Annotated in this window: 291 protein-coding genes, 1 tRNA gene, 2 pseudogenes and 2 riboswitches; of the genes and pseudogenes, 144 read left to right on the top strand and 150 right to left on the bottom strand. The window is 63.8% G+C overall.

Annotated elements, in window-relative coordinates:
• Positions 1–387: 387 nt before the first annotated feature.
• From GRI97_RS17425 to GRI97_RS17380, 10 genes are all read right to left on the bottom strand, one after another.
• Positions 388–2,505, bottom strand: a complete 2,118-nt coding sequence (locus tag GRI97_RS17425) for a PQQ-dependent dehydrogenase, methanol/ethanol family (RefSeq protein WP_161392488.1) — start codon at positions 2,503–2,505, stop codon at positions 388–390.
• 4 nt (positions 2,506–2,509) lie between these two features.
• Positions 2,510–3,373, bottom strand: coding sequence for a nuclear transport factor 2 family protein (locus tag GRI97_RS17420; protein ID WP_161392487.1), 864 nt, complete (start codon positions 3,371–3,373; stop codon positions 2,510–2,512).
• On the bottom strand, positions 3,373–4,086 hold the full coding sequence (locus GRI97_RS17415) for a nuclear transport factor 2 family protein (RefSeq protein WP_161392486.1): 714 nt from the start codon (positions 4,084–4,086) through the stop codon (positions 3,373–3,375). Before GRI97_RS17415 ends, GRI97_RS17420 begins: the two co-directional genes overlap by 1 nt.
• A complete protein-coding gene (locus GRI97_RS17410; RefSeq protein WP_161392485.1) occupies positions 4,083–4,787 on the bottom strand; it encodes a nuclear transport factor 2 family protein in 705 nt (234 codons plus the stop codon). The genes GRI97_RS17415 and GRI97_RS17410 overlap by 4 nt, the downstream gene beginning before the upstream one ends.
• Positions 4,788–4,973: 186 nt before the next feature.
• Positions 4,974–5,552 (bottom strand): ECF-type sigma factor, encoded by a 579-nt coding sequence (locus GRI97_RS17405; RefSeq protein WP_161392484.1) that lies wholly within the window; start codon positions 5,550–5,552, stop codon positions 4,974–4,976.
• Positions 5,553–5,735: 183 nt separating this feature from the next.
• The gene (locus GRI97_RS17400) at positions 5,736–7,346 is read right to left on the bottom strand and encodes an amidohydrolase (RefSeq protein ID WP_161392483.1); all 1,611 of its coding nucleotides are present in this window, start codon (positions 7,344–7,346) and stop codon (positions 5,736–5,738) included.
• Positions 7,347–7,397: 51 nt separating this feature from the next.
• A complete protein-coding gene (locus tag GRI97_RS17395) occupies positions 7,398–8,999 on the bottom strand; it encodes an amidohydrolase (RefSeq protein WP_161392482.1) in 1,602 nt (533 codons plus the stop codon).
• 233 nt (positions 9,000–9,232) lie between these two features.
• On the bottom strand, positions 9,233–10,843 hold the full coding sequence (locus GRI97_RS17390) for an amidohydrolase (RefSeq protein ID WP_161392481.1): 1,611 nt from the start codon (positions 10,841–10,843) through the stop codon (positions 9,233–9,235).
• A gap of 82 nt (positions 10,844–10,925) precedes the next feature.
• Positions 10,926–13,679 carry a TonB-dependent receptor plug domain-containing protein gene (locus tag GRI97_RS17385; protein WP_328598588.1) on the bottom strand — a complete coding sequence of 918 codons (2,754 nt, stop codon included), beginning with the start codon at positions 13,677–13,679 and terminating at the stop codon, positions 10,926–10,928.
• Between the two features lie 422 nt (positions 13,680–14,101).
• Complete coding sequence (locus GRI97_RS17380; RefSeq protein ID WP_235917927.1) at positions 14,102–14,581, bottom strand: Lrp/AsnC family transcriptional regulator; 480 nt, start codon at positions 14,579–14,581, stop codon at positions 14,102–14,104.
• A gap of 159 nt (positions 14,582–14,740) precedes the next feature.
• Here GRI97_RS17380 and GRI97_RS17375 point away from each other — a divergent pair, with 159 nt between their 5' ends.
• The 5 genes from GRI97_RS17375 (at position 14,741) to gcvPB (ending at position 22,524) form a co-directional block, all read left to right on the top strand.
• Entirely contained in the window at positions 14,741–17,233 is a 2,493-nt protein-coding gene (locus GRI97_RS17375) for a zinc-dependent metalloprotease (protein WP_161392478.1), read from the top strand.
• A 506-nt stretch (positions 17,234–17,739) separates the two neighbouring features.
• Positions 17,740–17,837, top strand: a riboswitch (glycine riboswitch).
• A gap of 156 nt (positions 17,838–17,993) precedes the next feature.
• Positions 17,994–19,142, top strand: coding sequence for a glycine cleavage system aminomethyltransferase GcvT (gcvT, locus tag GRI97_RS17370; RefSeq protein ID WP_161392477.1), 1,149 nt, complete (start codon positions 17,994–17,996; stop codon positions 19,140–19,142).
• Entirely contained in the window at positions 19,139–19,513 is a 375-nt protein-coding gene (gene gcvH, locus GRI97_RS17365) for a glycine cleavage system protein GcvH (protein WP_161392476.1), read from the top strand. Before gcvT ends, gcvH begins: the two co-directional genes overlap by 4 nt.
• 84 nt (positions 19,514–19,597) lie before the next feature.
• Positions 19,598–20,956, top strand: coding sequence for an aminomethyl-transferring glycine dehydrogenase subunit GcvPA (gcvPA, locus tag GRI97_RS17360; protein ID WP_161392475.1), 1,359 nt, complete (start codon positions 19,598–19,600; stop codon positions 20,954–20,956).
• A gap of 29 nt (positions 20,957–20,985) precedes the next feature.
• Positions 20,986–22,524, top strand: coding sequence for an aminomethyl-transferring glycine dehydrogenase subunit GcvPB (gene gcvPB, locus GRI97_RS17355; protein ID WP_235917942.1), 1,539 nt, complete (start codon positions 20,986–20,988; stop codon positions 22,522–22,524).
• Between the two features lie 102 nt (positions 22,525–22,626).
• On the opposite strand, the gene GRI97_RS17350 is transcribed toward gcvPB, so the two are convergent.
• From GRI97_RS17350 to GRI97_RS17335, 4 genes are all read right to left on the bottom strand, one after another.
• Positions 22,627–24,648: a glycoside hydrolase family 3 protein gene (locus GRI97_RS17350; protein ID WP_161392473.1), complete on the bottom strand. Its 2,022-nt coding sequence runs from the start codon at positions 24,646–24,648 to the stop codon at positions 22,627–22,629.
• A gap of 91 nt (positions 24,649–24,739) precedes the next feature.
• Complete coding sequence (gene egtB / locus GRI97_RS17345) at positions 24,740–25,936, bottom strand: ergothioneine biosynthesis protein EgtB (protein WP_161392472.1); 1,197 nt, start codon at positions 25,934–25,936, stop codon at positions 24,740–24,742.
• A complete protein-coding gene (gene egtD, locus GRI97_RS17340) occupies positions 25,933–26,898 on the bottom strand; it encodes an L-histidine N(alpha)-methyltransferase (RefSeq protein WP_161392519.1) in 966 nt (321 codons plus the stop codon). The genes egtB and egtD overlap by 4 nt, the downstream gene beginning before the upstream one ends.
• 29 nt (positions 26,899–26,927) lie before the next feature.
• On the bottom strand, positions 26,928–27,545 hold the full coding sequence (locus GRI97_RS17335) for a flavodoxin family protein (protein WP_161392518.1): 618 nt from the start codon (positions 27,543–27,545) through the stop codon (positions 26,928–26,930).
• Positions 27,546–27,632: 87 nt separating this feature from the next.
• Here GRI97_RS17335 and GRI97_RS17330 point away from each other — a divergent pair, with 87 nt between their 5' ends.
• From GRI97_RS17330 to GRI97_RS17320, 3 genes are all read left to right on the top strand, one after another.
• Positions 27,633–28,922 (top strand): MFS transporter, encoded by a 1,290-nt coding sequence (locus GRI97_RS17330; RefSeq protein ID WP_377019995.1) that lies wholly within the window; start codon positions 27,633–27,635, stop codon positions 28,920–28,922.
• A 216-nt stretch (positions 28,923–29,138) separates the two neighbouring features.
• Positions 29,139–30,224, top strand: coding sequence for a histidine kinase dimerization/phosphoacceptor domain -containing protein (locus GRI97_RS17325; protein ID WP_161392471.1), 1,086 nt, complete (start codon positions 29,139–29,141; stop codon positions 30,222–30,224).
• A gap of 113 nt (positions 30,225–30,337) precedes the next feature.
• Entirely contained in the window at positions 30,338–30,736 is a 399-nt protein-coding gene (locus tag GRI97_RS17320) for a DUF6180 family protein (protein WP_161392470.1), read from the top strand.
• 19 nt (positions 30,737–30,755) lie between these two features.
• Here GRI97_RS17320 and GRI97_RS17315 read toward each other — a convergent pair whose 3' ends face one another.
• From GRI97_RS17315 to GRI97_RS17295, 5 genes are all read right to left on the bottom strand, one after another.
• Positions 30,756–31,814: a TIGR03032 family protein gene (locus tag GRI97_RS17315; RefSeq protein ID WP_161392469.1), complete on the bottom strand. Its 1,059-nt coding sequence runs from the start codon at positions 31,812–31,814 to the stop codon at positions 30,756–30,758.
• Between the two features lie 52 nt (positions 31,815–31,866).
• Complete coding sequence (locus tag GRI97_RS17310; RefSeq protein WP_161392468.1) at positions 31,867–34,962, bottom strand: autotransporter outer membrane beta-barrel domain-containing protein; 3,096 nt, start codon at positions 34,960–34,962, stop codon at positions 31,867–31,869.
• Positions 34,963–35,374: 412 nt separating this feature from the next.
• A complete protein-coding gene (locus GRI97_RS17305) occupies positions 35,375–36,145 on the bottom strand; it encodes an SDR family oxidoreductase (RefSeq protein ID WP_161392467.1) in 771 nt (256 codons plus the stop codon).
• A 1-nt stretch (position 36,146) separates the two neighbouring features.
• Complete coding sequence (locus GRI97_RS17300; RefSeq protein ID WP_161392466.1) at positions 36,147–36,950, bottom strand: Crp/Fnr family transcriptional regulator; 804 nt, start codon at positions 36,948–36,950, stop codon at positions 36,147–36,149.
• On the bottom strand, positions 36,943–37,161 hold the full coding sequence (locus GRI97_RS17295) for a hypothetical protein (RefSeq protein ID WP_161392465.1): 219 nt from the start codon (positions 37,159–37,161) through the stop codon (positions 36,943–36,945). Before GRI97_RS17295 ends, GRI97_RS17300 begins: the two co-directional genes overlap by 8 nt.
• A gap of 116 nt (positions 37,162–37,277) precedes the next feature.
• On the opposite strand from GRI97_RS17295, the gene GRI97_RS17290 reads away from it, so the two are divergent.
• From GRI97_RS17290 to GRI97_RS17275, 4 genes are all read left to right on the top strand, one after another.
• Entirely contained in the window at positions 37,278–37,529 is a 252-nt protein-coding gene (locus GRI97_RS17290) for a hypothetical protein (RefSeq protein WP_161392464.1), read from the top strand.
• A gap of 199 nt (positions 37,530–37,728) precedes the next feature.
• A complete protein-coding gene (locus tag GRI97_RS17285; protein ID WP_161392463.1) occupies positions 37,729–38,985 on the top strand; it encodes a hypothetical protein in 1,257 nt (418 codons plus the stop codon).
• Positions 38,986–38,990: 5 nt separating this feature from the next.
• Positions 38,991–40,790: a type I secretion system permease/ATPase gene (locus GRI97_RS17280; RefSeq protein ID WP_161392462.1), complete on the top strand. Its 1,800-nt coding sequence runs from the start codon at positions 38,991–38,993 to the stop codon at positions 40,788–40,790.
• On the top strand, positions 40,787–42,136 hold the full coding sequence (locus GRI97_RS17275) for an HlyD family type I secretion periplasmic adaptor subunit (RefSeq protein WP_161392461.1): 1,350 nt from the start codon (positions 40,787–40,789) through the stop codon (positions 42,134–42,136). Before GRI97_RS17280 ends, GRI97_RS17275 begins: the two co-directional genes overlap by 4 nt.
• Positions 42,137–42,163: 27 nt before the next feature.
• Here the strand turns inward: GRI97_RS17275 and GRI97_RS17270 are convergent, their stop codons facing one another.
• The 6 genes from GRI97_RS17270 to GRI97_RS17245 all read right to left on the bottom strand — a co-directional run bounded on the left by GRI97_RS17270 (position 42,164) and on the right by GRI97_RS17245 (position 48,221).
• Positions 42,164–42,448: a DUF3325 family protein gene (locus GRI97_RS17270; RefSeq protein WP_161392460.1), complete on the bottom strand. Its 285-nt coding sequence runs from the start codon at positions 42,446–42,448 to the stop codon at positions 42,164–42,166.
• Between the two features lie 4 nt (positions 42,449–42,452).
• On the bottom strand, positions 42,453–43,976 hold the full coding sequence (locus GRI97_RS17265; RefSeq protein ID WP_161392459.1) for a PepSY-associated TM helix domain-containing protein: 1,524 nt from the start codon (positions 43,974–43,976) through the stop codon (positions 42,453–42,455).
• Positions 43,973–44,287, bottom strand: a complete 315-nt coding sequence (locus GRI97_RS17260; protein ID WP_161392458.1) for a hypothetical protein — start codon at positions 44,285–44,287, stop codon at positions 43,973–43,975. Before GRI97_RS17260 ends, GRI97_RS17265 begins: the two co-directional genes overlap by 4 nt.
• A 1-nt stretch (position 44,288) precedes the next feature.
• Complete coding sequence (locus GRI97_RS17255) at positions 44,289–46,673, bottom strand: TonB-dependent siderophore receptor (protein ID WP_161392457.1); 2,385 nt, start codon at positions 46,671–46,673, stop codon at positions 44,289–44,291.
• An 80-nt stretch (positions 46,674–46,753) separates the two neighbouring features.
• A complete protein-coding gene (locus GRI97_RS17250; RefSeq protein WP_161392456.1) occupies positions 46,754–47,725 on the bottom strand; it encodes a FecR family protein in 972 nt (323 codons plus the stop codon).
• Positions 47,709–48,221 carry a sigma-70 family RNA polymerase sigma factor gene (locus tag GRI97_RS17245; protein ID WP_161392455.1) on the bottom strand — a complete coding sequence of 171 codons (513 nt, stop codon included), beginning with the start codon at positions 48,219–48,221 and terminating at the stop codon, positions 47,709–47,711. Before GRI97_RS17245 ends, GRI97_RS17250 begins: the two co-directional genes overlap by 17 nt.
• A gap of 120 nt (positions 48,222–48,341) precedes the next feature.
• Here GRI97_RS17245 and GRI97_RS17240 point away from each other — a divergent pair, with 120 nt between their 5' ends.
• The 5 genes from GRI97_RS17240 (at position 48,342) to GRI97_RS17220 (ending at position 53,700) form a co-directional block, all read left to right on the top strand.
• Positions 48,342–48,806 carry a DUF2946 family protein gene (locus tag GRI97_RS17240; protein WP_235917925.1) on the top strand — a complete coding sequence of 155 codons (465 nt, stop codon included), beginning with the start codon at positions 48,342–48,344 and terminating at the stop codon, positions 48,804–48,806.
• A gap of 141 nt (positions 48,807–48,947) precedes the next feature.
• Positions 48,948–49,412: a hypothetical protein gene (locus GRI97_RS17235; RefSeq protein WP_161392453.1), complete on the top strand. Its 465-nt coding sequence runs from the start codon at positions 48,948–48,950 to the stop codon at positions 49,410–49,412.
• A gap of 102 nt (positions 49,413–49,514) precedes the next feature.
• On the top strand, positions 49,515–50,741 hold the full coding sequence (locus tag GRI97_RS17230; RefSeq protein ID WP_161392452.1) for a PepSY-associated TM helix domain-containing protein: 1,227 nt from the start codon (positions 49,515–49,517) through the stop codon (positions 50,739–50,741).
• Entirely contained in the window at positions 50,738–52,879 is a 2,142-nt protein-coding gene (locus GRI97_RS17225) for a TonB-dependent receptor (protein WP_161392451.1), read from the top strand. The genes GRI97_RS17230 and GRI97_RS17225 overlap by 4 nt, the downstream gene beginning before the upstream one ends.
• Before the next feature lie 140 nt (positions 52,880–53,019).
• Positions 53,020–53,700 carry a lysozyme inhibitor LprI family protein gene (locus GRI97_RS17220; protein ID WP_161392450.1) on the top strand — a complete coding sequence of 227 codons (681 nt, stop codon included), beginning with the start codon at positions 53,020–53,022 and terminating at the stop codon, positions 53,698–53,700.
• Here the strand turns inward: GRI97_RS17220 and GRI97_RS17215 are convergent.
• The 7 genes from GRI97_RS17215 to GRI97_RS17185 form a co-directional block, all read right to left on the bottom strand.
• Complete coding sequence (locus tag GRI97_RS17215) at positions 53,679–54,098, bottom strand: c-type cytochrome (protein ID WP_161392449.1); 420 nt, start codon at positions 54,096–54,098, stop codon at positions 53,679–53,681. The two genes, GRI97_RS17220 and GRI97_RS17215, sit on opposite strands and share 22 nt — an antisense overlap.
• Positions 54,095–55,705, bottom strand: coding sequence for an FAD-binding oxidoreductase (locus GRI97_RS17210; protein WP_161392448.1), 1,611 nt, complete (start codon positions 55,703–55,705; stop codon positions 54,095–54,097). The genes GRI97_RS17215 and GRI97_RS17210 overlap by 4 nt, the downstream gene beginning before the upstream one ends.
• Positions 55,706–55,709: 4 nt before the next feature.
• Positions 55,710–56,135, bottom strand: coding sequence for a hypothetical protein (locus GRI97_RS17205; protein ID WP_161392447.1), 426 nt, complete (start codon positions 56,133–56,135; stop codon positions 55,710–55,712).
• Positions 56,132–56,572, bottom strand: coding sequence for a c-type cytochrome (locus GRI97_RS17200; RefSeq protein ID WP_161392446.1), 441 nt, complete (start codon positions 56,570–56,572; stop codon positions 56,132–56,134). The genes GRI97_RS17205 and GRI97_RS17200 overlap by 4 nt, the downstream gene beginning before the upstream one ends.
• The gene (locus GRI97_RS17195) at positions 56,572–58,158 is read right to left on the bottom strand and encodes an FAD-binding oxidoreductase (RefSeq protein WP_161392445.1); all 1,587 of its coding nucleotides are present in this window, start codon (positions 58,156–58,158) and stop codon (positions 56,572–56,574) included. The genes GRI97_RS17200 and GRI97_RS17195 overlap by 1 nt, the downstream gene beginning before the upstream one ends.
• A 112-nt stretch (positions 58,159–58,270) precedes the next feature.
• A complete protein-coding gene (locus tag GRI97_RS17190; RefSeq protein WP_161392444.1) occupies positions 58,271–58,867 on the bottom strand; it encodes a TetR/AcrR family transcriptional regulator in 597 nt (198 codons plus the stop codon).
• Positions 58,868–58,935: 68 nt separating this feature from the next.
• Positions 58,936–59,349 (bottom strand): response regulator, encoded by a 414-nt coding sequence (locus GRI97_RS17185; RefSeq protein WP_161392443.1) that lies wholly within the window; start codon positions 59,347–59,349, stop codon positions 58,936–58,938.
• 144 nt (positions 59,350–59,493) lie between these two features.
• Between GRI97_RS17185 and GRI97_RS17180 the strand changes: the two genes are divergently transcribed.
• On the top strand, positions 59,494–60,768 hold the full coding sequence (locus GRI97_RS17180) for a GAF domain-containing sensor histidine kinase (protein ID WP_161392442.1): 1,275 nt from the start codon (positions 59,494–59,496) through the stop codon (positions 60,766–60,768).
• 89 nt (positions 60,769–60,857) lie between these two features.
• Here the strand turns inward: GRI97_RS17180 and GRI97_RS17175 are convergent, their stop codons facing one another.
• Both GRI97_RS17175 and GRI97_RS17170 read right to left on the bottom strand, forming a co-directional pair.
• The gene (locus tag GRI97_RS17175; protein WP_161392441.1) at positions 60,858–63,746 is read right to left on the bottom strand and encodes a TonB-dependent receptor domain-containing protein; all 2,889 of its coding nucleotides are present in this window, start codon (positions 63,744–63,746) and stop codon (positions 60,858–60,860) included.
• A 214-nt stretch (positions 63,747–63,960) separates the two neighbouring features.
• Complete coding sequence (locus GRI97_RS17170) at positions 63,961–64,221, bottom strand: hypothetical protein (protein ID WP_161392440.1); 261 nt, start codon at positions 64,219–64,221, stop codon at positions 63,961–63,963.
• A gap of 126 nt (positions 64,222–64,347) precedes the next feature.
• On the opposite strand from GRI97_RS17170, the gene GRI97_RS17165 reads away from it, so the two are divergent.
• Positions 64,348–65,400 carry an alpha/beta hydrolase gene (locus GRI97_RS17165; protein WP_161392439.1) on the top strand — a complete coding sequence of 351 codons (1,053 nt, stop codon included), beginning with the start codon at positions 64,348–64,350 and terminating at the stop codon, positions 65,398–65,400.
• An 83-nt stretch (positions 65,401–65,483) separates the two neighbouring features.
• Here GRI97_RS17165 and GRI97_RS17160 read toward each other — a convergent pair whose 3' ends face one another.
• Complete coding sequence (locus GRI97_RS17160) at positions 65,484–68,276, bottom strand: TonB-dependent receptor (protein WP_161392438.1); 2,793 nt, start codon at positions 68,274–68,276, stop codon at positions 65,484–65,486.
• 315 nt (positions 68,277–68,591) lie between these two features.
• Between GRI97_RS17160 and GRI97_RS17155 the strand changes: the two genes are divergently transcribed.
• The gene (locus GRI97_RS17155; protein ID WP_235917924.1) at positions 68,592–69,971 is read left to right on the top strand and encodes a purple acid phosphatase family protein; all 1,380 of its coding nucleotides are present in this window, start codon (positions 68,592–68,594) and stop codon (positions 69,969–69,971) included.
• Positions 69,972–70,014: 43 nt separating this feature from the next.
• On the opposite strand, the gene GRI97_RS17150 is transcribed toward GRI97_RS17155, so the two are convergent.
• Positions 70,015–70,671, bottom strand: coding sequence for a TetR/AcrR family transcriptional regulator (locus tag GRI97_RS17150; RefSeq protein WP_161392437.1), 657 nt, complete (start codon positions 70,669–70,671; stop codon positions 70,015–70,017).
• 260 nt (positions 70,672–70,931) lie between these two features.
• On the opposite strand from GRI97_RS17150, the gene GRI97_RS17145 reads away from it, so the two are divergent.
• Positions 70,932–73,526 carry a TonB-dependent receptor gene (locus GRI97_RS17145; protein WP_161392436.1) on the top strand — a complete coding sequence of 865 codons (2,595 nt, stop codon included), beginning with the start codon at positions 70,932–70,934 and terminating at the stop codon, positions 73,524–73,526.
• A 53-nt stretch (positions 73,527–73,579) separates the two neighbouring features.
• Complete coding sequence (locus GRI97_RS17140; protein ID WP_161392435.1) at positions 73,580–74,533, top strand: glycerophosphodiester phosphodiesterase family protein; 954 nt, start codon at positions 73,580–73,582, stop codon at positions 74,531–74,533.
• A gap of 43 nt (positions 74,534–74,576) precedes the next feature.
• On the opposite strand, the gene GRI97_RS17135 is transcribed toward GRI97_RS17140, so the two are convergent.
• The 4 genes from GRI97_RS17135 to GRI97_RS17120 all read right to left on the bottom strand — a co-directional run bounded on the left by GRI97_RS17135 (position 74,577) and on the right by GRI97_RS17120 (position 78,661).
• Positions 74,577–75,977, bottom strand: coding sequence for an aldehyde dehydrogenase (locus GRI97_RS17135; RefSeq protein WP_161392434.1), 1,401 nt, complete (start codon positions 75,975–75,977; stop codon positions 74,577–74,579).
• A 101-nt stretch (positions 75,978–76,078) separates the two neighbouring features.
• Positions 76,079–76,840 carry an SDR family oxidoreductase gene (locus tag GRI97_RS17130; RefSeq protein ID WP_161392433.1) on the bottom strand — a complete coding sequence of 254 codons (762 nt, stop codon included), beginning with the start codon at positions 76,838–76,840 and terminating at the stop codon, positions 76,079–76,081.
• A 52-nt stretch (positions 76,841–76,892) separates the two neighbouring features.
• Complete coding sequence (locus tag GRI97_RS17125) at positions 76,893–77,852, bottom strand: 2-hydroxyacid dehydrogenase (protein ID WP_202392833.1); 960 nt, start codon at positions 77,850–77,852, stop codon at positions 76,893–76,895.
• A 17-nt stretch (positions 77,853–77,869) separates the two neighbouring features.
• Positions 77,870–78,661 (bottom strand): SDR family oxidoreductase, encoded by a 792-nt coding sequence (locus GRI97_RS17120; protein ID WP_161392432.1) that lies wholly within the window; start codon positions 78,659–78,661, stop codon positions 77,870–77,872.
• Between the two features lie 82 nt (positions 78,662–78,743).
• Here GRI97_RS17120 and GRI97_RS17115 point away from each other — a divergent pair, with 82 nt between their 5' ends.
• From GRI97_RS17115 to GRI97_RS17105, 3 genes are read left to right on the top strand one after another with little or no spacing between them, the layout of a single operon-like run.
• Positions 78,744–79,796, top strand: coding sequence for an L-idonate 5-dehydrogenase (locus GRI97_RS17115; protein WP_161392431.1), 1,053 nt, complete (start codon positions 78,744–78,746; stop codon positions 79,794–79,796).
• Positions 79,797–79,839: 43 nt separating this feature from the next.
• Positions 79,840–80,880, top strand: a complete 1,041-nt coding sequence (locus tag GRI97_RS17110; protein WP_328598587.1) for a LacI family DNA-binding transcriptional regulator — start codon at positions 79,840–79,842, stop codon at positions 80,878–80,880.
• Positions 80,877–81,407 (top strand): gluconokinase, encoded by a 531-nt coding sequence (locus tag GRI97_RS17105; RefSeq protein ID WP_202392831.1) that lies wholly within the window; start codon positions 80,877–80,879, stop codon positions 81,405–81,407. Before GRI97_RS17110 ends, GRI97_RS17105 begins: the two co-directional genes overlap by 4 nt.
• A gap of 7 nt (positions 81,408–81,414) precedes the next feature.
• Here the strand turns inward: GRI97_RS17105 and GRI97_RS17100 are convergent, their stop codons facing one another.
• The gene (locus GRI97_RS17100; RefSeq protein WP_161392430.1) at positions 81,415–82,509 is read right to left on the bottom strand and encodes an HPP family protein; all 1,095 of its coding nucleotides are present in this window, start codon (positions 82,507–82,509) and stop codon (positions 81,415–81,417) included.
• Positions 82,510–82,616: 107 nt separating this feature from the next.
• Between GRI97_RS17100 and trhO the strand changes: the two genes are divergently transcribed.
• Positions 82,617–83,615 (top strand): oxygen-dependent tRNA uridine(34) hydroxylase TrhO, encoded by a 999-nt coding sequence (gene trhO / locus GRI97_RS17095; protein WP_235917923.1) that lies wholly within the window; start codon positions 82,617–82,619, stop codon positions 83,613–83,615.
• A gap of 206 nt (positions 83,616–83,821) precedes the next feature.
• Here trhO and GRI97_RS17090 read toward each other — a convergent pair whose 3' ends face one another.
• Positions 83,822–85,033 carry an MFS transporter gene (locus tag GRI97_RS17090; protein ID WP_161392429.1) on the bottom strand — a complete coding sequence of 404 codons (1,212 nt, stop codon included), beginning with the start codon at positions 85,031–85,033 and terminating at the stop codon, positions 83,822–83,824.
• Between the two features lie 188 nt (positions 85,034–85,221).
• On the opposite strand from GRI97_RS17090, the gene GRI97_RS17085 reads away from it, so the two are divergent.
• The 6 genes from GRI97_RS17085 to GRI97_RS17060 all read left to right on the top strand — a co-directional run bounded on the left by GRI97_RS17085 (position 85,222) and on the right by GRI97_RS17060 (position 91,305).
• Positions 85,222–86,001 carry a hypothetical protein gene (locus tag GRI97_RS17085; protein ID WP_235917922.1) on the top strand — a complete coding sequence of 260 codons (780 nt, stop codon included), beginning with the start codon at positions 85,222–85,224 and terminating at the stop codon, positions 85,999–86,001.
• Positions 86,002–86,110: 109 nt separating this feature from the next.
• Positions 86,111–87,361 (top strand): glycosyltransferase family 4 protein, encoded by a 1,251-nt coding sequence (locus tag GRI97_RS17080; RefSeq protein ID WP_161392428.1) that lies wholly within the window; start codon positions 86,111–86,113, stop codon positions 87,359–87,361.
• Between the two features lie 21 nt (positions 87,362–87,382).
• Positions 87,383–87,928, top strand: coding sequence for a sigma-70 family RNA polymerase sigma factor (locus GRI97_RS17075; protein ID WP_161392427.1), 546 nt, complete (start codon positions 87,383–87,385; stop codon positions 87,926–87,928).
• A complete protein-coding gene (locus tag GRI97_RS17070; protein ID WP_161392426.1) occupies positions 87,921–88,643 on the top strand; it encodes an anti-sigma factor family protein in 723 nt (240 codons plus the stop codon). The genes GRI97_RS17075 and GRI97_RS17070 overlap by 8 nt, the downstream gene beginning before the upstream one ends.
• 76 nt (positions 88,644–88,719) lie before the next feature.
• On the top strand, positions 88,720–89,754 hold the full coding sequence (locus tag GRI97_RS17065; RefSeq protein ID WP_161392425.1) for a sensor histidine kinase: 1,035 nt from the start codon (positions 88,720–88,722) through the stop codon (positions 89,752–89,754).
• Between the two features lie 201 nt (positions 89,755–89,955).
• Positions 89,956–91,305: a dicarboxylate/amino acid:cation symporter gene (locus GRI97_RS17060; RefSeq protein ID WP_161392424.1), complete on the top strand. Its 1,350-nt coding sequence runs from the start codon at positions 89,956–89,958 to the stop codon at positions 91,303–91,305.
• Here the strand turns inward: GRI97_RS17060 and GRI97_RS17055 are convergent.
• Complete coding sequence (locus GRI97_RS17055) at positions 91,282–92,430, bottom strand: aminotransferase (protein WP_161392423.1); 1,149 nt, start codon at positions 92,428–92,430, stop codon at positions 91,282–91,284. The two genes, GRI97_RS17060 and GRI97_RS17055, sit on opposite strands and share 24 nt — an antisense overlap.
• Positions 92,431–92,757: 327 nt before the next feature.
• On the opposite strand from GRI97_RS17055, the gene GRI97_RS17050 reads away from it, so the two are divergent.
• A complete protein-coding gene (locus GRI97_RS17050) occupies positions 92,758–93,186 on the top strand; it encodes a hypothetical protein (RefSeq protein WP_161392422.1) in 429 nt (142 codons plus the stop codon).
• Positions 93,187–93,322: 136 nt separating this feature from the next.
• Here GRI97_RS17050 and GRI97_RS17045 read toward each other — a convergent pair whose 3' ends face one another.
• From GRI97_RS17045 to GRI97_RS17035, 3 genes and pseudogenes are all read right to left on the bottom strand, one after another.
• Positions 93,323–95,674 (bottom strand): TonB-dependent receptor plug domain-containing protein, encoded by a 2,352-nt coding sequence (locus GRI97_RS17045; protein WP_161392421.1) that lies wholly within the window; start codon positions 95,672–95,674, stop codon positions 93,323–93,325.
• Positions 95,675–95,766: 92 nt separating this feature from the next.
• A pseudogene (locus GRI97_RS18475) lies at positions 95,767–96,114 on the bottom strand (membrane dipeptidase).
• 58 nt (positions 96,115–96,172) lie between these two features.
• Complete coding sequence (locus GRI97_RS17035; RefSeq protein ID WP_161392420.1) at positions 96,173–96,361, bottom strand: hypothetical protein; 189 nt, start codon at positions 96,359–96,361, stop codon at positions 96,173–96,175.
• Positions 96,362–96,670: 309 nt separating this feature from the next.
• Between GRI97_RS17035 and GRI97_RS17030 the strand changes: the two genes are divergently transcribed.
• On the top strand, positions 96,671–96,913 hold the full coding sequence (locus GRI97_RS17030) for a hypothetical protein (protein WP_161392419.1): 243 nt from the start codon (positions 96,671–96,673) through the stop codon (positions 96,911–96,913).
• Between the two features lie 43 nt (positions 96,914–96,956).
• On the opposite strand, the gene GRI97_RS17025 is transcribed toward GRI97_RS17030, so the two are convergent.
• The 5 genes from GRI97_RS17025 to GRI97_RS17005 are packed head-to-tail and all read right to left on the bottom strand — an operon-like array spanning position 96,957 to position 103,459.
• Positions 96,957–97,448, bottom strand: a complete 492-nt coding sequence (locus GRI97_RS17025; protein ID WP_161392418.1) for a hypothetical protein — start codon at positions 97,446–97,448, stop codon at positions 96,957–96,959.
• On the bottom strand, positions 97,449–97,775 hold the full coding sequence (locus GRI97_RS17020; protein ID WP_161392417.1) for an alpha/beta fold hydrolase: 327 nt from the start codon (positions 97,773–97,775) through the stop codon (positions 97,449–97,451).
• Between the two features lie 32 nt (positions 97,776–97,807).
• Entirely contained in the window at positions 97,808–99,217 is a 1,410-nt protein-coding gene (locus tag GRI97_RS17015; RefSeq protein WP_202392828.1) for an efflux transporter outer membrane subunit, read from the bottom strand.
• 5 nt (positions 99,218–99,222) lie between these two features.
• Complete coding sequence (locus GRI97_RS17010; protein ID WP_161392415.1) at positions 99,223–102,336, bottom strand: efflux RND transporter permease subunit; 3,114 nt, start codon at positions 102,334–102,336, stop codon at positions 99,223–99,225.
• 10 nt (positions 102,337–102,346) lie between these two features.
• Positions 102,347–103,459, bottom strand: a complete 1,113-nt coding sequence (locus GRI97_RS17005) for an efflux RND transporter periplasmic adaptor subunit (RefSeq protein WP_161392414.1) — start codon at positions 103,457–103,459, stop codon at positions 102,347–102,349.
• A gap of 151 nt (positions 103,460–103,610) precedes the next feature.
• On the opposite strand from GRI97_RS17005, the gene soxR reads away from it, so the two are divergent.
• Positions 103,611–104,090, top strand: a complete 480-nt coding sequence (soxR, locus tag GRI97_RS17000; protein ID WP_161392413.1) for a redox-sensitive transcriptional activator SoxR — start codon at positions 103,611–103,613, stop codon at positions 104,088–104,090.
• Complete coding sequence (locus GRI97_RS16995) at positions 104,090–104,380, top strand: putative quinol monooxygenase (RefSeq protein WP_161392412.1); 291 nt, start codon at positions 104,090–104,092, stop codon at positions 104,378–104,380. The genes soxR and GRI97_RS16995 overlap by 1 nt, the downstream gene beginning before the upstream one ends.
• A gap of 62 nt (positions 104,381–104,442) precedes the next feature.
• On the opposite strand, the gene GRI97_RS16990 is transcribed toward GRI97_RS16995, so the two are convergent.
• Positions 104,443–105,855, bottom strand: a complete 1,413-nt coding sequence (locus tag GRI97_RS16990; protein WP_161392411.1) for an aldehyde dehydrogenase family protein — start codon at positions 105,853–105,855, stop codon at positions 104,443–104,445.
• A 465-nt stretch (positions 105,856–106,320) separates the two neighbouring features.
• Between GRI97_RS16990 and GRI97_RS16985 the strand changes: the two genes are divergently transcribed.
• The 4 genes from GRI97_RS16985 (at position 106,321) to GRI97_RS16970 (ending at position 112,122) form a co-directional block, all read left to right on the top strand.
• Positions 106,321–106,932, top strand: a complete 612-nt coding sequence (locus GRI97_RS16985) for an RNA polymerase sigma factor (RefSeq protein ID WP_161392410.1) — start codon at positions 106,321–106,323, stop codon at positions 106,930–106,932.
• Positions 106,910–107,974 carry a FecR family protein gene (locus GRI97_RS16980; protein WP_161392409.1) on the top strand — a complete coding sequence of 355 codons (1,065 nt, stop codon included), beginning with the start codon at positions 106,910–106,912 and terminating at the stop codon, positions 107,972–107,974. The genes GRI97_RS16985 and GRI97_RS16980 overlap by 23 nt, the downstream gene beginning before the upstream one ends.
• A gap of 114 nt (positions 107,975–108,088) precedes the next feature.
• Entirely contained in the window at positions 108,089–111,211 is a 3,123-nt protein-coding gene (locus GRI97_RS16975; RefSeq protein WP_161392408.1) for a TonB-dependent receptor, read from the top strand.
• 14 nt (positions 111,212–111,225) lie between these two features.
• The gene (locus GRI97_RS16970) at positions 111,226–112,122 is read left to right on the top strand and encodes a glycerophosphodiester phosphodiesterase (protein ID WP_161392407.1); all 897 of its coding nucleotides are present in this window, start codon (positions 111,226–111,228) and stop codon (positions 112,120–112,122) included.
• 45 nt (positions 112,123–112,167) lie between these two features.
• Here GRI97_RS16970 and GRI97_RS16965 read toward each other — a convergent pair whose 3' ends face one another.
• The 5 genes from GRI97_RS16965 to GRI97_RS16945 all read right to left on the bottom strand — a co-directional run bounded on the left by GRI97_RS16965 (position 112,168) and on the right by GRI97_RS16945 (position 119,384).
• Positions 112,168–112,614 (bottom strand): aconitase X swivel domain-containing protein, encoded by a 447-nt coding sequence (locus GRI97_RS16965; RefSeq protein ID WP_161392406.1) that lies wholly within the window; start codon positions 112,612–112,614, stop codon positions 112,168–112,170.
• A complete protein-coding gene (locus GRI97_RS16960) occupies positions 112,614–113,903 on the bottom strand; it encodes an aconitase X (protein WP_202392827.1) in 1,290 nt (429 codons plus the stop codon). The genes GRI97_RS16965 and GRI97_RS16960 overlap by 1 nt, the downstream gene beginning before the upstream one ends.
• Before the next feature lie 2 nt (positions 113,904–113,905).
• Positions 113,906–114,589, bottom strand: a complete 684-nt coding sequence (locus tag GRI97_RS16955) for a MarR family winged helix-turn-helix transcriptional regulator (protein ID WP_161392405.1) — start codon at positions 114,587–114,589, stop codon at positions 113,906–113,908.
• Positions 114,590–114,713: 124 nt separating this feature from the next.
• Positions 114,714–116,372, bottom strand: coding sequence for a dihydroxy-acid dehydratase (locus tag GRI97_RS16950; RefSeq protein ID WP_161392404.1), 1,659 nt, complete (start codon positions 116,370–116,372; stop codon positions 114,714–114,716).
• A 78-nt stretch (positions 116,373–116,450) separates the two neighbouring features.
• Positions 116,451–119,384, bottom strand: a complete 2,934-nt coding sequence (locus GRI97_RS16945) for a TonB-dependent receptor domain-containing protein (protein ID WP_161392403.1) — start codon at positions 119,382–119,384, stop codon at positions 116,451–116,453.
• 282 nt (positions 119,385–119,666) lie between these two features.
• Here GRI97_RS16945 and GRI97_RS16940 point away from each other — a divergent pair, with 282 nt between their 5' ends.
• Positions 119,667–121,145 carry an FAD-dependent oxidoreductase gene (locus tag GRI97_RS16940; protein ID WP_161392402.1) on the top strand — a complete coding sequence of 493 codons (1,479 nt, stop codon included), beginning with the start codon at positions 119,667–119,669 and terminating at the stop codon, positions 121,143–121,145.
• Between the two features lie 83 nt (positions 121,146–121,228).
• On the opposite strand, the gene GRI97_RS16935 is transcribed toward GRI97_RS16940, so the two are convergent.
• The 9 genes from GRI97_RS16935 to GRI97_RS16895 all read right to left on the bottom strand — a co-directional run bounded on the left by GRI97_RS16935 (position 121,229) and on the right by GRI97_RS16895 (position 129,889).
• Complete coding sequence (locus tag GRI97_RS16935) at positions 121,229–121,624, bottom strand: type II toxin-antitoxin system VapC family toxin (protein ID WP_161392401.1); 396 nt, start codon at positions 121,622–121,624, stop codon at positions 121,229–121,231.
• Positions 121,621–121,872 (bottom strand): AbrB/MazE/SpoVT family DNA-binding domain-containing protein, encoded by a 252-nt coding sequence (locus GRI97_RS16930; RefSeq protein ID WP_161392400.1) that lies wholly within the window; start codon positions 121,870–121,872, stop codon positions 121,621–121,623. The genes GRI97_RS16935 and GRI97_RS16930 overlap by 4 nt, the downstream gene beginning before the upstream one ends.
• Positions 121,873–121,927: 55 nt before the next feature.
• Positions 121,928–123,295: an efflux transporter outer membrane subunit gene (locus tag GRI97_RS16925; protein WP_161392399.1), complete on the bottom strand. Its 1,368-nt coding sequence runs from the start codon at positions 123,293–123,295 to the stop codon at positions 121,928–121,930.
• Positions 123,295–124,398 (bottom strand): HlyD family secretion protein, encoded by a 1,104-nt coding sequence (locus GRI97_RS16920; RefSeq protein ID WP_161392398.1) that lies wholly within the window; start codon positions 124,396–124,398, stop codon positions 123,295–123,297. Before GRI97_RS16920 ends, GRI97_RS16925 begins: the two co-directional genes overlap by 1 nt.
• Positions 124,395–126,053 carry an MFS transporter gene (locus tag GRI97_RS16915; protein WP_161392397.1) on the bottom strand — a complete coding sequence of 553 codons (1,659 nt, stop codon included), beginning with the start codon at positions 126,051–126,053 and terminating at the stop codon, positions 124,395–124,397. The genes GRI97_RS16920 and GRI97_RS16915 overlap by 4 nt, the downstream gene beginning before the upstream one ends.
• Complete coding sequence (locus GRI97_RS16910; RefSeq protein ID WP_161392396.1) at positions 126,046–126,696, bottom strand: TetR family transcriptional regulator; 651 nt, start codon at positions 126,694–126,696, stop codon at positions 126,046–126,048. The genes GRI97_RS16915 and GRI97_RS16910 overlap by 8 nt, the downstream gene beginning before the upstream one ends.
• A gap of 52 nt (positions 126,697–126,748) precedes the next feature.
• On the bottom strand, positions 126,749–127,624 hold the full coding sequence (locus GRI97_RS16905) for an SDR family NAD(P)-dependent oxidoreductase (protein ID WP_161392395.1): 876 nt from the start codon (positions 127,622–127,624) through the stop codon (positions 126,749–126,751).
• 83 nt (positions 127,625–127,707) lie between these two features.
• On the bottom strand, positions 127,708–128,607 hold the full coding sequence (locus GRI97_RS16900; RefSeq protein WP_235917921.1) for a LysR substrate-binding domain-containing protein: 900 nt from the start codon (positions 128,605–128,607) through the stop codon (positions 127,708–127,710).
• A gap of 124 nt (positions 128,608–128,731) precedes the next feature.
• Positions 128,732–129,889 (bottom strand): MFS transporter, encoded by a 1,158-nt coding sequence (locus GRI97_RS16895; protein WP_161392393.1) that lies wholly within the window; start codon positions 129,887–129,889, stop codon positions 128,732–128,734.
• A gap of 106 nt (positions 129,890–129,995) precedes the next feature.
• On the opposite strand from GRI97_RS16895, the gene GRI97_RS16890 reads away from it, so the two are divergent.
• Entirely contained in the window at positions 129,996–130,484 is a 489-nt protein-coding gene (locus GRI97_RS16890) for a MarR family winged helix-turn-helix transcriptional regulator (RefSeq protein WP_161392392.1), read from the top strand.
• Positions 130,485–130,501: 17 nt separating this feature from the next.
• Here GRI97_RS16890 and pdxR read toward each other — a convergent pair whose 3' ends face one another.
• A complete protein-coding gene (pdxR, locus tag GRI97_RS16885; RefSeq protein WP_161392510.1) occupies positions 130,502–131,953 on the bottom strand; it encodes a MocR-like pyridoxine biosynthesis transcription factor PdxR in 1,452 nt (483 codons plus the stop codon).
• Positions 131,954–132,053: 100 nt separating this feature from the next.
• Between pdxR and GRI97_RS16880 the strand changes: the two genes are divergently transcribed.
• The 4 genes from GRI97_RS16880 (at position 132,054) to GRI97_RS16865 (ending at position 135,117) form a co-directional block, all read left to right on the top strand.
• Positions 132,054–132,842 (top strand): YggS family pyridoxal phosphate-dependent enzyme, encoded by a 789-nt coding sequence (locus GRI97_RS16880; protein WP_161392391.1) that lies wholly within the window; start codon positions 132,054–132,056, stop codon positions 132,840–132,842.
• Positions 132,839–133,690 (top strand): pyridoxal kinase, encoded by an 852-nt coding sequence (gene pdxY, locus GRI97_RS16875; protein ID WP_161392390.1) that lies wholly within the window; start codon positions 132,839–132,841, stop codon positions 133,688–133,690. Before GRI97_RS16880 ends, pdxY begins: the two co-directional genes overlap by 4 nt.
• The gene (locus tag GRI97_RS16870; RefSeq protein WP_235917920.1) at positions 133,687–134,412 is read left to right on the top strand and encodes a type 1 glutamine amidotransferase; all 726 of its coding nucleotides are present in this window, start codon (positions 133,687–133,689) and stop codon (positions 134,410–134,412) included. Before pdxY ends, GRI97_RS16870 begins: the two co-directional genes overlap by 4 nt.
• 66 nt (positions 134,413–134,478) lie before the next feature.
• The gene (locus tag GRI97_RS16865; protein WP_161392389.1) at positions 134,479–135,117 is read left to right on the top strand and encodes a hypothetical protein; all 639 of its coding nucleotides are present in this window, start codon (positions 134,479–134,481) and stop codon (positions 135,115–135,117) included.
• 146 nt (positions 135,118–135,263) lie between these two features.
• On the opposite strand, the gene GRI97_RS16860 is transcribed toward GRI97_RS16865, so the two are convergent.
• Complete coding sequence (locus tag GRI97_RS16860) at positions 135,264–135,719, bottom strand: MarR family winged helix-turn-helix transcriptional regulator (protein WP_161392388.1); 456 nt, start codon at positions 135,717–135,719, stop codon at positions 135,264–135,266.
• A gap of 47 nt (positions 135,720–135,766) precedes the next feature.
• On the opposite strand from GRI97_RS16860, the gene GRI97_RS16855 reads away from it, so the two are divergent.
• Complete coding sequence (locus GRI97_RS16855) at positions 135,767–136,861, top strand: aromatic ring-hydroxylating dioxygenase subunit alpha (RefSeq protein ID WP_161392387.1); 1,095 nt, start codon at positions 135,767–135,769, stop codon at positions 136,859–136,861.
• Between the two features lie 2 nt (positions 136,862–136,863).
• Here GRI97_RS16855 and GRI97_RS16850 read toward each other — a convergent pair whose 3' ends face one another.
• A complete protein-coding gene (locus GRI97_RS16850; protein WP_161392386.1) occupies positions 136,864–137,385 on the bottom strand; it encodes a MarR family winged helix-turn-helix transcriptional regulator in 522 nt (173 codons plus the stop codon).
• A gap of 172 nt (positions 137,386–137,557) precedes the next feature.
• Here GRI97_RS16850 and GRI97_RS16845 point away from each other — a divergent pair, with 172 nt between their 5' ends.
• Positions 137,558–138,496, top strand: a complete 939-nt coding sequence (locus tag GRI97_RS16845) for a TauD/TfdA dioxygenase family protein (RefSeq protein ID WP_161392385.1) — start codon at positions 137,558–137,560, stop codon at positions 138,494–138,496.
• 75 nt (positions 138,497–138,571) lie between these two features.
• Here GRI97_RS16845 and GRI97_RS16840 read toward each other — a convergent pair whose 3' ends face one another.
• Complete coding sequence (locus GRI97_RS16840; RefSeq protein WP_235917919.1) at positions 138,572–140,695, bottom strand: PQQ-dependent dehydrogenase, methanol/ethanol family; 2,124 nt, start codon at positions 140,693–140,695, stop codon at positions 138,572–138,574.
• Between the two features lie 43 nt (positions 140,696–140,738).
• Entirely contained in the window at positions 140,739–143,954 is a 3,216-nt protein-coding gene (locus GRI97_RS16835) for a TonB-dependent receptor domain-containing protein (RefSeq protein WP_161392384.1), read from the bottom strand.
• Positions 143,955–144,383: 429 nt separating this feature from the next.
• On the opposite strand from GRI97_RS16835, the gene GRI97_RS16830 reads away from it, so the two are divergent.
• The 6 genes from GRI97_RS16830 to GRI97_RS16805 all read left to right on the top strand — a co-directional run bounded on the left by GRI97_RS16830 (position 144,384) and on the right by GRI97_RS16805 (position 151,596).
• A complete protein-coding gene (locus GRI97_RS16830) occupies positions 144,384–144,947 on the top strand; it encodes a hypothetical protein (RefSeq protein ID WP_161392383.1) in 564 nt (187 codons plus the stop codon).
• Between the two features lie 5 nt (positions 144,948–144,952).
• On the top strand, positions 144,953–147,796 hold the full coding sequence (locus GRI97_RS16825; RefSeq protein ID WP_161392382.1) for a response regulator: 2,844 nt from the start codon (positions 144,953–144,955) through the stop codon (positions 147,794–147,796).
• Positions 147,793–148,737, top strand: a complete 945-nt coding sequence (locus GRI97_RS16820; RefSeq protein ID WP_161392381.1) for a diguanylate cyclase — start codon at positions 147,793–147,795, stop codon at positions 148,735–148,737. The genes GRI97_RS16825 and GRI97_RS16820 overlap by 4 nt, the downstream gene beginning before the upstream one ends.
• Before the next feature lie 81 nt (positions 148,738–148,818).
• Entirely contained in the window at positions 148,819–149,649 is an 831-nt protein-coding gene (locus GRI97_RS16815; protein WP_161392380.1) for a 23S rRNA (adenine(2030)-N(6))-methyltransferase RlmJ, read from the top strand.
• A 75-nt stretch (positions 149,650–149,724) separates the two neighbouring features.
• Complete coding sequence (locus GRI97_RS16810; RefSeq protein ID WP_161392379.1) at positions 149,725–150,045, top strand: hypothetical protein; 321 nt, start codon at positions 149,725–149,727, stop codon at positions 150,043–150,045.
• Positions 150,046–150,282: 237 nt separating this feature from the next.
• Positions 150,283–151,596 (top strand): hypothetical protein, encoded by a 1,314-nt coding sequence (locus GRI97_RS16805; RefSeq protein WP_161392378.1) that lies wholly within the window; start codon positions 150,283–150,285, stop codon positions 151,594–151,596.
• 20 nt (positions 151,597–151,616) lie between these two features.
• On the opposite strand, the gene GRI97_RS16800 is transcribed toward GRI97_RS16805, so the two are convergent.
• Positions 151,617–152,963, bottom strand: coding sequence for an MFS transporter (locus tag GRI97_RS16800; protein WP_202392824.1), 1,347 nt, complete (start codon positions 152,961–152,963; stop codon positions 151,617–151,619).
• Positions 152,964–153,230: 267 nt separating this feature from the next.
• Here GRI97_RS16800 and cyoA point away from each other — a divergent pair, with 267 nt between their 5' ends.
• From cyoA to GRI97_RS16745, 11 genes are all read left to right on the top strand, one after another.
• Positions 153,231–154,370, top strand: a complete 1,140-nt coding sequence (gene cyoA / locus GRI97_RS16795) for a ubiquinol oxidase subunit II (RefSeq protein ID WP_235917918.1) — start codon at positions 153,231–153,233, stop codon at positions 154,368–154,370.
• 17 nt (positions 154,371–154,387) lie between these two features.
• Entirely contained in the window at positions 154,388–156,418 is a 2,031-nt protein-coding gene (cyoB, locus tag GRI97_RS16790) for a cytochrome o ubiquinol oxidase subunit I (RefSeq protein WP_161392376.1), read from the top strand.
• Positions 156,419–156,422: 4 nt separating this feature from the next.
• Positions 156,423–157,058, top strand: a complete 636-nt coding sequence (cyoC, locus tag GRI97_RS16785; RefSeq protein ID WP_161392375.1) for a cytochrome o ubiquinol oxidase subunit III — start codon at positions 156,423–156,425, stop codon at positions 157,056–157,058.
• Complete coding sequence (gene cyoD, locus GRI97_RS16780) at positions 157,055–157,441, top strand: cytochrome o ubiquinol oxidase subunit IV (protein ID WP_161392374.1); 387 nt, start codon at positions 157,055–157,057, stop codon at positions 157,439–157,441. Before cyoC ends, cyoD begins: the two co-directional genes overlap by 4 nt.
• Positions 157,442–157,454: 13 nt before the next feature.
• Positions 157,455–158,180, top strand: a complete 726-nt coding sequence (locus GRI97_RS16775; protein ID WP_161392373.1) for an SURF1 family protein — start codon at positions 157,455–157,457, stop codon at positions 158,178–158,180.
• A 56-nt stretch (positions 158,181–158,236) separates the two neighbouring features.
• Positions 158,237–159,481: an ATP-binding protein gene (locus GRI97_RS16770; RefSeq protein WP_235917917.1), complete on the top strand. Its 1,245-nt coding sequence runs from the start codon at positions 158,237–158,239 to the stop codon at positions 159,479–159,481.
• Positions 159,478–160,014: a response regulator transcription factor gene (locus tag GRI97_RS16765; protein ID WP_161392371.1), complete on the top strand. Its 537-nt coding sequence runs from the start codon at positions 159,478–159,480 to the stop codon at positions 160,012–160,014. The genes GRI97_RS16770 and GRI97_RS16765 overlap by 4 nt, the downstream gene beginning before the upstream one ends.
• A 380-nt stretch (positions 160,015–160,394) precedes the next feature.
• On the top strand, positions 160,395–160,928 hold the full coding sequence (locus tag GRI97_RS16760) for a hypothetical protein (protein ID WP_161392370.1): 534 nt from the start codon (positions 160,395–160,397) through the stop codon (positions 160,926–160,928).
• 10 nt (positions 160,929–160,938) lie between these two features.
• Positions 160,939–161,979 (top strand): cytochrome-c peroxidase, encoded by a 1,041-nt coding sequence (locus GRI97_RS16755; protein WP_161392369.1) that lies wholly within the window; start codon positions 160,939–160,941, stop codon positions 161,977–161,979.
• A 57-nt stretch (positions 161,980–162,036) separates the two neighbouring features.
• The gene (locus tag GRI97_RS16750) at positions 162,037–162,501 is read left to right on the top strand and encodes an Rrf2 family transcriptional regulator (protein ID WP_161392368.1); all 465 of its coding nucleotides are present in this window, start codon (positions 162,037–162,039) and stop codon (positions 162,499–162,501) included.
• Positions 162,491–163,381, top strand: coding sequence for an NAD(P)/FAD-dependent oxidoreductase (locus GRI97_RS16745; RefSeq protein WP_161392367.1), 891 nt, complete (start codon positions 162,491–162,493; stop codon positions 163,379–163,381). Before GRI97_RS16750 ends, GRI97_RS16745 begins: the two co-directional genes overlap by 11 nt.
• Positions 163,382–163,400: 19 nt before the next feature.
• On the opposite strand, the gene GRI97_RS16740 is transcribed toward GRI97_RS16745, so the two are convergent.
• Positions 163,401–163,712 carry an alkylphosphonate utilization protein gene (locus GRI97_RS16740; protein WP_161392366.1) on the bottom strand — a complete coding sequence of 104 codons (312 nt, stop codon included), beginning with the start codon at positions 163,710–163,712 and terminating at the stop codon, positions 163,401–163,403.
• Positions 163,713–163,928: 216 nt separating this feature from the next.
• Between GRI97_RS16740 and GRI97_RS16735 the strand changes: the two genes are divergently transcribed.
• Both GRI97_RS16735 and GRI97_RS16730 read left to right on the top strand, forming a co-directional pair.
• A complete protein-coding gene (locus tag GRI97_RS16735; RefSeq protein WP_161392365.1) occupies positions 163,929–164,342 on the top strand; it encodes a disulfide bond formation protein B in 414 nt (137 codons plus the stop codon).
• 115 nt (positions 164,343–164,457) lie between these two features.
• Positions 164,458–165,663 carry a serine hydrolase domain-containing protein gene (locus tag GRI97_RS16730; RefSeq protein ID WP_235917916.1) on the top strand — a complete coding sequence of 402 codons (1,206 nt, stop codon included), beginning with the start codon at positions 164,458–164,460 and terminating at the stop codon, positions 165,661–165,663.
• On the opposite strand, the gene GRI97_RS16725 is transcribed toward GRI97_RS16730, so the two are convergent.
• On the bottom strand, positions 165,664–166,803 hold the full coding sequence (locus GRI97_RS16725; protein ID WP_161392363.1) for an amidohydrolase family protein: 1,140 nt from the start codon (positions 166,801–166,803) through the stop codon (positions 165,664–165,666).
• Positions 166,804–167,057: 254 nt separating this feature from the next.
• On the opposite strand from GRI97_RS16725, the gene GRI97_RS16720 reads away from it, so the two are divergent.
• Positions 167,058–168,173: an acyltransferase family protein gene (locus GRI97_RS16720; protein WP_161392362.1), complete on the top strand. Its 1,116-nt coding sequence runs from the start codon at positions 167,058–167,060 to the stop codon at positions 168,171–168,173.
• A 10-nt stretch (positions 168,174–168,183) separates the two neighbouring features.
• Positions 168,184–169,089: a PEP-CTERM sorting domain-containing protein gene (locus GRI97_RS16715; RefSeq protein ID WP_161392361.1), complete on the top strand. Its 906-nt coding sequence runs from the start codon at positions 168,184–168,186 to the stop codon at positions 169,087–169,089.
• Positions 169,090–169,161: 72 nt separating this feature from the next.
• Here GRI97_RS16715 and GRI97_RS16710 read toward each other — a convergent pair whose 3' ends face one another.
• The gene (locus tag GRI97_RS16710) at positions 169,162–171,327 is read right to left on the bottom strand and encodes a TonB-dependent siderophore receptor (protein WP_161392360.1); all 2,166 of its coding nucleotides are present in this window, start codon (positions 171,325–171,327) and stop codon (positions 169,162–169,164) included.
• Between the two features lie 194 nt (positions 171,328–171,521).
• Between GRI97_RS16710 and GRI97_RS16705 the strand changes: the two genes are divergently transcribed.
• The gene (locus tag GRI97_RS16705; RefSeq protein ID WP_161392359.1) at positions 171,522–172,850 is read left to right on the top strand and encodes an MFS transporter; all 1,329 of its coding nucleotides are present in this window, start codon (positions 171,522–171,524) and stop codon (positions 172,848–172,850) included.
• Here GRI97_RS16705 and GRI97_RS16700 read toward each other — a convergent pair.
• The 3 genes from GRI97_RS16700 to GRI97_RS16690 form a co-directional block, all read right to left on the bottom strand.
• A complete protein-coding gene (locus GRI97_RS16700; protein ID WP_202392823.1) occupies positions 172,837–174,891 on the bottom strand; it encodes a S9 family peptidase in 2,055 nt (684 codons plus the stop codon). The two genes, GRI97_RS16705 and GRI97_RS16700, sit on opposite strands and share 14 nt — an antisense overlap.
• Positions 174,892–174,961: 70 nt before the next feature.
• A complete protein-coding gene (locus GRI97_RS16695) occupies positions 174,962–175,555 on the bottom strand; it encodes an FMN-binding negative transcriptional regulator (RefSeq protein ID WP_161392357.1) in 594 nt (197 codons plus the stop codon).
• Positions 175,548–176,516 carry an alpha/beta hydrolase gene (locus GRI97_RS16690; protein ID WP_328598586.1) on the bottom strand — a complete coding sequence of 323 codons (969 nt, stop codon included), beginning with the start codon at positions 176,514–176,516 and terminating at the stop codon, positions 175,548–175,550. Before GRI97_RS16690 ends, GRI97_RS16695 begins: the two co-directional genes overlap by 8 nt.
• Positions 176,517–176,688: 172 nt before the next feature.
• Here GRI97_RS16690 and GRI97_RS16685 point away from each other — a divergent pair, with 172 nt between their 5' ends.
• The 3 genes from GRI97_RS16685 to GRI97_RS16675 all read left to right on the top strand — a co-directional run bounded on the left by GRI97_RS16685 (position 176,689) and on the right by GRI97_RS16675 (position 179,079).
• Complete coding sequence (locus tag GRI97_RS16685) at positions 176,689–177,447, top strand: AraC family transcriptional regulator (protein ID WP_161392355.1); 759 nt, start codon at positions 176,689–176,691, stop codon at positions 177,445–177,447.
• Positions 177,448–177,568: 121 nt separating this feature from the next.
• On the top strand, positions 177,569–178,384 hold the full coding sequence (locus GRI97_RS16680) for an SDR family NAD(P)-dependent oxidoreductase (RefSeq protein WP_161392354.1): 816 nt from the start codon (positions 177,569–177,571) through the stop codon (positions 178,382–178,384).
• The gene (locus GRI97_RS16675) at positions 178,381–179,079 is read left to right on the top strand and encodes a nuclear transport factor 2 family protein (protein WP_161392353.1); all 699 of its coding nucleotides are present in this window, start codon (positions 178,381–178,383) and stop codon (positions 179,077–179,079) included. The genes GRI97_RS16680 and GRI97_RS16675 overlap by 4 nt, the downstream gene beginning before the upstream one ends.
• A 211-nt stretch (positions 179,080–179,290) precedes the next feature.
• Here GRI97_RS16675 and GRI97_RS16670 read toward each other — a convergent pair whose 3' ends face one another.
• The gene (locus tag GRI97_RS16670) at positions 179,291–179,710 is read right to left on the bottom strand and encodes a hypothetical protein (RefSeq protein ID WP_161392352.1); all 420 of its coding nucleotides are present in this window, start codon (positions 179,708–179,710) and stop codon (positions 179,291–179,293) included.
• 896 nt (positions 179,711–180,606) lie between these two features.
• Positions 180,607–181,539 carry an Abi family protein gene (locus GRI97_RS16665; protein WP_161392351.1) on the bottom strand — a complete coding sequence of 311 codons (933 nt, stop codon included), beginning with the start codon at positions 181,537–181,539 and terminating at the stop codon, positions 180,607–180,609.
• 406 nt (positions 181,540–181,945) lie between these two features.
• Here GRI97_RS16665 and GRI97_RS16660 point away from each other — a divergent pair, with 406 nt between their 5' ends.
• Positions 181,946–184,030, top strand: a complete 2,085-nt coding sequence (locus GRI97_RS16660; protein WP_235917915.1) for a TonB-dependent siderophore receptor — start codon at positions 181,946–181,948, stop codon at positions 184,028–184,030.
• Between the two features lie 465 nt (positions 184,031–184,495).
• Positions 184,496–185,281 (top strand): DUF6683 family protein, encoded by a 786-nt coding sequence (locus tag GRI97_RS16655; protein WP_161392350.1) that lies wholly within the window; start codon positions 184,496–184,498, stop codon positions 185,279–185,281.
• Positions 185,282–185,690: 409 nt separating this feature from the next.
• Here GRI97_RS16655 and GRI97_RS16650 read toward each other — a convergent pair whose 3' ends face one another.
• The gene (locus GRI97_RS16650) at positions 185,691–186,065 is read right to left on the bottom strand and encodes a PRC-barrel domain-containing protein (protein ID WP_161392349.1); all 375 of its coding nucleotides are present in this window, start codon (positions 186,063–186,065) and stop codon (positions 185,691–185,693) included.
• 587 nt (positions 186,066–186,652) lie between these two features.
• Between GRI97_RS16650 and GRI97_RS16645 the strand changes: the two genes are divergently transcribed.
• Entirely contained in the window at positions 186,653–186,916 is a 264-nt protein-coding gene (locus tag GRI97_RS16645) for a DksA/TraR family C4-type zinc finger protein (RefSeq protein ID WP_161392348.1), read from the top strand.
• A gap of 39 nt (positions 186,917–186,955) precedes the next feature.
• Here GRI97_RS16645 and GRI97_RS16640 read toward each other — a convergent pair whose 3' ends face one another.
• Positions 186,956–187,513: a type 1 glutamine amidotransferase domain-containing protein gene (locus GRI97_RS16640; protein ID WP_161392347.1), complete on the bottom strand. Its 558-nt coding sequence runs from the start codon at positions 187,511–187,513 to the stop codon at positions 186,956–186,958.
• A gap of 180 nt (positions 187,514–187,693) precedes the next feature.
• Between GRI97_RS16640 and GRI97_RS16635 the strand changes: the two genes are divergently transcribed.
• From GRI97_RS16635 to GRI97_RS16625, 3 genes are all read left to right on the top strand, one after another.
• Complete coding sequence (locus GRI97_RS16635; protein WP_161392346.1) at positions 187,694–188,632, top strand: helix-turn-helix transcriptional regulator; 939 nt, start codon at positions 187,694–187,696, stop codon at positions 188,630–188,632.
• Between the two features lie 74 nt (positions 188,633–188,706).
• Positions 188,707–190,839: a TonB-dependent receptor gene (locus GRI97_RS16630; RefSeq protein ID WP_161392345.1), complete on the top strand. Its 2,133-nt coding sequence runs from the start codon at positions 188,707–188,709 to the stop codon at positions 190,837–190,839.
• Positions 190,839–191,552, top strand: a complete 714-nt coding sequence (locus GRI97_RS16625) for a class I SAM-dependent methyltransferase (protein WP_161392344.1) — start codon at positions 190,839–190,841, stop codon at positions 191,550–191,552. Before GRI97_RS16630 ends, GRI97_RS16625 begins: the two co-directional genes overlap by 1 nt.
• A 60-nt stretch (positions 191,553–191,612) precedes the next feature.
• Here GRI97_RS16625 and GRI97_RS16620 read toward each other — a convergent pair whose 3' ends face one another.
• A complete protein-coding gene (locus GRI97_RS16620) occupies positions 191,613–192,509 on the bottom strand; it encodes a LysR family transcriptional regulator (RefSeq protein WP_161392343.1) in 897 nt (298 codons plus the stop codon).
• 70 nt (positions 192,510–192,579) lie between these two features.
• On the opposite strand from GRI97_RS16620, the gene GRI97_RS16615 reads away from it, so the two are divergent.
• The 3 genes from GRI97_RS16615 to GRI97_RS16605 all read left to right on the top strand — a co-directional run bounded on the left by GRI97_RS16615 (position 192,580) and on the right by GRI97_RS16605 (position 194,579).
• Entirely contained in the window at positions 192,580–193,113 is a 534-nt protein-coding gene (locus GRI97_RS16615) for an SRPBCC domain-containing protein (RefSeq protein ID WP_202392822.1), read from the top strand.
• Positions 193,110–193,823: a MipA/OmpV family protein gene (locus GRI97_RS16610; RefSeq protein WP_161392342.1), complete on the top strand. Its 714-nt coding sequence runs from the start codon at positions 193,110–193,112 to the stop codon at positions 193,821–193,823. Before GRI97_RS16615 ends, GRI97_RS16610 begins: the two co-directional genes overlap by 4 nt.
• A gap of 303 nt (positions 193,824–194,126) precedes the next feature.
• Complete coding sequence (locus GRI97_RS16605) at positions 194,127–194,579, top strand: hypothetical protein (RefSeq protein WP_161392341.1); 453 nt, start codon at positions 194,127–194,129, stop codon at positions 194,577–194,579.
• 24 nt (positions 194,580–194,603) lie between these two features.
• Here GRI97_RS16605 and GRI97_RS16600 read toward each other — a convergent pair whose 3' ends face one another.
• Both GRI97_RS16600 and GRI97_RS16595 read right to left on the bottom strand, forming a co-directional pair.
• On the bottom strand, positions 194,604–196,535 hold the full coding sequence (locus GRI97_RS16600) for an AsmA family protein (RefSeq protein WP_161392340.1): 1,932 nt from the start codon (positions 196,533–196,535) through the stop codon (positions 194,604–194,606).
• A gap of 96 nt (positions 196,536–196,631) precedes the next feature.
• Complete coding sequence (locus GRI97_RS16595; RefSeq protein ID WP_407924112.1) at positions 196,632–196,919, bottom strand: CsbD family protein; 288 nt, start codon at positions 196,917–196,919, stop codon at positions 196,632–196,634.
• Positions 196,920–196,975: 56 nt separating this feature from the next.
• On the opposite strand from GRI97_RS16595, the gene GRI97_RS16590 reads away from it, so the two are divergent.
• Positions 196,976–197,515, top strand: coding sequence for a PRC-barrel domain-containing protein (locus GRI97_RS16590; RefSeq protein ID WP_202392821.1), 540 nt, complete (start codon positions 196,976–196,978; stop codon positions 197,513–197,515).
• Between the two features lie 9 nt (positions 197,516–197,524).
• Here the strand turns inward: GRI97_RS16590 and GRI97_RS16585 are convergent, their stop codons facing one another.
• A complete protein-coding gene (locus tag GRI97_RS16585) occupies positions 197,525–198,691 on the bottom strand; it encodes a GGDEF domain-containing protein (RefSeq protein ID WP_161392339.1) in 1,167 nt (388 codons plus the stop codon).
• Between the two features lie 149 nt (positions 198,692–198,840).
• Between GRI97_RS16585 and GRI97_RS16580 the strand changes: the two genes are divergently transcribed.
• The gene (locus GRI97_RS16580; RefSeq protein ID WP_328598585.1) at positions 198,841–200,133 is read left to right on the top strand and encodes a DUF5690 family protein; all 1,293 of its coding nucleotides are present in this window, start codon (positions 198,841–198,843) and stop codon (positions 200,131–200,133) included.
• Positions 200,123–201,235 (top strand): TIGR03364 family FAD-dependent oxidoreductase, encoded by a 1,113-nt coding sequence (locus GRI97_RS16575; protein ID WP_161392338.1) that lies wholly within the window; start codon positions 200,123–200,125, stop codon positions 201,233–201,235. Before GRI97_RS16580 ends, GRI97_RS16575 begins: the two co-directional genes overlap by 11 nt.
• Positions 201,236–201,241: 6 nt before the next feature.
• Here the strand turns inward: GRI97_RS16575 and GRI97_RS16570 are convergent, their stop codons facing one another.
• The 4 genes from GRI97_RS16570 to GRI97_RS16555 all read right to left on the bottom strand — a co-directional run bounded on the left by GRI97_RS16570 (position 201,242) and on the right by GRI97_RS16555 (position 207,783).
• A complete protein-coding gene (locus GRI97_RS16570; RefSeq protein ID WP_161392337.1) occupies positions 201,242–202,021 on the bottom strand; it encodes a UTRA domain-containing protein in 780 nt (259 codons plus the stop codon).
• A gap of 100 nt (positions 202,022–202,121) precedes the next feature.
• Positions 202,122–204,872, bottom strand: coding sequence for a TonB-dependent receptor (locus tag GRI97_RS16565; protein WP_202392820.1), 2,751 nt, complete (start codon positions 204,870–204,872; stop codon positions 202,122–202,124).
• Between the two features lie 389 nt (positions 204,873–205,261).
• A complete protein-coding gene (locus GRI97_RS16560) occupies positions 205,262–205,801 on the bottom strand; it encodes an HD domain-containing protein (protein ID WP_161392335.1) in 540 nt (179 codons plus the stop codon).
• Positions 205,802–205,944: 143 nt separating this feature from the next.
• Positions 205,945–207,783: a metallophosphoesterase gene (locus GRI97_RS16555; protein ID WP_161392334.1), complete on the bottom strand. Its 1,839-nt coding sequence runs from the start codon at positions 207,781–207,783 to the stop codon at positions 205,945–205,947.
• Between the two features lie 270 nt (positions 207,784–208,053).
• Between GRI97_RS16555 and GRI97_RS16550 the strand changes: the two genes are divergently transcribed.
• The 8 genes from GRI97_RS16550 (at position 208,054) to GRI97_RS16515 (ending at position 218,837) form a co-directional block, all read left to right on the top strand.
• Entirely contained in the window at positions 208,054–208,707 is a 654-nt protein-coding gene (locus tag GRI97_RS16550; protein ID WP_328598589.1) for a DedA family protein, read from the top strand.
• A gap of 79 nt (positions 208,708–208,786) precedes the next feature.
• Positions 208,787–210,346, top strand: coding sequence for a TerC family protein (locus GRI97_RS18950; RefSeq protein ID WP_328598584.1), 1,560 nt, complete (start codon positions 208,787–208,789; stop codon positions 210,344–210,346).
• A gap of 145 nt (positions 210,347–210,491) precedes the next feature.
• On the top strand, positions 210,492–212,381 hold the full coding sequence (locus GRI97_RS16540) for a TonB-dependent receptor plug domain-containing protein (protein ID WP_161392331.1): 1,890 nt from the start codon (positions 210,492–210,494) through the stop codon (positions 212,379–212,381).
• Between the two features lie 225 nt (positions 212,382–212,606).
• Positions 212,607–214,778, top strand: coding sequence for a TonB-dependent receptor (locus tag GRI97_RS16535; protein WP_161392330.1), 2,172 nt, complete (start codon positions 212,607–212,609; stop codon positions 214,776–214,778).
• A 68-nt stretch (positions 214,779–214,846) separates the two neighbouring features.
• On the top strand, positions 214,847–215,164 hold the full coding sequence (locus GRI97_RS16530; RefSeq protein ID WP_161392329.1) for a hypothetical protein: 318 nt from the start codon (positions 214,847–214,849) through the stop codon (positions 215,162–215,164).
• Positions 215,161–216,726, top strand: coding sequence for a PepSY-associated TM helix domain-containing protein (locus tag GRI97_RS16525; RefSeq protein ID WP_161392328.1), 1,566 nt, complete (start codon positions 215,161–215,163; stop codon positions 216,724–216,726). Before GRI97_RS16530 ends, GRI97_RS16525 begins: the two co-directional genes overlap by 4 nt.
• Positions 216,723–217,034: a DUF3325 domain-containing protein gene (locus GRI97_RS16520; RefSeq protein WP_161392327.1), complete on the top strand. Its 312-nt coding sequence runs from the start codon at positions 216,723–216,725 to the stop codon at positions 217,032–217,034. The genes GRI97_RS16525 and GRI97_RS16520 overlap by 4 nt, the downstream gene beginning before the upstream one ends.
• A gap of 87 nt (positions 217,035–217,121) precedes the next feature.
• The gene (locus GRI97_RS16515; RefSeq protein ID WP_161392326.1) at positions 217,122–218,837 is read left to right on the top strand and encodes an alpha/beta hydrolase; all 1,716 of its coding nucleotides are present in this window, start codon (positions 217,122–217,124) and stop codon (positions 218,835–218,837) included.
• Between the two features lie 10 nt (positions 218,838–218,847).
• On the opposite strand, the gene GRI97_RS16510 is transcribed toward GRI97_RS16515, so the two are convergent.
• Positions 218,848–219,045, bottom strand: coding sequence for a hypothetical protein (locus GRI97_RS16510; protein ID WP_161392325.1), 198 nt, complete (start codon positions 219,043–219,045; stop codon positions 218,848–218,850).
• A 385-nt stretch (positions 219,046–219,430) separates the two neighbouring features.
• On the opposite strand from GRI97_RS16510, the gene GRI97_RS16505 reads away from it, so the two are divergent.
• The gene (locus GRI97_RS16505) at positions 219,431–219,799 is read left to right on the top strand and encodes a hypothetical protein (protein ID WP_161392324.1); all 369 of its coding nucleotides are present in this window, start codon (positions 219,431–219,433) and stop codon (positions 219,797–219,799) included.
• Between the two features lie 50 nt (positions 219,800–219,849).
• Here GRI97_RS16505 and GRI97_RS16500 read toward each other — a convergent pair whose 3' ends face one another.
• Positions 219,850–223,020, bottom strand: a complete 3,171-nt coding sequence (locus GRI97_RS16500) for a helicase-related protein (RefSeq protein ID WP_235917932.1) — start codon at positions 223,018–223,020, stop codon at positions 219,850–219,852.
• Between the two features lie 146 nt (positions 223,021–223,166).
• Between GRI97_RS16500 and GRI97_RS16495 the strand changes: the two genes are divergently transcribed.
• The gene (locus tag GRI97_RS16495; protein ID WP_235917914.1) at positions 223,167–224,318 is read left to right on the top strand and encodes a zinc-binding metallopeptidase family protein; all 1,152 of its coding nucleotides are present in this window, start codon (positions 223,167–223,169) and stop codon (positions 224,316–224,318) included.
• A 227-nt stretch (positions 224,319–224,545) separates the two neighbouring features.
• Here GRI97_RS16495 and GRI97_RS16490 read toward each other — a convergent pair whose 3' ends face one another.
• On the bottom strand, positions 224,546–225,277 hold the full coding sequence (locus GRI97_RS16490) for a Crp/Fnr family transcriptional regulator (protein WP_161392323.1): 732 nt from the start codon (positions 225,275–225,277) through the stop codon (positions 224,546–224,548).
• 190 nt (positions 225,278–225,467) lie between these two features.
• On the opposite strand from GRI97_RS16490, the gene GRI97_RS16485 reads away from it, so the two are divergent.
• Positions 225,468–225,641 carry a hypothetical protein gene (locus tag GRI97_RS16485; protein ID WP_161392322.1) on the top strand — a complete coding sequence of 58 codons (174 nt, stop codon included), beginning with the start codon at positions 225,468–225,470 and terminating at the stop codon, positions 225,639–225,641.
• A gap of 34 nt (positions 225,642–225,675) precedes the next feature.
• Here GRI97_RS16485 and GRI97_RS16480 read toward each other — a convergent pair whose 3' ends face one another.
• A complete protein-coding gene (locus GRI97_RS16480) occupies positions 225,676–227,838 on the bottom strand; it encodes a dTDP-4-dehydrorhamnose reductase family protein (protein ID WP_161392321.1) in 2,163 nt (720 codons plus the stop codon).
• A 254-nt stretch (positions 227,839–228,092) separates the two neighbouring features.
• On the opposite strand from GRI97_RS16480, the gene glf reads away from it, so the two are divergent.
• Positions 228,093–230,288, top strand: a complete 2,196-nt coding sequence (gene glf, locus GRI97_RS16475; RefSeq protein WP_235917913.1) for a UDP-galactopyranose mutase — start codon at positions 228,093–228,095, stop codon at positions 230,286–230,288.
• A 143-nt stretch (positions 230,289–230,431) separates the two neighbouring features.
• Here glf and GRI97_RS16470 read toward each other — a convergent pair whose 3' ends face one another.
• The 4 genes from GRI97_RS16470 to GRI97_RS16455 form a co-directional block, all read right to left on the bottom strand.
• Positions 230,432–231,193: a Crp/Fnr family transcriptional regulator gene (locus GRI97_RS16470; protein ID WP_161392320.1), complete on the bottom strand. Its 762-nt coding sequence runs from the start codon at positions 231,191–231,193 to the stop codon at positions 230,432–230,434.
• Between the two features lie 468 nt (positions 231,194–231,661).
• Positions 231,662–232,537 carry an NmrA family NAD(P)-binding protein gene (locus GRI97_RS16465; protein WP_161392319.1) on the bottom strand — a complete coding sequence of 292 codons (876 nt, stop codon included), beginning with the start codon at positions 232,535–232,537 and terminating at the stop codon, positions 231,662–231,664.
• 156 nt (positions 232,538–232,693) lie between these two features.
• Entirely contained in the window at positions 232,694–233,326 is a 633-nt protein-coding gene (locus GRI97_RS16460; protein ID WP_161392318.1) for an NHL repeat-containing protein, read from the bottom strand.
• A 1-nt stretch (position 233,327) separates the two neighbouring features.
• A complete protein-coding gene (locus GRI97_RS16455; RefSeq protein WP_161392317.1) occupies positions 233,328–234,611 on the bottom strand; it encodes a helix-turn-helix domain-containing protein in 1,284 nt (427 codons plus the stop codon).
• Positions 234,612–234,944: 333 nt separating this feature from the next.
• Between GRI97_RS16455 and GRI97_RS16450 the strand changes: the two genes are divergently transcribed.
• Positions 234,945–235,730 carry a DUF899 domain-containing protein gene (locus GRI97_RS16450; RefSeq protein WP_161392316.1) on the top strand — a complete coding sequence of 262 codons (786 nt, stop codon included), beginning with the start codon at positions 234,945–234,947 and terminating at the stop codon, positions 235,728–235,730.
• Positions 235,731–235,793: 63 nt separating this feature from the next.
• Here the strand turns inward: GRI97_RS16450 and GRI97_RS16445 are convergent.
• Positions 235,794–235,884: transfer RNA gene (locus tag GRI97_RS16445), tRNA-Ser, on the bottom strand.
• Positions 235,885–235,980: 96 nt separating this feature from the next.
• Here GRI97_RS16445 and GRI97_RS16440 point away from each other — a divergent pair.
• The 3 genes from GRI97_RS16440 to GRI97_RS16430 are packed head-to-tail and all read left to right on the top strand — an operon-like array spanning position 235,981 to position 238,910.
• Entirely contained in the window at positions 235,981–236,385 is a 405-nt protein-coding gene (locus GRI97_RS16440) for a metallopeptidase family protein (RefSeq protein WP_161392315.1), read from the top strand.
• Between the two features lie 12 nt (positions 236,386–236,397).
• Positions 236,398–237,399, top strand: coding sequence for a peptidylprolyl isomerase (locus GRI97_RS16435; protein ID WP_235917912.1), 1,002 nt, complete (start codon positions 236,398–236,400; stop codon positions 237,397–237,399).
• 2 nt (positions 237,400–237,401) lie between these two features.
• Positions 237,402–238,910 carry an ArnT family glycosyltransferase gene (locus GRI97_RS16430; RefSeq protein ID WP_161392314.1) on the top strand — a complete coding sequence of 503 codons (1,509 nt, stop codon included), beginning with the start codon at positions 237,402–237,404 and terminating at the stop codon, positions 238,908–238,910.
• Between the two features lie 46 nt (positions 238,911–238,956).
• Here GRI97_RS16430 and GRI97_RS16425 read toward each other — a convergent pair whose 3' ends face one another.
• Positions 238,957–241,038, bottom strand: a complete 2,082-nt coding sequence (locus tag GRI97_RS16425) for a RelA/SpoT family protein (protein ID WP_161392313.1) — start codon at positions 241,036–241,038, stop codon at positions 238,957–238,959.
• Positions 241,039–241,161: 123 nt separating this feature from the next.
• On the bottom strand, positions 241,162–241,701 hold the full coding sequence (locus GRI97_RS16420) for a CHAP domain-containing protein (RefSeq protein WP_161392312.1): 540 nt from the start codon (positions 241,699–241,701) through the stop codon (positions 241,162–241,164).
• Between the two features lie 244 nt (positions 241,702–241,945).
• Here GRI97_RS16420 and GRI97_RS16415 point away from each other — a divergent pair, with 244 nt between their 5' ends.
• Positions 241,946–242,368 carry a hypothetical protein gene (locus GRI97_RS16415; RefSeq protein WP_161392311.1) on the top strand — a complete coding sequence of 141 codons (423 nt, stop codon included), beginning with the start codon at positions 241,946–241,948 and terminating at the stop codon, positions 242,366–242,368.
• 62 nt (positions 242,369–242,430) lie between these two features.
• Here the strand turns inward: GRI97_RS16415 and GRI97_RS16410 are convergent, their stop codons facing one another.
• Complete coding sequence (locus GRI97_RS16410) at positions 242,431–243,543, bottom strand: NADH:flavin oxidoreductase/NADH oxidase (RefSeq protein WP_161392310.1); 1,113 nt, start codon at positions 243,541–243,543, stop codon at positions 242,431–242,433.
• Positions 243,544–243,571: 28 nt separating this feature from the next.
• A complete protein-coding gene (locus GRI97_RS16405; protein ID WP_161392309.1) occupies positions 243,572–245,473 on the bottom strand; it encodes a M1 family metallopeptidase in 1,902 nt (633 codons plus the stop codon).
• Positions 245,474–245,810: 337 nt separating this feature from the next.
• Here GRI97_RS16405 and GRI97_RS16400 point away from each other — a divergent pair, with 337 nt between their 5' ends.
• Positions 245,811–247,217: a GGDEF domain-containing protein gene (locus tag GRI97_RS16400; RefSeq protein WP_161392308.1), complete on the top strand. Its 1,407-nt coding sequence runs from the start codon at positions 245,811–245,813 to the stop codon at positions 247,215–247,217.
• Between the two features lie 63 nt (positions 247,218–247,280).
• On the opposite strand, the gene GRI97_RS16395 is transcribed toward GRI97_RS16400, so the two are convergent.
• Together GRI97_RS16395 and hemF are read right to left on the bottom strand one after the other, a co-directional pair.
• Positions 247,281–247,709: a GlcG/HbpS family heme-binding protein gene (locus GRI97_RS16395; RefSeq protein WP_161392307.1), complete on the bottom strand. Its 429-nt coding sequence runs from the start codon at positions 247,707–247,709 to the stop codon at positions 247,281–247,283.
• 115 nt (positions 247,710–247,824) lie between these two features.
• Positions 247,825–248,682, bottom strand: a complete 858-nt coding sequence (hemF, locus tag GRI97_RS16390; RefSeq protein WP_161392306.1) for an oxygen-dependent coproporphyrinogen oxidase — start codon at positions 248,680–248,682, stop codon at positions 247,825–247,827.
• Between the two features lie 67 nt (positions 248,683–248,749).
• Between hemF and pdeM the strand changes: the two genes are divergently transcribed.
• From pdeM to GRI97_RS16325, 13 genes are all read left to right on the top strand, one after another.
• A complete protein-coding gene (gene pdeM, locus GRI97_RS16385) occupies positions 248,750–249,439 on the top strand; it encodes a ligase-associated DNA damage response endonuclease PdeM (RefSeq protein WP_161392305.1) in 690 nt (229 codons plus the stop codon).
• Positions 249,440–249,589: 150 nt separating this feature from the next.
• Entirely contained in the window at positions 249,590–250,111 is a 522-nt protein-coding gene (gene infC / locus GRI97_RS16380) for a translation initiation factor IF-3 (protein WP_161392304.1), read from the top strand.
• A gap of 246 nt (positions 250,112–250,357) precedes the next feature.
• Positions 250,358–250,966, top strand: a complete 609-nt coding sequence (locus GRI97_RS16375) for a hypothetical protein (RefSeq protein WP_161392303.1) — start codon at positions 250,358–250,360, stop codon at positions 250,964–250,966.
• Positions 250,967–251,012: 46 nt separating this feature from the next.
• Positions 251,013–252,335 carry a cystathionine gamma-synthase family protein gene (locus tag GRI97_RS16370; protein WP_161392302.1) on the top strand — a complete coding sequence of 441 codons (1,323 nt, stop codon included), beginning with the start codon at positions 251,013–251,015 and terminating at the stop codon, positions 252,333–252,335.
• A 204-nt stretch (positions 252,336–252,539) separates the two neighbouring features.
• The gene (locus GRI97_RS16365; protein WP_161392301.1) at positions 252,540–253,556 is read left to right on the top strand and encodes a GGDEF domain-containing protein; all 1,017 of its coding nucleotides are present in this window, start codon (positions 252,540–252,542) and stop codon (positions 253,554–253,556) included.
• A 98-nt stretch (positions 253,557–253,654) separates the two neighbouring features.
• Entirely contained in the window at positions 253,655–254,935 is a 1,281-nt protein-coding gene (locus GRI97_RS16360; protein WP_161392300.1) for an MFS transporter, read from the top strand.
• 61 nt (positions 254,936–254,996) lie between these two features.
• Positions 254,997–255,380: a nuclear transport factor 2 family protein gene (locus tag GRI97_RS16355; protein ID WP_161392299.1), complete on the top strand. Its 384-nt coding sequence runs from the start codon at positions 254,997–254,999 to the stop codon at positions 255,378–255,380.
• Between the two features lie 110 nt (positions 255,381–255,490).
• On the top strand, positions 255,491–255,835 hold the full coding sequence (locus tag GRI97_RS16350; RefSeq protein WP_161392298.1) for a DUF6481 family protein: 345 nt from the start codon (positions 255,491–255,493) through the stop codon (positions 255,833–255,835).
• A gap of 692 nt (positions 255,836–256,527) precedes the next feature.
• Positions 256,528–259,518 (top strand): HsdM family class I SAM-dependent methyltransferase, encoded by a 2,991-nt coding sequence (locus GRI97_RS16345; protein ID WP_235917911.1) that lies wholly within the window; start codon positions 256,528–256,530, stop codon positions 259,516–259,518.
• Between the two features lie 89 nt (positions 259,519–259,607).
• The gene (locus GRI97_RS16340) at positions 259,608–260,240 is read left to right on the top strand and encodes a hypothetical protein (RefSeq protein ID WP_161392296.1); all 633 of its coding nucleotides are present in this window, start codon (positions 259,608–259,610) and stop codon (positions 260,238–260,240) included.
• A 282-nt stretch (positions 260,241–260,522) separates the two neighbouring features.
• On the top strand, positions 260,523–261,299 hold the full coding sequence (locus GRI97_RS16335) for a dCTP deaminase domain-containing protein (protein WP_161392295.1): 777 nt from the start codon (positions 260,523–260,525) through the stop codon (positions 261,297–261,299).
• Entirely contained in the window at positions 261,299–261,652 is a 354-nt protein-coding gene (locus GRI97_RS16330) for a hypothetical protein (RefSeq protein ID WP_161392294.1), read from the top strand. The genes GRI97_RS16335 and GRI97_RS16330 overlap by 1 nt, the downstream gene beginning before the upstream one ends.
• Positions 261,621–262,619: an oxidoreductase gene (locus GRI97_RS16325; protein WP_161392293.1), complete on the top strand. Its 999-nt coding sequence runs from the start codon at positions 261,621–261,623 to the stop codon at positions 262,617–262,619. Before GRI97_RS16330 ends, GRI97_RS16325 begins: the two co-directional genes overlap by 32 nt.
• 245 nt (positions 262,620–262,864) lie before the next feature.
• Here the strand turns inward: GRI97_RS16325 and GRI97_RS16320 are convergent, their stop codons facing one another.
• A complete protein-coding gene (locus GRI97_RS16320) occupies positions 262,865–263,380 on the bottom strand; it encodes a GreA/GreB family elongation factor (RefSeq protein WP_161392292.1) in 516 nt (171 codons plus the stop codon).
• Between the two features lie 157 nt (positions 263,381–263,537).
• Here GRI97_RS16320 and GRI97_RS16315 point away from each other — a divergent pair, with 157 nt between their 5' ends.
• Positions 263,538–264,677, top strand: a complete 1,140-nt coding sequence (locus GRI97_RS16315) for a GGDEF domain-containing protein (RefSeq protein WP_161392291.1) — start codon at positions 263,538–263,540, stop codon at positions 264,675–264,677.
• A gap of 9 nt (positions 264,678–264,686) precedes the next feature.
• Here GRI97_RS16315 and GRI97_RS16310 read toward each other — a convergent pair whose 3' ends face one another.
• From GRI97_RS16310 to GRI97_RS16300, 3 genes are all read right to left on the bottom strand, one after another.
• Positions 264,687–265,586, bottom strand: coding sequence for a LysR family transcriptional regulator ArgP (locus GRI97_RS16310; protein WP_161392290.1), 900 nt, complete (start codon positions 265,584–265,586; stop codon positions 264,687–264,689).
• A gap of 223 nt (positions 265,587–265,809) precedes the next feature.
• Entirely contained in the window at positions 265,810–266,088 is a 279-nt protein-coding gene (locus tag GRI97_RS16305; RefSeq protein WP_235917910.1) for a type II toxin-antitoxin system RelE/ParE family toxin, read from the bottom strand.
• Positions 266,089–266,111: 23 nt separating this feature from the next.
• Positions 266,112–266,360: a ribbon-helix-helix domain-containing protein gene (locus GRI97_RS16300; RefSeq protein ID WP_161392288.1), complete on the bottom strand. Its 249-nt coding sequence runs from the start codon at positions 266,358–266,360 to the stop codon at positions 266,112–266,114.
• A gap of 184 nt (positions 266,361–266,544) precedes the next feature.
• On the opposite strand from GRI97_RS16300, the gene GRI97_RS16295 reads away from it, so the two are divergent.
• Positions 266,545–267,486, top strand: a complete 942-nt coding sequence (locus tag GRI97_RS16295; protein ID WP_161392287.1) for a LysR family transcriptional regulator — start codon at positions 266,545–266,547, stop codon at positions 267,484–267,486.
• Here the strand turns inward: GRI97_RS16295 and GRI97_RS16290 are convergent, their stop codons facing one another.
• The 14 genes from GRI97_RS16290 to hisB all read right to left on the bottom strand — a co-directional run bounded on the left by GRI97_RS16290 (position 267,487) and on the right by hisB (position 276,609).
• On the bottom strand, positions 267,487–268,020 hold the full coding sequence (locus GRI97_RS16290; RefSeq protein WP_161392286.1) for a J domain-containing protein: 534 nt from the start codon (positions 268,018–268,020) through the stop codon (positions 267,487–267,489).
• 127 nt (positions 268,021–268,147) lie between these two features.
• Positions 268,148–268,660 carry a peptidoglycan-associated lipoprotein Pal gene (pal, locus tag GRI97_RS16285; protein WP_235917909.1) on the bottom strand — a complete coding sequence of 171 codons (513 nt, stop codon included), beginning with the start codon at positions 268,658–268,660 and terminating at the stop codon, positions 268,148–268,150.
• Between the two features lie 80 nt (positions 268,661–268,740).
• Complete coding sequence (gene tolB, locus GRI97_RS16280; RefSeq protein WP_161392285.1) at positions 268,741–270,123, bottom strand: Tol-Pal system beta propeller repeat protein TolB; 1,383 nt, start codon at positions 270,121–270,123, stop codon at positions 268,741–268,743.
• A complete protein-coding gene (locus GRI97_RS16275) occupies positions 270,123–271,049 on the bottom strand; it encodes an energy transducer TonB (protein WP_161392284.1) in 927 nt (308 codons plus the stop codon). The genes tolB and GRI97_RS16275 overlap by 1 nt, the downstream gene beginning before the upstream one ends.
• 12 nt (positions 271,050–271,061) lie before the next feature.
• On the bottom strand, positions 271,062–271,508 hold the full coding sequence (locus GRI97_RS16270) for an ExbD/TolR family protein (protein WP_202392819.1): 447 nt from the start codon (positions 271,506–271,508) through the stop codon (positions 271,062–271,064).
• Positions 271,508–272,221, bottom strand: coding sequence for a protein TolQ (gene tolQ, locus GRI97_RS16265; protein WP_161392283.1), 714 nt, complete (start codon positions 272,219–272,221; stop codon positions 271,508–271,510). The genes GRI97_RS16270 and tolQ overlap by 1 nt, the downstream gene beginning before the upstream one ends.
• Positions 272,218–272,730, bottom strand: coding sequence for a YbgC/FadM family acyl-CoA thioesterase (locus GRI97_RS16260; protein ID WP_161392282.1), 513 nt, complete (start codon positions 272,728–272,730; stop codon positions 272,218–272,220). The genes tolQ and GRI97_RS16260 overlap by 4 nt, the downstream gene beginning before the upstream one ends.
• 87 nt (positions 272,731–272,817) lie before the next feature.
• A complete protein-coding gene (locus GRI97_RS16255) occupies positions 272,818–273,195 on the bottom strand; it encodes a histidine triad nucleotide-binding protein (protein WP_161392281.1) in 378 nt (125 codons plus the stop codon).
• Between the two features lie 19 nt (positions 273,196–273,214).
• Positions 273,215–273,529, bottom strand: coding sequence for a phosphoribosyl-ATP diphosphatase (locus tag GRI97_RS16250; RefSeq protein WP_161392280.1), 315 nt, complete (start codon positions 273,527–273,529; stop codon positions 273,215–273,217).
• Positions 273,530–273,644: 115 nt separating this feature from the next.
• Entirely contained in the window at positions 273,645–273,818 is a 174-nt protein-coding gene (locus GRI97_RS16245) for a PEP-CTERM sorting domain-containing protein (protein WP_161392279.1), read from the bottom strand.
• Between the two features lie 89 nt (positions 273,819–273,907).
• Positions 273,908–274,669 carry an imidazole glycerol phosphate synthase subunit HisF gene (hisF, locus tag GRI97_RS16240; RefSeq protein ID WP_161392278.1) on the bottom strand — a complete coding sequence of 254 codons (762 nt, stop codon included), beginning with the start codon at positions 274,667–274,669 and terminating at the stop codon, positions 273,908–273,910.
• Positions 274,669–275,397, bottom strand: coding sequence for a 1-(5-phosphoribosyl)-5-[(5-phosphoribosylamino)methylideneamino]imidazole-4-carboxamide isomerase (hisA, locus tag GRI97_RS16235; protein ID WP_161392277.1), 729 nt, complete (start codon positions 275,395–275,397; stop codon positions 274,669–274,671). The genes hisF and hisA overlap by 1 nt, the downstream gene beginning before the upstream one ends.
• Positions 275,394–276,023, bottom strand: a complete 630-nt coding sequence (gene hisH / locus GRI97_RS16230; protein WP_161392276.1) for an imidazole glycerol phosphate synthase subunit HisH — start codon at positions 276,021–276,023, stop codon at positions 275,394–275,396. Before hisH ends, hisA begins: the two co-directional genes overlap by 4 nt.
• Positions 276,016–276,609 carry an imidazoleglycerol-phosphate dehydratase HisB gene (gene hisB / locus GRI97_RS16225; protein WP_161392275.1) on the bottom strand — a complete coding sequence of 198 codons (594 nt, stop codon included), beginning with the start codon at positions 276,607–276,609 and terminating at the stop codon, positions 276,016–276,018. The genes hisH and hisB overlap by 8 nt, the downstream gene beginning before the upstream one ends.
• An 84-nt stretch (positions 276,610–276,693) precedes the next feature.
• Here hisB and GRI97_RS16220 point away from each other — a divergent pair, with 84 nt between their 5' ends.
• From GRI97_RS16220 to GRI97_RS18470, 5 genes are all read left to right on the top strand, one after another.
• Complete coding sequence (locus tag GRI97_RS16220; RefSeq protein WP_161392274.1) at positions 276,694–277,200, top strand: SspB family protein; 507 nt, start codon at positions 276,694–276,696, stop codon at positions 277,198–277,200.
• A 75-nt stretch (positions 277,201–277,275) separates the two neighbouring features.
• Complete coding sequence (locus GRI97_RS16215; RefSeq protein ID WP_161392273.1) at positions 277,276–277,698, top strand: hypothetical protein; 423 nt, start codon at positions 277,276–277,278, stop codon at positions 277,696–277,698.
• A 47-nt stretch (positions 277,699–277,745) separates the two neighbouring features.
• The gene (gene gmk / locus GRI97_RS16210; RefSeq protein WP_235917908.1) at positions 277,746–278,414 is read left to right on the top strand and encodes a guanylate kinase; all 669 of its coding nucleotides are present in this window, start codon (positions 277,746–277,748) and stop codon (positions 278,412–278,414) included.
• A gap of 95 nt (positions 278,415–278,509) precedes the next feature.
• Positions 278,510–279,349 (top strand): 2,3,4,5-tetrahydropyridine-2,6-dicarboxylate N-succinyltransferase, encoded by an 840-nt coding sequence (gene dapD / locus GRI97_RS16205; RefSeq protein ID WP_161392272.1) that lies wholly within the window; start codon positions 278,510–278,512, stop codon positions 279,347–279,349.
• Between the two features lie 162 nt (positions 279,350–279,511).
• Complete coding sequence (locus GRI97_RS18470) at positions 279,512–279,802, top strand: hypothetical protein (RefSeq protein WP_202392817.1); 291 nt, start codon at positions 279,512–279,514, stop codon at positions 279,800–279,802.
• Between the two features lie 129 nt (positions 279,803–279,931).
• Here GRI97_RS18470 and GRI97_RS16200 read toward each other — a convergent pair whose 3' ends face one another.
• From GRI97_RS16200 to GRI97_RS16180, 5 genes are all read right to left on the bottom strand, one after another.
• Complete coding sequence (locus GRI97_RS16200) at positions 279,932–281,068, bottom strand: MFS transporter (protein WP_161392271.1); 1,137 nt, start codon at positions 281,066–281,068, stop codon at positions 279,932–279,934.
• A gap of 362 nt (positions 281,069–281,430) precedes the next feature.
• Entirely contained in the window at positions 281,431–282,225 is a 795-nt protein-coding gene (locus tag GRI97_RS16195; protein ID WP_161392270.1) for a DUF72 domain-containing protein, read from the bottom strand.
• A 49-nt stretch (positions 282,226–282,274) separates the two neighbouring features.
• On the bottom strand, positions 282,275–283,540 hold the full coding sequence (locus tag GRI97_RS16190) for a gallate dioxygenase (RefSeq protein ID WP_161392269.1): 1,266 nt from the start codon (positions 283,538–283,540) through the stop codon (positions 282,275–282,277).
• A gap of 219 nt (positions 283,541–283,759) precedes the next feature.
• Positions 283,760–284,011, bottom strand: a complete 252-nt coding sequence (locus tag GRI97_RS16185; protein ID WP_161392268.1) for an SWIB/MDM2 domain-containing protein — start codon at positions 284,009–284,011, stop codon at positions 283,760–283,762.
• Positions 284,012–284,049: 38 nt separating this feature from the next.
• Positions 284,050–284,646 (bottom strand): YbhB/YbcL family Raf kinase inhibitor-like protein, encoded by a 597-nt coding sequence (locus tag GRI97_RS16180; protein ID WP_161392267.1) that lies wholly within the window; start codon positions 284,644–284,646, stop codon positions 284,050–284,052.
• Between the two features lie 437 nt (positions 284,647–285,083).
• Here GRI97_RS16180 and GRI97_RS16175 point away from each other — a divergent pair, with 437 nt between their 5' ends.
• On the top strand, positions 285,084–286,319 hold the full coding sequence (locus GRI97_RS16175) for a S41 family peptidase (protein ID WP_235917907.1): 1,236 nt from the start codon (positions 285,084–285,086) through the stop codon (positions 286,317–286,319).
• A gap of 50 nt (positions 286,320–286,369) precedes the next feature.
• Here GRI97_RS16175 and GRI97_RS16170 read toward each other — a convergent pair whose 3' ends face one another.
• The 3 genes from GRI97_RS16170 to GRI97_RS16160 form a co-directional block, all read right to left on the bottom strand.
• Positions 286,370–286,666 carry a hypothetical protein gene (locus GRI97_RS16170; protein WP_161392265.1) on the bottom strand — a complete coding sequence of 99 codons (297 nt, stop codon included), beginning with the start codon at positions 286,664–286,666 and terminating at the stop codon, positions 286,370–286,372.
• 72 nt (positions 286,667–286,738) lie between these two features.
• A complete protein-coding gene (locus GRI97_RS16165; protein ID WP_161392264.1) occupies positions 286,739–287,197 on the bottom strand; it encodes a COG3650 family protein in 459 nt (152 codons plus the stop codon).
• An 89-nt stretch (positions 287,198–287,286) separates the two neighbouring features.
• Complete coding sequence (locus GRI97_RS16160) at positions 287,287–288,129, bottom strand: DODA-type extradiol aromatic ring-opening family dioxygenase (RefSeq protein WP_161392263.1); 843 nt, start codon at positions 288,127–288,129, stop codon at positions 287,287–287,289.
• A gap of 148 nt (positions 288,130–288,277) precedes the next feature.
• Here GRI97_RS16160 and GRI97_RS16155 point away from each other — a divergent pair, with 148 nt between their 5' ends.
• Positions 288,278–288,544 (top strand): DUF2061 domain-containing protein, encoded by a 267-nt coding sequence (locus GRI97_RS16155; RefSeq protein WP_377019992.1) that lies wholly within the window; start codon positions 288,278–288,280, stop codon positions 288,542–288,544.
• A gap of 68 nt (positions 288,545–288,612) precedes the next feature.
• Positions 288,613–289,038 (top strand): OsmC family protein, encoded by a 426-nt coding sequence (locus tag GRI97_RS16150; protein ID WP_161392262.1) that lies wholly within the window; start codon positions 288,613–288,615, stop codon positions 289,036–289,038.
• Positions 289,039–289,048: 10 nt separating this feature from the next.
• Here the strand turns inward: GRI97_RS16150 and GRI97_RS16145 are convergent, their stop codons facing one another.
• From GRI97_RS16145 to thiC, 6 genes are all read right to left on the bottom strand, one after another.
• On the bottom strand, positions 289,049–289,819 hold the full coding sequence (locus tag GRI97_RS16145; RefSeq protein ID WP_161392261.1) for a DUF4272 domain-containing protein: 771 nt from the start codon (positions 289,817–289,819) through the stop codon (positions 289,049–289,051).
• A 188-nt stretch (positions 289,820–290,007) separates the two neighbouring features.
• A complete protein-coding gene (locus GRI97_RS16140) occupies positions 290,008–291,717 on the bottom strand; it encodes a DUF1570 domain-containing protein (protein WP_161392260.1) in 1,710 nt (569 codons plus the stop codon).
• A gap of 146 nt (positions 291,718–291,863) precedes the next feature.
• The gene (locus tag GRI97_RS16135) at positions 291,864–293,453 is read right to left on the bottom strand and encodes a hypothetical protein (RefSeq protein ID WP_161392259.1); all 1,590 of its coding nucleotides are present in this window, start codon (positions 293,451–293,453) and stop codon (positions 291,864–291,866) included.
• A 138-nt stretch (positions 293,454–293,591) separates the two neighbouring features.
• Positions 293,592–294,215, bottom strand: coding sequence for a 2'-5' RNA ligase family protein (locus GRI97_RS16130; RefSeq protein ID WP_161392258.1), 624 nt, complete (start codon positions 294,213–294,215; stop codon positions 293,592–293,594).
• A 199-nt stretch (positions 294,216–294,414) separates the two neighbouring features.
• The gene (locus GRI97_RS16125) at positions 294,415–294,783 is read right to left on the bottom strand and encodes a UrcA family protein (RefSeq protein WP_161392257.1); all 369 of its coding nucleotides are present in this window, start codon (positions 294,781–294,783) and stop codon (positions 294,415–294,417) included.
• A 276-nt stretch (positions 294,784–295,059) separates the two neighbouring features.
• The gene (thiC, locus tag GRI97_RS16120; protein ID WP_161392256.1) at positions 295,060–296,943 is read right to left on the bottom strand and encodes a phosphomethylpyrimidine synthase ThiC; all 1,884 of its coding nucleotides are present in this window, start codon (positions 296,941–296,943) and stop codon (positions 295,060–295,062) included.
• Positions 296,944–297,001: 58 nt separating this feature from the next.
• Positions 297,002–297,107: riboswitch (TPP riboswitch) on the bottom strand.
• Between the two features lie 110 nt (positions 297,108–297,217).
• Here thiC and GRI97_RS16115 point away from each other — a divergent pair.
• The 5 genes and pseudogenes from GRI97_RS16115 (at position 297,218) to GRI97_RS18715 (ending at position 302,028) form a co-directional block, all read left to right on the top strand.
• Positions 297,218–297,592, top strand: a complete 375-nt coding sequence (locus tag GRI97_RS16115; protein ID WP_161392255.1) for a DUF4440 domain-containing protein — start codon at positions 297,218–297,220, stop codon at positions 297,590–297,592.
• Positions 297,593–297,596: 4 nt separating this feature from the next.
• Positions 297,597–297,839, top strand: a complete 243-nt coding sequence (locus GRI97_RS16110) for a hypothetical protein (RefSeq protein ID WP_161392254.1) — start codon at positions 297,597–297,599, stop codon at positions 297,837–297,839.
• Between the two features lie 11 nt (positions 297,840–297,850).
• On the top strand, positions 297,851–298,057 hold the full coding sequence (locus GRI97_RS16105) for a hypervirulence associated TUDOR domain-containing protein (RefSeq protein WP_161392253.1): 207 nt from the start codon (positions 297,851–297,853) through the stop codon (positions 298,055–298,057).
• Positions 298,058–298,251: 194 nt separating this feature from the next.
• Positions 298,252–300,252: pseudogene (locus GRI97_RS18995) on the top strand (hypothetical protein); the annotation flags it as partial.
• 9 nt (positions 300,253–300,261) lie between these two features.
• Positions 300,262–302,028: a YadA family autotransporter adhesin gene (locus GRI97_RS18715; RefSeq protein WP_328598582.1), complete on the top strand. Its 1,767-nt coding sequence runs from the start codon at positions 300,262–300,264 to the stop codon at positions 302,026–302,028.
• A gap of 118 nt (positions 302,029–302,146) precedes the next feature.
• Here GRI97_RS18715 and GRI97_RS16095 read toward each other — a convergent pair whose 3' ends face one another.
• Positions 302,147–303,295 carry an AAA family ATPase gene (locus GRI97_RS16095; protein ID WP_235917905.1) on the bottom strand — a complete coding sequence of 383 codons (1,149 nt, stop codon included), beginning with the start codon at positions 303,293–303,295 and terminating at the stop codon, positions 302,147–302,149.
• A gap of 226 nt (positions 303,296–303,521) precedes the next feature.
• Here GRI97_RS16095 and GRI97_RS16090 point away from each other — a divergent pair, with 226 nt between their 5' ends.
• Positions 303,522–305,597, top strand: a complete 2,076-nt coding sequence (locus tag GRI97_RS16090; RefSeq protein WP_161392250.1) for a S9 family peptidase — start codon at positions 303,522–303,524, stop codon at positions 305,595–305,597.
• Between the two features lie 75 nt (positions 305,598–305,672).
• On the opposite strand, the gene GRI97_RS16085 is transcribed toward GRI97_RS16090, so the two are convergent.
• On the bottom strand, positions 305,673–306,521 hold the full coding sequence (locus tag GRI97_RS16085) for a MipA/OmpV family protein (RefSeq protein WP_161392249.1): 849 nt from the start codon (positions 306,519–306,521) through the stop codon (positions 305,673–305,675).
• Positions 306,522–306,688: 167 nt separating this feature from the next.
• On the opposite strand from GRI97_RS16085, the gene crtI reads away from it, so the two are divergent.
• The 4 genes from crtI (at position 306,689) to GRI97_RS16065 (ending at position 311,858) form a co-directional block, all read left to right on the top strand.
• Positions 306,689–308,215: a phytoene desaturase family protein gene (gene crtI, locus GRI97_RS16080; protein WP_235917904.1), complete on the top strand. Its 1,527-nt coding sequence runs from the start codon at positions 306,689–306,691 to the stop codon at positions 308,213–308,215.
• Entirely contained in the window at positions 308,212–308,793 is a 582-nt protein-coding gene (locus GRI97_RS16075; RefSeq protein ID WP_161392248.1) for an LOG family protein, read from the top strand. Before crtI ends, GRI97_RS16075 begins: the two co-directional genes overlap by 4 nt.
• A gap of 78 nt (positions 308,794–308,871) precedes the next feature.
• Positions 308,872–309,939, top strand: a complete 1,068-nt coding sequence (locus tag GRI97_RS16070) for a phytoene/squalene synthase family protein (RefSeq protein ID WP_161392247.1) — start codon at positions 308,872–308,874, stop codon at positions 309,937–309,939.
• Positions 309,936–311,858 (top strand): acetyl/propionyl/methylcrotonyl-CoA carboxylase subunit alpha, encoded by a 1,923-nt coding sequence (locus GRI97_RS16065; protein ID WP_161392246.1) that lies wholly within the window; start codon positions 309,936–309,938, stop codon positions 311,856–311,858. The genes GRI97_RS16070 and GRI97_RS16065 overlap by 4 nt, the downstream gene beginning before the upstream one ends.
• Positions 311,859–312,030: 172 nt before the next feature.
• Here the strand turns inward: GRI97_RS16065 and GRI97_RS16060 are convergent, their stop codons facing one another.
• The gene (locus tag GRI97_RS16060) at positions 312,031–313,278 is read right to left on the bottom strand and encodes a multidrug effflux MFS transporter (protein WP_161392245.1); all 1,248 of its coding nucleotides are present in this window, start codon (positions 313,276–313,278) and stop codon (positions 312,031–312,033) included.
• A 124-nt stretch (positions 313,279–313,402) separates the two neighbouring features.
• Here GRI97_RS16060 and dinB point away from each other — a divergent pair, with 124 nt between their 5' ends.
• Complete coding sequence (gene dinB, locus GRI97_RS16055) at positions 313,403–314,533, top strand: DNA polymerase IV (RefSeq protein ID WP_161392244.1); 1,131 nt, start codon at positions 313,403–313,405, stop codon at positions 314,531–314,533.
• Between the two features lies 1 nt (position 314,534).
• Here dinB and GRI97_RS16050 read toward each other — a convergent pair whose 3' ends face one another.
• Both GRI97_RS16050 and GRI97_RS16045 read right to left on the bottom strand, forming a co-directional pair.
• On the bottom strand, positions 314,535–315,767 hold the full coding sequence (locus tag GRI97_RS16050) for an MFS transporter (protein WP_328598581.1): 1,233 nt from the start codon (positions 315,765–315,767) through the stop codon (positions 314,535–314,537).
• Positions 315,768–315,790: 23 nt separating this feature from the next.
• Positions 315,791–316,621: a glutathione S-transferase N-terminal domain-containing protein gene (locus GRI97_RS16045; protein WP_202392815.1), complete on the bottom strand. Its 831-nt coding sequence runs from the start codon at positions 316,619–316,621 to the stop codon at positions 315,791–315,793.
• 288 nt (positions 316,622–316,909) lie between these two features.
• Between GRI97_RS16045 and GRI97_RS16040 the strand changes: the two genes are divergently transcribed.
• A complete protein-coding gene (locus GRI97_RS16040) occupies positions 316,910–319,051 on the top strand; it encodes a TonB-dependent receptor (protein WP_161392242.1) in 2,142 nt (713 codons plus the stop codon).
• Positions 319,052–319,205: 154 nt separating this feature from the next.
• A complete protein-coding gene (locus tag GRI97_RS16035) occupies positions 319,206–320,222 on the top strand; it encodes a helix-turn-helix domain-containing protein (protein ID WP_161392241.1) in 1,017 nt (338 codons plus the stop codon).
• A 24-nt stretch (positions 320,223–320,246) separates the two neighbouring features.
• Here GRI97_RS16035 and GRI97_RS16030 read toward each other — a convergent pair whose 3' ends face one another.
• Positions 320,247–320,957, bottom strand: a complete 711-nt coding sequence (locus GRI97_RS16030; RefSeq protein WP_161392240.1) for a hypothetical protein — start codon at positions 320,955–320,957, stop codon at positions 320,247–320,249.
• Between the two features lie 284 nt (positions 320,958–321,241).
• Between GRI97_RS16030 and GRI97_RS16025 the strand changes: the two genes are divergently transcribed.
• From GRI97_RS16025 to GRI97_RS16015, 3 genes are all read left to right on the top strand, one after another.
• Positions 321,242–322,153: an SDR family oxidoreductase gene (locus GRI97_RS16025; protein ID WP_161392239.1), complete on the top strand. Its 912-nt coding sequence runs from the start codon at positions 321,242–321,244 to the stop codon at positions 322,151–322,153.
• A complete protein-coding gene (locus GRI97_RS16020; protein WP_161392238.1) occupies positions 322,150–323,427 on the top strand; it encodes a PQQ-dependent sugar dehydrogenase in 1,278 nt (425 codons plus the stop codon). Before GRI97_RS16025 ends, GRI97_RS16020 begins: the two co-directional genes overlap by 4 nt.
• Positions 323,428–323,507: 80 nt before the next feature.
• Positions 323,508–324,047, top strand: coding sequence for a hypothetical protein (locus tag GRI97_RS16015; protein ID WP_161392237.1), 540 nt, complete (start codon positions 323,508–323,510; stop codon positions 324,045–324,047).
• Positions 324,048–324,072: 25 nt separating this feature from the next.
• On the opposite strand, the gene GRI97_RS16010 is transcribed toward GRI97_RS16015, so the two are convergent.
• From GRI97_RS16010 to GRI97_RS15985, 6 genes are all read right to left on the bottom strand, one after another.
• Positions 324,073–324,570 carry an NUDIX domain-containing protein gene (locus tag GRI97_RS16010; protein WP_161392236.1) on the bottom strand — a complete coding sequence of 166 codons (498 nt, stop codon included), beginning with the start codon at positions 324,568–324,570 and terminating at the stop codon, positions 324,073–324,075.
• Complete coding sequence (locus tag GRI97_RS16005; protein ID WP_161392235.1) at positions 324,558–325,181, bottom strand: 6-phosphogluconolactonase; 624 nt, start codon at positions 325,179–325,181, stop codon at positions 324,558–324,560. Before GRI97_RS16005 ends, GRI97_RS16010 begins: the two co-directional genes overlap by 13 nt.
• Positions 325,182–325,284: 103 nt before the next feature.
• Positions 325,285–325,749, bottom strand: coding sequence for a Dps family protein (locus tag GRI97_RS16000; protein WP_161392234.1), 465 nt, complete (start codon positions 325,747–325,749; stop codon positions 325,285–325,287).
• A gap of 118 nt (positions 325,750–325,867) precedes the next feature.
• Positions 325,868–326,410 (bottom strand): TMEM165/GDT1 family protein, encoded by a 543-nt coding sequence (locus tag GRI97_RS15995; protein ID WP_235917902.1) that lies wholly within the window; start codon positions 326,408–326,410, stop codon positions 325,868–325,870.
• 165 nt (positions 326,411–326,575) lie between these two features.
• Positions 326,576–328,027, bottom strand: coding sequence for an alkaline phosphatase (phoA, locus tag GRI97_RS15990; protein WP_161392232.1), 1,452 nt, complete (start codon positions 328,025–328,027; stop codon positions 326,576–326,578).
• 98 nt (positions 328,028–328,125) lie between these two features.
• Entirely contained in the window at positions 328,126–328,983 is an 858-nt protein-coding gene (locus GRI97_RS15985; protein WP_202392814.1) for a DMT family transporter, read from the bottom strand.
• A gap of 115 nt (positions 328,984–329,098) precedes the next feature.
• Between GRI97_RS15985 and GRI97_RS15980 the strand changes: the two genes are divergently transcribed.
• Positions 329,099–330,496, top strand: a complete 1,398-nt coding sequence (locus GRI97_RS15980; RefSeq protein WP_202392813.1) for an aminotransferase-like domain-containing protein — start codon at positions 329,099–329,101, stop codon at positions 330,494–330,496.
• Here the strand turns inward: GRI97_RS15980 and GRI97_RS15975 are convergent.
• Complete coding sequence (locus GRI97_RS15975; protein WP_328598580.1) at positions 330,482–331,711, bottom strand: MFS transporter; 1,230 nt, start codon at positions 331,709–331,711, stop codon at positions 330,482–330,484. The two genes, GRI97_RS15980 and GRI97_RS15975, sit on opposite strands and share 15 nt — an antisense overlap.
• 143 nt (positions 331,712–331,854) lie before the next feature.
• On the opposite strand from GRI97_RS15975, the gene GRI97_RS15970 reads away from it, so the two are divergent.
• Positions 331,855–332,622: an AraC family transcriptional regulator gene (locus GRI97_RS15970; protein ID WP_161392231.1), complete on the top strand. Its 768-nt coding sequence runs from the start codon at positions 331,855–331,857 to the stop codon at positions 332,620–332,622.
• The last annotated feature ends 122 nt before the right edge of the window (positions 332,623–332,744 follow it).

Raw genomic sequence — 332,744 nt, 5'->3', positions numbered from 1 at the left:
TCCGGAGCCTTGAGACCCCCGGACCAGGCGCCGTCGCCCACATGTCCCTTCATCAAAAAACAACAATGTCAAAGATCCCAACCAAAATACTACAGCGGACAACCATCCCTCCCCGATTTCCACCGGGGGTCCGGTTATCCGTCCAATCTTGGCGACCACCCCGAAGTCCAGCCCGTCAGGCCGGCGTCTCCGCTGCGGTGAGAGGGCATATATGGAGGGCATAAGATTCGGTCAATGGCTTTTTTCGCAGAAAATTCATTCGGTCATCAGAATGTCAGATTGATCCGAAACTGCCCCCTGCAACCACGCCGGGCCATGCCTGGGCGCCAAAATGCCCCCCTCTCCCTTTGCAAGAAAGGGCGCCCCTTCCGGAAGCGCCCTTGCCCTTTACCGGCCCCAGTCCTCATTCGCCCGAGCGATCAAATAGGAATGGATCGCCTTGGCCTGATCCGCGTCGATGATGTCGGAAAAGCTGGCCATTCCCTTGTCGACATAGATCCCGCGCAACACGATATCGGCGAATTTGCCATGGGTATCGGCACTCATGTGCCGCAGATCCTTCACCCCGCCCACGGCATTCTGCCCATGGCACACGGCGCAGGTCTGGCCATAGAGCTGCGCCCCACGGGTGATCTCCGCCTCGCTCGCCCGCAGGGCTGGTGGCGGCGGCACTGGTTCCTTGGCCGCGAGTGCCGGCAATTGCGCCGTTCCGCCCAGCTTGAACACCAGCAACCGAGCTGATGAACGGGGCAGTTCGGTGCCGCTGGCCTGTTCGATCTGCGCGGCGCCCCCGCCCCAGCCGGCGTTCACGGCGATATATTGCTCGCCATCCACTTCATAGCTGATGCCACCGGCCACCGGCGCGCTCTGGGTCGGGAATTCCCACAACACCCGGCCCGTCCGGGCATCGAAAGCGGCGAAGGTCTGCTTCGTCGTCCCCTCGAACACCAGATCGCTGGCGGTCACGAACACCCCGCCATTGCCATGCCGGGGCAGTTCCACCTGCCAGGCAATCCGCTGGCGCACGGGATCGTAGGCTGTCAGCCACGCTTTCTCCACACTGTTGGCCTCTGCCTGCAATTCCGCCCGGCGCTGGGCCAGTTCGGGCCCATAACCGCCCCAGCCGCTGTTGGATCGGCGCGGTTGCGGCACCCAATCGGGCTGCAGCGCGAAGACGAAGCCGGACTGATAGGCCGGGAAATAGGCCAGACCCGTGCGCGGGCTGAACGCCATGGGGAACCAGTTGTGCGCCCCGCCCGGTCCCGGGAACACCAGCGTCGGGTCAAAGCCATAGCGGACCGCCGGATTGTCGATCGGCCGGCCATTGGCGTCGAAACCCAGGTTCCAATTGGTCTTCACATGCTCGCCGGCGCTGATGAATTCGCCGGTCGCCCGGTCCAGCACATAGAAGAACCCGTTCTTGGGCGCCTGCATCAGCACGCTGCGCGGCTTCCCGTCGATCTCCAGCTCGGCGCTGATGATCGAGCTGGTGCAGGTGTAATCCCATTCTTCGCCCGGGTTCATCTGGTAATGCCAGACATATTCACCCGTGGTGGCATTGAGCGCCACGATCGAACAGACGAACAGATTGTCGCCCTGGTTCTCGCTGCGATAGAAGCGCGAATGCGGGGAGGCATTGCCCGTGCCGACATAAACCAGGTTCAGTTTGGGATCATAGGCGATGGCGTCCCATGGATTGGCCCCGCCACCCAGTTCCCAGTATTTTTCCCCGTGCCAGGTCTGGCGGATTCGCTCCATGATTGGGTCGGAGGCTTCGCCATCGGGCCCATCGGCAGGGTTGCCGGGGGCGAGGAAGAACTTCCACACCTTCTCCCCGGTATCGGCATCCCAGGCGGACACGAAACCGCGCACCCCGAAATCGCCCCCGCTCTGCCCCACCACCACCTTGCCGTCGAACACGCGCGGCGCACCGGTAATGGTATAGGGAAAATCATCGCCGAAGGTGCGGGCGGACCAGATTTCGGTGCCGGTCTTGCGGTCCAGCCCGATCAACCGCCCGTCCAGCGTGGCAATGATGACCTTGTCCTTCCACATCGCCAGCCCGCGCGAAACCGGCTCGCAACAGGAAAACCGCGCCATTTCGCGCGGCACCTTGGGATCGAAGGTCCAGAGCTTCTGCCCGGTCTTCGCGTCATAGGCGGTCGTCACATTGAAGGCGCTGATGTTGTAGAGCACCCCATCGGCATAGATCGGCGTGCCTTCCACCCCCCGGAAGGTGTCGAGATCGGCATACCAGGCCAGGCCCAGCTGGTTGACGTTACCGGCATTCACCTGCGTCAGCGGGCTGTAGCGCTGGGCCGAATAATCGCGGCCGTCGCTCGGCCATTCGCCGGCCGCCGGGCTCGCCAGAGGGTCGGCGGACACCGCACGGGCAACGGGCGCGCCGGCGCTGCCCTGCGCAGCGGCGCAACCGGCCAGCACCATGGCCGTCGCGGCCAGAATGGCCCCACCCCGGAAAGCGGCCTGTCGGATCATCGTGTTCATCGCTTCAATTTCCTGCAGCAGGCTGCGCGGCGGCGGCGCCGGGCTCGAACATCGGCTGCGCGCCATTCACCGTGCGGCCGACGGTCAGCGATTGTTGCTGCTCCGCAGTCCCCGGCGCCCGGAAATAGGCACCCACTTCGCCCGGATCGGCACGGAAGACATTCCCGCTCACCGGATTGGGATAGTGAAACGGCACGATGTAATAGGCCGGATAGGTCAGATAAACGACCGAGGGCGGCAAATCGGGCGGCGGATCGAACTTGTCCGGCCAGGTGTTGTTGAGCGCGTTTTTGCCCCAGCCATCCCAATTGGTGTACATGGTGAAGGGGCCGCTCAGCCGGCTGATCTTCCACACCCCGTCTTCCTTGACGAAGCTGTCTTCATACAGCGGCAGGCCCCAGCCGCTGTTGGCCATCACATAGGCCCGGCCCCGCAGCCAGCCGGTGGTGCCATCGGTCGACACATCGGGGATGGTCTGGAACTGCATATGGTTGACCAGCAGCCCCTCCTTCGCGCCATCGGGCCCAAAGGCGGTCTGCATATATTCGAGCACCCGGGCCCGACCGACGAAAATCCCCTTCCCGCCGATTTCCAGCGTCGCATTTTCGGCAAACAGATTGGACAGCTGCGTCCACTGCCCCTTGTCCACGAAATAGCCATACAGGCGCTGCAGTTGTTCGATCTGGTTGAGATCTTCCAGCCGGGTGATCCGCCGGTCGAGATCGGCCAGAACCTGCTCGCCGGCCTGCTCGCCCGCTGGCGCGCCGATCTGCGGCTCAATCTGCTCCTGGGCGTGCAAATGCGCAGGCAGGGCGCAAAATGCGCAGGCAGCGCGCAGCAGGCGCAGGGTGTTTTTCGCTGTCCGCATCACTTGCGCCCCACCACATTGTCGGCCGGCTGCGGAATATCCGACAGCGGCTGCCCGGTTACCGGATGATCGAAACTGAACGGCGGAATATAGGCGCCCGGCAGTGATCGATAGACCTCCGTCGGCGGAGAATCGGGCGGAAACAATGCGCTAACGCCATCCATCGGCAAAGCGGACTTCATCCAGCCGGCGTCGTAATCCGTGGTGGCCGTGACATAGAAATGCAGCTTCGCGATCTTCCAGACACCGCCTTCCTTCACATAGGAATTCTCGTAAATCCCCACCCCCCACTGCCCGTTCGCCCCCGGCCTCGCCAACATCACCATCCCCTGCCAACGGGCCGTGGCGGTCCGTCCATCGGGCGCGACGTCGATAATTGCCTGCAATTGCATATGGTTGTTGAGGTAACCCTGCCCCAACCCCTGCGGCCCGAACAGCAACAGCGCCCGGGCAATGCGATCCTGCCCGACATAAACCCCGCGCTGGCCATATTCGAAACTGCCATTGCGGCTGAACAACTGGGAGACTTCGGCCCAGAGCCCCTTGTCGAAATAATAGCCATACATGGCCTGCAGGTTTTCGATCGCATCGCGATCTTCCAGCCGTTCGACTCGCTCCCGATAGGCAGCGATGCGTGCGCTCATGCTCTCCTGCGCAGCGGCAGGAATCGCGAGCAAAAGCAAGGCACTGGCGGCAATTGCGGTGCGGATCATCGGGCCGCCTCCACCCGCCGGCCCGTGACCGGATGCGGCGCCTGAAACGGAGGAATCTGCACCTCGGGAAAAGCCGGCAGCGCAGCGCTGGCCGGCCTATCCGGCGGAAAATCCAGCGAAGTCTGGCTGCGCTGCAGGCCTTCGCCCGGCTGCAGCCGCGCCCAACCACGTTCATAGGGGGCGACGAAATTGACATAGAGGCGCAGCGTGCGGATCTTCCACACGCCATCTTCCTTCACATAAGCATTTTCATAAATGCCGTCGCGCCATTCGGCATGTTGCTTGTACTGCCCCAGCATCCCATGATCGCGCCAGCGCGCCGTGGCGCTCAGTCCGTCGCCGGCGATATCGACTGCCGGTTGCAGGGTTACCCATTCGTTGAGCTGGCCGTAAATCAGCCCTTCCTGCCCGCCATGCAAGCGGCGCAGATACTCACGGATCCGATCGCGCCCGACATAAATGCCGTCAATGCCGATTTCGACCGTCCCATCATCGGTGAACAGATCAGCCGCCTCGCCCCACAGCCCGCGATCAACGTAATAGGCGAAGGCGCGCTGCAGCTTCTTGACCGCGCGCGTCCCTTCCAGCCTGTCGACCCGTGCGCTCAGCGCATTGATTTCACGCAATTCCTCAGCCGATTGCGCCGCAGCCGGCATGGCTGGCACGAGCAGCGCCGCACCGGTGATCAATGCTGCAGCCAAGCGCAGATTGCGGTCCCTCCCAGGCACAGCTCCACGCATTTTCAGGACGAATCCTGCCACCTCTGCCATCCCCATACCTCTCTGTCGGGCGCGTTTCCGCCCTTTGCCGGCATGATAGGCAGACTGGTGGTGAAGGGAAGTCCCGTACTGGAAATCCGAACAGGTGATAATTGGAAATGGGCGGCGTCAGGCCCCGGTGACGGGATTGGCCAGCGCATCGGCCAACCAGGCGCGCGCAACCTGCCAGCGGCGCTTCACCGTGGGTTCGGAACAACGCATCACATGGGCGATATCGCCGATGCTCATGCCTCCGAAATAGCGCATCTCGACGATTTCGGCGAAGGCCGGCTCGATCGCTTCCAGCCGGATCAGTGCGGAATCAAGTTCATGCAGGTCGAACTGCACCTCCCCTTCGATGCGCGTGTTCAGTTCCACCCTCTCACCCTTGCGGCGGCCGGCATTGGCGGCGCGCACGTGATCGATCAGCACATTGCGCATCAGCCGCGAAGACAGCGCCACAAAATGTGCGCGATCGGCGAGCTGCATATTTTCCGCCTTCAGCAGGCGAGTGACTGCCTCATTGATCAGCTCATGGGTGGACAGCGATGAATTGTGCTGCCGCCGCAGCCGGGCGGCTGCGATCTGCTTGAGTTCGGGCAGCAACCGCACGATCAGCTTGTCCCGCGCGGTCAAATCGCCTTCGCGCCACGCCAGGATCAGATCCTCCGTCTGCGAGACAAATGGTGCGGGCGGGTGTGTTTCCATGGTTACCGGCAGGATTGTTTCCCCTGCCCCGCTTGTCAAAACTATTTGGCGCAAAATTGCGATAGCGGCCCATTCCGGGGCTGATCCCCAGGGTCACGACCACCAACAAGAAAGGGCGGATCACCGAAGTGACCCACCCCATCCTGCCCGTCCCGCGGGAGCAGCGGGATCCGGCAGCTTCTGCTAGCTGCCGGCGGGGGGATAGGCGACGCCCATCTGTTCCAGATAGGACGCATATTTGCTGGGATCGTAATAGAACGGTTCGATCTTGGGGCGCAGCCGCTCCATCACTTCGGTGTTCAGATGGATCGCCGGCTGCGTTTCCGGCGTCAGCACGGGGTCATAGCTGCCTTCGGCAAACTGGACTTCCTGCTGATATTTCTTCGCATCGGTAACCAGCTTGGGCGTGGTCAGCAGGTCGAGCACCGTCATGGACACCGCCTTCGCCCCGGCCACGGCGCCCTTGTGCGCGATCGGCGTGGCCATCGCGATGGCGGAGGTCGTGTGGTGGCCGATCATGCTGGGGATGTTCGATGGGAAACGGATGGTGATGGTCGGCACCTTCCACATGATGTCGCCGATATCATCCGAACCGCCTCCCAGGCTGGCCCCGGTATTCGGCGGGCGCAGCGGGCTGACTTCAGTGGCCAGCGGCGCGATCGGGCGGTTGTTGGCCGCCTGCGCGGCACGGGCGAAAGCGCGGTCCGCGTCGCTCCATTGCGGCATGCCGACCGCTTCCATGTTCAGCTGTGCAGCCTCGGCCATCGGGCGATTGCCGTGCTGAGGTGCGGCATAGCCCAGAATCCGGCTTTCCACCGTGGTGTCGGTCGCCAGAGCAGCAGCCTGCGAAATACGGTTGCCGGTTTCATAGAGGCTGCGGATGGAATCGAATTCCCGCTCACGGAAATAATACCAGACCGACGCGACATCGGGAACGATGTTCGGCTGCCCGCCGCCCTGGGTGATCACATAGTGCGAGCGCTGGGTAGGATAGAGATGTTCGCGACGGAAATTCCACGCCGTGTTCATGATTTCCACCGCATCGAGCGCGCTGCGCCCCATCCAGGGCGATGCACCGTGTGACGTCTGCCCGTGGAAAGTATATTCCACCGAGACCATGCCATTGCCGCCGCCATCGCCATAGCCGGTGCTGAAATTGCTGCCGACATGGGTGAAGATGCAGGCATCGACATCATCGAACAGCCCTTCGCGCACAAAGAACGCCTTGGTCGCCAGCAGTTCTTCGGCAATGCCCGGCCAGATCATCAGCGTGCCGCTGATATTGTGCTTCTGCATGACATCCTTGGTCGCCAATGCGGCAGCAACGATCAGCGGCATCCCGCTGTTATGCCCTTCGCCATGGCCCGGCGCGCCTTCGACCTGCGGCTTCAGTTCCGGCGAGCCCGGCACCTGGCTGAGGCCGAGGAGGCCATCGACGTCGCTGCCCAGCGCGATCTTCGGCCCGCCTGAACCGTGGGTCCAGGTCGCGGTCCAGGCCGATGGAATACCGGCCACGCCCTTTTCAATGGTGAAGCCCTGCTGTTCCAGGATGGTGGTGATATATTCCTGGGTCTTGAATTCCTGGAAGCCGGGCTCAGCGAAGGAATAGATGGAATCGACCATTTCCTGGACCAGCTTGGCCCGGCTGTCGACACCGGCGCTGGCTTCACGCTTCATGGCGACCGGTGCAGCGGCATGGGCCGTCGTGGCCAATGGGCCTGAAACGGTTCCGGCGAGAGTTACAGCTGTCAGGGCAGTGACCGCCAGCAAATGGCGCTGAAGCAGACGTTTCATGGCATCATCTTCCTTGCTCTCAACGATTGAAATGATTTTTGGAGTTGCGGCTCAATTGGTGGCCGGCGGGTAGGCGATGCCGAGCTGATCGAGATAAGACTCGTATTTGCTGGGATCGTAGTAGAACGGCTCCATCTTCGGGCGCAGTCGCTCCATCACTTCGGTGTTCAGATGGATCGCCGGCTGGGTTTCCGGGGTCAGCACCGGATCATAGGTTGCTTCGGCAAACTGCACTTCCTGCTGGAACTTCTTCGCCTCGGCCACCAGGCTCGGGGTCGTCAGCAGATCCAGCGCCGTCATCGCGACGGCCTTGGCCCCGGTCACTGCACCCTTGTGCGCGATCGGCGTAGCCATCGCGATGGCAGAGGTGGTGTGATGGCCGATCATGTTGGGAATGTTCGACGGGAACCAGATGGTGATCGTCGGGACTTTCCACATGATATCGCCGATATCGTCCGAACCGCTGCCCAGGCTGGGGCCGGTGAAGGCCGGCGTCAGCGGGCCGACTTCGGTCGCCAGCGGCTTGAGCGGGCGGTTGTTTGCCGTCTGCACCGCGCGGGTGAAGGCCTGATCCGCTTCGGTCCACTGCGGCATGCCGATGGCCTGGATATTGGCATAGGCGGCCTCTGCCATCGGGCGGTTGCCGTAATTGGGTGCTGCATAACCCAGGATCCGGCTTTCGACCGTGGTGTCGGTCGCCATGGCCGCAGCCTGAGAGATGCGGTTGCCGATTTCATAAAGGCTGCGCACCGAACTGAATTCGCGTTCGCGGAAGTAATACCAGACCGATGCCTTGTCAGGCACGATGTTGGGCTGTCCGCCACCTTCGGTGATCACATAATGCGAGCGCTGTGAGGGGAAGAGATGTTCGCGACGGAAGTTCCACGCCGTGTTCATGATTTCGACCGCGTCGAGCGCGCTGCGACCCATCCATGGCGCACCGGCGCTGTGCGAGGTCTGGCCGCTGAACGTATATTCGACCGACACCATGCCATTGAGGCCGCTGTCGCCCCAACCGGTGCCCAGTGTGCTGGAAACATGGGTGAAGATGCTGGCATCCACATCATCGAACATGCCGGCGCGAACGAAGAAGGCCTTGGTCGCCAGCAGTTCTTCGGCAATCCCCGGCCAGATCATCAGCGACCCGTTGAGGTTGTGCTTTTCCATGGCCGCCTTGGTGGCGAGCGCGGCGGCCACGATCAGCGGCATTCCGCTGTTGTGCCCTTCGCCATGGCCCGGCGCGCCTTCCACCTGCGGCTTGAGTTCAGGCGAACCCGGCACCTGGCTGAGGCCGAGCAGACCATCGACATCGCTGCCCAGGGCGATCTTCGGTCCACCGGTGCCGCGCGTATAGGTGGCCGTCCAGGCGGAAGGAATGCCGGCCACACCCTTTTCAATGGTGAAGCCGTTCTGTTCCAGAATGGTGGTGATATATTCCTGGGTCTTGAATTCCTGGAAGCCGGGTTCGGCAAAGGAATAGAGGGAATCGACCATCTCCTGCACCTGCTTGGCGCGGCCGTCGATATCGGCGCTGACTTCCCGCTTCATCGCCTGGGGTGCGGCGGCGGCGGCGGGAACCGCCATGCCGCTGACCAGCACGGCCGCCGCAAAGGCATTTACGGAAAGAAGGCGACGCCCGAACCCATTCTTCATGGAAATCATTTTCCTTGTCTGATTTTCGACCGATATCCCTGTTCGGGGCTGTCCGGCGGCAGTCGATCACGCCGCGCCGGATACTGCCGGCGGGCGGCCCGCCACAGGGCTGCTTCCGCTGGCAGGGCATGCCCCGGCCAGGACCGGAACATGTCTTTGACCATGGATCATGTGTGCAGGCAGGACCGGCAGATCATGCGACGATTTCCAAGATCATCGCCGGCCCTCCCCCCTCAATTGCCGGCGACCGGAGCCGGCGGGTAAGGAATGCCCAGCTGTTCGAGGTAGGACGCATATTTGCTGGGATCGTAATACAGCGGCTCCAGCTTCGGGCGAAGCCGTTCCATCACTTCGGTGTTCAGATGGATGGCCGGCTGCGTTTCGGGCGTCAGCACCGGATCATAGGTCGCGGAAGCGAACTGGACTTCCTGCTGGTACTTCTTCGCTTCGGTCAGCAATTGCGGTGTGGTCAGCAGGTCGAGCACGGTCATGGCCACGGCCTTGGCCCCGGTGACGGCGCCCTTGTGCGCGATCGGGGTCGCCATGGCGATTGCCGCCGTCGTGTGGTGACCGATCATGCTGGGAATGTTGGACGGGAAACCGATGGTGATCGTTGGCACTTTCCACATGATGTCACCGATATCGTCCGAACCGCCGCCCAGACTGACGCCTTCGATGGGCCCGCGCAGCGGAGCCACTTCGGTTGCCAACGGGGTGATTGGGCGATTGTTGGCCACCTGCGCGGCGCGGGCGAAGGCCTGATCGGCTTCGGTCCAGGTCGGCATGCCCACGGTCTGGATGTTGAGCTGCGCAGCCTCGGCCATCGGGCGGTTCCCATGGTTTGGTGCCGCATAACCCAGGATCCGGCTTTCCACCGTGGTATCGGTCGCCATGGCCGCCGCCTGCGAAATCCGGTTGCCGGTTTCATAGAGGGCGCGGATGGAGGGGAATTCGCGTTCACGGAAATAATACCAGACCGACGCCTTGTCCGGCACGATGTTCGGCTGCCCGCCGCCCTGGGTGATCACATAATGCGAACGCTGGGTGGGATAGAGATGTTCGCGGCGGAAGTTCCACGCCGTGTTCATGATTTCCACCGCGTCGAGCGCGCTGCGGCCCATCCAGGGGGCGCCGGCGCTGTGCGAGGTCTGGCCGCTGAAGGTGTATTCGACCGACACCATGCCGTTGCCGCCATTGTCTCCCCAGCTTGTACCCAGCCGGTTGCCGACATGGGTAAAGATGCAGGCATCGACATCGTCGAACAGCCCTTCACGCACGAAGAAGGCCTTGGTCGCCAGCAGTTCTTCGGCAATCCCCGGCCAGATCATCAGCGTGCCGCTGATGTTGTGCTTCTGCATCGCATCCTTGGTCGCCAATGCGGCGGCAACGATCAGCGGCATCCCGCTGTTATGCCCTTCGCCATGACCCGGCGCGCCCTCAACCTGCGGCTTCAGTTCCGGCGAACCCGGCACCTGGCTCAGGCCAAGCAGGCCATCGACATCGCTGCCCAGTGCAATCTTCGGGCCGCCCGAACCATGCGTCCAGGTCGCGGTCCAGGCCGAAGGAATACCGGCCACACCCTTTTCAATGGTGAAGCCCTGCTGTTCCAGAATGGTGGTGATATATTCCTGGGTCTTGAATTCCTGAAAGCCGGGTTCGGCAAAGGAGTAGATGGAATCGACCATTTCCTGAACCAGCTTGGCCCGGCCGTCGATATCGGCGCTGACTTCGCGCTTCACCGCCGGTGATGCCGCAGCATAAGCAGGAGTGGCCAGCGGAGCGGCCAGCGCAACCGAAGTCAGAGCGGTTACTGCCAGCAAATGGCGCTGAAGCAGGGATTTCATGGCATCATCTTCCTTGTTTTTGAAACAGCGGGTCACGAAATCAGAAGAGGCGGGACCTTGCGGCCCCGCCTCTTCATTTGGCTTAATACTGGAGGCTGACACCCAGGCGGAACACCCGGCCAAAGGTATCGAACTGGCTGCGTGCCGTTTGCGGGTAAGCAGGCGTGTTGTTCCCGTCTGGTCCGTTGCCGGTCAGCACCGGATCCCGATCGAACAGGTTGCGGATCGCGATAAAGGCGCGAGCCTTGCTCGGACCGACTTCGAAGCTGTAGTTCGCGTTGAAGTCGAAATAGAGCGAACCCTTAACGTCGTTTTCATTGATGGTGCGGTTGATCGGATCCGTAGCCGGGCAAGCCGTGGTGCATTCAATGAAGTCATTGTCGATGACCATGTCGGAGAAGCCACGGCCGATCATGTTGAGTTCGAAGCCGCTGTCGAAGGCATAACCGATCTGTGCACGGTAGGTCAGCTTCGGAAGCGACCGGGTTCCGGCCGAGTCATTGGGCGCTTCAAAACCGGTGTCGGTGATGTTCTGGAGATAGTAAGTTGCCAGACCGCGCAGCGACAGTTTCCCTGCCCCCAGAGCCATCCGATAGCTGGCTTCGAAATCGTAGCCCTTCACGTGCTGGCTCGCGAAGTTCATGTAGGTCTGATTAATGAAGGTGATGTCGGTGGTCGAACCTGCCGCGTATATGATGTTGTCGCAGAAGGCCTGAACATTCTGTTCGAAACAAAGGTTGGCGGTGTTCTGCGAAGAAACCGAGTCAATCGAGTCTGTCACCTTGATGTCGAAATAGTCGATCGCCGCTGCGAAACCGTCAAGGAAGGTCGGGGTAAAGACGATCCCTGCACCATAGGTCTTGGCGACTTCAGGCTTCAGATTGAGATTGCCGGTAAAGTTCTGGATGAACTCTTCTGCCCGCAGACCGCCTGAGCCATCGGGAACGTTGACCGAGTTGGTCCGCGCCGTCCCCGGATCGAACAGTTCCGAGAGGTTGGGTGCGCGAATATCGCGCGAAACCGTACCACGGAACCTGATGTCATCGATCGGCTGCCAGGTAAGACCTGCCTTCCAGGTGGAGACCGTCCCGGAAATCGAATAATCCGTTACGCGGAACGCGCCGTTGAATTCGACCCCATCATACAGCGGCACGATGGTTTCGGCATAAGCTTCCTTCACATTGTAGGAGCCCTTGGTGACGCGGAAGTTACCATAAAGCCAAGTCGCAGTAGTGCTGTACTGGTTCTCGTCAGTGTAGCCATCGACAGATTCTTCCCGATACTCGGCGCCGAATGCCAGAGCGATCGGACCAGCCCAGCCTTCGAACAGGCGCGGGGTCGAGAAGTTGAAGCCTGCCACGTCCTGGCCGATGTACTGTTCGCGTTCCGGATAGATGGCGAAGAGGAAGTCCTTGGCTTCCTGAGTAACGCCACCAACGCCGATACGATTGATCGGGACACAGCCGGGCAGATCATTGGTCAGATTGGCATCGATGTTCACCCGGCAGACTATGTTGCCTTCGCCGTCGAACACCGCATCCTGCATGGCTGCCATACGTGGATTAAACCAGGTGTCGGTAAGCGTTTCACGGGTCTTGGTCTTGCCGTGCTGATAATAGACATCCCAGTCGATATCCCTTCCGAACAGGGAGAAGCGACCTTCACCGCCAACCACATAACGCTGCACTTCACGGCCGGTGTCGGCGCCCGAACCGGTGATCCCGGCGTTGGACGTCCCCATGGTGATGCTGGTCAGGCCTTGTGCGATCATCTGATCGCGAACCTGTGTAGGCAGGAAAGCATTGTCGACCGCGATGGATACACCCACGCTCGGCGTCTGCTGATAGATCGAATAACCCTTGAACTTGTTGTAGCTGGCCTGACCGAACACCGTCAGCCAATCCGCCACTTCAAAGCTGGCCCGCCCGAATACCGAGATACGGTCTTCATCGTTGGCGAGCGAGTTGGAACCAGCGTGATTGGCGCTGGTGACCTGATAGTCGCCGCCGACCATCCACTGGCCGCTGACCAGACCGCGAGCCAGCTGGTTGACACTGGCCTGACCATTGGCGCCGATATTGCCGAAATAGGTGTTGGTCAACGAGCATCCCGACACTGCGCCGGCCGCGTTGCGGCAACCGGTAATCAGACCACCCGGGGTGAAGTTGGACGAACCGACGCCAGACAAGATCAGTCGTTCGGGCTGGCCATTCGTGGCGGTGTAGTTCGGGTTGTTGATCTGGAACACGCCGTTGTTGTTCCAGGCGCGATCGATCGAGTGGACGCCTTCCTGGGTGAAATATTCACCGCTGAGGATCACATGGCCACGCCCGCCCGCAAAGCTGGTGCCGGCAGTCAGCGACATCTTGTGGTTGGGAATGTCACCGTAGGTGGTGATACCGTATTCGTAATCGGCCTTGATGCCGGTGAAATCCTTGTCGAGGACAAAGTTCACCACGCCGGCGACAGCGTCCGAACCATAGGCGGAGGACGCGCCGCCGGTCACGACTTCAACACGCTCGATCAATGCCTGCGGGATGGTGTTGACGTCGACGAGTCCAGTCGAGGTGGAAGAAACAGAGCGCTTGCCGTCGATCAGGATCAGCGTGCGGTTCTGGCCGAGCGAACGCAGGTTCAGGGCGCTGACACCAGATGCGCCGTTGGAAAGGCTGCCGGAGTTGGAAACGGCCGTCTGACTGCCGCTGACCGAAGGAAGGGTGTTGACGAAATCGGCGATGTTGGCCGGTGCTTCATTGGCGATTTCCTGGGCGCTGATCACGCTGACCGGAGTCGGTGCATCATTGCCGTCGCGTACGATGCGCGAACCGGTAACCACGATGGGGGCTGCCTCTTCTGCCTCGGCGGGAGCAGCAGCATCCTGAGCCGAAACGGCACCAGGGAAGAGACCAAGCAGACCAGCAACACCGGCAACGCCAGTGAGAAGACGACCTTTCCGGATGGCGCCGGATTCTGAAGCAAAAGACTTGGAAACGAAAGAAATCCGCATGGATCAACTCCCTGTTATCAGGTGATAGTCGATCCTCCCCCTTGATCCTCTTATGTCCTGGTCAGCCAGCCCTCATTTATCGTTTTGCGATCGTGGCTCCCGGTGTGCCCTGACTATAATCCAAACCGCGAGGGGATATGCGGCTAAGTTGGATCGACATATCCCTAATGTCACCGCATTCCGTCATCAAATTGCCATACAATGCCGTAAACCTTCATCGATACGGCAGGTGATTTCCGATTCACTGCGCGTCACAGCCGATCTTCGATCACCACCGGGGCGACTCGCCGGCGCGCCACTTCCCGCAAAAGAAAGCTGGAACGGATTTTCGCGACGTAGGGCAGGTTCGACAATTCTTTGCGATAGACGCGGTCGTAATCGTCGAAGGACCGGACGTTGATCAGCATCATGAAATCGTTTTCGCCCGATATAAAGCTGCAGAAAGACATTGATGGGCATTCGATTACGGCGCGCTCAAATTCCATCAGCTTGCTCTCTGCCTGAGAACTAAGTTCGATCAGCACCAGCACCGTGATGGAATAACCCAGCATCTTCTGATCGATGACTGCAGAATATCCCGAGATAACCCCTTTATCTTCCAGTATCTTACGACGCCTAGCAGCCGCAGTGCTGGAAAGATTGACCTGATCGCCCAGGGCCACGTCAGCCGCTCGCCCGTCGACCACTAGCGAACGAAGGACTCGGAAATCTGTTCGGTCCAGATCGTTCAAGATGTTTTCTGAAGACATATCGATACCTTTTGATGGTTTCCGTCAATTTCTCTGCGAAACTAACCTGCATTTGGTGAGACTTGCAAGAGAGCGCGTGATAATCCTCTGACTATCCGGAGACTGGAGGGTTTCCGATCACACAGGCCTTGCAGGGGAAGCATGCAACATCGTCACAAAACCACGCCACACAGCGCGACATCACGCGCCCGGCAGGCCGGACGCACGCGCTTCCTGCGCAGTCTTGCCGTCGCCTTGCCGATTTATGTGCTGGCACAAGCCGGCCCTGCCTCCGCCCAGGAAGCACCACTGTTTCCCACCCGCGCCGTGGCCGACAAGGGAACGGTCCACTTCACCCTGCCCCGCGCCGCTGCTGACGGCATGTCCGGCTGCTACATCTATTCGTCTGCTCTGCGATCGGGTCTTGGTTCCTCCGAAGTTCGCCTCGATCGCGGCATGCTCGGCGATACGCAGCTGCTGTGCTTCCGCCGCATGGGCAACAAAGTTGCCGCCACTTTCGAAAACGCCACATTCCGTGCCACCGGCGATGCGATGACCACGCGCGGCGCACGCGAAAGCTTCACCCATTCCGTTGCCGCCATGCTCGATATCGCATCGGAAACATCTTCCGGCGATCTGGTGGTGGACATGGCGCCGCTGCTTTCCAGCGATGTGATCAAGATCGCTGATGCGCTGAATCGCGATGGCAAGGGCTTTCGCCCCGCTCCGCAGCACAGCGCGATCGATACCGCGTCACTGCGTGCCTTCCCCGACAATGTCGAAATCGACACCGTCCAGACTTTCACGTCGGACACGCCGGGCCGGCAAGCCTCTGCCGTTGGGCCCGATGCCAATCGCCCCAGCTTCATCGTCCATCACAGCTTCATTCGATTGCCCGACGATGGTTATCAGCCGCGCTTGGCCGATCCCCGCGCGCCGGCCTTCGGACCGATTGTCTATGACTATGGTTCGCCGCTCGGTCAGCCCGTGGCGGTGCAATTGGCCGCTCGCTTCCGCCTGGAAAAAACCGATCCGGCCGCAGCGCGATCGCCGGTCAAGAAGCCGATCGTCTTCTACATCGATCCCGCCGCACCGGAACCGGTGCGCAGCGCGCTGCGCGAAGGGGTCGATTACTGGAAACAGTCCTTTGATCGGGCCGGCTATATCGATGCCTTCCGCACGGAAATCCTGCCCGAAGGGGCGGACCCGATGGATATCCGTTACAACATGGTCCACTGGACCAACCGCCTGACGCGCGGCTGGTCTTACGGTGGCGGCATCATCGATCCGCGCACGGGTGAAATCATCCGTGGCAATGTGGTGCTGGGCGCGCTGCGGGTTCGGCAGGATATCGCCATTTTCGAAGGATTGGTCGGCACCGCCGAAAACGGCAGCGGCAGCGGCAATGATCCGGTCCGCGCCGCGCTGGACCGCATTCGCCAGCTGGGCGCGCATGAAGTGGGCCATGCGCTGGGCTTCATGCACAATTTTGCCGGCAGCACGCAAGATCGCACCAGCGTGATGGATTACCCACCGCCGCGCATCAAGCTGACCAATGGCCAGATCGATCTGTCCGATGCCTATGCCCAGGGCGGCGGCGTGTGGGACGATTTCTCGGTCGATTGGCTCTATGGCGCGCCGCCTCCGGGCGTGGATGCCGAAGCCCACGCCGCGCAGAAGGCGCTGGCCATCGCTGCAGCGGGCGTCAAATTCGTCACCGATATCGACGGCCGTTCGCCCGATTTGCCCAGCCCGATCGCCAGCATGTGGGATGATGGGCCCGAACCGGTTGCGGCACTGGCGCATATGATGGCCGTGCGCGATGTCGCCCTGGCGAATTTCGGCGACAAAACGCTGCTGCCGGGCGAACCGCTGGCGCATCTGCGGCGCAAGTTCGTGCCGGTTTGGCTGCTGCATCGTTATGATGTCGATGCTGCCGGCAAGCTGATCGGCGGGCTTGATTATGAATATGCGGTTCGCGGAGACAACCACCCCGACCCCAAGCCCTTTCCCGCCGCCCAGCAGCGGGCAGCCATTGCTGCGCTGATCGGCACGCTTGCCAGCAGCAAGCTGACCGTGCCCGACGCGCTGGTACCAAAACTGTCGGTCCCGATCCCGCGCACCAATGATATCCAGTTCAACAATGAAGTCTTCGCCAATGCTGGCGCGGCCGCATTCGATCCGCTGGTGGCCGCCGATGTCGCGGCCCAGATCACGCTCGACAGCCTGCTGGCTCCGTCGCGCCTGACGCGCGTCCATGAACAGAACCGTCGCGATACCAGCATGCCGGGTGTGGCCGAACTGGTCGACGCAATCGATCGCGACGTCATTTCCGCCCGCAGCGACGCGGTTGGTCGCCGTATTGCCTATCGGGCGCTGCTGACCATAGCCGAAACCCAGCGCGATCCGACAACATCGCCCGCCGTTGCCGCCATCCTGGCTGACCGGCTTGGTACCATCGGCACCAGGCTTGCCGCCAGCGGACGCGGTGAAGATGGCGAATGGGCCCGCTATATGTCCGGCCTGCTGAAGGATGATGCACGCCTGTCCGCCCTGCTTGGTCAGCGTCAGGCAGCCCCTGAAATCCCGCCCGGCATGCCGATTGGCGGTTCCACTGGTTGGTTCGGCGAGTCCACCGGCTGGTTCGACGAATAGGCCGCCGGACAGGACCGCCCACGTGCCCCCCGCCCCCTCCATCGACGATACCCGCAGCATCCTCTCCTATGCTGACCGCGAAACGTCGATTGGAGGGGGCACCCCGGCAGACGCTGCCGAGCGAAGAGAAACAGGCGCCGGATGACATCTCATCCTGCCATAGCAAACACCGTGTTGGGCAACTTGCGCCCGGGTCAGTCGATCGAGGCTTCCTCGCTCTGCTGCCCGGGCGCCCTTTTTTCCAGGTGGCCCACCATCAGCACGCCGGCAAATGAGTCGGCGATTTCTCTCGATAGGCCAGAGCAGACACGCCGCATACCATGGCCCACGACAATCATCCAACAGCTTGAAAATGAGCTTTCGCTGCAGAATCCATCAAAACATGGCTCGTTGGGGCCTGCATCATGACACGATTCCGGAAAGTTGTTGGCGATATCCCAACACCATCCTTGACCTTCACGCGGGAATTCTGGATGATCAGCCTGCTACCGGGGAGTTCGCTTCCTGGGCGTATCGTGGGAGAGCTCACATGTCCTGCCGGGCATGTGGCGCCGAAGGAGCAACCGCCCCGGAATCTCTCAGGCAAAAGGACCGCGATACGGTTACGGCACTCTGGAAAGCGGGCGGCCTTCGGGCTTCCCCACCCAAGGTGTAAGCTCGGGATTTCGGTCCCCTGCCAAACTCTCAGGTTACCCGACAGAGGGGGCGATGGTGAAGATGTCCGCAGCGGGCATCGCCATTGCATGTCGGGAGGCACCGGATGAGCGGTTCCGAAATCAATGTAGAAGACGCACGCCCTCTGCCGCTTGATGCATGGCATCGTGCCCAAGGTGGCCGCATGGTCCCCTTCGCCGGCTATTCCATGCCGATCCAGTACGAAGGGATCGTGGCCGAACACGAATGGACACGCCAGCATGCCGGCCTGTTCGACGTCAGCCACATGGGCCAGCTGCTGCTGTCCGGCCCCGGCACCGCCGCCGCACTGGAAAGCCTGCTGCCGGCCGATATCGCCGCGTTGAAGCCCGGCCGCATCCGTTATTCGCTGCTGCTGGCGGACGAAGGCGGCATCCTGGACGATCTGATGGTCACCAATATTGCCACCCCCGAAGGTTCGGAAGAATCCTTCTACATGGTGGTCAATGGCGCGACCAAGCATGATGACATCGCCCACATCCGCGCCCGTCTGCCCGAAGGGATTTCCTTCACTTATCTGACCGAACAGGCGCTGCTGGCGCTGCAGGGTCCGGAAGCGGCCGCGGTACTGGACGTGATCTTCCCCGGCATCGCCACCGAAGTCAGCTTCATGCAGCAGACCAGCCGGACCTGGAATGGCGCGACCATCGCGCTGGGCCGTTCGGGCTATACCGGCGAAGACGGCTTCGAAATCTCCCTGCCCGCAGCCATCGTCGCCGAATTCGCCGATGCGCTGCTCGCCGATGAACGTGTCAAGCCGATCGGCCTGGGGGCGCGGGATTCCCTACGGCTGGAGGCTGGCCTGCCGCTCTATGGGCATGACCTGAACCCGACAACCGATCCGGTTTCGGCCGATCTGACCTTCGCCCTGTCGAAGCGCCGCCGCGAAGCGGGCGGCTTCCCCGGGGCGGACCGGATCATCGCCCTGCTGACCGATGGTCCCCCGACCAAGCGGGTCGGCCTTGCTCTCGACGGGCGACTGCCCGCTCGCGAAGGCGCCCTTGTATTCGCCGGCGATGTCGAAGTGGGCGTGCTGACCTCGGGCGGATTTGCCCCGACCTGCGGCCACCCCATCGCCATGGCCTATGTCGATGCCGCGCATGCCGCCAACGGCACCGAACTATCGATTGAAGTCCGCGGACGCCGCCTTGCCGCGCGCGTCGCGCCGATGCCCTTTGTTGCCCACAATTACTACCGTGCAGGAGCCGTAAAATGACCCGCTATTTCACCGAAGAACACGAATGGATCGAAGTCGAGGGCGACACGGCCACGATCGGGATCACCGATTATGCGCAGGGTCAGCTGGGCGATCTGGTCTTCGCCGAAGTTCCCAAGCCCGGCACCTCCCTGGCCAAGGGCGGCGACGCTGCCGTGGTGGAATCGGTCAAGGCCGCATCGGATGTCTATTCCCCGGTCACCGGCACCGTGACCGAAGGCAATCCGGCCATCGAGGAAGACCCCGCGCTGATCAATTCCGATGCAGAGGGCGAAGGCTGGTTCTTCAAGCTGACCATCGCCGATCCGGCAGAGCTGGACGGGCTGATGGATGAAGCCGCTTACAAGGAATATGTCGCCGGTCTCGACTGATCGGTCCCGCATTCCATCTGACGTTCGTGGTTTCCGTCGGCCGTCGCCCTGACGGCAGGAAACCATTCTGGGATTTGCCAATCGATGCGTTATCTCCCCCTTACCGATACTGATCGTTCCGCCATGCTGGACGTGGTCGGCGCCCCTTCGATCGAGGCGCTGTTTTCCGACGTGCCCGAATCCGCCCGGCTGCCGGGGCTGATCGAAGGTCTGCCGCTTCACGCCAGCGAAATGGCCGTGGAACGGCACATGCAGCGCCTGTCGGATCGCAATATCGCCGCCGGAAGCGCCCCGTTCTTCCTGGGTGCGGGCGCTTACCGCCACCATGTCCCTTCCAGCGTGGACCATCTGATCCAGCGCGGCGAGTTTCTGACCGCCTACACGCCCTATCAGCCGGAAATCGCCCAGGGCACGCTGCAGATGCTGTTCGAATTCCAGAGCCAAGTCGCCCGGCTGCTGGAGTGCGAGGTGGCCAATGCCTCGATGTATGATGGCTCCACCGCCTGCTGGGAAGCCGTCGTCATGGCGCGCCGCATCACCAAGCGCGGCAAATCGCTGATCAGCGCCGGCCTGCATCCGCATTATGTATCGACCATCAACACCATGGCCGGCTTCACCGGCGATGTGATCGATTACACCGCCCCGGTGTTGGATGCTGCCGCTGACGATGAAGCGCTGATCGCCTCGATCGATGATGAAACCAGCTGCGTGGTGGTGCAATATCCGGACATTCTGGGCCGCCTGCCCGATCTGGCCGCCATTGCGGAAGCCGCGCACAGCAAGGGCGCGCTGCTGATCGCCGTGGTCACCGAACCGGTGGCGCTGGGTGCGATCAAATCGCCTGGTGAGCTGGGCGCGGACATCGTGGTTGGCGAAGGCCAGTCTCTTGGTGTCGGGCTACAGTTCGGCGGGCCCTATCTGGGCCTATTCGCCACCCGCGAAAAATATCTGCGCCAGATGCCGGGCCGGCTGTGCGGCCAGACCACCGATGCAGAGGGCAAGCGCGGTTTCGTGCTGACGCTGTCGACCCGTGAACAGCATATTCGCCGGGAAAAGGCGACCAGCAACATCTGCACCAACTCCGGTCTTTGCGCTCTCGCCTTCTCGATCCACATGACCTTGCTGGGTGAAGCCGGGCTGCGGGCGCTGGCGGCCGAAAACCATCGGCTGGCCTGCCTCGCGGCAGATCGCCTTGGAGCGGTGCCGGGCGTGGAACTGGTCAACACCAGCTTCTTCAACGAATTCACATTGAAGCTGTCGGGCAATGCCAGTGCAGCGGTGAAGGCGCTGGCCGACCGGCAGATCCTGGCCGGCGTCTCGCTGGGTCGGCTCTATCCCGACGCACCGGACATTGGTGGCGGCCTGATCGTCGCCGTCACCGAAACCACGACCCTGGAAGATATCGAAGCGCTGGCCGCTGGCCTGCAGGAGGTGCTGGCATGAAAGTGAACCCCACCGGCTGGAACCCCACCATGCCCGAAGAAATCGCCAATGACGCAGGCGCACCGCTGACCACGATCACCGGCAATCGGGGCCTGATGCTGGAAGAGGCGCTGATCTTCGAGATCGGCACCACCGAAACCACCGGCGTCGATCTGCCTGCTCCTGCCGCAGGCGCACCCAACCGTCTTGGCGGGCTGGACCGGGCCGAAAGCTTCGGCCTGCCCGGCCTGTCCGAACCGGAAACCGTGCGCCATTACACCCGGCTGAGCCGGCAGAACTATGCCATCGACTGCGGCATCTTCCCGCTTGGTTCGTGCACGATGAAGCACAATCCGCGCCTGAATGAAAAAGTCGCACGCATGCCCGGTTTCGGCGATGTCCACCCGCTGCAGCCGGAAAGCACGGTTCAGGGCGCGCTGGCCGTGATCGACGAACTGGCCGAATGGCTGGTGACGCTGACCGGCATGGATGCCGTGGCGATGAGCCCGAAGGCCGGTGCCCACGGCGAACTGTGCGGCATTCTGTGCATCCGCGCGGCGCTGGAAGCCCGTGGCGACCCGCGTGAAGTGGTGCTGGTTCCCGAAAGCGCGCATGGCACCAATCCCGCCACGGCCGCCTTCGCCGGCTATCGCGTGGAAGGCATCCCCGCCACGGCCGAAGGGCGCGTCGATTTCGAAGCGCTCAAGGCCCGGCTGGGCCCCGATGTTGCGGCGGTGATGATCACCAATCCCAACACCTGCGGCCTGTTCGAACGCGATATGAAGGCGATTTCGGACGCGGTGCATGCGGCAGGGGCCTTCGTCTATTGCGACGGCGCCAATTTCAACGCCATCGTCGGTCGCGTGCGGCCGGGCGATCTGGGCGTGGATGCCATGCACATCAATCTGCACAAGACCTTCTCCACCCCGCATGGCGGCGGCGGACCAGGTTCCGGGCCGGTTGTGCTGTCGGCTGCCCTCGCCCCCTATGCCCCCTTGCCCTTCACCGTGAAGCAGGCCGATGGCACGATCAGCCTGATCGAAGAGGCCGATGTGGCCGATCACCTGCCGGGCAGCTTCGGACGGATGAGCGCCTTTTCGGGCCAGATGGGCATGTTCACCCGCGCGCTCGCCTATATCCTGAGCCATGGGGCAGACGGGTTGCGGCAGGTGTCGGGCGATGCGGTGCTGAACGCCAATTACATGCTGCGTTCGCTGGAAGATCTGCTCGACGCCCCCTTCGGCGCCAGCGGTCCCTGCATGCATGAAGCGCTGTTCAGCGATGCCAGCTTTGCCAAGGGCGTTTCGACGCTGGACGTGGCCAAGGGGCTGATCGACGAAGGCTTCCACCCGATGACGATGTATTTCCCCCTCGTCGTCCATGGCGCCATGCTGATCGAACCGACCGAATGCGAAAGCAAGGCCACGCTCGACCAGTTCATCGCCGCCTTCCGCGGGATCGTGGAACGCGCCAATGCCGGTGATCTGGGCCTGACCCAGGCGCCGTTGCTGGCACCGCGTCGCCGAATGGATGAAGCCACCGCCGCCCGCAAGCCGCGCCTGGCCTGGTCGCCGGAGGCTGCCGCCTGACCATAGCTGCTTGATCCCACATGCGCGCCTGAACCTCTGCACGGAGGGCGCGCCTGCAGGAGGGGGCGCCCCGGCATTCGATCCGCCGGGGCGCCCTTTTCCTTATCGCTTTGCCAAGATCCCGGCGCCGCGTGGATAGAGCGGATTGGCGCTGTCATCGGGCGCCGCCGGGCGCTGGGCGAGCACCGCCTCCATCGAAGACGGCAGTTCGAACGGCAGCCGCCCCTCGGCCACCGCCCTGCCCAGCACAACATCGATCACGGCATCATCGCTGGCCCCGAAATTGGCCAGGATGGCGCGGGCATTGCCCTGCACATTGGTCAGGATAGCCGGGCGATCGAGGAAGATGGCGAACACCGTGGGCACTTCGCTACTGGCGGCGACGAGCGCGTCATAGGCCGGATCACCCGTCCGGAAATCCAGCCGCCCTTCCTTGTACCGGCTGCCGAAGAAGTGATGCGGGTGCAGCATTTCCGCCGGCGCTTCGCTCCGCACAATGGCAAAATCGGCCTCCGCCGGCGTGGCCACCACGGTCAGCCCGGCACGCCGGGCCGCTTCGGGATCGACCCCGAACAGATAGACCCGCCGGCTCTGCGCCTTGACCGGCAGCATCGCGCCTTCGTTCTGCAACAGCACCTGGGCCCGGCGCTGCACCGCGCCGGCCTGCGCGGCAAACTCCGCGTTCCCCAGCACGGCGGCGGCCGCATCGGGATCGACATAGGGATTGTCGAAAATGCCCAGCTGGAACTTGGATTCCATGATCCGCTCGACCGCGTGATCGATCCGGTCCTGCGGCATCAGCCCGCGTGAAACCGCATCGGCAATCGGGGCCGGATCATCCACCCCGCCGAACTGGTCGATCCCAGCCTTCAAACCCAGGGCAAAGCGTTCGGTCTTGGTCAGATTGTCGACGCCCCAGGATGTGGCGATATGCGGCGGAGTCTGCGGATTTTCCGCGGTGGGCGCGCGACAGGGTTCATCGCAATCCTGGGTGACCGCCCAGTCAGACAGGACGATGCCCTGATAGCCGAGCCGCTGCCGCAGCACGCCATCGATCAGCACCGAACTGAAGCCTGCCCCCACCGGTTCCAGTGGTTTGCCGTCAACCGTCGCCCCGCGCAGGATCGGATAGGCGGGCATTACCCCCGCCACCTTTGCTGCCAGCGCCCCGTCGAAGGCGCTGATGTGATGTTCCAGCTCCGCCCCGGTCAGATCGGCAAACCGGCCGTAATAATTATGCGCGTCGAAGCCGTCTGGCTGCGCGCCATAGCCGGCAAAATGCTTGACCACGCTGATCACGCCATCGGGCCGCAGCCCGTCCGCGCTGCCCTGAAAACCGGAGACATAGGCCGCGCCCATGCGGCTGTTCAGCGCGGCATCGCTGCCGAATGTGCCCAGCTGGCGCCCCCAGCGCGGCTCGACCGCCAGATCGACCTGCGGGGACAGCGTCATGTGCAGGCCCACGGCGCGATATTCCCGCCGCGCGATATCGGCAAAGGCATGCACCACATCGGCATCGCCCAGCGCCGCCAGCCCCAGCGATTCCGGCCATTGCGAAAATCCGCCGCCAACCTCGCTGGCACCCAGCACATATTGGAAATGGTTGCGCGGGTCGGAACTGATCGTCACCGGAATGCCCAGCCGGCTCTGTTCGGCCAGTTCCTGCACGGCATTGTTCTGCTGCGCCATGCGCTGCGGCGCGGCGCTCAACCGGCTGATGAAGCTGGTGACATGGCGCTGGTTGATTGCCTGGCCCACCAGTTCCAGCCCATAACCGTCATCATCGGGATTGAAGCGCCCACCCGGCCCCGGCAGGCTGCCGTGGAGCAGCGTACCGATCTTTTCCTCCACCGTCATGCGCGCCACAAGATCGCGCGCCCGCGCCCGTGCCGGCAGACGCCAGTCCTCGAAGGCGGAAATCCGCCCATCGGCATCCAGATCGCGGAAAGACAGGCCATCTGTCTGCAGGATCGGCTTGTGCCGCGATCCCAGTTCGATCTGCTTTGCCGGGCCTGCAGCAGAAGCCGAACCCACCGCCGGCGCGCATCCAGCCAGAAGCAGCAGCGGCAGCGCCGCCCCGATCAGCAGCGTCTTGTCCAGGCGGTTGGCAGAGCGAAATATCATGGCGGTCAGGGTCCATCAGGGCAAAAATGCCTGCGCCCGATAGCGCCCCTGCGCGCCGCTTCATAGGTGGCGCATGCCGCCCATCAACCGCTCAGCCACGCGCCAGCCGGATGCCGCCAAACTGCCAGCGCGCCGCAGGGGGGAAAAAATTGCGATAGCTGGCGCGCGAATGGCCATCCGGCGTGCCGATCGATCCGCCGCGCAGCACCATCTGGTTGATCATGAACTTGCCATTGTATTCGCCCACCGCACCGGCAGCGGGGGCAAATCCAGGATAGGCGGAATAGGCAGACGCCGTCCATTGCCAGGCCTGATCATACAGCTGATCGATCGAAGCGCGGCAGGCGGCCACTTCCCATTCCGCTTCCGTGGGCAGCCGATGCCCGGCCCAGCGGGCAAAGGCGTCCGCCTCGTAATAGCTCACATGCCGCACCGGCGCATCGGGGTCGACCGGCACCCGGCCATGGAGCGAAAAGCACTGCCATGATCCATCATGCTCAGCCCAGTAAAGCGGCGCCTGCCAACCGCAGCTTTCGACGGTGTTCCAGCCATCGGACAGCCACAGATCGGGCCGGCGATAACCGCCATCGGCGATGAACTGCAGATAATGCCCGGCGGTCACCAACCGGCTGGCGATAGAAAAAGGTTCCAGCCACAGCCGGTGACGCGGGCTTTCATTGTCGAAGGCAAAGCCATCACCGACAGCACCGATTTCATACAGCCCGCCGGGTATGTCCACCCATGCCGTTTCCGCCGCCAAGGCTGGTTCGGCAGCGTGGCAGTGATAGGCAGGCTGCAGCGGATTGCAGGACAGCACATGCTGGATATCCATCAGGATCAGTTCCTGATGCTGCTGTTCATGCTGGCATCCCAGCTCCACCAGCCCAGCCCATTCCGCCTCGGGAACCTGATCCATCAGTTCCAGCATCGCCGCATCAACGTGGTGGCGATAGGCCAGAACCTCGGCCAGCGAAGGCCGGCTCAGCAGCCCCCGCTCCGGTCGGGGATGGCGTTCGCCGATGCCGACATAATAGGAGTTGAACAGCACCGCGAACGCCGGATCGAACGGCTGATAGCCGGGCAAATGCAGTTGCAGCAGGAAGGTTTCGAAGAACCAGCTGGTGTGCGCCAGATGCCATTTCGTGGGGCTGACATCGGGCATGGACTGCACTTGGCAATCCTCGGGCGAAAGCGGCGCGATCAGCCTTTCCGTCGCGCCGCGCACCTCGGCAAACCTGGCGATTAGCGGGGATGGCGTCGGCCCATCACTCGCGACGGCCAGCGTCATGGCTGGGCTCCATCATCGGTGGCGGTCCAGACATGCAAGCCAAACAGCCCATCAGCATCGGTCCAGAAAGCGGTCGGCTCCCAGCCGGATGAGCGGGCCAGCAGGCGTGCTTCGGCCAGCGTATATTTGTGGCTGTTTTCGGTATGGATCGTTTCGCCGCGTGGCATGGTGAAGTTCTGGCCAGCGGCGCGGAATTCCACGTCGCGCGTGGCCAGAAGATGCATCTCGATCCGCCCATGCGCCGCATCCCACACGGCGCGGTGTTCGAAGGCATCGACCGGAATGGTGCCGCCCAGTTCGCGATTGATCCGGTGCAGCAGATTGAGATTGAACGCGGCGGTTACACCGGCTGCGTCATCATAGGCAGCCTCCAGCACAGGCACATCCTTGACCGTGTCGATACCGATCACAAGCCGCGCATCCTTGCCCAAAGTCTGCCGGAACGAGCGCAGCAAATCGACCGCAGCGGCGTGATCGAAATTGCCGATCGTCGATCCGGGGAAGAAGCCGGTCAGCGGGCGGTTCAGTTGCGGCAAATCGAGAGGGCGGGAAAAATCACCGACCACCGGCACGATCCGCAGTTGCGGATGGGCCTGGGCCAATGTGGCGACCGATTGTTCGAGGAACTCGCCCGAAATATCCACCGGCACATAAGTGCTCGCGCCCGTGGCGGCGATCAGCAGCGGGGTCTTGGTCGCCGACCCGGCGCCGAATTCGATGATCGGGCGCCCCTGCCCCGCCAGCCGCGCGAGATCTGCCGCATGGCGGCGCAACAACGCCGTTTCCGTGCGGGTGGGGTAGTATTCTGGCAGGCAGGTGATGTCTTCGAACAGCTCCGATCCGCGCAAATCATAAAAGAACCGCGCAGGAATGGTGCGCGGTCGTTGCGACAGTCCAGTCTGCACGGCTGCGGCAAAATCTGCCTGTTCCGGCGTGGTGAAATCATCCGATACTGAACCCATGGCCGCGCGGCCCATCAGCGTAACCGCGTTCATTGCGGTGTGCCGGGATAGGGATTGCCCTGGAGCAAGCCCGCCAGATGGGCGGCATTGGCTGCGACCATGGCCGCCGTCTGGCTGACGGTATCTGGTACCTCCGTCAGATCGCGGAAGTCGGTGCTGCCCATTGCTTCCCCCACCCAATAGGACACAGCGGAAGCAGGAATGGTCCAACCCGTATCGTTCAGCGCCTGAAAGGCCGAGGCGCTGATGCTGTGCGCACCGTCCTCATTGCCAACTACAGCAAGCACCGCGACCTTGGCGAAGCTGGGCATTCGGCCGCAATCGTCGGTTTCATCCAAGAAAGCATCCATCCGCTCGAGAACCCGCTTGGCGACGCTCGACATCTGGCCCAGCCAGATGGGCGTGCCGAAGATCAGAATATCATGATCCAGGATACGGCGACGGATATCCGGCCAGTCATCGCCTTCTCCTTCATCCGACAACACCCCCGGCTTCACATTGTGATCGGCGATGCGAATGGTTTCGCTGAACTCCACATCCTGTTTTTTCAGCTCGGAAACCAGCAATCCGATCATGGCATCAGTGGACGATGGCTCTCCATCAGACGGCTTAAGGGTGCAATTGAGTGCTATCGCTCTAAGCGGCATGATGTATTCCATCCGTTGCAGTGGACTGCTCGGGTTCTGAACAAGCGGCATCCGCCCTTTGTTCCGCGCAAAAATCAGGAGGCGACGATCACGCAGCCTATCGGGCAACCGCCCCTTTCCCGCACCTCGCTGGCGATTGCCGCGCTTTCGACCATCGTCGAATGGTATGATTTCACGCTCTATCTCTATCTCGTCACCGTGCTGTCGCGGGTGTTTTTCGCCGAAAGTGATTTGTCGGTGCTGACCACGCTGGCCGGGTTTGCCGTCGCCTATCTGATGCGGCCGATCGGGGCCGTGGTGTTCGGCCATATCGGGGATCGTTACGGGCGGCGGCGCACCATGCTGGCATCGATGTCGATCATGACCGCTGCCATGCTGGCCACCGCGATGTTGCCGACAGAGGCGCAGATCGGCGCAGCGGCCGGGGCGGCGCTGCTGCTGATCCGCTGCGTGATGGGGTTTTCGGTCGGCGGCGAATATACCGGCGTGGTCGCCTATCTGCTGGAAGGCGCGCGGGCGGAACGCCGTGGCCTGATCACCTCCATCGCCGCCGCCGCCAGCGAGATTGGCGCGCTGCTGGCTGCCGGTGTCTCGGCACTGACGGTCACCCTGCTCAGCGATGCCGATCTGATCGCCTGGGGCTGGCGCATCCCCTTCCTGATCGGCGCAGCGCTGGCCGGAACCGTGTTGATTGCCCGTGCCAGCATGCAGGAATCGCCCGATTTCGAACGGCAGCAGGGGGCCGGATCGGTGCCGCGCAGCCCGCTGATCCATGCCCTGCGCCATCATCGCAAGGGGATCGCGCGCGGCTTCGCGATTTCGGCGCTGGGATCGATCACCTACTATGTCGGAATCACCTATGTGCCGGTCTATCTCGCCTCGGTCGGCAAATTGAGCGAGGCACAGGCGCTGTGGCTGGCCACACTGGCCGCCTTTACCGTGATTCTGGTGACGCCGCTGGTGGGCGCGCTGGGGGACCGGATCGGGCGCAAGCCGGTGCTGGTCGGGCTGGCGATCGCGGGCGCATTCCTGCCGATGGCGCTGTTCACCCTGCTGGCCGGGGCATCGCATGGCGGAGCCCTGGCCGGCGCCATGGTGCTGGCGGTGGTCGCGGGCGGTGTCAGCGCCGTGGGCGCGGTGACCACGGCGGAACAATTTCCCGGCGAAGGCCGGCTGAGCGGCCTGGCCTTTGGCGCGACCACGGCCACGGCGATATTCGGCGGATTTGCGCCCTATGCTGCGCAATTGCTGCTGCAGCATACCGGCTGGCCCGCCGTGCCGGGCCTGATGATCGCGCTGGTTGCCGTGGGTGTTTTGCCAGTGCTGCTGACCATGCCCGAAACGGCCCCCCGCCTGATGAAACGACAGAGCCCCTGATCCAATCAGCCAGACGCGGTTGAAAAACGGGGAACTGCGGTTGAACAAAAAATTGTCGCGTTCATGATCTTGCCAGCGCCGGCTTTATTTGCACGAATGTCCACTGTGCTATCGACAGCGATGCCTGATTGTGGATGGGTGGCATGATGCCGCAACGGTGGCGCCCCGGCCGGCTGACGGGGGTGCCATCGGGCCCATGCCATTGACAGGACAACGATGAAACCAGCCCTCCATCCGCGCGAAACCGAACGCCTGCGCGAATTGCGCCGATATCAGATTCTGGACACGGATCAGGAGACGGATTTCGACGAGATCGTCGCCCTGGCGTCGCAATTGTGCAAAACGCCGGTTTCCGTTGTGAATTTCATCGATGAAGGGCGGCAGTGGTTCAAGGCCGAGGTGGGCCTGGGCGTGCGATCCACTCCGCTGGACACCAGCCTGTGCGGCCATGTGATCCTGCAGGATGATTTCGTCGAAATCCCTGACACGCTGGCCGATCCAAGGATGAGCGACAACCCGTTGTGCACGGGTGAACCGGGTTTCCGCTTTTACGCCGGGGCCATTCTGAAGGGCGCCAACGGCCTGCCTCTCGGCACATTATGCGTGCTGGACCACAAGCCGCGTGTGCTGGATGCCACCCAGCGACAGGTGCTGGAGGTGCTGGCGCGCCAGGTGATGCGCGAACTGGATCTGCGGCTGGCGCTGGAAGCGGAAAAGGTGCTGCGGCGGGAAATCGACCACCGGGTAAAGAATTCGCTGGCCTCCATCGGCGCACTGATCGCGATGAAGGCGCGGCGATCCCCGTCGCCGGATGTGCGGACAGCGCTCGACGATGTGGGCGCGCGGATACGATCGCTCGCAGCGCTGCATGCCGAATTCCACGATACGGCCGATGGCGGCGATGTGGAACTGGCCCCGCTGTTCCGCCGAGTGAGCGATGAGCTGCAGCAATTGCTGCCGGGCGGTGTTGCCCTGACCATCGCCGCCAGCGAAGGCACCGTGGCAGCCGGCTTGGCCAATTCGCTGCTGCTGATCGTGAATGAATTCGTTTCCAACAGCGTGAAGCATGGGCTGGCGGAACGCGACGGGACCATCAGCGTGACGATCACGGTGGAGCAGGACGACTGGCAAATATTGTGCCGAGACGACGGCACGGCCGATGCCGCCGCTGCCGAGCGTGCCGCCGCCGGCTCGGGCCTGGGTTCGCAGGTGATCCGCTCTGTCGCGGCATCGCTGGGGACGGCACCTGCCTGGAGCGCCGATGGCGGCATGCGGCTGACCCTGACAGGCAATGCCGGCTGATCTTCTGCCGGGCGCAGCCAAGCCTCCGCCCGTCGCTTCCTCTGCCGCTCGGCGGAGCAGGTAACAGGACAAGGCGTTTCCCCTCACCAGATCATGGGTGAGGACAGGACAACATGCGCAAGAATTTCATCCCCGCCGTCGCCGCCATCGCAGCCTTGAGCGCCGCCGGCACCACCCCGGCCGTGGCGGCAGGCGAGCAGTTCGGCCTGTCCTATCACGTCGACCGGCTGGACACGACCAAGCTGAGCGTGGCCGATTGCCTGACGACCGCGCAACAGGCCTCCACCGCGCTGGGCTATGCAACGACCGTGCGACAACTGCATCCCAATCAGTTGGGCGTGCTGGCATCCGGCCCGCGCAATGGCGGGGCATCGCTGACGGTCTATTGCATCGCAGTGGACCGCAAGACCGCGGTGGTGGTGCAGGCGCTGGACCACCAGCAGGCCAACAGCGCTGCAGCCCAACGCGTAGCAGACAATGTCCGTCAGGCAGTGCTGCGCGCGGGGCGGTGATGGTGGGCATGCGGTGACTTCACGGCAGGAATGTTATCGTATCCATCAGCTCGTTTGAATTTGGCCCAAGCGACATGGGGGCTACGATGGATGGCATGGCCGCCACATCGAACAGTTCGGTGATGTCGCCTTCCAGCCGAAACCATTCGACCATTTGGCCGGTGGGGAGATCGATGATCACCACACCGCACCATGGAGCCAGCCCGCGCCTCTGCAACTCCGCGTCGAGATCCAGGCCGGCAAATGTGCCATATCTGGGCTTGGAGAGTGTCACTATCGCAAAGCCATCGTGGATTTCGAGCCCGCGCATGAAGCCCGGGACGAAGGCGATATTCCTGCGTGATCCGTTGGCGATATCCACTTCGACGATGTAGCCGCGACCGGAATCGAGCAGAACAACCTTGTCTCCGACCACTCTGGGCGAATGTGGCATGGAGAAACCATCGGCGAGGATGTTGCCGGTCCTGATATCGATGAGCATGCCGCCATTGGCGCGATGCTCTCGCCACTTTCCCGGCTCATCGCTGCGCGCAACCACCGTCACATAAGCGGGTGCTCCGTCGTGCATGGCCAGGCCATTGAGATGGCACCGATCACCGGGGGCCAGTTCCGATACGAAGGCAGGCCTCCACAAGGCACGGAAGCTGTGGACCGGGTCGACGGTGGCAAGGCAGGAGAAGCTGGTGTTGGCGAAAATCACCTGGCCGGCGGCATCGACCGCCAGTTCATGCACATCCAGATCGCCCGTAGTGTGCGCATTGCGGGGAACGAAGACCGCATCGAAACGATCATTGCCGATCTGGCCCGGCCGGAGCATGTTTTCCAGCCGCCAGATCTGGAACTTGCTGGCAAGATAGAGGCGCCCCTGATCCCAGCACAGGCCCATGGCCTGGGAATAATTCTGCTGATTTAGAGAGATGCCGCCATCCGGCATCAATCCTACCAGAAACAGTTGCCCGGTCTGGTAGGATGTGAAGCCGAACGAGGTGCTGTGCTGTTGCAGCCATTTCGGCAGCCCCGGCGATACGATGAAATCAACCTTCGGGGGGATGGCCCCGGCATTTTCGGCATGGGCCATCAACACAGTCCTTCAACGGGATTGCGCAGATTATGCGCAATCCCGGTATTCATCAGAAGCGAATTCGCACACCGGCACGGCCACCGCCGCCTTCGATGCTGGAACGGTTGGCGCTGTTGTCGCTGAAGGACTTGATATAGGTCCCTTCAAGGAAACCGCTGACGCCGTTGGTCTGGAGAATTTCCACACCCAGCTTCGCTTCGCCGTAATCGCCCACGCGATTGTTTTCGAAGGTCAGCGTCTGGCCGCCGCTCACGAAGGTAACGCGATCGCGTCCCTTGAATTCGTGAACATAGTTGCCCCCTGCATAGATCGATGCCTTTGCGCCGAAGATGTTCATCATCGTGCCCAGACGTGCGCCTGCACGTCCACGCAGCCCATCCTCATCGTCGAAGTTTACGGCGACACCTTGCGAGGCAAAGCTGTCGAGATCCGATTTGACATAGGCCAGGCTCACCGCCGGTTCGGCATAGAAGCTGTCATTGCCGAAGCGAATGCCAGCTTCGACACGGCCGCCATAGGCGTCACCCTTCCACTTGTTGCGGAAACCGCCAGCTTCGCTGTGTCCCTCTGCCCAGTAATAATCATACTTGGCCAGACCATTGATGAACACATTGCCGCTGGTGAAGCTGCCATAGACGCCGACATTGACCACATCGAAGTCGATCGCGTCAGCCGAGTTGTCAAATCGCATCGGCGACGAGATGTAACCGCCGGTCACGCCGAAGGCGAAACCGCCGCGTTCACCGCTGCCGCCACCGATGTCGAGGCCGACCTGACCACCGAAGTAATCCTGCTTGTAGCCGGTATTGACGCCACGCGTTGCGCCGAAGGCCGAGAAATTGCCGCCATTGTCACGGTCATCGACCGAGGCATGCATCTGGACCCAGACCTTGCCGCTGGTTTCACCTTCACCCCGCGCCCAGAGCTCGTCACGGCGGACCTGCAGCTGCGTGCCGATGACATCTGCCGATTTCAGCCAGACGCTGCGAACGCCTTCCACATAGTTCAGCGTGCGATAGGCCGCGTCGCTGGGACCACCCACCAGGCTGTAGGAGAAGTTGGTCGGGTTGTAGACCACGTCATAGCGGACGAGACCGGCATCCATTCCGCCGCCGGCGCCGCCAAGGTTGAAGGCATTGGCCGACGAAGCGGCTCCAGCCTGCACCAGGGTCGTGCCGGGATTGAACAGCGCATCGGTACCGGTCTGATTGATCAGAATGGTTGTGCTGCCCGTGGCGGCTCCGCCCACGACAAGGCGATCGGACGCGCCGGTGCCGAGGTTGGCATCCAGACCAAGCCGGGACGCACCCGAACCGGTGAAGGCACCGGGCAGGACCAGCCTGTCACCGCTGACCCCATTGCGCAGGTCCACCAGGCCGGAGTTGTTGAACTGTTCCAGCCCCGTCATGGTCATGGTTCCGGCGGTGGTGCGTCCGCTGACGAGGGCAACCGTGCCGGTGTTGTTAAAGACATCATTGCCGGCGCCGAAGTCCGGATTTTCAGCCAGCACGAACTGGCCACTGTTGTTCACGACGTCATTGCCGGCGGTCAGCAGGATATCGCTGCGCAGGGTGCCGCTGTTGTTGATGACGGCCGGGCCGCCGGTGACAGCTAGGGTGTAGCCGTTCTGGGCAGCGCCCAGCACGCCGGCATTGTTGATCGTGGCGCCATTGACCGAATTCACGGTGATCAGATTGCCATTGGTCGAAGCGATCGTGCCACCTGTGGCGACAGTGACAACGGCCCTGTCACCAGCATCGACGAACACCGCGTCGGCACCGGTACCGGTGGCCGAAACCGCACCGCGCACGGTTGCTGTCGCATTGCCCGTGGCGGTTACATTGAGCGCCTGCGATGTTGCACCGGTCGAGGTGATATTGCGAACGTCAGCCACGGCGTTGCCATCCGTGGCGATGACCGTGACGGCGTTGGCCGGACCACCATAAAGCGCCTGGCCGGCCATGGCGGCCGTGCCCGTCACAGTGACGCTGGCATTGGCGCCTTCTGCATAGATCGCGCTGCGGCTGGTCGCAGTGTCTGCCGCATCGGCGGCCACTGTCGAGACATTATTGGCTGAAACCGCAACGTCACCGGTTGTCGAAGCGGCGTAGATGCCGAAGCCGCCACGGCCGGTCGATGCGACATCGCCGGTGGTGGTGACGGTGACAGCGCCACTGTCGGAATAGCCATAGATGGCCGAGGAGACGGCACCTGTCGCGGTCACATCGCCGCCGGTGATGGTGACATCGCCGCCGGTCGAACCCGCGATCACGCCGGTCGCCAATGTGCCCGCAGTCGAGACCTCATCGAAATCGACGGTGCTGCCGCCTTCGCCGGAAAGCGCTTCGATACCGGTGGCGTTGAAGCCGGCGGTGGTGACGGTTGTGGCCGACACTGCGGCGCTGCCGTTGCGGGCGGTGGCGTAAATGCCCTTCGCACTGTCGCCGCTGGTGTTGACGGCACCGGTGGTGGTGACACTGACATTGCCGGTATCGCTGTTGGCAGCGACAGCAACCGCATTGCTGCCGGTGGTGGTGACGGCGCCGGTGGTGACCGTGACATCGCCTGCTGCTGCGCTAGCGTTGACGCCGCGTGCGCCCACGCCGGCGGTGCTGATGGCACCAGAGGTCACAGCGACATTGCCGGTGCCCGCGGCGGTGGCGGTGATGCCGGTGGAATTGGGAAGGAAGAAGAAGCTGCTGCCTTCCAGACCCGTGGTCGTGACATTGCCGGTGACGACCGTCACGTCGCCATCGATGCCGCCGAGGGCCCGCACGCCGCCAGAAAGGGCGCCGGAGGTCGACACATTACCGACCGTGACCGAAACCGGGCCGGCCACGCTGGTCAGTTCGACCCCATGCGAATTCGCACCCGAGGTTGCGACTGTGCCGCCGGCTCCGTTCAGAGCGATCGCTCCGGTGCCGAGCCCGCCGATCGAGACGCCACCGGTGTTATCCGCCGTCGTCGCAATGGAAACGCCATTTTCCAGCTGCACGACCAGGCCATCGGCCTGCGCGGGATAGGAAATGCCAGAGGCATAAGATGTGTCTGCATCGCAGATCACGGTGCCGCCGCCCGCGGGCGCGATCCCGCATTCATTGGCCGCGGATGCCGGCGACGCAAACGCAACAAGGCCGATAGCCATGGGCGCCAGTGCGCTGCCGAGCTTCAGGCGAGCGTAAACGGACGCTGACGCGCCACTTCGTGAACATATCGATGTCATGACGTATTCCCTCGACGAAACCGTATTACCTCTTCTTTGGTGTGTTGCGCGGTTCCGCCTGCACAAAGCACCACTCGTCCGATTTTTCGGTCAAGTGAATGCGATACTGCCTACAAGCCAATTCGATCCCGAATGGGTTGATAATAAATAATTGACCAGGTTGAAACTTTAGGGCCGCCGCAACGTTCGCGCGCCTGTTCACATATCAAGGTGGCGGGATTCTGCGGATTAAGCTCCCCACCCTCCGGCATTATCGGGAATGACAAAATTTCGGGAATGCGGCGGGCCATATCGGGTGTCACCTCCATGACCGAAGGCGAACGCAAACCTACCCCTACCCCGCGTAGATCATCCGCCGCGTCATGCCGCCATCCACCGCGATCTGTTGCCCTGTGATGAAGCCGGCACCTTCCGAAGCGAGAAAGCTGACGGTGGCGGCGATATCGGTCGGCGTGCCCACCCGGCCAACCGGATGCTGCGCCTCATCGATATCGCGATGGGCAACATCGCTACGCGCCGCTGCTTTCTGCCAGGGGCGGGTTTCGATCCAGCCAGGGAGGATAGCGTTCACCCTTATATCCGGGCCCAGGCTGATCGCCAGTGCGTGGTTGAGCGCGCACAGGGCGCCCTTGGCCGTGGCATAGGCTTCGCAATCGGGTTCGGACTGGATCGCGCGGGTGGATGCCATCAGCACGATCGCGCCCTTACGCGCACGGAGCAGCGGCACGGCACCGCGGACCATCAGGAAGGCGCCGGTGACATGGCTGTCCTGCCATTGGCGCCAGCGGTCCAGCGACAAATCCTCTATCGGGCCGCTGACCGGATCGGCGAGGCCGGCGTTGGAGACCAGCAGATCCACGCCGGGCGGCTGATCCGCCGCATCGTTCCACGCGGTGATCTTCGCAAAGGCGGTGGCGACCTGGGCTTCGCGGGATACATCGGCCTTCAGGCTGAGCAGCTGGGGCAGCGGCATTTCTGCCGCCAGTTCACGGACCGCATCGGCGTCGCTGTCTAATGAGGCGACCCGCCAGCTTTCGGCCAGCAGATGCTGCACGATACCCTTGCCTATGCCCTGGGCGCCGCCGGTGACGATGGCGGTACGCATATCAATTGTGCGCCATGGCGAGCGCGCGGTTGTTGGTTTCGAGCGCGATATAGCTGCCGTCGAAGCCGCAGAAGGCCTGCAGGGCCGGCAGATCGCCGATCTCGATCTGGCCGTTGCGGGCCACCAGACCGAACTGGCGCCGCAATTGCGCCAGGGTGCGGTTGGCATGTTCGACCGACATGGCCGCTGCGTTGCCCAGATGCATCTGGGTGAGCGGGCAGGCGAACAGCCGCCCGCCGCCGCGCTGCGTTTGCGAGGCGCCCATCAGATCCAGCCGCAGTTCCAGTTCGCACAGCAGATGGGCCATGCGGCTGGCGGCATTGGCGCAGGCGATATTGGCGAACCATTGCCGCTGGATCGATCCGCTGGCCATCGCTTCCAGCCAGAGCGCGCGGCTGAGGCGCGGATGGGTGGCCAGTTCGTTCAGTGCGCGGGCGGATATGGTGCCGGCCCGCACGCGATCGACCGCGATGGTTTCCGTGTCCGACGCCGTGCCGAGCACCGCGTTGAATTCGCAAATGTCGCCCGGCAGATGCAACGCCACGATCTGGCTGGCGCCGCCGGGCATGATCTTGCGGCGCAGGGCCCACCCTTCGAGGATGATGTGGATTTCACTATGGGGGGAGCCAAGCTCCATCAACGGCGTGCCCGGTTCCACCGTGCGTTGATTGCGGCGCAGAATGGTGTCGAGATGGCGGGCGTCCGCATCATGAACATTGCGGTGGGCCACCAGCTTGTGCGCCAGGAAGCTCGTCTGCAGGGCGGAAGGGCGCTCGTTAACCAGCGTATCGACCAGATCAGGCATGGTTGCGCAACGCGCGAGCGGCGAAATCGGGTGCGATGGTTAAAAAAACGCATTCGGTTGGCCGCAAGACCGGATCACGCCAGCCGACAAAACCTATGATCTGGATCATGTCCGGAAAATGCAACGGAATTCGGGCGGCGCTGCCGGGACAATGGCAAGATGCCCGCTGTTCCGCAGAAATCCGCCGATTATCCGCTATGATCGAGATCATGCGCCGAAACGGTTACGGCCGATTTCCGGCGTTGGGGCGGCGGGATCGAAATTCTCTGCCGGGCCGTTTCCTTACCGTGATCGACATGGTCACCATGCACAACACGGAGAATGACTATGCCCCTGCTTTCCAGCCTTTTCGCCGACGACGCCAGCAGCTCGAATTCGTCCAGCCTGCTTTCTGACATCACCGGCGTCCTGTCTGTAGATTTCAGCAATGAAACTTACAGCCACGACGTGGATGAAGACGGTTCGTCGTCAACTGATTACCAGAGCACCGAATTCGGCACTGACCTCGACTTTGGCTCGATCCTGGGTGGGATCACCGAAAGCTGGTCGGAATCGGATGGCGGCGATCTGCTCGGCTGATCCGGCTTAACCGCTGATCAAAAAAGAAAGGCCCTGCCATCCGCTCCGTTGCACCGGAGCAGGAGGCGGGGCCTTCCTCATGCACAACCTCGGGTTAAACCTGAGGCCAAGGCCAGACCTTATCACGGAACGAACCGCCCGCCAAAGGGTATGATGCCACAGGCGTTCAATGGTCGGCCGCTGCCCCGGGAGATGACGATTGGATCCTGCCAGCACACCCGACATCATCGCCGCGCGCACAGATCGCGCCGCCCAGGCCCAGGGCCATGGGGTGGATATGGGGCTCTATGCCGCCACGCCGGGCGCATTTCCCGCCATTGCCGCGACCAATTTCGGCCTCGCGCTTATCCCTGCCGCCGTAAGCGCGCAGGAACAAGGTGCCGGGGCATTCGATTTTCAACTTTCTGAAGCTTCCCCCCTGACCGGAGCCGCGATCAGCGGCGATGCCCCCGGCGCTGCCGCTCCTATTACCATGGATACGCAGTTGGGAGGCGGCATGGCCCTCCCCACGCTGGACATGGCGATGCCGCTGGCGCCGGCTGTCGGCAGCGCAGGCGCGGCGCCGGTTGCGAGTGCCGAGCAGATGCTGCTGGGCATGGATGCGCAGGGCTTGCTGGCCTTGTCCCCCACTGCGCAGGCCGCACCGGCGGCGCAGAATGCCGTAGCGCCGGCGCCTGCAGCCGCGAGCGGAACCGATGCACTGGCAGCGGCACTGATCCCGCCGGCAATCCCGCCCGCACTGGCCCCCGTGCAGCAGACGGTCGAAGTGCTCGGCACCCAGACCGAGGCCACCTTGGCCGCTGCGCTGGACACGGTGGAAGGCCTCGCCACATCGGTCGAGGGACTGGTTGCCGATCAGCTGGTAACGCTCGACAATAGGCTGGACGCGGTGACCGGGCAGATCGACGCGCTGCTGGATACGGTTCCGGTGCTGGACATTCCCGCCACGCTGGAAAGCGTGACTTCGCTCGATACGTTGCGAACGCTGGACACGGTCGAAACGCTGGGCGCGAGCGCGGTGCAATTGCCCGCCGCCGTGGTGGCCCCGATTGCCGAAAGCGTGGCGCCGGTTGTGACCCAGGTGGTTGCCCCCGTCATCGCTCCGGTTATCGCCCCCGTGGCGCCTGTTCTGGACAACACTCTGGACACGGTCACGGATACCGTGGCCGCCGTAACCGCACCGCTGGTCGATCCGGTTGCCGACACGCTGGAAGGGCTGGCCGGGGCAGACCCGGCGGGCGGCGTTGCCACGCTGACCAGCATGGTTTCCGCCGCCGATGTCTTTGCCGTCAGCGATGATGCGCCGACCGAGATCGGCCTGGCCGACGGGATTGGCTCTCTCGGCATGCTCGACATGCTGGCCCCGCCGGCCATCGATGCCGTTCTGCTGGGCGGCGACGATCCGCTGCATGATGCGCTTTCGCCGCTTGACGATCTTCACCTGGGACTGGGCTGACACATATGAAGCGACTGATCGAGCGGGCCCGTGCGGCATCGTCGAGGGCACGGGCGTCGAGCGTGCTGGATCCCGCCCATCCCGATTACGATCCGCGCGATGAATTCGCCGCCGCCCTGCGCAACACCAAGGGGATGCTGTGGACTGCCGCCGCCTTCAGCGGAGCGGTGAACCTGCTCTATCTGGCGTCGCCCATCTATCTGATCCAGATCTACAACCGCGTCATCCCCACCGGCAGCATGGCCACGCTGGCGGCGCTGACGGTGGCGTTGATCGGCGCGCTGGCGACCATGGCCGTGCTCGACGCGTGCCGGGCGCGCATCTTGATCCGGGCAGCCGCGCGGATCGACCGGCTGCTGTCCAACCGGGTGTTCCAGTCCATCATCGATCTGTCCGCCCGCCATGGCGCGCCGGCCCGCAATGCGCGGGCGCTGCGTGATCTGGATGAGTTCCGCAGCGCGCTGGCTGGGCATGGGGCGCAGTTCTTCTTCGACATGCCGTGGATGCCGCTGTTCATCCTGATCCTGTTCCTGATCCACTGGACCATGGGCCTACTGGGGCTGGTGGCGGCGGTGACGCTGCTGGCGCTGGCGTTTTTCAACGATCAGCGCACGCGGGCGAGCGCCAAGAGCGCCACGGAGGCGGCGGCGCGCAGCTATCAGTTTACCGACAGCGTCGCGCGTTATGCGGACCCGGTGCATGCCATGGGCATGGACAATGCGCTGGCCGACCGGTGGCAGGTGGACCGCAGCGCGATGATGCGCGAACAGGGCCATGCCAGCGATCGGCATGCCGGGTTCACGGCGGCGATCCGCTTTACCCGCCTGATGTTCCAGGGGCTGATGCTGGGTCTGGGTGGATATCTGGCGGTCAAGCATTCGGTGCTGCCGGCCTCGATCTTCGCCGCGAACATGATGCTGGGCCGCGCGCTCGCCCCGATGGAGGTGGCGGTCAGCGGCTGGCGGCAGATCCGCGCCGCGTTGAGCGCGGGCAAGCGGGTGCAGAAGATCCTGAACGATGCCCCCGCGCCCAAGCAGCGGGTGGAACCCCCGTTCGAAGGGATCGACGTGACGCTGGCGGATATTTCCTTCGTCCCGACCGGGTCCAAGCGCCCGGCGCTGCGGCAGATCGATTTCACCATCCAGGCGGGCGAGGCCATCGGCATCGTCGGCCCGAGCGGCGCGGGCAAGACCTCCATTGCCCGGCTGATCGTGGGCGCGCGGCTGCCGAGTGCGGGCAAGCTGTCGATCGGCGGGCTGGAAAGCCGGCACTGGTCGCGGGAGATGCTGGCGCGCAACATCGGCTATCTGCCGCAGAATGTCGGCCTGTTCCCCGGCACCGTGCGCGACAATATCTGCCGCTTCGCCGATTGCGATGACGAGACGGTGATCACCGCGGCCAAGCGCGCCAATGTGCATGAGATGATCCTGAACCTGCCTGAAGGCTACGAAACCCGCGTCGATGAAGGCGGCAGCGGGCTGTCGGGCGGGCAGCGGCAGCGGATCGGCCTGGCGCGCGCCATGTTCGGGGAACCCAAGCTGCTGGTGCTGGATGAACCCAATGCGCATCTGGACGCCGATGGCGAGGAAGCGCTGGCCAGGGCGCTGCAGGAACTCAAGGCCGCCGGGGCGACCATCGTGCTGATCGCCCACCGGCTGAACCCCGTGGCCCATGTGGACCGGGTGGTGGTGCTCAATCGCGGCGTGCTGCAGCTGGACGGTCCGCGCCAGCGGGTGTTCCGCCAGGTCCGCACCGAGCTGGTGGAATCGATCGCGCGCGATCCGGTGGAAGGCAAGGCGGCATGAAGATCGAATTTCCCTTTGGCGGGTTCGGCCGCAGCTCAGGCGGCGACGAGCCCGGCAGCAATGGAGAGGCTGTCGCCCGGCGCCATGACGCCTTCCCGAAAGAACTGCTCGACGACCCGCGCAAGGTCACGCGCACCGGGCTGATCGCGGGCGGAATGTTCGTCGGCCTGCTGGGCCTGTTCGCGGTGCTGGCGCCACTCTCCGAGGCGGCCATGTCCCAGGGTCAGGTGGTGACCAGCGGTGACCGTATCGTGATCCAGCCCGAAGCATCGGGCGTGGTGGAAAGCCTGATGGTGACCGAAGGCCAGCGGATCATTGCCGGGCAACCGCTGGTGCGGCTGAACAGCGTGCGTTCGGGCGCGGCGGCAGAACAGGCCCAGGCCAAGCGCGACGCCCTGCGCGCGCTGCAGGCGCGGTTGGTGGCGGAACGCGACGGGCTGAACGCGATCCGCTGGCCCGCCGATCTGCTGAGCCGCAGCCAGGATCGCGCCGTGGCCTCCGCCATGGCATCGCAACAGGCGATTTTCGACAGCCAGCGCAATGTCATCACCGCCGATCGCCGGATCGCAGCCCAGCAAGAACGCGCCGCGAGCGCCCGCCGTGCCGCCGCAGGCGAGCAGTTGCGCCTGATCCAGGATGAGCTGACCGGTATTCGCGAGCTGTACCAGCGCGGCTATGCCCGCAAATCGCAATTGCGCGCCCTGGAACGCGCCGCCGCCCAGCTGGAAGGCGATACCGCCGTCACATCGGGCGAGGTGGAAAAATCCGCGCTGGAATCCGCCCGGTTCGAAAGCGAGCGGATGATGCAGACCGTGGCCCAGCTGGGCGAGGTCGAGGAACAGCTGGCGCAGGTCGATCCCGCGCTGCGCGTCGTGCAATATGATGCCAACCGCGACATGCTCCGCAGCCCGGTGGCGGGTCGCGTCTCCGGCGTGGAGCGCATCGGGCGCGGCACGGTGCTGCGCGGTGGCCAGACGGTGATGGAAGTGGTGCCGGATTCCCGCGCGCTGGTGGTGGAAACGGCGGTGCTGCCGGCGGACATCGACAGCGTGCGCGTGGGCATGCCCGCCACGCTGCGCTTCCCGACGGTCAATCCGCATGGCCGCACCGATTTCGAAGGCAAGGTGGTGGCCCTGTCACCCGCGCCCGTCACCGGCGAAAACGGCACGCAAAGCTTCCGCGCCCGGATCGAGGTGGCAGACCCCGCCCTGCTGCGGCGCGAAGGCGTGAATTTGCGGCCCGGCGTCCCGGTCTCGGTGGACATCCGCGCCAAGGATCGCACGCTGCTGGACTATCTGCTCAGCCCGCTGACGGACGCTTTCGGCAATATGTTCCGCGAACAGTGAGCCCTGCCCTGCCCACCCATCGCCCGATCATGGGCGATGGGTCAGGCGCATGAGCAGCCAAACGATGGCGCAGGCCGACAGGGTCAGCACGCCGATCCACAGCAGCAGGCCGAAGGCGATGCCATCCCGTGCGATGGCCGGCAGAATGGCGGCGCCCAGCAGCCCCCAGCCCAGCGGTCGCAGCCAGCCAGGCGGCTGATCGGCGCGCGGTTGCGGCAGGAGGCGCCAGTGCGGCAGCTGGCTGAAGGCCAGCAAGGCAAAACCCAGGGCGCCACAGGCCCAGGTGGCGAACAGCAGCAGGATGTCGATCATCGGATCATTCCCCTGCCGCTGCCTGGCGCGCACGCCTGCCCAGCCGTGACGCAGCGCCGGCGGCGATGGCCCCGCTGGCCAGCAGCGTCAGATCCACCCCGGCCGTGTGCCAGAGGCCGCGCAGCAAGGCAGCGGGCAGATTGTCGGCAGTCGTGATCGCGTTGAGCACCACCGCCGCAACGCAGAGCATCGCGATCAGCCAGCCCTGTTCGCGCCATGCCGAATGGCCACGCAGCGCCGCATGGAGCACGGCCAGCAGCCAGGCAGCGTGAAACAGCCACACCTCCGCCGATGCCCGCCCGGTCAGATCGGGCGGGAGCAGCCGGTTGGCGATGAGAAAGGCCAGTGTCGCGATCAGCAGGCCGGTGGTCGATCCGATTGCCACGGCTTCCACCAGCCGGCCGCTGCGCCGCCCCTGCTTGCGATGGCGTTTCTGCCGCGACTGGACCCAGAACAGCATGCCCGTGGCGATCAACACGCACCCCGCCAGGCCAGACAGAAAATACAGCCAGCGCAGCGCCCAGTGATCGAACTGGATCAGATGAATGCCATAGATGACATCATAGGCGCGGCGGACCGGGGTGATGGGAGAACCGCTGATCAGATCCCCGCTCGCGGCATCGAACCAGACCGCCGCCGTGCTCTTGGCAATCGTGCGGCTGCTGTCGGGGCGGAGTTCGACATAGGCATTCGCGTCACCGGGGTGGACCAGCTGGACATAGGCCGGGCGATCGCTGTGCCAATAGGCGGCTGCCTTGTCCCGCAGCAGATCCAGCGGGACGGATGCGCCGCCCGGCCGCCCGGCGGGATCGCGGGAAAAATACCCGGCCGCCATAGCCCCTGGATCGCGCCCGAAGATGATCGATCCGGCGCTGGGCAGATAGGTGTAGGAAAAAATCGCCACCCCGGTGAAGGATATCATCAGCAGGAAAGGCAGCGTCAGCACGCCGGAAAGATTGTGCAGATCCAGCGTGGTCCGCTGCGGCTTTCGGACGATGCGCAGGGTGAAGAAATCCGCAAAAATCCGGCGATGGACAATCACGCCCGAAATACACAGCGCCAGCATCACCACTGCGGCGAAGGCGCAGAGAAACAGACCGATCGCACCGCTGTTGAGGCGAAAGTGATAGGGATAGAAGAAATGCGTCGCGCCATAGGTGGCCTGTTCGGGCAGCACGCGCAATCTCGCCGGGTCGACGAACCGGCGGATCTGTTCCCCCGTGGCGGAGGATATCTGCACCTCTGCCACCGGCGTGCGACCATCGGGCAGGATGATCCGCCAGCCCCGCGCACCGGCCATTTCTGCCTGCATCACAGCGGCAATCGCATCGGCCGAGACGTCCGGTGGCTCGGTGAGGCGCGTGGCCGGCATCATCCAGCGGTCGATTTCCCGGTCGAACACGGCCAGCGTGCCGGTCCAGAAAATGACGAACATCAGCGCACCCAGCACCAGCCCGAACCAGGTGTGAAACCAGTTCATCGCCAGGCGCAGCCCGCCGGGATCGTCGGGCAGATCCGGCGCGCTCATGATCCGGCCCCGCTGATGGGCAGCGTCCTTTCGATCGCCACCGCCAGGCCATGGGTGGCCAGCGTGCCGAGCAGCAGCACCAGCCACACAAGGCCCAGCCGCCGTTCGGCAAAGCTCCACAGCATCAAGAAGGTATAGAGCAGATAGCTGGCCATGCCGGCGGCCACCACGGCGTCCGATCGCGACTGTTGCGCGGTGGCGACCAGCAGGACAGCACCGAGCGCGGCCCCGCCGGCCGTAACGCCATAGGCGCCCAGCGTGGCCGCGAGCACCCGCGCGGCCACCCGCAACCGAACCCCGGCCTTGCCCATGTCAGAAACTGCGGCTGGCGGAGAACATCGCAGAGCGCGGCCGGCCGAAGGTGCTGGCGCCATGGATGCTGGCCGAAGCCAGATAGGTTTCATCGAGGATATTGAAGACGTTGAGACGGAAATCCCAATCCTTCAATCCATTGTAGAACAGCTGCAGATCGACGATTGCCGGGGGATCATAGGCCAGCAGGTTCTGCGGCGCGGTGAAGGGATAATATTTGCCCAGATCGCGGACGCTGCCGCCGAAGCCCAGGCCCTTGAGCGGACCGGATTGCAGTTCATAGGTGGCCAGCAAGGCCCCGGTAAATTCCTGCGCATCATAGGGCACGGTGCCGACCATGCCGTCGTTGTTCCTGGTCACCTCCGCATCCTGCACCGCCATGGAAGCGACCAGTTGCAGCCCGGGGACCGGTTCGCCGGTTATTTCCAGTTCGAAACCCTTGTGGACCTGTTCGCCGGTGGCGATGACGAAGAATTCGCCGGTGCCGTTGCGTGGATCGCGCGTCGCCACATTGCGCCGAACCATGCGATAGGCCGCGATCGAGGCGCTCAGCCGGTTTTCGATCAGCGAAGCCTTGAGCCCGGCTTCGATCTGGAAACCGGTTTCGGGATCAACCAGCGTTCCTTCCCGCGTCGTGCCGGAGGATGGGATGAAGGATTCATTGAAGGTAGAATAGGCCGTGACGCGATCAGTCAGCTGATAGGTTGCGGACAGGCGCGCGGTGAAGGCCTGGCTGCTGGATTTCTGCGCCACGGCATTGGGCCGCTGGATCGACAGGCGGGCCCAGTCATAGCGTCCGCCCAGATGCAGCGCGAGCCGGTCCACGGGCCGAACGATGGCCTGGCCATAGACGCCCCACCCCGATGGCGTGCGTTGCTGACCCATCGGCAGATCATCGGTGAAGGTGCCGATGTCCACGTCATAATCGGGATCGAAGATGTTCAGCCGCGCCACATTGTTCTGCCGGCCGCCCGCCACCGCTTCGCTGTTTTCGAAATAATCGGCCCCGAACAGCAGGTCGCTGGTCCGCCCGAACAACGGAATGCTGCCGGAAACGAAGGCATCACCAGCCAGCGTATCATAGGAATAGCGGCGGTTGAGCTTGTTGAAGGCAACGATGCCGGCTTCCCGATCGACATAGGCGGCAAATTCGGTGGCGCGCTGGGCGTTGAAACCATCTTCATAGCGGCCACGCAGCGTCAGCGACCAATCCGGCCCGATGTCCTGCCGCAGTTCGGCATCCACCCAGCCAACCTCTCCCTCAGAGCGTGGGGTCGGAATGCCGACGAAGCGCGACCGGGGAATATCGGGCACCCAGCCATCTGCCCCGATCGAGAATGATCCCCCTTCCACAAAGGTGCGCCGTTGGAAGCTGCCGGTCACATCCAGGCTGGTGGTCGCGGTGATGTCCGCCCCCAGGGCGGCCGTGGCGACCCAGAGATCGCCTTCGCGAAAATCGATCCATGAGCCTTCATCGACATATTTGCCGCTGATCCGCCCGCGCACCGCGCCACTGCCGGTCAGCGACCCGCCGATATCGCCTTCGATGACTCGGGCGTCATAGCTGCCCACGCGTGCGGTGACGAAGCCGCGCAGCGTTTCCGGCGCGCGCTTGGGGATGAGGTTGATGATCCCGCCCGGCGGCACCGCGCCACCGAACATGGAGGCCGGCCCGCGCACCACCTCCACCCGTTCGAGCGCGGCCAGATCGATGCTGGCCCGGTTGTGCGTGCGCAGCCCGTTGACCCGGCGATAGTTGAGCTGGCCGCTCTCATAGATACCGCGAATATTGTATTCCACGCCCAGGCTGTTGCCGCCACCGCCCGCACCGCCGGTGGCGCCATCGTTGAAAGCCACGACATTGGGGACGAAATACATCGCCTCGGCCAGGGACTGCGCGCCCCGATCGGCGATCATGTCGGCCGTGGCGACCGACACCGATTGCGGTGTATCTTTCAGCGCCAACGGCGTCTTGGTCACGCTGCGCTGCTGCGTCGCGCGATAGCCGGTGACGAGAATTTCCTGCAGCCCGCCCTCGCTTCCGCCATTGTCGGTTTCGCTTGCGTCAGCCTGCAGCCGGGCCAGCGTAAAACCACCCGCGCCATCGGGAACCGCCCGCAGGCCGGTGCCCGTCAACAGCCGGGCCAGCGCCTCGGCCGCCGTATGGCGGCCCTGCACGGCGGCACTGGTCTGCCCCCGCGCCAGCGACGCATCGACCGCAACCAGCACGCCGGTGCTGCGCGAATATTCGGCCAGGGCACGGGCCAGTGGCTGCGCGGGAATGTCGATCATGGCCGCGGCCCCCTGCGCCAGGGCGGGCAGGGCGACAGCGGCAATCGAGCAGGCGAACACGGCGCTGGCGCCGCGCAGGATGTAAGATGACAATGGGACCCCCTGAATTCTTGACTGATCTCGGCCTTACGGACGGATCAGCCGCACGATCGGGCAGTGGGTTCGCGAAAAATTCAGCGCCGCCTGATCGAAACGGCTCCATCACCACCCTGGCCACCACGATCGACGATGATCGGCAATGCCGCCTGCAGGCTGACCAGGGCGCGGTCCGGATCGGTCAGGGGGAACGTCCCCGTGACATGCAGCCCCTGCAGATCGGCTGCGGAATAATGAACAGGATCAGTGCGATATTGGTTGAGCCGGGCGAGCACCTGCACCAGCGGCAGATCGTCAACCACCAGCAGGCCATCTGCCCATGCCTGTTCTGCGGCCGGATCAATATCCGCCAGGCGACGGATGCCGCTTCCATCCATCCGCGCCGCCTGGCCCGGCATCAGCACCAGGCAAGCTCCGCCGCTGGCCCGCGCGCAGGCCTCAACGCGGGATTTTACCACCGAGACCGTCGTCACACCATCATGGACGCGGACGCTGAACTGCGTTCCCAGCGCCCGCGCCGTGCCCTGTGGCGTGCGCACGATAAAGGCCTGTTCGCGCGCCTTGGCCACGCTGGCCTGCACGCCCCCGCGCCAGAGGGTGACCATGCGGTCATCGTCATCCAGATCCGCAGCACTGTCACTGTCGAACACCAGCCGGTCGCCTTGTGCCATGGCCATCCGCTGCTGTTCGCCCACCGTCGTCTGGCGATCGGCGATGCGGCTGCGAATGGCGGGATTGCCCGCGCCCAGCCAACTCAAGGCGGCGGCCGTTCCGGCGAGCAACAGGATGGCTGGCACGCGACGCAGCGGCGCCCGCGTCAGCACCAGCCCCAGGGCGTCCCGCTCGACAGGGTCGCGATCGGCAAGTTTGCCGGCAAACGCACTCATCCGGTCGAAGGCTGTTTCATGCGATGGGTCCGCCTGCAACCAGTGGCGGAACGCGCGTCGGTCTTCCTCGTCGCAATCCTCGTCAGCCAGTTGTGCCTGCCATAATGCCGCAGCTTCGATGGCGGCGCGGCTGGGCTCGGCGGCGTCAGTCCGGGCAACCATGCATTTTCACATAGCAATGGGCATGCACGCGGGAGATATATTGTTTGACCATGCTGGTGGACACGGACAGCTCCCCCGCGATCTGCGCATAGGTCAGCCCATCAAGCCGGCTGAGCAGGAAGGCCTGGCGCGGTTTTTCAGGCAATTCCCCCAGCAGTTCCGCCAACAGGCACAGCTCTTCCACCGCCTGGGCAATCTGATCGGGCGAAGGGGCGAAGCCTTCACCCCTGTGCAGGGCAAAAGCCTCCAGAAAACAGCGTTCGGAAGTCTTGCGACGAACATCGTCGATCAGCAGCCGCCGGGCAACCGTGGTCAGATAGCGGCGGGGGTGTGCATGCAGCTGCAGTGGCGGCCGTTCGGCCAGGCGGCAGAAGGTTTCCTGCGCCAGATCGCTGGCGCGAGACCGGCAGTGCGCGCGCGTCGAAAGCCACGTCACCAGCCAGGCCGAATGAGCCCGGTAGAGGCTTTCCAGATCGGTGACAGCAAGGGCAGGCATGCCCCGCATTAATATTATTGCGAGTTATTAGCAAGAACGTGAATTCCAACTATTCATCCAGGTCATGACCATGCGGGTGGGACAAATCGTCCCACCCCCAGGCCTCTTCCCACTAACCCGATGACAAGCCTGCCTGCCCCGGCTAGGGCGCTGCACATGTTTACCGGGGTTCGCGAGAGCAGGCAGTTGCGCATGGTGTTTGCCGTGCTGTTGCTGCTGGCCTTTGCCGCGCGGCTGATCCCGGCGGGCTATATGCCCGTGGTGACGCCGCAGGGCAGCCTGATCGTATCGCTCTGCACCCCGGGCGGGGTTCAGCAGATGCAGATTGCGCTGGCGGGTGGCGAGGATGATGCAGCCGCCCCGGGCAGTGATGGCGGCGATCATGACGGGCAGGCCGATGGCGCCGCGCCCTGCGGGTTTGGCGTGCTGGCCGCGCCGCTGATGCTGGCGGTTCCGCCGCTGGCGCTGGCGCCGGTTGCCCTGCCATTGCGTGAGATTGCCCTGCCGCCGCCAGTGGTGGCTGCGGCCCCTTATCCCTTCCCCCATGCCTCGCCGCCGTCGCGCGGCCCGCCTGCCCACGGCTGATACGCTGGGATCGGGTCGCGCATTCCTGCCTGTTCGACGCAGGTAAAGCGCCCTTTGATCCCGAGCCCCCGCGCGCAGATGTCCTTCACGGATCTGCCCGCGCTTTCGCCTGCATAGTTCCGCGATATCGGACGCCGTTTCATGGCACTGCGTCATCGCCCGGGTTCCGCCTCGGTGCGCATCATCGCCGAAAAGCAATTGCCACGGGGCCTGATCGCCCTGTTGCTGGTGCTGGCCTTTGCCTGCCGCGCGCTGATCCCCGGCGGCTATATGCCGGTGGCCGCGCCACAAGGCGCGGGGCTGGTGCTGAGCTGGTGCACGCCGCAGGGCGTGGTGGCCGCGCCGCTGCCGCCCGAACTGCAGAGCGCGGCGGGCCATCAGCCGGGCGATGACGATCCCGCGCCGCATCACCCCTCCAGCACCGATCTCTGCGCCTTCGCCCTGACGCTGGGCGGGGGCGGCCTGCCGGCGGCGGAGTTCCCGCCCGCCCCGGCGCAGGCTTGGCCGATTGCCCCGGCCATCCCCGCCCGGGTGCTGGCCGAATTCACCACCCACCGGCTGGCCGCCCCGCCGCCGCCGGCCCAGGCGCCACCTCTCTCTGCCTGATCGTATCGGTGCGGCCTGCTGCCGCGCCGGATGATGGGCGCCGGCCCGCCGGCTGCATGAGAGAAATGCGATGATTTGTTTTTCCGACGCGCGGTGGCCCTGATGGGTACCCCAATCCGTATTGCGCTGCGGCGCATCCATCTATGGCTGGGGCTATCTATCGGGCTGGTGTTTGCCGTGCTCGGCCTCAGCGGATCGGCGCTGGTGTTCTATATCGAACTGGATGCGCAGCTGAACCCGGCGATCCGGCAGCCGGCCGGTGCCGGCATTGCCGATTGGCAATCACCGGTCTGGGATCGGGTGCTGGCAACAGCACAGACGCATTTCCCGCATGCCGGGCACATGGGCGGCAAATGGTCGTTCGAGGTGACGGGCGCGCCGGGGGCGATCCCGGCCCGGCTCTATCCGGCAGACGATCCGCACAATGCAGCCGGCCATCACGGCGTGGACCCGACCATGCTGTGGTTTTCCGCCGATGGCACACAGCTGCTGCGGCAGGACCGCTGGGGCAGCTATGCCATGACCTGGATCTATGATCTGCACCGCAATCTGCTGCTGGGTGAGCTGGGCAACCAGCTGGTCGGCTGGCTGGGGGTGGTGATGCTGCTGCTGCTGATCAGCGGGCTGGCAGTATGGTGGCCCCGGCAGAGCCTGCGCCGGGAAAGCTGGCGCAAGGCGCTGGCGTTCAAGCGCGGGGCCGCGCCGATCCGCCGGCTGCGCGACTGGCACAAGCTGTCGGGCCTGTGGAGCCTGCCGCTGCTGTTGCTGCTGACGGCCACCGGCGTGCTGCTGGCGCTGCCCCCGGTGAAGGACAGCGTGCTGGGCACGACCGTCGCCCCAGTGGTGCCGGTACCGGCGGTGAAATCCGTCATTCCGGCAGCAGGAACTGCATCGCAGATTCGCATCGCCCGGGCGCTGGCCGCCGGCCACGGGGCGCTGCCCGACGGACGGCTGGCCTGGATCGATGTGCCGGCACCCGGTGGTGACGGCGCGTTCCGCCTGCGGGTGCAGGTGCCGGGCGATCCCAGCCATCGCTTCCCCTACAGCTATGTGTTCGTCGACCAATATTCGGGCGCCGTGCTGGCCGTGCATGATGTGCGGCAAGGGACAGCGGCCAGCACGGTCAACGCCTGGCTGCGTCCGCTGCACGACGCCTCCATCCTGGGAACGCCGACCCGCATTCTGGGCGTGATCATCGGCCTGTTGCCCACCGCGCTGTTCGTCACCGGCCTGCTCCACTGGCGCCGCCGGGTCCGGGCCGCGCGCACCCCCTCTGCGCCGCGCCCATCGCGCGCGCTTCCCCCCCTTTCGAATGGATATTCCGCATGAAGAATCTTGCCCTTTCCGTGTCCGCTCTCGCCCTGATCGCCCCGCTCCACGCCCAGGCGGAGGATGCCGAGCGTGACCCCATCATCGTGACCGCCACCATCCCGCTGCAGGATCAGGCGGAAATTGCCGGCCGGCTGGGGCTGACATTGGCCGAAACCCCGGCCAGCGTGTCGGTGATCAGCCAGGATCAGATGCAGGCCGCCGGACTGCGCAGCGCGATCGAGGTGATGAATGCCGCACCCGGGGTGTCATCCGGCAATCTGCCCGGGTCGATCGGTTCGGTTTCCATGCGCGGGTTTCACCGGGCGGTGAACTATCTGATCGACGGGGCACGCATGGCCAGTTCCGACGCTGGTATCCGCAATTGGGACAGCTGGAGCTTCGAACGGATCGAGGTGATCAAGGGCCCGGCATCGGTGACATCGGGCGAAGGGGCGCTGGCAGGCGCGATCAATTTCGTGCCGCGCCGGGCAAAACCGGGCGAATTCAGCGGAGAAGTGCTGGCCAGCTATGGCAGCTTCGATAGCGTGCGACTGGCCGGGGACATCAATCTGCCGCTTGGCGAAACAGCCGCCCTGCATGGCAATGCGGTCTGGTCGCGCTCATCGGGATGGGTGGATGATACGGATTCCCGCCAGTTCGCCGGCACCGCATCACTGCTCGTGAAACCGGTGGAGCGGCTGTCCATCACCCTGTCGGCCGATTACGCGCGCGATGATTACGGCACCGCCTATTACGGCACGCCGGGGGTGTCGCGCGCGGTCGCCCGCGATCCCTCGAACGCCGTCTCGGGCAGCGCCGGGTTGGTGCTGGACCGGGCGATGCGCCGGGTGAATTTCGATGTGGCCGATGGCGACACGAATTCGGAATCGCTGTGGCTGCGGGCGCGGATCAACTATGACCTCTCCGACCGGGTGACCCTGACCAGCGACAGCAGCTGGTACACCGCCGACCGGCTGTGGCGCGATGCGGATGAGTACGGTTTCGACGCGGCCAGCGGCCTGATCAACCGGTCGACATCGCTGATCACCCATGACCACCGGTTCTGGAACCAGCGGGTGCAGCTGGCCTTCGACGGCCCCATCGCCGGCCATCGCAACCGCTTCACTCTGGGCGTGGAGGCGGCGGGGACGGAGTTCTTCACCAAGCGCCGCTTCGGTTCGGCCGGGCTGGTCGATCCGTTCAATCCGGCACGCGGCAGCTTCCCGGTGGCTGACACCCCGGCAAATTTCGGCACGCGGCAGGATGTCTGGGCCGACAGCACCAGCCTGGCAGTGTTTGCCGAAAACGCCTTCAACGTGACGCCAGAATGGCTGCTGGTCGGCGGGGTGCGGTTCGATGATATCGGGCTGGACCGGCGGGTGGTGAATGTCACCAGCGGGGCAGAGCAGATCTATGGCCAGGATTACGATCCGCTGACCTGGCGCGTGGGCACGGTCTACACGCTGGCGCCGGGCACGCAGCTCTATGCGCAATATTCGCGCGCGGTCACGCCGGTCAGCGGGTTGCTGTTCCTCAGCGCCGGCAATGCGGCCTTCCATCTGACCAGCGGCCGATCCTGGGAAGGCGGGATCAAGGCGGCGCTGTGGGGCAATCGGCTGACGGTAACGGCCGCGCTGTTCGATATCCGGCAGGACGATATCCTCACCCGCGATCCGGCCAATCCGGCGGTGGTGTTTCAGGGCGGCAGCATCCAGTCCACCGGCGGCGAAGTGGCGCTGGAATGGCGCCCCGCCGCCGAATGGACGCTGGGCGCGCAGGCCACGCTGCTCGATGCCCGGCTGAAGAACCTGGTGGAGGCCGGCGGCATCGACCGCAGCGGCAACCGTCCGCCCAATGTGCCCGAACGCCAGGCCGGGGTGACGCTGGGCTGGGCCCCGCGCGCCCTGCCCCTGCGCATGACCGCCGCCATGATGCACAAGGGCGATGCCTATACCGACAACGCCAATGGGGTGCGGCTGGCCGCCTATACCACCTTCGATGCATCGATCAGCTGGGACAGCCCGCTGGCCACGGTGACGCTGCGCGGGCGCAATCTGACCGACAGCTTCCACGCCGAATGGTCCGGCTATGCATCCGGCCTGGTCTTCATCGGCGCCCCGCGCAGCGTGGATGTGACACTGAGCCGGCGGTTTTGATCCCGATCCTCCCCGAACAAATTCGGGGAGGATTTTAACCCGCCTCATTTCCGGATCGCTTCGTCTCATGCCCCTTTGCCAGTTTCCACGGCAACGGAGCATGTCGATCCCGGTAACAATAAGCATAAAACGGGGTCTTCATGCACACATTCAGCCGCTCCTTCATCCTGATTTCGCTGTTGGGTTTGGCCACTGCCGCGCCGGCCCAAGCCCAGGAAGGCGGCACGCGCCAAGCGGGGTTTGATTGCAGCAAGGCGGCCAGCCTGACCGAAAAGGCGATCTGCAATGATGACGATACGGCGGAAGCCGATCGCGCGATGAGCATTGCCTTTCGGGCGCTGGTCGATCGCTCCACGCCGGACATGCAGGCCGCCCTGCGACAGGATCAGCAGGCCTTCCTGAAACAGCGTGCAGAAGCCTTCGAAAGCCCGCGATCCAATCCGCAGATGCGCCAGGAAGGGCTGCGCGACCGGACAGAGATGCGGGCAGAATTTTTCAACTGGATCGCCACCACCCCGGCCACCTCGTTCATCGGCACCTGGCGCAACGCCTGGGGCATCATCGAGGTGAAGCAGGCCGCGCATGGCCGGCTGGCGGTGGACTTCGAGGTGGCAGATCAGGCCAATGGCAGCTGGCTGTGCCGCTTCAGCGGGGAATTGGAACACAATTTCACCGATGAAGCCATCATGGCCAGCGACGCAGGTCCGCTGCAGATGAATCTGGATGGGGCCATGCTGCGCATTCCCACCCCCTTCTGCGATGAAACGACATCCGGCGGCTTCGGAACGGCCGCCGGCACCTATTTCCGGATCGGGACCTGATCGCTCTGCGCGGCGGTGGCGGCCAGATAGGCCGCCACGGCGTCCACCTGCGCATCGGTCAGTTCGGATTTGCGGAACATCGGCATGCCGCCTGATCCGTTGCGCACGAAATAGCGCAGCACTTCGGCATCCAGATCGGTGCGCAATTCCAGCGCGCCCGGTTTGCTGCCATCATATTTGCGCGCCAGCACCGCCGTGCCGGGCAGCATGGGTGCGCCATCATCGCCCGGGCCGGCGCCGTGGCAGGGCGCGCATTGGCGTTCGAACACCTGGCGACCGGGCAGATCGGCCGGCACGATCCGGGGCGATGCGGCCGGCTGGGCCCAGGATACGGCAACAAGCCCGGCCCCGGCGATGACCGGCAGCACGGCCAGCCAGGCAATCCGTCCGATACTCATTTGCGGAACCTCCTGGGCCAGACGCCCCCACGCCCGGGCGCCAATATGCCCTCCGGATCGATCGCATCCTTCATCTGTTCCTGAAACCGGCGCAGCGCGTGGTTGTTGAAGCTGTAGGTGCCCGCGACATCATCCTGATAGATCGGCGCGGCGCGGTAATCGCCCCAGCCATGTTCGGCCGCCACGGCCACCAATTTTTTCATGGAGGCGTGGACCACGGCGTTGTGATCCGGATCGCTGCGCTTGACCGAGGGCGCATAGACCATCTGGAAGGCGAAGCTGTGCCAATAGAGCGGCGTGGTGGTGGCGTTGAAGAAGGGGCGCACGGGGAATTCCTTCAGCGCATCGCCCAGCACGCGCTGCATTTCGAACACCGCCTCCCCACTGCGCGGCAGCACCGGGAAGAAGCCGACATGGCCATCATCGCTGACGATCTTCCACATGCCCAGGCTCGGCACGCCCAGCGCGCCGAAGCGGCGGATGGCCGACCGGTACGGCTGGGTGGTGTTGAGCATCTGCTGCTCGGTCGCCGGCAGCGGGAAATGATCGCCATCCAGCGCCCTGGCCCCCGGAATATCGGACAGGATGCGATCTTTCGCATAATCCCAGCTGGCCGCTGTGGTCGCCTCCGGCCCGAAGAACTGCAGATCGACCTGCCAGCTGGGCAGGCCGGCAGCCGATGCGGCGGCATCCATGTCGCCATCGGCCGGCCCGCCCAGCTTCGTCGCCAGGGCCAGGAAATCGGGCTGCGCCATCAACGGCGCCAGCGGGCTGGAATAGACCGCTTCGCCGATCAGGCCTGCGTCGGACAGATAGTTCACATGATCGACCAGCTTCACGAAATCGCGCCGGCGCGGCACGGTGATCAGCCCGGTGCGGTAATGTTCGGGCATCGGCATCAGGCGGAAACCCATCTTGGTGACCACGCCGAAATTGCCCTGGGCGAACAATCCCGCCGGATCGGGCCCGAAGCCATAGCGATATTCCTGCCAGGTCTTGGCCCCGGGCAGCGCGCCCATGCCGGTGCGCATCAGTTCGCCATTGGGCAGCACCACCTCCATCCCGCAACTGGCGCCGTAATGATCGCGGAAGAACGGCATGGTATAGCCGATGCCGCGTTCCAGCGAATTGCCGATCGGGCTGCCCCAGCCGGGATCGGGGCAGTCGATCATGACCTTCAGCCCGCGTTCGGTGATATGGCGATAGAGATCGAAATAGGACACGCCCGGTTCGACCAGGGCGAAATTGCGCCGGTCGTCCACCTCCAGCACACGGTTCAGCCGCTTCAGATCCAGCACCACGCTGCCCGTGACATTGGGCGACGGCCCGCCATAGCCGAAGTTCTTGCCGGTGGAGATCGGGAACAGCGGCACGCTATATTTGCTGGCGATGCGCACCACCGCCTGCACCTGCTCCACCTCCGCCGGGGCGACAGCGGCAGAGGCGTGGCGTTCTTCCGCCGTGTCCCACACCGGGGAAAAGCTGTCGCGATAGGGGCCCAGATCATCCTCAGACGACCACACCCAGTCCGCGCCGACCGCACCGCGCAATTCTTCGAGGAAGCGGGCGAAGCCGGGGGCATCGAGATCGGGGGGAAGCACCGCCATGCGATCAGCCCTTCACGCTTGGGTGATGGGGTGCGATGATCCAGCTGACGGGTTGCAGGCCCGCCACCACGGGGTCGAGCACGCGCCGCTGCGTGACCCGGCGCCCGCGATCCCCCGCCAGCACCTCCAGCACGAACAGGGCATCGCTGCCGGTCACACCGCCCAGCACGAAGCCGGGCTTGCGCCAGATCGGATCGAGCGTCTGATACCACAGCTGGGTGACATCGCCGTCGATGGTGAACAGCTGCGGCGCGGCCAGCCCGGCCAGCGGCGTGGGCGTGCCGGCGGGCCAGTGCCGGCGGTCGATCACCAGCGCATCCACGCCCTGCGGCACGGCGGCCAAGGCCGTATAGGGCGCAGCCGCCGCCAAGGGCACAATCGCGCTCCATTTCAGCAGATTGCGCCGGTCCATATCCAGTCCGGTGATCATTGCCCCGTTCCCCCTGCCCTGATTTCCGCCAGCCGCGCCGGGCCGATCCCGCGATCTTCCAGCGGCGCAGTCAGATATTCCCCGATCGCCGCCAGCTGCGCATCGGACACCTCGGTCTTGCGGAACGGCGCCATCCAGGCAACGCCATTGCGGACGTAATAGTTCACGATCTCCGGCGTCAGATCGGTGCGATGTTCGAGCACGGCGGGCTTTTCACCCTTGTATTTGGTCTGCAGCGCCAGCGTGCCGGCCAGCCCGGCGCTGTCCGTGTGGCAGGGCGCGCACCATTTGTCATAGACCGCCTTCCCCTCCGCCAGCCGGGCCGGCACCGGAGCGGATCCAGCCGCCGATGAAGTCTGGCCGGCGGCCCAGGCGCCGCAGGTAGCGATGGTTGCGGCGGCGGCCAGAACGCCGCCCGTGATCAGAGCCAACCGCATCAGCCCCGCCCCCCGCGCAGATGTTTCGGCCAGACGCCATAGCGCCCGGCGGAGATGATCCCATTCGGGTCCAGCGCATCCTTGATCCGCTCATTCACCCGCCGCAGGATGTTGTTGTTGAAGCTGTAACTGTCCATCACCGCATCCTGGAACGCCGGCGGGCAGCGATATTCGCCCCAGCCATGCTGCGCGCAGATGCGGATGATTTCCTGCACATTGTCGCGCAGTTCCTTGTTCCGCCCGTCCTTGTACACCGGCACGGCGGCGAACAGCACGAAGGAGCGGGTCCAGCAGGTCACCGCCGGGCTGAACATGAACAGCGGGATGCCCAGTCGCGCACATTCGCGGCGCATCACCCGGTTCGCTTCCACCAGCCCCTTGCCGGTGCGCGGGATGATGGCGGAAAACCAGATATGCCCGTCGCTGGGGTTGAAATCACCAAAGCCGTTGGACCCGACCGAGAAGATTTCCAGGCTGGGCACGCCAAACCGTGCCTTGGAAACCTTCTGCATGTCCTCTGCCGAAAGCGGCAGTTTGACGAACTGGTTTTCCTTGAAGGTGACGTTCTGGAACTGGGCCGAAAATCGATCGCGCATATATTCCCATTGCGCGCGGATGACTTTTTCCGGGCCATAGAACCCGGCGGTGGCGCGCCAGGCCGGCAGGCCGGTTTCCTCGACCATCCGGTTCATCACCTCGGGTTCGGGCACCGGCTGGAACATCATCGGATTGCCGCGGGTCAGCACCGGGGAGGTGATCGATGGCATACCGTTGAAGATGTTGCCATATTCCAGTTCGTTGAACAGATCGACCAGCGGTTCGACATCTTCGAACCGCTGCAGATCGATCGAGGCGCTGAGATAAGCCTCAGGCTGCGGGAACAGCCAGAACCCCATCTTGGTCACCACGCCCAGCGACGATTGGCGGAACAGCCCATCCAGGCTGGGGCCGATGCCCATCTTGTACTGCTGCCAGGTTTCGGAACCTGGCAGCGCGCCCATGCCGGTGCGGAACAGTTCCCCGTCGCCCAGCACCGCCTCGATCCCGCATTGCGCCTCGAAATGCCCGCGATAGGGCGCCGCCGTATAGCCGCCGCCGGAATCGAGCGCATTACCGACCATGCTGCCCCAGCCGGGATCGGGCACATCGAGCCACAGCTTCGATCCGGTTTCCTGCAGATGGCGATACATGTCGAAATAAGACACGCCCGGTTCGACCAGGCAGGAAGCATTGCCTTCATCGACATCGATGATGCGGTTCATGCGCTTGAGATCGATGACCACGCTGCCCGAATAGACCGGCGCCGCCCCGCCATAGCCCAGGTTGCGCCCAGTGGAGATCGGATAGACCGGAATACCGCGCGCATTGGCCGCCCGCACCACCGCCTGCACTTCCTCCACGCTGGCCGGCGCTACGGCGGCAGAGGCGACCCGCTCGTCAGGCTCATCCCACAAAACCGAATAGAAATCGCGATAGGTGTGCAGATCCTCTTGCGAGGTAAAAACCCAGTCCGCCCCCACGGCAGAGCGCATTTCGGCCAGCCCGTCAGCAAAGACCTGCGCAGAGATACCCTTCGGCGTCGTCATGTTTTTCCCGTCCACTCTTGCGCTGCCCGGCAACGCCCCGGGGCTCATCGGCCCCGTTGTTTATACGATCGTATAACGAGCGCTTGGGAGCGGTCAAGCAGGTGTACGTGCCTCACTCCACCCCCAGCGCCGCGCAGGCAAAGGGCAGCAGATAGTGCATGTCGTCCAGCCGCCATTCCCCTTCCCGCGGCGCGATCGTGTAGCTGCGCGGCGGCGGGCCCAGCGCGGAGCCGGAAATGAACCGCACCCGCGCGCGCAATTCGCCGTCGGTCAGATGCGGCAGGAACGGCGCCAGTGTCTGGCGCAGGCGCAGGCTGAAATCGCCCATCACCCCGATCACCCGATCGCGCAGCGCGCTTTCGCCATGAGCGGCCACTTCATCCAGCACGCTCAGCGCCCGCCCGCCCGGGGTGAAGGCCGCAGGTCGCAGCATCGGCTGCAGCCATTGATCGAGCACGGTGCGCGCATCGGGCGCGGCGCCGGGCTGGATCACCGCCCATTCGGCCAGCATCGGTTCCAGATTGAGCGTTGCCAGCTCATCCAGCAGGTTGAGGATGCCCTTGAAATGATAGGTCACCAGCGTGGGGTTCAGCCCGGCCGCATCGCCGACGCGCCGGACAGAGAGGGCATTGACCCCCTGTTCGACCAGGATTTTTTCAGCCGCTGCCAGCAGCCTGCCGCGCGTGCTGTCCGTTCCGTCACCCACCATCGCGCTGCTTCCCGTCGATTGCCGATGGCTGCGTTGCGCCTGACAGCACCGCTTCGTCAATCGACCCGTCAGCGAACAGCGTGTTTGAGCGCGTCGGGCTGCTGCCCGTCGGGTAGCAGTTGCTGCAGCTGATCATAGACGATCTGCGCACTGAACGGCTTGTTGATGAACAGCGCCCCTTCAGGCAGATCACCCTCCTCCGGGCTGATCATGCCGGAGGCGATCAGGATGCGGATTTTCGGCCAGTCGCGCGCGCAGCGGCGCGCCAGATCGAACCCGGTCAGATCGCCCGGCGGCATCTGAACATCGGAAAACAGCAGCTGGATCTGCGGCCCGGCAACATTGAGGATGGCCACCGCCTCTTCCACACTGGCCGCCTCATGCACGCGGAAACCGGCCGCTTCAAGAATGTCGGCAGCGTCCAGCCTGACCAGCGGCTCGTCATCCGCAACCAGAGCAAAAGGCATGTGTTCTTCGGGCATTGAAGGGCTCCGGCATGGCAGTGGGCACCAACGCGCCGACCATCGCAATGATCCTTGAAAATGGTTTCACATTGCCACAATTACATGCGCAATTCCGGTTTCGCCCTGATGAGGTAGGCGTTGAGCGACGATTTATCCCATGACTTGGATGCAGTCCGCCAGGTCGAAGCGGTCACAGCCATTCTGGAAGTCGTGACCTCCAGCACCGGCATGGGTTTTGCGGCCGTTGCGCGGGTGACGGATCGGGCGTGGATGGCCTGCGAGGTGCTGGACAAGATCGAGTTCGGCCTGAAGCCCGGCGGGCAATTACCGCTGGAAACCACGCTGTGCAACGAAGTCCGCTTTGCCCGCGAAGAAATCGTGATCGACGAAGTGGCAAGCGATCCGCTCTATGCCACCCATCACACCCCGGCGACCTATGGGTTCCAAAGCTATATTTCCGTGCCGATTGTCCTGAGCGATGGCAAATTGTTCGGCACCCTGTGCGCCATCGATCCGCACCCGCGCCGGCTGAAGGGCACACCGGCTATCCGCATGTTCCGCCTGTTTGCAGAACTGATCGGTTTTCATCTGGACGCGAACCGTTCCATTTCCCGCAGCAAGGCGGAATTGGCAGCAAGCGAGGCGGCGCTGGCCAGCACCGAGGCCGCACTGATCACTACCAAGTCCCAGATCCGGTCAAGCCATGCCAGCCTGGCCCGCAGCGAGGCAAAATTCGCCGGCAGCCAGCAACAGCTGGACGAAGCGCTGGCCACCGGCCAGCTGCGAGAGGAATTCATCGCCGTTCTGGGGCATGATCTGCGCAATCCGTTGGCCTCCATGGCGGCCGGGATCAATCTGCTGACCAAGAACGAGGCTGACCCCAAACGCAGCCTGATCCTGCGCCATATGAATGAGAATGCCCGGCGCATGGGCGCGCTGATCAACAATCTGCTGGATTTCGCGCGCGGCCGGCTGGGCGGCGGCATCGATCTGGCCCTGACCAGCGATGCGCCGATTGGCCCACAGCTGGAACAGATTCTGGAAGAAATCCGCATGGCCCATCCTGACCGGGTGGTGCAGGTGGAGTTCGATGTCGATCAGCCGATCGCCGTCGATCAGGCGCGGATTGCCCAGATGTTTTCCAATCTGATGGGCAATGCCATCACCCACGGATCCGACAGTGAGCCGATCACAGTGACAGCCAGCGTCAAGGCCGGCAGCTTCGAATTGGAAGTCGCGAATGGCGGCGAACCGATCAGCCCGGAAACGATGAAAAACCTGTTCCAGCCGTTCCGGCGCGGCCAGATCAGCGCCAATCAGGAAGGGCTCGGCCTCGGCCTCTACATCGCCAGCGAAATCGCCAAGGCCCATGCCGGCACGCTGACCGTATCGTCAGACAACACCGCCACGCGGTTCACCTTCCGTATGCCGGTTTAGCGGATAAGCCCCCGGCACGACTGCCAACGAAAAGCCCCCTGCAACCCGTTGGGTCACAGGGGGCCATTGCATGCCAATCCAGCTGCCTATCAGCCGCCCAGGCGGGCGCGGATACCGATCTTGAAGCTGCGACCAACGGGATCATAGAGGATCTGGTTGGTGCCGCCACCGGCGCCCGGCATGATCGGCGGATCCTTGTCCAGCGCGTTGTTGATCGCTCCGAACAGCTGGAATTCGCGGTCATCGCCCAGCCGCAGCGTGTATTGCGCCGACAGGTTCAGATAGAACCGGTCGGGCACATGATTGTTGCTGACGCTCTGCAGCGAAGTGACATCATACCAGGTGCTGTCCGGCCCGACGAAATTGGTCCAGAAAATGCCCTCAGGGATATAGCGGCCCTGCGCGGTCAGTTTCAGATCGTCGAGGGTCCAGCTCAGCATGCCGTCCAGCACGTAATCGGGCACGCCCGGCACCGTGCCGGTGCGCACGCCGTTCTGCCCGGCGCGATTGGTTTCGCCGGCCGGATCGACCAGGGTCAGCGTGTTCACGAAATTCGCCAACAGCGACAGGTCGAGCCGGCCTGCTCCGCCCAGCGGCTGCCGGTACTGATATTCGATGTCGAAACCGCTGGTGCGCAATTCGTTGGAATTGACCATCACGTCGCGGATTTCCAGGATCGATCCGGTCACGGAATCGCGGGTGATCAGATCGCAGAACTCGCTCACGCCTTCCTGGCAGCGGTTGGCCAGCGTCTGCGCGCCCAGCACGCCGATCGCATCGCTCACCTCGATCGCGTAATAATCGACCGACAGCCGCATCCGCCCCACGGCGCCGCCGCTGCGCGGAGTGATCGCCGCACCGATGGTCCAGCTGTCTGCCTTTTCCGGGCGCAGATTGGGGTTGGAGCCGGTGTAGATGGTCGGATTGGCCTGTTCGCCATTGCGCGGATCGGTCAAGCCGATGGCGCTCTTGACCAGCGGGCCGACCAATTCGGCCAGATTGGGCGCACGAATATCGCGCGAACGGGTGATGCGCAGCCGCACCCCGTCGAACGGTTCATAGACCGCGCCCGCCTTCCAGGTGGTGACCGCGCCGCTGGTGCTGTAATCGGTGCGGCGGATCGCGCCGTTCAGATCCAGCGCATAGCCGAGCGCGGAATCGCGGAACACCGGCACCGCGAGTTCGGCATAGGCTTCCTTCACATTGACCGATCCGGCCAGCGCCGTGCCGTTCAATGACCAGAACTGGTTCTGCGCCGAAATGGCATCGGTTTCGCCGACGATCTTGTCGCTGCGATATTCGCCGCCGATGGCCAGCTTCACCGGGCCGGCCGGCAGATTGATCAGATCGCCCTGCAGATTGGCGGCCACCACATGCTGATCATAGCGGGTGGTCTGGAACCCGTCGCCGGCGATGTAGCCTGCGGCACCGGCAGAAAACTGCCCTTCGCCGAAGGGATTGTAGGCAACGCAATTGGGATCGTCATTGGTGGTGCTGGCATCGGCATTCACGCGGCAGACGGCGTTGCCGCCAACCAGCACGGAATCGGTCGCCTTGCGCAGATTGGCCAGAATGATCGAATTGTACGTATCCTGGCGGAAATTGGTCCGCCCATACTGGTAGGACAGGTCCCAGCTCCAGCTGGAAGAGATATCCCCTTCCAGCGCGGCGACCACGCGATAGGTTTCGGTGGAGGATTTCGCCCTTGCCGGGCCCAGATCGAAATCGGCCTTGCCCAAAATGAAGGAGGCGACGCCATTGTCGGCCATGGCTGCAGCCACATCATCAGGCAGGAAGGCATTGTCCGCCTTGATCTGGCCCAACAGCGATCCGTTGAAATCGCGCAGCACGTTGCCGACCACTTCACCCTGCACCCGGCCATAGGACACATCCAGCTTGGCGCGCAGGCCCGGGGTGATGTCCAGCGTGGCATTGCCATAGATCGAATAGCGTTCGACCGGCACCTTCAGCCGGAAGGGGGAGATGAAGGAATTGCGGCCATTCCCTTCCCCGCCCAGCATGAACAGCGGGCCAACCAGCGTACCATAGTCGAAATCGCGCGGGGTGCCGTCAGCGGTGAAGGTCGTGCCGCGCAGCGGATCGGTCGCATTGGTGCCGATTGCCTGCCCGGCGGCGTTGTAGGACCGGTTGATCAGCCCGCCGGGCGCCACCGTGGCGGTGTTGACGCCCGGCACGATCAGATTGGCCGGCAGGCCATTGGTGCCGAAGGCCGGATTTTGCAAGATCAGCGTCTGCGTGGCGCACCAGTCGCGCGTGTAGCAATCGCCCATGCCGTATGATTTTTCATATTCGCCGGCCACGGTGACATGCAGCCCGCTGCCGATCCGGGCACCGCCAGCCAGGCTGGCGAACACGCTTTCGTCATCGCCCTGTTCGGAAATGCCATAGACCGCCTCTGCCTTCAGCCCGGTCAGATCGCGGTCGAGGATGAAGTTGACCACGCCGGCCACGGCATCCGAACCATAGGCTGCGGAGGCACCACCGGTCACGACCTGCGTCTGCTCGACCAGAGCGGAAGGGATCAAATTGATGTCCACCGTACCCTGCGACGTGCTCGGCACGAAACGCCGCCCGTCGACCAGCACCAGGGTACGAACCGAACCCAGCCCGCGCAGATCGAGAATGCGGGCACCGATATTGCCGCCCAGCGTGGCCTGGGTGGCCGGGCTGGAGGTGGCGCGGAAACTGGGCAACTGGCTCAGCGCATCGCCGACATTGGTGATCGCCAGCGCCTGCACCCGGTCATTGCTGAGCACGGTAACCGGGGTCGGCGCGGTGAAACCGCCCGAAATGCGCGATCCGGTAACGATGATCGGATCATTGCCGCTGGCGGCATCCTCTGCTGCCGGTTGCGGTTCTGCAGCAGCCTGCGCTGGCTGGACCGGTTGGGCCGGTTGGGCCTGCTGCGCGGCCTGATCTTCCGCCTGGGCCGGGCTGGCCATCAGCACTGCGGCCATGGCTGCAAGACAGCCGCCCGCGAGCGCTGTTCCACGCTGGGTCATCATACTCTCCCTATGTAGAATTTTATGCAATTCCTGGGCGCAATGTCTGCCCATGTGCCTGCAAGGGTCAATGACCGGGGGCGAAATCAGAGAGGCAGAGGACGAAATCGACCCGATGGTGGTGCGCTGTGTGCAAAATGCCGCATCATCGATGCGGCAGGCCCGCCGGTCATTCGCCCTGCGCGCGGGCCATCATGTCCATCCAGTCGCGCGCGCTGTTGCGGTCATCCTCATCCTTGAAGGCGACATCCAGATCGGGCGCGGCGCCCAGCATATACAGCAGCGTCCACAGCGCGAAGCGGCGGGCGCGGTCTTTTTCCATCCCGAAATCGACCCGCATCCGTTCGATCCCGGCGGCGAGCCCTTCGGGTGTGACATCGGCCAGATCGTCGGTGGCGAAATAGCGGCGCAGCTGATCGTCGAAATCCATGAGCGCAGCAACACCAGCCCATGCCCGCCGTCAAGCGCCGCGAACCGATACACAAATGCTATTGCGTTTCGTTAGTAGCAATGCGACCCGCGCCCCGGATAACAAGGATAAAGGGTCTTCTTCACAATGCCTCGCAGACATCTGTTCGCCGCCGGTCTGAGCCTGTCGGCGCTGGCCGGGATCATTCCCGGTGCGCAGGCGCAAACGACCGCCGCAGAGGCGGCCATCCCGGCGGCAGGCACCCAGGTGGGCAATGGGCGGTTCGAACGGGCGGTGGGCCCGACCATCGTCAACCGGGGCAGCGAGCTCTACAGCTTCTCCTCCTTCAAGATCGATTCCGCCGATGGGCAGCGGCATTACTGGGTGCAGATCGCCGTGCCGAAACGTGCCGCGCCTGCCCGTGGCTATCCGGTGCTCTATATGGTCGATGGCAATGCCGCGATGGGGCTGATCAGCGATCCGGAACTCGAAGCGCTCTACATCCTTTCACCGCCGGTGCTGGTCGCGATCGGCTATGACACGGCGGCGCGGGTCGATACGCTGGCGCGCGCCTATGACTATACCCCGCCGGTCATCCAGGACGGCAAGCCGATCGCCCCGGTGGTGCGCGGGCGCCCCGGCGGCGGGGCGGACATCTTCGCCCATTTCATCGAACAGCAGATCAAGCCGCGCGTCGAAGCCATGGCGAAGATCGACCGCCAGCGGCAGACGCTGTGGGGCCATTCGTTTGGCGGGCTGTTCACGCTCTACACGCTGCGCAACCACCCTGAATTCTACCAGCGCTACGCCGCCGGCGATGCATCGCTGTGGTATCATGACGGCGAACTGGTCAGCGACATCATCGCCACCCCGCCGCACGCGCTGAACGGCCGGGTACTGCGGATGATGAGCGGCGGCGGCCGCGATGCCACACGGACGGCAGCGCCAGCCGGAGCCGGCACAGCCGCGCCCACCCAGGCCCCGCCAAGCCCCGCAACACCGCAAGCACCCCGTCAGCCGGACACCAGCCGGGGCGTGCCGCGCCTGCCCGATGCAACCGAACGGGTGGTGGCCGCATTCGGCCAGGCCGGGGCGCAGATCGAATATCGCCAGTTTCCCGGCCTCAGCCATGGGGAGATGATGCGCGCTTCGCTGATCCCCGCGCTGATGCTGGCCGCCCGGCCCGACGCGGGCGAATAGCTGAGCACAACAAAAAGCCCTCCTCTCCAATCGGAGAGAAGGGCCTTTGGCGGATTGCGGGCCAAACGGCCCGCAAACACAAATCAGAGCTTCAGGCGTGCGCCGAGGAAGAACAGGCGGCCGAATTTTTCATATTCGGTCACCCGCGAACGGTCGCCGGCATAGCGGACACCCGGAGTGTTGGTCAGGTTCTTGGCTTCCAGGAACAGGTTGAAATTGTCCGTGAAGTCATAGCTGGCCGTCAGGTCGAGCTGTTCGCGACCTTCCCAATAGGTATCCAGCGCGGCATTGCCGTAATCGAATTCATCACGGTAGTCGCTGCGCTTGGTATAGGCGAGGCGGGCGTTGAAACCGGCCCATTCGTAGAAGATCGCCGCGTTATAGGTCCATTCGGACTGGTTCGGCAGGGTCACTTCCATGGCCCGATCCGGAACCGCGCCCGGCAGAGTCATCTTGGCATCGGCATAGGCGATATTCCCGAATACGCCGAAGCCGGCCAGCGCACCCGGCAGGAAGGTGGCCTGTGCCTGCACCGCCAGTTCGGCGCCCAGGATGGAACCTTCCGGTGCATTCATCTTCTGGATCAGGCGAACATTGTCGCGACCGTCGAAGGTCACACCGGATTCGCGGATCTCGAACGAATAGTCCTTCAGATCCTTGTAGAACACATTGACCGAAATCATGCCCAGCGGACGGAAGTAGTATTCCAGGCCAGCATCGAGATTGTTCGACAGCGTCGGGTTCAGATCGGGGTTGCCGACTTCGACTTCCAGGCCCGAATCCGCTTCGGCGATGCGCGGAACGACATCGCGGTAATTCGGCCGCGAAATGGCGCGGCTGGCGGCAGCGCGCGCAATCAGATTGTCGGTCAGCGCGACACGCAGCGTCAGATTGGGGAAGAAGTCGGTATAGCTGCGCGTCACGAACTGCGGCACCAGAGTTTCGGTGTCTTCATTGAAGCGGGCAGCCTGACCTTCGAAACGGGTGTGTTCGACGCGACCACCGATGATCAGATTGGCGTTGCCCATTTCGACGCGGGTCATCAGGTAACCGGCAAAGATATCTTCCGACACGCGGTAATCGGAATTGACCGAATCCGGCACGCGCGGGCTCAGCTTGGTGTTCGCTTCGGTTTCGCGGAAGTAATCGCCCAGCATCTGCGAATTGAACTTGCGACCCAGCAGATAGTCGAAGTTCTGCGAGGGGATATCGGTCAGATAATCTGCCATCGAACCATGTTCTGCGGCCCAGCTGGCGGCAGAGCTGCGATCGCGCCACTGGTCATTGTCCGCGTTCACATCGCGGATGCGGATCTTGGCGCCGGCCTGGATCGTCGCATCGCTGCCGAACAGCGTGGTCGGAATGCGCAGATTGGTCTGGAAGCCCAGCTCATCCTGCTCGGTCGGCTGTTCGCGCAGCGCGGTTTCGCGATAGGCATAGCGGCTGACGTCCAGATGCTCGCCGGTTTCGAACAGCGAAATCGCCGGCAGATCGGGGTTGGTGACGAAGTCCTGATCGATCGTCGGGCGCGCCGAACTGCGGAAACGCAGCTGGGCACGGATCGGATAGGTCTGGGTGGAACGGGCGTAGGACACGGTATAATCCAGGCCCAGTCCGGCTGATTCATGTTCACCGCCGGCGGAAACGACCAGCGATTCATCCTTCATGATGCGGTGGCGGAATTCCTTCTCGATCCGGGTGTTGGACCAGGTTGCAGTACCTTCGGTCGCACCTTCTTCCAGATCGCCGTCGGAATAGATCACCGCCAGCAGATTGCGATTTTCATCGTCGGTGCGGCGGGTCCAGGTGCTGCGCACGAAGAACTTGCTGACATTGTCAGGGCGGAATTCGACGGCACCGGTCAGCGACAGACGTTCGCGCCGGGTGTCGTAATCCTTGTATTCCTGTTCCGGCACGCCGAGAATTTCGTCGCCTTCGGGGCGTTCGACCACATCCCAGATGGATTCGAAATTGTCGACCTTGCGGTTGGTCTGCGCCAGGCTGCCGGACAGCAGGATGCCGACATTGCCGAAGGTGTTGCTGACGGTGCCGCCGAACCGATAATCGCTGGTGTCACCGAATTCATTGTAGCTGGCGCCGCCATTGGCGGTGATGCGCAGGCCATTGGTGTCGAAGGGCGAACGCGTGGTCAGATTGACCGCACCGGCGATCGAATCCGCTTCCTGATAAGGCAGCAACGTCTTCGACACTTCGACAGAGGACACCACATCCGACGGAATGGAGCCGAGATCGACCGCGCGCGTATCCGGGCTGGTCGAAGGCAGGCTGATGCCGTCCACGGTGATGGCGGTGAATTCCGACGGCGCGCCGCGGATGGAGATGAAATTGCCTTCGCCCTGGTCGCGTTCCACGCCGAAACCGGGGACGCGCTGCAGCGCTTCGGCAATGTTGTTGTCGGGGAAGCGGCCAATGGCGTCCGACGAAATCACATTGGTGGTGTTGTCGGCATTGCGCTGCTGGTTGAGCGCGCGGGCAGTCGCATCCAGGATGGAACCGCTTACCACGATCACATTGCCTTCAGCTTCCTGTGCCTGGAGTACAACCTGCACATCATTGGCGGCGCCCTGCGTCACGCTGATGGTCTGCGTACCCGACTGCACGCCCAGATAGTTCACGACCAGCGTGGCCTGACCTTCGGGCAGCGAGGGGACGACGAAGCGGCCCTGACGGTCGGCGACGACGCGCTGGCCGGTTTCGCTGACGATCACTTCCGCCCCCGGAAGCGCGGCGCCATTGGCGTCCAGCACGCGGCCGGTGACGGTGTTCTGCGCCAGAGCGACCGTGGGAGAGAAGAACAGCGTTGCCGCTGCCAGCAGCGCGACCTTGCGCCCGCGAACCCTGTTGATGCCGACCATTATCTTACCTTCAATTGTGACATGTTCTGGCGGCCGGATAGGTTCGGCAAATGACGGTTTTCTGACAAAATCCGGTCCGAAAAGTGGACAATTTTCTGCAACAAAAGCGACACAAAATGTCGCTAGAGGCCGCTGGTTTCAGTCCTGCGCCAAATCTGGCGCACAGGCATCTCCCCCGGCGCCGGCCCTGTTACGGCAAAAACAAAGGATTTCCGCCCGATGTCGCGCATCACGCCCGTTCGCATGCTCATGGCCGCTTTGGCCCTCAGCGCAACACCCACTGTGGCATTTGCACAACAACAACCGGTCGTTGATTTGCGCGGGGAAAAGGCCCCGCCGGCGCCCGGGCGCCCCTATGCCGCCCGCAACCTGCCTGACCGAATCATTCTGAGCCCTGCGGCAGACCCCACCACCGGCATGGCCGTGTCGTGGCGCACCGACATGGCGACCGAAGGCACTGTGGCCGAACTGGCACTGTTGCTGCCCACCCCGGCCTTCGGTCAGAACGCGCAGCAGGTGCTCGGCCAGTCGGTCCCGACGCTCAGCGAAAATGGTGGCGCGCTCTACCACAAGGTCCGCTTCACCGGGCTGCAGCCGGACACGGCCTATGCCTATCGCGTGAAAGGTTCGGGCGGCTTTTCCGAATGGCACCAGTTCCGCACCGCTGCTGCGAATACCGATCCGTTCCGCTTCATCTATTTCGGGGATACGCAGAACGGCATTCTGGAAATCGGCTCGCTCGCCTGGCGCCGCGCGCTGCTGATGGCGGGCGATCCCCGGCTGGTGCTGCACGCCGGCGATCTGGTCGCCAGCCGCGACAATATGGTCCATGATGATGAATGGGGCGAATGGGCCGCATCGGGCGGCTGGGCCATGGCCGCTATTCCGCAGGCTCCCGCTACCGGCAATCATGAATATGTCGATATTCCTGGCCCGGAAGGACAGGAAAACCGTCAATTGGGCCCGCATTTCCCGCTGATGTTCGCCCTGCCCGAAAATGGCGCGCCGGGCGTGGAAAAGACCAGCTACAGCTTCGATTATCAGGGCGCGCGGATCATCGTGATGGACGGCACCTCCGCCCTCGATCTCGGCACGCTGCCGGCCCAGACCGCCTGGCTGCAGGCGCAACTGGCCGATGCCGGTTCCCGCTGGAAGATCGTGCTGTTCCACCAGCCGCTGTTCACCTGCGCCCGCCCGCGCGACACCAAGGTGCTCAAGGATGCGTGGAAGCAGATCTTCGAAACCAATGGCGTGGATCTGGTGCTGCAGGGGCATGACCATTGCTACGCCCGGCTGACGGCAGAGGAAGGCCGTGAAGCCGGCAATGCCGCCCGCGCCAACGGCGCCACCCAGGGGCCGGTCTATCTCGTCTCGGTCGCCGGATCGAAGATGTATGGCCTCAACGATCGCGCGCTGACCCAGCCAGATCGCGTGGCTGAAGACAGCAGCATGTTCCAGATCGTGGATGTGGCGCCGGGCAAGCTGTCGCTGCGCACCTATCTCAACACCGGTGTGCTGTATGACGGCTTCGATCTGGACAAGGGCGCCGATGGTCGCAACCATTTGACCAATGTCGCCGCCGAACTGCCCGAAGTGCGCCACTGCAGCGGCCCGGTACAGCAGGTCGATGGACCGATGCCGGCCGGCAGGCTGGGCCCCGACGGCCTGCCCTGCACCGCCGATATCAAGGACTAAGCATACAGCATGACGACGGGGGACCGATCAAGGGCCCTCGTCGTCAGCCTTCCATGCCGGCGCGGATGGTCTGCGGAACTTCCTCCCCGGAACCATTGCCCCCTGGATCATCATGGATGCGGGCGATCAGGATTGCCGCATCCACCAGATATTCGCATTCCTTTTCCGATGGCGGCGCGCCCCTGCCAGCCGCATGATGCATCACGCTGCCGATCAGCGTGTGCAGCGCGAACAGAATACCCCGCTCGCTCGCCTCCGGCGCCAGTTGCCGCATCGGCGCGAAATAATAGGGCAGCACCAGCGCGCCATGCGAACGAACCGCTTTGGCGATGGCCGGATCATTGCGCGCAGCGGCGAAGATATGCACGAAGGCTACCCCGCGATGGCCGCGATACATGATCGCGCAAATGCGGACGTGGGCGATCAGGATATCGCGCGGCGTCGCATCGGGTGCGAATTCCGGCTCGAAAGACAGGGCCGTTTCATCCAGCAGATGCAGAATCAGATCGCCCTTGGAATCGAACCGCCGGTACAGGGTGGAACGGCTGCAGCCCACCGCCTGGGCGATCGCTTCGAAGGTCAGCGCCGCGCAACCCGACTGCGCGATCAGCCGCCAGGCGGCATCGCGAATCTGCACATCGCGCTCCGCACTGCGGGGCCGCCCCGGAGCACGGGCGCCTTCGCTCTCAGGGCTGTTCACGCAATTCTCCCGCCATTCGTCATTTTATTTCAGCGCTCGCAAAACTGTAACAGAGTTTCGATACGAGCCCGTATCGTAATCAGCAGCTACGAGGCAACCATGTAAACCGCGCTGGATAGGTTTGGCCGCCATCCTGACGCCTGCGGCGGTCCCCGACCGTCGATAACCGATATGGTTTCCCAGAATCTGTTCCAACCTCCGGGCAGCAGCGCTGCTCCGGGCGAACAAACACGCGTTCACAACAAAAACTTGAGGGCATAATGTTGAACAAGGGTCGCAAAACCGCATTTACCGCCTCGCTTGTCGCGATGGCCTGGGCATCCTGCTCACAGGCACAGGCGCAAACCACCACCGCACCGGCAGACGGCACCGCTGCCGCCGAACCGGCAGCCGAAGCCATCGTCGTCAGCGGCTATCGCCTGCAGAACCAGCGCTCGATTTCCGCCAAGCGCAATGCCGACACCATTTCCGAATTCGTCACCGCCGATGACGCGGGCCAGAACCCGGATTACAACATCGCCGATGCGCTGCGCCGCGTGCCCGGCGTTTCGGCCGTGTTCGACGAAGACGAAGGCCGCTACGCCGCCGTGCGCGGTCTCAATCCCGATTACACGCTGGTCACCTTCAACGGCCTGCAACTGGCGTCGAGCGATCAGGCCAGCCGTCGCGTGCTGATCGAACAGGTGCCTGCCAGCGCCGTCGCCCGGATGGAAGTGGTGAAATCGCTGACCCCGGCGCATGACGGCAATGCCATCGGCGGCCTGGTGGATCTGCAGACGCGCAGCGCCTTCGACACCAATGGCACCTATCTCGCCGGGCAGGCGCTGGTCGGCTATTACGACAGCAACAATGTTCCCGGCAAAGGCGCACCGTCCTATCGCGCGGACGCCACGCTGACGACGCGGTTCGGCCCGGATGATGTGTTCGGCATCATGCTGACCGGCAGCTACATGGAACGCACCCGCGATCAGGAACGGCTGATCATCGCCAGCAACAGCTATTTCACCGCCAGTGGCGTGGCCGCGACCGATCCGCTCAACCAGGATGTCACCAGCGTGCCCAATGGCGGGCTGTTCCTCAACTATGCCCTCAACTCCAAGCGCTGGGGCGGATCTGGCGCGCTGGAATACAAGCCTGACGGCAATTTCTACGCCTCGCTCTATTACGGGCGCTACACCCAGGACGATGACGAAACTCGCTATTCCGTCACGCTGACGCCGGCTTCCACCCCGGTCATCACCGGGCCGAACACCGGCAGCGTCGCCACCGCCAGCGCCACCATCAACACCAGCCAGTTCGTGATTTCCAAACCGGTCGATGTCGCGCAGGCACGCATCGAATGGGACAATGACCAGACCAGCATCAAGCTGGGCGGTTCTCTCTCCCAGTCACGCTGGGATGAAATCGGCCCGGGCGCCAGCTTCTCCAGCGGCAACCGTTCGCAGATCGGTTATTCCTACGACACAACGGGCGTACCGACCTACAGCTTCAACGATCCGGCCTATTTCTCCAACACCGCCAATTACAACTTCACCTCCGCCAGCAGTTCCGATTTCAACGTGCGCGAACAGGTCCGCGCGGTGAAGGGCGATGTGCGCCACAGCCTTGACAGCATGTGGCAGATCGGTGCCGGCGCCGCCTACAAATCGGCCGAACGCACGGTCGATCGCGAAGCCCCGTCCTGGACCAGCAGCACCCCGCGCACGCTGGATCAGTTCGACCGCACCGAAAGCTACACCCCGCCCTATGGCACCGCGCCGCTGCCGATGGTCGACCGCGAATTGTTCTGGGATTATCTCTATGGCAATCCCGGCGCTTTCACCCAGGCGCAGCGCGGCAATTCCGCGCTGACCGGCGATTATCGCTTCAAGGAAGATGTCACCGCCATCTACGGCCTGGTCGAAGCCAGGGGCGACCGGTTCCACTTCATCGGCGGCGGCCGCTATGAATGGACCGACGTGAATGTGGATCGCTACGCGCTGGTCAATGGCATCATCGATCCGGTTGCCGACGCGAATGACTATGGCGATTTCCTGCCGTCCGCACTGATCTCCTATGATCTGACCCCGGCCTTCAAGCTGCGCGCCGCCTACAGCCGCTCGCTCGGCCGCCCGAACCAGACCGATCTGGCCGGCGGAGAAACCCGCACGGAAACGGCCGGCATCGTCAATGTGTCGCGCCCCAACCCGACGCTCAAGCCGCGCCGGGCCGACAATTTCGACATCTCGGCTGAATATTACTTCGCCGGCAACAGCGGCATCCTGTCCGCCGGCGTGTTCCACAAGAACATCAAGGACGAGATTTTCCGCGGCGTGACCCAGGTCGTCGATGGCCCGCTGACCTATGTGTTCTCCGAACCGCAGAACCTGGAATCGGCCAAGCTGACCGGGCTGGAACTGAGCGCGGTCATGAACAGCCTGCCGTTCCTGCCCCCGGCGCTGTCGGGCCTGGGCGTCTCGGTCAACTACACGATCATCAAGACCGATGCCGCCATCGTCATGGCCAATGGCACGCGCCGCGATGTCGATCAGCTGATCGATCAGCCCAAGCACATGTTCAACGCCTCCGTCTTCTACAAGGACAGCTGGTTCGAAGGGCGGGTCAGCTATTCGCGGCCGGGCGTTTCCTATCAGGCGCTCAGCACGGCCTCGCCGCTGCAGGATCTGCTCTATCAGCCGTTCAATCAGCTTGATGCGCAGATCCGCATCAAGCTGACCGATCAGGTGCAGTTCGTGGCCGAAGGGCGCAACCTGCTCGGTGAATCCCGTGACACACGCTACGCCGTCTATGACGAAGTGAGAGAGATCAACCAGCACGGCCGCGGCTTCTGGGCCGGGCTTTCCTTCCGCTACTGATCGCTGCGACGGGTGCGATCCCGGTCGCACCCGTCCAACCGAGGATGACCCCGATGCTTCGCAAAATTCTGGCTGCCACCCTCCTGGCCGCCCCCTGCCTGCCCCTGCCCGCGCTCGCGGCAGAGCCCGCCGCCCAACAGACCACCCAGACCCGCGCCCAGCAGCTGGTCGCCCGCCTGCGCGATCCCGATGGCCCCGCCATGATCGTGGCCCATCGCGGCTGCCATGTGGAAGCCCCGGAAAACTCGCTCGCCGCGTTTGAGCGCTGCATGCGCCTGGGCATCGACATCATTGAAACCGATGTGCAGATCACCAAGGATGGCGCGCTGATCCTGATGCACGACACCACCGTGGACCGCACGACCAATGGCACCGGCCGCGTGGCGGATATGACGCTGGCCGAACTCAAGGCGCTGCGCCTGCGCTTCGGCACCGGCGGGCCCGATGCGCCGATGACCGGTGAACAGATCCCGACCTTCGAAGAAGCGATGGAGGCCATGCGCGGCCGCATCCTGGTCGATCTGGATGCCAAGGGCCCCGATCTGCCCGCTGTGTGGGCGCAATCGCTGACCCTGCTGGAACGGATGGGCGTGCTCGATCAGATGACGGTCAAGCTGACCGCCGGGCGCGATGATCATCTGCTCGGCAAGGTGCCGCTGCTGGACAAGGTGACCTATCTCCAGCGCGTCACCAGCTTCGGCGCACCGCTGTCGGACATTGTCGCCAGCCACAGCCAGTACCGGCCCGCCGCCTACACGGTGGTGTTCCTCAACCTGCCCTATTTCGAAGAAGGCGTCGCCGCCGTCCGCGCCAGCGGGGCCCGCGCCTGGGCCGAACCGTTCTGGGGCGCGACCGCCGGCGGCTATTCGGACGAGCTGGCCATGCTCGATCCCGATGCCAATTGGGGCCGCCTGCTGCAGGCCGGCGCGACCGTGTTCCTGACCGATCGCCCGGAATCGCTGGCCGTCTATCTGGCCGCCAAGGGCGTCCGCCCGTTCGGTTCGTAAATAAGGACCGGGGGCGTGCGACCACGCCCCCGGCCTTAATTGATCAGATAGGGTAATGCCCCGGTTCGGTTTCGAACGTGACCCAGCGCAGTTCGGTGAAGGAATCGATCCCCGCCTTGCCGCCGAACCGGCCATAGCCCGACGCCTTCATCCCGCCGAAGGGCATCTGCGGCTCGTCCGACACGGTCGAGGCATTGATGTGGCAGATGCCCGCCTGAATGCGCCTGGCCACCTTCAGCCCGCGCGCCGTATCCTTCGTGAAAACCGCCGATGACAGGCCGTATTCGGTGTCATTGGCCAGTTCGATGGCATGGTCTTCATCGCGCGAGCGGATGATGCCGACCACCGGGCCGAAGCTTTCGTCGCGGAACAGCTTCATCTCCGGCGTCACCTTGTCCACCAGATGCGCAGGCATCAGCACGTTATGCGTGGTGTCCCCGCCGGTCAGCAGCACGGCGCCCTTGCCCACCGCATCTGCCACCAGAGAATAGCAATGATCCACCGTCTTGCGGTCGACCACGGCGCCCAGCGGGGTCTTGCCCTCGCGCGGGTCGCCCACCGGCATGCTCTTCACCTTCTCGGCGAATTTGCGCGCGAATTCATCGGCCACGCTTTCGACCACGATGATCCGCTCGGTCGACATGCAGATCTGGCCCTGGTTCATATAGGCACCAAACGCCGCCGCCTTCACCGCTTCGTCCAGATCGGCATCATGCAGCACCAGCATCGGCGCCTTGCCGCCCAGTTCGAGCAGCACGGGCTTGAGATGTTCGGCCGCCCGCTTGGCGATGATCTTGCCCACGGCGGTGGAGCCGGTGAAATTGATCCGCTTCACCTGCGGCGCATCGATCAGTGCGCCCACCACCTCGCCGGCATCGGCCGGGTCATTGGTCACCACATTCACCACGCCTTCGGGGAAGCCTGCCTCGGCAAAGGCCTCGATGATCAGCGCATGGGTGCGCGGGCATTGTTCCGATGCCTTCAGGATCACGCTGTTGCCGCAGGCCAGCGGCACGGCGATCGCGCGCACGCCCAGGATGATCGGCGCATTCCACGGCGCAATGCCCAGCATCACGCCCACCGGTTCGCGCAGCGCCAGTGCCACGGTGCCGTCATGATCGGACGGGATCACCTCGCCCGCGATCTGGGTGGTGATGGCCGCCGCTTCGCGCACCATGCCGGCGGCCAGCGCCAGGTTGAACATGGCCCAGCCGGCGGTGGCGCCGATTTCGCCCATCATCGCCTCGACAAAGGCATCCTTGCGCGCCTGCAGCGCATCGGCCGCCTTCATCAGCACGGCGCGGCGGGCATTGGGCCCCAGCCTGGACCATTGCACGAAACCGGCCTGCGCCTTTTCGGCAATGGCGGGGATATCGCCCGCCTTCATCGCCTGCGCGCTCGACGCCACTTCCCCGGTCATCGGGTTCAATCGCTGAAATGTCATGCCCATCCTCTCCGCTTGGGTCAGGCGGAACACCGCCTTTGCCCCATGGATAGCGGGCGGAAGGGATTTGCCAAGAGGAGCGCGGCAGAGGCGCCCCAGGCTCAGCCGCGCCCGATAAAGGGCATGGCGCTGGCCATCACGGTCATGAACTGGACATTGGTCGACAGCGGCAGGCTGTCCATATAGGCGACCGCCTCCCCCGCTTCGGTCACATCCATCAGCGGTTCGGCACGGCGGCTGCCATCGGCCTGCAGCGCGCCATCCATCACCCCGCCGCCCAGATCGGTCGCGGCATTGCCGATATCGATCTGGCCGCAGGCAATGTTGTAGCGCCGCCCTTCCAGCGATCCCGACCGCGTCAGCCCGGTGATCGCATGCTTGGTGGCGGTATAGGCGGCGGAAAACAGCCGCGGCACATGGGCAGACAGCGACCCGTTGTTGATGATCCGCCCACCCTGCGGATCCTGATCCTTCATCACGCGGAAGGCGGCGCGCAAACACAGGAAAGCGCCGGTGGTGTTCACATCCACCAGCCGCCGCCAGTCGGTCAGCGCCAGATCCTCGATCGGCGTGGCCGGCAGGGCCAGCCCGGCATTGTTGAACAGCAGATCGATCCGCCCGAAATGGTCCACCGCCTGCGCGAACAGTGCATCGACCGCCGCTTCATCGGCGACATCGCAGGGCGCCACCAGCGTCGGTATATCGCCGGCCAGCGCTGCGGTTTCCTCCAGCACGGCAGACCGCCGCCCGACCAGCACCAGGCGGTAACCCCGGGCCGCCAGCGCCAGCGCGGCGGCCCGGCCGATCCCGCTGCCCGCCCCGGTAATCAGCCCCACGCGCCCGTCCTGCTGTCCGCCTGCCATCATACGCTCCTTATATCCTCCTGGTCCTCGCCGCGCTGGCGCGGAAAACGCGTCACTGCACCGGGGTCACCAGCGGCTTGCCAGCCAGAAAGGCGCGGATATTGCCCAGCACCAGATCGGCCATCGCCGCCCGGGTTTCCACCGTCGCGCTGGCGATATGCGGGGTCAGCACGGTGTTGGGCAAGCGGCGCAGCGCTTCGGGCACGCGCGGTTCGTCGATGAACACATCCAGCCCGGCCCCGGCGATCACGCCATCCTCCAGCGCGGCGATCAGCGCCGCTTCCTCCACCACCGATCCACGGGAAATATTGACCAGTACGCCGGATGATCCAAGCGCCTGCAGCACCTCGGCATCGACCGCGCCGGCCGTTTCCTGGGTTGCCGCCGCCGCGATGAACAGCACATCGGCCCAGGCCGCCAGTTCCGACAGGCTGTCGAACCGTCGATAATCAACGGGCTTGCCGCTGCGGGAAGCATAGCCGACCTCGCCAAAGCCGCGCGCGCGCTGGGCAATGGCCGATCCGATCGCGCCCAGGCCGAAAATGCCCATGCGTGATCCGGTCACCTTGCGCGCCAGCGGCATCTCGCTGTCAGGCCAGTGCCCGGCCCGGACATGGGCATCGGCGGCGGGAATGCGGCGCTTGAGCGCAATCATCAGCCCGATGGCCAGATCCGCCACATCATCGGCCAGCGTATCGGGCGTCGTCGTCACCCCCACCCCGCGTTCACGCGCCAGCGGCAGAGACACCTTGTCCGTGCCCACGCCATTGAGCGCCACCAGCCCCAGCGCCGGCAACTGCCGCATCAGTTCCGGCGGGCAACCGACATGGCCCCCGGCGGTGACCACGCGCACCTGATGCCCGCGTTCCTTCAGCAGGCTGCGCTGTTCCTCGGCGGTCAGATCGAACCAGCGTACCACCTCCAGCAGCTGCGCCAGCTGCGCCTCCATCGGCGCGGAAAACCCGTTCATCTGCAGCGCCAGGGGCTTGTCGCCCTGTGTGTCAGCGGCCATCGGCCCTTCCCTTCTCATTAGATTACTGTGGTGATGCCGCCATCGACATAGAGCGTCTGGCCATTGACGAAATTCGATGCGGCCGATGCCAGGAAGATCGCCGCGCCATGCAGATCGGACAATTCGCCCCAGCGCCCCGCTGGCGTTCGCTGGCAGATCCAGCCGTCGAACACCGGATCGGCCACCAGCGCGGCATTGAGCGGTGTGTTGAAATAGCCCGGCGCAATCGCATTCACCTGAATGCCATGGCCGGCCCAGTCGGCGCACATCCCCCGCGTCAGATTGCGGATCGCCCCCTTGGCTGCCGTATAGGGGGCAATCGTCGGGCGGGCGAGTTCGCTCTGCACGCTGGCGATATTGATGATCTTGCCGCTGCGGCGGGCGATCATGCCAGGCGCCACCCGCTTGCTGACATAATAGACGCCATCCAGATTGGTCGCCATCAGTTCGCGCCAGTCGCCATCGTCGAATTCATGCAGGGGCGCACGGCGCTGCACCCCGGCATTGTTGACCAGAATATCGATCGGCTGGTCCTGTTCGATCGCGCCGATCGCGGCATGAATGGCCGCCGGATCGGTCACGTCGAAATGGCACGCACTGGCGCTGCCGCCGGTCGCGCGGATCGCCTCAACCGCTGCCTCCAGCGCGGCCGGATCGCGGGCATTCAGCATCACATGCGCCCCGGCCCCGGCCATGGCGCGGGCCAGGGCAAAGCCGATCCCGCGCGATGATCCGGTGATCAGCGCATTGCGTCCGGCCAGGCTGAACAGTTCGAGAATGCACCCCTCCTCTGATTGGGGCCCCGGCATAGGAAGGGACCGATACCATGGCAACAGGATTTGCCCGCTAAGCCCGGCAATGATAACGGTCCCACCAGCGAGGGAGAACAGGATGCAGGCGGCAATTTGCCACGGGGCGAAGGATTTGCGGATCGAGCATTGCACCGATGCACCGCTCGCCGCCGATGAGGTGCGGGTGGCCGTGGCCTACGGCGGGATCTGCGGGTCGGACATGCATTATTTCCATCGCGGTGCGGTCGGCGATTTTGCGCTGCGCGAACCCATGGTCCTCGGGCATGAGATTTCCGGCCGGGTGCTCGAATGGGGCTCTGCCGTCTCCGGGCTCACCGTCGGGCAGAAGGCCGCGCTCAACCCCAGCCGCGCCTGTCTGCACTGCGACTGGTGCCGCGCCGGGCGCAGCAATCTGTGCGCCGATATGCGCTTCCTGGGCAGTGCGGGCCGCTTCCCCCATGTGCAGGGCGGCTTTGCCGAACATCTGGTGCTGCGCGCCGATCAGGTGATCCCCGTGCCGGAGAATACCGATCTGCTGGCGCTGTCGGTGGCCGAACCGCTGTCCGTGGCGCTGCATGCGGTGAAGCGCGCGGGCGAATTGCTCGGCCGCCGGGTCATCGTCACCGGATCGGGCCCGATCGGCCTGCTCACCGCGCGCTGCGCGCTGCTGGCCGGCGCCGTCCATGTCGTGTGCACCGATATCGAAGACGCGGCACTCGCCGTGGCGAAAGATCGGATTGGCGTTGCCGAAACACTCAATGTCCGCAGTGATCCCGATGGCCTTGCTCGTTATCGCGCCGATGACCAGGCCTTCGATATCGCTTTCGAAGCCTCGGGATCGCCCAGCGCGCTCCATTCGCTGTTCCCGGTGATGCGGCGCGGCGGGCGGATCGTGCAATTGGGCATGATGCCGCCGGGCGAAGTGTCGCTGCCGATCAACCAGCTGCAGACGCGTGAAATCGATCTGGTCGGCGCCTTCCGCGCGCATGATGAATTCGCTTTGGCGGCCCAGCTGATCATGACCGGGCAGATCGATGTCTCGCCGATCCTGTCGGGCACCTATCCGCTGGCCGATGCGATATCCGCCTTCGAACAGGCGGGGGATCGCAGCCGCGTGGTCAAGCTGCATATTGCCATTGCCAAACAGGAATGATGTGCCGAATGGCCGCAATGACAGGGTATTGAGAGGATCAAGCGTGAAATCGACCCGTCGCCCGACCATTCGCGAAGTGGCCCAGCTGGCCGGCGTCTCGCGCATGACCGTATCGCGCGTGGTCAGCGATCCCGACGTGGTGCTGCCCGCCACGCGGGACCGGGTGAACCGCGCTATCGCCGATCTCGGCTATGTGCCGGACAAGGCCGCCGGCGGATTGTCCAGCCGGCGCACGGGTTTCGTCGCACTGATGCTGCCGACGCTGACCAATGCCAATTTCGCCTCCGTCGCCCATGGCCTGACCGAAGTGCTGCGCGGATCCGATTATGATCTGCTGATCGCCTATACCGATTACGATCTGGGTGAAGAGGAACGCCAGCTGCGCAATCTGCTGGCCCGCCGGCCCGAAGCCATCGTCCTGACCGGCGCATCGCACAGTCGGGAAATTGCCCGCCTGCTGCTGGCGGCCAATATCCCGATCTTGGAGATTGCCGATCTGCCCCACCGCCCGATCGAACATGTGATCGGCTTTTCCAATCATGAGGTTGGCCGCACAGCGGCGCGCTATCTGCTCGATCGCGGCTTCACCCGCCTCGGCGCCATCGGTGCGGTCTATGATGGCAGCGTGCTCGATCATCGCGGAGAAGAACGTATTCGCGGTTTCGAGGAAGAACTGCGGCGCTCCGGCCTGCCCACCACCGGCGTGATCCGCCACGGCATCGCCCCGCTCAGCTATGATCATGGCGTGGGCGCGCTGCAGGAATTGCAGCGCCGCGCGCCCGACACCCAGGCGCTGTTCGCCGTGTCCGATCTGTCGGCCGTGGGGGTGGTGATGGAATGCCAGCGGCAGGGGCTGCGCGTGCCCGATGATCTTTCGATCATGGGCTTCGGCAATTTCGAGATCGGCCGCGAAATCAACCCGCCGCTGACCACGATCAATGTCGATTTCCATGGGCTGGGCAGCCAGACCGGGCGGCTGATCGTCGATCTGCTCGGCTCTGCCACCCCGCCCGCGCGGGAAGCAGCCCATCGGGTCGATGTCGGGCTGGCGGTCATCGAACGGAACACCGTCCGCCCGGCATGACCGACACGCCTGCCGTTTCAGGCCACCATGCGCCGCGCGCCATCGTCGTCATGGGCCCCAGCGGCAATGGCAAATCCACCCTGGCCCGGCGCCTCGCCACCCGGCTCGGCCACGTCTTCATCGAAGGCGATGATTGCCACCCGCCGGCCAATATCGCCAAGATGGCCCGGGGCGAACCGCTGACCGACACCGATCGCGCGCCCTTCCTCGCCGCTGTCGGCGCCGCGCTCGCCGCCCATCCTCACGGCGCAGTGGCCGCCTGCTCGGCGCTCCGACGCGCCTATCGTGATCAGCTGCGCGCCCTGGCCGGTGATATTGTGTTCGTCCTGCCCCGGACCAGCCGGGCGCAATTATGGGCCCGGATGCAGACCCGCAAAGATCACTTCATGCCCGCCAGCCTGCTCGACAGCCAGCTGGCCGCTTTCGAGCCTTTGCAGCCGGATGAAAGCTTCGTCTTGGTGGATGGCAATGCGCGGCCGGGGCGGCAGGTGCAGGCGGTGCTGGATGCCCTGAACCGTCCCGTTTGATTTCGCTTTAACCCTTCGCGCTGGCAACCTGTTCGGCCACATGACTGCGCCACAGTGCCGCCAGCAGATCGGTCTGGGTGATCAGGCCGACCAGCCGCCCCTCCCCATCCACGATCAGCGCATCATGATGCACCCCGCCCGAAAGCGCGGGCAGCAATTCGTCGATCGGCTGATCGGGCGTCACCCGGCATCCATCCCGCTTCATCACATCGCGCACCAGCCGGCCATTGCCCGCCAGCAATTGCGCATGGCCCACGATCCCCAGGGCGAAACCATGCGCATCGACCACCGGCATGGAGGACAGGCCCCGATCCAGCATCCGGTCGCGCGCCTGGCCCACGCCTTCATCGGGCTGAGCGGTGATCATGTCGCGTGACATGATATCGGCGCAGCTGAGATTGCGATGCAGCCGGCGATGGGCGCGCGCCTCCACCTGACGGAACAGGGTTTCCAGATCTTCCAGGCTGACGTCCAGCAGCTCGTCATATTGCGCCAGCACCGCGCCCAGATCGGCGGTGGTGAAGCCCACGCGATCCTGCGGCAGCGGATCGGTCGTGCCATGCGGCAAGGGTACCGCCGGTACGGGGCGATGCGGATATCGATGGCGCGTGGCATTGTTGTACAGCCAGGCCGCCGCCAGCAGGATCACCGAATTGATCGCCACCGGCACCAGCACGAAGGACAGCCCGGCCTCCGTGACGGCGGGGCCGCCCAGCACGGCGGTCAGGGCCATGGCGCCGCCGGGCGGATGCAGGCAGCGGGACAGGCTCATCGCCCCGATCGCCAGCGCCACCGCCAGCGGGGCGGCCAGCAGCGGATCGGTCACGAACATCGCGCACACCACGCCGACGAAGGCGGAAATGCCATTGCCGCCGATCACCGACCAGGGCTGCGCCAGCGGGCTGGCCGGCACCGCGAACAACAGCACCGCCGATGCGCCCATCGGTGCCAGCAGGAACGGCAGTCCGTGGGTCGTACCGAGCCAGAGGAAGCCGACAAAGCCGGTCAGGAATATGCCCAGCAGCGCGCCGATCGCGGCGCGAAACCCGTCAAGGCGCCCGACCGGGGCAAAGCGCTTCAGGTAACTGAGGGCAGAAGGCATGGGCAGGCACCGCTGTCGGTTGAAGGTTTTGCGACGGATTGTGCCGCGCCCCCTACCCCAGCTGTCGCATTCCGCCAAATCTGTGGGCGCGGGCGGTGATTTCCGCTATGGGCGCGCTCTCCCCCATCATGGAATGCCCGTCAGTGACCGAAGCCGAAATGCCGATCTGCGTCGCCGCGCTTTACCAGTTCACCCGCTTCGATGATCCGGCGCAGGTGCAGGCCGGGCTCGAACCGCTGCTGCTCTCGCTCGGCATCAAGGGCACGCTGCTGATCGCCCGCGAAGGGATCAATGGCACGGTCGCCGGCACCGATGATGCCATCGCCGCGCTGCTCGTCCATATTCGCACCCTGCCCGGTTGCGCCGGGATCGATGTGAAGCTGTCGCGCGCGCCCGATCTGCCCTTCCACCGCACCAAGGTGAAGCTGAAGCGCGAAATCGTCACCATGGGGCAGCCCGATATCGATCCGCTGGCCGATGTCGGCCATTATGTGATGCCCGAAGACTGGAACGCGCTGATTTCCAGCCCCGATGTCATCGTGATCGACACGCGCAATGATTACGAAGTGGCCGTGGGCCAGTTCCATGGCGCCATCGACCCCAAGACCGCCAGCTTCCGCGATTTCCCGGGATGGTTCCGCAGCGAACGCGAACGCCTGTTGGGTGAAGGCAAACCTGCCCGCGTGGCGATGTATTGCACCGGCGGCATCCGCTGCGAAAAATCCACCGCCTTCCTCAAGGCCGAAGGGGTGGAGGATGTCTATCATCTGAAGGGCGGCATCCTCAATTACCTGGAACATGTGCCGGCGGATCAGAGCCTGTGGGAAGGCGAATGCTTCGTCTTCGATCAGCGGGTGACCGTCACCCATGATCTGGAACCGGGCAGCTATGCCGTCTGCCACGCCTGCCGCCTGCCCGTCAGCCAGGAAGAACAGGCTTCCCCCCTGTATGAAGCGGGCGTCAGCTGCCCCGCCTGCCACGGCACCAAGACGGAAGCCCAGCGCGCCAGCTACGCCGAACGCCAGCGCCAGGAAGACCTCGCCCTGTCCCGCGGCACCACCCACGTCGGCGCCACCCGCAAGCAGGGCGATCCCGAAGCGGAGTAACAGGGGCAAAGGTCAGCGCAGGCCCACACCCAACCCCTCCCAACACAAACCTCAACGCGTGGCCTCCGACAAGCTCAGGCTGAACGGTTGTTTTTCCAAGAGAAACGGCAAAACGACACCACCCCCAGCGCCCCACCTCCGCTCGCCCTGAGCCCGTCGAAGGGCAGCCACAACGCCAGCCCCACAAACCCCTACCTACCCCCGCCTCACCACACCTCGGCCGCCGCCCGCCGTTCCGCCAGCTTGGCGTTGATCCGCCAGCCGATCCAGGCCGCCGGGAACAGGCCCAGCCCGGCGAAGACATAGGGTGCATCCACGCTGACGGCGGAAAACAGCACCCCGGCCACCAGCGGGCCGATGATCCGCGCCAGTGCGCTCAGCGCCCCGTTCAGGCCCAGCATCGCGCCCTGTTGATGCGGCTCGCTGGCGTGGGAAATCAGCCCGGCAATCGCCGGATTGGTGATGGAAATGCCCAGCACCGTCAGCGGGATCAGCCCCACCAGCCAGGCGCCATTGGGTGCATAGACCTGCGCGATCAGGCTCACGCCCGATATCGCCAGCCCCAGCGCCAGCGTGCTCGCCTCGCCAATGCGGCGGACCAGCCAGCCGGCCACCACTGCCTGGGTCAGGGCGGACAGCGCCCCGATCATGGCGAAGGTCAGCCCCACCTCATGCGGGCCCCAGCCGAACCGCGCCTTGGTCCACAGGCCGAAAATCGCCTCCATCGCGGAAAAGGCGCTGATCGCCACCAGCGTGGTCAGCAGCACGTTGAAGATGATCGGATTGGCCATGGCATCGCGCAGCCGGGCGCGCTGGCCCTGCGCGGTTGCGGCATGGCGCGTTTCCTTCAGCAGGGCGATGATTCCCACCACCGCCAGCAGGCTCAAACCGCAGGCCACCAGCAGAGGCGGGCGGAACCCGGCCAGCCCGGCGCCTTCGACCACCAGCAGTCCGCCGATGGCCGGGCCGACCATGAAGCCGACGCCGAATGCCGCCCCCAGCAGACCCAGCCGCGCGGTGCGCTGGTGGGGCGGGGTGATGTCCGCCACATAGGCCTGGGTCACGCCCATATTGCCGCCCGCCACCCCGGCAAACAGCCGCAGCAGCAAGGCCGTCCAGTAATCGGGCGCATAGGCCAGCAGGGCATAGCTGATGCCCACCACCGCCATGGTGAACAGCAGCACGGGCTTGCGCCCCCAGCGGTCGGAAATCCGCCCCCACACGGGTTCGCCCACGAACTGCCCCACCGAATAGGCGGAAAACAGCACCGTCACCTGCCAGGCGTCGATGCCGAAGCTATCGGCATAAAATGGCAGCAGCGGGATCACGATCCCGAAGCCGGCGATGTTGATGAACACAATCAGCAGCAGGACGATCAGCGCCCCATTGCCCTTCGCCGCTGCATTTTCCGCTGACATGCCGAACTTTCCCCCAAAACCTCCGTGCCGGCGGCTTGATGCCTGCCCCGTGCTGCGGACGCTGCGCGCCCATAGCCGATGTCACGCGGCAGAATAAGCCGCCGAATGCATCGTGGCGGCGGAATAAAACGCGCAGCACACACGTATGCGCGGCGGATCGATCACTTTTCCTGCCGGAGATTACATTCTTGCCCCAGCGCACTTCACGGCCCCTGCCGGGCCGCCCGCTTGCCCGCGCCTGTCGCCCCGCCCTGCTCCTTCTGACGCTGTCCTTCACAGTTCCGGCTTTAGCCAATGACGGGACCAATGAAGGAGGCGGCGAAAGCGGATATCCGCATGTCCCCGAACCCATGGTGTTCGACATGATGCGCCCGCTCGGCGCGAAGAAGGGCGAACTGGAAGCCAACACGCTGGCTGTCATGCCGCTATCCGGTGATCGTACAATCGCCTGGGCACCGGAAGTGGAATATGCCTTCGCCGATGGTTTCGCGGTGGAGGCGGAACTGCCGTTCGAAGACGGGCGCCTGGCCGAACTCAAGCTGGGGCTGCAAGCCGCCTGGGGCAGCTTCAACGGCGGGAAATCCGCCCATGGCGTGCAATATCTCGGCATCTATGACCGGCACAGCGGCCGCTATTCCAACACGCTGGTCTATATGCTGGTGCATCGCTTCGATGATCGCTGGAGCAGCGTCAACATGGTCGGGCTGGATGATATCAGCCTGAACGGCGGGCCGGCGCGCAATGCGGCGGTGGTCAATCATTCCACCTTCTATGATGCGGCCGCCGGCACTGTGCTCGGCGTGGAGATCAATTTCCTGGGCGGGCACGAAGGCCATGTGATGGTGATGCCGCAATGGCACCAGAAACTGGGCACCAAGATGAGCCTGCAGGCGGGCCTGGGCGCGCAGAAGGATCGGGGCGACGCGCTGCGCCCGCGCGCCGGGCTGCGGCTGATCCGCGAATTTTAGTCTGTCGACCATGGAATAAACCCGTTCCGGCAGGCGTAACCTGCCCATGAACTTGCTTGAATACCCTGTTTCAGTTCCTTCCCGGCCGGTCCCTCAAGCGGTGCCGGGAATGGAGCAGGCAGGTGGCCGACCGGACCGCACCCCCACACCGCGGATTTCCCTGGTCGCGCCACTGGCCGGCGCGGACACACCCCCGTACGCGCCGGCCCGCCCGCTCCGCATCGCCCTGTTTTCCGGCAATTATGATTGCGTGCGCGATGGCGCGAACAAGGCGCTGAACCGGCTGGTCGGCTTCCTGCTGCAGGATGACCGGGCGCAGGTCCGGGTCTTTTCCCCGCGCGCGCCGCAGCCGGCCTTCGATGCCGTGGGCGATATCCGCGCGGTCCGCTCGCTTGCCCTGCCCGGCCGCCCCGAATACCGGCTCGCGCTGGGGTTGACCCGCGCAGCGCAGCGCGATCTGGATGATTTCCGGCCCGACATCGTCCATCTCTCCGCGCCCGATCTGCTCGGGCGGCAAGCGCAGAAATATGCCCGGGCGCGCGGTATTCCGGTGATCGCCAGCCTGCACACGCGGTTCGAAACCTATGCCGATTATTATCGCATCGGCTTCCTGCGCCCGACGATCGAGCGCTATCTCGACCGGTTCTACGGCGATTGCGATCACATCCTGGCCCCCACCGCGCCGATCGCCGCCGATCTGGCCGCGCGCCACGGGCAGGGCCGGGTATCGATCTGGGGACGTGGTGTGGACCGGCGGATTTTTCACCCGGCGCTGCGCTGCGACAAGCTGCGCGCCCGGCTCGGCTATCGCCCCTATGATATCGTGCCGCTGTTCTTCGGCCGGCTGGTGATGGAAAAGGGGCTGGCCCTGTTTGCCGAAACCATTGCTGCCCTGCGCGCCCGCGGCCACCGCATCCGCCCGCTGGTGGTGGGGGAAGGCCCTGCACGCGGCTGGCTCGAACGCCATCTGCCCAGCGCCGTCTTCACCGGCCATCTGGAGGGGGAAGACCTCGGCCGCACCATCGCCAGCGCAGACATGCTGATCAATCCCAGCGTTACCGAAGCCTTCGGCAACGTCAATCTGGAAGCCATGGCCGCCGGCCTGCCCGTGATTTCCGCCGATGTGGACAGTGCTTCCGCCCTGATCACCGATGGGCTCAACGGGCTGCTGGTTCCGCCCCAAGATGCGACGGCCTATGTCGGGGCGACAGAACGGCTGATTGCCGATACGGTCCTGCGGCGGAAACTGGCGGCCTATGCCGGGGATACCGCCGGGCAGTACCGCTGGGACAGGATCCTGGGATCGGTGCTGACCGCCTACAACACTTGCGCGACGGCGCATTCAACCGTTCGGAGCTGAGGGACAGCCGGCGTGCGATGGATGAAATCCACCCGCGATGACGCGATGGAAGGCGATCTGACCGCCATGCGCCGCTATGCCCGCGCCCTCGCCCGTGATCATCACGATGCCGATGATGTGGTGCAGGATGCGCTGGTCCGCGCGATCGAGCGGCAGCAGACCTTCCAGCCCGAACGCAGCCGCCGCCGCTGGCTGCTCGCCATCGTGCACAATGTCTTCATCTCCGGCCGTCGCCGCGCGGCGGCAGAAGCGCGCCGGAACGACAGCTTCGCCGAAACGCTGCTGGCCCATGTCGAACCAGAACAGGAACACCGCGCCCGGCTGACGCAGATCGCCCATGCCTTTGCCGCCCTGACCGATCACCACCGGGCCGTGGCACATCTGATCCTGGTCGAAGGGTTCAGCTATCAGGAAGCCGCCGATGTGCTGGAAATCCCCATCGGCACGGTGATGTCCCGCCTCGCCCGCGCCCGTGCGGCGCTGCGCGCGGTCGAACAGGAAATGCCGGAAAACGGCCAGAAACAAACCCATGCCAGGCTGCGCGTGGTCGGAGGGCAAGATGACTGAGACAATTTCCGACATGGATCTGCACGCCTATGTCGATGATCAGCTTGCCCCCGGCCACCGCTTCGCCGTGGAAGCCCATCTCGCCAACCATCCCGATCTCGCCGCGCGGGTGATGGGCGATCTTAGCACCCGCACCGGGCTGCAGTTGATGAGCATGCCTGCCGATCCCGCCGGTGCAGCCCTCGCCAGCAGCGCTGCCCTGCTGGAAAAGGCCCCAACCCGATCCGGCTGGCGCCGCGCCGCGCCCTTCGCCGGCGGCGCCCTTGCTGCAGCGGCAGCCGCCTTGGTGCTCGTCCCCAATGGCCCGCCCGAATATGTCGATATGGCGCTGGCATCGCACCGCGTGGCCATGATGCGCGCGCATATGGTCTCGCAGATAGAAGCCCCGGTGCTCGATTATCAGGAAATCCTGACCCGCACGCGGATCGATCTGCCGGCTCTGCCCGCCCATTGGCACATCACCGATGTGCAGGTGTTTCCCACCAACGGCGAACCCGCGCTGATGGTGGCCGTGCGCACCGACGGCGGCCAGACCCTGTCCCTCTTCGCCCTGCGCCAGCGCAGCGATGCCCCCGAACGGCCCGATGCCGTGCGCGAAGGGTCGCAATCGGTCGCCTACTGGCGGCGCGGTGACATGTCCTATGCGCTGACTGGCGAAGACGACCCGATCCAGCTGGACCAGACTGCAGAGGGGCTGAACCAGTCCTGGTCTTAGAAAAATGCCCCAGACTTGACGCTGACCGGGAAAACGCCCAGCCGGGGCAATCAGCCAAGGCAGACAGGGTCGTACCATGCCGTCAACATCCCCGCTGACCATGGCCGCGCGGGTCGATGGTTTCGACTGGTCGGCCACCCCGCTTGGCCCCCGTGATGGCTGGCCTGTGGAACTAACCATCGCTGTGCGGCAGATGCTCGATTCCTCCTTTCCCCAGGCGATCGTGTGGGGGCCGCGGTTCACCACCATCCACAATGATGCATTCCTGCCCATTCTGGGGAACAAGCCGGATGCGCTGGGCCGCTCCTTCGCCGATATCTGGGCAGAGGTGTGGCCGGAACTCGCGCCGATCGTGGATCGGGCCTTTGCCGGAACATCGACCTATATCGAAGACTTCCCGCTGACCATCAACCGGCTGGGCACGATGGAACAAGCCTGGTTCACCTTCTGCTACAGCCCGTTGCGGTTGGCCGACGGCAGCATCGGCGGAATGCTGGACACGGTGGTGGAAACCACCGGCAAGGTCCGCACCCAGGCCGATCTGGACCTGATCAATCAGGAATTGGCCCATCGGCTCAAGAACACGCTGGCGCTGGTCCAGGCCATCGCCGGCCAGACCCTGCGCAAGGTGACCGAACGCGATCTGGTGCAGGCCTTCGGTGACCGCATCGGCGCGCTCTCCACCGCCCATGATGTGCTGCTGCGGCAAAACTGGTCCGACGTGTCCTTCACCGGCATCGTCAGCGACAATCTGGCCCCGCACAACACCACCGGCCAGATCAGCCTCAACGGCCCCGACCTGCGGCTGGGTTCGCGAACCGCCATGTTCCTGTGCTTGATGCTCCACGAACTGGCGACCAATGCGGTCAAATATGGCGCGTTGTCCCGGCCTGAAGGACGTGTGCAACTGAGCTGGACCATCGATGGTGACCAGTTCCGGCTGATCTGGCGCGAACAGGGCGGCCCACCGGTGGCGGAGCCTTCCAACACCGGCTTCGGATCCCGTCTGATCGATCGCGGCTTCGGGTCAGAGAGCAAGGTCACGCGCGATTTCGCCCCTGGCGGTCTGGAACTGGTGCTGACCTGCCCGCTGTCGGCCATGCGCGACTGAAGCGGAGGTGGCGCGCGTCCATGCGCAGGCAGGGCGTGGCCACGCGTAGCCTGCGGCGTAGTTTTTCTTGCGCGCCCTGACCGGCCCGGCCGGCTAACACCGGCACACGCCCTCCACCGCACCTTCGGACGAGAGGCCTTCCCCATCCGCCATGCGCACCCCATCTTCGGGGTACCGCCGCATCAGCAGGCAAGGCTCTTCATGACGACATCCGCCCCCTCCAGCCGCCGTTTCCGCCTCCCTTCCTTCGGGGTGCAGGTGCTGATCGGCCTCCTCGCCGGCGTCGCGCTGGGGTTCCTGGCCCGCGGCAGTGACGGCGCCCTGGCGGAAGGGTTGCAGACCGTGGGATCGATCTTCGTGCAGTTGTTGCGGGTGCTGGTGCCGCCGTTGATCTTCGCCGCCATCGTCGCCTCGATCGCCGCCCTGCGCGATCTCAACAATGCGGCCAAACTTGTGGCCAACACATTGTTATGGTTCGCCGTTACTGCGCTGATCGCGGTCACCATCGGCATCGCGCTGGGCCTGATGCTGGAGCCCGGAGTACGGACCGGGGTCAGTGCAGACAGCGCCGCCGTGCCCGGCACCACGGGCAGCTGGCTCGATTTCCTCAAGGGCCTCGTGCCCGCCAATGTGCTCGGCCTGTCCGCCGCCACCAAGCTGGCCGACGGATCAGCAGACACCGCCCTGTCCTTCAACGTGCTGCAGATTATCGTGGTCGCCATCGCCGTGGGCGCCGCCGCCGTGCGCAGCGGCCCGGCAGCCGATGCCTTTTTGGCCTTCAACGCATCGCTGCTGGCCGTGCTGCGCCGCCTGCTGCAATGGGTCATCCGCCTGACGCCAATTGGCACCGCCGCGCTGATCGGCGACGCCATCGCCCGCTATGGCTGGGACGCGCTGGGATCGCTCGGCCAGTTCGCTATCGCCATCTATGCCGGCCTGCTGATCGTGCTGCTGGTGGTCTATCCGCTGTTGCTGCGGGCCAATGGACTGTCTCCGCTGGGTTTTTACCGCGCGGCCTGGCCGGCGATCCAGCTCGCCTTCGTCTCCCGTTCTTCCATCGGCACGCTGCCGGTGACCCAGGCCGTGGCGGAACGCGGCCTGGGCGTGCCGCCGGCCTATGCCGCCTTTGCCGTACCGCTCGGCTCCACCACCAAGATGGACGGCTGCGCGGCGATCTATCCGGCAGTCGCGGCGATCTTCGTGGCGCAATTCTACAATCTGACGCTGGGGCTGGAAGATTATTTTCTGATCGTGCTGGTTTCGGTGCTCGGCTCTGCCGCGACCGCTGGGATGACCGGCGCCGTCGTGATGCTGACGCTGACGCTGTCCACCCTGGGCCTGCCGCTGCAGGGCGCCGGGCTGCTGCTGGCGATCGATCCGATCCTCGACATGGGCCGTACGGCGGTCAACGTCACCGGGCAGGCGCTGGTGCCCGCCATTGTCGCCAAGCGCGCGGGCATTCTGGATCAGGCGCGTTACGGGCGCTCGATCGCGGACCAATCCGACGATGCGTCCGTGCCGGAAGCCTCAGCTTCGGGCCGCGCGGCCTAACCTCCGGGCGGCCTCGGTCAGCGTCGCCTCTGCCTTGGCAAAGCAGAGCCGCACCACGCTGCGCACCGGATCATCGGCATAAAACGGCGACAGCGGGATCATCGCCACCCCGGCCTCGCGCACCATGCGCAGGCAGAATTCCCGATCACCCTCATCAATGCCCGACGCCGCCAGATCCAGGCAGAGGAAATAGGTTCCCTCGCTCGGCAACAGAGCAAAGCCTTCTTCGCTGAGCGCCCGAGCCAGCACATTGCGGCTGCGTCCATAATCGCCGCGCATCTGTTCGAAATGCGCATTGGGCAGCCCCAGCCCAAAGGCGACGCCCGCCTGCAACGCGGGCGGGGTGGTGAAGGTCAGAAACTGATGCGCCCCGGCCACCGCCGCCAGCAGATCGGGCGCGGCCAGCACGAAACCGACCTTCCACCCGGTCATGGAGAAGATCTTGCCCGCCGAACCGATCTTCACCGTGCGGTCGCGCATGCCCGGCAAGGCGATCAGCGGGATGTGGCTGCGCCCGTCGAACACCAGATGTTCCCACACTTCGTCCGATATCGCGATCACATCATGCCGCACACAGGCCTGCGCCAGCGCCAGCAATTCTTCGCGGTCGAACACCCGCGCCGCCGGATTGAGCGGATTGTTGAGGATCACCAGCCGCGTGGCGGGGCCGATCGCGGCGTCGATATCCTCCTGCGTCAACCGCCACGCGGGCGGCGCCAGGCGAATGAAGCGGGGGATACCCCCGGCCTGCTGCACCAGCGGCAGATAGGCGTCATACATCGGGGAAATCAGCACCACCTCATCCCCCGGCCGCACCAGCGCCAGGATCGCCGCAGCCAACGCTTCGGTCGCGCCCGAGGTCACCAGCACATCGTCCGGCGCCGCATCCAGCCCATGGACCCGACCATAATGCGCCGCCACCGCCGCCCGCAGCACCGGCAGGCCGCGCATCGGGGGATATTGGTTGGGTCCTTCGATCAGAGCATCCGCAGCAGCGCGGCGCACCTCGATCGGCCCATCAGTATCGGGAAAGCCCTGCCCCAGATTGATCGCATCATGCGCCCGCGCAAGCGCGGACATTTCTTCGAAAATGGTGACGGTCGGGGTGCGGGAACTGAAATTCATCGATGCTCGCCTGCGGCAAATAATTCCCAGCCTATCGCCCCGCGCCATACAGTGCCAGCGGGTTGCGCAAGCCTGCGCGCAGATGGCAACCGGCAACACAGAGATTAGCGAAAATAAAATTGATTGCCGGATAAGTTTTCTTATAGGTCAAATCTATGCGTAGATCCCACTACGCATAGCCACTGAATTTTTTATCTTATGATATGTATATGATCATTTTGAAGTATGCGTTTTTTTCGAAAATTCCGATCGCTGCGTTTTTTCCTTTCTGACAGGCCTTCAGCATTGCTATCGCCTCGTCAGCAGCAAGATAAACTGAGGCCACTTTTGGTCGACACCTTCGATCGCAAGCCCATGGGGCTGTTCGGATCCGCCGCGATCGCATTTCAATTGATGATGTGCGTGCTGGTGGCGCTTACCAACCGGACGATGGGCCAGGTCGCGCTGAGCCAAGGGGCCTGCAAGGTTGGCGCGCTAGCCGCAGGCTTCGGCTATGTCACCTTGGCTCAATTTCATGCAGGGTGCGGGCGGCAGGCTGAGTATCTAGGCTCCGCTGGTGATGGGCGGTACCATGCCGATCTGATGCGCAGATGGCTGATTTCAGCCTCTCGCAACGCGCATCTGTTAAGTCTCTCGCACATTGACCTGACGGCAGGGCTTGTGGCGATTGTGCTGGTGCCGACGCCAGGTGTGGCGTTTTACGTCCATACGATAGAATATTTTCAAGAACCCGTCTTCGCCAATTCCTGTCGATAATCGGGCGCAATTCGGAAACTTCAGATAATCAAATCGACGGGGTCACCTTGCGGGCGTTCGTCCGGCGATAGAGAAAAGGCGCCCGGCTCGTAAGCCGGGCGCCGATCAGGAAGCGCCGCACTATGGCGCCTGACAGTTACCAGTTCACGCCGACGCGAGCGTAGAGGAAGCGGCCATTGAACCCGAAGGGGGAGAAGAACGGGAAGCCGACCACACCGGTGGAGTTGTTCGCCGGGATGGTCGCATCGGGGTAGACGTCGAACAGATTGCTCGCCCCAATCGCCAGTTCCGCCGCCTTGATCGGCTTGAAGCGGAATTCCAGATCGGTGATCAGATGCCTGCCGGACAGGATGTCCGCCGCCGCATTGGCGCCCGGCTGATTGACCCAGCCGTAATAGGTTCCGCGCAGCGTCACACCGACCTGATCGGTGTTCCAGTCCACGGCGCCGCTGACCTTTTCACCCGGCGTGCCTTGTTCCAGGGTGTAGATGCGGTTGCGGCCTAGCAGGCCGGTGCCGATGTTCACCGTGCCGGTCGAGGTGGAGACATAGGTGACGTCCACCTCGTTCACATTCGCCGCCACCGTGAAGTCCAGCGTGCCGCCGAACTGCGGACGCAGCTTGTAATTGGCCACCACATCGATCCCGCGCGTGGTCGAACGCAGGCCATTGATGAAGAAACGCGCCGCCTGAACGCCCAGCGGATTGAGGATGGCAGCGATGGCCGGATCGGCCGATACCTGGAAGTTTTCCGACAGGCCGATCTGATCGCGCAGCTTGATCTGGTAACCATCCACCGTCAGGCTGAACCCACCGCTGCGGATGACGCCGCCGACCGAGAAATTGGTCGATTTTTCCGGTTGCAGCGGCTTCCCGCCCAACTTCACCGCGACATCGTCGATCGAAGGATAAGTACCGGTCAGCAGCACATCCGGCCCCGAGACGACGGAGGCAACCGAGGTGAAATATTGCTGCTGCAACGAGGGGGCACGGAAACCGGTAGACGCCGTGCCGCGAAGGGCGAACCAGTCGGTCAAATCATAGCGGAGCGACACCTTGCCGTTCACTGTCGATCCGAAGTCCGAATAATCTTCCACCCGGCCGGCCACGCCGAGCAGCAATTGCGATGTCAGTTCTGCTTCCACATCCAGATAGGCGCTGATGTTGCGCCGGTCGGCCTTCACTTCATTGCGCGGTGCAAAACCGCCGAAGCCCTGGGCGCCGGACCCGGTGTAGGATGCCAGTTCGCCCGCCTCGATCGTATAGCCTTCGCGACGCCATTCCGCACCGAAGGCGACATTCAGCGATTCAAACGCATCGAAGCTGCGGGTCACATCCAGCCCGGCAACCCACTGATCATAGGCAACGGCGCCATCGTAGAAATCGGTCGGGGTGGCAGCGCCCAGGCTGTAATTGGCTGAATCCAGCGTGCGGAATTCGATCCGGTTGCGACCATAGCTCAGGTTCAGGTCGACATTCCAATCACCCAGATCACCGCGCACGCCCACGGCGCTGGTCAGATTGCGCGATTTGGTGTGGATCAGCGGCAGGAAACCATCGGGCCAGACCGAACCGACCCCGCCGGTCGCCGCAGCCGACGCCAGACGCGGGAAGGCCGCGCTCTTGCTGTCGCGATCCTGATAGCCGGCCCAGCCATAAAGCTCGAATGCTTCGCCCAGGCCGATGCCGGCATTGGCGAAGATGGTGGCCTGTTCCACTTCCGGATCGCCAAAGCGGCTGGTTACCCGGTTCGGCGTTACCCGCGGGTCGAAATCACCACGGCTGGTGGCCGATCGGTCGACATATTCACCGGACAGCGTGAAGAAGCCATTGTTGCCCAGGCTCACGCCCTGCCAGCCGGATACGGTCAGCACTGGCTCCCCGGTCTTGCTCCGCGATCCGCGCGCAGTGTCGATATCGGTTGAATAGACACCATAGGTTGCTGACACGCCGCCGCCTGAACGGGCTTCCCGCAGCCGCAGATTGATCACCCCGGCAATCGCGTCAGAGCCATATTGCGCCGATGCGCCATCGCGCAGCACTTCGATCCGATCCAGGGCCGCCGTGGGAATGGTGTTGAGATCAACCGCCGCCGATCCACGCCCGACCGACCCGCCAACATTGAGCAGGGCAGAGGTGTGGCCCCTGATGCCGTTGATCAGCACCAGCGTCTGATCAGGCGAAAGCCCGCGCAGTGTGGCCGGGCGGATCGCATCGGTGCCATCCACGGCAGAGGAGCGAGGGAAATCGATCGACGGTGCCACCGTGGTCAGCGCCTGGGCCAGTTCGGTCGAACCCTGCCGCCGCAGCACGTCGCCGCCCAGAACATCAACCGGGGCAGCGGAGTCGAGCCGCGAGCGCCCCTCCGCCCTGGTGCCGGTGACGATGATCTGGTCCTCCCCATCGGACGCATCCTGTGCCTGTGCGGCAACCGTCCCCAGCGCCATGAGAGCAATCGCGCTGGTGGTGGTGAGTGTGAAGCGAAGCATGTGCAGTACAACCCCAAATCGTGGTGAAATATTTTCTTTTTACACACAAAGACAAAGTATTTATTTGCCTTATCTTTTAACAGATTTTACGATCAGCGCCCCTGTTCTACATTATTCAAGACACGCAGGAAGTTTCCACCCCAGATCGCCGCGATCTGTTCTTCACTGTAACCTCTACGCAACAGCTAACGCGTGACATTGGGTGCCTCTGCCTCGCTGTCGAAGCCATCGACCCCGGCGCCGTGATCGAAATCCGTGCCGATGCCGACATGCTGCCAACCAATCCGCTTGGCGATGTAATCGATGTGATTGACGAATTCGGCGATCGTGGCCCGCCCCTGTGCCGCATCGGCCGGGGTGCGCAGATAGGCGGTGAACGGCGTCACCTGCACCACCCCGCCATCGGCCTTGATCGCGTCCAGTATCCTGATTCTGGTCATGTCGGAAATCCCGGAAAGAATGGCATGCTGCGCCGCAGCGCCGGGCATAATGCTCAGGTCAGTGAAGTTCGTTCGAAGGGCGGCGCATCATCAGCGCCTCGACCGGCAGGGCGGGCGTGGGAACCCCGAGGAAGCGCTGCGGCACCAGCAAGACGGATCGCGCGGCCTGATGGCGCAATTGCGCGTCGCGCTCCGGCCCGAAATCTGGCCCGGAATCAGGCTGCGATGACGTAAATATTCGGCGCATGGTTTCACTCCAGATGGAGGGAGCGCAAGGCTTGGCGTGGTCGCCTGAGCATTACGCGCTTTAGCCGTTGGTAACGCGGAGCAAGCTGCATCCCGATCAAAAGCCGCGAGCCGACAAGGTGCAAAGGTGGCTGGCCGGCCGACAACCACATAAGTCAACTTAATTGGTAGAGATTAACCCGTCAAGCAACAATGTGCTGATGCGGCACACTGACAATCCATGCCGGCCCGTGCCCTTGATCCCCGCCCCCGGGCTATGGCCAGATCATACGCAGTTGGAACCATCCATCTGCTTACGAGTATCTCAGCCATGACCTACGACGAGCTGCTGACATTCTTCGAAGCGGTCAAACAGGACCGCGAGAACGACCCTCTGATCGGCTCCAACGCCGGCCTGATCGCCATGGGCGAAGCGGAACCTTCCGCCCAGATCGCCCGCATGGTGGAAAGCCTTACGGGCGAACGGGCCCGGCTGGAGGATGAGCAGATGGCCGCGATGCTTGGTCGGCTGACTTCTGAGCCGGATGCAAGGCGGGTTCCGGCGTTCAACTGAGAGCGGGCAACCGCCGCTTACGTTGACCTCTCTTCAGGCCGGCTTACCGAGACTGTCGCAAGACCTCCCTGATCGCCGCGATTACCACCTCAGGGTGGGTTTGGTGAATATCATGCGTGCTGCCGGGCACAGTGCGCTGAACCCCGCGGGTGGACATCGCGGCAAATTCGCGGTGCCCGGCATAGCGGAGCGCATCGAAAACCGCCAATTCCGCCACTTGTTCATCGCTCCATTCGGGCGGCGGCGGTGATGTGTCGGCCGACAGGACCACCAGCGGGATATCGGCATAATTGCGCGTCGTGCTGCTGACGATTGGCGCATTCTTCGGCAGCACTTGCCACGAGAGAGCAAAGGCCACTGCGTCCATGGATTTAGCGATCCACGCTTCGCTGACCTTGTCCGGCGATGGCATGGCCGCGACCAGTTCCGGCGGAAAATGGGGCGGCGGCGGAGGTGCGCGGAAGCAGCCATGCGGATCGCTGTCACCCTTCTTCAGGGCCCCGGAACGCAGCAGGGCAGAACATGTCTGGAGCAATCAGTGAACCAGGTGCTTCTGCTTGCCCGCAGCAATGATCGCAGGCACGCGGTGTTCAAGCCGTTTGAATTGATCGTTGTAAGACGTATCCACCAGCACCATGCCGACCACAGCGGCAAAATCGCGATCAGCCAGCAGCAGACTTTCGCATCCGCCAAGCGAGTGGCCCGCCGGAATGTAGGGGCCGGTGATGCCCGCGCTTTCCAGCGCCGTGGCAAGATCTGCGGCGGTCTGATCCACCGTCTGCGGATGCGGCGGGGGATCGCTCAGACCGAAACCCGACCGGTCCCAAGCGCAGACGCGCGATCCCATCCTGCGCAGTGACAAAAGCCCTCTCCCGCCACTCTGGCAACACGCCCCTACTCCCGCCACCCGCTCCCCAACGCACGGAACACCGCCACGCTGCCGCTGGCCAGATCGCTGTCCGCCTGGGTCCGTGCCAGCCTCAGCGTCGCCAGTTCGCGCTGGGCCACGATCACATCGATATAGGCGATGGAGCCGGCGCGGTAGCGGGTGTTGGCCAGGGCGAAGGCCTCGTCCGCGCTGGCCTCTGCCTGGGCCAGTTCGGCCCGGCGGGTTACCGCTGCGCTGTAGCTGGCCAGCGCCTGTTCGGTTTCCTTCAGCGCGGTCAGCACCGTGCCGTCGAAGGAGGCCAGCGCCGCCTCTGCCCGGGCTTCGGACTGGCGGATGCGGGCGCGCGCGGCGCCGGTGTTGGGGAAGCTGAAGGACAGCAGCGGCCCGATCCCGAACTGGAAACCCTGGGCCGTGCTCACCCCCTCCCCCGCAGCCTGGGCGACCGAGGCGTTGATCTTGATGCTGGGATAGAGATCGGCCGTGGCCACACCGATACGCGCGGTGGCTGCCGCCAGCCGTCGTTCCGCCTCCGCCACATCGGGCCGGCGGCGGAGCAGGCCGGCGCCATCGCCCACGGCAATCGCCCGGTCGATCTGCGGCGCGCGTTCGCATTGCGTGGCTGCCTCCGGCACTTGCTGCGGGGTCAGCCCCATCAGCGCGGCCAGTTCGAACAGCGCGGTCTGGCGCGCGGCCTGGATCGGCGGCACTTCGGCGCGCGCCTGTGCCAACAGGCTTTGCGCGCGCACCACATCCAGCCGGCCCGATGATCCGGCCGCTTCGCGCAGGCCGGTGATGCGAGCGCTGTCTGCTGCCAGATCGACCGAGGAGCGGGCAATTGTGCCGGCCTCGGCCGCGGTGCAGGCGGCCAGATAGGCCTGGGTCACCCCGGCAATCACGCGCAGCCGCACCGCGCCTTTGGCAAAGGCCTCCGCCTCCACATCGGCGCGGGCGGCCTCTATCGTGCGGGAAACGCGGCCGAACAGATCCGCCTCATAAGACAGTTCCGCCCCCAGGCTGCCGCCCAGCCGCGCATCGGGCAGGAACAACGGCATCTGCCGCTGGCCGAAGCTGCCATTGGCGGTGAGGCTGGTTTGCGGCAGGCGGGCATTGCCGGCTTCGGCCGCCACCGCCTCCGCCGCGCGCAGATTGGCCAGAGCCACGCGCAGATCGGTGTTGGCGGCCAGCGCCCGGGTGATCAGCCCGTCCAGCGCGGGATCATCATAGATACGCCACCAATGCGTTTCGGGCTCGGCGGTGGCGAAATCAGCGCCCTGCGCGCTAACGAAGGGGGCCGCGCTCAGCGCCGGGGGCGGCGGCGGGGTGTAGTCCGGCCCGACGGCGCAGGCGGACAGAGTGACGGTCAGCAACGCGGCAAGCGACGTCTTGCGGAGGCGGATGAGGGATCGGGGGTTCATTCTCGTCATGCTCCGGCAAGGATGGCTGGCGTGGTGTCATGGCCGGTGGGCGCAGGATCGCGGTCCGCCGACGTGGTTTCCCGTTCGGATTGCGCCGCCGCGCGGTGGTCGCGCGCCAGCAGGGTGTAGAAGGTCGGCAGCACGAACAGGGTGAAGACCGTGCCGATCAGCATGCCCATCACCACCACGATGCCGATGGCAAAGCGGCTGGCCGCCCCGGCCCCGCCGGCGAACAGCAGCGGGATCAGCCCCGCGACCATGGCCGCCGTGGTCATCAGCACCGGCCGCATGCGCACCCGTGCCGCCTCCACAATCGCGTCCGCCCGGCTCGCCCCGGCCAACCGCTGATGATCATTGGCGAAGGCGACCATCAGAATGCCATGCTTGGAAATCAGCCCGATCAGCGTGACCAGCCCGATCTGGGTGTAGATGTTGAGCGTGGCATAGCCGAGATAGAGCGGCAGCAGCGCGCCGCACACCGCCAGCGGCACGGTGACCAGGATCACCAGCGGATCGCGGAAGCTTTCATATTGGGCCGCGAGCACCAGGAAGATCACGATCAGCGCGAAGCCGAAGGATATCGTCAGCCGGTTGCCTTCCATCACATATTGCCGACTGTCGCCCAGCCAGTCGATCGTGACCCCGGCGGCGCGTGGCTGTTCCTGCATGAATTCCACCGCCTGCCCCATGGTGACGCCAGGCTGCAGCACGCCCGATAGGGTCGCAGCGTTCATCTGGTTGAATTGCGGCAGGCGGTTGGCGCCGGCCTGCAGATCCACGCTGACCAGCGTGGACAGGGCAACCATCTCCCCCGAAGCGGCGCGGACGAAGAACCGGCCCAGGCTGTCCGGCGTCAGCCGTTCGCCGGCGATCGCCTGCGGGATGACGTCATAGGAGCGATCGTGGAAATTGAAGCGGTTGACGTAGTTTTCGCCCACCAGCGTTGCCAGCGTATCGGCAATGGCCTGCATCGAGACGCCCATCTCGCCGGCCTTGGCGGCATCGATGCGGATGCGGGCGGTGCGGTTGTCGAATGCCAGATCGCTTTCCACGAACTGGAACAGCCCGCTCTGCCAGGCGGCGCCCTTCAGCGCCTCCATATCCTGATACATCACATCGAAATCGGCGGCGGTGCGCAGGACCATCTGGAACGGCAGGCCGGAACTGGCGGCCGGTAGTGCAGCCTCCTGAAACGGGGTGATCGACGCCTCATGCACGCCATTGGCCATGCCATAGAGCTGGCCCTGGATATCGGTGCCGGAACGGCTGCGTTCGTCCCAGTTCTTGAGCATCACGCCGCCGAAGCCCAGGTTCTGCCCGCCTTCGCCATTGATGAAGAAGCTGCCCGAATATTCCGGCAGGGCGCGGAACATGCGTTCCACCTGATCGGAAACATCGTCTGTATAGTCGATGCTGGCATATTGCGGGCCGCGCACGGCGGTGAGCACCACGCCCTGATCCTCCTGCGGGGCCAGTTCGCGTTGCGCCCCGAAGAACAGGGCGACGATCCCGACCAGCATCGCGACCGACACCAGCAGCACCACCGGCCGCAGCGCCAGGGTGGAGGCCAGCACGCGGGCGTAAACGCCCGAAACCCGGTCAAACACATGTTCGATCCGCTTGGCAAAGCCGCCCTCCGCCATCTTGTGGTTGAGCAAAGCGGAGCTCATCATCGGCGAGAGGGTGAGCGCGATGACGCCGGAGACCACCACCGATCCGGCCAGGGTGAAGGCGAATTCGCGGAACAGGCTGCCCGTCAGCCCGCCCATCAGCCCGATCGGGGCGTAGACGGCGGCCAGCGTCACCGTCATGGCGACGACCGGGCCGACGATTTCGCGCGCGCCGACCAGCGATGCGGCAATCGGGCTGAGCCCTTCCTCGATATGGCGGTGGATATTTTCCACCACCACGATGGCATCATCCACCACCAGTCCGATCGCCAGCACCATGGCCAGCAAGGTCAGCAGATTGAGCGAGAAGCCGAACATCAGCATCAGCGCCGCCGTGCCGACCAGCGAGAGCGGGATGGTGACCACCGGGATGATCACCGCGCGGAATGATCCGAGGAACAGGAAGATCACGATCACCACGATCACGATCGCTTCGATCAGCGTGTGCTGCACCTCATCGATGGAGGCATTCACGAAATGGGCGACGTCATAGACGCTGCGGATGGTCATGCCCGCCGGGGCGGAGGCCTGGATCTGCGGGATGATATCCTGCGCGGCCTTGACGATTTCCAGCGGGTTGCCGTCGGGCGTGGGGGTCAGGGTGATGTAGACGGCCGGCACGCCATCGGCGAAACCGCTGCTGTTGTAATTCTGCGCCCCGATCTCGACCGTGGCGATATCGCCCAGCCGGACCATGCCATCATCCCCGGACTTGATCACCAGCGCGCGGAAATCATCCGGGCTGCGCTGATCGGTGCCGGCGGTGATGTCCGTCACGGTCAGCCCGCCCTTCAGCTGGCCGGGGGCGGCCTGGACATTGTTGGCCCGCAGTGCCGCGACGACATCGGCTGCCGTCAGCCGACGCGCGGCCAGTTTCACCGGATCGAGCCAGATGCGCAGGGCGATGGCACTGCCGCCCGATGTTTCCGCCGAGGCGACGCCGGGGATGGAGGTGAACAGCGGCTGGGCCACGCGGGTGACGAAATCATTGATCTGCGCCGCGGTGTAATCCTCCCCCGTGAAGGCGATATATTGCACCGCCGCCGCGCCATCGGTGATCTTGGCGATCACGGGATCGGTCGCCCCTTCGGGCAGGCGGAACTTCACCTGCTGCACCTTGGCCAGGATTTCCGTCAGCGAACGGTCGGAATCGGCATTGAGCACCAGCTTCGCCTTCACCTGGCTGCTGCCCATGGTGGAGGTGGAGGTCAGATATTCGATGCCGCTGGCGGTGGCGATGGCCTGGGCGATCGGCTGGGTGACGAAGCCCTGCATCACGTCCTGCGTGGCCCCGGGATAGGCGGTGTTGACGGTGATCGTCGCGCTTTCGAGATTGGGATATTGCCGCACGGGCAGCGCGAACAGCGCGGCGAGCCCGACCAGCAGGATCAGCAGGCTGACGACGACGGCCAGGATCGGCCGGCGGATGAAAAGATCGGTAAACTGCATGGCGCCCCCCTCAGCCCTGCGTGGCGGAACGGGCGGCGGCGGGCGCAGCGACGGTCACCGCTGCCCCCGGCTGCAGCCGCAATTGCCCGGTGGTGACCACCTGATCGCCGGCGGAAAGGCCGCTTTCGATGATGGTGCGATTGCCCACCTCGGCTCCGGTGACGACCGGCACGGCCACCGCCTTGCCCTGACGGATCACGAACACGCTTTCGCCCGATGCCGAGGTCTGGATCGCGGTGGTCGGCAGCAGCAGCGCGGCTGCGCGGGCCGCCTGTTCGACGCCGACACTGACATAGAGCCCGGGCCGCAGCGCGCGGCCGGGATTGGCCATTTCGGCCTGCACCACGATGTTGCGCGTGTCGGCGCCAACCACCGGTTCGATAGCGTTGATGCGGGCGGTGAATTCCTGGTCCGGCAAGGCGTCGCTCTTCACCGATACCGTGCCGCCGACACGCAGGCGGGTCAGATCCTGCTGCGGCACGTGGAAATTGACATAGAGCCGGTCGAGCGCGGTCAGCGTGGCGATCGGATCGCCGGCATTGGCATATTGGCCCAGATTGACATGGCGGATGCCGATCTGCCCGGCGAAGGGCGCGCGGACGGTGCGTTGTGCCAGCCGCGCATCCACCTGCTGGATCGCCGCGCGTGCCTGCGCAACTTCGGCTTCGCGTTGCTGCAAGGTCTCACGCGGTTCGGCGCCGCTGGTTTCCAGTTCGCGCGAGCGGCGCAGCTGGATTTCGGCAAAACGCAGGCGCGAGACAGCCGCCGCGCGGTCGGCCCGTTCGGGCGCGTCGAACAATTGCACCAGCGGTGCCCCGCGCCCGACCTGCTGCCCGGCGCTGAAGCGGATCGCCACCACCCGCCCGGCGGTTTCGGGTGCCAGCATCACCTCCTGCACGGCTTGCAGCGATCCGGTGGCGCGCAGCGATTGCGGCAGGGTTTCGGCCGCCAGCGTCACCACGCTCACCTCCACCGGCGGCGGGGCGTAGCCGGTTTCGGCCGCGCTGAGCTTTGCCGAGCGCCAGGCGAACACGCCACCGAACACCAGCACCAGCGCCACAATGGCCACGACAATCGGCACGCGACGGCGCGGGGAATCAGCAATCGGATCGGTGGGGGACATGTCGGCTCCGCAAGGAAGAGGGCCCGTGACGGGAATCACGGGCAGCCTGATCGCCCAGGCCGACATCGCCTATAAAACCTCAACAATGGTTGAGGTCAAGCGGGTTTTTGCCTAAAGACTGCCCGGCATCAAAAGTGGAGATCTGCAGGGCATGGCAGCGGAATTGACCGTCGGAGAAGTGGCCCGGCGCAGCGGCGTGGCGGTTTCCACGCTGCATTTCTACGAACGCAAGGGATTGATCGAAGGCTGGCGGACCGAAGGCAACCAGCGCCGTTACCCTCGCGCCATCCTGCGCCGCGTGGCGATCATCCGCATCGCCCAGCGCGTGGGCATCCCACTGGCGGTGATCGGGGATTTCCTGTCCGCCATTCCCGAAGATCGCGCCCCGACGAAGCAAGACTGGCACCATCTGACGCAGACCTGGCAGGCGATCATCGACGAACGCATTCGCGGGCTACTGCATCTGCGCAACGATCTGGACGGCTGCATCGGCTGTGGCTGCCTGTCGCTGACCGATTGCCCGCTGCGCAACCCGGAGGACCGGCTGGGCGAAGAGGGGCCTGGCGCGCGGATCATCGAAGAATCGCTGACCCAGGCGACCCGAACCACCGATCTGAAAGGAAACCCGTGATGCTCAAAGTCATCGCCGAAGATTTCATCCACCTCGACGCTGTCGAAACCGTCCTGCCGCTCTATCGCGAACTGGTCGAACACACGCGGCAGGAACCCGCCTGCATCGCCTATGATCTGTTTGTGGATCAAAAGGATCCGGGTCATTTCATCTTCGTGGAAGAATGGCCGCACCGTGCCGCGCTGGATGCCCATTGCCGCACGCCGCATTTCTCCCGGCTGGTGCCGCTGATCAACCGGCACCAGCGGCAGGAAGGCACCGTTATCCTGATGGATGCCTTCCCCGCGTGACGGCAGGCACAAAAAAGGGGGCCGCAAACGCGACCCCCTTCCCTGTTTCGATCAGGCTATGATCAGGCGAATGCGACTGCGTTCACCACATGTGCCTGGGTGTATTCGTTCAGGCCGGCTTCGCCGAGCTCTGCACCCATGCCGGACTGCTTGGCGCCACGGAACGGGATGTTTGGATCGATCGCCAGATACTGGTTGATCCAGACCGTGCCGGTGTTGATCCGCTTGGCGACATCGGTGGCGCGGTCCAGATCTTTGCCCCAGACGGTGCCGCCCAGGCCGAATTCGGAATCATTGGCGCGGTTCACCACATCATTGATGTCGTCATAGCTGAGCACCGGCAGGACCGGGCCGAACTGTTCTTCGCGGACCAGCGGCGCATCATCGGTGATGTCGCGCACGATCGTCGGCGGAACGAAATAGCCATCGCGATCCAGCGGCTTGCCGCCGGCGATGACCTTGCCGCGCGTGGCAGCATCTTCGATCAGCGATACGACCTTGTCGTACTGCATCTTGTTCTGGATCGGGCCGATCGTGGTGCCCTGCTTCGAACCATCGTCAACAATCGCGGCATTGGCGAGGTTGGCGATTTCATCGCAGAATTCATCATAGATGCTGCTGTGAACATAGGCGCGCTTGATGGCGACGCAGATCTGCCCGGCATTGGTCATGGCGCCGCCATAGACCTTGGCTGCGGCCGCCTTGGGATCGACGTCGTCGAGCACGATGGCCGCGTCATTGCCGCCCAGTTCCAGCGTCACGCGCTTCACCAGCGCAGCCGCCGATGCCATCACCTTCTTGCCGGTGCCGGTGGAACCGGTGAAGGCAATCTTGTCGACATCCGGGTGGCTGGTCAGCACGCCGCCCAGATCGTTCTGATCGGCGATGACGTTCAGCACGCCGGCGGGCAGGATGTCTGCCGCGAGCTGGCCGAACAGCAGGCTGGTCAGCGGCGTGGTCGGTGCAGGCTTCACCACCACGGTGTTGCCGGTAATCAGTGCCGGCCCGAGCTTGTTCATCAGCAGGATCAGCGGGAAATTCCACGGCGTGATCAGGCCGCAAACGCCCAGCGGGGTGCGGTGTTCGATGATCTTGTTACCATTTTCATCGCGCAGAACCTTGGTTTCCAGACGACGATCGCGGAAAGCGCGCAGGATCTTGGTGCAACCGATGACTTCATAGGTTGCCTGATCGAGCGGCTTACCCTGTTCCTGGGTCAGCAGGCTGGCGAATTCCGCGGTGCGCGATTCCAGCGCAGCGGCGAGTGCCTCGATCTTGGCGGCGCGTTCTTCCACGTCCAGCGCAGACCATGCCGGGAAAGCGGCACGGGCAGCGGCGACAGCCTGGTTCAGCTGCGCTTCGTCAGCGCGCGGGGCCTGGGTGAAGGCCTGGCCGGTTGCCGGATTGACCACGTCGAAGGTGCCGGCGCCGTCTACCAGCTTGCCATCGATAAGAAGTTTCAGTTCCGTAGACATAATCATCCTTGCTGTTCGTGATTCCGGACCATCGCGGCACCGCGTCGGCGGCGCCTGTTTCCCGTCATCAGTTGTGGGGGTGGTGAAGGCTGGTTCAACGGGCAATTACCGCCAGGCGCGGTTCTGCCGCTGCTTCCGTATCAAAGGCATTCCTCCACCAAGTCATCGTCTCGATCACCGTCTCTGCTGCCGGTAGCGAACTGCGCCGCGGGGGATCTGATCCCTTCATGGCCGGCAAAACGGGTCACCGCTCTTTTCAGCCGATCCGCGCGCCTGCGCAAGCCCCGTTTTGACCACTGAAACGCATGTCCGATATGCAGGATGAGCATTCCGGGCCGGGGCAATTGCGCCCGACCGTCATCAAACCGTCATGCTGGGCCTTATGTGGGGCGCAGCACGCATGGCTGATTCGACAGCCTGCCGGCACCACCGGGCCATTTCACCGGAAACGGGCGACAGCATCGCATGGACGATGAGTACGACATCATTGCCGGCTGGATCGCGCGGGAAATCGTGCCGCATGAGGCTGCCATCCGCCGGTGGCTGACACGCCGCTGGGGGCATGTTGTGGATGCCGAGGATGTGATCCAGGAAGCTTATTGCCGGATCGCCGGGCTGGCGTCGGTCGATCACATCGCCAGTCCGGCCGGATACTTCCACCAGACCGTGCATGCCGTGGCCAATGACCTGACCCGACGGGCGGGAATAATTAATTTCACTTCGATGACCCAGATTGAATGGTCGAACGTCATGGATGATGAACCATCGATCGATCAGGCGATGGAAGCGAGCCAGGAACTGGCACGGGTGCGCGAATTGCTGGCCGCCCTGCCCGATACCTGCCGCAGCGTAATCGAACTGCGGCGGGTCGAAGGCCTGTCGCGCAAGGAAACGGCCGAACGGCTGGGCGTGAGCGAGAATGACGTGAAGAACCATCTCGTCCGCGGCCTGCAGAAGGTCATGAAAACGATGGCGGAGCAGGACGCGCACCCGGCGAGCGGTGCAGCGGGAAGCAAAAGCCAGCGGGCAGATGCCGGCAAGAAGGCGGAACAGATTGGCAAGCAGCGGCCCCACTGACAGCATTGACGATCAGGCCGCCGCATGGGCGGTGGAGGCTGCCCATGGTGACATGACACCGGAAGGCCGCGCCGATCTGCAGGAATGGCTGGCCGCCGACCGGCGCCATCGCGGCGCCTATATGCGTGCCCGTGCCTGGCTGATCGCGGCGGAAGAGGCCGTGCTGGCCACGCAAGGCGAAGACCAGCATGCCCAGCCGGCCCGCCCTGCATCCGACAACGACAATGACGGCGATGTGCGCGAGCGCGCTGCAGCCGAACCGCAGGACCGCCCGCTGCGGCGCGCGACCAGCCAATGGCTGAAGCGCACGGCAGCAGGCGGCGCCGCGATTGCCGCATCGCTGGCGGTGCTGATGGCGGCCGGAATTCCCCTGCCCCTGTTCGGCCCCGCCGCGCCGACGGAAGACGCGATCCAGATCGTGCAACTGCGCGATGGATCGGTCGCCAGGCTCAGCCCTGACGCACGCATTCAGGTCGTGCTGTCAGACGGGATTCGCAACATCACCCTGCTGAGCGGGAAAGCGACCTTCGACGTGGCCAAGGACAAGACCCGCCCCTTCGTGGTGCGATCGGGCGATGTCTATGCCCAGGCGACCGGCACCGTCTATTCGGTCAGCCGGATCGGCCGGACCGGCGGCACGGTCAAGGTTCTGGAAGGCAGCGTGCTGGTGTGGCCGCGCGATGAACGCGATCAGGCCGTGCGCCTGCAGGCCGGGGGCACCGTCACGCTCGACCCCGGGCCCACCCCCATTCCTACAGCATCGCAAAACCCGGCAAGCCCGGCCGCACAACCGACACGCCGCCTGTCCACACCGGACATGGCGCAGATATCGCTCGACAATGTGCCGATCGCCCAGGCGGCCATGCGCTTCAACCGGGTCAACAGCACCAAGATCATCATCGGCGATGCCGCGATCGGCGATGTCCGGGTGATCGGCCATTACAAGGCGAATGATCCGGAACATTTTGCCCAGGCGGCCGCGATCGTGTCCGGCGGATATGTCGAGCATGACAACGGCAATATAGTAATAAAAATGAAATGATTTCGTCAAATCAGATTAATATTTTTAATTCTGATCCAAAAAGCATTCACCACCGTCAATGTGTTTGAGAAGTTCGAAAACGAACAACCATCTTGGACACAGGGATCATCTACAATGCCATCCTCATTCTTCCGTTCCACGGCATCGTGGGCAGTGGTCGCTGCTGCGCTGTGCCAGCCCGTCGCCGCCTATGCGCAGCAGCGCAGTTTCGACATTCCGGCACAGTCCGCATCCGCCGGTATCCGTGAGTTTGCCCGCCAGGCCGGCATCCAGGTGACCCTGGCCGGGCGCGACGGCGAAGGTCGCATGACCAATGCCGTGCGCGGCAATATGGAAGCCCGCGATGCGCTGGATCAGCTGATTTCCGGCACCGGGCTGGTCGTCCGCGCCTTCGACGGCGACACCGCAATCCTGGCCGCCAGCGGCCCGCTGGCCGACAACACCGCCGAACCCAGCGATGGCACGATCACCGTCACCGGTTCGCGCATTGCCCGCCCCGAACTGGAAAGCGCGATGCCGATCGGCATCGTGGACATGGAAACGTCGCGCAATGCCGGCAACACCACCGCCTATGAAACCGTGCTGCGCGATGTCGCCGTCGGTCCCGGCAACGGCCCGTACAACAGCGCACCGGAAGGTCAGTATGACGGCGGCATGGCCACCATCGAACTGCGCAATATGGGCGTCAGCCGGTCCTTGACGCTGGTGGACGGGCGCCGCCGCGTGTCCAGCGCCGCATCGTCTTCTGCCGTCGATATCAACATGATCCCGTCCTCGATGATCGAACGGATCGAAATCGTCACCGGCGGCGCAGCGGCCATCTATGGCGCGGATGCCGTGACCGGTGCGGCCAATATCATCACCCGCCGCAATATCGACGGGCTGGAAATTTCCGCCACCACTGGCACCACCGAACGCGGTGGTGGCAGCCGCTATCAGGTGGCTCTCGCCGCAGGCACCAGCTTCGATGATGATCGCGGCACGATCAGCATCGGCGGCACCTGGCTGCGCAACGAACCGATCTATTTCCACCAGCGTTATTCGCGCGACACGAACCTGAGCTATCAGATCAACGCCGACAGCAAGGGCCCGGATGATGGAATTCCGGATCGCACCATCCGCTACAACATGACCAACATGTATCTGCAGCCCAATGCGACCATCTTCGCGGGCGGCAAGACCTATCTGCTGGCACCCGATGGTTCTGCCTATGTAGGCGAATATGCCAATGGCTGCCTGTCCGGCTGCGGCACATCGCGCGATGGCGGCGACGGCGGCTTTCCGCAGAGCCAGTATTGGAGCGACTTTCTGATCGCCCCGATCGAAAACTATTCGGTGATCGGCCGGTTCGATTACGATATCGCCGACTGGCTCAGCTACAATCTGCGGTTCGATTATGGCCGTTCGCAATATGATGCCTATCGCCGCCCCTATCGCGACGATGACCGGGCCACCTGGTTGAATGGCGCGGGCGGCGCGACCGCCTATTTCGACAATCCCTTCCTGCCGGATTCCTTCCGCCAGGTGATGATCGACAACAACATGACCTCCGCCCGGGTCAGCCGTTCATACGAAAACTTCGGCCAGATGACCGATTACAGCGATCGCCAGACCATGACGATCGGGACCGGCTTCACCGGCGAGATCCCCGGTGGGTTCCAGTGGGAAGCCTTCTGGCAATATGGCCGCAGCACCAATGATATTCACGCCGACAATGTGCCGATGGCATCGCGCCTGATTGCGGCCCGCGATGTGATCAGTGATCCGGAAACCGGCAACCCGGTCTGCCGCGATGCAGAGGCCCGCGCGATCGGCTGTGTGCCCTTCAATGTGTTCAGCGAAGCCGAACTGACCGCCGAACAGCGCGCCTGGATGATGGCCACCCGCCGCAAGCATCGCGAACAGACCCAGTCGATCTATGGCGCCAACATCACCGGCAGCCCGTTCGCCCTGCCCGCCGGCGATATCCAGGCCGTCGTCGGTTTCGAATACCGCCGCGAAAGCATCCACAATGTGGATGACAATGGCGCCGCCCCGCCGGCGAAGGAGCTTTCCCACCTGGGTGCATGGGCCCCTTACGAACCGGAACTGCGCGCATCGAACGATGTCGCCGAAGCCTATGGCGAAGTGGTCGTGCCGCTGCTGCGTGATCTGCCTTTCGCCCATCGGCTGACGGTGGAAGGCGCCTATCGCTATTCCGATTACAGCGATTTCGACGCCACCCACACCTGGAAGCTGGGCGGCACCTGGTCCCCCATGCCGGGGATGACATTGCGCGCCGTCCGTTCGCGCAGCGTGCGGGTGCCGAATTTCGGCGAACGCTATTCCGCCCGTGCGGTGCAGGAAATCGGCGTGCGCGATGCCTGCCTGGAAACCACCTATCGTGCCAATTCCACGCGAGAAGCCAATTGCGCGCTGCTGATGCGCGAACTGGGTATTTCCACCCCCTATCTGCCCAGCGAGATCGGCACCGGCTATGTCATCACCGGCGGCAGCCCGGATGTGACGCCCGAAACATCGAACAGCCTGACCATCGGCGCCGTGTTCCAGCCGCGCTTCCTGCCCGGTTTCGATCTCACCATCGATTACTGGAACATCAAGCTCGACAATATGATCGCGGCGATCTCGCAACAGAACGTGCTCAATCTGTGCATGGATCTGCCCTCCATCGACAATCAGTTCTGCGACCGGGTCATGCGTGACGAGCGCGGCTATGCCGAAGGCGTCGACACCAGCTACATGAATGTGTCGGAATCCGAGAGCGAAGGCATCGATATCGGCGCAAACTATCGCAGCCGCCTGGGTGCGGGCCAACTGACCCTGGCCCTGCGTGCCGCCTATCTGCTGAAGTATGAAACCACCACCCTGCCGGGCGTCGATACCAGCCGCATCATCTATCACGGCGGGTACCAGAACCCACGCGTGCGGGCCAATCTGTTCGCCAGCTACAATGTCGGCGACTGGGATATCGGTTTCAATACGAGGCTGTGGGGCAGCGCAGTCAACTACACCAATGTTTCGGACGAAGCCTATGAAGGCAATGAACTGCCGGCCAAGGTCTACAACGATCTGAACGTCGGCTGGGCGATGAACGAACATCTGTCGCTGCGTGCCGGCATCAACAATGTGTTCGACATCCAGCCGATCTATCGCCCGCGCGTTTATTACCAGGGCGGTGGCGGCGTCTATGACGTCTATGGCCGCTATTTCTTCGGCAGCGTGAACGTCAAGTTCTGAGCAGGATGAAACCCATGACATTTCTGAACAGACTGCTGCTCGCCGCTGCAGTGCTGGTGCCCCTGGCACCGGCACTGCCGGCCCAGGCGCAGGACACAACCGAAAACGCCCGCCCGATCGCCATCGTCGCCCATCGCGGCGGGGCCATGGCGCGGCCGGAAAACACCCTGCCCGCGTTTCACCATGCGGTGGAACTCGGCGTCGAATATCTCGAATTCGATATGGTGATGACGGCGGATGACCGGCTGGTCGTTTATCACGATGGCACGATCAATCCCGATTTCTGCGTCCCGGATGCCGGTTCTTCCGTCACCGCCGGCCCCGTGCGGGACATGAGTTTGGCAGAGGTCCGGCAGTTCGAATGCGGGTCGCGGGTGCGGGCTGCCTATGCGAAGGACGGCTTCGTCGCTTCGCCGGGCGCCCGCATTCCCGAACTGAATGAAGTGCTGGAGGCCACGAAGGGCAGCGCTGCGCGGTTCTTCATCGAAACCAAGGTGCCCAAGGATGCGGATATCGATCCGGTCCAGTTCGCCACCCTGTTCGAGGCCGCAGTGCGCGAACATGGGCTGGAAGACCGGGTCATCCTGCAATCCTTCGATTTCCGCACGATCGATGCACTGCATGCGATCAATCCGCGCATTCCCACCTGCCTGCTCGGCGTGCCGAAGCTGACGCGCGACTATCTGCCACTGCTGCGCCAGCACAATGCCCGCTGCATCGTGCTGAGCCACAATGAGGTGACGGCAGAAGAAGTGCAGGCCCTGCAGCAGGCCGGGGTGCTGGTGTTTTCCGGCGTGCATGACAGCGCGGCCGAATGGCGCAAATATGTCGACCTTGGTGTCGACGCGCTGTTCACCAATGATCCCGAACCGGCGATCGCCTTCCTGAAGGAAGCCGGATTGCGCGATTGAGGATTTGGAACCCCCGCCACCCGATGCGGCGGGGGTTTCCTGCAATCAGGGGCGGCGACCGCCCTTCCAGATGGAAACCACGCCTTCATCGGCGTCGATCCGCACCCAGTCCCCGGTTTCGATCTGTTCCAGCGGATCGCTGTCGAAATCGGTCATGGTCGGCACGCGCAAAACTACGCAGCCCAGCGCGACCTTCGTGGTCATGATGTTGAACAACATGCCCAGCGGCGCTTTGCCGGTCAGCCGGGTGGTGTGGAACACGCCCGACCAGCCGGAAGATCCCTTGGCCCCGGGAAACACCAGGATCTTGCCGGCAAAGGATTGCCCGCGCAGTTCATGGTGGCTTTCGATGATCTCCCCCTTCATCGGGTTGACCCCGCCCCAGCCGGAGATCGTCTGACTGGTGACCATGGCTTCGCCTTCGGAAACGCCACCCACGACCTTGCGGCCACGGATCACGACATCGGGCTTCGTCAGCGTGTCGGTGCCCATCACTGCAGTCTCCCATCCCATTTACCGGTACAGGCGGCATCGATGCATTCCGCCGTGGTGCCGTACCATCCTTCGATCCCCAGCATCGCCGGCAGATAATGGACTTGTTTCGCGCTATCGAGCGCAGCCACACGCGTGCCCGGGGGCACGGCCTGGCTGATCGCCGAACAGGTGTCGGTCATCAGCTTGGCACCGGCGGCGCGCAGGATTTCGGTGTAGCCACCGGCCTCCGCCGTGGTTTTCACCGCCCGGCTGGTGAAAATCCACAGATTGCAGTTCGGGCTCACCTTGCGTCCTTCAAGCAGGCGGGCCGCCTCTGCAATCTGTTCGATCGAATAATGCGGGCAGCCAAGCATGACATAATCGACGTCGGTGCTGGAACCGATGCTGTTCAGCCGCTCATAGACCGCGCGCCGTTCGTCTGCGCCATAGCGGTAATGATCGCCGCGTACCTTGCCGCCAAACGCGGTTTCCAGATCCTTCGCTTCCGGCGTAATGCCCAGCATATGGTACATTTCCACCCCGCCGGATGAGGCAGCGGCGGCACCGAAATGCTTGTGTCGGATCAGCGAAGGCTGCTGGATATCGCCACGCAGCACGGGAATGGCATCCTGCACGGCGTCGCCGGTGAAATAGCCGAGCATGCCCCATTCATAGATCGAATCCACCGGTACATCGACATCGACCAGATGCTGCCCCTTGCGGAATTCATCGCGGTGGAAACCCCAGTTGGGAATGCGGTTGGCCAGCATCGCCGCACTGGTGGATTCCCGCCCTTCGCAATTGGTCCGCCCGCCGATCACCGAATTGTTGAACACCACGGCGCTCGATTCCATCCAGGCGCAATGTTCGCCCATCACCGGCACATTGCCGGCCAGATAGGGGGTGCAGGTCTTCAGCACCTGGATGCCATGGCCGGCCACTTCCTGTTCGTCGGAAGTAAAATTGGCGAAGGCTTCCTCCGTCATACCCTGATCCTGCCACAGGGTCGGATCCATGCCGCCCTGCAGATGGCAGCTGAAGGCATTCATGCGCGGGATGTCGACCACTTCATCGGAATCGAGATCGAAGCGGGAAAACACCGCACGGTAATCACCTCCATCAGCGGCGTAATATTCCTTCACCCATTTGGGCGACGATCCGGGCACGCCGGCGATATTGTTGGTATAGACGAAATCTTCCGCCCCCAGCGCATCGGCATAGCGGACGAGTAGATCCATCGCCTTCTGCACGGCCGCGCCTTCGGTCCCGTCCAGCATCGCCTTTTCAGCGTCGGTCAGTTTCACCATGGTCATTCTCCCTCATGGTTTTTTGCAGGGCGCGTTGTGCGCTGGTCCTTTGGCTTGCTGCCTGCACGGGTCGGCTTGCCCTGGGCCGCTTCCAGATTGCGGACGAGCTGGGTCATCACCCGTTGCGCCACAGCCAGATCATCGGCCGGGATATTTTCCAGCATTTCGCTGCGCAGCTGATTGGTGATCGCCATGATATCGGAAATCACCCGTCGACCGCTGTCGGTGATGCGGTTGATCGTCACCCGCAGATCATCGCGGCTCTGGTGCCGTTCCAGCAATCCATCTTCGGCCAGCAGGTGCAAAATCCGGACCATCGTTGGGCCTTCCACGCCAACGGCGCGGGCCAGTTCGCTCTGCGTCAGATCCTCACCGGAATAGGCGACCAGATAGAGCGTTTCCCACTGCACCATGCTGTGGTCCAGTGGCTTGATCCGGTCATTGGCCACCTTGCGCCAGCGCCGCGCTGCGACGACCAGCGCACGGGTAACGCGGAAATAGCTGTCATCTTCCAGACTGTCCGGCGACAGGCGGTGATAATTCGCCAGATGGCGGTCAGACGCATCCAGCTGGAACCCGCCATAGAGCAGGCTGCCAAGATCAGCCGGGGTCCGCTTGCGTGGCGACCGGCGCGGGGGCTTGGGGCCCCGTTCCTGTGCCGTGCGTGCCTTTTTCTCCTGTGTCATCGTCCTGTCCTGACCCGTTTCCCCGCAAGCAGCAAAGAAACCGTCCTTTGACAAGCGTGACGAGGCGGCCGTTCCGGTTCCGGCCATCATCGCGCCTGTCCGATTGGAGGTGCAAATTCAGACATTAGCCGCGATCAATCAGCACGGCACCGGTGGTCATGCTGTCTACATCGCGGCGATACATGCCCAGCCAACCACCGGCCGGATCCAGCCCCATGGACGCTTCGCGGCTGGCCAGTTCTGCCGCCGGAACTTCCAGTTCGATGCTGAGCGCGGCGACATCGATCGAGATAATGTCACCATCCTGCACCTTGCCGATCGGCCCGCCGGAGCAGCCTTCCGGCGCGACCTCGGCCACGGTCAGCCCCTTGAGGCACAGGCCCGACAGCTGGCCATCGGTAACGAAGGCGACATCCTTGGCCAGGCCCGCCGCATTGACGGCGAAAAGCACGCGCGACGCGCCGCCGCCCATGGCCGGGCCGCTCTTCAGCCCCTGCCCCCGCACGACCAGCACCGAACCCTTGGCCACCTGACCCGCAGCGAGCGCAGCCATGACCGCCTCGGTATCGTCGAACACGCGAGCCGGGCCGCGAAATTCTTCCGGGCGAGAGCCGTCACGGATGCCCAGCTTCACCACCGCGCTTTCCGGCGCAAGCGAGCCCTTGAGCACGGCAATGGCCGGGCCGGGCGAAATCGGATCCGCCACCGGCCGGATGATCGAAGCATCGACCAAGGCTGCATCGGCCAGATCTTCACGCATGGTCCGCCCGCTGGCGACGGTGACATCGCAATCGAGCAGCCCTTCCAGCTGTTTGAGCACCGCGCGGGCGCCGCCGGCATCTTCGAATTGTTCGATCCGCACCGCGCCATTGGGACGCACGGCGGACAGCACCGGCACCTTGGCGCCGACTTCATTCCACAGCGCATAGACATCGATATCCAGATCGCCTTCGACGGCGGTCGCCTGCAGATGCTTGATCGCATTGATCGATCCGGAAACCCCCTGCACCATGGCGGCGGCATTGTGGAATGCGCCAGCGGTCATGATGTCGCGCGGCTTCAGATCCTGCAGCACCATCTCCACGATGCGTGCGCCGGCTGCCCGGGCATCGGCGAACATCTTGTCGCTGTTGGCGCGCACCGGGGCCGATCCGGCCACGCACATGCCCAGCGCCTCTACCACGCAATGCATGGTGTTGGCCGTCGCCATGCCCTGGCACACCCCCGGCCCGCGCACCGCCTGCGGCACGATATCGTCGACCCGATGTTTGCCGAAAATGCCGAAACTTTCTTCCACGCCGCCGGAAAACAGATCTTCGATATCCACCGGATCGCCGTCGATCTCGCCCGCCGGCTGATAGCCGCCGATCACCAGCAAGGTGGGGATATTGAGCCGCATCGCCGCCATCAGATGGCCCGGCGGGGTCTTGTCGCAACTGGTCAGGCAGACCATGCCATCCAGCAGCGCGGCTTCGACCTGCGCCTCGATATCATTGGGGATCAGATCCCGGCCGGCAAGGATGTAGCTGCCGCGCCGGGCCGCGCCGGTGATGAAATCGGACGGCGCCGTGGTGCGAACCTCAAACGGCACGCCGCCCGCCGCGCGGATCGCCTCCTTCACCACCTTGGCCACGCCATCGAGATGGGCATAGCAGACCGCCAGTTCGGAAGAGGAATTGACCACCGCGATCTTCGGCTTGAGCAGATCTTCCTCCGTCAGGCCCAGGGCCTGCCAGTGGGAACGGCGGACGGGGGAATTGGCGGCGATACTGCGGAGTGTCATGCAAGCGGCCTTCTGCAAGCTGAGAGAATAGAGGCGGCCCCGCCATCAGGGAGAACAGCGGGGCCGCCGGGGGTAACATCAGTAATTCACGCGGACGCCCATCTTGAAGAAGCGACCGACCGGGTTGAACAGCACATTGTTGCCGCTGCCATTGGCGCCCGGGAAATTCGGTGGGCTGACGTTGAACATATTGTCGATGCCCACATAGAGCGCCGCACGCTGATCGGTCGGGCCGATCGGAATGCGATAGGTGGCCAGCACGTCGAAATAGGTGCGGCTGGGCATGGCATTGGTGCTGGAGCTGGTGACCGACTTGATATCATAGCCGGGTTGTTCCGCACCGACGAAGGCGGCGTTGTAGAAGCCCTTGTTGATCCAGCGGACATGGGTGTTGAAGCTGAAATCGCTACCGATATCGAGCGTGGCATTGGCATCAATCGTCCAGTCGGGGATGCCCGGCGGGGTACCACCGCGCAGACCGGTCTGCCCTGCACGCTGGGTCGGGCCAACCGCATCGACCGTGATCAGATCGCGCATATGGCTGGCGAAGACCCGCAGGTTCAGCGCATTGTCGTCGCCGAGCGGCTGGCGATAGGACAGCTCGAAATCGATACCGCGCGCGATCAGTTCGTTCACATTCTGGAAGGTGTCGACAACATTGGTGATCACCCCATCACCATCGCGCGTGATGAGCGAACAGCTGAGCGGATCGCCATCGAAGCAGCGCGACACGATGTTCTGCTGCCCCAGAGTGCTGATCGCATCCTTGATGCTGATATCGTAATAATCGACCGAGGCACGGAACCGGCCGAAGAAGCCACCCGTTGGCTGCAGGACCATGCCGACGGTGAAGGTATCGGCCTTTTCCGGCACCAGCCCGGCGTTCGAGCCCAAGGTAATGGGCACCACGGTCTGCACGCCGCCCCGCTGCGGATCGTTCAGAATGCCCTGCGCCCGCGTGTTCGGACCGAAAAGTTCGGAGATATTGGGGGCGCGGATATCGCGCGAACGGGTTACGCGGAAACGCAGTGCGTCAAACGGCGCCCAGATGCCGCCAACTTTCCAGGTGGTTACCCCCAGCGATGATGACGGATGGAGATCGCTCGACCGGCTGTATTGCGTGCGGCGAATGGCGGCGCTCACGCTCAGTTCCTCGGCAAAACTCGTGTCCGCCAGCAGCGGTATTTCCGTTTCACCATAGCCTTCGATCACTTCGATCCGGCCCGAAATGATCGAACCACCGCCAGAGAAGAATTGACCGGTGCGAGTCAGTTCATCGGCATCGCCCTTCACGGAATCATTGCGATATTCGACACCGGCGGCAATTTTCAGCGCACCGGCGGGCAGTTCCACCACCGAGCCGGTGATATTGGCCGCTGCCACATGCTGGGTGGTGACATTGGTCTGATAGCCATTGTCGCGGACATAATCGGCTGCGGCCGCGAAGGTGGAGCCCTGTGCAAAGCCGAAGGGATTGATCGGCACGCAATTGGGATCGTCATTAGTGGTGCTGGCATCGGCATTGACGCGGCACACCGGCGTTCCGTCACCCAGCGCGACGGCATCGACCGCCTTCAGGATACGGCTGGTGACAACGCCCCCCACCAGATCGCGGCGGAATTCATTGCGACCGAACTGGTAATAAGCATCCGCCCGCCAGCCATTGCCCAGATCATATTCCAGACCCAGCACGCCCCGATAAACGTCGTTCTTGCTGATCAGATCGGCCGGGCCGATGTCGGCAAAACCCTTGCCCAACGTGAAGCTGGTGGCGCCGCTTTGGGCGAGGAGTGTCGGGATATCGAGCGTGGGATCGCTCGAACGCGGGATGAAGGGATTGTCCTGCTGGATCACCAGCGCGGTGTTGCGATAACCGACGGCGCGATGCCGCCCTTCGCCATGGCCGTAATTGGCCGTCAGCGACACAGTCAGCGCCGGGGTTACGTCCCAGGTCAGCAGCGCAGCGGCGTTCCAGCGCTTGGTCGGCGAAACGATGGGGAAATCGAAATAGATATTCTCGCCCGCTCCATCGGTTTCGCCGCCGAAGGAATAGAGCGAATTGACCAGCGATCCGAACTGATAGCGGCGCGGAGTGCCATCGCGGGAAAAGGTGATGCCATCGATCGGCCGCAGGGTGGGTACACGATTGCCGGTATAGGCGGATGCCGGCGGCGTGGTAACGCCTTCGTAATCCGCGCTCCACGGATAGACCCCGGCCAGGATATTATTGGTCGGCAGATCGGTGACGCCCGGATTGCGGCTGAGGTTGATCATGCCATAGCGGCACCAGTCGCGATCGACGCAGCGATCCACGCCGCTGTTGCTTTCATATTCGCCGCCGACGACCAGATTGGCGGTGCTGCCGATCTGCCATCCGCCCGCACCGCCGAACTGCCAGACTTCATTGTCGCCATACTCGCTGCTGCCCACCTGGGCATTGAAGCGATAGCCGGTCAGCTTACGATCGAGGATCAGGTTGACCACGCCGGAGACCGCATCCGAACCATAGACGGCGGAGGCACCGCCGGTCACCACTTCGGCGCGCGACAACAGGATCGATGGTAGCATGTTGGTATCGACCGTCGCCTGGGTGGTCGAAGGCACGAAGCGTTTGCCATCAACCAGCGTCAGCGTGCGGACCGAACCCAGCCCGCGCAGATCGAGAATGCGCCCCCCGACATAGCCCGCCGCCGGGGACAGACCGGACGATGCCGGGGTTTCCGTGGAACGGAATGCCGGGATTTCATTCAGCGCTTCGCCGATATTCGATGCCCCGCGTTGCTGCAGCCGTTCGGCGCCCACGACCTGCACCGGGGTGGGCGCGTTGAAACCGCTGGCGATGCGCGAACCGGTCACAACGATCGGGGTGTTTGCTGCCTGAGCTTCTGGAGCCGGCGTATCAGTAGCCAGCTCTTCTGCGGGCTCGGCATCCTGTGCCAGCACCGGCGTTGCCAAAAGACATGCGGAAAGAGTCACAAGGCTGGTTGCCCAGCCGCCATTCAAGCGTGGCATCGATTTCTCCCATGATCAGCCGGCTGTTCCGCCGGTCTCGAATCATGGGCTATTGCATTTTTTGATAGATTGCTACTCAATTATGTATCAAGAAACTGCCGCAGGCACCCGGTAAGTCATTCATGATATCTGTTATTATTCCGTCACTTAACAGATAAAGAGAGTCGATCAGGGGCAGCCAGGGAAGACCAACCGAACGAATAACACGCTGATTACATAGAATTACGCCGCTTTATCCCACTTGGTTGGCGGAGCAGCAGCGTATGAAGGGAGAGATAGGGAATGAGCGAAAACGAAGGCGGCCGCGTGCGGGAAGTGCGCCAGACCGAAGACCGGTTCCTGGCATCCGATGTGTTCGAAGCGAACGCCCGCGCGCTGGGCCCCGCCAATGGCACCGGCGCAGTCGAGGAAGAAGCACGCAGCATCCCCGTCTATCACAAGGCTGACGTGGTGGTGATCGGCGGCGGCCCGGCCGGCTGTGCCGCCGCCTGGTCCGCCGCGCAGACCGGGGCCGATGTCGTGCTGCTCGAACGCTACAACCACCTGGGCGGGCTTTCGACCGGTGGGCTGGTGATCTGGATCGATCGCATGACCGATTGGGAAGGCCGCCATGTCATCCAGGGCTTCGCCCGCGAATTCATCGACCGCATGCCGCCTGAAGGCGTGGCTGGGCCGCCCCGTTCGGAATGGGGGCTGAAGGATGATGCCAAGGCAGCCTATTGGCGGCTGCGCACCTCCGCCTTCCACGGGATCGTATCCTGGGCGCCCACGCTGGATCCGGAACGGATGAAGCTGCTGGCCCAGGAAATGCTGCTGGAAGCCGGCGTGCGGATCGTATTCCACGCCTGGGCCGCGCGCCCGCTGATGCGCGAAGGCAAGGTTGGTGGGGCGATCTTCGAATCCAAGGGCGGCCGACAGGCGATCCTGGCCGATGTGGTGGTCGATACGACTGGCGATGGGGACATGTTCTCCCGCGCGGGCGGCGAATATGAAGACGATATCGAGGAAGGCGACGTTCACCATTCGATGAACACCAGCTTCCTGATAGGCGGGATTGACATGGAACGCTGGCTGGAATTCCGTGGCGGCAGCCCGGATGAATTCAACCAGTTCACCGCCTTGGGTCGCGAACAGCTGAATTTCTTCCAGACCCCCTATGTCACCTGGCGCAACGATATCGGCGTGTTCATGGGCCCGCGCCAATCCGGCCTGTCTGCCCTGAATGTCGACGACATGACCGAAGTGGAAATCCGTTCGCACCGGCACATGGCCGCGCATTGCGATTTCTTCCGCCGCAATGCCCCCGGTTTCGAAAACGCCTATATGCTGCAGAGCGCTCCGCAACTGGGCGTGCGCCACACGCGAAGGCTGGCAGGCACGGCGCGGATCGAGCGCAAGGATTGGGGCAATGGCGTGCCCGTTGCCGATGAGGTGGGGATCAGCCCCTCGGTCAGCCCCAAATATCCGGTCGTCTCAGTACCCTATGGCAGCCTTGTTCCGCGTCAGCTGGACGGATTGCTGGCGGCCGGACGGCATATCTCCTGCGATGCCAATACCCACGGCTTCATGCGCGAAATCCCGCAGTGCTGGTTGACCGGCCAGGCGGCCGGCGCCGCCGCCGCCATCGCCGCCAATCGCGGCATCGCGCCGCGCCAGGTCGACATCACCGAACTGCGCAATCTGCTGCGCAGCCAGGGAACCTTCCTGTCCGATGACAAGGATATTCCGGCAAGTCAGCCAGCGAGCGAAGCCGCCGTCTGATCGATGGAACGATGCGCCGGCCCCACCCCTTCACGGGGCTGGCGCATCATCGGGTTCCGGGTCTGGACGAAGAACCGCAACGCTCAAAGCAATTGCGCCAACTGTCCCTGTTCCGTCAGGATGGAAACGGCCTGCTTGTCGAAAGACACGAAAGTCTCGCCGCCCAACCAACTGCCTTCATAGGCCATGATACCATCTGCAAAATCGCCGCCCGCTTCCAAAACGGCGAGCCCGGCTTCCACCGCAGGACGGTTCATCACGACATTGCCCGCATCGAGCAAATCCCGGATCGAGGCCGCAATATCACCCGTTGGCAGCTTCGCACCCCGGCGCAACACCCATACCAGTTCACACAGGCAAGGCAGCGATACCGCGATCAGCGAAGCGTTCTGCAACAGCTCGGTAGCTGCACGCCCCTGTTCCGGATTATCCTGCAACACCGCCCGCACCAGCACATTGGTGTCGACGGTGATCTTCATTCCTCGCCAGCCCAGCCAGCGGCGGCGATTGCATTCATCTCTTCGATCGTCAGCGGCTTTTTGACCTTGCCCGCATGGCGCCCGATGAAATTGTCGATGGTTCCGGTGGGGCGCGCCGCTTTTACGCGCAACTCACCACCGGGCAGCTTGTCGAACTCGATCCGCTCCCCCGGCTTGATGCCCAGATGCTGCAGCAAATCCCGCTTCAGCGTAATCTGCCCCTTCATCGTCACCGCCAGCGATGCCATCACGCCATACTCCGTTCACCAACAACAGTAATGTCTTTTTACATTACCTTGAACGTCATGTCGATGGCGATCCACCTAGCGCCTGATACAACGCAATCGCGGCTGTCAGCCGGTCGGTTCGCAGCTGGATCAGGGCGATATCGACCGACAGCAGCACTCGCTGAGCATCGACCTGTTCGAGATAGGGGGAATAACCGGCTCGATAGCGGTTGGTGGCGTGGCGCAGGCTGTCTGCCACCGCCACGCGCTGGGCGACGAGAGCGCGCTCCTGGTCGTCCAGCCGGGCTATGATGGCCAGTTGATCTTCCACCTCGCGGAAGGCGGAAAGCACGGCGCGCTGATAGGTGAAGGCGGCCTGATCGCGCTGGGCGGTGGCGGCATCGAACTGCCCGCGCAGGCGGCCGCCGGCGAAGATCGGCGCCAATATTGATCCGCCGATCGACCAGACATCGACATTGTCGCGCAGCGATGATCCCATCACCTCCCCAATGGCGGCGCTCAGCTGGACCTGGGGCAGGAACTGCCGCTGGGCGGCGCGCAATCGCGCGTCGGAGGCGGCTAGCGCATATTCGGCCTGCACGATATCCGGGCGGCGGCGGGTCAGTTCCGATGGCAGGGCAGCGGGCACGGCGGGCCGGTGCAGCGCCGCAAAACGCACGCCCCGGGCAATGGCGGCGGGCGTGTCGCCGATCAGCAGCGACAGGGCATTTTCCTGCCGGGCGATGGCGGTTTCCACGACCGGAATCTGCTGCTGCGTGGCGTGATACTCCGCCTCCGCCTGCCGCAATTCCAGCTGCGAAGTATAGCCGGCCGCCGCGCGGCTGCGGGCAATACGCAATGCCTCTTCGCGTGACGTCAGGGTCTGGCGCAGCAGATCGAGCCGCTCGTCCAGCGCCAGCAATGTGACATAACCGCTGGCCGTGGCGGAGCTGACCGCCAGCAATGTGGTCTGCCGCGCCGCATCGCTGGCCAGCACATTGGCCGCCGCCGCATCGATTTGCGCGCGATTTCGGCCAAACAGATCAATCTCATAGCTGGCCTGGAACTGCGGCTGCGCCACGGTTGCCTCCACTGCGGTGCCGAGCGCAGTCAGCGAGCGGCCATAGCTTGCCGGGGCCGTCAGATTGACGGCGGGCACCAGCACGGCGCGCGATGTGCGTTCCTGCGCGCGGGCTTCCTCCACGCGGGCGATGGCAATGGCCACGTCGCTGTTGTGGGTGCGCGCCTGGTCCACCAGCGTGGCGAGTTGCGGGTCGCCGAAGCCGGACCACCAGTTCCCTTCCACCGCCGGATCGCCGGCGAAGGATGTACGCCAGTTGGAGGGCGCTGCCACCGATGCCGCCGCCGGACGGTCGGGGATTTGCGGGGCGCAGCCGGCCAGCAGAGCGGCCAGAGCGGCAGCGATGACGAGCGGGCGTGACATCACCGGGCCTGCGTATGCACGGTGGCGATGACCGACATGCCAGGGCCGAGCCGGGCGGAGCCCGCCTGCCCCGGATCGATCCGGATCCGCACCGCTATCCGTTGGGGAACCTTGACGAAATTGCCCGCGCCGGTGTCCGGCCGGACCACGCTGAATTCGCTGCCGGCGGCCGGGGCGATGCTTTCGACCTTGCCGGTCAGCTCTGCCCCGCCGAAGGCATCGACGCGCAGCGTGGCGGGCTGGCCGACCTGGATGGCGGCGGTCTGTGCTTCCTTGAAATTGGCCACAACCCAATGTTCTTCCGGCACAAGATACATCAGCTGCGTGCCGGGGGAGACCATCTGGCCGACCCGCACGGAGACTTCGCTCAGACGACCATCACGGGGCGCGCGGATGATGGTGTTGTCCAGATCGACGCGGGCGAGATCGCGGGCGGCGGTGGCGCTTTCCACCTGAGCGCGCAGGCCGCCGCGGCCCACACCGACGGAGCGAAGCTGTTCCTGGGCGATGGCGCGCTGGGCCTGCGCCTGGGCGACGGCGGCTTCTGCCTGGCGTAGCGTGGCGAGCGCCTGATCGCGTTCACGTTCGGATACCGAGCCTTCGCCGACCAGCTCATTCACGCGCGTCAGGTCCGCGCGAGCGCGCGCTGCCTGCGCACGGGCACTCGCCACCGCCGCATCCTGCAGCCGAACCTGCGCTTCGCCCGAGCGCTGGTTCTGCAGCGCATTGTCCAGCGTGGCGGTCTGCGCGGCGATGCCGGCCACGCCCTGTTCGACCCGGGCGCGGTAGATGCGATCATCGATCGTCACCAGCGGAACGCCCTGCTTCACCGCCTGGAAATCCTGCACATTGACGGCCGTGACATAGCCGGTCACCTGCGGGCTGATCACGGTTGTCCGCCCACGAACATAGGCATTGTCGGTGGTGATGTTGCCGGTGCGGAAGGGCGGCAGATCCCAGGCGTAGAGGATGGCCAGCACGCCGGCGATGATCACCAGCGCGAAGGCGATGATCCCCCGCCGCGATCGCCGGGGTGCCCAGCCGCCCTGTTGCGGCTCCACGTCGGAAAGGGCGGGATCATTGTCCTGTTTGTCTGTGCTCATTGTTTCTTGCTCATCATTTTCTGAAGCGCGGCCATTTCCTCTGCCAGAGGGTTGATGCCGTTGATCTTCAGATAGACCCACCGAATGAAAGTGATCGCGAAGACGGCCGCAGCCAGGCAGCCGATCAGGAAAAACACATCGTTATACGCCAGGATCGCGGCCTGCTGATTGGCCTGCTGCAGCAATTGCGTGGGGCCCGCCTGGCCCGCCGCGCGGGCGACGGTCGGATCGGACAGGGTCAGCCCCTGCCCCATGGCCATCAGATGCGCCTTGGTCCGCACGGTGTGGAAGGCGGAAAGCGCGGCCACCCCGGCCAGCCCGCCGATCGTCTGCGACAGGCTGAACACGGCGACGAAGCTGATGATGTAATCCGGCCCCCGGGCCAAGGCGCGCAAGATCCCTTCCATGAAGAGCGGCGCCATGATGTAGACGGCGGCAAAGGCCATCGCCGCCTGCGTCCAGTAGAGATTGACCGGCCGGGTCAGCACCCCGGCATGGGTATCCATGAAGGCGGCGATGGCGATGATGCCGAACACCACCAGCAGCGGCCGGACCAGATCCTTGGGATCGAGCCGGGCGATCGAGACGCCGATGCCGAGCAGGGTCGCCAGCGTGAGCACCGTGTAATAGCCGACCAGCTGATCATTGGTCATGCCGACCGTCGTGAGCAGTCCGGCCGCGCCGAATCCCTGTTCGGACAGCAGGACGCGGACCATCACCCCGGCCAGGGCAAAGGCGATGATGTTGCGGCTCTTCATCCAGCGGGTGTGGAGCATGGGATTGGCGCGGTTGTGTTCGATCAGGAAGGCCAGCCCGATCAGCAGCACCGATGCCGCCAGCGCATAACCGAGCCATGGCTTGTCCCACCACTGGATGCGCCCCTGCACCATGAAGGCGCAGGCGAGCCCCACGCCGGAGGCGAGCAGCGGGAAGGTGACCAGATCGAGTTTTTCGAACGAGCGCACGGTTTCCGCCGGCGGTAGATGAAGGATGTTGACCAGACCAACGGCCACCAGCGAAAGGCCGAACTGCAGCTGGAACAGATGGGTGATATCGCCATTGGACAGCAGCAACGGAGCAATGGCGCGCGCCAGCGGCACACCCACCTGCCCCAGCCCGACACCCAGCAGCATGCCGACCAGTTTCGATTTGGCGGGCATGCCCTGCATCAGATAGAACATGGCCATGGTCGAAAGACAGCTGGCGGCCAGCCCGGCAATGCCGCGAGAGACGAGTTCGAACTGATAGCCGGCATCGAACAGCTGGACGAAATTGGCCAGCAGCAGCGCACACATTGCCACCTGCACGAAGCGTTCGATGCCGAATTCCTGCCGCGCCTTGAACAGCAGCATTGCCATGCAGGCATTGGTCATGTTGAAGGCGACCGTCACCCAGCCGCCTTCCACCGGGGTCAGCGCCAGATTGCCCTGCATCACCGTGAGGCTGGCGAGCAGCAGGCCGTTCTGCAGGCCGCCGATCAGCGCCAGATAGAGCCCGATGAGGAAATAGCCGATCTTGCGCCCGGCCGGGTGATCCGGCTGAGCGGGAGAGCCCGGCATGAAGGGGCGTTCATGCGGTTTGAAGACATAGTCGGCCCGATCATGCCCACCCGGCCCATCCGGCCTGCCCGATCCGGAGGCCGCCGGGTCAGTCATCGCGCAGGATCGATCCCACCAGCATGGTCGTCAGCTCGGCCGCGAAAACGGCATCATCGGCCAGTTCGGGGGCAGCGCGGACCAGCCGTTCGCGGCGGATGATGCTGAAGGACAGGCTGTAGTTGAAATGCAGCAGCAGCATATCGGGCGTGCCGGGCCGCAACCGCCCCGCCGCCCGCAATTGATCAAGCGCGGGGCGCAGATAATCGAACAGCAGACCGGCCAGTTTTTCCTCGACCCAATCGGCGCGTTCGTTGTCACGATAGGTATCGCGGGCCATGAAATGCGCGATCCTTGGGTGTTCGAGCATGAAGTGGACGATATCGGCCAGCGTGCGGCGCATCGCCGGTTCGACATCGTCCCCCTGCGTGGCCCGGCGAATTTCGGCGAACTTGGCACGCAGCTGGTCCCCGACATCGACGATGACGGCTTTCCAGAGATCCAGCTTGGACCCGAACTGGTAGGAAATCAGCGAAGGATCGACGGCGGCGACCTCCGCAATATCCTTCAAAGTAGTCGCATCATAGCCCTTGGCGGCAAACAGCGTAATCGCCGCATCGCCCAATTCCCGCGAACAGACCGACCGATCGCGCGCAGGCCTGCCACGGGGCCGGGATCGACGAACGGGAGCCTGCGCTGACATGCCGCATTATTAAATCATGATTTAATAAAATTCAAGGGATCCGAAATTTCCTTCAGACGAGCGAAGCCCGGCGTTCCGGCGCAGTGACGAATACGCGTTCCCATTCCCGCGCCATGTCTTCCGGTGTGTGCAGTTCGGCAGCGGCGAGATCGCGCGGATAGGACACGCCATCCGCCTCCTGCGCGCGGGTGGCAATGAACTGGCCATTGGCCGCGCGCAGTACCCAGCCGCTAAGCTTGCATTCGGGGGAAACCAGATAGAGCGCGCCCGCCGCCACATCATCGGGCTTCAGTTCGTCCGGTTCATCCTCCACGCCCCACATCCGGGTCTTGGCCACCGGGGCGATGGCATTGACGGTGATGCCATGGGCCGCGCCTTCGGCGGCGAGGATATTGGCGATGCCGATCGTCCCCATCTTGGCCGCCGCATAGGATGCCAGCCCCAGCTGGGCATATTGCGGATAGATCGCCCGATCGGAGGTGGTGAACAGGATGCGACCGAAACCGGCCTGACACATGGCCGGCCAGGCCGCCTGCGCCAGCCACAGCGGCGTGTCGATCCCCAACCCGATCATGCGCTGGTGGAACCCGAATTCCAGCTGCTCTATGGTCTGATAGCCAACCCAGCCGGCGTTGTGGATCAGCACGTCCAACCGCCCGTGATCGCGCAGCACGGCGGCAATGCGATCATGGCACTGCGCGCGCGTGGCGATGGGTCCAGACTCTGCCACGGCCCGACCGCCTGCCGCGACGATCTCTGCCGCTGCAGCCTGTGCCACAGCGGGATCATCGCCCGTTCCGTCGACAGCGGCGCCGCGATCCTGCAAGATGACGGTGGCGCCGCGCGCGGCGAGCCCCCTTGCATAGGCCAGACCAATCCCGCGCCCGGCCCCGGTTACCAGCGCCACGCGCCCGGAAAAATCGATCATCTGTATCTCCTGCCTGCGTGGCAGGTGGCGTTCGACCGGGGCCCGGTCCAATATCGATCGCCCGAGGCAGTGATAGGCAGGACCTATCGTTGCAAGGCTTCCTCCAGACGGCGAGTAGCGGGCGCAAGTTCCGCGCCCGGGCGGCACAGCAGCAGTTCGAAACGCGCGGCATCATCGGTGATCGGATGATAGGCGATTTCCGCCGCGCGGACCTGGGCCATGCTGGCGGGCACGATGGCCACCCCCGCCGCCGCCGCCACAAGGGAGAGCACCGCATGCATGCCGTGCGCTTCCTGTTCGACCTGCGGCGCAAAGCCGGCCTGACGGCACAGCTGCATCACCTGATCATGAAACCCCGGCCCCTGCGCGCGTGGCCAGCTCAGGAAGGGTTCGTCAGCCAGATCCGCAACCGTCACCTTTGCTGCCCTGGCCAGTCGGTGACCCATTGGCAGGGCCAGCGACAGCCGGTCTTCATCGAACGGCAGGGTGTGCAGCGCGGCTGTATCCGCCAGCGGGGGAATGACGATCGCCAGATCCAGCGCGCCCGACCGCAGGGCAGCGACCTGCGCAATGGTGGTCATTTCCTGCAGATCAATCCGCACATCGGGAAAGGCCCGGCGAAACGCGCGCAATTGCCCCGGCAGGCGGCCGTACATGGCGCTTCCGACATAGCCGAGCCGCACCTGCCCATGCCGGCCCGCTGCCGCATCCCGCGTCAGAGCCAAGGCATCATCCGCTGCCTTGAGCAATTGCCGTGACTGATCCAGCAGCACCGCCCCGGCGGGCGTCAGCCGCATGGTCTTGCGGCCGCGTTCGACCAGCACGGCCCCGACATCCTGTTCCAGCCGCTGCACCGCCGCCGTCAACGAAGGCTGCGCCATGGCCAGCCGCTGCGCCGCACGGGTGAAATGCAGTTCCTCCGCCACGGCGACGAACTGCCGCAACAGACGCAGATCCAGGCGGGGCACATCATAATCGGCCAAGGGCGTGGCTACTCCGGACAAGAGGGTGCAGGAGCGCCCCATAAAGCGAATTCCCATTCAACAGGGAATTTTACCTGCCTGGATATCGCTCCATGCCCGTCTGCAGCGGAGCTAAGGGGTGATTTTACGCCAGATGCCGGCCCGGCCGCAGCCGGGCAGCGATCAGGGCGAGCACCAGCGACAGCCCCGCCATCAGCCACCAGGCCGGGCGCAGATCGGACAGGTTCTGGCGCAGGATGCCGGCGGCGAGCGGCAGCAGCGATGCGATCATATAGCCCCCGCCCTGCACGAAGCCGACGATGGCCCCGGCCTGCGCCGGGCTGTCCCCATGATCCATGGCGACGATCAGGGAGAGGGGAAACAGCGCCCCGATCCCGAGCCCGATCAGCAGCGCCGCCGGCCACGCAAGCATGAGCGGCGCCGTGATGAGCCCGGCCAGCCCGGCGAGCAGCGCAGCGATGGCCGAGAGCAGCAGCGGCCGGCGATCGGCAAACCGGTCCACGCACAAGGACACGGCAGTGCCGGATGCCACCTCTGCCAGCGTGACGCCCGCGAGCAGCCCGCCGGCGGCGGGTGCCGACCAGCCAAGCTGGGTGTAGAAGGGCGGCAGCCAGGCAAGCACGAGCGTATAGGCACCCGTGCCCAGGCCGAAGAGCAGAACCAGCAGCCACGCCCTGCCCTGCCGCCAGACTGCCTGTGAGGGGGCCGGGCTGCCGGGTTCCGCCGATTTGGGAACAGCCAGCCACCAGACAGCCAGGGCAATCAGCGCCGGCACGCCCCAGATGCCGACCGCCGCCGGCCAGCCATGATCGGGGGAGATGCGCGGCGCGGCAAAGCTGGCGATGGCAGCCCCGCCCATGATTGCGGTGGAATAGAGCCCCATCATTCCGGCCGCGCGCATACCGGCGCGCTGGCGGATGATGGCCGGCATCAGCGCCTGCACGATGGCAATGCCCACGCCGCCGATGACTGCCGTGACCAGCAGGGAGGCGATGGCCGGCCATTGCCAGCGGGCGAGGCAGGCGATGGCGATCGCCGCCAGCCCCAGCGCCACTCCGCCCCGGTTTCCGAACAGGGATTTCAACTGCACCGTGCCGAGCAGGCAGATCCCCATCAGCATTACCGGCAGCGTGGTCAGCAGGCTCGCCCCCGTATCGCCCAGTGCCGTGTCATGCTGGATCTGGTCAAGTAGCGGGCTGATGGCGGCAAGCGCCGGGCGCAGATTTACGCCGACGAGCAGGATCAGTGCCGGAAGCAGCAGCCGGCTGGATGGTCTGGTCATGAGGATACTCCGCAGAAATGCCGCCGCGCCTTGTCACGGGCACGCATTTCAATATATCTCTACGTAGAGATATTTATCTCGACGTCAAGATATGTGGAGGATGCGCATGGACCGTGCCCAGCAGGCAGCCGAGCAATGGGCGCGCGAACGGCCCGATCTGGAGACCGGCCCGATGGTGCTGCTTGGCCGATTGGCCGAGGCCGGCCTGGCGATAGCGCGGGACCGGGTGAATCCGCTGTTCGCCGAGCATGGCGTGCAACCCGGAGAATTCGACGTGCTGGCAACGTTGCGGCGCAGCGGCGCGCCCTATGCGCTGACCCCGACCGCACTTTATGAAAGCGCGATGATATCATCGGGCAGCATGACCAATCGCATCGATGGGCTGGAACGAGCCGGGCTGGTCGAACGCCGTCCCAACCCCGCCGATCGCCGCGGAACGCTGGTGGCGCTGACCGACGCGGGACGGCAATTGATCGACCGGATGATCGACCGGCATGTCGCCAATCAGCAGGCGATCGTCAGCGGGCTGGATGCGGAGGAGCAGGCAACGCTGTCACGGCTGCTGGCGCAATTGCTGGCATCGCAAGACGGATGAGCCAAAGCCGAGCCTGATCAAAAGCTTCCCACGACCCCGGCCAGAATTTCCACCCCGCGTTCGATCCGTCTGGGATCGAGACCGGAATAGCCCATGACCAGTCCGACGCCGCCAGCCGCGTCAGGTGGCGCCTGGTAGAGCGGGGACAGCGGATAGAGTCCCAGACCATGCTGCCGCGCGCGGGTGATCAGGGCTGCTTCCTGCGCGGCGGCAAGCCCGGGAAACCGCACGGTGACATGCAGGCCGGCCTCTGCTCCTTCGATGGCAATCCCACCGCCGAAATGTCGGCGCAGGGCACTCAGCAGGGCTTCGCGCCGGTCACGATTGAACCGGCGGACGCGGCGGATATGCCGTTCATAGGCGCCGCTTTCGATCAGCGTTGCGAGCGCTTCCTGTTCGAGTGCGGGCGAATGCCGATCCATCAGCAGCTTGGCCTTGGCGAACACATCGGCCAATTCGACCGGGACCACCAGAAAACCGAGCCGCAAGGCGGGGGAGAGGGTTTTGGAAACCGTGCCCAGATAGATGACATCGCCCCCGTCGCTCAATCCATAGAGCGGCGGCACAGGGTTGATATCGTAGCGGAACTCGCTGTCGTAATCATCTTCCACGATATAGGCGCCGTGCCGCCCGGCCCATTGCAGCAGGCTGTGCCGGCGGGACACGGACATTACGCTGCCGAGCGGGAATTGATGCGACGGCGTGACATAGGCCAGCCGCGCCGCAAACTTATCCAGCCGATCGGACCGGATGCCCTCCGCATCGACCGGTATCGCGTGGGCCACGGCGCCGGTGCCGCCGAAAATCTGACGCGCCATGGCGTAGCAGGGATCTTCGATCACGAAGCTGTCGCCGGTTTCCAGCAACAGCCGGGCGCAGAGATCCAGCCCCTGCTGCGATCCATTGACGATCAGGACCTGGGCCAGATCGCAGCGGATGGTCCGGGCGCGCCACAGATAGCCCTGCAACGCCATGCGCAGACGCCGCGATCCCCGGGGATCGTCATAGGCCAGCCGTTGTGACCGCTGGTCCATCGCCTGATTTATGGCGCGTTTCCAGGCTGTAGCGGGGAAATCGGAGGGGGTCAGATCGCCATGACGAAAATCCGCCACCAGCGTCTGTTCGGCTTGGTCCCGCCACCCAACCACCACCGCGATGCGCTGGCCATAGGCGGACAGGCTGGCGGTGGTCGGCTTGGGCGGTGACACCTTCGGTTCCGGCTGATTGCCCAGCGTCGGCGCGATCTGCGCCCTTGCCCCCTGGCGCATGCGGATGAAGCCTTCGGCGTGCAATTGTTCGAAGGCCAGCGTGACGGTGGTGCGCGATACGCCCAGATCCTGCGCCAGCGATCGCGACGACGGCAAATGGCCGTCGCGGCCGAACACACCGGCGAGGATCTGTTCACGAAGCGCCTCGTAAATCTGCCTTGCGCCCATGCGCTGATCCAACTGGACCACCACGATTCCCATCAACTGGACATTTCTGATGATCCAGTATGACGCTAGAAAGAGGCCGAGCCAAGTCTTTCGCCTGCGTGGGATGCAACAGCCAGTGACCGAGCCTGATCCGATGGCCAGTGTTTTGACAGCAGCAGAACGGGCGCGTTTCGGTGATGACCCGTCGGCCACCATTCGCGCCAATCTGGCCGAGGTGGAGGATCGAATCACGCGGGCTTGCGACCGGGCGGGACGGGCGCGCGCGGATGTGCGCCTGTTGCCGGTGACCAAGACCGTGCCCGCCCCTGTGCTGCGTCATGCCTATGCTGCGGGGCTGCGCAGTTTTGGCGAAAACAAGATCCAGGAAGCCAGTGGCAAGCACGATGCCCTGGCCGATCTGGCGGTGGATTGGGCCATCATCGGCCATCTGCAGACCAACAAGATCAAATATCTGACGCGCTTTGCTGCGGAATTTCACGCGCTCGGCAGCGTGAAACTGGCCGAGCAACTCAACGCCCGGCTGGAACGGGAAGATCGCTTTCTGGACGTCTATGTGCAGGTCAACACGTCCGGCGAAGAGAGCAAGTTCGGGCTGCATCCCGATGCGCTGCTGCCCTTTGCCGATCAGCTCGACCGCTTTCCCCGCCTACGCCCGCGCGGGCTGATGACGCTGGCGCTGTTCACCAGCGACATGGACCGGGTGCGCCCCTGTTTTGCCCTGCTGCTTCGCCTGCGGGATGCGGTGGTGCGGCGCAATGCCGGGCTTGCCGAACTGTCGATGGGCATGTCCGGCGATTACGAGATCGCGATTCAAGAAGGTGCTGATGTCGTGCGAGTGGGACAGGCCATTTTCGGCCATCGTCCAACCCCGGACAGCGATTACTGGCCCGGTTTCCAACCCGCATCAGGTGCAGCCCAATGACCAAGGTGATATCCATCCAGAGCCAGGTGCTGCATGGCCATGTCGGCAATAGCGCGGCGGTTTTTCCGATGCAGGCCAAGGGGTTGGAGGTTGTTTCCGTACCCACCGCGATCCTGACCAACCATCCGCATTACCCCACCATGCATGGCCGGGTATTCGAACCCGAACTGCTGGCCGCCCTGCTGCTGGGCGTGGAAGAACGCGGGTTGGTGGAGCAGGCCAGCGTGATCATCACCGGCTTCCTGGCATCGGCCGCCAATGCGCAGGTAGTGGCCGATTTCATGCAGAGGGCCCGGCGGAGCAACCCCGATCTGCTGTATGTCTGCGACCCGGTGATGGGCGATGATGATCTGGGGGTGTTCGTGAAACCGGAGCTGATCCCCCTGTTCCGCGAGGCGCTGGTCCCGCTGGCCAGCATAATCACACCCAACCAGTATGAGCTTGAATTGCTGGCAGAAGCTGACGCCCGCACGCAGCAGGATCTGGAAGCGGCCATGGCATCGCTCCATCAACGTGGCATGGGTGCGGCCGTGGTGACCGGCTGCGTGATGGCCGATACGCCGGCAGGATGGCTGGAAAGCGTCGCCTGGAGCCCCCGGAATACCCCGGATTCCACCGTGCGCACCGCCACGCCACGCCTGCCGATTCGCCCCTGCGGCACTGGCGATCTGTTCACCGCACTGCTGGTGGCGCGGCTTTGTGACGGCAGCCCGCTGGCGGAGGCTGCAAAGGGCGCAACGCAGGAAATGACCGCCGTGCTTCAGCGGACCCAGGATGCCGGAACGGAAGAGATGCGCATCATCGGCTTCCCCTTTGCCCAGCCCTTTCAGCCCGAAGCCGGAGCATGATCATGCAGGTTCATTTCGTCATCCACGAAGCCTTTGAAGCGCCCGGAGCCTATGAGGATTGGGCCAGAAGCCGCGGTCACAGCCTGTCCTGGTCCCGCCTGCAGGCCGGCGAACCCCTGCCCACAACGGCGGATCAGATCGATCTGCTGATCGTGATGGACGGGCCGCAGTCACCCAATACGACCACGCAGGAATGCCCGCATTTCAATGCCGCTGCCGAATGCGCGCTGATCAGCCAAGCCATCGCCGCCGGGAAGGCCGTGATCGGCGTATGCCTGGGGGCGCAGCTGATGGGCAAGGCGCTGGGCGCCGCCCACAGCCACAGCCCGGAAAAGGAGATCGGCAAATTCCCGATCACCCTGACCCCGGCCGGCATCGCGCATCCGCTGTTCGCCGATTTCCCGGCGACGCTGGAGGTGGGCCATTGGCACAATGACATGCCCGGCCTGACCGATGATGCCGTGGTGATCGCCACCAGCGCCGGGTGCCCGCGCCAGATCATCGAATATGGTCCGCTCGCCTATGGATTTCAGTGCCATATGGAGCTGACCCCCGGGGTGGTGGAGATGCTGATTGCCGCCTCTGCAGAAGAACTGGCAGCAGGCATCGCCCACCGCTTCGTCGATCAGCCCGATGCGCTGCGCGCGCATGACTGGGGCGAGATGAATGAGACGCTGTATGGTTTTCTCGACCGGTTGAGCGTGGCCTGTTCTGTCAAATAAGACGATGCCCGATTTCCCCATCCAGGTTACCCTGGCATTGATCGATCAACGGGAATGGGGCGCCCCATGCGCATTTGGGCAAAAGCAACCATAGGCTTTGTCGCTATATTTGGTTTCGGCACTGTCGTCGGCCCCGTCCTCATCGCCGCAGCATCGGCAGCCTATTGGGCTGACGATGTGGATGATGGGGCTAAATGGCAGGAAACCGGCCGCCTTTTGGCCAGCTACCAACATGAACTCGCACAAATTGGCTATCTTAACCTGTCAGTTATCTTGCCAGATAACGGCAAAGAATGCGGCTACGACAGCAATAAAATATTCCCAAACATGGATGAAGATTTTGGAAAAATTGGGACAAGTATCGATTTCAATTACTACAATGGATATCTAGCCTTGGATAGATGGAAATACAACAACATAGATGAAGAATGGGAGCAAGCCGTCAGTCAAGTCATCATAAATGATATGAATTCTTTCCAGATCGGTTTTCTGCGTCGCTGCATTGAAGAAACCACTTTTTCAAAAATGTGCATGAAACAGGTTGCGCACTACCAAAACCGGGTCAAACGGTTTGATCACGGCAGGCCTTCGATTCCCTACTTCGGATATGGTATCGAGGACCAAATCATCTGCACTTATGTGGATGGAGTAGCCGCGCGTCTCGGCGTTCCGTTGGAAAACCCGAAAACCACGCCTTCCCTATAGGACACGAGCCGGCACCGCCCCTCTCTGGCCTACCCGGGCTTGCAACTCAATATAAGGTCACCTTATATTTGACAGCAAGCGCACATCGCGCGGGAGGACGCATTTTGCCGCGAGAGCCACGCATTTTGGCGCATGAACCGCGTTTTTTATTCGAACCGGCGGGCGATGCGGCCGAGCAGTTTTTTGAGCACCACCCGCTCTTCATCGGTGAAACCGTCGAGCAGATCATCTTCGATCGCCGGGGTCAGGCTGCGGGCCTGGCGGATCATGGCGGCGCCATCGGGGGTCAGCCGCAGCAGCAGGCGGCGGGCATGGGTGGTGTCGACGCGGCGGTCGATATAGCCGCCATCGCGCAGCGGGCCGATCAGCGTGGTCATGGCCTGGGGGGTGATATGCATCATCCGGGCGAGATCGGCCGAGGTTGCTTCCCCCCGTTCCCTCAGCAGCACCAGCACAAACAGCTGCGTGCCCGAAACCGGCAGATCGCGCAGCGCCCGTTCAGTCCGCGCGCGCACGGCCATTTCGACCCATTTGACCAGATGCGGCAGCGTCAGCGCGGTGCCGTCCGGTGTTGCCTGCGTGTCTTCCCTGTCGCGCGTCATGCGCCCCGATTGCCGCAACCTGCCCCGATTGCCAACCATTGGAGACCATGATGGCAGATCCCGAATTTATCTTGAACGCCTGGCATGTCGGCGCCCTGTCGCATGAGGTGGAGGCAGAGGCATTGTTCCCCCGTCGGCTGCTGGACCGCCCGGTACTGTTCTATCGGCGGGAGCGGGATGGCACGCCGGTGGCGATGCTGGATCGTTGCCCGCATCGCTTCGCCTTTCTGTCGAAGGGGCGGCGCAGCGGCGACGATATCGAATGCATCTATCACGGGCTGCGTTTCGGGCCCGACGGCCGCTGCACCCGCAGCCCCTATCAGGACAGCCCGCCCCCTGGCGCGGCGGTGGAGATTTTTCCGGTGGTCGAACGCCATCGGATGATCTGGATCTGGATGGGCGACCCGGCGCAGGCCGATCCGGCAACCATTCCCGATCACAGCCATATGGACCGGGAGGATATGCGCCCGCTGCTGTGGCACGTGCAGTTCGCCGGCAATTGGCAGCTGGGCAATGACAATCTGATGGAGCTGTCGCACCTGTTCTGGCTGCATACGAGTTCCATCGGCGGGTGGAAGCCCGATGCCGGCGCCACGCCGGGCGAGGTCTATTCCGCGCGCAGCGCTGACGGCAAGGTGTTCAGCCGCACGCTGGTGCCCGATATCACGCGCCCGGGCGTGTTCGACAACAATATCCCCGCCGGCCAGGCCTATGATCAATGGACCGCTACCGTGTGGGAAGCCCCGGCCAATATGCGTGTCACCATGGGGGCGGTGCCGGCCGGCGACGATCCGGCCAGCTTGCGCCAGCCCTATATGGAACAGACCCATTGCATCACCCCGGAAACCGCCGGATCGAGCCATTATTTTTCCGGCTTCACGCGCACTTTCGAACTGGATCGCGATGCCGAAGGCGACCGGCGCTTCGTGGAATTCTTCCGCGGCATCTTCGAACGCGAGGATGGACCGATGATGGAGGATATCGAGTTGCAGATGGCGTCGCATGATCTGTTCGCGCACCACCCGCTGGTGCTGCCGCGCGATCGTGGTGCGGTGCTGGCGCGGCGCATGGTCGCGCAACGGCTGGCGGGCGAACAGGCCGCACGCGGGAACGCCCAGCCCGAACCGGCGCTGGCGGGATAGGATCAGCCGCGTTCGAGGCGCTGCACCAGCAGGTTGAAGAAGCGGTCCAGCACCGCCTCCGCCATGCGCAGTTCCTCTTCTTCGAAACCGGCCAGCAGTTCGGCACGGGTCGGATCCAGTATCTGCCGAACCTCATTGAACACGGCCCGGCCGGCGGCGGTGGGAGCGATCATGCGCGATCGGCGATCATCGGGGTTCACCTCGCGCGTGATCAGCCCGTCTGCTTCCAGCTCGTTGAGAATGCGCACCAGCGTGGGCCATTGCACGGCCATGCGATGCGACAGTTCGACCGTGGCCAGCGGGTCCTTGGAAAATACCAGCACCGACAGGGTCTGCCACCGCGCGCGCGACTGGCCGGTGGCCTGCCGGATCGTTTCATCGATGAAGGTGGTCCAGAGTCGCGCCGTGACCACCGCCGTGCGGGAAAAGCGGAATTCCGCCTCTGCGCGAGAGCCGGTTGGGTAGAATTCTTCGAAATGATTGGCCCATTGATTGAATTCGGATTCGCCCTTGAAGTCGGTCATTGCGCTGTTTTTCCTGGCTTCTGGCGGATTTTCGGATCGTGTTGAGAGGTTGACATAGCAGCGGCGGCAACGATCGGCCACCAGACCGCACTTGCTTTATGTAGCAAGGTACGCTTTTATACAGACAGCCATATTCGGGGCGGATTGTGCCCCATGCTGAGAAGGATCATGCATGTCTCTGACCGTTCAGCCGATCCTCCCCCGTTTCGGGGCCGAGGTTTCCGGTATCGACATCACCCGCCCGCTGGATGAAGAGCAGCGCCAGGCCGTTATCGCCGCGATGAACCGCTGGGGCGTGTGCGTCTATCGCAACACCGGGCTCGACGATGCCAGCCATGTCGCCTTCAGCCGGAACTTCGGCCATCTGGAAAAGTCGCCCATGCGCCCAGGCAGAAACCGGCTGGAGCATCGCGAGCTGTTCGATGCCAGCAATCTGGATGTCGATGGCAACATTACCCGCGATCCGGTGGCGATCACCTATCGCAAGGGCGATCGGCTGTGGCACACGGACAGCGCCTTCATGGAAAAGCGGACATCCTATTCGCTGTTGCTGGCGCATCAGGTGCCCAAGGAAGCCGGCGAAACCTGGTTTGCCGACACGCGCAGCGCCTGGGAAGACCTGCCCCAGTCGATGAAGGACAAGGTCCGCAATCTGAAGGGCATCAATTCGCTCTGGTGGTCGCGCCGCAAGGCTGGGGCCGAGGTGAGCGAGGAACAACTGGCGAGCGGGCTGAAGGCTGTTCACCCGCTGGTGCATGTCCATCGCGGATCGGGCCGCGAGGCGCTGTTCATCGCGGCGCACACCATGGGCATCGAAGGCATGCCCGATGATGAGGCACGCGCGCTGATCGATGAGCTGATCGCCTTCACCACCCAGCCGGAATACACCTTCAAGGTGAAGTATGCGCCGGGCGATCTGGTGATCTGGGACAATCTGTGCAGCATGCATCGCGGCGGCGAGTTCGATGCCGCCAATGAGGCGCGCGACATGCGCCGCACCACCGTGCGTGAGGGGACCGAACCCTATGCCGTGGAAAGCGACGATCCCTTCACCGAATTGTTCAGCACCAGCGTGCCGACCACTTTCAACACGCTGGCCGCCAACGCCTGATCCTTTGTATCGCCGATACAGGAAGGGCCCCCTCACCGGACTGGTGAGGGGGCCCTTTTCTTTTTGCCACCCTGCCTATGGCGCGGGTGGTTTGGCGGCAGCTTCGCGCGCGGCGCTCAGCACATAGCCGCGCACCGCCTCCGCCTGATCGGGCGTCAGCTGTTCGGCAAAGCTGGCCATGCCATTGTCCGCCAGCGCGCCATCGATCACCACGCCGCGCCAGGCATCGCGATTGGTGGCGATCTGTGACCGCAGCAGATCGGGATTGACCGGGCCGCTGTGGCAGATGGTGCAATAGGCAACGAACCATTTCGCCCCTTCGGCCAGCTGCGCCGTGGTGAAGCGTTCGGCCGAGGAGACATAGGGACGCGGTGTTTCGGCGGGCAGTGCCGGCAGGCTGGCCTTGCCGCCCAGCTTGAACACCAGCACCACGCCATTGGGGGGCGGACGGCGCATCCAGTCCGAAGTGGTGGCCATGCCCATCGATCCGCCATAGCCGCCGAGCACGGCGACATATTGTTCGCCGTTCACGCGATAGGTGATCGGGCCGGCCAGGATGCCGCGTTGCGCCTGGAATTTCCACAGCGGCTTGCCACTGTCGGCGGCATAGGCGTTGAAGAAGCCATGGGCATCGCCCTGGAACACCAGATTGCCGCCAGTGGCCAGCGTGCCGCCGTTCCATGGCCAGGGTTGATCCACCCGCCAGGCTTCCCGCTGATGCACGGGATCCCAGGCGACCAGTGCGCCCTTGTTCATCGCCGCCACCGCCGCACGCCGTTCGGCCCCGGTCTTGCCCGGAACCGTGCCTTCGGGTGGTTCAAGGAAAGCGACGCCGGTGTTCCAGCGGCCCGGGCGACGTTCGAAATTGACATCGTCGCCATAGGCCATCGGCACATGCATGGTCGGGATATAGACCAGCCCGGTCTTGGGCGAATAGCTCATCGGCATCCACGCATGGGCACCGATCCCCGAAGGATAGAGCAGCATCGCCTTGTCCGCATAACGCACACCTGGTTTTTCGACCGGCCGCCCGGTCACCAGATCGATGCGTTCGGCCCAGTTCTGCTGCGCATAGGCCTCTGCACTGATCAGCTTGCCGTTGGTCCGGTCGATCACATAGAAAAACCCGTTCTTGGGCGCCTGCATGGCGACCTTGCGGATTTTCCCGTCAATCGTCAGATCCGCCAGGGTGATCTGCTGCGTGGCGGTGAAATCCCAGGTTTCGCCGGGATTGACCTGATAATGCCATTTGTAAGCCCCGGTATCGGGATCGAGGGCCAGGATGGAACTGAGGAACAGATTGTCCCCCTTCCCGTCGCTGCGGGCGCGGTGGTTCCAGGGCGCGCCATTGCCCACGCCGATCAGCAGTTGATCGAATTCCGGGTCATAGACCATGGAATCCCACACGGTGCCGCCACCGCCCAGTTCCCAGTAATCGCCGAACCAGGTCTTGCCCGCAAAGCGTGCGAAGGCTTCATCCGATGCGGCATTGTCCGGCCCATCGGCCGGATTGCCCGGCACGGTGTAGAACCGCCAGGCTTCCTTGCCCGTGGCCGCATCATAGGCGGTGACATAGCCGCGCACGCCCAGTTCGGACCCGCTGTTGCCGATCAGGACCTTGTCCTTGAACACGCGGGGCGCGCCGGTAATCGTATAGGGTTTTGCCTGATCCACCGTGACGACGGACCAGACCTCTTCCCCCGTGCCGGCATCGACGGCGATCAGCCGACCGTCGATGGTGCCGACATAGACCCGCCCCTTCCACACCGCGACGCCGCGATTGACGACATCGCAGCAGGCATGAACGGCCTTGGCGCCGATGACCTTGGGATCGTACCGCCACAGGACTTCCCCTGTGGCGGCGTTGATGGCCATGACTTTCGACCAGGCGGTCGAGATATACATGACCCCATCGACGACGATCGGCGTTGCTTCCTGCCCCCGGTTGGTATCGAGTGCGACCGACCAGGCGAGGCCCAGCTGATCGATGGTGTTGGCCGATATCTGTTCCAGCGGGCTGAACCGCTGTTCTTCAAAGGTGCGCCCGTAGCCGAGCCAGTTGTCGGGATCTTCCCCGGCTGCAAGCAGCCGTTCCTGATCGACCTGGCCCGGCCCGTCAGCCGCCCCCTGACCGCAGGCAGCCAGCCCCAGCACCAAAGCTGCGGCCAGCAGCCAGCGCTGCATGTTTCCCTGTACCATTTCCCTCTCCGCATGTTTTCATCTTGTGATGGGCAGGCGGCGATCAGAACTTCATGTTTGCGCCGACGTAGAACCGGCGGCCGTTCAGATCGAAGAAATAGGCGTTGTAGGGATTGGCGCCGACGGCGTTGGCCAGGCCGGTGGTCGAACCATTGTATTCCACCAGCGGTGGGGCGCGGTTGAACAGATTGTCCACCCCGAACCGCATCACGACATTGTCGGTCACCGCATAGCTGCCGTTCAGATTGAACAGATCATAGGCGGGTGAGCCGACGAAGGGCGTGTTGTTGGTCGACGGATAGGCAATCGATTTGGCACTGGGCAGATGCTGCCATTGCAGCGACAGCGTGGCCGGGCCGACCGAATAGCCGAAGGTGTTGAACATCTTCCAGCGGAAGGCACCCGGGTTGAGCCCGTTTTCGGAAATCCCCGCGCTGCCCGCCGGCCCCAGCGTGCCGGCATATTCGACCAGCGCACCGGCCGGACCCGCCGATTCCGGCAAAGCTGCAGACTTCAGCGTGATCAGATAGTTGAAGACCGAATTGATGTTGAACGTCCCCGGCCCGACCGGCACCGCCCAATCGAGCTGAACATCGACGCCTTCGGTGCGGAAACGACCATTGTTCATATAGGTGACCGCGACATTGCCCAGCGCGCCATCGCCGGCCACGCGACCGACAGCCTGGCACATCGCGCTTGCCGCCGCCGCCGCCGGATCATTGGCAATGGCCGGGTTGAAGGTCGGATCGAAGCAGGCCCGCTGCGCACTGTCGAGCGTTTGCGGACCGATCGCATCATCGACTGCGATGTTGTAGTAATCGACCGACAGGCGCAGCCGGCGCAGCAGATCGGTTTCGAACGGCGACTGGATCACCGCCCCGACTGTCCAGGTCTTGGCCTTTTCCGGGCGGACGTTGATGTTGCCGGTCAGCGTCGGAAAGGCAAAAGCCGGTCCCTGTGCTTCGGAGAATTGCGGATTGCCGTAGAAAATGTCGGCCGCGCCGGCGATCGTCTGGTCCATCAGGATGCGACAGACCGCCCGCACATTGGCGGCATTGCCATTAACGGCGGAGTTGGCCGAATAGGACAGCGGATTGGTGGTGCGACAGACATCGCCTCCGCCCGCCGCCGTAAAGGTTTGCTGCGGCGCCAGATAGAGTTCCGCGACATTGGGCGCGCGAACCGCGCTGTTGTATCCACCACGCAATCGCATCCAGTCGGTCACTTCCCAATCGGCCATCGCCTTCCAGGTGAAGTTATGGCCGGTGGTGTTGTAGGAAGAAGAACGGCCACCGACGGTGATTTCAAACCGCTTGATGGCCGGAATATCTGCCAGCACCGGGATCAATACTTCGCCATAGACTTCCTGGACATCGATCTGTCCATTGGAATTGCCACTGGGATAGATGCCCACGACCTGATCCAGGAAGGACTGGCCCTGCGATGTCAGTGTGTCATTGATGAAGCGGTAGCTGTTGTTGCGGTAGCTGGCGCCAATGGCTGTACGGACTTGACCGGCCGGAAGCTCGAACAACCCGCCCTGCGCGTTGAATTCAACCACCGTTTGCTGCATCAGCGAGCGGTTTTTAAGGTCAGCCCTAATCGCTTCTATGCAATCGGGGGAAATCTGCAGCGACATGTTGAACGGGTCCAGCCCGCTGGTGCAGGTAGCGGTCGACGCGCCGAATCCACCGCCGGCCGCATTGCCCGTTGCCAGGAAGCCCCGCCCCCAATTGGGCGCGGACAACACCGCGCGCAGCCGCTCAAGCGAGGCTGTACCTGTGATCAGCGTGTTGGTTTCGGATTCTCCGTGGGAAGCATAGAGTTCCCATGTCCAGTCGGTTCCAGGAACCTTGCCCTCAAATCCGGCCACCATATTGTAGGTGGTGACATCGGTCTTGGCTTCGCGATTGGCATAGTCGAGATAATAGGTCAGTTGCCAGTCGCAGGTGGCTCCCGATCCCGCTACGCCTGCCACTGCCGCAGGATCGCAATTGAGCATGTCCCGCGTGGCCTGACTGATCCCCTCAGGAAGCACACGACTGTCAAGAATGCCGCGCAATTCTGTCGGTACCGGATTGGACGCCGGCACCAGTGCCGACCAGCCATTCACCGATGGAGATGGCTGCTGAATGGTGTGCGTCGACACATGGGTAAATGTGGCCTGGCCGAATACGCCGATCCAGTCGTTGATCTCGTAATTGCCGCGTGCGTAGATATTGTACCGCGTCAGCGGCAACACCACCAGTTCGTCGAGGAAGTTCTGCCCCAGCGTGCCGTCTGCCTGGCGTTTCCATTTCAGCCCGGTCAGATCGCCGGTAAATCGATCCACACCATCGACATCGGGGCTCTGGAAAAAGCCGGTGAACGCAGTGCCATCGGGATTGAAATAGAGCCGATCGCCCGCCGTGACGGCCCCGGTACCGAAGATCGCGTCATAGGAAGCTTGCGACGGTTTGACGTCGCCATAGGGCTGGAAGCCGGAGAACGCCGGAAAGAATTCTGTGCCAACGAAACGCGGATCCCGCCAGGTGTCGACGAACCAGTCGCGATCACGCCGATAGGCGGCTTCGCGCGTGTTCATCGACAGGCCCATGGTCACATTGCCACGGCCATCGTCGAAATTGGTGCCCATCAAGCCGCTGAAAGTATATTCTGCGCCATCGCCATGTTCGGTCATGCCGACCGAGGCATCGAGTTCCAGCCCCTGGAAATTCTTCTTGAGGATGAAATTGACCACGCCAGCAACGGCATCGGCGCCATAGGTGGCCGATGCGCCCCCGGTGATGACTTCCACCCGGTCGATGGCAGCGGCAGGAATGGTGTTGATGTCGACCACGCCCAGCGCGTTGGCCGGGGTGGCGCGGCGACCATCGACCAGCACCAGATTGCGGTTCGTGCCGAGACCGCGCAGCGAAACCGTGGCGGCACCGGGCGTGCTGGTCGCGGTGGGCTGGACATCGCCGCCCAGCGCCGGCGTCTGAACCGGAGTGAAGCCCGGCAGCTTGTTGAGGCTGGTTTCGATAGCGGCGGTGGACGACGCCTTCAGCAGAGCGTCATTCGCGGTCACGATCGGGCTGATGGATTCGAAATCCCGCCGCTGAATGCGCGAACCGGTGACGACGATGGCCTCACCCTGTTCGGCGACCGGCTGCTCACTGGCATCCTGCGCGTGTGCGGCCGTTGCGCCGATGGTGACATAAAGCGCGCTCGAGCAAGCGAGCGCACAGCGGACGTAATTCACCCCACTTTTGGTCATGACATCCTCCCATTTCACGGTGCAGCCTCGCAAATTCTTTTGCGTGATCAGCACCATCCTCTTTTCGGTCGGACATGCGTCCGCCCTTCACCATCAGGCCTGATCAGGCAGACTCCGCAGCGAAGAATGACACAATATGTATGACGCTACGTATATCAAGCCAAATTTGGTAATTTCCTACCCAATGTTTAGAAGTTGAAATGTTGTATAGTTGAACTTGTTGGCAAGCGCCTGTTTCCGCGCCCTTCTGCGGCTATCGGTTCTCCTGTGCCTATCCACGTACTGGCCATGCGATTTGGTTGCTAGTGACAGAGGCAATGGACGTGGCCGGTAGGTGAAGGGCTGCAAGCATAGATTGGGATTTTTCTACCCAAATTGCGGAACTTCTGTTCGCCATTTCGCTCCGTCAAGGCTAATCTGCGGCCACGCATGGTGACGGCCATTCGCGAGCATTTGCACATTCATGAACAACATGCTGAAAACCATGAAATTTCTGAAATAACTACATTGCCTATCCAAAAAATGAGACGTCGATTTCAGGATTTAAGGATATTTTCACCAAAAAACGCTAGTTTATCCGGTGACGGAGGCCAGGTGATGCCGACTACGCAAGATGTGTCGTGCTTCGTGGAAGACTATATGCGCCCGGCCCGGCAAATGCCTGTTTCCGGGCGAAACATCATTTGCAACGCCCTGCCCGCTGCAGCCCTGCTGACTGCCGGCCTGATCGGCCTTGCCGCCGCCACGCTGACAGGCGCGCCGCGCAACGATCAATATCTGGTGGTTTCGGCACCCTGGTCTACACCCGGGCAGACCATCAACCTGATCCGATCGGCCGATGGCGGCCTGATCGAAAGCGGACGCTTTGCCAACATGGCCATTGCCGGATCGACCAGCGGCGATTTTGCGCAGCATGCCAGACAGGCCGGTGCCTGGCTGGTCGTTCCATCTCCTTTCAAAACCGGGTGCTTCGCATCCCCGACAGAGAGCTGACATTCGTGAGTATAGAACTCGACAAGCTGCGCACGCATTTTGGCGGCTTCCTGCTGCCACTGCTTTGGGCCCATGTGCCCCTGCTGGCGGCGATTGCCTGGGCAATGGGCCGATCAGCCCCCGGCGCTGCGATTGCCGGGGCTGTTCTGGCCGGAGCCTATCACCTGTCGTGGCGCCAATATGGCCCGAGCGCACCCACCCGCTATCTGTCGGCGGTGGCGCTGGTCATGGAACCGGCCATCCTGCTCTATCTGTTCCAGGGACATGCCTGGCAGATGGACATGCACATGTATTTCTTCGCCATGCTGGCGCTGACCATCGGCTGGTTCGACAAGCGCGCCGTGTTGGTCGCCGCGACGGCGACCGCGTTGCACCATCTGCTGCTGCTGTTCCTGCTGCCCTTCGCCGTTTTCCCCGGAGAAGGAAATCTGGCCCGTGTGGTGCTGCACGCGGCAATCGTCGCGTTCCAGACGGCGGTGCTGGTCTGGGTCAGCGACATGGTGGTCGCCAGCTTCGCGCGGATCAGCCGGATGAGCGCGGAAATCCGCGAACAGAACGCGATCCTGGAAGAACGCACGCGCGAGGCCGAAGACGCCAGCCGCGCCAAAAGCATGTTCCTGGCCAATATGAGCCACGAGATCCGCACGCCGATGAACGCGATCCTGGGTTTCTGCCACCTGTTTCAGCGAGTGGAGCTGGACGGCAAGCAGCGAGACTATATCACCAAGATCAATGGTGCGGCGGTCGCCCTGCTGCGCCTGATCAACGATATTCTCGACTTTTCGAAAAACGAAGCCGGCAAGCTGGAACTGGAAATTCATTCCTTCGATCTGCGCCATTCGATCGGCAATCAGATTCATCTGGTCGAAACCGCCGCTGCGGCCAAGGGCGTGATTATCGAAGGCCGCTTCGCCGACACGCTGCCCCCGCGCCTGCTGGGGGACGAGCTGCGGTTCAACCAGGTCGTGCTGAACCTGCTGAGCAATGCGGTCAAATTCACCGATCAGGGCTCTGTCACGGTCAGCGCACGGATGCTGACGTGCACCGATGACGAGGCGACCATTGAGGTATCGGTTCGCGACAGCGGCATCGGCATGTCCGCCGAACAGCAAGCTTCGCTGTTCAGCTCCTTCTCCCAGGCGGACAGTTCCACCACCCGCAAGTTCGGCGGCACCGGACTGGGCCTGGCCATCAGCCGCCAGATCGTCGAACAGATGGGCGGAACCATCCGGGTCGAAAGCGAGATCGGCGTCGGCAGCACCTTCCTGTTCAAGCTGACCCTGCCGATCGACCGGCAATCCGCCCTGCTGGATCTGGCACCGGCCCCGGTGGTGCAGGGGCTGCGCATTCTGGCGGCCGACGACAACCCCGCCGCCCGGCAGATCATCGAGGAAATGTTCGCCGGATGGGAGATCCCGGTCGATCTGGTCGCGTCCGGGCAGGAAGCCGTGGGCGCGCTGGAAACGGCCGCCCGGTTCGGCAAGCCCTATGATCTGTTGCTGCTGGACTGGAAGATGCCCGGCTTGGACGGGATGGATACGCTCAAGGCCATGCGCAACAGCCAGCGCATTACCGATCTGCCCGTCACCATCATGATCACCGCCTATGGCGCTGATGAATTCATGGCCAGTGTCGGCAAATCCGATGTCGCCGCCTTCCTGAGCAAGCCGATCGAGCCCCGCGCCCTGCTCGACACGATTTCCGATCTGTTCTCAAAGGTGGAACCTTCCGCGCCGCAGATCATCGCCGATGCGAACCATCCGCCGATGGTGGCCGAGCATCTGCGCGGGCAGAAGGTGCTGCTGGTCGAAGACAATGACATCAACCGGGAAATCGCCACCGAGCTGCTGTCCGATGCCGGATTGCTGACCGATATCGCCGAAAACGGCCGTATCGCCTGTGACCGGGTGGCCGCCCATGGCACGGAATATGCCGCCATTCTGATGGATGTGCAGATGCCCGAAATGGACGGCATTACCGCCACCGGCGTTATCCGACGCGAATGGTCGGCCGAAAAGCTGCCTATCATCGCCATGACCGCCCACGCCTATGAAGAAGAGCGGCAACGCTGCTTTGCGGCGGGCATGAACGATCATGTGTCAAAACCGGTCGACCCGGCAGCGCTGGTGCGCACGCTCGACCGCTGGTTGAAACCGGTGGCCGCCGCAACGGCCGACGCGCCGGCCAAGGTTGAGGCGGCCCCACCGGTGGCACGCGATCTGCCCGATGAATTGCCGCCCTTCGGCCTTTCGGCCGCGCTGGCCCGTGTGAATGGCAAGGCGGCGCTGCTGCGCAAGCTGATCGTCAGTTTCGGGCAAAGCTATGGCGATGCCGGGCGCGATCTGAATGCCCTGCTGGCCAATGGTCAGGTGGAAGAAGCGCGCCGCTTTGCCCATACGCTGAAGGGCGTTGCCGGGTCGCTGGAACTGCCCGGCGTGCAGGCCATCGCGGCGGATATCGAACGACAGATCGCCAGCGGCGCGCTGAGCGATGTATCCACCCGGATTGCCGCGCTGGATGCGGAGCTGGCCCCAGCCATTACCGCCGCGCGCAGCCTGACGGCCGCCACTGCCCAAGCCAGGGAAGATACGGGGATCACGGTGGCCAGCGATGCCGAAATCGCCGCTGCTGCCGAAGCCCTGCGCGACCTGCTGCGCCGGCGCAGCCTGAAGGCCCGGTCAGGCTTTGCCACGCTGGCCACAGCGCTGGGCCTGCCCCCGGAAAAGCAGGACAGCCATCCTGTGCGTCAGGCACTCGATCAGCTTGATTATGAAAAGGCGCTTGAGCTGCTCGATGAAATCTCTACGCCTTCGCCGGAAGGCATCGACCGCGCCAGGAGTGACGCATGACCGGTAGATCAACCGTCCTGATCGTCGATGATGAAATATCCAATATCGAGATCATCAACGCCATTCTCGAAGATGATTTCGAGATCAGTTTTGCAACCTCGGGACAACAGGCGCTGGATGTTGCCCGCACGATCTATCCCGATCTGATCCTGCTCGACGTGCTGATGCCGAACATGAGCGGGTTCGAGGTCTGCGAACAGCTGAAGAAGGAACCGCTGCTGGCCGATGTCCCGGTGATCTTCACCACTGGGCTGGGTGACACGGCGGATGAGGTGCGCGGGCTGGAACTGGGCGCGATCGATTATGTGACCAAGCCTATACAGCCGGTGATCCTTCGGGCCCGCGTGAACAACCATATCGAGCTGAAGCGACTGCGCGACCGGCTGGCTGAAATGGCAGTGACCGATGCCCTGACCGGGCTGAGCAACCGCCGGCGAATGGAACAGGCGCTCAACACTGAAACATCGCGCCTAGCCCGCACCGGCGACTGGCTGTCGGTGATCCTGCTGGACATCGATTTCTTCAAGCAGTTCAACGACACCTATGGCCATCTGGAAGGTGACCGTTGCCTGGTGATGGTGGCATCGGCCCTGTCCCGCGCATTGCGGCGCGCATCCGATGTTCCGGCCCGCTATGGCGGGGAGGAATTCGCCTGCATCCTGCCGGGCGCCGATGCCGATGCCGCGCTGGAGGTGGCGAGCGAGATCCGCCAGCAGATCAGCGCGCTCGACATTCCGCATGAAGGATCCAACGTCAGTTCCAGCGTGACGATCAGCATGGGCATCGCCACCGCCCGCTGCACCCGCGATTTGTCGCCCGATCTGTGGATCAAGCATGCCGATGACGAGCTGTATCGCAGCAAGCATGCCGGGCGGAACCGGGTGAGTTCGATCAATTTTTCCGCGCCAGCCACTTCCGAAGGCGAACCCCAGTCCAGCTGATGCCCCGGCAGCACCCAACTTCGCTTTGCAGAAGGTCCGGCAGCTCGTCTAAAGGCCAGCCGTCAGGATCTTCGAGTTACAATGAATTATCGCCATTCCTTCCACGCCGGTAACAGCGCCGATGTCGTCAAGCACAGCCTCCTGATCGCCCTCATACGGGCCTTGCAGCAAAAACCGGGCGCGCTGACGCTGATCGACACCCATGCCGGCTGCGGGCTGTATGATCTTGGCGGCAGCGACGCCCAGCGCACGGGCGAGGCCACACAGGGCGTGCTGCGGGCCTTTGCCGGCACGAACCCCCTGCTGGACGATTATCGCGCCGCCGTGCGGGCGGTGAATGCGGGTGATGAAGCACGGCTCTACCCCGGATCGCCGCAATTTCTGACGCAGTTGCTGCGCCCGCAGGATTTGCTGATCCTGAACGAAAAGCATCCCGAAGACGCCGACACGCTGCGGGGCGTGATGCGCGGCAGCGGCGCGGCCGTGCATGAACGCGACGCTTATGAGCTCTGGCTGGCGATGGTGCCACCACGCACTGCGCGCGGCGTGGTCGTGGTCGACCCGCCCTATGAACAGACGGACGAGCGCGCGCGCATCGCCCGCACCCTCGCCGCCGCGAACCGCAAATGGGCTCATGGGGTGACGGTGATCTGGTATCCGCTGAAGGAGCGCATCACGCATGCGCGATGGAAGGAGCAGCTGCGCAAGCTGGGCATTCCGAAATTCCTGGTGATCGAGCACTGGCTTTACGACAGCGAACAGCCCGGCATCTACAATGGTGCAGGCCTGTTTATCGTCAATCCGCCCTATGCCTTCACTCAGGATCTGCCGCCCCTGCTGGAAGCCGCGCGGGCGGCGTTGGCGCCCGAAGGGCACCGGGGCGAAATCATCTGCGAATGGCTGGGGGCCTGAGGCAAGGCCATTCCCCCTTCTGCCGGAGCACGCGTGAAGGGTGGAGTGCGGCGGCTGCCATGCTAAGGACATGGCATGCTTCATAAACATGGCCGTGGTGGCACCGTCGAAATCGATGGGTCCAAATATGACTGGGAACTGCTCAGCGATCCGCAATTGTCGTCTTCCGATGGCTGGAAGGGCATGACGGTTTCCCTGCGTCAGCACGACATGCCGCGGGGGGCCGTGCTGGAATTTCCGGCACCGAAGCGGTTGTTGAAAGGCATGCCCAGAGGGCGATTGCATATCAACGACACGATTGCAGCCCGGGGCGTGCGGGCCGCGTTGGCGGCCGGATGGGACCCCTCGTCGCGCGGCAAGCCCGAGGTCTACATGGTCGATACCAACGGCGATTAGAGCGGCGATCCGATTGCATCGGATCGCCGCTCTATTTCCTTTTGTTTGCCGCGATTTCCGAGCAGCAGGTGATTCCACCTGCTTAGAAATCGCTCTGAATGAGCACTGCCGTTTTTAATCGCTGATCCGAATGGCGCGCGCCTGCCGATAGTATCCGTAGACAATCGGATCACAGGGGCGGTTATGGATAACGGAATGCAGCTTGCACGTGCGGCACGGATGCGGGGATGGACGGCCATGGCGGCCATCGTCGGGGCGATCGCCCTGTTGGGCGGATGCGGGGATGACAAACCCAAGGTTGCGCCGATACCTACACCCACGCCGACCACCATTACCATCACCCCGGCCGGGCGGCTGGTGCAGTCAGCGCAGGGGCAGCCGGCCAGCTTCACCACGCTGAGCGGCTGGCGGGTGGAAATTGCCGGGGGTGCGCTGACCGTGAAACCTTCGGCGGCGGCGACGCATGGCGCGGGCTTCCAATATGTGTCGCGCGGGACGCGGGAATTGCTGGGCAGGCAGGAGCTGCGCAGCTGGGCCGGCGACCGGCGCAGCATGATCCTGCCGGGCGGCGCCAAGCTGACCATGTGGGGACAGGGCGGCAATCTGCTGCGCGTCAGCATCTATGATGGCGACAACAGCCACGAGATCGACGTGCTGACCATGACGATCATGCACAGCCAAGTGAACACCACAGTGGCCGAAAGCCGCGACCAGGGCGAACATGACGGGGAAACCGGGCATCTGGCCGGGACATTTTCCCATCCCGATTATTCCTGGCTCTATCTGGGCAATCTCTACACCCAGGCCGGCAGTGCCACCCGGGCACCACAGGAAAAGATCGTGGCCAGCGCCGCGCTGGGGCGGCAGTTTGCCGGCAGCATCATCCCCCATACCGCCACCCTGCCCGTTCTGCCGGCGGAAACCGATGCGACATGCGAAGCGGACGGGATCGCCCGGGGCGGGCTGCAGCGGACGAGCGGGGGACAGTTCGAATACCGGTCGCGCAGCGGGATGTGGGTGATGAAGCTGGACAAGCACACCATCACCCTGACCCGGCTGGTGGGCGACAAGGCGCACTTCACCTGGGAGGTCTGGGGCGATCCGCATGAAAACCTGAACGGCAAGCATATCAAGGACTGGGAAGTGACCAGCCGCACGCTGATGATGGACGATGGCACGAAGATCACCATGCATGCCGATGGGCCGCAGCATGTGGTCCACACGACCAGCATCTATGACGGAGCGCAGAGCCATGAGATCGGCAATGCTGGCAATGTGCTGCGCCACAGCTGCGTCAATGCCACCGTCGCGCGTGAGCGCGAAACCCGCGAATGGGATGGCGAGACAGCGCAGCTGGTGCTGTTGCCAACCGACAAATCGGCGATTGGCGGATTGCTGGTGCAGAACATCTACACCGAAACCGCACCGGCAGTGGGTAGCCTGCCGCTGCGCAGCTTCCTGCCGGTACTGCTTGGCAGCACCGGAGAACCCGATGTGAACCCCAATCAGATCAATGACTATTACGACGATCCGCGCCTGTCCTATACCTGATCGCGCAGGATCCGGGCCGGTCAGTCCGCGATTGTCCGGCCCAGCTCGCGGTTGAACCACAGGGCCGCGATGGTGACGATCGCGCCCGACAGCAGATAGGCACCGGCCGACAGCAGACCGAAATGGGTCGACAGCAGCAGCGCCGCAAGCGGGGCGAAGCCGGCGCCGAACAGCCAGGCGAGGTCCGATGTCAGCGCCGATCCAGTGTAACGATGCTGCGGGCTGAAGGCCGAAGACAGCGCGCCGGAAGACTGGCCGAAGGCCAGGCCCAGCAGCACGAAACCGAGCAGCATGAAGACCGCTTCACCCACCTCGCCGGCATCCAGCAATTGCGGGGCGAAGCCGCTGAAGGCGGCGATGGCCACTGCCGTTGCGCCCAGCACCGTACGCCGGCCATAGCGATCAGCCAGATAGCCCGAGGCGAAGATCGCCACCACGCCCACGGCCGCCGCCACCGCCTCGATCACCAGAAAGCCGGTCGGGCTGTCGTCGGTGAAGAGGAAGACGTATGATAGCGGAAACACCGTCACCATGTGGAACATGGCAAAGCTCGCCAGCGGGGCAAAGGCGCCCATTGCGATGATGCGCCATTCGGCACGGACGGTTTCGATCAGCGAAGCCGGCTGCAGTTCGCGGTTTTCGAACAATTCTGTATATTCCGGCGTGACCACGATCCGCAGCCGCGCAAACAGCGCCACCACGTTGATGGCGAAGGCCACGAAGAAGGGATAGCGCCAGCCCCAGTCGATGAAATCGGCCGCCGGCAGGGTGGTGACCAGAAACAGGAACAGCAGGCTGGCCACGATCAGGCCCAACGGCGCGCCGAGCTGCGGGATCATCGCATACCAGCCGCGCTTGTTTTCCGGGGCATTGAGCGCCAGCAGCGAGGCGAGGCCATCCCACGAACCGCCCAGCGCCACGCCCTGCCCCATGCGGAACAGGCACAGCAGCAGTGCCGAACCGACACCGATCACCTCATATCCGGGCAGGAAGGCAATGGCGGCGGTCGATCCGCCGAGCAGGAACAGCGCGATCGTCAGCTTCGCCCCCCGGCCATAGGCACGGTCGATGGCGGTGAAGATCATCGTGCCGACCGGGCGGGCAACGAAGGCCAGGGCGAAGATGGCGAAAGACCACAAGGTGCCCTGCAGCGGATCCATGTAAGGAAACACCAGCTGCGGGAACACCAGCACCGACGCGATGGCATAGACGAAGAAGTCGAAGAATTCGGAGGTGCGACCGATCACGACCCCGATGGCGATTTCCGCCGGGTCGATCCGGTGGCCGCCATCATCATGCAGCGCGCGCGCATCCTTTTCCATCTGGGTGCTGGCAACCGGGGCGGTGGGCACGGAATCGGAAGACATTGATCGGTCCTGCATCGGGCACATCCGCAGTCCGGGCAGTGAGCGCCAGCTTGCCGATACGCGAATCGCATTATGGAGGCATCTGCCCCATTCTCCAACCAGCCACTGCGTCATTGATTGCGATCACGGGATTGGACAAAATGTCCTATGTCCGCTCCCTGAAAGCGAGCCTAGGCGCGAGATATGGCCATGTCCTTCCTCCGTTCGACCGCCCGATTCCGGTTGTTGCCGGTTCTGACCCTTCTGCCGCTGCTTTCCGGCTGTGGCATGGTTGTGCTGGATCCGGCCGGGGATGTGGCCCGCCAGCAGGGCAATCTGATCGTCATTTCGACCCTGCTGATGCTGACCATCATCATCCCGGTGATGGCGCTGACCATATTGTTTGCCTGGCGCTATCGCGCGGCCAACAAGGAAGCGACCTATCGCCCCGACTGGGACCATTCGACCCAGCTGGAACTGGTGATCTGGGCGGCGCCGCTGCTGATCATCATCTGTCTGGGCGCGCTGACCTGGGTGGCGACTCACCTGCTGGACCCCTATCGCCCGCTGGCGCGTACGGCGCCGGGCCAGGCGGTTGCCGCCGATGTCACTCCGCTGGAGGTGAATGTCGTCGCGCTCGACTGGAAATGGCTGTTCATCTATCCCCAACAGGGCATTGCCACGGTCAATGAGCTGGCGGTGCCGGTGGACCGGCCGATCCGGTTCCGCATTTCCGCATCATCGGTGATGAACAGCTTCTATGTTCCCGCCATGGCAGGGCAGATCTATGCCATGCCGGGCATGGAAACCAAGCTGCACGCCGTGCTGAACCAGCCGGGCAATTTCACCGGGTTTTCTTCAAACTATTCTGGCGCCGGTTTTTCCAACATGCGCTTTGCGGTCAAGAGCCTGCCCGCCGGCGAGTTCGACCAGTGGGTGGCACGGGCCAAGGCATCGCCCGAAGGCATGCTGGACCGCCAGACCTATCTGCAGCTCGAACGCCCGAGCGAGAAGGAACCGGCGCGCCTGTTCGCCGCCGTCGATCCGGAACTGTTCGACGCGGTGGTCAATCTGTGCGTGGAACCGGGCAAGATGTGCATGCACGACATGATGTCGGTCGATGCCGCCGGTGGTGGCGGGATCGCCGGGATCCACAATGTCCAGCAGGTCACCTATGACAAATTCGCCGCCCGCGGCAGCACGGAGATTGCCCGGTGGAGCATGCGCCAGGTCGGCGCCTTCTGCGCCACGCCGATGAATACCGGCATCCGGCCCGATGGCGTGCCAACCGATCCAGCCCCGCTGACTGGCGCCGGCCTGTCCCTGCCGGGCAGCACGCCCGTGCTGCCGCGCACCGCGCTGAATGATACCGGCCCCTATTCGGCCCGGTCCTATTCGACGCGTCCTGCCGCCACCCCCGTTTCCTGAACGCAATCGAGATCGTCATGACGCCGCATCCCGCCCCCGTCGCCGGCCCCATTCTCGGGCGCCTCTCTCTCGATGCGATACCGCTGCACGAACCGATCCTGATCGGCACCTTCATCGCGGTGGCGCTGGGCGGGCTGGCGGTGATCGGCCTGCTGACCCGGTTCCGCCTGTGGGGCTATCTGTGGTCCGAATGGTTCACCACCGTCGATCACAAACGGATCGGGATCATGTACATGATCCTGGGGCTGGTGATGTTCCTGCGTGGGTTTGCCGATGCGATCATGATGCGGCTGCAGCAGGCGATGGCGTTCGGCGGGTCTGAAGGCTATCTGAATGCGCACCACTATGACCAGATCTTCACCGCCCATGGCGTGATCATGATCTTCTTCGTGGCGATGCCCTTCATCACCGGCCTGATGAACTATATCGTGCCGCTGCAGATCGGCGCGCGCGACGTCAGCTTCCCCTTCCTCAACAATTTCAGTTTCTGGATGACGACAGCCGGCGCGGTGCTGACCATGGTGTCGCTGTTCATTGGCGAATATGCGCAGACCGGCTGGCTCGCCTATCCGCCGTTGTCGGGCATCGCCTACAGCCCCAATGTCGGGGTCGATTACTATATCTGGTCACTGCAGATCGCCGGGGTCGGGACGACACTGTCCGGCATCAATCTGATCGTCACGATCCTGAAGCTGCGCGCGCCCGGCATGGGCCTGATGAAGATGCCGGTCTTCACCTGGACCAGCCTGTGCGCCAATATCCTGATCGTCGCATCCTTCCCGGTGCTGACCGCCGTTCTCGCCCTGCTGGGCCTGGACCGTTATGCCGGGACGAATTTCTTCACCAATGACTTCGGCGGATCGCCGATGATGTATGTCAACCTGATCTGGATCTGGGGCCATCCGGAGGTCTACATCCTGATCCTGCCGCTGTTCGGGGTGTTCTCCGAAGTCACCTCGACCTTTTCGGGCAAGCGGCTGTTTGGCTATACCTCCATGGTCTATGCCACGGTCTGCATCACGATCCTGAGCTATGTCGTGTGGCTGCACCATTTCTTCACCATGGGATCGGGCGCCAGCGTCAACAGCTTCTTCGGCATTACCACCATGGTGATCTCGATCCCCACTGGGGCCAAGCTGTTCAACTGGCTGTTCACCATGTACCGCGGGCGCATCCGTTTCGACCTGCCGATGATGTGGACCATCGCCTTCATGCTGACCTTCGTGGTCGGCGGGATGACGGGCGTGCTGCTGGCTGTACCCCCGGCCGATTTCGTGCTGCACAATTCGCTGTTCCTGGTGGCGCATTTCCACAATGTGATCATCGGCGGCGTGCTGTTCGGCCTGTTCGCGGCGATCAATTTCTGGTGGCCCAAGGCCTTCGGTTTCAAGCTGGATGTATTCTGGGGCAAGATCAGCTTCTGGTGCTGGGTCGTCGGCTTCTGGCTGGCCTTCATGCCGCTCTATATTCTGGGGCTGATGGGCGTGACCCGACGCATGCGGGTGTTCGATGATGGATCGCTGCAGATCTTCTTCATGATCGCCGCCTTCGGCGCGGTGGTCATCGGCGCCGGCATCCTGGCCATGCTGGTGCAGTTCGCGGTCAGCATCTGGAAGCGTGATCAGCTGCGCGATGAAACCGGCGATCCGTGGAATGGCCGCACGCTGGAATGGGCAACCACCTCCCCGCCGCCGGATTACAATTTCGCCTTCACCCCGGTGATCCACGATCTGGATGCCTGGCACGACATGAAGGAACGCGGCCATCAGCGCCCTGTCACCGGATTCCGCGACATCCACATGCCCAGCAGCACGGGCGCTGGCGTCATCCTTTCGGGCCTGGCGCTGGTGATGGGTTTTGCGCTGGTCTGGCATATCTGGTGGCTGGTGGGCGCCAGCTTCCTGGCGATCATCGGCGGGGCCATCATGCATACGTTCAACTACAAGCGCGATTTCCACATTCCGGCCGCCACTGTGGCCGCCATGGAAGATGCGCGGACCGAGCAGCTGACGCTGCTGCAATCCCGACACTTGGCGGGTGGAGCCTGATCGCATGAGCACGACCCACATCTCCCCCGCCGCAGAGGGTGAGCCCGTCCGGTTCTACGAACTGGAAGAGCACGCCCATCCCGAAGGCCACAGCACCATGCTGGGCTTCTGGATCTATCTGATGAGCGACTGCCTGATCTTCGCGATCCTGTTCGCCTGCTATGCGGTGCTGGGGGCGAATTATGCCGCCGGCCCATCGCCCAAGGATCTGTTCGATCTCAATCTGATCGCGATCAACACCGCGATGCTGTTGCTGTCATCGCTGACCTATGGCTTCGCACTGATCGGCCTGCAGCAGAACCGGCTACGGCTGGTGCAGATCTGGCTGGCCGTGACAGGGCTGTTCGGCGCCGCCTTCCTGGGGATCGAGCTGTATGAATTCAGCCATCTGATCCATCTGGAAGCCACGCCGCAGCGCAGCGCGTTTCTGTCGGCCTTCTTCACGCTGGTCGGCACCCACGGGCTGCATGTGACCTTCGGCATCATCTGGCTGGTGACGCTGCTGGTGCAGCTGGGCCGCCACGGGCTGATCCCCGCCAACAAGCGGCGGGTGATGTGCCTGTCGATGTTCTGGCACTTCCTCGACGTCATCTGGATCGGCGTCTTCACCTTTGTCTATCTGATGGGAGCGCTGCGGTGAGCCAGGACAGCCATCACGCGCATGATCACGACCATGGCGCGCATCATGAAATCGAAATGCCGCATGCATCGATGCGCGATTACGCCATCGGCTTCGTGCTGTCGGTCATTCTCACGGCCATCCCCTTCTGGCTGGTAATGGCCCGCCCGCTGGATGCCGGCATCACCGCCGCGCTGATCATCGGCTTGGCCGTGATCCAGATCGTGGTGCACATGGTTTACTTCCTGCACATGACGCCCAAGGCGGAAGACGGCTGGTCCATGACGACGCTGGTCTTCACCATCATCGTGGTGGGGATCATGCTGGCCGGGTCGCTATGGGTCATGCATCATCTCAACACCAATATGATGCCGATGCCGCACGACGTGCGCCAATTGCCATGATCCGTTCGCTGTCATGACCACCCGGCGTCGCGCCGGTTTTGCCCTGGCGGCGCTGGTCATGACCGCCTGCCTGGTGGCGCTGGGCATCTGGCAGGTCGAGCGCCGGGCGTGGAAACATGGTCTGATCGCCACGGTGGAGGCAAATATCCACGCCGCCCCGATCGCCGCGCCCGGCCCCGATGGCTGGGCCGGCATCAATCCGGCTCGCGATGCCTATCGCCAGATCCGCGCGACTGGCCATTTTCGCCATGATCGCGAAGTGCTGGTGCAGGCCGTAACCGAGCGTGGCGGCGGTTTCTGGGTGGTCACGCCGCTGGAGACCTCCGGCTTCACCGTGCTGGTCAATCGCGGCTTCGTTCCGCCGGAACGGCGTGATCCGGCCAGCCGGGCGCAGGGCAATCCGGATGGCCCAGTCACCATCACCGGATTGCTGCGGATCAGCGAGCCGGGCGGCGGCTTCCTGCGCTCCAACGATCCGGCGGCCGGCCGCTGGTATTCGCGCGATGTCGCCGCCATCGCCCGGGCGCAGGGGATTGCCGATGTGGCGCCCTATTTCATCGATGCCGATGCCACAGCCAATCCCGGCGGCTATCCGGTCGGTGGGCTGACCGTGGTGCAGTTTTCGGACAATCATCTGGTCTATGCGCTGACCTGGTTCGGACTGGCGCTGCTGACGCTCTATTTTGCCTGGCGGCTCTGGCGTCCGGAGCCCGGCGGGCGCACAACCACCGGCGAATGAGCCAGTTGCCGCCCCTTCCGATTCCGCTGGCCGAGGCAGATGCCGGCCGGCGGAACATGTCGCTGCTGATCCAGCTGCGTTGGCTGGCGGTCGGCGGGCAGTTGCTGACGATCCAGATCACCCGCAACATGATGGATATCGCCCCGCCGCTGGCGCCCTTGCTGGGTGCCATTGCCCTGCTGGTGGTAATCAATCTGCTGAGCCTGTTCCTGCTCTATCGCGGGCGGGCGGTGACCAATATCGAACTGACCGCTGCGCTGCTGTTCGATGTGGCGGCGCTGTGCTGGCAATTGCATCACAGCGGCGGGCTGGCCAATCCCTTCGCCTCCCTGTTTCTGCTGCAGGTGGTGATCGGCACCATTCTGCTGACCCCGCGATCGGCCTGGATGATCGTGGCCGCCACGCTGATCGCGATCGCCGCGCTGCGGGTCGATCCCACACCATTGGATCTGCCGCCTGACTATGCCGCCAATCCCATGGCGCTCTATCTGATGGGCAGCCTGGTCTGCTTCGTGCTGATCGCGGTGCTGCTGGTCGCCTTCGTCAGCCGGATCAGCCGCAATCTGCGCGATCGCGATGCCGCGCTGGCCGGCGTGCGGCAGCGCGCGGCGGAGGAAGATCATATCGTGCGCATGGGCCTGCTGGCATCGGGCGCGGCGCATGAGCTGGGCACGCCGATGTCGACCATGTCGGTGATCCTGGGCGATCTCGCCCGTCACCCGGCGATTGCCGACGATGGCGAGCTGGGCGCCGATATTGCCGACATGCAGGCCGAATTGCAGCGCTGCAAACAGATCGTGGGCGGCATATTGATGTCCGCCGGGGAAGTGCGCGGGGAAAACCCCTCCATCACCACGGTCCGCCGCTTCGTGGCAGACATGGTGACGGACTGGAGCGACCGCACGCAGGGCGTGATCGAGCTGCGCGATGATTTCGGGGAAGATCTGGCCATCGTGTCCGACCCGGCGCTGCGCCAGGTGATCGGCAATATCATCGACAATGCGCTGGAGGTATCGCCATCCGGGCTGACCATCCATTCGCAGCGCGCGGGCGATGATCTGCTGATCGACGTGCTGGATGACGGGCCGGGCTTTTCCGCCGAGATGCTCGCCGCCTTCGGTCGGCCCTATTCCTCCACCAAGGGCAAGGCCGGCGGCGGGCTCGGGTTGTTTCTGGTAGTCAATGTGATCCGCAAGCTGGGCGGCAAGGCCGAAGTGACCAATCGCGGCACCCGTGGCGCGCGCGTGCGGGTGAGCGTGCCGCTGGCGGCGCTGGCCTATCAGCGGGAAGCGCTGGCATGACCGAGGCCCCGCGCCTGGTGATCGTGGAGGATGACCCCTCCTTCGCGCGCACGCTGCGGCGATCGTTTGAGAAGCGCGGCTATCTGGCGGCGCAGGCGGCCAGCCCGGACGAACTGACTGCCCTGCTCGATGCAGGTGAAGCGTTCGATTTTGCCGTGGTCGATCTGAAACTGGGCACGGCATCGGGGCTCACCTGCGTGCAGATGCTTCACCGCGCCGATCCGACGACGCGGATCGTGATGCTGACCGGCTTCGCCTCGATCGCGACCGCAGTGGAGGCAATCAAGCTGGGCGCATCTCATTATCTGGTGAAGCCGGCCAATACCGACGACATAGAGGAAGGCTTCGGCCGCGACGGCGGCAATCCCGATGTGCCGGTGGAGGGGCGCAAATCATCGATCAAAACGGTGGAATGGGAATATATCCATTCGACCCTGGCCGAATGCGATTTCAACATTTCCGAAGCCGCCCGCCGGCTCGGCATGCATCGCCGGACCCTGGCCCGCAAGCTGGAGAAGCGGCAGTTGAAGTGATGGGGTGAAGGGGTGGCGGTACCGCGTTTTGGCAGCATCCGGAAAAGTGGGCGATGTTTTGGGCTGCCGTCCCCGGATGTGATGTTGCAGCTGGATTCCCGCCTTCGCGGGAATGACGAATTGAAACAATTACCTATCATCGTCATCCCCGCGAAGGCGGGGATCCAGTCAGCGCAACGGTTCGAAACCCGGATCGGCCGCGAGGTCGCGCCAACTGGGTTGCTTTCCTCGATCGAACTTGGCTTCCACGCACGGTTCGACTCCTTCACACGCTCTTTCGCTTGTGTAACGTAAGGCGTGGGATGGCCGCAGGCGTGCGTGCTTGCCCATGCGCGCCACGCTATATATGGGCAGATACAGACATTTCGCCGGAGACCCTGATGCGCCCTGCCCTGTTGATCGCCTGCGCCGGCTTGGCCGCTCTGGCCGTGCCGGTTTCTGCCCAGCAGGCTGCGGCTGAGCATGCCTGCCCGGCCGGGGCGAGCGTGGAATTGCCAGCGGATCTGGCCGGGTGGAACGCCCCGCAGCCGCTGACTGCGGCGAAGGATGCCGCAGGGCTGGATGCGGCGCAGCTGGCGCTGGGACAGGCCGCCGATGCCACGCTGATCCGCACGGCAGAGGTGGAATATCCGGTGCGCCCCGAACGGCCCGGTGGGTCGGTCAGCTTCGGCGGGCTGTTCCGCTTCGATGTGGCGGAGGCTGGCACCTATCGCGTGGCGATCGGTTCGGCGGCGTGGATCGATGTGCTGTCGCCCGCGAATGAGCGGGTCCAGTCGGGCAAGTTCGGCCATGGTCCGGAGTGCAGCGGCATCCGCAAGATGGTCGAATTCGCGCTGACGCCCGGCACACATACGCTGCTGATCGCGGCCAATGGCCAGGCGCAGATGGCAGTGCTGATCGACCGCCTTCCGTAAGCCAGGCAGAATGAACCGGGCCAGCCTGATCCTGATCGCGCTGGCTGCCGGGGTGGTGGCCACGGCGGCTGCACGCCCTGCCGCCCCGCAGCCATCTGCCTGGCAATGGGATCTGCCCGAAGGGATCGCCCCGCCCCCGGTGCCGGCGGACAATCCGATGAGCCAGGCCAAGGTCGATCTGGGCCGGCGGCTGTTTTACGATGCCGATCTGTCGATCGATGGCACCATGGCCTGTTCCAATTGCCACAACCAGCGGCGCGGATTTGCCGACAGCACTCGCACAAGGCCCGGCGTTCATGGCGATGCCGGGCGGCGCAATGTGCAGGGGCTGGCCAACGTCAGCTATCTCAGCCCGCTGACCTGGGGCGACACGCGTCTCACCACGCTGGAGCAGCAGGCGATGGTGCCGGTGTTTGGCGATGATCCGGTGGAAATGGGCATGCTGGGGCAGGATGCGGAGCTGGCCCGCAGGCTGTCTGCCGATGGATGTTACCGCGCGATGTTCCTGGCCGCCTTCCCCGAAACCGGCGGCAGGGTGGATACGCCAGCGGTGGCCAAGGCCTTGGCAGCATTCCAGCGCACGCTGCTGTCTTTCGACAGCCCCGTCGATCGCCGGCAGCGCGGTGATGCCGGCGCGCTGACGGCGGAGGCCAAACGGGGCGAGGCGCTGTTCGGCGCGCATTGCGCGTCCTGCCATGCCGGGCAGGATTTCACCGACCGGCAGTTTCACGCACTGGAGGATCCGGCTGCTGCCATGACCGATACGGGGCTGGCCCATGCCACCGGCCAGGCCAGCGATCGCGGCCGCTATCGCACGCCGTCGCTGCGCAATGTCGCACTGACTGGCCCCTATTGGCATGATGGCAGCGTCGAGAGCATGGGCGAGGCGATTGCCCGACATGCCCGCGTGCTGCCCGGAAATGTCCTGACGCAGGAGCGAGAGCGGCAGGACATCATCGCCTTTCTGCATGGGCTGACCGATCAGCGTTTCGCCACCGATCCGCGCTTTGCCTATCCGGACGGAATCTGCCTGGCTTACAGGGCAGACTGATCGCCAATGCGTGAGGCAGCCTTGACAGCGCCGAAATCACGCATCATGTAAAGTTACATGAAACGCGACAGCCGACTTTCGGGCGTGCTCCACGTCCTGCTGCATATGGGCGAACATTCCGGGCCGTTGACGTCCGATGTGCTGGCCCGCGCCATGGACACCAACCCCGTGGTCATCCGCCGCATCATGGCCGGGCTGCGCGATCAGGGCCTTGTCCGGTCGGAAAAGGGCCATGGCGGCGGCTGGACACTGGCCTGCGATTTCACCACCATCACCCTGCGCGACATTTACGATGCCTTGGGCCAGCCCGGCATTCTGGCGATGAGCAACCGCACCGACGCGCCCGGTTGCCTGGTCGAACAGGCGGTCAATGCCGCGCTGGGCCAGGCGTTCGACGCGGCCGAGGCGCTGCTGCTGCAGCGCTTTGCCGAGGTCACGCTGGCGCAGCTGAGCGCCGATTTCCACGCCCGCTTCGCCGCCACGGGCCGGACTTTCGATATGGAGACTGTTTATGAGCACTGATGCCATCATCATCGGCGGCAGCTTCGCCGGCTTGGCCGCCGCGACCTATCTTGCCCGCGCGCGCCGCCGGGTGCGGGTGATCGATGCCGGCCGCCCGCGCAACCGCTTCGCCGCAGCCTCGCATGGCTTCCTCGGCCATGATGGCAGCGATCCGCGCCGGATCCTGGAAACGGCGCGCGCGCAATTGCTTGCCTATCCGACGGTGGAGATCATCGAGAGCCAGGCGGACGCCCGTGCTGATGGCGAGGGCTTTGCCGTCACCCTGGCCGATGGGGAGGAGATCGCCGCCCGCAAGCTGATCCTGGCCTTCGGGCTGCGTGACGAATTGCCCGATCTGCCCGGCGTGCAGGAACGCTGGGGCACCAGCGTGCTCCACTGCCCCTATTGCCACGGCATCGAATTCAGCGATCAGCCGCTCGGCGTGCTCTATCGCACCGCCATGTCCGTGCATCAGGCCAGCCTGATCACCGAATGGGGGCCGGTGACGCTGTTCCTGAATGGCGCGACGCTGATCGGGGAAGAGGCGGCGGAACTGGCCGCGCGCGGGGTTGCGGTCGAGCCAGGCCCGGTCGATCGGCTGATCGGCGAAGGGAAAAATCTGTCTGCCCTGGCGCTGCAGGACGGGCGGCAGATCGATCTGTCGGCGCTTTATGTGGCGCCGCGTTCCTGCCTTTCCAGCCCGCTGGCCGAACGGCTGGGGGCCGAGGTGGAGGACGGGCCGATGGGGCCGCTGATCCTGACCGATGCCGGCAAGATGACCCGCGTGCCGGGGCTTTACGCGGCCGGAGACATCGCCCGCGCGCCGCACAGTGTCAGCTGGGCGGTGGCCGATGGCGTGACCGCCGGCACATCGGCGCACCGCGCGCTGGTATTTGGCTGAGGGGTGTTGGCTAAGGGGATCAGTGCTTGCGGACGAATTCGGCCCGCAGCACCAGCCCCTTGATCCCTTCATAGCGGCAGTCGATTTCCTGCGCATCGCCGGTCAGCCGGATCGACCGGATCACCGTGCCCTTGCGCAGGGTCTGCCCCGCCCCTTTGACCTTCAGATCCTTGACCGTGATGACGCTGTCGCCATCGGCCAGCAGATTGCCGACGGCATCGCGCACCTCGACCGCATCCGCCGCCACCGCCCGCGACGCGGCCTCTGCGGCGGGCAGCCATTCGCCCGAAACCTCGTCATAGACGTAATCATCGGCGCTGTTGTCGGTCATTGCTGGTCCTTCGGGTCGCAAGCCGGCGATCTAGCCAGTAGAACGGCGCATGGCCAGCCGCGCAGGCCCGATCTCTCCAACTGTGCCGCAAAACCAACGCATATTTGCCCGAAACCGTCGCCGATTGCGCTGTCACAACCGGGGCACATGGCATAGCATTGCCTCCCATCGGCCGGCATCAGGATCGGGTCTGGCCGTGTGAAGGGGGCACATGCCATGAAACAGGCCTTGGACCTGATCGGATCGAGTTTGCTCAACCGCCGGCTGGTTGGCGGGGCGGTGTTGGCCATCGTGCTGTTCACGCTGGCGGTGGATGTCGCCGGGCTGGTCCACCCCTGCCCCTATTGCCGGGTGCAGCGTTTTGCCCTGGGCGTGACATCCATCATCCTGCTGCTGAAATGCTATAACGCGCTGCTGTGCCGCTATATTACCACGGTGGTCGGGCTGTTCGGCGTGGTTGTCGGCGTCAGTCAGAATTTCAACCACATCAAGAAAATCAACAGCGGCAAGTTCGACTGGTCGGCCGTCTGGATCGGCCACCCCTGGGTGCTGTCCGGCCTGGCGGTGCTGGCGCTGTGCTGGCTGATCCTGCTGGTGTTCGACGCGGAAAAAGCCAGCCCGCGCGGCTGATCTGCCCTGATTGCGAAATCTGCGGATTGCGCCATAGTCCGCCTGCACCGCCATAGCGGGCGAGTTGGCAGGGGGATGGATAATGCGGCCATCGGTTTTCAGGCATGCGGCGCGCTTGGGCGCTGTTCTGGCGTTGCTGGGCGCAGCCACGCCGCTTTCGGCGCAGCAGCAATTGCCCCCACCGCTGGAAAACGGGGCGGCATCGGGTGTGCCGGTGGCCGTGCAGGTGCTGCGCTGGCACATGCTGGATGACGGGGTCAGCACGCTGACGTTCCGCAATATGGATCAGCTGTTCACCACCCGCACCGTGGGCGCGGCGGGCACGCCATGGCATCTGCCCCGCGCCGATCATGCGCTGGATTTCAGCTATGAATTCAAGGGCCAGCGTCACGCGGCCGATGACTTCGCCGCGCGCAGCTATACCAATGCGCTGCTGGTGATGAAGGACGGGCGCATCCTGTCCGAAAACTATTACAACGGCAGCGATGCCAGCACCCGTTTCATGGGCTGGTCGATGACCAAATCGATCACCTCGACCCTGGTGGGCACAGCCCTTGCCGATGGGCTGATCCAGTCGCTCGACGATCCAATCACCCGCTATCTGCCCGAATTGCGCGGCGGGGGCTATGACGGCACCACCATCCGGCAGATCCTGCAGATGCGATCCGGGGTGGATTATCCCGAACGCTATGATTTCGCCAATCCCGGCGCCGCCGCGCGCAACCACATTGCCGCGCTGGTGAAGAACAACGCCCGCTTTGCCGATGCCGCACGCACCATCCCGCGCGCCCATCCGCCGGGGCAGGAATTCGCCTACAAGACGCTGGACACCGCCGTGCTCGGCTGGCTGATCGAACGGGTCAGCGGCGGCAGCGTCGCGGCCTATACCGCGCGCAAATTGTGGGAACCGCTGGGGGCGGAGGCCGACGGATATTACATCATGGATGGCGCGCCGGGCGTGGGCCGCGAATTCAGCGGCGCGGGCTTCAATGCCACGCTGCGGGACTGGGCCCGCTTCGGTCAGATGATGCTGGATCAGGGCGTGGCCGATGGCCGCAGGATCGTCAGCAGCGAATGGGTCGCCGGCGCCAGCGCACCCGCCGTAACGGAAGGCGAAGATGGCGGATATGGGCTGCAATGGTGGACCATGCCGGGCAGCGATGCCTATGCCGCAATCGGGCTGCAGGGGCAGTTCGTCTATATCGATCCGCCAACCCGCACCGTAATCGTCAAGCTGAGCCATTTCCCGCCTGGCGGGACGGAGGCCGACGCGGAAAGCCGCGCCTTCTTCCGCGCCGCTGCGGCATGGACGCCAGAATGATCAGACGCTGACGCCCTTGGCCCGGAGCAGATCGCGGCTGTTTTCGACATAGACGCGGCGCCGTTCTTCCTGGGTCAGGGCCACGTCCAGCGTGGTGATGGAGGGGCCGATATCCCCCTTCTCTCCCCCGCCGACGCCGTAATCGGTGCCGAACAGGATCCGGTCCGCGCCCAGCTTGCGCACGGCCTGGACCACCCATTCGCCATTGCGGCTGTAGGGCCCGGTATCGAGATAGAGCCGGCGCAAGCGGGCCAGCGGATCGGCAATGCCATTGTCGCGCCCGGCCGCGATCCAGGTGTCGAGCAGATGCGGCAGATAGCCGGCCAGCATCACGATCTCCACACTGACATCGGGATAGGGATCGAGGAAATCGGTCAGCCCCAGGGTGATGCCGCCCGCCGTGAGATGATAGCCGTTGATCAGGCCCCAGCGGGCAAAGCCGGTGTCTTCGGGAATGATTACCGCGGGCTGATCCGGCAGCAGGCTGCTGGCCGGGCCACGATGGATCAGGAAATGGCTGTTCAGTTTCTGCGCCTGTTCGAACAGGGGCGCCAGGGTACGCGCGGATTTGAGCGAGATGAAGGCATTGAGCGGCAGCGAGCCGCCGATGAAGCCCAGATCCTGATGCGCGCGGCGCAGTTCCTCGGCCGCCCATCGCGGATCGGCCGAAGGGAGCGCGGCGACCGCCAGGAACCGATCGGGATGGCTGCGCACCACATGCGCCAGTTCGTCATTATAGGCGCGATAGAGCGCGCGCTGATCCTCGATCGAGAGCGTGGCATCGAAGCCGAGCGGAATGGTCTGGGACAGCAATTGCCGCTGGATCCTATGAGCGTCCAATTGCTGCAGCCGTGTTTCCACGTTCGACCGTGCAACGCCATTGAAGGCCAAACCTGCGCCGGATGCGGTCGCCACATTGTCGATCTGCGCCGTGCCATCTGCGGCCCGCAACAGGCGGGGTGCAGTGTTGCGCGCGGCCAGGAAATTCAGTTCCGCATCGGACAGATAATGGCTGTGCCAATCGACCAGCACCCGGGGCGCCGGGGCGGCAAGAGCCGATAGGGTGGAAAACCCGCCGAAGGAGGCGATCGTTGCCGACGCCCCGGCCAGCTTGAGGAAATTGCGCCTTGTTTTTGCCATGTCCCGCCCCATGCGCCGTGATGTGACGCTATTCTCTACTATTTAAGTTGACTTTAGTGTCAAGGCGGACATGTGCGTGCTGTTCGACGCAGCGAGGGGAACCTGCGGCTATCCTGCGTCGAAACGGTCCGCATTAACCCTGTTCATAATCGTAACATCGCACGCACAGACCGGTTCACCCGGCTTTGGTTGCAGGTGCGAAGAACCGACTGCTAGCCCACCCGCCTACGGGTAGCTGCGACGGGGCCGCAATCTTGGACAAAGCTGAGGGTATCTTTGCGGCGAAGGCCGATGGCCTTGCCGCGCCAGCCAGACTGGGCTGGATCGACGCTGCCAAGGGGTTTTCGATCCTGCTGGTCGTGCTGCTGCATGTATCTGGCTGGTTCAACACCGATATCCACCCGGAATCCTTCGTGTTCTGGCACGAATTCAGCGCCATCTTCACCCCGTTACGGATGCCGCTGTTCTTTTTCGTATCCGGCTTCCTGGCCTTTTCCGCGCTCAGGAAACCGCTGACGGCGTCTTACCCCAAGATTTTCGGTCTCTATTTCATCTATCTGTTCTGGACGGCGGCCTATCTGCTGCGCACGCTGCACCCTGCTCTGCGCGGCGGGCATCCGGCGCCCGATCCGCTCGGCTATCTGGCCAGCCTGTTTCTGCCGACGGCCTTCTGGTACATCTGGGCGCTGCCGCTGCTCTATCTGCTGGCCTGGCTGCTCCACCGCGCCTTCGGCAAGAACGCCGTCTGGGTGCTGGTGCCGGCCTTTGCCCTGGCGTGGGCTTACGAGCCGATCCTGGCCGCGACCCAGGGCCTGCTGTCTCCGCCGCTGGCGATGGTGATGCTGGAATCGGTTGCGTCAAATGCCATCTGGTTTTTCCTGGGCATGTATCTGCGCGATCCGTGGAAGCGGGTGATCGGTTCCGCCAATCTGACCAAGGCCCTGTCCGGCGGGCTGGCCTATCTGATCATCGCGGTTGCCATGGTCAATTACGGCGTCGACGCCAAGATATCGAAGCTGGTCATTGCCCCGCTGGCGCTGTGGGTGTCCGCCCAGTTCCTGGGAGCGCTCAATTTCGATACGCTGCCCGGCCGGGTCGTTTCCGCCGTCGGGCGCTTCACCCTGCCGGTCTATATCTTCCATCTGTTCGGCATCGCCATCCTGAGCGGGCTGGTGAAGGCGACCGGAATAAACACTTATCTGAACGCTGCCGGCGCCGGATCCAGCACCATACTGATCCCGATCATCACCCTGCTGCTGGTTGCCCTGTCCTATGCCGCCGGAATGATCATCCGCAGTTCCCCGTTCCGCGCGCTGATCGTGCCGCCGTCTTTCCAGCGGCAGCAGGTGAGACAGGAAAGCCTTGCCTGAGCGACAGGCCATGATGCGAGCATATGATATCCGTCTGATCCTGACCCTGCTGTTCGGCCTGTTGCTGAGCTCTGCCTGTACCAGCGACGCGGCCGAAGTCGTCGATCGGCGCACCCCCGGCGTTCCGGCCGTGCTGTTCGTGGGCAACAGCTTCACGCAAGGCTCCTATGCCCAGATCCAACGCTATGGATCGGCCGGGGTGACCGATCTGAACCGGCAGGATACCGGCGGCGTGCCCGGCATGTTCAAGCTGTTTACCCAGCAGGCTGGGCTGGATTACGCGGTCTATCAGGAAACATCGCTGGGCGTGGATCTGGACTGGCACGCCCGGATCAAACCCGAAGTGTTTCAGCAACCCTGGGACGTGGTGGTGATCCAGGAATACAGCCTGCTGAACGCGCGATCGGCGATGGACAGCAAGATTTCCATCCAGTCGATCAACAGCATCACCGAGGCGCTGAAACGCGCCAATCCCGATGTCACCATCCATCTGATGGTGAACTGGGCCCGTGCCGACCAGATCTTCATCCCCAGCGGGCTGTGGCATGGCAAGCCCCCGGCCGATGCCTTCGACGCGATGGCGACGGCCTTTGCGGATCTGAAGGCCAGGACCCCGCTGGTGGACAGGCTGATCCCGGTCGGCCCGGCGTGGAAGAACGCCATCGAACAGGGGGTCGCCCGCGCCAATCCCTATGACACGGCCCGCAACCAGGCGGTCAGCCTGTGGACGTCCGACAATGTCCACGCCAGCCCCTATGGCCATTATTTGCAGACGCTGGTGATCTTCGGCGCGCTGACCGGGCAGGATCCCCGATCGCTGGGCGAAAACGAGCAGGTGGCACGCGATTTTTCGCTGAGGCCTGAGGTTACGCAGCGGATGAAAGCGGTAGCAGCGGAGACGCTGGGCCTCGACTAAGCCAGCCCCAAGCTCAAGAAAAGGGGCCGGATGCGCCTGGCATCCGGCCCCTTTTTTGCGTTTAGCCGATAATCAGAACTGCTTGGTCACCGTCGCGATGATCTGGCGGCTCTGGCCGAAGAAGCAGCCGACCGGGCCGTTGCAACGACCGGCATAGCGCTTGTCGAAGATGTTGCTGCCGTTCACCGCCAGGCGCCAGCCCGGAATGTCGTAATGCAGCGCGGCGTCGAACAGCGTCACGCCCGGGCTGGTGTACAGCACCGCCGGAATGGTGGTGGGGGTCACGCCCGGGCTGCTGCTGAGGTGGCGTACGCCGAAGCCCCCACCAAAACCAGCCAGCGCGCCGGTGTCATGGGTGTAATCCACGAACAGCGATGCCTTATGCTGCGGAGTCGCCTCAAGCCGGGCGCCGAGTTCGGGCAGGAATTCGGTGCGCGTGATCTTGGCGTCGGTGTAGCTGTAGGAAGCGTTAATGCTCAGCTTTTCCTGGATGCGGGTCACGACTTCCAGTTCGACGCCCTTGGACACGATCTGGCCGGTCTGGATATCGTTGAAAACGCTGCTCGGATCGGTCAGCAGGGGATTGTCCTGTTCGATCCGGAACACAGCCGCCGTCGCGAACAGACGGACATCGTCCCCCAGGCCGCGCGCGTCATATTTGATGCCGGCTTCCCACTGCTTGCCCTCGCTCGGAACGAAGCGTTCACCCCCCACGGTCGAGCCGACATTGATCAGGAACGAGGTCGAATAGGCAATGTAGGGCGCAATACCGGCATCGGTCAGATAGGTGGCGCCCACCCGCCAGGTGAACTTGTTCTGATTGGTCTCAAGATCAGGCGTCTTGGTGTAATCGGTCACTTCGGACCAGTCCTGACGGCCCGACAGGGTCAGGATGAAGTTGCTGAGCTTCAGCTGATCCTGAACATAGAGGCCGTACTGCTTCAGCCGTACGTCGGTGAACGGCGCGACTGCCGGGGCGACGATTGGTACAGTGCTGTAAACCGGGTTGAAAATGTCGATCGGCGTGGCGGCCGCGAAGGCGAAGGCCGACTGTTCGCGGTAGTTGCGATAGTCGAAGCCAACCAGCACCTGATGTTCGATCGCGCCGGTGGCGAACCGGGCATCGAACCGGTTGTCGACCGTGAACTGCTGGGTGTCATCGGCGAACGGGAAGTTCGCCCGCGAAGCCGTGCGGTTGTCGGCACCCAGACCGTTGGCATAGATGATCTGCTGATATTCGCTGTAATCGGTCCAACGCAGGTTCTGCGTGAAGCGCAGCGCCGAAGAGAAGCGGTGGGTCAGTTCATAGCCTGCGCCCCACTGTTCGCGGCGGTAGAAATTGTAATCCGGTTCACCCAGGTTCACGCTGCGCGGCAGTTCCCCTTCCGGATTGGGATAGAGCACGCCCAGCGCAGGCAGGAAGCCATTGGTATCGCCTTCGACGCGGTCCCACTGGTAATAACCCAGCGCCGTCAGCTTCGTATCGGGGGTGATATCCACCGAAACGGCGGGCGCGACATAGGCGCGGCGGGCGGTGACATGATCGGTCTGGCCATCGCGATCGCGATACATGCCGGTAACGCGAGCATTCACCCCGTCGGTCAGCGGGCCGGTGATCGTGCCGGCGATCTGCTTGAAATCGTCGGTGCCATATTTGACCTGCACTTCGCCGCCGAAGCGCGAGGAAGGCCGGCGGCTGGTGAGGTTGTAGATCCCGCCCGGCGGGGTCGAACCATAGAGCACGCTGGACGAGCCCTTGAGGATATCGATCGCTTCGAAGCCATAGAGATCGAGGCCGACGTTATCGATCGTGTCGCTGACCGGCGCCTGCAGCCCGTCTATGTACTGGACGGGGATGAAGCCGCGAACGCGCAGGAAATCGAAGCGCAGATCCGGGCCGTAGTTTTCGCCCGCGACACCGGCGGTGTAACGCACCGCTTCCTGCACATCGACGAAGTTGAGCAGATCGATTTGGTCACGCGAAATAACCGACACCGATTGCGGCGTTTCGATCAGCGGCACATTGGTCTTGCTGGCGGTGATGGCGCCTTGCGGCACGTAACGGCGTGCGGTGACGATGATCGCGCCATCGTCCTGCTTCACCGTTTCGAAGCTGGTTGGGGCTGCATCCTGTTCCGCAGGTTCGGCATCCTGCGCCAAGGCCATGCCCGGAACAATCATGGTGACGCTGGCCATCAGCATCGCCGCGCGATTCAACTTCCCCCGCAAAACCAACATGTGCAAACTCCCTCTATCGCCCGTCCCTATGGGCGCCTATATGCGCCCGCCATGAAGGCAATTGCTAATCACTTGCAATACCATTGGCGGGGTTGGCCTGAATCAACTGCAATATGGCCCGCCAGAATAAGCCTTGCCGCGATTCAAACGAGGTTCGGGTGTGGCATGGGCGTGTTGGAACAAAGAGAACCGGGATGACTTCGGATTCGGCACATCACAATAATGCTGAAATTCCGGTAGAGGCGGCGCCTGCCCGCTGGTCTGCGCGCGCCCTGTTCACCGTTGCCTTCCTGGGCATAACCTGCGGCACGCAGATGAGCGACATGGGGCTGCAGTCGCTGTCGCTGGCCGCCATCCAGAAAACCTTCGACGTCAGCGATGCGATGCTCGGCGCCCTGCAGGGGCTGGCCGGCATTCTGGTCGGCAGTGCCGTCGCCATTCCGCTGTCGCGCTTTGCCGATCGGTTTTCGCGCAAGCTGGTGCTGCTGTGCCTGATCGTGGCCTCCACCGCGATGATGGTGCTGAGCGCTTTTGCCCCCAATTTTCCGCTGTTCTTCATCAGTCGATCGGCCGGCGGGATTACCGAATTTGCCATGATTCCCCTGGTTTATTCGATGATTCCGGATCTGGCGCCGCAGCGCGACCGGGTGCTCGCCAATCTCAGTTTTGCCGCCTTGATGGCGATCGGTTCGAGCATCGGGTTCTATTCCGCCAGCACCATCATCGCCACGGCCGACCAGATTTTCCCCTTCGCCATGGAAGCCTGGCGCAAGGGGTTCCTGCTGATTTCGCTGGCCGGGCTGCCGCTGTTCCTGCTGTGCCTGCTGACACTCGATCCCCCGCGCCATGTCAACTCGGTCGACGTCGACACCCGCCCTTCGCTGACGCTGTTCCTGCGTGAACGCTGGCAGGCGGTCGGGCTGTTCGTTGGCGTCGCGGGTTGCCTGCTGGTCGCGGTGCAGGCGCTCAACCAGCTGATTTCCCTGGCACTGCAGCGCCGGTTCGACGCGGGCATCGATACGCTGGGATCAGCCATGGGCACGATCGTGCTGGCCACCAGCGTCGGCTGCCTGCCGATTGCCGGATTGCTGGATCGAATGGTCGGGCGCCGGTTCGGCATGGCGGCGCGGCCGCTGATCATGGGGGTGATGGCGATCGCCGCGATCCCGTCCCTGCTGTTCCTCACCCACGCGGGCCACGTCAACCAGGCGCTGGTGGCCACCGGCCTGTTCCTGTTCGCCACCTGCACCGCCAATGCGCTGGTGCCGACGATGCTGCAGGATCTGACCCCGGCAACGCTGCGCGCGCGCAGCTTTGCTATCTGGAGCTTCGTCGTCTCGCTGTTTTCCGCCAGTGGCCCGCTGATCGCGGGCACGCTGTCGGATCATCTGCTGGACAACCACCTGCTCAACGCGATCACGCTGACCGCCATCCCCGCGCTTGGCCTGTCAGCCTTCTGCGCGCTGCGATCCTTCCTGCGCGCCCGGCGGGAAACCATGAAGGAAGCTGTCAGCCTGCTCTGACGCATTGCTTCGCAAAGGCCCACAGCAGCGCCGCCTCGGCAAATTCGCTGTCCTGATCGCCGCTCGACTGGTGGCCGCTGTCCGGATCCAGATGCAGGATCGCCGGATTGCGGCTGGTCGATAGCGCCCGAACATTCGCCACCAGCTTGGCCGGTTCCCAATAGGGCACACGGTCATCCTTCAGCCCGGCCGTGGTCAGCAGCGGCGGATAGGGCGCGGCGGCGATGTTCTCATAGGGAGAGATCGAGGCGATGTAGTCGTAAGCCTCCGGATCGGCGAGCGGATCGCCCCAGTCGGGCCGGAACAGCGGCACCAAAGGATGATCGGCGTCGCTCATGGTGTTGAGCATGTCGACGAAGGGCACCTGCGCGATCACCCCGGCCCACAATTCGGGTTCCATGTTCATCGCACCGCAGACCAGCAGGCCGCCGGCCGAACGCCCCTGCGCCACGATTGCCCCTGCATGCGCGCGGCCAAGGGAGGTGAGATGGCGGGCGCAGGCGATGAAATCGCTCATCGAATTGCGCTTCTGCATCCGCCGCCCTTCGAAGAACCAGCGCCGCCCCCGTTCCGAACCGCCGCGCACATGGGCGATGGCATAACGGAAACCGGCGTCCACCAGCACGGTGGCCGGCAGGGAGAACTGCGCCTCGCTGGAATAACCATAGGCGCCATAGCCATTGAGCAGCAGCGGCGCGGGCTGATCGGCCGGCATGTCTGCTCGCGACAACAAAGTGATGGGCACCAGCCGGCCATCATCGGTGCGAGCTTCCAGCCGTTCCACCCGATAATCGGCAGAGGCGAAATTGCGCGGCCGGACCGTGCCGACCGTTTCGCAAGCGCCGGTGCGCAGATCGATATCGATCCAGCGCGGTGGGCTGGCGGGAGTCTGGTGGGTAATGCGCAACCGCCGCGCGCCATATTCCTGCCCCGGCATCAACGACAGCGCATAGGCGGGATCGTCAAAGGCGATCGGCACTTCCCGCCCGGAGGCATCGCGCAGCACCAGCCGATGCAGGCCATTGCTGCGTTCCAGCCGAACCAAGGCATCGGCAAACGGCAGGATGGTGAGGATTGGCCGGCCTTCCTGATGCGCGACGAGTTCGCCAGTCACCGCGAAACTGACCGCGTCGAGCGCCAGCAGCTTGCGATCGATCGCCCCATCGGCATCGGTCAGCATCAGCAATTGCCCGGCCCATTCGTTGATTGCATAGCTGGTGCCACGTTCGCGCGCGCGGACGATCCGGGGCGGCGCGGTTTCGGCCCCGGCGGCGATCAGATGCACTTCGGACATGTCGGGCCCGGCCAGCGTCAGGGCGACAAAACTGCCCGCCGCCGTGCGCGCCACCTGCATGAAGATCGCCGGATCCTGCTCCTCATAGACCAGCACGTCCGGCCCGCCGGCGAGGGCGGTGCGATAGAGCCGCGTCGGGCGGCTGTGCACATCACGCCAGATCCAGAACAGCTGCTGGGAGGATGGCGCGAAGGTGAAACCGCCATAGCCATAGGCATCGGCCGCCACCACGACGCGGATATCCCCACTGTCCATGTCCAGCAGGCAAATCCGGTGCCGGTCATCCCCAATTAGATCCTCTGCCCAGGCGAACCAGCGGTCATCCGGGCTGTGCTGGTGATCGGTCGCCCGGTAATAGGCATGGCCGGCCGCCCGTTCCGCCTCATCGAACAGCACCTGCTCCGCCCCATCGGGCGCGGTGCGGGTGAAGACGCGGTGGGCGCCATCGGCCGTCTGGCGGAAACCATAGCGCCAGCCGTGGGACGAGATCGGCAGCGGTGCGTCGATTTCCGGCGCGCGGGCCTGCATGGCGGCGTGGAATTGCGCCTCCAGCGGGGCCAGCACCTGCAGCATGGCCTGCGAGTGGTCGATTTCCGCCTGCAGATGAGCGCGCAGATCGGGTGGCAGATTGTCCATCGTGCGCGATCCTTCCTCGGGCACGAATTTCAGCCAGTCATAGGGATCGTTGCGCCGTCGGCCCAGCTGGCTGATCCAGTGATCGCGCTGCGGGGCCTGCGGTGCGGGCACATCCGGCCAAAGGGAACCAGCGGCGGGGGAATGGTCGGAGTTCATGGTCACCCGGAAAAAGATCAGGACGTCAAAGCGTTGCCGGCAGGCGGCCGGCAGCAAAGGCCTGCATCCATTCCACCAGCTGCGGATCGGGGGAATGGTCGCAGATCTCGCGGAATTCCTCGGGCCGTTCATCCTGGCCCAGCTTGAAGCGCGGGTCGAGCTGGCGGACATGGGCGCGGAAGGCGATGATGTGGGAAAGCATCTGGTGGTAGCGGTCGCCGAGTTGCGCCGTCGACCAATGGCCCGGCGATTGCCGTTCGAGATGGGCGAGCAGCCGCTGGACCGCATCGCCGGTTTCTGCGGGCACGAATTCCACCTCCACCCCCACCCGCAGGGCCGCAAAATTCCAGGTCGGTGCCCAATCCGTGCGGCTGACATAGCGGGGGGAGATGTAACTCGATGGGCCGTTGAACAGCGCCAGCCCCTTGGAATCGGATGCAAAATCCTCGACCAGCGGGTTGCTGCGCGCGCAGTGGCCAAACAGGGCCTGCAGCCGGCCGTGTTCATCCCGCTCGGCCAGCAGCGGCAGCGGGCTGGCGTGGAAGCGCCGCGAGACCAGCCAGGCGAGCGGGTGGCGGTCGATCAACAGGGTGGCCGCCTGATGCTGGATGTCAGCCATGGGCGGGCGCTGTACAGTGCTGCCGGATCCAGGCTGCCTGATCATCCAATGCCCGCGCGGCCAGTGGCGCGATCGAGACCGCTTCGAGAAAACTGTGGGTCGCCCCGGCATAGCTCACGGCCTCAACCTCCCCGCCCGCCTGCCGCAAACGCGCGGCGAAGGCGTGGTTGCTGTCGGCCAGAATGTCGCGTTCCGCAATGGCCAGAAAGGCCGGAGGCAGATCGTGCAATTGCGCCAGCAGGGGCGCCACCAGCGGATCGGTCAGTTGGGCCGGGCTGTCCGTATAGGCGGACCAGAAGGCATCCATTTCTTCCACATTGAGCGTATGATCGTCACCGGCGTACAGCGTGTAGCTGGCCGTCGGAGCCGGATCGAAAGCGCCATAATTCAACAGCATGCCCGCGAGCCTGGCCTGCCCGTTATCGCGGCGGGTGAGGCAGGCGGAAACGGCCAGATTGGCCCCGGCCGAATCCCCACCGATGAACAGCTGCGTGGGATCGAGCCCGAGCCCGGCCGCCCCCGCCTCCAGCCAGGCCAGCGCACCCACCACTTCGTTCACGGCAACGGGAAATTTTGCTTCCGGAGCAAGGCTATAGTCGATGCCGAGCACGGCGATGCCGGCGCGGGCGGCGTATTCGCGCATGAGCCGATCATGGGTGTCGATGCTGAACAGCACCCAGCCGCCGCCATGCAGATAGAGCATCACCGGGGATGGCTGATCCGTGGCTGGCTGCGGGCGATGGAGCCGGGCGCGCAGGCCGTTGATGGTCAGATCCTGCGTGTGGGCCATCACCGGCCCGCCGCTGCGCCAGGGTTGGCGGACGGATTCGGCCATCTGCCGCCGCTCGGCCAGTGAGGCCGGCTGCCCGCAAGTGGCGTAGGCTGCGGCAAGACGGCGAGCGAATTCAGCGATTTGCGGATCGATCGGCGCAACGGCGCTTGCCACATCGCTGTCCTTCACGTCTGTCATCCTTCGCTGTTGGCCTCCCAAGGCATAGCAGCCAGGCCCGGGGCAATTGCTCCGATCGGGTCGATCATCGGTCCGGGCAGGCCAATTCGCATGTGGCATCTTGCCATGGCCACCCGGATTGGCCCAAATTCCGGCTTCAAAGTCCAATCATCGAGATCAGGCCGTGAAGCACAGCAACGAGATTCTGGTCAGCGATCGCCCTGTGGTGGCGTTGCATGACGAGTATCCTGCTGGATTCATGGACCCCATGCACAGCCATGCGCATGTGCAAATCCTCTATGCCTGTGCCGGAATCATGGCCGTGCGCACGGCGGAGGCGAGCTATGTCGTGCCGCCGCAGCGGGCGCTGTGGTTGCCGGCGGGGATGGCGCATGAGGTGTGCTGCCGCAGTGCGGTGTCGCTCAGGACATTGTATTTGCGACCTGATGCGGTGGATGACGGGCGATGCCGGGTGTTCGAGGTGTCGGCGCTGCTGCGGGCGCTGATCCTGGAGATGGGCACGCTGGGCGCCGACTATCCGACAGAGGGCCGCGCGGGGCATATCGTGGCGCTGCTTCTCGATGAAATTCAAAGGCTTCCAGCGCTGCTGCATGAGCTGGCCATGCCCGCCGATCCGCGCCTGCTGCGGGTGTGTTCATCGCTGGTGGACCAGCCGGCCGACCCGCGCGATATCGACGACTGGGCCGTGGTTGCGGGCATGGGCCGGCGGACTTTTACCCGTGCTTTCAAGCGTGAAACGGGCCTGGGCTTTGCGATGTGGCGGCAGCAGGCCCGGCTGATGGAGGCGATGGCGCTGCTGGCGTCGCGCAATTCGATCACCCAGGTCGCGTTCGAGGTCGGGTATGACAGCCCGAGCAGCTTCAGCGCAATGTTCCGGCGCACCTTCGGCGTGTCCCCCAGCCGGTATATATCCGGGCAATAACCGCGCCCCACCTGCGCAGTAATACGCCCTGCCTGCGCATGAGAACGCATTTGGCGCGCAGCCTGCGCGCATGATAGCCTGCCCCGACAAAACACAAAGAAAAGGGATCAGGATGGGATCGATGGATGGGCAGGTTGCGCTGGTGACCGGCGGCGGGCGGGGTTTCGGGCGGGCGATCGCCGAACGGTTTGCCGCCGAAGGGGCGGCCGTGGCGGTGCTGTCACGCAGCCGGGCCGAACTGGATGAGGTGGTGGCCGGGATCGTGGCCCGGGGCGGCCGGGCGATGGCGGCGACCGCCGATGTCACCAGCCCGGACGATGTTGCCCGCGCGGTGGGCGAAGTGCGGGCGGAACTGGGCCCGATCACTCGGCTGGTCAGCAATGCCGGGGTGCCGGGGCCCTTCGGCCCGCTGTGGGTGACCGATCCGGAAGATTGGTGGCGGTCCGAAGCGGTGCATATCCGCGCGCCCTATCTGTTCCTGCGCAATGTCCTGCCCGAAATGGTGGAGCGCAATGACGGCCGGGTGGTGCTGGTCTCCGCCATCGCCAGCCAGCTGACCCTGCCGGGCCTGTCCGCCTACAGCGTGGGCAAGGCCGGGCAGAACAAGATGGTGGCGATGGTGGCCGAAGAGTTGAAGGATACGGCGGTGAAAATCTTCGCCATCGATCCCGGCTTCGTAATCACCCAGCTGGCCCGCGACACGCGCAATTCGCCCGATGCGCAGAAATACATGCCGCATATGCTGCAATATCTGGAAGAAGGCGAAGGGCGGGAGGATGCCGATGCCGATCTGCATCGCTGCGCCCAGCGCTGCGTGGATCTGTTTTCCGGCGATTACGACCTGCTGTCCGGCCGTTACATGGAACTGCCCGACGATATCGACGGCTGGGTGGCAGAGGCGCGCCAGGCCGCTGCCGAAGCGGAGAATGCCGCATGAGCGCGGAGGATCGCATCGCCCGGCTGGAGCAGGAAAGCGCGCAATTGCGGCGCGAGCTGACCGCGCTGCAGGATGAAAATGCCGTCCGCCGGCTGCACCATTCCTATGGCTATTTCATGGACAAATGGCTGTTCCCCGAAATCGTGGATTTGTTTGCCGAGGATGCCACGCTGTATTTCCTGAACGGCATCTTCCGCGGCCGCGCCGGGGCGCACCGGATGTATCATTACGCCGGCGAACAGGTGCGCGGCCCGCGTGACGGGTTGCTGTTCGAACATCTGCTGGCGCAGGACGTGATCGATGTCGCGCCCGACGGGCTGACCGCCAAGGGCCGGTTCCATGCCCTGCTGTTCGTGGCGGTGCATGACAGCGTGAAGGATCAATATCCCGATTGGCCGGCCCAGTTCTGGGAAGGCGGGGTGCATGAAAACGAATATCGCAAGGTGGACGGGGTGTGGAAGATCCAGACGTTCAACTATCGCATCGCCTATCAGGCGCTGTACGAAACCGGATGGGCCCATGCGCCGGATGAACCGCTGATGGTGCGCCCCTTCCCCGGAACCTTCCCCGAATATCCTGGCGGACCGGACGAATTGCGCCCGATGCCGCAGCAATGGCCCAAGGCGACGCTGCCGCCGTTCCATTTTGCGCATCCGGTGACCGGGCAGGCGATTGCGCCGACGGGGGTTGGTTGAGGGGGTAGAGAGAGGAGATTGGATGTCTCCACACAATCTCCACAGTTGGGGTTTGCGGTGTGCTGACAGTCCATAAACGTTTGCAGTACCCAAGGCGATCTCGACTTGAGCGTGATAGCAATGGTAGGAAGCGCCCTATTTGTCGTTCAAGGGACACGCTGGTCAAAGAATATGTTGCCAGCACGAATGCGCCGGCGACATGCGTGAGCAATCAGCCAAACATATCCATAGGGGTGCGCTCCGCACTGACCCTGATCATATCCATTTCGCCATTTCCTGCCCCGAATGACGCCATGTCCTGCCGCATCAATGCCACCAGGGCATTGCGCTGAACTGCCCCCGTGCCGGCCAGAGATTGCGCATTGTGATCAAGTTGCATTATTTTGTCCATGGTCGAACTGCCCCATTGAGGCCCAGGGCGGAAGGGCTGGAGCAGACTTCTCCACACGGGATCCCTGGCAACATTACTGTCTCCAACGTACATACTGTCCGGAGCTGAATTGCTGCCAAGCAAATAAGAAAGGGCAGCGTCCACAAAGGACATCTGAACCCCGTCTTTACGTGCATAAACCTCAGTATTGACGGTTATCGCCTCACCAAATGTATATTCAGAGGTACCAGCAACACCCAAAAGATTGATCGAATAAACTTCTGCCTGAGATAGAGAAAGTATCTCTCCTTCTCCAACACTTCCGTTACCATTACGATCTTGCCAAATACTGAACTCAACAAAGCGGCACCCTGCTCCGAAAGAATTCCGTCGCTATTGCTCAGACTCCTACCCTTGCAAAATGGATTAATGAAGATTTCGTGTTATTTGAGAATTACTTAAACCCATTTATTTATATAAATATATCAATGATATGATATATTTGCATCAATCCCGAAGTTCATTTTACATGCTCCTGATATTTTGATTGATCTATTATATAATTAAATATCTTTAAAAACCTACCCCTATCAGAACCATCTAATCCGCGATACTTGTCAAGATACTGAAAGGAAGTGAGGCGCAAAAACAAACCTACTCGAGCACGCTCAGACACATCAATAATTTCACTATGTAATAAATATCCAAAAAAAATTATCAGGATTAGGAATTACTTCATATAATTCCAAAAATTCTCGGAGAGCGTCTTCATCGTCCATTCCCGCTATCAAATCATCTGACATAACTGCCCGATCCCCCTCAATAGAAAAAATCATTCAACTTATCTATCACCTCTCCCTAGCAGATTCGGCAATAATCTTCATAAAGGGAGATAGAAAATAATAGATTATTCGGCGTTTTCCCGTTTTCACCTCATTCTGAACAGTCATACCAGGCTGCACCTGATTGCAAAGCACGTGGCGCTCAGAACCTAGTGGGCATTCGATCGAAACTTTGACCGGAGTTCCGGGGACATAATACCTAATTGTGGCAGCCGAAGCCGAAGCGCAATGGTGAGTTGAGTATTGTGTCTCCAGAACTGTGCCCAGAACTCTTGTATCGATAATTTCAGCCGGATTTTTGATCAAGCCGACCCATCACGCTGACCAGCATGGCCGTGCCTGCCAATCGGTTGGAAATCCCATGGCACGGAGCTGGTCGGGCGAACGGGTTTTGACAAGCGCGGTCACCCGCTGCGCGAAGCTGGTGTCCGGACTTTGGTGACGCAGCATGTGCACCAGCGCAACCAGGGCATTGTAGATGAAGTTGGCGGGCTGAGCCTGGATGCCCTGGCTCGTCCGCGTTTCCACGACAACCAGATCATCCTTGAAGCGCTTGATGTTCGGCAGGCGCTTGACGGTTTGCCTGTTCCACAGACGGCCATGATGCGCGCATATGTTGCGGATGTAGGACAGGAGTTGCAACGTGCCCTCCAGCACCTCCCGGCTCGGCAATCCCAGATCCCTTGCGACAGCCGATTTCACCTTGAGGTCCTTGGTCAGCGCGAACCACCGCGACAACTCGCCGAAGGTCATGAGTTCGGTCACGATCCACAAGGGCGGCATGAAGGGCTCGGCATATTTTTGTCGATAATGTTCGACGAAGACCTCGTTGCTATCCTTCGCCCGGTTCGCCAACGCGGACAGCAAGCCGATATGGTCATAGCCTGACTGGAAGACGCTGACAGCCAGATGGGCATGCGATCCATGGGCCAGCGTCAGCCGGTTGGTCCAGCGTGAACGAAGGGCGATCTCGATCCGCTCAATGCCTTCCATGACCAGCAGCCGCAGCTTTCGGTCGAAGACGTAGATATCGACGATGGCTTCGAACATGGTGCCCGGCTGAAATATCTTGGTGCGGGTCTGTCCTTCTGCGGCCGGCAGTTCGACCGGCAGCCAATAGGCGCTCAGACGATAGTAGCCGACTGTCTCCAGCCACCGGCGCATCAGCGCTTGATCACCGCCCATGCCGCGTTCCGCCAGCAGCACGATCTGTTCGTCTATGGTGGTGGCCGGCTTGTCGTAAAGCATAGAGCCTCCCCGGTTACCCGAGGAGGCTCCTGAAAGTAACCCCCCGGTATTGGGCAAGCCGAAGCTCTAGGCCTAGGGGGTGTTGTTGCCGGCTATGTAAGTGGGCAAATCCTACTGGTCAATGAATGAGCGCGCGGGATTGGGGTGACGGTGCCCCGCTTCTTTCCTCAGGTGGGTTGGGAGTTGGTGGGGCTTGGCTCTCGCGGACTTCGAAGGGTGGCGCTGGCCCACCCCGCTGCGACTAGGGCCCGCTACGCGGACCAAGTCTCGCTGCCCCCCCCCGCAGGCGGGAAGGGTTTGGTCTGGTGCCTTGGCACGGAATGTGACCTTCGGTCTGGCTGGCTTGACAAACGACGGCTTGCATGACCAACGACATGTTACACCATAACATAACGGGCCGTGTTTCTTGTCTGCGAAAGTTCTTACGGCGGCTTTGCTGTCGTCCACCTTGTTTTGTGCCGTCCCTGCTCTGGCGGAGGAGAGTGACGCTGCGTCCTCCGCCGCCCCCTCCCCCGCTTCGACGAATGAGATCGTCGTGCTGGGTACGCGGCAATCGCGGGCTGATCCCGTGCTGTCTTCGGGGCCGGTGACGGAGGCGATGTCCCAATCCAGCCGGTCGATCGAGCGGGATCTGCTGACGGCGGCTGGGGCCTATCGGTTGGCGGATGCGCTGGAGCTGGTCAGCGGGGTCAGCAATCAGAACAATCGCGGCGGTTTCCTCGACAATTTTGCCATTCGCGGGTTTCTGGGCACGCCCGATGGCGGGGCGGAATATTATGTCGACGGGTTCCTGGCCAATCGCGGCATGGGCCCGCCGCGCGATCCGGCCACGGCGGAGCGGATCGAATTGCTGAAGGGGCCGTCGGGCGCGCTGTTCGGGGATATCGATCCGGCCGGGCGGGTGAATATCGTCAGCAAGACGCCCGCCTTTACCCCGGCGGCCAGCGCGGTGTTCACCTATGGATCGTTCGACACCGCGCGGGCCGAAATCGACGTGACCGGGCCGATCACCGGCAATCTGGCCGCGCGGCTGGTGGTGGCGGGGGAGAACAGCGATGGCTGGCGCGATCATGTGTCTCTGCGGCGGCGGGTGGTGGCGCCGTCGCTGACCTGGCGGCCGAGCGATGCCGTCAGCCTGACCTATGTGGGCGAAATCACCCGGTTCGATGCGCCGTTCGATCGCGGGGTGCCGGCCATCCATGGCGATGCCAATGGCGCGCCGCGATCCGCCTTTTACGGAGAGCCGGATGACGGGGTGACGCTGTTCCGCAACGAACGCCACCAGCTGACCGCGCTGGCGGAACTGGGCGGGGACTGGTCGATCAATGGCGGCATCGCCTGGCGCACCGGATCGCTGAAGGGGTTTTCATCCGATCAATCGCGCCTGATCGACAACCGGACATTGTGGCGCCAACGCCGATCGCGCGATTTCGTGGTCGATGATCTGTCCGCCCGGATGGAGATTGCCGGCACGATCGGGGCGCATCGGATCAGCGTGGGGGCCAAGGGCTATCTGCTCGATTATGCCGAACGCTGGATGCGGCGGAACCCGAGCGCGGACAATCCCTATGCGATCGATGTGTTCGATCCCGTTTATGGGGGGCAGCCGCCCGAGTTGCTGCCCTTCACCAACAATCAGGAAAACCGCTGGTCCGGCACGCTCTATGCGCAGGACATGTGGGATGTGACCGAGCGGCTGACGCTGGTGGGCGGGCTGCGGTTCGATGCCTATCGCCAGCGGATCATCAACAACCGCACCGGCGAAACCGGGCGCGCCATTGGCGAGCCGCTGAATTTCCGCCTGGGCGCGCGGTACCAGATCAGCCCGGCCATCGCGCTGCATGGCAATTGGGGGGAAAGCTTCCTGCTGAATTCCGGCACCGACAGCGCCGGCCAGGGCTTCGCGCCCGAACGCGGCAAGGGCTATGAGCTGGGGCTTTCCGGTGCCTGGCCGGGGGTGGATGTGGCGGTGACCTGGTTCGATATCCGCAAGGCCGGCATCCTGACCAATGATCCGGCCGATCCCAATTTCCTGGCGCCGATCGGCAGCCTGAAAAGCCGGGGCGTGGAGGTGGATGCCGCGCTGAAGCTGGGATCGCGCTGGCAGATCGTGGGCAATTACGCCTGGAACGATGCGCGGACCGACGATGCCAGCTTTGCCACGGCGCAGGTGCTGAACGTGCCCGAACATGCCGGCACGCTGTTCCTGCTCGGGCGGTTTCTGGATGCCGAAGGGCGCGGTTTGTCGCTGAGCGGCGGGGTCAGTTACATCGGCGACCGGGCTGGGGCGATCGATGGCAGCGGGCTGATCCTGCCTGGCTATGCCAAGGCCAAGGCGGCGGTGGAATATGCCTTTTCCCCCCGCTTCACCCTGCGGGCGGAGGCGGACAATCTGTTCGACGCGCGCTACGCGCAGAGTTCCTACAGCCCCTTGTGGATCTTCCCCGGGCAGCCGCGGATGGTGCGGGTTTCGGCGCGGATCAGCCTTTGAGGGGGGTGGCCTTTTTTGTTGAGGGGTCCTCGCGCCTACGGCGCTGCGGGCGGCCGGTCGGCCTTGCGGACCCTGCGGGTCCGGGGTGCGAGGCGTTGGGGTGGTGCTTTTGCCTTACCCCGCTGCGGGCGGCCGGTCGGGATAATTTGTTATGAAGCCTCAGGCGCCGGCGCGGCCCATCCGGGCCGCTTGGCTATCCTCGCGCCTGCGGCGCTGCGGGCGGCCGGTCGGCCTTGCGGACCCGGCGGGTCCGTTTGTTTTGGGGTTTCCTCGCGCCTTGCGGCGCTGCGGGCGGCCGGTCGGCCTTGCGGACCCTGCGGGTCCGGGGGCGGGTCCGGGGTGCGAAGCGTGAGGGTGGCGCCCTGCCCAACGCCCTGCCCCGCCGCGCCGTCCGGCTATCGCCATTGTCTTCAAACGGTCGCCGCGCGATGCTGCAACCGGGCCGAACAGATGGAGAGGCCCGGCATGAAACGCTTATCCCCGATGATCGCGCTGGCTGTTATGGCCATGGCCCCGCCGCTGGCCGCGCAGGATATCAGCGGCGTGTTCGACATGGGGCTGCTGACCGGCGATGCGGCGATGGACCCGGTGATCGAACAGAGCCGGGAGATGGCGATCCGCCAGGGCGAGGCCGATCCGCTGCCCGACCGGGCGCGGGCCACGGCCCATCCCTTGGCTGGCAATCTGGCGCAGAACTTCAGCGCGACGACAGAACCTGTGCCGGCAGCGGCGCTGGGCCAATTGACCTATCGCCCGTCACCAGCGGTGCGGGAGGCGAATTTTGCCCGCTTCGTGGAACGATCCCGCGCGGCCGATCCCCAAGGCGCGGAAAAGCTGGCGCAGGCGCTGCGGAGCACCGATGTGATGGCGGCGGCCGAGCGGGAAATGGCACCGATGGGGCTGAGCACCAGCAATGTGGCCGATGCCAGCGCGGTCTATCTCGGCAATGCGTGGCTGTTGCTGAACGGCGAGACGGACGATCCGCCCGCGCCGGTGATGCAGGCGCTGCGCGATCAGCTGGCCCGCGCGATGATCGCCACGCCGGAGTTCGCCGCCGCCGATGATGCCACGAAACAGGAACTGGCCGAGGCGATGATCATCCATGCTATCCTGATCGCGCAATATACCGAGATGGCCCGGGCCAATCCCGACATGCTGCCCGCCGTGCAGGATGCGGTGGCGGCGGGCGTACGCGGGACGCTGGGACTGGAGCTGCGCGGCAAGACGCTGGATGAGCGCGGGTTGCGTTGAGGGTGGGGGGTCTTTTTGTTTTAGGGTCCTCGCGCCTGCGGCGCTGCGGGCGGCCGGTCGGCCTTGCGGACCCGGCGGGTCCGGGAGGTTTTGGCCTCAGGCGCCGGCGCGGCCCGTCCGGGCCGCTTGGCTATCCTCGCGCCTTACGGCGCTGCGGGCGGCCGGTCGGCCTTGCGGACCCGGCGGGTCCGGGGGCGGGTCCGGGAGCGAGGCGTGAAGGGTTTGCCTCTGTCATCATGCCGGACTTGATCCGGTATCCATGCCTCGGCTTGCACGTATCACGCAGTCAGAGCGCTACGTCGCCCTGACCAACGCCACCGTGGCAAGCCGATGCCAGACCTGAGGCGACGGCCACATGGATGCCGGATCAAGTCCGGCATGACGGTGTTTTTCGGGGGGCGCGTTGCGGTTAGAGGGCCTGACCGCCTGGCGCCTGGCTGTTGAAATAGGCCGAGACGCGCTGGGCGTAATCGGCGTCCCATTGCGGCATGCTGTCGGGGCGATAATTGGGCCCGCCGTCCAGCACCGCGCGGTCGATCGCCATGGTGTAGCCGCCCTTTTCCTGGTTCACATTGAGCAGGCGGAAAGGGATCGGGTGGTAGCTTTGCCCGATGCCGAGCAGCCCGCCGGTGGCGATCACGGCGTATTCGACCTGCCCCTTCCACCGTTCGATGTGGAAGCTGTGGAGCGTGCCGATCTTGTGGCCGTCCGCGCCATAGACGCTGGTGTCATCCACCAAGGCGCTGATGAGCGGCTTGGTGCCGGTGGCGTCATTCGTTGCCATGGGAATCCTCTCTGAACCGGGTCTGCCGCCTGAGAACGGATCAGGGGGATTTTGGGTTCCTTCTTGTTTTTGGGGTTTCCTCGCGCCTGCGGCGCTGCGGGCGGCCGGTCGGCCTTGCGGACCCGGGGGTCCGGGGTTTTGGCCTCAGGCGACGGCGCGGGCAGGATGTTTGTTTGAGGTTTCCTCGCGCCTTACGGCGCTGCGGGCGGCCGGTCGGCCTTGCGGACCCTGCGGGTCCGTTTGGTTTGAGGGTCCTCGCGCCTGCGGCGCTGCGGGCGGCCGGTCGGCCTTGCGGACCCTACGGGTCCGGGGGTGGGTCCGGGAGCGAGGCGTGAAGGGTTTGCCTCCGTCGTCATGCCGGACTTGATCCGGCATCCATGCCTCGGCTTCCACGGATCACGCAGGCAGAGCACCACATCGCCCTGGCCAACGCCACCGTGGCAAGCCGATGCCAGACCTGAGGCGACGGCCACATGGATGCCGGATCAAGTCCGGCATGACGGTGGTTTTTGGCCGGGGGGACCCGCGCTGGAACGATGCGGGGCGTGGGGGCGTTTTTTCGGGATGAACCATGACAGGTGAAGGTGATGGCTGGCGGCTGGACGCGCGATGGCGCGGTGCAGGATCAGATTGACGATACGGTCCGCGATGCGGTGGAACTGGCGCGTGCGCGGACGGCGGCGGGTGCGGGGTTGGCCTATTGCGAGGAGTGCGGGGAGGAAATTCCTGCCGCGCGGCGCAAGGCACTGCCCGGGGCGCGGACCTGTGTGCCGTGCCAGACCGGGCGGGATGGCAAGGCCTCGATCGACCTGTTCAACCGGCGCGGCAGCAAGGACAGCCAGCTGCGGTAGCAACAGCCGGGACGGATGCGCCCCGGCTGTCGAACGGGTTCAGGCGGCTTCGTGGCGGCCTTCGGCGAATTCTTCCACCAGCTTCGCGCAGAAGGCGGGCAGATCGTCCGGGTTTCGGCTGGTGACGAGGCCCTGATCGACCACTACCTCTTCATCCGACCAGTGGCCGCCGGCATTGAGGATATCGGTTTCGAGCGTCGGATAGGAGGTGAGCGAGCGCCCCTCCACCGCGTCAGCCTCCACCAGCAGCCACGGGCCGTGGCAGATGGCGCCGACCGGCTTGCCATCATTGATGAAGGCGGCGACCAGCGCGATCACATCGTCATCGGCGCGCAATTTGTCTGCCCCCACGGTGCCGCCGGGGATGATCAGCCCATCGAATTCATCGGCAGACACATCCGCGACCAGCCGATCGACGGCGTAGCTGCCGCCAGGATCGAGATCGCCATTGTTGGTCTGCGCTTCGCCCGATTCCAGCCCGAGCACGGTGACCGTGGCCCCGGCCTGTTCGACCGCGTGACGCGGCTGCACGAATTCGGGTTCCTCCGTCCCGCGCGGGGCGATGAGGATGGCGATATTCTTTCCTGCAAGAGTCATGCTGAACCTTTCCGGGATGCGGCGCCCGGTGTGGCGGGCGGCATGGCAAGAAGCCGGCGGAGCGGTGCGGGTTCCCGCTGTTGCGGAGTGATGAGACGGAAGCGGTCGGGAAAGCGGATGGAATGATGCGGCGCTTCGGTCGCGTGACACAGTGTCTATGATATACTATATCATTCGACGATGGCAGTGCGCGAACCAGATGGACGGATGCGGCAGCAGTGGGACGAGGGGCTGCGGGACCGGGTGGAGGCGATCGACCTTCGGCCGGGGATGACGCTGGTGCTGAGCGATCTGGCCACGCCGGCGTCCTGCGCTTTCCACCATCAGGAAGCCGAGGATGTGTTCGGCATCGGCTTCCACCTCAAGGCCGGCAGCCGTTTCGACCTGGACGGCCATGTGTTCGAGACAAGGGCGCTGGATGTCTGGGCCGGGGCCGGCCCGCGGGGGGCGGGTTCATCCTTCCGCCTGCCGGCCAGCGGTTTTCGCACCGTGTCCTTGCGGCTGGACCCGGCGCTGGCGGCCGATTGGCTGGCGCAGGCCGGCGCGCAGGCGGCGCCGCTGCTGGCGATGGCGCGGGGCGCTTCGCAAGGATCGGCCATCGCCCGGCTGGCTTCGCTGAGCCCGGCGGCGGCGGCGGCGCAGGCGGAAAGCATGTTTTCCAACAGCTATGCCGGCATTGCCCGCAGGCTGTTTCTGGAATCCTGCGCGCTGGGGCTGCTGGCCGCGCAATTGCGCCTTCCCGGTGACGGGGATGACGCTGTCGAGCGCCATGCGGGATCGGCAATCGCGCGGCAGATGGCGACGGCTCGGGACTATCTCGATGCGCATATCGACGATCCGCCGACCATCGTGGCGCTGGCGCGGATCGTGGGGATCAATGATTTCAAGCTGAAGCGCGCCTTCCGCGCGGCATTCGGCACCACGGTGTTCGGCCATGTCCGGCAGCGGCGGATGGAGCGGGCGGCCGGGCATCTGGCGGAAGGGATGGCGGTGGCCGCAACGGCGCAGCTGGCCGGCTATGAATGTCCGCGCTGCTTCGCCGATGCCTATCGCCGGCATTTCGCGATCCTGCCCAGCCAGACGCTGCGTTCGGCGAAGGCTCCCGCAAGGCACGGTTGATACTCCGGCACGCCGCACACGCATCGTGGGCGGGTGACCTACAGCGCCGGGCATCTGATTTGCGGGAGTTTGCGATGCGTTCGGTTCTGTTTCTGTCATCGGCCGTGCTGGCGATGATCCCCCTCGCCCCGGCCATGGCGCAAAGCGCGGGCAGCGGGACAGGCGATGGTGCGGGCGAGATCGTGGTGACCGCACGGTTGCGCGAGGAACCGGTGCGCGAGGTGCCCTTTGCCGTGACCGTGCTGGGCGCCGAACAGATCGCCACCCAGCGGATCGACGACACGCAGAGCCTGTTCCGCCGTGTGCCCGGCCTCTCGCTCACCAGTTTCGATGACGGGCGCTTCGCCTATTTCCAGCTGCGCGGCGCCGGGCCGCTGAGCCAGGCGATCAGCCCCGATGATGGGTCCGTCGTCACCTATGTCGATGGCGTACCCCAGCCGGTGTTCGCCTCGGAATTCGCCTATGTCGATCTGCAGCGGATCGAGGTGCTGCGCGGGCCGCAGGGCACGCTGTTCGGCCGCAACAGCCAGGGCGGCGCGATCAATATCGTCACCCGCCAGCCGGGCGACACGCTGCAGGCCCAGCTGCGCGTCGAAGCGGGCGAGGACGAATATGGCCTGGCCCAGGCGTCGCTGTCAGGGCCGCTGATCGCGGACCGGCTGGCCGCAGGCATCAGCGCGCGGGTTTCCACCATCGACGGGTTCGTGCCCAACCGCCTGCCCGGCGGGGGCCGGCTGGGCGACCGTGACAGCTATGCCGGGCGCACCAGTTTGGTGTTCACCCCCACCGGCGAGGGCGGCGCGCGGCTGACGCTGGCGGCGAATATCGACCGGCAGGTGAGCGACCCGTTCTATTATGTGCGCGGCGGGCAGGCCGAAGATGCGGTGGAGCTGGACCCCGAACTGCGCGTGCGGCGCACGCTGTGGGGCGCCAGCCTGACAACCGAGGTGCCCTTGTCATGGGCACAGCTGACGCTGGTCACCGCGTTCAACGGTTTCCGCAATCACCAGCTGACCGACGATACCGACGGGCTGATCTATGGTCCGCTCAACGGCCGGCCGCCGGCCGATTATGCCGCGCCGCTGTCATTTTCGGACTGGCACGAGCGGGAGCGGCGGTTCTATCAGGAGGCGCGGATCGGCAGTGCAGGTGATGCGCCGTTCGCCTGGACATTGGGTGCAAGCTATTTCCGGTCGACCTTCGATGTCGATCTGCGCAATGAATCCACCTTCTCCCCCTTCCTGAACGGGCGCCGGCGCGACCGCCAGACGATCGATTCATACGCCCTGTTCGGCGAAGCGACGGCGCCGGTCACATCCCGCCTGAAGCTGACCCTGGGTGGCCGCTTCACCCGCGACGACAAGGCGCTGGACGCGCAGTACACGGGCAATGGCTTCCCCGACACGGTGGCGGTTTTTGCCGACCGGCAGGAGCGGCAGTTCGATTTGTGGACCGGGCGGGCGGCGGCCCATTATGCGCTGACGGACGCCACCAGCCTCTATGCCACGGTCGCGCGCGGGGCCAAGAGCGGCGGCTTCCCCCGGTTCTGGCAGAATGCGACCGCCGGGGTGCCGAGCCGCAGCTATGCCCCATCGACATCCTGGACCTATGAGGCCGGACTGAAGACCAGCCTGCTGGACGGGCGCGCGCAGTTCGACCTGTCGGCATTCTACAATGATGTCACCGACGAGCAGCTGTTTTCGCTCGATTTCGCATCCTTCACCTTCGTGCCGGCCAATCTTGATACGCGCAGCTACGGCATCGAGGCGCAGGGCAATATCCGCTTGTCCCCGGAGCTGACCCTGGCGGGCGGGATCGCCTGGACCCACGCCCGGATCGGCGAGGCGGATGCGGCATCGGGCGCGGCGCGCGACAACCGCGTACCCAATGTCGCCGGGTTCAGCAGCACGATATCGCTCGATTATCGCGCATCGCTGCCCGGCGGGATCGAACCGCTGTTTTCCGTCAGCCACCAATATGCGGGCCGGCGCACCGCCGATGTCGCAAACAGTTTCGATCTGCCGGCCTATCACAATGTCGATCTGCGCGTGGGCGCGGGGATCGGCCCGGTCGACATCTATGGCTTTGCCCGCAATCTGTTCGACACGCGGCAGGTGCTGAACGGCGTGCTCTATGGCCCCGGGGTGGAAGGGGAAGCCATTGCGCGTGGCCGTGTGGCCGGGATCGGCCTGAGCTGGCGGCTGTGATGGACGGCTATGCGGTGACCGGGCAATTCCATGACCCGCTGGCGGCGCAGGCGCATGCCGAAGTCGATGCCCGGATCGCGCAGGCCATCGCGCCGCTGGGCCCGCTGGGCGGGCCGGTGCTGGATATCGGCGCGGGCACGGGGCTGACCACGGCGCTGATCGCCCGCACCCTGACCGAGGCGGAGATCTTTGCGATCGAACCCGACGCGACGATGCGGGCGGCGCTGATGACGCGCATCTGGCACGATCCGGACCTGCGCCGGCGCGTGAGCATCCTGCCGATGGATGCGCTGTCCGCCCCGCTGCCCGATCGGATCGCCGGCGCGGTGCTGAGCGCGTCGCTGGTGCATTTTTCCCCCGCAGAACGCGCGCAGCTGTGGGCGGCGCTGGCCGGACGGTTGGTGCCGGGGGGCAGGATCGTGGCCGAACTGCAGGCGCAGCAGGCGATCGATATTCCCCCCGCCGCGATGGCCACCGCGCAGGTGGGGCGGATCACCTATAGCGGCACGGCCGCGGCACAGGCCCTGCCCGGCAATCGCCAGCGATGGACGATGACCTATCGATCCGAATATGCCGGCCGCGTGATGCGCGAGGAGCAGGCCAGCTATGTCTGCTGGTGCGTGGACCAGGACAGCATCAGCCGCGAGGCGCGCGCGGCGGGACTGCAGAGCGCGCCCTGCGGGGAGCTGATGATCCTGTCACGCGCGACATAGAGCGGTTTTCCAGTCAGCGGGCGATTCCACCTGCCTGGAAATTGCTCTAGCCAGGCAGGATCATCCCTGCGTGCCGGTCCAGGGCAGGAGCGCCTGCTGCAGATGATCGAACAGCAGGCGCACGCGGGGGACGTTGCGCTGGTCTTCATGGATGGCCAGCCACAGTTCCAGATCGAAACGCAGATCATCGGGCAGGACCGGGAGCAGATCCGGGTCACGCTGCGCGATGCGTTGCTGGCACACGCCGATGCCCAGCCCGGCGCGCAGGGCGGCGAGTTGGGCCACATCGTCATCGACGCGGAAGGAAAAGACATCGCGCGAGAGCGGGCGACCGGCCAGGCTGATGCCGGCGAGGCGGGTCCGGTCCCGGTCCGGCCCGATCAGCGCGTGATCGAACAGCGCGGCCACGCTGTTCGGCAGGCCGCAGCGATCGGCATAGCTGCGATGGGCATAGAGGCCGACCGCGACCGGGCCGATGAATTTGGCGACGATCGCATCCTGCACCGGGCGCACCATGCGCAGGGCGATATCGGCGTCTCGCCGGAGCAGATCCTCATTATCATTGCTGAGACTGACCTCTATCGCGATGTCGGGATAAAGATGGCGGAACGAGGCCAGCGCGCGGGGCAGCAGCACCACCCCGCCCACTTCGCTGGCGGTGATCCGCACCGTGCCGCTGGCCCCGGCGATATCACCCGATGACACGCGCTGCAGCGCCTCCGCCGCGACCTGCATGGATTGCCCATGCGGCAGCAGCGCCAGGGCAAGCGAGGTGGGTTCGAGCCCCAGCCGCGACCGGGTGAACAGCACCTGCCCCAGCGATTGTTCGAGCGCGGCGATCTGACGGCCGACCGTCGGCTGGGCAAGCTGCAGCTGCCGCGCCGCGCCCGACAGCGTGCCCGTGCGCATGACGGCGAGGAAGGTTTCCCAATGGCTCCAGTCGATCGGCGCAGTCATGCGTTTGCGTATATCCATGGCACGATAATGTGCAATTCCGCATCATTGCGGATGGTTGCAGAGGGGCGGCATGAAGACCGCCGCGATCAGCCTTGCGACCCTGCTGGCCGTCCTGCTGCTGGCCCTTTTGCTGGGGAGGATGGCGCCGGAGCGGGAGATCGTGACCTCCGCCCGGATCGCCGCCCCGCCGCAGCGGGTGTGGGCAGTGCTGAGCGACGGGGCCGCCTATCCGCAATGGAACCCGTTCATCACCCGGTTTGACGGGGTGCTGGCGCCCGGCCGCCGCGTGACGATGACGCTGACGCCCCGCACGGGGCAGGCGATGGAGATCTCCCCGCAGTTGGTGCGGGTGCGGCCGGGGCGCGAATTGCGCTGGCGCGGAGAGCTGATCCTGCCCGGCGTGTTCGATGGGGAGCATTATTTCATCCTGGCCCCCACCGATGCAGGCGGCACGCGCCTGACCCATGGCGAGCGGTTCAGCGGCATGCTGCCCTGGCTGATCGGGGTCGAGCGGTTTCGCGGCGATTTCGAAGCGCTCAACCGCGCGCTGGCCCGGCGGGCCGAGAATTCCGAAGCATCACCTCTTCCAAGGAGCATTCCATGATCTGCAGCCGGCGCCACGCCCTGCCCCTGTTCATTGCCGCCATGGCGCTGCCCCACCCTGCCGGCGCGCAGGAGATCGGGGCGGGCCTGCTGGCGGTGCCCGGCCATCAGGGGTCAGACCGGATGCGGATCATCCCCATCCCCCTGATCGATGCAACGGCGGGGCCGTTCTTCCTCAACACCACCGATGGCGCCGGGGTGCAGATCCGGCAGGGCGCGGCGACGCTGGGCCTGTCGGCGACCTATCTGATCGGATATAGCCAGCGCGACCTGCGCGACGGCACGGGCCGCGTGTCCGACGCGCTGGGCGTGCGGGCCTTTGCGCGGATGACCATCGGCCCGGCGGTGATCGGCGGGCAGATGACCCAGGCGGTGGCCGGCGGCACCGGCGGCGCGACGGGCGAGGCATCGATCACTTTTCCCATCATGCTGACGCCGGAGCTGGCGTTGGCGCCCGGCATCGCCGTGGGCTGGGCCGATCGCCGGCACAATGAGCGCTATTTCAACCCCGCCGGATCGGGCGATTATACCGCGCGCGCCGGTTTCAAGGATGTGACCGCCAGCGTGACGGGCCGCTATCGCGCCGGCGAGCGGATCACGCTGACGGCGACGGCGGGAGCAAGCCGGCTGCTGCCCGTGGTGGCCGAGGCGCCGATCGTGCGGCAGCGAACCAATGCGAGCGGGATGATCGGGATGTCCTATCGGTTTTGAGGGCTCCTCGCGCCTTGCGGCGCTGCGGGCGGCCGGTCGGCCTTGCGGGTCTGTTTGTTTTGGCCTCAGGCGCCGGCGCGGCCCATCCGGGCCGCTTGGCTGTCCTCGCGCCTGCGGCGCTGCGGGCGGCCGGTCGGCCTTGCGGACCCTCTGGGTCCGGGAGCGAGGTTTGGAGTTGACGCCTTTGCCCACGCCGCTGCGACTAGAGCGTGGTTGGGTGCGACATTCCGGGTGGACCGACCCGCCCGCCGCCTTATGATCGGGATCATTGCCACCACATGGGAGAGATTGATGCGGGTTTTCGTGATTTTTGCGCTGGCGGGCTTGGCAGCTTGCGGGTCTTCGGAAGAAAGCACGACGATCGGCGGGACCACATTCGCCCAGGGGAGCGATGGCGCGGCGACCATTTCCAATGAAAACGGATCGCTTTCCGCCACCGATGGCGCTGCAGCGGCCAACACCCAGTTCCCCGATTATGCCCCCAAATACCCGGGAGCCACGGTGGAATCCGCACTGGTCAGCAACACCGATGAGGGCAAGCGCACGATGGCGGTGCTGGTGACCGATGACAGCATGGAAAGCGTTGTCGCCTTCTATCGCGAAAAGTTCACGGCGGGCGGGATGGAGGTCGGGATGGTGCATTCTTCCGCCGACAGCGGCATGATTTCGGCTGAAGGCAACGGCAGGAAGGTTTCCGCCACGGGCGGGGTGCAGGATGGCAAGACCAGCTTCACCCTGTCGTTTTCGGGCGAGTGAATGATGGCGTGACGGGATTTTTGCTCAGGCCAGGGCTGCGCGGGCGAGGCCGGCGCAGTCTACCGATGACGGGGGCGTGACGGCGGGTTCTTCCTCGTCCTTGCGCAGGCCCAGCGCGCTGCCGATCGAGCGGGTGATGGCGCCTATGACGCCGCCGCCGGAGCGGCCTTCACGGGCTTCTGCCTGATCGAGCGAGATCGCCGGGCTCGTCAGCGTGCCGCCGACGCGGATCGGATCGACCAGACGCAGGGCCGCCTTTTCGCGGGCCGTGCCGTTCAGCGTGAGGGCGATGGTTTCGCCGGTCAGATTGATCTGCCCGCGCCCGCGCCCGCTGGAAATATCCGTGGCGATGGCGAGCGGCGCGGGGGTGAGGACGCCGGAGCGGGCGGTGAAGGCAAGGATCGCACAGCGGATCGGCGCCATGGCATCGTCATCGCCGAGTTTCTGGCTGATCGCGCCGCCCAGATCCTGACCCAGCACGAAAGCGGCCATGCGGTTCATCGCGCCGCTGCGGGCGACGAAGGCGATCTTGCCGCTGCCGCTGGTGAAGCCATCGCGAATGGTATCGCCATGGCCATTGATCCGCACCAGCCCATCAAGCCGGCCACGGATCATGTCCGGCCGGCCGATCAGCGTATCGAGCGAGGTGCCGGTGACGCGCAGTTCGGTGGAGATCAGCGGGACTTCACCGGTGGAATCGACGGTCAGCCAGCCGGTGACCTGGCCGGATTCCAGCCCGGCGACGGCGTTCGTCAGCTTGAGCACGCGGTGATCAAGTTCCAGCCTGCCCTTCAGGCTGCGGAAGGCGGAGCCGCCCTTCACCAGCAGGCGTTCGATCGCGAAATGGATCACCCCATCGGTGGGGCCCATCTTGCTGAGATTGACGCGCACATCGGGGATGATCCGCTTGCCGATGCGGGCTTCCTTCGCGCGGGCTTTGGCGAGGCCTTCGTCATCGGCCAGATCGTCGAAATCGAGCTGCGAGGCGTCGATCCGCGCGTCGATCTTCGTGCGGCCGTCGCGCTTGCGCACGATCGCCTTGGCCCGCAATTGCGAGCGGCCGATCGTGCCCTCCAGCCGATCGATGAACCAGTCTTCGCCCTGATGGCGAACGTCACCGCTGATATCGATATCCTGCGTGCCGAACAGCCCGGCCTCTATGATGTAATCGAGCTGGGTGAGGCTGGGCGCGCGGGCGGTGAGCGCCAGCTTCATGTCGCCGAAATTGAGCGCGCCGGCCATGGTGCCGCGCGCGGTGAGAGCGAGCCGGTCGCCATCCAGCTGCGCCGTGAAGGGCCAGGCGGCACCCGCCTTTGCCCCGGCGAGCGCGGCGCCCTTGAAGGCCAGGCTGGCGGGGGCGCCGTCGAACTGGCCGTCCGCGTGGATGCGCAACCCGCCCTGCGCATCGGCCTGCAGATCGCCGGCGATATCGAGATGGCGCTTGGCGTCTCTGAGGGAAAAGCGGCTGTCGGTGATGGTCAGCTGTTCGAGCTGGGGGCGGCGGCCGCCATCGCCCTCTTCCCCCGGGCGGCCTTCCCAATTGCCGCGCCCGTCTGCGTCACGGACCAGTGCGAGGGTGAGGCCCGAGATGTGCAGTGCGCGGATGTCGGGGCTGCCGCTCAGCAGCGAGAGGATCGGCACCTGCGCGCTGGCGCGCTTGATGGTGAGGAAATCGCCTTCCCCGGCCTCGGTTTTGGCCCATTCCGGCTGACCGATGCGGGCATCGCTGACGGTGATGTTCGGGGTGAAGGAAAGGAGGCTGTCGCGCGAGAGGCCGCCGATGGTCACGGGAGCATCGAATTCCTGCGCCAGCTGCCGCTCGGCCAGGCCGCGCAACAGGGTGACGGGAAAGGCGGCCAGCAGCAGGACGAGCAGCAGGATGGCCGCCACGATTGCGCCGATGATGATCCTGAATTTCCGCGGGATGGCGGACCATCCGGCGATTGTGCCCCGCATTGCCCTGCCCCTTCAGCCTTCGCCCCTTCAGTTCCCCCCATGCGAACAGGCCCGCACAGTCATGCTGCGCGGGCCTGCTCCTGATGTCATGCGGGATCAGTAGGTTTTTTCGAAATCATCGATTTCGCGCTCAACTTCATCCTGAGCGCGGCCGTATTTTTCCTGTACCTTGCCGGCCAGAATCTTGCGGCTGCCGTTGATCTGATCGAGTTCGTCATTGGTGAGTTCGCCCCATTTCTTCTGGACGTGACCTTTGACCTGTTCCCAATTGCCCTTGAGCGTGTCGCTGTTCATCATCATTCTCCGATTTTCAGGGTTCGGGATTGGAACGCGACATCGGCGCGAATGTTCCACGCTCGATCGCTGCAGCATGGTGCGCAGCATAGGCAGGAGCCATTGCGCTGGAAACGATTGCAGGCTGGATTGCACCGGCTGCCACCATGATCGCCGCGATGATGACGGCGGCCAATCTGGGCGCGCGCTTTACCGGATGGGGCTTTGTCGTGTTCCTGGTCGGATCGATCTGCTGGTCGATCGTGGGCGCGAGCACCGGGCAGACCAATCTGCTGGCGACCAATGGCTTCCTGACGCTGGTCAATATGGTCGGCATCTGGCGGTGGCTGGGGCGGCAGCGGGTGTATGAGGATGGCGGCCATGCAGCGGCCGAGGCGAGCCAGAATGCGCCCGCGCCGACGCTGTTCCCCGCCGGGAGCCTGGCCGGAATGGCGGTGGTCGATTGCCACGGCGCGGCGATCGGCAAGGCGGTGGAGGCCATGGTGGAATGCGGCAGCGGCCGGATCAGCTATGTCGTGGTGGCCAGCGGCGGGATCGGCGGGGTGGCCGAAAGCCTGCGCGCGGTGGCGCGGGAGCAGATGGGTTTCGGGAACGAGCGGATCACGCTGACGATGGAGAGCGCGGCGTTCCAGCGCCTGCCGCTGATCGATGGCGAGGATTGGCCGGCAACCCCGCCGGCAGGGTGATCGGCCGCCTCAGCAGGCGGCCGCAAGCGGGATATGCGGGGCGGCTTCGATGCGGTTGCGGCCGCGCGCCTTGGCCAGATAGAGCCCCTGATCGGCGGCGGAGAGCAGATCGGGCAGGCTGTGCCCGTCCGCACCCAGTTCGGCCAGGCCGATGCTGACCGTGGCCCTTGGCCCGGCGCCGCCGAAATGCAGCCGGACGGCCTGGGTGAAGTGATCGGCCACGGCCATGCCCACGGCGCGCGCGGCGGCGGGCGTTGCGGGCAGCAAAGCGGCGAATTCTTCCCCGCCCATCCGCGCCATGATCGCCCCCGGGCCCGCCATGCGGCGTGCGGTGCGGGCGAAGATTTTCAGCACTTCATCCCCGGCATCATGGCCGAAGCGATCATTGATGGCCTTGAAATGGTCGAGATCGAAGGCGAGCAGCGTGAAGGGCGTTTCGGCTGCGTCGAGGAGGCGGTCACCCTGTTCGAAGAACCAGCGCCGGTTGCCGAGCGCGGTGAGGTAATCGGTGCGCGAGGTCTTGAGCAGCTTGGCATGGGCTTCTTCCCGGATCAGCCCCAGCAGCGCCACGGGCAGGCCAACGGCGAACAGCACCCCTTCATACATGGTCAGCTTGCTGACGATGGAGAGCATGGAAGGGCCGAAGCTTTCCACCAGCATCGGAAAGATCGTGCCGCGCCCGAAGTAGAACACGCCGTGCCCGGCCAGGATCAGCACCACCACCCGGCGCGATCGCAGCGGCTGGAGCAGCAGATTGCGCCGCACTTCGCGCGCGGCGATGCCGCAGACGGCGGCGATCGGCAGGGCGCTGACATAGCTCCACAGGCTGTTCTGCCATTGTACGCCCCACAGGGCCCAGACAGCCGCGATGGCAACCAGAATGACGGCGGCCGATGTGCGATAGCGACGCCCGCCGAAGGCCGCGACGCCGTTGAGGATCAGCAGATAGCCGGCCATCATCCCCAGATTGCAGAGCGCCGCGCCCCAGGCACCGGGCAGCAGATCACGCGTGATCGCCAGCGTGCAGCCGGTCGCCAATGCGGCATAGCCGCCCGCGAACAGCGCCAGTTCGTGCCGCCGCACGAGCGAAACCTGCCGTTCCCACAAGGTCATGCCCGCGCTCAGCAGCAACAGGCTGATCGCCAGCAGATACAGGGTCAAAAGATCAAAATTCATCGCCGTCACCGTTCCCCCGCATTCGCTGTACGGAGGAACCTGGAAATTTCCCGTTAACGAATGAGCGATTGGGCAAATGCCGCCCGCCGTCACCAAATCGTCTTGAAACTGGTATACACCAATTACCGAGCAATGAATGCGAGGCTGCGGTGTTTCCGATTCTGAAATCCTGGCGCGCGGGCGCCGCCACCTCCCTGCCGCTGGGCGCGGCGGCCGCGTTCTGCACCTATTTTTCCATGTATGCGTTTCGCAAGCCGATCGCGGCGGCGACCTTTGCCGAACAGAACGGCTGGCTGTTCGAGCTGGATTACAAGACCGCGCTGCTGATTGCGCAGGTGCTGGGTTATGCGCTGTCCAAGCTGATCGGGATCAAGGTGATCGCCGAATTCGGCCGCGCCGGGCGGGCCAAGGCGATCCTGGGCCTGATCGGCGTGTCATGGATGGCGCTGCTGCTGTTTGCGGCGGTGCCGGCGCCGTGGAACATCGCCTTCCTGTTCCTGAACGGATTGCCGCTGGGCATGATCTGGGGGCTGGTGTTCAGCTATGTCGAAGGGCGCCGCGCTTCCGAGGCGATGGGCGCGCTGCTGTGCGCAAGCTTCATCCTGTCATCGGGCGTGGTCAAATCGGTGGCGATGATGGTGATGGCCTGGGGGGTGAGCGAGATGTGGATGCCCGCCGCCACCGGGGCGCTGTTTTTCCCGCTGCTGCTGCTGTCCCTCCATCTGCTGGAGCGGCTGCCGCCGCCCGATGCGCGCGACGAAGCCGAACGCACGGTGCGGGTGCCGATGCTCAAGACCGACCGGGTGGCGTTCCTGCGCCGGCATGGCCTGGCGATGATCCTGCTGGTGGCCGGCTATGTGCTGTTGACCGCCGTGCGCGATTTCCGCGACAATTTCGCCGCCGAGCTGTGGACCGCGATGGGTTATGGCGGGGTGGCATCGGTGTTTTCGGCCAGCGAGCTGCCGGTGGCGATTGCCGCGCTGGCGGCGCTGGGGGCGCTGATGCTGATCCGCGACAATGTGCGCGCACTGCTGGCGATGCATGGGATCATCATCGCCGGGGCCATGCTGCTGGGGCTGGCGACGCTGGCATTCCAGATGGGGTATCTGCAGCCGCTGTCCTACATGATCCTGACCGGCGCCGGGCTGTATCTGGCCTATACGCCGTTCAATGCCATGCTGTTCGACCGGATGATCGCGGCGATCGGCCATGCGGGCAATGCCGGTTTCCTGATCTATATCGCCGACAGTTCGGGCTATGTCGGCAGTGTGGTGCTGCTGCTGTATCGCAGCCTGGGCGCGCCGGAGCTGGACTGGCTGCAATTCTATATCAACTGCGCCTATCTGACCGCCATCGCGGTGAGCGTGCTGGCGCTGATGTCGGCCATCTATTTCCATCTGCATCTGGGCCGGCAGCACGGGCGGCGCCCCGTTGCAGCATGATCTGATCATTGTCGGGGCGGGCATCATCGGCCTGGCCCATGCGCTGGCGGCGGTGAAGCGCGGCTTGCCGGTGCTGGTGGTGGACCGGGACCACCAGGCCAATGGCGCATCGGTGCGCAATTTCGGCTTCGTCACGGTGACCGGGCAACAGCGTGGTGCGGTGTGGCAGCTGGCCCGGCGCAGTGCCGCCATCTGGCGAGAGATTGCCCCGCAGGCGGGCATTGCGCTGGAACAGCAGGGCCTGCTGCTGGTGGCGCAACGGGCCGAGGCGGCCGATGTGATCGAGGCCTTTGCCGGTACCGAGATGGGCGATGGCTGCGAGCGGCTGACGGCGGCGCAGGCGCGGCAATTGTGCCCGATGCTGGCGGGCGATGTCCGCAGTGCCCTGCTGTCCCATGCCGATCTGCGGGTGGAATCGCGCACGGCCATTCCCCGGCTGGCCGGCTGGCTGGAACGGGAGCGGCAGGTGACATTCCGCCGGGGTGTCGCGGCCAGCCGGATCGAGCCGGGGGCGGTGCTGCTGAGCGATGGCACATTGGTGCGCGCGCCGCAGATCATCGCCTGCCCAGGGGATGATTGGGCGAGCCTGTTTCCGCAGGATTATCGCGATGCCGCCATCACGCGCTGCCAATTGCAGATGCTGCGACTGGCCCCGCCCGGCTGGCGCCTGCCCGCCCCGGTGATGAGCGATCTGAGCCTGATACGCTATGCCGGCTATGCCGATCTGGCTGAGGCGGCCCCATTGCGCCGGCGGTTGGATATCGAAGCGCGCGAGGAACTGGAGCACGGCATCCATCTGATCGTGGTGCAGAGCGCCGATGGTTCGCTGGTGGTCGGCGACAGCCACAGCTATGCGCCCACGCCCGAACCCTTCGCCTCCGCAGCGGTGGATGAGGCGATCCTGCGGCAATATCGCGCGCTATTCGGGGCGGCACCGGCGGTGACCCACCGCTGGACCGGCAGCTATGCCAGCGGGCCGGCGCACAGCATTATCCGCAACCCACTGCCCGGTGTGCATCTGGTGGTGGTGACCAGCGGCACCGGCGCATCGACCGGCTTCGCCCTGGCGGAGGATGTCATGGACCGGGTGATGGCAGGCTGAGGTCGGTTACTTCGGCGGGATCGTTTCTTCGCGCACGGTCAGGTCCACATGGACGCGGATGGCGTCGTGGCGCCAATATTCCTGGTCATATTCCACCACCCGGCCGCTGGCATCGAAGCTGGTGCGCACGACCAGCAGGCCTGGCGTGCCTGAGTGAACGCCCAATGCCTCGGCCGCGTCGCGGACCAGGGCGCAGGGGCGCATGTCCACCCGGTTGCGGGCGACGGTGACGCCATATTCGCTCTTCAATATATCGGTCAGTGAGCCGTCGAGCGAATGGGACAGCAGATCGGGCGCGAGCGCGGGATCCACGGTGATGCGTTCGACCAGCACGGAGCGGCCATCGATCATGCGGCGGCGGCGGATCTCGTACAGCGAGGCCCCCGGCGCCACGCGGAAGATATCGGCCAGCGCGGCGGTGGCCGGGCGGATGCTTTTTTCCAGCGTGGTGGTGGCGGGCACGCGGCCCTGTTCGGCGACATAGGCCATGAAGCCGGCCCAGCGCATCGGATCATAGGTGATCGCGGGCGGGGAGACATACCAGCCGGAACGGTCGCGGCGGTAGATCAGCCCCTCCGCCTCCAGCTGGGACAGGGCCTGGCGGATGGTGCCGCGGGCAATGCCAGCTTCGGACTGGAACTGGCGTTCGGACGGCAGGCGCGAACCGGGCAGCAGCCGGCCGATTTCGATATTGAGCGCGATGTGATCCCGCAAAGCGAGATATTGAGGGCCATCGGCCTCGCTCAGTTTTTCCTGCCGGGGAAACATCTCGATAGCGGATCGCATGGATGCAAGCTTTGCAAGGCAGGTCGGCAATGGTCAAGCACAGTGCAGGCGCGCCGCCCGGAACCTTTCCGAACGGCGCAACCCTGAGGTTTGTCGAGGATCAGAACACGTAGCTGGCGCGCAGGGTGAAGGTGCGGCCCGGTTCCATGTAATCCTTCATATAGGACGGATTGTCGCCCTTGGTGGTGTAGTATTTCCAGCCGCCCAAAATGTTCGACACATCGAAATCGACGGCGAAATTCTCGGTCACATGGTAGCGGGAATGGAAGTCCAGGCTTTCATTCGGGCGCACCCATTTGTCGACCGCATTGTCGCGCAGATCTTCGATGAACTTGCCGCGATAATTGTAGGACAGCTTGGCTTCGATGCCATAGCGCTGGAACGTCAGCGCGGCATTGTACAGCAGATGCGGCGTGTTGATCAGCCGGATCGGGCGCCCTTCGCGATAGGGCAGGCCGGTTTCCGCCTCGCTGTTCTGCACGGTCAGATTGCCTTCCAGGCCGAAGCCGTCGAAGGGTTCGGCCAGACCCTGCAGCGATTTGATGAAGTTCAGTTCAAAACCATAGAGCGTGGCGGTTTCCCCGTTCTGCGGCTGGGTGATTTCGATCGCACCATTGGTGGAGGTGGCTGCAACCTCGCTGCCATTGGTGAAGATGAAATTGTTGATGTGCTTGTAATAGCCGGTGGCAGAAATGATGCTGGTGCTGTCCGGGTAATATTCCAGCGACACATCGAAATTGACCGCGCGGGCAGCCTTCAGATCCGGATTGCCCCGGCTGATGGCGATGATTTCATCCGATCCCGGTTCGCGGGTGATCGTCTGACCGCCCGAGATATAGCCGAATTCCGGCGGCGAATAGCCGGTCCAGACCGCCGCGCGCACGGTGTGGCGCGGTGACGGGCGCCAGATTGCGGTGACGCTGGGCAGGAACACCGAATAGCTGCGATCGGTGGTGTCGAAGCCGCTGTTGTCGCCATCGTCAGACCAGAAGCGATTGTGCGTGGCGCGATGTTCGAAGCGACCGCCGGCAATCACCCGCAGCGTATCGAAATCGAAATTGGCCAGCGCATAAGCGGCATAGACCTTCTCGGTCGATTCCTTGTCATCGACCAGCTGGTCCTCATCATCCGGATCGACCGGATTGGCCAGTGTTGCGGCGCGGATCGCGGCGACCACGGCATCATGATCATAGACGTCGCCGAAATAATACTGGCCACCCAGCATGCTGGTCACTTCTTTCTGGACCAGGCCGGATTCTTCCAGGTTCAGCCCGTCCAGCGGGGTGCCGGCGAAATCGCCGTCATAGAGCAGCGTGTAATCGAAGCGGCGCTTCGACTGCATGAATTTGGCGCCGATCTTCACATGATCGAGCACGCTGCCGAAATCATAGCGCGCATCCAGCCGGAGGGCGAAACGGTCATCGGTCTGTTCTTCGCGGAAATGTTCCGCCCCGTCGAACTGCAGCAGCGAGGAATCGCGTTCCACCGAACGGGCATATTCGGGCAGGCCGGCGCGCGGGAAGCGCGGATCGCTGGTCATCCAGTCGATGCCGGTGGCGTTGAGCGGGAAGGTGCAGGCTTCGCAGCCATAGCTGATTTCATAGCCGTCGGGCGTGCCGCGCTTGCCGCCCGAATAGCTGGCATCATATTCCAGCGTCAGCTGGCCAAGTTCACTGCGGCCGCCGGCATTGATGGTATAGAGCGTCTGATCGAGATTGATTGTCCCGAAATCGCGCGCGAATTCGAACGCCTGCGGGTTCCAGGTGCCCGAACGGCCGTTGAGCGACCAATAACCTTCGCCCGTGGCGTCGGCATCGGTGATCAGCCCGTCGCCATCGACATCGACGATCTGGCTGGTGTTGTAGCCATAGATGCGGCCCTTGGTCGGATCCATGCCGGTGACCATGTCACCCGGCTGCCGCAGCCCGGCATCATCTTCATCCACCTGGGTCAGGCGGGCGGTGGGGGCGTTGGTGTAGACGACCAGATCGTTGCTGCCGCGCTGTTCCTGCCGCGAATATTGCCCGCGCAGGTAAAGCTGGGTGGTGTCACCGCGAAAATCGAACGAGGCATTGCCGCCGTAACGGGTCTGCTTCAGCCGGCGATAATCCAGATCGATCCCGGGCAGATGCATATTGCTCTGATCGATGATCTCTTCGGAATCCTTGCGCCAGTTGAAGGGTTCCCATTCGCCGTCATTCTCGGTTTCCTGGCCATTGCCATGCGACAGGCCGTAATTGGCCGAGACGAACACGCCGAAGCGGTCATCGGCAGAGCGCAGGCCGAAATCGCCCTGCAGCTGATAGGATTGCGAATTTTCGCCCGCATCCTCAGCCTGTTGGTTCAAGCCGGCGGCACCATAGAGGCGCAGGACCATGCGATCGCGGAAATCGAACGCCGTGGGCGTGCGGAAATTGATCGAGCCGCCGATGGCATCGCCATCCTGATCGGGCGTCAGTGTCTTGGTGACGCGCACTTCGGCCAGGCCGTTGGGCGGGAGCACGGTCAGCGACACATCGCGGCTGCTCGGATCGGTCTGCGCCACGCGCACGCCGTTGATCGAGACGGCGTTGTAGGTGCCGGACAGGCCGCGCACGGCGACATATTCGCCTTCGCCAGTGTCCTGATTGACGACCACGGAGATGCCCGGAATGCGCGCGAGCGCATCGGCGACATTGGCGTCGGGCATGCGGCCCAGATCATCGGCCGAGATCACATCGACGACATTGTCCGCCGTGCGCTTGCTCTCGATCGAGACGGTGTTGCTGAGGCGCTGGCCGCTGACGATGATCGGCTCACTGACGGTTTGCTCTGCCTCTTCGGCAGAAGCGGCGCCGGGTGCGGCAATCATCGCCAGCGCGACGCAGGACGTCGAAAGCAGGAGCGATGAACGGGAAAGGGTTAGGCGAAAGCTGACCATGAGGGCCCCCAAAGAATGTCCACAATCGACTGCCGCCCAGCCCGCGCGGCACCACGCCGGGAAGAGCCGGATCGAAGTGCCGCGAATCACACTGAAGCAGTCAACTGGTATAGGCCAGATTGGCATTACAGGACGGTGACAGTTTGGGATCTGGTTTGCCGCCCGGTGCATTTTTTCCGGGGCACCGTGCAACAGGGCACCACGATGGCTGTGGGCAGGCGTTCTGACGCGACGATCCCGGCCGCAGCATGTGCAGCCAGGATCAGAGGAAACGGGTGCCGACACGGGCGATCATGCCCACCTGCCGAGCGCGAAAAATCCTAAGCGGAATGCATCAGCGCCTGGAGCATGGGCCGATAGCTTTCGAGATCGGGCACTGCCGTTTCCGGCTTTTTTCCGCCGTCATCATAACGTCTTAGCCTGACAGCGGCATCGAAATGCGGCCCCTGGCGGAAGCGTTCGATTTCTTCGGCGTTCATTGCCCCGCCCTGCAGCCGCAGGCTCAGGGCCGAGGCACCGCTCAGGGCCTGCTCATAACCGGGCTCCACCGCGCACAGATAGCGCTTGGCATCGACATGCAGCCTGATCGGCTCCGTCACGGACGGCGGGAAACACCGCCCCAGATAGTCGGCCCCGACCACTTCATGGCGGGCATCGATGCCGAGTTTTTCGGCCGCATTGCCGGCATCATCAATGAATTGGCCAATGTCATGCAGCAAGGCAGCCGCGACCAGCGACGGCGGTGCATCATCTTCCAGCGCGAGATAGCCGCATTGCAGGACATGTTCGAGCTGGCTCACATCCTCCCCATAGGTGAGGTGGCCAAATTTGTTGATAATCAGGAATATACTGTCGATCATACGGCACCTTGCCTGCAGACTGAACCCGAGGGCGGAGGCTGCCCCCCGCCCTGGACCACTGCGGATCGCCGCCCGCATGCCCTGCTGAATTTATTGGACTATACCAGAAAATGCAAGCCGGCAGCGTCTCCGGCTGTTGCCCATTACCGGCTGGACAGGGTGAAGCTGTCGCGCAGTCGGCCATCGGCGTCGATCACCTCAGCCTCCAGCCGATCGCCGGCGCCGCGCAGCATCAGGAAATGATGATCGCGGAAATTCTTGCGGTTGAACCAGGGCTTGGTCGGCTGGAAATCCTCCAGATTGCCGCCCATGCCGCCGACCTGCACATAGGTGACGCCGCGCGCCGGATCGATCTGCCCATCGCGGATTGGCCAGCTGCGTTCATAGGTGTGGAGATGGCCCTGGATGACCAGATCGACATTGTATTTTTCATAGAGCGACTGGAAATCAGCGATGGCTTCGGGATCGCTGGCGGTGGATTTGCCGGTCCAGCTATCCCCGTAATCATCATCATCGGTCGACATCAGCGCGTGGTGATGGATGGCGATTTTCCATTTGGCGGTGGAGCGGGCCAGCGCCTGTTCCAGCCAAACGCGCTGCCGCGCGCGGAAGCCGGGTTCGCGTTCTTCCCGATCTTCCAGATTGCTGTCCAGCACGAAGATTTCCGCATCGCCATAGGGCAGGCTGAAGAAGGCTTCATCGCCCGGCTGACGGTGATAATGGCGGAACCACTGCAGTTCCTCCTCCCCATTGCCGGGCGCCGCGACGACGGGAACCCGACCGAACAGCGGGCCCATGCCGGCGAAATATTCATGCGTCCACTGGAACCGGTTTTCCGCCGATCCGCCATCGGTGAGATCCCCGGCGAGCATGAACAGGCTCGGCCGTTCTTCCCAGATCAGCGCGCTCATGCGGCTGTTGATATGGGTGCGCGCCTCGGTATCGCCGCTGATAGCGATGGTGAAAGGCATGCCCGGTTCGGGCGCGGTGCGGAAGGAGAGCAGGCCGGAATCGCGTTCCCCGCCGGCATCATCGCGCACAACCACGCGGTAGAAATAGGGGGTATCGGCCTTCAGCCCATCCAGCTGCATGCCGCCCAGCCGCTGGCCATTGGCGGGAAAACTGCGCTGTTGCAGGCTCTCGGCGGTTTCACCCCATTCGACGCGGGCGGCAGCGGGGCGATCGGTTTCCCAGGACAGTTCCATCGACGATGTCGTCGGGCTGTTGAGATAGGGGGGCTGGGTGAAATGCAGTTCGCCCGGTGCCAATATGCCCTGTTCCACCAGCGCGGTGCGACGGGCGAAAACGGCGGCGATCTCTGCCTGATCCAGCGCATGATCATAGGTGGCATTGGCCTTCACCAGATCGGGCAAATGCATGAAGCGTTCGGCCGCGAAATAGCCGGTCAGATCGAGCGAAGCGACGGCGGCTGAGGGGGCATCCGCCGTGGTTTGCGCTGCCAGTGCGCCATTGACATAGAGCCGCCATTCGCGCCCTTCGCGTACGCCGACGAGGTGATGCCAGAATTCCTTGAACCCTTCGCCGACCGGCGCCTGGGCCGAGGGCGTGGCCTGGCCGGCCGCCAGCGGACCGAACATGGCCTGGCCGGAACGATAGCCCAGCACCCAGCCATCGGACGCGGTGCTGTCCGTGCCGATCAACGTGCCGACGGGCTGGTTGACGTGATCGAGCAGCCAGAGTTCGACCGTGAAATCGCCGGCCGGAAGCTGGGCGGGCACATTCTGCCGGTCGGTTTCGACGAGGTCGCCGAGGCGGCGCGCCACCGGGACGGCGCCGACCGTCAGGGGCTGCGCCTCCGGCCTCGGCTGCACGCCGCCCGCGCGGCGCGGCAGCGGATTGTCGAGCGGGAACACGCGTTCCACCACCGGCGTCGCGACAGGCTGATCGCCCGCCGCAGCCTGCGCCGTGCCGGCCAGCAGGGCGATCATGGCGCACGCTGTCATCGCTCCGGTTGTGATCATGCCTGCCAGCCGCTGTGAACCTGTCATCATCAATTCCTCCAAACTGGACTATACCAATATGGGTGAAGCTGGTCAGTTTGATGACAGGCGGAACAGCCAGGCGGGGGTGGTTGCAGATCCAATCTCCCCGGCAAGACCGCCACGGGCGGGAAATGCGGGCCAGACGTGCGGGATTTCGGGCGATTTGCGCGCCGCAATTCTCTCAACGGTAATCCACCCCCTATATTGCGACCCATCAAACTTAGTTTTGAGGAACCCTGCTTGGACGATGTGATCCCGCGCGTGACGGCCGCCATTACCGAATATGGCGTATGGGCCGGGCCGATCATCGGCCTGCTGGCATTTGGCGAATCGCTGGCGGTGGTGGGGCTGTTCTTTCCGGCGACCGCCATCATGATTGCCGTGGGTGGACTGCTGGGCACCGGCGTGCTGGACCCGGTGCCGATCCTGCTGTGGACCGCATTTGGCGCCATCATGGGAGACTGGGTGTCCTACGCTGTGGGCCGCCGCATCGGTCCGTCGGTCTATCGCCGCTGGCCGCTCAAGCGCAATCGCCCGATGGTGGCGCGGGCGCGGCTGTTTTTCCGCCGCTATGGCTTTGCCTCGATCTTCCTCGGCCGGTTTCTGGGGCCTATCCGGGCCACCGTGCCGCTGGTGGCCGGGGTGATGGACATGAACAGCCGCCGGTTCCACCTGGCCAATGTCAGTTCCGCGATCCTGTGGGTGCCGGTGATGTTCGCGCCCGGTTATTTCGCCGTGCGGACGCTGGGTTCGGTGGAAAAGATCACCGAGGCGCATCTGCTTGGTATCGGCCTGATGGTGGCGGTGCTGACGCTGGCGGGCACGCTGATCGCGGCGCGTTTGCTGGGCCGGGTGGACCGCAAGCGGCCCCTGCGCCAGGCCAGTGCAGCGAGCGCGGGATAAAAAATCCCCCACATCGGTTTTTCTGCCGCTATCAAACACGCCATTGTGAAATTGTGCCGGAGATGAATTCGTAATGGAGATGCTGCTCGACCCCCACATACTCGCGGGGCTGGCGACCCTCATTGTGCTCGAAGTCGTGCTCGGCATCGATAATCTGGTCTTCATTGCGATTCTGGCCGACAAGCTGCCGCCGCATCAGCGGGACAAGGCGCGCCTGCTGGGGCTGAGCCTGGCGCTGATCATGCGGCTGGGCCTGCTGGCCTCCATCGCCTGGATCGTGGGCCTGACCGCGCCCCTGTTCGAAATCGCCGGCAAGGCGTTTTCCTGGCGCGATGTCATCCTGATCGGCGGCGGGGTGTTCCTGCTGATCAAGGCCACCAAGGAAATTCACGAACGGCTGGAAGGCGATGACCATCATGGTCCGGCCGGGCCGGTTCACGCCGCCTTCTGGGTGGTGATCACGCAGATCATCGCGCTGGACGCGGTATTCTCTCTCGATTCGATCATCACGGCCGTTGGCATGGTGGATGAATTGTGGGTGATGATGACCGCCGTGGTGGTGGCCATGCTGATCATGATCGCCGCCTCCAAGCCGCTGACCGCCTTTGTCGGGCGGCATCCGACGGTGATCATCCTGTGCCTGAGCTTCCTGCTGCTGATCGGTTGCAGCCTGGTGGCCGAAGGGTTCGGGTTCCACATTCCCAAGGGCTATCTCTATGCGGCGATCGGTTTTTCGATCCTGATCGAGATGTTCAACCAGATGAGCAGCAGCAACCGGCGCAAGGCGCTGGCGCATGTGCCGATCCGCCAGCGGGCGGCGGACAGCATCTATCGCCTGCTCACCCCCGCCCCGGCGCAGGCCGGCACCAGCGCCCCGGCGCCGGATGAGGAGGGGCTGGACAGCGATGCCTTCCAGCCGGCCGAACAGGCGATGATCCGCGGCGTGATCGAACTGGCCGACCAGCCGGTGCGCGCGCTGATGACACCGCGGGCGGATATCTTCTGGCTGGATGTGGAGGATGATGCCGCCACCAATCGTGACCGCCTGATCGAAAGCGGGCGCACGCGCGTGCTGCTGTGCCGGGACGGGCTGGACGACATGATCGGCTTTGTCGAAACCCGTGTCGCCCTGCCCGCGCTGCTGCTGGAAGATGGCGGCGATCTGGCCGCGCTGGCGCAACGGCCGCTGGTGGTGCCGGACGAGATCACGGCGCTGCGCCTGATCGACGTGCTGCGCGAAACCGGCGAACGCTTTGCCGTGGTGGTGGACGAGCATGGCAATATCGACGGCATCGTCACCTCGACCGATATCTTCGCCGCGATCGCCGGCGATCTGGCCGAGGATGAGGATGAGGGCGATATCGTGCGCATCGACGAGCGCACGGTGGAAGTGGACGCGCATATCACCCGCGACGACCTGGGCGAGGCGATCGGCCGGGAAGCGCTGATGAGCGTGCGGCGCTATACCTCCCTGGGCGGGTTCCTGCTGTTCGAATTCGGCCGCATGCCCGAACCGGGCGAGGTGATCGAACGCGACGGGCTGGCCTTCACCATCCAGTCCACCCGCCCCAGCCGTATCGAGCGCGTGCGGGTGACGGTGCTGGACGAGGTGTTGGGCGAGGAAGAACTGCTCGGCTGATGCCGGGCAACCGCTGTGGTTGGCGGAAACCACAGCGGTCCGATCCTTGACGCGGGGCAGGCGGTAGGCAAAGCACCGCGTCACTATCCCCGATGGTACGGAAGTGGCCAGAGCCACGCCGCGCGGGGGATATGCAGGGGGTCGGATGATGATGAAGAATTGCGTCGGGATGCTGGGCGTTGCCCTGGCGATGTCTACCCCCAGCGAGGCTTTCGCGCAGGAGGAAGAAGACGCGGCAGCGAAGCCGATCATCATGAGGCATAGCCGCCAAATTGTTGTCACCGCTTCGCGGGCAATCGACTATGTTGAACAGATCGGCAGCGCGATTTCCGTGATTACCGCCAACGATCTGGCCCTCAATCAGGCTCGCTTCCTCAAGGACGCATTGCAGGACGTGCCGGGGGTGCAAATTTCCAGCGACCGCCCAGGCGACATGACCAGCGTCAGCATTCGCGGATCGAGCAGCGATGAGGTACTGTGGCTGATCGACGGCATCGAGCTGGGCGACCCGAGCAATATCAGCACCGCCTTTTCCCCCGATCATCTGGTGAGCCACGACATCGCGCGGATCGAGGTGCTGCGCGGCAATCAGAGCGCGCTCTATGGGTCCGATGCCATTGGCGGGGTGATCAATATCACCACCCGCCGAAGCACAGGAAATGGAGTGGAGGTCAGTGCAGAGGCCGAGGCCGGTTCTTACGGGACCACCAGCGGCGGTGTATCCGTGCTGGGCGGCGCCGGGCCGATGGATTTCCGGGTCACGGCCACCGGATATGAACATGCCGGCCCGTCCTTGACCGATCCGGCGACGGCCGATGTTCCGGTGACGGAACAGGATGGCTATTCCCGCTATGGCTTTTCCGGCCGGATCGGGATCGAGGCCAGCCCAGATTTGCAGTTCCAGGCAATCGGGTTCTGGCAGGATTCTTTTTCCGATCTGGACAACACCGGCAGCGACAGCGACGACGTCGTCCGCAAGGTCGAACATGCCGTTGCGGGCCAGGCCCACTATACTGCGAATGGTTTCAGCGCCAAGGCGACGGCGAGCCGTTATCAGGCGCGCAGGCTGTATTTCGGGCAGTGGAACGCCCCGCAAGGCGATGCCTATCGCGGGACCAAGGACAATCTGTTGCTCGATCTGACCTGGCGCCCGATCTGGGAGATCAGCCTGGCCGCAGGCGGCAATCTGGAGCGCGAGCGGACCAATCAGACCACCAGCTTTTCCGGCAATTTCCGCGAGGGGATGGACACCAGTTCCGCCTATGCCGAAATGGCGCTGAGCCCGACCGACCGTCTGACCGTAACCGGGGCGGCACGGATCGATGACAACAACCGTTTTGGAGCTTTCGACACCTATCGCGCAACGGTCGCTTATGTTCTGGACGCAGTGAAGCTGCGCGCCAGCTATGGGACGGGTGCGAAGGCGCCGGGGCTGTATCAGCTGTTCGATCCGTCATCGGGCAATCCCGATCTGCAGGCAGAGACCAGCCAAGGCTGGGACGCCGGGGCGGATTTCTACGTCAACAATTGGCTGAAATTCCAGCTTACCTATTTCAACCAGCGCAAGCGCAATGAAATCGTCTGGGATGCCAGCCGGCCACCCTTCGGCGGCTATGCCCAATTCGGCCGCACCCGGGCACAGGGGGTGGAATTCGGGCTGACGGCCGAACCGCATGAGGCGGTGCGGATCAGCCAGATGTTCACCTATACCGATCACGAAGTCGCCAACACCATCGGGGCCGGCTATGTTGACAGCGGCCGCCCCAAATACACCGGCACCACCGCCGTGACCGTGCTGCCCACGGACAATGTCGAGGTGACTGCGCGGGCTCGCTATCGCGACAAGGATACATCCGGCTTTGGCGGGGTGACCCAGGCCTATGCCGTGGTCGATCTGCTGGCATCGTTCGACATTTCAGCGAGGCTGCAGCTCTATGGCCGGGTGGTGAACCTGTTCGATAAGCAATATCAGATGAGCTACGGCACCAATACTCAGGGCCTGAGCGGTTATGGCGGGGTGCGGGTCAACTTCTGATACCCTGCCCAACCCACTGATATTCTAGATGAAACGGGGCGAAACGGCGTTACGTAACGTATTATTACGGTAATTTGGATGACAGGCGCGCGGACCGACCCTACCGGCGCGCCCATTCACAACGCGCTGCATTTGCGAAGAGATTGCCGGCCGGCGGACGCCTGAGCGTCAATGCCAGCCGGTTTTCGCAAAGCCTGACAAGGCGCGAACAATCAGGGGTTCCCAATGTCCAGACAGCTTTTCACCGGCGCCAGCCTGGCGGCGCTTGCCATGCTTCTTCCCGCTGCGGCCCATGCGCAGGACGGATCGCGCGACAGTGCGACGGAAGAAGAGGGCGAGGAGATTCTGGTGCGGGCCGAGCCGCTGCCGGGCGGGCTGCTGGAAGACAAGGGCCGGCTCGGCATCCTGGGCGACCAGTCGGTGATGCAGATCCCCTATTCGCTGCAGAGCATGACATCCAAGCAGCTGGAACTGTTCAACAACCCCAGCCTGCCGCTGGCCAATGTGCTGCAGAACAATCCCTCGATCCGGTCCAGCACCAGTTCGCCCATGTATAGCGATTTCAGCATGCGCGGCGTGAACATGAACGGCAATCACATGATGCTGAACGGCGTGCCGAGCATGTTTTCGCAGTTCACCACCCCGCCGTCCCATGTGATCGACCGGATCGACATCACATCGGGCCCCAATGCCGCCGTCAATGGCGTGAACATGTCCAACAATGGCACCGACAGCGGTGCGACCGCTGCGCCAGGCACGCTGAATATCGTGACCAAGGCGGCGCCGCTGGAAGAGGTCAACCGCTTCACCTCCACCTTTTCCGGGCGCAGCAATTTCGGCGCCTATTTCGATGTGGCGCGCCGGTTCGGCGGCAACAAATCCTGGGGCGTGCGCGTCAATGCCGAAGTGCTGAACGGCGGGCTGGCGCTGGATGGCGCGGAAAACAACAGCAACAACATCTTCCTGAACCTGGACCACCAGAGCGGATCGAGTTCGAGCAATCTGTTCGGCGGCTATTTCGACCTGCGGATCGATGGCGGGCAGCGCTGGTTCACCTTCGGCGGATCGGGCAGCGAATTGCCGACCGCGCCCGATGCATCGACCGATTATGACTTCCTGGGCACGACGAAGCAGATGCATGGCTATGTCGTGACGCTGAACCACGAACAGCGGTTGTCCGACGATTGGGCGGTGTTCGCCAATTACGGTTCGATGGAAAAGAGCGGCTACAAATACAATTCCAGCTCTGCCCTGCGCTTCGACAATGCGGGCGGGTTCACGACCGCCAATGTTTCCAACGCGCAGGTGGAATCGACCGAAAACTATTACGGCCAGCTGGGCATCAGGGGCAAGTTCGCCACCGGCCCGCTGCGGCACAATGTGGCGCTGGCAGCGGATCTTTCGATTGCGAAATACTGGAACGTCAGCACCAACAGCCAGCCCGGCACGATCATCGGCGGGCTGTATGACGGGGTCGATTACACCAGCGATTTCATCATCCCGGCGCGCGGCAATCCGGTGCTGCAGTGGACCGAAACCAATGTCGGCTTGACGCTGAGCGATGTGATCACGCTGGGCAAGTTCGACCTGCTGCTGGCCGCATCGATGAAGGACGAGAACTTCCTGAACGAAGTGACCGGGGTGCGGATCAAGAACAACAATATCCTGCCGACCTATGGCCTGACCTATCGCATCACCCCCAACCTTTCGATCTATGCCGGGCATACCGAAAGCTTTTCGCGCGGGCAGCTGGTGGCCAATGACACGCGTTACGTGAATGCGGGCGAGACGCTGTCGCCGATGAAGGCCAAGCAGAACGAAGTGGGCGTGAAGCTGCTGGCCGGCGGCATGCTGACGACGCTGGCAGTGTTCGAGATGGACCAGCAGAATTTGATCGATGTGGTGGTGACCGACACGACATTCCGCCGGGAGGCCGATGGCAAGAACCGCTATCGCGGGATCGAGCTGTCGTCCGTAGGCCAGCTGACCGAGCAGCTGACCCTGACGGTCGGCGGCCTCTATCTGGATGCCGAACGCCAGCGGACCAATCGCGGGCTGCAGGATGGCCGGTTCGTGAACGGCGTTTCCGAATGGAGCGGCACCGCCGGGCTGGAGTTCCGCCCTGTCGAACGGGTCGGCCTGGTGGGCCGCGCGGTCTATAATGGCGAGGCCTTCATCGATGCCGGCACGGGTGGCGGCACGACCCGCATTCCGGGCTTCGTATCGTTCGACTTGGGCGCCAATTTCAAGACCGGCACGGAGGCTGTGCCGATCCGGTTGAGCACCACCATCACCAATGTCGGCAATCGCAGCCATTGGATGGGCCGTGGCGGATCGACCACCTTCGGCCTGTCCATGCCGCGCACTTTCCTGGTTTCGGCGCAGTTCGACTTCTGACGGACACACCGCCGCACACCATCCAGCCGGTGGTGTGCGGCGGTGTTCGCTTGTGCCATTGCGGGATCATGACCATTCAGCCGCCGGTATCCCCATCCGCAAGCCGCGTTCCGCCCGCCATGACCATCATCGCGCGGGTGCTGGCCGCGCTGGTGGCGAATTATGCAATCCTCTGTTTCGCGGCTGACGCGCTGGGGCTGGCGCTGGTGGCCGGCGGCTGGGCCTCGCGCGCCGATGCGGTGCTGATATCGACCAATCTGGCGCTGCTGCTGGCGCCCGGGGTGGTAATCTGGGCCTTTTCACCCATGTCCCTGCCCAAGGCGGTGGGCCTGCCCTTCGCGCTGGCGGCGCTGCTGATGCTGCTGGCCGGGATGTTGCAGCCATGAAGGCCGGTTTCACCCTGTCCATGGCCTGGCTGCACAGCTGGGCCGGGCTGTTTTTCGGCTGGCTGCTGTTCGGCATCCTGTTCACCGGATCGATCGCGGTGTTCCATGCCGAGGTGACGCAATGGGTGACGCCGGAAATGCCGGCCGACAACCAATACCAGACCGCCGAAACGCGCGACCGGGCAATCGCCACCGGGCAAGCCTGGCTGGACCGGCACGCCCCCGACGCGCAGCTGTGGCGGCTGACGCTGCCGACCGACCGCGAGCCGAGCATCAAGGTCTATTGGCGCGACCATGCCGGCAAGGGGACCACGCGCAGGCTGCAGCCCGAAAGCGGCGAAGCCATTGCGCGCGAGACGCGCGGCGGCGGGTTCTTCATCGATTATCATTACATGATCAATGTCAGCCGCAACTGGGTGAAGCTGGGCCCGGTGGGGACATGGATCGTGGGCATGGCCGGGATCGTGATGATCGTGGCCTGCATCAGCGGGATCGTGGTGCACAAGCGGATCTTCAAGGATATGTTCCTGTTCCGCCCCGGCGCATCGCGGCATCGGGCCTGGCTGGACGGGCACAATGTGCTGTCCGTGCTGCCGCTGCCGTTCCACATCATCATCGTCTATACCGGGCTGGTCACGCTGTACTGGCTCTATATCCCGGCGGGCATCCATTCGCTGTATGACGGATCCGAGGACGCTTTCCGGCGGGAGGCGATTTCGCTGCAATATGTCAGCCCGATCGACGCGCCGCCGCCCGGCCCGCCCGCGCCCATGGTGCCGCTGCAGGCGGTGAATCGCGCGGCGGAGCGGCAGTTCGGCGCGGGCAACACCGCCTATCTGGCGGTGCGCGACCCCAACCATGCCCATGCCACCATCGAAGCCTATCGTACACGCAGCGACCGGGTGACGCAGCAGGTGGAACAGATCGCCTACAGCGCGGCAGACGGCCGCATGCTGCGGGCGACCAACCATTCGGCGGCGGCGCGCGTGCAATCCTTCATCGCGGCGATCCATTATGTCGAATGGGGCGGGCCGCTGGTGCGCTGGGCCTATTTCCTGGTCGGGCTGTCCGCCGCGGCGATGGTCGGCACCGGTTTGCTGGTGTTCACGGCCAAGCGCGAGACGAAGCGCGGCGCGCCGGCCTGGCTGCGGCTGGTGCATGCGGTGAATGTGGCGGCGGTGGCCGGGCTGTGCCTGGCCTGCGCGGCGTTTTTCTGGGCCGAGCGGCTGGCCCCGGCGGTGATGGACGGGCGCGCCGGGGTGGCGGTGCAGGCGTTTTTCTGGTCCTGGCTCGCCAGCCTTGGCTATGCTGCGCTGCGCCCGCCGGCGCAGGCCTGGCGCGATATCTTCGGCCTGGCGGCGCTGGCGTGCATCGGGGCGCCGCTGCTGGGCGGGCATGGCTGGCTGCATCTGACCACGGGCGATATCGGGCGGCTGAGTTTCGATGCCGCGTTCTGGGCATTCGGCGCGCTGTTCGGCTGGCTGGCGATGCGGGTGAAGACCGGCATGGACCGGATTGCCGCGCCCCGGAAGCCTGCGCAGGGAACGGAGCAGATGGCATGATCGCGATCCTGATCTCGCTCTATCTGACCTATGCCGGGGTTACCTCCTTCGCGCTGGCGACGGACAAGCATCATCTGCAGGCCTTTGCCCGCAAGCCCGGCGCCGCGCGGACGCGCGCGCTGCGCTGGACCGGCGCCGGCCTGTTGCTGGCGGCGCTGTCGCTGTGGCTATGGGGCGTGGGAGTGACGATGGGACTGGTCAGCTGGCTATTGTGGGTGCTGCCGTTGGTGGCGATCGGGGTGGTGGCGGGCTTTGCCTTCCGCCCCGCGCTGACGGCCCGGCTGGCCCTGCGACAGCTGCGCGACTGAAGGCCGATAAAAGACCGGGGCCAAAAAGAGACTGGGGTAGGCCAGCCTCGCCAGAGGGGCGCGCTTGTGGCTAGAAGGGGCGGCATGATGCCCCGCCCCACTTTCTCGCTGGCCCGGCTGGCCGACCGCCTGCGGCAGATTCCGGCGCAGTTCCTGATGTCGCTGTGCGGATCGGGCCTGTGGCTGGGCACGCTGTTCTTCGCCGGATCGCTGACGCCGAGCCTGGTGCCGCGCGACGGGCTGATCCAGGGATTGCTGTCCGGCGTGGCCTTCGCGCTGGGTTATGGCATCGGGGTGTTGTTGCGCAGATTGTGGCGCCTGCTGCATCTGCCCGCCTGGGATGCCAGCCGGATCGGGCGCGGATCGAAGATCGTGGCGGCCATCGCCTGTGTGATCATTGCCGGCATTTTCCTGTGGCATGCATCGGAATGGCAGAACTCCGTAAGGCTGGCGATGGGCATGCCGGTGGTGGACAGCGCGCGGCCGATCCTGGTTGGCAGCGTGGCCAGCGCGGTGGTGATCGTGATCATCCTGCTGGGGCGATTGTTCAAGCGGATTGCACGGATCATTACCGATTTCGTCGACCGCTTTGCCCCGCGCCGCGTATCCGCCGTGATCGGGATCGCGCTGTCGCTGATGCTGTTCTGGGGCATCGGCAATGGGGTGCTGCTGCGCGCGGGGATCCGCACGCTCGATAGCTCCTATCGCCAGCTCGACGGGCAATTCGATGATGGGCTGGTGCAGCCGGCCGATCCGCGCAAGAGCGGCAGCGACGCATCGCTGCTGCGCTGGGCCGATCTGGGGCGCATGGGCCGTTCGGCAATTGCGACGGGGCCGACCGCAGCGGAGATCACCGCGTTCAGCGGGCGCCCGGCGATGGAGCCGCTGCGGGTATATGTGGGGCTGAAATCGGCCGAGGATATCGAAACCCGCGCCAGCCTGGCGCTGGCGGAAATGCAACGGGTCGGCGCGTTCGAGCGGTCGGTGCTGGTGATCGCTACCCCCACCGGCACCGGCTGGCTGGACCCGGCGAGCCAGATGCCGCTGGAATATCTGCACCATGGCGATGTCGCCACGGTGGCGGTGCAATATTCCTATCTGCCCAGCTGGATGGCGCTGATGGTGGAGCCGACCTATGGTGCGGACACGGCAAGGGCGCTGTTCCGCAAGATCTATGGCTATTGGCACAGCCTGCCACGCGAGAGCCGGCCGCGGCTCTATCTGCATGGGCTGAGCCTGGGGGCGCTCAATTCCGACCTGTCGGCCGACCTGTTCGACGTGATCGGCGATCCTTATCATGGTGCGCTGTGGAGCGGGCCGCCCTTCCCCAGCCGCACCTGGAACCAGGTGACGCGCGAGCGCCGGCCCGGATCGCCGGCCTGGCTGCCCCAGTTCCGCGATGGATCGGTGATCCGCTTTACCGGCCAGGACAATGCGCTGAACCGGGCGCAGGCGCCCTGGGGGCCGATGCGGATCGTCTATCTGCAATATGCCAGCGATCCGATCACCTTCTTCGAAACGCAATCCGCTTGGCGCCCGCCGGCCTGGATGAGCGGGCCGCGCGGGCCTGATGTGTCACCCGAATTGCGCTGGTACCCGCTGATCACCTTCCTGCAGCTGGGACTGGACCTGGGCCTGGCGACCACCACCCCGATGGGTCACGGCCATGTCTATGCACCCGAACATTATGTCGATGCCTGGACGGCGGTGACCCAGCCGCCCGGCTGGAGCGAGGCGGAGCGGGAGCGGCTGAAGCAGGTGCTGGCGCAGCGGATCGCGGAGGAGACGGAAGGCGGGAAGTGAATAGGCCCTGCTAACCAGGCCGGATCGCCGCACGGCGCGTTTCGATTGTTGCGATCTGGTCCCTGACGCTGGCGATGGTGGCAGGATCGGCGCCGCACATATCGAGAAACCCCCAATCCTCCCGCGCGGGGTCGATCATGGCGGGCAGGATTTCCAGCAGCCGATCCAGCAGGTTCGGCAGTTTTTCGAGATAATCCACCGGCACCATGAAGGGATCACCGAACGAGGCGAGAACATGCGCGGCCGCCCGCAGCGCATCGAAGCGTTCCTGCGCGGGATCGAATTGCCCGATCTCTTGCTCCAGCAGAGGCCAGCCTTCGCGCCAGAAACGGTGAAATCAGTCTGCGGCTTCATCGCTTTCCCAGGGTTGTGCCCCCCAATCGCCCATCTCGCCTGCTCCCTTGCCTCTGGCGATGGTGGAACGGTTTGCCACCCCGTTCAATACCCAGCCGCCTGGGCTGCTTCCGTTCGTCTCCCACCCGATGGGCGTCGTCGCAAAACGGGAGAAATCGGGGAACGGCTTTGACACCTGCTTCGATCTGACAGCTTGACCGCGATTCACGCGGCGGACTGCACAAGGGATTTTCAGCACGATGGCCGACCTGATTGATCGGTTCCGGACACAGGCCCACGCCATTCTCGATCGCTACGTGGCGGCCCATACGCCCGACAATTTCGAGCGGCTGCAGGCGGCGTTTGCCGAGCATGGCTGGGCCTTGACCGGGAGCATGGGCAATCTGGTGTCCTTCACCCTGCATGATCCGTGGGGCGGGGAAATGCCTGGCCTTGCGCTGGCCAGCGTTGAGCATCTTCTGCCCCAGATAGCGCCTGGGTGCGATGTTTCCGACCTGAGCCATCCCCTGGCATCGCGCGATGCGGCTGGCGGACAAAGGCGCAATCTTTTCGAGATCGGCCAAAGCTCTGTGCGCAAGGCATCCGCACCCTGGCTGTCGACGATCTGACATCGCCCGCAACCGTTTGGGCATGATGACGCCCATCCCGGCCGCCAGCGTCAACCGGCCCTCTCTGCCATCGCCGCCAGCAGATCTTCCAAGCGCTCCAGCCTTGCGTGGGGATCCTCGATCGGATCGCTGAAAACCAGCCGGTCCTTCTTCAGCACCACACCGTCTGGCAGATCGCCACCGGAAAAGCCGGGCCTTGGGGTCAGGGCAATGGCGGCGGGGCCAGCATCGATGCGGGCGATGCCGGCCTCTCTTGCGGCGAGCCGGACCCTTGCCACCCGCAGCAGCATGTCGACCTCGGGAGGGAAGCTGCCGAAGCGGTCTTCCAGCTCTTCGGCGAAGAGGGCCAGCCCCTCTGCCGTTTCGAGCCGGGCCAAGCGGCAATAGAGGGTCACCCGGATTTCCTCATCGGGCAGCCAGGCTTCCGGCAGGCAACCGGCGACGCCGATGTTGAGTTCGGGCGTCCAGCGTTCCACGTCTTCTCCACGCGCCGCGCGCAGTGCGGATTCAAGCAGATGCTGATACAGCTCTATGCCGATCAGCTTCATATGCCCGGCCTGTTCATCCCCCAGCAGATCGCCGGCGCCACGCATGTCGAGATCGCGCGCGCTGATCGCAAAACCTGCGCCCAGACGATCGAAGGCTTCGAGCGTGCGCAGGCGCTTGAGCGTGCGCGGGGCGAGGTCGGCGGTTTCTTCGGTGAGCAGAAACACCTGGCCGCGCCTGCCGCCCCTGCCGACGCGACCGCGCAGCTGGTGCAGTTGCGACAGGCCGAAGCGATCCGGGCGCCAGATGATCATGGTGTTGGCCCGTGGCACATCGAGGCCCGCCTCGATGATATTGGTCGCCAGCAGCACATCCCCCTCGCCCCGCCCGAAGCGGACCATCACCTCGTCGATGGCGGTGGCGGCCATCTTGCCATGGGCCTGCAGCAGTTCGAGTTCCGGCACCAGCCGGGCCAGCTTTTCGGCGAGGGGCGCCATGTCCTCTATGCGGGGCACCACCACGAAGCTTTGCCCCCCGCGGCTCTTTTCCCGCAACAGGGCAATGCGCAAAAGGTCCGGCGAAAATGCGCTGACCGAGGTGCGGATCGGTTGCCGGCGCGCCGGCGGTGTGGCGATGACCGAAATCTGCTGCAGGCCGATCAGCGCATTCTGCAGCGTGCGCGGGATGGGGGTCGCCGACAGGGTGAGCACATGCCCATCGGCCAGATCGCGCATGCGCGCCTTGTCCGCCGATCCGAACCGCTGTTCTTCGTCAATCACGACCAGACCCAGATTGCGATAGACGACATCCTTGCCCGCGATGGCGCCGGTGCCGATCACGATACCGATGGAGCCGTCGGCAAGACCGGCCTTGACCCGCTTCTTTTCGGCCGGAGTGGACAGGCGCGACAGGCCGGCCACGGCAATGCCGGTTCCGTCGAACCGCTGGGTGAACGTTTCCAGATGCTGGCGGACGAGGACGGTGGTCGGCGCCGCGATGGCGACCTGATGTCCTGCCAGTGCGGCCAGGGCGGCGGCCCTTAGCGCGACTTCGGTCTTGCCATAGCCGACATCGCCGACGATTAGCCGGTCCATCGGTTTTCCGGACGCCAGATCATCGCGCACGGCAGCAATGGCCCGCGCCTGATCGGCTGTTTCGGTGAAGGCAAAGCCCGATGCAAAGCGTTCATAGGCATCGGCGGCCGGTTCGAGGACCGGGGCAGCCCGGTCTTTGCGCGCGGCAACCAAAGCCGTCAGCGCCGAGGCGCTTTCGGCAATCGCAGCGTCGATGGCCTTGCGTCGTTTTTCCCAGCTCTTGCCGTCAAGCCTGTCCAGCGTGACCGCATCGGGTTCTGCGCCATAGCGCCAGATACGATCAGCCTCCGCCACGGGCACAAGTCTCAGCCCGTCATCGGCATAGGTCAGGGCAATGCCATCGCCGGTTTCGGACCCGTCCACTGCGGGCATGGGCTGCAGGCCGCCGACGATGCCGATCCCGTGATCTTCGTGAACCACCACATCACCCAGCCGGATATCTTCCAGTGCGAGCAGCGCGGTATCAGCGGTTCTTTCACCTTGCTCTGCGCGTTCGGCGCGACTGCCGAGAAGATCGGCGGCGGAAATCGCCATGAGATCGTCCAGCGCGAAACCCCGGTCCACCGGCATTGCCAGAGCAAGCACCTGGCCCGGTTTTGCCTCCGCCACCTCTCGCCAGGAAGCGACGCGGGTGACATCGGTCTTGAGCGTTCTGGCCGCGCGCCGGCACAGGAATCGCAGATCCCGTTCGCTGCCCAGCAGGGCAATCCTTCTGCCGTCCGCGATCGCCTGCTGCGCGTAGTCCCGGAACCGGGCCATCGGCCGCCTTGCTTCCACGAAACGGGGCGGCGGATCCGCTTGGCGCTGCAGACCCAGCAGGTCGCGCCCGGCCAGCGCCTTTTTCCAGCTTGCTGGACCGGCGACATCAACCAGGGCGCGCTTAGGGCGGCGCGCCTCCGCATCCTTCGCAAGCGCGAGAAAGCGCTTCCGGCGGTCGTCGGCGCCCGCCGCGAGCACGATCCGCGCCTGCGGCAGATGCACCGGCAGCGCGACCCCCGCACCATCGAGCGGCGGTTCGGCCACCCGGCCCAGTTCCCGGCTGTCGCAGGTTTCCACGGTGCGTTGATCGACAGGGTCGTAGAAGCGGATCGATGCAACGATCCCGTCCGCCACCTCTATCCTGAGCGGCATGGCAGCGTCTGCCGGATAGACATCCAGCACCTGCCCACGCAGCGCCACCTCCCCCGGTTCATCCACCCGATCATCGACCAGATAGCCGGTTTCCTGCAGCTGTTCGAACAGCTGCGTCAGATCGCATGGGGCGTCCACGGCGATCCGGGGCGGCGCGGTGTCGAAAGCTGCGGGTGGCGGATACAGCCGCGCCAGCGCTTCGCCGGTGGTGATGCAGGCGATCGGCGTGCGGGGGGATCGGGCAGAGGCTTGCCGGATTTCACGCAGGGCCGAGACACGCATGCCGATATTGGCGGGCGACGCCGGACCATTGTCACCCGGCAAGGCATCGCTGCCCGGGCAAAGCAGCACGGTCGCATCGGGCATAGCGGCGGCCAGCGCCAGCGCGACAGCAGCCGCCTGAGATTCATCGACAGCCGCATGGAGCACATCGTCGTCCTGCAGCAGGTTCGCCAGCTGGATGACGGTTTCACCCACGCCTGGCTGTGCGGGGGCTGGCGGAAGCGCCATGATGGCTTTGGCTGCGGCCGTCATCTGCATGTCCTGAATGGTCGCGAACATCTTGAAGCGATGCTGCAGGTTGGGATTCCGCATTACTCCCGGATCAGTCCGGGGTTCCTGACCCTGCAACATCGATCAACGGGATCGCTTGAGCGATGAACGGGTTGAGGGGCCACACATCACTGGAACTGTCCATGCGCCCGCACGCCTGCCCCAATTGCCGCCGGTTGAACCATTTCGAGGTCCGCGTGTGTCCGGGTTGCCAGGCCACTCTGGGCTATGATCCGGAGATCGATGCCTTCCGGTTCCTGGCCGACGCAGCCACCGTTTGGCGCGATGGCGACGGGCGTGATGCCCCTGTCTGGGCCTGCGCCAACAACAATGATTATCAGATCTGCAACTGGCTGGTCGATGCCGGCGGGCCCACCACCTTGTGCCGCGCCTGCCGGCACAATCGCACGATCCCGGATCTGTCCGCCCCGTCGGTGCCAGCCCGCTGGGCAAAGATCGAGGAAGCGAAGCGTCGGCTGTTCCATGAGCTGATCAAGCTGGGTCTGCCAATGGAAAACACCGCCCAGCCCGGGAAGGCCCATGCCAGCCTGGTGTTCGATTTCCTGTATGATGCGGCGGCCGAGCAGGCCGGCACGCCCGAGATATTTACCGGCCATGATGGCGGCGTGATCACGCTGAACCTGATCGAGGCCGATGACGCCGCACGAGAACGGATCCGCAATGCCATGGGCGAGCCCTATCGGACATTGCTGGGACATTTTCGGCACGAGGTCGGCCATTATTACTGGTCACGCTTCATCGAGCACGACAGCGCCGAACTGACCGCCTTTCGCGCCCTGTTCGGGGATGAGACCGCCGACTATCAAAAGGCCCTGCAAGCGCATTATTCGGCAGACGGCATGCGGATCTGGACGGATGATTTCGTCAGCTATTACGCGACGATGCATCCGTGGGAGGATTTTGCCGAAACCTTTGCCCATTATCTTCACATCGTCGACGTTCTGGCCACGGCCGGGGGCTTCGACCTGTCCTTGCGCTGCCTGCCGGGGGACAGCGTGGGCCTAGAAGTCGATGTCGACTTCGACCCTTATCATGCCGATATTCAGGAACTGGCCAGCGCGATGGAGCCCTTGTCCTTCGCCATGAACGCCATCAATCGGTCGATGGGTCAGGCGGACCTCTACCCGTTCCATCTGTCCGACGTGATCGTGGCCAAGCTCGGCTATGTCGAAAAGCTGATCAAACGCGTCCGCGCAGAAGACCCGCCCGTGATCCACCTGTCATCGGCGGCATGACCCGTTGAATTCGGCAAAAGGCAAGAATTTTTGCATTAATTAACATATGATAATTGTCGTTCCCCGGACCGCGCTGCATCATTCTCTTACAGAGGGGAGAGGCATGAAGCTTTCCGGAGAGCTGATCTTTTTTGCCGCCGTCGCCAGCATGTTCATTCTGCTGGTGGGTGGGTTGGTGATGCTGGTCCGATCGCTCGTATAATCAGTCCGCGCCGCTGCGGAATGCGTCAGTCCAGATGCAGATAGTCGCGGCTGAAATCACCGACGTCGCAAAGACGATCCCAATCGTGGATGATCACCGATCGCCGGGTCCGCTGGGTAAGCCCCTGACGATCCAGCCCCATCAATATGCGATTTACGTGCACGGTGGTCAGCCCCGTGGCATCGGCAATCTGTTCCTGGGTCATGGGCATTTCGTAACCGGCCGTGCTTCCCAACCCGACAGCCTCCAGCCGTGAACCGAATTCGCATAGCAGATGGGCAATGCGGGTGCGGGCGTCGCGCCGGCCGATATTGGTCATCCATTCGCGATAAAGCGAACCGTCGACCAGCGTATCATACCACATGGCCAGGCCGACGCCTGGGCGGCTGAAAGCCAGCGCGACAATGGCTTCCCGCGGGATCAGCGCCACCTGAACGGCGGAAAGCGCCTGCACGCTGTGATCCGCCCTGCGCAGGAGGGAGTTCTGCAGATCCACCACGTCCCCCGCGATGTGCATCGCCAGAATCTGCCGTCCACCAGCACCCGCGACCTTCTGCCGGAAAGCATAGCCGGACAGAAGCAGACAGCAGTCGGATCTGCTGTCCCCCTCCTCCACCAGATAATTGCCGGCATCGAACGAGCGCAGGGTATGGGGAAGATCGAGAACCGCTCGCTTGTCTGCATCACTGAGGGGCTGCCACAGGCAGAGCTTGCGCACCATCGGTGCCATGACGGGAGTATCGACGACGAGTGCCATGAGCGGCCTTCCCTATCAGCAAGTGCCTGCAGAAAATCTGCCGGCCAGCGAAAACGGCCGCCGTATCTGAGGCTGAATGAAGGGTCTTTCGATGACCCTGTCTTCTGGAACCTTTGGCGGGAAAGCCAGTTCCGGGCCGCATGGGAACCCCACGTCTGTCCATTCGCTGATCAGGCGAAAGGAATTTTCCATGGCTGCAGACTCTTCATCACGCCCGGACGCGATCGACCCGCAGGGTGCGCCCGATGCACCACCTGTCGAACCCGGACAAGAAGACCCGCCCCATGATGCACCCGATGCCGATCCCGACGATGACGAAAAGCCCGGCCGTACCCCGGGGGATCTGCCGCCGCCGCCCGATTGACGGAAACCCATGGCAGATCGGAACAGCCGGCCACCTACCCAAGGTCTGCGGCGAACCGTTCGATCGCGCCCGTCAGCTTCGGCATCAGCACCCCGCGTTCGCTGGTCATGGCGGCGTAACGCGGGCGCGGGGCCGACCAGCCCATGTCACGCATCGGAGTGGGCAGGACAAGCCGCCCGTCATGGCCTGCCGCATCGGCGATCTGCATGGCAAAATCAGTCCAGGTGACCGCGCCATCATTGACCACATGCCACAAGCCGGCTTCGTCATCGATAATCAGGTCCAGCGTGGTGCGGACAAGATCGGGCACATAGGTCGGCGAAGTCCAGCAATCGGCGGCGGCGCGGAAGCGTTCCCCTGAGCGGAGCGCACTGATCAGATGCACGGCGAAATTGTGCTGATCGAACGGGGAAAAGAATGAAGCCGTGCGGATAACCAGCGCCCTTTGCCCGCATGAGGACAAGGCCGCATCCATGGCCGCCTTGCTGCGGCCATAGATGCTGAGCGGCGCCGTCGCGTTGCTTTCGACATAGGGGCGTTCCAGCAGGCCATCGAACACCAGATCGCTGGAAAACGCCGTATAATGTATGCCACGCAAGGCGCAGCCGTCCGCCAGTGCCAGGGCGCCGGCATGGTTGGCCGCCATGCAGGCGGCAGGATCGCGTTCGGCGTCGTCAACCCGGACCCAGCCCGCTGCATTGACGACAGCCCAGGGATTGAGTTCATCGAGTATCCGGCCGATCGATGCAGGATCGGTGATATCCAGTTGATCCCTCCGCGTGATCACATGATCGATGCCGCGCAAACGGCAAGCGCCGGCGAAAGCCTGCCCCAGGGTGCCGGTAAAGCCGGCGATCAGCAGGGGTCTGGTTGCGGCCACCATCCCGCCTGCCGCTGCACCAACATCCGTATGGCCGATCAGAGCATGCCCTTTCCACCAGCCTGCATGGCGCAGGGTCGGGTGATCGGGCAGCCCCCCGTTCGCCAGATGCCGCAATGCAGGCGCAAGCGCTGTTTCGCGTGGAGGATGACTGCGCACATCGAAAACGCCGCTTTCATAATGCCCGTCGGACCGCGTCAGCAGACTGTCCCAATCGTGGGAGCCCAGCAGGCTCCAGGCCGTCAGCGCATGAATGCCGATCCCCTCCGCCTGCAGCCGCCCGGCCATCGACCAGGCTTCGACCAGCCAGCGCAGCTGTTCTTCGCGGGTGCAGCCATTGTGCACCTCGGTCAGCGCCATCGGAATCCGATAACGATCCCAGCAGGCGCGCAATGCGCCTTCCATGCCTGCCGATTCATGGCTGATCTGCACGGCTGCCACATCGGCAATGGGCCCGGCACCGCTATCCCCATGGGTGTGCGGCGGATACATATCCAGCCGATGGTCGAGGTGCCGATCGCTGGTGAGATAGTGGTTGATGCCCAGAATGTCCGGTGCACAGCGCTGCCGGGCAAGGGCCTGCAGACGGTCTGAAAACCCCATGCCGGCCAGCCGATCCCACAAGGGGTGGCCAGGGACGAGCAGGCCGACAAGCATATCCCATGATGCCCATCGCCGCTGGTTGTCGAAATCGGCCTGCACCTGCCGTTCCGGGGTGGCGGTGGTGGTCCCCAGATCCTCCGTCTGGATCAGTCGGGCACCAGCGTTGACCTGTCGCACTTGAACCATTGCCGCGCGGATCGCCTCCACCTGCGTCAGCAGCGCATTCCAGAATGCCTGTTCATTCTGCAGATGAGGATACCAGTGGCCGTACAGCGCGGAAAAGCGCGCCGTCGTCAAAGGTTCATTGACCGGGGTCCAATCCTCTGCCCAGGGGTATCGCTGCACCGCCTGGCGGGCGTGTTCGGCGAGGCCGGTAACGAAGCCGGGCGACAAAAGGTTGGTGGCGGGTGGGCCGCTGCCGTGGTGGACGAGGCCCAGGATCGGGCGGATGCCAAGCGCGCAAAGCCGTTCCAGCCTGGCATCGTGCCATGCCCACCAGGCTTGTGGATCGGGGGCCTGCGCGCAGCTTTCCCACAGCAGCGGATATCGCAGGGCCGTTATCCCGAGGGTGGCGAGCCTGTCGATATCGTCGCTTCGCCTGTCGTGGCCGCTCAAGACGATCTGATCGACATAACGGTCGGCCAGCCGGTTGATCGTGCATTCGACCCCGCCCCATAACTGAAGGGGCCCCGTTGCGCCCGCTGCTGACCCCATGATCGGGCGACCGCTTCCGCGAATATCCTGCTGCATGATCCGACTTAACGCCACCAACAACAGAACGCAGCGCTATCCGCCTGAAAATCGTCATAACAAGTGTTAATATCGGACACTGAAAGGGAGCGTAAAACGTTTGGTCGCGTTTTCGGGACATCGTTACTTTTCGAAGGTCCAACCAAATGACGCTGGTGTGTTTTTCGCATCTGCGCTGGGATTTCGTGTTCCAGCGCCCCCAACATCTCATGTCTATCATGGCGCACACACAGCAGGTCATTTTCTGGGAAGAACCCATCTTCGAAGATCCGGGGGCCAAGCCCAGGATAGAAAGCTACAGCCCGGCGGCCAATATCGAGGTGGTGGTGCCGCATCTGCCCGAAGGCCTGACGCGCGAAGCCGGTGCGCAGGCATTGCAGGCGCTGCTGGACGAATGCCTGTCTGGCGCGCCCCGCCCGTTGGTACGGTGGTATTACACACCCATGATGCTGGTTTTTTCGCGGCATCTGCAGGCGGATTGCACGGTCTACGACTGCATGGACGAACTGGCGAATTTCCGCTTCGCGCCGCCCGATCTGGCCGATCTCGAGGCGGAACTGCTGGCCGCAGCCGATCTGGTCTTCACCGGAGGATACAGCCTCTACGAAGCCAAGCGCCCCCTTCACCGTTCGGTGCATGCATTCCCTTCCAGCGTGGATGTGGCGCATTTCGCCCAAGCACGGCAGGTCGGGGCTGATCCGGCAGACCAGGCCGAATTGCCCCGCCCCCGGCTGGGCTTTTACGGGGTCATCGACGAACGGATGGACCTCGACCTGCTGGCCGCCATTGCCGACGCCAGGCCCGAATGGTCGATCGTGATGGTCGGGCCGGTGGTCAAGATCGACCCGTCCGAACTGCCCGAAAGGCCGAATATCGCCTATCTGGGCGGCAAGACCTATGATCAGTTGCCCGCCTATGCCGGCGGGTGGGATGTTGCGCTGATGCCCTTCGCCATCAATGCCGCGACACGGTATATTTCCCCTACCAAGACCCCTGAATATCTCGCCGCCGGCCTGCCCGTAGTGTCGACACCGATTGCCGATGTCGTACGCCATTACGGGCATTTGAGCGCGGTGATGATTGCCGACACGGCCGAAGGCTTTGTCGCCGCCTGCGAACGGGCGCTGGCCATTCAGCGGGACAGCGCAACGACCCATTGGCGTCAGGAAGCCGATGCCGCGCTTGCGGGGCAAAGCTGGCTGGCCGTCGGCAGCGCGATGCGGGCCCTGATCGACGAGGTCACCGGCAAATCCGATGCGGCGCCGATGGAATTCTACGACTATCTGGTGGTCGGCGCCGGTTTTGCCGGCGCAGTGATGGCCGAACGGCTGGCCCGGGATGGCGGCAAGCGTGTGCTGGTGATCGACCGACGCGACCTTATCGGTGGCAATGCCCATGACCACCCGGATGAGGCGGGAATCATGGTGCACCGCTATGGCCCGCACATATTCCACACGAACAGTCAGGATATCGTCGACTATCTGTCGCAGTTTACGGAATGGCGACCCTATGAGCACAGGGTGCTGGCGGACCTGGGCGGCATGCAGGTGCCGATGCCGATCAACCGGACAACGCTGAACCGGTTGTATGGGCTGAATTTGCAGACCGAGGCGGAGGCAGAGGATTTCCTGGCGCAACGGGCAGAGCCTGTCGAACCGCTGGTGACATCGGCCGATGTGGTGATTTCAAAGGTCGGGCGCGAACTCTACGAAGCCTTTTTTCGTGGCTATACGCGCAAGCAATGGGGGATGGATCCGTCCGAATTGGACAAATCGGTTACCGCACGGGTTCCGACCCGGACCAACACCGATGACCGGTATTTTACCGATAGCTTCCAGGCCATGCCAGCGGATGGCTACACCGCCATGTTCAACGCCATGCTCGATCATCCGCTGATCGATATCCGGCTGGGAGTGGATTTCGACGATATCCGCAAGCAGGTGCATTTTGACCGGCTGGTGTTCACCGGCCCGATCGACGAGTATTTCAATCATTGTTTCGGCAAGCTGCCTTATCGATCACTGGAATTCCGCCATGTGACGCTGGACCAGGAATGGCTGCAGCCGGTCGCGGTGATCAACTATCCGGCAGAAGATGTCCGGTTCACACGGGTGACCGAATACAAGCATCTGACCGGGCAGGTCGCGGAAAAGACCAGCATAACCTATGAATATCCGTGCGCAGAGGGGGACCCTTATTATCCCATACCGCGGCCGGAAAACCAGGCGCTGTTCAGGCGTTATGAAGATTTAGCTGCATCAACGCCCGACGTGCTGTTCGTGGGAAGGCTGGCAACCTATCGCTATTACAATATGGATCAGGTCGTCGGTCAGGCGTTGGCAAAATACCGGCGCCACATCGCCCAGGTTCGAGAGGAAGAAGCCATGATCGATCAGCCCATCGCGGCAGAATGAACCTCTAAGCCGGGGGGAGTTCTCCCCGGCAATATCGCCTGCATCGAATCTTCGTCCTGTTTTCTTTTGTTTGCCGCAATTTCCGGGTCAGCAGGTGATTCCACCTGCTTAGAAATTGCTCTATTTTCTTTTGTTTCCAGCGACTAATCTGCAGGCTCCCGCCCCCACGGACAGGTACGCTGCGAGCCCCCCCTCTCATCGACAAAATAGAGATAGTGGGGGTCGAACTGCCCCCTGGCCGCCAGTCGCGCAGGTTCGGGGATATCGACCCAGGATGAGCGGAATTCACACAGGCCATCTTCGCGCAATTTGCGCATGACCCGATTGACGTGAACAGTGGTCAGGCCGCAGATTTCCGCCAGATCGGTCTGGCGCAGGCCCAGCGCATACCGATGGCCGTTGCTCAACCCGGCGGACATCAGCCTGGCATTGGTTTCGCTCAGGAAATGCGCGACCCGCCCCACGGCATCGAGCCGGCCAAGACGAAACAGCCACGCCCGATGGATCGCCGCATCGATGAGCGTGGCAAACCAGAGCTTGGGCGCGATCTGGGGCAGATCGCGAATGATCTTGCCCAGGGCAGCATGCGGAATGATGGCCACCGTGGCCTCTGTCGTGGTGGCGACATCGTGATCCAGTATGCCCAAAGGGTAAGCGTGCAGATCGACGAAATCGCCGGCGAAGTGAATGGCCACCAGCTGGCGAACTCCATTCGTATCATCGATGTATCGCGACATGGTGCCTTCCATCAGGAAGGTGCTCTGGTGCAGTATTTCTCTGGCGCGAACGATTGTCTTGCGCGGTGCGAGTGTCTTGATTTCACTGACTGCGCTTTCGAGCGCCTTTCTTTCTTCCTGTGTCAGCGCATGGCCGCGATTGTTCCTGAGAAATCTCTCCATGATCATTAATGTTCAATCCCGTTGCACAAGCAAATCCGCCAGACACGGCCCGGGGCCGTCAACGGGCGTCTTGCACAAGGGCGGCCGTACTCGTGATAACGCAGGTTAATTTTGGTAAATTTGGCCGATTGATGTCCGTTTTGCAGGCGCCTGCCGCGCGCGATATTCCCGTGGCCAGCAGCGCTTGACGATTTCGATGCCGGACGCGTCATCGAACGCCTTGCCATTCTGGCATGGGCTGACTCGACAGCGGAAAAACCGATGCCGCCGCTCCGCGCATGAGGATCACCTAAGCCCCGCAAGCGTGTTCGGCTCTGTTATGGCTGCAAACCATTTGCGGCTGTGCCCCCCGAAGCGGCGGCACGGGTGGTGCAGCTGATCGGCTGGTCGATTATTCAAGGATCGGCGAGAAGCTGGAAAGGCCAGCCCGTGCATTTTCGGCGGAATATCGGGCGTAAACTGGTCGGAACAGACCTATCGCTGTTGATTGTCCATAGAGGCGGCCAACGCCTGAACATAAGCCTCGAGCGTGATGTCGCCGCGCCAGGTTTCGTTCGAAGCCTCGGACCGGTTCTTGATCGTGGCGTGTGTCATCCGCATATAGGATTCCGCCGCCTCTTCCGAGAAGCCCAGCTGGAGAAAAGCCTGCTTCACTTGACCTGGCGGCGTGACCTCGACCCGTACGTCGCGACCAAGTGCTCGGGCGAAGGCATCGGCGACGTCCTGCGAAGAATAGCGTTCCGGTCCTTCGATCGGACGGACGCCGATGTCCTCGCTCGACGACATCAGCCGTTCCGCTGCGGCCTTGCCGAGGTCGGCCGGCGCAACCATCGGCAATTTGAAATCCGCTGGAAACATGGTCGCAAGCACCCCGGTCTGACGCACGCTTTCCAACTGGGCATCCCAGTTGCTCATGTAGTAACCGGCGCCGTTGATCGCCGCTGGAATGGGCTGTGCCACGAGCCCTTGCTCAAGTTCCCACAGGACGCTGAGATCACCGATCCTCTCGCCCGGCCGGGCACCGGAGACCGACGCCGCGACAAGCTTTTCCAGACCCGAGCCATCGAGCGCCGCCAGGATGTTCGCGACCGTCTGCCGCTCGATCGCGTCGCTATCCTTCTTCGTATCGCCGGGCGGGTTGAGCAGGAAGGCACGACGTCCGAGGCTGAAGGCGGCGCGGAGCGACGCGATGTCGTTGACATCGGCCTTGATGATCCTGGCGCCGGCATCGCCAAGCGCTGTGGCGCGTTCGGGATGCCGGGTTACGATGCCGACCTCTTGCCCAGCGCGGAGGAGCGCTTTGGCAGTCTCCGACCCGACATGGCCCGTACCGCCCATGACAATATGCATCGCGACCTCTCCTTTTCGGCATATCCAATGAGATTGGGCTTGCCTCGTTCCGCCGACGCACCCGACCTCGGATCAGTGCGGGCGCCAGAGCGTCATGTCGATCCAGAGACCAACCTTCGATCCACCAAGATTTGTGCCGCTCATGCAAATCGCCGGCTATTTCTCATCGAGTTGGACAACATGGATGATCCCTTGCGCTCCCGCGCCGCAAAACGCTTGCCCATCGCCGTTGGCCTCTACGCCGGTGATCGGCACACCGTCCGGCATTCTGATGGTGCGGCGGGTCTCCCCGGCCTCAGGATCAAACTGGTGGAGGGCTCCACGTTCCCCGTCCCAGCTCCCATGCCATAACTGATCGCCCGCCCAGGTAACCCCGGTTACGAGCCGGCCCACCTCGATCTCTCGCAAAACCCGCCCGTTTTCCGGGGAGACTTCCAGGATTCGACGCCCTTCATATTGCCCGATCCACAGTGATCCTTCGGACCAGGCCATTCCGGAACAATCATCACCGGGAGGGGCAGCAAAATCCCTGACGCATTTGCCCGTTTCATGGTCGATGACACGGATGCGGCCCCCTGAAATCTGGTAAAGATGCCGACCATCGAAGGCTGTCCCGGCTGTAGCCGGAATGCTGACAATCTTCCTTATCTCGCCTTGCTTTGGATCAAGGGCCAGCAGCCGATCGCCAGCGGCCGCCCAGACATGGCAACCATCATAGCTTACGCCATGAATGTGGGCGACACCTTGACCGGGGGCGAGAATTCTCAGGATCTTGGCATTGTTGTCCATCTCAATCTCGTACCGTTGGCGGACCCGACTGGGGGAGTAACATCGGCGTCGTGATGGGATCGACTGGCGATGTGCGCCAGCGATGCGAGGGACCGCCACCCTGCGAAAGCACAAGTCCATCACGGCGCAACGCCTCCAACGCTCTCTGGACCGAACGACGGCTGGAGCCTGCAGCTTCAGCGATCGCACGGCTTGACCATGCTTCCCCGTCGCCGAGAAGCGCCATGATCTGTGGGTGCCGCGTGCCGACCAACGGTTCCAGCAGAACCACGGACGCTCCGTGCAGAGGGTCCAGCCGGTAGCCATCGGCCGTTGCGATGACATTGCAGAGGTTTCCCAGCGCACGACGCATCCGCATCATCTCCATGCGCAGGCGCACGCGATGAGATTCATCGACGTGCCGACTGCCAAAGGCTGTCCGGATAAGATCGGACCGCAAGCCTGCCGCTGGCCAGGCCGTGGCCAGGCTTGTCAGAAGCGAGAAGAGCACCGGTCGCGAAACAAGCGAAACGACACTGGCTTGAAGCCGAACCCCCAGGCGTGTTCCATCGACGATCAGGATGTTGTCGCGGTTCAGAACCCTGAGCGCATCCGGCGTAACTGGAACGACACGCCTTTCGCCGCGTCGGCCCGCAACCGGCGCTTCAAGCAATTTTTCGGCGTGAAGGAGTTCGGACCGCAATGGTCCAGCCGCATGTGGGCCCAGATCGATGAAAGCTTTCGCAAGTGCTGCCCGCGCCTCGGCGATGCGGAGCCTTCGAAGGCAGATATGCGCGGTCAGCAAGCCGGCCACTGCGCTGAGCACAGGATGACGATCATCCTGATGCTCGGCGAGAAAGCCTTCGGCGGCGTCGAGGTGATTCCAGAGAATGGCACGTCGCGCCTCGACCAGCTTCAGATAGGCTGCATTCCACAAGTCACCATGGGCAAGAAAGGTCGCATAGGCCTTGCCGAGCCGCGATGCGGGCCACCCTCCATCCCGCAGAGCGAGTTGCACTTCCGCCTGCGCCAGAACGCATCGGGCATGGGCTAGCCTGTCGGCAGCCGCCAATCCCCGTTCGGCCTGCCTTAAAAGGCTGCGGGCTCGGTCGAGATCGCCGATGCGTGCCATGGCCGTGCCGCGAATGCCAAGACTGACCGGGTCATCGCGCAACGCGACCCTTTGCAGGGCGCCAATGACGTCCCCCGCATCCAGTGCGAGCGCGGCTTCCTTGTGCGAGTTCAACATAGCCTCGCCAAAATTGTCACTCCCTTGGACCGCCTGCCCGGCGTCAAGATGTGGCATTGGCACCCACGGGTGCCTGCATAAGGGCCAGAGATGACATGATTGTTCGACCATTTTGCGAGCGAGCCGCAACCATAATCTCTCTCATGGCGTCGCCGACCTTCGCCGCGATGGCATGTCTGGTCGCGTTTGCCCCGTCCGCGACCGCCTCGATATGTGGCGGCAACGCCCCGCTGTTCCGCGCAATCGCAGGCATGGGGGGCATGTATGGGCTGATGAGCATCTTTCACCTTCCCGCCTGGATTCGGCTGATGGGGGCATCGCGCCGGATATGTCACTCACACGATGTTACCGGGGCAGATTAATCTCGGCAAATGCGAAAGGAGGCGACGGATGCACGAAACCAGCGGACGTGAACGATGGATGGAGGCCCGGCTGCGGCTTCTGGCCGCAGAAAAGAACCTGATGAAGCAGTCTGACGCCGTGGCACGCCAGCGTCAGGAATTGCCGTGGGTCAAGATCGACAAAGACTATCGGTTCGCAACCGAGCAAGGGGAGATGACGCTCAGGGACTTGTTCCAGGGACGATCCCAACTGATGGTCTATCATTTCATGTTCGGAGAGAATTTCGGTTCCGGCTGCGTCTCCTGCTCGTCCATCGCCGACGGTTTCAACGGCATTGCGCCCCATCTGGCGGGCCATGATGTCATGCTCTGGGCGGTATCGAAGGCACCACTGGACAGACTGCTTACCTATCGCGAGCGGATGGACTGGTCTTTCCCATGGGCATCATCGCATGGAAATGACTTCAATCGGGATTTCGGTGTCTGGTTCAGTGAGGACGAGCAGCGTGATGGCCAGATCGTCTACAATTATTCACCCGACCCGTCCGGGCCATGGCGCGAAGGCAAGGAAGGCGGTGGCCATGAAGCGGAACGCCACTTTGCCAGGGCCTCGGGCACGGATGTCGCCAGCTATTTGAGGGATCGGCCGGGACTCAGCACCTTTGCGCTTCAGGGAGGCGAGGTCTATCATGCCTATTCCACCTATGCGCGCGGAGTGGATCCGATCTGGGCCATGTATTCCTGGCTCGACCGCGCGCCCCTTGGACGCAATGAAACAGGGCCCTGGACAAGACGGCGGACGGAATATCCAGACGGCAGGGCGGAGACCAAATAGCCCTCCAGGACAAGGCGTGTGCACGGCTGGAGACGTGTGTGTATGAGGGGGGAATGCCATAAGTGGCGGAGCGGGTGGGATTCGAACCCACGATACGGTTTTGCCGTATACACACTTTCCAGGCGTGCGCCTTCGACCACTCGGCCACCGCTCCGCATGCCCTATGCAGGCGAGCGCCACTAGCGGCAGTCGGCGCCCATGGCAAGGGTTCCGCTTGCTGGTTTTGCAATGGCTGCCTAGTCACCTGTGCATGACACGGATCTTTGGCATCGCACCCGGGCTGGAAGAGATGGAAACGCTGGCCCGTGCGGCCCTCGCGCATTTGCCGGAACAGTTCGCCGCGCATCTGGGACATGTGGTGCTGAGCGTCGAGGATTTCGCCGATGAGACGCTGCTGCGCGAGATGGAGATCGAGGATCCGTTCGAGCTGACCGGGGTCTATGAAGGGCTGCCGCTGCATCTGAAGAGCATCGACCGGTCGGGCGACATGCCCGATCGGATCCGGCTGTTCCGCATGCCCATTCTAAGCGAATGGATCGACCGGGGCGATGAAACGCTGGAGCATCTGATCGCGCATGTGCTGATCCATGAGGTGGGGCATCATTTCGGCCTGTCGGACGAGACCATGCATCTGCTGGAGGAAGAGGCGCGATAGCGCCGGAGGGCCATGATGCGCGCGCTGTTTCCCCTTTTGCGGATGTCCGCCGCGCTGCTTGCCCTCACCGCCCTGCCCCCGGCCGCATCTGCGCAGGAGGCTGCGCCCGCCAAACCGACGCCGGCCGATGTGGTGGCCGCCGCCCCGGCCACGGACTGGCGGGCGATCGATCCGGCCGATCTGCTGGTGATGGAACTGGCGCCCGATACCGCCGGCCAGCCGCGCCGGGTGATCATCCAGCTGATCCCCCCGCCCTTCAGCGCCGGCTGGACCGGCAATATCCGCGCCCTTGCCCGCGCGCATTGGTGGGATGGCACCAGCGTTTATCGCGTGGTCGACAATTGGGTGGCGCAATGGGGCGATGGGGAGGATGACAAGCCCGACGCCAAGCCCCTGCCCGGCGGGCTGCTTGTGGTGCCGGAAAGCGATTATCTGACCCCGATCGAGACAGGCCCCGAGGATGGGCGCGATTTTGTGCTGACGCCGGAGAAGCAAGAGGTGGTGATCAACCGCTGGATCGATTCCTATGCCATCACGGGTTTTGCCGCCGGTTGGCCCATTGCGCTGGATGACAGCGGCGGGCGCAGCGGCTGGCCCGTGCATTGCTATGGATCGGTCGGGGTCGCCCGCGATCTTTCCCCCGATACCGGCACGGGCGCGGAGCTTTATGCGGTGATCGGCCATGCGCCGCGCGCGCTGGACCGCAATATCGCCGTGGTCGGCCGGGTGATCGCGGGCATCGAGCATCTGTCCACCCTGCCGCGCGGCAGGGGTGAGGCGGGCGTGTATGACGATGCGGCGCTGCGTGTGCCGATCCGGTCCGTGCGGCTGGGCGATGAACTGCCCCCGGCGGAACGGCCGCATTTCGAATATCTGGCCAGCGACAGCGCGAGTTTTGCCCGCTATCTGCATCTGCGGGCCAATCGCGATGATGATTTCTACCGCGCGCCGGCCAAGGGGGTCGATATCTGCAATGCACCGGTGCCGCTGCGGCAAATCGTGAAGGGCAACTGAGCGTGGCCGCTTCGTTCAAATCGGCGCCGATCCGGCGCAACAGCTGGCTGGTGCCGCTGGGCATGGTGCTGATCGCCGTGCTGCTGCGCGCGCAGACCTTCGGCAATCCGGTGATCGAATTCGACGAGCAGTTCTATCGCCTGGCGGGCGAGCGCATGCTCGATGGGGCGTGGCCCTATATCGATATCTGGGATCGCAAGCCGATCGGGTTGTTCCTGCTGTTTGCCGCCGCTGCCGCGATCGGCGGATCGCATGCGATCGCTTACCAGCTGATGGCGACCCTGTTTGCCGGGCTGACCGGCTGGGTGGTGGCGCTGCTGGCGCGGCGGCTGACGCGGCGCACATTCGCGCCCACGCTGGCCGGCGTGCTCTATATCGCCTGGCTCAATCTGTTGCAGGGCGAAGGCGGGCAGGCGGCGGTGTTCTACACCCTTCCGGTGGCGCTGGCCGCGCTGCTGGTGCTGCGCCAGGTCAATGGCGAGCGCCCGGTCGGGCGGCTGGCGGCCGATGGCGCGCTGGCCATGCTGCTGATCGGGCTGGCCGTGCAGATCAAATATACGGTGGTGATCGAGGGCGTGTTCTTCGGCCTGGTGCTGCTGTGGACCGCATGGCGCGCACGCGCGGCGACGAGTTCGCTGGTGGCGCTGTCGGCGCTGTGGGTCTCTCTGGCGCTGTTGCCCACGCTGCTGGTGTGGGGTGGGTTTGCCGTGCTGGGCTTTGGCGGGGAATGGTTGTTCGCCAATATCACCTCCATCTTCCTGCGCACGCCGATGCCATTGGGCGACTGGCTGGAAGAGCTGGCCGGCGGTCTGGGGGCGGCGCTGCTGCTGATCCTGGCGGGGGTGGCCGGCTGGCGGATTGCGCCCAAGACCCCGGCTGTGCGTTTTATCGGCGGCTGGGTGCTGGCGGCGCTGGTGGCGTTGGTGGCGATGCGCAGCTTCGTGCCGCATTACTGGATTCCGCTGACCGCACCGCTGGCCGTGCTGGCGGCCCCGGCGCTGGCGCATCATCGCCGCGCGGGGCTGGTGCTGACGCTGGTGGCGCTGATCGCCGGGCAATGGCTGGTGGCGCATTTCATTGCCGGCAAGGGCAATCGCGCCACGGTGGAACGGATGGCGCAGGCGATCGGCCCGGTGGACACAGCGCCGGGGTGCCTGTTCGTGTTCGACGGGTTTCCGGCGCTGTATCAGGAACTGGACAGCTGCCTGCCATCCCGCTTCGCCTTCCCCGGCCATTTGAACGGCATGATGGAAGCCGGATCGATCGGGGTCGACCCGGTGGCCGAAGTGACCCGCATCATGGCCACCCGCCCGGCTGCTGTGGTGCTGGATGAGCCGCGCTGGTCGCTGCAGAACAAGGAGACGGCGGCGGTGGTGGATCGGGCGCTGGCGGCCGATTATGTGCTGGTGCTTCGGGAACCGACCGGACCGGGTCGGTTCCGGCTGGTCTATCGCCTGCGGCCTGTCGAGAGGGGGAGCAGCCCGGTGCAGCAGCCGGTTGCAGCACAATAGCCTGCACCGGGACGTCTGGCGACGTCCCGGGGGGTTTAGCGGTCAATCAAATACGCTCTGCCTCTGCCACGGCTTCGCTGGCGCGCAGGGCGCTGACGATGCGGGTCAGGTGGGCGAGATCCTTCACCTCGAGATCGGCTTCATAGGTGTGAAACGGATCGTCACGATTGGTGAGTTCGATATTCATTACATTGGCGTGATTGGTGGCGAAGATGGTGGCCATTTCCGCCAGCGTGCCGGGACGGTTGTAGAGGATCGTGCGGATCCGGCCGACCGCGCCCTGCGAACGATCACCCCATGACAGATCGACCCAGTCGGCATCCACGCCATTGGCGAGTTCGAGGCAATCGATCGCGTGAACCTGCACACCTTCATCCCGCACCCGCAGGCCGACGATGCGATCCCCCGGGACCGGGTGGCAGCATTGCGCCAGCGCATAGCCCATGCCGGGGGTCAGCCCCTTGATGGAAATCGCCTGACCCTGCGGCGGCTGGGTCGGCAGATCGGCGGTGCTGCCCGGGACGAGCGCTTCCATCACTTCCCGATCGGACAGCTTGGCCGCGCCGATCGCATACATCAGATCGTCCTCATCATCGAGATTGAGCCTTTCCAGTGCGGCGGCGATCGCTTTTTTCCCGAGCTTGACCGGGAAGCGTTCGACCAGCTGATCGAACAGCAATTCACCGATACCGGCAACCTCTGCGCGCTCGCGCGCCCGGACCGAACGACGAATGGCGGCCCGCGCCTTGCCCGTAATGACGAAACCGAGCCAGCTCAGCTGCGGTTCAGCGCTGGAACCCTTGATGATTTCAACCACATCGCCGTTGTTGAGCGCGGTGCGCAGCGGCATGTGGCGCCCGTTGATCTTGGCGCCCACCGTATGCGCGCCCAGATCGGTGTGGACGGCAAAGGCGAAATCCACCGCCGTCGAGCCCTTGGGCAGCTGGAACAGCGCGCCCTTGGGGGTGAAGGCGAAGATGCGATCCTGGTAGATCGCCATCTTGGTGTTTTCGAGCAATTCTTCCGCATCGGAACTGGCGTCGACGATTTCGATCAGATCGCGCAGCCAGCCGACCTGACCATCGGGCTTTTCGCCCTGCTTGTAGGCCCAATGCGCGGCCAGGCCGAATTCGTTCAACCGATGCATTTCCCCGGTGCGTACCTGCACCTCCACCCGCATGGAGTTTTCATAGATCAGCGCGGTGTGGAGCGAGCGATAACCATTGCTCTTGGGGGTGGAGATGTAATCCTTGAACCGGCCGGGAATGAACTGCCAGGTGGTGTGCAGCAGGCCGAGCGCGCGATAGCAATCCGCTTCATTGTCGCAGATCACCCGGAAGGCCATGATGTCGGTGACCTGATCGAAGGAGACATGGCGCTCGGCCATTTTCTTCCAGATCGAATAGGGCTGTTTTTCGCGGCCCCAGACCGTCACCTGCATGCCGGCGGCGGCCAGCGCCTGCTTGATCGCCAGGGCGATGGAATCGACCTGCCCGATATCCTGGCTGCGCAATTGTTCCAGCCGCCCGGTGAGCGTGGCATAGGCTTCGGGTTCAAGCTGTTCGAACGCCAGCGCCTGCATTTCGCGCATATATTCATACATGCCCACGCGTTCAGCCAGCGGCGCATAGATCTCCATGGTTTCGCGCGCGATCCGGGCCCGTTTTTCCGGGCTGCGGATGAAATGGAGCGTGCGCATATTGTGCAGCCGGTCCGCCAGCTTGACCAGCAGGACGCGGATGTCCTCGCTCATGGCCAGCAGGAACTTGCGCAGGTTTTCGGCCGCGCGTTCGGTTTCGGCCATGGTGTCGATCTTCGACAGCTTGGTCACGCCATCGACCAGCCGGGCCACTTCGGGCCCGAAATTCGCCTCGATATCGCCGATCGTGGCCAGCGTGTCTTCCACCGTATCGTGGAGCAGCGCGGTGATGATGGTTTCCTGATCCAGCTTCAGATCGGTCATCAGCCCGGCGACTTCGACCGGGTGGCTGAAATAGGGATCCCCGCTCGCCCGTTTTTGCGAACCATGCTTCTGCACGGTGTAGACATAGGCGCGGTTGAGCAACACCTCATCGGCGTCCGGGTCGTAGCTCTTCACCCGTTCAACAAGTTCATACTGGCGCAGCATCAGCCAATGATGTGCGGATTGTTGTCAGAACAGCAAGCGGAAAGCGTTGTCTGCTGACATGAAATTGCCACGCAGTGTGGCCGGATTGTCGCGAAAACCCCGCGCCTGGCGGGTGCGATCCGATCAGCCGCCGGTGACGGCGTGGGCGGTGGTGTCGATTGCCAGCACGCCGGCCGTGGTGGGCGCGCGGTTGTAGATGAAGCCGAAGGTCGGGTTGCTGCGACGGCCCAGGGCGTTGATCGGGCCGTACCACACGCGGACATCGCTCCAGTCATTGGCGGCAGAGACGTCTTCAGCCACGGCGTGGCGTTCGATCTGGCCGGGGCTGGACCAGTTGGCGTGATCGAGCACGATCCGGCGGCTGCTGACGACTTCGCGCACGGTGGCGACATGGCCATGCGGCATGGAGGAGGTGGACTGGAAGGCGAGGACGGCGCCGGCTTCCGGGGTATTGCCGCGTTCATAGCGGCCTTCGGCCTTGCCCCACCAGAAGCGGGCATTGCCCTGAATATCGATGCCGGAAATCTGCCGGGCGTAGGGCACGCACTGCAGCACGCCGCCGGCAAGGGCAGGAACAGCGAAGAAGGAGGAGAACAGAACGGCGATCGCAGCGCAGAATGCAAGCAGGCGGCTGTCAGCCGTCCGGGCCGAATTGGCGGTCATACGATCCCTGGTCCCTCAAGCGGGCGAAGCGCCCGTGTCCCTTGTCCGAGGCGACCAGGACAGGATTTCGCTGCACCGCAAAAGAGCGCTGCGGTGAATTGAGGCAGAACGAGGCCGGATTGTTATAAATCAAGCGATCCGGTTTCGCGCGATACCGAATCACTCGTAAAAACCGCCGGATAGGCGGATCGAAGCGGCGGGGGCGTAGAAAAATTCGAACGTCTGCATTCGCTCCCTTGCGGACATGCGACGCGACTGGAATAGTTCTGGCGTGAGACATCGGGCTATCGGAATCGGCGGTGCAATGCTCGCGCTCATAGGCACGTTCGTCGCGGGGCTAGCAGTTGGTGAAAGCCATCGTCTCTCCACGCCACGGCAGTTGCCGCCGCCAGGAAAATCTATTCAGGATTGGCGCAATAAAGATGCGCTCACAGTCTCTGCAGCCGTCCGTGATGCTGCCCGGCGCTGGCAGATAAAAGCGAATGATGATCTAAGCCACCGTGACATTCAGATCATGCAACTTGAAGATCGCATGTGCATCAAGTTCGCCTTCAACGATCTCTCCATCGGTGGTGAGCCTGTTTACTGCTATCGCACTGTCAAGGATTCATCAGGATACGTCAAAGAGACGACGGATTTGGTCTACGACGGTAGCAACGTTGAATAGCGGATCGTCCGCTAACCACCGAAAATTGACGTTCCCCCATCGTCGTAATTTGCCGACGCGCCCTAGTCCTGGGGCAGGAACAGATCCCGATAACGGCTCGGCTGGCAGCGCAGGAACTGGTTGGCGGCCTGCACCTGCGCCCCGAGATGCGCGGCGGCATGCCAGGGCCAGCGCGGATCATAGAGGATTGTGCGGGCGAGCGCGATCATGTCCGCGTCACCGGTGGCGATGATGGCTTCCGCCTGATCGTAACCGGTGATCAGCCCGACCGCGACGATGGGCATATGATCCACCGCCTGCTTCACCGCGCGGGCCAGTGGCACCTGATAGCCGGGAGCGACGGAAATGGCCTGGCGCGGATCGAGCCCGCCGCTCGAGACATGGAAGGCGTCGCAGCCGCGTGCTTCCAGCACCTGGGCAAAGGCGATGGTCTGATCGATGTCCCAGCCCCCCGGCACCCAGTCGGTGCCCGACACCCGCACCGAGACCGGCTGGCCGGCCGGGAAAGTGGCGCGCACCGCGTCGAAGATTTCGAGCGGGAAACGCAGGCGGTTTTCCAGGCTGCCGCCATATTCGTCGGTGCGCTGGTTGGAGAGCGGAGAAAGGAACTGGTGCAGCAGATAGCCATGGGCGGCATGGATCTGGATCGCATCGATCCCCAGCCGGGCCGAACGGCGCGCGGCATCGGCGAAACTGTCGCGAATGCGCTCCATTCCGGCGCGGTCGAGTGCGAGCGGGGCCTTGTCCGTGGTGGCAAACGGCACAGCGGATGGCGCCAGCGTTGGCCAGCCATCGGCATGGTCGGGCGCGATCTGCCCGCCGCCGCGCCAGGGCAGATCGGTCGAAGCCTTGCGCCCGGCATGGGCCAGCTGGATGCAGACCGGCATGGGCGACCAGCGACGCACGCTGGCGAGCGTGCGCGCCATCGCTGCCTCGGTCGCATCATCCCACAGGCCGACATCGGCAAAGCTGATCCGCCCGGCCGGTTCCACCGCAGTGGCCTCGATCGTCAGCAGGCCTGCGCCCGACTGGGCGAGATTGCCGAGATGGATCGTGTGCCAATCGGTCATCGCGCCATCGACGGCCGAATATTGACACATCGGAGCGATCACGATGCGGTTGGCCAGCACCTGCCCGCCCACGGTGATCGGTTCGAACAACTGCGATTTCGCCATCGGATATGCCGCCCTTATGCGTGGTGGATCAGGCGGCCGTCCGGCCCGGCAGCGGGACGATCTTGTCCACGCTGCCCTGGGTGACCGAGTGGTAGCTGTCGCGATGGGCGGCATAGAACCGCGTCGCGATCGCCTGGCCCCAGGCGCCCTGCTTCGCCAGGGTTTCATAGAGCGGCAGCACGAATTTCCGCCGCCCGACCCGGCCGAGGAACTGGTTGGCGACGGGCACGGCCGGTTCATAGCGATTGGCCAATGCCAGATCGAGCCAGGCGAAGAGGATTTCATTGTTGCCGCTGCGCGAGAGATCCAGCGCGCCATCCAGCCGGGCCAGTTCTGCCGTGCCGATCTGGCGCGGCAGCCGGGCGAGGAACCGCAGCCGTTCCGCCGTGCTCCACCCCTTCCACAGTTCGGCATCCAGCGCGCGCGAATCCGCATAACCGGCCACGGCGCGGTCCACCTCTGCAAAGGCTTCGGGCGCGGGGCGCAGCACATTGGCGGGAAGGCCCGGCTTGTAGACCCAGTCATCCAGCATCAGCCGCGCCTCCAGCGCAGCGTCACCCTTGACCAGATGTTCGCGCAGATCGGCCAGCAGCATGGCCGAGGTGGCCGGCTGAAAGGCATGACTGTCGAACCATTCGCGCAGCCAGGCATCGAAGGCTTCGCGGCCGACGATGCTTTCGACCGTGCGCATGAAGGTGGCGCCCTTGTCATAGATGATGCCCGACAAGCCGCCGTCGGGCACGCCATCGGCGACAGACAGATGCAGCGCGGTTACCGATGCGGTGGCGCCGGCTTGGGCAATGTCATCTTCCATCCCGGCGAAGCTGAGCGCGGCTTCCTGCTGCGCGCGGCGGGGGCCGTAGAGTTCTTCGATGATGCGGTTTTCGAAATAGGAGGTGATGCCTTCGTTGAGCCAGCTGTCCTGCCAATTGGCATTGGTCACCAGATTGCCCGACCAGCTGTGCGCCAGTTCATGCGCGACCAGCCCGACCAGGCTCTTGTCCCCGGCGATGAAGGTGGGTGTGAGGAAGGTGAGCGTGGGATTTTCCATGCCGCCATAGGGGAAGCTGGGTGGTAGCACGATCATGTCATAGCGGCCCCAGCGATAGGGACCGTAAAGCTTTTCCGCGACGCCGACCATGCGTTCGGTATCGGCCAGTTCTTCCACCGCCGCATCGATCATGGCCGGTTCGGTCCACACGCCGGTGCGCGGGCCGAGATCGCGGAACACCAGATCGCCCGCTGCAATCGCGATGAGATAGGGGGCAACCGGCTTGTCCATATGGAAGCGGAAGGCGCGCCGGTCATCGCCGACATCCTCCGGATCTTCCTCTATCAGGCCGGACATCACCACGGTCAGCGGCTTGGGCGCGGTGACGCGCGCGTCCCAGGTCTGGCGGATGCCGGGACTGTCCTGTGTCGGAATCCAGGTGCGATTCAAGGTCGGCTGGCCCTGACTTAGCACATAGGGATGTTTGCCCCCCGCCGTCTGTTCGGGCGCCAGCCATTGCAGCGCCGCCGCCTGCGGCGCCTTGTAGGTGATGGCGATCCGGCGTTTATCCCCCATGGTCACGGTGACCGGGGCGCCCTTGTTTTCGACTTCAGCGCCGACGGTAAAGGGCAGCTCTGCCCCGTCCGCATCGGTGACCTTGCTGATTTGCAGCCCCTGGCTGTCCAGCACGACATCACCCTGCCCCGGTGCCGCCTGAATATCGAGCGTAGCGATCCCCCCGATCGATTTCGCTTCAAAATCAAGCGCCAGATCCAGATCGACATGGGTGACCCGGGCCTTTTCCGGTTCGGCGAAGGTCCATGGATCCTTGGCGTCGGCGGTGCTCAGAATGGGCGAGACCATGGGCGCAGCCTCTGGCGCGTCGCCCTTGCAGGCGGCAGCGAGAAGCAGAAGCGCGACGGGAAAGACGGAACGCATGGAAAACTCCGGCGGGGCAATGTCGAGGCCAGGCCGGCAGGGAGCCGGCAGATGTGCAGCCGATATCTTACGACCCGCGCGCCAATGGTTGCAAGTGTGACCGAAAACGGTTCGCCTTATGGCAGTATGATACTGACCTTTATCAAAAACCTTGCGCGATGCCGGCGATCATTCAACAAACGGCATCAAACCCGCAGAAATGGCGGGAACCCGTTAAGAGCTTGTTAGAGCCAAGGGAGGAGAATGGCTTAACATGTATGGGTCAGGTTAACGCATGCCGCCAGGTCAGCCGCAAACGCTAACGCAGCATGTCGTCCCGGGAATTACCCTTGGGGCGATGATCGTTGCGGTGCCGGTGGTGCATTGGCTGGCGCTGGTGCTGTTTCCCGAAATTGCCGGCGATATCTCCCCCCTGTTCCTGATTGCGGCGCCGCTGTTCGCCTCGCTTGCCTGCCTGCGGCGTGCGCTGCAGCCCGGCGAGGTGTTAGGCTGGGCGGCGTTGTCGCTGGGGCTGATGCTGTGGACGCTGGGTATTCTAGCCGCGACCAAAGGCGATGTTCTGGTGAGCCTGAACAGCGAAGGCATAGGCAGCATTTTGCCCTACATTTTCTACGGCGTTCCGTTGATCTGCGTCATGGCAAGCCCTGAACATACAAGCTGGCGAATCCGGCTGGTCGATGGGGCTCTGGCAATTCTGCTGGGCGTGCTGTTTTTTCTGCACACCACCACCTTCGCCACGATCGAGGGCTTTACCGGCAACGGCGGCGATCACATCATGTGGATGTTCGACATAGAGAACGTCTGTATCGCTGTGTTCGCGCTGGTCCGGTTTGCAGCCAGCGTACGCCCGCGCGAGCGTGGTTTTTTCCGAAACCTTTCCATTTTTGCTGTCATTTATCTGATCGTGGCAGGTTATGCGAACCACCATCTGGCCGAGTTCGATTTCGGCCATCCTGCCGATCCGCTGATAACCATCCCCTTCCTGATCATGATCGTGCTGGCCCTGGCGCCCGACCACCCGATCGGCCACGCCCGCCTTCCTTCGCGGGAACTGGTGATCGCGGTCAATGTCGGCAGCCCGCTGATGCTGCCGCTGATGGTGATGTGCGTGTCGATCGCGCTGATCACCACCCGGCCCATGCTGGCCGCAGCCGGCTTTGCCGCCGCACTGGTCGGTTATGGGGTGCGCACCGTACTGGTGCAGATGCGCGGGACGATGGAACGCGAGGATCTGGACCGGCTGATCCGCACCGATCCGCTGACCGGGCTGGCCAATCGCCGGCATCTGACCGAAGCGCTGACCAGCGCGTGGAACGATGCCCGCCGTGCCAGCAACGGGCTGGCCGTGCTGATGATCGATATCGACGACTTCAAATGCCTGAATGACCAGCTGGGCCATGCGGTGGGCGATCAGCGGCTGCAGGAAGTCGGCAAGATCCTGGCCGCATGCGCCGGGCGTACCAGCGATGTGGTGGCGCGCTATGGCGGGGAAGAATTCATTGCCGTGCTGCCGCAGACCAGCCGGCATGGCGCGGAACGGCTGGCCGAACAGATGCGCAGATCGGTGCAGCAGGCGGCGCTGCAATCCCCGGCGGCACGCGGCATCGTGACGATCAGCATCGGGCTCGGCTGGGCGGAAATGCCGCGCGACGATGATCCTGACGAGCTGGTGAAAGCCGCGGATGCCGCGCTGTATGACGCCAAGCACGCCGGCAAGGACTGCGTTCGCCAGCGCAGCCTGTAACAGCCCTGTTGGCGGGGCGCCCCGGGCAAAGCCCTGCTGCCCCGCCCCTTCAGCGCAAAAGCATCAGTTGAACGGCTTGAGCCCGATGGCGGCGATGCCGGCCAATGCACAGGCTTCGTCATTGTCGCTGGTGTCACCGGTTACGCCCACCGCGCCCACGATGGTGCCATCGGCATCGGCCACGATGACCCCGCCGGCGGCCGGAACCATGCCGCCATCGGCCATGGTATCGACAGCAGCGATGAAATGCGGGCGATCAAGCGCCATGTCACCGATCGTGCGGCTGGACACGCCGAGCGCCAGCGCGCCCGATGCCTTGGCCCCGGCCAGCTTCACCCGCATGTTCGATGCGCCATCCTGCCGCTGGCAGGCGATCAGATTGCCGCCGGCATCATGCACGGTCACGGTCAGCGGCTTGAGCTGCAGTTCTGCCCCCTTGGCCAGGGCGGCATCGATCAGGGCGTTGGACTGGGCAAGGGTAAGACGATGCATGAAGCCTCCGGTAGGATGGTGTTGATCTGCCTTAGCAGCATTTGGTCGCACGAACCCGGCAAAGGAACCGTGTTTCAAACGTCATTCTTGATCGAAACCGTCATCGAAGCGCCCATCAGCTCCAGGTGACTTCCGGCGGCAGGCTCATCAGGATGGCGTCGATATTGCCACCGGTGCGCAGGCCGAACAGCGTGCCGCGATCATAGACCAGGTTGAATTCGACATAGCGGCCACGCCATTCGAGCTGGGCGCGCTTGTCCTGCGCGGTGAATTCCTGCCCCATCCGCTGCCGCACCAGGGCCGGGAAGATATCGAGGAAGGCTTCCCCGACATCGCGCGTGAAGTGGAAATTGCGTTCCCATGCGGATCGATCCGGGCATTCGAGGTGATCGTAGAAAATCCCGCCGACGCCGCGCGCGACATTGCGGTGGGGGATGAAGAAATATTCTTCCGCCCATTTGCTGAAGCGATCGTAATAGGTCGGGTTGTGCGCCGCGCAGGCCGCGCGGAAGCGGGCGTGGAACGCTTCGGTATCGTCGGCATAGGGGATCGGCGGATTGAGATCCGCCCCGCCGCCGAACCAGGCCTTGCTGGTGGTGAGGAAGCGGGTGTTCATGTGCACGGCCGGCACATGCGGATTGGCCATATGGGCCACCAGGCTGATGCCAGTGGCGGTGAAGCCGGGATTTTCCACGCTGGCGCCATTGATGGTATCGGCAAAGCCGGGCGCGAATTCGCCCGACACGGTGGAGACATTGACGCCCACCTTTTCAAACACCTTGCCCTTCATCACCCCGCGCGTGCCGCCGCCACCCTCTGTCTGGTCGTCGGTATCGCGATCCCAGGTGATGTAGTTGAAATGGGCATCGCTGCCCGCTTCGCGTTCGATCGATTCAAATTCGGCGCAGATACGGTCACGCAGGGTTTCAAACCACGTCCGGGCTTCCGCCGTATGCTTCGTCCAGTCCTGCATCCCAGCCTCTTTTCCTGTGCAATCACGCCCCCTTGCCAAAGCCGCCCGCGCTGGGCAAGAACATGGCATGGTTCACCTTTCGTTCGCGGGCGATGATTTTCAGCTGCACAATGGCCGGGCGCTGTTCTGGCCGCGTGAAGGCGCCCTGCTGGTGGCGGACCTGCATCTGGAAAAGGCCAGCTTCTTCGCCCGGACCGGCCAGTTCCTGCCCCCCTATGATAGCCGCGAAACGCTGGAGCGGCTGGCGCTGGCGATCCGCGAGACCGGGGCGCGGCGGGTGATTACGCTGGGCGACAATTTCCACGATTCGGCCGGCGCCGGGCGGCTGGAACCCCACGCCGCCGGCATGCTGGCCGCGCTGACGCGGGCGGTCGACTGGGTATGGATCACCGGCAATCACGATGCCGCGCTGGAGCCGGGCCTGGGCGGAACCGTGGTGGAAGAGCTGGAACTGGGCGGGATGGTGCTGCGCCATCAGGTCAAGCCGGGGGAACATCGCCCGGAATTTTCAGGCCATTTTCATCCGCGCGTGCAGTTGAAGCTGCGCGACCGACGTGTACGGCGGGCCTGCGCGGTGATCAGCCGGGGGAAAGGCGCGACGCGCATGATCCTGCCGGCATTCGGCGCGCTGACCGGCGGAATGGATGCGGCGGACCCGGCGATCGTGCAGGCGCTGCAACCGGCGAGCCGGATCGATGCGGTGCTGCCCGCAGCCGGCCGGCTGGTGCAATTGCCGTTGTGGCGTGCCGCGGCGTGACCGACGGAATCCGGCGCTGATGCGACAGGCTGTGCACAGGGGCAGAGATTCCGCCTGCGCCCCCTAGCGCATTGATGACTTTCGCACTAAATAGCCCGCTTGAGTTTCATTGCGACAGGAGAACGCAACATACCCCGTCCACCCCGGCGCATGCTTGCGCCCCCGGTAAAGTCCGGCCCGCGTTTCGATGAATTTATCCAGGCCGACAAGGTCCGGGTTATTGATGAGAACGGCGAAAACATCGGCGTGATGTACACGCGCGAGGCAATCGAACAGGCTGCGGAAGTTGGCATGAACCTCGTCGAGGTATCGCCCAACGCAGACCCGCCCGTGTGCAAATTCCTCGACGTCGGCAAGTACCGTTACGAGGCGCAGAAGAAGGCGAACGCCGCTCGCAAGACGCAAAAGACGCAGGAAATCAAAGAGATCAAGATGCGTCCGAACATCGATGATCACGATTACGACGTCAAGATGCGCAATGTGACCAAGTTCATCGAACATGGTGACAAGGTGAAGGTGACGCTGCGTTTCCGTGGTCGCGAAATGGCGCATCAGCATCTCGGCATGGATTTGCTGCGCCGGGTGCAGGACGATGTGGCGGAACTGGCCAAGGTCGAGGCTTACCCCCGGCTCGAAGGCCGGCAGATGCTGATGGTGCTGGCACCGAAGTAAGCCAAAGAAGGATCCGCGCCGGCGAATCTGCCGGTGGGAATCAGGGTGACGGGGCAGCCGCAAGGTGTGCCCCGTTGCTGTTTCCAGAGGCCGAAAATCCCGCGCCGGAGTACGCGTGGCGACGCGCTGCCTGCGCATTTGCACGCCCTGCCCCCGCATTTTCCCGAAATACCGCGCGTCGCACGTGGAACGGGTGGCCGGGCCCGGCGTTGCGCCTGAATGCAATTTACAACCTCCCGAAACGCCGTGGCCAAATTGAGCCCGGTCCATCGCCGCGCCCGCACCGCATGGATCAATGCCACCGCCATGCTGCTGATCGCCGGATGCGACCGGGCCGAAGCGCCCACGGCCACGGCATCGGATGAACCGCTGGCCGACACCCCGGTCGAAGCATCCCCCGCCACGCTGCCGATCATGCCGCCGCCGCTCCCCGCTGCGTCCGGCACCTCCACCCCGGACAATGTCGCGACGCTGGTGCCGGAATCGGAAAAGGGCGAGACCGGCGCGCGCAATGTGCTGCTGACCTGGGCGCGGGCGCTGGAGAACGGGAATTATGACGCCGCCTATGCCCAGTGGGGCGAGGCCGGTGAGCGGAGCGGGATGGATGCGGCGGCCCATGCCGATTACTGGCGCAAGTACAGCCGCATCACCATCGCCGTGCCCAAGGGGACGATGGATGCCGGGGCCGGATCGCTGTTCTACGAAGTGCCGGCCGTGGTGACCGGCACCGACAAGGATGGCCGCCCGTTCCGGCTGGAAGGGACAGTGTTCCTGCGCCGGGTCAATGATGTCGACGGGGCAACGCCGGCGCAATTGCGCTGGCACATCGACCGGGTGGATCTGAAGCCGGCATGATGGCGCGGCTTGCGGAACCACCGCCGATAAGGTTACGATAGCAACCATGTCCGATCCGGTCGACAGCCCCGCCCCGCGTCGCAAGCCCAAGGCCGAGGTAACCCGGATCGGTGGGCGCAGGGTCAGCCCGTCGACGATGATGATGGGGTTCGGATACGACCCGCAATTGTCCGAAGGGGCGCTGAAGCCGCCGATCTTCCACACCAGCACCTTCGCCTTCGAAAGTGCGGCCGCGGGCAAGCGCTATTTCGAGGTGCTGACCGGGCGCCGCGCCTATGAGGGGCATGGCGATGCCGAAGGACTGGTCTATTCCCGGTTCAACGGCCCCAATCAGGAAATCCTGGAAGACCGGCTGAGCATCTGGGACGAGGCGGAGGATGCGCTGGTGTTTTCCAGCGGCATGACCGCGATATCGGTGATGCTGCTGGCGCTGTGCAGTGCCGGCGATGTGATCGTGCACTCAGGCCCGCTCTATGCCGCGAGCGAGGGCTTCATCGCGCGGGTGCTGTCCCGCTTCGGCATTGCCTATGTCGATTTCCCGGCCGGGGCCGACAGCGCCGAGCTGACGGCGGTGGTCGAACGGGCAAAGGCGCTGGCGGCATCGCAGGGCGGCCGGGTGGCGATGATCTATCTGGAAAGCCCGGGCAACCCGACCAATGCGCTGGTGGATGTGGAGGCGGTGCGCGGCGTGCGCGATGCGCTGCTGGATCCGCTGACCACCCCGATCGCGATCGACAACACATTCCTGGGCCCGGTGTTTCAGCACCCGTTGCGCCATGGGGCGGATATCGCGGTCTATTCGCTGACCAAATATGTCGGCGGGCATTCGGATCTGGTGGCCGGATCGCTGGCCGGGGCCAAGCGCTGGCTGGCGCCGGTGCGGGCGCTGCGCAACACCATGGGCGGGATCTGCGACGCGAACACCGCCTGGATGCTGCTGCGATCGCTGGAAACAGTGGAACTGCGCATGCGCCGCGCGGCCGACAATGCCACGCGGGTGTGCGAATTCCTGCGCGATCACCCCAAGGTGGCGGGGATCGGTTTTCTGGGGCTGTTGCCCCCGGGGCGCCAGAAAGACATCTACGACCGGCATTGCGAAGGGCCGGGCAGCACGTTTTCGCTGTTCCTGACCGGCGGCGAGGCGGAGGTGTTCCGGTTCCTGGATGCGCTGCAGATCGCCAAGCTGGCGGTGAGCCTGGGCGGGACGGAAACGCTGGCCAGCCACCCGGCGTCCATGACCCATCTGTCGGTGCCGGATGAAAGGCGCGTGCTGCTGGGCATTACCGACAATCTGGTGCGGGTTTCGATCGGGATCGAGGACCCGGAAGATCTGATCGCCGATTTCGACCAGGCGCTGGCAGCCGTTTGACCGGCGACGACGCCCTGCCGCTGCGCAAGGGACGTCCGCAAGGGCCCGATATTAAGCCCTAAGGGTTTGCACCTAATCAACCAATAGTGTCATTTTGAACCACGGGTCTTAAGGGGACGGGCACAATATTTCTTGTCAGAAGGCTCGTGAGTAACGATGGAACATCCTGCTCACTCACCCGCGCGTGGCAGCCGGATTTTGCGAATGTTCGGCATTGGCAGTGATCCGGAAGGGGATTCCCCCAATGTTCTGACGCGGATTGATGAATTCCTGCAGCTTCACGGGCTCGCACCAAGCCTGGGCAATATCGTGCGCGGCTTCGGCATCGTGACCGGCAGCGATGCCGAACTGTCTCACAAGGTGCGCGCGCGGCTGAATCAGGGCGCGGAGATCACCCAGGAGTGGTTCGATTCGCACGACGATCTGCCCCCTGTTCCGGCCGATCCGGGCGGTGAATATCGCCAACTGGCCGAAGATCTGGAACGCGCGGTGGCCGATTTTGGCCGCACGACCCATTCGGCGCAGACCGCAGCATCCAATTACGGCAAGGATCTGGCCAGGCAGGTGGAGCAGGTGGATAATCTGGCGAGCACCGGATCGGTGATGGCCAGCCTGGCGCATATCGCGCGGGCCATGCTGGACCGCACCCGCGAGGTGGAGGAAGAAATCCGCCGCAGCGAGGAAGAGGCCAAATCGCTGCGCAAGAGCCTGGAAAAGGCCCGGCGCGAGGCATCGATCGATCATCTGACCAAGCTGCCCAACCGTCGTGCCTTCGAAGACATCTTCGCTACCGAGCGCGAGGATGCCGCGCGCGAGGTGGAACCGCTGTTCATCGCATTGTGCGACATCGACCATTTCAAGCGCGTCAATGACGACCATGGCCATGCGACGGGCGACCGGGTGATCCGGGTGGTGGCGCAGACCCTTTCCGGCATTACCGACCATTGCCATGTGGCGCGGATCGGCGGGGAGGAATTCGTGCTGCTGTTCCGCGGCATGAACGCGCAGGCCACCTTCGACGCGATCGATCATGCCCGCGCTGCGCTGGCTGCGCGCCATCTGGTGGACAAGAACACCAACCGCCCGATCGGCACGGTGACGATTTCCGCCGGGATCACCAATGTGTTCGACCATCCGGACATGGGCACCGCGATGCGGGCGGCCGATACCGCGCTGTACAAGGCCAAGGAAACCGGCCGCAACCGGGTGGAGATCGGCTGACCGGCCAGCCCGGGAAATCGCGTTTCAGCCGGCCGAATTTCCTTTCTGATGCCAAATGTCCGTTCTGACAGCGGCGCATCCTGCGTTATGGCGCAGTGATGGCCAGGTTCTCCCCTTCCCGCCGCATGCATCCCGCGCTGGTCGTGGTGGCGGTCACTTTCCTTGCGCTGCTGGTTTCGGCCGGGCTGCGGTCTGCACCCGGGGTGATGATGCTGCCGCTGGAGCTGCATTTCGGCTGGGACCGGGCGACGATATCCTTTTCCGCCGCGCTGGGCATCCTGCTCTATGGGCTGGTCGGCCCCTTTGCCGCGGCGCTGATGGTGAGCGTGGGGATCAAGCGGACCATGCTGGGCGGGCTGGCGTTGATGGCAGGATCGACCTTTGCCAGCCAGTGGATGAGCGCGCCGTGGCATTATGTGCTGAGTTGGGGCGTGATTTCCGGTGTGGGATCGGGCGCGGTGGCATCGGTGCTGGGCGCGGCGGTGGTGAACCGCTGGTTCGCCACGCGGCAGGGGCTGGTGATGGGCCTGCTGAGCGCGAGCACCGCCACCGGCGCGCTGATTTTCCTGCCGTTTCTGGCCTGGCTTTCCGAAGGCGGCGCCTGGCGCCCGGTGGCGCAAATGGTGAGCCTGGCCTGCCTGCTGCTGATCCCGCTGGTGGCATGGCTGGTGCCCGAACGGCCGCAGGATCGCGGCACGGCGCGGTTCGGCGAAGATCCGGCGCAGGCGACGGCAGAGGTGCCACCCCGGCAGGCGGTGCGGCCGTGGCTGGCGATTGAGGCGCTGGGCCGGGCCATCCGCAGCCCGGTGTTCTGGGTGCTGTCCGGCACATTCTTCGTCTGTGGCCTCACCACCAATGGGCTGGTGGGCACGCATATGATCGCGTTCTGCGGCGACCACGGGATTGCCCCGGTGGCGGCCGCCGGCCTGCTGTCGCTGATGGGGTTCTTCGACCTGATCGGCACCACGGCATCGGGCTGGCTGACCGACCGTTATGACCCTCGCCGCTTGCTGGCGATCTATTACGGGTTGCGCGGGCTGTCGCTGCTGGCCCTGCCCTTCATCGATTTCGGGCCGGTGAGCCTGACTATTTTCGCGATCTTCTATGGGCTGGACTGGATCGCCACCGTGCCGCCGACGGTGAAGCTGGCCAGCCAGAACTTCGGCCCGCAGGATGCGACGATCATCTTCGGCTGGGTGCTGGTGGCGCATCAGATCGGCGCCGCCGTGGCGGCATTCGGCGCCGGGGTGATCCGGCAGGAAATGGGCAGCTATATGCCCGCCTTCGTGATTGCCGGCCTGTTTGCGGTGCTGGCATCGGCGGTGTTCCTGACCGGCATGGGGCGCGGTGACGGGCGGGACAAGGCGGCGCCGGCGTGAAGCGTAAAAACATTGCCCGGCGCGCGCCGCTGGTTCAGGCCCGGCGGATGAGGACCAGAGCATGAATTCGCCCGAGCTTGCCATTCGTGCCCGCCGCGCCGCCTTCAACCGGGCGCTGGCCGAGGGCGATCTGGCCGCGATCGGGCCGTTGCTGGCGATGCAGGCGGTGCTGGTGACCGGGACGGACAGCGCCGTGCTGGCGGGCCGCAAGGCGCAATTGCTGGCGTGGAAGCGGGAATTCGCGGCGAAGGACCGGACGATCTACACCCGACAGCCGGACAGGGTGGAAGTTTCGGCGGTGGAGCCGATTGCGCTGGAGCATGGCCTGTGGCGCGGGGTGACGATGAGCGGCGAGAGCCTGGCATCTGGCAGTTACACCGCCAAATGGCGCCGGATCGGGGAGGATTGGGTGATCGAGGCGGAGATCTATCTGACGCTGGCGTGAAGCGCGGCATGGTGGGCGGCGAGATTCTGCGCAGGGTGGGCATGGCGCCCCATATTGTGTAAGGGGCCATCCTCTCACACTTAGACATGACAAGGCCAGAGACAGATTTGATGCGTGGATTCAAGGAACAGAGCTTCAACGACCGGGTGGCTTCTGCAAACAGCGCCAAGGCCAAAGCTTTGGAAATGCTGAAGAACAAGCCGAAGATGAGCGAAGCCGAACTGGCCGAGCGCGCCGAACGCCAGCGCGCCAAGGAAGAGGCCGCAGCCGCCAAGCGCGCCGCCGTGATCGCCGCCCGCGAAGCCGAAAAGGCCGCGAAGGAACAGGCCGAACGCGAAGCCGCCGAAGCCGCCGCCGCCGCCATCAAGGCCCAGCCGCGCCTGCCGACCGCCGAAGAACTCAAAGCCGCCCGCGACGCGCGCTACGCCGCCCGCAAGGCCCGCAACCGGAAGTGAGTGAGATGCCCGGTGCCCTGGGGGTGCCGGGTTTTTGGGCTGGGGTGGGCACAAAGCCATCGTCCCCTGCTTGCCGCTTGAATGCCGGCCTTAGGGGGAGCAGACGCTCCAGACTTATACGGATGCCATAGTCGATTGGGGTAGGTTTTGGCCGGTTACCGACAGGCTTCAGGCGATCTACTCGAGATAGTTGACGCAACTGACGCGTGTTCGCAAGCAACGGCTGCCGACCCGATTGTAATTATCGAGCGCCGTCACACTTCTCTCGCGGTCACGTCGGCCAGCCGTCTGTAGCGTTCGTCATTCAGCACGCCCTAGCCGGAAGGTTGCCCACATTAGTTAATGTGATAAGAGAAATTAAAGCAGTATGTGGACGGTTTGGCGGCGATGCCATATGAAAATTCTCTCGCGGAGTTAATGCGGGCCGGTCTGTTATTCCGTATCTCGCCGAGCTGGTCGGTATGAACGCAAATTCGATTACAAACTATGCGCGCAAGGGAGAACTTCCCGCCCTTCTAGCGCGGATAGCCGCCCCTCATCGCGGAGTTGGCTGTGCAAGGCCTTGATTATCGGCGCGCGACGGTCAAGGTTACGCCTTCGCCCAAGAAGCCACGGGGCCCCGCGCGTCGCGGCCATTTCGGCGGCGATCAGCAAGATAGCTTGGATTTGCCCGCATGATAGACTGGGGCGACATGCTGCAGCATTACGGCGGCGATCCAAAGGGACTGCATCTTCTGGGAGCGGATGCGCCTGACCTCCTCCCGTATGCGACTTTGATGAACGCGCGCCGATCAGGCAGCGAAACGCTCGACGTCGTTGGCGCTGTGTACGAGTGGCAGGAAGCACCGCTCATCTTCCTCGTTGATTCCCACCTGATCACCAGTGAGCAGCAGCTCCAACGGTTGCGACGCCTGCTCGCGATGCGCGGCGACGCCCCGTATCTCGGTGTCATCGCGCCAGGTCGGCTCGACGTTTATCCGATTGCACTCGACAGCAAGCGGCCGCGCCAGGTCCAGGTTCGCGATGGCCTGATAGATATAGCCGACAGCGACCTGCTACCGCAGCTCGCCAATATCCGTCCAATGGCGGCGCGAGCTCCCCAGACTTGGATTTCGGACGTCGTATTGAGGTTGCTCACGCGGGCGATCGACGAACTTATCGCCACTTCGCAAGTTGATGGTGATGACGCGATCTCGCTAGTCGGTCGCGCGTTATTTACTCGCTTTCTCGGTGACCGAAATCTTCTGCCCTGCGACTTTGCGTCCGTGCCTGAGTCTAACGCTCTGTTTGACGATGCCAAGCACGCTTCAGAGACCTCAGCGTGGCTCGATGCTACGTTCAATGGTGACCTGCTTCCTCTGAGTGACGGCATTTTAGACCGGCTTGACGATCGCGGCTTCAAGGTCCTTGGAGACATCATGCGCCGCGCACCGGGCGGTCAATTGCCGCTTGAATGGGCAGAGCAGTGGGATAATCTCGACTTCGCGCACATTCCCGTAGGCGTGCTCAGCCAAGCTTATGAGCAGCATCTACGCAACCATCAGTCTGCGCGGCAACGGCGTGAGGGCGGATTCTACACCCCCCGACCGATCGCCGATCTTCTCGTGCGAGCGTCGCTCCGCGCGCTTGATCGCGAAAACGGTAGCGCAAACACGCGCGTGCTCGATCCGGCGGCTGGCGCAGGTGTATTTTTGCTCACTGCGTTTCGCGAGCTCGTGGCGGCGCATTGGCGGGCAACTGGCAAACGACCTGACACAGCCAAGCTGCGTGAAATCCTCTATCATCAGATAACCGGTTTTGACATCAACGAGGCGGCACTCCGCTTCGCAGCGCTTGGCCTCTATTTGCTCTCGATCGAGCTGGACCCCGAGCCTGAACCCGTCGACAAGCTGCGTTTTGACGATCTGCGCGGCGTAGTTTTGCACCGGCTGGTCGCGGATCAATCCGCAAAGGGCGGCAAGCTAGGCAGCCTTGGCCCTGAGGTCGGAGCCGAGCATGCCGGCCAGTACGACCTAGTTGTCGGCAACCCGCCATGGGCGAGCGGCACCAAGTTACCCGATTGGTCGTTGGTAACTGGCGAGGTAGAGCGCATCGCCTCGGTGCGTGCCGGACATCGGGTTGCACCACCAATCCCTAACGAAGTCTTGGACCTTCCATTCGTGTGGCGCGCAATGGACTGGGTCCGCCCTGGGGGCCAGATCGCACTAGCACTGCATGCGCGCCTATTGTTCCAGCAAGGCGACGGCATGGCCGAGGCTCGGCTCGCCATTTTTCGCGCACTTGATGTGACCTCGGTGATCAATGGCTCCGAACTTCGTCAAACTCGGGTATGGCCGGAAATCGACGCGCCTTTCTGCCTTTTGCTCGCGACCAACCGCGTGCCAGGACCAGGTGCGGGCTTCCGACTGATTAGTCCACGTCTTGAGCCTTCGCTCAACGCAGCTGGCACGATGCGCATCGATGCCCATGCCGCAGAAATCATTGCTAGTGAGGATTTGGCGCGGACGCCCGAGCTACTGAAAATCCTGTTTCGCGGGTCTAAGGCAGATCTCGGTCTTATCGAGCGCATACGCGCGCGAAGCCTGCCGACGCTCGCAAAACTGTGGAGCGAAACAGTCGGTGGATCGCCTGACGGTTACCTCACCGGCGCGGGAAACGGCTATCAGACACTCAAGCCCAGCAGTCGTACCCGTAAGACCGGCGATGGGCTGCCTGGGGCGCCCGCAGACTACCTCTACGGTCTTCCCGATGTCACTGCAGCGAGTCTAGATGATCTCCTAATTGCGACCGACCGGCTGCTGCCTTTTCAGCATCGCCGGATTCATGATCCGCGCGATCCGGCATTGTTCGCGGGGCCGATCGTCCTCGTTCATCAGTCTCCGCCGGCCAGCAGCAATCGGTTGCGCGTAGGCATCGCTGCAAATGCCGTAGCATATAATGAGAGCTTTTACGGTTACAGCAGCGGCACGCTTGGTACGAGCCAAGTATTGGTAAAATTTGTCGCACTGATTTTAGGTAGCCGGTTCGCACTGTGGTTCGCTCTGGTTACGAGCGGTAAATTCGGGTTCGAGCGCGACGTCGTCGAAAAGGCTGCGCTAAATCGCCTGCCGCTACCTGATCTTCGTGAATTTGGCGACGAGCAGTCCGCACAAATCTGCGCGCTCTTCGACAAACTCGCGGCCGGAGTTATATCCTGGGAAGTTGTTGATCACTGGGTCGCCGAACTCTACGGTCTCAGCGAAAGCGATCTGCAGGTGATCGCTGACACGATGCAGTACAATGCGCCCTTCAGCAAGGCCAAGCTTGCGGCGCAGTCTCCACCACAAGACCTGATAGCATTCTGCGCGCAGGTCGAAAGAGAGTTGTCGCCGTGGACCAAGAGGTTTTGCCGGCCAATCACCGCGACCCCCATTTCGCGGCGAACAGGCTCGCCGTGGTGCGGTATCGTTCTCAGCCACGAGGAGCAGTCGCCTGCGGCAGATCTTCCTCATCAATGGGAAGAACTGCTTCGGCTCGCTGACACCAGCGCTGCCACCGAGATGATCGTGCATGCGTCACCGGGGAGGTTGTTCGTCGCACGACTCGCTCAGCAACGCTATTGGACCACGACGCAGGCTCGGCTTCTCGCGCAGCACATCATCTGGGATGAGCTCGAGTTTCTCGCAGAGCGCCACTCCGGATGAGGACTTCCGCCTTGTCCCCACGGCCCGACCAAGTCGCCGAACTGACCCGCGGCCTGAGCTTGCCGCTACCGTCGATTTCCGAACCGATCATGATGGTGCTCGCCGAGACACTGGAAAGAGCTTTTAGCGAACTCCGCGCGCAATCGCCAGAGACCTTAGCTACGGGCTCTGAGCCCGAAGTTACAGCACTTCTGGTAAGCCGGCTGAACGCAATGGTAGATGGTATTGGAGAGGGTACGGACCTCTGGCGCAGTCTGGTGCGCAGTGTTGGGCGTAGCGACGAATGCATCAGTTATGATGGCGCACACCTCGCAAAGCAGCCAGATTTGACTATCTGGCTCACAAACCGTTCGGCGCGGTTTCCCGTCACAGCCGAAGCCAAGCTAATCGACGGTCCCAACGGCAAGACGGAAGTCTTATATTGCACCCAGGGGATTAAGCGCTTCATCGTTGGCGAGTATGGCTGGGGCACGAGGGAAGCCTTCATGCTAGGGTATGTTCGCGATGGCGCCGCGATCGCTACCAAGTTGGTTCCCTATCTAGCCCAGGCGGCACACAAGGCCACCTACGGCGTCATAAGCGGGCCTGCTGCATTCGACATCGCCAGTGATAATGGAAGGTCGCAGCACGCGCGTAGCTTTCAGTTCAGCCATCAACCCGCGCCGAACCACCTACCCGGGGAGATCGTCCTATGGCATATATGGTTCGCCGCAGTTGAGTAGTGACTGTTTTTCGCCGCCATGCCCAAACTGCAAATCAAGCGCGCAAAAAACGGAGCTGTCTCGGCGGCTGGCGAGACTAAGCGTGTTTATAACGATGGCTTTCCGATCCCGCCCTCGAGCTACCCCGTGGCTATTAGCTTCTCCCACAGCGGTATAGCCAGTAAGTCTTTTCTGTTTGTCTCAACTAAATCCCAGCCATATCGTGCCTGTAGCGGGTAGTGGGCGGCAGTCGCTGCAGCGGCAGCGTGAATATAGATCCGATCAATCTCATCCGGGGGCAATATGACAACACTCAGCGATGGCGACATCCTCGCGCTAATCAACACGGGCGGACTCATCCAAAAGGTGGATATCGCGATGCTGGAGGGTGCCTGCTATCAGCTCCGCATGGGCAACGTCTATTACGACCTTACCGAGGGAGGAAGGCGTTTCCAGCTGGACCACGGCGAAAATGTGCTGATCAAACCAGGGCACAGAGTCGTATTAATCACGGCTGAGGAGCTTGATATTCCGGGAGATATCGTAGTTCGGGTGGTGAGTAAGGGGTCTCTCTTCAGTGTCGGACTTAGTCCGGTCGCGACGTATGCGGACCCCGGCTTCGCCGGAAATCTCGGGATCGTTACCGAGAACGTAAGCGACAAATATGTCGAACTTCCTCAATTTGAACCGATTGCGAAGGCTGATTTCACTCGGCTGACAAGCCCGGCAACCAAGCTCTACCAAGGTCAGCATGGATTTCAGGCGGGCATCTGGCCCATCAAAACGCATTTGCAAAAGGATCATGCTGACGTGTTCGGTGATCGGCGCATCAAATCCGAGAAGGAGGAAGCTTTCGCCCTTTTGCCAACCGCGACCAGGACAGTACTCCGACGTATGGAGAATACCCAACTGTGGACTAACGTCGGGCTAGTCCTTGCCATTGTGATAAATTCAATAACTCTATTCCTAATTGGCAACAAACTCATAGACAACGTGTACGGCGTTATTGGGAACCTGGTTGCTTCCGGTATTCTCGCGATCGGCGCCATCCTAGTCGGACGTTTTAGAAGGAGCTTGTGATGGACCTATCCACAATTGTGAAGCGTCAGATTGACGCGGACGAGCGCAGGGGATTCAACGTCCGCTTCGACAGCGAGGGCGAGCGGCACGACCAGCTTACGCGAGACCTCGTGGGGCTGGTAGGCGAGGTCGGAGAGTTTGCCAACGAACTCAAGAAGGTCGGTTTGACCCTGAATACACCGGGCTATGCTGGGCCGACCCTTGCGGATGCGGCGCCGCACCTCCGCGAGGAACTTGCCGACGCGGCAATATACCTGTTCCGGCTGTCTACGATCCTCGGCGGTGACATCGAGGCGGACATCCTTGCCAAGATGAGCATCAATGACACACGGTATCGAGAGCTCGAACGATAAACTTGTTTTCTTTGTAGGGGTGAACACAGGTTTGGTTACCGACGGCGTGCCCGACCAGCGCTTCATCGAATTCTATCGGGCTAGGAGTTCCCCCGACCTCCACTGCGCCATAGTTGGTAATGTGGTCGTCCCAGGTGGCCACGGCAGCAACTCGTCGACGCCGTCCATCAGGGAAGACTCTGTCTGGGCGAGGATAGCCGACGCTATGCGGTTTGCGGGCTCTTTGCCAGGCATACAGCTTGCGAGCGCATGGGCCGGCTACCATGGTGCTAAGAAGTTCCTATCTGTGGATGGGAACCAAGTAATAGCGCGCGCGCGGGAGCTTTCAGCCTCGCTCTCCCCGTCCGATCTCGACAGGATCATTGACGCGTTTGCGACAGGTGCTGCGATGGCAGTCGAATACGGCTACGGGCACGTGCAGGTGCATGCTGCGCACGGCTACCTACTAAGCCTTTTGGTCGACGACCGGATTAACCCTGCCGCTGATCGTGTTCTTGAAAGGCTTTCGAAAATCGCGGAATGGCTCAAGTCTCGCGGAGTTGAAAGTTCAATTCGAATCTCGATGAAGACGGGTGAACCCTCTTTTGACAGGGAGGGTGCGACCGAGTTTCATCGCACAGTGTCGGCGCTGCCCTTTGACTTCATCGACCTCTCCTCCGGCTTTTACAATATTGACAAGCGTCTCATTTATCCTTCGCGACCGGATTTCGTTGAGCAGCGCTTACTTGATAGCGTGGAGATAGCTCTCCGACATCCTGAGCGCAACTTCATCATTTCAGGGCGCATGTTAGATCGCGGCGACAGGTTGCCACACAACGCACACCTTGGGGTATGTCGCGATCTAATAGCAAATCCCGGAGCGCTTAACGACCCGAGCAATGGCTGCCAAAATCATGGAAAGTGCCACTATTACTCACGAGGCAAGCCGCACGTAACATGCAAAAGATGGGCGGAGTTACTAAATTGAGGTCTTGCCACTTACGCTATCTCAACTAGCTGATTATACCTGATCACCACCGATGTTGGTCAATAGCTCTGCACGAACAGCAGCCGACGGATCAACCTGCCGCCAGCACCGAGGTGCGGCGGTTTTCTGGGCGGCCGGTGTGGTGCTGGTGGATGGCGGTGACACTGGTGACGACGCTGATCGGGTTTCTGTTGCCGCATGTGGCACGCGGTCGGGATTGTCATGCCGGAGGAGAGCGAGCCGCTCTATTTCTTTTCCTTTTCCCCAACTTCCCTTTCAGCAGATGATTCCACCGGCGTGGAATTCACTTCGATCGCCAGGATCTCGATTTCTTCCGGACGGCCTGCGAAATCGAGCCTGTCGCCGATTTCGGCGCCCATCATCGCGCGGCTGAGCGGGGCCGAGAAAGAGATCAGCCCTGCTGCCGGATCGGCTTCGTCATGGCCGACGATTGTGAGGCATTGCTGTTTGCCCTTGATCCGAAAGGTCACCGTGCAACCGAAAGCAACCGATGCTCCTGTGGGCTCGCCCGGGATCTGAGCGGTCGACTGTCGCGTGCTCCAGTAACGCAAATCGCGCCGGGTGGACTTGATCGCTTCCTCGTCCGTCAACTGCGTGAGCGTGGTTTCCAGTTCCGCAACCCGTTCGAGGATCTGGGCCAATCCTCCCTCCGTTACCAGATTGGGCCCCGGCGGGATGGGCAGTTCGAACTTGGGTTCGAGATGTTCTTCGTCACTTTCACGCCGGAATGCCACGCTCATGCCAATTGCCTCCTCCAGTCCCGTCACCTGACGGACCAAATCATGCTGCAACCTTAACGCTGGAGCGCGGGCCTTGGCTACTTTGATGCCAAGGCGGCGCGTAACCTTCCGCTGGAAGCCCCTTGTTAACCATTCCCCGCTACCGTGCGCGGGCCCTATGCTACCTCCGGTCGATCTTGCCACTTTGCGCCTGTGCAGCGTGATTGCGTCTGCGACCTTTGTCGTCATTTTCCTGTCGCTGTGGCGCGGGCGGCGGGATCAGGTTCACAATCTCCATTGGGCGGTCAGCCTGGTGCTCTATTGCGTGGCGCTGGCCGGGCTGGAGTGGATCGAGCGGCCCGATGATGTCCTGATCCGCGCACTGCTGGTGGCGGTGCTGACAGGGTCCAATATTCCGGTGAGCACCGGGGTGCGGCAGTTTGCCGGGCGGCCGGTGTGGCGCTGGTGGATGGCGGTGCCGCCGGTGGCGACGCTGATCGGGTTTCTGTTGCCGCATATGGCGGGCGCGGTCGGGATTGTCATGCCGGAGGAGAGCGATCGGCTGCTGGGTGCGGTCGGGCTGGCGCTGGGCATGGGGGTGTTCGGAGCGGACATCCTCCGCCAAGCGGAACGGGCCGTGCCGGGGGGTTATGGCGGGCGCATCGCGGGAATCGCGATGCTGGCCTATCTGCCGTGTTATATCTTCGCCATTGCGGGGGAGATCCTGCATTTTGCCACGCCGAGCACGCTGGCGATGGCGGCGCTGCTGTCCGATCAATTGCTGCTGATGCTGCTGAACCTGGGGCTGCTGGCCATGCCGGCCGAGGCGGCGCTGGCGGCGATGCGGGAAAGCGCGTGGCGCGACGGTTTGACCGGGGTGTACAACCGCGCCTGGTTGGCCAATGTGCATGATGCTTTTCTGAAGCCCGGCACCTGGCTGGCGCATATCGATATCGACCAGTTCAAATCCATCAATGACCGGTTCGGCCATTCGGCGGGCGATGCCACGCTGGTGACGCTGGCGCGCGTGCTGGGCACGGCGGCGGCGCACCCGGAATTGCGCGGTGCGGCGCAGGTGGTGCGGATGGGCGGCGATGAGTTCCTGGTGATCATGCCCCATACGACGCAGCCCATTGCCCGGCGGCTGGTGGAGGATATCCATGCGGAGATCTCCGCGCTGACGCCGTTTGCGTGGAGCGTGAGCATCGGGCTGACCGAGGTAGAGCCGCAGGATGGGTCGCTCAGCGCCGCGGTGGAGCGGGCGGATGAGCAATTGTATGCTGCCAAATCCGCCCGACCGGATCGGGTCGCGGCCTAGCTGCTTCGCTTATCTTGGCGGTTTGAGGCTTTCGCGCGCGACGCTGCGGACGGCATCGGTGAAGATGCGCAAGGCGGAGACGTGGAGGCGAGTGACCGTCCAGTAGAGCTTCACATCGAGCGGGGTGTTCGGGGTCAGTTCGACCAGCCGCCCCTCTGCCATGTGAGGCCGGGCGAGCATGGACGGGTGCATGCCCCAGGCCATGCCGGCGATGCTGAAATTGAGGAAGCCGAAGGTGGAGGGCACGCCATGCATGGGCGCGTCGAGGGCGAGGCCGTGGTTTTCCATCGCCCAGCGGCTCTGCAACCCGTCACGCCGTTCAAAGCGCAGGCAGGGGGCGGCGCGCAGGGCCTGTTCCGTCACGCCATGCGGGAAATAGCGGGCGGCGAAATCGGGGCTGCAGCAGGCGAGATATGGCAGGCTGCCCAGTTCGATCGTCTGGCAGCCCTGCACCACCCCCGGATCGGCGGAGACGGCGGCGATAACCTCCCCCGAACGGAGCCGGTCGGCGGTGAATTCCTCATCCTCTATGATGAATTCGAGCAGATAGCCGGTGGCCTGGGCAAACCGGGCTGCAGCGCGGGGAAACCAGGTGGCGATGCTGTCTGAATTGACGGCCACGCGCAGGGTGACGGGCGGGTCTGAGGGTCGCCCTTCGACGGCAAGCGCGGGGGCCAGGTCTGCCTCCAGCAATTGCACCTGATCGACATGGGCGCAGAGTTTGCGACCGAGATCGGTGGGCAGGCACGGCTGGCCCCGGACGATCACGATGCCGCCAAGCCTGTCTTCCAGAGCGCGGATTCGCTGGGAAATGGCCGAGGGGGTGACGCCGAGGCGCGCGGCCGCGCGTTCGAAGCTGCCTTCGCGGACGACGGCGGAGACAGCGGCCAGAGCGGGATAATCGAGCATGGATTAGCTTTGCTTCATCTGGGTTAGAAGAACAAGTTTTCCTGAATCGATGCGTGTGGCCATAGGCTGGCCGCTGAACGCTGGATGTATTGATTGACTGGCGATGCTGACGCTGGCCGCGTCACTGATCGGGAGGATGGTATGATGAGGGGATGGTGGCGCCGGCTGGTGGAGCTGTCTGCGGTGGTGGTGCGGTTGCGCTATGCGGCGCCGTGGGATGGGGTCAGGAACTAAGCAACATCGGCGCAAGATCGCGCTGGGCGTTGATGATCCGTTGCACAGTGACGCGGTTGCCGTCCACCTGATAGGCGATCAGCAGCTTGCGTTCGAAGGCCAGCGTGCGAAGACCGTTGGCCAGATCATTCCTCGGAGAACCGCGCTCGGGAAACTCCGCAAGCGTTGCGACTCGTTGCTCGATCCGGGCGAGATAAGCGTCTGCAGTGTCGCTGTCCGCCTCTGTACTGACCCACTGATGCAATGCGATCAGATCCTCGATCGCCAAGGCGGACAAGTGGATTTGGCAGGTCATTCTTTCCGGACTGCAGCCCGGACCTGTGCGAAAGCCTCATCCAACGGCAAAGGCGGGCGCGGATCGGCTAATGCTTCGGCCACGCGAAGGCGCACCAGTTCATCCAGCACCGCCTCTTCGCGATCCAGCGCCCGCAGCCCTGCCCGCATGACCTCGCTCATCGAAGCGTAACGGCCCGAAGCGAGATGCTTTTCAGCATGCGAAGCCATTTCGCCCAGCGTCACTGTGATTGCCTTTGCAGCCATAAACACCTCCGACGGATATGATTATATCATATCAACCCCGGAGAGCGGACGCCAGCCAGATCAATTCCACGACAATGTAATCCTGCCGTCATCTGCCGCGAATGTTCGAGTCGCTAGCGGAGGAGGCGATGAAACTGCGAGCCATTTGCAACCCTGGGCGGGACGCGGCGGTGGGAGGCCGGGCATGGTGCGGCTGCCGCTGAACGATCTCAATCTGCTGGTCATTCTGGCCGAGCTGATCCGTACCCGGAACATCACGCTGACGGCGCGGCATTTGCGGATGAGCCAGCCCTCGGTCAGCCGTGCGCTGGGCCGGTTGCGCGAACATCTGGGTGATCCGCTGCTGATGCGGACCACGGGCGGGATGCATCTGACGCAGCGGGCGCAGGATCTGGCCAGGCCATTGCAGGAATGGCTGGAAAGCACCTCCGGCCTGCTGACCCCGCAGCAATTCGCGCCGGCCACGCTGGAGCGGGCATTCCGTCTGGCATCGGGCGATTACGGGGTGAGCGCGGTGATCGCCCCGGCCCTGCCCGCGATCCGGGCCCAGGCGCCTGGGGTTGAGCTGGATATCCGCCCGAGCAGCGCCGACCTGCCCGCGAGGCTGGGGAGCGGGGATATCGACATGATCGTCAGCGCCCTGCCGGTGGAAAGCACATCCGTGCATGAGCGCATGCTGTTTGCCGAGGAGTTCCGCTGCCTGGTCGACCACGCGCATCCGCTGGCGCAGCGCGACCCGCAGCGGGCGCCGAGTCTGGAGGAATTCCTGGCCTGGCCGCATATCGCCCTGACCATCAGCGATGGCGGGGCCGGGCATGATCCGGTGGAGGCAAGCCTGGGCCACCGGGCGGAGGAGCGGCGGGTGATCGCCCGGCTCAGCTATCTGCAGGCGGCGCCCGATCTGCTGACGGGTTCGGAGGCGATCATCACCCTGCCCCGCCGCGCGGCCGAACGGTTCAGCCGGGTGCATGGCTTCGCCTGCCTGCCGGCGCCGCCGATCCGGCCGATCACCTATCGGTTGTTATGGCACGACCGGGCGCAGCGCGATCCGGCGGTGCAGTGGCTGGCCGCCATGCTGGAAGCCGGTTGCCGGGAGCCGGAAACCGGGCGGCTGCGCGCGGCCTGATCAGCCCTTCCAGGTGCGGCGTTCTTCCGCCTGGCGCAGCACTTCATAGGCGAGCTGGCAGGCCTGGAACTGCTTGGCGGCCTCGGCATCGCCGGGCTTCACATCCGGGTGCACTTCCTTGGCGCGGTTGCGCCAAGCCTTGCGGATGGTTTCGAAATCGGCATCCGCCTCCAGCCCGAACACCTCCAGCGCACGCATTTCATCGGCGCTGCGGCTGCCATCGCCGCTGCCCATCCAGCCGTAATAGGCGGATTCGGCATAGCCGGCATTTTCCTGCTGTTCGGCATTGGCGCGGGCGGTTGCCTCTTCCCGATCCAGCCCTTCGAAATAGTCCCACTTCTGATTGTATTCGGCCGCGTGCTTCTGACAGAAATGCCAGCGTTCCGGGCTGTTGGGCGATTTTGGCGCGGGGCAATTGCCGGGTTCTTCACAGCCGTGCCGATCGCACAGCCGCACGGTGGTGGCGGCGCGGCCGGATTCATAGCCACGCCAGCGCGGGAAACCCCAATCGCTCGATCGGCCGCTGCGGGCCATCAGTTGTTCCTGCCTGTGTGCATGACCCGCATATAGGCACCGAAATCGCAGAGGTGAACCAGGAAGGGCGCGGCGATGGTGATCGCCGCGCCCCCTGTGTTCGAACAGAGCTGTCCGGTGTGGCCGATCAGTTGATCAGCACGGTCACCGCGCGGCGGTTCTGCGACCATGCCTGTTCATTGGCGCCCACGGCAGCCGGGCGTTCCTTGCCATAGCTGACGGTGTTGAGGCGGGTGGCCGGGATGCCCAGGCTGACCAGATAGTTCTTGGCCGCATTGGCGCGGCGTTCACCCAGTGCGAGGTTGTAATCGCGCGTGCCGCGTTCGTCGGAATGACCTTCGATCGTGGCGCGGGCGTTGCTGTATTGCGAGAGATACTGGGCCTGCGCCTGCAGCGCGACCTGATCCTGCGCGTCGATGTTGTAGCGATCGGTGTCGAAATAGATCACGTCACGGCCCGACAGCTGCTGCTTGAAGTGTGCCTGGGTGCCCGGCTGCGCGCCCTGGGTTGGCGGGGTCGGAGTCGGGGCCGGTGCCGAAGTGGGCGGGGCGACCGGAGGAAGAGTTTCAGGCGGCTTCTTCGCACAGGCGGCAAGCGCCATGACGCTGGCGACGGTCATCATAATGGCGAATTTCTGCATGCCACATTCCTCCTTGCTGTTGCTCAAACTGTACCCGAACCGCTGCCCCCCAGCGGCCGGGCGGAAATCATACGAAAAGATTACGGCAGAACCGGGCCCCAGGAGGGGTCGGATGCGCCGACGGGGGTATTGAGTTTGCGTTCGTTGCGACCGGTCAGATCAACCTGCCACAGCGAACCTTCGCCCGAACCACGCGTGGTGCGGAAGAACTGGACGATCCGGCCATTCGGTGCCCAGGTTGGCGCTTCATCCTGCCAGCTGTCGGTCAGATGGCGCATGCCGCCACCGCCCGGGCTCATCACCGCAATGCGCAGATTGCCGGCAATATGGGTAAAGGCGATCTGATCGCCGCGCGGGCTCCATTCCGGGGTTGCCGCACGGCCCCCGAAGAAACTGATCCGGCGCTGGTTGGAGCCATCGGCATTCATGACGTAGATCTGCTGGCTGCCCGAACGGTCGCTTTCGAACACGATCTGCGTGCCATCGGGCGAATAGGATCCACCCACGTCAAGCCCGGGGCTGTCGGTCAGCTTCACGCTGTTGCCGCCGGTGGCCGGCACGCGGTAGATGTCCGTATTGCCGGCCAGCGCCATCGAATAGAGGATATAACGGCCATCGGGCGACCAGCGCGGCGCGAAGGTCGGGCCTTCGTTCTTGGTGATCAACGTCTGCTGACCGCTGCCGACATCATAGACATAGATGTGCGGATTGCCGTTGACGTAGCTGAGATAGACGATCTTCGAATAGTCGGGCGAATAGCGCGGGGTCAGCGCCATGGCCTGGCCATTCGTGATGAAGCGGTGGTTGGCACCATCGGAATCCATGATCGCCAGCCGCTTCACGCGGTTATCCTTCGGCCCGGTTTCCGCGATATAGGCGATACGGCTGTCGAAGAACGGGCTTTCGCCCGACAGGCGCGAATAGACCAGATCGGCGCATTTGTGCGCGGCGCGGCGCCATTCGGACGGGTTCACCACCCAGCCTTCCCGCACCAGTTCGCTCTGCAGCACAACGTCATACAGATAGCAGCCAACCGTCAGCTTGCCGTCACCATTGGCGCGGACATAGCCATGGACCAGCATTTCGGCCGACCGGCCGCGCCAGGTGTCAAACGCAGGCGCGGTGATCTGGGCGTAGTTCGGGCGTGGCAGGGCGTCAGGGCCGACCGGGCGGAACAGGCCGTTGTTGCGCAGATCATTGTAGACCACGCGCGAAAGTTCGAAACCGAGCGCCGCGGTGCCCGAGGAATTCGCCGGGGTCGGCTGATCGCTGTTGGTGGCGAAAGCCGGGATGGCGATGCCGAGATCTTCCCAGGCATTGTCGTCCGTGACGGTGAAGGTGAAGCCTTCATCCTCTGCCGGGGCGGTCGGCGGGACTACGATGGCCGGGGGCGCCACGGCACCCTGCGCCATCGCGGGCACGGCTATCAGGATGGAAACAGAAAACAACAGCGATTTAAGCATCAGAAATTCCTGTCGAAGCGCACGTTGCGAGGGCTTTTCCAGACGTCATAATATTCCGCCGGCAGGTTGAAGGGCGCGGCCAGCTGGATCGCGCGAATGGCGCGTTCCTGATGCAGCTTTGCCTGCGGACGGTTGGAATCATTCACACCGGTCTGGCTGACGATCCGTGGCACGCCCTTGAGCGAGCCGTCGGGATTGAGATCCCAGCTGACATTGGTGACCAGCAATTCGACATCCACGCCCTGCGGCGCGGCCCAGTGCGGCTTGATCTGCCGCGCCATGGCGGACTGGATCGAGGCACGGACGGCGGGGCCGGCGGCCGCCGCTGGCGTGCCCCGGTTGGAATTGGGCTGGCTGCTGCCCGCCCCTTCGAGGAAATCGGCGCCCACGCGGCTGCCGCCGCCACGGGTGGCGGTGGGGGCTGGCGTGGGGCGCGTGGTCGGGCGACCGGTGGGCCGGGCCGTGGCGCGCGGCGTCGGCGTCGGCCGTGCGGAAGCGCGTGCGGTCGGCGTCGGCGAAGGCCGGGATGTCGCGCGCGGGGTTGGCGTCGGCCTGGGCCGCGTGGTGGCGCGCGGCGTGGGCGTCGGGGTCGGCCGGGCCGTGGGGCGCGGCGGCGGGGGTGGCGGCGTGGCGCGCGGTTGCGTGTCGCGCACCGGTTGCGGCGGGGCGGGATCGGGTTCCACCTCAGGCGCCGGATCAGCCGAGAGCACCGGTGCGACCGAAGCCTGCGCCGGGGCCGGATCGGGCGAGGTCGAGGTCAGCGATACCTCACCCGCCAAGCTTACCTCCATCCGTTCGGGAATGGGCAGCGGGCGCGGCGGCGACTGGTCATGCAGCAGAAACCACGCAACCAGCGCGACATGCGCGACCGTGGCTATGCCAAGGCCGACATATTCGTCGCGGGAAAGGGTGGCTTGCTCTGTCATCGAAACCACGGGCTATGGGGCCTTGTCTGAACCGTTCGTGACCAAGGAGATGCGATTGCACCCTGCGCGGTTCAGTTCACCCATTACAGCAACCACTCTGCCGTAATCGAGCGCGCGGTCTGCACGCAGCGTGACCAGCGGCGAATCGGCACTACTGCATCCCAGCCCCTCTGCCGCAGCGGCAAATCCGCCGTCGGGAATCAGGTCCTCCCCGACATAGATCGCGCCCCCGCGATCGACCGAGACATTGAACTGTTCCTGTTCCTCGCTCATCGCGCTGGCGCGGCTGTCAGGCAGATCGACCGGCACGGCCGCCGTCATCAGCGGTGCGGTGACCATGAAGATGATCAGCAGCACCAGCATGACGTCCACCAGCGGGGTGACGTTGATTTCTGCCATCGGCGTGCGGCGAACACCGCCTCGCCCCCGCCGGGATGCGGAATGGACACCCATGCCCATCAGCCGCGCTCCAGCTCACGGCTGATCTGCGCATGAACGCGGTCCGCGAAGCGCTGCAGCTTGGCCTCGAAGCCGTTCACCCGATGGCTGAAGCGGTTGTAGGCGATCACCGCCGGAATAGCCGCGAACAGGCCGATTGCGGTGGCGAACAGCGCCTCTGAAATACCCGGCGCCACCACAGCGAGCGAGGAATTCTGCTGCACGCCGATCTGGAAGAAGCTTTCCATGATGCCCCAGACGGTGCCGAACAGGCCCACGAACGGCGCGACCGAGCCGGTGGTGGCGAGGAAGTTGAGGCGGTTGGCGAGCGTATCGGCCTCCACCGCGACCTGGCCTTCCATGGCCAGCGCCAGACGTTGGCGCGTGCCGTCGCGATCGCGCACGCCATTCTTGGCCGAGCGGCGCAGTTCGGTGAGGCCGGCAGCAGCCACGCGGGCGGAGGGGTTGTCCGGCCGGCCGCGATTGCCGATCAGCCGTTCCGGCTCATCCGCTTCCCAGAATTCCTTTTCAAAACCCGCGTTGCCACGGGCGACGCCGGCCATCTTGATCGAGAAGGAGACGATGATCGTCCAGGTCCAGATGCTGGCGAGGATCAGGCCGATCATCACCAGCTGCACGACGATGCTGGCATCGAGGAACAGCTTCACGGGATCCAGACGGCTCGGCGCCTCTGCCACCGGTGCGGCCACAGCCAGAATTTCGAACAGCGTCATTCGTTGTCTTTCACAATAGTCGGTTCAACACTGGCCGCAGTCGCGACGGTCGGTTCAGCGAGGGCAGACGGTTGCAATTGCCGGAAGGCAGCCTGCCATTCGGCAGGCTGGCGCCGGGGCCGCCCATCGGGCGCGACGAAGCCGACGCGCACAATGGCTTCGGCGAGCATCCGTTCCCCCCGGAACGCCTGTTGCAACAATCGCACGCTGGCTGCCCCCAGCCCGAGCGCACGGCTGACAATCACTATATCATCATCCAGTTTTGCGGGAGCCGCAAACTTGATCGCCATATCCGCCACGGCATAGGTCCCGATGCCGGTTTCCGCCGCAGTCCGCTGATCAATGCCGAGCAGCCGCAAAAGGTCCGAACGGGCGCGTTCGAACCAGCGCAGATAATTGGCATGATAGACGATGCCCGACAGGTCCGTATCCTCGTAATAGACCCGCAGGGGGAAGAAATGGCGAGAACCGGCCAGTTCGCCGGATGCGGGCTGTGGGTGCGGGTTCATTTGTTAACCAAGCATGAGCAAGGGGACAGTTTGCGCCATCGGCAGGAAATCTGCCGAAAATCCGGCGCCCAGGCGTTCACATCCCGCCTACCCGCCGATCATCCGCCCGAGCGGCCGGCCGGCGAACAGATGCACATGCAGATGCGGTACTTCCTGCCCGCCATCGCCGCCCAGATTGGCCAGCAGACGATAGCCGGGTTCGACCAGCCCGTGTTCACGCGCGACATGGCCCACGGCGCGGACGAAGCCGGCGATTTCCTCTGCCGGGGCACGGGCGGAAAAATCATCCCAGGCGACATAGGCGCCCTTGGGGATCACAAGAATATGCACCGGCGCCTGCGGCGCGATGTCGTGGAAGGCGAGCGCGAAGTCATCTTCATAGACCTTGTTGGAGGGAATTTCCCCCCGCAGGATCTTCGCGAAGATATTGCCGCTGTCGTAAGGTTGGGTCGCGTCGATCGGCATCTCTCGCTCCTTTTTGATGTTATTGGGTTCGCGATGCTTTTTCGACCAGGCCAGAGGTACCCTCCCGCCGGTCGAGTTCCTGCAGCACATCGATCAGAGCCACGTCCTTTGCGCCCAGCAGGATCAGCAGGTGGAACAGCAGATCCGCTGCCTCCCCCACGAGTTCCGCCTTGTCGCCCGAAAGCGCGGCGATGACGGTTTCGACCCCTTCTTCACCCAGTTTCTGCGCCATCTTGGGCAGGCCGCGTGCGGAGAGGCGCGCGACATAGCTGGTTTCGGGATCAGCCGCGCGGCGCGTGGCAATGGTCTGTTCGAGACGGGAAAGCGTATCCATGGGGCCGGAATGGCGCAGAGGCGCGGGCGCCGTCAAGCAAACCGGCGCATACCCGGCCCATCAGACGAGAATCTGCGTCGAAGGGGCTGAAAACACAGGTCGCAGCCGGAAAGGATCAGTCGTCCTTGCGATTCTTGCGCATGGAGGCGCGGCGTCCGACGATCACGCCGAGCAGACCCAGGCCGAACAGCATCAGATTCGATCCCTCGGGAACCTGCGAACCGGCCTGAGCCGCAGCAGGGACCGCTACCAGAATCATTGTCAGGGCCAGGAGAATGCGCATGATCATGCCTGTCTTTCGCCCCATTGCTGTTCGCAACTGCAACATTGTAAACGTGCCAGAGGGGGACAGAATACTGCGGAGTGCTTACCGCAAGATTATCCCCGGGCCGGCAATCCTGCGGCGCGCAGGGCGGCGTGCGCCTCTGCAATCGAATGGGTGCCGAAGTGGAAGATCGACGCCGCCAGAACGGCACTGGCATGGCCTTCCACCACGCCATCGACGAGATGCTGCAGATTGCCGACCCCACCGCTGGCAATGACAGGCACGGAGACCGCATCGGCAATCGCGCGGGTCAGTTCCAGATCATAGCCCTGCTTCGTGCCATCGCCATCCATGGAGGTGACCAGCAGTTCGCCCGCGCCATATTGCGCCAGCCGCACCGCATGCTCGAGCGCATCGATCCCGGTCGCGCGGCGCCCGCCGTGGGTGAAGATTTCCCAGCGGCCATCAGCCACCCGCCGCGCATCGACCGAGGTAACGATGCACTGGCTGCCCATGCGTTCGGCAATGTCGGTCACCACTTCAGGGCGGGAAACGGCGGCGCTGTTGACCGCCACCTTGTCTGCACCGGCCAGCAGCAGGGCCCGGGCATCTTCGACCGTGCGCACGCCGCCGCCGACGGTCAGCGGCATGAAGCAGACCTCCGCCGTGCGGCGCACGATATCGAGCAGCGTGCCCCGCCCTTCGTGGCTGGCGGAAATATCGAGGAAGCAGAGTTCGTCCGCACCGGCCAGATCATAGGCCCGCGCCTGTTCCACCGGATCACCGGCATCGCGCAGATCGACGAAGTTCACGCCCTTCACCACGCGGCCATCGGCCACATCGAGGCAGGGGATCACGCGGACGCGGACAGTCATTACGCCTTCGCCGCCATCTGCAGGGCCGCCGCCAGATCGAGCCGCCCGTCATAAAGCGCGCGACCGGTGATCACGCCTTCGATGCCGTCATGAGCATGGATCGCGAGCAGGCGGATATCATCCAGCCCCTTGACCCCGCCGCTGGCGATCACCGGCAGGCGGGTGCGCCGCGCCAGTTCGACCGTGGCATCGACATTGCAGCCCTTGAGCAGGCCGTCGCGGCCGATATCGGTGTAGAGCAGGCTGGCAACGCCGGCGTCTTCGAAGCGAGCGGCCATGTCGACCATCGAAACGTCGGAAACTTCGGCCCAGCCTTCGGTGGCGACCATGCCGTCGCGCGCGTCAACCGCGACGACGATGCCGTTTTCCCATTCGCGCGCCATGTCGCGGACGAATTCGGGATCCTTGAGCGCGGCGGTGCCGATCACCACGCGGGCCACGCCCAGTTTGAACCATCCCTCCACAGAAGCGGGCGTGCGGATGCCGCCGCCCAGCTGCACATGGCCGGGAAAGGCTTCGATGATGCGTTCGACGGCTTCGCGATTGCGGCTTTCCCCGGCGAAGGCGCCGTCGAGATCGACCACATGCAGATGCTGCGCCCCGGCGTCGGCGAAGGCCAGCGCCTGTGCCGCCGGATCATCGCCATAAACGGTGGCGCGATCCATATCCCCTTCGGCCAGACGCACGACCTGGCCATTTTTCAGATCGATGGCGGGAAATACAATCACGGATTCCACTCCAGAAAACGGGCCAGCAGATCCAGGCCATAACGCTGGCTCTTTTCCGGATGGAACTGCACGCCCAGAATATTGTCACGCGCCACGGCGGCCACGAGCCCGCCACCGTGATCGGTCATTGCCGCCACATCGCTGCCGTTGACGGGCGCAAAGTGATAGGAATGGAGGAAATAGGCCTCGCCCGGTTCGATCAGCGCGGCGCCATCGGGATGGGGCGTGGGCGCGACATCATTCCAGCCCATATGCGGCACCTTGATCGCCGGATCGGTGCGTTCGATCAGCCGCACATCGCCCTCTATCCAGCCAAGCCCTTCGGTGACGGCATGTTCGTGGCCGCGCGTGGCGAGCAATTGCATGCCCACGCAAATGCCGATGAAGGGCACGCCGTCGTCCAGCACGCGCTGTTCCAGCGCCTCGACCAGGCCGGGCATGGCCCGCAGCCCTTCGGCGCAGCTGCGGAACGATCCCACTCCGGGCAGCACGATCCGCCGGGCGCCGCGCACCAGCGCGGGATCGGCGGTGACGACCACCCGTTCGGCCCCGGCGGCCATCAGCGCATTGTGAACCGAATGCAGATTGCCGGCGCCATAGTCGATCAGGGCAATCGCTTCAGCCACCGAGCTGCCCCTTGGTCGACGGGATTGCCCCGCCCTTGCGCGGATCGAGTTCGACCGCTTCGCGCATAGCGCGGGCAAAACCCTTGAAGATCGCTTCGCAGATATGGTGGTTGTTCTGGCCATAAAGCTGCTGGATATGCAGCGTGATACCGGCCGCCTGCGCCACCGAATGGAACCAGTGTTCGACCAGTTCGGTATCGAATTCGCCCAGCTTTTCCTGGGTGAAGCGGGCCTTCCACACCAGCCAGGGGCGGCCCGAGATATCGAGCGCCACGCGGGCCAGCGTTTCATCCATCGGCGAATAGGCCAGGCCATAGCGGCTGATCCCGGCCTTGGTGCCGAGCGCCTGCGAAATCGCCTGCCCCAGCGCGATGCCCGAATCCTCTGTGGTATGATGCTGATCGACATGCAGATCGCCGTTCACCTTCAAGGTGACGTCGATCAGCGAGTGGCGGCTGAACTGTTCGATCATGTGATCGAGGAAGCCGATCCCCGTGGCGATGTCATACTTACCGGTCCCGTCGAGATCGATCTCGACCAGAATATCGGTTTCAGCGGTTTTTCGAGCAATCCGACCTGTGCGCATGCTGGGGCGCTATACGCCGGAGTTGCGCTGGCGCAAGCTTTCCCGCTTGACCCCGCGCCAAGCTGTCGGCACCTAAGTTCCAGCATGAGCGAGAACACGCCCGAAAGCCTGATCCCCTACGACGAGATCGTACAGGAAGCCCTGCGCGCCGTGGTCGGCCGCGTTTTGCGTGAAGTGGAACATCAGGGCGGCACGCTGCCCGGTGCGCATCACTTCTACATCACCTTCAAGACCGGCGCCCCGGGGGTATCGATCCCGCGCAATTTGCGCGAACGGTTCCCCGACGAGATGACCATCGTGTTGCAGAACAAGTTCTGGGATCTGTCGGTCAGCGATTTCGGTTTCAGCGTCGGCCTGACGTTCAACCAGATTCCGGCCAAGCTGGATATCCCGTTCAGCGCGATCACGGCCTTTGTCGATCCGGCGGTGGAATTCGGGCTGCAGTTCCAGGCAGCGGTGGCCGATATCGAGCCGACCGAGCATGACGACGCCGAAAACGACCGGCCTGGCGACGAAGCGAGCTCGGCACCGGCCGTGACCAGCGACGATGGATCCAATGTCGTGACCGTGGATTTCGGCCGCAAGAAGTAATCCGGATATGCGCCGGGTGCCCGCAACAGGGGCGGCCCCGGACATCACAGCCGGATCATTACCGAGAGGGGCGTCATGGCTGGCAAGAAGCGCGCAAGGCTGAAAGCAGCGCTGGGCAATCCCCGCGCAGGCAAAGGCGGCGTACCGGGCCTGAGCCCCAATCCGGCCACCAATCTGCTGATTGCTACTGTGGCCATGCGCGGCGCATCCATGCTGATGCGGCGGGGCATGGAACGCGGATTGCTGCGTTCCCGCTATGAGCCCTCCATCGCTGAAGACATCATCAAGGGCCGCACGCTGGGCCAGACGGTGATCGCGACGACTGTGGCGCGGGTGGCGACGGGGTCGATCCCCGGGATGGTGGCGGTAACCGGCGCGCTGTTCCTGAAAGCCGCCTATGAGCGCGGACGTGCCCGCCGCGAGCTGCGCAAGGGCGATGCCAAGCTGGCGAAGATGGCCCGCCTGGGCCACAAAAAGGACACGGCGGAAACGGATTGACCGCCGCAAAGCTTGCATTTTGCCGCCTGCCTGCGCCAACAGCGCACATGTCTGGAATCGAACCCAACACCCCCGCACCCACGCTGTCAGCCGGCACATTGCGCCGCCGTGGGCTGATGTTCGTGCTGTCATCCCCATCGGGAACCGGCAAGACCACCATCGCCCGCCGGTTGCTGGCCGAAGATGCGGATATCGCGCTGTCGGTATCGGTGACCACAAGGCCGATGCGCCCGGGAGAGGTGGAAGGGCGCGATTATTTCTTCACCGACCGCGCCAAATTCGAAGCCATGGTGGAAGCCGGCGAATTCCTGGAATGGGCCGAGGTGTTTGGCAATCTGTATGGAACGCCCAAATCCTACATCAAGGCGGGGTTGAAGGAAGGGCGCGATTTCCTGTTCGATGTCGATTGGCAGGGGACGCAGCAATTGCACCAGCGGATGGAAACGGACGTGGTGCGGGTATTCCTGCTGCCGCCCAGCATTGCAGAGCTCGACCGCCGGTTGCGTGGACGCGGGACCGACAGCGCCGAGGTGATCGCCGGGCGCATGGCGCGCGCGCAGGCTGAGATAAGCCATTGGGACAGTTATGATTATGTCGCCATCAATGACGACATGGAACAGTGTTTCACGCGGGTGAAGACCATTCTGGCGGCCGAGCGGCTGCGCCGGGCGCGGCAGACCGGACTGGTGGATTTCACGCGCGAACTGATGCGCTGAGCCAAAGCGAGCGCAGGTCGGGCTTGCCCCCGTCCTGCCTGCGGGCTAGCGCCCGGCCACGACACGATATTGACCAGATTTTCCGGGGAGAAAGCATGTCCGCCGATCTTGAAACCGCCATCGAACAAGCATGGGAAGCCCGCGCCGACGTCACCCCCGCCAGCGCCGATGTCCGCACCGCCGTGGAAGCCGCGCTCAAGCTGCTCGACAGCGGCGAAGCGCGTGTGGCCCAGCCTGACGGCAACGGCGGCTGGCAGGTGAACCAGTGGCTGAAGAAGGCTGTGCTGCTGTCTTTCCGCCTGAATGACAATGAAGTGATCCCTGGTGGTGCTGCCGGCGCGCCGGCATTCGACAAGGTGCCGAGCAAGTTTGCCGGCTGGGACGATGCCCGTTTCCGCGCCGCCGGTTTCCGCGTGGTGCCGGGCGCCGTGGCACGCCAGGGCAGCTTCATCGGCAAGGGCGTGGTGCTGATGCCCAGCTTCGTCAACATCGGCGCCTTCGTCGATGAAGGCACGATGGTCGACACTTGGGCCACGGTCGGTTCCTGCGCCCAGATCGGCAAGAATGTGCATATTTCGGGCGGCGCCGGTATCGGCGGCGTGCTGGAACCGCTGCAGGCCGGCCCGGTCGTGATTGAAGACGGCGCCTTCATCGGTGCGCGTTCGGAAGTGGCCGAAGGCGTGCGCGTGGGCCAGGGCGCAGTGCTGTCCATGGGTGTGTATCTGGGGGCATCGACCAAGATCGTCGATCGCGCCACGGGCGAAGTGCATATCGGCGTGGTGCCGCCCTATTCGGTGGTCGTTCCCGGATCGCTGCCCGGCAAGCCGCTGCCCGATGGCACGCCCGGCCCGTCGCTCTATTGCGCGGTGATCGTCAAGACCGTGGACGCGCAGACCCGCTCCAAGACCGGGATCAACGAATTGCTGCGCGACTGATTTTCCATCGACGGCGGGTGTGAGGCCCGCCGATCGACCGAACAGCAACGGGGCCCCGACAGGATCGGGGCCCCGTTTGCGTATCTGCCCCTATCGGAACCATCGCCCGCGCCAGCCGTAAATAAGCCGGACCGCCATCATCGGCGGTGAAACGAGGGTGCAATGGAAGACAGCTCACACACCGTACATCGGGAAACCGACCAGGCGCGCGCGGGATCGACACCCAATGTCGTCCGCTGGGTTTTGGGCATCGGCCTCTTCGCCGCCATCGCCCTGCTGTCCGCCATCTGGATTTTCAGCGCGGCAACCACGAATGATGATGTGAAAGGCCCGGTCAGCGAAGTGGAAACCAGCGGCGGCGGCATGATGGCCGATCCGACAACGAGCGCGCCGGAGCCAGTGACCGACGAAGCGGCTGGAACCCCGCCGCGGGTGAACAACACCGGCAATTGATTTTCGGACGGGGTCGGCATTGCCGGCCCTGTTTCGTTGTGGAGCACATCATTCCCGCCCTATCCAAGGCCCAGCAACGCGCCGCCGCAGCGCTATCCTCCAAGTGACAGGACGAGCCGGTCGCAGAGGTCATCTGCGGGAGACGGCCAAGCCTGCAGTTAGCGGCACCAAACACAGCAAGCCAGCCAGCATCCAGAACGACAGCGTTAGCCCAGCATAGCTGGAAACCAGCCCGATCGCGGCAGGGCCAAGCAGGATGCCCGCATAGCCGGTCGTGGTTATGGCTGCCACGGCCAGACCCGGGGGCATGATCGTCTGATTGGCCGCCTGACGGAACAGCACCGGCACGATGTTGGCAGCACCCAGGCCGATCAGCACGAACCCGGCCATTGCCACACTGGCCATCGGCGCAAGCAGCAGCACCGCAAAACCGAACACGGCCACGATGCCACCCCAGAACAGCGCTGCCCGATCCCCGATCTGTGCGGTCAGCCTGTCCCCGGTCAGCCGCCCCAGCGTCATCGCAATGGCAAACAGCATGTAGCCAAGCCCCCCATGCTTCACCGCCACCAGGCCGGCATCGGTGATCAACAGCGCGCTCCAGTCCAGCAGCGCTCCTTCGGCCAGGAAGGTGATGGCGGCCAGACCGGCCAGCAACAGCACGATGCCGCGCGGAACGGCGAAATGCGGCGCATCATCGGCGGAACGGGTACGCAGAAGCCGCGGGGCCGCGAGGATCAGGGCCAGCATCATCAGCAGCGACCCGATCATGCCGCTGGCAAGCGGGCCGACGCCAAGCGACAGCAGCAGCGTCATCATCGCGGCACCGGTAAAGCCCCCAATGCTGAACAGCGCGTGGAAGCCGGACATGAGCGGGCGCGCGGCATCGCGTTCGACATCCACGGCATGGATGTTCATCGCCACATCGAGCGAGCCGAGCGCAGCGCCGAACACCAGCAGGGCCAGGCCGAGCGTGATGGTGGTCGGGGCGATGGCGAGAAAGGGCAGGATTACGGCAAGGGCAATGCCGCCAGCCAGAATGACCGGGCGGGTGCCATAGCGGCTGCTCAAGGCACCGGTCGCCAGCATGGCCAGCACCGAACCTGTTCCCAGGCACAGCAGCAAACCGCCCAGCACGGCTTCGTCCACGCCGAGCCGATCACGGGCATAGGGGACCATCGGCGCCCAGCAGGCGATGCCGAAGCCGGCGACGAGAAAGGACAGGCGCGTGGCCAGGCGTGTTGACGGGCTGTCAGCCGAGGACATTGCAGGCTCCGGTTTCGGGAAGATGGTGGCCAGCCGAGGGGCGAGGCCAACGACGCATTTGCCCATTTGCAAGACGAGCGCCAGCTTATCTTGGTTTGGCAGTGACCGGCAATGTGATCGATATTCTGAGCTGCCCTGCCGGGTTGTGAGGTTGTTGCTGGATTCCCGCCTTCGCGGGAATGACGAATTAGAACAACAACCTACCTTGGTCATTCCCGCGGAGGCGGGAATCCAGTCAGCGCAATGGTTCAAAAACCAGATCAGTCACGAGGTGGTGTCAATCCGGGTTGTTTTCCTTGATCGACCTTTGCTTCCACGTGCGGTTCGATTTCTGCACACACTCTTGCGCTGGAGCGGCCCTATTACTTGAGAAGCTTCGCCAGGGCCATGGCGGCGGCGGGGGCGCGCTCCTTGGCGCCGTTGATCAGGAAGGCGAAGACATCGCCGGGCCGGCCTGCACTTTCGGCCGGATCGCCGCGATAGGGGAGATCGGCGGGTGCTTCGCCGGCGTGCCAGGCGCGGCAGAGATTGGCGATGCGGGTGAGTTCCGTGGCGGAATAGCCGGTCGGACAATCGGAAGCCATTTTCTGCATCCGCAGATAGGCGAAATCGGCGGTGCGATCGGCGATCGGCACGCGATCAGGGTCTTCCGACCAGACGATCGCCACGCCCGCCTGCCGGGCGAGATCGACGAATTCGGCGCAGGCAAAGCTTTCGTGCCCGACCTCGACCGCGTGGCGCAGCGGCAGGCCGTCCTGCGTGGCGGGCAGCAGGGCGAAGAAGGCGCCGATATCCTCGGCATCGAAACGCTTGGTGCTCGCCAGTTGCCAGCAGATCGGGCCGAGCTTGTCACCCAGTTCGACCAGACCCTGATCGAGGAAGTTGCGAATACCCTCCCCGCCTTCCGCCAATTGCTTGCGGTTGGTGACGAAGCGGGAGCCCTTGAGCGCGAAAACGAAGCCGTCGGGCGTTTCCGCACGCCATTTGCGGAAGCTTTCCGGTTTCTGCCGGCCATAGAAAGTGGCGTTGATCTCGATTGCGCCGACATGGGTGGAGGCGTGTTCGAGTTCGCGCCGCTGGGCGAGGCCTTCCGGGTAGAAGACCCCGCCGCGCCAGCCGTCATAGCTCCAGCCACCGATGCCGGTCCGGATCACCATGCCGGCCCCCTGCCCTGCAAACATGATCCGAAGCGGCGGAGGCGCATCGTCAGTCTTCCTTGCCGGCGACGCCGTAATTGATCGCGGCGTTGCGGGTTTTCTGGAAATCGGGGACGCTGAGCCCCTTCATCGAGGCATAGATGTCGATATTGCCGATGCCGGTGACCGCGCCGAGCTTTTCCAGCATGAAGAAGATCACGCCGTGGTGGATCATGCCAATCCAGTCGCGTTCACGCACCAGGCGGCGCTCTTCGTCGCTCAGCCCGGCTTCCACCATGGTGCCGTCTTCATCCTCCCGGAATTTGCGGCGGATATCGGGCTGGGTCAGCGAATGGAGGAAGTGGTTGAGGCGGAAGCCCTTGACCGAACGTTCGATGGTGAAGGGATAGGTGCCGGGCATGTTTTCCGTGCCCTTGTAATCCCAGTCAGCGCGATCACGCAGGGCGGCGTCGCTTTCCGCCGGCGGGGTGGCATCGCCCTTGTCATTCAGGATCATGGTCGCGATCGGGCACATGGACGGGAGGAAATAGGTCTTATGCGTAACCTCAACCTCTTCCGACAGGGCGCCCCGCATCATCAGCCACATCACGACCTCTGCCCCTTCCCAGCCGCCGAGTTCGGCCAGCTTGGCGATCGGGTAGTCGAGCAGCGATTCGGGATCCTTTTCCAGGATGTCCATGAATTCATGGTCCCACTGCGGATTGTTGAAGCCGCAGCCTTCGCCATGGACCTGATGCGACAGGCCGCCGGTGCCGGCGATCGCCACTTTGATATCTTCGGGATAGGACTGGATCGCGCGGCGCAGCGATTTGCCGAATTTGTAGAACCGCCGCGCGGAGGGCAGCGGCACGGTCAGCACCCCGCACACGATCGGCAGCAGTTTGACCGCCCAGCCGTTTTCCGCATCATGATCGACCATGACCGACAGCGGCGAGAAGGCGCCGTGATCGAGCCCCTTGCCCTGGAAATAGGACAGGTCGAATTCATCGGCGACCATGACCCGGGCGACATGTTCGGCGAATTTGGGATCGCCCATGATCGCGGGAATATCGCGCGGGCCGCCGCCTTCATCCGCCGCCGCGAAGCGTTCGCCCACACCCAGCGCGAAATGGCTGTAGTGATCGAAGAACGACGTCATGTGATCGTTGTAGATATAGACGAGCACGTCCGGCTTCTTGTCGCGAAACCATTCCTGCACCGGCTCATAGCCTTCGAAGATCGGCTTCCACACCGGATCATCGAATTTCTTCGCATCCTTGGCGAAGGCGATGGTGGGCGTGTGCGAAGTGGCGATGCCGCCAACGATTGTTGCCATGGTCGGGCCGGTCCTCTCGATGCGCCCGGTGCGCCGGGCCTGTGTTTGCTTTGGCCGGGATGATGGCACGCGGGCCAGCCTGCGGACAAGTGCATTCTCCGCAATTGCGAATTCATCGCATATATGAAGCCATCACATGGACGGCAGGCACGAAAAAGGGCGGGATGGCCCGTGCCACCCCGCCCCTTTTTCTCAACCACGGCCCAATGGCCGCAGCAATCAGCTCAGATGCTTGGAGACCGCAGCGGTCATCTTGAACATCGAAATCTGTTCGGTGCCGATGACGGCGCCCAGCTTGGCATCGGGATTGATCTGGCGCTTGTCCTTGGCGTCCTGCAGGCTGTTGGCCTTGATGTATTCCCACACCTTCGAAGTCACTTCAGCGCGCGTCAGCGGGCCCTTGCCGATCACGTTTTCCAGCTCGCTCGATACGGTGACCGGCTTGCTCAGCGCGTTGTTCTTGGCTGCCAATTTACTTTCCTTTCAAAATGGCGAGGGTTTGCGGGGTGTTATTCCCCGTCCCCATCGTCCCAATCTTCATCCAAATCTTCATAGGCATAAGACGCCGTCAGCAAAGCGGTTCCCACCACATGCCCTTCCAGCGCCTTGAGCACATCAGCCTTTTTTGCCCCCGGCATCAGCGCCAGCGGCGTATCGACGGCAAACAGCTGGAACAGATAGCGGCGCGGCGCGTCCCCTTCGGCCGGATCGGGCAGCGCCCATTCCGAATTGCCGAAGGAATTCTTGCCCACGCGCGGCGGGGTTTCGCCTTCCAGCAATTGCCCCTTCTGCGCGGCCAGGCCCCAGACGAGCCAGTGGCAGAACGGATCACCCGAGGGCGTATCCATATCTTCGACCACCAGCACCATTTCCACGGCGCCGGCCGGCGGGGCCGTCCATTCCAGCGGCGGGGCGACGGCGTCTTCTTCCTGCGCGGTAAAACAAGGATCGAGCGCCCCACCATCGGCAAAGGCGGCCGAACGCAGGCGGAAGCCATCGGGTTCATCGATATCGGCGTTGCCCAGCGTGACAATCGCCAGGCTGACGCTGGCCGGGCCAGCCGGTTTGATCCTGTTGGCGAGCCAGGCAGGAATATCGGCGGTCATCTCAATCGCTCCACTATGCCGTCGGGCTGCGCCATGTGCCGAAGCACCGGCGCCATGGCAAGGCCATACGCCCGCCAGACTGCATATGGGTCTGCATTCAGCGGTTGAAAATCACAAGCTGTGAAAAGCTTTGCTTGTGCAACTTTCCACCCCTGCCCTAATTTGCAGAACACAAGAACGTCAGGGGGAAAGATAATATGGGCGAATCGCACAAGCGGTGGCGTCGCGGGGCGGTGACACTGGTTGGTTGCAGCGCAATGCTGTTGGCAGCATGTGGCGATGGTGGCGGGTCGACCCCCACGCCCCGCCCGGCGACTTCGACGCCGACGCCAAGCACGCCAACCCCGACCACACCAACGCCGACCGCCTGCAGCCTCAACGCCCGCAAGGATTGGGTCCGCTCGATCGCGGATGAATGGTATCTGTTCCCAGAGTTGATGGCCACGAGGACTAGCACGACAACATCGTCCTCAGTCAAAGCCTACATCGACAATTTGCTCGAGCCAGCGCGCGCTGCCCGCAAAGATCGGGGCTTCACCTACATCACCTCGATCGCAGAGGAGAACGCCTATTACGAGGACGGCGCCAATGTCGGCTACGGTTTCCGCTTGGCGACCACTTGGGCAGGCGAGTTGGTGGTGACTGAGGTGTTCGAAGGTTCGCCAGCGGCCGCGACCAGCATTACCCGGGGCGCCGTTTTCGAAGCGGTCGGCACAAGTGCCGCCAACCAGACCGCCATCGCACCGCTGCTGGCAGCAAAGGATTATGATCGATTAAACGCGTTCTTCTCTCCCGCTGACAGCGGCAAAACCATCGTGATCCGCGTCCGTCACCGCGATGGTTTGATGCGTCAGGTCAGCGTGACATCGGATGAGTTCGAGATCGATCCGGTGTCCGACACCATCGGGACCAGAATCTTCACCGAAGGTTCGCGCAAGATCGGTTATGTCGCACTGCGCAGCTTCATCACCCCGGCCGATGCCGACCTGGTCGATGCGTTTGCCCAGTTCAAGGCCGAGGGTGTGACCGAACTGGTCGTCGACCTGCGGTACAATGGCGGCGGTCTGCTTTCCACGGCGGAGGTATTCGGCGATCTGCTGGCCGGGAATCTGGATGGGCAGGTGTTCCAGAAGCTGATGCTGCGCGACAGCAAATCAGCGCAAAACCAAACCTACAATTTCGCGGCGCGGCCTCAGTCCATTACCCCGACCAAGATCGCCTTCATCGGCACCGGCAGCACCGCATCAGCCAGCGAGATGATCATCAATTCCATGGTGCCCTATCTGGGGGACAACATGGCGCTGATCGGTGAGAATACCTATGGCAAGCCGGTCGGGCAGTTCGCATTCGACAATGCCGGATGCGACGACCGGCTGCGGCTGGTGGCTTTCCGCAATGCCAACGCCAACAACCAGGGAGAATATTACACAGGGCTGGCCAGCACGCTGCCCAGGACCTGCGTGGCGCAGGATGATGTATCACGCGATCTGGGCGATCAGAACGAAGCCATGATTGCCAAGGCGCTGGATTTCCTGGCCGGGCGCAGCTGTACCCCGATCAGAACTGCGACGGCATCGACGCGTTCGGTCGCCCCCGCCAAGCCGCAACTGGAAATGCTGCGTGACGAAGTCAGGGGCACCACAGCGCAGCGCGAAATGCCGGGACTGTTCTAAGGACAGGTCAGCATCGGGCGCGCCCTGGCCGGGCCGCCCGATTCCGGCGATCAGGGAACTTTCTTGGCCAGGCGGCGGCGGTTGGCGCGCACGCGGCGGCCGTAATGGGCCAGCGCGCTGCGGGTGGCCGCTTCGGGCGAAGTGCCGGCCTTGCCGCTGGCCACCATCATGCCGAAACTGGCGTTGGCGGCGAGCTTTTCCGTCACCATGCGCTGGGCTTCGCGTTCACCGGCCGCACCGCCCATGGCGATCATGCAGCCGCGCAGCCACATGACTTCCCCGGCCTCAAGCCCGAGCTGCCAGCTTTCCAGCCCGAGCGACAGCCAGTCATTGTTGCGTCGACCCATCAGACTGATTCCTTCGCAGATGCAGCATTCATAGCATTGCGCATGCGCGACGTACAATCGAGCATGCGCACATCAGGGCGCCTCAGGCCCGGTGTAGGGATGACGCGCCGTCCAGGCACAGCCGTTCAGCTGCGCCCCGCCCAGGCTGACCGTGGCGGTAAAGGGGAAGGTCCGGTCGCTCATCCCGTCGCTGCATTCGCCCTGCGTCACCATCACCACCACCGGCTTGCCATCCAGCGTGCCGGTGAAGGACAGCCCGCCACGCCCGGCAAACCGTTCCACCGCGGTGGCCGTGCCATCGGCATCCTCCGGGGTTTTCCAGAGCAGCGTGGCATTGGCGATATCGCCGTTCCAGAACGGTTCGGTGCCCAGCACATGGACCGCTTCATCCGGTGCGATGGCATCGAAGGGGCGCGTGTCGGACAGATCGCCGGGGATCGGGCTGCTGCCTTCACCATGAGGCTGGCAGGCGCCCAGCAACAGGCTGGCGCCGATCAGCAAGGGGGAAAGCGGTTTTGCGAATGTCAGCATGAAGCGGCAGCCATCATTCAATCTCCTGATTTGCGTGCATTAACGCAAGCGCCCAGGACCGCAACCATGCCGACGGCATGCAGGCTGCATCAGCCATAGCGGAATGCGGACAGCGCGGTACCCATAACCAGTTCTCCGTAATCCTTGCGCACCCCGCTGGCTTCACCCGCACCGGCGGCCACCATCAGCGGCAGCAGATGTTCTTCGCGCGGGTGAGACAGCCGGGCGAAGGGCGCGCTCTCCCAGGCCTGCAGTTGCGCTGCGCGTTCATCTGCCGGGGCTGTGGTGGCCTGCGTCAACCAGTCATCGAAGGCGCGCGACGGCGCCTCTGCCCGGGGGTCGCCATAGGCGCGCAGATTGTGGAAGCTCATGCCTGAACCGATGACCAGCACACCTTCATCGCGCAGCGGCGCCAGCGCCCGCCCGGCAGCAAGGTGAAGCTCCGGGTCCAGGCCCGACAGCAAGGACATCTGCACCACAGGAATATCGGCATCGGGAAAGGCGACTTTCATCGGCACGAACACGCCGTGATCGAAGCCGCGATCGGGATCGATCCCGGTTGGCAGGCCCGCCGCCGCCAGCAGCGCGGCGCCGCGCTGCGCCAGCCAGGGGGCACCGGGCGCGGGCCAGGTGAGGCGATAGGTTTCCGGCGGGAAGCCGTAATAATCGAAGATCAGCCCCGGATGATCCTGCGCCCCGGTGAAGGCAAAGGTCGGCCCTTCCCAGTGGCCGGAAACGATCAGGATGGCGCGCGGCCGTTCCGGCAGGCTGGCGGCGATGCCCCGCAGATAGGCCTCCATCCCGGTCCAGATGCCATTGGGATCGGGCATGAAGAAGCAGGGACCGCCGCCATGCGGAATGAACAGGCTGGGCTGGGTCAGCCCGGTGGACGATCCGGCCAAGTCGGCCGGGCTGGATGCGTTCTGGGTCATGTCTGATGATATGGAGAACGGCCATGGTTGGGGAAGAAGGCACAGGAATGTGCCTGCCGATTTTTCTACCTGTTTCCGCGACCCAGTTCGGGCAGTCGCCCTATGCAGGGGACAAAACCCCTTGAACTGATATCGATTCTCATTATAAATTCAGGGAAAGGAGAGTGCCGCCATTTCCCGCGATCTCGCCAAGACCATCAGCTTCCTGCTGCTGCACCTGATGGTGGGGTTTGCGGTGGCCTATGCCTTTACCGGATCGATTGCGATTTCCGGCGGCATCGCTCTGGTGGAACCCTGCGTGAATGCGGTGGTGTTCTTCTTCCACGAACGCGCCTGGCGGCAGGGCAAGCTGTCTTTCCTGGATCTGCTGCTGCACCGCAAATCCGCCTGTTCGGCAGACGCGCCGGCGCCGTGAGAGCCGGGCAGGAACCGGCCTGCCCTTCAACCTTTGTTGCTGCGACAACCGGCTGAAAGGATGATGCCATGAGTGTGAACAGCGCCACCGCCCGATATGAAGGCCTGGGCAAGTCCGGCAAGGGGCATGTCGCGACCAGGTCGGGTGTGGTCGATGCCCCCTATGGCTTCGGCAGCCGTTTCGAGGGCGAGCCCGGCACCAATCCCGAAGAGATGATCGCGGCGGCGCATGCGGCCTGCTTCACCATGGCCACCAGCTTCGCCCTGGCCCGCGCCGGCCATACGGATGGCACGCTGGAAACCCAGTGCAAGGTAACCCTGGAACCCGATGGCGATGGCTTCACCGTCACCCGCAGCGCCCTGTCGATGACAGCCCATGTGCCCGGGCTGGAAGAGGCCGAGTTTCGCAAGCTGGCGGCAGAGGCCAAGGCCGGCTGCCCGATCTCCAAGCTGCTGAACTGCGAAATCACGCTGGAAACGCAGTTCACCGGTTGAAGGCCCCCGATCAGGTGTCGGTCGAAACCTCGTCCCAATCCTGATCCATATAGCCGATCAGCCAGTTGAGCGCATAATGGCGTTCCATCACCACGCCGGGGTCGAGCCCGGCGGGTGGTTCGGTGCCATCGATGCTGGCCTGCCGCACGGCCCAGTGGCAGCGATAGATCAGATCGGCTTCATTGAGGATATTGTTGGCCGATTGCATGCCCCTGGCGGCCAGATCGGGCGTATCGCGCACTGTCTGCGCCAGCAGCGGCACGTCGCAGATGGCATCGGGGTATGACAGCGGTTCCGACATGGGATCGAGCGCCCAGAGCAGCACCCAGGCCGCTTCATAGCGCCAGACGAACTGAACCCGGTCGTGCTCGCTGGGCGCCGGATCGCGGATGAAAGCCGTCTCCTTCGGGGTGAACAGATCCCAGGCCTGGCGATCATCGGCCAGCTGGATCACGATATCATGTTCCAGACCTTCGCCCTTCACCGCCACGATCGCCAGCGCCAGCAAACGATCGGCCACCTCCCGCACCGGGCGCAGGGTGATTTCCGCCTGGCTTTCGATACAGGGCAGGTGCTTGTTGACCGGCACGCCGGCCTGGACCAGCAAATCCTCTGCCCATGCCTTGCGCAGGATCTGATCCTGATAAAGCGTGCCCGGCTCCGACGGGGGGATCTGGACTGTGGCGATCGGAACGACCGGTTCCCGCGTGGCCGGAGCGGCGGGGGTGTCAGACGTGATGGGCTGATCCTTTCCACCGAGCAGTTTTTTGATCCAGTCCATATGCTCTCTCCTTCGCACGCAGCGGCCGACCGCGCCGGGATCAATCTGCAGTCAGGCGGCGCAGGTCCGCCCGGTACCAAGGGATAGCGCCAGATCGGTGCCCCCAATACCCCACCGATCAGCAACGCAACCCGGAACAGCCACGGCTGACCCATGGCGCCGCCGTGCAATCCGGAGCGATGCTCCGTTCAGGGCGCCGTTTCGGTCGCGCCAGCCTTGTCGGGTTGGACCTTGCCAGCATCGCTCTTGCCAGCATCGCTATCGCCCGTTTCGCGATTGCCGGCGTCGGGCGAACCCTCCGCGCCGGAGGCAGCGCCGCCATCTCCCTCGCCGCTATCTCCCTCACCTCCGGTGCCAGGCGCGTCGACATCCTCCCCCTCCCCTTCCAGCAGGGCCAGCAAGGCGGTGGCATCGGCTGGCGGGCCGGCAACGATCGCGTCGATCACCTCCCGCGCGCGCAAGGCCAGCGCCCCGCCATGCGGCGAATTGGCAATCGGCAGGAGATTGTACCGGGCATCTTCCCATTGCGCAGACGAAATCTGCTGCCGCGCCAGCACCAACCGCAGGGCAGTGTCGAACGGCGCAAGTTCGACCGCGCGGGCCAGAGCGGCCATGGCATTGTCACTGGGGTCACGCCCCCGGCGCACAAAGCCGAGGTAATAGTAATACAGCCCAAGCGGATGATCCGGCTCCATACGGTTGAGCGCCACGAAGGGCACAACCGCCGCGCGGAAGGCGGCATCCTTGTCTTCTGCCGTTTCCGCCTGGCGAAACAGGGCATAGCCCTTCTGCACATAGGCATTCACCTGGGCGGAATCGATCGCCAGCGCAGCATCGGCTGCCGCCAGCGCTTGCGCATCATTGCCAGCGTCGAATTCGGTTTCTGCCAGGGCAGACAGGACTGCTGCATCCTGCGGATGGCGGGCAGCGATGGCACGCGCCCGCACGACAAGTTCCGCCGCCAGTTCGCTGGTCACGCCGCGCCGTGACCGAATGCGTACGGGCATGATTTCCGCTTCCCCTGCGGACAGTTGGCGGATCTGCACCGCGCCAGACGTCAACTGGCCCGGAGCAAAGGTGAATGCCGTCAGCCGGGTGCGCCGCAGATAGGCATTCAGCCCACGATTGACGTCCGCCAGATTGCCGAAGGCCTGCTCTGCGGCCTGGCGCGGTGCAGCGCCTTCAGCCTGCAACCGGACATAGCGGGCCATCTGCCCGCGCCGTTCCGGCTCCATCGTCAGATAATGGTAAAGGCCCCAACTGCGCGCGTAGAAGGCATGTTCGATGCCGCGCCGGCGCCGTTTGAACAGATCGGGATCGAGCAGCTCCTCCGCCGTGACCTGATCAGACACATAGCTGAGTTCGCGATAGCGCCCCGTGTTGGGCAGGCCGAGCGAGATGCCACCATCGGAATTGAACTGGGCCCCGGCGAAGAATTCCGCTCCGCCCTCGTTCATCCAGCCCAGCGCGCCATGGACGCTGCCCGAAAGCAGGAAGTGATGGGCATATTCGTGCAGCAGAATCGCCATGGACTGGCCAACCCGCCCGCCCGAGCTCTGGATAGTGGGCACCACGGCCATCGCCGCGCCCGCGCGCCCGATATAGAAACCGCCGACGCCCCCACCTGTGCGCCCCATGTTGAGGATGCGCTGCACCTCTGCCTCGCTCTTCACCACATAGACAGTAACCCGGTTCGACGGGCTGGGGGTGCCAGGATCGGTGCCGGTCAGCACCTTCATCGCTTCGTGATAGAGTTCCAGCCGCTGGGTGAAGAGCTGCAGATCACGTTCGGAATCGTCGGCATAGACGACAAAATTGGGGCTGGATGCTTCCAGCCATTCGGCCTTGGCCGCCGACGGCAGCAGCAACAACGCCACCACAAACCAGATAAAGCGCATTTACCCCTCCGCAACAGCGGCCCCGTTCAGGCGAGGAGCTTATTCCTCTCGGGGAATTTGACAATTGCCGCGTCGCCAACAGCGAAAATTGTGGCCTGTCGCCAAGCGCAGAGACAAAAAACGGCTGATTTTTTTGAGTTTCCGATCTATCGTTGACCTTGGCCAGCCGGCTCATCTTCGCCATCGACATCCGCGTCATCGCCCTCGCCCCTGACCGCTTCTGTGGCGACGGATGGGGTTGCGGGGGCCGACAGCGCCTTTTCATCGACCGGCTGCCCCGCATCGATCCGTTCGATCGCCAGGCGTGCGCGTTCTGCCATGGTGCCGCCATGCGGCGCGGCTGCGATCACCGTCAGGCTTTGCCGCGCCTTGTCCAGCCGGCCCAGGCGCAAATGCTGCCGCGCCATTTCGATCTGCAGCCCGCGATCATAGGGGGCGATCCGTGCCGCCCGTTCCAGTGCAGCGAGGGCATTGTCATTGGGTGCGGCCCCGCGCCCGATGAAACTGCGGTAGAAATAGATCAGCGGAATGGCGTGATCAGGCTCCCGCGCATTGAGCGCCAGAAACGGCGCCACGGCCGCGCGGTAGGCCTCAACCCGGTCCATCGCCGATCTGGCCCGGGCGAACAGCGCATAACCCTTCTGAACATAGGCATTGGCCTGATCCGGATCGATCGCCAGCGCCGCATCGGCAGCGGCGATGGTCTGATCCAGATGACCGGCATCATATTCCGTTTCTGCCAGCGCGGTCAGGACGGCGGCTTCATCGGGGAAACGGGCGGCGATACGGCGCGCCTCCAGCACCAGTTCTGCGGCGATTTCCGGGGTCACCCCGCTCTGTGAACGGATCCGCACCGGCATCATCGCGGCCTCCCCTTCGCTCAGGCGGCGCAGCGTCACCGCCCCGCCCTGCAGCCGGCCGGCCTGTATGTTGAGCGTGCTCATGCTCGGCCGCCGCAAATAGGCCTTCAGTTCACGTTCCAGCAGCGCCAGATCGCCGAAGGCGGTTTCTGCGGCGCTCCGGGCCCCCTTCCCCTGTTCGAGCGCCTTGAGATAGGCCGACAATTGCCCGCTGCGTGCGCGCTCCATCACCAGATAATGATAGAGCGCCCAAGCCTTGCCATAAAAGGCGTTGTTCCCGCCCTTGTGCCGGGCGGCGTAGGCGGCGGGATCGAGCAATTCTTCGGCGGTGACATTGCTGGCATAAGCCAGTTCCCCGGCGCGGGCATGGTTGGGCATGCCCAGTTGCAGCCGGCCATCGCGATGGAACACAGCAGAGGCATAGAATTCCGCGCTGCCTTCGCTGAACCAGCGCGGCATGGCGAAGCTGGTGTTCGCGATCAGGAAATGATGTGCATATTCGTGCAGCAGCACCTGCATCGAAAAAGCCTGGCTGCCGGTGACATTTTCGACATCGGGCACCACTGCGACCGAAGCGCCGGCGCGCGGACGATAGAAACCCGCGATATTGCTGTCGCCATGCAGCCGGCTGACGCTGCGCTGATCGCGCAGAACGAAGATCGTCAGCCGGTTGGACCGGCTGGGTGGCGGCACATCGCCACCGGTCAGCAGTTCCAGCGCCTCATGATAGAGTTCCAGCCGTTCGGTGAATGTGCGCAGGCTGCGTTCGGAATCGTCCGAATAGACGACGAAATTCGGGCTGGATGCTTCCATCCAGGCGGCAAAGGCCGGTGCCGGCCACAGCAATGCCGCCCAGAGAGCCAGTATGAAACGCAAGTGTTGCCCTGCCCTTTGCTTGTTTCCCCTGCGAAGAGCGGTAGACGATCTGCCATGTCAGGCAAGGATGGTGTGGTGCCAGGTGAGAGCGGCTCCAGCCTTCGCTGGAGCGACGTGTGGGTGGGCCGGTGGTGGGATTTAGCCGGCCTGCGCGGCTCTTTCCTGGCGCAGGCGGTGAGTGAAATTATCTCCTCCCCCGCCTCCCCAATCGAGTTCGCCCTGCGACGGGGGCAACAAGGGCCAGCGGCGCAGGATGTCGTGCCGGGTGCAGCCGACCCAGCTTTCCACCAGGCACAATTCGGTCGGGATCCATTCGAAGGGCACGATCAGGATCTGCGCCGGACCGCCCTTGTAGCTGAGGGTGATATGCGGGGCGGTGAGACCGTTCTTCCGATGCAGGGGCGCCATATCCGCCCGACGAAGGAGCGGCGGCAGTTTCTGATACAGCAGGGAAATCTCGCTCTGCGATCCGATCGAGCGGATGACCGCGCCGCGATTGCCGCTGCGCGCGCGGCCCAGGCGGATGCGGCAGGCTTCCAGTCGGGTATCACTCAGGATCGGATCGAGCCGATCGGCCAGTGTTTCGTCGCGGGCATCGACTTCGGCAATGGTGCAGAGCGTCAGATGCAGATGGTCGATCACCGCATCAGCGGCCAGCCCCAGCGCATCGCCCAGAGCGAGGATGCGCCTGGCGAGCGCGGCATCGGGGATGAAGCCGAGAAAGTAACGCCATTGCTGTGGCTGCATTGCGCGGCTTTCCATCCTGCACTCTACGGGGAATCGATTTGTTCTTTTTATGTTCTCATTTTCGACCGGTAGGGTCAAGGGGGTGGAGCCTGGCGCGCAGCGGCCCAGCCTTCGCTGGGGCGACGATTTTTTAGCTGATTTAGCGGGATAGATAGCAAACAGCCGCCCCGAGTAGTCTCGGCGCGGCTGCGAATTTGCCAAATTGTTTAAAGACTCAGCGCATGCCGCCGGCTGCTGCCACGGCGGCGGTGGCGTTCAGGCCACGGGCGTCGAGCTGGGCCAGCGCGCCCGCCTGAGCATTGCTGACGCAGGCGCGGGCGCGGGGCAGGCCGTCCAGCGTGGAGCCGGCGTTGACGTCGCACACAGCGCGAGCGGCGTTGTCGATCCGAATGGCCAGCGTGCGCTGATCGTAGGAACGGCTGAGATCGAGATCGGCCACCTGAATGTTAATCGAGCGGCTGTCTGCCTGTTTGTGCGAAACGGTGACATCGGCTTCGGCGGCTGCGGCGCTGGTGGCTCCCAGGCCCAGCAAGGCAGCAGTGATGGTACAGCCCAGAACCCGGGCAAGATTGGTATTGCGCATATGTTCTCTCCTGCTTGTCCGTCGTCCGTGCATGCGGACAGCGTGACAAAATTCCTGCCCGGCGTGGGGACCGGGACGAGTGAGAATCCGCTGTCGGACTCCCTTCGCCAGAGAACTATAGCGGTGATCCGTGACGGAAATCTATGCGCAGCGCAGCAAGACGCAACAAGATTGCCATAATCCCAATCACTTCGTCCTGATTGTAGTGAAAAACACAACAAGCGGTCAAAATAACGGTCGGCCCGACACTGTTGGCCGGGCCGACCGCATCAATAATCAGTCGTGTTCTCGCCCACCCGCGCCTATGTAGAGTTCGCTGCCGGTTTCCCGGAACACCTCGCTCATTTCCTTCATGCCCTGTTCGGCATTCGCGACCGGGGCTGCGGCCAGGAATTCGCTGCTTGGCTGGTTCTGCTTCGCGGCAAAATCGCGCACTTCCTGCGTGATCTTCATGCTGCAGAACTTGGGCCCGCACATGGAACAGAAATGCGCGGTCTTGGCCCCTTCGGCCGGCAATGTCTGATCGTGATATTGTTCGGCCGTATCGGGATCGAGGCTGAGATTGAACTGATCGCGCCAGCGGAATTCGAACCGCGCCCGGCTCAGCGCATCGTCTCGCACCTTGGCCGCCGGGTGCCCCTTGGCCAGATCGGCGGCATGGGCGGCCAGCTTGTAGGTGACCACGCCGACCTTCACATCGTCCCGATCGGGCAGGCCCAGATGTTCCTTGGGCGTGACGTAGCAAAGCATGGCCGTGCCGTACCAGCCGATCATGGCCGCGCCGATGCCGCTGGTGATGTGATCATAGCCGGGCGCGATATCGGTGGTAAGCGGCCCGAGGGTGTAGAACGGAGCCTCTCCACACGCTTCCAGCTGCTTGTCCATGTTCTGCTTGATCTTGTGCATGGGCACATGGCCCGGCCCTTCAATCATGACCTGCACATCCTGTTCCCAGGCGCGCCTGGTCAATTCGCCCAGCGTGTAAAGTTCGGAGAACTGCGCCTCGTCATTGGCGTCGGCGATCGAGCCGGGGCGCAGGCCATCACCCAGCGAATAGGCGATGTCATATGTCTTCATGATTTCCGTGATTTCATCGAAGCGTTCGTAGAGGAAGCTTTCCCGGTGATGGGCCAGGCACCATTTGGCCATGATGCTGCCGCCGCGACTGACGATGCCGGTCACGCGCTTCGCCGTCATCGGGATATAGGGCAGGCGCACGCCGGCATGGATGGTGAAATAATCGACGCCCTGTTCGGCCTGTTCGATCAGCGTATCGCGGAAGATTTCCCAGGTCAGATCCTCGGCAATGCCGCCCACTTTCTCGAGCGCCTGATAGATCGGCACGGTGCCGATCGGCACCGGCGAATTGCGGATGATCCATTCGCGCGTGTCGTGGATATTGCGCCCGGTGGACAGATCCATGACGGTATCCGCACCCCAGCGGATCGACCACACCATCTTGTCCACTTCGCTGGCGACATTGGATGCCACCGCCGAATTGCCGATATTGGCGTTGATCTTGACCAGGAAATTCCGCCCGATCGCCATCGGTTCGGATTCCGGATGGTTGATGTTGTTGGGAATGATCGCCCGGCCGCGCGCAATTTCCTCCCGCACGAATTCCGGCGTCACATAATCGGGGATGCTGGCGCCCCAATCCTGCCCATCGCGCACATATTCCGCCAGCCGCGCACGGCCGAGATTTTCGCGTTCGGCGACATATTCCATTTCCGGGGTGATGATGCCGGCCCTCGCATAATGCATCTGGCTGACATTCATGCCCGGCCTGGCGCGCAGCACTTGCTTGCGCACATTGGGGAAACCGGGGACGCCGCCTGACCGGTCCGGGCCAAGCTGGCCGTTGTCTTCCGGCTTCACCTCGCGCTGGGCGACTTCCTCCACATCGCCGCGCCCGCGAATCCAGTTACGGCGCAGTTCAGGCAGGCCGGCGGCGATATCGATCTGCGCCCTGGGATCGGTATAGGGGCCCGATGCGTCATAGACGCGCACCGGCGGTTCGCCGCTGGAAGGTTCCAGGTGGATTTCCCGCATGGCCACCAGCACATCGGGATTACCCTGTGCCGGGACATAGACCTTCTTCGATCCGCGAATGGGCCCGGTGGTTACGCCGATTTCGTTGCGGGCGGGGATATCGGCCATGGTACAACTCTCCAATCCTGGGCGGATAAAAAGAGAGTGCGCCTGTCGGGATTCATTTTGCCCTGCGCTGCCCACTTCCTCCGCCCGTATTAACGGGTTCAGGTTCAACGGGTCGTGCAGCGTTACCTGCACCTCTCAGCCACATGGCTCCCCGGTGGATAGGGGCGTGATAAGGATTTGACGCGGGCAAGTCCAGCGATGGGCGCGCCCGATTGTGCCGATGCGCGGAACCATCCGGCAGCCGAACCGCTGCTGCTGGAAAGAGGAGCCCTGCATGGAAGACGAACGCATTTGGAAGCTGGAACGCAGCTTGTGGACCGGCGACACCGAACACTACCGAGAACTGATCGATGCAGACTCACTCTTCGTCGTTCCGGCACCGCCCTTCGTCATGCGGGGCAACGCAGCCGCCGATGCCATGGCGCAAACGCCCCGCTGGGCGTCGGTCGATTTCAGCCAGCAACAGGTCGTCCGGCCGCAGGAGGGGTTGATCGTCATCGCCTATCACGCGCGGGCCAGTGCCGATGGCAAGGACGATTACGCAGCCCACTGCACCACCACCCTGCGCCGCCTCAGCCATGATGATTGGCGTGTCGTGCAGCATCAGCAAACCCCGCCGCTCTCGGCGATATCAGGCAGCGAAGGGTAAGATCATGTCGAAGACGATCGAGCGCAGCTACCCCACCCGACGCGATGCAGATCTGGCGATCGAGCATCTGGTCCAGCAATTCGGGATAGAGCGGACGGATATCTTCGTCGCATCGGCAGGCCGTGATGCAAGCGCAGGCCCGGAAACAGAAGAAGGCCGGGCGGGCGCCCCGATCACGGTATCGGTCGACGTCCAAAGCGATAAACAAGCCCGCTTGATCGAGAATGGGCTGGACGAACTTTCCTGAGGAGCCGGAATATGAGCAAAGACCTCAAAAAAGGCGATGCGGTCAGCTGGAACAGCCATGGCAGTAAGGCCCATGGCCACGTGGTGCGCAAGATCACCACGCCGACGCAGATCAAGGGTCACAAGGTTGCGGCATCCAAGGACAATCCCGAATTCATTGTCGAGACCGACGAAGGCAAACGGGCGGCGCACAAGCCTGGCGCACTGCGCAAAGAGTGAGCAGATCGGGCACCTACAGCGCAAGACGTCGCGGGGTTCGGCATAAACCCGGCAAGTAAATTCGCCTTCACATCGCCCCCTTACGGATGAGTGCGCTGTAATTTTTGTGCCACCCGCAATCGCAATTGACGAATCTTCGCAAGCTTGCGCTTTTGCATCAACGACGATTCCTGTCGTTTATCAGGGGGTAAGTAATGAGGAAGTCTGTTCGCGCCGCTTTGCGGGGTTCCCTAAGTGCGGCCGCGTTGATCGTGGGTCTGGCCGGCCAGGCGCAGGCGACGGAATGCCTGCTGGATATGAATGACAATGGCGTGGCCGATGAAGGCGATACCGATGGTGGGGCGGTTTCTAACTCGGAGTATCCTTCGCTCGCGTGCGGCATTGACGCGAAAGCAGAGGGAATCTCCTCCACGGCCGTCGGGACAGCTGCTGTAGCAGTCGGCGCTAATTCGGTTGCCGTCGGCAATTCGGTTTCCGCATCCGGCACCGGGTCGATTGCCATCGGCAGTGGGGCCGTTGCCGAACATGTCTCAACTTATGATTATTCAGCAACGGCAGTTGGGGCGTACTCACGGGCCCTCAACGAAGGCGCGGTAGCCTTAGGAGTCAGCAGTCGAGCGGATACCGTTGGGAGCACCGCAATCGGGAGTTCGGCCTCTGTTCAGGCGCCGCGCGGCGTTGCTGTCGGCAATGGAGCCCAAGTCGGGGGCAACGCAGGTGTTGCTGTGGGTGCATCGTCATTTGCCAGCCATAACGCCGTTGCCCTAGGGGCAAATTCACAAGCTGCAATGGACACAGTGTCCGTGGGATCAGCCGGAAACGAGCGACGCATCACCAACGTAGCAATGGCGAAAGAAAGCACTGACGCCGTAAACCTTCAACAACTTATTGATTTTGGAACAAATCCATACGTAAATGTCGATTTGAATAATATCGCTATTGGCGTCGGCTCAGTTTCGGACAACTACAACAGCATAGCCATAGGAAATACCAGCCTAGCAACAAACGGGTTCTCTATCGCTATCGGAGCAGCTGCCGAAGCATCCCAATCTCACGCCACCGCGATTGGTTATGCTGGTCACGCTGCCGAAGGCGCTGCTGCATTTGGCTATCAATCCAATGCGAGTGGCCTGAACGCTACAGCATTAGGCAGAGAATCCAGATCCTCGGGTCAGTCGAGCATCAGCATCGGTGTAAATTCAAACTCCGAAGCAATCGATTCAATCGCAATTGGCAGATACGCAGAGGCCTATGCACCTCGGTCAATATCGATCGGCGCCAATTCCTTAAATGATCGAGAAAACACAGTTTCCTTTGGGAGCACTGGCTACGAGAGGCAGCTAACAAATATTGCCGCCGCAACCGAGTTGACGGACGCCGTTAATCTCGCCCAGCTGGAAGCATATGCAAAAGTTGTAATCAGCGGCAGCGATTCCGTTGGATTGTTTGCCAATGGCGATGGCTCTTTGGCTGCTGGATCTATCGCCGATGCAAGTGGTGAAGGCGCAATCGCCCTTGGCCACAGCCAATTCTCTGCAGGCATAGGGGCGGTTGCCCTTGGCAGTGAAAATAGGGCTGACGGCAATGGCGCGGTAGCGATAGGATATTGGAACTATGCCTTTGGGGATGGTGCGGTAGCGCTTGGCAGTGCAGCAAATGCAACCGGCGCCTATGGTTCGGTCGCAATCGGGATGTCAGCCAACGCGTCAGCTGATAATAGTGTCGCCCTAGGCGCCGATTCAAGAGCAGATGAGGCCAACACCGTCTCCGTAGGCAGGGATGGTTATGAACGCCGAATTACAAATGTATCAGCGGGCACAAGAGATACCGATGTCGTCAATCTCGCTCAACTAAATTCAGCCGTAGCAAACTCTGGAAACAACCCTTACTTGAAGGTCAATTCATTTCACGATCCAGCAAGGGCAATTGGCGAGGAATCTGTAGCCATTGGGAGAAATGCTACTGCCGAAAGCTATGCTGCTTTGGCAGTTGGCATGGAGAGCCTTGCAACTGGCAATTTTTCCGTAGCTGTCGGGCAAACAAGCCGAGCTCTCGGTTCGTTCAGCACCGCTCTGGGGGCATCCGCTTACGCTGGCACGGGCGGAACAGCTGTCGGCGTCGGCGCATACTCAACCGGACAAGCCTCTAGCGCATTTGGGGTCGATAGCAGAGCTACTGGCGAACGCAGCCTTGCGTTGGGCGTTGTGTCAAAGGCAGAGGGTTTCGATGCAACCTCCATTGGTGCGGAATCGGTTGCCATCGCCGACGGGAGCGTTGCTCTTGGTGCGCTCAGCGTTGCTGATCGCGCCAACACGGTATCGATTGGTGCAGCCGGTGCCGAGCGCCAGTTGACCAATCTGGCGGCCGGGACCGAGGGCACAGATGCGGTCAATCTGGATCAGCTGAATGCCGTCCGCGATCTGGCCGGCAATGCAGCAACGGATGCCAGCAACGCGCTAGCGGCCGCGAACGGCGCGCAGGGGACGGCGAACACCGCGCTGACCAATGCAGCCACGGCGCAATCCGCTGCCGAAGCGGCGCAGGGCACCGCCAATAGCGCCCTCGCCAATGCCGCCACGGCGCAGAGCACGGCGGATCAGGCTTTCGCCAATGCATCGACGGCGCAGGGCACGGCCAACAATGCGCTGAGCAATGCCAATGCCGCACAGGGCACCGCCAATACCGCTCTGGCCAATGCCGCCAACGCGCAGGGCACCGCCAACACGGCGCTGACCAATGCAGCCACGGCGCAGAGCACGGCGGACACCGCTCTGGCGGATGCCGCCACCGCGCAGGGCACGGCCAATACCGCCTTGGCCAATGCCTCAACGGCACAGTCCGCTGCCGAGGCGGCGCAGGGGACGGCGAACAACGCGCTGTCCAACGCCGCAACGGCACAGGGCACCGCCAACACCGCGCTGGCGAGCGCGAGCGATGCCGTGGGCAAGGCCGATCAGGCGCTGGATGTGGCGCAGACCGCGCTGGCGCGGGCTGGCAATCTGGTGGGCAACAATGAAGGCGGCGCGATGTCGCAGGCGATCGGCAATGGTGCCGTCGCGGGCGGTTCGGGCACGCTGGCCGATGGCGCGGGTGCGGTATCGCTGGGGCTGGACAACCAGGCCATCGGCAATGGCGCGGTGGCCATCGGTGATCCGAACCTTGCCACCGGCACGGGCGCCGTGGCGATCGGGGCGGACAACACGGCGACCGGCAATGGCGCGCTGGCGCTGGGCAACACCAGCAGCGCGATCGGCGCATCGGCCATTGCCCTGGGCGATACGGCCGGAGCCGCAGCGGATGGCGCGGTTGCCATCGGCCGCGGGGCGCAGGCCAGTGCCGCCAACAGCGTGGCGCTGGGCAGCGGTTCGGTGGCCAGTGCGGCCAACACCGTCTCCATCGGGGCAACCGGCACGGAACGCCGCCTGACCAATTTGGCCGCCGGTACCGCCGGCACGGATGCGGTCAATGTCACGCAGCTGGCGCAGGAATCCGCCCTGCGGGAAGCACAGCGGGTGGAACTGGGCGCCGCGATCAGCAATGAGACCGCCGCCCGGCAGCAGTTCGACCTGCAGCTGTCGCAGCGGATGGATGCCTATGACACCGCCGTCACCGATCTGACCGCTGGTCTGGCGAGCGAAAGCAGCGCCCGTCTGGCCGCCGATACGGCCCTGGCCAACCGGATCGACACGGTCGAAAACCGGATGAACCAGTTCGCCACCCAGCTCGATCAGCTGGATCAGCGCATCGCATCCTCCACCGCCGTGGCCACGGCGATGAGCGGCAATGCGTTTCTGCCGGACATGAAGTTCAACCTGACGGCCAATGTCGCCACCTATGACGGGGCCCATGCCGGATCGCTGCAGGTCGGCGCGCTGGTCACGCCCAATGTGGCGGTAAATGCCGGTGTTGCCACCGGCTTCAACCGGGGCGGACGCACCGCCGCTCGTGCAGGCGTGACCTTCGGCTGGTAAGCGCCCTGGCAACGGCAGTGATCACCCGCCGGAGCCTGAAGGGGCATGGCGATGCAGATCGCCATGCCCCTTTTGATTTCCGCATCGGATCCGCTGCCTATAAGAGAGCGTTGACGGCCTAACGTTTGGGCCAATTCCAGCGCGGTGGATCGTGATCTTCCACGCGGGTTTCGCCCAGCCGCTTGTCCAGCGCGATGTCGTGCACGCCACCAGCGCGCAATTCGGCGATCAGCCGTTCGCTGTGCGACACTAGCACGATCTGGCAATTGCGCGAGGCGTGCAGCAGCAGCCTGGCCAGCGCCCCCAGCAAAGAGGGGTGCAGGCTCGCTTCCGGTTCGTTGAGGATCATGATTTCGGGCAGCCGGGGCGACAGCAGCGCGGCCGTCAGCAGCAGATAGCGCAAGGTACCATCGGACAATTCCCGGGCCCGGAGCGGGCGCAGCAGGCCGGGCTGATGCATCTGGACCACGCCATGATCTTCGCCGCCAATCGTCACGCGCGCGCCGGGGAAGGCATCATCGATGGTCTGGTCGAAACCGGAACGATCCCCGATGGCCAGAATGGTGGCGACGGCGGCAGCCAGATCCCCGCCATCGCTGGCCAGCACCGGCGCATAGGTCATTACCTGGGGGCGGCGAGACGGTGCGTCCGCATCGGTGCGCAGATTGTCGTAGAAGCGCCAGTTGCGCATCCGATCGCGCATCTGCAGCAGTTCCAGCCCGTCGATCGGATCGGCGCAATGGGTCACCATGCTGTCGAAAGGCAGCAGACTATCCGTGGCAGAACGCCATTCGCCGTCATCCGACCGGCGCAACCTGACTGCCTGACCGCGCCTTTCGGCAAAGAGATTGGCGCGGCCGAGCATTTCCCCGGTCCACATCGCTTCCAGCTTTATTTCCGGCCCCAGATGAAAGGGATGGGTCGACCCCGGCCGTCCGAGATCGACGGCATAGCCGAAATCATCGCTGGCAAAGCCCATGAGCAGTCGGACCGGGGCGGACCTAACCGTGCCCTGCACCGGAACATCGCCGCGCAGCATGGCCTGGCTGAAGCGTTCGGGCCCTGCCCACAGGGTCGAGGACAGCCCGCCCTCTGCCGCGAGGGAGGCGATCAGTCGCCCCTGTGCCGCATCGGCCAGCAGCCGCAACGCGCGATAGACGCTGGATTTGCCGCTGCCATTGGGCCCGGTAATCAGGGTGAACCGATCCAGCTCAAACACCAGATCGCGCAGGGAACGATAGCCCGAAACCGCAAGTCTTGTGATCAATGGAACCCCCGCCTCCGCCCGTGCCAGCGGGGATGGATCATATTCCAAACTCCTGCCCGCCCCAGCCCTGATTCTTACCGACAGGCAAAAGCCCATCAGCGGAGGCCCCGGACAGGTCACCCATGGGAAGCCCCCACCGGGGACAGGCCGTGCCGCAATGGTTGCCTGATTGCACCCCCGCGCTATGGTGGTTTCTCACGAAATCAATGAAGAGTTGTTTCCCCTGATGACCAGACTTGCCACCCTGTTTGCAGCCTCTGCGCTGTCCGCCCCACTTGTTCTTGCATCGCCCGCGCTGGCGCGCCCGATGACGCCGGAAGATGTGGTGCGGCTGGAACAGGTCGGCACGGTAGAGATGGCACCCGATGGCGGCCGCGTGGCCTATACTCGCGCCTGGCGACAGGATGTGACCAAGGGCAAGGAAAACGGCGGTTCGTTGCAGCAGCTGTTCTTGACCGGCAGCGCCAATGCGGCGCGGGCCTGGTTGCCCGATGACATGAACATTTCCCAGATCGGTTTTTCGCCCGATGGCGGCATGGTCAGCTTCCTGTGGACCGACAAGGACGGCAAGCGCGCGGTCTGGGGCATTCCGGCCGATGGCGGCGCGCGGCGGCGGCTGGCGGCGATCAGCGACACCAATATCCGATCCTATGGCTGGGCGCCTGATGGAGCGACCATCTATGTGCTGGCCGATGCCGAGAAGGATGCCGCGCGCGACAAGGAACTGAAGGCCGGCTTCGATTCCCGCGTCTATGAGGAAGAACTGACCGTCAGCCGCATGTTCGCCGCGCCGGTGATGCGCGAACGGGACCGGGATATTCCCGAACCGCGCGCGATCGAAGTGCCCGGGCATGTCGCCAGTTTCCAGATCGCGCCCGATGGCAGCTGGGCCGCCGTGGGCAGCGCGCCCACCGCGCTGGTGGATGACAGCTACACATCGCAGCGCGTCCATCTGATCGATCTGCAGAGCGGCAAGGTGCGCGCCGTGGTGGAAACCCTGGGCAAGATCGACGATTACGAGATTTCGCCCAATGGTCAGCAATTGTCCCTGATTGCGGGGATTTCCGCCAATGATCCGGCGCCGACCACGCTGTTCCTGGTGGATGCCACCACCGGCGATTTCCGCCCGCTGAACCAGGGCGCGCAGGAAGCGGCGGTGGACAGCGAATGGATGGCCGACGGGCGGCTGGCCGTGGCGGTGGATATCGGCGCACGCAGCGTGCTGCGGTTCTACACCGAACAGGGCAATGTCGAACGCGAGGTGGAAACCGATGGGCTGGTGATCAGCCGGCTGGCATCGGGCGGCAACCGGCTGGCGGTGACCGCCAGTTCCGCGCGTCACCCGGGCGAATTGTTCCTGTGGAACAATCAGGGCTTCGATCGGTGGACCGAACACAACCCCTGGCTGGCGGAGGTCGATTTCGGCACCCAGCGGGCCTTCACCTACAACGCCCGCGACGGGCGGCAGATCGAAGGCGTGCTGATCGAACCGGTCGGCGGCGTGCCATCCGGCGGGGCGCCCACGATCATGACCGTGCATGGCGGGCCCGAAGCGCATGATTCCAACGGCTGGCTGACCAATTATTCGATGCCCGGGCAGGTTGCCGCCGGGGCCGGCTATGCCGTGTTCCACCCCAATTATCGCGGATCGACCGGCTATGGCGTGGATTTCGCCATGGAGCATCAGGGTGATTATGCGGGCAAGGAATTCGACGATATCGTCGACGCCAAGCATGCGCTGGCCACGGCCGGCGTGACCGACCCGGAACGGGTGGGCATCACCGGCGGATCATACGGCGGTTTCGCCAGCGCCTGGGCCGCAACCCGTTACAGCGAGGAATATGCCGCGAGCGTGATGTTCGTCGGTATTTCCGATCTGGTCAGCAAGTTCGGCACGACTGACATTCCCAATGAAATGTATCTGGTGCATGAACGCGCCTGGCCATGGGACGAATGGAACAAGCTGCTGGAACGCAGCCCGATTACCCACACCGCCAATGCCACCACCCCGCTGCTGATCATGCATGGCGATTCCGACACCCGCGTATCGCCGACGCAGAGCATGGAGCTGTATCGCACGATCAAGGTGCGCAAGCCGGACACCCCGGTGCGGCTGGTGCTGTTTCCCGGCGAAGGCCACGGCAATTCGCGCACGGCCAGCCGCTATGACTACAACCTGCGGATGATGGAATGGTTCGATACCTATCTCAAGACCGGTGACCGCACCGCCGAAATGCCCGCACCCCGCCCCACGCTGGTGCTGGAAAGCGCCGAGCCGGACGAGAAGAAGGGCCGCAAGTAAGCTGCGCTGAGCACGTAAAAAGGGCCGGAACAACTGCTGCTGTTCCGGCCCTTTTTTATCAGCCTGGCAGAATGATCAGAAGGTATAGCCCACGCCGAGGCCGCCGAAGAACTGATCGGGCGAGCCGCGCAGCGCCACATAGGGCGAGGACTTGGCATCGCCGAGCATGCGCGAATAGCCGGCGAGAGCGACCAGCCCCCAGCCGCCATTGCGCAGATCGCCATCCAGATCATAGCCGAGGAACAGCGTTGCACCCGCCTTGGTGAAGCCGCCGCCATCCGGCTGATACAGCGGCAGGCCGCTGGCCAGGGACTGGGCGGGCGACACAGAGTAATAATAATCGCGGAACTTGCGGTCGCCATATTCAGCCGAGACCGTCAACGATGCAGCCATGGCGGTGCTCAGCGGGGTGAAATAGGTGATCGAAGGATCGATCACCATGCCCTTGTGCGCGCCGGCGACATCCCAGCGGGTATCGACCGTGAAGCTGAGCGAATCATAGCCATGCAGCACTTTGGGGATGCTGATGCCGACCGTAGGCCCGACCTCGACCGCCACATCCAGCTTGCCGGCGGCGTACACCACCGGATCCTTGATCTGGCGTGCGCGGTTGGCCCGCACGCGGGCCGCAATGCCGCCGTCGAAGGAAATGCCTTCATCGGCATCGGGAATGAAATCGAGCGCCAGACCGGCGCCGCGCGGGCTGATACCCACGCCGCCCAGCGAACCCTGCACCAGCGGCGCGGGGAAGAGCACGTAATCGTCCGAACCATCATAGCTGGGGCCGTAACCGACGCCGACACCGACGCTCAGATAATCGCCCTCATACACCGAACCGGCCATCAGATCTTCGCCGGCCGCGTCCTGCGCCTGTGCGGGAATGGCCAGAAACGCACAGGTCGCAGCAGCAATCGCAATTCTCATCGGAATTCCCCCATCCGGAACCCATCCGGAAATCAGACAGGAAACACAGCCAACCGCCAATTGGTTCCTGCCTTGCCGATCAAACACCTACAGATGTGTCAGCAGAGTTGTGGGCTTATGCGCCAAGCTGGATTGCACGTGCGCCGACTTAGGCTAGATCGCATGTGATGACCGGAAGGACCGCATCAACCATCGCCATGCACAGCCAGCTGGCCGGCAGGAATGCCTGCGTGATCGGCGCGGGCTTCGGCGGGCTGGCGCTGGCGATCCGCCTGCAGGCGGCCGGTCTGGCCACCACGCTGATCGAGGCGCGGGCGGAGCCGGGCGGCCAGGCTCAGCAATGGCGCCAAGACGGTTTCATCTTCGATGCCGGTCCGGGGCTGATCGCCGATCCGGCGGCGCTGCGCGAATTGTGGGCGCTGACTGGGCATGATCTGGCCGACGATGTCGAATTGCTGCCGGTCGCCACCGGCATCCGGTTCAGTTGGCCCGATGGTTCGCATTTCGACTTGCATGGCGATGCGGCCGAGCTGCGGCGGGAAATGGCCCGCTTCGCCCCGGCCGATATTGCCGGATATGATGCGCTGCTGCGCCATCTGGCCCATGCCCGCCATCAATTGCCCGGCGCCGTCAATGCCCCCGCCCCCGATGCCGGAAGCATGGCCAGGGCGCTGCCCGCCATGCTGCGGCTGCAGGCCTGGCGATCCGTCCATGACACGGTCAGCCGCTTCATCACCAGCACGCGGCTGCGGGAGGCGCTAAGCGTGCAGGTGCTGATGCGCGGTGGCAATCCGATGGCGGCCAGCAGCCTGTCCATGCCCGGCGATCTGATCCGCCCGACCGGCACCTGCTGGTGCATTCGCGGCGGAACCAGCCGGCTGGCCGCCGGCATGGCGCGGCAGTTCGAACGGCTGGGCGGCACGATCCGGCTGGGCGATCCGGTCGCGCGGGTGGAGATACTGGGCAACCGCGCCACCGGGGTAACCACGCGCAGCGGCTGGCAGGCGGATTTCGATAGCGTGGCCAGCAATGCGGACATCGTGCACAGCTATCGCGATCTCTTGGGGCATACGCAGCGCGGGCGGCGGCAAGGGCGTGCCCTGGCGCGCAAACCCTTCGGCCCCGGATTGTTCAGCGTGCATTTTGCGCTGGAAGGCAGCTGGCCCGGCATTCCCCAGCATATGGTGCTGTTCGGCCCGCGCTTTGCCGAATTGATGAACGATATCTTCAACATCGGCGTGCTGCCGCAGGACCAGCTGATTTTCCTGCATCATCCCACGGTGACCGATCCGGGCCTGGCGCCCACGGGCCGCAGCACGTTCCAGGCGGTGATGCCGGTCGCCAATCTGGGCAGACTGCCGATCGACTGGCGGCAGATCGGCCCCTTGCTGGAACAGCGACTGATCGACGAGGTCGGGCGGCGGCTGATCCCCGATATTCATGACCGGGTGATCCACCGGTTCCATTATGCCCCGCCCGATCTGGCGCAGGATCTGGGCACCCATCTGGGCAGCGCCTTCAGCATCGAGCCGCGCCTGATGCAGAGTGGCGGCCTGCGCCCGCGCAATCGCGACGCGGTGATCGGCAATTTCCATCTGGTCGGTGCCGGCACCTGGCCCGGGGCCGGGCTTTCTGCCGTGCTCCATGGTGCAGGCGCAGCGGCCGGATTGATGCTGGAGGAACTGACCCAATGAAAAGGCTGGCTGTCTATTGCGGATCCGCAACCCCGCCCGACCCGCGCTATATCGCGCTGGCGCGCGAAGTAGGGGCAGAGCTGGCGCAGCGCGGGATCGGCGTGGTTTATGGCGGCGGCCGGCTGGGGCTGATGGGCGCGCTGGCGACCGGCGCGCTGGAAGCTGGCGGAGAAGTAATCGGCGTGATCACCGAGGCGCTGGTGAGCGGCGAAGTGGCCAATCGCGACTGTACCCGGCTGGAGGTGGTGCAGACCATGCACCAGCGCAAGCAGGCCTTTACCGATCTTTCGGACGGGTTCGTGACCCTGCCCGGCGGGGTCGGCACCATGGACGAATTGTGGGAAGCGGTCAGCTGGGCGCAGCTGGGATATCACGCCAAGCCCGTGGGGCTGCTGAATGCCTTTGGTTTCTACGATGGTTTGCTGGCCTTCAACCGACAGATGGCAGAGGCCGGTTTCGTGCGCGAGATGCACCGCGGGATATTGATCAGCGATGATCATCTGCCCGGCCTGCTGAACCGGATGACCGCCTATCAGCCGCATCGCACCATTTTCCAGCTGTCCGCCAAAGATTTGTAACGCGGAACAAATATATCGTGTCCGGCTTGACAGGCCGGGCCCTGCGGCCTGCAATAGAGTTATGGAGTTCTGCCGCTGATGGCCCGTCGCCCACGCCTGCTCGCGCCTTCGCGCATATTGCGCACGACGCCGCGCCAGATCGGTGGTGGGCGCCCGCGCCCTTCGCTGGTCGAACAGGCGCGCGAAAGCATCAACACTGGATCGGCCAGCCACGCGCTGGCCAGCAAGCTGTTCGACAAGGAAACGCGCGAACGCGCCTGGCTGCTGTTCGCCTGGCGCCGCCGCTGCAACGATATTGCCGGCGGCCGGGGCATGGGCAGCACCATGGCGGACGAAAGCGATCCGCACGACCGGATCGAGGCGATCCGTGTCCTTTCACTGCGCGCGCTGGACGGGCAGCCGACCGCCGATGTCGCCTTTGACGCGTTTGGCCAGGTATCGATGGAAGCCGGGCTGGACGAACAGCTGGCCGACGATGTAATCGAAGGTTTTGCGCTGGATGCGGACCGCTGGCAGCCGCGCGATCAGGACGATCTGCTGCGCTATTGCTATCACACGGCTGGCGCAGCCGGGGTCATGATGGCGCGCATCATGCGCGTGGATCGCGATGACAATGATGCGCTGGATCGCGCCTGCGATATGGGCATCGCCTTCCGCCTGATCGACATTGCCCGCGATCTGGCGCGCGATGACGCGTTGGGGCGGTGCCATTTGCCGGTCCATTGGCTGGCGGAGGCCGGCATTCCGGCGCAGCGCCCGCTGGACCCGGTATGGCGTGGCCAGTTGGCGCAGATTGCGGTGCAACTGATCGCGCTGGCCGATATCTATGCCGCCGCCGGCCGGCAGGTCACGACCGGGCTGAGTTTCCGCCAGCGCTGGGCCGTGCTGTCGATCGCCAACATCTTCGCCGCGACCGGGCAGAAAGTGATCCAGCGCGGTGAAAAGGCGTGGGACAAGCGCATCCGCCTGTCCCCGCTGGGCAAGCTGACCCAGGTGACACGCGCCCTGGGCCAGGCCCTGCGCAGCCAGCCTGCACTGGAGGAATGGCCTCCGCTGACCCGTGGACAGATTTTGATCGCGGTGCGCATGACCGGGCCGATCCCGCCCGTCCCCATGACCCCCCTGCCGGATGAGGAACTGGAATGATCCGCAGCCTGTTGATCGCCAATCGCGGGGAAATCGCCTGCCGGATCATCCGCACGGCGCGATCAATGGGCATACGGACGATTGCCGTCCATTCCGAAGCGGACGCCGGCGCGATGCATGTGCGCGAAGCGGATGAGGCGGTGGCAATCGGCCCGCCTCCAGCCGCTGAAAGCTATCTGCAGGGGGACCGGATCATCGCCGCCGCGAAGGCGACCGGGGCCGAGGCGATCCACCCCGGTTATGGCTTCCTGTCCGAAAATGCCGGTTTTGCCCAGGCGGTGATCGATGCCGGGCTGATCTGGGTCGGCCCGCCGCCCGCCGCGATCACCGCCATGGGGCTGAAGGATGCGGCCAAGGCGCTGATGCAGGCGGCCGGCGTGCCGGTGACGCCGGGCTATCTGGGAGAAGATCAATCGCCCGAACGGCTGTTTTCCGAGGCGCAGGCGATCGGCTGGCCGGTGCTGATCAAGGCGGTCGCCGGCGGCGGTGGCAAGGGCATGCGCCGGGTCGATGCGTCGGAGGATTTTGCCGAGGCGCTGCTGTCTTGCCGACGGGAGGCGCAGGCCAGTTTCGGCAATGATGCCGTGATCCTGGAAAAATGGATCACCAGCCCGCGCCATATAGAGGTGCAGGTGTTCGGCGACAGCCATGGCAACGTCGTCCATCTGTTCGAACGCGATTGTTCGCTGCAGCGGCGCCACCAGAAAGTGATCGAGGAAGCGCCCGCCCCTGGCATGGATGAGGAGACGCGCGCCGCGATCTGCGCCGCCGCCGTGCGCGCGGCCAAGGCGGTGGATTATGTCGGCGCGGGCACGGTGGAATTCATCGCCGATGCGAGCCAGGGCGCCCTTTCCGCCGATCGCATCTGGTTCATGGAAATGAACACCCGCCTGCAGGTGGAACATCCGGTGACGGAAGAGATCACCGGCGTCGATCTGGTCGAATGGCAATTGCGCGTGGCGAGCGGGGAGCCCCTGCCGCTGGCGCAGGAGGATCTGTCGATCAACGGCTGGGCGATGGAGGCGCGGCTTTATGCCGAAGATCCGGCGCGGGGGTTTCTGCCGTCCACGGGCCTGCTGGAACTGGCCAGTTTTGCCGATGGCTATGGCATCAGGGTTGAAACCGGGGTGGAGGATGGCGACGAAATCTCGCCCTTCTACGATCCCATGATCGCCAAGCTGGTGGCCCATGGCGACACCCGGGAGGAAGCGATTGCAACGCTGGCCGAACAGCTGGCAACCAGCGTCGTGTGGCCCGTGAAGACCAATGCCGCCTTCCTGCTGGCATGCCTGCGCGATACGGGGTTTGCCGAAGGCGGCGTGACCACCGGGCATATCGCCGAACATGTCGATACGCTGACCCTGCCCCCGTCTCCGCAGGAAGCGGATTGGCAGGCGGCGGCGCAGCAATTGTGGCTGCAATCCATGCCGGCGCAGAGCAATACCCTGCCCGGGCCCTGGACCGCGCTGGACGGATTTCGCGCCAATGGCCCGCGCCGGTTGTTCGTCACGCTGCAGCAGGGGGCCCACCATCGGCAGATCGATCTCAGTGCGATCGATGTGGCCGATGATCATCCCTATCTGATCCCCGTCAGCGATGGGCTGATCGCCTTGCGAGACGGCCAACCGCTGTTGTTCCAGACCCCGCGCAACACTGGCAGCAGCAGCGGCAGCGATGCCGCCAGCGGTGCCATCACCGCCCCCATGCCCGGCCGTGTGATCGCGGTGGCGGTGGCGGCCGGGGACAGCGTGCTGAAGGGGCAGAAGCTGCTGACGCTGGAAGCGATGAAGATGGAACACAGCCTGACCGCACCGTTTGACGGCGTGGTGGCCGAACTCAGCGCCATCGAGGGGCAGCAGGTGCAGGTTGATGCGCTGCTGATCCGCATCGAACAGCGCGCGGAGGCGCTGGCGGATTAGGTTCGGCGCGAGCGGCGTTGTTGCGGGTTCCAGCTTGCCGAAAGCTTGCTGCTGGATTCCCGCCTTCGCGGGAATGACGAATTAAAACAACCACCTACTATCGTCATTCCCGCGCAGGCGGGAATCCAGTCAGCGCAACGCGCGGGAATGGCGACGTGGCGGGCGTCCCGCCTCAGCCCTTGGGCTGGGGCGGATGCAGGCGGCGGAACAGGATGCCCTTTTCACTGAACAGCACGAACACCAGCGCCAGCGTGCTGCAGATCAGCAGCGCATGGGCGAAGGGGCGCGCCGTGCCGTCATAGGCCTGGCCGATGATCAGGCCCACGACCGCCGCGCCGAACATGCGGATGAAGGTCTGCATGCTGCTGGCCGCGCCCGCCGTCTTGGCGAAGGGCTGCATCGCGATGGAGCCGAAGTTGGCGCCCAGGAAGCCGAGCAGCATCAGATTTGTGGCCATCAGCGGCAGGAACAGCAGCAGATTGTCACCCTGATAATGCGCGGCCCAGACCTGCGCCGCGCTGACGAGGATGAACATCAGCACCCCGGCGTGGCTGACACGGCGCGCGCCGAAGCGTTCCACGATCCGAGAATTGACGATGTTGGACACCGCCATCATCGCCGCCGTGCCGCCGAACACCACCGGGAACCACGCCCCCACGGCGAAATGTTCGCCCAGCAGCTGCTGCGCGCTGTTCACATAGCCAAACACCGAACCGATCAGCAGCGCCGTGCCCAGCACATAGCCGATCGAGGCGCGGTTGAAGAGGCTGCCCCACATGTTCACCACAATCACCGGCACATCCAGCTTCTGCCGGAATTCGGGATGCAGCGTTTCGGGCAGGCGCACCCACACCCACACCCCGGCCAGCAACGCCAGGATCGACAGCAGCAGGAAGATCCAGCGCCAGCCGGCAAACATCAGCACCAATTGCCCCAGGCTGGGCGCGATGACCGGCACGGTGATGAACACCGCGCTCACCAGGCTCATCAAGCGAGCCATCCGGTCCCCCGAATATTGATCGCGGATGATCGCGGTCGGCACCACCATCAGGCCGGCGGTGAGCACACCCTGCAAGCCGCGCAGCACCAGCATGGTGTTGAAAGACTGGCTGAACGCCACCATCGTCGACAGCACCGCATAGGCGCCCAGCGACAGCAGCAGCATCGGCCGACGACCGAAGCGATCGGCCAGGGATCCCGGCAGCAAGCAGCCCAGGCCGTTGGCCAGCAGGAACACCGCGATCACCAGCTGCCGCTGATTCCCGTCGCGTGCACCCAGTTCCAGCGCGATCTGTTCCAGCGCCGGCAGCATGCCATCAATGGCGAAAGCGTTGAGACTCATCAACAAAGCCACCATCACCACCAATTCGCGGCGGCCGATGGTCTTGTCATGCACGGAGGTTGCAGGTGTTACATTCATGGGCCGCCCCTAGCGATATGTTGCAGTGCGGCATAGAGCTTTCCGCCAAGGCGCTGACATGCAAGTCAGTGGGGGATGCAAGCACGGGCTTCTATCGTCAAGCCGCCTGCTCTAACCTGTGTTCATGGCCGACCCTGCGCCCTTGCCTGACGATACGGAAGAGGCTGAGGGGCTGCGCAAGATCATCCATGTCGATATGGACGCTTTCTTCGCCAGCGTGGAACAGCGCGACAACCCCGATCTGCGCGGCCTGCCGGTGGCGGTGGGCGGCGCGGGCGGGCGCGGCGTGGTGGCGGCGGCGAGCTATGAAGCGCGCAAATTCGGCGTGCGATCGGCCATGCCATCGGTCACCGCGCGGCGGAAATGTCCCGATCTGATTTTCTGCCGCCCCCGGTTTGACGTCTATCGCGGGGTGTCGCAGCAGATCCGGGCGATTTTTCGCGATTACACCCCGCATGTCGAACCGCTGAGCCTGGACGAAGCCTATCTGGATGTGACCGACGATCTGCGCGGCATCGGTTCGGCCACGCGCATCGCCCAACTGATCCGCCAGCGCATCCGCGAAGATACGCAGCTGACCGCCAGCGCGGGTGTCAGCTACAACAAGTTCCTGGCCAAGCTGGCGAGCGACCAGAACAAGCCGGATGGGCTGTGCGTGATCCGCCCCGGCGAAGGGGCCGCCTTTGCCCGGGGCCTGCCGATCCGCCGCTTCCACGGGGTCGGCCCGCGCGGGGCGGAGAAGATGGCACGGCTCGGCATAGAGACCGGGGCCGATCTGGCGGCCAAGGATATCGCCTGGCTGCGCCAGCATTTCGGCAGCTTCGCCGATTATCTCTATCGCGCGGTGCGCGGCATCGATCTGCGCCCGGTGCGCGCCAACCGCATCCGCAAATCGCTGGGCGGGGAGCGCACATTCGGGGAAGATCTGTCGAGCGGGGCCAAGCTGCGAGAGGCGCTGGACAATATCATCGACATCGTCTGGCGCCGGATCGAGGAGGCGGAGACGCGCGGACGCACGGTAACGCTGAAGATGAAATACAATGATTTCCAGATCACCACCCGCGCCCGGTCCCTGCCCCGTGTGGTGGCGGACAGGGCGGAATTCACCCGCATCGCTCATGCCCTGCTGGAAGAGCAACTGCCCCTGCCCATGCCGATCCGGCTGATGGGGGTGACGCTGAGCGGGCTGGAGGGGAAGCAGGCAGCCGCGGAAGAGGCCAGCGCCCCGCAGAACGCGCAGCTGGCGCTGTTCTGACCTACACCCGGTCGCGATCCACCAGCCGTGGCGCGCTTTCCTGCAGGAACAGCGTCGCCATCGCGCAGGCGGCTGCCAGCCCCAGGCACAGCAGGAAGGGGGCGCTCAGCCCTTGGCTGTCGGCCAGGGCGCCGGCCCCGAAGGGCGCCAGCACCCCGCCGAACACTTCGCCCGCCGCCGTGGCCAGGCCTATGGCGCTGGCGGTCAGATGCGGGGGGACGCTTTCGGTCGGGATCACGCCGATATACATCGGCGCCATCCCCATCACCAGCCAGCCGATCAGCACCGCCAGGCTCATGGCCACGGGATTGGCCGGCAGCCACAGGATCGCCGCCGGGGCGAACAGCATCAGCGCGCCGCAGACCACCATCACCGGCTTGCGCCCGACCCAGTCTGACAGGGCAGGCACGCCGAAACCGCCCAGCAGCCCGGCCAGGCCGCCCGCCGCGATCACCCAGCCCATGGTGGTGGGGGACATGCCGCGTTCGCTGACCAGATAGACCGGCAGGAACACATTCTGCACCGTGGCCCAGGCGGCGAACAATCCGGCGATGATGACGCACAGGCGGATATTGCGGATTTTCAGCAGGCTGAGCATCGGCGCATGCGGCGGTTTCGGCTGATCTGGCATGACCGCCACCTTGCCCCGATCATCCGGCTTGACGAACAGCCAGAGCGCCAGCGCCATCACCAGCCCCGGAATGACCGAGGCGGTGAAGGCCATGCGCCAGCCGTGATCGGTGGCAATGTAAGTCGCCAGCACCGGCCCGGCCATGCCCCCGATCAGATAGGCGCCGGCCATCTGCAGCAGCCCCATGTTGAGCCCGCGCCGGCGCGGATCGGACACCTGCGCCATCATGGATTGCGACAGCGGCACCACCGGTCCTTCGGCAATGCCCAGCAGCATCCGCACGAACAGCAGGCCGATGAAGCCGGTCACCAGCGCAGGCAGGCCGGCAATCAGAGAGAAACCGATGGTGGCGATCAGCAGGATGGATTTCTTCCGCCCGTCGCGGTCGGCGAAGGAACCGAACAGCGTGGCACTGACCGCCACCGCACCGGATAGCGCCGCCGCCAGCAGGCCCAGCTGCGTGTTGGTCAGACCGAAATCAGCCACCAGAAACGGCGAGAGGAAGCTGGCGCTCAACCGTTCGAGCGCGACGACCCCATTTGTGAGGCTGAGCAGGAGGAGCAGCCGGAATTCATACCTTATGCTGGGCACTTTTCTGGTCACCGGCATTCTTCCCCCCGCAGCCATCACTGTGGTTGTACCGGTGCGCCCGGCCCCACGTTTTTCGGGGTGACTGCCTGCCCCATTCCCCCGCGATCGAACGGTTCGGGATCACCCGGCTTCAATTGCAGGCCGAACAGGCTGTGCAGGCCGGGATGGCGGCCAAGTCCGTCGAACAGATCGAAGCCGCGATCGAGCCAGTCGCGCATCGGATCATCATCGGTCAGCGGCGGGGTTGTGGCAAGCGATGCCAGCCACAGGAAAATCGCCAGCGCCGAGTAATCCCAATAATCCGGGGCATCGCCGCCGATCCATGGCGTTTCGCGCAGCAGCTTGCGCAGCGGATTGAGCCGCGCGGGCATCTGCGGCAGGCGATCCTCGCGCCCGGCCTGCGCCGCCTCCAGCGTGGGCGCGGCGACGAAGCGGGTGCGGGTTTCGCGGACATAGGGCTGATCGTCCGGTCGCGACAGATCATGGTAATCGGCAATGTAATTGTCGAACCAGGCGCCGATCACCGTGTTCCAGATCCAGGCATCGATGAAACCCATCGCCGGCTTGTAGGGCTTGTGCGGGAACAGCAGCGGCCGGTCCGGATAGGTTTCATCGAGATATTCGGCGATCACGAAGCTGTCGAGCACCCAGCGATCGCCATCGACGATCACCGGCAACCGATCCGACCGACCGCCGGTGCGGGCCAGGATATCGGTGAAGCCGCCATCGACCAGATCGATATCGAAGCCCTTGTGCTTCAGCGCATATTTGGTCCGCCAGACATAGGGGCTGGTGGTGCAGCCGCTGGCGAATTGAAGATCGAACAATGTGATGCTGTTGGCCTGTGCCACGCTGGCGTCTCCCATGAATGTCCGGCCTGTCGGGATCGCGGCCGGCTATGGGCAAGACTGCCGCATCGGCAGAATGGCACGCGGACCAAGCGGCACAGGCGTTCGGACCAGTCAGCATTGGAGGCAGGCTTTCCGGGCCCGTCTGCCGCTTTGGCAAGATCGGTTCTACCGGTTGGTCATATCCTGTGGCCCCGGCATGGGCCATGAAACAGGCACCGGACCACCGCTGGTTTCGCTGACACGCTGGCGGGAGGTTCAAAAAAGAAATGCGGGGCAAAGACCCCGTGACATGGGAGAACGGACGTGCGGCGAGCAAGACTTCATCGTTGGATTCTGGCCGGCTCGGCCCTGACCGGCGCAACCCTGGCCGGATGGGCCCAGCCCGTGCTGGCGCAACAGGCCGGCGGCGCTGCGCCGGAGCCGGTGCAGGCCGAAGAGGCCAGCGGCAGCGGCATCATCGTCACCGCCCGCCGGCGCGAGGAACGGCTGGAAGATATTCCGGTGTCGGTGACCGCCGTCAGCGACGATCTGCTGGATGCGGTGCAGGCAACCAATGTGCGCGACGTTGCCAGGCTGGCGCCCAATCTGACCATCGATTCCGACACGCCGACGCGATCCTTTGTGTCGATGCGCGGGATCGGCACCACGTTGGCGGATTCGGTCCAGCCGGGCGTGGGGATCTTCGTCGACGGCATTTTCCTGCCGGCGACATCGTTCTTCAACAGCCCGCTGATGGATGTCGAACGGGTGGAGGTGCTGCGCGGCCCGCAGGGTACGCTGTTCGGCAACAACACGCTGGGCGGCGCGGTCAATATCGTCACCAAGGATCCGACCAATGATCTGTCGGGCCAGGTCAATGGCAGCTATGCCTGGGCCGATGATTTCGCCTCCCTCGCCGGATCGCTTTCCGGCGCGATCGTGCCCGATGTCGTGCGGTTTCGGGTTTCGGGCGCCTATCACCGCGAAGACGGCTTCATCACCAATCTGATGACCGGCAATCATCTTAATTCATCGCGCCAGTTTTCGGTCAGGGGGCGGCTGGATTTCCTGCTTTCGCCCGATGCGAAGCTGACGCTGGGCATGTTCCATGACAATGTTCGCGGCGGCTATTTCCCCTACAACCAGATCTCCGGCCCGACCGACTATGATTACACGTCGGAACAGAACCTCGATAGCTATGGCCTGGATCGCTACACCGGGATCAACGGCAAGGGCGAATTCGATATCGGCAGTATCGACAGCAAGCTGACGCTGATCGGTTCCTATGTTCACCGCAAACGCGAAGTGGTGTGGGATGTCGATCTGGGCCCGACCGACTTCATCAGATCGAACGATTTCGGCAAGCTGGACACCTATAGTGCGGAGGCGCGGCTGGAAACGCGGCTGAGCGACAGCCTCTCCACCCTGGTGGGCATTTTCTACACCAAATATAACGACCACACCGAAACCAACACCTTCATCGTGCCCGAGAATCTGCTGGCACCGGGCCGCGCCGAAACCAGCAATCGCAACCAGGCGGTGTTCGCCAATGTGTTCTGGAACCCGACCGACCAGTTGGAGATCGCGGTCGGCGCACGGTATGACGAACAGGCGCTGACCTCCACCAGTGCCTTCACCACCGCCGCCTACAAGGTGAACGAGCTGCAGCCGCGCGCATCGGTCACCATGCACTGGACGCCCGATTTCATGACCTATGCCTCGGTCGCGCGCGGGGTGCGTGGCGGCGGGCAGAACCCGCCGGGTTCGCCCAATCTGATCTATGGCAATGACTCGGTCTGGACCTATGAGCTGGGCACGAAATTCTCCGCCTTCGACGGGGCGCTCTCGGTCGCGGCGGACGTGTTCTACAATGATTATTCGGACTACATCGGCGTCAACGCGATCGTGCCATCGACCAACAGTTCGGCGGCGATTGCCGTGATGCTGAACACCGGCGACGTGGAAAGCTATGGCGCGGAGATAGAGGCGACCTGGCAAGTCAACCCGGAGTGGCAGATCTATGGCAATGTCGGCCTGCTGCATGCCCGCACGACCAATCAGGACGGCTTCATCGCGGTCACCGGCTTTGCCCTGCCCACCAATCGGCTGCTCTACACCCCGGACTGGACCTTCTTCGTCGGGTCGAATTACGAAATCCCGCTCGGCAATGGCACGCTGAAGCTGGATGCCAATCTGGCCGGCAAGGGGGACCGCCCCGGTTTCAGCTATTCGCAGATCGGCCCGGTTTTCATGGATGCCTATTACATCACCAATGCGTCGATCAAATATGAGATCGGCAATGTCTCTCTGGGCGTCTTCGCGAACAATCTGTTCGATGAGAAATATTATTCGACTTATTTCGACATCTCGATTCTGGGTGCCGCCCTGCCGCCCGGTATGGCATCCAACACCGGCGTGACCGGCGCCCGCCGGCGCATCGGCCTGACCGGATCGCTGAAGTTCTGACCCATTTCGGGAAGGGGCAGGATCAGTCCGGCCCCTTCTCGTCCCCTGCCAAGCAACAGCTTGCAGCCGGCAACCAATTGCTTGCAGCGGCCCTGGGCAAAGCCTAACACAAAGGCATAAAAATATAGAATGAGGCCGAGAGGAGAGGGAGTAGGTGGAAGCCGACGCCTTCAGGCAATTCAATGTCAGCCAGGTCGGCGCAGAACAACGTCTGCGCTATTGGGAGGATGTTGTCGCCAAAACGACATCGCCGATCGCCTTTTCTCCGGAAGGGGAGGATGATTTCCGATCGTCGATGATCCAGGGATCATTCCAGCGTTTCACCTACAGCCAGGTCGATTCCTCCGCCCTCAACGCCTTTCGCGGCAAGGAACACACGCGCAATTGCCGCGGCTTCATCCATCTGTGCCTGCAATTGAGCGGATCGGGCGAAATCTACAGCAATGGCGAAACCCGCATCGCCGGGGAAAACAGCCTGATCCTGTATGATGAGGCGACGCTGTTCCGCTTCAAATCCCGCGCGGCGGTCAGGACCATTGCCGTGGGATTTCCGGCATCGCTGGTGATGGCCCGGCTGCCCGCCTATCGCGACATCGTGCTGCGCCCGATGGATGGGACATTGGGCATCAACCAGGTGCTGCATGCATCGATGCTGGCGATGGACCGGCTGTTTGCCGAACACCGGATGCGCTATTTTTCCTATCCGGTGTTCCTGGGGCTGATCGACCTGCTGGCCGCATCGATCGAGGAAGCGGGCGATTGCCGGACCAGCATTTCGACCATGGCCGCCTGGGCGGGCAAGATCCGCGCCCATGTGGAGGCCAATCTGGACGATCCCAACCTTTCCCCGGCCAGCATCGCCAGCCAGTTCGGCATTTCGCCCCGCTATCTGCGGCTGATCTTTGCCGAAGGGCAGGACCAGCCAGGCGGCGGCGAAACCCTGCGCCGCTTCATCCTGCGCCGCCGACTGGAAGAATGCGCGATCATGCTGGCGCTGCCCGAAGCCAGCTATGGCTCCATCACCACGCTGGCATACAATTGGGGGTTTTCGGATTCATCCTATTTCGCCCGCCGCTTTGTGGAACATTACGGCCTGACGCCAAGGGATTACCGGGCGGAGAAGATGCGGCAGAAGGAGCGGGAGCAGGTTTTGTTGGAAACAACATCCTAGAAGAAGCAATCCCTATTTTTGCTATTACCCAAATAAAATTGAATCGTAATCGAAATTATTTCCTTCTGATGGATTTGGGACAAATCCTATCAATCTCTTAGGCATGGAATACATCCATCCATCGCCACCATGCATTCCTGGAAAAGATGCAACGCCGAACACCCTCTTGTAATGACGCTTCATAGCACTCTGACGCCGAAGAAACGTTTTAGCATTCTCCTTTGTGACATCACCTTCATATTCTAGAGGAAATGCCTTCAAAATAAAAATACCCCCACCATCAAAAAGTTTATCGATTAACGCATTTGCAGCAGCAGAAAAGCATCCTCTTTTATAAAACCTTAACGACATCCAAGCACGATTCATTTCCACGATATCACCGTAGTTAGATATTTCATTTACATCATTCCAGCTTTCGCAAATAACTCGAGCTAGACCATACGCCGCTTGCGAATGGTTATCCATTTCCATGAAAAATTCTCTGGAATCTGTGAAGGTGGCCACTTGATATTCGGTAAATTCCAAGCTCCCAACATGTTGACCATGCCTCACGATTAACGCAGATGTCTGTCGCCGCTTGACTGCGTTGGCATCATCATGAAGACGATGCCAGAGCGTGCGATAATAGCGCACTTCTAGGCACTCACCATCAAAGTCGACCAAAACGGATTTTCGCGCTTTGGCTACGCCTTCCGGAAAAACTGGATCATGAATATGCCTGTGGATGCGGGTCATGTTTGAGCCTGCTTTTCTCACTTAAATCCATTTTCGATATCCGCATGTCTTCTGCGCCGCATACGCCTTGGACTCAAATCGAGAAAGAACAATGAAATAATTGGGAATTTGCACTTTATCTAATACAAATATTTTATAGGTAAATGAAATCTTTTTCCCAGAGGCACTTTATTTTTCCCCTGCCTCACATTGACGCTGCCGTTTAGTCCGCGCGTCGCAGCCCCCGTCAGGCACAATCGCCACGATCCATGAGATCACGCATGGCGATGGGAGCGCAGCACACAATGACCAAACATCTCGGCGGGCAGGTCGCCCTGATTACCGGCGGAGCCAGCGGCATGGGGCGCGGCATGGCCGAAGCCTTTGCCCGCGACGGGATGATCGTGGCGATTGCCGATATGCGCGGGGATGCGCTGGCGGCAACCACGGCGGAATTGGCCGAAGCGGGGCTGAGAGTGCTGCCCGTGCTGCTCGACGTAACCGACCGCGCCGCCTGGGTGGCGGCGGTGGACCTGGTGGAACGCGAACTGGGCCCGGTGCAGGTGCTGGTCGGCAATGCCGGTATCGGGCTGACCGGGATGATGCGCGACATGACCTACAAGGATTGGGATTTTTCCATGGGGGTCAATTTCGGCGGCGTGCTGAACGGGCTGATGACCGTGCTGCCGCGCCTGCTGGATCGCGGGCTCAGCGGCCATCTGGTGGTGACATCCTCCACCGCCGGGCTGACCGCCGTCGATGGTGCGGCATCCTATTGCGCGGCGAAATTCGCGGTGACCGGCATGATGGAGGCGCTGGCCGGGGAACTGCACGGAACCGGCGTGGATGTGTCGATCTTCTGCCCCGGCCCGGTGCAAACCGATATCGGCGCCAATCTGGACCGGGTGCGCCCCGCGCATCTGCGCAACGAGCATGTGACCGAAGATCCGATTTCCCCCAAATCGCCGGTAGTCCAATCGCTGTTCATGACGGCGGAGGAAGTCGGCCGGCGGGTGCTGGCCGGGATGAAGCGGCGCGATCTCTATATCCTGACCCATCCCGAATTTGCCGGGGGGATTGCCGCGCGCAGCGAAGCGCTGACCCGCGCCATCCCTGATGAACCGCCCCACGAAGAACGCGCCCGCTATCTGCAGCAGTTCGGCACGCTGTTGCTGAACCCGGTCTATGCCCGCCAGCAGAAGGTTGTTCCGGCATGAGGGAACGGGCCAACAGCGCGTGGCGCGCCCTGATCGGCGGCATGCTGACCACCGGCCTGTTCGCCCTGCCCGCGTCGGCGCAGGACGCCGCCCCGGCACCGACTGCAGCGCCGGCCGCGCTGCCGCCGGATGGCCCGCGCCCGCCCGTGGCGCTCGGGATCGGCCCCTGGCGCTATGACAGCAGCGCCGGCCCGATCGATGTGAAGGTGATCACCCGGCAGCTGGATCACCCCTGGGCGCTGGCCTTCCTGCCCGATGGATCCACGCTGGTGACCGAACGGTCGGGCCGCCTGCGGATCATCCGCAATGGCACGCTCGATCCCGTCGCGATTGCCGGGCTGCCGCCGATCAACCCGACCTCCATCGGTGGGCTCTATGACATTGCGATCGATCCGGATTTCGCCAACAACCGGCGCATCTACCTCTCCTACGTCAAGCCGGACCCGCAGAACCACGACCAGACCACGGTGGCGGTTATGTCCGCCATTTATGATGGCGGCATGGCACTGAGCGATGTGAAGGATATCTTCGTCGCCGATGCCTGGTTCGGCGCCCGACCCTGGCCCGCGCGTTGCTGCGGTCAGGGGCCCGGTTGGGGCAGCTGGGGCGGGCGCATCCTGTTCGGGCCCGATGGCAAGCTGTTCATCACGGTCGGCGATCGCAATTACGGCGAAATGGCGCAGCAGCCCGATGGCGATTTCGGCAAGATCCTGCGGATCAATCCCGATGGCAGCATTCCAGCGGACAATCCCTTCGTCGGTCAGCCGGGCTGGAACCCGCAGATCTGGACGCTGGGCCATCGCAATCCGCTCGGCCTCGCCTTCCATCCCCAAACCGGGCAATTGTGGGAAAGCGAGTTCGGCCCGCGCGGCGGGGATGAGCTGAACATTATCGAGAAGGGCCAGAATTACGGCTGGATATCGGTGACCCAGGGCCAGCATTATGACGGCACGCCCGCGCAGGGCATCCGCGAGGTCGCCGGGATGACCGATCCGGTGATCGCCTTCGGCCCGCCCTCGGTGAATCCCGGCGATCTGGCCTGGTATGACGGGGCGATGTTCCCCGCCTGGCAGGGCAGCCTGTTCATGCCCAGCTTCACCGAAGGGCTGATGCGGATCACCTTGGATGCGGCCGGCAAGGCCAATGTGGCGGAGCATCTGATCGAGGATCTGAAACAACGCCTGCGCGCGGTCAGCGTGGCGCCCGATGGATCGCTCTATGTGATTACCGATGAGGAGCGCGGGACGGTGCTGCGGATCAGCAAGCGGCCTTGAGAACAGATAACGGATGATCCCGCGTTGCGTCGGCGGATCAAGCGGCATAGCTTCGCCGCATGATCGGACGGCGACATCTCATGCTGGGTTTGCTCTGGCTGGCCGGATCATCCGTTCTCAAGGCCAGGGAGCCCGAAATGACCTTCCCCCCGGTGCCCAAATGGAAGCCGTCATTCCGCCAGCCGATCGATCGTGTGGTCGAAAGAATGGCCTATTACACCGATCAGAAGCGTGACCTTGCCGTCTTCACCAACGGCACCTGCGTTGTGCTGGATGACGGCCTTTCCGATGCGGCAGCGGCAGAGTTCGCCCTTTCCGTGCTGTCCGACATTTTTCATGCCCATCCCGACATGACCCCGCACCCGATGGATGATGGCAATATTCTGGTGACCTACAATGGCCCGGCAACCAATGTGGTGCTGCGCGACATTGCCGAACAGAATTGGCAGGAAATCGAAACCCGTCACCTCGATGGGCTCGCCACCAGCGAAGTGCTGATCACGCCGCAAGGCAGCAATGTCTTCGACGCCTTCGGCATGCAGGCCCTGCTCGGGCGCGCCTATATGTTCATGGACGCGCAATCGCCCGAAGTGGTCGAGATCAGGCGCCGCCCTGCTTGATAAGCCATTGGTGAGGCTGATCCGCTCAGCCCTGCAAAGCTGCGGCTCCGCGATCCCGCCACAGCGCAATCCTTCGCCGCGTGGGGGAAGACAGGCGTTGCGGCAGATCGTCGGGATCGAAGAACCGCGCCTCCACCAGTTCGCGCCCGTCGATGCGCCAGCCTTCGGCCAGCGTCAGCGCATAGATATGCGCGGTGTGCGGCGCACCGGCCAGGGTTTCCTGCAGCGTGGCCAACAGGGTCAGGCTGGTAGCGGTGCCGTGCAGTTCTTCGGCCAGTTCGCGCCGGGCGGCCTGATCGGGGGTTTCGCCGCGATCGACCCCGCCGCCGGGGAAGCACCATTGTTCCGGGCCATAGCTGTGCCGCACCAGCAGGATGCGCCCCGCCCCGTCATGGGCGATCAGCGACACGCCCGAGAGATGCAGCTTCAGCCGCCGCCGGATGCTGCGCCGCGCGGCATAGCCGATCCGCAATACCGCGTGATGCAGCCGCGCGGGCAGCAGGCGCAGGATCAGGTGAAGCATGTCACCGGCTGATGCGCCGCGCGCAGCAGGCGGGCAATCGGCAGATCATGTTCGCCAACCATGGCCTGTTCGAACACAGCCTGTTTTGCCGCCCCGCGCACCACGAACATCAGCGCATCGCTGTTCAGCAAGGCCGGGATGGTCAGCGTCACCCGGTCGAACGGCGCCTCCGGCGGCAGCGGATCGGGCGTCAGCCGGCGGATCGGTTGCGGATCATCGGCCTGCGGATCGGTGTTGGGGAAGAGGGAGGCGATGTGACCGTCTTGTCCCATGCCCAGCCAGACCAGCGCAAAATGCGGGGGCGGCAGGGCCATATCCAGCGCCTGCACCCTGGCGCCCAGCGGTTCGATCATAGCGCGGATACGGCCGGTGTTGCTGGCCGCGTGTTCTTCGGCAACCAGCCGGTCATCGCCCGGCCAGACGGTCACGCGCGACCAGTCGAGCGCATCGGCCCCTAGCGCGGAAAGGATCGGAAAGGGCGTCGATCCGCCGGGCAGGCTGATCGCGATGGCGGCACCGTCGGCGCGGATCAGCCCAGTCTGCAGACAATCGGCCAGCCAGCCGGCGATGGCATGGTCATCGGCGCCGGCAATGATGTTCACATCGGACATGGGCCACCCTATCCCGAAAAGCCGGCCAGAGCGAGGGAGTCAAAGCGACGGGTCAACGCGATGGGGCGAAAATGGCGGGCCATCACGGGCCCGCCGTATTCGGTCATTGCTTCAGCGTCTGGGCCAGGAACCAGGCCCGTTCCTGCGCCTGATCGATCCATTCATCGACCAGCCCGTTGGTCGGGTAATCGCCCGCTTCGTCGGACGCGAGTTTCAGCGTCTTGAGGCGTTCCACCAGCGTATCATTGTCGTCGCGCAGTTCGGCGACCATCGCATCGGCTGTCAGTTCGGCATTGTCCTGATCGGCGATTACGGTGTTGCCGGCCACCGATCCGATCGAGGTCAGCGTGTTGGCGCCGATCTTGCGCGCGCGTTCCGCAATCGCGTCGGTCACGCCGATGATCTGGGTTGCCTGTTCATCGAACATCAGGTGCAGCCCGCGAAAATGCGATCCGGCCACATGCCAGTGGAAATTCTTGGTCTTGAGATAGAGCGCCAGATGATCGGCCAGCACGCCGTTCAGCGCTGCCACCAGCGCGGTGTTCGAATTGTCGCCAGATTTGGCCATGGTTTTCCTCCTGCAGCGGGCCCGGCGGGCCGGCATTCGCAGGATTAACGGCAAGGCTGGAGATCGGTTTCATGCGGATTTCAACGCATGGTAATCGCCTGTATCGATCAGCGTCTGCTCAACCGAGCAGGCCCCGCGCATTCAGGCCCGCAATGATCCCGGCGATCACGAACAGCCCGCCGATGACGCCGCGCAGCAGGCCCAGCGGAAGTTTCCCCTCCCATTCCTCCGCCATGGCCCAGGCGCCGGTGAGCACCAGGCCGCTGGCCATGACGCCCCCGGCGGCGGCGAGCCAGGGCATGCCGCTCGCCACGGCAAAGGCGGCGACCAGGAAGCGCGTGCCATCGCCCATCTGCGCTGCCGTGAGCACGATCAGATGCGCACCGAAGGAGCGGGTCGGCTCCTTCGGTTTGGCCGGCGGGCGCAAGAACCAGATTTCCAGCCCGCCCAGCAGCAGGGCGAAGGCAACGAACATCAGCTTGGCCTGCGGGAACAGCAGCGGCGCAATGAAAGTGCCGGCCCAGGCCATGGCAGCCGAACTGACCAGCGCGCTGAGCCAGATCGCCACCAGCAGCGCCGGGGGTTGCCCCAGGGCGCCGGACAGACGCGAGACCTGCACCGCTTCCCGCCCACCGAGCGTGGCCAGCAGGGCGGCAAGCATAGCGAGAAAGAAGGAGGGCATGGATCAGGCGCCCGGCACGGCTGCGGTCAGGAACGGGCGATTGCGCATGGCAGGCAGACCTTTCCGGACCGGGGAGCAGACCGACAAAACGAGACCGGCGCAGCTATGCCCAACACCGCGCCAGCCTGCAATATCGTCCGGCGATCATTCGGCGGCGGGTGCAGCCTCCTGCGTCAGGCCCAGCGCATCGCGCATGATGTAGAACACATCGGTCTGATCCAGCAGGCCGGCGACATTGAAGGCACGCGGGCCGAAGGCGGCGACGCGCAACTGGGTGCCGGTGTGGCCGGCGCTGCTGCCTTCCGAATTGCCATAGCTGACCGCCATCACCTCCCCTTCCAGCGTGCGCAGTGCGGATGACAGTCCCGGCGCGGCGGCATCGGCATAGATGATCTGCCCGGCATGGGCGTGGTCGGCGGTGACGATCACCAGCGTATTGCCGTCGCGGCGCGCGAATTCGAGCGCGACCTGCACCGCCTCATCCAGATCCACCGTTTCGCCGATCTGGCCGCAGGGGTTGTAGGCATGCGATTGCTTGTCGATCGATGCCCCTTCGACCTGCAGGAAAAAGCCCTTCGGATTGGCGGACAGAAGCTCGATTGCCTTGCTGGTCAGCGCGGCCAGATTGGGCTGATCCTCCTTGCGATCGGGGTTCGGCGTGCAGGTGACCGGGGCGAGATCGATATTGCCGTGATGGGTCGCCTTCGGGCCGAGCCAGCGCACCGGCATGTTCCCTTCGGCAAACAGGCCCAGCAGCGGGCGGGTATTGTCCGCCGCCGTCACCCCGGCCAGCTCGGCCGCGCTGGTGACCACGCTATAGCCGCGCGCGGCCGCCTGATCGAGCAGGCTCGTGCCCGCCCACTCCCCGGCACGCGCCATCTGGCGGAACGGGCCAGCACCACCGCCCAACGTCACATCGGCGCGGGTGGTGAGCAGCTGTTCGGCGATCGAGCCGGCGCCGCCCTGCTCCAGCGCATTTTCCGGGCATTTGCGCGCGGTTTCGTCCGGCCCGGCACAGCCGCGATCGGACACATGCGCCACCTGCGCGGCGGGTGTCGCATCCTGCAGCGCGGCGGTGGAGACATTGCCGGTGGCAAGGCCGGCGCGGCGGGCCAGCGTCAGGACGGAATCATGCGGGCGGCCATGGATATCGACCCCGATCGCGCCATTGTAGGTCTTGATGCCCGAGGCGAAGGAGGTGGCCGATGCGGCGGAATCGGTGACATAGACCGGGCGGCCGGTTTCACGGTCGATCGAATAATGGGTGTACTGGCCGGTCACCGGCAGGGCATCGATCCCCTTGAAGTAACCGCCGGCCCCTTCGGCATAATTGCGCGCGATGGTGATTTCGGAATCGCCCATGCCATCGCCGATCAGCAGGATGACATTGCGCACCGGGGTTTCGGCATCATGCTGCGCCATCTGGCGATAGGTTCCGCTCATGTCGCCGGTCACGCGGCGGGCGCCATCGGGGCCTGTGATATCGCCACGGGCGTTGCGCTGGAACACAGCCTCGGCCGTGTCCTGAGCGGAGGCGCCCGCCAGCGGCAGGGCCGCCGCAGACAGGAGGAGAGCGGCGAAACCAGCTTTTTTCATTGTGCGAATACCCGAATAGACATGTTTTTCATGCGTTTACGCATTGTGCAGGCCGGGTAGCCGATGAATGTTCCGCTTTTGTGGCAATACTCCTTCAGTCAGGCGAACCGTTTGGCCCCGACCACGCACAGGATCACCACCAGTGTGGAGGCGACCATGGTCCAGGCGACGGGTTCGCCCAGCAGGCTCCAGGCCAGGACCAGCCCCATGAAGGGCTGCAGCAATTGCAGCTGCCCCACACTGGCAATCCCGCCCAGTGCCAGCCCGCGATACCAGAACACGAAGCCGAGCATCATCGAGAAAACGGAGACATAGAACAGCCCGATCCAGGCCGACGCGCCGACCGCACCCCAATTGCCCGGCATGGTCGCAGCGGCAATCGCCAGCATCAACGGCATCGGCAGGATCAAGGCCCAGCTGATCACCTGCCATCCGCCGATCCGGCGGGACAGGGCGGCACCTTCCGCATAGCCAAGCCCGCACAGCAGCACGGCGGCCACCATCAGCAGATCACCGGTGATCGCGCCGCCATCGCTGCGATCCAGCGCGAAGCCGGCCACGGCGGCGGCGCCCAGTACCGAAAAGATCCAGAACGCCGGCTGCGGCCGCTCCCCGCCGCGCAGCACGCCAAAGATCGCCGTCGCCAGCGGCAGCAGCCCGATGAACACGATCGAATGGGCAGAGGTGATATGCTGCAGTGCCAGCCCGGACAGCAGCGGAAACCCGACCACCACCCCCAGCGACACGGTCGCCAGCGACAGCAGATCGCCGCGCGCCGGGCGCGGCTGCCGCAGCGCCGCCAGGAACAAGGCGCCCAGCCCCGCCGCGATCACGGCGCGGGTCGCCGTCAGAAACACCGGCGACAGATCGACCACCGCCACCCGTGTGGCCGGCAGCGAACCACTGAAGATCATCACGCCGAGCAGCCCACTGCCCCAGCCCGCATTGCCACGCATAATTCCTCGCTTTCCAGCGCGGACCTAGGCGGGCGTGATGGAGCGGGCCAGAAACACTCCCATACAAAATCAAATAAGTGTATGGGTGCCAATAGCCATACAAAGAGCCTCACCGATGCTGCGCGAAACCACCCGCACCGAAGATCTGATGCAGACCATCCGCCAGCGAGTGGCAAGCCGGGCGATCAGCCCCGGCGATCGCCTGCCCTCCGTGCGGAGCTTTGCCGACAGCATGGGCGTGTCCCCCTCCACCGTGGTCGAAGCCTATGACCGGCTGGTGGCCGAAGGGCTGATCCGCGCACGTCGGGGTTCGGGCTTCTATGTGACGGGCGCCGCCGTGCCGCCGATCCCGATCGGGGAACTGGAGCCCCGGCGTGATCGGGCGATCGATCCGTTCTGGGTCTCGCGCCAATCGCTCGATACCGATGCGGCTGTGCTGAAGCCGGGTTGCGGCTGGCTGCCCGCTGACTGGCTGCCGCAGGGCGCGATCAGGCGGGGGCTGCGCGCGCTGGCGCGTGCCGAGGATGACACGCTGGCCAATTACGGCGGCACGCGCGGATCGCAGGTTCTGCGCCGCCATCTGCTCGGCCGCTTTGCCGAAGAAGGGCTGGATATCGGCCCCGAACAGATCATGCTGGCCGGATCGGGCACCCAGGCGGTCGACCTGGTCTGCCGCTATCTGCTGCGCCCGGGCGATACGGTGCTGGTCGATGATCCCGGCTATTTCAATTTCCAGGCCCTGCTCCGCGCCCATCACGTGCGCATCATCGGCGTGCCTTATACGCACCAAGGCCCTGATATCATGGCGTTCGAGGCTGCACTCGCGGCAGAGCGCCCCCGGCTCTACATCACCAATTCGGCGCTCCACAATCCGACCGGGGCCAGCCTGTCACCCCAGACCGCCCACCGCCTGCTCAGCGCCGCAGCGGCGCATGATCTGACCATCATCGAGGACGATATCTTCACCGATTTCGAACCCAGCCCCTCGCCCCGGCTGGCCGTGCTGGACGGGTTCGAACGGGTGATCCGCGTGGGCAGCTTCTCCAAATCCCTCTCCGCCGCGAGCCGGTGCGGCTATATCGCCGCGCGCGCCGATTGGATCGAAGGGCTGGTGGATCTGCAGGTGGCGACCAATTTCGGCGGCCCAAGCCCGATGGCGACCGAACTGATTGCCGGCATTCTGTCGGGCGGCGGATACCGAAGGCACATGGCCGAGTTGCGCCAGCGGCTGACCCATGCGCGGGAGGAATGCGCCGAACGGCTGGCGACGCTGGGCATCACCCCCTCGGTCATGCCGCGCGGCGGGTTCTACCTCTGGTGCAGCCTGCCGGATGGGCAGGATTCCGCCGATATTGCGCGTTTCTGCATGCAACGCGATATCGTGCTGGCACCGGGCAATGTCTTCAGCGCCAGCCAGAATGCCGCCGGCTTCATGCGCTTCAACGTCACCCAGACGCGCGACGAAAGGATTTTCACCGCGCTGGCGGACAGCCTGCGATCAACGCCGTCGTGACGGCAGCAAGGCCGTGAACAGGCCCAGCAGCGGCAGGAAGGCACAGATCTGATAGACCCAGACGATGCCATAGACGTCCGCCAGATTGCCCAGCCCGGCGGCACCGATGCCACCAATGCCAAACATCAGCCCGAACATCATGCCTGAAACCATGCCCACGCGGCCGGGAATGATTTCCTGCGCATAGACCACCAGCGCGGCAAAGGCGGAGGACATGATCAGGCCGATGGTGATGGCCAGCACCGCCGTCCAGAACAGATTGGCATGCGGCAGCATCAGGGCAAAGGGCGCCACCCCCAGGAAGGATATCCAGATCACCGCCTTGCGCCCGATCCGGTCCCCCACCGGGCCACCGGCAAAGGTGCCGGCCGCCACCGCCGCCAGGAAGCAGAACAGATAGAACTGCGATTCCCGCGCCGTCAGATCGAAGCGTTCGATCAGGTAGAAGGTGAAGTAATTGGTGAAGGCGCCGATATAGATGAATTTGGCGAACATTAGCACGGCAATGACGCTGAGCGCGCGGATGACGGTCGCCTGGCTATAGGGAGAGGTGGTTGCCGCGGCTCCGGCGGCGACCAGCCTGGGCGCATGCTGCAACCGCCAGCGGGTGACGAAGAACAGCACCCAGATCGCAGCGATGGCGACGAACACCAGCCAACCGACCGCCGTCTGCCCGAACGGCAGGATGATGGCGGAGGCAAACAGCGGCCCGATGGCCGATCCGGTGTTGCCGCCGACCTGGAAGGCCGATTGCGCCGTACCGAACCGCCCTCCCGATGCCATGCGTGCCACCCGCGATGCTTCAGGATGGAAAGCCGCCGACCCGATCCCGACCACAGCGGCCGACAGCAGCAATCCGGTGTAGCTGCTGGCCATTGCCAGCAGCACGATGCCGATCAGCGTGGCGACCATGCCCAGCGGCAGCAGATAGGGCAGCGGGCGCTTGTCGGTATAGAGCCCGACCCAGGGCTGCAGCAGGGAGGCGGTGAACTGATAGACCAGCGCCACCCAACCGATCTGACCGAAGGTCAGGTGATAAGTGTCCTTCAGCATCGGGAAGATCGCCGGCAAGACCGCCTGGATGAGATCGTTCATCAGATGCACAAGCGCCACCGCGCCGACAATCTGCACCACCAGCCCCTGCGGCTGATGATCGGATGGCACGGAAACGGAGGGGGCCGGAAATTCGACCGGCTGCGCAGATACTGGGTTCACGTCGGGCTCGCTTATGTTGGTCTGCGCCGGAGGGCCGCGATCCTTTTAGGGGACGACTCGGCATGGCCGGCAGATTGTCCGTAGGCCCGGCGCAAATGCCCCGCTTCGTTGAGTGAGCCATTCAATTCTGATAGTGGGACATAATGAGTGCCGCACTGGAACGGAGTGAGGATGTTGCCCGGCCGGTAGTGGCTCTGGGCGAGGAATTCCCGTCCTTCTTCGAAGTGAGCACACATCAGCACCGCCGCAGTCAGTTCCTCTACGCGGCCAGGGGCGTGATGGCGGTCAGCACGCCCGATGGATCCTGGGTCGCGCCGTCGGAGCGGGCGGTGTGGATCCCCGGCGGCACGCCGCATTCCGTGCGCATGGTCGGCACGGTGCAGACGCGGACCGTGCTGATCGAGACCGCCGCCTGCCCCGACCGCAGCAGCAGCATGTGCCAAGTGGTGGGCGTGTCGCCGTTGTTGCGGCAATTGCTGGTCGCGGCGGCGGAGATTCCGGTCGCCTATGACGAGGGTGGACGTGACGGGCTGGTGATGGACCTGCTGATTGCGGAGGTGAACCGGGCGCCGCTGATCCCGCTGGCCGTGCCCTTCCCTGCGCATGCCGCGCTGGCGCGACGCTGCCAGGCCTTCATCGATCACCCCGATATCGGCTCCACCACGGAAGAATGGGCCGATGGGTTGGTAATGAACCGACGCAGTTTCACCCGATTGTTCCGGCGGGAGACGGGGATGAGCTTCGGCGAATGGAAACAGCAGGCTTGCCTGTCGATCGCGCTGCCCAAGCTGGCAGCGGGGGAGGCGGTGACATCGGTGGCGTTTGATCTGGGATATGAAGGCCCGGGCAATTTCTCGACGATGTTCCGCCGCCTGCTAGGGGTTTCGCCGAGCCATTACCGGTTTGGGTAGCCCAAATGCGTTTTGCCCCACGAGCTTGGGCTTGCGGGGTGAGTGCGTATCGATGTGTAGTAGATGGTTGCGGGGGTTGGATTTGAACCAACGACCTTCAGGTTATGAGCCTGACGAGCTAC

It is taken from the genome of Croceibacterium xixiisoli (genome assembly GCF_009827305.1).
GTDB lineage: Bacteria > Pseudomonadota > Alphaproteobacteria > Sphingomonadales > Sphingomonadaceae > Croceibacterium_C > Croceibacterium_C xixiisoli.
Note: the sequence above shows the minus strand (reverse complement) of the source record. Positions and strands in the feature narration are given on the sequence as shown.

Coding starts and splice junctions, on each gene's coding strand:
- GRI97_RS16650 (WP_161392349.1), bottom strand. CDS start 186,065: ATGGCAACGAATGACGCCACCGGCACCAAGCCGCTCATCAGCGCCTTG.
- GRI97_RS16180 (WP_161392267.1), bottom strand. CDS start 284,646: ATGACCGCCGATATTCCTGCCTGGCTCGCCAACAGGATCAAACCGGCT.
- trhO (WP_235917923.1), top strand. CDS start 82,617: ATGGGCGCGCTCTCCCCCATCATGGAATGCCCGTCAGTGACCGAAGCC.
- GRI97_RS17115 (WP_161392431.1), top strand. CDS start 78,744: ATGCAGGCGGCAATTTGCCACGGGGCGAAGGATTTGCGGATCGAGCAT.
- GRI97_RS16950 (WP_161392404.1), bottom strand. CDS start 116,372: ATGACACTCCGCAGTATCGCCGCCAATTCCCCCGTCCGCCGTTCCCAC.
- GRI97_RS16415 (WP_161392311.1), top strand. CDS start 241,946: ATGCGACGCGACTGGAATAGTTCTGGCGTGAGACATCGGGCTATCGGA.
- GRI97_RS16800 (WP_202392824.1), bottom strand. CDS start 152,963: ATGTCTTCCGATTCCGTGCCCACCGCCCCGGTTGCCAGCACCCAGATG.
- GRI97_RS16525 (WP_161392328.1), top strand. CDS start 215,161: ATGAAGGCCGGTTTCACCCTGTCCATGGCCTGGCTGCACAGCTGGGCC.
- GRI97_RS17250 (WP_161392456.1), bottom strand. CDS start 47,725: ATGGTTGCCCGGACTGACGCCGCCGAGCCCAGCCGCGCCGCCATCGAA.
- GRI97_RS16165 (WP_161392264.1), bottom strand. CDS start 287,197: ATGCTGACATTCGCAAAACCGCTTTCCCCCTTGCTGATCGGCGCCAGC.
- GRI97_RS16350 (WP_161392298.1), top strand. CDS start 255,491: ATGCGTGGATTCAAGGAACAGAGCTTCAACGACCGGGTGGCTTCTGCA.
- GRI97_RS16200 (WP_161392271.1), bottom strand. CDS start 281,068: ATGTCCTCGGCTGACAGCCCGTCAACACGCCTGGCCACGCGCCTGTCC.
- GRI97_RS17350 (WP_161392473.1), bottom strand. CDS start 24,648: ATGATATTTCGCTCTGCCAACCGCCTGGACAAGACGCTGCTGATCGGG.
- GRI97_RS16910 (WP_161392396.1), bottom strand. CDS start 126,696: ATGTCAGCGCAGGCTCCCGTTCGTCGATCCCGGCCCCGTGGCAGGCCT.
- GRI97_RS16360 (WP_161392300.1), top strand. CDS start 253,655: ATGGCCAGGTTCTCCCCTTCCCGCCGCATGCATCCCGCGCTGGTCGTG.
- GRI97_RS16310 (WP_161392290.1), bottom strand. CDS start 265,586: ATGCTCGATTATCCCGCTCTGGCCGCTGTCTCCGCCGTCGTCCGCGAA.
- GRI97_RS16765 (WP_161392371.1), top strand. CDS start 159,478: ATGACCGAGGCCCCGCGCCTGGTGATCGTGGAGGATGACCCCTCCTTC.
- GRI97_RS16510 (WP_161392325.1), bottom strand. CDS start 219,045: ATGGTGCCGGTGGATTATCTCGAAAAACTGCCGAACCTGCTGGATCGG.
- GRI97_RS16965 (WP_161392406.1), bottom strand. CDS start 112,614: ATGGGCACCGACACGCTGACGAAGCCCGATGTCGTGATCCGTGGCCGC.
- GRI97_RS17245 (WP_161392455.1), bottom strand. CDS start 48,221: ATGCCTGCCCTTGCTGTCACCGATCTGGAAAGCCTCTACCGGGCTCAT.
- GRI97_RS17070 (WP_161392426.1), top strand. CDS start 87,921: ATGACTGAGACAATTTCCGACATGGATCTGCACGCCTATGTCGATGAT.
- GRI97_RS16590 (WP_202392821.1), top strand. CDS start 196,976: ATGATCGCCGCGATGATGACGGCGGCCAATCTGGGCGCGCGCTTTACC.
- GRI97_RS16770 (WP_235917917.1), top strand. CDS start 158,237: ATGTCGCTGCTGATCCAGCTGCGTTGGCTGGCGGTCGGCGGGCAGTTG.
- GRI97_RS16105 (WP_161392253.1), top strand. CDS start 297,851: ATGAGCAAAGACCTCAAAAAAGGCGATGCGGTCAGCTGGAACAGCCAT.
- GRI97_RS16820 (WP_161392381.1), top strand. CDS start 147,793: ATGACCGGTAGATCAACCGTCCTGATCGTCGATGATGAAATATCCAAT.
- GRI97_RS16760 (WP_161392370.1), top strand. CDS start 160,395: ATGCGCCCTGCCCTGTTGATCGCCTGCGCCGGCTTGGCCGCTCTGGCC.
- GRI97_RS17100 (WP_161392430.1), bottom strand. CDS start 82,509: ATGCCTTCTGCCCTCAGTTACCTGAAGCGCTTTGCCCCGGTCGGGCGC.
- GRI97_RS16090 (WP_161392250.1), top strand. CDS start 303,522: ATGACCAGACTTGCCACCCTGTTTGCAGCCTCTGCGCTGTCCGCCCCA.
- GRI97_RS16960 (WP_202392827.1), bottom strand. CDS start 113,903: ATGGTGAAACTGACCGACGCTGAAAAGGCGATGCTGGACGGGACCGAA.
- GRI97_RS16500 (WP_235917932.1), bottom strand. CDS start 223,020: ATGGCGCTTCCGCCAGCCCCCGCACAGCCAGGCGTGGGTGAAACCGTC.
- GRI97_RS17185 (WP_161392443.1), bottom strand. CDS start 59,349: ATGCCCGAAGAACACATGCCTTTTGCTCTGGTTGCGGATGACGAGCCG.
- GRI97_RS17080 (WP_161392428.1), top strand. CDS start 86,111: ATGGAGCAGGCAGGTGGCCGACCGGACCGCACCCCCACACCGCGGATT.
- GRI97_RS16420 (WP_161392312.1), bottom strand. CDS start 241,701: ATGACCGCCAATTCGGCCCGGACGGCTGACAGCCGCCTGCTTGCATTC.
- GRI97_RS16880 (WP_161392391.1), top strand. CDS start 132,054: ATGGCCAGTGTTTTGACAGCAGCAGAACGGGCGCGTTTCGGTGATGAC.
- GRI97_RS16585 (WP_161392339.1), bottom strand. CDS start 198,691: ATGAATTTTGATCTTTTGACCCTGTATCTGCTGGCGATCAGCCTGTTG.
- GRI97_RS17420 (WP_161392487.1), bottom strand. CDS start 3,373: ATGCGGACAGCGAAAAACACCCTGCGCCTGCTGCGCGCTGCCTGCGCA.
- GRI97_RS16330 (WP_161392294.1), top strand. CDS start 261,299: ATGGACCTATCCACAATTGTGAAGCGTCAGATTGACGCGGACGAGCGC.
- GRI97_RS17270 (WP_161392460.1), bottom strand. CDS start 42,448: ATGATCGACATCCTGCTGCTGTTCGCCACCTGGGCCTGTGGCGCCCTG.
- hisB (WP_161392275.1), bottom strand. CDS start 276,609: ATGCGCACAGGTCGGATTGCTCGAAAAACCGCTGAAACCGATATTCTG.
- dapD (WP_161392272.1), top strand. CDS start 278,510: ATGTCCGCCGATCTTGAAACCGCCATCGAACAAGCATGGGAAGCCCGC.
- GRI97_RS16530 (WP_161392329.1), top strand. CDS start 214,847: ATGACCATTCAGCCGCCGGTATCCCCATCCGCAAGCCGCGTTCCGCCC.
- GRI97_RS16655 (WP_161392350.1), top strand. CDS start 184,496: ATGAAACGCTTATCCCCGATGATCGCGCTGGCTGTTATGGCCATGGCC.
- GRI97_RS16750 (WP_161392368.1), top strand. CDS start 162,037: ATGAAACGCGACAGCCGACTTTCGGGCGTGCTCCACGTCCTGCTGCAT.
- GRI97_RS16075 (WP_161392248.1), top strand. CDS start 308,212: ATGAAAAGGCTGGCTGTCTATTGCGGATCCGCAACCCCGCCCGACCCG.
- GRI97_RS16365 (WP_161392301.1), top strand. CDS start 252,540: ATGTTCGGCATTGGCAGTGATCCGGAAGGGGATTCCCCCAATGTTCTG.
- GRI97_RS16725 (WP_161392363.1), bottom strand. CDS start 166,803: ATGGCAAAAACAAGGCGCAATTTCCTCAAGCTGGCCGGGGCGTCGGCA.
- GRI97_RS15995 (WP_235917902.1), bottom strand. CDS start 326,410: ATGCTTGCCGCCCTGCTGGCCACGCTCGGTGGGCGGGAAGCGGTGCAG.
- egtD (WP_161392519.1), bottom strand. CDS start 26,898: ATGGGTTCAGTATCGGATGATTTCACCACGCCGGAACAGGCAGATTTT.
- GRI97_RS16370 (WP_161392302.1), top strand. CDS start 251,013: ATGTCCGATCCGGTCGACAGCCCCGCCCCGCGTCGCAAGCCCAAGGCC.
- GRI97_RS16065 (WP_161392246.1), top strand. CDS start 309,936: ATGATCCGCAGCCTGTTGATCGCCAATCGCGGGGAAATCGCCTGCCGG.
- GRI97_RS17010 (WP_161392415.1), bottom strand. CDS start 102,336: ATGCAGTTTACCGATCTTTTCATCCGCCGGCCGATCCTGGCCGTCGTC.
- GRI97_RS16220 (WP_161392274.1), top strand. CDS start 276,694: ATGAGCGAGAACACGCCCGAAAGCCTGATCCCCTACGACGAGATCGTA.
- GRI97_RS16250 (WP_161392280.1), bottom strand. CDS start 273,529: ATGGATACGCTTTCCCGTCTCGAACAGACCATTGCCACGCGCCGCGCG.
- GRI97_RS16940 (WP_161392402.1), top strand. CDS start 119,667: ATGAGCGAAAACGAAGGCGGCCGCGTGCGGGAAGTGCGCCAGACCGAA.
- GRI97_RS16985 (WP_161392410.1), top strand. CDS start 106,321: ATGGACGATGAGTACGACATCATTGCCGGCTGGATCGCGCGGGAAATC.
- GRI97_RS16470 (WP_161392320.1), bottom strand. CDS start 231,193: ATGATCATGGAGAGATTTCTCAGGAACAATCGCGGCCATGCGCTGACA.
- GRI97_RS17140 (WP_161392435.1), top strand. CDS start 73,580: ATGCTTCGCAAAATTCTGGCTGCCACCCTCCTGGCCGCCCCCTGCCTG.
- GRI97_RS16215 (WP_161392273.1), top strand. CDS start 277,276: ATGGCTGGCAAGAAGCGCGCAAGGCTGAAAGCAGCGCTGGGCAATCCC.
- GRI97_RS16345 (WP_235917911.1), top strand. CDS start 256,528: ATGCTGCAGCATTACGGCGGCGATCCAAAGGGACTGCATCTTCTGGGA.
- cyoA (WP_235917918.1), top strand. CDS start 153,231: ATGGTTGTGCTGGATCCGGCCGGGGATGTGGCCCGCCAGCAGGGCAAT.
- GRI97_RS17335 (WP_161392518.1), bottom strand. CDS start 27,545: ATGCCGCTTAGAGCGATAGCACTCAATTGCACCCTTAAGCCGTCTGAT.
- GRI97_RS17395 (WP_161392482.1), bottom strand. CDS start 8,999: ATGAAGAATGGGTTCGGGCGTCGCCTTCTTTCCGTAAATGCCTTTGCG.
- GRI97_RS16695 (WP_161392357.1), bottom strand. CDS start 175,555: ATGGCTGACATCCAGCATCAGGCGGCCACCCTGTTGATCGACCGCCAC.
- GRI97_RS17205 (WP_161392447.1), bottom strand. CDS start 56,135: ATGATCACCGGACTGGATATGGACCGGCGCAATCTGCTGAAATGGAGC.
- tolB (WP_161392285.1), bottom strand. CDS start 270,123: ATGCTTAAATCGCTGTTGTTTTCTGTTTCCATCCTGATAGCCGTGCCC.
- GRI97_RS16020 (WP_161392238.1), top strand. CDS start 322,150: ATGAGGGAACGGGCCAACAGCGCGTGGCGCGCCCTGATCGGCGGCATG.
- GRI97_RS17165 (WP_161392439.1), top strand. CDS start 64,348: ATGCCTCGCAGACATCTGTTCGCCGCCGGTCTGAGCCTGTCGGCGCTG.
- GRI97_RS16925 (WP_161392399.1), bottom strand. CDS start 123,295: ATGTCACGCCCGCTCGTCATCGCTGCCGCTCTGGCCGCTCTGCTGGCC.
- GRI97_RS17200 (WP_161392446.1), bottom strand. CDS start 56,572: ATGCGGTTGGCTCTGATCACGGGCGGCGTTCTGGCCGCCGCCGCAACC.
- GRI97_RS16395 (WP_161392307.1), bottom strand. CDS start 247,709: ATGCATCGTCTTACCCTTGCCCAGTCCAACGCCCTGATCGATGCCGCC.
- GRI97_RS17220 (WP_161392450.1), top strand. CDS start 53,020: ATGCACACATTCAGCCGCTCCTTCATCCTGATTTCGCTGTTGGGTTTG.
- GRI97_RS17105 (WP_202392831.1), top strand. CDS start 80,877: ATGACCGACACGCCTGCCGTTTCAGGCCACCATGCGCCGCGCGCCATC.
- GRI97_RS17315 (WP_161392469.1), bottom strand. CDS start 31,814: ATGGCCCATGCCGAAAATGCCGGGGCCATCCCCCCGAAGGTTGATTTC.
- GRI97_RS16520 (WP_161392327.1), top strand. CDS start 216,723: ATGATCGCGATCCTGATCTCGCTCTATCTGACCTATGCCGGGGTTACC.
- gcvPA (WP_161392475.1), top strand. CDS start 19,598: ATGCGTTATCTCCCCCTTACCGATACTGATCGTTCCGCCATGCTGGAC.
- GRI97_RS16835 (WP_161392384.1), bottom strand. CDS start 143,954: ATGACCAAAAGTGGGGTGAATTACGTCCGCTGTGCGCTCGCTTGCTCG.
- GRI97_RS17120 (WP_161392432.1), bottom strand. CDS start 78,661: ATGCCGGGGCCCCAATCAGAGGAGGGGTGCATTCTCGAACTGTTCAGC.
- GRI97_RS16945 (WP_161392403.1), bottom strand. CDS start 119,384: ATGCCACGCTTGAATGGCGGCTGGGCAACCAGCCTTGTGACTCTTTCC.
- GRI97_RS16450 (WP_161392316.1), top strand. CDS start 234,945: ATGCACGAAACCAGCGGACGTGAACGATGGATGGAGGCCCGGCTGCGG.
- GRI97_RS16995 (WP_161392412.1), top strand. CDS start 104,090: ATGCTCAAAGTCATCGCCGAAGATTTCATCCACCTCGACGCTGTCGAA.
- GRI97_RS16970 (WP_161392407.1), top strand. CDS start 111,226: ATGACATTTCTGAACAGACTGCTGCTCGCCGCTGCAGTGCTGGTGCCC.
- infC (WP_161392304.1), top strand. CDS start 249,590: ATGCTTGCGCCCCCGGTAAAGTCCGGCCCGCGTTTCGATGAATTTATC.
- GRI97_RS16275 (WP_161392284.1), bottom strand. CDS start 271,049: ATGACAGAGCAAGCCACCCTTTCCCGCGACGAATATGTCGGCCTTGGC.
- GRI97_RS16140 (WP_161392260.1), bottom strand. CDS start 291,717: ATGCGCTTTATCTGGTTTGTGGTGGCGTTGTTGCTGCTGCCGTCGGCG.
- gcvH (WP_161392476.1), top strand. CDS start 19,139: ATGACCCGCTATTTCACCGAAGAACACGAATGGATCGAAGTCGAGGGC.
- GRI97_RS16635 (WP_161392346.1), top strand. CDS start 187,694: ATGGCAGTGCGCGAACCAGATGGACGGATGCGGCAGCAGTGGGACGAG.
- GRI97_RS16595 (WP_407924112.1), bottom strand. CDS start 196,919: ATGCTGCGCACCATGCTGCAGCGATCGAGCGTGGAACATTCGCGCCGA.
- GRI97_RS16110 (WP_161392254.1), top strand. CDS start 297,597: ATGTCGAAGACGATCGAGCGCAGCTACCCCACCCGACGCGATGCAGAT.
- GRI97_RS17260 (WP_161392458.1), bottom strand. CDS start 44,287: ATGGGCAAGGCCGGGGTTCGGTTGCGGGTGGCCGCGCGGGTGCTCGCG.
- GRI97_RS16245 (WP_161392279.1), bottom strand. CDS start 273,818: ATGATCATGCGCATTCTCCTGGCCCTGACAATGATTCTGGTAGCGGTC.
- GRI97_RS16435 (WP_235917912.1), top strand. CDS start 236,398: ATGATGCGCGCGCTGTTTCCCCTTTTGCGGATGTCCGCCGCGCTGCTT.
- GRI97_RS17125 (WP_202392833.1), bottom strand. CDS start 77,852: ATGGCCGCTGACACACAGGGCGACAAGCCCCTGGCGCTGCAGATGAAC.
- GRI97_RS16160 (WP_161392263.1), bottom strand. CDS start 288,129: ATGACCCAGAACGCATCCAGCCCGGCCGACTTGGCCGGATCGTCCACC.
- pdeM (WP_161392305.1), top strand. CDS start 248,750: ATGGTTCACCTTTCGTTCGCGGGCGATGATTTTCAGCTGCACAATGGC.
- GRI97_RS17405 (WP_161392484.1), bottom strand. CDS start 5,552: ATGGAAACACACCCGCCCGCACCATTTGTCTCGCAGACGGAGGATCTG.
- GRI97_RS16775 (WP_161392373.1), top strand. CDS start 157,455: ATGACCACCCGGCGTCGCGCCGGTTTTGCCCTGGCGGCGCTGGTCATG.
- GRI97_RS16975 (WP_161392408.1), top strand. CDS start 108,089: ATGCCATCCTCATTCTTCCGTTCCACGGCATCGTGGGCAGTGGTCGCT.
- GRI97_RS15980 (WP_202392813.1), top strand. CDS start 329,099: ATGCTGCGCGAAACCACCCGCACCGAAGATCTGATGCAGACCATCCGC.
- GRI97_RS16740 (WP_161392366.1), bottom strand. CDS start 163,712: ATGACCGACAACAGCGCCGATGATTACGTCTATGACGAGGTTTCGGGC.
- GRI97_RS16755 (WP_161392369.1), top strand. CDS start 160,939: ATGAACCGGGCCAGCCTGATCCTGATCGCGCTGGCTGCCGGGGTGGTG.
- GRI97_RS16630 (WP_161392345.1), top strand. CDS start 188,707: ATGCGTTCGGTTCTGTTTCTGTCATCGGCCGTGCTGGCGATGATCCCC.
- GRI97_RS17280 (WP_161392462.1), top strand. CDS start 38,991: ATGAAGCGACTGATCGAGCGGGCCCGTGCGGCATCGTCGAGGGCACGG.
- GRI97_RS16170 (WP_161392265.1), bottom strand. CDS start 286,666: ATGGGTCGACGCAACAATGACTGGCTGTCGCTCGGGCTGGAAAGCTGG.
- GRI97_RS16855 (WP_161392387.1), top strand. CDS start 135,767: ATGATGGCAGATCCCGAATTTATCTTGAACGCCTGGCATGTCGGCGCC.
- GRI97_RS16025 (WP_161392239.1), top strand. CDS start 321,242: ATGACCAAACATCTCGGCGGGCAGGTCGCCCTGATTACCGGCGGAGCC.
- GRI97_RS17275 (WP_161392461.1), top strand. CDS start 40,787: ATGAAGATCGAATTTCCCTTTGGCGGGTTCGGCCGCAGCTCAGGCGGC.
- GRI97_RS16085 (WP_161392249.1), bottom strand. CDS start 306,521: ATGAGAATTGCGATTGCTGCTGCGACCTGTGCGTTTCTGGCCATTCCC.
- GRI97_RS17055 (WP_161392423.1), bottom strand. CDS start 92,430: ATGAATTTCAGTTCCCGCACCCCGACCGTCACCATTTTCGAAGAAATG.
- GRI97_RS18470 (WP_202392817.1), top strand. CDS start 279,512: ATGGAAGACAGCTCACACACCGTACATCGGGAAACCGACCAGGCGCGC.
- GRI97_RS17210 (WP_161392448.1), bottom strand. CDS start 55,705: ATGGCGGTGCTTCCCCCCGATCTCGATGCCCCCGGCTTCGCCCGCTTC.
- GRI97_RS16290 (WP_161392286.1), bottom strand. CDS start 268,020: ATGGCCCGCAGCGGCCGATCGAGCGATTGGGGTTTCCCGCGCTGGCGT.
- GRI97_RS17135 (WP_161392434.1), bottom strand. CDS start 75,977: ATGACATTTCAGCGATTGAACCCGATGACCGGGGAAGTGGCGTCGAGC.
- gcvT (WP_161392477.1), top strand. CDS start 17,994: ATGAGCGGTTCCGAAATCAATGTAGAAGACGCACGCCCTCTGCCGCTT.
- thiC (WP_161392256.1), bottom strand. CDS start 296,943: ATGGCCGATATCCCCGCCCGCAACGAAATCGGCGTAACCACCGGGCCC.
- pal (WP_235917909.1), bottom strand. CDS start 268,660: ATGCAGAAATTCGCCATTATGATGACCGTCGCCAGCGTCATGGCGCTT.
- tolQ (WP_161392283.1), bottom strand. CDS start 272,221: ATGACGCTGTTCGAAATTCTGGCTGTGGCCGCACCGGTGGCAGAGGCG.
- GRI97_RS17190 (WP_161392444.1), bottom strand. CDS start 58,867: ATGGTGGGTGACGGAACGGACAGCACGCGCGGCAGGCTGCTGGCAGCG.
- GRI97_RS16325 (WP_161392293.1), top strand. CDS start 261,621: ATGACACACGGTATCGAGAGCTCGAACGATAAACTTGTTTTCTTTGTA.
- GRI97_RS18950 (WP_328598584.1), top strand. CDS start 208,787: ATGCTGCTCGACCCCCACATACTCGCGGGGCTGGCGACCCTCATTGTG.
- GRI97_RS17170 (WP_161392440.1), bottom strand. CDS start 64,221: ATGGATTTCGACGATCAGCTGCGCCGCTATTTCGCCACCGACGATCTG.
- GRI97_RS16455 (WP_161392317.1), bottom strand. CDS start 234,611: ATGCCACATCTTGACGCCGGGCAGGCGGTCCAAGGGAGTGACAATTTT.
- GRI97_RS17030 (WP_161392419.1), top strand. CDS start 96,671: ATGACCTACGACGAGCTGCTGACATTCTTCGAAGCGGTCAAACAGGAC.
- GRI97_RS16745 (WP_161392367.1), top strand. CDS start 162,491: ATGAGCACTGATGCCATCATCATCGGCGGCAGCTTCGCCGGCTTGGCC.
- GRI97_RS16515 (WP_161392326.1), top strand. CDS start 217,122: ATGCCCCGCCCCACTTTCTCGCTGGCCCGGCTGGCCGACCGCCTGCGG.
- GRI97_RS17175 (WP_161392441.1), bottom strand. CDS start 63,746: ATGGCCGCAGTGCTGATGGCCAGCCCGGCCCAGGCGGAAGATCAGGCC.
- GRI97_RS17145 (WP_161392436.1), top strand. CDS start 70,932: ATGTTGAACAAGGGTCGCAAAACCGCATTTACCGCCTCGCTTGTCGCG.
- GRI97_RS16150 (WP_161392262.1), top strand. CDS start 288,613: ATGAGTGTGAACAGCGCCACCGCCCGATATGAAGGCCTGGGCAAGTCC.
- GRI97_RS16485 (WP_161392322.1), top strand. CDS start 225,468: ATGGCTGCAGACTCTTCATCACGCCCGGACGCGATCGACCCGCAGGGT.
- GRI97_RS17400 (WP_161392483.1), bottom strand. CDS start 7,346: ATGAAACGTCTGCTTCAGCGCCATTTGCTGGCGGTCACTGCCCTGACA.
- GRI97_RS16665 (WP_161392351.1), bottom strand. CDS start 181,539: ATGCTTTACGACAAGCCGGCCACCACCATAGACGAACAGATCGTGCTG.
- GRI97_RS16260 (WP_161392282.1), bottom strand. CDS start 272,730: ATGAACCCGCACCCACAGCCCGCATCCGGCGAACTGGCCGGTTCTCGC.
- GRI97_RS17290 (WP_161392464.1), top strand. CDS start 37,278: ATGCCCCTGCTTTCCAGCCTTTTCGCCGACGACGCCAGCAGCTCGAAT.
- GRI97_RS16535 (WP_161392330.1), top strand. CDS start 212,607: ATGTCCAGACAGCTTTTCACCGGCGCCAGCCTGGCGGCGCTTGCCATG.
- GRI97_RS16190 (WP_161392269.1), bottom strand. CDS start 283,540: ATGGCAACAATCGTTGGCGGCATCGCCACTTCGCACACGCCCACCATC.
- GRI97_RS16845 (WP_161392385.1), top strand. CDS start 137,558: ATGTCTCTGACCGTTCAGCCGATCCTCCCCCGTTTCGGGGCCGAGGTT.
- GRI97_RS16465 (WP_161392319.1), bottom strand. CDS start 232,537: ATGCATATTGTCATGGGCGGTACGGGCCATGTCGGGTCGGAGACTGCC.
- GRI97_RS16555 (WP_161392334.1), bottom strand. CDS start 207,783: ATGATCACAACCGGAGCGATGACAGCGTGCGCCATGATCGCCCTGCTG.
- GRI97_RS16610 (WP_161392342.1), top strand. CDS start 193,110: ATGATCTGCAGCCGGCGCCACGCCCTGCCCCTGTTCATTGCCGCCATG.
- cyoC (WP_161392375.1), top strand. CDS start 156,423: ATGAGCACGACCCACATCTCCCCCGCCGCAGAGGGTGAGCCCGTCCGG.
- pdxR (WP_161392510.1), bottom strand. CDS start 131,953: ATGGGAATCGTGGTGGTCCAGTTGGATCAGCGCATGGGCGCAAGGCAG.
- GRI97_RS16335 (WP_161392295.1), top strand. CDS start 260,523: ATGACAACACTCAGCGATGGCGACATCCTCGCGCTAATCAACACGGGC.
- pdxY (WP_161392390.1), top strand. CDS start 132,839: ATGACCAAGGTGATATCCATCCAGAGCCAGGTGCTGCATGGCCATGTC.
- GRI97_RS17265 (WP_161392459.1), bottom strand. CDS start 43,976: ATGAGCGCGCCGGATCTGCCCGACGATCCCGGCGGGCTGCGCCTGGCG.
- GRI97_RS16830 (WP_161392383.1), top strand. CDS start 144,384: ATGGTGACGGCCATTCGCGAGCATTTGCACATTCATGAACAACATGCT.
- GRI97_RS16735 (WP_161392365.1), top strand. CDS start 163,929: ATGAAACAGGCCTTGGACCTGATCGGATCGAGTTTGCTCAACCGCCGG.
- GRI97_RS16060 (WP_161392245.1), bottom strand. CDS start 313,278: ATGAATGTAACACCTGCAACCTCCGTGCATGACAAGACCATCGGCCGC.
- GRI97_RS16070 (WP_161392247.1), top strand. CDS start 308,872: ATGGCCCGTCGCCCACGCCTGCTCGCGCCTTCGCGCATATTGCGCACG.
- GRI97_RS17160 (WP_161392438.1), bottom strand. CDS start 68,276: ATGGTCGGCATCAACAGGGTTCGCGGGCGCAAGGTCGCGCTGCTGGCA.
- GRI97_RS16860 (WP_161392388.1), bottom strand. CDS start 135,719: ATGACGCGCGACAGGGAAGACACGCAGGCAACACCGGACGGCACCGCG.
- GRI97_RS16005 (WP_161392235.1), bottom strand. CDS start 325,181: ATGTCCGATGTGAACATCATTGCCGGCGCCGATGACCATGCCATCGCC.
- GRI97_RS16410 (WP_161392310.1), bottom strand. CDS start 243,543: ATGGCGAAATCGCAGTTGTTCGAACCGATCACCGTGGGCGGGCAGGTG.
- glf (WP_235917913.1), top strand. CDS start 228,093: ATGGCGCACACACAGCAGGTCATTTTCTGGGAAGAACCCATCTTCGAA.
- GRI97_RS16195 (WP_161392270.1), bottom strand. CDS start 282,225: ATGGTGATCCGGACCGGCATCGGTGGCTGGAGCTATGACGGCTGGCGC.
- GRI97_RS16905 (WP_161392395.1), bottom strand. CDS start 127,624: ATGATCGATTTTTCCGGGCGCGTGGCGCTGGTAACCGGGGCCGGGCGC.
- GRI97_RS17230 (WP_161392452.1), top strand. CDS start 49,515: ATGGGTACCCCAATCCGTATTGCGCTGCGGCGCATCCATCTATGGCTG.
- GRI97_RS16030 (WP_161392240.1), bottom strand. CDS start 320,957: ATGACCCGCATCCACAGGCATATTCATGATCCAGTTTTTCCGGAAGGC.
- GRI97_RS17015 (WP_202392828.1), bottom strand. CDS start 99,217: ATGAACCCCCGATCCCTCATCCGCCTCCGCAAGACGTCGCTTGCCGCG.
- phoA (WP_161392232.1), bottom strand. CDS start 328,027: ATGAAAAAAGCTGGTTTCGCCGCTCTCCTCCTGTCTGCGGCGGCCCTG.
- GRI97_RS16045 (WP_202392815.1), bottom strand. CDS start 316,621: ATGGGAGACGCCAGCGTGGCACAGGCCAACAGCATCACATTGTTCGAT.
- GRI97_RS16600 (WP_161392340.1), bottom strand. CDS start 196,535: ATGCGGGGCACAATCGCCGGATGGTCCGCCATCCCGCGGAAATTCAGG.
- GRI97_RS17240 (WP_235917925.1), top strand. CDS start 48,342: ATGACAAGCCTGCCTGCCCCGGCTAGGGCGCTGCACATGTTTACCGGG.
- GRI97_RS17075 (WP_161392427.1), top strand. CDS start 87,383: ATGAAATCCACCCGCGATGACGCGATGGAAGGCGATCTGACCGCCATG.
- GRI97_RS16620 (WP_161392343.1), bottom strand. CDS start 192,509: ATGACTGCGCCGATCGACTGGAGCCATTGGGAAACCTTCCTCGCCGTC.
- GRI97_RS17300 (WP_161392466.1), bottom strand. CDS start 36,950: ATGCCTGATCTGGTCGATACGCTGGTTAACGAGCGCCCTTCCGCCCTG.
- hisF (WP_161392278.1), bottom strand. CDS start 274,669: ATGACTGTCCGCGTCCGCGTGATCCCCTGCCTCGATGTGGCCGATGGC.
- GRI97_RS16815 (WP_161392380.1), top strand. CDS start 148,819: ATGAATTATCGCCATTCCTTCCACGCCGGTAACAGCGCCGATGTCGTC.
- GRI97_RS16915 (WP_161392397.1), bottom strand. CDS start 126,053: ATGACTGACCCGGCGGCCTCCGGATCGGGCAGGCCGGATGGGCCGGGT.
- GRI97_RS16425 (WP_161392313.1), bottom strand. CDS start 241,038: ATGCTGCGCCAGTATGAACTTGTTGAACGGGTGAAGAGCTACGACCCG.
- GRI97_RS15970 (WP_161392231.1), top strand. CDS start 331,855: ATGAGTGCCGCACTGGAACGGAGTGAGGATGTTGCCCGGCCGGTAGTG.
- GRI97_RS17235 (WP_161392453.1), top strand. CDS start 48,948: ATGGCACTGCGTCATCGCCCGGGTTCCGCCTCGGTGCGCATCATCGCC.
- GRI97_RS16705 (WP_161392359.1), top strand. CDS start 171,522: ATGACTTCGGATTCGGCACATCACAATAATGCTGAAATTCCGGTAGAG.
- GRI97_RS16645 (WP_161392348.1), top strand. CDS start 186,653: ATGGCTGGCGGCTGGACGCGCGATGGCGCGGTGCAGGATCAGATTGAC.
- GRI97_RS17035 (WP_161392420.1), bottom strand. CDS start 96,361: ATGCGCCGAATATTTACGTCATCGCAGCCTGATTCCGGGCCAGATTTC.
- GRI97_RS17090 (WP_161392429.1), bottom strand. CDS start 85,033: ATGTCAGCGGAAAATGCAGCGGCGAAGGGCAATGGGGCGCTGATCGTC.
- GRI97_RS16115 (WP_161392255.1), top strand. CDS start 297,218: ATGGAAGACGAACGCATTTGGAAGCTGGAACGCAGCTTGTGGACCGGC.
- GRI97_RS17060 (WP_161392424.1), top strand. CDS start 89,956: ATGACGACATCCGCCCCCTCCAGCCGCCGTTTCCGCCTCCCTTCCTTC.
- GRI97_RS16675 (WP_161392353.1), top strand. CDS start 178,381: ATGAGCGCGGAGGATCGCATCGCCCGGCTGGAGCAGGAAAGCGCGCAA.
- GRI97_RS17225 (WP_161392451.1), top strand. CDS start 50,738: ATGAAGAATCTTGCCCTTTCCGTGTCCGCTCTCGCCCTGATCGCCCCG.
- gmk (WP_235917908.1), top strand. CDS start 277,746: ATGTCTGGAATCGAACCCAACACCCCCGCACCCACGCTGTCAGCCGGC.
- GRI97_RS16805 (WP_161392378.1), top strand. CDS start 150,283: ATGGCGGCCATCGTCGGGGCGATCGCCCTGTTGGGCGGATGCGGGGAT.
- GRI97_RS17320 (WP_161392470.1), top strand. CDS start 30,338: ATGCGCAAGAATTTCATCCCCGCCGTCGCCGCCATCGCAGCCTTGAGC.
- GRI97_RS17390 (WP_161392481.1), bottom strand. CDS start 10,843: ATGAAATCCCTGCTTCAGCGCCATTTGCTGGCAGTAACCGCTCTGACT.
- GRI97_RS17310 (WP_161392468.1), bottom strand. CDS start 34,962: ATGGCTATCGGCCTTGTTGCGTTTGCGTCGCCGGCATCCGCGGCCAAT.
- GRI97_RS16320 (WP_161392292.1), bottom strand. CDS start 263,380: ATGAGCGTGGCATTCCGGCGTGAAAGTGACGAAGAACATCTCGAACCC.
- GRI97_RS16990 (WP_161392411.1), bottom strand. CDS start 105,855: ATGTCTACGGAACTGAAACTTCTTATCGATGGCAAGCTGGTAGACGGC.
- GRI97_RS16810 (WP_161392379.1), top strand. CDS start 149,725: ATGCTTCATAAACATGGCCGTGGTGGCACCGTCGAAATCGATGGGTCC.
- GRI97_RS16460 (WP_161392318.1), bottom strand. CDS start 233,326: ATGGACAACAATGCCAAGATCCTGAGAATTCTCGCCCCCGGTCAAGGT.
- GRI97_RS17415 (WP_161392486.1), bottom strand. CDS start 4,086: ATGATCCGCACCGCAATTGCCGCCAGTGCCTTGCTTTTGCTCGCGATT.
- GRI97_RS16930 (WP_161392400.1), bottom strand. CDS start 121,872: ATGGCATCGCTGGCGGTGACGATGAAGGGGCAGATTACGCTGAAGCGG.
- GRI97_RS17375 (WP_161392478.1), top strand. CDS start 14,741: ATGCAACATCGTCACAAAACCACGCCACACAGCGCGACATCACGCGCC.
- GRI97_RS16640 (WP_161392347.1), bottom strand. CDS start 187,513: ATGACTCTTGCAGGAAAGAATATCGCCATCCTCATCGCCCCGCGCGGG.
- GRI97_RS16615 (WP_202392822.1), top strand. CDS start 192,580: ATGAAGACCGCCGCGATCAGCCTTGCGACCCTGCTGGCCGTCCTGCTG.
- GRI97_RS16000 (WP_161392234.1), bottom strand. CDS start 325,749: ATGGCCAAATCTGGCGACAATTCGAACACCGCGCTGGTGGCAGCGCTG.
- GRI97_RS16625 (WP_161392344.1), top strand. CDS start 190,839: ATGGACGGCTATGCGGTGACCGGGCAATTCCATGACCCGCTGGCGGCG.
- cyoB (WP_161392376.1), top strand. CDS start 154,388: ATGACGCCGCATCCCGCCCCCGTCGCCGGCCCCATTCTCGGGCGCCTC.
- GRI97_RS16315 (WP_161392291.1), top strand. CDS start 263,538: ATGCTACCTCCGGTCGATCTTGCCACTTTGCGCCTGTGCAGCGTGATT.
- GRI97_RS16495 (WP_235917914.1), top strand. CDS start 223,167: ATGAACGGGTTGAGGGGCCACACATCACTGGAACTGTCCATGCGCCCG.
- GRI97_RS16895 (WP_161392393.1), bottom strand. CDS start 129,889: ATGACCAGACCATCCAGCCGGCTGCTGCTTCCGGCACTGATCCTGCTC.
- GRI97_RS16505 (WP_161392324.1), top strand. CDS start 219,431: ATGGCCGACCTGATTGATCGGTTCCGGACACAGGCCCACGCCATTCTC.
- dinB (WP_161392244.1), top strand. CDS start 313,403: ATGGCCGACCCTGCGCCCTTGCCTGACGATACGGAAGAGGCTGAGGGG.
- GRI97_RS16565 (WP_202392820.1), bottom strand. CDS start 204,872: ATGATTGCCGCACCCGGCGCCGCTTCTGCCGAAGAGGCAGAGCAAACC.
- GRI97_RS17215 (WP_161392449.1), bottom strand. CDS start 54,098: ATGAGTATCGGACGGATTGCCTGGCTGGCCGTGCTGCCGGTCATCGCC.
- GRI97_RS16130 (WP_161392258.1), bottom strand. CDS start 294,215: ATGGAAAGCCGCGCAATGCAGCCACAGCAATGGCGTTACTTTCTCGGC.
- GRI97_RS16255 (WP_161392281.1), bottom strand. CDS start 273,195: ATGCCGATCGACGCGACCCAACCTTACGACAGCGGCAATATCTTCGCG.
- GRI97_RS16355 (WP_161392299.1), top strand. CDS start 254,997: ATGAATTCGCCCGAGCTTGCCATTCGTGCCCGCCGCGCCGCCTTCAAC.
- GRI97_RS16440 (WP_161392315.1), top strand. CDS start 235,981: ATGACACGGATCTTTGGCATCGCACCCGGGCTGGAAGAGATGGAAACG.
- GRI97_RS16400 (WP_161392308.1), top strand. CDS start 245,811: ATGATCGTTGCGGTGCCGGTGGTGCATTGGCTGGCGCTGGTGCTGTTT.
- GRI97_RS16175 (WP_235917907.1), top strand. CDS start 285,084: ATGGCCACGAGGACTAGCACGACAACATCGTCCTCAGTCAAAGCCTAC.
- GRI97_RS17325 (WP_161392471.1), top strand. CDS start 29,139: ATGAAACCAGCCCTCCATCCGCGCGAAACCGAACGCCTGCGCGAATTG.
- GRI97_RS16840 (WP_235917919.1), bottom strand. CDS start 140,695: ATGGTACAGGGAAACATGCAGCGCTGGCTGCTGGCCGCAGCTTTGGTG.
- GRI97_RS16710 (WP_161392360.1), bottom strand. CDS start 171,327: ATGTTGGTTTTGCGGGGGAAGTTGAATCGCGCGGCGATGCTGATGGCC.
- GRI97_RS17305 (WP_161392467.1), bottom strand. CDS start 36,145: ATGCGTACCGCCATCGTCACCGGCGGCGCCCAGGGCATAGGCAAGGGT.
- gcvPB (WP_235917942.1), top strand. CDS start 20,986: ATGCCCGAAGAAATCGCCAATGACGCAGGCGCACCGCTGACCACGATC.
- GRI97_RS16560 (WP_161392335.1), bottom strand. CDS start 205,801: ATGATCGACAGTATATTCCTGATTATCAACAAATTTGGCCACCTCACC.
- GRI97_RS16570 (WP_161392337.1), bottom strand. CDS start 202,021: ATGCGATCCGCTATCGAGATGTTTCCCCGGCAGGAAAAACTGAGCGAG.
- hemF (WP_161392306.1), bottom strand. CDS start 248,682: ATGCAGGACTGGACGAAGCATACGGCGGAAGCCCGGACGTGGTTTGAA.
- GRI97_RS16015 (WP_161392237.1), top strand. CDS start 323,508: ATGCTGGGTTTGCTCTGGCTGGCCGGATCATCCGTTCTCAAGGCCAGG.
- GRI97_RS16540 (WP_161392331.1), top strand. CDS start 210,492: ATGATGATGAAGAATTGCGTCGGGATGCTGGGCGTTGCCCTGGCGATG.
- GRI97_RS16715 (WP_161392361.1), top strand. CDS start 168,184: ATGATGCGAGCATATGATATCCGTCTGATCCTGACCCTGCTGTTCGGC.
- GRI97_RS16490 (WP_161392323.1), bottom strand. CDS start 225,277: ATGGCACTCGTCGTCGATACTCCCGTCATGGCACCGATGGTGCGCAAG.
- GRI97_RS17130 (WP_161392433.1), bottom strand. CDS start 76,840: ATGGCAGGCGGACAGCAGGACGGGCGCGTGGGGCTGATTACCGGGGCG.
- GRI97_RS16340 (WP_161392296.1), top strand. CDS start 259,608: ATGATGGTGCTCGCCGAGACACTGGAAAGAGCTTTTAGCGAACTCCGC.
- soxR (WP_161392413.1), top strand. CDS start 103,611: ATGGCAGCGGAATTGACCGTCGGAGAAGTGGCCCGGCGCAGCGGCGTG.
- GRI97_RS17295 (WP_161392465.1), bottom strand. CDS start 37,161: ATGATCTCGATCATAGCGGATAATCGGCGGATTTCTGCGGAACAGCGG.
- GRI97_RS16295 (WP_161392287.1), top strand. CDS start 266,545: ATGGTGCGGCTGCCGCTGAACGATCTCAATCTGCTGGTCATTCTGGCC.
- GRI97_RS17065 (WP_161392425.1), top strand. CDS start 88,720: ATGCCGTCAACATCCCCGCTGACCATGGCCGCGCGGGTCGATGGTTTC.
- GRI97_RS16300 (WP_161392288.1), bottom strand. CDS start 266,360: ATGGCTGCAAAGGCAATCACAGTGACGCTGGGCGAAATGGCTTCGCAT.
- GRI97_RS16850 (WP_161392386.1), bottom strand. CDS start 137,385: ATGACCGACTTCAAGGGCGAATCCGAATTCAATCAATGGGCCAATCAT.
- GRI97_RS16890 (WP_161392392.1), top strand. CDS start 129,996: ATGGACCGTGCCCAGCAGGCAGCCGAGCAATGGGCGCGCGAACGGCCC.
- GRI97_RS16870 (WP_235917920.1), top strand. CDS start 133,687: ATGATCATGCAGGTTCATTTCGTCATCCACGAAGCCTTTGAAGCGCCC.
- GRI97_RS15985 (WP_202392814.1), bottom strand. CDS start 328,983: ATGCGTGGCAATGCGGGCTGGGGCAGTGGGCTGCTCGGCGTGATGATC.
- GRI97_RS16935 (WP_161392401.1), bottom strand. CDS start 121,624: ATGAAGATCACCGTCGACACCAATGTGCTGGTGCGGGCGGTGTTGCAG.
- GRI97_RS17045 (WP_161392421.1), bottom strand. CDS start 95,674: ATGCTTCGCTTCACACTCACCACCACCAGCGCGATTGCTCTCATGGCG.
- crtI (WP_235917904.1), top strand. CDS start 306,689: ATGACCGGAAGGACCGCATCAACCATCGCCATGCACAGCCAGCTGGCC.
- GRI97_RS16920 (WP_161392398.1), bottom strand. CDS start 124,398: ATGAGCACAGACAAACAGGACAATGATCCCGCCCTTTCCGACGTGGAG.
- GRI97_RS17005 (WP_161392414.1), bottom strand. CDS start 103,459: ATGTCCCCCACCGATCCGATTGCTGATTCCCCGCGCCGTCGCGTGCCG.
- GRI97_RS16955 (WP_161392405.1), bottom strand. CDS start 114,589: ATGACACAGGAGAAAAAGGCACGCACGGCACAGGAACGGGGCCCCAAG.
- GRI97_RS16405 (WP_161392309.1), bottom strand. CDS start 245,473: ATGCGTTCCGTCTTTCCCGTCGCGCTTCTGCTTCTCGCTGCCGCCTGC.
- GRI97_RS16680 (WP_161392354.1), top strand. CDS start 177,569: ATGGATGGGCAGGTTGCGCTGGTGACCGGCGGCGGGCGGGGTTTCGGG.
- GRI97_RS16125 (WP_161392257.1), bottom strand. CDS start 294,783: ATGCGCAATACCAATCTTGCCCGGGTTCTGGGCTGTACCATCACTGCT.
- GRI97_RS16480 (WP_161392321.1), bottom strand. CDS start 227,838: ATGGGGTCAGCAGCGGGCGCAACGGGGCCCCTTCAGTTATGGGGCGGG.
- GRI97_RS16865 (WP_161392389.1), top strand. CDS start 134,479: ATGCGCATTTGGGCAAAAGCAACCATAGGCTTTGTCGCTATATTTGGT.
- GRI97_RS16270 (WP_202392819.1), bottom strand. CDS start 271,508: ATGGGCATGGGTGTCCATTCCGCATCCCGGCGGGGGCGAGGCGGTGTT.
- GRI97_RS16145 (WP_161392261.1), bottom strand. CDS start 289,819: ATGGACTGGATCAAAAAACTGCTCGGTGGAAAGGATCAGCCCATCACG.
- GRI97_RS17195 (WP_161392445.1), bottom strand. CDS start 58,158: ATGACGACGCCGAAGGGTATCTCTGCGCAGGTCTTTGCTGACGGGCTG.
- GRI97_RS17425 (WP_161392488.1), bottom strand. CDS start 2,505: ATGAACACGATGATCCGACAGGCCGCTTTCCGGGGTGGGGCCATTCTG.
- egtB (WP_161392472.1), bottom strand. CDS start 25,936: ATGACGCTGGCCGTCGCGAGTGATGGGCCGACGCCATCCCCGCTAATC.
- GRI97_RS16010 (WP_161392236.1), bottom strand. CDS start 324,570: ATGCTTCACCTGATCCTGCGCCTGCTGCCCGCGCGGCTGCATCACGCG.